At 70.6% G+C, this 450,477-nt stretch carries 444 protein-coding genes, 6 tRNA genes and 2 pseudogenes (2 of these 452 running past the window's edge); 272 read left to right on the top strand and 180 right to left on the bottom strand.

Annotated elements, in window-relative coordinates:
- From F4562_RS15135 to F4562_RS15125, 3 genes are all read right to left on the bottom strand, one after another.
- Window positions 1-196, bottom strand: the 5' end (the start) of a protein-coding gene (locus F4562_RS15135; RefSeq protein ID WP_184537487.1) for a DUF11 domain-containing protein. It extends 350 nt beyond the left edge of the window; only the first 196 of its 546 coding nucleotides appear in the window; it begins with the start codon at window positions 194-196; the stop codon falls past the left edge of the window.
- 131 nt (window positions 197-327) lie between these two features.
- Window positions 328-1,512, bottom strand: a complete 1,185-nt coding sequence (locus F4562_RS15130; protein ID WP_246473438.1) for an S-adenosylmethionine:tRNA ribosyltransferase-isomerase — start codon at window positions 1,510-1,512, stop codon at window positions 328-330.
- A gap of 17 nt (window positions 1,513-1,529) precedes the next feature.
- Complete coding sequence (locus tag F4562_RS15125) at window positions 1,530-2,195, bottom strand: SDR family NAD(P)-dependent oxidoreductase (RefSeq protein WP_184537489.1); 666 nt, start codon at window positions 2,193-2,195, stop codon at window positions 1,530-1,532.
- Between the two features lie 123 nt (window positions 2,196-2,318).
- Here F4562_RS15125 and F4562_RS15120 point away from each other — a divergent pair, with 123 nt between their 5' ends.
- Together F4562_RS15120 and F4562_RS15115 are read left to right on the top strand one after the other, a co-directional pair.
- Entirely contained in the window at window positions 2,319-3,449 is a 1,131-nt protein-coding gene (locus tag F4562_RS15120) for a GAF domain-containing sensor histidine kinase (protein WP_184537491.1), read from the top strand.
- A complete protein-coding gene (locus tag F4562_RS15115) occupies window positions 3,446-4,153 on the top strand; it encodes a response regulator (RefSeq protein WP_184537494.1) in 708 nt (235 codons plus the stop codon). The genes F4562_RS15120 and F4562_RS15115 overlap by 4 nt, the downstream gene beginning before the upstream one ends.
- Window positions 4,154-4,303: 150 nt before the next feature.
- Here the strand turns inward: F4562_RS15115 and F4562_RS15110 are convergent, their stop codons facing one another.
- Window positions 4,304-5,023: an Rv1486c family protein gene (locus tag F4562_RS15110; protein ID WP_184537496.1), complete on the bottom strand. Its 720-nt coding sequence runs from the start codon at window positions 5,021-5,023 to the stop codon at window positions 4,304-4,306.
- 65 nt (window positions 5,024-5,088) lie between these two features.
- On the opposite strand from F4562_RS15110, the gene F4562_RS15105 reads away from it, so the two are divergent.
- The 3 genes from F4562_RS15105 (at window position 5,089) to F4562_RS15095 (ending at window position 7,062) form a co-directional block, all read left to right on the top strand.
- Window positions 5,089-5,883, top strand: a complete 795-nt coding sequence (locus tag F4562_RS15105) for an ABC transporter ATP-binding protein (protein WP_184537497.1) — start codon at window positions 5,089-5,091, stop codon at window positions 5,881-5,883.
- Window positions 5,884-6,049: 166 nt separating this feature from the next.
- Window positions 6,050-6,805, top strand: coding sequence for a sulfite exporter TauE/SafE family protein (locus F4562_RS15100; RefSeq protein ID WP_184537499.1), 756 nt, complete (start codon window positions 6,050-6,052; stop codon window positions 6,803-6,805).
- 29 nt (window positions 6,806-6,834) lie between these two features.
- Window positions 6,835-7,062, top strand: a complete 228-nt coding sequence (locus F4562_RS15095) for a DUF8836 family protein (RefSeq protein WP_184537501.1) — start codon at window positions 6,835-6,837, stop codon at window positions 7,060-7,062.
- Window positions 7,063-7,271: 209 nt separating this feature from the next.
- On the opposite strand, the gene F4562_RS15090 is transcribed toward F4562_RS15095, so the two are convergent.
- The 5 genes from F4562_RS15090 to F4562_RS15070 form a co-directional block, all read right to left on the bottom strand.
- Window positions 7,272-8,150, bottom strand: a complete 879-nt coding sequence (locus tag F4562_RS15090; protein WP_246473437.1) for a Rieske (2Fe-2S) protein — start codon at window positions 8,148-8,150, stop codon at window positions 7,272-7,274.
- Between the two features lie 77 nt (window positions 8,151-8,227).
- Complete coding sequence (locus F4562_RS15085; RefSeq protein WP_246474042.1) at window positions 8,228-8,782, bottom strand: HD domain-containing protein; 555 nt, start codon at window positions 8,780-8,782, stop codon at window positions 8,228-8,230.
- Window positions 8,783-8,914: 132 nt separating this feature from the next.
- On the bottom strand, window positions 8,915-11,080 hold the full coding sequence (locus tag F4562_RS15080) for a molybdopterin-dependent oxidoreductase (protein ID WP_184537506.1): 2,166 nt from the start codon (window positions 11,078-11,080) through the stop codon (window positions 8,915-8,917).
- Between the two features lie 107 nt (window positions 11,081-11,187).
- The gene (locus tag F4562_RS15075) at window positions 11,188-12,642 is read right to left on the bottom strand and encodes a catalase (RefSeq protein WP_184537508.1); all 1,455 of its coding nucleotides are present in this window, start codon (window positions 12,640-12,642) and stop codon (window positions 11,188-11,190) included.
- Window positions 12,643-12,669: 27 nt separating this feature from the next.
- Window positions 12,670-13,089: a Fur family transcriptional regulator gene (locus F4562_RS15070; protein WP_184537510.1), complete on the bottom strand. Its 420-nt coding sequence runs from the start codon at window positions 13,087-13,089 to the stop codon at window positions 12,670-12,672.
- 124 nt (window positions 13,090-13,213) lie between these two features.
- Between F4562_RS15070 and F4562_RS15065 the strand changes: the two genes are divergently transcribed.
- The 3 genes from F4562_RS15065 (at window position 13,214) to F4562_RS15055 (ending at window position 16,932) form a co-directional block, all read left to right on the top strand.
- Window positions 13,214-14,329, top strand: coding sequence for a CapA family protein (locus F4562_RS15065; RefSeq protein ID WP_184537511.1), 1,116 nt, complete (start codon window positions 13,214-13,216; stop codon window positions 14,327-14,329).
- A 157-nt stretch (window positions 14,330-14,486) separates the two neighbouring features.
- Window positions 14,487-16,256, top strand: a complete 1,770-nt coding sequence (locus F4562_RS15060) for an SDR family oxidoreductase (RefSeq protein ID WP_184537513.1) — start codon at window positions 14,487-14,489, stop codon at window positions 16,254-16,256.
- Between the two features lie 37 nt (window positions 16,257-16,293).
- A complete protein-coding gene (locus tag F4562_RS15055; protein ID WP_221206236.1) occupies window positions 16,294-16,932 on the top strand; it encodes a TetR/AcrR family transcriptional regulator in 639 nt (212 codons plus the stop codon).
- Here F4562_RS15055 and F4562_RS15050 read toward each other — a convergent pair.
- Window positions 16,908-17,498, bottom strand: a complete 591-nt coding sequence (locus F4562_RS15050) for a hypothetical protein (RefSeq protein WP_184537517.1) — start codon at window positions 17,496-17,498, stop codon at window positions 16,908-16,910. The genes F4562_RS15055 and F4562_RS15050 overlap by 25 nt on opposite strands.
- A 196-nt stretch (window positions 17,499-17,694) precedes the next feature.
- Between F4562_RS15050 and F4562_RS15045 the strand changes: the two genes are divergently transcribed.
- Window positions 17,695-18,201 carry a tetratricopeptide repeat protein gene (locus F4562_RS15045; protein ID WP_221206090.1) on the top strand — a complete coding sequence of 169 codons (507 nt, stop codon included), beginning with the start codon at window positions 17,695-17,697 and terminating at the stop codon, window positions 18,199-18,201.
- 247 nt (window positions 18,202-18,448) lie between these two features.
- On the opposite strand, the gene F4562_RS15040 is transcribed toward F4562_RS15045, so the two are convergent.
- From F4562_RS15040 to F4562_RS15010, 7 genes are all read right to left on the bottom strand, one after another.
- Complete coding sequence (locus F4562_RS15040; protein ID WP_184537521.1) at window positions 18,449-19,375, bottom strand: serine/threonine-protein kinase; 927 nt, start codon at window positions 19,373-19,375, stop codon at window positions 18,449-18,451.
- A gap of 88 nt (window positions 19,376-19,463) precedes the next feature.
- On the bottom strand, window positions 19,464-22,046 hold the full coding sequence (gene clpB / locus F4562_RS15035; RefSeq protein ID WP_184537523.1) for an ATP-dependent chaperone ClpB: 2,583 nt from the start codon (window positions 22,044-22,046) through the stop codon (window positions 19,464-19,466).
- 215 nt (window positions 22,047-22,261) lie between these two features.
- A complete protein-coding gene (locus F4562_RS15030; RefSeq protein ID WP_184537525.1) occupies window positions 22,262-22,609 on the bottom strand; it encodes a heat shock protein transcriptional repressor HspR in 348 nt (115 codons plus the stop codon).
- A 2-nt stretch (window positions 22,610-22,611) separates the two neighbouring features.
- Window positions 22,612-23,799 (bottom strand): molecular chaperone DnaJ, encoded by a 1,188-nt coding sequence (gene dnaJ / locus F4562_RS15025; protein ID WP_184537531.1) that lies wholly within the window; start codon window positions 23,797-23,799, stop codon window positions 22,612-22,614.
- Window positions 23,800-23,837: 38 nt separating this feature from the next.
- Window positions 23,838-24,467: a nucleotide exchange factor GrpE gene (gene grpE / locus F4562_RS15020; protein WP_184537534.1), complete on the bottom strand. Its 630-nt coding sequence runs from the start codon at window positions 24,465-24,467 to the stop codon at window positions 23,838-23,840.
- Between the two features lie 29 nt (window positions 24,468-24,496).
- Entirely contained in the window at window positions 24,497-26,368 is a 1,872-nt protein-coding gene (gene dnaK / locus F4562_RS15015; protein ID WP_184537536.1) for a molecular chaperone DnaK, read from the bottom strand.
- Window positions 26,369-26,717: 349 nt separating this feature from the next.
- Window positions 26,718-27,179 carry a hypothetical protein gene (locus F4562_RS15010; RefSeq protein WP_184537538.1) on the bottom strand — a complete coding sequence of 154 codons (462 nt, stop codon included), beginning with the start codon at window positions 27,177-27,179 and terminating at the stop codon, window positions 26,718-26,720.
- A 190-nt stretch (window positions 27,180-27,369) separates the two neighbouring features.
- Between F4562_RS15010 and proC the strand changes: the two genes are divergently transcribed.
- The 7 genes from proC to F4562_RS14975 all read left to right on the top strand — a co-directional run bounded on the left by proC (window position 27,370) and on the right by F4562_RS14975 (window position 33,503).
- On the top strand, window positions 27,370-28,164 hold the full coding sequence (gene proC, locus F4562_RS15005) for a pyrroline-5-carboxylate reductase (RefSeq protein WP_184537540.1): 795 nt from the start codon (window positions 27,370-27,372) through the stop codon (window positions 28,162-28,164).
- Window positions 28,165-28,343: 179 nt separating this feature from the next.
- Complete coding sequence (locus tag F4562_RS15000; protein ID WP_184537542.1) at window positions 28,344-29,507, top strand: acetoin utilization protein AcuC; 1,164 nt, start codon at window positions 28,344-28,346, stop codon at window positions 29,505-29,507.
- 62 nt (window positions 29,508-29,569) lie between these two features.
- Window positions 29,570-30,358 carry a phosphatase gene (locus tag F4562_RS14995; RefSeq protein WP_184537544.1) on the top strand — a complete coding sequence of 263 codons (789 nt, stop codon included), beginning with the start codon at window positions 29,570-29,572 and terminating at the stop codon, window positions 30,356-30,358.
- Window positions 30,359-30,680: 322 nt separating this feature from the next.
- Entirely contained in the window at window positions 30,681-30,884 is a 204-nt protein-coding gene (locus tag F4562_RS14990; protein WP_012887307.1) for a helix-turn-helix domain-containing protein, read from the top strand.
- 305 nt (window positions 30,885-31,189) lie between these two features.
- Window positions 31,190-31,288: a 30S ribosomal protein bS22 gene (locus tag F4562_RS14985; protein ID WP_018654693.1), complete on the top strand. Its 99-nt coding sequence runs from the start codon at window positions 31,190-31,192 to the stop codon at window positions 31,286-31,288.
- Between the two features lie 23 nt (window positions 31,289-31,311).
- Window positions 31,312-32,337 (top strand): NAD-dependent epimerase/dehydratase family protein, encoded by a 1,026-nt coding sequence (locus F4562_RS14980; protein ID WP_184537546.1) that lies wholly within the window; start codon window positions 31,312-31,314, stop codon window positions 32,335-32,337.
- Between the two features lie 5 nt (window positions 32,338-32,342).
- Window positions 32,343-33,503 (top strand): lysophospholipid acyltransferase family protein, encoded by a 1,161-nt coding sequence (locus F4562_RS14975; protein ID WP_246473436.1) that lies wholly within the window; start codon window positions 32,343-32,345, stop codon window positions 33,501-33,503.
- Between the two features lie 95 nt (window positions 33,504-33,598).
- Here the strand turns inward: F4562_RS14975 and F4562_RS14970 are convergent, their stop codons facing one another.
- The 3 genes from F4562_RS14970 to F4562_RS14960 all read right to left on the bottom strand — a co-directional run bounded on the left by F4562_RS14970 (window position 33,599) and on the right by F4562_RS14960 (window position 36,046).
- Window positions 33,599-34,468 (bottom strand): HAD family hydrolase, encoded by an 870-nt coding sequence (locus F4562_RS14970; protein ID WP_184537548.1) that lies wholly within the window; start codon window positions 34,466-34,468, stop codon window positions 33,599-33,601.
- Window positions 34,469-34,574: 106 nt separating this feature from the next.
- Complete coding sequence (locus F4562_RS14965) at window positions 34,575-35,237, bottom strand: DUF5667 domain-containing protein (protein WP_184537550.1); 663 nt, start codon at window positions 35,235-35,237, stop codon at window positions 34,575-34,577.
- 164 nt (window positions 35,238-35,401) lie between these two features.
- Window positions 35,402-36,046, bottom strand: coding sequence for a sigma-70 family RNA polymerase sigma factor (locus F4562_RS14960; protein WP_184537552.1), 645 nt, complete (start codon window positions 36,044-36,046; stop codon window positions 35,402-35,404).
- 203 nt (window positions 36,047-36,249) lie between these two features.
- On the opposite strand from F4562_RS14960, the gene F4562_RS14955 reads away from it, so the two are divergent.
- Entirely contained in the window at window positions 36,250-38,364 is a 2,115-nt protein-coding gene (locus tag F4562_RS14955; RefSeq protein WP_184537554.1) for an antibiotic biosynthesis monooxygenase, read from the top strand.
- Here F4562_RS14955 and F4562_RS14950 read toward each other — a convergent pair.
- Window positions 38,354-38,602 (bottom strand): glutaredoxin family protein, encoded by a 249-nt coding sequence (locus F4562_RS14950; protein ID WP_184537556.1) that lies wholly within the window; start codon window positions 38,600-38,602, stop codon window positions 38,354-38,356. The two genes, F4562_RS14955 and F4562_RS14950, sit on opposite strands and share 11 nt — an antisense overlap.
- Window positions 38,603-38,783: 181 nt before the next feature.
- Here F4562_RS14950 and F4562_RS14945 point away from each other — a divergent pair, with 181 nt between their 5' ends.
- The 7 genes from F4562_RS14945 (at window position 38,784) to hemL (ending at window position 46,933) form a co-directional block, all read left to right on the top strand.
- Window positions 38,784-39,491, top strand: a complete 708-nt coding sequence (locus tag F4562_RS14945; protein WP_184537558.1) for a redox-sensing transcriptional repressor Rex — start codon at window positions 38,784-38,786, stop codon at window positions 39,489-39,491.
- 172 nt (window positions 39,492-39,663) lie between these two features.
- Entirely contained in the window at window positions 39,664-40,980 is a 1,317-nt protein-coding gene (locus F4562_RS14940) for a glutamyl-tRNA reductase (protein WP_184537560.1), read from the top strand.
- The gene (hemC, locus tag F4562_RS14935; RefSeq protein WP_184537562.1) at window positions 40,977-41,897 is read left to right on the top strand and encodes a hydroxymethylbilane synthase; all 921 of its coding nucleotides are present in this window, start codon (window positions 40,977-40,979) and stop codon (window positions 41,895-41,897) included. The genes F4562_RS14940 and hemC overlap by 4 nt, the downstream gene beginning before the upstream one ends.
- Window positions 41,894-43,474 carry a bifunctional uroporphyrinogen-III C-methyltransferase/uroporphyrinogen-III synthase gene (locus F4562_RS14930; protein ID WP_184537564.1) on the top strand — a complete coding sequence of 527 codons (1,581 nt, stop codon included), beginning with the start codon at window positions 41,894-41,896 and terminating at the stop codon, window positions 43,472-43,474. Before hemC ends, F4562_RS14930 begins: the two co-directional genes overlap by 4 nt.
- Before the next feature lie 133 nt (window positions 43,475-43,607).
- Window positions 43,608-44,594, top strand: a complete 987-nt coding sequence (hemB, locus tag F4562_RS14925) for a porphobilinogen synthase (RefSeq protein WP_184537566.1) — start codon at window positions 43,608-43,610, stop codon at window positions 44,592-44,594.
- Between the two features lie 191 nt (window positions 44,595-44,785).
- Complete coding sequence (locus tag F4562_RS14920; protein ID WP_184539466.1) at window positions 44,786-45,427, top strand: bifunctional DNA primase/polymerase; 642 nt, start codon at window positions 44,786-44,788, stop codon at window positions 45,425-45,427.
- Window positions 45,428-45,637: 210 nt separating this feature from the next.
- A complete protein-coding gene (gene hemL, locus F4562_RS14915) occupies window positions 45,638-46,933 on the top strand; it encodes a glutamate-1-semialdehyde 2,1-aminomutase (protein WP_184537568.1) in 1,296 nt (431 codons plus the stop codon).
- A gap of 209 nt (window positions 46,934-47,142) precedes the next feature.
- Here hemL and F4562_RS35845 read toward each other — a convergent pair whose 3' ends face one another.
- Complete coding sequence (locus tag F4562_RS35845) at window positions 47,143-47,631, bottom strand: ATP-binding protein (RefSeq protein WP_184537569.1); 489 nt, start codon at window positions 47,629-47,631, stop codon at window positions 47,143-47,145.
- 348 nt (window positions 47,632-47,979) lie between these two features.
- Between F4562_RS35845 and F4562_RS14905 the strand changes: the two genes are divergently transcribed.
- Window positions 47,980-48,837, top strand: a complete 858-nt coding sequence (locus F4562_RS14905) for a helix-turn-helix domain-containing protein (protein ID WP_184537571.1) — start codon at window positions 47,980-47,982, stop codon at window positions 48,835-48,837.
- Window positions 48,830-49,036 carry a DUF397 domain-containing protein gene (locus F4562_RS14900; protein ID WP_184537573.1) on the top strand — a complete coding sequence of 69 codons (207 nt, stop codon included), beginning with the start codon at window positions 48,830-48,832 and terminating at the stop codon, window positions 49,034-49,036. Before F4562_RS14905 ends, F4562_RS14900 begins: the two co-directional genes overlap by 8 nt.
- A 20-nt stretch (window positions 49,037-49,056) precedes the next feature.
- Here F4562_RS14900 and F4562_RS14895 read toward each other — a convergent pair whose 3' ends face one another.
- Window positions 49,057-49,662 (bottom strand): Uma2 family endonuclease, encoded by a 606-nt coding sequence (locus tag F4562_RS14895; RefSeq protein WP_184537575.1) that lies wholly within the window; start codon window positions 49,660-49,662, stop codon window positions 49,057-49,059.
- Window positions 49,663-49,695: 33 nt separating this feature from the next.
- Window positions 49,696-50,607: an EamA family transporter gene (locus F4562_RS14890; protein ID WP_184537577.1), complete on the bottom strand. Its 912-nt coding sequence runs from the start codon at window positions 50,605-50,607 to the stop codon at window positions 49,696-49,698.
- A gap of 74 nt (window positions 50,608-50,681) precedes the next feature.
- Here F4562_RS14890 and F4562_RS14885 point away from each other — a divergent pair, with 74 nt between their 5' ends.
- Complete coding sequence (locus F4562_RS14885; RefSeq protein WP_184537579.1) at window positions 50,682-51,632, top strand: LysR family transcriptional regulator; 951 nt, start codon at window positions 50,682-50,684, stop codon at window positions 51,630-51,632.
- 156 nt (window positions 51,633-51,788) lie between these two features.
- Here F4562_RS14885 and F4562_RS14880 read toward each other — a convergent pair whose 3' ends face one another.
- The gene (locus F4562_RS14880; RefSeq protein WP_184537581.1) at window positions 51,789-52,655 is read right to left on the bottom strand and encodes an EamA family transporter; all 867 of its coding nucleotides are present in this window, start codon (window positions 52,653-52,655) and stop codon (window positions 51,789-51,791) included.
- A 127-nt stretch (window positions 52,656-52,782) separates the two neighbouring features.
- On the opposite strand from F4562_RS14880, the gene F4562_RS14875 reads away from it, so the two are divergent.
- From F4562_RS14875 to ccsA, 5 genes are all read left to right on the top strand, one after another.
- Window positions 52,783-53,421, top strand: a complete 639-nt coding sequence (locus tag F4562_RS14875) for a histidine phosphatase family protein (protein ID WP_184537583.1) — start codon at window positions 52,783-52,785, stop codon at window positions 53,419-53,421.
- Window positions 53,422-53,477: 56 nt separating this feature from the next.
- Complete coding sequence (locus F4562_RS14870; protein WP_184537585.1) at window positions 53,478-54,050, top strand: TlpA family protein disulfide reductase; 573 nt, start codon at window positions 53,478-53,480, stop codon at window positions 54,048-54,050.
- 133 nt (window positions 54,051-54,183) lie between these two features.
- The gene (locus tag F4562_RS14865) at window positions 54,184-54,918 is read left to right on the top strand and encodes a cytochrome c biogenesis CcdA family protein (RefSeq protein ID WP_184537587.1); all 735 of its coding nucleotides are present in this window, start codon (window positions 54,184-54,186) and stop codon (window positions 54,916-54,918) included.
- A gap of 34 nt (window positions 54,919-54,952) precedes the next feature.
- Window positions 54,953-56,767 (top strand): cytochrome c biogenesis protein ResB, encoded by a 1,815-nt coding sequence (gene resB / locus F4562_RS14860; protein WP_311733798.1) that lies wholly within the window; start codon window positions 54,953-54,955, stop codon window positions 56,765-56,767.
- On the top strand, window positions 56,757-57,746 hold the full coding sequence (gene ccsA / locus F4562_RS14855; protein WP_184537589.1) for a cytochrome c biogenesis protein CcsA: 990 nt from the start codon (window positions 56,757-56,759) through the stop codon (window positions 57,744-57,746). Before resB ends, ccsA begins: the two co-directional genes overlap by 11 nt.
- A 79-nt stretch (window positions 57,747-57,825) precedes the next feature.
- Here the strand turns inward: ccsA and F4562_RS14850 are convergent, their stop codons facing one another.
- Entirely contained in the window at window positions 57,826-58,125 is a 300-nt protein-coding gene (locus F4562_RS14850; protein WP_375782451.1) for a PLDc N-terminal domain-containing protein, read from the bottom strand.
- A 112-nt stretch (window positions 58,126-58,237) separates the two neighbouring features.
- On the opposite strand from F4562_RS14850, the gene F4562_RS14845 reads away from it, so the two are divergent.
- Both F4562_RS14845 and F4562_RS14840 read left to right on the top strand, forming a co-directional pair.
- The gene (locus F4562_RS14845; RefSeq protein ID WP_184537593.1) at window positions 58,238-59,245 is read left to right on the top strand and encodes a hypothetical protein; all 1,008 of its coding nucleotides are present in this window, start codon (window positions 58,238-58,240) and stop codon (window positions 59,243-59,245) included.
- 10 nt (window positions 59,246-59,255) lie between these two features.
- Window positions 59,256-59,495: a hypothetical protein gene (locus tag F4562_RS14840; protein ID WP_184537595.1), complete on the top strand. Its 240-nt coding sequence runs from the start codon at window positions 59,256-59,258 to the stop codon at window positions 59,493-59,495.
- 88 nt (window positions 59,496-59,583) lie between these two features.
- On the opposite strand, the gene F4562_RS14835 is transcribed toward F4562_RS14840, so the two are convergent.
- Window positions 59,584-59,823 carry a BldC family transcriptional regulator gene (locus tag F4562_RS14835; protein WP_012887349.1) on the bottom strand — a complete coding sequence of 80 codons (240 nt, stop codon included), beginning with the start codon at window positions 59,821-59,823 and terminating at the stop codon, window positions 59,584-59,586.
- 262 nt (window positions 59,824-60,085) lie between these two features.
- On the opposite strand from F4562_RS14835, the gene F4562_RS14830 reads away from it, so the two are divergent.
- Window positions 60,086-60,283 (top strand): DUF4229 domain-containing protein, encoded by a 198-nt coding sequence (locus F4562_RS14830; protein ID WP_184537597.1) that lies wholly within the window; start codon window positions 60,086-60,088, stop codon window positions 60,281-60,283.
- Here F4562_RS14830 and F4562_RS14825 read toward each other — a convergent pair.
- Window positions 60,267-61,610, bottom strand: coding sequence for a hypothetical protein (locus tag F4562_RS14825; protein WP_221206092.1), 1,344 nt, complete (start codon window positions 61,608-61,610; stop codon window positions 60,267-60,269). The genes F4562_RS14830 and F4562_RS14825 overlap by 17 nt on opposite strands.
- Window positions 61,611-61,687: 77 nt before the next feature.
- Here F4562_RS14825 and F4562_RS14820 point away from each other — a divergent pair, with 77 nt between their 5' ends.
- From F4562_RS14820 to F4562_RS14735, 18 genes are all read left to right on the top strand, one after another.
- Window positions 61,688-62,413: a demethylmenaquinone methyltransferase gene (locus F4562_RS14820; RefSeq protein ID WP_184537599.1), complete on the top strand. Its 726-nt coding sequence runs from the start codon at window positions 61,688-61,690 to the stop codon at window positions 62,411-62,413.
- Window positions 62,414-62,561: 148 nt separating this feature from the next.
- Window positions 62,562-63,839: a geranylgeranyl reductase family protein gene (locus tag F4562_RS14815; RefSeq protein ID WP_184537601.1), complete on the top strand. Its 1,278-nt coding sequence runs from the start codon at window positions 62,562-62,564 to the stop codon at window positions 63,837-63,839.
- Window positions 63,840-63,960: 121 nt separating this feature from the next.
- On the top strand, window positions 63,961-64,320 hold the full coding sequence (locus tag F4562_RS14810) for an NADH-quinone oxidoreductase subunit A (RefSeq protein WP_184537603.1): 360 nt from the start codon (window positions 63,961-63,963) through the stop codon (window positions 64,318-64,320).
- Between the two features lie 2 nt (window positions 64,321-64,322).
- Complete coding sequence (locus tag F4562_RS14805) at window positions 64,323-64,874, top strand: NuoB/complex I 20 kDa subunit family protein (protein WP_184537605.1); 552 nt, start codon at window positions 64,323-64,325, stop codon at window positions 64,872-64,874.
- Between the two features lie 96 nt (window positions 64,875-64,970).
- A complete protein-coding gene (locus tag F4562_RS14800) occupies window positions 64,971-65,648 on the top strand; it encodes an NADH-quinone oxidoreductase subunit C (protein WP_184537607.1) in 678 nt (225 codons plus the stop codon).
- Between the two features lie 116 nt (window positions 65,649-65,764).
- Window positions 65,765-67,021 carry an NADH-quinone oxidoreductase subunit D gene (locus F4562_RS14795; RefSeq protein WP_184539472.1) on the top strand — a complete coding sequence of 419 codons (1,257 nt, stop codon included), beginning with the start codon at window positions 65,765-65,767 and terminating at the stop codon, window positions 67,019-67,021.
- A complete protein-coding gene (gene nuoE, locus F4562_RS14790; RefSeq protein WP_246473435.1) occupies window positions 67,018-67,812 on the top strand; it encodes an NADH-quinone oxidoreductase subunit NuoE in 795 nt (264 codons plus the stop codon). Before F4562_RS14795 ends, nuoE begins: the two co-directional genes overlap by 4 nt.
- A 76-nt stretch (window positions 67,813-67,888) precedes the next feature.
- Window positions 67,889-69,175 carry an NADH-quinone oxidoreductase subunit NuoF gene (gene nuoF, locus F4562_RS14785; RefSeq protein ID WP_184537609.1) on the top strand — a complete coding sequence of 429 codons (1,287 nt, stop codon included), beginning with the start codon at window positions 67,889-67,891 and terminating at the stop codon, window positions 69,173-69,175.
- A gap of 67 nt (window positions 69,176-69,242) precedes the next feature.
- Entirely contained in the window at window positions 69,243-71,855 is a 2,613-nt protein-coding gene (locus tag F4562_RS14780) for an NADH-quinone oxidoreductase subunit G (protein ID WP_184537611.1), read from the top strand.
- Window positions 71,855-73,204 (top strand): NADH-quinone oxidoreductase subunit NuoH, encoded by a 1,350-nt coding sequence (nuoH, locus tag F4562_RS14775; protein ID WP_184537613.1) that lies wholly within the window; start codon window positions 71,855-71,857, stop codon window positions 73,202-73,204. Before F4562_RS14780 ends, nuoH (F4562_RS14775) begins: the two co-directional genes overlap by 1 nt.
- Window positions 73,191-73,706: an NADH-quinone oxidoreductase subunit NuoI gene (gene nuoI / locus F4562_RS14770; RefSeq protein WP_184537615.1), complete on the top strand. Its 516-nt coding sequence runs from the start codon at window positions 73,191-73,193 to the stop codon at window positions 73,704-73,706. The genes nuoH (F4562_RS14775) and nuoI overlap by 14 nt, the downstream gene beginning before the upstream one ends.
- Complete coding sequence (locus F4562_RS14765; RefSeq protein ID WP_184537617.1) at window positions 73,699-74,532, top strand: NADH-quinone oxidoreductase subunit J; 834 nt, start codon at window positions 73,699-73,701, stop codon at window positions 74,530-74,532. The genes nuoI and F4562_RS14765 overlap by 8 nt, the downstream gene beginning before the upstream one ends.
- Complete coding sequence (gene nuoK, locus F4562_RS14760; protein WP_184537620.1) at window positions 74,529-74,825, top strand: NADH-quinone oxidoreductase subunit NuoK; 297 nt, start codon at window positions 74,529-74,531, stop codon at window positions 74,823-74,825. Before F4562_RS14765 ends, nuoK (F4562_RS14760) begins: the two co-directional genes overlap by 4 nt.
- A gap of 70 nt (window positions 74,826-74,895) precedes the next feature.
- Entirely contained in the window at window positions 74,896-76,749 is a 1,854-nt protein-coding gene (gene nuoL, locus F4562_RS14755; RefSeq protein ID WP_184539476.1) for an NADH-quinone oxidoreductase subunit L, read from the top strand.
- Window positions 76,749-78,320: an NADH-quinone oxidoreductase subunit M gene (locus tag F4562_RS14750; protein ID WP_184537622.1), complete on the top strand. Its 1,572-nt coding sequence runs from the start codon at window positions 76,749-76,751 to the stop codon at window positions 78,318-78,320. Before nuoL ends, F4562_RS14750 begins: the two co-directional genes overlap by 1 nt.
- Entirely contained in the window at window positions 78,317-79,870 is a 1,554-nt protein-coding gene (gene nuoN, locus F4562_RS14745) for an NADH-quinone oxidoreductase subunit NuoN (protein WP_184537624.1), read from the top strand. Before F4562_RS14750 ends, nuoN begins: the two co-directional genes overlap by 4 nt.
- Window positions 79,871-79,882: 12 nt before the next feature.
- A complete protein-coding gene (locus tag F4562_RS14740; protein ID WP_184537626.1) occupies window positions 79,883-80,878 on the top strand; it encodes a polyprenyl synthetase family protein in 996 nt (331 codons plus the stop codon).
- Between the two features lie 130 nt (window positions 80,879-81,008).
- A complete protein-coding gene (locus tag F4562_RS14735; protein WP_184537628.1) occupies window positions 81,009-81,410 on the top strand; it encodes a MarR family winged helix-turn-helix transcriptional regulator in 402 nt (133 codons plus the stop codon).
- A 104-nt stretch (window positions 81,411-81,514) separates the two neighbouring features.
- Here F4562_RS14735 and rarD read toward each other — a convergent pair whose 3' ends face one another.
- A complete protein-coding gene (rarD, locus tag F4562_RS14730) occupies window positions 81,515-82,432 on the bottom strand; it encodes an EamA family transporter RarD (protein ID WP_184537630.1) in 918 nt (305 codons plus the stop codon).
- 138 nt (window positions 82,433-82,570) lie between these two features.
- On the opposite strand from rarD, the gene msrA reads away from it, so the two are divergent.
- From msrA to F4562_RS14710, 4 genes are all read left to right on the top strand, one after another.
- Window positions 82,571-83,260: a peptide-methionine (S)-S-oxide reductase MsrA gene (msrA, locus tag F4562_RS14725; protein ID WP_184539479.1), complete on the top strand. Its 690-nt coding sequence runs from the start codon at window positions 82,571-82,573 to the stop codon at window positions 83,258-83,260.
- A gap of 300 nt (window positions 83,261-83,560) precedes the next feature.
- Complete coding sequence (locus F4562_RS14720; RefSeq protein WP_184537632.1) at window positions 83,561-84,031, top strand: hypothetical protein; 471 nt, start codon at window positions 83,561-83,563, stop codon at window positions 84,029-84,031.
- A gap of 308 nt (window positions 84,032-84,339) precedes the next feature.
- Window positions 84,340-84,651 carry a type II toxin-antitoxin system prevent-host-death family antitoxin gene (locus tag F4562_RS14715; protein ID WP_184537634.1) on the top strand — a complete coding sequence of 104 codons (312 nt, stop codon included), beginning with the start codon at window positions 84,340-84,342 and terminating at the stop codon, window positions 84,649-84,651.
- Between the two features lie 3 nt (window positions 84,652-84,654).
- The gene (locus tag F4562_RS14710) at window positions 84,655-85,173 is read left to right on the top strand and encodes a type II toxin-antitoxin system RelE family toxin (protein WP_184537636.1); all 519 of its coding nucleotides are present in this window, start codon (window positions 84,655-84,657) and stop codon (window positions 85,171-85,173) included.
- Between the two features lie 202 nt (window positions 85,174-85,375).
- On the opposite strand, the gene F4562_RS14705 is transcribed toward F4562_RS14710, so the two are convergent.
- The gene (locus F4562_RS14705; RefSeq protein ID WP_184537638.1) at window positions 85,376-87,280 is read right to left on the bottom strand and encodes a sensor histidine kinase; all 1,905 of its coding nucleotides are present in this window, start codon (window positions 87,278-87,280) and stop codon (window positions 85,376-85,378) included.
- Window positions 87,277-87,963 (bottom strand): response regulator transcription factor, encoded by a 687-nt coding sequence (locus F4562_RS14700; RefSeq protein WP_184537640.1) that lies wholly within the window; start codon window positions 87,961-87,963, stop codon window positions 87,277-87,279. Before F4562_RS14700 ends, F4562_RS14705 begins: the two co-directional genes overlap by 4 nt.
- Window positions 87,964-88,054: 91 nt before the next feature.
- Between F4562_RS14700 and F4562_RS14695 the strand changes: the two genes are divergently transcribed.
- Both F4562_RS14695 and F4562_RS14690 read left to right on the top strand, forming a co-directional pair.
- Window positions 88,055-88,795, top strand: a complete 741-nt coding sequence (locus F4562_RS14695; protein WP_311733799.1) for a L,D-transpeptidase — start codon at window positions 88,055-88,057, stop codon at window positions 88,793-88,795.
- A 59-nt stretch (window positions 88,796-88,854) separates the two neighbouring features.
- Complete coding sequence (locus tag F4562_RS14690) at window positions 88,855-89,085, top strand: hypothetical protein (protein ID WP_184537642.1); 231 nt, start codon at window positions 88,855-88,857, stop codon at window positions 89,083-89,085.
- Window positions 89,086-89,226: 141 nt separating this feature from the next.
- On the opposite strand, the gene F4562_RS14685 is transcribed toward F4562_RS14690, so the two are convergent.
- Entirely contained in the window at window positions 89,227-90,135 is a 909-nt protein-coding gene (locus F4562_RS14685; RefSeq protein ID WP_184537644.1) for a 3-methyladenine DNA glycosylase, read from the bottom strand.
- Window positions 90,136-90,206: 71 nt separating this feature from the next.
- Window positions 90,207-90,776 (bottom strand): dihydrofolate reductase family protein, encoded by a 570-nt coding sequence (locus F4562_RS14680; RefSeq protein WP_184537646.1) that lies wholly within the window; start codon window positions 90,774-90,776, stop codon window positions 90,207-90,209.
- A gap of 75 nt (window positions 90,777-90,851) precedes the next feature.
- On the opposite strand from F4562_RS14680, the gene F4562_RS14675 reads away from it, so the two are divergent.
- Entirely contained in the window at window positions 90,852-91,433 is a 582-nt protein-coding gene (locus tag F4562_RS14675; protein ID WP_184537648.1) for a TetR/AcrR family transcriptional regulator, read from the top strand.
- 263 nt (window positions 91,434-91,696) lie between these two features.
- On the opposite strand, the gene F4562_RS14670 is transcribed toward F4562_RS14675, so the two are convergent.
- A complete protein-coding gene (locus F4562_RS14670) occupies window positions 91,697-93,097 on the bottom strand; it encodes an FAD-binding oxidoreductase (protein ID WP_184537650.1) in 1,401 nt (466 codons plus the stop codon).
- 311 nt (window positions 93,098-93,408) lie between these two features.
- Between F4562_RS14670 and F4562_RS14665 the strand changes: the two genes are divergently transcribed.
- Both F4562_RS14665 and F4562_RS14660 read left to right on the top strand, forming a co-directional pair.
- Window positions 93,409-93,900, top strand: coding sequence for a GNAT family N-acetyltransferase (locus tag F4562_RS14665; RefSeq protein ID WP_184537652.1), 492 nt, complete (start codon window positions 93,409-93,411; stop codon window positions 93,898-93,900).
- Window positions 93,900-97,469, top strand: a complete 3,570-nt coding sequence (locus tag F4562_RS14660) for an ATP-binding protein (RefSeq protein WP_184537654.1) — start codon at window positions 93,900-93,902, stop codon at window positions 97,467-97,469. Before F4562_RS14665 ends, F4562_RS14660 begins: the two co-directional genes overlap by 1 nt.
- Before the next feature lie 132 nt (window positions 97,470-97,601).
- Here F4562_RS14660 and F4562_RS14655 read toward each other — a convergent pair whose 3' ends face one another.
- Window positions 97,602-97,922 carry a hypothetical protein gene (locus tag F4562_RS14655; protein WP_184537656.1) on the bottom strand — a complete coding sequence of 107 codons (321 nt, stop codon included), beginning with the start codon at window positions 97,920-97,922 and terminating at the stop codon, window positions 97,602-97,604.
- A 168-nt stretch (window positions 97,923-98,090) separates the two neighbouring features.
- Here F4562_RS14655 and F4562_RS14650 point away from each other — a divergent pair, with 168 nt between their 5' ends.
- The 3 genes from F4562_RS14650 to F4562_RS14640 all read left to right on the top strand — a co-directional run bounded on the left by F4562_RS14650 (window position 98,091) and on the right by F4562_RS14640 (window position 99,873).
- On the top strand, window positions 98,091-98,465 hold the full coding sequence (locus tag F4562_RS14650) for an STAS domain-containing protein (protein WP_184537658.1): 375 nt from the start codon (window positions 98,091-98,093) through the stop codon (window positions 98,463-98,465).
- A gap of 86 nt (window positions 98,466-98,551) precedes the next feature.
- Entirely contained in the window at window positions 98,552-99,274 is a 723-nt protein-coding gene (locus tag F4562_RS14645; RefSeq protein WP_184537660.1) for an NUDIX domain-containing protein, read from the top strand.
- Window positions 99,275-99,381: 107 nt separating this feature from the next.
- Window positions 99,382-99,873 carry a GNAT family N-acetyltransferase gene (locus F4562_RS14640; RefSeq protein WP_184537662.1) on the top strand — a complete coding sequence of 164 codons (492 nt, stop codon included), beginning with the start codon at window positions 99,382-99,384 and terminating at the stop codon, window positions 99,871-99,873.
- An 86-nt stretch (window positions 99,874-99,959) separates the two neighbouring features.
- On the opposite strand, the gene F4562_RS14635 is transcribed toward F4562_RS14640, so the two are convergent.
- Window positions 99,960-100,316 carry a DUF742 domain-containing protein gene (locus F4562_RS14635; RefSeq protein WP_184537664.1) on the bottom strand — a complete coding sequence of 119 codons (357 nt, stop codon included), beginning with the start codon at window positions 100,314-100,316 and terminating at the stop codon, window positions 99,960-99,962.
- Complete coding sequence (locus F4562_RS14630; RefSeq protein WP_184537666.1) at window positions 100,316-102,277, bottom strand: sensor histidine kinase; 1,962 nt, start codon at window positions 102,275-102,277, stop codon at window positions 100,316-100,318. Before F4562_RS14630 ends, F4562_RS14635 begins: the two co-directional genes overlap by 1 nt.
- A gap of 264 nt (window positions 102,278-102,541) precedes the next feature.
- On the opposite strand from F4562_RS14630, the gene F4562_RS14625 reads away from it, so the two are divergent.
- Window positions 102,542-102,883, top strand: a complete 342-nt coding sequence (locus tag F4562_RS14625) for an SWIM zinc finger family protein (RefSeq protein WP_184537668.1) — start codon at window positions 102,542-102,544, stop codon at window positions 102,881-102,883.
- Here F4562_RS14625 and F4562_RS14620 read toward each other — a convergent pair.
- Window positions 102,793-103,155, bottom strand: a complete 363-nt coding sequence (locus F4562_RS14620; protein WP_184537670.1) for a barstar family protein — start codon at window positions 103,153-103,155, stop codon at window positions 102,793-102,795. The genes F4562_RS14625 and F4562_RS14620 overlap by 91 nt on opposite strands.
- A 7-nt stretch (window positions 103,156-103,162) precedes the next feature.
- Window positions 103,163-103,294: a hypothetical protein gene (locus tag F4562_RS35840; protein ID WP_281402938.1), complete on the bottom strand. Its 132-nt coding sequence runs from the start codon at window positions 103,292-103,294 to the stop codon at window positions 103,163-103,165.
- A gap of 110 nt (window positions 103,295-103,404) precedes the next feature.
- On the opposite strand from F4562_RS35840, the gene F4562_RS14615 reads away from it, so the two are divergent.
- The 14 genes from F4562_RS14615 to F4562_RS14550 all read left to right on the top strand — a co-directional run bounded on the left by F4562_RS14615 (window position 103,405) and on the right by F4562_RS14550 (window position 118,612).
- Window positions 103,405-104,553 (top strand): DMT family transporter, encoded by a 1,149-nt coding sequence (locus tag F4562_RS14615; protein ID WP_246473434.1) that lies wholly within the window; start codon window positions 103,405-103,407, stop codon window positions 104,551-104,553.
- 9 nt (window positions 104,554-104,562) lie between these two features.
- Complete coding sequence (locus tag F4562_RS14610) at window positions 104,563-105,183, top strand: GntR family transcriptional regulator (protein ID WP_184537671.1); 621 nt, start codon at window positions 104,563-104,565, stop codon at window positions 105,181-105,183.
- A gap of 118 nt (window positions 105,184-105,301) precedes the next feature.
- Window positions 105,302-105,652, top strand: coding sequence for a hypothetical protein (locus tag F4562_RS14605; protein WP_184537673.1), 351 nt, complete (start codon window positions 105,302-105,304; stop codon window positions 105,650-105,652).
- A 239-nt stretch (window positions 105,653-105,891) separates the two neighbouring features.
- Window positions 105,892-107,346 carry a sugar transferase gene (locus F4562_RS14600; protein WP_184537675.1) on the top strand — a complete coding sequence of 485 codons (1,455 nt, stop codon included), beginning with the start codon at window positions 105,892-105,894 and terminating at the stop codon, window positions 107,344-107,346.
- Between the two features lie 2 nt (window positions 107,347-107,348).
- On the top strand, window positions 107,349-108,416 hold the full coding sequence (locus F4562_RS14595) for a glucose-1-phosphate thymidylyltransferase (protein ID WP_184537678.1): 1,068 nt from the start codon (window positions 107,349-107,351) through the stop codon (window positions 108,414-108,416).
- The gene (rfbD, locus tag F4562_RS14590; protein WP_184537680.1) at window positions 108,413-109,297 is read left to right on the top strand and encodes a dTDP-4-dehydrorhamnose reductase; all 885 of its coding nucleotides are present in this window, start codon (window positions 108,413-108,415) and stop codon (window positions 109,295-109,297) included. Before F4562_RS14595 ends, rfbD begins: the two co-directional genes overlap by 4 nt.
- Window positions 109,298-109,501: 204 nt before the next feature.
- Window positions 109,502-110,737, top strand: a complete 1,236-nt coding sequence (locus F4562_RS14585) for a class I SAM-dependent methyltransferase (protein WP_184537682.1) — start codon at window positions 109,502-109,504, stop codon at window positions 110,735-110,737.
- Window positions 110,734-111,651 carry a sugar phosphate nucleotidyltransferase gene (locus tag F4562_RS14580; protein ID WP_246473433.1) on the top strand — a complete coding sequence of 306 codons (918 nt, stop codon included), beginning with the start codon at window positions 110,734-110,736 and terminating at the stop codon, window positions 111,649-111,651. The genes F4562_RS14585 and F4562_RS14580 overlap by 4 nt, the downstream gene beginning before the upstream one ends.
- Window positions 111,648-112,298, top strand: coding sequence for a PIG-L deacetylase family protein (locus F4562_RS14575; RefSeq protein ID WP_184537684.1), 651 nt, complete (start codon window positions 111,648-111,650; stop codon window positions 112,296-112,298). The genes F4562_RS14580 and F4562_RS14575 overlap by 4 nt, the downstream gene beginning before the upstream one ends.
- A 7-nt stretch (window positions 112,299-112,305) precedes the next feature.
- Window positions 112,306-113,346 carry an NAD-dependent epimerase/dehydratase family protein gene (locus F4562_RS14570; RefSeq protein WP_184537686.1) on the top strand — a complete coding sequence of 347 codons (1,041 nt, stop codon included), beginning with the start codon at window positions 112,306-112,308 and terminating at the stop codon, window positions 113,344-113,346.
- Window positions 113,336-114,715, top strand: a complete 1,380-nt coding sequence (locus tag F4562_RS14565; RefSeq protein WP_311733800.1) for a DUF4910 domain-containing protein — start codon at window positions 113,336-113,338, stop codon at window positions 114,713-114,715. Before F4562_RS14570 ends, F4562_RS14565 begins: the two co-directional genes overlap by 11 nt.
- Entirely contained in the window at window positions 114,712-116,031 is a 1,320-nt protein-coding gene (locus F4562_RS34950; RefSeq protein WP_311733801.1) for a hypothetical protein, read from the top strand. The genes F4562_RS14565 and F4562_RS34950 overlap by 4 nt, the downstream gene beginning before the upstream one ends.
- Before the next feature lie 60 nt (window positions 116,032-116,091).
- On the top strand, window positions 116,092-117,690 hold the full coding sequence (locus F4562_RS14555) for an oligosaccharide flippase family protein (RefSeq protein WP_311733802.1): 1,599 nt from the start codon (window positions 116,092-116,094) through the stop codon (window positions 117,688-117,690).
- Window positions 117,691-117,706: 16 nt separating this feature from the next.
- A complete protein-coding gene (locus F4562_RS14550) occupies window positions 117,707-118,612 on the top strand; it encodes a glycosyltransferase family 2 protein (protein ID WP_184537688.1) in 906 nt (301 codons plus the stop codon).
- 128 nt (window positions 118,613-118,740) lie between these two features.
- Here F4562_RS14550 and F4562_RS14545 read toward each other — a convergent pair whose 3' ends face one another.
- A complete protein-coding gene (locus F4562_RS14545) occupies window positions 118,741-119,958 on the bottom strand; it encodes an acyltransferase family protein (protein WP_311733803.1) in 1,218 nt (405 codons plus the stop codon).
- Between the two features lie 460 nt (window positions 119,959-120,418).
- On the opposite strand from F4562_RS14545, the gene F4562_RS14540 reads away from it, so the two are divergent.
- Window positions 120,419-121,438, top strand: a complete 1,020-nt coding sequence (locus tag F4562_RS14540; protein ID WP_184537690.1) for a hypothetical protein — start codon at window positions 120,419-120,421, stop codon at window positions 121,436-121,438.
- On the opposite strand, the gene F4562_RS14535 is transcribed toward F4562_RS14540, so the two are convergent.
- Entirely contained in the window at window positions 121,428-122,300 is an 873-nt protein-coding gene (locus F4562_RS14535; protein WP_221206093.1) for a DUF6492 family protein, read from the bottom strand. The genes F4562_RS14540 and F4562_RS14535 overlap by 11 nt on opposite strands.
- 185 nt (window positions 122,301-122,485) lie before the next feature.
- On the opposite strand from F4562_RS14535, the gene F4562_RS14530 reads away from it, so the two are divergent.
- Together F4562_RS14530 and F4562_RS14525 are read left to right on the top strand one after the other, a co-directional pair.
- On the top strand, window positions 122,486-123,301 hold the full coding sequence (locus F4562_RS14530; protein ID WP_184537697.1) for a hypothetical protein: 816 nt from the start codon (window positions 122,486-122,488) through the stop codon (window positions 123,299-123,301).
- Window positions 123,302-123,304: 3 nt separating this feature from the next.
- Window positions 123,305-124,711 carry an O-antigen ligase family protein gene (locus F4562_RS14525; RefSeq protein WP_311733804.1) on the top strand — a complete coding sequence of 469 codons (1,407 nt, stop codon included), beginning with the start codon at window positions 123,305-123,307 and terminating at the stop codon, window positions 124,709-124,711.
- Here the strand turns inward: F4562_RS14525 and F4562_RS14520 are convergent.
- The gene (locus F4562_RS14520) at window positions 124,708-125,385 is read right to left on the bottom strand and encodes a response regulator (protein ID WP_184537699.1); all 678 of its coding nucleotides are present in this window, start codon (window positions 125,383-125,385) and stop codon (window positions 124,708-124,710) included. The two genes, F4562_RS14525 and F4562_RS14520, sit on opposite strands and share 4 nt — an antisense overlap.
- Window positions 125,386-125,395: 10 nt before the next feature.
- Window positions 125,396-126,544 (bottom strand): sensor histidine kinase, encoded by a 1,149-nt coding sequence (locus F4562_RS14515; RefSeq protein ID WP_184537700.1) that lies wholly within the window; start codon window positions 126,542-126,544, stop codon window positions 125,396-125,398.
- Between the two features lie 206 nt (window positions 126,545-126,750).
- On the opposite strand from F4562_RS14515, the gene F4562_RS14510 reads away from it, so the two are divergent.
- The gene (locus tag F4562_RS14510; RefSeq protein ID WP_184537702.1) at window positions 126,751-127,449 is read left to right on the top strand and encodes a hypothetical protein; all 699 of its coding nucleotides are present in this window, start codon (window positions 126,751-126,753) and stop codon (window positions 127,447-127,449) included.
- Window positions 127,450-127,701: 252 nt separating this feature from the next.
- On the opposite strand, the gene F4562_RS14505 is transcribed toward F4562_RS14510, so the two are convergent.
- The 3 genes from F4562_RS14505 to F4562_RS14495 all read right to left on the bottom strand — a co-directional run bounded on the left by F4562_RS14505 (window position 127,702) and on the right by F4562_RS14495 (window position 131,340).
- On the bottom strand, window positions 127,702-129,327 hold the full coding sequence (locus tag F4562_RS14505) for a DUF4082 domain-containing protein (protein ID WP_184537704.1): 1,626 nt from the start codon (window positions 129,325-129,327) through the stop codon (window positions 127,702-127,704).
- A 383-nt stretch (window positions 129,328-129,710) separates the two neighbouring features.
- Window positions 129,711-130,610 carry a hypothetical protein gene (locus tag F4562_RS14500; protein WP_184537706.1) on the bottom strand — a complete coding sequence of 300 codons (900 nt, stop codon included), beginning with the start codon at window positions 130,608-130,610 and terminating at the stop codon, window positions 129,711-129,713.
- Window positions 130,611-130,776: 166 nt separating this feature from the next.
- Window positions 130,777-131,340: a dTDP-4-dehydrorhamnose 3,5-epimerase family protein gene (locus tag F4562_RS14495; protein WP_184537708.1), complete on the bottom strand. Its 564-nt coding sequence runs from the start codon at window positions 131,338-131,340 to the stop codon at window positions 130,777-130,779.
- Window positions 131,341-131,378: 38 nt separating this feature from the next.
- Between F4562_RS14495 and F4562_RS14490 the strand changes: the two genes are divergently transcribed.
- Window positions 131,379-132,371, top strand: a complete 993-nt coding sequence (locus tag F4562_RS14490; protein WP_184537710.1) for a glycosyltransferase family 2 protein — start codon at window positions 131,379-131,381, stop codon at window positions 132,369-132,371.
- A gap of 166 nt (window positions 132,372-132,537) precedes the next feature.
- Here the strand turns inward: F4562_RS14490 and F4562_RS34945 are convergent, their stop codons facing one another.
- From F4562_RS34945 to F4562_RS14445, 10 genes are all read right to left on the bottom strand, one after another.
- Window positions 132,538-134,478 carry a glycosyltransferase gene (locus F4562_RS34945; RefSeq protein ID WP_184537712.1) on the bottom strand — a complete coding sequence of 647 codons (1,941 nt, stop codon included), beginning with the start codon at window positions 134,476-134,478 and terminating at the stop codon, window positions 132,538-132,540.
- Window positions 134,468-135,793, bottom strand: coding sequence for a nucleotide sugar dehydrogenase (locus F4562_RS14480; RefSeq protein WP_184537714.1), 1,326 nt, complete (start codon window positions 135,791-135,793; stop codon window positions 134,468-134,470). Before F4562_RS14480 ends, F4562_RS34945 begins: the two co-directional genes overlap by 11 nt.
- Window positions 135,794-135,935: 142 nt before the next feature.
- A complete protein-coding gene (locus F4562_RS14475) occupies window positions 135,936-137,024 on the bottom strand; it encodes a GNAT family N-acetyltransferase (RefSeq protein WP_221206095.1) in 1,089 nt (362 codons plus the stop codon).
- A gap of 154 nt (window positions 137,025-137,178) precedes the next feature.
- Entirely contained in the window at window positions 137,179-138,102 is a 924-nt protein-coding gene (locus tag F4562_RS14470; protein WP_184537716.1) for a glycosyltransferase family 2 protein, read from the bottom strand.
- Window positions 138,103-138,269: 167 nt separating this feature from the next.
- On the bottom strand, window positions 138,270-138,935 hold the full coding sequence (locus F4562_RS14465) for a polysaccharide deacetylase family protein (RefSeq protein WP_184537718.1): 666 nt from the start codon (window positions 138,933-138,935) through the stop codon (window positions 138,270-138,272).
- 265 nt (window positions 138,936-139,200) lie between these two features.
- Window positions 139,201-140,193 (bottom strand): NAD-dependent epimerase/dehydratase family protein, encoded by a 993-nt coding sequence (locus F4562_RS14460; RefSeq protein ID WP_184537720.1) that lies wholly within the window; start codon window positions 140,191-140,193, stop codon window positions 139,201-139,203.
- 351 nt (window positions 140,194-140,544) lie between these two features.
- The gene (locus F4562_RS14455) at window positions 140,545-141,591 is read right to left on the bottom strand and encodes a 2-oxoacid:ferredoxin oxidoreductase subunit beta (RefSeq protein WP_184537722.1); all 1,047 of its coding nucleotides are present in this window, start codon (window positions 141,589-141,591) and stop codon (window positions 140,545-140,547) included.
- A complete protein-coding gene (locus tag F4562_RS14450) occupies window positions 141,584-143,437 on the bottom strand; it encodes a 2-oxoacid:acceptor oxidoreductase subunit alpha (protein WP_184537724.1) in 1,854 nt (617 codons plus the stop codon). The genes F4562_RS14455 and F4562_RS14450 overlap by 8 nt, the downstream gene beginning before the upstream one ends.
- Before the next feature lie 220 nt (window positions 143,438-143,657).
- Window positions 143,658-143,747, bottom strand: a complete 90-nt coding sequence (locus F4562_RS36655; RefSeq protein ID WP_375782452.1) for a putative leader peptide — start codon at window positions 143,745-143,747, stop codon at window positions 143,658-143,660.
- An 84-nt stretch (window positions 143,748-143,831) separates the two neighbouring features.
- On the bottom strand, window positions 143,832-145,268 hold the full coding sequence (locus F4562_RS14445; protein WP_184537726.1) for a polysaccharide deacetylase family protein: 1,437 nt from the start codon (window positions 145,266-145,268) through the stop codon (window positions 143,832-143,834).
- 202 nt (window positions 145,269-145,470) lie between these two features.
- On the opposite strand from F4562_RS14445, the gene F4562_RS14440 reads away from it, so the two are divergent.
- The 5 genes from F4562_RS14440 (at window position 145,471) to F4562_RS14420 (ending at window position 149,158) form a co-directional block, all read left to right on the top strand.
- On the top strand, window positions 145,471-145,842 hold the full coding sequence (locus tag F4562_RS14440; RefSeq protein ID WP_311733805.1) for an NADH-quinone oxidoreductase subunit A: 372 nt from the start codon (window positions 145,471-145,473) through the stop codon (window positions 145,840-145,842).
- Between the two features lie 244 nt (window positions 145,843-146,086).
- The gene (locus F4562_RS14435; protein WP_184537730.1) at window positions 146,087-146,584 is read left to right on the top strand and encodes an NADH-quinone oxidoreductase subunit B; all 498 of its coding nucleotides are present in this window, start codon (window positions 146,087-146,089) and stop codon (window positions 146,582-146,584) included.
- Entirely contained in the window at window positions 146,577-147,143 is a 567-nt protein-coding gene (locus F4562_RS14430) for an NADH-quinone oxidoreductase subunit C (protein WP_184537732.1), read from the top strand. Before F4562_RS14435 ends, F4562_RS14430 begins: the two co-directional genes overlap by 8 nt.
- Entirely contained in the window at window positions 147,136-148,089 is a 954-nt protein-coding gene (nuoH, locus tag F4562_RS14425) for an NADH-quinone oxidoreductase subunit NuoH (protein ID WP_184539492.1), read from the top strand. Before F4562_RS14430 ends, nuoH (F4562_RS14425) begins: the two co-directional genes overlap by 8 nt.
- Window positions 148,090-148,219: 130 nt before the next feature.
- Entirely contained in the window at window positions 148,220-149,158 is a 939-nt protein-coding gene (locus tag F4562_RS14420; RefSeq protein ID WP_184537734.1) for a hypothetical protein, read from the top strand.
- A gap of 17 nt (window positions 149,159-149,175) precedes the next feature.
- Here F4562_RS14420 and F4562_RS14415 read toward each other — a convergent pair whose 3' ends face one another.
- Window positions 149,176-150,657 carry a serine/threonine-protein kinase gene (locus F4562_RS14415; RefSeq protein ID WP_184537736.1) on the bottom strand — a complete coding sequence of 494 codons (1,482 nt, stop codon included), beginning with the start codon at window positions 150,655-150,657 and terminating at the stop codon, window positions 149,176-149,178.
- A 491-nt stretch (window positions 150,658-151,148) separates the two neighbouring features.
- On the opposite strand from F4562_RS14415, the gene F4562_RS35835 reads away from it, so the two are divergent.
- From F4562_RS35835 to htpX, 7 genes are all read left to right on the top strand, one after another.
- On the top strand, window positions 151,149-152,747 hold the full coding sequence (locus F4562_RS35835; RefSeq protein WP_312872124.1) for a 4Fe-4S binding protein: 1,599 nt from the start codon (window positions 151,149-151,151) through the stop codon (window positions 152,745-152,747).
- 2 nt (window positions 152,748-152,749) lie between these two features.
- A complete protein-coding gene (locus tag F4562_RS14405) occupies window positions 152,750-153,286 on the top strand; it encodes an NADH-quinone oxidoreductase subunit J family protein (protein WP_184537738.1) in 537 nt (178 codons plus the stop codon).
- A 1-nt stretch (window position 153,287) separates the two neighbouring features.
- Window positions 153,288-153,740, top strand: coding sequence for an NADH-quinone oxidoreductase subunit NuoK (gene nuoK, locus F4562_RS36800; RefSeq protein WP_311733806.1), 453 nt, complete (start codon window positions 153,288-153,290; stop codon window positions 153,738-153,740).
- On the top strand, window positions 153,737-155,782 hold the full coding sequence (locus F4562_RS14395; protein WP_184537740.1) for an NADH-quinone oxidoreductase subunit 5 family protein: 2,046 nt from the start codon (window positions 153,737-153,739) through the stop codon (window positions 155,780-155,782). Before nuoK (F4562_RS36800) ends, F4562_RS14395 begins: the two co-directional genes overlap by 4 nt.
- 88 nt (window positions 155,783-155,870) lie before the next feature.
- Window positions 155,871-157,727, top strand: a complete 1,857-nt coding sequence (locus F4562_RS14390) for a complex I subunit 4 family protein (protein WP_184537741.1) — start codon at window positions 155,871-155,873, stop codon at window positions 157,725-157,727.
- A complete protein-coding gene (locus tag F4562_RS14385) occupies window positions 157,724-159,535 on the top strand; it encodes an NADH-quinone oxidoreductase subunit N (protein ID WP_184537743.1) in 1,812 nt (603 codons plus the stop codon). The genes F4562_RS14390 and F4562_RS14385 overlap by 4 nt, the downstream gene beginning before the upstream one ends.
- An 88-nt stretch (window positions 159,536-159,623) precedes the next feature.
- The gene (htpX, locus tag F4562_RS14380; RefSeq protein ID WP_184537745.1) at window positions 159,624-160,475 is read left to right on the top strand and encodes a zinc metalloprotease HtpX; all 852 of its coding nucleotides are present in this window, start codon (window positions 159,624-159,626) and stop codon (window positions 160,473-160,475) included.
- A gap of 263 nt (window positions 160,476-160,738) precedes the next feature.
- Here the strand turns inward: htpX and F4562_RS14375 are convergent, their stop codons facing one another.
- The 4 genes from F4562_RS14375 to F4562_RS14365 all read right to left on the bottom strand — a co-directional run bounded on the left by F4562_RS14375 (window position 160,739) and on the right by F4562_RS14365 (window position 163,320).
- The gene (locus F4562_RS14375) at window positions 160,739-161,629 is read right to left on the bottom strand and encodes a WD40 repeat domain-containing protein (protein ID WP_184537747.1); all 891 of its coding nucleotides are present in this window, start codon (window positions 161,627-161,629) and stop codon (window positions 160,739-160,741) included.
- Between the two features lie 119 nt (window positions 161,630-161,748).
- A complete protein-coding gene (locus F4562_RS14370) occupies window positions 161,749-162,324 on the bottom strand; it encodes a pyridoxamine 5'-phosphate oxidase family protein (protein WP_184537749.1) in 576 nt (191 codons plus the stop codon).
- Window positions 162,325-162,424: 100 nt separating this feature from the next.
- Entirely contained in the window at window positions 162,425-162,571 is a 147-nt protein-coding gene (locus tag F4562_RS36645) for a DUF6203 family protein (protein ID WP_221206098.1), read from the bottom strand.
- A gap of 254 nt (window positions 162,572-162,825) precedes the next feature.
- Window positions 162,826-163,320, bottom strand: a complete 495-nt coding sequence (locus F4562_RS14365) for a YajQ family cyclic di-GMP-binding protein (RefSeq protein WP_184537751.1) — start codon at window positions 163,318-163,320, stop codon at window positions 162,826-162,828.
- 296 nt (window positions 163,321-163,616) lie between these two features.
- On the opposite strand from F4562_RS14365, the gene F4562_RS14360 reads away from it, so the two are divergent.
- A tRNA-Tyr gene (locus F4562_RS14360) sits at window positions 163,617-163,701 on the top strand.
- Window positions 163,702-163,786: 85 nt separating this feature from the next.
- Here the strand turns inward: F4562_RS14360 and F4562_RS14355 are convergent.
- From F4562_RS14355 to F4562_RS14280, 16 genes are all read right to left on the bottom strand, one after another.
- Window positions 163,787-165,226 (bottom strand): tyrosine-type recombinase/integrase, encoded by a 1,440-nt coding sequence (locus F4562_RS14355; RefSeq protein WP_184537753.1) that lies wholly within the window; start codon window positions 165,224-165,226, stop codon window positions 163,787-163,789.
- Window positions 165,226-165,420 (bottom strand): helix-turn-helix transcriptional regulator, encoded by a 195-nt coding sequence (locus F4562_RS14350; protein ID WP_184537755.1) that lies wholly within the window; start codon window positions 165,418-165,420, stop codon window positions 165,226-165,228. Before F4562_RS14350 ends, F4562_RS14355 begins: the two co-directional genes overlap by 1 nt.
- 23 nt (window positions 165,421-165,443) lie before the next feature.
- Window positions 165,444-166,958 carry a YfjI family protein gene (locus F4562_RS14345; protein ID WP_184537757.1) on the bottom strand — a complete coding sequence of 505 codons (1,515 nt, stop codon included), beginning with the start codon at window positions 166,956-166,958 and terminating at the stop codon, window positions 165,444-165,446.
- On the bottom strand, window positions 166,955-168,235 hold the full coding sequence (locus F4562_RS14340) for a bifunctional DNA primase/polymerase (protein ID WP_184537759.1): 1,281 nt from the start codon (window positions 168,233-168,235) through the stop codon (window positions 166,955-166,957). Before F4562_RS14340 ends, F4562_RS14345 begins: the two co-directional genes overlap by 4 nt.
- On the bottom strand, window positions 168,232-169,950 hold the full coding sequence (locus tag F4562_RS14335) for a DNA cytosine methyltransferase (protein ID WP_184537761.1): 1,719 nt from the start codon (window positions 169,948-169,950) through the stop codon (window positions 168,232-168,234). Before F4562_RS14335 ends, F4562_RS14340 begins: the two co-directional genes overlap by 4 nt.
- Window positions 169,944-170,648 (bottom strand): hypothetical protein, encoded by a 705-nt coding sequence (locus tag F4562_RS14330; protein ID WP_184537763.1) that lies wholly within the window; start codon window positions 170,646-170,648, stop codon window positions 169,944-169,946. The genes F4562_RS14335 and F4562_RS14330 overlap by 7 nt, the downstream gene beginning before the upstream one ends.
- A 26-nt stretch (window positions 170,649-170,674) precedes the next feature.
- Window positions 170,675-170,893, bottom strand: coding sequence for a hypothetical protein (locus tag F4562_RS14325; protein ID WP_184537765.1), 219 nt, complete (start codon window positions 170,891-170,893; stop codon window positions 170,675-170,677).
- A 140-nt stretch (window positions 170,894-171,033) separates the two neighbouring features.
- Window positions 171,034-173,304: an FtsK/SpoIIIE domain-containing protein gene (locus F4562_RS14320; RefSeq protein ID WP_221206101.1), complete on the bottom strand. Its 2,271-nt coding sequence runs from the start codon at window positions 173,302-173,304 to the stop codon at window positions 171,034-171,036.
- A gap of 124 nt (window positions 173,305-173,428) precedes the next feature.
- Complete coding sequence (locus F4562_RS14315; RefSeq protein WP_184537767.1) at window positions 173,429-174,391, bottom strand: hypothetical protein; 963 nt, start codon at window positions 174,389-174,391, stop codon at window positions 173,429-173,431.
- A 97-nt stretch (window positions 174,392-174,488) separates the two neighbouring features.
- Complete coding sequence (locus tag F4562_RS14310) at window positions 174,489-175,325, bottom strand: DUF7739 domain-containing protein (RefSeq protein WP_184537769.1); 837 nt, start codon at window positions 175,323-175,325, stop codon at window positions 174,489-174,491.
- Complete coding sequence (locus tag F4562_RS14305) at window positions 175,322-176,020, bottom strand: NUDIX domain-containing protein (protein WP_184537771.1); 699 nt, start codon at window positions 176,018-176,020, stop codon at window positions 175,322-175,324. The genes F4562_RS14310 and F4562_RS14305 overlap by 4 nt, the downstream gene beginning before the upstream one ends.
- Window positions 176,021-176,040: 20 nt before the next feature.
- The gene (locus F4562_RS14300) at window positions 176,041-176,970 is read right to left on the bottom strand and encodes a DUF4097 family beta strand repeat-containing protein (protein WP_184537773.1); all 930 of its coding nucleotides are present in this window, start codon (window positions 176,968-176,970) and stop codon (window positions 176,041-176,043) included.
- Window positions 176,967-177,113 (bottom strand): hypothetical protein, encoded by a 147-nt coding sequence (locus tag F4562_RS14295; protein ID WP_184537775.1) that lies wholly within the window; start codon window positions 177,111-177,113, stop codon window positions 176,967-176,969. Before F4562_RS14295 ends, F4562_RS14300 begins: the two co-directional genes overlap by 4 nt.
- A gap of 17 nt (window positions 177,114-177,130) precedes the next feature.
- Window positions 177,131-177,304 carry a hypothetical protein gene (locus F4562_RS14290; protein ID WP_184537777.1) on the bottom strand — a complete coding sequence of 58 codons (174 nt, stop codon included), beginning with the start codon at window positions 177,302-177,304 and terminating at the stop codon, window positions 177,131-177,133.
- 2 nt (window positions 177,305-177,306) lie between these two features.
- Window positions 177,307-177,696: a WhiB family transcriptional regulator gene (locus F4562_RS14285; RefSeq protein WP_221206103.1), complete on the bottom strand. Its 390-nt coding sequence runs from the start codon at window positions 177,694-177,696 to the stop codon at window positions 177,307-177,309.
- Between the two features lie 162 nt (window positions 177,697-177,858).
- The gene (locus tag F4562_RS14280) at window positions 177,859-178,029 is read right to left on the bottom strand and encodes a hypothetical protein (RefSeq protein ID WP_184537779.1); all 171 of its coding nucleotides are present in this window, start codon (window positions 178,027-178,029) and stop codon (window positions 177,859-177,861) included.
- Between the two features lie 336 nt (window positions 178,030-178,365).
- Here F4562_RS14280 and F4562_RS14275 point away from each other — a divergent pair, with 336 nt between their 5' ends.
- Window positions 178,366-179,727, top strand: a complete 1,362-nt coding sequence (locus F4562_RS14275) for an NsdA family TPR-like regulatory protein (protein ID WP_184537782.1) — start codon at window positions 178,366-178,368, stop codon at window positions 179,725-179,727.
- Here the strand turns inward: F4562_RS14275 and F4562_RS14270 are convergent.
- Together F4562_RS14270 and F4562_RS14265 are read right to left on the bottom strand one after the other, a co-directional pair.
- Window positions 179,724-180,632, bottom strand: coding sequence for a phosphotransferase family protein (locus tag F4562_RS14270; protein WP_184537784.1), 909 nt, complete (start codon window positions 180,630-180,632; stop codon window positions 179,724-179,726). The genes F4562_RS14275 and F4562_RS14270 overlap by 4 nt on opposite strands.
- Window positions 180,633-180,675: 43 nt before the next feature.
- Window positions 180,676-181,353 carry a GntR family transcriptional regulator gene (locus F4562_RS14265; RefSeq protein ID WP_246473432.1) on the bottom strand — a complete coding sequence of 226 codons (678 nt, stop codon included), beginning with the start codon at window positions 181,351-181,353 and terminating at the stop codon, window positions 180,676-180,678.
- Window positions 181,354-182,678: 1,325 nt separating this feature from the next.
- Here F4562_RS14265 and F4562_RS14260 point away from each other — a divergent pair.
- The 6 genes from F4562_RS14260 to F4562_RS14235 all read left to right on the top strand — a co-directional run bounded on the left by F4562_RS14260 (window position 182,679) and on the right by F4562_RS14235 (window position 188,289).
- Window positions 182,679-183,116, top strand: a complete 438-nt coding sequence (locus tag F4562_RS14260) for a hypothetical protein (protein WP_184537788.1) — start codon at window positions 182,679-182,681, stop codon at window positions 183,114-183,116.
- A gap of 264 nt (window positions 183,117-183,380) precedes the next feature.
- Entirely contained in the window at window positions 183,381-184,523 is a 1,143-nt protein-coding gene (locus F4562_RS14255) for a hypothetical protein (RefSeq protein WP_184537790.1), read from the top strand.
- Between the two features lie 244 nt (window positions 184,524-184,767).
- A complete protein-coding gene (locus F4562_RS14250) occupies window positions 184,768-185,631 on the top strand; it encodes a hypothetical protein (RefSeq protein ID WP_184537792.1) in 864 nt (287 codons plus the stop codon).
- A gap of 116 nt (window positions 185,632-185,747) precedes the next feature.
- On the top strand, window positions 185,748-186,326 hold the full coding sequence (locus F4562_RS14245; protein WP_184537794.1) for an RDD family protein: 579 nt from the start codon (window positions 185,748-185,750) through the stop codon (window positions 186,324-186,326).
- Window positions 186,327-186,667: 341 nt separating this feature from the next.
- Window positions 186,668-187,186 (top strand): SigE family RNA polymerase sigma factor, encoded by a 519-nt coding sequence (locus F4562_RS14240; protein ID WP_184537796.1) that lies wholly within the window; start codon window positions 186,668-186,670, stop codon window positions 187,184-187,186.
- Window positions 187,183-188,289, top strand: coding sequence for a hypothetical protein (locus F4562_RS14235; protein WP_184537798.1), 1,107 nt, complete (start codon window positions 187,183-187,185; stop codon window positions 188,287-188,289). The genes F4562_RS14240 and F4562_RS14235 overlap by 4 nt, the downstream gene beginning before the upstream one ends.
- Before the next feature lie 102 nt (window positions 188,290-188,391).
- On the opposite strand, the gene F4562_RS14230 is transcribed toward F4562_RS14235, so the two are convergent.
- A complete protein-coding gene (locus F4562_RS14230; RefSeq protein WP_221206104.1) occupies window positions 188,392-189,123 on the bottom strand; it encodes a phytanoyl-CoA dioxygenase family protein in 732 nt (243 codons plus the stop codon).
- 251 nt (window positions 189,124-189,374) lie between these two features.
- Here F4562_RS14230 and F4562_RS14225 point away from each other — a divergent pair, with 251 nt between their 5' ends.
- Window positions 189,375-189,659, top strand: coding sequence for an O-methyltransferase (locus F4562_RS14225; protein ID WP_184537800.1), 285 nt, complete (start codon window positions 189,375-189,377; stop codon window positions 189,657-189,659).
- Window positions 189,660-189,755: 96 nt separating this feature from the next.
- Here the strand turns inward: F4562_RS14225 and F4562_RS14220 are convergent, their stop codons facing one another.
- Window positions 189,756-190,067 (bottom strand): hypothetical protein, encoded by a 312-nt coding sequence (locus F4562_RS14220; RefSeq protein ID WP_184537802.1) that lies wholly within the window; start codon window positions 190,065-190,067, stop codon window positions 189,756-189,758.
- 483 nt (window positions 190,068-190,550) lie between these two features.
- On the opposite strand from F4562_RS14220, the gene F4562_RS14215 reads away from it, so the two are divergent.
- The 9 genes from F4562_RS14215 (at window position 190,551) to F4562_RS14175 (ending at window position 196,822) form a co-directional block, all read left to right on the top strand.
- Window positions 190,551-191,042, top strand: coding sequence for a hypothetical protein (locus F4562_RS14215; protein ID WP_184537804.1), 492 nt, complete (start codon window positions 190,551-190,553; stop codon window positions 191,040-191,042).
- A gap of 226 nt (window positions 191,043-191,268) precedes the next feature.
- Window positions 191,269-191,341 (top strand) — tRNA-Thr (locus tag F4562_RS14210).
- Between the two features lie 200 nt (window positions 191,342-191,541).
- Window positions 191,542-191,615 (top strand) — tRNA-Met (locus F4562_RS14205).
- Between the two features lie 79 nt (window positions 191,616-191,694).
- A complete protein-coding gene (gene rpmG / locus F4562_RS14200) occupies window positions 191,695-191,859 on the top strand; it encodes a 50S ribosomal protein L33 (protein ID WP_030921771.1) in 165 nt (54 codons plus the stop codon).
- A gap of 294 nt (window positions 191,860-192,153) precedes the next feature.
- Window positions 192,154-192,600: a MaoC family dehydratase N-terminal domain-containing protein gene (locus tag F4562_RS14195; RefSeq protein WP_184537806.1), complete on the top strand. Its 447-nt coding sequence runs from the start codon at window positions 192,154-192,156 to the stop codon at window positions 192,598-192,600.
- 1 nt (window position 192,601) lies between these two features.
- Window positions 192,602-193,030 carry a MaoC family dehydratase gene (locus tag F4562_RS14190; RefSeq protein ID WP_184539500.1) on the top strand — a complete coding sequence of 143 codons (429 nt, stop codon included), beginning with the start codon at window positions 192,602-192,604 and terminating at the stop codon, window positions 193,028-193,030.
- A gap of 317 nt (window positions 193,031-193,347) precedes the next feature.
- Window positions 193,348-194,727: a glycosyltransferase family 2 protein gene (locus F4562_RS14185; protein ID WP_184537808.1), complete on the top strand. Its 1,380-nt coding sequence runs from the start codon at window positions 193,348-193,350 to the stop codon at window positions 194,725-194,727.
- A gap of 99 nt (window positions 194,728-194,826) precedes the next feature.
- Window positions 194,827-195,864 carry a UDP-N-acetylmuramate dehydrogenase gene (locus F4562_RS14180; protein ID WP_184537810.1) on the top strand — a complete coding sequence of 346 codons (1,038 nt, stop codon included), beginning with the start codon at window positions 194,827-194,829 and terminating at the stop codon, window positions 195,862-195,864.
- Window positions 195,865-196,252: 388 nt separating this feature from the next.
- Entirely contained in the window at window positions 196,253-196,822 is a 570-nt protein-coding gene (locus tag F4562_RS14175; RefSeq protein WP_184537812.1) for a TMEM165/GDT1 family protein, read from the top strand.
- Between the two features lie 115 nt (window positions 196,823-196,937).
- Here F4562_RS14175 and F4562_RS14170 read toward each other — a convergent pair whose 3' ends face one another.
- The 4 genes from F4562_RS14170 to F4562_RS14155 form a co-directional block, all read right to left on the bottom strand.
- Window positions 196,938-198,191 (bottom strand): RNA polymerase sigma factor, encoded by a 1,254-nt coding sequence (locus tag F4562_RS14170; RefSeq protein ID WP_184537813.1) that lies wholly within the window; start codon window positions 198,189-198,191, stop codon window positions 196,938-196,940.
- Window positions 198,188-198,742: a YciI family protein gene (locus tag F4562_RS14165; protein WP_246473431.1), complete on the bottom strand. Its 555-nt coding sequence runs from the start codon at window positions 198,740-198,742 to the stop codon at window positions 198,188-198,190. The genes F4562_RS14170 and F4562_RS14165 overlap by 4 nt, the downstream gene beginning before the upstream one ends.
- Window positions 198,743-198,821: 79 nt before the next feature.
- Window positions 198,822-201,707 (bottom strand): ATP-binding protein, encoded by a 2,886-nt coding sequence (locus F4562_RS35830; protein WP_184537815.1) that lies wholly within the window; start codon window positions 201,705-201,707, stop codon window positions 198,822-198,824.
- Window positions 201,708-202,009: 302 nt separating this feature from the next.
- Complete coding sequence (locus F4562_RS14155) at window positions 202,010-202,174, bottom strand: hypothetical protein (protein ID WP_184537818.1); 165 nt, start codon at window positions 202,172-202,174, stop codon at window positions 202,010-202,012.
- Between the two features lie 367 nt (window positions 202,175-202,541).
- Here F4562_RS14155 and deoC point away from each other — a divergent pair, with 367 nt between their 5' ends.
- The 3 genes from deoC to F4562_RS14140 all read left to right on the top strand — a co-directional run bounded on the left by deoC (window position 202,542) and on the right by F4562_RS14140 (window position 206,158).
- A complete protein-coding gene (deoC, locus tag F4562_RS14150) occupies window positions 202,542-203,480 on the top strand; it encodes a deoxyribose-phosphate aldolase (RefSeq protein WP_184537820.1) in 939 nt (312 codons plus the stop codon).
- An 18-nt stretch (window positions 203,481-203,498) separates the two neighbouring features.
- Window positions 203,499-204,923, top strand: a complete 1,425-nt coding sequence (locus F4562_RS14145; RefSeq protein ID WP_184537822.1) for an aldehyde dehydrogenase family protein — start codon at window positions 203,499-203,501, stop codon at window positions 204,921-204,923.
- Window positions 204,924-205,207: 284 nt separating this feature from the next.
- On the top strand, window positions 205,208-206,158 hold the full coding sequence (locus F4562_RS14140) for an aldehyde dehydrogenase family protein (protein WP_375782457.1): 951 nt from the start codon (window positions 205,208-205,210) through the stop codon (window positions 206,156-206,158).
- An 88-nt stretch (window positions 206,159-206,246) separates the two neighbouring features.
- Here F4562_RS14140 and F4562_RS14135 read toward each other — a convergent pair whose 3' ends face one another.
- From F4562_RS14135 to F4562_RS14125, 3 genes are read right to left on the bottom strand one after another with little or no spacing between them, the layout of a single operon-like run.
- Window positions 206,247-207,653: an amidase gene (locus F4562_RS14135; protein ID WP_184537824.1), complete on the bottom strand. Its 1,407-nt coding sequence runs from the start codon at window positions 207,651-207,653 to the stop codon at window positions 206,247-206,249.
- A 48-nt stretch (window positions 207,654-207,701) separates the two neighbouring features.
- Window positions 207,702-207,935 (bottom strand): type II toxin-antitoxin system antitoxin, encoded by a 234-nt coding sequence (locus F4562_RS14130; protein ID WP_184537826.1) that lies wholly within the window; start codon window positions 207,933-207,935, stop codon window positions 207,702-207,704.
- Between the two features lie 2 nt (window positions 207,936-207,937).
- Complete coding sequence (locus tag F4562_RS14125) at window positions 207,938-208,792, bottom strand: SPFH domain-containing protein (RefSeq protein ID WP_184537828.1); 855 nt, start codon at window positions 208,790-208,792, stop codon at window positions 207,938-207,940.
- A gap of 122 nt (window positions 208,793-208,914) precedes the next feature.
- Here F4562_RS14125 and F4562_RS14120 point away from each other — a divergent pair, with 122 nt between their 5' ends.
- Window positions 208,915-209,619 carry a hypothetical protein gene (locus F4562_RS14120; RefSeq protein WP_184537829.1) on the top strand — a complete coding sequence of 235 codons (705 nt, stop codon included), beginning with the start codon at window positions 208,915-208,917 and terminating at the stop codon, window positions 209,617-209,619.
- An 84-nt stretch (window positions 209,620-209,703) separates the two neighbouring features.
- On the opposite strand, the gene hrpB is transcribed toward F4562_RS14120, so the two are convergent.
- A complete protein-coding gene (gene hrpB, locus F4562_RS14115; RefSeq protein ID WP_184537831.1) occupies window positions 209,704-212,253 on the bottom strand; it encodes an ATP-dependent helicase HrpB in 2,550 nt (849 codons plus the stop codon).
- 177 nt (window positions 212,254-212,430) lie between these two features.
- Between hrpB and F4562_RS14110 the strand changes: the two genes are divergently transcribed.
- The 3 genes from F4562_RS14110 (at window position 212,431) to F4562_RS14100 (ending at window position 214,246) form a co-directional block, all read left to right on the top strand.
- Entirely contained in the window at window positions 212,431-213,051 is a 621-nt protein-coding gene (locus F4562_RS14110; protein ID WP_184537833.1) for a hypothetical protein, read from the top strand.
- A 233-nt stretch (window positions 213,052-213,284) separates the two neighbouring features.
- Window positions 213,285-214,013: a hypothetical protein gene (locus F4562_RS14105; protein WP_184537834.1), complete on the top strand. Its 729-nt coding sequence runs from the start codon at window positions 213,285-213,287 to the stop codon at window positions 214,011-214,013.
- Window positions 214,010-214,246, top strand: a complete 237-nt coding sequence (locus tag F4562_RS14100; protein WP_184537836.1) for a hypothetical protein — start codon at window positions 214,010-214,012, stop codon at window positions 214,244-214,246. The genes F4562_RS14105 and F4562_RS14100 overlap by 4 nt, the downstream gene beginning before the upstream one ends.
- Window positions 214,247-214,333: 87 nt before the next feature.
- On the opposite strand, the gene F4562_RS14095 is transcribed toward F4562_RS14100, so the two are convergent.
- The 4 genes from F4562_RS14095 to F4562_RS14080 form a co-directional block, all read right to left on the bottom strand.
- Complete coding sequence (locus tag F4562_RS14095) at window positions 214,334-215,173, bottom strand: undecaprenyl-diphosphate phosphatase (RefSeq protein ID WP_311733807.1); 840 nt, start codon at window positions 215,171-215,173, stop codon at window positions 214,334-214,336.
- A gap of 187 nt (window positions 215,174-215,360) precedes the next feature.
- Window positions 215,361-216,323, bottom strand: a complete 963-nt coding sequence (locus tag F4562_RS14090) for a M28 family metallopeptidase (protein ID WP_184537838.1) — start codon at window positions 216,321-216,323, stop codon at window positions 215,361-215,363.
- 392 nt (window positions 216,324-216,715) lie between these two features.
- Window positions 216,716-218,221 carry a M20/M25/M40 family metallo-hydrolase gene (locus F4562_RS14085; RefSeq protein WP_311733808.1) on the bottom strand — a complete coding sequence of 502 codons (1,506 nt, stop codon included), beginning with the start codon at window positions 218,219-218,221 and terminating at the stop codon, window positions 216,716-216,718.
- Between the two features lie 130 nt (window positions 218,222-218,351).
- Window positions 218,352-219,920, bottom strand: a complete 1,569-nt coding sequence (locus F4562_RS14080) for a M28 family metallopeptidase (RefSeq protein WP_184537842.1) — start codon at window positions 219,918-219,920, stop codon at window positions 218,352-218,354.
- Window positions 219,921-220,135: 215 nt separating this feature from the next.
- On the opposite strand from F4562_RS14080, the gene F4562_RS36320 reads away from it, so the two are divergent.
- Both F4562_RS36320 and lipB read left to right on the top strand, forming a co-directional pair.
- On the top strand, window positions 220,136-220,324 hold the full coding sequence (locus F4562_RS36320) for a PspC domain-containing protein (protein WP_311733809.1): 189 nt from the start codon (window positions 220,136-220,138) through the stop codon (window positions 220,322-220,324).
- A 49-nt stretch (window positions 220,325-220,373) separates the two neighbouring features.
- Complete coding sequence (lipB, locus tag F4562_RS14070) at window positions 220,374-221,012, top strand: lipoyl(octanoyl) transferase LipB (protein WP_184537846.1); 639 nt, start codon at window positions 220,374-220,376, stop codon at window positions 221,010-221,012.
- 41 nt (window positions 221,013-221,053) lie between these two features.
- On the opposite strand, the gene F4562_RS14065 is transcribed toward lipB, so the two are convergent.
- Window positions 221,054-222,598: an amino acid permease gene (locus tag F4562_RS14065; RefSeq protein ID WP_184537848.1), complete on the bottom strand. Its 1,545-nt coding sequence runs from the start codon at window positions 222,596-222,598 to the stop codon at window positions 221,054-221,056.
- The gene (locus F4562_RS14060) at window positions 222,595-223,548 is read right to left on the bottom strand and encodes a choline kinase family protein (protein WP_184537850.1); all 954 of its coding nucleotides are present in this window, start codon (window positions 223,546-223,548) and stop codon (window positions 222,595-222,597) included. The genes F4562_RS14065 and F4562_RS14060 overlap by 4 nt, the downstream gene beginning before the upstream one ends.
- Window positions 223,549-223,623: 75 nt before the next feature.
- Here F4562_RS14060 and F4562_RS14055 point away from each other — a divergent pair, with 75 nt between their 5' ends.
- From F4562_RS14055 to F4562_RS14045, 3 genes are all read left to right on the top strand, one after another.
- On the top strand, window positions 223,624-226,254 hold the full coding sequence (locus F4562_RS14055) for a GcvT family protein (RefSeq protein ID WP_184537852.1): 2,631 nt from the start codon (window positions 223,624-223,626) through the stop codon (window positions 226,252-226,254).
- 302 nt (window positions 226,255-226,556) lie between these two features.
- Window positions 226,557-227,642 carry a DUF8832 domain-containing protein gene (locus tag F4562_RS14050; RefSeq protein WP_184537854.1) on the top strand — a complete coding sequence of 362 codons (1,086 nt, stop codon included), beginning with the start codon at window positions 226,557-226,559 and terminating at the stop codon, window positions 227,640-227,642.
- 167 nt (window positions 227,643-227,809) lie between these two features.
- A complete protein-coding gene (locus F4562_RS14045) occupies window positions 227,810-230,038 on the top strand; it encodes a heavy metal translocating P-type ATPase (RefSeq protein ID WP_375782458.1) in 2,229 nt (742 codons plus the stop codon).
- Window positions 230,039-230,177: 139 nt separating this feature from the next.
- Here the strand turns inward: F4562_RS14045 and F4562_RS14040 are convergent, their stop codons facing one another.
- The 6 genes from F4562_RS14040 to F4562_RS35825 all read right to left on the bottom strand — a co-directional run bounded on the left by F4562_RS14040 (window position 230,178) and on the right by F4562_RS35825 (window position 234,584).
- Window positions 230,178-230,828, bottom strand: coding sequence for a thymidylate synthase family protein (locus tag F4562_RS14040; protein WP_184537858.1), 651 nt, complete (start codon window positions 230,826-230,828; stop codon window positions 230,178-230,180).
- Window positions 230,829-230,879: 51 nt separating this feature from the next.
- On the bottom strand, window positions 230,880-231,584 hold the full coding sequence (locus F4562_RS14035) for a hypothetical protein (RefSeq protein WP_184537860.1): 705 nt from the start codon (window positions 231,582-231,584) through the stop codon (window positions 230,880-230,882).
- 147 nt (window positions 231,585-231,731) lie between these two features.
- Window positions 231,732-232,469 (bottom strand): STAS domain-containing protein, encoded by a 738-nt coding sequence (locus F4562_RS14030; RefSeq protein WP_184537862.1) that lies wholly within the window; start codon window positions 232,467-232,469, stop codon window positions 231,732-231,734.
- Window positions 232,470-232,720: 251 nt separating this feature from the next.
- Entirely contained in the window at window positions 232,721-233,539 is an 819-nt protein-coding gene (locus F4562_RS14025; RefSeq protein WP_184537864.1) for an inositol monophosphatase family protein, read from the bottom strand.
- 147 nt (window positions 233,540-233,686) lie between these two features.
- Entirely contained in the window at window positions 233,687-233,977 is a 291-nt protein-coding gene (locus F4562_RS14020; protein ID WP_184537866.1) for a hypothetical protein, read from the bottom strand.
- A 484-nt stretch (window positions 233,978-234,461) separates the two neighbouring features.
- Window positions 234,462-234,584: a hypothetical protein gene (locus F4562_RS35825; protein WP_260315723.1), complete on the bottom strand. Its 123-nt coding sequence runs from the start codon at window positions 234,582-234,584 to the stop codon at window positions 234,462-234,464.
- A 332-nt stretch (window positions 234,585-234,916) separates the two neighbouring features.
- Between F4562_RS35825 and F4562_RS14015 the strand changes: the two genes are divergently transcribed.
- Entirely contained in the window at window positions 234,917-235,789 is an 873-nt protein-coding gene (locus F4562_RS14015; protein ID WP_184537868.1) for a DUF1963 domain-containing protein, read from the top strand.
- Window positions 235,790-236,000: 211 nt separating this feature from the next.
- Window positions 236,001-236,612, top strand: coding sequence for a hypothetical protein (locus tag F4562_RS14010; RefSeq protein WP_184537869.1), 612 nt, complete (start codon window positions 236,001-236,003; stop codon window positions 236,610-236,612).
- A gap of 280 nt (window positions 236,613-236,892) precedes the next feature.
- On the opposite strand, the gene F4562_RS14005 is transcribed toward F4562_RS14010, so the two are convergent.
- Entirely contained in the window at window positions 236,893-237,216 is a 324-nt protein-coding gene (locus F4562_RS14005; RefSeq protein ID WP_184537871.1) for a helix-turn-helix domain-containing protein, read from the bottom strand.
- The gene (locus F4562_RS14000; RefSeq protein ID WP_184537873.1) at window positions 237,216-237,578 is read right to left on the bottom strand and encodes a type II toxin-antitoxin system RelE/ParE family toxin; all 363 of its coding nucleotides are present in this window, start codon (window positions 237,576-237,578) and stop codon (window positions 237,216-237,218) included. Before F4562_RS14000 ends, F4562_RS14005 begins: the two co-directional genes overlap by 1 nt.
- Window positions 237,579-237,714: 136 nt before the next feature.
- Between F4562_RS14000 and F4562_RS13995 the strand changes: the two genes are divergently transcribed.
- The 4 genes from F4562_RS13995 (at window position 237,715) to F4562_RS13980 (ending at window position 240,629) form a co-directional block, all read left to right on the top strand.
- The gene (locus F4562_RS13995; protein ID WP_184537875.1) at window positions 237,715-238,059 is read left to right on the top strand and encodes a type II toxin-antitoxin system RelE/ParE family toxin; all 345 of its coding nucleotides are present in this window, start codon (window positions 237,715-237,717) and stop codon (window positions 238,057-238,059) included.
- Window positions 238,060-238,064: 5 nt separating this feature from the next.
- Window positions 238,065-238,364: a helix-turn-helix domain-containing protein gene (locus F4562_RS13990; protein ID WP_184537877.1), complete on the top strand. Its 300-nt coding sequence runs from the start codon at window positions 238,065-238,067 to the stop codon at window positions 238,362-238,364.
- 400 nt (window positions 238,365-238,764) lie between these two features.
- Window positions 238,765-239,736 carry an ATP-binding cassette domain-containing protein gene (locus F4562_RS13985; protein WP_184537880.1) on the top strand — a complete coding sequence of 324 codons (972 nt, stop codon included), beginning with the start codon at window positions 238,765-238,767 and terminating at the stop codon, window positions 239,734-239,736.
- Window positions 239,733-240,629 carry an ABC transporter permease gene (locus F4562_RS13980; RefSeq protein ID WP_184537882.1) on the top strand — a complete coding sequence of 299 codons (897 nt, stop codon included), beginning with the start codon at window positions 239,733-239,735 and terminating at the stop codon, window positions 240,627-240,629. The genes F4562_RS13985 and F4562_RS13980 overlap by 4 nt, the downstream gene beginning before the upstream one ends.
- Window positions 240,630-240,635: 6 nt before the next feature.
- Here the strand turns inward: F4562_RS13980 and F4562_RS13975 are convergent, their stop codons facing one another.
- Together F4562_RS13975 and F4562_RS13970 are read right to left on the bottom strand one after the other, a co-directional pair.
- A complete protein-coding gene (locus tag F4562_RS13975) occupies window positions 240,636-243,746 on the bottom strand; it encodes an ATP-binding protein (RefSeq protein WP_184537884.1) in 3,111 nt (1,036 codons plus the stop codon).
- 552 nt (window positions 243,747-244,298) lie between these two features.
- Complete coding sequence (locus F4562_RS13970; protein ID WP_311733810.1) at window positions 244,299-244,631, bottom strand: DUF6980 family protein; 333 nt, start codon at window positions 244,629-244,631, stop codon at window positions 244,299-244,301.
- A 448-nt stretch (window positions 244,632-245,079) separates the two neighbouring features.
- On the opposite strand from F4562_RS13970, the gene F4562_RS13965 reads away from it, so the two are divergent.
- Both F4562_RS13965 and F4562_RS13960 read left to right on the top strand, forming a co-directional pair.
- Entirely contained in the window at window positions 245,080-245,424 is a 345-nt protein-coding gene (locus F4562_RS13965; RefSeq protein WP_184537886.1) for a type II toxin-antitoxin system RelE/ParE family toxin, read from the top strand.
- A 5-nt stretch (window positions 245,425-245,429) separates the two neighbouring features.
- On the top strand, window positions 245,430-245,729 hold the full coding sequence (locus tag F4562_RS13960) for a helix-turn-helix domain-containing protein (RefSeq protein ID WP_184537888.1): 300 nt from the start codon (window positions 245,430-245,432) through the stop codon (window positions 245,727-245,729).
- Window positions 245,730-245,829: 100 nt separating this feature from the next.
- On the opposite strand, the gene F4562_RS13955 is transcribed toward F4562_RS13960, so the two are convergent.
- Window positions 245,830-245,903 (bottom strand) — tRNA-Gly (locus F4562_RS13955).
- Between the two features lie 107 nt (window positions 245,904-246,010).
- On the opposite strand from F4562_RS13955, the gene dcd reads away from it, so the two are divergent.
- From dcd to F4562_RS13940, 3 genes are all read left to right on the top strand, one after another.
- Complete coding sequence (gene dcd / locus F4562_RS13950) at window positions 246,011-246,586, top strand: dCTP deaminase (protein WP_184537890.1); 576 nt, start codon at window positions 246,011-246,013, stop codon at window positions 246,584-246,586.
- Window positions 246,587-247,222: 636 nt separating this feature from the next.
- Window positions 247,223-247,840, top strand: a complete 618-nt coding sequence (locus F4562_RS13945) for a DUF47 domain-containing protein (protein WP_030924556.1) — start codon at window positions 247,223-247,225, stop codon at window positions 247,838-247,840.
- Window positions 247,841-248,845, top strand: a complete 1,005-nt coding sequence (locus F4562_RS13940) for an inorganic phosphate transporter (protein ID WP_184537892.1) — start codon at window positions 247,841-247,843, stop codon at window positions 248,843-248,845.
- Window positions 248,846-248,922: 77 nt separating this feature from the next.
- On the opposite strand, the pseudogene F4562_RS36795 reads toward F4562_RS13940, so the two are convergent.
- Together F4562_RS36795 and mshD are read right to left on the bottom strand one after the other, a co-directional pair.
- Window positions 248,923-249,195: pseudogene (locus F4562_RS36795) on the bottom strand (GNAT family N-acetyltransferase); the annotation flags it as partial.
- 120 nt (window positions 249,196-249,315) lie between these two features.
- A pseudogene (gene mshD / locus F4562_RS36790) lies at window positions 249,316-249,951 on the bottom strand (mycothiol synthase); the annotation flags it as partial.
- A gap of 131 nt (window positions 249,952-250,082) precedes the next feature.
- Here mshD and F4562_RS13930 point away from each other — a divergent pair.
- Entirely contained in the window at window positions 250,083-251,879 is a 1,797-nt protein-coding gene (locus F4562_RS13930; protein WP_246473428.1) for a bifunctional metallophosphatase/5'-nucleotidase, read from the top strand.
- A 254-nt stretch (window positions 251,880-252,133) separates the two neighbouring features.
- Here the strand turns inward: F4562_RS13930 and F4562_RS13925 are convergent, their stop codons facing one another.
- Window positions 252,134-252,847, bottom strand: coding sequence for a response regulator transcription factor (locus F4562_RS13925; RefSeq protein ID WP_184537896.1), 714 nt, complete (start codon window positions 252,845-252,847; stop codon window positions 252,134-252,136).
- Between the two features lie 207 nt (window positions 252,848-253,054).
- Between F4562_RS13925 and F4562_RS13920 the strand changes: the two genes are divergently transcribed.
- The 9 genes from F4562_RS13920 to F4562_RS13885 all read left to right on the top strand — a co-directional run bounded on the left by F4562_RS13920 (window position 253,055) and on the right by F4562_RS13885 (window position 258,101).
- A complete protein-coding gene (locus tag F4562_RS13920; RefSeq protein WP_184537897.1) occupies window positions 253,055-253,306 on the top strand; it encodes a MoaD/ThiS family protein in 252 nt (83 codons plus the stop codon).
- Between the two features lie 252 nt (window positions 253,307-253,558).
- Entirely contained in the window at window positions 253,559-254,239 is a 681-nt protein-coding gene (locus F4562_RS13915) for an LmeA family phospholipid-binding protein (protein WP_184537899.1), read from the top strand.
- 48 nt (window positions 254,240-254,287) lie between these two features.
- On the top strand, window positions 254,288-254,800 hold the full coding sequence (locus F4562_RS13910; protein ID WP_184537901.1) for a sigma-70 family RNA polymerase sigma factor: 513 nt from the start codon (window positions 254,288-254,290) through the stop codon (window positions 254,798-254,800).
- Window positions 254,797-255,612, top strand: a complete 816-nt coding sequence (locus F4562_RS13905) for an anti-sigma factor family protein (RefSeq protein ID WP_184537903.1) — start codon at window positions 254,797-254,799, stop codon at window positions 255,610-255,612. Before F4562_RS13910 ends, F4562_RS13905 begins: the two co-directional genes overlap by 4 nt.
- Before the next feature lie 342 nt (window positions 255,613-255,954).
- Complete coding sequence (locus F4562_RS13900; protein ID WP_221206287.1) at window positions 255,955-256,311, top strand: TlpA family protein disulfide reductase; 357 nt, start codon at window positions 255,955-255,957, stop codon at window positions 256,309-256,311.
- A 61-nt stretch (window positions 256,312-256,372) separates the two neighbouring features.
- On the top strand, window positions 256,373-256,486 hold the full coding sequence (locus F4562_RS36315) for a putative leader peptide (protein WP_311733811.1): 114 nt from the start codon (window positions 256,373-256,375) through the stop codon (window positions 256,484-256,486).
- A gap of 62 nt (window positions 256,487-256,548) precedes the next feature.
- Window positions 256,549-256,947 (top strand): DUF4395 domain-containing protein, encoded by a 399-nt coding sequence (locus tag F4562_RS13895; RefSeq protein WP_184537907.1) that lies wholly within the window; start codon window positions 256,549-256,551, stop codon window positions 256,945-256,947.
- Between the two features lie 18 nt (window positions 256,948-256,965).
- Window positions 256,966-257,805, top strand: a complete 840-nt coding sequence (locus tag F4562_RS13890) for a sulfurtransferase (protein WP_184537909.1) — start codon at window positions 256,966-256,968, stop codon at window positions 257,803-257,805.
- Window positions 257,805-258,101 carry a DUF1416 domain-containing protein gene (locus tag F4562_RS13885; protein WP_184537910.1) on the top strand — a complete coding sequence of 99 codons (297 nt, stop codon included), beginning with the start codon at window positions 257,805-257,807 and terminating at the stop codon, window positions 258,099-258,101. Before F4562_RS13890 ends, F4562_RS13885 begins: the two co-directional genes overlap by 1 nt.
- Window positions 258,102-258,245: 144 nt before the next feature.
- Here the strand turns inward: F4562_RS13885 and F4562_RS13880 are convergent, their stop codons facing one another.
- Window positions 258,246-259,199, bottom strand: a complete 954-nt coding sequence (locus F4562_RS13880) for a DsbA family protein (RefSeq protein ID WP_184537912.1) — start codon at window positions 259,197-259,199, stop codon at window positions 258,246-258,248.
- 60 nt (window positions 259,200-259,259) lie between these two features.
- On the opposite strand from F4562_RS13880, the gene F4562_RS13875 reads away from it, so the two are divergent.
- The 5 genes from F4562_RS13875 to F4562_RS13855 all read left to right on the top strand — a co-directional run bounded on the left by F4562_RS13875 (window position 259,260) and on the right by F4562_RS13855 (window position 267,473).
- Window positions 259,260-259,820 carry a TetR/AcrR family transcriptional regulator gene (locus F4562_RS13875; protein WP_184537914.1) on the top strand — a complete coding sequence of 187 codons (561 nt, stop codon included), beginning with the start codon at window positions 259,260-259,262 and terminating at the stop codon, window positions 259,818-259,820.
- Between the two features lie 165 nt (window positions 259,821-259,985).
- A complete protein-coding gene (locus F4562_RS13870) occupies window positions 259,986-261,929 on the top strand; it encodes a hypothetical protein (RefSeq protein WP_311733812.1) in 1,944 nt (647 codons plus the stop codon).
- Window positions 261,930-262,191: 262 nt separating this feature from the next.
- Window positions 262,192-265,167: an ATP-binding protein gene (locus F4562_RS13865; protein ID WP_184537918.1), complete on the top strand. Its 2,976-nt coding sequence runs from the start codon at window positions 262,192-262,194 to the stop codon at window positions 265,165-265,167.
- 313 nt (window positions 265,168-265,480) lie between these two features.
- Entirely contained in the window at window positions 265,481-266,767 is a 1,287-nt protein-coding gene (locus tag F4562_RS13860; protein WP_184537920.1) for a MurT ligase domain-containing protein, read from the top strand.
- The gene (locus F4562_RS13855; RefSeq protein WP_184537922.1) at window positions 266,757-267,473 is read left to right on the top strand and encodes a type 1 glutamine amidotransferase; all 717 of its coding nucleotides are present in this window, start codon (window positions 266,757-266,759) and stop codon (window positions 267,471-267,473) included. Before F4562_RS13860 ends, F4562_RS13855 begins: the two co-directional genes overlap by 11 nt.
- 105 nt (window positions 267,474-267,578) lie before the next feature.
- Here the strand turns inward: F4562_RS13855 and F4562_RS13850 are convergent, their stop codons facing one another.
- Window positions 267,579-267,941, bottom strand: a complete 363-nt coding sequence (locus F4562_RS13850; RefSeq protein WP_184537924.1) for a DsrE family protein — start codon at window positions 267,939-267,941, stop codon at window positions 267,579-267,581.
- 67 nt (window positions 267,942-268,008) lie between these two features.
- Here F4562_RS13850 and F4562_RS13845 point away from each other — a divergent pair, with 67 nt between their 5' ends.
- Both F4562_RS13845 and F4562_RS13840 read left to right on the top strand, forming a co-directional pair.
- Window positions 268,009-268,518, top strand: a complete 510-nt coding sequence (locus F4562_RS13845) for a heme-binding beta-barrel domain-containing protein (RefSeq protein WP_184537926.1) — start codon at window positions 268,009-268,011, stop codon at window positions 268,516-268,518.
- 119 nt (window positions 268,519-268,637) lie between these two features.
- Complete coding sequence (locus F4562_RS13840; RefSeq protein ID WP_184537928.1) at window positions 268,638-268,943, top strand: DUF2470 domain-containing protein; 306 nt, start codon at window positions 268,638-268,640, stop codon at window positions 268,941-268,943.
- Between the two features lie 184 nt (window positions 268,944-269,127).
- On the opposite strand, the gene F4562_RS13835 is transcribed toward F4562_RS13840, so the two are convergent.
- Window positions 269,128-269,784: a DUF998 domain-containing protein gene (locus F4562_RS13835; RefSeq protein ID WP_184537930.1), complete on the bottom strand. Its 657-nt coding sequence runs from the start codon at window positions 269,782-269,784 to the stop codon at window positions 269,128-269,130.
- Between the two features lie 836 nt (window positions 269,785-270,620).
- Here F4562_RS13835 and F4562_RS13830 point away from each other — a divergent pair.
- Both F4562_RS13830 and ygfZ read left to right on the top strand, forming a co-directional pair.
- Window positions 270,621-271,034 carry a Fur family transcriptional regulator gene (locus F4562_RS13830; RefSeq protein WP_184537932.1) on the top strand — a complete coding sequence of 138 codons (414 nt, stop codon included), beginning with the start codon at window positions 270,621-270,623 and terminating at the stop codon, window positions 271,032-271,034.
- 165 nt (window positions 271,035-271,199) lie between these two features.
- Window positions 271,200-272,183 (top strand): CAF17-like 4Fe-4S cluster assembly/insertion protein YgfZ, encoded by a 984-nt coding sequence (ygfZ, locus tag F4562_RS13825; protein WP_184537934.1) that lies wholly within the window; start codon window positions 271,200-271,202, stop codon window positions 272,181-272,183.
- A gap of 44 nt (window positions 272,184-272,227) precedes the next feature.
- Here the strand turns inward: ygfZ and dtd are convergent, their stop codons facing one another.
- Window positions 272,228-272,653, bottom strand: coding sequence for a D-aminoacyl-tRNA deacylase (gene dtd / locus F4562_RS13820; protein ID WP_184537936.1), 426 nt, complete (start codon window positions 272,651-272,653; stop codon window positions 272,228-272,230).
- Between the two features lie 57 nt (window positions 272,654-272,710).
- Here dtd and F4562_RS13815 point away from each other — a divergent pair, with 57 nt between their 5' ends.
- The gene (locus F4562_RS13815; RefSeq protein ID WP_184537938.1) at window positions 272,711-273,655 is read left to right on the top strand and encodes an asparaginase; all 945 of its coding nucleotides are present in this window, start codon (window positions 272,711-272,713) and stop codon (window positions 273,653-273,655) included.
- A 123-nt stretch (window positions 273,656-273,778) separates the two neighbouring features.
- Here F4562_RS13815 and F4562_RS13810 read toward each other — a convergent pair whose 3' ends face one another.
- On the bottom strand, window positions 273,779-275,584 hold the full coding sequence (locus F4562_RS13810) for a DUF2207 domain-containing protein (RefSeq protein WP_184537940.1): 1,806 nt from the start codon (window positions 275,582-275,584) through the stop codon (window positions 273,779-273,781).
- A gap of 131 nt (window positions 275,585-275,715) precedes the next feature.
- Here F4562_RS13810 and F4562_RS13805 point away from each other — a divergent pair, with 131 nt between their 5' ends.
- Both F4562_RS13805 and F4562_RS13800 read left to right on the top strand, forming a co-directional pair.
- A complete protein-coding gene (locus tag F4562_RS13805) occupies window positions 275,716-276,753 on the top strand; it encodes a neutral zinc metallopeptidase (protein ID WP_184537942.1) in 1,038 nt (345 codons plus the stop codon).
- Between the two features lie 505 nt (window positions 276,754-277,258).
- Window positions 277,259-277,819, top strand: coding sequence for an SGNH/GDSL hydrolase family protein (locus tag F4562_RS13800; protein ID WP_184537944.1), 561 nt, complete (start codon window positions 277,259-277,261; stop codon window positions 277,817-277,819).
- A 125-nt stretch (window positions 277,820-277,944) separates the two neighbouring features.
- Here F4562_RS13800 and F4562_RS13795 read toward each other — a convergent pair whose 3' ends face one another.
- The 15 genes from F4562_RS13795 to F4562_RS13725 all read right to left on the bottom strand — a co-directional run bounded on the left by F4562_RS13795 (window position 277,945) and on the right by F4562_RS13725 (window position 294,416).
- Window positions 277,945-279,513: a cellulase family glycosylhydrolase gene (locus tag F4562_RS13795; RefSeq protein WP_184537945.1), complete on the bottom strand. Its 1,569-nt coding sequence runs from the start codon at window positions 279,511-279,513 to the stop codon at window positions 277,945-277,947.
- 69 nt (window positions 279,514-279,582) lie between these two features.
- The gene (locus F4562_RS13790; protein ID WP_184537947.1) at window positions 279,583-282,096 is read right to left on the bottom strand and encodes a glycoside hydrolase family 9 protein; all 2,514 of its coding nucleotides are present in this window, start codon (window positions 282,094-282,096) and stop codon (window positions 279,583-279,585) included.
- A 103-nt stretch (window positions 282,097-282,199) separates the two neighbouring features.
- Window positions 282,200-285,136: a glycoside hydrolase family 48 protein gene (locus F4562_RS13785; RefSeq protein WP_184537949.1), complete on the bottom strand. Its 2,937-nt coding sequence runs from the start codon at window positions 285,134-285,136 to the stop codon at window positions 282,200-282,202.
- Between the two features lie 472 nt (window positions 285,137-285,608).
- A complete protein-coding gene (locus F4562_RS13780) occupies window positions 285,609-285,926 on the bottom strand; it encodes a hypothetical protein (protein WP_184537951.1) in 318 nt (105 codons plus the stop codon).
- Window positions 285,927-286,107: 181 nt separating this feature from the next.
- Complete coding sequence (locus F4562_RS13775) at window positions 286,108-287,526, bottom strand: serine/threonine-protein kinase (RefSeq protein WP_184537953.1); 1,419 nt, start codon at window positions 287,524-287,526, stop codon at window positions 286,108-286,110.
- The gene (locus tag F4562_RS13770; protein WP_184537955.1) at window positions 287,513-288,520 is read right to left on the bottom strand and encodes a LacI family DNA-binding transcriptional regulator; all 1,008 of its coding nucleotides are present in this window, start codon (window positions 288,518-288,520) and stop codon (window positions 287,513-287,515) included. Before F4562_RS13770 ends, F4562_RS13775 begins: the two co-directional genes overlap by 14 nt.
- Window positions 288,521-288,625: 105 nt before the next feature.
- Window positions 288,626-289,177, bottom strand: coding sequence for a GNAT family N-acetyltransferase (locus tag F4562_RS13765; protein ID WP_184537957.1), 552 nt, complete (start codon window positions 289,175-289,177; stop codon window positions 288,626-288,628).
- Window positions 289,178-289,248: 71 nt separating this feature from the next.
- Window positions 289,249-289,578: a DUF2516 family protein gene (locus tag F4562_RS13760; protein WP_184537959.1), complete on the bottom strand. Its 330-nt coding sequence runs from the start codon at window positions 289,576-289,578 to the stop codon at window positions 289,249-289,251.
- Window positions 289,579-289,766: 188 nt separating this feature from the next.
- Window positions 289,767-290,213 (bottom strand): hypothetical protein, encoded by a 447-nt coding sequence (locus tag F4562_RS13755; protein ID WP_184537961.1) that lies wholly within the window; start codon window positions 290,211-290,213, stop codon window positions 289,767-289,769.
- A 3-nt stretch (window positions 290,214-290,216) separates the two neighbouring features.
- A complete protein-coding gene (locus F4562_RS13750) occupies window positions 290,217-290,741 on the bottom strand; it encodes a helix-turn-helix domain-containing protein (RefSeq protein WP_184537962.1) in 525 nt (174 codons plus the stop codon).
- 73 nt (window positions 290,742-290,814) lie between these two features.
- Window positions 290,815-291,741, bottom strand: coding sequence for a M56 family metallopeptidase (locus F4562_RS13745; RefSeq protein ID WP_221206109.1), 927 nt, complete (start codon window positions 291,739-291,741; stop codon window positions 290,815-290,817).
- 2 nt (window positions 291,742-291,743) lie between these two features.
- Complete coding sequence (locus tag F4562_RS13740; RefSeq protein WP_184537966.1) at window positions 291,744-292,106, bottom strand: BlaI/MecI/CopY family transcriptional regulator; 363 nt, start codon at window positions 292,104-292,106, stop codon at window positions 291,744-291,746.
- 61 nt (window positions 292,107-292,167) lie between these two features.
- On the bottom strand, window positions 292,168-292,704 hold the full coding sequence (locus F4562_RS13735; protein ID WP_184537968.1) for a GNAT family N-acetyltransferase: 537 nt from the start codon (window positions 292,702-292,704) through the stop codon (window positions 292,168-292,170).
- Window positions 292,705-292,884: 180 nt separating this feature from the next.
- Window positions 292,885-293,676 carry a class I SAM-dependent methyltransferase gene (locus F4562_RS13730; protein ID WP_184537970.1) on the bottom strand — a complete coding sequence of 264 codons (792 nt, stop codon included), beginning with the start codon at window positions 293,674-293,676 and terminating at the stop codon, window positions 292,885-292,887.
- A 2-nt stretch (window positions 293,677-293,678) separates the two neighbouring features.
- Complete coding sequence (locus tag F4562_RS13725; RefSeq protein ID WP_184537972.1) at window positions 293,679-294,416, bottom strand: SDR family oxidoreductase; 738 nt, start codon at window positions 294,414-294,416, stop codon at window positions 293,679-293,681.
- Window positions 294,417-294,558: 142 nt separating this feature from the next.
- Between F4562_RS13725 and mshA the strand changes: the two genes are divergently transcribed.
- From mshA to F4562_RS13710, 3 genes are all read left to right on the top strand, one after another.
- A complete protein-coding gene (gene mshA, locus F4562_RS13720) occupies window positions 294,559-295,797 on the top strand; it encodes a D-inositol-3-phosphate glycosyltransferase (RefSeq protein ID WP_221206300.1) in 1,239 nt (412 codons plus the stop codon).
- An 86-nt stretch (window positions 295,798-295,883) separates the two neighbouring features.
- Window positions 295,884-296,369 (top strand): type III secretion system chaperone family protein, encoded by a 486-nt coding sequence (locus F4562_RS13715; RefSeq protein ID WP_184537976.1) that lies wholly within the window; start codon window positions 295,884-295,886, stop codon window positions 296,367-296,369.
- Window positions 296,370-296,471: 102 nt separating this feature from the next.
- Window positions 296,472-297,215 carry a phosphoglyceromutase gene (locus tag F4562_RS13710; protein WP_184537978.1) on the top strand — a complete coding sequence of 248 codons (744 nt, stop codon included), beginning with the start codon at window positions 296,472-296,474 and terminating at the stop codon, window positions 297,213-297,215.
- 172 nt (window positions 297,216-297,387) lie between these two features.
- Here the strand turns inward: F4562_RS13710 and phoU are convergent, their stop codons facing one another.
- Entirely contained in the window at window positions 297,388-298,047 is a 660-nt protein-coding gene (gene phoU / locus F4562_RS13705; protein ID WP_184537980.1) for a phosphate signaling complex protein PhoU, read from the bottom strand.
- Window positions 298,048-298,205: 158 nt separating this feature from the next.
- On the opposite strand from phoU, the gene F4562_RS13700 reads away from it, so the two are divergent.
- Entirely contained in the window at window positions 298,206-299,387 is a 1,182-nt protein-coding gene (locus F4562_RS13700; RefSeq protein ID WP_184539512.1) for a sensor histidine kinase, read from the top strand.
- Entirely contained in the window at window positions 299,384-300,073 is a 690-nt protein-coding gene (locus tag F4562_RS13695; RefSeq protein ID WP_184537982.1) for a response regulator, read from the top strand. The genes F4562_RS13700 and F4562_RS13695 overlap by 4 nt, the downstream gene beginning before the upstream one ends.
- Window positions 300,074-300,387: 314 nt before the next feature.
- Here F4562_RS13695 and F4562_RS13690 read toward each other — a convergent pair whose 3' ends face one another.
- Entirely contained in the window at window positions 300,388-300,984 is a 597-nt protein-coding gene (locus tag F4562_RS13690; RefSeq protein WP_184537984.1) for a copper chaperone PCu(A)C, read from the bottom strand.
- Between the two features lie 260 nt (window positions 300,985-301,244).
- On the opposite strand from F4562_RS13690, the gene F4562_RS13685 reads away from it, so the two are divergent.
- The 3 genes from F4562_RS13685 to F4562_RS13675 all read left to right on the top strand — a co-directional run bounded on the left by F4562_RS13685 (window position 301,245) and on the right by F4562_RS13675 (window position 302,842).
- The gene (locus F4562_RS13685; protein ID WP_030924410.1) at window positions 301,245-301,727 is read left to right on the top strand and encodes a CarD family transcriptional regulator; all 483 of its coding nucleotides are present in this window, start codon (window positions 301,245-301,247) and stop codon (window positions 301,725-301,727) included.
- 17 nt (window positions 301,728-301,744) lie between these two features.
- Window positions 301,745-302,203 (top strand): 2-C-methyl-D-erythritol 2,4-cyclodiphosphate synthase, encoded by a 459-nt coding sequence (ispF, locus tag F4562_RS13680; protein ID WP_184537986.1) that lies wholly within the window; start codon window positions 301,745-301,747, stop codon window positions 302,201-302,203.
- Between the two features lie 372 nt (window positions 302,204-302,575).
- Window positions 302,576-302,842 (top strand): GlsB/YeaQ/YmgE family stress response membrane protein, encoded by a 267-nt coding sequence (locus tag F4562_RS13675; protein ID WP_184537988.1) that lies wholly within the window; start codon window positions 302,576-302,578, stop codon window positions 302,840-302,842.
- On the opposite strand, the gene F4562_RS13670 is transcribed toward F4562_RS13675, so the two are convergent.
- Together F4562_RS13670 and F4562_RS35820 are read right to left on the bottom strand one after the other, a co-directional pair.
- Window positions 302,839-304,047, bottom strand: coding sequence for a fumarylacetoacetate hydrolase family protein (locus tag F4562_RS13670; RefSeq protein ID WP_184537990.1), 1,209 nt, complete (start codon window positions 304,045-304,047; stop codon window positions 302,839-302,841). The genes F4562_RS13675 and F4562_RS13670 overlap by 4 nt on opposite strands.
- Before the next feature lie 61 nt (window positions 304,048-304,108).
- Window positions 304,109-305,539, bottom strand: a complete 1,431-nt coding sequence (locus tag F4562_RS35820) for a DUF2637 domain-containing protein (RefSeq protein WP_184537992.1) — start codon at window positions 305,537-305,539, stop codon at window positions 304,109-304,111.
- Window positions 305,540-305,826: 287 nt separating this feature from the next.
- Here F4562_RS35820 and cysS point away from each other — a divergent pair, with 287 nt between their 5' ends.
- From cysS to F4562_RS13650, 3 genes are all read left to right on the top strand, one after another.
- Window positions 305,827-307,224 carry a cysteine--tRNA ligase gene (gene cysS, locus F4562_RS13660; RefSeq protein WP_184537994.1) on the top strand — a complete coding sequence of 466 codons (1,398 nt, stop codon included), beginning with the start codon at window positions 305,827-305,829 and terminating at the stop codon, window positions 307,222-307,224.
- A gap of 21 nt (window positions 307,225-307,245) precedes the next feature.
- Entirely contained in the window at window positions 307,246-308,214 is a 969-nt protein-coding gene (gene rlmB / locus F4562_RS13655) for a 23S rRNA (guanosine(2251)-2'-O)-methyltransferase RlmB (protein ID WP_184537996.1), read from the top strand.
- A 72-nt stretch (window positions 308,215-308,286) separates the two neighbouring features.
- Window positions 308,287-308,359, top strand: a tRNA-Thr gene (locus F4562_RS13650).
- A gap of 51 nt (window positions 308,360-308,410) precedes the next feature.
- Here the strand turns inward: F4562_RS13650 and F4562_RS13645 are convergent.
- From F4562_RS13645 to F4562_RS13605, 9 genes are all read right to left on the bottom strand, one after another.
- The gene (locus F4562_RS13645; protein WP_184538101.1) at window positions 308,411-309,619 is read right to left on the bottom strand and encodes a tyrosine-type recombinase/integrase; all 1,209 of its coding nucleotides are present in this window, start codon (window positions 309,617-309,619) and stop codon (window positions 308,411-308,413) included.
- Entirely contained in the window at window positions 309,619-309,873 is a 255-nt protein-coding gene (locus F4562_RS13640; protein ID WP_246473427.1) for an excisionase family DNA-binding protein, read from the bottom strand. The genes F4562_RS13645 and F4562_RS13640 overlap by 1 nt, the downstream gene beginning before the upstream one ends.
- Complete coding sequence (locus tag F4562_RS13635) at window positions 309,870-311,603, bottom strand: replication initiator (protein ID WP_311733813.1); 1,734 nt, start codon at window positions 311,601-311,603, stop codon at window positions 309,870-309,872. The genes F4562_RS13640 and F4562_RS13635 overlap by 4 nt, the downstream gene beginning before the upstream one ends.
- A complete protein-coding gene (locus tag F4562_RS13630) occupies window positions 311,600-311,794 on the bottom strand; it encodes a hypothetical protein (RefSeq protein ID WP_184538103.1) in 195 nt (64 codons plus the stop codon). The genes F4562_RS13635 and F4562_RS13630 overlap by 4 nt, the downstream gene beginning before the upstream one ends.
- A complete protein-coding gene (locus F4562_RS13625) occupies window positions 311,791-313,215 on the bottom strand; it encodes an FtsK/SpoIIIE domain-containing protein (protein ID WP_184538105.1) in 1,425 nt (474 codons plus the stop codon). The genes F4562_RS13630 and F4562_RS13625 overlap by 4 nt, the downstream gene beginning before the upstream one ends.
- Window positions 313,216-313,297: 82 nt before the next feature.
- Window positions 313,298-313,624 carry a hypothetical protein gene (locus F4562_RS13620; RefSeq protein ID WP_184538107.1) on the bottom strand — a complete coding sequence of 109 codons (327 nt, stop codon included), beginning with the start codon at window positions 313,622-313,624 and terminating at the stop codon, window positions 313,298-313,300.
- The gene (locus F4562_RS13615; RefSeq protein WP_184538109.1) at window positions 313,621-314,046 is read right to left on the bottom strand and encodes a plasmid replication, integration and excision activator; all 426 of its coding nucleotides are present in this window, start codon (window positions 314,044-314,046) and stop codon (window positions 313,621-313,623) included. Before F4562_RS13615 ends, F4562_RS13620 begins: the two co-directional genes overlap by 4 nt.
- A 122-nt stretch (window positions 314,047-314,168) precedes the next feature.
- Window positions 314,169-314,900: a GntR family transcriptional regulator gene (locus F4562_RS13610; RefSeq protein WP_184538111.1), complete on the bottom strand. Its 732-nt coding sequence runs from the start codon at window positions 314,898-314,900 to the stop codon at window positions 314,169-314,171.
- 429 nt (window positions 314,901-315,329) lie between these two features.
- Entirely contained in the window at window positions 315,330-315,680 is a 351-nt protein-coding gene (locus tag F4562_RS13605) for a hypothetical protein (RefSeq protein WP_184538113.1), read from the bottom strand.
- Between the two features lie 317 nt (window positions 315,681-315,997).
- Between F4562_RS13605 and F4562_RS13600 the strand changes: the two genes are divergently transcribed.
- Both F4562_RS13600 and F4562_RS13595 read left to right on the top strand, forming a co-directional pair.
- Entirely contained in the window at window positions 315,998-317,329 is a 1,332-nt protein-coding gene (locus F4562_RS13600; RefSeq protein ID WP_246473426.1) for a helix-turn-helix domain-containing protein, read from the top strand.
- The gene (locus F4562_RS13595) at window positions 317,326-318,039 is read left to right on the top strand and encodes a creatininase family protein (protein ID WP_184538115.1); all 714 of its coding nucleotides are present in this window, start codon (window positions 317,326-317,328) and stop codon (window positions 318,037-318,039) included. Before F4562_RS13600 ends, F4562_RS13595 begins: the two co-directional genes overlap by 4 nt.
- A gap of 725 nt (window positions 318,040-318,764) precedes the next feature.
- Here the strand turns inward: F4562_RS13595 and F4562_RS13590 are convergent.
- The 6 genes from F4562_RS13590 to F4562_RS34220 all read right to left on the bottom strand — a co-directional run bounded on the left by F4562_RS13590 (window position 318,765) and on the right by F4562_RS34220 (window position 325,325).
- The gene (locus tag F4562_RS13590) at window positions 318,765-319,130 is read right to left on the bottom strand and encodes a PadR family transcriptional regulator (protein WP_184538117.1); all 366 of its coding nucleotides are present in this window, start codon (window positions 319,128-319,130) and stop codon (window positions 318,765-318,767) included.
- Between the two features lie 389 nt (window positions 319,131-319,519).
- On the bottom strand, window positions 319,520-320,173 hold the full coding sequence (locus F4562_RS13585) for a response regulator (protein ID WP_221206113.1): 654 nt from the start codon (window positions 320,171-320,173) through the stop codon (window positions 319,520-319,522).
- 886 nt (window positions 320,174-321,059) lie between these two features.
- The gene (locus F4562_RS13580) at window positions 321,060-321,722 is read right to left on the bottom strand and encodes a class I SAM-dependent methyltransferase (protein WP_184538119.1); all 663 of its coding nucleotides are present in this window, start codon (window positions 321,720-321,722) and stop codon (window positions 321,060-321,062) included.
- Between the two features lie 442 nt (window positions 321,723-322,164).
- Window positions 322,165-322,401, bottom strand: a complete 237-nt coding sequence (locus F4562_RS34905) for a hypothetical protein (RefSeq protein ID WP_246473425.1) — start codon at window positions 322,399-322,401, stop codon at window positions 322,165-322,167.
- Window positions 322,402-322,457: 56 nt separating this feature from the next.
- Window positions 322,458-322,631: a hypothetical protein gene (locus tag F4562_RS34895; protein ID WP_246473424.1), complete on the bottom strand. Its 174-nt coding sequence runs from the start codon at window positions 322,629-322,631 to the stop codon at window positions 322,458-322,460.
- A 405-nt stretch (window positions 322,632-323,036) separates the two neighbouring features.
- Entirely contained in the window at window positions 323,037-325,325 is a 2,289-nt protein-coding gene (locus F4562_RS34220; RefSeq protein ID WP_221206114.1) for a serine/threonine protein kinase, read from the bottom strand.
- 412 nt (window positions 325,326-325,737) lie between these two features.
- Here F4562_RS34220 and F4562_RS13565 point away from each other — a divergent pair, with 412 nt between their 5' ends.
- From F4562_RS13565 to F4562_RS13515, 11 genes are all read left to right on the top strand, one after another.
- Window positions 325,738-326,493 (top strand): metallophosphoesterase family protein, encoded by a 756-nt coding sequence (locus F4562_RS13565; protein ID WP_184538121.1) that lies wholly within the window; start codon window positions 325,738-325,740, stop codon window positions 326,491-326,493.
- A 220-nt stretch (window positions 326,494-326,713) separates the two neighbouring features.
- On the top strand, window positions 326,714-328,612 hold the full coding sequence (locus F4562_RS13560; protein ID WP_184538123.1) for a glycosyltransferase family 2 protein: 1,899 nt from the start codon (window positions 326,714-326,716) through the stop codon (window positions 328,610-328,612).
- A 68-nt stretch (window positions 328,613-328,680) separates the two neighbouring features.
- A complete protein-coding gene (locus F4562_RS36310) occupies window positions 328,681-329,829 on the top strand; it encodes an energy-coupling factor ABC transporter permease (protein ID WP_184538125.1) in 1,149 nt (382 codons plus the stop codon).
- On the top strand, window positions 329,829-330,593 hold the full coding sequence (gene cbiQ, locus F4562_RS13550) for a cobalt ECF transporter T component CbiQ (RefSeq protein WP_184538127.1): 765 nt from the start codon (window positions 329,829-329,831) through the stop codon (window positions 330,591-330,593). The genes F4562_RS36310 and cbiQ overlap by 1 nt, the downstream gene beginning before the upstream one ends.
- Complete coding sequence (locus F4562_RS13545; RefSeq protein ID WP_184538129.1) at window positions 330,590-331,369, top strand: energy-coupling factor ABC transporter ATP-binding protein; 780 nt, start codon at window positions 330,590-330,592, stop codon at window positions 331,367-331,369. The genes cbiQ and F4562_RS13545 overlap by 4 nt, the downstream gene beginning before the upstream one ends.
- 89 nt (window positions 331,370-331,458) lie before the next feature.
- Window positions 331,459-331,797, top strand: a complete 339-nt coding sequence (locus tag F4562_RS13540; protein WP_184538131.1) for an STAS domain-containing protein — start codon at window positions 331,459-331,461, stop codon at window positions 331,795-331,797.
- Between the two features lie 47 nt (window positions 331,798-331,844).
- Window positions 331,845-332,618, top strand: coding sequence for an SDR family NAD(P)-dependent oxidoreductase (locus tag F4562_RS13535; protein ID WP_184538133.1), 774 nt, complete (start codon window positions 331,845-331,847; stop codon window positions 332,616-332,618).
- A 10-nt stretch (window positions 332,619-332,628) separates the two neighbouring features.
- Window positions 332,629-333,393 carry a crotonase/enoyl-CoA hydratase family protein gene (locus F4562_RS13530; RefSeq protein ID WP_184538135.1) on the top strand — a complete coding sequence of 255 codons (765 nt, stop codon included), beginning with the start codon at window positions 332,629-332,631 and terminating at the stop codon, window positions 333,391-333,393.
- Window positions 333,394-333,527: 134 nt separating this feature from the next.
- Window positions 333,528-334,178, top strand: coding sequence for a rhomboid family intramembrane serine protease (locus tag F4562_RS13525; RefSeq protein ID WP_184538136.1), 651 nt, complete (start codon window positions 333,528-333,530; stop codon window positions 334,176-334,178).
- Between the two features lie 193 nt (window positions 334,179-334,371).
- Window positions 334,372-334,995 carry a GntR family transcriptional regulator gene (locus tag F4562_RS13520; RefSeq protein WP_311733814.1) on the top strand — a complete coding sequence of 208 codons (624 nt, stop codon included), beginning with the start codon at window positions 334,372-334,374 and terminating at the stop codon, window positions 334,993-334,995.
- 223 nt (window positions 334,996-335,218) lie between these two features.
- Window positions 335,219-335,620 (top strand): BlaI/MecI/CopY family transcriptional regulator, encoded by a 402-nt coding sequence (locus F4562_RS13515; RefSeq protein ID WP_184538138.1) that lies wholly within the window; start codon window positions 335,219-335,221, stop codon window positions 335,618-335,620.
- A gap of 100 nt (window positions 335,621-335,720) precedes the next feature.
- Here F4562_RS13515 and serC read toward each other — a convergent pair whose 3' ends face one another.
- Window positions 335,721-336,830, bottom strand: coding sequence for a phosphoserine transaminase (gene serC, locus F4562_RS13510; protein ID WP_184538141.1), 1,110 nt, complete (start codon window positions 336,828-336,830; stop codon window positions 335,721-335,723).
- A 265-nt stretch (window positions 336,831-337,095) separates the two neighbouring features.
- On the bottom strand, window positions 337,096-338,202 hold the full coding sequence (locus F4562_RS13505; protein ID WP_184538142.1) for a citrate synthase 2: 1,107 nt from the start codon (window positions 338,200-338,202) through the stop codon (window positions 337,096-337,098).
- Window positions 338,203-338,371: 169 nt separating this feature from the next.
- Between F4562_RS13505 and pdxH the strand changes: the two genes are divergently transcribed.
- The 5 genes from pdxH to F4562_RS13480 all read left to right on the top strand — a co-directional run bounded on the left by pdxH (window position 338,372) and on the right by F4562_RS13480 (window position 344,380).
- Complete coding sequence (gene pdxH, locus F4562_RS13500) at window positions 338,372-339,025, top strand: pyridoxamine 5'-phosphate oxidase (protein WP_184538144.1); 654 nt, start codon at window positions 338,372-338,374, stop codon at window positions 339,023-339,025.
- Between the two features lie 58 nt (window positions 339,026-339,083).
- Complete coding sequence (locus tag F4562_RS13495; protein WP_184538146.1) at window positions 339,084-340,331, top strand: MFS transporter; 1,248 nt, start codon at window positions 339,084-339,086, stop codon at window positions 340,329-340,331.
- A 169-nt stretch (window positions 340,332-340,500) separates the two neighbouring features.
- Entirely contained in the window at window positions 340,501-341,205 is a 705-nt protein-coding gene (locus F4562_RS13490; protein ID WP_184538148.1) for an iron-dependent transcriptional repressor DtxR, read from the top strand.
- Between the two features lie 123 nt (window positions 341,206-341,328).
- The gene (locus F4562_RS13485; protein ID WP_184538149.1) at window positions 341,329-343,554 is read left to right on the top strand and encodes an ATP-binding SpoIIE family protein phosphatase; all 2,226 of its coding nucleotides are present in this window, start codon (window positions 341,329-341,331) and stop codon (window positions 343,552-343,554) included.
- Between the two features lie 52 nt (window positions 343,555-343,606).
- The gene (locus F4562_RS13480; RefSeq protein WP_184538151.1) at window positions 343,607-344,380 is read left to right on the top strand and encodes an alpha/beta fold hydrolase; all 774 of its coding nucleotides are present in this window, start codon (window positions 343,607-343,609) and stop codon (window positions 344,378-344,380) included.
- 131 nt (window positions 344,381-344,511) lie between these two features.
- On the opposite strand, the gene F4562_RS13475 is transcribed toward F4562_RS13480, so the two are convergent.
- Window positions 344,512-344,673 carry a hypothetical protein gene (locus tag F4562_RS13475; protein WP_184538153.1) on the bottom strand — a complete coding sequence of 54 codons (162 nt, stop codon included), beginning with the start codon at window positions 344,671-344,673 and terminating at the stop codon, window positions 344,512-344,514.
- A gap of 101 nt (window positions 344,674-344,774) precedes the next feature.
- Here F4562_RS13475 and F4562_RS13470 point away from each other — a divergent pair, with 101 nt between their 5' ends.
- Complete coding sequence (locus F4562_RS13470; protein ID WP_184538154.1) at window positions 344,775-345,290, top strand: hypothetical protein; 516 nt, start codon at window positions 344,775-344,777, stop codon at window positions 345,288-345,290.
- 265 nt (window positions 345,291-345,555) lie between these two features.
- On the opposite strand, the gene F4562_RS13465 is transcribed toward F4562_RS13470, so the two are convergent.
- The gene (locus tag F4562_RS13465; RefSeq protein WP_184538156.1) at window positions 345,556-346,701 is read right to left on the bottom strand and encodes an acyl-CoA dehydrogenase family protein; all 1,146 of its coding nucleotides are present in this window, start codon (window positions 346,699-346,701) and stop codon (window positions 345,556-345,558) included.
- Between the two features lie 285 nt (window positions 346,702-346,986).
- On the opposite strand from F4562_RS13465, the gene F4562_RS13460 reads away from it, so the two are divergent.
- The 4 genes from F4562_RS13460 to F4562_RS13445 all read left to right on the top strand — a co-directional run bounded on the left by F4562_RS13460 (window position 346,987) and on the right by F4562_RS13445 (window position 351,854).
- On the top strand, window positions 346,987-348,381 hold the full coding sequence (locus F4562_RS13460; protein ID WP_184538158.1) for a hypothetical protein: 1,395 nt from the start codon (window positions 346,987-346,989) through the stop codon (window positions 348,379-348,381).
- An 18-nt stretch (window positions 348,382-348,399) separates the two neighbouring features.
- The gene (locus F4562_RS13455) at window positions 348,400-349,242 is read left to right on the top strand and encodes a class F sortase (protein ID WP_184538160.1); all 843 of its coding nucleotides are present in this window, start codon (window positions 348,400-348,402) and stop codon (window positions 349,240-349,242) included.
- 480 nt (window positions 349,243-349,722) lie between these two features.
- Complete coding sequence (locus tag F4562_RS13450) at window positions 349,723-350,133, top strand: hypothetical protein (protein WP_184538161.1); 411 nt, start codon at window positions 349,723-349,725, stop codon at window positions 350,131-350,133.
- A gap of 110 nt (window positions 350,134-350,243) precedes the next feature.
- Complete coding sequence (locus F4562_RS13445) at window positions 350,244-351,854, top strand: glycerophosphodiester phosphodiesterase family protein (RefSeq protein WP_311733816.1); 1,611 nt, start codon at window positions 350,244-350,246, stop codon at window positions 351,852-351,854.
- A 67-nt stretch (window positions 351,855-351,921) separates the two neighbouring features.
- On the opposite strand, the gene F4562_RS13440 is transcribed toward F4562_RS13445, so the two are convergent.
- The gene (locus F4562_RS13440; protein WP_184538163.1) at window positions 351,922-352,953 is read right to left on the bottom strand and encodes an AraC family transcriptional regulator; all 1,032 of its coding nucleotides are present in this window, start codon (window positions 352,951-352,953) and stop codon (window positions 351,922-351,924) included.
- A 103-nt stretch (window positions 352,954-353,056) separates the two neighbouring features.
- Here F4562_RS13440 and F4562_RS13435 point away from each other — a divergent pair, with 103 nt between their 5' ends.
- From F4562_RS13435 to F4562_RS13425, 3 genes are all read left to right on the top strand, one after another.
- Entirely contained in the window at window positions 353,057-353,971 is a 915-nt protein-coding gene (locus F4562_RS13435; RefSeq protein WP_184538165.1) for an SDR family oxidoreductase, read from the top strand.
- The gene (locus F4562_RS13430; RefSeq protein ID WP_184538167.1) at window positions 353,968-354,375 is read left to right on the top strand and encodes a DUF4440 domain-containing protein; all 408 of its coding nucleotides are present in this window, start codon (window positions 353,968-353,970) and stop codon (window positions 354,373-354,375) included. The genes F4562_RS13435 and F4562_RS13430 overlap by 4 nt, the downstream gene beginning before the upstream one ends.
- 243 nt (window positions 354,376-354,618) lie before the next feature.
- Entirely contained in the window at window positions 354,619-355,116 is a 498-nt protein-coding gene (locus F4562_RS13425; RefSeq protein ID WP_184538169.1) for a hypothetical protein, read from the top strand.
- Window positions 355,117-355,216: 100 nt separating this feature from the next.
- Here the strand turns inward: F4562_RS13425 and F4562_RS13420 are convergent, their stop codons facing one another.
- The 9 genes from F4562_RS13420 to F4562_RS13385 form a co-directional block, all read right to left on the bottom strand.
- Window positions 355,217-356,215 carry a sugar-binding transcriptional regulator gene (locus tag F4562_RS13420; RefSeq protein ID WP_246473422.1) on the bottom strand — a complete coding sequence of 333 codons (999 nt, stop codon included), beginning with the start codon at window positions 356,213-356,215 and terminating at the stop codon, window positions 355,217-355,219.
- 236 nt (window positions 356,216-356,451) lie between these two features.
- Entirely contained in the window at window positions 356,452-357,465 is a 1,014-nt protein-coding gene (locus F4562_RS13415; protein ID WP_184538171.1) for a D-ribose ABC transporter substrate-binding protein, read from the bottom strand.
- A 186-nt stretch (window positions 357,466-357,651) separates the two neighbouring features.
- The gene (locus tag F4562_RS13410) at window positions 357,652-358,773 is read right to left on the bottom strand and encodes an ABC transporter permease (protein ID WP_184538173.1); all 1,122 of its coding nucleotides are present in this window, start codon (window positions 358,771-358,773) and stop codon (window positions 357,652-357,654) included.
- Window positions 358,770-360,317, bottom strand: coding sequence for a sugar ABC transporter ATP-binding protein (locus F4562_RS13405; RefSeq protein WP_221206115.1), 1,548 nt, complete (start codon window positions 360,315-360,317; stop codon window positions 358,770-358,772). Before F4562_RS13405 ends, F4562_RS13410 begins: the two co-directional genes overlap by 4 nt.
- On the bottom strand, window positions 360,314-360,988 hold the full coding sequence (locus F4562_RS34215; protein ID WP_221206117.1) for a DUF2291 family protein: 675 nt from the start codon (window positions 360,986-360,988) through the stop codon (window positions 360,314-360,316). The genes F4562_RS13405 and F4562_RS34215 overlap by 4 nt, the downstream gene beginning before the upstream one ends.
- Window positions 360,985-362,619 carry an FGGY family carbohydrate kinase gene (locus F4562_RS13400; protein ID WP_184538175.1) on the bottom strand — a complete coding sequence of 545 codons (1,635 nt, stop codon included), beginning with the start codon at window positions 362,617-362,619 and terminating at the stop codon, window positions 360,985-360,987. The genes F4562_RS34215 and F4562_RS13400 overlap by 4 nt, the downstream gene beginning before the upstream one ends.
- On the bottom strand, window positions 362,612-363,565 hold the full coding sequence (locus F4562_RS13395) for a transketolase family protein (protein WP_184538177.1): 954 nt from the start codon (window positions 363,563-363,565) through the stop codon (window positions 362,612-362,614). The genes F4562_RS13400 and F4562_RS13395 overlap by 8 nt, the downstream gene beginning before the upstream one ends.
- On the bottom strand, window positions 363,562-364,443 hold the full coding sequence (locus F4562_RS13390) for a transketolase (RefSeq protein ID WP_184538179.1): 882 nt from the start codon (window positions 364,441-364,443) through the stop codon (window positions 363,562-363,564). The genes F4562_RS13395 and F4562_RS13390 overlap by 4 nt, the downstream gene beginning before the upstream one ends.
- Window positions 364,444-364,572: 129 nt before the next feature.
- Entirely contained in the window at window positions 364,573-365,586 is a 1,014-nt protein-coding gene (locus F4562_RS13385; protein WP_184538181.1) for a sugar phosphate isomerase/epimerase family protein, read from the bottom strand.
- A 399-nt stretch (window positions 365,587-365,985) separates the two neighbouring features.
- Between F4562_RS13385 and F4562_RS13380 the strand changes: the two genes are divergently transcribed.
- From F4562_RS13380 to F4562_RS13365, 4 genes are all read left to right on the top strand, one after another.
- Window positions 365,986-366,906, top strand: a complete 921-nt coding sequence (locus tag F4562_RS13380; protein ID WP_184538183.1) for a hypothetical protein — start codon at window positions 365,986-365,988, stop codon at window positions 366,904-366,906.
- A gap of 13 nt (window positions 366,907-366,919) precedes the next feature.
- Entirely contained in the window at window positions 366,920-367,774 is an 855-nt protein-coding gene (locus tag F4562_RS13375; protein WP_184538185.1) for a class F sortase, read from the top strand.
- 143 nt (window positions 367,775-367,917) lie between these two features.
- Window positions 367,918-369,444, top strand: a complete 1,527-nt coding sequence (locus F4562_RS13370) for a DUF2079 domain-containing protein (protein ID WP_311733817.1) — start codon at window positions 367,918-367,920, stop codon at window positions 369,442-369,444.
- A gap of 217 nt (window positions 369,445-369,661) precedes the next feature.
- Window positions 369,662-370,807 carry an acetyl-CoA C-acetyltransferase gene (locus tag F4562_RS13365; RefSeq protein WP_184538187.1) on the top strand — a complete coding sequence of 382 codons (1,146 nt, stop codon included), beginning with the start codon at window positions 369,662-369,664 and terminating at the stop codon, window positions 370,805-370,807.
- 117 nt (window positions 370,808-370,924) lie between these two features.
- Here the strand turns inward: F4562_RS13365 and F4562_RS13360 are convergent, their stop codons facing one another.
- Window positions 370,925-371,104: a hypothetical protein gene (locus F4562_RS13360; RefSeq protein ID WP_184538189.1), complete on the bottom strand. Its 180-nt coding sequence runs from the start codon at window positions 371,102-371,104 to the stop codon at window positions 370,925-370,927.
- Between the two features lie 328 nt (window positions 371,105-371,432).
- Window positions 371,433-372,164, bottom strand: coding sequence for a class I SAM-dependent methyltransferase (locus tag F4562_RS13355; protein ID WP_184538191.1), 732 nt, complete (start codon window positions 372,162-372,164; stop codon window positions 371,433-371,435).
- 360 nt (window positions 372,165-372,524) lie between these two features.
- On the opposite strand from F4562_RS13355, the gene F4562_RS13350 reads away from it, so the two are divergent.
- Window positions 372,525-373,304: a hypothetical protein gene (locus F4562_RS13350; protein WP_184538193.1), complete on the top strand. Its 780-nt coding sequence runs from the start codon at window positions 372,525-372,527 to the stop codon at window positions 373,302-373,304.
- A gap of 50 nt (window positions 373,305-373,354) precedes the next feature.
- Here the strand turns inward: F4562_RS13350 and F4562_RS13345 are convergent, their stop codons facing one another.
- Window positions 373,355-374,374, bottom strand: coding sequence for an adenosine deaminase (locus F4562_RS13345; RefSeq protein ID WP_184538195.1), 1,020 nt, complete (start codon window positions 374,372-374,374; stop codon window positions 373,355-373,357).
- A 556-nt stretch (window positions 374,375-374,930) separates the two neighbouring features.
- Between F4562_RS13345 and F4562_RS13340 the strand changes: the two genes are divergently transcribed.
- Window positions 374,931-376,862 (top strand): ATP-binding protein, encoded by a 1,932-nt coding sequence (locus tag F4562_RS13340; protein WP_184538196.1) that lies wholly within the window; start codon window positions 374,931-374,933, stop codon window positions 376,860-376,862.
- Window positions 376,859-378,904: an ATP-binding protein gene (locus F4562_RS35815; protein WP_184538198.1), complete on the top strand. Its 2,046-nt coding sequence runs from the start codon at window positions 376,859-376,861 to the stop codon at window positions 378,902-378,904. Before F4562_RS13340 ends, F4562_RS35815 begins: the two co-directional genes overlap by 4 nt.
- 56 nt (window positions 378,905-378,960) lie before the next feature.
- Here the strand turns inward: F4562_RS35815 and F4562_RS13330 are convergent, their stop codons facing one another.
- Window positions 378,961-380,166 carry a pyridoxal phosphate-dependent aminotransferase gene (locus F4562_RS13330; RefSeq protein WP_184538200.1) on the bottom strand — a complete coding sequence of 402 codons (1,206 nt, stop codon included), beginning with the start codon at window positions 380,164-380,166 and terminating at the stop codon, window positions 378,961-378,963.
- Window positions 380,167-380,413: 247 nt separating this feature from the next.
- Between F4562_RS13330 and F4562_RS13325 the strand changes: the two genes are divergently transcribed.
- The 49 genes from F4562_RS13325 to truA all read left to right on the top strand — a co-directional run bounded on the left by F4562_RS13325 (window position 380,414) and on the right by truA (window position 418,841).
- A tRNA-Trp gene (locus tag F4562_RS13325) sits at window positions 380,414-380,486 on the top strand.
- Window positions 380,487-380,563: 77 nt separating this feature from the next.
- The gene (secE, locus tag F4562_RS35810) at window positions 380,564-380,812 is read left to right on the top strand and encodes a preprotein translocase subunit SecE (protein ID WP_184538202.1); all 249 of its coding nucleotides are present in this window, start codon (window positions 380,564-380,566) and stop codon (window positions 380,810-380,812) included.
- A gap of 71 nt (window positions 380,813-380,883) precedes the next feature.
- A complete protein-coding gene (gene nusG, locus F4562_RS13315) occupies window positions 380,884-381,669 on the top strand; it encodes a transcription termination/antitermination protein NusG (RefSeq protein ID WP_184538204.1) in 786 nt (261 codons plus the stop codon).
- A 146-nt stretch (window positions 381,670-381,815) separates the two neighbouring features.
- Window positions 381,816-382,247 (top strand): 50S ribosomal protein L11, encoded by a 432-nt coding sequence (rplK, locus tag F4562_RS13310; RefSeq protein WP_184538207.1) that lies wholly within the window; start codon window positions 381,816-381,818, stop codon window positions 382,245-382,247.
- A 128-nt stretch (window positions 382,248-382,375) separates the two neighbouring features.
- Window positions 382,376-383,089: a 50S ribosomal protein L1 gene (rplA, locus tag F4562_RS13305; RefSeq protein WP_184538209.1), complete on the top strand. Its 714-nt coding sequence runs from the start codon at window positions 382,376-382,378 to the stop codon at window positions 383,087-383,089.
- 139 nt (window positions 383,090-383,228) lie between these two features.
- A complete protein-coding gene (locus tag F4562_RS13300) occupies window positions 383,229-384,071 on the top strand; it encodes an SCO4651 family lipoprotein (RefSeq protein ID WP_184538211.1) in 843 nt (280 codons plus the stop codon).
- A 451-nt stretch (window positions 384,072-384,522) separates the two neighbouring features.
- Complete coding sequence (rplJ, locus tag F4562_RS13295; RefSeq protein WP_184538213.1) at window positions 384,523-385,044, top strand: 50S ribosomal protein L10; 522 nt, start codon at window positions 384,523-384,525, stop codon at window positions 385,042-385,044.
- Window positions 385,045-385,124: 80 nt separating this feature from the next.
- Window positions 385,125-385,517 (top strand): 50S ribosomal protein L7/L12, encoded by a 393-nt coding sequence (rplL, locus tag F4562_RS13290; protein WP_184538215.1) that lies wholly within the window; start codon window positions 385,125-385,127, stop codon window positions 385,515-385,517.
- A 418-nt stretch (window positions 385,518-385,935) separates the two neighbouring features.
- On the top strand, window positions 385,936-386,454 hold the full coding sequence (locus tag F4562_RS13285; protein WP_184538217.1) for an Rv1363c family protein: 519 nt from the start codon (window positions 385,936-385,938) through the stop codon (window positions 386,452-386,454).
- On the top strand, window positions 386,451-386,975 hold the full coding sequence (locus F4562_RS13280) for a hypothetical protein (RefSeq protein ID WP_184538219.1): 525 nt from the start codon (window positions 386,451-386,453) through the stop codon (window positions 386,973-386,975). Before F4562_RS13285 ends, F4562_RS13280 begins: the two co-directional genes overlap by 4 nt.
- Before the next feature lie 443 nt (window positions 386,976-387,418).
- The gene (gene rpoB, locus F4562_RS13275; RefSeq protein ID WP_184538221.1) at window positions 387,419-390,886 is read left to right on the top strand and encodes a DNA-directed RNA polymerase subunit beta; all 3,468 of its coding nucleotides are present in this window, start codon (window positions 387,419-387,421) and stop codon (window positions 390,884-390,886) included.
- A 26-nt stretch (window positions 390,887-390,912) separates the two neighbouring features.
- A complete protein-coding gene (locus F4562_RS13270) occupies window positions 390,913-394,800 on the top strand; it encodes a DNA-directed RNA polymerase subunit beta' (RefSeq protein ID WP_184538223.1) in 3,888 nt (1,295 codons plus the stop codon).
- 915 nt (window positions 394,801-395,715) lie between these two features.
- Window positions 395,716-396,087, top strand: coding sequence for a 30S ribosomal protein S12 (gene rpsL, locus F4562_RS13265; protein WP_184538225.1), 372 nt, complete (start codon window positions 395,716-395,718; stop codon window positions 396,085-396,087).
- Window positions 396,088-396,089: 2 nt separating this feature from the next.
- Window positions 396,090-396,560 (top strand): 30S ribosomal protein S7, encoded by a 471-nt coding sequence (gene rpsG, locus F4562_RS13260; protein WP_184538227.1) that lies wholly within the window; start codon window positions 396,090-396,092, stop codon window positions 396,558-396,560.
- An 88-nt stretch (window positions 396,561-396,648) separates the two neighbouring features.
- Window positions 396,649-398,697: an elongation factor G gene (fusA, locus tag F4562_RS13255; RefSeq protein ID WP_221206330.1), complete on the top strand. Its 2,049-nt coding sequence runs from the start codon at window positions 396,649-396,651 to the stop codon at window positions 398,695-398,697.
- Between the two features lie 158 nt (window positions 398,698-398,855).
- Complete coding sequence (gene tuf / locus F4562_RS13250) at window positions 398,856-400,049, top strand: elongation factor Tu (protein ID WP_184538231.1); 1,194 nt, start codon at window positions 398,856-398,858, stop codon at window positions 400,047-400,049.
- 385 nt (window positions 400,050-400,434) lie between these two features.
- Window positions 400,435-400,743, top strand: a complete 309-nt coding sequence (gene rpsJ, locus F4562_RS13245) for a 30S ribosomal protein S10 (RefSeq protein ID WP_030912931.1) — start codon at window positions 400,435-400,437, stop codon at window positions 400,741-400,743.
- Window positions 400,744-400,757: 14 nt separating this feature from the next.
- Window positions 400,758-401,411, top strand: coding sequence for a 50S ribosomal protein L3 (gene rplC / locus F4562_RS13240; RefSeq protein WP_184538233.1), 654 nt, complete (start codon window positions 400,758-400,760; stop codon window positions 401,409-401,411).
- A complete protein-coding gene (rplD, locus tag F4562_RS13235) occupies window positions 401,408-402,055 on the top strand; it encodes a 50S ribosomal protein L4 (protein ID WP_184538235.1) in 648 nt (215 codons plus the stop codon). The genes rplC and rplD overlap by 4 nt, the downstream gene beginning before the upstream one ends.
- Entirely contained in the window at window positions 402,055-402,354 is a 300-nt protein-coding gene (rplW, locus tag F4562_RS13230) for a 50S ribosomal protein L23 (protein ID WP_184538237.1), read from the top strand. The genes rplD and rplW overlap by 1 nt, the downstream gene beginning before the upstream one ends.
- Window positions 402,355-402,445: 91 nt before the next feature.
- On the top strand, window positions 402,446-403,282 hold the full coding sequence (gene rplB, locus F4562_RS13225; protein WP_184538239.1) for a 50S ribosomal protein L2: 837 nt from the start codon (window positions 402,446-402,448) through the stop codon (window positions 403,280-403,282).
- Window positions 403,283-403,293: 11 nt separating this feature from the next.
- Window positions 403,294-403,572, top strand: coding sequence for a 30S ribosomal protein S19 (gene rpsS / locus F4562_RS13220; protein ID WP_068896536.1), 279 nt, complete (start codon window positions 403,294-403,296; stop codon window positions 403,570-403,572).
- A gap of 116 nt (window positions 403,573-403,688) precedes the next feature.
- Complete coding sequence (gene rplV / locus F4562_RS13215; RefSeq protein WP_179819691.1) at window positions 403,689-404,042, top strand: 50S ribosomal protein L22; 354 nt, start codon at window positions 403,689-403,691, stop codon at window positions 404,040-404,042.
- Window positions 404,042-404,890, top strand: coding sequence for a 30S ribosomal protein S3 (gene rpsC / locus F4562_RS13210; protein ID WP_184538240.1), 849 nt, complete (start codon window positions 404,042-404,044; stop codon window positions 404,888-404,890). The genes rplV and rpsC overlap by 1 nt, the downstream gene beginning before the upstream one ends.
- Before the next feature lie 2 nt (window positions 404,891-404,892).
- Entirely contained in the window at window positions 404,893-405,312 is a 420-nt protein-coding gene (gene rplP, locus F4562_RS13205) for a 50S ribosomal protein L16 (RefSeq protein WP_184538242.1), read from the top strand.
- Window positions 405,312-405,548 carry a 50S ribosomal protein L29 gene (gene rpmC, locus F4562_RS13200; RefSeq protein ID WP_184538244.1) on the top strand — a complete coding sequence of 79 codons (237 nt, stop codon included), beginning with the start codon at window positions 405,312-405,314 and terminating at the stop codon, window positions 405,546-405,548. The genes rplP and rpmC overlap by 1 nt, the downstream gene beginning before the upstream one ends.
- Window positions 405,541-405,822: a 30S ribosomal protein S17 gene (rpsQ, locus tag F4562_RS13195; protein WP_184538246.1), complete on the top strand. Its 282-nt coding sequence runs from the start codon at window positions 405,541-405,543 to the stop codon at window positions 405,820-405,822. The genes rpmC and rpsQ overlap by 8 nt, the downstream gene beginning before the upstream one ends.
- 181 nt (window positions 405,823-406,003) lie before the next feature.
- On the top strand, window positions 406,004-406,372 hold the full coding sequence (rplN, locus tag F4562_RS13190) for a 50S ribosomal protein L14 (protein WP_068896541.1): 369 nt from the start codon (window positions 406,004-406,006) through the stop codon (window positions 406,370-406,372).
- A complete protein-coding gene (gene rplX, locus F4562_RS13185) occupies window positions 406,372-406,698 on the top strand; it encodes a 50S ribosomal protein L24 (protein WP_221206119.1) in 327 nt (108 codons plus the stop codon). Before rplN ends, rplX begins: the two co-directional genes overlap by 1 nt.
- Window positions 406,695-407,264: a 50S ribosomal protein L5 gene (rplE, locus tag F4562_RS13180; RefSeq protein ID WP_184538248.1), complete on the top strand. Its 570-nt coding sequence runs from the start codon at window positions 406,695-406,697 to the stop codon at window positions 407,262-407,264. Before rplX ends, rplE begins: the two co-directional genes overlap by 4 nt.
- 2 nt (window positions 407,265-407,266) lie before the next feature.
- Window positions 407,267-407,452, top strand: a complete 186-nt coding sequence (locus tag F4562_RS13175; RefSeq protein ID WP_012887844.1) for a type Z 30S ribosomal protein S14 — start codon at window positions 407,267-407,269, stop codon at window positions 407,450-407,452.
- Between the two features lie 142 nt (window positions 407,453-407,594).
- Window positions 407,595-407,993 (top strand): 30S ribosomal protein S8, encoded by a 399-nt coding sequence (rpsH, locus tag F4562_RS13170; protein WP_184538250.1) that lies wholly within the window; start codon window positions 407,595-407,597, stop codon window positions 407,991-407,993.
- Window positions 407,994-408,010: 17 nt separating this feature from the next.
- On the top strand, window positions 408,011-408,553 hold the full coding sequence (rplF, locus tag F4562_RS13165) for a 50S ribosomal protein L6 (RefSeq protein WP_184538252.1): 543 nt from the start codon (window positions 408,011-408,013) through the stop codon (window positions 408,551-408,553).
- A 2-nt stretch (window positions 408,554-408,555) separates the two neighbouring features.
- Window positions 408,556-408,939, top strand: a complete 384-nt coding sequence (gene rplR / locus F4562_RS13160) for a 50S ribosomal protein L18 (protein ID WP_184538254.1) — start codon at window positions 408,556-408,558, stop codon at window positions 408,937-408,939.
- A gap of 61 nt (window positions 408,940-409,000) precedes the next feature.
- Window positions 409,001-409,633: a 30S ribosomal protein S5 gene (gene rpsE / locus F4562_RS13155; RefSeq protein ID WP_184538256.1), complete on the top strand. Its 633-nt coding sequence runs from the start codon at window positions 409,001-409,003 to the stop codon at window positions 409,631-409,633.
- Window positions 409,634-409,636: 3 nt separating this feature from the next.
- Complete coding sequence (gene rpmD / locus F4562_RS13150; RefSeq protein WP_068896549.1) at window positions 409,637-409,819, top strand: 50S ribosomal protein L30; 183 nt, start codon at window positions 409,637-409,639, stop codon at window positions 409,817-409,819.
- A 2-nt stretch (window positions 409,820-409,821) separates the two neighbouring features.
- Window positions 409,822-410,277, top strand: a complete 456-nt coding sequence (gene rplO, locus F4562_RS13145) for a 50S ribosomal protein L15 (RefSeq protein ID WP_184538258.1) — start codon at window positions 409,822-409,824, stop codon at window positions 410,275-410,277.
- Between the two features lie 176 nt (window positions 410,278-410,453).
- Window positions 410,454-411,767 (top strand): preprotein translocase subunit SecY, encoded by a 1,314-nt coding sequence (secY, locus tag F4562_RS13140; protein WP_184538260.1) that lies wholly within the window; start codon window positions 410,454-410,456, stop codon window positions 411,765-411,767.
- On the top strand, window positions 411,767-412,417 hold the full coding sequence (locus F4562_RS13135) for an adenylate kinase (protein WP_184538262.1): 651 nt from the start codon (window positions 411,767-411,769) through the stop codon (window positions 412,415-412,417). The genes secY and F4562_RS13135 overlap by 1 nt, the downstream gene beginning before the upstream one ends.
- A gap of 112 nt (window positions 412,418-412,529) precedes the next feature.
- Window positions 412,530-413,348 carry a type I methionyl aminopeptidase gene (map, locus tag F4562_RS13130; RefSeq protein ID WP_184538264.1) on the top strand — a complete coding sequence of 273 codons (819 nt, stop codon included), beginning with the start codon at window positions 412,530-412,532 and terminating at the stop codon, window positions 413,346-413,348.
- Window positions 413,349-413,377: 29 nt separating this feature from the next.
- A complete protein-coding gene (locus F4562_RS13125) occupies window positions 413,378-413,821 on the top strand; it encodes a DUF1707 SHOCT-like domain-containing protein (protein WP_184538266.1) in 444 nt (147 codons plus the stop codon).
- Window positions 413,822-414,083: 262 nt separating this feature from the next.
- On the top strand, window positions 414,084-414,305 hold the full coding sequence (gene infA / locus F4562_RS13120) for a translation initiation factor IF-1 (RefSeq protein ID WP_184538268.1): 222 nt from the start codon (window positions 414,084-414,086) through the stop codon (window positions 414,303-414,305).
- A gap of 24 nt (window positions 414,306-414,329) precedes the next feature.
- Window positions 414,330-414,443, top strand: coding sequence for a 50S ribosomal protein L36 (rpmJ, locus tag F4562_RS13115; RefSeq protein WP_003956441.1), 114 nt, complete (start codon window positions 414,330-414,332; stop codon window positions 414,441-414,443).
- Window positions 414,444-414,652: 209 nt separating this feature from the next.
- A complete protein-coding gene (gene rpsM, locus F4562_RS13110) occupies window positions 414,653-415,033 on the top strand; it encodes a 30S ribosomal protein S13 (protein ID WP_184538269.1) in 381 nt (126 codons plus the stop codon).
- A gap of 45 nt (window positions 415,034-415,078) precedes the next feature.
- Window positions 415,079-415,483 (top strand): 30S ribosomal protein S11, encoded by a 405-nt coding sequence (gene rpsK / locus F4562_RS13105; RefSeq protein ID WP_020542285.1) that lies wholly within the window; start codon window positions 415,079-415,081, stop codon window positions 415,481-415,483.
- Window positions 415,484-415,503: 20 nt separating this feature from the next.
- Window positions 415,504-416,130 carry a 30S ribosomal protein S4 gene (rpsD, locus tag F4562_RS13100; RefSeq protein WP_184538271.1) on the top strand — a complete coding sequence of 209 codons (627 nt, stop codon included), beginning with the start codon at window positions 415,504-415,506 and terminating at the stop codon, window positions 416,128-416,130.
- A gap of 103 nt (window positions 416,131-416,233) precedes the next feature.
- Entirely contained in the window at window positions 416,234-417,250 is a 1,017-nt protein-coding gene (locus F4562_RS13095; RefSeq protein WP_184538273.1) for a DNA-directed RNA polymerase subunit alpha, read from the top strand.
- 87 nt (window positions 417,251-417,337) lie between these two features.
- Window positions 417,338-417,871, top strand: a complete 534-nt coding sequence (gene rplQ, locus F4562_RS13090) for a 50S ribosomal protein L17 (RefSeq protein ID WP_184538275.1) — start codon at window positions 417,338-417,340, stop codon at window positions 417,869-417,871.
- Window positions 417,872-417,950: 79 nt separating this feature from the next.
- Window positions 417,951-418,841 carry a tRNA pseudouridine(38-40) synthase TruA gene (gene truA / locus F4562_RS13085; RefSeq protein ID WP_184538277.1) on the top strand — a complete coding sequence of 297 codons (891 nt, stop codon included), beginning with the start codon at window positions 417,951-417,953 and terminating at the stop codon, window positions 418,839-418,841.
- Here truA and F4562_RS13080 read toward each other — a convergent pair.
- The 3 genes from F4562_RS13080 to F4562_RS13070 form a co-directional block, all read right to left on the bottom strand.
- A complete protein-coding gene (locus F4562_RS13080) occupies window positions 418,831-420,981 on the bottom strand; it encodes a hypothetical protein (RefSeq protein ID WP_184538279.1) in 2,151 nt (716 codons plus the stop codon). The genes truA and F4562_RS13080 overlap by 11 nt on opposite strands.
- A gap of 265 nt (window positions 420,982-421,246) precedes the next feature.
- Entirely contained in the window at window positions 421,247-422,446 is a 1,200-nt protein-coding gene (locus F4562_RS13075; RefSeq protein ID WP_184538281.1) for a hypothetical protein, read from the bottom strand.
- Window positions 422,447-422,481: 35 nt separating this feature from the next.
- Window positions 422,482-423,198: a CAP domain-containing protein gene (locus tag F4562_RS13070; RefSeq protein WP_184538282.1), complete on the bottom strand. Its 717-nt coding sequence runs from the start codon at window positions 423,196-423,198 to the stop codon at window positions 422,482-422,484.
- A gap of 430 nt (window positions 423,199-423,628) precedes the next feature.
- Between F4562_RS13070 and rplM the strand changes: the two genes are divergently transcribed.
- From rplM to glmM, 3 genes are all read left to right on the top strand, one after another.
- The gene (gene rplM / locus F4562_RS13065; RefSeq protein ID WP_184538284.1) at window positions 423,629-424,072 is read left to right on the top strand and encodes a 50S ribosomal protein L13; all 444 of its coding nucleotides are present in this window, start codon (window positions 423,629-423,631) and stop codon (window positions 424,070-424,072) included.
- A gap of 69 nt (window positions 424,073-424,141) precedes the next feature.
- A complete protein-coding gene (gene rpsI, locus F4562_RS13060) occupies window positions 424,142-424,663 on the top strand; it encodes a 30S ribosomal protein S9 (RefSeq protein WP_184538287.1) in 522 nt (173 codons plus the stop codon).
- Window position 424,664: 1 nt separating this feature from the next.
- Window positions 424,665-426,020, top strand: coding sequence for a phosphoglucosamine mutase (gene glmM / locus F4562_RS13055; RefSeq protein ID WP_184538289.1), 1,356 nt, complete (start codon window positions 424,665-424,667; stop codon window positions 426,018-426,020).
- Between the two features lie 103 nt (window positions 426,021-426,123).
- Here the strand turns inward: glmM and F4562_RS13050 are convergent, their stop codons facing one another.
- The 6 genes from F4562_RS13050 to coaA form a co-directional block, all read right to left on the bottom strand.
- Window positions 426,124-426,840 carry an ABC transporter permease gene (locus tag F4562_RS13050; RefSeq protein ID WP_184538291.1) on the bottom strand — a complete coding sequence of 239 codons (717 nt, stop codon included), beginning with the start codon at window positions 426,838-426,840 and terminating at the stop codon, window positions 426,124-426,126.
- 2 nt (window positions 426,841-426,842) lie between these two features.
- Complete coding sequence (locus tag F4562_RS13045; protein ID WP_184538293.1) at window positions 426,843-427,757, bottom strand: ABC transporter ATP-binding protein; 915 nt, start codon at window positions 427,755-427,757, stop codon at window positions 426,843-426,845.
- The gene (locus F4562_RS13040; protein ID WP_184538295.1) at window positions 427,754-428,629 is read right to left on the bottom strand and encodes an ABC transporter permease; all 876 of its coding nucleotides are present in this window, start codon (window positions 428,627-428,629) and stop codon (window positions 427,754-427,756) included. The genes F4562_RS13045 and F4562_RS13040 overlap by 4 nt, the downstream gene beginning before the upstream one ends.
- Window positions 428,622-429,527, bottom strand: coding sequence for an ABC transporter ATP-binding protein (locus F4562_RS13035; RefSeq protein ID WP_184538297.1), 906 nt, complete (start codon window positions 429,525-429,527; stop codon window positions 428,622-428,624). The genes F4562_RS13040 and F4562_RS13035 overlap by 8 nt, the downstream gene beginning before the upstream one ends.
- A 221-nt stretch (window positions 429,528-429,748) precedes the next feature.
- Window positions 429,749-430,693: a DUF389 domain-containing protein gene (locus tag F4562_RS13030; protein WP_184538299.1), complete on the bottom strand. Its 945-nt coding sequence runs from the start codon at window positions 430,691-430,693 to the stop codon at window positions 429,749-429,751.
- A 208-nt stretch (window positions 430,694-430,901) separates the two neighbouring features.
- Window positions 430,902-431,837, bottom strand: coding sequence for a type I pantothenate kinase (coaA, locus tag F4562_RS13025; RefSeq protein ID WP_184538300.1), 936 nt, complete (start codon window positions 431,835-431,837; stop codon window positions 430,902-430,904).
- A 140-nt stretch (window positions 431,838-431,977) separates the two neighbouring features.
- On the opposite strand from coaA, the gene glmS reads away from it, so the two are divergent.
- From glmS to tsaD, 11 genes are all read left to right on the top strand, one after another.
- Window positions 431,978-433,822, top strand: a complete 1,845-nt coding sequence (gene glmS / locus F4562_RS13020) for a glutamine--fructose-6-phosphate transaminase (isomerizing) (RefSeq protein WP_184538302.1) — start codon at window positions 431,978-431,980, stop codon at window positions 433,820-433,822.
- Window positions 433,823-433,967: 145 nt separating this feature from the next.
- Entirely contained in the window at window positions 433,968-434,318 is a 351-nt protein-coding gene (locus F4562_RS13015; RefSeq protein WP_184538304.1) for a holo-ACP synthase, read from the top strand.
- 10 nt (window positions 434,319-434,328) lie between these two features.
- Complete coding sequence (locus F4562_RS13010) at window positions 434,329-435,888, top strand: NAD(P)H-hydrate dehydratase (protein ID WP_184538306.1); 1,560 nt, start codon at window positions 434,329-434,331, stop codon at window positions 435,886-435,888.
- Entirely contained in the window at window positions 435,885-437,012 is a 1,128-nt protein-coding gene (gene alr, locus F4562_RS13005; RefSeq protein ID WP_246473421.1) for an alanine racemase, read from the top strand. The genes F4562_RS13010 and alr overlap by 4 nt, the downstream gene beginning before the upstream one ends.
- Window positions 437,013-437,032: 20 nt before the next feature.
- Window positions 437,033-438,181 (top strand): alpha/beta fold hydrolase, encoded by a 1,149-nt coding sequence (locus tag F4562_RS13000; protein ID WP_184538308.1) that lies wholly within the window; start codon window positions 437,033-437,035, stop codon window positions 438,179-438,181.
- Complete coding sequence (gene tsaE / locus F4562_RS12995; protein WP_184538310.1) at window positions 438,178-438,630, top strand: tRNA (adenosine(37)-N6)-threonylcarbamoyltransferase complex ATPase subunit type 1 TsaE; 453 nt, start codon at window positions 438,178-438,180, stop codon at window positions 438,628-438,630. The genes F4562_RS13000 and tsaE overlap by 4 nt, the downstream gene beginning before the upstream one ends.
- Window positions 438,631-438,836: 206 nt before the next feature.
- Window positions 438,837-439,505, top strand: coding sequence for a hypothetical protein (locus F4562_RS12990; protein ID WP_184538312.1), 669 nt, complete (start codon window positions 438,837-438,839; stop codon window positions 439,503-439,505).
- Window positions 439,506-439,511: 6 nt separating this feature from the next.
- Window positions 439,512-440,066 carry a class F sortase gene (locus tag F4562_RS12985; RefSeq protein WP_184538314.1) on the top strand — a complete coding sequence of 185 codons (555 nt, stop codon included), beginning with the start codon at window positions 439,512-439,514 and terminating at the stop codon, window positions 440,064-440,066.
- A 63-nt stretch (window positions 440,067-440,129) separates the two neighbouring features.
- Window positions 440,130-440,813 carry a tRNA (adenosine(37)-N6)-threonylcarbamoyltransferase complex dimerization subunit type 1 TsaB gene (gene tsaB, locus F4562_RS12980; protein WP_184538315.1) on the top strand — a complete coding sequence of 228 codons (684 nt, stop codon included), beginning with the start codon at window positions 440,130-440,132 and terminating at the stop codon, window positions 440,811-440,813.
- Window positions 440,810-441,265 carry a ribosomal protein S18-alanine N-acetyltransferase gene (rimI, locus tag F4562_RS12975; protein ID WP_184538317.1) on the top strand — a complete coding sequence of 152 codons (456 nt, stop codon included), beginning with the start codon at window positions 440,810-440,812 and terminating at the stop codon, window positions 441,263-441,265. Before tsaB ends, rimI begins: the two co-directional genes overlap by 4 nt.
- Entirely contained in the window at window positions 441,258-442,289 is a 1,032-nt protein-coding gene (tsaD, locus tag F4562_RS12970) for a tRNA (adenosine(37)-N6)-threonylcarbamoyltransferase complex transferase subunit TsaD (protein ID WP_184538319.1), read from the top strand. Before rimI ends, tsaD begins: the two co-directional genes overlap by 8 nt.
- 25 nt (window positions 442,290-442,314) lie before the next feature.
- On the opposite strand, the gene F4562_RS12965 is transcribed toward tsaD, so the two are convergent.
- The gene (locus F4562_RS12965; protein ID WP_184538321.1) at window positions 442,315-443,373 is read right to left on the bottom strand and encodes an alkene reductase; all 1,059 of its coding nucleotides are present in this window, start codon (window positions 443,371-443,373) and stop codon (window positions 442,315-442,317) included.
- A 113-nt stretch (window positions 443,374-443,486) separates the two neighbouring features.
- Here F4562_RS12965 and F4562_RS12960 point away from each other — a divergent pair, with 113 nt between their 5' ends.
- Window positions 443,487-443,975, top strand: a complete 489-nt coding sequence (locus tag F4562_RS12960) for a MarR family winged helix-turn-helix transcriptional regulator (protein WP_184538323.1) — start codon at window positions 443,487-443,489, stop codon at window positions 443,973-443,975.
- 301 nt (window positions 443,976-444,276) lie between these two features.
- On the opposite strand, the gene F4562_RS12955 is transcribed toward F4562_RS12960, so the two are convergent.
- Both F4562_RS12955 and F4562_RS12950 read right to left on the bottom strand, forming a co-directional pair.
- The gene (locus F4562_RS12955) at window positions 444,277-445,443 is read right to left on the bottom strand and encodes a class I SAM-dependent methyltransferase (protein ID WP_184538325.1); all 1,167 of its coding nucleotides are present in this window, start codon (window positions 445,441-445,443) and stop codon (window positions 444,277-444,279) included.
- Window positions 445,444-445,462: 19 nt separating this feature from the next.
- Window positions 445,463-446,101: a Uma2 family endonuclease gene (locus F4562_RS12950; RefSeq protein ID WP_311733818.1), complete on the bottom strand. Its 639-nt coding sequence runs from the start codon at window positions 446,099-446,101 to the stop codon at window positions 445,463-445,465.
- 340 nt (window positions 446,102-446,441) lie between these two features.
- On the opposite strand from F4562_RS12950, the gene groES reads away from it, so the two are divergent.
- From groES to F4562_RS12930, 4 genes are all read left to right on the top strand, one after another.
- Window positions 446,442-446,753, top strand: coding sequence for a co-chaperone GroES (groES, locus tag F4562_RS12945; RefSeq protein ID WP_055482820.1), 312 nt, complete (start codon window positions 446,442-446,444; stop codon window positions 446,751-446,753).
- A gap of 91 nt (window positions 446,754-446,844) precedes the next feature.
- Window positions 446,845-448,470 carry a chaperonin GroEL gene (gene groL, locus F4562_RS12940; RefSeq protein ID WP_184538328.1) on the top strand — a complete coding sequence of 542 codons (1,626 nt, stop codon included), beginning with the start codon at window positions 446,845-446,847 and terminating at the stop codon, window positions 448,468-448,470.
- A 267-nt stretch (window positions 448,471-448,737) separates the two neighbouring features.
- Entirely contained in the window at window positions 448,738-449,376 is a 639-nt protein-coding gene (locus F4562_RS12935; protein ID WP_184539540.1) for a sigma-70 family RNA polymerase sigma factor, read from the top strand.
- 142 nt (window positions 449,377-449,518) lie between these two features.
- Complete coding sequence (locus F4562_RS12930) at window positions 449,519-449,668, top strand: hypothetical protein (RefSeq protein WP_184538330.1); 150 nt, start codon at window positions 449,519-449,521, stop codon at window positions 449,666-449,668.
- Here F4562_RS12930 and F4562_RS12925 read toward each other — a convergent pair.
- Both F4562_RS12925 and F4562_RS12920 read right to left on the bottom strand, forming a co-directional pair.
- Window positions 449,629-450,006, bottom strand: coding sequence for a DUF5319 family protein (locus F4562_RS12925; protein WP_184538332.1), 378 nt, complete (start codon window positions 450,004-450,006; stop codon window positions 449,629-449,631). The two genes, F4562_RS12930 and F4562_RS12925, sit on opposite strands and share 40 nt — an antisense overlap.
- 196 nt (window positions 450,007-450,202) lie before the next feature.
- Window positions 450,203-450,477, bottom strand: the final stretch of a protein-coding gene (locus F4562_RS12920) for a helix-turn-helix transcriptional regulator (protein ID WP_184538334.1). The gene runs 748 nt beyond the window's last position; the window shows 275 of its 1,023 coding nt (coding positions 749-1,023); the start codon falls outside the window, past its right edge — the gene reads right to left on this strand; the stop codon is at window positions 450,203-450,205.

The following is a 450,477-nucleotide window of genomic DNA, read 5'->3' as shown; positions in this document are numbered from 1 at the left end:
TGTAGACGATCGGGTCACCCGGCCAGGTCACGCGCGGGGCGAAGATGTCCGTCTTCAGCGGCGAGAGGGGCTGGTCGGCCTGGGCCGCCGTTCCCTGTGCAGCGGCCTGCGGTGCCGCGGCGTTCGCGGTTCCAGGGGTGAGCAGCATGCCTCCCGCCACGGCGAGGGCGGCGAACGCGGTCAGGTGCCGGCGCATTTCTTACTCCAGTCGGAATTCGGGATCCCCCATTGGGTGCTGCGATCAGCATGCGGGATCCGACTTGGAAACCCCTTGTGACTGACTGGCCGGCGACCTGTGGGCGTCCCGGGCAGGGCGGTCCGGGCCGCTCAGCCGATGATGAGGTGGACGTCGCCGAACTCGTGCCAGAGGTACCCCCGCCCGAGCGCCTGCGCGTAGGAGCGCGACAGCAGTTCCCCTCCGGCGATCGCCGAGAGCATCATCAGGTGGCTGGAACGGGGCTCGTGCAACCCGGTGAGCAGTCCGTCCACCGCCCGTACCCCCGCCTCGGGGGTCACCACGTGCGAGGTCCAGCCCCGTGCCGCCCGCACCCGGCCGGTGGCCAGCGCCGCCGTCTCCAGTGCCCGCACCACCGTCGTGCCGACCGCGACCACCCGGCCGCCGGACCCGCGCGTGAGCTCCACCAGCCGCGCCGTGCTCACGGGCACCTCGAACCGCTCCGGGTAGGGCGGTTCGTGCTTCTCCGGCGAGGCCACCCCGGTGTGCAGGGTGATCGGCGCGACGCCGATCCCGCGTGACACCAGGGCGGTCACCAGGGCGGCGGTGAACGGCCGTCCCGCGCTGGGCATCTCCGCGCTCCCCGGGTGCACCGCGAACACGGTCTGGTAGGCGGTCAGCGGCCAGTCCCGGTCCACGTACGAGTAGCGGATCGGCACGCCGTACCGCCGCAGGTACGCGGGGACGTCGCGGTCCAGCGCGGCCCGCCACAACCGGGGCGTCTCCCGCCCCAGCAGCCGGAGCGTCGCCCCGCCCGGCAGCGGCAGCCACTCCCCGTCCGCACCGCCCCGGTAGGGCTCTGCGGCGCTCTCCGGCCTCCCGGCCGGCCCCCGCTCCGGCCCGGCGCCCTCCGGTGTCCGGGGTCCCCCGCGCCGGCGCAGCTCGACCAGCCAGGTCCCGTCCTCGCGCTCGGTGGAGAAGTGCACCGCGAGCCGGTCGAGGCGGACCGCGGCCGGCAGCGTCGCGGAGTTGTTGACCACCAGCAGGTCACCGGGGCGGAGCAGGCCGGGCAGGTCGGTGAACGCGTGGTGGCCGATCTCCCCGGTGTCGCGGTGTGCGACGAGCAGGCGCACCCCGTCACGGGCCAGCCCTCTGGCCTCCGGCGGCTCGTGCGCCTGCAGTTCCCACGGGAGTTCGAAGCCGGCGGCCATGGCGTCCGTCGTGTTCCGGGTGCCCGCCGTGTCGCCGGGGTTCGGTGCGTTCGCGAGGGCCGGTGCGTTCGCGGGGTTCGGTGTGTTCACGGCACCGGTCGTGTCCGCGGTGTCCGTCACGTCCATGCCTCTCCTCTCGTCGTTCACCGGTGTCTGATCCGCCCGCTGGCCGGGCGTTCGGCGACCAGCCGCCGCAGCGTGGGCACGACCGTCTCCGGGGCGGGGGCCGTCGCGGCCTCCTCGGCGCCGACCGCGTCGGCGAGCATGGCGGTGCGCATCTCGCCCGGGTCGAACCACCAGACCGCGACGTCCGGCTCTTCCACCGCCAGCACGTGGGAGAGCCGCTCCAGGGCCGCCTTGGTCGCGGCGTATCCGCCCCAGCCCTCGTACGCCTCCACCGCCGCGTCCGAGGAGACGTTGACGATCGCGCCGCGCCGCTCCCTGAGGCCGGGCAGGGTCGCCTGGATCAGCGCCAGCGGGGCCAGCACGTTGACCCGCAGCAGTTCCTCCAGCGTGTCCACCGGGTAGTCCGCCAGCGGGCGCATCGGAACCGGGCCCAGTCCCGAGGCGTTGTTGACCAGCAGGTCCAGCCCGCCGAGGTCTCGTGCGGCCCGGGCCAGCCGGTCGCGGTGGGCCGGGTCCGCGACGTCGCCCGCCAGGGCGAGGGCGCCGAGGTCGTCCGCGGCACGGGCCAGTGCGTCCCGGCCGCGGGCGGTGAGGATGAGCTTCCAGCCGTCGGCGGCGAGGGAGCGGGCCAGGGCCAGGCCGAGACCGCGGGAGGCGCCGGTGATGAGCGCGGTGTTCGTCATGGTCCGACGGTAGGAACCGGAGAGCCGCGCGCGCCTCGGCCCCGGGACCGGTTCCGCGCGGGCTCATGGACCTAGGACCGATGGCGTAACGCGGCGGCGCGCACCGGCGCCTAGAGTTTCTCCATGAGCGCGGAGGCCGGGGATCGCGACGCCGTCCTGCAGGCGGTGAGCTCCGCCGTGCTGGCCGTGACGAGGCACCTGTCGGTCCGGGAGGTGCTCCAGGTCATCGTCCGCTCGGCGCGACGGCTGCTGGACGCCCGTTACGCCGCCCTGGGCGTGCCCGACGACCAGGGGGCGTTCGCCGAGTTCGTCGCCGAGGGCATCTCGGACGAGCAGTGGGAGGCGATCGGCCCCATGCCCCGCCAGCACGGCATGCTCGGCGCGATGCTGCGCGAGGCCGCGCCGGTGCGCCTGCCGGACATCCGCAGGGACCCCAGGTTCGAGTACTGGCCGCGCGCGCATCCGGTGCTGAAGGACTTCCTCGGGGTGCCGATCCTCGACGGCGGTCAGGTGCTCGGCATCATCTTCCTGTCCGACAAGCACTCCCCGGGCGGCTTCACCGAGGCCGACGAGCGGTTGCTCACCATGTTCGCCGCGCACGCGGCCATCGCGCTGACCAACGCGCGGCTCTACGAGCGCGGCCGGGAGCTGGCGCTGGTGGAGGAACGCACCCGGATGGCCAGGGAACTGCACGACGCGGTGACCCAGAAGCTGTTCTCGCTCCGCCTCACCGCGCAGGCCGCCGCCTCGCTGGTCACCCGCGACCCCGACCGGGCACTGCGGGAGCTCGACCGGGTGGAGCGGCTGGCGGGGGAGGCGCTGGCCGAGCTCCGCGCGGTGATCGTGGAGCTCCGCCCGGCGGAACTCGACCGGCACGGCCTGGCCGAGACGCTCCGCAAGCACGTGCGCCTGCTCGACCGGCTCCACCCGGCCGTCTTCTCCTTCGAGGAGACCCCCGTCTGCGAGCTCGAACCCGCGGTGGAGGTGGCCGTGCTGCGGGTCGCGCAGGAGGCGCTGCACAACGCCTCCAGGCATTCTGGAGCTCGGGCCGTGCACGTCCGGCTGGGGTGCGCGGGCGGACGTGTCGTCCTGGAGGTCGGCGACGACGGGGTGGGGTTCGACGTGTCCGCCGCCGCGGGGCGGGGTCTGGGCATCGCCTCGATGAACGACCGCGCGCAGGCCCTCGACGGGAGCGTCCGGGTCAGCTCGGAACCCGGCCGGGGAACGCTCATCCGGATGGAGGTGCCGACATGATCCGCGTACTGATCGCCGACGATCACCCGGTCGTCCGGCAGGGGCTGCGTACCTTCCTCGACCTGCAGGACGACCTCGACGTGGTGGGGGAGGCGGCCGACGGCGCCGAGGCGGTCGCCCTGGTGGAGTCGCTCGCCCCGGACGTGCTGCTCCTGGACCTGAGGATGCCGGTCCTGGACGGTCTCGGCGCGCTGACCCTGATGGCGGAGCGCGGGCTGTCGTCGAAGGCGCTGGTGCTGACCTCCGTCAGCGACAGGGAGGACGTGGCCCCGGCGATGCGCGCCGGCGCCGTGGGTTTCCTCTACAAGGACGTCGAGCCCGGCGCGCTCGTCCAGGCCGTCCGCGCGGTCCACGGCGGGCAGGTGCTCCTGGCGCCGGAGGCCGCCGAGGCGATGCTGTCAGCCCCAGCCCCAGCCCCGGCCCCGGTACCTGGCACGGGCCCGGTCTTTAGGGTGTCTCCCGCCCTCGGTGGTGCCGGCCCGGCTCCCGGCGCGCCTGCGGCGGTGCCCGTGGCACCGCTGACCGAACGGGAACGCCAGGTGCTGGCACTGATCGCGTCCGGACGGTCCAACCGTGAGATCGCCAGGGAGCTGACGGTGGCCGAGAAGACCGTCAAGACCCACGTCTCCAACGTGCTGATGAAGCTGGGCGTGCAGGACAGGACCCAGGCCGCCCTCTACGCGGTGCGCAACGGCCTCACCTGAGGGGACCGGGACGCGCGACGGGGCCGGACGCCCGGCCTCATTCGACGGGCCGGGAACGCCGTCCGGACCCGCCGACGGGCCGCGGGAACACCCCCCGGCCTCACCCGGCGGGCCGGACCTCCCGGCTTCGCCGACGGGGCGCCGGTGCCCTCAGACGAGTTCGGTGATGGCGTGATGGGCGGCGACACGTGCCCGGCGCACCGCCCGGTCGAGGTCACGCAGGGCCTGAGCGCGGACGGCGATCTGGCCCGAGGTGATCCCCCGGTCGTCGGCGACGCGCAGCGCCGCGTCCAGACGCGCCGCCAGGGCGGCGACCCGATGGGCACGGGCGGGGTAGCCGGGGGCCAGGCCGTCGTCCATGGCCGGCACCCGCCGGTGGCCCTGGGCCGGGCCCGCGACCCCGAGCAGCGCGTCGGTGGCCGCGCGCATGGCACGGGTCAGATCGTGTTCGGCCTCGGCCAGCGAGGGCAGGTCGGGTGCCGTGCACCGGGCCTCCAGCACGCTCCACCGCACCCCGGCGTACGATGACCCGCGACGGTCCTTTACCGGGATCATGCCGAGGCATCTGTCGCCGAGCACGGCTATCGCCGCCTGCCCGGCCTCGATGGCCGCGGAGTTGAAGGGGGGCGGTCCGGTGAGCCCGAGCGGGTCGCCCGCGATGGGGAGGGCCAGTCGTAGTGATGTCATGCCCCCGACCCGCAGCTCGGCGAGGAAGCCACGCAGGGGGGTGTCGCCGGTCTCCGCGGCGACGAGTTGGGGGCCGCCCTGCCGCTCCACGCGGTCGGCGGCCTCGTCGAGGCCGACCTGTCCGGTGAGCCAGGCGTTGCCCCAGCAGACCAGGGTGGCCGAGATCGGTGAATCAGGGTGCACCGATCCACGATATGCGCTTGTCCTGCAATAGGTTTTGTTCCAGCGACAACGAGGAGGCGTAACGCATGGGCGGTCAGGTGCTTCGGCTACAGGACGTCGCCGTCCGCAGGGACGGGGCGGTCCTGCTGCGGGACATCGACTGGACCGTTCACGAGGACGAGCGGTGGGTCGTCATCGGTCCCAACGGCGCGGGGAAGACGACCCTGCTCCAGGTGGTCGGGGCGATGCTGTTCCCCACCGAAGGCGTCGTCGAGATCCTCGGTGAGCGGCTCGGCCAGAGTGACGTCTTCGACCTGCGGCCCCGCATCGGCCTCGCGAGCGCCGCGCTGGCCGAGAAGGTACCGCCGGACGAGAAGGTCATCGACCTGGTCCTCACGGCGTCGTACGCGATCCTCGGGCGGTGGACGGAGGAGTACGACTCCCACGACGTCACGCGCGCCGTGGAGCTGATCGACCAGCTGGGCTGCGCGCATCTGATCCGGCGCCGGTTCAACACCCTGTCGGAGGGGGAGCGCAAGCGGGTCCAGATCGCCCGTGCCCTGATGCCCGACCCGGAGCTGCTGCTGCTCGACGAGCCCGCAGCCGGTCTCGACCTGGGCGGTCGCGAGGATCTGGTGCGTCGCCTGGCCACCCTCGCGCAGGATCCGAAGGCGCCGACGATGGTGCTGGTCACCCACCACGTGGAGGAGGTGCCCGCCGGGTTCACCCACGCCCTGCTGCTGCGGCACGGCTCGGTGGTGGCCCAGGGCCCGATCGAGCACGTGATGAGCGCGGAGAACCTCTCCCACACGTTCGGCATCCCCCTCACGCTGGAACGGGGACGCGACGGCCGCTGGTACGCCCGGGCGTACGAGTTCTGAGGTCCGCCGGCCGTTCCCGCGGCCGGCGGGGGCGGGCGTCCGCCTCGCGGGCTCGCCGGCCCGGCCGGGGGCACCCCGCCACCGGGTGGCCGCCCGTCTCCTCCTGGCGTCCGGTGCGTGCCGTGCGCACGCCGCCGGGGCGAGCCGCACGAGTGAGGGGAAACGCATGACGCCGTGGGAGGCCGCCGCGATCTTCGCGGCCGGGATCGGTGCCGGGGGCATCAACGCCGTGGTCGGCTCGGGGTCCCTGATCACGTTCCCGACGATGGTGGCCCTGGGGTTGCCGCCGGTCGTCGCGAACGTCTGCAACACCGTCGGGCTGGTTCCCGGGTCGCTGACCGGGGCACTCGGCTACCGCGCGGAGCTGCGGGGCCAGCGCCGACGGCTGGTCCGGCTGGGCGTTCCCACGGTCGTGGCCGCGCTGATCGGCGGGGTGCTCCTGCTCTACCTCCCCGAGGAGGCGTTCGACGTCGTCGTGCCTGTGCTGATCGCCCTGGCCTGCGTGCTGGTGGTGATCCAGCCCAGGCTCAACCGGTGGCTGAACGCCCGGCGGGAGCACGTCCATCCGCACGGCGGCCCCTGGCTGTGGGCCGGTGTCTTCGCGTGCGGCGTCTACGGCGGCTACTTCGGCGCCGCCCAGGGGGTGCTGCTCATCGGGCTGCTGGGCAGCTTCCTCGACGACGACCTGCAGCGGATCAACGCGGCCAAGAACGTGCTCGCGTTGCTCGTCAACGCCGCCGCCGCCGCGCTGTTCATCGTGATCGCGGAGATCGACTGGCTGGCGGTGCTCATGGTGGCGCTGGGCGCCGCGATCGGTGGTTTCCTCGGGGCGAAGGTCGGCAGGCGGCTCCCCGCGCCGGTGCTGCGCGCGTTCATCGTCTGCGTGGGCGTGGTGGCGATCGTCAAACTGGTGTACGGCTAAGCCTGCCGGTTTTTGGGCATGAAACACCCATGAAGGGTGACAAAGTAGAGGTTGTCATCGACGCGGGGGACTCCTCGCGCACCTACGAGGTCATCGCCACCCGCGCGGGTCGCCGCGTCGAGGTGGCCAACCGTCGCGGCGGCGTGGTCGAGGTGAGCGAGGTGACCCGCAGCGGCACGGCCGTACGCACCGCGCGGTTCATGTCCAGCCGGATCCTGGCCCTGGTCGAGCACCCCGCCGACGGCGGGCCGGACTGACGCGCTCCCCGGCCCCTGCCCGGCTGCGGCATGCCCGCTCGGCTGCGTGAGCGAGTCCGCTTCGTCCCCGGCCTGAAGACCGCAGCACCGCAGGCGATCCGGGTGGCGGGGCGGCCCCGCCGGCGGCGGGGCCGCGAGCGGGACGACCCGCCGGGCCGGGCGGGGAGTCCTCGCGGAACACCGCGTCAGGTCCGGTCCCAGGTCCGGTGTCAGGTCTGCGCGGGGCGGACCTGCAGGATGCCGTCGCGGCGGATCCGGGTCTGGAAGGAGGGCTGGGGTGCGGTGGCGGGGCCGTGCATGACCGCCCCGTCGGCCAGGCGGAAGGTGCTCCCGTGCCACGGGCACACCACGCAGGCCGTGCCGTCCTCGGAGACCAGGCGCCCCTGGTGGAGCGGCCCGGCCAGGTGAGCGCAGTGGTCGGCGAGCACCGTGACGTTCCCGCCGGCCCGCAGCACGAACAGGTCGATGTAGCCCAGCCGCCGGGTCACCGGCCGCCCCTCGGGAAGGTCGGCGATGTCGCACAGGTCGTGCCAGCCCAGCGGGACCAGATGGCTGACCGACTCGGCGTGGTTGGCGCCGGCCGCCTGCCGGTAGGCCATATGGCCGCCGAGGTAGCCGCCCACGGTCGACGCGCTCAACGCGGCGAACGACAGCGCACGCCCGGTGCGTTCCCGCCCGGCCAGCCGCAGTGCCAGCGAACCGGTGTAGAGCCCGAGCGCGGTGAGGTTGGCGAGGGCGTGCACGAAGCCGATCCGCTGTTGCTCCCGGTGCAGCACGGACCAGTCCGTGATGCCGGCTGCGGCGGCGGGCATCGCGGTGGCGAGGCCGCCGGCGATCAGCACCCGCGCCGCCCTCGGGTCGGAACGGGTCACGTCGAGCACCGTCGCCGCCGCCAGTAAGCCGAGGCTGATGTTGGCGACCGGTGGATGGAGCGGCTTGCCCAGAGGCACCCCGTGGAGCAGGTCACGCAGCCATCCGGGGCCGATCCGCCGGCGCACGGCCTTGGCGAGTATCCGGATCGGTTTGTCGGCACCGGTGGACCGCTCGATCCGGTCGGTGACGTCGACCGGAGGCATCAGACGTCGCAAAGTCTTACGTCCTGTTTTAACTGTTTCCTTCACCATCGCCCCCTTCCCAACCGATAGGGACCTACCCGGGAAAGGGGTTATGCACGCGCCAGATGTCCGCGGCTGACGGACAGGGCGATGAGCTCGGTGGCGTACTCGCCCAGGGTGGGCGACCCTTCCTCGATGATTTTCACCTTTTCGAGCACCTGCTCGGCTGTCACCTTGTAGAGCGACCAGGTGCCGCCCTCGTTGTGGTGGTTGGCCATGATGGGCGCGATGCGGTCGAGGGCCTTGGCGAACTTCGCCTCCGGGGTCCTGCGCTCCTCGAACTCGTCCCAGAGCGCACGCAGCCGTCCGGCCTGGTCGTCGGGCAGCAGGCCGAAGATCCGGTCGGCGGCCTTGCGCTCGACGTCCAGCTGGACCTCGACCGCCGGGGTGTCGTAGATGAAGGTGTCGCCCGCGTCGATCTCGACGATGTCGTGGACGAGCAGCATCGCGACGACCTTGCCGATGTCGGTGCCCGGGGGGGCGTGCTCGGCCAGGACCATCGCCAGCATGCCCACGTACCACGAGTGCTCGGCGTCGTTCTCTCTCCGCGACCCGTCCATGAGGGTGTTGCGGCGGACGACGCGTCTGAGCTTGTCGATCTCCATGGCGAAGGCGAGCTGAGCGTGCAGGCGATCCTGTGCTGGAGGGATGGTCACCCGCGCAAGCCTAGTGCGCGTCGCACCCCCTTTTCTGGATGATCATGGGATCATGTGCGGCCGGACGTCGCCGGGCGGCGGTCACGCACGGTGGAGCGTGACCGGGACCCCGTTGAAGACGGCGTTCCCCGACGGGACGTCGATCACGGAGTCGTCCGTCAGCGTGTTCGCGTTGACCCCCGCGTGTCCGGCCGCGACCCGCTGCGGGGTTCCGGCGTGCCCCCATCCGTGGGGCAGGCTGACCACTCCCGGCATGATCGTCTCGGTGGGTTCGAGCGGTACGACGAGCTCACCCGCGGCCGAGCGCACCACGGCGTGCCCGCCGAGCCCGAGACGGTCCACGTCGTACGGGTTGATCTGCAGGGTGCACCGGTTGGTGCCGCCCACCAGCGGTTCCACGTTGTGCAGCCAGCTGTTGTTGGAGCGCAGGTGGCGCCGGCCGATCAGCACGATCTCCGCCGGGGGTGCGGCCTGCCGTTCGCGCAGCCGCGCCACGTCCGCCACGAGCTGGGGCGGGGCCAGCTCCACCCGCCCCGACACGGTACGGATGATCTCCTTCAGCCGGGGCTGGAGCGGGCCCAGGTCGATGCCGTGCGGGTTGGCGAGAAGCTCCTTCAGGGAGAGTCCGTACGGGCCGAGCCTGAGCATCGCGTCCAGGCGCCGCTCGGCCCCGCTGCCGCCGTCCAACGCGGCGCGCAGGTCCGCCGGGTCCCTGCCCGCCACCGGCGAGCCGGGCGTCCCGGTGGCCCGGCGGAGCATCTGGTCGATGATCAGTTCGTCGAGCGCAGCCGGGTCGGCGTCCGCCGCCTGGCCGGAGGCGATCATCGTCAGCCGCGCCAGGATCTCGGACTCCGACGGCCGCCCCGGCTCCGGCGGCAGCACCGGCGGCGAGAACCTCGCGTAGTTGCGCACGGCGAAGGACAGCAACAACAGGTCGTAGTGCGGGGACCGCATCACCGGGGGCGGCGGCAGGATGACGTTCGCATGCCGGGTCGTCTCGTTCAGGTACGGGTCCACGCAGACCATGAACTCCAGGCCGGCGAAGGCGCGGGCCAGCCGGGGGCCGTTCGGCGCCGACAGCACCGGGTTGCCCGCGACCATCACGAGACCCATGACCTGGCCGTCACCCGGGGTCTCGATCTCGTCGGCGAGGGTGGCCACCGGCAGTTCGCCGTTGGTCTCCGGCAGCCCGCGGACCCGGCTGCGCCAGCGGCCCGTGACGTACGGTCTGCTCCTACGACCGGTCTCGACGGCGGTCTTGGCGAACATGACCCCGCCGGGGCGGTCGAAGTTGCCGGTCAGGACGTTGACGACGTCGACCAGCCACTGCGTGAGGGTGCCGAACTCGGCGGTGCAGGTGCCGATGCGGGCGTAGACGGCCGCGGTGGGCGCCGCGGCCAGCTCGCGGGCCAGCCGCTCGATCGTCTCGGCGGGCACGCCGCACACCGGGGCGACCGCCCCGGGGGCGAAGTCCGCGGCCAGCCGCCCGACCTCCGCGAGGCCCTCGACCTCGACGCCGACGGTGGTGAGGTCCTCGGCGAACAGGACGTGGACGATGCCGAACAGCAGGTAGGCGTCGGTGCCGGGCCGGACGAACAGGTGCTCGTCGGCGAGGGCGGCGGTCCTGGTCCGGCGCGGGTCGACGACGACGAGCCTGCCGCCGCGACCGCGCAGCGCCTTGAGACGGCCTGGGAAATCAGGGGCGGTGCAGAGTGAACCGTTGGACTCCAGCGGGTTGGCGCCCAGCATCAGCAGGTAGTCGGTGCGGTCGAGGTCGGGCACCGCGACGGCCAACGGGTCGCCGAGCATCAGACCGCAGGCGACGTGCTTGGGCATCTGGTCGGCGCTGCCCGCGGAGAAGACGTTGCGGGTGCCCAGAGCACGGATCAGCGGTGCGCCGTACAGGGCGCCGGCCATGGAGTGGGCGTTGGGGTTGCCGAGGTAGACGGCGAGCGACCGGCGGCCGTGGGTGTCGATCACGTCTCGCAGGCCCGCCTCGACGGCGCGGAACGCCTCGTCCCAGCCCGCCTCGCGCCACTCGTCACCCGTGCGGACCATCGGGGCACGTAACCGGTCGGGGTCCTCGTCGAGGCGGCCGAGGCTCGCCCCCTTGGGGCAGATGAACCCCCTGGAGAACGGGTCATCCGGATCGCCCTTGACCGACGTGACGCGTCCGGTGTCGTCCAGGGTGAGCCGGAGGCCGCACACGGCTTCGCAGAGGGGACAGGTCCGGTGCGCTGTTCTCATCGGCACTCCTGGGTTCGGCGAATGAACTCATCATGGCCGTGGACCGGGACGATGGGAAGGCCCGGACCCGCACCCCGGTGGGGGTGCGGGCCCGGGGAACGGGGTGACTAGTCGGCGGCGATGCCCAGACCCTGGGCGACGCCCTGGCCGAGGTCCTTGTGGATGTTGGTCCAGTACTCCACGACGCGCTTCTTCATCTCGGCGGTGACCTCCGGCGCGGAGGCGTGGCCGACGACGTTGCTCACCAGGTGTGCGCGGTCGGTGTCGGACAGGACGTTCTCCCACAGCGCGCGGGGCTGGACGAAATCGTCGTCCTCGCGGTGCAGGGTGTAGGCGGAACGGATGATCTCACCGGCCACGTGGTAGTCCTCACCCGCGTACAGCGCCGGGTCGGCCGCGGGGCCGCCGACGGTGTTGGGGGCGTAGACCGGGTCGGCAGGGTTGGCGAAGCGCATCTGGCCGTCCTTGTTGTAGCTGTGGACGGGGACCTTCGGCGCGTTGATCGGCAGCTGCTGGTAGTTGGCGCCGATGCGGTAGCGGTGGGCGTCGGGGTAGGAGAACAGGCGGCCCTGGAGCATCTTGTCCGGAGACGGCCCGATACCCGGCACCAGGTTGGCCGGTTCGAAGCCCGACTGCTCGACCTCGGCGAAGTAGTTCTCCGGGTTGCGGTTGAGGACGAACCTGCCGATCGTGATCTCGGGGTAGTCGGCGTGCGGCCACACCTTGGTCAGGTCGAACGGGTTGAACCGGTAGTCGGCGGCGTCCTCGAACGGCATGATCTGCACGTTCACCGTCCAGGACGGATGGTCACCGGCCTTGATCGCGTCGTACAGGTCGCGGATGTGGTAGTCGGCGTCCTGGGCGATGACCGCGCCGGCCTCGGCGTCGGTGAAGTTCTTGATGCCCTGGTCGGTCTTGAAGTGGTACTTGACCCAGAACTTCTCACCGCCCGCGTTGTACCAGAGGAAGGTGTGCGAGCCGAAGCCGTGCATGTGGCGCCAGGAGGCCGGGGTGCCGCGGTCGGTCATCAGGAAGGTGACCTGGTGGGCGGTCTCCGGCGAGAGCGTCCAGAAGTCCCACTGCATGTTGTGGTCGCGCAGGTTGTTGTCCGCGCGGCGCTTCTGGCTGTGGATGAAGTCGGAGAACTTCTGCGGGTCACGGATGAAGAAGATCGGCGTGTTGTTGCCGACGATGTCGTAGTTGCCGTGGTCGGTGTAGAACTTGAGCGCGAAGCCGCGCGGGTCGCGCTGCGTGTCGGGGCTGCCCAGCTCACCGGCGACCGAGGAGAAGCGCAGGAAGAGGGGCGTCTCCTTGCCCTTGGTGAACAGGCTCGCCTTGGTGTACTGGCTGACGTCCTCGGTGATCTGCAGGATGCCGTGCGCGCCGCCGCCCTTGGCGTGGACCACCCGCTCGGGTACGCGCTCCCGGTTGAAGTGGGCCATCTTCTGGATGAGGTAGTGGTCCTGCAACAGCAGGGGGCCGTTGGGGCCGATCGACTGTGAGTGCTCGTCGCTGGGGGCGGGGATGCCCGCGTCGGTCGTGGTGACGGGCCTGGTGCTCATGGAAGCGTTCCTCCGGAGGGGTTCTCTTCAGCGAGTGTCTTCGGAACGGCAGTCGGGGCACACGCCCCAGAAGATGACGTCCGCCTCGTCGACCAGGTATCCGGCGTCGGATGCCGGGTCGAGGCAGGGGGCGTGGCCGACGGCGCAGTCGACGTCCGTGACCCTCCCGCACCGGCGGCAGACCAGGTGGTGGTGGTTGTCGCCGATCCGTGCCTCGTACCGGGCGGGACTGCCCGCGGGTTCTATCCGGCGCAGCAGCCCGGCACGGTGCAGTGCGTGCAGAGAGTCGTAGACGGCCTGCAGGGAAACCTGCCCGACCCGGCTGAGCACACCGCGGTGGACGGCGTCCACGTCCAGGTGGTCGCCCTCCCGCACGGTCTGCATGATCGCCAGTCGTGCCGCGGTGACCCGCAGGCCCGCCTGCCGAAGCCGGTCTTCGTCGCGCATGGCCATACGTTATGCGGCAAATCTGACTGATTCAACTATATGACTGATTCAAATTTGGCGAAGTGCAATCCGATGGGGCGAGTTGTCCCACCGGACGCCGCCGGGATGGCATCCTCAGATACCGATGGACACGTATACTGCGCGCCGCCTCGCCGCCGCCACCGCGATGATCGTCTCAGCCGCGTTCGCCGCGGCCTGCTCGCCGGCCGAGTCGGCCGCCCCGGGCTCGCCGCCGGACGTCGCGGAGAAACCCACCACATCCTCGTCCCCCGCGCGCAAGGCGACGCCCGAGCGCCGGCCGTTCACCATCTCCTTCGGGGGGGACGTGCACTTCGAGGGCGTGCTCCGGACCAGGCTGAACGCCGACCCCAAGACCGCGCTCGGCCCCATCGCCAAGGTGTTCAAGCGCTCCGACCTCGCGATGATCAACCTGGAGACCGCGATCACCACCGGCGGCACCCCGGCCCCCGGCAAGCAGTACACCTTCCGTGCCCCGGCCAGCGCGCTGACCGCGCTCAAGGCCGCCGGGGTGGACGTCGCGTCGATGGCCAACAACCACGGCATGGACTACATGCAGAGCGGCCTCGCCGACTCCCTGGCCGCGATAGAACGTTCCAGGTTCCCGGTCGTCGGCGTGGGTGCGAACGAGGACGAGGCGTACAAGCCGTGGCGGACGACCGTCAACGGCAACCGCATCTCCATCATCGGCGCCACCCAGGTGCTCGACTCCGAGTTCATCCAGGCGTGGACGGCCGCCGGTGACAAGGGCGGTCTCGCCTCGGCCAAGAACGAGGCCAGGCTGATCCAGGAGGTGCGCCGGGCACGCAGGAACTCCGACACCGTCATCGTCCACCTGCACTGGGGCACCGAGCTGCAGAAATGCCCGAACGAGGCCCAGCGCGGCCTGGCGCCGAAGCTGGTCGCCGCCGGCGCGGACGTCATCGTGGGCGGCCACGCCCACATCCTGCTCGGCGGCGGTTACCTCAAGAGCAGCTACGTCAACTACGGCCTGGGCAACTTCGTCTTCTACAACTGGGGCCCGGAGACCGGGAAGACCGGCGTGCTCACCCTGACCATCGACGGCCGCAAGGTCCTCAAGGACGAATGGACCCCGGCCACCATCCAGGGCGGGGTGCCGATCCCGCTCACCGGGACGAGCAGGCAGCAGGCCATCGCCGGCTGGAAGGACCTGCGCGGCTGCACCGGCCTGTCCGCCAAGCCCACCGACCCCGGCCGCTGATCCCGCCCCGCCGCCCGGCCGCTTCACCGCCTGGCCGCCGCCCCCGGGCGGCCGCCGCCCCGCCCGGCCGCAGCCGGGCAACCGCTCACCGAGACCGGCTGACAGAATGTGATTCTGTACGGTTGTTGTCGGGATCTCCGTTCGGCTGGAGGCCGTGATGCGATGGGTCGAGTCCGGTGACGTCCGCCTGGCGCTGTACGAGCAGGGCGATCCCGCCGCCCCGACGATCCTGCTGGTCCACGGCTACCCCGACACCCACCGTGTCTGGGACGAGGTGGCCGGCCTGCTGGACGACCGTTTCCACGTGGTCCGCTACGACGTCCGCGGCGCCGGCCGCTCCGGTGCCCCCCGCGACGGCGACTACGGCTACGACCGCCTGGCCGCCGACATGTCGGCGGTCCTCGACGCGGTGGGCGAGCCGGGCGTGCACCTCGTCGGGCACGACTGGGGCTCCATCCAGTCATGGAACCTGATCGGCCGGCCGGGGATCAAGGAGCGGATCCGCTCCTTCACCTCGCTCGGCGGCCCCCACCTGGACCAGGCCGCCCACTTCCTGCGGCACGGCTCCGGGCGTGAGGTCGCCGGACAGCTGATGCGCTCCTGGTACATCGCTGCCTTCCAGCTCCCGGTCCTTCCCGAGGCGGCCCTGCGCCTGATCCTGCCGCGCGGCCTGGAACGGCTGGTACGGGCGGCCGACGGGGTCGCCCCCCGCGACGGCCACCCCGCCGACACGGTCGTTCAGGACGCGCTGAACGGCCTCGGCCTCTACCGGTCCAACATGCTCACCGGCCGCCGCCCGGCCGGCTCGTCCGGCGCCGGGAGCACCGCCGAGACACCCGTACAACTCATCGAGGCCACCCGGGACCCGTTCGTCTCCTCCGCGTTGCTGGCCTCGACGCATCGCTGGGCGCCCGAACTCTGGCACCGGCGCATCCCCGCGGGCCACTGGGTGCAGCGCAGCCACCCCCGGACGGTCGCCCGCATGATCGCCGAGTTCGCCGGGCACATCGAAGGCGCGCCGCCCTCCCGGGAACTGCGCAGGGCCCGGACGGGCGGGCACGGGCCGTACGCCGACCGGCTGGTGGTGGTCACCGGTGCGGGCAGCGGGATCGGGCGGGCCACCGCCCGCGCCTTCGCCGCGCACGGGGCGGAGGTGATCTGCGCGGACATCGATCCGGACGCCGCCCGCCGCACCGTCGACGGCATCGTCGCCATCCGTACCGCCGGAGGTGGCAGCGGGGTGGCGCACGCCCACCGGGTGGACGTCGCGGACACGGCGGCCATGGAGGAGTTCGCCCGGCTCGTCAAGGACCGGTACGGCGTGCCCGACATCGTGGTCAACAACGCGGGCATCGCGGTGGCCGGCCCGTTCCTCACGCACTCGGTCGACGACTGGCGCCGGACCCTGGACGTGAACCTCTGGGGCGTCATCCACGGCTGCCGCCTGTTCGCCGCCCAGATGGTCGAGCGCGGCGAGGGCGGCCACATCGTGAACATCGCCTCGCTCGCCGCCTTCGCCCCCAGCCGGCTGCTGCCCGCGTACTCCACGGCCAAGGCGGCGGTGAAGATGCTCAGCGACTGCCTGCGCGCCGAGCTCGCCGGCGAGGGCATCGGGGTCACCGCGATCTGCCCGGGGTTCGTCTCCACCGCGATCGCGGCCAACGCCACCTACGCCGGTGCCCCGGAGGGACTGTCCCGGGAACGGGAGAAGGAGGTCGCGGAGAAGGCGCTGGCCTGGCGCGGCTACCCGCCCGAACGGGTCGCCGCGCACATCCTGCGGGCCGTCCACCGTGACCTGCCCACCGTCGCGATCAACGCGGAGGGCAAGGCCGGCTACGCGCTCTCGCGGATCTCCCCGGCGCTCCTGCGCCGTCTGGCGCGGCTCACCGGCGGCCGGGAAATCTCGGGATTGGCCGATAAGCGCTGACCCGGACGGGCCGGGCGGGCAAGATGGACGGGTGACGATGCCTGCCGAGGAGTCCGGTGAAACTCCGCTGCGGCGCCGGCCCACCCAGCGACGGAGCGCCCGCCGTGTCGAGAGGATGCTCGACGCGTGTGCCGACCTGCTGGACGAAGTCGGTTACGACGCGCTGTCCACCACCCGCATCGCCGAGCGCGCCGGAGTCGCGATCGGCTCGATCTACCAGTTCTTCCCCGACAAGCGTGCCATCGCCCAGGCGGTCACCCGCCGCCACGTGGAGGAGTTCGTCTCCCGCATCGGCAGGCGCTTCATATCGGAGGAGTACGGAGGCTGGTGGGACGCGGTCGACGCGATCATCGACGAGTACGTGGAGATGCACCGGACCGTCCCCGGTTTCCGGTCCATGCACTTCGGTGACGTGGTCGACCTCAACCTGCTCGACGCGGTCTCCGACAACCACGCGGTGATCGCCGGGCGGCTGCGCGGCCTTCTGCTCCAGGAGTACGGCTTCACCGACAGTGAGGATCTCGACCTGGCCGTCCTGATAGCGGTGGAGGCCGGGGACGCGGTGCTGAAGCTGGCCTTCCGCCGCGATCCGAACGGCGCACCGGAGATCGTGAGCGAGGCCAAGCGGCTGATCCGCGGCTATCTGAGCCGTCAGTTGGTCGGCGCCTCGGCCTGAGGGTGCTCGGGAAGGTCGGGGTCCCCGGAGCGCACGGGCACCCGGCCGCTGCCGATCGTGTCGGGCTCGGGGACGACGATCTCGCCGTACACGTCCCGGGCGGCGGTGAGATCCTCCGGCAGGTGCCCCGGGTAGAGGTGGCCGAGTTCGAGCTCGGCCCAGCGCCGCTCCTCGCGGGCGGCCCGCTCGGCGAGCTCGGCCTCGCGCCGTCGTTGCTCGCGCCGCCGCGCCTCGCGCCGTTCCGCGGGATCGAGCTCCGTGGGCACGAACGCGGGCGGACCGGACTCCTCCTCCCCGGCCTTCCGCTCCTCGCGGGCTCCGGGCGAGGAGTCACGGGGAGCACGGGCCGACGCGACGACCTGCCGGTCCCGGCGGCCCCGTTCCGCCTCCTCGGCCTGCGCGGCGAGCCTCTCCCGGCGTAGGCGGTTCTCCAGCGACAGGAGCTCGCGGTGTGCGCGCTCGATGGCGTCCATCTTCGCCGACAGGTATCCCGCCGAACCGGGGACGACGACGGAGAGGGCCACCAGGAGCGTCAACGCGAAGGCCGTCTGCTTGGACATCTCCATCGCAGCTCCTCCCGACGATGCACTCCACTAGCAGGAGTCCCCCGCCATATGCCCGTTTTACTGGAGGAACACGCGCACCGTGACAGTTCGTTTACTCAAGGTCGTTCGACCAATACCTGCCGTTGGGCATACGAAGTCGAGCGCCGCTCGGTACTCTCGCGATGTGGCGCATGTGACACGTGAGCAACTTGATCGATTGCTTGAGCAGGCACTTCTGGCCGACGATCACGAGAACCTGGCCCGGCGGCTGGAAGCCCTGGCGGAGGCGTATGCGTCCGGCGACATATCACGGGCGGCGATCCTCGTCCTCGCCGCCGAGGAGTGGCGGCAGGCCGGGCAGCCCGCCCATGCCCTCGACTGCTTCCAGCGGGCGGTCGACGACGGTGGCGAGGTCGGCGTCGACCCCCGGGCCGGTATCGCCGACACCCTCTTCGAGCTCGAACGGCCCGACGAGGCGCGGGAGGTGATCGAGACGGTCCGCGCCGACGACGAGGTCAACGCCGCCACCGCGCTCACCGTCGCCGAGACCCTCGTCGCGTACGGCGACCTCGACGAGGCCCACCGGTGGGCCACCGAGGGGGCCCAGCAGGCCCCGCGGGGCAGCGGTGAGTACACCGCTCTCCTGCGGACCCGCTATCGCATCCGCGTCGACCTGGGTCTGCCGGAGGACGAGATCGACGCTCTGCTGGACGCCTCGCACTGACGTCCGTGCCGGAGACGGTTTCGCCGGGTGCCTCGGGGTGACGTCTGTGCTGTGGGTGGCTTCGCCGGGTGCCTCGCGCTGACATCCGTGCCGGAGGTGGCCTCGCCGGGCGTCCCGGATCGGTGTCTGTGCCGGGGGTGGTTTCACCGCCGTCTCGGGTCGGCGTCCGTGCCGGGGCGGTCCGGCCATGGGCGAGGGCCGTGATCCCCCCGGATCACGGCCCTCGTCATCGTCCGGCGGACGGAGGTCAGTGCCGCCCGCCGCCCGGCAGGGCCGAGCCCGACACGGAGAGGTCGCCGACGTTCAGCGCCTCCTGCGCAGGCGCGCCGCCGGTGGCGGGCCCCTGGGGCAGGGCCGGGCTCTGCGGCCGGACGGCGGCCGGCAGGTCCGCCGGAGGCCGCACGGCGGGGAGCCGGTCCGTCGCGGACGGGCCGGTCTCGGGCAGGCTCGCGTCCGGCGTCCTCACTTCGGGCAGGTCCGTGCCGGACAGGCCACCCGGGGCGGACGACTCCGACTCCGTGCGGGACAGCGGCGGCGTCACGTCACCGGACGGTGTGCCGTCCGCGCCGTCCGTTCCTTCCGCGCCGCCGGTCGAATCAGCCGGGTCCGGAGACGCCTGGAGCATCGGCCGCATCCAGCTCGGGCCGTCGTCCGGACCGTCCTGCGGCCCGCCGGCCGCGCCGGGCAGCTCCGGCGTGTCGGCCAGGGTGCCCGGCCACCGGTCGCCGGTGGCGCGCATGGCCTCCTCCGCCGCGGCGTCCGGGAACGGGTGCGTGAGGGTCTCCACGGAACCTTCGGGCAGGTCCGACAGCCCGAAGGGCAGAGCGTGGCAGCCGAGGCCCGCGGCGACGCCCCCCGCGTCGGCGAAGCTGACCACCGCGGAGGCCCGGGAGAGGCCGGGCAGGCCCGCGATCCGCGCGAGCCGGTCGACGACGGCCGACACCTCGTCCTCGTGCGCGGCGCTCGTCCCCCCGGCGACCGCGGCGACCCTGACGTCCTCGATCTCCTCGCAGAACGACGCCGCGGTCCCGGGCCGCTGGAGCGTCTCCAGGGTGCCACGCCCTCCGCAGAGCGCGGCCTCCGCCGAAGCCGGAGCGATCATCGTCCAGTTCGCGCCGACCGTGAGCGCCGCCACGGCGAGGAGCCCCCGGATGTTCCGTGATGTGTTGGACATGCACGTCCCCCTGTTGCGTTCGGTGATCCGACGAATGCCGAACGTAACAGGGGGGTCTTGATCAGGGGTCCGCTTAACCCAATGGTGGTCAAGCCCTTACCGGGCCGATCGACAGCGAGTCGCTCGAATCGTCGATGTCGACGAGGACCTCGTCGCCGTCCTGGACCTGACCGGACAGCACCTCCTTGGCCAGCTTGTCGCCGATCGCCGACTGCACGAGACGGCGCAGCGGCCGGGCGCCGTACAGCGGGTCGTAGCCCGTCAGCGCCAGCCAGTCGCGGGCCGCCGGGGTCACGGTCAACGTGAGCCTCCGGTCCGCCAGGCGCCTGGCCAGGTGGCCGACCTGCAGGTCCACGATCTTGGACAGCTCCTCGGTGCCGAGCGCGTCGAACAGGATGACGTCGTCGAGCCGGTTGAGGAACTCCGGCTTGAACGAGCTCCTGACCGCGTTCATCACCGCTGTCCGCTGGGCGTCCTTGTCCATGGCCGGGTCGACGAGGAACTGCGACCCGATGTTGGAGGTGAGGATCAGGATCACGTTGCGGAAGTCGACCGTGCGGCCCTGACCGTCGGTGAGCCGGCCGTCGTCGAGCACCTGGAGCAGGATGTCGAAGACCTCGGGGTGGGCCTTCTCGACCTCGTCCAGCAGCACCACGGTGTACGGCCTGCGCCGCACGGCCTCGGTGAGCTGGCCGCCCTCCTCGTAGCCCACGTAACCGGGCGGGGCACCCACGAGACGGGCGACGCTGTGCTTCTCGCCGTACTCGCTCATGTCGATGCGGACCATCGCCCGCTCGTCGTCGAACAGGAAGTCGGCCAACGCCTTGGCCAGCTCGGTCTTGCCGACACCCGTCGGGCCGAGGAACAGGAAGCTGCCGGTCGGCCGGTCGGGGTCGGAGATGCCCGCGCGGGCCCGGCGCACGGCGTCGGAGACCGCCTGGACGGCCTGCCGCTGGCCGATCAGACGCCTGCCGAGCTCCTCCTCCATCCGCAGCAGCTTGGCGGTCTCGCCCTCCAGCAGGCGGCCCGCGGGGATGCCGGTCCACGAGGAGATGACCTGGGCGATGTCGTCGGAGCCGACCTCCTCCTTGACCATCGGGTCGTCGGGCAGGGCGGCCTTGCTGGCCTCGGCGAGCTCGGCCTCCAGTTTGGGCACCTCGGCGTACATCAACCGCGAGGCGGTCTCGAAGTCACCGTCGCGCTGCGCGCGCTCGGCGGCGCCGCGCACCTCGTCGATCTGCTTCTTCAGGTCGCCGACCCGGTTGAGCCCGGCCTTCTCCTGCTCCCAGCGGCCGATCAGCGCGTTCAGTTCCTCCTGGCGGTCGGCCAGCTCCTTGCGGAGCCGCTCCAGCCGCTGGAGGCTGCCCTCGTCGGTCTCCTTGGCGAGCGCCAGCTCCTCCATCCGCATCCGGTCGACGTTCCGCTGGAGCTGGTCGATCTCCACCGGACGGGAGTCGATCTCCATGCGGAGCCGGGAGGCCGCCTCGTCGACGAGGTCGATCGCCTTGTCCGGCAGGAACCGGGAGGTGATGTAGCGGTCGGACAGGGCGGCGGCGGCCACCAGCGCGCCGTCGGCGATCTGGACCTGGTGGTGCGCCTCGTAGCGGCCCTTGAGCCCGCGCAGGATGGCGATGGTGTCCTCGACGGTGGGCTCGCCCACGTAGACCTGCTGGAAGCGGCGCTCCAGCGCCGGGTCCTTCTCGATGCGCTCGCGGTACTCGTCGAGCGTCGTCGCACCGATCATCCGCAGCTCGCCCCGGGCCAGCATGGGCTTGAGCATGTTGCCCGCGTCCATGGCGCCCTCGGCGGCACCCGCGCCGACCATGGTGTGCAGCTCGTCGATGAAGGTGACGACCTGGCCGTTGCTCTCCTTGATCTCGCCGAGCACGGCCTTGAGCCGCTCCTCGAACTCACCGCGGTACTTGGCACCCGCGACCATCGCGCCGAGGTCGAGGGCGATCAGACGCTTGTCGCGCAGGCTGGAGGGCACGTCCCCGGCGACGATCCGCTGGGCCAGCCCCTCCACCACCGCGGTCTTGCCGACACCGGGCTCACCGATGAGCACGGGGTTGTTCTTGGTGCGGCGGCTGAGGACCTGGATGACCCGCCGGATCTCCGAGTCGCGGCCGATCACCGGGTCGAGCTTGCCCGCCCGTGCCCGCTCGGTCAGGTCGATCCCGTACTTCTCCAGGGCCTGGTAGGTGTCCTCGGGGGTCGCGCTGGTCACCTTGGCGTGCCCGCGCACCTTCTCGAAGGCGTCGAGCAGCGCGTTCGGGGTGGCGCCGTGCGACTTCAGCAGCTCGGCGATCGGGCCGCCGTCGGCGGCGAGACCGACCAGCAGGTGCTCGGTCGAGACGTACTCGTCCTCAAGCCGGCGGGCCCGCTGGGCCGCGGTGTTCAACGCGGTGAGCAGCTGCCTCGAACTCGACGGGGCGCTGACCGTGGCACCCTGCGCCTTGGGCAGAGCCGCGAGCTGCTTCTCCGCCTCGGTCCGCAGTTGCTTCCAGTCGGCGCCCACCGCCTCCAGCAGGGGCACGGCGGTGCCGCCCGGCAGGGCGAGCAGCGAGGTGAACAGATGCGCCGGGGCGACCTCGGGGTTGCCTTCGGCGGCCGCCCGCCGGACGGCCGAGGAGACCGCCTCCTGGCTCTTCTGCGTAAGTTTGTAGTCCATGCTTGCCTCACTCGAGTTCGATGGCGACGCCGCTTACGGCCGGGAACCGTGCCGGATGGCGACGCCGCGTGTCGCGGCTCCGGTGCTGTGGCCCGGCTCCTTCGCGGGACTCCCGCGTTCCTTGGTCCGGTCGGCGGCGCGTACCGGACGAGGACTCCCCTCACTCCGGTCATCAGCGCTTCCTCGCGACGAACACCCTGCGGTGTCTCGTGGAGTCAGGCGGGCGGCAGCTGGTACTGGATCAGTGCCCGGATCATGCTCATCTCCGCGCGCAGGCGTTCGTTCTCGTCCCGCAGGCGCAGGGCCTCGTTCTCCAGGGTCAGGATCCGCTTGATGCCCGCGAGGTTGATGCCCTCCTCCTGGGAGAGCCGCTGGACCTCGCGGAGCATCACGATGTCGCGGGTGGAGTACAGGCGGCCGCGGCCGGCCGACCGGCCTGGACTGACCAGGCCGAGACGGTCGTACTGCCGCAGGGTCTGCGGGTGCAGACCCGACAGCTGGGCGGCTACCGAAATGACGTAGACGGGAGTGTCGTCCGACAGATCGAAGTAGTTGACGTCCATCGCTACTCGCTTCTGGCCTGTTGGATGAGTTCTGCCCGCGGGTCGGCACCCGAGGTGGCGTCGCGGAACTCCTCCAGGGCACCCCTTGCCTTGTCCTCCAGGTGCTGCGGCACCAGGACCTCGACCGTGGCGAGCAGGTCGCCCTTGGTGCCGTCCTTGCGGGGCACGCCCCGGCCCCGCACCCGGAAGGTGCGGCCGTTCGGGGTGCCCTCCGGGATGCGCAGCGTGACCGGCATGCCCTTCAGGATCGGCACCTTGATCTCGGCGCCCAGCGCTGCCTCGGTGAAGGTGACCGGCACGGTGATCGTCAGGTTCTCACCCGTCCTGCCGAACACCGGGTGCGGCTTGACGTGGATCAGCACGTACAGGTCGCCGGCCGGGCCGCCGTTCTCGCCGGGCGCTCCCTTGCCCTTGATCCTGATGCGCTGGCCGTCGCCCACACCGGCCGGGATGCGCGCCTGGATCGTGCGGGTGCTCTTGCCCCGCCCGCTCCCCTCGCACACCGGGCACGGGTCGTCCACCAGCAGGCCGCGGCCCTTGCAGTCGCGGCACGGCTCGGAGAAGGCGAAGTTGCCCAGGTTGCGGCTCGCCGCGCCGGTGCCCTCGCACGTCGGGCAGACGCGCGGGGTGGTCCCGGCCTTGGCGCCGGTCCCGCTGCACGCCGTGCAGGCGGAGGAACTGGTCAGGCGGAGCGACACCGTGGTGCCCTCCACCGCCTCGGAGAAGGAGAGCGTGACCTCGGACTCGACGTCCTGGCCGCGCCGTGCCCTGTTGGCCGTCCCGCCGGGACGGCTCGCGCCGCCCCGGTTGAACAGGCCCCCGAAGATGTCGCCGATGCGGTCGCCCGCACCCTGCTGGGCGGTGCCCCCGAACAGGTCCCCCAGGTCGAAGGGGAACCCGCCGCGAGGAGCCCCCCCGCCCCCCGCGTAACCGCCGAGCCCCGATCCGAAGAGCGTCCGCGCCTCGTCGTACTCCTTGCGGCGCTTGGTGTCGGACAGGACGTTGTAGGCCTCGGAGACCTCCTTGAACTTGGCGGTGCTCTCGGAGTCCGCCGAGCTTCCGGGGTTGGCGTCCGGGTGGTGCTGCCTGGCCAGCTTCCGGTACGCCTTCTTGATCTCCTCGGCCGTAGCGGTCTTGGGCACACCAAGGACGGCGTAGTAGTCCTTCTCCAGGTAGTCCTTGGTGCTCATCTATGTTCCTTCTCGCAAGAGATCAGATGTAGGGGGGGTCAGTTCTCGTCCGAACCGGACGGGGCCGGCGCGGCGGGCTCCTCGGGCTCGGCGACCGAGACCCGGGCGGGGCGGAGCACCCGCTCGCCGATCCGGTAGCCGGGCTGCAGGATCTCCACGCAGGTCGGCTCGGTGACATCGGCGGAGTAGCTGTGCATGAGCGCCTCGTGCACCGTCGGGTCGAACGGCTCGCCCTTGGTGCCGAAGGTGCTCAACCCCAGCTTGCCGGTGATCGCCTCCAGCGACTCGCTCACCTTGGCGAAGCCGCCGGTGAGCTCGCCGTGCTCGCGGGCCCTGCCGATGTCGTCGAGGACCGGCAGCAGCTCGGCCAGGACGCCGGACACCGCCTGCTCCTTGACCACCGTCCGGTCGCGGTCGACGCGCTTGCGGTAGTTGGAGTATTCGGCCTGGAGACGCTGCAGGTCCGCGGTGCGCTCCGCGAGCTGGGTGGCCAGCTCGATCGACGCCAGGTCGGAGGCGAGGGAGGAGGACTGCTCGCCCTGCCCCCCGCCCGGGTGTCCCTGCGCGTCCGACTGGCTCGCCTCGCGTGGCTGCCCCGTCTCCGGGTCGATCTTACGGTTGTCGCGGATCACCGGTTCCTCACCGGAACCGTTCTCGCGCGTGCTCACGCTGGTGCTCCCCTCGGGCTTTCCGGACGTCACTTGGCGCCGTTGTCGCGCTTCGGCTCTTCGTCCACGATCTCAGCCTCGACCACGTCGTCGTCCTTGCGGTCGCCCGCGGCGTCACCCTGCGGGGTGCCGGTCGGGGCCTCGGACGACGCCTGCGACTGGGCGTAGATGGCCGAACCCATCTTCTGGCTGACCGTGGCGAGCTTCTCCGCGGAGGTGCGGATAACGGCCGAGTCGGTGCCCTCCAGGGCCTTCTTCAGCTCGGCGACGGCCTCGTTGACCTCGTTCTTGATGTCGTCCGGGACCTTGTCGGCGTTGTCGTTGAGGAACTTCTCGGTCTGGTAGACGAGCGAGTCGGCGTTGTTGCGCGTCTCGGCTTCCTCGCGGCGCTTCTTGTCCTCCTCGGCGTAGGACTCGGCCTCGCGCATCATGCGGTCGATGTCGTCCTTCGGCAGCGCGGAGCCACCGGTGATCGTCATCGTCTGCTCCTTGCCGGTGCCGAGGTCCTTGGCGGAGACGTTGACGATGCCGTTGGCGTCGATGTCGAAGGTGACCTCGATCTGCGGGATGCCGCGCGGCGCCGGGGCGATGCCGGTCAGCTCGAAGGTGGCCAGCTTCTTGTTGTACGCGGCGATCTCACGCTCGCCCTGGTAGACCTGGATCTGCACCGACGGCTGGTTGTCCTCGGCCGTGGTGAAGACCTCCGAGCGCTTGGTCGGGATCGTGGTGTTGCGCTCGATGATCTTCGTGAAGATCCCGCCCTTGGTCTCGATGCCCAGCGACAGCGGGGTCACGTCGAGCAGCAGGACGTCCTTGACCTCGCCCTTGAGCACACCGGCCTGGAGGGCGGCGCCGATGGCGACGACCTCGTCCGGGTTGACGCCCTTGTTGGGCTCCTGGCCGCCGGTGAGCTCCTTGACCAGCTCGGTCACCGCGGGCATACGGGTCGATCCGCCGACGAGCACGACGTGCGCGATGTCGGAGACCTTGATGCCGGCGTCCTTGATGACCTGGTGGAACGGGCCCTTGCAGCGCTCGAGCAGGTCGGCGGTGAGCCGCTGGAACTCGGCGCGGGTGAGCTTCTCGTCGAGGTGCAGCGGGCCCTCGGCGGAGGCGGTGATGTAGGGCAGGTTGATCGTGGTCTCCGACTGGCTGGAGAGCTCGATCTTGGCCTTCTCCGCCGCCTCGCGCAGCCGCTGGAGCGCCATCTTGTCCTTGGTCAGGTCGACGCCGTGGGCGTTCTTGAACCTGTTGGCCAGCTCGTCGACGACGCGCTGGTCCCAGTCGTCGCCGCCGAGGTGGTTGTCACCGCTGGTGGCCTTCACCTCGACGAAGCCGTGGCCGTCCTCCTGGCCGACGTCGAGCAGGGACACGTCGAAGGTGCCGCCGCCGAGGTCGAAGACCAGGATGGTCTGGTCCTTGTCCTTGTCGAGGCCGTAGGCGAGCGCCGCGGCGGTGGGCTCGTTGATGATGCGCAGCACGTTGAGGCCCGCGATCTGGCCGGCCTCCTTGGTGGCCTGGCGCTGGGCGTCGTTGAAGTAGGCCGGAACGGTGATCACGGCGTCGGTGATCTTCTCGCCCAGGTAGGCCTCGGCGTCCTGCTTGAGCTTCTGCAGGACGAAGGCGCTGATCTGCTGCGGCGAGAACTTCTTGCCGTCGATCTCCTGGGCCCAGTTGGTGCCCATCTCCCGCTTGACCGAGCGGATCGTCCGGTCGACGTTGGTGACGGCCTGCCGCTTGGCGACCTCACCGACGAGGACCTCTCCGTTCTTCGCGAAGGCGACCACGGACGGGGTGGTCCGCGAGCCCTGCGCGTTGGCGATGACGGTGGGCTCACCGCCCTCGAGGATCGAGACGACAGAGTTGGTCGTCCCCAGGTCGATACCTACCGCACGTGCCATGAGTACGTCCTTGTAGTCAAAGTTGAGTCTGTAGGACTCATACTGGAACCTCGTGTGACGTTTGTCAAACGACTTGAGTCTATTGGGCTCAACCTCTGGGTGTGCGGGGTGATTCCCGATCTCGGGAGGAGGGGGGCGTCCCGACCTCCGACCCGGGTGGCGGTGTCCCGCGCACCACCCGGGCCGGAGGTGTCGCCCGTGTGCTGTCCGGGTGCTGTCCGGGTGCGGTTACGGACGTCGCCGGCTACGGCGTCCCGGCATCCCGGTGACCCGGCGTCCTGGTGGCCCGGCGTCCCGGCGTGACGATGTGCCTCGGTGTGACGGCGTCCGGGTGTGACGGCGGGTGGTCTCAGCGGGCGCCGTCGACGACCTTCCGGCCGCCGAGCGGCTTCTTGAGCCTGACCGTCGTCACCTTCTGGATGGCGATCTCGATGCAGGCGACGTTCTGGACCTTGGCGCTCGGCCCCTCCCAGAGGGTGACGGTCACCCGCTTGGAGGTCTCCCGCACGGTGACCCGGTCGAGCACGTTGCACGGCTCCACTCCGGACCACCAGACGATCCGCAGGCTCCGGCCGTCCTTGGACGGCGTCGCCTTCAGCCATCTGACTCTGCGGGGGTTGTCGGTGCCGCCCTCGGGCTTGGTCGGCTTGGGGGCGCCACCCGTGGGGTCGGCCCGGGGGGCGACCGGCTGGGGCGGCGCGGCGTGGCTCACCGGCTGGGAGGGGCCTTCGGCGGTGGCCGCGGTGTCGGGCGTCGTTCCGCAGCCCAGGGCCACCAGCAGGCATCCGGCCAGGATTGGGGTCGCGATCATACGCATGTCCTTGAAACGGATCGCGGCCCGGAGAGGTTCAGAAACCCCCGACGCCGCGGAGCGGGATCCCGCTCACGTCCGCCGGGACGCCGGGCACGCGTCGTCGTCCGCGCGCCGCTCCGGATGATTTCCCGAGGGTAGGGGGCCGGTAGGCTGCGGAAAGCTTCCACCCCTGATTTCGAGGTGTCACATGATCGCGATTCTTGGAACCGGCAAGATGGGTGAGGCCCTGCTCTCCGGCCTGCTCCGGGCCGGGTTCAAGCCCGGCGACGTGCTGGCGACGGCGCGGCGCCCCGAACGCGGGCAGGCGCTCACGGAGCGTTACGGCGTGCGGGTGGTCTCCAACGCGGAGGCGGCCAAGAGCGCCGACACGATCATCCTGACGGTCAAGCCGCAGGACATGGGGCGGTTGCTCGACGAGATCGCGACCCACATCCCCGCCGACCGGCTGGTCGTGTCGGCCGCCGCGGGCATCACGACCGCGTTCGTCGAGTCGCGGCTCGGCGGTGAGATCCCGGTGGTCCGGGTCATGTCCAACACCCCGGTGCTGGTCGACGAGGCGATGAGCGTGATCTCGGCGGGAGCGCACGCCGGCGAGGAGCACCTTCGGCGGGCCGAGAACCTGTTCAGCCCGGTCGGCAAGGTGCTGCGCATCCCCGAGTCGCAGCAGGACGCCGCCACCGCCCTGTCGGGCAGCGGCCCGGCCTACTTCTTCTACCTCGTCGAGGCCATGGTCGACGCGGGCATCCTGCTCGGCATGCCTCGCGCCGCCGCGCTCGACATGGTCACCCAGTCGATCGTCGGCGCCGCGATCATGCTCCGTGACTCCGGCGAGCATCCGGTGATCCTGCGTGAGGCGGTCACCTCTCCGGGGGGCACCACCATCGCGGCCATCGCCGAGCTGGAGCGCCACAGCGTGCGCGCCGCCTTCCTGGCCGCCATCGAAGCCGCCAGAGACCGGGGACGGCAGCTCGCCGAGGGGTGACGTTCCCGCAGCACGCCCGGTCGATGATGGTAATAAACGGCGATATTTCGTCCAGATGAAAACAGCCGCCCCATCCGGCGCGACCGGGTGAATCCTCCGCCGTCGCCTGCGGTAGCGTCGGGCCGGGGCGGGAAGATCGAGCCGTGACACGCGGCGTCACCACCGGACTGGGAGTGCGCATGAGCCGATCCGTGCGGGTTGTCTGGGACGATGCGCTCACCTCGTACGACTTCGGCCCCGGGCACCCGCTCGCGCCGGTCCGGGTCGAGCTGACCATGGCCCTGGCCAGGGAACTCGGCGTGCTGGACGCGGTGGAGGTCGGCGGCTGCGCGCCCGCCACCGACGACGAGCTGGCGCTCGTCCACCGGCGCGACTACATCGAGGCGGTCAGGCGGGTCTCCGCCACCGGGCGGCCCGACATCGCCCACGGACTCGGCACCTCGGACAACCCCGCGTTCAGGGGCGTCCACGAGGCGTCCGCGCTGATCACCGGTGCCACGCTGGAGGCCGCCCGCGCGGTGTGGACCGGCGAGGTCGAGCACGCGGTCAACGTGGCGGGCGGCCTGCACCACGCGATGGCCGCCACGGCGAGCGGGTTCTGCGTCTACAACGACCCGGCGGCGGCGATCGCCTGGCTGCTGTCCCAGGGAGCCTCCCGGGTCGCGTACGTGGACGTGGACGTCCACCACGGCGACGGTGTGCAGGCGCTGTTCTACGACGATCCCCGGGTTCTGACGATCAGCCTCCACGAGAGCCCGCGCACGCTCTTCCCCGGCACGGGCTTCCCCGAGGAGCGCGGCGCGGAGGGTTCGGCGGTCAACGTGGCCCTGCCCGCCGGGTGCGGCGACAGCGGCTGGTTGCGGGCCTTCCATGCGGTGGTGCCGCCGCTGCTGCGGGAGTTCGCCCCCGAGATTCTCCTCACCCAGCACGGCTGCGACAGCCACGCCCTCGACCCGCTGGCCAACATGATGCTCAGCCTCGACGGTCAGCGCACCGCGTACGCGGCCCTGCACGAGCTGGCGCACGAGACCGCGGGCGGACGCTGGATCGCGACCGGCGGCGGAGGGTACGAGCTGGTCCAGGTCGTGCCCCGGGCGTGGACCCACCTGATCGCCGAGGTGGCCGGGCACCCGCTCGATCCCGCGACCCCCACGCCGGAGGCGTGGCGCCGGCTGGTCAAGGAACGGACCATGCAGACGGCGCCGCTCACGCTCACTGATGGTAGAAATCCGGAATTTCGTGATTTTTCTGATGGTTATGACCCAGCAGACCCGATCGACCGGGCCATCATGGCGACGAGGAACGCCGTCTTCCCCTTCCACGGCCTCCATCCCCTGCCCTGACGCACGCTCGCAGACCACGGCGGACCGTGTCGCGAGACGGACCGGACCGCACCGAGGAACCGATGAACCACGCTGAGCTCCGTGAGCATCTGATCCGCACCAGGATCGCCGGCGACGTGGCGACCAGCCGCGAGAACAACCTGGACCACTACCGGTCGCTGGCCAACCGCGACCCGCACTACATGTTCGGGCTGACCCTGGAGGGCGTCTGGTCCTTCCGGGACATCCTCGAGCTGATGGCCAAGTCCGCCGGGGTGGTGGCCGACCCCGGCCACCGCGAGGGGCAGGACACCATCGACCCCGACCGCACGATCGAGGCGGTCGAGAAGATGGGCGACGTCATCGCGGGCGTGCTCGCCGGGGACGCCCCCCGGATCCTGTGCGCCACCGGACATCCCACCGGCCTGCTCACCATCCACATGGCTCTGGCCCGGCTGGCCGCCGAGCGCGGCGCCCTCCTGATGAGCCCGGCCGAGGGCTGGTCCTACTGGGGTTCCGGGCTCGGACGCAGGCGCAAGATCCGCTACATGGACGACGTCGCGATGCTCGACGACCGCGGCGCCTTCGTCCACACCCACGACCCGGCGCCGATGCGGGCCATGCTCGCCGAGCTCGAGGAACTCGGCGAGGGGCGGCCCGACCTGGTGATCGCCGACCACGGCTGGGCCGGCGCGGCGGGCGAGGCGGGGATCCTCACGGTCGGGTTCGCCGACTCCAACGATCCGGCGCTCTTCGTCGGGGAGGCCGAAGGCAAGATCGCGGTGACCGTGCCGCTGGATGACAACGTGCTCCCAAGATATTACGCACCGTTGACGCGCCATCTGGTCGAGAGGGTCGTACGGGCCTGCTGAGACGGGGGATGTCGGGTTTGGGGCGTCCTTATACCGGTATTTCGCGTCTGCCTTCCATGGAGCTCGCCGACCGTTTGCCAACTTTTTGTGGATTGTGGGCGACTCTAAAAGAAGACAGTTGGTCCGTTCCAAGATCAGTTTTGGTGGCGCGGTCTGGCTGCTGGCCAGCGATTACATCCGTTTCGCTGACGTGGGGAGCCCCGGGCTGAGAAAGTGGGGGGTTTGCGCACCCGGAGTCCCGACTTACGCTGACGGCAGTACACGTGCGTGAGCAATGGAACCAGTGGGGATAACCCGGATACACGTGCGGAAGAGGCGTCCGATGGGTGCAGGCGAAAGACCTCTCAGCGAGGTGAAGTTCCTGACGGTGGCCGAAGTGGCCACGGTCATGAGGGTGTCCAAGATGACGGTGTATCGACTCGTGCATTCGGGCGAGCTGCCGGCCATCCGGGTCGGTCGATCCTTCCGAGTGCCGGAGCAGGCGGTGCACGACTATCTCAGGGACGCCTACATCGAGGCAGGTTGAAGCGGGGCGAACCCGGAGCGGTGACCTCGGCGGCCGGCCTGGGTGGTCCGGCCGCGGGGTGATCCGGAGCGTCGGTTGACCGCGGGTCCGGCTCCTTCCGGTCTGACCGGTGTGTCGCTTCCGGTCTGTCCGGTAGGTGCAGATTTCTCGCTTCACTGAGGTGGCGACATGGGCGACACGTCGTGAGTTCGTGTGCCCGGGGTCCCCCCGGGGGCGATCCACCGTGGATCGCCGGTAGTCTGTTGAGCCGGTGTGCGTTCGCGTACCGGTTCGGCAATCTCGGCTACCAGCTACCTGGGGGTCCCGTGGGCTCTGTGATCAAGAAGCGCCGCAAGCGCATGGCGAAGAAGAAGCACCGCAAGCTTCTCAAGAAGACCCGCATCCAGCGGCGTAACAAGAAGTAGAAGCGCGGATCTGCGAGGCGCCGATGACCCACACCGTGCTTGTCACCGGGGTCTCGCGCCCCATCGGCGCCCGAGTGGCGAGCGTTCTCGCGGCCGACCCGGACATCGACCGGGTCATCGGAGTAGACACGGTGCCGCCGCCCTCGCTGTCACGTGACGGCGGCGTGCCTCTCGGCCGGACGGAGTTCGTCCACGTCGATCTGCGCGGTCCCGACATCGCCAAGGTGATCATGGCCGCCGACATCGACATCGTCGTTCACATGAGCCTGGTGAGCACTCCCCCCCGGAGTGGCGGCCGGTCGCTCATGAAAGAGCACAACGTCATCGGCACCATGCAGTTGCTGGCCGCCTGCCAGCGTTCCTCGACCGTCCGCCGCGTCGTGGTGCGTTCCACCACCGCGGTGTACGGCTCCTCCCCGCGCGACCCCGCGGTCTTCACCGAGGACGCCGAGCCGGCCGAGCCGCCCGGCCACGGCTACGCCAAGGACGCCTCCGAGGTGGAGGGCTACGTCCGCGGCTTCGCCAGACGGCGGTGCGACGTGGTCGTGTCGACGCTCAGGTTCGCCAACTTCATGGGACCGGGCGTCGACTCGCCGCTGACGCGTTACTTCACCCAGCCCGTCCTGCCGACCGTGCTCGGCTTCGATCCCCGGCTGCAGTTCGTCCACGAGGACGACGCGGTCGAGGCGCTGCGGCGGATGGCGCTGGAGGACCACCCGGGCACGTTCAACGTGGCCGGTGACGGCGCGCTGCTGCTGTCGCAGTGCGCACGCAGGGCGGGTCTGCTGCCGGTGCCGGTGCCTTCCCCGGTCTTCAACTTCATGGGCGAGTTCGTCCGGGGCGCCGGGGTGGCCGACTACTCCTCCGAGCAGTTCCGCCTGATGTGTCATGGCCGCGTGGTCGACACCGCCCGGCTGGCCGCGGCCCTCGGCTGGCGGCCGAAGTTCTCCACGGCCGCCGCGTTCGACGACTTCGTCCGCGCGCGTGATCTGGCCGGGGGGCTTCCCGCCGCCATGATGGAGATGTTGTTCCGGTCGGTGACGAGGTGAGCGAGATGGCGAGCGAGCCCGAGGGCGCCGAGGTGATCCCCATCACCCGGGCCCGGTCCTCCCACGCCCCGGTCCGCCGGGAGCCCGGCGACGCCCACCCGGGTCGGACGCACCCGGCCGGGTCGCCGCGCTCCGGCGGCGTCTACGGCGGACACGAAGCCGGCGGCGGTGGTCACCGCGACGGTGACGGCGGGCACGAAGCCGGCCACGACGCCCTCGGCGTAGGCGCCGTCCCCGGCGGCGACGACGATCCCGGCATCGACGCCGACGCCGACGCCGAAGCCGCCAAGGCTGAAGATGCCGCCGAAGCCGAAGCCGACGAGGCCGATCGGAGGCTGGCCGAGCTGCTGGCCTTCCTGCGACGCCGTATCAACGGCGAGTACGAGGTCGACGAGTTCGGGTTCGACCCCGAACTGACCGACAAGGTCCTGCTGGAGCTCATCCGCCCGCTCTACCGGCACTGGTTCCGCGTCGAGACGGTCGGCATGGGCAACGTGCCGGACGACTCCGGCGCCCTGGTCGTGGCCAACCACTCGGGCACCATCCCGCTCGACGGGCTCATGCTCCAGGTGGCCCTGCACGACGACCATCCCGGGCACCGGGCGCTCCGTCTCCTGGGTGCCGACCTGGTCTATCGGCTTCCGGTGCTCGGCCACCTCTCGCGCAAGAGCGGTCACACCCTCGCCTGCCGGGAGGACGCCGACAGGCTGCTCCGCAAGGGGGAGATCGTCGGGGTCTTCCCCGAGGGGTTCAAGGGGGTGGGCAAGCCCTTCTCCGAGCGTTACCGGCTGCAGCGCTTCGGCCGCGGCGGCTTCGTCGCCTCCGCCATCCGCGCGGGCGTGCCGATCGTGCCCTGCGCCATCGTGGGCGCCGAGGAGATCTACCCCAAGGTCGGTGATCTGCGTTTCCTGGCGCGGGCGCTCGGGCTGCCGTACCTGCCGGTGACGCCCCTGTTCCCGTGGCTGGGGCCGCTCGGGCTGGTGCCGCTGCCGTCCAAGTGGATGATCGGCTTCGGGGAGCCGATCCGCACCGACGAGTTCGACCCGGCCGACGCGGACGACCCCATGCTGGTCTTCAACCTCACCGACCAGGTGCGGGAGGTCATCCAGCACCAGCTCGAGGAGCTCCGGCTGCGGCGCGGCCACGCCTTCCCGCCGTTCTTCTGACCGGGCGCCGTCCTCCGGGTCACCCGCAGCCGTCTCGTGGTCGGCCGCGCCATCTCGGATCCGCGGCCGGGACGCCGCCCGCGCGGCGCGACGGGTCAGCCGGAGCGGTAGTGGCGGCGCAGCGCGATGGCGGCGGCGATGCCGCCCGCGACGGCTCCCGCACCCGCGGCGATGGGCAGGCCGATCATGGTCGCCTTGCGGCCGGTGCGGAAGTCCTTGATCTCCCAATCGTGCTCGCGGGCGTGGTCGCGCAGCTCGGAGTCGGGGTTGATCGCGGTGGCGTGACCGACCAGGGAGAGCAGCGGCAGGTCGTTGGCCGAGTCGCTGTAGGCCGAGCAGCGGCTCAGGTCGAGCCCTTCCCTGCGGGCCAGGGCTCGTACGGCCTCCGCCTTGGCGGGGCCGTGGAGCAGGTCGCCGACCAGGCGGCCGGTGTAGACGCCGTCGCGGGTCTCCGCGACGGTGCCCAGGGCTCCGGTCAGGCCGAGACGCTGGGCGATCACCCGGGCGAGCTCCACCGGTGTGGCGGTGACCAGCCAGACCCGCTGCCCGGCGTCGAGGTGGGCCTGCGCCAGGGCACGGGTGCCGGCCCAGATGCGGTCGGCCATCTCCTCGTCGTAGATCTCCTCGCCGAGCCGGATGATCTCCTCGACCCTGCTGCCCGCCACGAACGCCAGCGCGGTCTCCCGAGCCTCGGCGATGTGCTCGGGGTTCTCGTCGCCGCGGACACGGAAGACCACCTGGCCCAGGGCGAACCTGAACAGGTCCTTGCTGGTGAACAGGCCCCGCGAGGCGAGACCCCGCGCGAAGTGGTAGATGGAGGCGCCGCGCATCATGGTGTTGTCGACGTCGAAGAACGCGGCGGCCACCGGATCGGGCTCGGCCATCGGCATGGCGACCGTCGCCGCTGCTGCGGCCGCGACCTCTCCGGCCTTCTGCGCTTCGCCCCGTCGTATTAGCCGCCTCATAGCCCCTCAGCTTAACCGCGGCGGAGGAGGGGCCCGGTAGACGTCACGTTAGCGGGATATGACGTCTCGCCCTTCCGCGACGTCACACGAGGGCCGGCGGAACCGATCACTCCGGCGGGGCCAGACCCTCGATGTAGTCGAGGTAGCCGCTGGCCCTGCGCCGGTCCTCGACGTCCATCCTGGGGATCATGCCCGAGACCTGGGCGTGCTGCTTGCGGACGAAGCGCTTGAGCTGCCCGGCCCTCGCCGTGTCGCGATGTCGTACCCGGGTGAGGGACCGGACCGCGGAGCGGGTGGTCTCCTCCATGGCCTGGAGGGTCTCCCCGATCATGTTCTTCCGCTCGCCGGAACCGAGCAGCCGCTCGACCTCGCGGGCCCGGGTCTCCGCGTACCCCAGGGACCGGTCGGCCCGCTCGGCGTCGTCGGCGCTGAGGTGGAAGAGCGTGCTCTCGGCGGCGCGTTTGAGCGGGTAGAAGGCGTCACCAGGCATCGACTGGTAGGCCCAGACCCCCGAGACGACCGCCGAGGCCGCCAGGAGGACGCTCAGCAGGCTCGGGAACGGCCCCCCGCGCGGCGGCCACCGGGAGGCGGTGGGCGGGGGCTCGGGGAGGTCGTCGTCCGGTGGGGCGGAGTCCCGCATGAGCCGCTCGCGCAGCCGGGCGTGGAACTCGGGGCGGGGGGCGGCCGTCACCCGGTCGCCGAGGCGCGCGACGCGGCTCTGGACGCGTGTCCGCGACCTCCGCGAGACTCCGGGCAGCCACTCACCCATGAACGCTCCCCGCCGCCCTCGGCTCCAGGCATCCGTCGCTGTCGAATGCCTAACGACGACTCGCCGCATCAGGTTACGCGGCCGGTCGGAGGCGGCGAGGGGGAACGGGCCGGTCGGGGTCGGCAGGGGGAACGGGCCGGTCGGGGCCGACGGGGGAGGACGGCTCAGCCGAGGTCGGCGGGGAGGGCACGGCCCAGCGCGCGGATCGCGCGGAACTGCAACGCCTTGATCGCGCCGCTCTTCTTGCCCATGACGAGCGCGGTCTCCGCGAGGGACATGCCGTGCAGGAAGCGCAGGACCACGCACTCCTGCTGTTCGGGGCCGAGCGCGCGGACGGCGTCGAGGACCCGGTCGTTGACCATCGCGGTGACGACGGCGTTCTCCGGGATGTGCCGGCCGTCGAGCGGCGTGTCGATCACCTCGGCCGTCGAGACCTCCAGCCGGTACCTGCCGGACTTGAAGTGGTCGGTGATCAGATTTCTGGCGATGGTCACGAGCCAGGCGCCGAAATCACGTCCCTGCCAGGTGAAGTCGGTGATCCGGCGGAGTGCGCGCAGGAAGGTCTCACTTGTGAGGTCCTCGGCCAGCGGATGGGAGCCGACCCTGAAGTAGACGTAGCGGTAGACCAGGGTGAGGTAACGGTCGTAGAGGGTGCCGAACGCCTCCGTGTCTCCCGTCTTGGCGCGCAGAACGAGCCCGCGGAGATCCTCCGAGGCGTCCTCGCGAATCGCGAGTTCGTTGCCGCGGCCGTGCTGGGCCGCCGCGGTGGTCGTGGGAAGGTGCCCGGCGAGCGGCCACGTTTTCGGCATCCGGTATCCCTGAGGGGAAGGGGGTACGGCGTGCTCGATCACTCTAGAAATCAACAGGAAATTCCACAATCCACTTTGAAATGTCGTGACTGGGGGTAATCGCCGGATACCGTGTGGGGTCGGTCGCGCGAAGCCGGTCTGGAGGGCTGACTGCTGGTTCGGCTACCGGTTGGGGGGTAATGTCCGGCAGCATTGGAGACACCATGGAAGTCCTCGTCGCTGTCATCGCCTTTGCGGGCTCCTTGCTCGCGGTCATCGCCACCGTCGCGCTCATCAGCCGTGTCCGCAGTGAGCCCAAGGGCTGGCTGATCGCCTGGAGCGTCACGACGGCGTCGCTGGCCGTGTCACTCGGAGTAGTCGCCGCTGGTCACCTGCTCGGATTCGGGGCCATCACATTCCGGATATACCAGTTGACCGGATCATTCCTGGCTCCGCTCTGGCTGGCCGTCGGAGTCGTTCAACTGCTGGCGCGCAAGGGGGCGGCCAGATTCGGCTCATGGCTGCTGGGCATCGCCCTCACCGTCATCGCCGCGGTGATCCTGTCACTCGACCCGGTCGCCAAGGAGGCCGAGCTCGCCAAGACACTGCCGCTGGGCAGCCGCCACTGGGGTGTGCCGCCGACGTACCTGCTTATGGCCGCGCACGCGATCGTCGCGGTCATACTCCTGGCGGGCATCGTCCTGGCGGCCGTGCGCTGGCGTGGCGGCGACGACTACGACGTCGACAACATGCACGCTCTGCTGGTGCTCGGTCCCGCCGGGCTGGCGCTCGTCGGCGCGGTGAGCTTCGCGGTGGAGGGCGTGTTCACCACGCTGCTGCTGCTCGTGGCCGCGGCGGCCGTCTGGTACGCGGTGCTTCGCCCGCTGGCCCCCTACGAGGACGAGGGCGAGGACGAGGAGGACTGGACTCCCCGCCCGATGCCTCCCCGGACCCCGGACATGCCGCCGCTCGACATCCAGGTCGCCGGTCGCGGCATGTCCTCGCAGAGTCCGTCGTCCAGGGCCGTGCCGGCAGAGTCGCCGCGCCGTTCCGGTCTCGGGGACCTGGTCGCCGAGTACCGCGCGGGCGAGCGGGAGACCGGCTCCGGGGGGCGTGCGCGGCCGCAGCCCGTCGTGTCCGACGACGGGTTCGACGGTCCCGCGACCGGGACGTTCATGGCGGGTGAGTACGGCATGCCGCCGGCCGATCGGCGGCCGGGCGGCAACCTCTTCGACGCCTTCGGCCCCGACGCCGACCACCCCGGGGGTGACGCGGGTCACCGCGGCGCCTTCGGAGCGCCTCCGATGACCGGTCAGTTCGGTGTCCCTGCGGCGGGTCCCGAGGCCGGCCGGTCCGGCGTCTTCGACAGCGGCCCGGTGACCGGTCAGTTCGGTCTCCCGCCGCTGGGGCCCGAGGCCACCCGGCCCGGCGTCCCGCCGTCGGGTCCCGCGAGCGCCCGGCCCAATGTGCCCCCGTCTGGTCCGGAGGCCGGTCGGCCCGGTGTCCCGCCGCCGGGTCCGGAGGCCGCACGGCCCGCTGTGCCCGACGACGGCCCCGCGACCGGCGAGTACGACATCCCGGCCAACGAGTTCGGCCGGCACGGTTCCCGCGGTTCCCGCAGACGCGGTCCGGGCACGGGGGAGTTCGGGCGGCCCGTGGGCCCCGGTACGGGCGAGTTCGGCAAGCCGCGGGAGGCGGGGGAACCGGGGAAGCGCGGTGTCCCCGTCACCGGGGAGTTCGCCATGCCCGACGGGTCGCTCCCCGGCTCCGAGGGCAGTCTCAAGCCGATGCCCGCCGATCAGGCGTTCGGTGCCCCCGTCCGGGGCGGCGGGCACGCCGAACCGCCGGGATACGGGCCGGTCGCCGCCCCGCGAGGCCACGACCAGGAGTTCGGCGGCCCCTCGACCGGCGCGACACAGGCCGCCGGCCCGGCCCAGCTCGCCGGACCGGCCCAGCCGGCGGGGCCGGGCGGCACCGGCGACCGCGTCGGCGGCTCCGGCCGCCCCTCGCCGAGCATCTTCGGCACGCTGACCGTCTTCACCCTGCTCGACGGCACCGGCGAGGCGTTCGACCGGCTGGCCGAGGAGACGGTCGAGGCCGTCCGCCGCTCGGAGCCCGACACGCTCGTCTACACCTGCCACTCGGTGAAGTCGGCACCTCTGCAGCGCATCGTCTACGAGCTCTACCGGGACCAGGTCGCCTACACCGAGCACCAGCGGCAGCCCCACATGGAGCGCTTCGTCACCGAGCGTCAGCCGATGGTGCTCGCCACCAATGTGATCGAGCTCACCGTGAACGCCGCGAAGGTGGTGCCGTTGCCGACCGCCTTCACCCTGTGAGCGCGGCGCGCAGGCGGTTCTCGTCGACGCGCCAGAAGTCGTGCTGGACCCCGTCGATCAGGGTGACCGGGATCATGTCCCAGTAACGGGCGTGGTCCTCCTCCGAGGCGGTGATGTCGCGTTCCTCCCAGGGGACGCCGAGGTCCGCGGCGACGCGCTCGATGATCGCCCGCGCGTCGTCGCAGAGGTGGCAGCCGGGCTTGCCGAGCAGGGTGATGCGGTGGTCTCGCGGTGACATGACCGTCACGGTAGCCCAGGCGGGGGGCGGGGACAGGACCGGCGGGGGGCGAGACCAAGATTGTGAACACTCACTTTGTGCACCGGTTCACAAAAGGACTAACCTGAATGACAGTGGCCTCACCTCGTCATCCGTCGCGTCCGGGCCGCGCCGGCCGCCTGTCCCCCTGGAGCTCCGGCACGTGATCCGCCGTCTGTCACAAGCCCGCGAACGCGGTATCCCCGAGGCGACCGTCGCCCGGCTACCGCTCTATCTGCGAGCGCTGAACGGCATGGCCGAGCGGGGCCTGGCCACCGTGAGCTCGGAAGACCTGGCGGTCGCCGCGGGCGTCAACTCCGCCAAGCTCCGCAAGGACCTGTCCCACCTCGGTTCGTACGGCACCCGCGGGGTCGGTTACGACGTCGAGTACCTGATCTACCAGATCTCGCGTGAGCTGGGCCTCACCCAGGACTGGGCCGTCGCCATCGTGGGAGTGGGTAACCTCGGACGTGCGCTCGCCAACTACGGCGGGTTCGTCTCCCGCGGGTTCAGGGTCGCGGCGCTCCTCGACGCCGACCCCGCGGTGGTGGGCGACCACATCGCGGGATTGAATGTGGAGCACATCGACGAGCTGGAAGCCGTGATCAGGCGGCGAGGAGTATCGATCGTGGTGCTCGCGACGCCGGCCGCGGCGGCCCAGCAGGTGGCCGACCGGGTCGTCGCCGCAGGGGTCACCAGCATCCTCAACTTCGCCCCTGTCGTTCTCACGGTGCCAGAAGGCGTCGATATCCGTAAAGTCGACCTATCGATCGAACTACAGATCCTGGCGTTCCACGAACAACGCAAGACGGATCGGATGACTGGGGGGCCCGCGATGGCCGAGGAGTGGCCCGAGGCGGTGGACCTGTGAGCGAGGGGCCGGTGAGCAAGGTGCCTGTGAACGGGTACGGCATCCGCGTCGGCGGGTCCGTCGTTCCTCTGGTCCTTTCCGCGAGCACGGCGAGCACCGCGGGCGTGAGAAGCACCGCGGGGGCGAGGAGCGCCGCGCGTCGAGCGGGCTCCGGCGGGATCGGGGAGGGCCGATGAGCGTCCTCGTCGTCGGCCTCAGCCACCGCACGGCTCCGGTGGCGTTGCTGGAACGCGTCTCCGTCTCCGGCGACGCGCTGGTCAAGCTCCTGCACGACGTGCAGCGAGACCTCCACGTCGCCGAGGCCATGGTCGTCTCGACCTGTAACCGGGTCGAGGTCTACGCCGAGGTCGACCGCTTCCACGCCGCGGTGACCTCGCTCTCCCGGCTGCTCGGCACGCACTCCGGCGTCCCCATGGAGCAGCTCGCCGCCCACCTCTACGTCCACTACGAGGACCGGGCGGTCGAGCACCTGTTCTCGGTGTGCGCCGGTCTCGACTCGATGGTGGTGGGCGAGGGGCAGATCCTCGGCCAGGTGCGTTCGGCGCTCAAGCTCGCCCAGGAGGAGGGCACACTCGGCCCGACGCTCAACGAGCTCGTCCAGCAGTCGCTGCGGGTCGGCAAGCGCGCGCACACCGAGACGGGCATCGATCGGGCGGGCGCCTCCCTCGTGGGGGTGGGGCTCACCCTTGCCGAACGCGTCCTCGGCCCGATCCAGGGCAGGCGCGCTCTGGTCGTCGGGGCCGGTTCGATGAGCGCTCTGTCCGCCGCGACGCTGCACCGCGCCGGCGTCACCGACATCGTCGTGGTCAACCGCACCTACGAGCGCGCCGCGCGGCTGGCGCAGACCGTCGGCGGCCGGGCCGCCGAGTTCGGCGAGCTGACCGCCGAGCTGGCCCGGGCCGACCTGGTGGTCTCCTGCACCGGTGCCACGGACGTGGTCATCACGGCGGACATGGTGACGCCGCGTGAGATGTTCCTGCTCGACCTGGCGTTGCCCCATGACGTCGACCCGGCGGTGCGGAACCTGCCCGGCGTGACCCTGGTCGACCTGGAGTCCATGCAGAACGGGGACGCCGACGCCGGCACCGACGACGGCGGGCGCGCCGAGGCGGTCACGGCCGTGCGTGGGATCGTCGCCGAGGAGGTCACCGCCTACCTGTCGGCCGAGCGGGCGGCCCGGGTCACGCCGACCGTGGTCGCGCTGCGGAGCAAGGCGGCGCAGGTGGTCGAGGCGGAGCTGGGCCGGCTCACGGCGCGGGTCCCCGAGCTCGACGGGCGGATGCGCGACGAGGTCACCCAGACCGTCAGGCGCGTGGTCGACAAGCTGCTCCACGAGCCGACCGTGCGTGTCAAGCAGCTGGCCGAGTCGCCGGCAGGCGATCATTATGCGGAAGCACTGCGCGAGTTGTTCAATCTGGACCCGAAGGTTCCCGACGCGGTGCGCCGCATCGAGAAGAGCGGGCCGGGCAAGAAGGAGGCAGGGTTGTGAGCAGCGTTCCTCCTCCGCTCAGACTGGGCACCCGGCGCAGTCTCCTGGCGACGACCCAGTCGGGCCTGGTCGCCGACATGCTCACCGAGCTGACCGGCACGGCCGTCGAGATGGTGGGCGTCACCACCTTCGGTGACGTGACCAAGTCCGACCTCACGCAGCTCGGCGGGACCGGCGTCTTCGTCAGCGCGCTGCGCGACAAGCTCATCGAGGGCGAGATCGACTTCGCGGTCCACTCGCTGAAGGACCTGCCCACCACGCCCGACCCGCGCGTGGTCGTCGCGGCGATCCCCCCGCGCGACGACCCCAGGGACGCCCTGGTCGGCGCCGCGAAGCTGGCCGATCTTCCGCCCGGGGCGAAGGTCGGCACGGGCTCTCCCCGCCGGATCGCCCAGCTGCGGATGCTCCGCCCCGATCTGGAGTACGTCCCGATCCGCGGTAACGCCGACACCCGCATCGGCAAGGTCGTCTCCGGGGAACTCCAGGCAGTCGTGCTGGCCGCCGCCGGGCTCCGCCGGCTGGGCCGCCAGTCCGAGATCGCGCAGATCTTCGAGGTCGACGAGATGCTTCCCGCCCCCGGTCAGGGGGCGCTCGCCGTGGAGTGCCGGGCCGACCGGGCCGACCTGGTGGAACTGCTGAGCGTCCTCGACGACCCCCGCACCCGCGCCGCGGTCACCGCCGAGCGCGCGGTGCTCAACGCCCTGGAGGCGGGGTGCGCGGCTCCGGTCGGCGCCTACTCGGCCGACCACGGGCGAGAACTGATTCTGACCGCCGCTGTCGTCGCCGTCGACGGCAGTCGGGCGGTGCGCAAGTCCACCGCCGGCGCCTCCTCGGCGCCCACGGATCTCGGCCGCGACCTCGCGGCCGAGATGATCGCCGAGGGAGCCGGCACGTTGATGGGGGAGCGAGCACATTGAGCTCCGGAAGCACCACCTTCGAGCATCCGTCCGGGTTCGTCGCCTTCGTCGGCGCGGGCCCCGGTGACGCGGGACTGCTCACGCTCCGCGGCGCCGACCTGCTTTCCAAGGCCGACCTCGTCGTCCTCGACCGGGAGGCGTACGGCTCGCTGCTCCTGCACTGCCGTCGGGACGTCGAGGTGGTCGACGCCGCGGAGGAGGGCGCCGTCGCCGTGCGCGCCGTCAGGACCGCCAAGGACGGCGGCGGTGTCGTGCGGCTGTGCGCGGGCGACCCGATGTTCTTCTCCTCGATCACCGAGGAGGTCGCGGCCTGCGCCAAGGCGGAGGTGGACTTCGAGATCGTCCCCGGTGTCCCTCCGGCGACGGCGGTGCTCGCCTACGCCGGGATCCCCGCCGCGGTGTCGGTCCCGGAGTTCCGCGTCGTGGACGCCACGCAGGTCGACGACTGGTCCGCGTACGCGGCCGGGGCGGGCACCCTGGTGATCTACAACGGTGTCGCTGAGGCCGTGGCGATCGGCAAGGCGCTGGTCGCGGCGGGCCGCCCCGACTCCACACCGGTCGCGGTGAGCAGCGCGGGCACCACCACCGAGCAGCACACCGTGGTGACCACGCTGAGCCGTATCGCGCCGGACCTCAAGCACGCCGGGATGACCGAGCCCGCGCTCATCGTGGTCGGCGAGGCCGTCGGCATGCGTGACCGGTTGTCGTGGTTCGAGACCAAGCCGCTGTTCGGCTGGCGGGTGCTCGTGCCGCGGACCAAGGAGCAGTCGGCCGCCCTGGTCGAGCAGCTGCGTTCTTACGGCGCGGTGCCGGAGGAGGTCCCCACGATCTCCGTCGAGCCGCCCCGCACCCCGCAGCAGATGGACCGGGCGATCAAGGGCCTGGTCACCGGCCGCTACGAGTGGGTGGCGTTCACCAGCGCCAACGCGGTCAAGGCCGTACGGGAGAAGTTCGAGGAGTACGGCCTGGACGCCCGTGCCTTCGCCGGGCTCAAGGTCGCCGCGGTGGGTGAGGCCACCGCGCAGGCGCTGATCAACTTCGGCGTCAAGCCCGACCTGATGCCGTCAGGCGAGCAGTCGTCGGAGGGCCTGCTGGCCGAGTGGCCTCCGTACGACTCGATGCTCGACCCGATCAACCGGGTGCTGTTGCCGCGCGCCGACATTGCGACCGAGACGCTGGTCGCCGGGCTGACCGAGCTCGGCTGGGAGTGCGACGACGTGACCGCCTACCGCACGGTCCGCGCCGCGCCGCCGCCCGCCCCGATCCGTGAGGCGATCAAGGGCGGTGGGTTCGACGCGGTGCTCTTCACCTCCTCGAGCACCGTCCGCAACCTGGTCGGCATCGCTGGAAAGCCGCACAACGTCACCGTGATCGCGGTCATCGGCCCGCAGACCGCCAAGACGGCCGAGGAGTTCGGCCTCCGTGTCGACGTGATGGCCGACAAGCCATCGGTTTCCGCCCTCGCGGCGGCGCTCGCGGAGTACGGTGCCAAGCAGCGCCAGGCGGCCGTCACGGCCGGAGACGCCCCCCGCAGGCCCTCCCAGACCCGGCGGGGGGCCCGGCGCCGCGCCAAGTAACCTTGTGGGTGGCGCCGGGGCCGGACGACGGGCGGGCCCGGTGAGGCTGCGCGCCACGACCGGCGGCGCACCAGAACGGACACCGAGCTCCTCCGGCCCGCGGTTCCCCCGGCCGGGGGAAAGGGGAGACATCATGACGGCCCAGTTCCCTGCCGCGCGCCCGCGCAGGCTCCGCCGCACCGCACCCATGCGCCGGATGGTCGCCGGCACCCGGCTGCACCCGGCCGAACTGGTGCTGCCCGTGTTCGTGAAGGAGGGCATCGACGAGCCGAACCCGATCGGCTCGATGCCCGGGGTCCTCCAGCACACCCGCGACTCGCTGCGCAAGGCCGCCCACGACGCGGCCGAGGCCGGGGTCGGCGGGTTGATACTGTTCGGGATCCCCGCGGTGAAGGACGCCCGCGGGTCGGCGGCCGACGACCCCGACGGGATCGTCCAGCGGGCCGTCGCCGACCTGGTCTCCGACGTGGGCGACGCGATGGTGGTGATGACCGACACCTGCCTGGACGAGTTCACCGACCACGGGCACTGCGGAATCCTGACCCCCGGCGGCGAGGTCGACAACGACGCCACCCTGGAGCGTTACGCCGCCGCTGCGGTGGCCCAGGCCCGCGCCGGCTCCCAGGTCATCGCACCCAGCGGCATGATGGACGGCCAGGTGGCCGCCATCCGCGCCGCGCTGGACGCCGACGGCTTCGAGCAGGTCCCGATCCTGGCCTACTCCGCCAAGTACGCCTCCGGTTTCTACGGCCCGTTCCGCGAGGCGGCCGAGTGCGCACCCCAGTTCGGCGACCGCAACGCCTACCAGCAGGACCCGGCGGGCCCGGTCGGCGAGGCGCTGCGCGAGGTGCGGCTGGACCTGGCGGAGGGTGCCGACGCCGTCATGGTGAAACCGGCCATGGCCTATCTCGACATCCTGCGCCAGGTGCGCGACGCCGTCGACGTGCCGGTGGCGGCGTACCAGGTCAGCGGAGAGTACGCCATGATCGAGGCGGCCGCCGCGAACGGCTGGCTCGACCGGGAGCGGGTGATCATGGAGTCGCTGGTCGCGATCCGCCGGGCCGGGGCCGACATGATCCTGACCTACTGGGCGACCGAGGTGGCGACCCGGCTCGGGTGAGAAGCGAGGAACGCGCCGGGAACCGGGGGTTTGCCGCTTGGTGGCGAACGCCGTGCGTTAGAGTGCGAGGACCGGTGCGGATGTGTCCCAGGTGACGAGACCCTGGGGGTTTTGACATCTCCGCTGACCATGGTGTGGGCATGTCTTCGTATCCGGTTGGCACCCGGGATGCGCGAATGACGGAGGACACGATGGTGGGGGTACCGCTGGTTCGACGCAGCAGGCGGCGTGCGCATCCGAAACAGGCGATCGGTTCGGTGCTCCAGTACGCGGCCCTGGGCTGGGCGAGCTGCCCCGGCGCCCGGCCGCTGAAAGGCGGTTCCCGTGCCTGCTCCTGCGACCGCGTCGGCTGTCCCGACGCGGGTGCGCACCCGCTCTCGCGGGCCTGGCAGATGCAGGCGACCACCGACCCCGCCCTCCTCACCCTGTGGTGGCAGCACGAGCCCGAGGCGAGCGTGATCCTGCCCACCGGCCGGGTCTTCGACGTCTTCGACGTACCCGCCGCCGCGGGGCGAGCCGCCCTCGCCGCCATGGACTCCGCGGGAGTGACACCGGGCCCGGTCGCCGACAACGGCGACCGGGTCCTGTTCTATGTGGCCACCCGCAACACGGCCGAGGACGAGGACGAGTGGTGGTCCTGCGCTCTCGACTTCGGCCCGGCCACGATCGAGGAGATGCCGGGGCTGCGCTGGCACTGCCGTGACAGCTACGTCCTCGCCCCGCCCTCGCTCCTGCCCGGCGGCGGCTCCGCCACCTGGCTCCGCCCCCCGGACGGCCGGCCGTTGCCCGACCCGCTCCGCGTCCTCGACCGTCTCGCCGACGCCTGCGAGTAGCCGCCGGGGCCGGCTGGACCTCCGGCGCGTGCGGCCGTCGACGGCCGCGGCACGACATGCGAGATCCTCTCATGCGGGTGCCCGCCCAGGCGGATGGGCACCGGTCAGGGGCCGTCATGGCGGCCTTCACCACATGAGAGAGCCGACCCCTGACATGCGGCGTCGCCGCCGGGGGCCGAGGCGCCCGTCCCCGTGACTACGCTTGGGGACGTGAGCCGTACTGAGAACTCCGAGGGTCTGTTCGCCCGCGCCCGTGAGATCGTCCCGGGAGGCGTCAACTCCCCCGTCCGCGCCTTCGGCGCCGTAGGCGGCACGCCGCGTTTCATGGCCTCCGGCCAGGGCCCGTACATCACCGACGTCGACGGCAACCGCTACGTCGACCTGGTCTGCTCCTGGGGGCCGATGATCCTGGGGCACCGGCACCCCGCCGTGATCGAGGCGCTTCAGGAGGCGCTGCGCGACGGCACCTCCTTCGGTACGGCGACGCCCGGCGAGGTCGAGCTCGCCGAGGAGATCGTCGCCCGGGTCGAGCCGGTGGAGAAGGTCCGCCTGGTCAGCTCCGGCACCGAGGCCACCATGTCCGCGGTGCGCCTGGCCCGCGGCTTCACCGGCCGCTCCAAGGTCGTCAAGTTCGCCGGCTGCTACCACGGCCACGTGGACGCCCTGCTCGCCTCGGCCGGCTCCGGTGTGGTGACCTTCGGGCTTCCCGACACCCCCGGCGTGACCGGCGCCGCCGCCGCCGACACGGTGGTCCTGCCGTACAACTCGGTCGAGGCGGTCACCGAGGCGTTCCAGACGTTCGGCTCCGACATCGCGTGCGTGATCACCGAGGCGTGCCCGGCCAACATGGGCGTCGTCCCGCCGCTGGAGGGGTTCAACGCCAAGCTCCGTGAGCTCTGCACCGCGCACGGCGCCTTGCTGATCATCGACGAGGTGCTGACCGGCTTCCGGGTGTCGGAGGCCGGGTGGTACGGCCTCGATCCGGTCGACGCCGACCTGATGACCTTCGGCAAGGTCATGGGCGGCGGCCTGCCCGCCGCCGCGTTCGGCGGTCGCGCCGACATCATGGCCCACCTCGCCCCCGAGGGGCCGGTCTACCAGGCGGGCACCCTGTCGGGGAACCCGCTGGCCTGCGCCGCCGGTCTGGCCACGCTGCGCGCCTGCGACGAGGGCGTCTACGACCGGATCGACGCCGCCGCCCTGGTCATCGGCCGCGCCGCCGCCGACGCGCTGGCCGCCGCCGGGGTGCCGCACCGCCTGCAGCGTGCCGGGAGCCTGTTCTCCATCTTCTTCACCGAGGAGCGGGTCACCGACTTCGCCGTCGCCCAGACGCAGAACACCGCCGCCTACCGGGCGTTCTTCCACTCCATGCTCGACCAGGGCGTCTACCTGCCGCCGTCGGCCTACGAGGCGTGGTTCCTGTCGGCCGCCCACGATGACGAGGCCCTGTCGCGCATCGCCGAGGCCCTGCCCGCCGCCGCCAAGGCCGCCGCCCAGGCGTCCTGACCGCCTCCCGGGCTCCTTCGGGGTGGCTCGGGCGTCTGTCGGGGTCCTCCGCGGAGGGCGAGGAGGATCCCGGCGGTTGACGCGTCGGCCGGGTCTCCGGAAGGGTTCCGTGTCCGGTGTTCCGTGTCTGTGTCCGGTGTCCCGGGTCCCGGGTCCGTGTCCGTCTTCCGCAGTCCGTTCCTGCCGCCCGTCGTGCCTGAGCTGTACCGTCATGCCGTCCGGAGGCCGGCCACCCGGAACCAGACCGCGTTGCCCGTGCCGACGCCGTGGTGGGCACCCCATCGGGCGGCGATCGCCTCGACCAGGTGCAGGCCGCGTCCGCTCTCGCTGTCGGCTCCGGTCGCGCGGAGGAAGGGGATGCTGCCGGGCGATCCGTCGTCGATGACCTCGGCGTGGACCATGCCGCCGCCCAGGCCCAGGCAGACGGTCACCGACCCGCCGGGGGTCCGCCCGGAGTCGGAGTGGACGACGGCGTTGGTGACGACCTCGCTGAGCAGCAGCGTCACGTCGTCGAGGACGGGGCCGGGGGTCCGTCCGGCGAGCAGGTGACGGGCCCAGGCGCGGACGGCCGCCACCGTGCAGGGGGTCGCGGGGAACTCGGCATGGCCGAGGGGGCGGAGCGTGGCCCAGCGCGCGGAGGCGGCCCGCTGGTGTTCGTACCGGCAGACGGCCTGCCCACCCTGCCCGTACGCGCTCACGCGAGCACCGCCGAGGAGTTCGTTCCGGGCCCCGCCGGATTCTGTCCCGGCCAGCGGGGCGGAAATTTCCTTTGTGGGTCATGAAGGCTCATAGCGTTTCTTTCCTTCCAGGACGTGGCATCATTCCGCGCGCCCGTGAGCGTCGGTGAATAGCTTCAGGCCGCGAAGACGGAGAAAAAGAAATTTTTGCGGCATTTCAGACATCACCGTCAGCTATGGGTGGGCACGGAGAGTGACGACTGTGCAATGATGTTCCCGAGCGGTGCATTCTGTCAATGCACTGTGCAGTTCTTAATTAATCTGGGTATCCCTGGAGCGAGAGAATCGCGGTTCCGCCACACTGGGCACATGTCACCGACATACAGCCCGACTGTCAGGCTGCGACGTCTGGCCCGTGAGCTACGCAAGATGCGAGAGAAAAGCGGACTGAGCCCGGAAGAGGCCGCAGCGCGGCTCGGCTGGAGCCGCAGCAAGGTGAGCCGGATCGAGACGGGGCGTACACGTGCAAGCTCCACCGACGTCGCCAGTGCTTGCGACCTGTACGGTGCCGGCTCCTCGGTCCGCGCAGGGTTGGTCCAACTCGCGAAGGAGGTACGTCAGAGAGGATGGTGGACCGCCTACGCCGACGTGTTCACCGGCTCCTACATCGGTTTGGAGGATGAAGCGGCCCTGATCTGTCAGTGGGAGGTGCAACTCGTTCCGGGGCTACTGCAGACCGAGGATTACGCCCGCACAGTGATCACTGCTGGGAGGCTCGCGTCGTGTGACGTCGAGGACGTGCACCGGCGGGTCATGGCTCGAATGGCACGGCGCACACTGCTCAACCGGCCCGATGCGCCGGAACTCCATGCGGTACTGGACGAAGGAGTGATCCGCCGTCCGATCGGCGGATCCGAATTGATGCGCGATCAATTGACGGCCCTGCTGATCGCTGCTCGGCGCCCCAACGTGACGATCCGGGTCCTGCCCTACAGAGTGGGAGCGCATGCTGGGCTGGAAGGGGCCTTCACCGTTCTGTCCTTTGCGGAAGAGGTCGATCCCGATGTCGCCTACGTAGAAGGTACGGCTGGTGACGTATACGTTGAGAGCTCGGATCAAGTAGATCGCTATAAAATGGCATTTGTACGCATCCGTGATGCGGCTTTGTCCCCGGAGGCGTCCATGAAACTGATTGCCGAGGCGAAGGAACAGCTGTCCTATGACTGATCTGGAGAACGCCGTCTGGCGCAAGAGCAGCCGGAGCGGTAGCGGCAACAACTGCGTCGAAGTGGCCGGCAATCTGCCGGGTGTGGTGGCCGTCCGTGACTCCAAGGACCCCGGCGGCCCCAGACTGATCTTCTCCCCGGACGTGTGGAGCGCCTTCGTCGGCGGTGTGAAGCGCGGCGAGTTCGACGACCTGGGCTGACCCCGCCCCGTCCCGGACGCCTACCGGGGCAGGGCGGTGAGGTCGATGTCGATCGGGAACGGGACGGGGATGGTCAGCCGGTCGTGGTGGATGCCGGTGAGGGCGTACACACCGGTGGCGGGGTCGAGTTCGTAGACGTAGACGACGGGGGATCCGCCGTTGTTCTCCACCCGCCAGAAATGCGCGATACCCGCCTCGGCGTACCGGGACGGCTTGGTCTTGCGGTCGCGGTCCTCGGACTCGGGGGAGACCACTTCGACGGCGAGACGCACCTCGGTGGGGACGTAGAAGGTCCGCTCGTCGTCCTCGACCGCCGCCGCGTCGACGACCAGCACGTCGGGGCAGGGACGCATCCGGTGTCCGAGCTTGACGTCCATCTGGGTGACCGCCGCCAGATCTTCAGGAACCTGAGCGTTCAGGACGACCCGGAGACCGAACACCACGCGCTCGTGGAAGCGCGTCTGGGGAGCCGTGAAGACGAGGGCTCCGTCGATCAGCTCGACGTGCTCGAAGAAGCCTGGTTCGCCGCCGGGTCCCTCGGCCGGAAGGTGATCAAGGTCGTCGGCGGCCCATCCCCGGGGAGGTGGTGACGGCCAATGGTCGAACGCGGCACGTATGTCGGTCACCACGACATCCTCCCCGCCACCCTGGGTGATCGCCTAGATCTTCTCCGTTTCCCGCGCCGCGTTCTCCTGGGACGCGTCCGGGGAAGGCGAGAAGGGCGCCGGAGCGCGGCGCGGGCGGGTCCCCGCGTACAGGACGCCGGAGAGGATCAGCAGGGCGGCGACGAGCTTGAGCGGGGAGGTCGGCTCGCCGGTGAACAGGGCGGCCGAGGACATCCCGAACACCGGCACGAGCAGCGAGTACGGGGCGACCAGTGAGGCGTCGTAGCGCTGGAGCAGGAAGCCCCAGACGCCGAAGCCGCCGAGCGTGGAGATCAGCGCCACGTAGAGCACCGACAGGCTGCCCGCCACCGAGAACTCCAGGTCGGGGACCCCCTCCACCGCCAGGGACAGGGCCAGCATGGGGAGGGCCGAGACCGCGCTGAGCCAGACCATGAAGCGGAAGGAGTCGGGCGGGGCGGCCTTCCTGACCGCGATGTTGCCCATGCCCCACAGCAGCGCCGCGCCGACGACCAGCAGGAACGCCCCGACGGGACCGCCGGTGCCCAGGTCGACGGCGACCAGCGCGAGTCCGGCGAACGCCACCGTCATGCCGGTGACCCGGCGGGCGGTGATCCGTTCCCCCAGCAGGAAGACCGCCATGATCACGGTGAAGACCGCCTGCACCTGGATGACGAGCGAGGTGAGCCCGGCGGGCATGCCCGCCCGCATGCCCAGCAGCAGCAGGGCGTACTGGCCGCAGCCCAGGGTGGCCGCGGCGGCCAGCACGTTCCGCCAGGGCACGCCGGGGCCGCCGACGAACAGCAGCGCGGGGAAGGCGGCCACCAGGAAGCGGAGCGCCACGTAGAACAGCGGAGGGAAGTGCTGAAGCCCGACCTCCATGACGACGAAGTTGAAGCCCCACACGGCGGCCAGGCCGATGGCGAGCAGGAGGTGCCGGGTACGCATGCGTCTATCCTTGTTTGCCATCTTATTTCAGTACAAATTAGATTTCCTGGAGATATTAGTTTAGACTTGCTTACATGTTGGATCTGAACCGGTTGAAGGCCCTGCACGCGGTCTCCGTCTACGGTTCGGTCGGCGCGGCGGCCGAAGCGCTCATGGTGACCCCGTCGGCGGTCTCCCAGCAGCTCGCCAAGCTGGAACGCGAGATCGGCGCGACGCTGCTGGAGCGCAACGGCCGCGGTGTGCGGCTGACCGACGCCGCCGGGCTCCTGGCCGACCACGCCGGACGCATCCTCGCGCTGGTCGAGACCGCCGAGGCCGACTTCGAGGCGTTGCGCGGCGAGGTCGTGGGGCGGCTGAGCATCGGCGCCTTCCCGACGGCGGCCCGGGGCCTGCTCCCCGGCGCGTTGACCCTGTTGAGAGACCGCCACCCCGACCTGCACCTGCAGCTCATGGAACGGGAACCGGAACGGCAGGTCCGCGAGGTGATCCGCGGTGAGCTCGACCTCGCGGTGGTCCAGGACTGGATGAACCGTCCCATGTCCATCCCCGAGGGGCTCTCCCGGGCACAGTTGCTCGACGACATCGCCGACGTGGTCCTGCCCGCCTCCCACCCGCTGGCCGGTCGGCCCGAGGTCGAGCTGGCCGAGCTGTCGGGGGAACGGTGGATCAGCTCCTCGCCCGGCACGGTCTGCCATGACTGGCTGGTCTACACGCTGCGCTCGGCCGAGCTGGAGCCGGAGATCGCCTGCATGGCCGACGAGTACCCGACGCAGATGGCCCTCGTCGCGGCCGGTCAGGGGTGCGCCATCATCCCCCGTCTGGGCCGCGGCCCCCTCCCGGCGGATGTGCGGGCCGTCCCGATCAGGCCGCGTCCCACCCGCAAGCTCTACGCGATCTGGCGCAGCGACGCGGCTCGCCGTCCGGCCATCCGCGCCGCGGTCGACGCGCTGAAGACGATCGCCGCCGGTCTGCCGTCCTCCACCCCGGACCTGCCGTCCCCCACCCCGGATCTGGCGGTCCGCTGAGCCGGAGCTCCGTACGGCCGCCTCGGTCCGCCCATGTGCCGTGGGCTCCGTACGGCCGCCTCGGTCCACCCGGGTGCCGGGGCTCCGTACGGAGGTCCCGGCCCGCTCATGAGCCGGTCGTCCCGGCCCGCCCGTAGGCTCGGGCGGCGGTCGCGGTCAGTTCAGGGCGATCGTCACCACACCGGCGACGATGACCCCGGCGGCCAGCAGGCGGCGGGGAAGGTCGCCCTCGGCCAGGAGCCTGCCGCCGAGCACCACCGCGATGAGCACGCTGATCTCGCGTACCGGAGCCACCGAGCTGATCGGCGAGAAGGTGAAGGCGATCAGCATCAGCAGGTAGGAGAACGGGCCGAGCACGGCCGCACCCAGCACCCGCACCCGGTGTTCCCGCCAGGTCGGCGTGATCAGGCCGCGGCGTCGGGTGGTGAGCACCGCCGGGGTCATGACGACGGAACGGCCCAGCTCGCCGAGGTAGTTGAGCATGAGCGGCGCCACCCCGAAGGCGCTGACGGCCTGCTTGTCCCACACGGTGTAGGCCGCTATGCACACCCCGACGGCGAACCCGAACCCGATCCCGGTCAGGTCCCGGCGGGTGGGCCGGCGGGTCGCGCCGAGCAGGAAGACGCCCGTCCCGACCAGCAGGATGCCCGCCACCCCGGCCGGGCCCGGCCGCTCACCCAGCAACACGACCGCCACCAGACTGGCCAGCAGCGGCCCGGTGCCCCGGGCGATCGGGTAGACCATCGACAGGTCGCCGTGGCGGTAGCCGCGTTGCAACAGCATGAAGTAGACGACGTGGACAGCGGTGCTCCCGGCGATCGCCGCGAGGCCGGCCGGGGTGGGGAAGGTGCCGCCGAGAAGCAGGTAACCGGCCGCGACCGGGGCCCACAGCACCGTGGACGCGGTGACCACCAGCCAGACGAAGACGACGTCGTCGGCATGGGCCGCCTGCTTGCTCATCAGGTTCCACGAGGCGTGGGCGACGGCCGAGGCCAGGGCGAGTGCTAGGGCTAATGAACTCATGAGGCGTACCTTTTCCCCGGGATCCTCCCGCGGCAAGATCCAAATCCTCCACGCCGGATCAGGAAGGGCTGGGGCAAAGAGGACCGCCTGCACCGTTTCCCGTACCAGTCGGTAGGCTGACGACACCATGGCTGAGACCACCGTCGTCCACCTCCTGCGTCACGGGGAGGTGCACAACCCCGCCAACGTCCTGTACGGCAGGCTGCCCGACTATCACCTGTCCGAGAACGGCAGGCTGATGGCCAAGACAGTCGCCAAGTCGGTCGCCGGACGCGACGTGACCGCGTTGTTCTCCTCACCGCTGGAGCGGGCCCAGGAGACCGCCGCCCCGCTGGCGGAGACCTTCGGCCTGGAGGTCACGCTCGACGAGCGCCTCATCGAGGCCCAGAACATCTTCGAGGGACTGCCGGTCGGCGGCGGCGACGGGGTGTTCCGCAACCCGCGCCTGTACCGCTACCTGTGGAACCCGCTCCGCCCTTCCTGGGGGGAGCCCTACAACCACCTGGTCCGGCGGATGCGGGCCGCGGTCGTCGCCGCCCGCGACGCGGCGCGCGGGCACGAGGCGATCCTGGTCAGCCACCAGTTGCCGATCTGGACCATCCGCCTGGCGGCCGAGGGCAGGCGCCTGCCGCACGACCCCCGGCGCAGGCAGTGCGGCCTCGCCAGTCTCACCAGCTTCTGCTTCGAGGGCAGCCGGTTGGTCAGCGTCGGGTACAGCGAGCCCGCGGCCGCACTCGTCAAACGCCCCACTGTGCCGGGCGCCTGATCCCGCCGGTAGAGTGACTGCTCTACCGGTTGTAGTACAGAGAGATCCTGCCACCCATGCGCGCAAAGTTCCTCGCAGCGGCCTCCGTGCTGCTCGTCGCCGTGGCCGGGTGCGCCGGAGCCCCGGGGTCGCAGCCGCAGACCGGCGACACCCGGTTCATCGCGGGCGACGGCAGGATCACCCTGTTCCAGGCCGCCGACCGCGTACCCGCCCCCGCGGTGGAGGGCGAGACCCTCGACGGCGGCACCGCGACGCTCGCCGCGCACAAGGGCAAGGTCGTGGTGCTGAACTTCTGGGCGTCCTGGTGCGCACCGTGCCGGGCGGAGGCGCCGGTGCTCAAGGAGGTCGCGGCCAAGACCAAGGCCGACGGGGTGGAGTTCCTCGGCATCGACTTCAAGGACCGCAAGGCCGACGCGCTCGCATTCGAACGCAGCCAGGCCCCCGGCTACCCCAGCATCTTCGACCAGCCGGGCAGGGTCGCGCTCTCCTTCCAGGGCACGGTTCCCCCGGCCGCCATCCCGTCGACCCTGATCATCGACCGGCAGGGGCGGATCGCCGCGCGGGCCCTCGGCGCGGTCAAGTATCCCGACCTCCTCGACGCCGTCACCAAGGTCGGTGGCGAGAAATGACGGGACGCCGCCTCTCCAAGCATCGCCTCTCCGGGCATCGGCTCTCCGGACGGTGCGTCTCCGGACGCCGCTTCTCCGGACGCCGCTTCTCCGGACGCCGCTCGCCGCGGCTCCGGGCGACGGCAGGCCGGCGGTGAGCGCCGACCTGGCGGGCACCGTCGCGAGCGGGTCGCTGGCGCTGGCGCTGCCGATCGCGGTCGCGGCGGGCCTGGTGTCGTTCCTGTCGCCCTGCGTGCTGCCTCTGGTCCCCGGCTACCTGTCGTACGTGACCGGGATGAGCGCCGACCCCCGGCGGGGACGCATGGTGCTCGGCACCGTGCTGTTCGTGCTGGGCTTCGCCGTCGTGTTCGTGGCCGGCGGCGCGCTGTTCGGGGGGCTCGGCGCGGCGCTGTTCGGCAACGCCGAGCTCATCACGCGGGTGCTGGGTGCGCTCACGATCGTGCTGGGGCTGGCCTTCATGGGCGTCGTCCCGGGGTTGCAGCGCGACTTCCGCATCCACCGGGCCCCGGCCGCGGGTCTGGCGGGGGCACCGCTGCTCGGTCTGGTGTTCGGCCTCGGCTGGACCCCTTGCATCGGGCCCACGCTCGGGGTCGTCCTCACCCTGGGCCTCAACGAGGGCAGCGCCGGACGCGGAGCGCTGCTCGCGTTCGCGTACGCGCTCGGCCTCGGGCTGCCGTTCGTGGCGGCGGGGATGGCCTACAGCAGGGCGTTGCGGACGTTCAAGGCGGTGCGCCGGCACTCGCAGCTGATCACCCGGATCGGCGGCGTCATGCTGGTCGCCGTCGGCGTGTTGCTCGTCACCGGGCTCTGGGCACAGCTCGTCGCGGGGATGCAGGGGTGGATCGGCGGATTCGAGCCGGTGATCTGATGGACACGCCGAACCAGGTGGGAGGGAGCGAGCGGTGAGCGGAGCCGATCCCGATGCGACGACCGGCCGTCCGGGGCGCGGCCGGGTGACCGATCTGGCCGGACCCACCGATCCCGCCGACCAGGCGCAGGCCGCCTCCACCGGGCCCGCCTCCACCAGGTCCGGCCCCGATTCCACCGGCACCGCCCCCGCCGCGACCGACTCCATGGCGACCGATTCCATGGCGACCGACTCCCCGACAACCGATCCCACCGGGCCCGCCTCCACCGAGCCCGCCTCCGCCGGGACCGGGCCGGTCGGGCTCGGGACGGTCGGCTGGGCACGCTGGTTCTGGCGGACGCTCACCTCGATGCGGACCGCGCTCATCCTGCTGTTCCTGTTCGCCCTGGCGTCGATCCCGGGCTCGATCTGGCCGCAGCGCGGCGTCTCCGACGCCAAGGTCGCCCAGTACTTCACCGACAGCCCGCAGCTCGCCGAGTGGCTGGACAGGTTCTGGCTGTTCGACGTCTTCAAGGCGCCCTGGTTCGCCGCGATCTACCTTCTGCTGTTCGTGTCGCTGATCGGCTGTGTGCTGCCCCGCACCACGGCCCACCTGCGTGAGCTGCGCAGGAAGCCGCCCGCGGCGCCTCGCAACCTGTCCAGGCTGCCGCAGCACGCCTCCTTCGCCGCCGATCTCACCGTCGAGGCCGTCGCCGCCCGGCTGCGCGCGAAACGGTTCCGGGTGACCACGGGCCCCGGCTGGGTCGCCGCCGAGAAGGGATACCTGCGCGAGACCGGCAACCTGCTCTTCCACGTCGCCCTGGTCGGGCTGCTCGTCGCGATCGGGATGGGCGCGCTGTACGGCTACCGCGGCAACGTGCTGGTCGTCGAAGGCGAGGGGTTCGCCAACACGGTCGCCGCCTACGACCGCTACATGCCCGGCCAGCAGGTCAGCGCCGAGTCCCTGAAACCGTTCTCCTTCACCGTCGAGGACTTCCGGGCCACCTACATCGCGCAGGGTGAGAAGACCGGCCAGCCACTCGACTTCGAGGCCGCGCTGAAGGTCGTCGACGCGCCCGGGGCGGCCGAGCGTGACTACGTGCTCAAGGTCAACGAGCCGCTGGACGTCGACGGCACGCTGACCTACCTGATCGACCACGGCTACGCGCCAACCTTCAAGATCACTGATGGTAGCGGTCAGGTCGCCTTCGACGGGCCGGTTCCCTGCCTGGTCGTCCAGCCCGCCACCTTCACCTCCGAATGTGTGATCAAGGTGCCGGACGCCCGGCCGGAGCAGCTCGGCCTGCTGGTCGGGTTCCTGCCGACGACCGTCCCGGCGGGCGACGAGTGGGTCTCGGTCTTCCCCGGCGCCGCTAACCCGACCGCCCAGGTGTACGGGGCGTTCGCCGGTGACCTGGGCCTGGACGACGGGCGTCCGCAGTCGGTCTACGAGATCGACCCCGAGCGTCTGAAGAAGATGAAGCCGCTGGTCATGAAGGCCGATCCGCTGGCGGTGGGCAAGAAGCTCGACCTGCCGGGCGGGGCGGGCTCGATCGAGTTCACCGGTGTCAGGGAGTGGATCGCCCTGCAGATCGCCTACGACCCGGGCCGGATGCCCGCGCTGGTGGCCTCGGTCGTGGCCGTCGTCGGGCTCGTGCTGAGCCTGACCGTCCACCGCCGCCGGGTCTGGGTGCGCATCCGTGACGCGGCCGACGAGCCCGGCGGCCCGGCCGCGGAGGACGGCCGCCCCGAAGGCGCCCTCCGGCAGGTTGAGGTGGGCGGCCTCACGCGTACCGAAGGCGGCGATTTCAGCGAGGAGTTCGCCGGGATCGTCTCCGCTTTGAACCCAGGAGTGAAGGATGCCCGCTGAGGTCAACCCGAGCCTCGCCACGCTGAGCGACCAGCTCATCCTGGCGACGGTCCTGCTCTACGTCTTCGCGATGGTCGGCTATGCACTCGACCTGGCCTTCGGCCGGCCCCGAGCCCGAGCCCGGACGCGGACGCGGCCCGTGCCCGCGCTCGCCGCGGTCGGCGCAGGTGCCTCCCCGGCATCCGCCTCCGGGACGGACCCGGACGCCGCGGACCGGAGCACGGAGGAGGCCGCCGGGGCGGCGCCTCCGGTGTGGGCGGTGTGGGCCGGACCGGCGGGGGTCGTGCTGAGCTGGCTCGGCTGGGCCGCCAACCTCGGGTCGGTGCTGACCCGGGGACTGGCGGTGGGCCGCTGGCCGTGGGGCAACATGTACGAGTTCGTGGTCGCGATGTGCCTGGCGGCGGTGAGCGCGTTCCTGTTCATGCAGCTCCGCTACCGGATCCGCTTCCTCGGCGCCTTCGTGATGGTCGCCTCCGCGCTGGGGCTCGGTTTCGCCGTGCGGTACCTGCATGTGCAGGCCGGGCCGGTGGTGCCCGCGCTGAACTCCTACTGGGTCGCGATCCACGTGTCGGCGGCGATCATCGCCAGCGGGCTGTTCATCGTGGCCGGCGTCTCCGGCGTTCTCTACCTGGTCCGCAAGGACACCTCGGTCCGCCTGCCGTCCCGGCAGGATCTGGAGCGGGTCGCGCACCGGGCCATCGTGATCGGCTTCCCGATCTGGACCTTCGCCGTCATCGCCGGCGCGCTCTGGGCCGACAAGGCGTGGGGCCGCTACTGGGGCTGGGACCCCAAGGAGGTCTGGGCGTTCATCACCTGGATCGCCTACGCCGCCTACCTGCACGCCCGGGCGACCGCGGGCTGGAAGGGCCGGGCCGCGATGATCGTGCAGCTCGTCGCCTTCGCGTGCCTGCTGTTCAACCTCGTCGGGGTGAACATCTTCCTGGGCGGCCTGCACTCCTACGCCGAGGTTCCCGGCTGATCCTCCGGGAGGACAGCGGCCTGGCGGAGGAGACCGGCCGGCGGGCCGGGGCCTCCGCGGGCCGGCCCGGCCGCCCGCGTCAGTCTTCGTCGCGCAGGCGCCGGTCGAGCTCCTTGAGGAACTCCGGGTCGTCGTCGGGGCCCCGGGGAGCCTCGGGCCGCGACAGCCCGTCGTCGGAGAACAGCGAACCGGGGCGGCGGGGACCGGACGGGCGGCCCAGCAGCAGCCAGAACGCTCCTCCGACGGGGACCAGCAGCACCACGATCAGCACCCAGAGGAGCTTGGGCAGGTTTCTCGTTTCCTCGTCCGGTGTGGTGATGGCATCGAACAAGCAGTAGAGCCAGAAGGCGAGCAGCGCCAGACCGACAAGCAGGGGCATGCCCGAACTGTAAGCCATCGCGGGACCAGGTGCGGTCAGCCCTCCGTTCCGGGTGACTGGTGAAGATCCACGTCGTACGGTAGAGACCGTTGCCGCTTCCCCAGGGGGTGCGATGGCACATTCGGGAGACAAGGGTCGCCATCGACGGCGGTGGTGGCAGCGAGGTGCGACCCCGCGCGCGGAGAAGACGGTCAGGGAGTCGCCGCGTGACGCCTCCGGAGAACGCGAGCCGTTCAGTGACCGTGAGGCCCTCCGTGACCGTGAGACCCTACGTGACCGCGCGGCCCTGCGTGACGGTGAGACCCCCCGCGAACGTGAGACCTTCCGCGACCGCGAGATCCGCCGCGAGCGCGAAGCCCTCCGCGAGCGTGAGGTCCCGCGCGGGTTCGAGCGCCCCGAGCAGCGCGCGGGTGCGGTCACCGCTCCCGTGACCGACCGCCCGCAGTACACCTGGCGGGACTTCGAGCTGGACGACGAGCGGCCCAGGGCCCAGCCGAACTCGCCCGACACCCCTGACCTGGGCGACGGCCTGCGGCACTGCGGCCCCCTGGAGCGGATCCTGCACCGCCAGTGGGACTCCCGGCGGGAGACGCCTCCCCCGGAGACCGTGCGGGCCGTGGAAAGCCTCGCCAGGCTTCCCGACGGGTTGAAGGCGAAACTCGCCGAGGGGCTCGACGGCATCTACGTCGGCGCGGGCGGGGTGCCCGACCTCGACGACATGGGCTACCTGCGTGGTGCGCCGCTGCCCTCGGGCCGGGCGACGTGGGACGTCTGCGCCGGTGCGTACGGCGACCGCAAGATCGTGGTGGGTGATCGTCCCTCGCCCACACCGGACGTGATGATGCACGAGGTGGGGCACGCCCTCGACGACGTCGACGCCCCGCATGACGGCTGGGTCTCCGACTCGCCGGAGTTCGCGGCGCTCTACGAGCAGTGCGTCCCCAAGCTGGCCTCCGGATTCCACCTGCAGCCGGGGGACCTGGGACGCAAGGAGTTCTTCGCCGACGCCTTCGCGGCCATCGTCTCCCGGCAGCGTCCCGCGCTGGTCGACATGCTGGGCGGTGACACGCGGATGGCGCTCAACGTGATGTTGTTCTTCAACCGGCGCTACGGAATCTAGGTGATCTGGGATGTACGTCATCCGGCTCGCTGACGGGACTCTGCGGGTGCCGCAGACCGTGTCCAGCGATGACGGGCGTCTGATCGGCAACGCCTACGTGGAGATCCGCCCCGGCGATCCCGGCTACGACCGCTGGCTGGCCGAGTCGATCACTGAGGAGGAGTGGGCGGAGCGGCGGCGGCGCTGGCTGGAGGGCAACGACGAACTGGAGAAGGAGTTCCTGGCTTTCAAGGAAGAGCAGGACACCTAGTGTCTGCGACGTCCCGTACGACTCCACGGTGACCCTGCGGCTCCGGGTAAGGCACGCAGGATCACCGATGGTGTGACGTCATAAGTCGTCAGACGCGCGGGGACTCGCCTGCCGGCCGTTCGGCCGTCAAGACGTCCTCTCCGCGCAGAAGGGCGTGCACTTCCGACTCGCGGAACCGCCGGTGCCCTCCGGGGGTACGGATGCTGCTGATGCGGCCTGCCGCGGCCCAGCGTGTAACCGTTTTTGGGTCGACCCGGAAGAGGGCGGCAACCTCTCCGGGCGTCAGCAGACGCTCGCTGCTACTCTCCACAATCTCTCCCCCTCGCATCCCGCTTCCTGCCAGCGGGCGGACAGGTAACCAGTGTGCCGAGCGAAGCCTGATTTATCCGTGGTTTTCAACAAAGATCACGGGTTGTTATCGACTGCCTGCCCGATTGTTATATGATAGAGCCTCTTTGGGACTCTCGTGGGTGTTTCTTTACAAAACTGATCTCTTGTGAAGACTAGCAGCGCCCGCACCCGATGCGAAGGGCACCGTCCGGCCCGCACCGGGCGTGCCTGAGCGGGCGGAGTGACGTAGCCTCGACAGTGTGCATCCCGTCGTCGTTTACACCGCCTCCCGGCTCGGCCTGCTGGCCGTGAGCCTGGGCGTGCTCTATCTCCTCGGCCTGCGTCACCCGCTGATCCTGCTGGTCGCCGCATTCCTGGTCAGCGGTGTGGCCAGTTACGTCCTGCTCTCGAAACAGAGAGACGCCGTGAGCGAGCGAATCGCTAAGAATCGGGAGTGATCGACAACGGGAACATGCCGACTCGGGCATGGTACTCGTGACCAAGCCGCGTTGTGTCACTACCAACCAGTAAACCGCCCCGGTGCGCGAGGAATGCCTTGACGCCGATTCCGCGCTCCCTGGTGGGATTCCAGCCCAGGGCCCGGCCGGTGCGGGGGTGGATCGCGCCGATCCCGGGACGCTCCACCGCCCCGGGCCCCGCCGAGTCGCGACCGCGCGGGTTGTCCAGCCAGCGCTGGTGCCCACCCACGTAGACCGCGGCCCCGGTCACCGCCACCGAGTAGAGCGAGTCGCCCCCCGTGTGGTTCACCCAGGTGGGCGAGACCTCCCCGGAGGCGTACGTCTCGAAGCGCGCGGCGGTGTCGCACGTCGTGTGCGCGCCGACTCCGCCGCCCGTGGTGACCACCACGAAGTAGCCGCCGCCGGGTGCGAAGTCGAGCCCGCGCACGTAACTGGGGAAGTCGTCGCGGCATCTGCCCCGGTAGGCGCGTGTCCGCCAGGGGGCGACCCGCGCCGGCGCGGCGGCCACGTCGACCAGCCCGAGCTGGGGCCGGGACAACCCGTCGAGGGTGGTGAAGTCGCCGTCGACCGCCAGCCGGTCGCGGCTCAGTGAGATCGCGTGCACCCGCGTCCGGCCGCCCCTCGGCGCACCCGGCCTGATCGCGAAGCGCGGGTCGACCGCGCCGGTGACGGCGTCGACCCTGGCCAGCGCGGTACGGCGGACGCCGCCGACCCACGTGAAGTCGCCACCGGCGTACAGCTGCCGGCCGCGCCTCGCCAGGCTGGTGACAGCCCCGCCCCGGACACGCGGGTCGAAGCCGGTCACCTGCGAGCCGTCGGAGAGCCGCAGCAGTGCCAGGCCCAGCGCCCGTGCGTCACCGGCCGCCGAGAACCGCCCGCCCACGTAGACCGTGCCGTGGGCACCGGCGGCCAGGGCCAGGACCGGGCCGTCCAGGTGCGGCGCGAAGCCGGGGAGGACGCGGCCGGTGGCCTGCTCGTAGGCGAACAGGCCGGACCGTGCCAGCACCCGGGTGCTCCCGGCCTCGCGCACCGCGCCGAACGAGCCGCCCACCACCACCGTGCCGCCCACCAGCGCGAAGGCGTTGACGATCCCGTCGAGCACGTGGGGGGTGGTGTCCACCGGGTCCGCCGAGACGACCGCGCGGTGCCGCACCGCGTCATGCCGGGCCACATGGTGCTGGGCTGCGCGATGCCGGGCCGCGTCATGCCGGATCGCGCCGTGCCGGACCGTGTCCGTGGTGGCGGCCACTCCGGCGGGCGCCGGCAACAGGGCGGCGACCAGCACGGAGGTGATTCCGGTAAACATTCGACAAGTGGTATCACGCTCTGTGTAACCGAGCCGACACTTTCCGTGGATTGTCGCGGCGGGCCTAGGCTGGTGACATGACGCGCGCTTCTCTGGACAAGCAGCCGAACGAGGTCGCCGCGATGTTCGATCGCACGGCCCAGCGTTACGACCTTGTCAACGACATCATCTCCCTGGGCCAGGTCCGGCTGTGGCGTAAGGCGACCGCGGCGGCGGTCGACGCCGGGCCCGGTGAGCTGGTCCTCGATCTCGGCGCGGGCACCGGCACCTCCACCGACGCCTTCACCACGCTGGGCGCCCGTGCGATCGCCTCCGACTTCTCGCTCGGCATGCTGCGCACCGGGGTGAGGAGGCACGGCGGCTCGGGCATCCACGGCGGAGGCGTGCGGGGCGTCAGTTTCGTCGCGGGCGACGCGCTGCGGCTGCCCTTCGCCGACGGGGTCTTCGACGCGGTGACGATCTCCACGGCGCTGCGCAACGTGCACGACACCGGCCAGGCGCTCCGCGAGATGCACCGGGTGGCCAAGCCCGGGGCACGCCTGGTCATCCTGGAGTTCTCGCACCCGGTGCCCAGGGCGTTCGACCTCGTCTACTCGCAGTATCTGATGAAGCTGCTGCCGGCGATGGGCCGGGTCTTCGGCTCCAACGACGACTCGTATGATTATCTGGCGGAGTCGATCCGGGCTTGGCCCGACCAGGCGGCGCTGGCTAGGATCATCCAGGATGCGGGCTGGGAGCGGGTCGCGTGGCGCAACCTCAGTCTGGGAATCGTGGCCCTTCACCGGGCATATAAGCCCGCATAGAAGATCGGGCGGTGGTCGTGACACCCGCCTGACGCTTCGCCCTGCGAAGGCGTTAGACTTCGGGCCGACAAGTTTGTGAAGCTCTTCACAAAGAACGGACGGCCCCTTACCCCGAGGCCCTCAAAGCTTGTAGGACAGGACAGGTCCCGTGACCGTGCCAGCCGCCCCACAGCGGAATGTCGCTGAGGCTGACGCCGACGTCATCGTCGTCGGCGCCGGGCCCGCCGGTTCGACAACCGCTTTTCATCTCGCACAGGCCGGGCTCGACGTCCTGCTGCTGGAGAAGACCACTTTCCCCCGTGAGAAGGTCTGCGGCGACGGGCTGACCCCCCGAGCCGTCAAACAGCTCATCGCCATGGGCGTCGACATCGACGCCCCCGGCTGGGTCAGGAACAAGGGCCTGCGCGTGGTCGGCGGAGGCCTGCGCTTCGAGCTCGACTGGCCCGAGCTGTCGAGCTACCCCGACTTCGGCCTGGTCCGCACCCGTCAGGACTTCGACCAGATCCTCGCGGAGAACGCGGTCAAGGCGGGTGCCCGCCTGCTGCAGGGGGTCAACGTCACCGCCCCGATCCTCGACGAGCGCAGCGGTCACATCGTCGGCGTCGTCGCCAGGAAGGACGGCGAGGAGGTCTCCTACCGCTCCCGTCTGGTGGTCGCCGCCGACGGCAACTCCACCCGCGTCTCCCTGGCGATGGGTCTGCACAAGCGCGAGGACCGCCCGATGGGCGTCGCAGTGCGGACCTACTTCACCAGCCCGCGTCACGACGACGACTACCTGGAGACCTGGCTGGAGCTGTGGGACGGCGACACGCTGCTGCCCGGCTACGGCTGGATCTTCGGGGTCGGCGACGGCACGTCCAACGTGGGCCTGGGCCTGCTGAACACCAGTGACGCCTTCAAGGGCATGGACTACCGCGACCTGCTGCGCCGCTGGGTGAAGGGCATGCCCGCCGAGTGGGGCTACGTCGAGGAGAACATGACGACCCCCATCAGGGGGGCCGCCCTGCCGATGGCCTTCAACCGCCAGCCGCACTACACCAGGGGCCTGGTGCTGGTCGGAGACGCCGGTGGAATGATCAACCCGTTCAACGGCGAGGGCATCGCGTACGCGATGGAGACCGGCCACATCGCCGCCGAGAGCATCGTCCAGGCGCTCGGCCGGGTCACCCCCGCACAGCGGGAGCGGGTGCTGCGCGCCTACCCGCAGACGCTCAAGGACGTCTACGGTGGTTACTTCACCCTCGGACGCGGTTTCGTGGAGCTCATCGGGAACCGGGGCGTGATGAACTTCCTGACCCGGCACGCGCTTCCGCACCCCCGCCTGATGCGGTTCACGCTCAAGCTCCTTGCTAATCTCACCGACCGGCGAGGCGACGCGTCGGATCGCATCATCAACGCCCTGTCGAAGGTGGCGCCACCGGCATGACCTCAGTAAACGCCTGGAAGCCCGAGTCCGGGGCGACGGCCGCCCTGCCTACACTTGCGAAACACACCGACATGCAGAGCTACGCGCGGGCGCGCGTGGAGATGGGAGAGGAGGCGTAGCGATGGACGTATACGCACCCATCCTGGTGCTCGCCGTTCTCGCGGCGGGATTTGCGATCTTCTCGGTGACGATCGCTCCCTTCACCGGCCCCAAGCGCTGGAACCGCGCGAAACTCGACGCCTACGAATGCGGCATCGAACCGACGCCCCAGCCCGTGGGCGGTGGCCGCTTCCCGCTGAAGTACATGATCACCGCGATGCTCTTCATCGTGTTCGACATCGAGATCATCTTCCTTTACCCGTGGGCGGTCGCCTTCAACAAGCTCGGGGTCTTCGGGTTGGTCGAGATGCTGCTGTTCATCGTCACCGTGCTCGTGGCCTACGCGTACGTGTGGCGCCGCAAGGGTCTGGACTGGGACTAGATATGGGTCTTGAAGAGAAACTTCCGAGCGGGTTCATGCTCAGCACGGTCGAGCAGGTGGCCGGCTGGGCGCGTAAGAACTCCGTGTGGCCGGCGACCTTCGGTCTGGCCTGCTGCGCCATCGAGCTGATGTCCACCGGTGGTCCCAAGCACGACCTCGCGCGCTTCGGCATGGAGCGCGCCTCGGCGTCTCCGCGCCAGGCCGACCTGATGATCGTGGCGGGCCGGCTGTCGCAGAAGATGGCCCCGGTGCTCCGGCAGATCTACGACCAGATGGCCGAGCCCAAGTGGGTCATCGCCATGGGCGTGTGCGCCTCCAGCGGCGGCATGTTCAACAACTACGCCATCGTGCAGGGCGTGGACCACGTCGTCCCCGTCGACATCTACCTGCCCGGCTGCCCGCCGCGGCCCGAGATGCTCATCGACGCGATCGTCAAGCTGCACGACAAGATCCAGAACATGAAGTTCGGCGCGCACCGGGCCAAGCAGATCGAAGAGCTCGAGGCGCAGGCGCTGCGGACGCTCCCGCTGATCGACCAGGGGACCGCCAAATGAGGCCCGCGCAGCGAACTGACCGAGGAGCGGTGAGCGACTGTGAGCTGGAGCGAACTCGACGCAGTGAGCGCAGCGAACGAGGAGCGGTGAGCGACTGTGAGTACTGACAACCTCCCCGGCCTGCCGGAGGAGCCGATCGCCCACCGGGGCATGTTCGGCGCCTCGGGCACCGGTGACACCTCCGGCTACGGCCGCCTCGTCGTGCGGCGCAAGCCTGAGCTCTCCACGCCCCGCCCGTACGGTGGCTACTTCGACACCATCGCCGACGAGTTGGAGCGCGCACTGGGCGGCGACCTCGCCGACGCCGTCGAGCGCGTGGTCGTCGACCGTGGCGAGCTGACCTTCCACGTGCGGCGCGAGCGCCTGCTCGACGTCGTCAGGGTCCTGCGCGACGACCCCGCCCTGCGGTTCGAACTCTCGCTGGGCGTCTCCGGGGTGCACTACCCGCACCTGGAGGGCCAGGAGCTGCACGCGGTGATCCACCTGTGCTCGATCACCCACAACCGGCGTCTCCGCCTGGAGATCTCCTGCCCGGACGCCGACCCCCACATTCCCTCCACGGTCTCGGTCTACCCGACCCACGACTGGCATGAGCGGGAGACGTGGGACTTCTTCGGCATCGTCTTCGACGGGCACCCGGCGCTGACCCGGATCATGATGCCCGACGACTGGGACGGGCACCCCCAGCGCAAGGACTACCCGCTCGGCGGCATCCCGGTCGAGTACCGCGGCGCCGAGATCCCCGCGCCGGACGAGAGGAGGACGTACCGGTGAGCGCCGCGTACGAAGAGGTCGCCGAAGCCGGCAACCCCAAGGCGGCCTACAGCGCCGCGACCGCCCACGACGCCGAGGACCGGGTCTACACCGTCTCCGGCGGCGACTGGACGGAACTGCTCGAAACCCTGTCCGGTCAGCAGGACGAGCAGCTCGTCGTCAACATGGGCCCGCAGCACCCGTCCACGCACGGCGTGCTCCGCCTGGTCCTCAACCTCGACGGTGAGACGGTCACCGAGGCCCGCACGGTCATCGGCTACCTGCACACCGGCATCGAGAAGAACCTGGAATACCGGACGTGGACCCAGGGGACCACGTTCGTCACCCGGATGGACTACCTGTCGCCCATCTTCAACGAGACGGCCTACTGCATGGCCGTCGAGAAGCTGCTGGGCATCACCGACCGCGTCCCCGAGCGTGCGCAGGCCATCCGCGTGATGATGATGGAGCTCACCCGGATCTCCTCGCACTGGGTGGCCATCGGCACCTTCGGCATGGAGCTGGGGGCGACCACCCCGTTCCTGTTCGGCTCCCGCGAGCGCGAGATGGTGCTCGATGTGATGGAGTACATCACCGGCCTGCGGATGAACATGGCCTACGTCCGGCCGGGCGGCGTCTCCGTCGACCTGCCGGCCGGGGCCGTCGACAAGGTCGGCGAGTTGCTGAAGCTCATGCCGCAGCGCATCAAAGAGATGCGCAAGCTGCTCGACGCCAACCCGGTCTACCTGTCCCGGACGAAGGACGTCGCCTACCTCGACCTCACCGGGTGCATGGCGCTGGGCGTCACCGGCCCGATGCTGCGGGCCGCGGGCCTGCCGTGGGACCTGCGCAAGTCGCAGCCCTACTGCGGTTACGAGACCTACGAGTTCGACGTCCCGACGCAGACGACCGCCGACGTCTACGGCCGCTACCTGGTCCGGATCGCCGAGATGGAGGAGTCGCTCAAGATCATTGAGCAGGCGCTCGACCGGCTGGCCGGACCGCTCAAGGGCGACCGGGTGATGGTCGACGACAAGAAGATCGGCTGGCCCTCGCAGCTCGCGCTGGGTCCCGACGGCCTGGGCAACTCGCCCGACCACATCGCGCACATCATGAGCGGCTCGATGGAGGCGCTCATCCACCACTTCAAGCTGGTGACCGAGGGCTTCCGGGTCCCGGCCGGGCAGGCGTACGCCTCGGTCGAGGGCCCCCGCGGCGAGCTCGGCGCCCACGTGGTCAGCGACGGCGGCACGCGCCCGTACCGGGTGCACTTCCGTGACCCGTCGTTCACGAACCTGCAGGCGGTCCCCGCGACGTGCGAGGGCGGCATGGTCGCCGACGTCATCTCCGCGGTGGCCTCGATCGATCCGGTGATGGGAGGTGTCGACCGATGAGCGCCGACAAGGTCAACGCGACCACGGGCACGGGCCTGACCGGTGAGAGCGCGGTGGGTGCGACCACGGGCACGGGCGACGAGCCCGCGAACCGGGCCGTCCACGCGACCCCGGCAGAGGGCTCGACGGTGAACGGCGGCTACGCGCCGGAGGTCCGCGAGCGCCTGGAGCGCGACGCCAAGGAGATCATCGGCCGTTACCCCAAGCCGCGGTCGGCGCTGCTGCCCCTGCTGCACCTGGTGCAGTCGGAGGACGGCTACGTCTCCGACGCCGGTCACGAGTTCTGCGCCGAGATGCTCGGCCTGAGCAAGGCCGAGGTCGTGGGCGTGTCCACCTTCTACACGATGTACAAGCGCAAGCCGATGGGCCAGTACCACGTGGGCGTGTGCATCAACACGCTCTGCGCGGTCATGGGCGGCGACCAGATCTGGGACGAGCTCTCCGAGCACGTCGGCGTCGGCCACGACGAGGCGACGGCGGACGGGAAGGTCTCGCTGGAGCGGCTGGAGTGCAACGCCGCCTGCGACTTCGCCCCGGTGATGATGGTCAACTGGGAGTTCTTCGACAACCAGACCCCCGAGTCGGCCAAGCAGCTCGTCGACGACCTCAAGGACGGCAAGGAGGTCTCGCCGACCCGCGGTCCGAAGAAGCTCTGCACGTTCAAGGAGGCCTCGCGGGTGCTCTCCGGGCTCTCCGACGGCCTGGCCGGTGACGGCCCTTCGGCGGGGGAGGCCTCCCTGGAGGGCCTCAAGATCGCCAAGGCCAAGGGTTGGAAGGCTCCCGAAGCGTGAGCAGGCGTAACGAGCGAGCCATCAGGCACGGTGCGGCCTCGTCCCGGAGCGACGGGCTGCCAGGCGAGGAGACGAAGTGACCACTCTCACCCCGGTTCTCACCGCGAACTGGGACCAGCCGAACTCCTTCACCCTGGAGGGCTACGGCGAGTACTCGGCGGCCAGGAAGGCCCTGGGCATGGACCCGGACGCCGTCATCCAGGCGGTCAAGGACTCCGGCCTGCGCGGACGCGGCGGCGCGGGCTTCCCCACCGGCATGAAGTGGGGCTTCATCCCCCAGGGCGACGGCAAACCGCACTACCTGGTGGTCAACGCCGACGAGTCCGAGCCCGGCACGTGCAAGGACATCCCGCTGATGATGGCCAACCCGCACGCGCTGGTCGAGGGCGTCATCATCGCCTCGTACGCGATCCGGGCCAACCACGCCTTCATCTACGTGCGCGGCGAGGTGCTGCACGTCATCCGCCGGCTGCAGGCGGCCGTCGCCGAGGCGTACGCCGAGGGCTACCTCGGCAAGGACCTCTTCGGGTCGGGTTTCGACCTGGAGCTGGTCGTGCACAGCGGAGCCGGCGCCTACATCTGCGGCGAGGAGACGGCGCTGCTCGACTCGCTGGAGGGTCACCGCGGCCAACCTCGGCTCAAGCCTCCCTTCCCGGCCGTGGCGGGCCTGTACGCCTCGCCCACCGTCGTCAACAACGTCGAGTCGATCGCCAGTGTTCCCTCGATCATCGCCAACGGCGCCGACTGGTTCGCCGGGATGGGCACCGAGAAGTCCAAGGGCTTCGGCATCTTCTCGCTGAGCGGGCACGTGGCCAGGCCCGGCCAGTACGAGGCGCCGCTCGGCATCACCCTGCGCGAACTGCTCGACATGTCCGGCGGCATGCGTGAGGGGCACCGGCTGAAGTTCTGGACCCCCGGCGGGTCCAGCACGCCGATCTTCACCGACGAGCACCTCGACGTCCCGCTCGACTTCGAGTCGGTCGGCGCGAAGGGGTCCATGCTCGGCACCCGGGCCCTGCAGATCTTCGACGAGACCACGTGCGTGGTCCGCGCCGTGCTGCGCTGGACCGAGTTCTACGCGCACGAGTCCTGCGGCAAGTGCACCCCCTGCCGGGAGGGCACCTACTGGCTTAAGCAGGTGCTCAAGCGGCTGGAGAAGGGTCAGGGCACCGAAGACGACCTGACCACGATCACCGACATCGCCGACAACATCCTGGGCCGCTCCTTCTGCGCTCTGGGCGACGGTGCCACCAGCCCCATCCACTCGTCGGTGAAGCTCTTCCGCGACGAGTACCTCAAGCACTTCGAGATCGGCGGCTGCCCGTTCGACCACGCCCCGTCCAGGCTGTGGGGGACGAAGTGACCGCCAGGCGCGAGGCAACCGACAAGCACAGCACCGTTTCGGTCATGAGGCCGACGGAGGAGGCGCCATGACCGTCGAAGCCACCACCCCGGCCCAGACGCCGGTGGACCTGGTCACCGTCACCATCGACGGGTTCCAGGTGAGCGTGCCGAAGGGCACGCTGATCATCCGGGCGGCCGAGCTGCTCGGCATCCAGATCCCGCGGTTCTGCGACCACCCGCTGCTGGACCCGGCGGCCAACTGCCGCCAGTGCCTGGTGGACATCCCCGACGCCGGCAACGGCCGCGGGTTCCCCAAGCCGCAGCCGTCCTGCGCGATCGAGGTCGCGCAGGGCATGGTCGTGCAGACCCAGCTCACCTCCCCGGTCGCGGAGAAGGCGCAGCGCGGGGTCATGGAGCTGCTGCTCATGAACCACCCGCTCGACTGCCCGGTCTGCGACAAGGGCGGCGAGTGCCCGCTGCAGAACCAGGCGATGTCCAACGGGCAGGGGGAGAGCCGCTTCCAGGAGAAGAAGCGGACCTTCGACAAGCCCGTGGCGCTCTCCAGCGAGGTGCTGCTCGACCGTGAGCGCTGCGTCCAGTGCGCGCGCTGCATCCGCTTCTCCGACGAGATCGCCGGCGACCCGCTCATCGACTTCTTCGAGCGCGGGGCCAAGGAGCAGGTCGGCGCCGCCGACGGGCGGCCGTTCGAGTCCTACTTCTCCGGCAACACCGTGCAGATCTGCCCGGTCGGCGCGCTGACCGGCGCGGCGTACCGCTTCCAGGCGCGTCCGTTCGACCTGGTCTCCACGCCGAGCGCCTGCGAGCACTGCGCCAGCGGCTGCTCCCTGCGCACCGACCACCGCCGGGGCAAGGTCACCCGCCGCCTGGCCGGGGACGACCCCGAGGTCAACGAGGAGTGGAACTGCGACAAGGGCCGCTGGGCCTTCACCTACGGCACCCAGCCCGACCGGCTGAAGACCCCCCTCGTCCGTGACGAGGAGGGTCGCCTGGTCCCGGCCTCCTGGCCCGAGGCGTTCGCCGCCGCGGCCCGGGGCCTCGCCGCGGCGCGCGGTCGGGCGGGCGTGCTCGTCGGCGGGCGGGCCACCGTCGAGGAGGCGTACGGCTACGCCAAGTTCGCCAGGCTCGCCCTCGGCACCAACGACATCGACTTCCGCGCCCGCCCCCACTCTGCGGAGGAGGCGAGCTTCCTCGCCCACGCCGTCGCGGGCAAGGGCATCGAGGTCCGTTACGCGGACCTGGAGAAGGCGCCGGCCGTGCTCCTGGTGGGCTTCGAGCCGGACGAGGAGTCGCCGATCGTCTTCCTGCGCCTGCGCAAGGCGTGGCGGAAGAAGGGGCTGAGGGTCTTCTCCGTCGCCCCCTTCGCCACCGCCGGGCTCGCCAAGATGGGCGGCACGCTCGTCCCGGCGGTGCCGGGCTCCGAGACCGCCGTGCTGGACGACCTCGCCGCCGTCGACCCGATCGCCGCCGAGGCGGTCAGGCAGCCGGGTGCGGTCATCCTGGCCGGTGAGCGGCTGGCGACCGTGCCGGGTGCGCTGTCGGCGCTGGTGCGGCTGGCCGAGTCGAGCGGCGCCCGCCTGGCGTGGGTCCCGCGCCGGGCCGGTGAGCGCGGCGCCGTCGAGGCCGGCGCGCTGCCGAACCTGCTGCCGATCGGCCGTCCGGTCGGCGACGAGGCCGCCCGCGCCGAGGTGGCCAGGGCGTGGAACGTCGCCTCGCTCCCCGAGGGCGAGGGCCGTGACACCACCGGCATCCTGAAGGCCGCGCTCGACGGGGAGATCGACGCCCTCGTCATCGCCGGTGTCGACCCCTACGACCTGGCCGCGCCGCAGGCCGCCCTGGTCGCCCTGGAGAACACCCCGTTCATCGTGAGCCTGGAGCAGCGCGCCAGCGCGGTCACCGACCGGGCCGACGTGGTCCTCCCGGTCGCCGTGGCGGCCGAGAAGTCGGGCACGTTCGTCAACTGGGAGGGGCGGGGACGCACCTTCGAGGAGGCGCTGCGGGTTCCCGGCGTCATGAGCGACCTGCGGGTCATCTCGGCCATCGCCGACGCCATGGACGTGCACCTGGGCCTGCCCGACCCGGCCGCCGCCCGCCGCGAGCTCGCGGCGATCGGCGCCTGGCGCGGCTCCCGCGCCGCCGCCCCCGCGGTGGACGCCCCGGTCCTCGCCGAGCCGCAGGCCGGCCAGGCGGTCCTCGCCACCTGGCACCTGCTGCTCGACGACGGCCGCCTGCAGGCGGGCGAGCCCTACCTGGCGGGCACCGCCCGCGCTGCCGAGGCGCTGGTCTCCGCGGCCACCGCGGCGGAGGCCGGGCTGGCCGACGGCGGTGAGATCACCGTCGGCACCGAGCGCGGCTCGCTGACCCTGCCGGTGCGGATCGCCGACCTGCCCGACCGGGTGGTGTGGCTGCCGGCCAACTCGGCGGGCCGCTCGGTCACCCGTGACCTGCGGGCCGTCGCCGGCGAGATCGTCGCGATCGGGCCCGCCGGGGGCACGTCCGCCGGCGCGGTCGCACCCGCCGCCGCGAGCCCGGTCACGCCCGGTGCGGTGAGCACGGTCGCGGGAGCGCCCGAGGCCGCGGACACCGTGCTTCCCGGCGCGGACACGGTGCTTCCCGAGCGTGCCTCCGGCACGACGGCCGGCGAGGTAGGAACCGCCGGCGAAGCTAACGAGGAGCGGTAATGAATGCCCGGACTCTCCTAGCGGCCGATCCGACCCTTGCCGACTTCGGCAAGGACCCGCTCTGGATCAGCATCATCAAGGCCGTTGTCATCTTCGTCGTCCTGATGCTGGGCGTGCTCTTCGGCGTGTGGTTCGAGCGCAAGCTCATCTCGCGCATGCAGAACCGGTACGGCCCCAACCGGGCGGGCAAGTTCGGGTTGCTCCAGTCGGTGGCCGACGGCCTGAAGATGGGGCTGAAGGAAGACCTGATGCCCCGCACCGTCGACAAGGTGATCTACTTCATCGCTCCGGTGGTCCTGGCGGTCCCGGCCTTCCTGGCCTTCTCCGTCGTCCCGATGGGCCCCAAGGTCTCGATGTTCGGCGTCGAGACGCCGCTGCAGCTGACCGACATGCCGGTCGCCGTGCTGATGGTGCTGGCGATGGCCTCGATCGGCGTGTACGGCATCGTGCTCGCCGGTTGGGGCTCGCGTTCGCCCTACGCCGTGCTCGGCGGTCTGCGGGCCAGCGCTCAGGTGGTCTCGTACGAGATCGCCATGGGCCTGTCGTTCGTGGGTGTCTTCCTGTTCGCCGGGACGCTCTCCACCTCGGAGATCGTCGCGGCGCAGGCCTCCGGCGGGGTGCTCACCCTGGGCGGGCTGGAGATCCCGATGCCCTCGTGGTACATGGTCCTGCTCATCCCGTCCTTCCTGATCTACATCATCACCATGCTGGGTGAGACCAACCGGGTCCCCTTCGACCTTCCCGAGGGCGAGGGCGAGCTGGTCGGCGGCTTCCAGACCGAGTACTCCAACTCGCTGAAGTTCGCCGTCATCATGCTCGCCGAGTACGTCAACGTCTTCGTGGTCTCCGCGATGTCGATCACCCTGTTCATGGGTGGCTGGCGGGCACCGTGGCCGATCTCGGCGTGGGACGGGGCCAACACCGGCTGGTGGCCGCTGCTGTGGTTCTTCCTGAAGATGGTGCTGGTCTTCTCCTTCTTCGTCTGGTGCCGCGCCTCGCTGCCGCGGGTCCGCTACGACCAGCTCATGGCCCTCGGCTGGAAGATCCTCATCCCGGTCAACCTGGCGTGGATCCTCCTGGTCGCCACCGTCAGGGCCCTGCAGATCCAGGACGTCAACCGCTCGGTCGTGCTCATCCTCGCCGCGCTCGTCATGGTCGGCTGCCTTGGCATCTGGTGGCGCTTCGACAGCGTGCTGCAGAAGCGCAAGGAGGACAAGGCCGCCCAGATCCAGGCCGAGTTCGAGCATCTCCAGGCCGAGCCCACCGCGGGTGGCTTCCCTGTGCCGCCGCTCGACCTGCCGCACTACCACGGGGTGGCGCGCAAGGAGGTTCCCAGTGGGAGCAACTGATTGGCTGAACCCCATCAAGGGGTTCGGCGTGACCTTCCACACCATGTTCAAGAAGGTCGAAACGGTCAACTACCCCGAGGAGAAGAAGCCCACGGCTCCGCGCTTCCACGGCCGGCACCAGCTCAACCGCTGGCCCGACGGCCTGGAGAAGTGCGTCGGCTGTGAGCTGTGCGCGTGGGCCTGCCCGGCTGACGCGATCTTCGTCGAGGGCGCGGACAACACCGACGAGGAGCGTTACTCGCCCGGTGAGCGTTACGGACGCACCTACCAGATCAACTATCTGCGGTGCATCCTGTGCGGTCTGTGCATCGAGGCGTGCCCGACGCGCGCTCTGACGATGACCAACGAATACGAGCTCGCCGACAGCAGCCGTGAGAGCCTCATCTACACCAAGGAGATGCTGCTCGCGCCGCTCGGCCCCGGCATGGAGGCCCCGCCGCACGCCATGCGCCTCGGCGAGACCGAAGAGGACTACTACCGGCTGGGACGCAACAATGGGTGAGACCATCACGTTCTGGGTCCTCGCGGTCGTCTCCGTATCGGCCGCCCTCGGGCTCGTCTTCAGTCGCAAGGCGGTCTACTCCGCCCTGATGCTGGGCGTCGTCATGCTCTCCCTGGCCGTGCTCTACGCGGTCCAGGACGCCCCCTTCCTCGCCGCCGTGCAGATCATCGTCTACACCGGCGCGGTCATGATGCTCTTCCTGTTCGTCCTGATGCTGGTCGGCGTCGACTCCTCCGACTCGCTGGTGGAGACGATCAAGGGGCAGCGTCTGTGGACGGCGGTCGCGGGCCTGGGCTTCGCCGCCCTGCTCGCCCTGGCCGTCGGCAACACCGCCTACGGCGCGCCCGCCGGTCTGGAGAGCGCCGTGCAGGAGGGAGGCGGCAACGTGCCCTCGCTGGCGCAGCTGATCTTCACCAAGTACGTCTTCGCCTTCGAGGTCACCTCGGCGCTGCTGATCACCGCCGCGCTCGGCGCGATGGTGCTCGCCCACCGGGAGCGGGTCAGGCCCAGGGCGACCCAGCGCGACCTGGCCCGTGCCCGCTTCGCCGGCCCGCAGCCCTCGCCGCTGCCGGGTCCGGGCACCTACGCGCTGCACAACGCCATCGACATGCCCGCGCTGCTGCCCGACGGCACGGTCTCGGCCAAGTCGATCAACCGGGTGCTCGCCCGGCACGAGATGGAGGACGGTTTCACGCCCACCGACCCGGCGAAGGCGGCGCTCATCAAGCAGGTCCTGGAGAAGGACGCCGACCAGGACCACGACCCCGACCTGGCAGAGGAGCCCGTCCAGGTGAAGGACGCGCTCAAGCAGGAGGACGGCAAGTGACCACTCACTACCTGGTGCTCTCCGGGCTGCTCTTCGCGATCGGCGCCATCGGCGTGCTCATGCGACGCAACGCCATCGTGGTGTTCATGTGCGTGGAGCTCATGCTCAACGCCTGCAACCTCGCGTTCGTCACCTTCGCCCGGCAGCACGGCAACCTGGACGGCCAGCTGATCGCCTTCTTCGTGATGGTGGTGGCCGCGGCGGAGGTCGTGATCGGCCTTGCCATCATCGTGATGATCTTCCGAACCCGCAGGTCGGCGTCTGTGGACGACGCCAACCTGCTGAAGTACTAAGAGGTGGCAGGTGCAATCTCCCGCTGAGATCGTCCCGCACTCCGGTGGGGTGATCGGGCTCTCCTGGCTGATGATCGCGCTGCCGCTGCTGGGGGCCGCGTTCCTCCTGCTGGGCGGACGCCGTACCAACCGCTGGGGTCACCTGGTCGGCGTCGTGATGTCCCTGGCCGCCTTCGCGGTGGCCGCGGTCTCCTTCGTCGAGCTGCTGGGCCGGGCACCGGAGCAGCGCCGTCTCGCCGTCGCGCTGTACGAGTTCATCCCCGGCGTCGCGAACCTGGGGCTGCTGATCGACCCGCTGTCGATCAGCTTCGCCCTGCTGATCACCGGTGTGGGTTCGCTGATCCACATCTACTCGATCGGCTACATGTCGCACGACGTCGACCGGCGCCGGTTCTTCGCCTACCTGAACCTGTTCGTCGCCGCCATGCTCCTGCTGGTGCTGTCCGACAACTACCTCGGCCTGTTCATGGGCTGGGAGGGCGTGGGCCTCGCCTCGTACCTGCTGATCGGGTTCTGGCAGTTCAAGCCCTCGGCGGCGGTCGCGGCCAAGAAGGCGTTCGTCGTCAACCGCGTCGGCGACTTCGGCCTGCTGATCGCGATGTTCATGATCTGGAGCACGTTCGGCACGTTCGCCTTCAAGGACCTCGCCCAGACGGTCCCCACGGCCGGCGCCTCCGACACCACGATGACCGCCATCGGCCTGCTGCTCCTCATGGGCGCCTGCGGCAAGTCGGCGCAGCTTCCGCTGCAGTCGTGGCTGCTGGACGCGATGGAGGGCCCGACCCCGGTCTCGGCCCTCATCCACGCCGCGACCATGGTCACCGCCGGTGTCTACCTGGTCGTCAGGTCCGGTCTCTTCTTCGAGGCCGCCCCGACCGCGCAGCTCGTCGTGACGATCGTCGGCGTGGCCACGCTGCTCGCCGGTGCGATCATCGGTTGCGCCAAGGACGACATCAAGAAGGGCCTGGCCGGTTCGACGATGTCGCAGATCGGCTACATGATGCTCGCCGCGGGCATCGGCCCGGTGGGCTACGCCTTCGCCATCGCGCACCTGATCACGCACGGCTTCTTCAAGGCCAACATGTTCCTCGGCGCCGGCTCCGTCATGCACGGCATGAACGACGAGGTCGACATGCGCAGGTACGGCGGCCTGTTCCCGGTGATGAAGGTCACCGCGATCACCTTCATCATCGGCTACCTGGCGATCATCGGCTTCCCGCTGCTGTCCGGTTACTTCACCAAGGACGGCATCATCGAGACGGCGATGCACCACAACCCCGTGCTGGGCTGGCTCGCCGTGCTGGGCGCCGGTCTGACCGGCTTCTACATGTCGCGGATGGTCTTCATGACCTTCTTCGGCAAGAGGCGCTGGGCCGACGACGCCCACCCGCACGAGTCGCCCGCCGTGATGACCGTGCCGCTGATCGTCCTGTCGATCGGCTCGATCTTCCTGGGCGCCTTCCTGGTCCTCGACAACCGGTTCATGAAGTTCCTCGTCCCGGCCGTGGGTGGTCCGGCTCCGGATGAGATGCCGGCCTTCCACCCGTTCAGCACCCCCGGCCTGGCCACGCTCGCGCTGGTCGCGGCCGGTGCCGCGTTCGCCTGGTTCCGCTACGGCGCCGCCGAGGTGCCCCAGCTCGCCCCGCGCGGCTCCTTCCTCACCACGTTCGCCCGTCGTGACCTGTACGGCGACGCCCTGAACGAGGCGCTGTTCATGCGTCCCGGCCAGTGGCTGACCCGCATCGCGGTGTTCTTCGACAACCGCGGCGTCGACGGAGTGGTGAACGGCCTGGCGGCGGGGATCGGCGGGACCTCCGGGCGGCTGCGCCGCGTCCAGACCGGCTACGTGAGGTCTTATGCGTTGTCCATCCTCTTCGGTGCCGCCGTGGTCGTTGGCGCGCTGCTCTACGTAGGGAACATGTGATGCCCTGGCTCTCGATACTGATGGCCGTGCCCGTCCTGGGCGCGGTGGGTGTCTCCCTTGTCAGGAGTGACAAGCTCGCCAAGCAGCTGGCGCTGGCGGTCTCGCTGGTCGTGCTCGCGCTCACCGGCGTGGTCGCGGCCCGGTTCGACCCGAACTCGGAGACCCGCTTCCAGTTCGCCGAGGTCTACGACTGGATCCCGCGCTTCGGCGTGCACTACGGCGTCGGCGTCGACGGCATCGCCCTGGTGCTGATCGCGCTGTCGGCGGTGCTGGTGCCGATCGTCATCCTCGCCTCCTGGCACGACGCCGACGGCACCGTCGTGACGGTGCCGGGCGAGGAGCCCAAGACGGTGGCTCCCAAGCGTTCGGTGAAGACGTACTTCGCGCTGCTGCTGGTGCTGGAAGCGATGATGATCGGCGTCTTCGCGGCGACCGACGTCTTCCTCTTCTACGTCTTCTTCGAAGCCATGCTGATCCCGATGTACTTCATGATCGGGTCGTACGGCGGCGTCCAGCGGTCCTACGCGGCCGTGAAGTTCCTGCTCTACTCGCTCTTCGGCGGCCTGCTCATGCTGGTCGCGGTGATCGCGCTCTACGTGGTCGCCGACCAGGCCAACGGGGCGGATCCGGGCACCTTCATGTTCCCCGAGCTGATCGGGGTCGTCCAGGACCCGACCACGCAGAAGTGGCTGTTCGCCGGCTTCTTCATCGCGTTCGCGGTCAAGGCCCCGCTCTGGCCGTTCCACACCTGGCTGCCCGACGCCGCCGCGCAGGCCCCGGCCGGCGCCGCGGTGCTGCTGGTCGGCGTGCTGGACAAGGTCGGCACGTACGGCATGCTCCGCTTCTGCCTGGAGCTGTTCCCGTCCGCGTCGGCGTTCTTCACCCCGCTGGTGATCGTGCTGTCCGTCGTGGGCATCGTCTACGGCGCCATCGTGGCCATCGGCCAGACCGACATGAAGCGCCTGATCGCCTACACGTCGATCTCGCACTTCGGCTTCATCGCGCTCGGTGTCTTCGCGATGACCCGCGAGGCCGGCACGGGCGCCACGCTCTACATGGTCAACCACGGCTTCTCGACCGGCGCGCTGTTCCTGATCGCCGGATTCCTGATCTACCGCCGCGGTTCCAGCCAGATCGCCGACTACGGCGGCGTGCAGAAGGTCGCCCCGCTGCTCGCCGGCACCTTCCTCATCGCCGGCCTGTCGGGCCTGTCGCTGCCGGGCCTGTCGTCGTTCGTCAGCGAGTTCATGGTCCTGATGGGCTCGTACCGGCACCACACCGTCGCGGCGGTCATCGCGACCACCGGCGTCATCCTGGCGGCTCTCTACATCCTGTGGATGTACCAGCGCACGATGACCGGCCCGGCGGCGGAGTCGGTCCGTGCCCTGCCCGACCTCAACCGTCGTGAGATCTGGGTGGTCGCCCCGCTGATCGCTGTGATCATCGCACTGGGCTTCTTCCCCAAGCCGTTGCTCGACGTCATCAACCCCGCGGTGGACAAGACGCTCTCCAACGTCCAGGTCGACCAGTCCAGCTCCGCCGTGGCAGAAAAGAAGGGGGCCGGTCAGTGAACGGCACCATCTCAGCCCCGACGATCGAGTACGCCCTGCTCGCGCCGATGCTGTTCGTGTTCGGCGCGGCGGTCATCGGCGTGCTCGTCGAGGCGTTCGCGCCGCGCCTGCTGCGCAAGTCGATCCAGGTGCCGCTCACCCTGCTCGCCCTGCTCGGCGCGTTCGCGATGACGGTCCTGACCGCGCTCAACGGGCTGCCGGACTCCCCGGCGGCCATGGGCGCGGTCGCGGTGGACGGCCCCTCGCTGTTCATCTGGGGCATCATCCTCGTCCTGGCGCTGATCAGCGTGCTGCTGATCAACGACGACGAGCAGTTCGTCGCGCAGGCGGCGGCCGTGCCGGGAAGCCCCGACGAGGAGGAGGCGGTCCGCCACGGGTACGCCCAGACCGAGGTCTACCCGCTGCTGCTCTTCTCGGTCGGCGGCATGCTGCTGTTCGCCTCCTCCAACGACCTGCTGGCCATGTTCGTCGGCCTGGAGGTCATGTCCCTGCCGCTGTACCTGCTGTGCGGCCTGGCCCGCCGCCGGCGCCTGCTCTCGCAGGAGGCGTCGGTCAAGTACTTCCTGCTCGGCGCGTTCTCCTCGGCCTTCTTCCTGTACGGCATGGCCATGGTGTACGGCTACGCCGGGACGGTCAGCCTGCGGGGCATCGGCTCCGCGCTCGCCACGGTCAGCGGCCAGGAGACGATCCTGTTGATCGGCACCGCGCTGCTCGGCATCGGCCTGCTGTTCAAGATCGGTGCCGCGCCGTTCCAGGCGTGGAAGCCCGACGTCTACCAGGGTGCTCCCACCGCGGTCACCGCCCTGATGGCCTCCACGGTGCTGGTGGCCGCCTTCGGCGCCGTGCTGCGCGTCTTCTGGGTCGCCCTGGGCGGCCTGGAGTGGAACTGGCAGCCGGTCATGTGGGGCGTCGCGATCCTCACCATGGTGGTCGGCGCGATCCTGGCCATCACCCAGACCGAGATCAAGCGCATGCTGGCCTACTCCTCGGTCGCCCACGCGGGCTTCCTGCTCACCGGCGTGATCGCCGTGGGCGACGCCGCGGAGCAGAACCAGCAGTCGCTGTCGGCCATCCTGTTCTACCTGGCCGCGTACGGCTTCACCACGGTCGGCGCCTTCGCGGTGGTCACCATGGTCCGCGACGCGGGCGGTGAGGCGGGGCACCTGTCGCGCTGGGCGGGTCTGGGCAAGCGTGCCCCGGTCCTGGCGGGCATCTTCGCCTTCTTCCTGCTTGCCTTCGCCGGCATCCCGCTGACGAGCGGCTTCTTCGGCAAGTACGCCGTGTTCGCGGCGGCGGTCTCCGGCGGTGCGCTGCCCCTGGTGATCGTCGGCGTGGTCAGCTCGGCCATCGCGGCGTTCTTCTACGTCCGTGTGATCGTGCTGATGTTCTTCAGCGAGCCCTCCGCGGACGGCCCGTCCATCGCGACCCCGACGGTGGGCACCTCGGCTGTGGTCGCTCTGGCGGCAGCGGCTACGGTAGTGCTGGGCGTCTTCCCCCAGCCGGTGCTCGATATCGCGGACCAGGCTGCGTCCGCGTTGTTCATTCGGTAAGGAGTAAGGTCCATGGCTGCGCCACCGGTTGTTGATCTGCCGTTCGTCGACGAACGGTTGGCGCAGGACCTGGCCAGCGGCCTGGCCGAGGTCGAGAAGCTGCTGCGGTCGTCGGTGGAGAGCGACGACGCTTTCGTCACGGAGGCGTCCAAGCACCTGATCGAGGCGGGCGGCAAGCGGTTCCGGGCGATGCTCGTGCTGCTCGCCGCCCAGTTCGGCCGGCCGGAAGCCCCCGGAGTGATCCCGGGGGCCGTGGTGATCGAACTGACCCACCTGGCCACGCTGTACCACGACGACGTGATGGACGAGGCCCCGGTCCGCCGGGGTTCCCCGTCGGCCAACGCCCGCTGGGACAACACCGTGGCCATCCTGACCGGCGACTACCTCTTCGCCCAGGCGTCGGAGATCCTGGCCGACCTCGGTGCCGACATCATCAGGATCCAGGCCCAGACGTTCTCCCGCCTGGTCCGCGGCCAGATCCGCGAGACCATAGGCCCCCGCGCCGGGGAAGATCCGGTCGCCCACTACATCGACGTGCTGGCCGACAAGACCGGCTCGCTGATCGCCACCTCCGGCCGGTTCGGAGCCCTGCTCAGCGGCGCGGCCCCCGAGGTCGTCGAGCGGGTGACCCGGGCCTGCGAGGCCATCGGCGTCGCCTGGCAGCTCGGCGACGATCTGCTCGACGTCGCCTCCGAGTCGGTCGAGTCGGGCAAGACCCCCGGTACCGACCTGCGTGAGGGCATCCGGACGCTGCCGGTGCTCTACGTCCTCGCCTCCGACGACCCGCAAAGCACCCGGCTGCGTGAGCTGCTGGCCGGTCCGGTGGCCGAGGAGGACATCGAGGAGACCCTGACCCTGCTCCGCTCCCACGCCGCGATGGAACGTGCCCGGGCCGAGCTGGTCTCCTGGGCCGACCGTGCCCGCGCCGACCTGGCGGCCCTTCCCGACATCCCGGCCCGCGCCGCCTACCTCGCCCTCTGCGACTACGTCGTGGAGCGCTCGGGCTGACCGGCCGGGGAAGTTCCGCTTCCCTCGTGCGCGCACGCAGACTTGGGAAACCCCATGCTCTTTGTGCGTGCATGCAAATGCGGAGGCCGCGTACACTCCTGTCAGGCTGGGCACACCGGGGAGGTTCGCGATGTCATGGGACCGTTTCGCCCTTCTGTACGCACGGGTGGAGGCCGAGCTGGCCAAGGCCCTGCAACGAGGGCACGGCCTCGGGTTGTCGGAGTACCGCGCGCTGGGACGCCTCGCCGCGGCGCCCGGCGGCGAGATGCGCATGCAGGAGCTCGCCGAGGCCGTGGGGCTCAACCAGAGCTCGGTGACCCGCCTCGTCGCCCGTTTGGAGGAGGCGGGGATGACCCGGCGGGCCCTGTGCCGCGACGACCGTCGCGGCGTCTACTCGGTGATCACCGAGCAGGGCCGGCTGCGACTGACCGAGGCCACCCCGACCTATGAGCGTTCCCTGGCCGCGGCCCTGGAGCAGGCGGGCGTCGACCCGATCCTCACCCCGCTGGTCCTCGCCGTCCGGAGCGCGTAGGCGGTCCGGACGGCTGTTCCCGCCGGGGCGAGCGGGCCGGCCCGTCCGGTGAGGTCTGTCCTGGTTCCTGTTCTGGTTCCTGTTTTGGTTCCTGCCAGGGTTCCTCAGACGGTGACGGCCTCGGGGCTCTCCTGCCGGGCCTGCCTGGCCCGGCGCGCGGTGCGGAGGCTGTCCCAGGTGAAGACCGACAGGGCCAGCCAGACGATGGCGAACCCGATCCACCTGCTGGGCGGCATGACCTCGCGCGCGATGAGCACTCCGCACAGGAACTGCAGCACCGGCGCGATGTACTGGAGCAGGCCGATCGTGGTGAGCGGCACCCGGAGCGCGGCGGCGGTGAAGCAGAGCAGCGGGACGGCGGTGACCACCCCGCCTCCGGCCAGCAGCAGGGCGTGCGCCGCGCTCACGTGGCCGAACGTGCTGGTGCCCTGCTGTCCCAGGTAGACCAGGTAGCCGAGGGCGGGCAGCAGCAGCACCAGCGTCTCGACCGTCATGCTCTCCGCGGCCCCCACCTGAGCGGTCTTCTTCACCAGCCCGTACGTGCCGAAGCTGACGGCCAGCACCACCGCGATCCACGGCAGCCGGCCGTAGTCGAAGGTCAGCACGAGGACGGCGAGGGCACCCAGCCCGACCGCCACCCACTGGAGCGGTCGCAGCCGCTCTTTCAGGAGCAGGACGCCGAAGAGCACGCTGACCAGGGGGTTGATGAAGTAGCCGAGCGCGCTCTCGACCACGTGGCCGCTGTTGACCGCGTAGATGTAGACGCCCCAGTTGACGGTGATGATCGCCGCGGCCAGGACGAGGAGTCCGAGTTTCCTCGGGGTGCGTACGAGTGTGCGGAACCAGGACCAGTGGCGCCGTACGGCGAGAATGGCCGTGACGGCCACCAGGGACCAGGCGACGCGGTGCGCGAGGATCTCCACCGCGCCGGAGGGCTTCAGGAGCGGCCAGTACAGCGGGAACAGGCCCCACATCATGTAGGCGGCGACGCCGTACAGGAGTCCTCGCCGTGTTTCGGGCATGTCTCCTATAGTCATCCCTTATAGGATTTAACACAAATTAGCATTGCTTTTCGGACAGTTAAGCTCTGCTTATGGGAACAGGGCGGGGCCGCCGGTGGTTTCCCCCTCCGGGGAGAACACGTCAGAAGGAGGTCCATGATGGGCTGGCTGTTCGGCAAGGACAAGACGTCGATGGTGTCCCGGGAGAACGCCCTGCCGGGCCGCGACACCCGGATGGCGGTCCCCGCCCGCCACGCGGTCCTCGACGCCCCGCTGGCTCCACCGTACCCCGGGGGAAGCGAGATCGCGGACTTCGGCCTCGGCTGTTTCTGGGGTGCCGAGCGCAAGTTCTGGCAGACTCCCGGGGTCATCTCCACCTCGGTCGGCTACGGCGGCGGTCACACCCCGAACCCGACCTACGAGGAGGTCTGCACCGGGCTGACCGGTCACACCGAGCTGGTCCGCGTCGTCTTCGACCCGGCCCGCGTGTCGTACGAGGAACTGCTGCGCGTCTTCTGGGAGGCGCACGACCCCACCCAGGGCATGCGCCAGGGCAACGACGTCGGCACGCAGTACCGCTCGGCGATCTACTTCCACTCGCCCGAGCAGGAGAAGTCGGCCCTGGCCTCGCGCGACGCCTACCAGAAGGTGCTCGCCGAGTCGGGCTACGGCGCCATCACCACCGAGATCGCCCCCGTGGGTGAGTACTACCACGCTGAGGAATATCACCAGCAGTACTTGTTCAAGAACCCCGGCGGTTACTGCGGGATCGGCGGCACCAACGTCAAGCTGGGTGACCCGTCCGGATGGGGCGCCTGCCAGACGGGCCTGGTCCCGACCGAGGAGTAGTGCCGACTTCACGGGTACAGCTCGCCCCCGCCTGTTGGGGTGAGCTGTCCCCGTTTCCGTGGCTTCCCTCTGACTTCACGGGTCGTGAGCCGTGTCCGTCTGCAAGGCTTCGCCGTTGCTTCCTCGTCGAGCTGAGAACTGATCCAAGGTGGCCTTCTGGGCTGCTGCATGATTCATGGCTGTTCTTCGCGCTGAGAGTCGTTTGGCAGCTCGCTTCGGCCTGCTCGCAGACAGGCGATCGTGTGACGCTCCTTCCTTGCTTCACCAACTTCAGAACGTATTCTGACTTACGATGGCAGGGTGAGCACCAGCAACGCCGACGCCGTCACTTTCTCGGACCTGTCGAGAAATCCCCGAGCCGTCGCCGAACGCGCCGCCCGCCTCGGTCGAGTACGCGTCACTCACCGTGATGCCCCGGATTTCTACCTGACCGCCGCCGACCGTGAGGATCAGCGCGGGCAGACACTGGCTACGGCATCCCGCCTGTTCCTCGCCCTCATCAAGCACGATCCGACCGCCCGCGCGCTGGTCGTCGCCATGCCCGAGGTCTTCCCCTGGGTTCGCCATCTCACCTCCGCCGAACTGCGCGCCTTCACCCTCGAACTGGTGGAGGCGCTCTCTGACGCCGCGGAACTCGATGTCGACCTCACCGCACAGGAAGTCATCGCAGGCTGGCGGGCGACCGCTCGGATCAAGGCCGACCCTGTGCGCTACGCCCAGGCTCGCAAGGCCACAAGCGGCGACTTCGGGCAGGTAGAGGTTTCAACATGAGTCCGAAGCGTGGTGACCGGGTCACGGTTCCGCCTCCGGATGGCGAATGGGACATTCGGTTCGGTGCCAGTGATGCGGTCAGGGGGTGGGAGGAACTGTGCCGTCACGCCTTGGGCAACACACGCCGATGTTTCGAGGCACTGCGCGCAGATCCCCGCTCACGAGCGGATCATGAGCGTCAACATCGCCTACGCGGGCGACCTCACGACTCACCGTCACAACGACAGGGAGGTGGCCTGTCGGCATCTCCGCTTACGAGGCTGGTCATGACGCTCGCTATCCTGTACAGGTTTCTATACAGTTCTTGTATGGCTGTTCTCCATGATGCAACCGAACTCACGGTCACCGAGGCCGCGCAGCGCGGGGTGGCCCGGCTGGTGGCGGACGCGGAGCAGGGAACCGACCTGGTGGTGACCCGTCGGCATCAGCCGGTCGCCGCTGTCGTGAGCATCCGGCGCCTCAGCGAGCTGGAGGAAGCCGCGGCGGACCTGCGAGATCTGGCGCTGGTTCTCGCGCGGGCGGCCACGGACGACGGGCGGCGGACATCGATCGACGACGTGCTTTCCGCCTTCGGGCACACCCGGGAGTCGCTGGCCGCACTTCCGGACGAGGACGAATAAACGGTGTCCGATGTCGTATTCACCGATCCGGCCATCGACGATCTTCGCAGGATCGGCCCGGATGCCGTGCCCAGGATTCTCAAGAAGATCCTTCTGCTGCTGGAGAACCCCGAGGCCGGCTACCCACTGGGCGGAGAACTGACCGGCTTTCGCAAGCTCGTCGTAGGCCGGAACACCTGGCGGGTCGTTTACCGGATCACCGATGACAAGGCGATTGAGATCTGCGAGATCTGGGCCGTCGGGGAGAGGGCCGACGCCGAAGTCTACGCCGAGGCCAAGGCGCGGGTCCGGGAAGCAGGTGGTTCACGCCCCGAGGTCGTCCGTCTCGGCGAGGTCATCGACCGTCTCGGGACCCTGACTGATCACATCCATGTCGACGAGCGGCCTGCGTGGGAGCCGGTTCCCGACTGGCTCGCCGACCGTTTGATCTACACGGTGGGCATGACCCGCGAGGAGGTGGCGGCACTCGATCTGGAGAAGGCCGTCGACCTCTGGGCGGAGTTCCGCGTGAACCCTCGTTAGCCCGAGCCCGTTGCTCATGAGCTGGAAGGCATACTTCAGAGCCAGTCGGCGTGGGCTACTGCCGCCTCGACGGCACCGACGTCAGGCTGGGTGACCCGTCGGGGTGGGCCCTGCCAGACGGGCCTGGTCCCGACCGAGGAGTAGCTCCCCGGCGGCCTTCGGGTCGGCAGCCGAGGTGGGCACATCGCCGTGTACGAGGCGGTCAGCGCGCGGCCCGGCTCACCGCCGGGTCGGAGCCCGCGGCCTTCACGGGTCTCACTGTGATCTCGATGTGATCTTGTTGTGACGGAAGACGCAGGGTGAACGTCGTGCGGACACCTGGCTCGCTGGTGACCGTGGCTGTGCCGCCGTGCGCCTCGGCCAGGTTGCGCACGATGGCGAGTCCGAGTCCGCTGCCGCCGGTCTGGCGGTTGCGGGACTTCTCCGCTCGCCAGAACCGGTCGAAGACGTGGGGGAGGTGTTCGGCGCGGATCCCGATCCCCGTGTCGGTCACCTCGATGACGACCTGGTCGCCGTCCTGGCGGGCGCCCAGCGTGATGTGCCCGCCGCGTGGTGTGTAGCGCAGGGAGTTGGTCACTAGGTTGCCGACGGCCTGGCGGAGCCGTACCGGATCCGCGGTCAGCGGGGGGTCGCCGGTGACCGCGGCGGTCAGCGTGAGCCCTGCGGCTTCGGCCCGGCCACGGTGAGCGGTGGTCACCTGGTCGAGAAGGTCGCCGAGATGGACGGGTTCGACGTGCAGACGGAGCTTGCCCGCGTCGGCGAGGGCGAGCTCCTGAAGGTCGTCGACGATGTGCTGCAACAGCAGGATCTCCTCGACCAGCGAGGCGATCAGCGCGGGGTTCAACTCGGCGACGCCGTCCTGGGTGGCCTCCAGCCAGCCTCTGAGGTTGCTCAGCGGTGTGCGCAACTCGTGGGAGACGTCGCTGACCATGGCCTTGCGCTGCTCCTCCATGCGCTGGAGGTGTTCCGACATCTCGTTGAACGCCGTGGCGAGCTCGCTGATCTCGCCGGTGGTCCTGACCGTGACGCGGGCGGAGCTGTCCCCGTCACGCATCCGCCGCGCGGCGTGGGTGAGCGCGTTGACGGGCCTGACCAGACGCCTGGCCGCCATGACGCTCACGCCCACGGTCAGCACGAGCACGAGGAGGGCGGCACCGGCGATCGAAGGCAGCGGGATGCGCTGGCCGGTGCCCTCGGCAGGGGAGCCGATGTACAGATACGCCGCGGGGGCGACGTAGGGATCGAGTTGTTCTCTGCGGGCGGTGACGACGCAGGAGGAGATCACCTGATCAGGTTCGGCGAGCGGCGGCATCGGCTTCTTCCCGGGGACCCAGGTGAAGTCGAGGCCGACCGAACCCCTTTCCGTGCTCCTGCCCTTACCCTTGAGGCACCTGCTGACCAGGAGGTTGAGCTGTTTCAACGCGGCCTTCTCGGTGCGCGTCGGTGTGCTGAAGGCGGTGGCGTCGCAGACGCTCACCACGGCGGGGGCCTCGGTCGGCACCGGGCTCGGCCTCGGCATCGGGCTCGACATCGGCCTCGGCACCGGGCTCGGCTCCTGACCGCCCCCCTGGTCGAGCGTCGTGACGAGGGGCCTGCCGGTGTTCGAGACGGTCACCTGCACGGCCTGCCCGCTGCGGCCCGCACAGGCGGTGTAGGTGTCGGCGGCCTTCCTCAGCCGGACGCGATCACGGTCGGACAGCAGGAAAGGACCTACCGCGCGTGGGTCGATACGGTCCCTGGCCGCTCCCGGCACCAGGGTCACGTCCACGGCCAGCGGGTCGACGACGGCCGCCACCCTGGCGGGCAGTGGGGTCCCGGTGGTCGCCGAATCCGCGATGAGGGTGCCGTTCTCGGTGACCAGCGCGATGCGGCGACCGTTCTGGGCGGCGAGATCGCGCAAGGTGGTGGCGACGCCCGACCAGTCCGGATGGCGGGAGGCGTAGCCGAGCAGGCTGTTGTTGATCCGGGCGTCGCTGGCCAGCGTCTGGCCCTGCTCCTGCCGGATGGCGCCGGAGGTGCTGCTGGCGGCCAGCCACGCGGTCGCCGTGATCGAGCAGACCGCCACGACGGCCGAACTCGTGAGCAGCCTGGCGAACAACGACCTCATGCGCGGGTCAGTTTGTAACCGACGCCGTACACGGTCAGCAGCCGGACCGGGCGGCGCGGATCAGGCTCGATCTTCTTGCGCAGGTTCATCACGTGCACGTCGACCGTGCGTTCGGTGATGAACCTGTCGAAGCCGTGGACGCGCTCCAGCAACTGCTTCCTGGTGAACACCCGCTCCGGCTCGGCGGCCAGCGTCTCGATGATCCGGAACTCCGCGGGTGTGCAGTCCACCGGTGTGCCCGCCGTGGTGACGGTGTGCCTGACCGGATCCACGAGGAGATCGCCCGCCTGGAACACCTGCCGATCGGCGTCGTGAGACTTCCCGGTACGGCGCAACAGGGTCCGCACACGGGCCATCAGCTCACGCGGGCTGTACGGCTTGGCGACATAGTCGTCCGCACCGAGGTCGAGCCCCAGCAGCAGATCGTCCTCGGTGGACCTGGCGGTCAGCATCAGGATCGGCAGGTCGGACTCGGCCCGCAGCACCCGGCAGACGTCCAATCCGTCGACCTTCGGCATCATCACGTCGAGTATCACGAGGTCGGGATCCGCCCGCCGCGCCTCGTCGATCGCGGAACGCCCGTCGTGCACGACGAGGACCTCATGGCCCTGCTGCTCCAGATACCGCCTGAGCAGTTCGGCCTGCTTCGGATCGTCCTCGGCGACCAGTACGTACGCGCACATGGGCTGAGGTTATGCCCATGTCGGGGGGTGCACATGGGATCCGCATGACAACCAAACAGGTTTCACACATTCTGTCGCCAGGCTGCGGCGGGTGAGAACCAACCTGCTTCGTACGGCTGCTGCGGCGACGCTCGCCTTCCTGCTGACCGGCTGTGCGGGCAGCGCGAGCAACGCGGGCAACGCCGCGCGACCCGAGCCGGTGAGCAGTGCCGCGCGACCCGAGCCGGTGAGCAGCGTCAGTTCAAAGATCGCGAGCGTCAAGGGATCTCGGATCACGGTCTACGGAGACAAGGAGGGGGCGGCACAGAGGACGATCACGAGCCCCAACGACTACGGCGCGACGCGTGTCTTCCTGGTGGAACGTGAGGAGGGCGAGTGGCTCCAGGTGCTGCTGCCGATCCGGCCGAACGGCAGCAAGGGCTGGATCAAGGCCACCGACGTGACGCTCGCGGAGACCGCCTACCGGGTGGAGATCGATCGCGGGGCGTTCAGGTTCACGGTCTATGACGGTGACAGGGCCGTCAGGACGGGCAAGGTCGCGACGGGTGAAGCGGGCACGCCGACACCTCCAGGTCGCTACTTCTTCACCGAGCTGGTGAAACCCGTCGACCAGGACGGGGCCTACGGCGCCTACGCCTTCGGGCTGAGCGGCTTCTCGCCGGTGCTGAAGAGCTTCGCCGGTGGCCCGGGCCAGCTGGCGATCCACGGGACGAACAAGCCCTCCGCCATCGGCACGCGGGCCAGCCACGGCTGCGTCCGGATCAGCAACGACGACATCACCTGGATGGCGAAGAACCTGGCGATCGGTACTCCGGTCGTCATACGGGGCTGAGGCCCGAGTCACACGGGGCTGAGGCCCGATGTGAATGAACGAATGAACAGGGGAACCCTATGAAGATCAAAGCCACGCTCATCGGCATCAGTGCGGTGCTGGCCCTGACCGCGGGCCTCGCAGGCTTCTCGGGCACGGCCGCGGCCGATCCTGCGAAGCCGGCCGCCTCGCCCGTCCCGGTGCCGGCCGAGCAAGGGCCTGCCACCCCGGCGCCGGCCGAGCAAGGGCCCGCCCCGGCGCCGGCGGCTCCGGAGGAGCCCGTCGTCGTCAGGCCGGCCTACACCGGCTGATCATGGCGCGGCGCCGCGGCCACCGGGTCTGCGGCGCCGCACCTCGGCGTCCGCAGGTCTCGCCGGAAGGGATCGGCACGGGAGACGACGGATCCGGCGTGTCGGGGAGCCGGCGACGCCTCCCACGGCGCGGACAGCAGGCTACCGACCGATCTCGTCCGGGACATGAATCTCTTCTGCCACCTTGAATCGAGGGTGGCGGGTGCCGGCGAGGAGCCGTTCGCAGGCGTCGAGCAGGCGCTGCCGCAGCGGCCGTGCCCGCTCGGCGAACCCCCGCTGCTCGGCGGCGTACTCGGCCCGTCCCTCGGGCGTCTCGATCCGGATCGCCCGATAGCCGAGCGGGCTCAGGTCGTACGGGCTGGCCCGCATGTCCACGACGCGGATGTCACGGGCCAGCGCGAAGCAGTCGGCGACCAGTTCGCCGCTCACCAGCGGCGACAGCTTGTACGCCCACTTGTACAGGTCCATGTTGGCGTGTAGGCAGCCCGGCTGCTCCAGGTCCCGCTGTCGCTCCCGCGTCGGCTGCAGGGCGTTGAGCGGGCGTGCCTCGGGGGTGAAGAAGCGGAACGCGTCGAAATGACCGCACCGCACGCCTCGTTGCTCCACCACCTCCGCGACCTCCGCCCCGCTGAGCCGCAGCGGCCAGGCGCCGTGGCGCACCTCCGCGGTCTTGTAGACCATCGCCCACTCGTGCAGGCCGAAGCAGCCGAGATACGCCGGTCGTGCCGCGGTGGCGGCCAGCAGCCGCGCGATCCACTCGACGGTGGATCCGCGCCTGTCCATCAACGCCGCGGTGTCGAGCGTGGCTCCCCCGGGGGTGTCGAGGTAGGCGCGGCCGAAGTCGCGCGCGCCTTTCAGCACCAGCCCGGCGCCCGGATGCCACTGCCGCAGCCGCGCCGGCCGGTGCCCGTAGTAGGTGAACAGGAAGTCCTCGACGGGGTGGGTCTCGCCCCGCCCCCTGCGCTCCAGGTGCGGTGCCGTCCATGCCTCGACCCGTCGCCGGTGGGCCTCGGCCCGCGCCTGCCACACCTCCGGCTCCAAAACCTCCACCGCTGAATGGTACGCGCGGCCCGGCGTGGTCCGAGGACACGGGGATGCGAGGGAGGTGGGGTGGCGGGGGTTCAGCCCCGGGTGTACCAGGTGACCGTGGTGCCGTTGCTGAAGGAACGCGTCCGGACCGGGATGAAGGGGGTGGGGCGGAGTTCCCCGGCGAAGGCGGGGATTCCGGCGCCCGCGACCACCGGGTAGCTCTTGACGATCAGCTCGTCGATCTCGGGCAGCAGGGTGCCGGCCAGCTTGCCGCCGCCACCGAGCCAGATGTCCATGCCGTCCTCCTGCTTCAACCGGCGGACCAGCGCGACCGGGTCGCCGGGGACCAGTTCGACCTCGGGGTCGGCGATCTCGGGGAGCGTGGTCGAGACGACGTGCTGCCGCAGGTGCCGGTAGGGGCTGGTGATGCCGACGTCGAGCGCGGGCTCGTACGTGCCGCGACCCATCACGATCGTGTCGAAGCGCTTGTTCGGCGTGTCGAGGCCGATCTGGGCCCGGATGTGGGTGGGGACGGTCTCCGGGTACTGGGTGTTCATCCACGCCGCCATGTCGTCCGCCACCGGGTAGAAGTCGATCTCACCGCCGGGGCCGGCGATGTAGCCGTCGACGGTCAGAGCGACGTAGTAGACAAGCTTTCGCATTCATTCACTCCATCTGAAGTACTATGCTCGTAGTGGTCAAACCGTAGTACTACAGATGGAGTGGTGTCAACCGAGATGCGACAGAACCAGGCAAGGCGAGCGGCGTTGCTCGACGCCGCCATCGACGTGCTGGCCCGTGAGGGTGCGCGCGGCCTGACCTTCCGGGCCGTGGACACCCAGGCGCAGGTGCCCGCCGGCACGGCGTCCAACTACTTCGCCAACCGCGACGACCTGCTCACCCAGGCCGGCGCGCACATCTACGAACGGCTGCAGCCGGACGCCGCGACCATGGCCGCGAGCCTCACGGGCCCCCGGAACCGGGCACGGGTGGCCGAGCTCATGCACGAGCTGGTGGGCCGGATCGGCGCCTACCGGGCGGGCTACCTCGCCCTGCTGGAGCTGCGGCTGGAGGCGACCCGCCGTCCCGGCCTCCGCGCGGTGCTCACCGAGCGGATCAGGGCGGACGTCGACGCCAACGTCGGCTACCACCTCGACTCCGGCCTGCCCGGCGACGCCACGACGGTGCTACTGCTCTACCTGGCCATGAACTGGCTGATCGTGGAACAGCTCACGCTGCCCGACCTGTTCGACGAGGCGCAGTTGCACGATCTGGTGGAACGCGCGGTGGAACGCCTCGTCCCGCAGGCCGGGGCCTGAACGAGGGCCGCCGGCCCCGCGCTCCGACGCTCCACTCCCACAAGGACGCCGGCCCCGCCTATCCCGACGGTGCCCCGCTCCCACAAGGACGCCGGCCCGCCTACCCCGATGGTGCCCCGCTCCCGTCCGGCCGGACGGCACACCGTTCCGCCCCGGTCCGGGCGGGCCTCGTCCTCACCGCCCCGGTCGTCCGGGCCTGGCATTCCGCTCCGATCCGGCCGGACGGCATCCCGGCCGATCCGGCCGGGCCTCGTCGCCGGGTCTCACCTGCGCGGCACGACGTGGCCGAAGCGGAAGACGCGTGCCGGGTCGTACCGCTCCTTGAGCGCGGCGAGCCTGGTCAGCACCGGCTCGGGCCAGGCGCGGGCCAGTTCGTCCGGGGCGAGCGCCGACCCGTGGAAGTTGAGCAGCGTCCCCCCGGTCGACCAGGGGGACAAGGCGTCGATCACGGCCCGGCCCACGGCCGGGATCACGGTGTCCATCAACTCGGGGACCGGAGCGCCGATCACCAGCACGGAGTAGGCGGCGTCCCGCCCGCCCACGGCGTTCGGCTCGCGCGGCTCCCGGGCCAGGGCCCCGCCCAACTGGCGTAGTTCCACGATGGCCAGCGGCACCTCGCTCTGCGGGCCCGCGACCGCCAGCAGCGCCTGCGCGGTCTCCTCGGTGAACTCACGCAGCAGGCTGCCGCGTTCCCAGGTCGGCATGGGGTCCACCGGGTCGCTGTGCACGGAGTCGATCGCGCTGAACGGCAGCTGACCGATTCCGTCGAGGACCGGCTCGGCCACGGCGCGCATCGGGGCGAGCAGGGCCTCGGCCTCCCGTGCCTCGCCCAGGTGGGCGAAGCGCAGGTGGGTGACGAAGCGCCCGCGCAGCTGCGGCGGCAGGTCGGGCAGCGGAGGCAGGCGCAGCAGCGCCACGGAGGTGGTCGTGGCCTCCGGCAGCGTGCCGGCCCAGTCCGCGTAGGCGCGCAGGACGGCGGGGGTGTCCTCGGCCGCGTAGTAGAGGCCGCCGCCGTACAGCGACGTCACCGGGAACAGGTCGACGACGATGGAGGTCACCACGCCGAGGCTGCCCTTGCCGCCGCGCAGCCCCCAGAACAGGTCCGGTTCCTGGTGCGGGGCCGTCACCCGGACCTGCCCGTCCGCGGTCACGACGGTGATCTCCCGGACGTGGTCGGCGGCGAAGCCGAACGTCCGCGAGATCGGGCCGATGCCTCCGCCGAGCGTGTAGCCCACCACCCCCACTCGGGACGACGATCCGCACAACGGCGCCAGGCCGTGCGGCGTCGCCTTGGCGATGACATCCATCCAGGTGCAGCCCGCGTCGATCCGCGCGCTGCGGTCGGACGGGTCGACGGTGACGCCGCGCATCCGGGAGGTGGTGATCAACAGTGCCCCGTCGGCCGCCTGGACCGCTCCGTGACCGGTGGCCTGAACGGCGACGGGCAGGGAGTGCCGCGTCGCGAAACGGACCGCCGCCGCGACGTCCTGGACGCCGGCGGCGCCGACCACGACGGCCGCACGGTGCCGGGTGGCGAGGTTGAACCCGGTGATCTCCGCGTCGAAGCCGTCCTGCCCGGGGGTCAGCACCGGGCCTTCCACCTGCCGGCGCAGCGTGTCCAGCTCCTCGCCGAGCCGATCCGAAGCGGGTGAGACGGTGCTCATGGGTCTCCTTCTGGTAGTGGGAACCGGTGATGAGGGATCGCGAACCACGGGGGTTCGTCCGGCCGGCCCGATCGGACCGGCTCCCCAGTTCTCGCACTCACGTCTTGGAGATAACTGGGCGGTCACCAATGGCGGACCTGGAAACGAGTTGGGCCCCCGTCGCCTGCGGGGAAGGCGACGGCGGGAGGTGGACGGGGGAGGGCGGCGGGGACGGGGAGGGCGGTGAGCACCGGCCGGGACGGGGCGGAGGCTCGCGATCGGCCCAGCGTTCTGCTAGTCGTCTTCTAGACGCCCGGAACATGCTTACGCGCATGTCGTCGCCATCCGAGCCCCGACGGTTCAGCACGCTGTTGCTGCGGGAGGTTCCGGCGCACGTGGGCATGCGGGGCTCCGGCATGCTCGGCGCGGCACTGGCCGGGGCACTGGCCGAGGTGTCGGTCGCCCGTTGCCGGGCCTACCTGCTGGTCGACCTGGCCCGGCCGGCCGGTGATCCGCCGTTGGCCGGCGCTATCGTCCAGGTGGGGCCGCCCGCCCACGAGGCGCGGCTGCGGGCGTTGACCGTGGACCCGGTCCACCGGGGACGGGGCCTGGGCCGCAGGCTGCTGGGGGATGTGCTGAGAGAACTGTGCGCGGACGGTGTTCGGCGGGTGCGTTACCGGGTCGCGCCCGAGGAGACGGGAATGCCCGCCCTGCTCCGCTCGGCGGGGTTTTTTGCAGAGGACGAAAAGAACATAGCGCCCTGTCGATACGATGACTCCGCGATCGAGGGACTGGCGGTCGCCTGGCTCACGCGGGAGTTGTGATGCTCGCCAAGGGTGGTGACGACCGAACGCCGGCCGATCCGGCGACCCGGCTGGACTTCCGTATTCTCGGCCCGGTCGAGGTCGTCGACGGTGCGGGAACCGCTCTCGAACTGGGATCGCGCAAGCAACGCGCCGTGCTGACGCTGCTGGTCCTCAACGCCCCCCATGTGATCCCCCTGGACCAGTTGATCGACCGGCTCTGGGCGGACGAGCCGCCCTCCAGTGCGACCGGAACGCTCCAGGCGTACATCTCCCAGCTCCGCAGGATCCTCGAACCGCAGCGCAGCCCCCGCTCGCGGGCCCAGGTCCTGCGGACCCGCGAGCCCGGATACCTGCTGGACATCTCACCCGACCAGGTGGACGCCCACCGGTTCGGCCGGGCGGTGGAGGCGGCGCAGGCGGCCCTGGGCGCCGGGCGGGCGCCGGAGGCCGAGCAGCTCCTGGACGCGGCGCTGACCGCCTGGCGCGGCGAGCCGCTCGCCGACTTCGCCGACGACCCATTCGCCGGGCCCACGGTGGCCAGGCTCACCGAGGCCAGGCTGTCGGCCCTGTCGCTGCGCGCCGAGACGTGGCTGGCGCTGGGCCGGCATGCCGAGGCCGTCGTCGAGGCCGGGCACCTGCTCGGTCTCGACCCCTACCGGGAGGGCTTCTGGGCCCTGCTCATGCGTGCCCTGTACCGGGACCGCAGACAGGCCGAGGCGCTGGCGGCCTACCAGCGTTGCCGCACCCTGCTGAGCGACGAACTCGGGCTGGAGCCGGGGCCCGCGTTACGCAGACTCGAACGGGCCATCCTCGACCAGGACGAATCACTCGACCGCTCCCCGCCCGAATCGGTCACGGGCCCGTGGCCGGCCCAGGTCCAGGTCACGCGTGTGCCGCAACAGGAGATGTACATCCCCACCGTCCCGGCCGATCCCGCGGATCACGTCGCGGCCGGCCCGTCCGGCCCCGTCGCACACGGCGCCGCGGGGGGCGGGGAGACACACCAGTCCGTGCTGGCCGAGTGCCGCCGCAGGCTGGTGGGCAGGGAACCCCATCTGCGCCGGATCCGGGAGAGGCTGGACGCCACCGTCCGCGGTGTGGGGGGCGTCCTGCTGGTCAGCGGGGAGTCGGGGATCGGCAAGACCCGCCTGGCCGACGCCGCCGCGCGGATCGCGGAGGAGACGGGCGTCACCGTCGTGTGGAGCCGCTGCGTCGAGGGGAGCGGCGCCCCCGCCTTCTGGCCGTGGATCCAGGCCCTGAACGCCCTGGGCGGCGGGACCGGAGGCGACGGCGGTGACGGCGAGCTGGCCGGGGTGACGCGCAGGCTCACCGGCGGGGACGAGGCACCCGGCGCCGGCGACCCCGACACCGCGCGCTTCCTGCTGTACGACGCCGTGTCCGGTGCCCTGTCCCGCCGGGTGGCCGCCGCACCGGTGCTCCTCCTCATGGAGGACATCCACTGGGCGGATGCCGCGTCCCTCAAACTGCTGACCTTCCTCGGCGCCGACCTGCACCGGGTGCCGTTGCTGGTGCTGGCCACGCTCCGCCCGGAGCCCGCGCAGGCACGTCAGGCGCTGACGGACGCGCTCGGCGACCTGACCCGGCAACGCGGCACCGAACGGATGAGCGTCACCGCTCTCACCGCCGAGCAGGTCGCCGACCACCTCCACGACGTGGATCCCGCCCTCGCCCACGCGTTGCACGACCGCACCGGCGGCAACCCCTTCTTCCTCGGCGAGCTGCTCCGCCTGCTGACCAGTGTCTCGCCCCTGCAGCGGTTGTCCGTCGCGGACGTCACCTCGATCGCCGTGCCCGACGGGGTGCGCGACGTCATCACGCGGCGCGTCTCCCGGCTGCCGGAGGACTCGCAGACCCTGTTGCGGGTCGCCGCTGTGATCGGCAGGGACGTCGACGCCGACGTGCTCGACGCGGCCACCGGCGTCGGCGCCACCCGGATGATGATGCTGCTGGAACCCGCCGTGGCGATCGGCCTGCTCACCGAGGTGGACGGCGGCTGGGACTACCGGTTCTCGCACGCGCTCGTCCAGGAGGCGCTCTACGAGGGCCTCAGCCGCCTGCAACGGGCACAGATCCACGGGCGGGTCGGGGAGGCGATCGAGAACCTCCATCCGGGAGACCTGGATGTACGGCTGCCCGTGCTGGCTCACCACTTCGGCATGGCCGCGCGGGTGGGCGAGGCGGCCAAGGCGACGTCGTACGCCTCCCGGGCGGCGGTCCAGGCGGCGGCCCGCCTCGCCTACGACGAGGCGGTCATGTTCTGGGAGCAGGCGCTCGCGGCGCTCGCTCCGCACGCGCCGGAGTCGGCGGCCTCCCGCACCGCGCTCCTCATCGAGCTGGGCCGGGCCCGCCGGGTGACCGGGGACGTGACCGGAGCCCGCGTCGCGCTCGACGAGGCCGTGACGCTCGCCTCCCGGCGCGGCGACGACGCGGCGGTGATCGAGGCGGCCACGGTCTTCGGCGGCGTGACACTGTGGAACTGGCGTGCCTACGGTGTGGTGGACGCGCGCATGGTCGCCGTACTGGAGGAGCAGCTCGACCGCCTGCCGCCCGGCGACGACACCCGCCGGGCCGAGCTGCTCGGCACGCTCGGCGTGGAGCTCTACTACAGCGACCGTCGCGACGAGGGACGGCGCCACGCGACCGAGGCCGTCGCACTCGCCCGGAAGACCGGCGACCACCGGCTGCTGGCGCGGACGCTCAACAACTTCGTCATCGCGGCGTGGACGCCCGAGTACGAGGAGGACCGCTACCTGGCGGCGGAGGAGATCCTGACGCTCCCGGACCTGCCCCGGGCCGCCGAGATCATCGCGCGCCTGCACCGGATGCCGACCCTGCTGCGCTCCGGGCTGCTGACCGACTACGACACCGAGCTCGCCTGCTGCCTGCGGCTGACCGGTGAGGTGCGGATGCCGGAGATCGAGACCCAGGTGACCTACGCCGCGGTCGGACGGGCGATGCTGGACGGCAGGTGGGAGGACGTCGAACGGCTGGCCGGGGTCGCCGCCGAAAGCTACCGGCTCACCAGCCTGTGGGGCCCCGACTGCATCAACCTCATCTGTACCTTCCTGGCGAACCGGGCACAGGGCCGCCACGGGGTCCTCCTGCCCGAGCTGGTCGACGCCGCCGGGAACGACTCCTACCGCTTGTTACGTCCCACCGCCGTACTGGCCGCGGTCGAGGCGGGGGACGAGCCGCTCGCGCACCGGCTCATCGACTGGTGGGGAGCGGTCGCCGAGCATGACTGGACATGGCAGTTCGTGGTCTGGCAGTGGGCCCTCGTCGCGGCCCGGATCGGCCGCCCCGACCCACGGGGCCTGCTGGCGGAGCTGGCCCCCATCACCGACCAGCTGGTGACGCTGGGCACGGGTTGTGCCTCCTGGGGGTCGCTCAACGAGGCGACCGCCCGGCTGCTGCACCGGATCGGCCGGACCGAGGAGGCCCTGACCCACGCCGAACGCGCGCGGGAGACCCACCGACGCCTGGGACTGCCGTATCTGGAACGTCAGAGCGCCGCCCTGGTCGAGAGCATCCGCGGCAGCGGGACGTCCGGCCCGCTGAACGGGTGAGGCGGGCCGGTTGGGGCGGTGGGGCCGACCGGTTCGGGCGGTGAGGCCGATACCGCCCGTCCCCGGCTGCGGACGCCCACGGCCGCGGGGTGCACCCCGTCCGGCCCCGCCGCCCGATCACACCGCGCCCGTTCAGGTCCTCCTGTCGCGCCTGGCGGGAGTCCGCCGGTCGGCTTCGTCGGCCAGTTGGTCCTCCACGATGGCGCACCACCGGTGCCAGCGCGCGAGGTCGAGGTGCTCCTCCACGTCTCCGACACCCGCCTCGGCCAGGTGCTCATGACCGCTGGCCGCGGCCTCGTGCGCGTTGACCAAGGCATGGTGACCGTGGTTGGCCAGCGATTCGCTGACGGCCAGGTTCAGGGCTATCTCTCCCGTCGTCCTGGGCCGGTCCGAGGGCCTTCCGTCGAATCCCTTCCTGCAGAAGTCTCGGCTCTCCGCGTCGTCGTTGTTCATAGGGGCTGAGTGCCCCGCACGGGGTAGATCTATCGGTGGGCGGGCAACCGATGCGGACGGTTCCGAAGCGGGTTTTGTTCACGAGCGCGTTTCGGTCGGTGGAAGATCGCCCTCTCATCAAGATCATTGGAATAGCCTCGGGAGACCCGGCCTAAGGAACGTGCGGAGATGACGACGCCGCTTGCTGTCTCGGTCCGCGAGCACGACGGTGCCTGTGTGATCGTCCTCGTGGGTGAGCTGGACAAACTGTCCAGTCCCCTGCTGCGCGATGCCCTCACCGCCCGCTTCGACCGGGGGGCGTCCCGCGTGGTCCTGGACGTCGCCGGTCTCCGGTTCTGCGACTCCACCGGGTTGTGGGTCATGCTCGACTTCCGGCGACGCGCGGGCGAGGCGGGGGGTTGCCTGCGCCTGGCCGGGGCCACCGGGGTCCTGGAACGGCTCCTGACGCTCACCGGTCTCACCGGGGTGTTCCCCCTCGATCCCGATGTCCCGGCGGCCCTGCGGGCGGCGGTCCCGCCCTCTCCGGTGCCCAAGGCGGACTGATCTTCTCCCGCGCCCGGGGAGGAGTGACTTCGTCTCCGCCCGGGGCGGACCGGCCCTCCTCCGGAGCCCAGGGCAGACTGACCCTCATGCGTGAACCCTCACAGACACCGAAGAAGACCATCCCCGCAGGGGTGCCCGGGGTGGACGTCCCGGACCGGCGGGGCCGCACCGGCCTCGACCGGGTGGGGTTCGACCTGACCGGCAACCCCGGGGTCCGGGTGCGGGAGGTGGAGCTGCTCTCGTCGAGCTGGTACGTGCTGCGCAAGACGACCTTCGACTACCGGCACCGGAACGGCACCTGGAGTACCGAGGAGCGGGAGACATACGACCGCGGTAACGGCGCGACGGTGCTCCTCTACGACGCCGGGCGCGAGACCGTCCTGCTGACCAGGCAGTTCCGCTACCCGGTCTACGTGAACGGCCACCCCGACGGGCTGCTGCTGGAGACGGCCGCGGGCCTGCTCGACGACGACGACCCGGAGACCGCGATCCGGCGGGAGGCCGCCGAGGAGACCGGTTACGACATCGGCGAGGTGGAGCACGTCTTCGACGTCTACATGAGCCCGGGCTCCGTCACCGAGCGCGTCCACTTCTTCGCCGCTCCGTACAGCGCGGACCGGCGCACCTCCGACGGCGGCGGGCTGGCCGACGACGGCGAGGACATCGAGGTGGTGGAGCTGCCCTTCGCGAAGGCCCTCGACATGATCGCCTCGGGGGAGATCGCCGACGCGAAGACCATCATGCTGTTGCAGTGGGCGGCGCTGTCCGGCCCGTTCTCCGGCCCGGGGAGGGGGAACCGGGAGAGATGAGCCGGGGAGACGGGCCGGGGGAGACGGGCCGGGGGCGAGGGCCGGACTCGGCGGCCGGGCCGGCGCACCACTTCCCGGTCCGCCCCGCGGGCAATACCCTGCACGGCATGATTGACGTGGAGTTGCGCGGATGGCATCCCGGCGACGTGCAGGTGCTGCTCGACGCGTTCCGCTCCCCTGACATGGCCGACCAGGCGGCCAGGCCGATCGACACGCCCCGCGCGGCGCTGGAGTGGATGGGGCTGTGGGGGTTCCGCGACGACGCGCAGGCGTTCGCGGTGGTGTGCGGCGGCGAGGTCGTGGGCAACGTGGCGGTCAGCGACATCGACGCACACGACACCGGCTGGGTGTCGTACTGGACGCTGCCGCACGCCAGGGGGCGGGGGGTGGCCGTGGCAGCGACCATGAAGATGTCGGAGTGGGCGTTCCGCGAGCGTGGCCTGTTCCGCCTGGAGCTGGGGCACCACCTCGGCAACCGGGCCTCATGCGCCGTGGCGACCAGGGCGGGTTTCCTGCCCGAGGGGGTCGAGCGGGCCAAGCTGAGCTACGGGGGCGTCCGCTACGACGTGGAGCGGCACGCCCGCCTGGCCACCGACTGACCTCCGGGTGCCCGCCCGGCCACCGGCTGACCTCCGGGTGCCCGCGGGTCACGGAGCCCTGAGCCCGGCGAGTGGATGCCCGCGGGTCACAGAGCCCTGAGCCCGGCGAGCACGTCACGCAGCAGGCTCTCGTGGGGGACTCCGGCGGGCGGTGCGGGGCGGCGGAGCGAGATCAGGCCGGCGTCGCGCAGGTCGGCCAGGAGCACCCGGAGCACCCCGACGGCCAGGCCCGTGGAGCTCGCCACGTCCGCGACGGAGGCGGGTGCCCGGCAGGCGTCCAGGATCGCCAGGTGTTCGGGCGGCAGGACCCGGCCCGGTTCTCCGACCGCGGTGACCACCGACACCAGGTCGAACCGCGCGCCGCCGGCGCTGGTCCTGCCACCGGTCATCGTGTAGGGACGGACGATCGGCCCGGTGTCCTCGCCGGCCAGGGGCTCCGTCATCACGACCCGCCGTCGTGCTCGGCGCGGCGGCGTCCCTCGCGGAACGACGTCAGCACGCTGCCCGGGGCCCGTTCTCCGGGTGGTGTCCCGGCGCCGGCCGCGGGCGCCCGGGCGGGGACGCCGGCCCGCGTCCGTCTGGGCAGGCCGCCCTCCGCGAGGGACTGTTCCGGCTCGGCGGGACAGGCCGGCTTCGGCTGTGGCGTGTCGGCCATCAGCCCCTCGGGGATCAGCACGATCGCGGCGGTGCCCCCGAAGGGGGAGGCCCGCAGCGAGACGCGGATGCCGTGCCGGGCGGCGAGCCGGCCGACGACGAACAGGCCGAGCCGGTCGCTGTCGGCCAGGTCGAACTCCGGGGGGTCGGCCAGGCGCTCGTTGAGCCGGGCCGTCTCCTCAGGGCCGATGCCGAGCCCGCGGTCCTCGATCTCTATGGCGTAACCCCTGGCCACGGCCTCGCCGTGGACGCGGACCGAGGTGTGCGGGGGAGAGAAGACGGCGGCGTTCTCCACCAGTTCGGCGATCAGGTGGATCACGTCGGTGACGACGTTGCCGACCAGGCACGGACCCGGTGGCACGTCGACCTTGACCCGCCGGTAGTCCTCGACCTCCTCGACGGCGGCGCGGACCACGTCGTAGACCGTGACCGGCGTCCGCCACTTCCTGCCGGGGGCGGCGCCGGACAGGATGATCAGTCCTTCGGAGTGACGGCGCATGCGGGTGGTCAGGTGGTCCAGGCCGAACAGGTCCTCCAGGGTCTTCGGGTCGGCGGCCCGCTGCTCCATCGTCTCCAGCATGGCGAGCTGCCGGTGCAGGAGCGACTGGTTGCGCCTGGCCAGGTTCACGAAGACCTTGTTGACGCCCTTGCGCATCCGGGCCTGCCCGGCGGCGGCCTCGACGGCGGTCCGCTGGACCGAGGAGAACGCCTCGCCGACCCGGGCGATCTCCTCGGTGCTGCCGTAGTCGGGCTCGGGCACCTCGGCGCGGACGTCCTCCCCGCGGCGCAGCCGCGCGACCACGTCCGGCAGCCGCCTGTCCGCCAGATCGAGCGCGACCCGCTGGAGGCCGACCAGCTCGGCGGTCAGCCGGCGGCCGAACCGCACCGAGACGAAGACGGACAGCCCGAGCGCGGCGAGCCCGAGGCCGCCCGCGACGCCGATCCGGACGAGGATGTCCCGGGCGAGCGGCACGGACCGCTCGCTGATGCGCCGGCTGACGTCCCCGGCGAGTCTGTCGAAGGTGTCGGACAGCGTGGTGGCGACCGTCGCCCAGGACGCCTCCGGCTCGGCCTGCGCGGCGACGGCGTTCTCGATCCGCTCGAACGATTCGTACGACTCGGAGTCGTGCAGGGGGGTGTAGAGGGCCTGGAACTCCGGGTCGAGCCGGCTGAACCCCAGCGAGTACAGAAGCCTGCGGCCGGTGGCGAGCTCGCGGAACGCGGCGCGTTCCGCGGGGCTCATGTGCCCCTCGACCACGGCACCGGAGATCAGCGCGGCCTGCTGGCTGAGCATCTCGCGGCTGCGGCCGACCATGACGATGGCCCGTGCCTGGTCGGTCAGGTCGACGTCGGTGGAGATGCGGATCCCCGCGTACACCTCGAAGGCCGCCGCGACGATGTCGCTGTAGGCGTCGAGGGTCTGCGTCCGGGTGTCGGTCCGGGTGTCGACTCCGCTGCGGATCTCGGTGAGCCGGTCCATCGCGGTGAACAGGCGCGTCAGGTCGTTCCAGGTGCCGGAGGAGATGTCGGCGCGGCCCCGGGCGGTCAGCCGCTCCAGTTCCGCTCGCGCGGCGTCGGTCCGCAGCCGCTGGGAGTCGAGACCGGCCCGGGAGACACCGAGGTCGCCGAGGACGGACAGGGACAGCAGCCGCTCGTGCTGGAGGGCGCTGGTGACCTTTCTGGCGGGCAGGATCGCGTGCTCGTAGCCGCTGCTGACCCGGAGGAGCTCTCGGCCGCTCTGGAGGGTCAAACTGGCAGCAAATCCCCAAATGACTACAAGTGAGATAATAGGCACCAGAAGCAGGACGAAAATTTTGCTCCTGACAGGGCGTTTGCGGCCGACCATAATACCTCGCACTACCGAGATGTGCGGTTAGCAGTGGCGAAACCCTAGCAATCTGGTTCATCTGCGACTAGGCGTGCGGATGATTCGCTATCGACAGGATTTATCTCTCCAAGGTGGGCGGAACCACCAGGTTCCCTGGTACGTCTTCCTGAGCAGGAGGGGGTTCCCATGCAAGGGATCGCAGGTTTGATCGCCGAGGAGACGCGGCACGCCGAGCGGGCGGCGCTGGTGCGCGGCGACGCGCTGGTGAGGTCGGGGGCGGTGCAACCGGTCCGGTTCGGACCGTCGCTGGTGATCGCCGAGGTCGATGACGACGCCGCGCGGGTGGAGTTCCGGCTCGTCGACGGGGTGCTCCACTGGTCCTGCACCTGTGCCGAGGGCCGGAACGGGGTGCTCTGCGCGCACTGCGTCGCGACGGCTCAGTCGGTCATGATCAGAACCGAGAGGAAGGACTCTCCGGACGACCCGTCGGCGACCGCCTCGGCGAGCACCACCCGGATGGCGTCGTAGGCCGAACGGTCCTCGCTCCACAGCGCCGACGGGTCCGACCAGACCAGGAGGTGCTCACCCGGCGGCAACCATGACAGATCGGTCAGAACGTCGTAGAAGGCGTCGAGGTTGTGCCGGAAACCGTCGCCCGGCGGTTCCAGGGCCTCGACGATCGCGTCCATCGCCTCGGCCGAGGTCGTCATCCTCGTGCCGTCCAGCCGGTGCGGGGTGGCAGCGCCGATCCGGCTCGCCACGTCCCGTGCCGAGACCTCCTCGACGGTTCCCCGGGACATCACGCGATCACCTCGCTCCGGAGGTCGTCGCGACGGGTGCCCGGCGGCCGGCCGCATGCCCGTTCCGGATGGCTCCGGCGGCGCTCTCCGGATGCTCCCCGCCGGTGCGGCGGACCGCGTGCTGTGTCTGCTGGCTCACCTGCCGAAAAATACCCGCGCTCTGACCTGCGAAAACAAGAGAACGCCCGGCCTGGGACGAGAGGGAGATCGTATTGTCTAGTTGTCAGACAATACGCTTACAATCGGGGCATGAGACTCGCCGTGATCGGAGCCGCCGTGCTCTGGGGAACCGCGGGAACGGCGGGGTTGCTCGTCACCGGCGTCGATCCCGTCTCCCTGGCCGCCGCCCGCCTGGTGATCGGCGGGCTGGTGCTCGCCGCGGTCACCGCCCCGGCGGTCCGTCCGCTGCTCTCCTCCCTCGGGCTCTCCCCTGGCCGGTCGGGGAAGAGCCCCGGCCTCTCCCCGGGCCGCGCCGGGGGGACGGGCCACGGGGCCCCCGGCCGCCGGTCCGGCGTGCGCCTGGGAACGCTCGTCGCGGCGGCGGTGGCCGTGGCGGCGTACCAGTTGTGCTTCTTCGCCGCGGTCAGCCGTACCGGGGTGGCCGTCGGCACCGTCGTCGCCATCGGCAGCGGCCCCGTCTTCACCGGACTGCTGTCGTGGCTGCTCGACCGGGTGCCGCCCAGCCGCCGCTGGGCGGGGGCGACCGCGCTGGCCATCGCCGGATGCGCCGTGCTGACCGGCGGAGGCGGCGAGGTGCGGGCGGACGGGGTCCTGCTCGCCCTGCTCGGCGGCCTGCTGTACGCGTTCTACGCGGTCACCGCGGCTCGCGCGATCACCGCGGGTGCGTCCTCCGACGGGGTGATGGGGCTGATGTTCGGCGGGGCCGCGCTGATCATGGTCCCGGTCCTGCTGTGGACGGGCACCGGCTGGCTCACCGAGCCGCGCGGCCTGCTCGCCGCCCTCTACCTGGGCTGCGCGACCACCGCGCTGGCCTACTTCCTGTACGGCAGGGGGCTGCGCACCACGCCCGTGGCGACCGCGGCGACCCTCGCCCTCGCCGAGCCCGCGGTGGCGGCCCTGCTCGGCGTCGTCGTGCTCGGTGAGCGGCTGACCCTGCTCTCGACGGCCGGCCTGATCCTTCTGGGGGTGAGCCTGGTCGCCGTCGCCCTTCCGGAACGGCCCTCCGGCACCGGGGTTCCCGCCGGGCGGGTGCCCGAGGAGGAGCCGGAGCGGACACCCGCCGACGGGGCCGGACGTGGGCCCGCCGAAGGGGTCGGGTGGGTGCCCGCCGACGGGGCCGGACGCGGGCCCGCCGAGGGGACCGGGTGGGTGCCCGCGAAGGAGGCCGGGCGGGTGTCCACCGAGGGATCCGGGCGACGGACACCTTCGGGGGAATAGGGTCGTCCGGTGACCCTCCCGCTCCACCCCGTCTCCGCCGTCGGCGCTCTCGCCGACGCCCTGCGACGGCGGGTGCTGTCCGGCGAGATCGCCGCGGGCACCCCGCTGCCCGAGCAGGAACTGTCGGCCCGTTACGGCGTGGCCCGCCCGACCGTCCGCGAGGCGCTCGCCGTGCTCGTGCACGAAGGGCTGCTCAAGCGGGAACGGCACCGCAGTGCCCAGGTGGTCGAGGTGACCGTGACCGACCTGGACGATCTGATGTTCGTCCGCCGCCCGCTGGAGGACCTGATGGCCGGCGCGCTGGCCGGGCGCCGGGTGGCGGAGGCCGACGCGGCGCTGACACGGATGGCGGCGCTGCCCGGCGACGCCCCCTGGTCGGACGTGGTGGCCGAGCACATGGCCCTGCACCAGGCGCTGATCGTGGCGGTGGGCAGCCCCAGGCTGGAGCGGCTCTACGGAATGCTGGCCGTGGAGACCCGGCTCGGTCTGGTCCGGCTGCGTGAGGTCTACACCGACCGGAACGTGCTGGTCGCCGAGCACCGCGAACTGCTCGACGCGATCGGCCGGGGTCCCGCGCCGGCCGCCCGGCAGGCCGTGGCGGCGCACCTGGAGCACGGCTGGGGCGAGTGACGGCTCCGGCCCGAGCGGGTGACGGGAGGCGTGCCCGGGGCACGGTGGGGCGGACGGCGGACGGCGCCTGGCATGTCTCTATTGCACCGGGCACCCGGAAGTCGTCACAATCGCGGCCATGCACGGCGACTCAGTGCCGGACTCCTACGTGTATGTCACCGAAGAAGGCGTGACCCGCCACTACGCGGACGGCAGCGTCGACGCTCTCGCGTGGGAGGACGTCGTCGAGGTGCGCGTGGCGGGCGACACGGCGTCGGACATCCTGTTCATCCTTCTCGATCGAGACGGTCAGAGCTGTGTGGTGCCCGAATCGGCGACCGACACGGCTTTTCTCGCCCGGCTCCGCTACCTGCCGGATTTCGATCTCGACCGGTTGGGCGCGGCGGTGGAGGCCGCCCGGGACGATTACGTCGTGGTCTGGCGCAGTCCCGAACCGCCGACGGCGTTGTCGGATTTCGAATACGACTAATTGCCAATTAGTACACGAATACCATTGACAAAGCTGCATGCCCGGTTGACCCCGTCAAGATGTTCTCTCTGCCCTACTTAGGCCAATAGTGGACAGTAGGCCGCTATTCCGCTCCCCAATGGTGATCACTAGTATTTCCAAGGGTGTCCGTACTTCTGACGTATTGGGAATGCCGTCAACCATTGAAATGAGATGCGCGTCCGTTGACTGTCGACGATGGGGCATCTGGGTGGGGTGGTATGGAAGTGGGAACTGAGGGGCCCGCCGTAGCGCTCCTCGAAGGTTCGGCACGCACTGCTCCGAGCATCTGGACGCGGTCTTATGTCCGTATTCTCCTGGTCGGAGATATCGCCTGTTCTGTGGTCGCCTGTGAAACCGTTCTGGCGGCCCGGCTGTGGTTCGGGGCTTTCATCCCGGAAACGGAGACGATGCTGGGCCTCGGGCTGGCCCTGGGCTGGCCGGTCGCGCTGGCGGCGGGCGGCGCCTACCGCAGGAGCGCGCACGGCGAGGGCTCGGAGGAGTTCCGGGCGGTCTTCAACGGCGGGGCCGGCCTGACGGCCGCCGTGGCCATCGGGGCCTACGCCACGCAGACACCGATCGCCCGCAGCTTCGTCATGGCGATGTTCCCGCTCGCGCTCGTCCTCACGATCGCCTTCCGCTACCGGATGCGCAAGCGGCTCCACCGCCGGCGTGCCCGCGGCGAGTACATGCGCCAGGTGGTCGCCGTCGGCCACCGCGAGTCGGTGCTCGACCTGGTGATCCAGTTGCGCAGGCAGCCCTACCACGGCATGACCGTGGTCGCCGCCTGCCTGCCCGCCGGCCCCGACATGGTGGAGGTCGACGGCGTCCCGGTGCTCGGCGGCTTCACCGACGTGGCCGCGGTGGCCACCAAGGTCAACGCCGACGCCGTCGCCGTCCTGGCCTGCCCGGAGCTGGACGGCACCGCGCTGCGCAGGCTCGCCTGGAACCTGGAGGACGCCCGCACCGACCTGTTCGTGGCGCCCGCGCTCATGGACGTGGCCGGGCCGCGCATCAGCATCAGCCCGGTCGCCGGCATGCCGCTGCTCCACGTCGAGCATCCCGACTTCCGTGGCGCCAGGCGGCTGGCCAAGAGCCTGTTCGACCGGGTCGGCGCCTGCCTGGCCCTGCTGGTGCTCGCGCTGCCCATGCTGGCGGTCGCCCTGCTGATCCGGGCGACGAGCCCGGGGCCCGCGCTGTTCCGACAGGTCAGGGTGGGCAAGGGCGGCCGGGAGTTCCAGGTCGTGAAGTTCCGCACCATGATCGTGGACGCCGAGCGCCTCAAGACCGGCCTGGAGCGGAGGAACGAGTTCGACGGCGTCCTGTTCAAGATTAGGAACGATCCAAGAATCACCCCGGTGGGCCTCTTCCTGCGCCGTTACTCGATCGACGAGCTGCCGCAGCTGCTCAACGTGCTGCGCGGCGAGATGTCGCTCGTCGGCCCGCGTCCTCCGCTGCCCGCCGAGGTCGGGCAGTACGGCGCGGACGTCCGCCGCCGCCTGGTCGTCAAACCCGGCATGACCGGCCTGTGGCAGGTCAGCGGACGCTCGGACCTCAGCTGGGAGGAGTCCGTCCGCCTGGACCTCCGCTACGTCGAGAACTGGTCGCTCTTCCTGGACCTGCAGATCCTCTGGAAGACCTGGAGCGCCGTCATCGGCGGAGAAGGGGCCTACTAGCCGTGAAAGCGCTCGTGCTCGCCGGAGGATCGGGCACCCGGCTCCGGCCGATCACGCACACCTCTGCCAAGCAGCTCGTGCCGGTCGCCAACAAGCCCGTGCTCTTCTACGGGCTGGAGGCCATCGCGGCCACCGGGATCCGGGAGGCCGGGATCGTCGTGGGCGACACGCACGCCGAGATCGAGGCCGCCGTCGGCGACGGCCTCGCCTTCGGCCTGGACGTCACCTACATCCGCCAGCCCGCCCCGCTGGGCCTGGCCCACGCGGTCCTCGTCTCCCGTGACTACCTCGGCGACGACGACTTCGTCATGTACCTCGGCGACAACTTCATCGTCGGCGGCGTCAACGACGTCGTGGAACGCTTCACCCGCGACCGGCCCGCCGCCCACATCATGCTCACCCGGGTCACCGACCCCCGGCGGTTCGGCGTCGCCGAGCTGGACCCCGCCGGCCGGGTCGTCGGCCTGGAGGAGAAGCCGCCCGTGCCCAAGAGCGACCTCGCGCTGGTCGGCGTCTACCTGTTCACCCCGGCCGTCCATGAGGCGGTGGCCGAGCTGAAGCCTTCGTGGCGCGGAGAGCTGGAGATCACCGACGCCGTCCAGTGGTTGATCACCGAGGGGCGGCGGGTGGAGTCCACCGTCGTCACCGGCTACTGGAAGGACACCGGCGACGTCACCGACATGCTGGAGGTCAACCGGCTGGTGCTGGAGTCGCTGGACCGCAGGGTGGACGGCGTGACCGACCCGGCGAGCCAGCTGATCGGCCGGGTGGTGGTCGAGGAGGGTGCCGTGGTCGAGCGGTCCCGCATCGTCGGCCCCGTGATCATCGGCGCCGGGGCCCGCGTCCGCGACAGCTACATCGGCCCCTTCACCTCCATCGCGGCGGGCTGCGCGGTCACCGGCAGCGAGATCGAGTACTCGATCGTCCTGCCGAGGGCCTCGATCTCCGGGGTCTCCCGGATCGAGGCGTCCCTCATCGGCCACGACGTCGAGGTCACCCCCGCCCCCGTCACCCCCCGAGCCCACCGCCTCGTGCTGGGCGATCACAGCAAGGTGCAGATCAGCTCATGACAGTGCCCATCCGAGAGGTGACGACCAGCCGGTGGCTGGTCACCGGGGCCGCCGGCATGCTCGCCACCGAGCTGCTGAGCCGCCTGCGGGCCGGCGGGCACCCCGTCGTGGCGTGCGGCAGGGACGAGCTCGACCTACGGGACGTCCCCGCCGTGCACCGCCTGGTCTCCGACTGCCGGCCGGACGTCGTGGTGAACTGCGCGGGCTGGACGGCCGTCGACGACGCGGAGACGTGCGAGGAGGAGGCGATGGCCGTCAACGGCTGCGGCGCGCGTGCCCTCGCCGAGGCGTGCGGGCGGCTCGGCGCGCGGATGATCCAGCCCTCCACCGACTACGTCTTCGACGGCACCGCGCTGGACCCGTACCCGGAGGACGCGTGGGCCCGCCCGATCAACGCCTACGGACGCACCAAGCTCGCGGGCGAGCGCGCCGTGCTGGAGACGCTGCCGCGCGGCGGCTACGTGCTGCGGACCGCGTGGCTGTACGCCGCGACCGGCCGCAACTTCGTCCGCACCATGGTGCGGCTGGAGCGGGAGAACCCGGTCGTCCACGTCGTGGGCGACCAGATCGGCCAGCCCACCTGGGCCGGCGACCTGGCCGGCCGGATCCTCGCCCTGGTGGGCGGGGGAGCGCCGCCGGGGATCTACCACGCCACCAACTCCGGTCAGACGAGCTGGTACGGCCTCGCCGTGGAGATCTTCAAGCTGGTCGGCGCCGACACCGGCCGGGTCAACGAGGTCCGCACCAAGGATTTTCCGCGTCCCGCCCGGCGACCGGCGTACGGCGTGCTGGGGCACGGTGGCTGGAGCCGGGCGGGCCTGCCGCCGATGCGGCACTGGCGGGAGGCGCTGCGTGCGTCCGGCGTGCTCGTCCCCGGCTAGCGGCGCGGGCGGCGCCGCGGGGACGCGACCCCGCGGCGGCGGCCCGCCCCCGCCGCACCGGGCATCGCGGCGGTAGGGGCCGGCCCCGGCGCGAACCGGCGGCCGGACCCTGAAGGCGACCCCGCGCACGACCCCGGAGACGACTCCGGGAACGACCCTGTCGAACACCCGTCGGGCCGCGGCACGCGGCGAGGGAGCATGTCCATGACAACCTGCAGGCTGTGCGGCTCGACGAGCCTCGCCGGCGTCGTCGACCTCGGGGCGACCCCGCCCTGCGAGCGGTTCCTCACCGCGGAGCAACTGGCGGAGCCGGAGGTCACCTACCCACTGCACCTGCGGGTCTGCACCGGCTGCTGGCTGGCGCAGATCCCACCGCTGATCACCCCCGAGGACACCTTCACCGAGTACGCCTACTACTCGTCGTACTCGGCGTCGTGGGTGGAACACGCCCGCGGGTTCGTGCGCGACGCGGCCGACCGGCTCGGGCTGGGCCGCGGCTCGTTCGTGGTCGAGGTGGCCAGCAACGACGGCTACCTGCTCCGGCACGTGGTCGAGCGGGGCATCCGCTGCCTGGGCGTCGAACCCTCGCAGAACGTCGGCCGGGCCGCCAGGGAGTCGGGGGTGCCGACGCTGACGGCGTTCCTCGGCCCGGAGACCGGGGCCGCGATCCGCGCGGAGCACGGACCGGCCGACCTGGTGGTGGCCAACAACGTCTACGCCCACATCCCGGACGTCATCGGGTTCACCCGGGGCCTGCGCGCTCTGACGGCCGACGACGGCTGGGTCTCCATCGAGGTCCAGCACCTGCTCACGCTGATGGAGCGCAACCAGTACGACACCATCTACCACGAGCACTTCCAGTACTACACGGTCGCGTCCGCCCGCCGTGCCCTGGCGAGCGGCGGACTCTCCCTCGTCGACGTCGAGTCGCTGCCCACCCACGGCGGGTCCATCCGGCTGTGGGCCAGACCGGCCGAGACCGCCGGCGAGCCCGGCGAGCGGGTGGCCGCGCTGCTGGCCGAGGAGAAGGCCGCGGGCCTGCACGAGCTGTCCGGCTACGCCGAGTTCGGCACGCGGGTCGCGCGCGTCCGGCGCGACCTGCTGCGCTTCCTCGTCGACGCGGCCGACCGGGGCCGGACCGTGGCCGGCTACGGAGCGCCCGGCAAGGGCAACACCCTGCTCAACCACTGCGGCGTGCGGCCCGACCTGCTCCCGTTCACGGTCGACCGCAACCCCTACAAACACGGCAGGTTCACCCCCGGGACACGGATCCCGATCCTGCCGCCGGAGCGGCTGGCCGAGGAACGGCCCGACTACGTCCTGGTGCTCCCGTGGAACCTCCGCGACGAGCTCGTCGGCCAGCTCTCCTACGTCAGCGAATGGGGAGGCCGGCTGGTCTTCCCCATCCCCAACCTGGAGATCGTCGAGGTGAACCCGTGAAGGTCGTCCTCTTCTGCGGCGGGTACGGCACCCGGATGCGCAACGGCACACCCGGTGACGCACCCAAACCCATGCAGCTGGTGGGGCCCCGGCCGCTCATCTGGCATGTGATGCGCTACTACGCGCACTTCGGGCACACCGAATTCGTCCTCTGCCTCGGGTACGGCGCACACCACATCAAGGACTTCTTCCTGAACTACCAGGAGACGACCTCCAACGACTTCGTCCTGCGCGGGGGACGGGTGGAGCTGCTGTCCACCGACATCTCCGACTGGTCGATCGCGTTCGTGCAGACCGGGGTCACCTCGCCGATCGGCGAGCGGCTGCGCCGGGTCCGCGACCACCTGGACGGCGAGGAGATGTTCCTGGCCAACTACGCCGACGTGCTCACCGACGCGCCGCTGCCGGAGATCGTCGACCGGTTCGCCCGGTCCGACGCGGGAGCGTCGATGATGGTGGTGCCGCCCTCCGACACCTTCCACTGCATCGAGCTGGGCGAGGACGGCATGGTCGGCGGGATCACCCCGGTCAGCCGGATGCCGCTGTGGGTCAACGGCGGCTACTTCGTCCTGCGGCAGGAGGTCTTCGACCACATCCCGGAGGGCGGCGACCTGGTCGCGGACGGCTGCGCGGAGCTCGCCGAACGGGGCCGGCTGCTGGCCTACCCGCACCGCGGCTACTGGCGGCCGACCGACACGGTCAAGGAACGGGTCGCCCTGGACGAGGCGTACTCGCGCGGTGACCGCCCCTGGGCACTGTGGGAACGCGAGCCGTCCGCGCGATCCTCTCCGGAGGCGCCCGTGCCGTCCCGTCCGGAGGCGCCCGTGCCGTCCCGTCCGGGAGCGTCCGCGAGCTCCCAGCCCGGCGCGACCGCCCAGTCCCGGCGCGCGCTCACGGTGGTGCCGTCCACATGATCCGTTTTCGGCCGGCCGCCACGGGCCGGATCGCGCTGCTGGCCGCGCACTGCGACGACCTCGCCATCGGAGCGGGCGGCACCCTGCTCACCCTCTGCTCGGCGCGTCCCGGCCTCTGGGTGGACGCCCTGGTCCTGTCCGGCGGCGGAACTGAGCGGGAGGAGGAGGAACACGCGGCGCTGGCGGCGTTCTGCCCCGGCGCCGACCTGCGGCTCACCGTGCTCAAGCTGCCCGACGGGCGGCTGCCCGCGCACTGGGAGGAGGCGAAGGCCGCGGTGGAGGAGTTGCGTGCCCGCACCGACCCCGACCTGCTGTTCGCACCCAACCGCGGCGACGCCCACCAGGACCACCGCGGTCTGGCCGAGCTGGTGCCCACCGCCTTCCGCGACCACCAGGCGCTCGGCTACGAGATCGTCAAGTGGGACGGCGACCTGGGCCGCCCCACGGCCTACCAGCCGCTCACGCCCGAGATCGCCGAGACGAAGGCGGACCTGCTGCACCGGCACTACCCCTCGCAGCGGCATCGCCCCTGGTACGACCGCGAGGCGTTCCTCGGCCTGGCCCGCGTCCGCGGGATCGAGTGCCACGCGCGCTACGCCGAGGCGTTCCACGTGAACAAGCTGACACTGGACCTGGCTGGAGGATGAACGACCGATGCGTGTACTGCTGACCGGACACCAGGGCTACCTGGGGAGCGTGATGGCCCCGGTGCTCGCCGAGGCGGGCCACGAGGTGATCGGGCTCGACTCCGGTCTCTTCGCCGGTTGCGTGCTGGGCCCCGCTCCCGGCGACCCGCCCGGCCACGCGGTCGACGTGCGGGACGTCACGGCGGATGCGCTGACCGGGATCGACGCGGTGGTGCACCTGGCCGCGTTGTCCAACGACCCGCTGGGTGCGCTGGCGCCCGAGCTGACCTACGACGTCAACCACCGCGCCTCGGTGCGGCTGGCCAGGCTCGCCCGCGACGCGGGCGTGCGCCGCTTCCTGTACGCCTCCACCTGCTCGGTCTACGGCGCCTCCGGCAGCGACCTGGTCGGCGAGGACTCCCCGCTGCGGCCGGTGACCCCCTACGCCGACTCCAAGGTGCGGGTCGAGGACGACCTGGCCGAGCTGGCCGACGCCGACTTCAGCCCGGTGTTCCTGCGCAACGCCACCGCCTTCGGGTTCTCGCCCCGGCTGCGCGCGGACATCGTGCTGAACAACCTCGTCGGGCACGCGGTCCTGTCCGGCGAGGTCCGGGTGCTGTCCGACGGCACCCCGTGGCGCCCGCTGGTGCACGCCGAGGACATCGCGGTCGCGTTCACCGCGGCGCTGGCCGCCCCGCGCGAGGCCGTGCACGCCAGGGCGTTCAACGTGGGCATCGAGGAGAACAACGTCACCGTGGCGGAGATCGCCGCCGAGGTCGCCGAGGCGGTGCCCGGCTCCCGGGTCGTGATCACCGGCGAGACCGGCGGCGACACCCGTTCCTACCGGGTCGACTTCTCCCGGATCCGCGCCGCCCTCCCCGGCTACGCGGCGCTGTGGACGGTCAAGGCCGGCGCGGACCAGCTCGTCGAGGCGTACGGGCGGTTCGGCCTGACCGAGGACGGTTTCCGGCAGCGCTACACCAGGCTGGCGTGGCTGTCGGCGCGGCGCCGGGCCGGTTCCGTCGACGGCACGCTGCGTCCGTGCGGGGCGGTCGGCCGTGACGGATGACGCGCGGGACGGCAACCGCGACGAAAGCCGCACCGGGCCGCGTCCCGCGCGGGACGGGCACCGCGCGGGACGCGGCACCGTGACGGGCGAGGAGGAGGCGCGCCGGATGCACGCCCTGGTCGAGCGGCTCTACCCGCTGTGCAGGAGCATCACCGGCGACGGCGTGCGCCGCACCCTGGAGATCATCGCGGAGTCGGTGCGGCTGCGGGTCCGCGAGGTGCCCACCGGGACCCGGGTCCTCGACTGGGAGGTCCCCAGGGAGTGGAACATCCGCGACGCCTACGTCAAGGACGCCTCCGGCACCCGGGTGATCGACTTCACGGCGTCCAACCTGCACGTCGTCGGCTACAGCGTCCCGGTGTCGGCCACCATGACCCTGGACGAGCTCCGAGGCCACCTGCACACGCTGCCGGATCAGCCCGGCCTGATCCCGTACCGGACCTCCTACTACGCCGAGACGTGGGGCTTCTGCCTGGCCCACGACACGCTGGAGGGGCTCGACGCGGGGCCGTACGAGGTGGTGATCGACTCCACGCTGTCCGACGGGAGCCTGACCTACGGCGAGCACGTGGTGCCCGGCCGGGTCGCCGAGGAGGTGCTGGTCTCCTGCCACGTGTGCCACCCCTCGCTGGCCAACGACAACCTGGCAGGCGTCGCGGTGGCGCTGGGCCTCGCGTCGCGGCTGGCGGAGACCGACCCGTGGTACACCTACCGGTTCCTCTTCGCGCCCGGCACCATCGGCGCGATCACCTGGCTGGCCCGCAACCGTGAGCGCACCCAGCGGATCAAGCACGGTCTGGTGCTGGCCTGCGCGGGAGACCGCGGCCCGCTGACGTACAAGCGCAGCAGGCGCGGCGACGCCGAGATCGACCGGGCGGTCCGGCACGTGCTGCGGAGCTCCGGGCGTGAGCACGGGATCGTCGACTTCTCCCCGTACGGCTACGACGAGCGGCAGTTCTGCTCACCGGGCTTCGACCTGCCGGTCGGCTCCCTCACCCGCACCCCGTACGCGGGATACCCCGAGTATCACACGTCGGCGGACAATCCGGACTTCGTCTCCCCGGAGGCGATGCTGGAGACCCTGGAGACCTGCTGGGAGGTCACCCGGGTGCTGGAGGGCAACCGCCGCTACCTCAACCTCAGCCCCTACGGCGAGCCGCAGCTGGGCAGGCGCGGCCTGTACGGGTCCCTGGGCGGACGCAGCGACACGCGGCAGGCCCAGATGGCGATGTTGTGGGTGCTGAACCTCTCCGATGGGCGGCACACCCTCCTCGACATCGCCGAACGGTCCGACCTGCCCTTCCCCGCCGTCGCCGACGCGGCCCAGGCGCTGCGCGGCGCGGGACTGCTCAAGGAGTGTGCGCTGTGACGCTGTTCCGGACCATGACCGGCTCCCCGGCCCCCGGGACGCTCGGCCTGCGGGTCGGCGAGACGGTGGAGGTGCTCGGCGAGGCCGAGATCATGGCCACCCTGGACGGGAACGGTGAGCTGGAGGGGTTGCCGTTCATGCCGGAGATGCTGGCCTTCTGCGGGCGGCGGCTCACGGTGCACAAGGTCGCGCACAAGCTCTGCGACACCATCAACCGCACCGGTATGCGCCGGATGGAACGCGCCGTCCACCTCATCGGGGCCCGCTGCGACGGGCAGGCACACGGTGGCTGCCAGACGGCCTGCCAGTTCTACTGGAAGGAGGCGTGGCTCAGGCGGGTCGATCCCGCAAACTCCGCGGCTCCCGCGGTTCCCGCGGATCTCGCGGATCCGCCGGGCTCGCGCTCCACCGGCGCGTTCCCGTCCGGTGAGCCCCGCCCCGACTCCTCGTCCGGTGAGTCCCAGTCCGGTGAGTCCCAGTCCGGTGCGTCCCAGTCCGGTGCGGCCCACCCTGGTGCGTCCCAGCCCGGTGCGGCCCCGCCGGACGGGACAGCCGCGGACACCCCCGGGGACCTCGCCGCGGGTCGCGCGCTGCTGCCCGTCCTGGTCGCCGCCACCAGGAAACCGCCGGGCCCCGACGGGGAGGAGCGGTTCTCCTGCCAGGCGACCGAACTGCTGCGCGCGGCGCCGGCCTGCCTGCCGTTCAAGGACGTCGGCCAGTACGTCAGGGACGTCCGCACCGGCAACGCGGGCCCGCTGTTCACGCTCCGCGCGATCCTCGTCGGGTTGTTCAACCGCTTCCAGGACCGCAGCGCGCGCGTGCTGCCACGCCCGCTGCGGATCAGAGGAGGGCTGCGCTGGGGATTCGTCCGGGGTCGCCTGACCGGTGCGACACCGGCCGCGACGCTCGACCTGCGGCCGGGGGAGTGGGTGCGCGTCAAGTCCAAGGAGGAGATCGTCAAGACCCTGAACCAGGACCTGCTCAACCGGGGGATGGGGTTCGAGGAGGAGATGTCCCGCCACTGCGGGCGGGTCGCCCGGGTGCTCGCCCGGGTCGAGCGGTGCATCGACGAGCGGACCGGGCGGCTGCTGGAGATGAGGACCCCGTCGGTGACCCTGGAGGGCGTCGTCTGCACGGGCGCGTACAGCGCGGGCTGCCCCCGGCAGTTCGTCCCCTTCTGGCGGGAGATCTGGCTGGAACGGGTCGGCGACCCCGCCGCCGGACCCGGTACCACCTCGTGGTCCGACCCCGCCGCGCGGCCCGGTTCCGCTGCGGGGCCCGATGACACCGTGCGGCCCGGTGACCGCCGGGACTGACCAGTGGGCGGAGGACGGCCCGGTGACCGCCGGGGCCGACCGGCGGGCGGAGGACGGCACGTGAGAGACGAGCGGGACCGGGACACGGGCCGGACGGCCGACCGGGCGGCGGACCCGCCGGACGGCATCCCCGGGAACGACGGGCCGAAGGGAGCCGCCGCAGGGCCGGAGGGGGCCGCAGGGCCGGAGGGAGCCGCCGCCGGGCCGATGGGTGAGCTCGGGCGGCGAGTCGGCCGGGGACTGCGGTGGAGCCTGCTGGGCAACTTGGTGATGAAGGCGGGCTCGTTCGTCATGAGCCTGGTGCTCGCCCGCCTGCTGGTGCCCGAGGACTTCGGCGTCTTCGCCATCGCGCTGGCCGCCAGTCAGCTCGTCATCCACGTCAACGACGCCGGCGTCATCGCGGCCACCGTGCAGTGGCGGGGAAAGCTGGAGGACATGGCGCCGACCGCGACGGTCCTGGCCGTCGCCTCCAGCGCCGCCCTGTACGGGATCTTCTGGGTGATCGCCCCCTACTTCGCCCGGCTGTCCGGAAGCGAGGACGCCACCTGGGTGATCCGGGTGCTGTCGGCCACCAACCTCGTCTACGGGCTGACCGCCGTGCGCAGCGCCGCGCTGCTGCGCAGGTTCGAGCAGGACCGGCTGGCCATGGCGAACCTGGCGGGCTTCGCGGTCAACGCCGCCGTGTCGATCACGCTGGCCGCCGGTGGGGCCGGGGCCTTCAGCTTCGCCTGGGGCCAGCTCGCGGGCGCCTGCGTGACCGGGGTGCTGGTGACGTTCCTGGCGAGGCTGCCGTTCCGCGTCGGGTTCGACCGCGCGGTGGCCCGGCGGCTGCTGGTCTTCGGCCTGCCGCTGTGCGCGAGCCTCGGCATTGAGGGTGTGTTGCTCAACGCCGACTCCGTCGTGGTCGGCGACGCCCTGGGACCCGTGCAACTGGGCTTCTACCTGCTCGCCTTCAACATCTCCAGCTGGGTTCCCGGCCTGGTCGGCACCGCCGTCCGCTATGTCGCCCTGCCCGGCTTCTCCCGGCTGGCGGAGGAGGACCCGCACTCGCTCTCCGAGGGCGTACGGCGGGCCGTGCCGACGCTGCTGTCCGTCGTGCTGCCGGTCGCGGTGCTGATGGGCGTGCTCGCCCCGGCCGTCGTCGTCTTCCTCTACGGCGAGCGCTGGGCACCCTCCGCCGAGGTGCTGCGTTTCCTGGCGGTCGTGATGACCGTGCGGATGCTCACCGCCCTGGCGTTCGACGTCCTGGCCTCTCTCGGCGCCACCAGGTCGACCGTCCTGCTCAACCTGGGCTGGGCGGTCGCGATGCTGCCCGCGCTGACGGCCGGTGCCCGCCTGGACGGCATCCGCGGCGCGGCGGTCGCGCACGCGACGGTGGCCGTGCTCGTCGCGCTGCCGCTGGCGGCGCTGGCGCTGCACCGGGCGGGTGTGGCCCTCGGTTCGGTCGCCGCCTCCGTGGTACGCCCGCTGGCCGGTGCCGCGGTGGCCGCAGCCGTCATGGCGGGCCTGTCCCACCTCACCGGGGGGATACCGCTCGTCGAGCTCTGCGTGGCGGGCGGCGCGGGGCTGCTCGCCTTCGTCCTGGTCGTGGTGCCCCGCGCCGTCCTGAGACGGCTGGGTGACCGGATGACCGACCTCGTCCCCGCGCGTTCCCGCTGAACCGGAAGGAACCCCCATGACCGATCACGACACGCTGGTGTCCGTCGCGCTGCCGGTGCGCAACGGCGCGGCCCGGCTGGAGGGTGCGGTGCGGTCGGTGCTGGCGCAGGACCACGAGAACCTCCAGCTGGTGATCTCCGACAATGCCTCCACCGACGCCACCGAGGAGTGCTGCCGTGACCTGGCGGCCTCCGACCGCCGGATCACCTACCACCGGCACCCGCGGAACGTCGGACTGCTGAACAACTTCGTCCACGCCGGGCGGCTCGCCCGGGGGACGTTCCTGCGCTGGGTCGGCGACGACGACCGGCTGGCGCCCACCTGCGTCTCCCGCTCGCTGCGGGTCTTCGCCGAGGACGAGCGCCTCATCCTGGTCACCACGCAGGTGGCCTACACCGGCCCGGACGGGGTGACCACCAGCGGCGTCTACGACGGCGCGCGGTTGCGTTCGGACGACCCGGTCGAGCGCTTCGGCGAGATGCTGCACATGCTCAACGAGAGTCACCTGCTGATCGACCCGCTGTACGGGCTGATGCGGCGTGATCCCGTGGTCGCCATCCCGCGGCGCAACATGCTCCGCGAGGACGAGGTGTTCGCGGCGAAACTCGCGTTGGCCGGGCCCTGGGGTCATGTCCCCGAGGTGCTGGCGCACCGCAACTGGAAGCTGGAGCGCATCGGCGCGGTGGGACGCCGTCTCGGCGTGCCCGCCTGGCAGGCGCACTTCTCCTCCACCCTGGAGTATCTGGAGATCCTCCGCTGGCTGCGCGACTCCGGGCTCAGCGCGGACCAGCTCCGCCGTGCCCGCGCCGCCGCGCACCGGATGTACGCGCGCCGCCAGCGCCGGACCGCGGCGCACCGCGGACGCAAGCTCGTTCGGCTGGCCGCCGGGCTGGCACCCGGGGCCCGCGCGTGCGGCCGTTGAGGGGCCGGGTCCGCCGTCGGGGGTGTCGGGTTCGCCGTCCCGGGCATCGGGGGCCGGGTCCGCCGTCCCGGGCATCGGGGCGGCGGGGTCGTTTTTTCCGGCCGCCGGGAGGGCCGGGGCCGTGTCGCCTACCCGCGCCGGGGCCGGAGCCTGGCCCGTGCCGCCGCGCGTAGCTCGGGCCAGGTGCGGTGGCGCTGGAACGGCAGTTCGAAGACCGCCGCGAAGAGCCACGCCGCGAGCAGGGTCACCGGCGCGGCCAGAGCCAGGGTGACCGCGAACCCCGCGAGCGCAGCGGAACCGGAGGGCAGTCGCGGGGCGACCACCAGCTGGTGGATCGCGACGACGATCGGGGCGTGGATCAGGTAGAGCGTGTAGGAGAAGGAGCCCAGGCGCCGGACCGGCCGCAGCTCCAGCAACCGGACGAGGAGGGCGGGCCGCCCGGTGGCGACGGCGGCCAGCAGCAGCCCGACGGCCGGGCCGAGCGCGATGTCCACCCAGAAGTAGTGCCCCACCGTCCACACCGAGCCCCGGACGGCGACCACCACCGCCACCGGTGCCGCGGCCACGGCCGCCATCCAGTGCCAGGGCACCCGCCGGGCCCGCTCACCCGCGCCGAGGACGCCCGCCGCGACCACGCCCACCGCGAAGAGCACGGCGAACTGGGGGGTCAGCCGCATCAGCACCGCGACGGCCGGTGAGACGGGGGCCAGCACCCCCACTGCCGCCACGACCGCGGTGACGGCCGCCAGCATCACGGCCGCACCGGCCCTGCGCACCACCGTCAGCAGCAGCGGGAAGACCAGATAGAGCTGCGCCTCGATCGCGATGGACCAGAAGGCGCCGTTGGGACTCGGCGCGCCGAACACGTCCTGCAGCAGCAGCCCGTACACGACCACCGACGTGGCCGTGGGCGGTCCCTCACCGGGTTGCTCGACGAGGGTCCAGGCGACGGCGAGACTGAAGGCCAGCGCGGCCCAGTAGGGCGGCAGGATCCGCCACGCCCGCCGCCGGGCGAACCGGCGTACCCCGCCCAGCCGCCATCCGGAACGCGCGGGGGAGACGGACAGGGAGAAGCCCGACAGCACGATGAACACCACCACCGCGAAATGCCCGTAGAGCAGCCAGCCGAGCCAGGCCGGGCCGGTGTTCTCGGGATAGCCGGGGAAGGACAGCAGCCAGCAGTGGTGCACCATGACGAAGAGCGCCGCGATTCCGCGGATCCCGTCCAGCCCCGCCAGCCTGCCCCGCCCGGTGGTCGCCCGGCCGCCTTCCCGGTCCGCCCGGGGATGGCCTGCCCGGGTCTCTTCCGCCAGGTCGTCCTGCCGGTCCGTCCGGGTGTCATCCACCCTGTCTTCCCGGCCTGTCCGGGTCTCTTCCGCTATGTCGTCCTGCCGGTCCGTCCGGGGGTGACCTGCCCGGCCGTTCCGCGTCCGGTCGTTCCCCGCCCGGCCTGTTCGGTCCGCCTCGTCCGTCGGCTCCGCCGCGGAGGGCCCTTCCAGGACCGGATCATCGGCCGGGTCGTGCCGGACGCGGCTCTCGGAGGACTCCATCCGGTTCAACCCCCGTCTCCGCCCGGCGCGGGCACCCGCCCTTTTCCGGACCGTCGACGGGTCTATCGTCATATATGAGCCGGACGTAACATCCAGGGATGAATGTGAGACGGGATTTCCCACCCGGCCGGGAGGAACTTCGTAACAGGAAGTCCGCGTTCTCCGATTGGCAACTGTATTGTCGCGGGGGTGACGGTGCTCCGTCATGAATGAGGGGCGGAGATATATGGATTTCTGGCGGGCCATATCGCGGCTCGTGAAACGCCGGACAATCGGTCCCCCGGTCGCGCTGCTCGCGCTCGTGGCGGCTACGCTGACCTATTTCTTGGTACCCGCCACATATGTCGCTTCCGCGTCCCTGGTGCTGGCCACTCCCACGACCGGTGGAACGCTCCCGACCGACTCGACCAGGCCGCTGGGGCTGACCAACCCGCTGCTCCAGTTCAACGACGGCCTCCGGGTGACCGCGGGCATCCTCATCCTGTCCATGAACACCCCGCAGATCGCGGCCGAGTTGGGTGCGGCGGAGGGCGGCACCGAGATAGTGATCAACGACGGGCGTACCAACCCCGACCTGCTGGGCATCAGCACCAACGGACCGTTCGTCTACGTGGAGGCGCGCAGCGGATCGGCCGCCGCCGCCCGGGACGTGGTCGACCGGGCCAAGGAGCGCATCCGGAAGGAGCTGGCCGCCCGCCAGGACGAGCTGAGGGCACCGCGCTCCACCTTCATCTCTGTCGTCGACGTGGCCTCCGCCGCCCCGGAGGCACGGCTCTCGGGGAAACTGGCCGCGGCCGGCGGCGCTCTGTCCCTGGTCGCCCTGGGCGGCATCGCCCTCGCGTACGCCCTGGTCCAGATGCGTTCCGCCCCCGGTTCCCGGCCCGGCGCCGTCTCCGGCCCGCGAACCCGCATATCCCCCGGTCCCGGGCCCGGAACCGTTCCGGCGGGGAGTCCGTCCAGCCGGGAGGAAACCCCCGAGGGGACGGAGGAGGCCGGTCCTCCCGAGCCGGAAGAGGACGACGTGCGAACGGGCGCCGACACCATCACCGTCTACCCCCCGCTGGACGAGCTGGACGAGCTGAAGGGGACGGGCGGATCGAACGGCGTGGACGGACGGCCGCGCGGGCTGAACGGGCCGGCCGGATCGGGCAGCCCGGATGGATCGGACAGGCCGGCCGGATCGAACGGCTCGGACGAACCGGACGGGGCGAACGGGAACGGGGAGCGCCGGTCGGACGACGCCGGGCCGCACCCCCTGGGGCGGGTCAGCGGGTGATCTCGGCGCAGCGCCGGATGGCCGCCTGCCGCACCTCGTAGGGTGTCCCGGACTTCGCGGAGATCATCATCGCCACCGCGTCGGGACCCAGACGGTCGGCGAACGCCAGGGCGTCCTCCCGGTCCAGCGGGGTCCGCTGCCAGTTCTTGTGACAGATGGTGGTGTTGGAAGGCGGCGGGCACGACGCGGCCAGGATCTCGTCGACGAACACCCCGTAGAGCATGAACTCGGAGATGTGCAGGCGGGAGTTGAAGGCGTCCAGCCAGGGCCGGCCGGTGGTCTCGCTCACCCGGTGTTGCAGGGCACGGGCGGTGGCGGGGGTCCAGAAGTTGAGCGCGGTCACGTAGTCGACCAGCGGGGGCGGGGGCGCCGGGGGCAGGCCCAGCAGTTCCCGGGAGACCCGGTGCCACAGGATGTGACGCTCCATGCCGGGGGTCACGCCGCCCTCCTCGCGGTGCAGGCAGAGCCGCCCGCCGACGGTGAAGCTGGCGGCGGTCGTGGGCCGGACCAGCACCACGTCGGAGTCGGCGACCATCACGGCGGCGGCGTCGAGTTCCGCGGTCAGCGCGATCTTGAGTGTCTGCTGCATCACCCAGCCGCGGACCGGCGGCCACGGCCGTCGCGAATTCACCCATAAAGGGTATGGAGCCAACCGGAAGTAGTATTTCGGAAGGAGTTCATTATATGTCCATATTTTGCACCGTGACCCGGCGTACTTGGCGAAGATGTCCCTCCAGGCCGGAGAGATGATCACATGATGGACGGTGTCGTCGGAAGTGTATTCCAGGATGGATTTGTGAAGATCGGCGAAGAGTTCGGCGTCGGGCCCGTGGGTCGGCGTGATGACGGCCAGATCGGTCATGGAAAACGGGCTCCAGTCGTCCGGTGTCGATGGTCGCGAATCACCCGCATTCACTATCGTTGCCGCAGATAATTCGTTACGGTCTACATTCCTGGTAATCCCGTACCTGTTTCGAGTAACACCCCGCCCCGGTGCGGGCGATGACCATCGGCGGGCTCCGGCCCGCCCGCTCGGGAAGGAACCGCATGGACTTCTGGGGGACGGTCCTCGTCGTGTTCCGGCGCTGGTACGTCTTCCTGCCGGTGTTCGCGCTGTCCGTCGCCGCTGCCGCGGGCGTCTACTCCACGGTCCCGACGACCTACGTCTCCAGCGCGGTGCTCATCCTCACCACCCCGGCCACCGGCGGGAGCCTGCCCGCCAACCCCGACATCCCGAACGGCCTGAGCAACCCGATGCTCCACTTCGACCACGGGCTCAGCGTGTCCGCCTCGATCCTCATCGCCGCGATGGGCACGCCGGACATGGCTGCCGAACTCGGCGCCGCGGCGGGCACGGGGGCCACCTTCAAAGTCACCAACGGCGGCAGCAACCTGGAGTCGCTCGCCACCGGGCCGTTCCTGTTCGTCGAGGGCGAGGGCACCACCGCGGCGGACGCCCAGGACATGGTGCGGCGCGTCCTGGCGCGGGCACGGACCGAGCTTGAGCACCGGCAGCAGGCGGTGCGGGCCCCGCGGGCGACCTACATCACCACCTACGAGGCGGTTCCACCGACCACCCCGGTGGCCCAGCGGGGCCGCAGGCTCCGCGCCGTCGCCGCGGCGGCGGGTCTGGGCCTCATGGCGAGCCTGTGGGCCTGCTTCGCGGTCGAGAGCGTGCTCCACCGCCGCGCGGCACGTGTCCGCCCGCCCGCCGTCCGCCCACCTGCCGTCCGCCCGCCCGTCCGCCCGAGCGCCGTCCACCCGCCCGTCCGCCCGACCGACGTTCACCCACCTGCCGCCGATCCGCCCGCCGTCCATCCGCCCGCCAGCCCGCCCGTCACCCGTCCGCCCGCGGAGGGATGACCGGTGGCCTCCCGATCCTCCTCGGCGCAGGCGCCGCCGCTCTCCCGCTCGTCCTCCCCGTCGACCTCCCGCCGGTCGCTCCCGTTCTCCCGGCGGTTCTCCAGGTCCTCACCGCCGCCCCCGCTGCCTCCCCGACGGCGCGCCGATGGCGCCACCCTGGTGAGCGTCTTCGCCGTGGCCCTGTTGCTCGTCCCGGCGCGGATGGTCTTCCGGGGGCTGCCGCTGTCGATCACCCCGGCGAGCCTGGTCGCGCTGACCGCCGCCCTGCTGTGGCTGTGCGCGCACTTCACCCTGACCCTCGGCATGGTCAAGGGCCGCAACCCGGTGCGCACCTTCCTGTTCATGTACCTGGCCGCGATGACGGCCACCTACGGCTACGCCACCTACGGTCACCTGCCCTCCGACGAGCTCAACCTCGCCGATCACGCGCTGGTCCTGCTGGTGGCCAAGGTCGGGCTGGCGCTCATGGTGTGCGACGGGGTCCGCGGCGCCGACCGGCTCGACGTCGTCCTGCGGACCGTCGTGGTGGCCGGGGCGGTGATCTCGGTGATCGGGGCCTGCCAGTTCCTGCTCGACCTCGACCTCACCCGGTACCTGGAGCTACCCGGTCTCCGCTACACCTCCGAGGACGGCTTCATCACCGAACGGTCCGACCTGCGCCGGGTCGCCGCCACCACCGGGCACCCCATCGAGTTCGGCGTCGTCTGCGCGATGCTGCTCCCGATCGCCGTCCACTACGGCTTCCGGGCACGGGAGCGGGCCGAACCGGATCTGCGCTGGTGGCTGTGCTCCGGGCTGATCGGCATGGGGCTGATGTTCTCGGTCTCCCGGTCGGCGGTGCTGGGAATGGCCGGGGCGGCCACGGTCCTGTTCGCCGGATGGCCCGCCCGGCGGCGGCTGCGGGCGCTGGCGGTCGTCGCCGTGTTCCTGGTCCTGATGAGGATCATGGTTCCGGGCCTGCTCGGCACGTTCTACGGCCTGTTCGCGAACCTGGGCAACGACGACAGCATCCGCTACCGCACGCACGACTACGAGGTCGCCGCCGAAGAGATCGCCAAGCATCCGTGGCTGGGTCGCGGCGCGGGCACCTGGTACGCCCCGAAACACCAGGTCTTCGACAACCAGTACATCCTCTCGACGGTGGAGACCGGGCTGATCGGCGTCGCGGCGGTCGTCGCGGTGTTCGCCTGCGCGATCTACGCCGGGCTGCGCGTCCGGCGGCTGAGCCCCGACCCCGGCACCCGCGACCTGGGGCTCACCCTCGCCGCCTGCATGGTGGTCCCGCTGATCGGGGCGGCCACCTTCGACCTGCTCTCCTTCGCCGTCGTCACCGGCCTGGCGTTCCTGCTGATCGGAGCCGCCGGATCGCTGCTCCGCGGAGTCCACGGGGTCCGCGGCCTCGCCGCCTAGGGCCGCCTCTCCTCTCCGGGGCGGACCAGCCCGCTCTCGTAGGCGAAGACGACCGCCTGGACGCGGGTGGTCAAATCGAGCTTCATCAGGACCCGGGACAGATGGGTCTTGACGGTTGCCTCGCCCAGATGGAGCCGGGCGGCGATCTGGGTGTTGGTCAGGCCCTGTGCCAGCATTTTCAGCACATCCGTCTCCCGGCCGGTGAGCGCGTCGAGCTCGGCCGCCCGGCCGGTGGTGTGCGCGGGGTCCGGCTGTCCGGCGAACGCGGCGATCACTCTCAGGGTGACGGCCGGATCGAGCAGCCCTCCGCCGGCGGCGACCGTCCGCACCGCCTCGACCAGGTGCTCCGGCGGGGCGACCTTCAGCAGGAAGCCGCTGACTCCCGCGCGGAGCGCGGCGGCGACGTGCGCGTCCTCGTCGAACGTGGTCAGCACGATGACCTTGCTGTCCGGGTGGTCGCGTACGAGCCGCCGCGACGCCTCCAGCCCGTCCATGTGCGGCATGCGCACGTCGATCAGCACGACATCGGGGTGCGTGCGCGCGACGAGGGCAAGGGCCTCGGCCCCGTCGGACGCCTCGCCGACGACCTCGATGTCGGGTTCGCCGCTGAGCACCATTCGCAGGCCCACACGGATCATGGCCTCGTCGTCGACGAGCGCTACGGAGATCGTCATGTCGTCGTCCTTACCGGGTGCGGGGGATGGGGAATCGGGCACGGACGATGAAGCCGCCGTCCGGCTCGGGACCGGTGTGCAGGCTGCCGTGCACCATCGCCAGCCGTTCCCGCATGCCGACCAGGCCGTGACCGGCTCGCTTCCCCGCCGGCCCGTGCGGCCCGGGTCCGGGCCCGTTGCGTACTTCCACGGTGAGCGCCTGATCGGTGCAGCCGATGGCGACCGCGGCCGGGGCGGCGGCGCCGTGCCGCAGCACGTTCGTCAGGGCCTCCTGGAGCACCCGGTAGGCGGTGAGGTCAAGCACCGGTGGCAACCGGGGCAGGTCGGCCGGGGCGTCCAGCGTCACCGTGAGACCGGCGGCGCGGACATCCGCGATCAGCTCGTCGAGCCGGGCCAGCGACGGCATGGGAGCCGGCCTCTCCCCGTCGACGCGCTCGCGCAGGATGCCGACCAGGCCGCGCATCTCCTCCACCGTCTGCCGCCCGAGCCGCTCCAGCCCGGCCACGATCTCCTGCTCGACCGGCTGGTCGGCGAGCATCCGGCGCAACCCGCCCAGTTGCAGGGTCATCACGCTGACCGAGTGCGCGACCGCGTCGTGCACCTCCCGGGCGATGCGTGTGCGCTCCTGTGCGACCGCGGCCTGGGCGTTGGCCTCGCGCTCCGCGTCGAGGGCTGCGGCCAGCTCGGCCAGCTTGACGGCCCGCTCGCCGCTGCGCCGGGCCAACAGCCCCATGGACCAGCCCGGCAGCAGGACCGACGGCACGAAGAACAGCTCCCACGGTGAGGCTCCGACGAGCGCCGCGCCGACGAAGGACGCTCCCGCGACGCACAGCGCCACGGCCGAACGGCGCGGAGGCTCACGCCAGCCCGCCCAGGCGACCGCTCCGATCATGCCGACCATCGCCGCGCCACCGACCCCCGGCGCCCCGAACACGAACACGCCCACCGGCAGGCAGCCGGCCGCGATGACCGTGCCGACCAGCGGCCACCAGGCCGCGACCATCAGGCCGGCCCCCATCGCGACCCCGGAAAGGGAGACGGCCGTGGAGGCGGCGCCGAAGAAGTCGTCGAACTCGGTCTCCAGCACGGCCAGCGCGCCGACCAGGGGGCCGAACACCAGCGGAATGATGCGCGCGTCCCTCAGCCGGGTCATCGTCATGGCCACCGATCGTAGTCGCGGCCGGAATCCGCCGACTCCCCCGGATGGGGGACCCCCGCAGCTCATCAGGTCCGTCGAACAGTGGACCCGGCCGGGATCCGCTCCACCGAAGCGGGGACCCGTCACGGTGCGCGATGGCTGACGCGCCGTCGTACCTGACCGCGAGAGGGTCCTCCTCGCAACGACACGCAACCAGGAGGCAGGACATGACTCCCCTCACCCATACCCCGTCGGCCGCCCCGGCAGCGGATTCCGAGCACGCCGACCGGGCGAGCCGGTTCCTGCGGCGCGCCGGCGGTGCCGCCCTGATCGCCGCTCCCGTGCTGGTGCTCGGCGGCATGCTGGCCTGTCCGCCGCAGGACTCCGACTCGACGGCGGACTACATCACCTCGCTCGCCCGCGACACCTTTCTGACCGAGCTGTCGGCGATGCTGCTGCACTACGGCCTGATCGCCGGCGGACTCGGCGCGCTGACCGTACCTGGGCTGATCCGAGGCCGGAAGGGACGCGGGCTGGCGGTGTTCGGCGCGCTGGCCACCGCGGTCAGCGTGCTGAACGTGTCCGGGGCCGTGCGCGACGACTGGTGGCGGATGATCATCGGCCAGCAGCTTCCGCGGGAGACCGCAGTGCGGATCTCGGACGCCGTGGACGCGTCGTCGTTCATACCTCTGTGGAGCGGCACGGAGCCTCTGGCCTTCCTTGGGCTGCTCGCCCTCTGCGTCGCGCTCGCCCGCGCGGGCGTCGTCGGCTGGTGGCTGACCGCGGTCTACGTCGGCGCCTTCGTCGCGATGATGTTCATCCCGATCCACCTGACGTACGTGGTCGGTGTCGCCTTCACGATGCTGTTCCTGCCGCTCGGAGTCGCCGGTGTGCGCATCTTCCAGCGTGACCGCGTGGCCGTGTGACCGCGTGGCCGTGTGATCGCGTGGCCGCGTGGCGGCGTGGCGGTGGTGCCGGGCATGTGAGGTGATCCGGGCGGGGCGGACCGGTCACGGTCCGGTGCGGGGTGGCGGCCCTCGCGGACAGGTGAGCCCCCGGCCCGCCGGGTCGGCACGGGCCGGGGGACGGCATTCCGGTGGCGGAGGTCTCAGGCCGCCCCGGTGGGCCTTTCCGTCATGGCACCGGTGGGCACCTGCTCGCCGGGCCGGTGCCGGCGGTCACGCGCACTTCAGCGGGCCGACCACCGAGGTGATCCGGTAGGAGCGGTCGATGGTGACCAGGGAGTTGCCGGCCCAGTCGATGGCCTTGCAGTCGGCCTCCACCGGACCGTAGATCCAGGACTTGTCGACCAGGCTGTTGCCGCGCATGACCAGCTTTCCGCGGGCGTTCTTCAGCTGGATGCTGTACGTGCCGCCCATCACCAGGTTGTTGGTGACCACGGCGTCCACGATCTGGTCGTCCACCAGGAAGATCGGCGCGGTGGCGTGTTTCACGTCGCGCTGGTCGACCGTGTTGTGGTCGAACACCAGGCCCCTGCCGGTCCTGTAGGTCTGGATCCCGTCGGAGTGGTCGCCGGGGTTGGAGCAGAGCTTCACGTACGAGTCGCGGATGACGACGTCGTCGCCGGAGGCCCGGAAGCCGTCGCTGTGCCCGCGCACGTGCAGTCCGACCGCGGTGTACTTGTCCTGCCCCACCCCGGGGAGGGTCTGGCAGCCGCTCTCGGGGCCGACGGTCGAGTCCATGATGGTGAAGCGGAAGGTCCGCGGCCCGTCGGCGTTGATCACATGGCCGTCGATCAGGCTGTTCTTCACGATCACACCGTCGGCGTGGATCAGGAGGTCACCGCGGATGTGCACGCCGTCGAGCACGGCTCCCGGCGTCCTGACGCGGTAAGCGGCCCCCTCCTCGTTCAGGGCCCGCTGGGCGAGCCGGGTGCTCTTGGGTGCGCCGGTGCACTCCGGTGTGGGGTGATGGCCCCCGCAGCCGCCGGGTACGGGCCGCGTCGGCCCCAGGGTGGAGGGAGGAGGTGTCTGCCCGCCGGTCCTCGTGGTGCCCGGACTGGGCGTGCCGGTCCCGGTGGGGGGTCTGCTCGGGCCGGGTGTGAGCGTGGGCGGTCTGCTCGGGCCGGTGCTCGGGCTCGTCGTCACGCCGGAGGTGGGGGTCGCGGTCGGTCGTCCCGGGGACGTCGCGGTCGGTCGTCCCGGGGACGGAGCGGGCGGCGGGGACGGCTCCGGGTACGAACCGCCGTCGCGCCAGCGGAACACGACGTCCACCCAGTAGTTGTAGCCCCTGGGGTTCCAGCGACGGGGGAAGGCGCTCGCGCCGTACCCGAACACCCCCGCCCCGCGGGACACCGTGGCGAGCGGGCCGGAGCGGGCGGAGGTGAAGCCCGCCGTGCCCAGGTAGACACCGCGATCGCTGTGATAGGACACCGTGTAGACCAGGCCGGCCTTCAGGCGCACCGGCCTGGCGAAACGGGCCTCCTGCCAGCCTGACGCGCTCTCCGCGGTGAACGCGACGTTCGCCAGCCTCCTGCCGCCGGCGCTCCAGAGACTTCCGGTGTGCCGGCCCGGGTCGCCGGCGGCCTTGTAGAACCGCACTCCGGTCGCCCAGCCGTTCCTGGTCGTGGTGAAGCGCGTGCCCAGCTCGACCGGTGCCCGGTCGGAGTGCCTGCGCGCGTTCACCGCGGTACGTCCGGCCCACAGGCTCGTCTCCCGGAGCATGTGCCGCCGGTCGGTCTCGGTGGGCTCCGGCCGGGTCGCCGCGGCCCGCTCCACCGGAGTGCCGTCACCGGTGACGAACGAGGCGGCGGGGATCGACACCGCCAGCGTGGCCAGGGCCACGACCGGGAGGAGGCTCCGCCGTGGCCGTCGGCGGCCGGGTAACGCGCCTGCGGCGCTTGCGCCGCGGGCGGGGGGATCTGTACTGGTCATTCCTCTGACCTCCGTGCCGATTCCAGATCGGCTCGACAGTGTGTCCGTCTTGGCCCCCGTACGGAGGTCATTGTTACGACTGAGGCCATTGATCTGCAGTGGATTGTCAGTATTGGCATTGATTTAAGTAAGTGGCTATTGTCGGATTTATCGGTTTTATTGATTTGGTCATCAGGGTTCGGGTTCGTCCTCTCAGTGCTGAAGGACTCGCGTGGCGATAGCGTGGAGGAGCCTCCGCCCATCGGTGCCGCGGCTCACCCGCCGGCTCACCCCGTGCCGCTCACCCGTACCACTCACCCCGCGCAGGCCAGCGGGCCGACCACCGAGGTGATCCGGTAGGAGCGGTCGATGGTGACCAGGGAGTTGCCGGCCCAGTCGACCGTCCGGCAGTCGGAGTCGACGGGGCCGTAGATCCAGGACTTGTCGACCAGGCTGTTGCCGCGCATGACCAGCTTTCCGCGGGCGTTCTTCAGCTGGATGCTGTACGTGCCGCCCATCACCAGGTTGTTGGTGACCACGGCGTCCACGATCTGGTCGTCCACCAGGAAGATCGGCGCGGTGGCGTGTTTCACGTCGCGCTGGTCGACCGTGTTGTGGTCGAACACCAGGCCCCTGCCGGTCCTGTAGGTCTGGATCCCGTCGGAGTGGTCGCCGGGGTTGGAGCAGAGCTTCACGTACGAGTCGCGGATGACGACGTCGTCGCCGGAGGCCCGGAAGCCGTCGCTGTGCCCGCGCACGTGCAGTCCGACCGCGGTGTACTTGTCCTGCCCCACCCCGGGGAGGGTCTGGCAGCCCCCGGCCGGACCCACCGTGGAGTCCTCGATCGTGAACCGGAAGCTCCGCGGCCCGTCGGCGTTGATCACGTAGCCGTCGATCAGGCTGTTCCTGACGGTGACGTCGTCGGCGTGGATCAACAGGTGACCGGGGATGTGCACGCCGTCGAGCACGACTCCCGACGTCCTGACCCGGTAGGCCGCGCCGTCCTCGTTCAGGGCCAGCCTCGTCAGCTTCGTGCCTGGCGGGACACCGGTGCACGCCGGGTTCGGGTGGTGCGGGCAGCGGCCTGCCGGACGGGCGGAGCCGGACGGGGCCGGAGCCGGGCCCGTCGCCTCGGGGGACAGGGTGCACGCGGCCAGCAGCAGCGCCGCCACGGTCGCCGAAACGCCCGCGAGCAGGCGGGACCGCGTCGTCACCCGGTCGCCTCGCCACCCCGCCGTCACACGATCACCCGGCGATCCCGCCGTCACCCGGTCGTCTCGCCACCCCGCCACCGTCCGGTCACCCCGGCACCCCGCCACCGTCCGGTCATCTCTCGGCCGTGCTCCCGTCCGACCGCCTCGCCACCATGCCACCGTCCGGTCACCTCGTCTCGGGGAAGACCACCAGCCGGCGCCGCAGCCGGGCCCACGATCCGGCGGACAGGTCGCGGACGCTGATCGCCGAGACGGGCAGTGGCCAGCGGATGCCCAGGTCGGGGTCGTCGTAGCGGACCGAGAGGTCCTCGGCGGGGTCGTGCTCGCGGTCGATGCGGTAGCAGACGTCGGTCTGCTCGGTCAGTGCCTGGAAGCCGTGCAGCAGCCCGGGCGGGACGTACAGGGTCGTGAACGTCTCGTCGTCCAGCAGCACCGACATCTGCCGGCCGAACGTCGGCGACCCGGGGCGGGCGTCCACCAGCACGTCGTGCACCGCTCCCCGGGCACAGCGCACCAGCTTGGCCTCGCCCCGGCCCGAGCGGCCGTGCATCCCGCGCACGGTGCCCCGCCGGGAGCGGGACTGGCTGTCCTGGACGAACGCGGCGGGGTCGAGGCCGTACCGGGCGGCCACGGTGCCGTCGAAGGTGCGGGTGAACAGGCCGCGGTCGTCACGATGCGGCGTCGGTGTGAACAACAGCACCCCGTCGAGTGCGGCCCGATCTACTCTCATGAGGTCATCCCTTGCGACGGTGATCCGGAGGCGTTGCGATGAACGACGCTGTGGGGGGTGCCCCAGGCTCCGCGGGAAGCCCCCACGGGGCAGGCGCCGAACGGGACGGGGAACCCGGCGGCTCGGGCATGGAGCACCGCGGGGAACCCGGCGGGCCGGGTACGGGGTGCCACGGGGAACGGGAGCCGCTGGTCAGCGTGGTCGTCCCGGCGCACAACGAGGAGGCCGTCGTGGCGGCCGGGCTGGCCCGGCTGCTGTCGGGGGCCGCCCCCGGCGAGTTCGACGTCGTGGTGGTCGCCAACGCCTGTTCCGACCGCACGGCCGAGGCCGCCCGGCTGCCCGGGGTGCGGGTCCTGGAGACCCCGGTGCCCGGCAAGGCCAACGCGCTTCGCCTGGGCGACGCGGCCTGCCGCACCTTCCCGCGCGTGTATCTCGACGCCGACGTCGGGCTCGACGCCGCGTCGGTGCGCGCTCTCGCCGCCGCGGCGACGAGACCCGGTGTGCTCGCCTGCGCTCCGGTCCCCGAGTGGGACCTGGACGGCGTCGGCCGGATCGCCCGGCGCACGCACGCGGTCCACGACCGGCTGGTCGCGCCGCTCCGCGGACTGGCCGGGGCCGGGGTCTACGTGCTGAGCGAGCGGGGACACCCCCGGGTCTTCCCGCTGCCCGACGTGATCTCCGACGACGGCTGGGCACACGCCGGTTTCGCCCCCCACGAACGGGCCGTGGTGCCCGAGGCCCGGTCGCTGGTCCGTCCGGCGCGGACCGTCGCGGCGCACCTGAACCGGAGGGTGCGGGTGCGGCTGGGCAACCGGCAGCTCGCCGAGCTGGGCCGTCCGGCACCCGAGGGCCGCCTGCGTCCCGGCGCGCTGTGGGCCCTGGTCGCGGCACGGGAGGTCACCCCACTGGACACGGCCTGCTACCTCGCCGTGCTGCTGGCCGACCGGGCCCTGACCCGGTTCCGGTCGCGGCGCGGCGGCGCGGTGCGCTGGGGTGCCGACACCGGCAGCCGCTCCCGTCCCGGCGCCTGACCCGGCGCCTTCGATCCTCGGTCCGCCGGATCCGGCGTCTCCGCTCCCCGGCCCGCCTGATCCGGCGTTCCCCCTTCTCGGGTCGCGTGTCCGGGCGTCCGGCCCTGCCGTCGGGCCCCAGCCCCCCGGGCCGCCCCGGTCGCGGCGGCCGGCGGCCGACGGCCGGTCAGGCACCGGAAGGGGCGGTGATCGCGTAGACCCGGGTCGAGCCGAACGGGCCGTCCTCGCGCCTCCCACGCCCCCGCCGGACCGTGCGCAGGTGGCGGAAGCGTCCGGTGCTCAGCAGGAACGCCTCCTCGACCGGGTTGAAGTAGATCACGGTGACCGGGCGGGGGTTGCGGTCCACCGACGCGACGAGCCGCCCGACCACCTCGGCGAAGACGTCGCCGCGGAAGGGGTTGTTGAGGAAGACCACGCTCACGTCGTCGGGGATCTCGTAGTCGAGCACGTCGGACCGGACGAGGTCGATGTCCCGGCAGCGCAGCCGGAGCCGGGTGCCCGCCACGTTCGCCCGCGCGATGTCGTTCAGCCGCTCCGACAGCTCGACCCCGATCACCCTCCTGAACGGGTAGCGCGAGGCCGCCTCCAGGACCATGCGTCCCATCCCGGAACCCAGGTCGATGAACACGTCGTGCTCGCCGACGTCGCGCAGGGGCAGGGTACGCCGCAGCGTGTGCCAGTTCGCCGGGGAGTAGTAGACCCGGTCCCGGTGGGCCAGCCCGAGTTCCTCCAGGCGTACGAAATCCGCCGTGCGCACGCCGTACCTGCGTTCGAACAGCAGCCGGCCCGCGCCGCGCCGCAACCCCCCGAGCGCCCGCCGCGCCACGCCCGGAATCCCGCCGAGCGCCCGCGTCGCCTGCTGTTCCCCGCGTCCCCGCCGCGCCACGTCCGGCAGCCACGCCCGTGCCCGCCCGGGGCGGCGGACGGGCTGGGCGACGGCGGCCTCGTAGGCGGCGAGCAGGGCGGCCCTGGAGTGGTCCCACGACAGCGGGCCGGAGACGCGGGCCCGGCCGATCTCGCCCATCCGCCGCCGCTCGGCGGGGTCGTCCAGCAGCCGCGCGACCAGCTTCGCGAACGCCGCCTCGTCGTTGGCGGGCGCGTACACCGCGGCCTCGCCCGCCGAGACCCGGGCCTCCCGCAGGTCGAACGAGACGACGGGGCGGGCCATCGCCATGTACTCCATGATCTTGTTCATGGTGGACACGTCGTTGAGCGGGTTGAGCGGGTCGGGGGCCAGGCAGACGTCCGCGGTGGACAGGTAACGCAGCAGGTCCTCGTCCGGGATGCGGCCGGTGAACTCCACGCATCCGGACAGGTCCAGCTCACGGGCGAGGGCGACCGCGTCGTCGAAGGCATCCCCGGCGCCGACGAACACCGCGTGCCAGTCGGTGCGGCCCAGGCCGTCGCGGAGGGCGGCCAACGCCCGCAGCGCGTAGTCGACGCCGTCCTGCGGGCCCATCACGCCCAGGTAGCACAGCAGATACGGCTTGCCGCGCTTCAGCGGCTCCTCGGCGGGCACCAGGTGGAACCGTTCCACGGCGGGTGCGCTCCGCACGACGAACACGTCCCCGGGCCGTTTGCCGCCCCGGGCGAGCGCCACCTCGCGGTAGCTCTCGTTGGTGGCGACGACCACGTCCGCGGCCCGGTACGTCAGCCGTTCGAGCAGGAGCACCGCCCGGTAGAGCAGGTCCTCACCGCGGCCGAACCGCGACAGGTAGAGCTCGGGCACCAGGTCGTGCTGGTCGAACACGAACCGGGCCCCGCGCCGCCTGAGCAGCACGGCCACCAGGAACAGTAGGTCGGGCGGGTTGCAGGCGTGCACGACGTCCACCGGTCCGACGCGGCGCGCCAGCCGCGCGGTGTGCCAGAGCGCGGCGCCGTACTCGCGCACGTAACCGAGTGGCCCGCCGGTCGCCGCGCGCAGCGGGTAGCGGTGGATGCGCACGCCGTCCAGCAGGACGTGCGGCTCGGTGTCGCGCCGGGTGCCCCGGGGGCAGACGACGTGCACCTCCCAGCCCGCGTCGCGCAGCGCGGTGCTCTCCTGCCACACCCGCCGGTCGAACGGCACGGAGAGGTTCTCGACGAGGATGAGCGCTCTACCAGCCAAGGCCCACGTATCCCGGGTGTGCCCGGCGCGCGGCGGCGTCGGGGAGACGGACGAGGTCGATGATCGTGCGGTCTCCCGCCCTGTCGAGCGCGCTCAGCACGGCGGGGTCGTCGCAGCCGACGACGCAGACGTCGGCGTCCGCGAGCACCTCCTCGGCGGAGTCGGTCAACAGGTCGCTCAGGTGCGGCAGCCGCTCCTCGATGTAGGCGCGGTTGGCGCCCACCAGGTGCGACAGCGACACGTTCGCGTCGTAGATGCGCAGCTCGTAGCCCTTGCCGAGCAGGCGCTCGGCCAGCTCGACCAGGGGGCTCTCCCGCAGGTCGTCGGTGCCCGGTTTGAACGACAGGCCGAACAGCCCGACCCGGCGGCTGCCGGCCGCGGTGACCAGTTCGTAGGCCCGCCGCAGGTGGTCGTCGTTGGAGGGCAGGACGTGCGAGAGCAGCGGCACCGAGACGTCGGCCCGCCGGGCGGCGTAGACCAGGCCCCGCAGGTCCTTGGGCAGGCACGACCCGCCGAAGGCGAAGCCGGGCCGCAGGTAGGCCGGGCTGATGTTGAGCTTCCGGTCGGCGACGAGGACGTCCATGACGTCGTGAGAGTCGAGCCCGAGCGCCCGGCAGATCGCGCCGATCTCGTTGGCGAAGCTGATCTTCAGGCCGTGGAAGGCGTTGTCGACGTACTTCGTCATCTCGGCGACCGCCACCGGCACCCGGAAGACCTCCCCGGGCAGTCCCTCGTACAGGGCCGCCACCGTGTCGCCGCCGGCGGTGTCGAACTCCCCGATGACCGTCTTCGGCGGGTCGAAGAAGTCGCGCACGCTTGTGCCCTCGCGCAGGAACTCGGGGTTGACCGCCACCCCGAAGCCGGAGCCGGCGGCGAGGCCGGAGGAGCGTTCCAGGATCGGGACGAGCAGCCCCGTGCAGGTGCCCGGCAGCATGGTGCTGCGGAAGACGACCGTGTGCCTGCCGCGCCGGGGGTCGCGTCCGGTGAGCGCCCGGCCGATCTGCTCGGCCACCCGTTCCAGGTGGGCGGTGGACAGGCTGCCGTTGGACGCCGAGGGCGTGCCGACACAGACGAGGGAGACGTCGGTCGTGGCGACCGCCTCCGCGACGTCCGTGGTGGCCCGCAGGGCTCCGGCGCGCACGACCTGTGCGGTCAGCTCGCCGATGCGCTCCTCGACCACGGGTGCCCGGCCCTCGCGGACGAGGCCGACCTTCGCCGGGTTGACGTCGACTCCGGTCACCTCGTGCCCGCGGGCGGCCAGGCAGGCTGCGGAGACGCAACCGACGTAACCCAGGCCGAACACGCTGATTCTCATCCTGCGTCGCCTCCATCGCGTCATCCCGCGGGCCCCGGCGCGGGAGGCGATATGCCAAGCCTCACCCGGCCGCCCTTTGCCCATGGAATTCCTGCTGATTGTTACGATTTCGCGGAGCGCTTACCCCGGGGTTTCGGGGTTTTTATCGCTTTATAGCACGGACTTTCTTTAAAATCCGGCGCACGCCTGGTCCGAATGTGGACGTTTTCATTGCGGCCACCATGGACCGGTGCATCTTCCGGAACGCCCTGCCGGCCGGATTCCTGCTGAGATAACCCTCGCAAACGAGCGTTTCACCGGTTTTAGCGCGTCTTTTATATTCATCGGCTCCCCGCCCGAAATCGAGGCGCGTGACGCCCAGCGCGGGAGAGGCGGCGACGAGCTCGCGCAACAGCATCCAGCCCGGCGACAGATGCGAGAAGGCGGGATCGTAGACCGGGAACCACCAGTGCAGCACGCCGCCCGACCGGATTCCGAAGTGCGCCGCCACCAGATGCGGACCCACGTGCAGGGTGGACAGCACACCCGCGAAGGACCGGCCCCGGGTGTGCAGCAGACGGGCCAGCAGCTCGCGCCGGCCGGGTTCGGTGAAGTAGTCACGTGCCCCGGTGGCGGCGTACTGTGCCCGCTTGAGCGCCACCAGCCGGTCGAGACACCCGGCGTCCACCGTGTCGGCGGCGAAGCGCACCGGCCCGTACGTCCGCTCGGCCCTGGCGGCACGCCGGCGGGCCTGCCCCATGTTGTCCCGGCCGCTGCGGGAGGCCCGGCCCAGGTAGCCGTCCAGGCCGCCGGAGACGTCGGCGAACGGCGAGACCCGCCTCGACTCGATCCACGGCTGGAACCCCGGCAGGCCGTCCACCAGGTGGTCGAACGCGAGCGCGCGCACCCCGCCGGTGAGCAGGATCACCGGGTCGAAGGCGGAGCCCGGCGCCGTGATCGGCCCCTGGAAGTCGGCGCCGGGCCAGCCCACCGGCCTGATCACCGACCGCTCGCGGTGGTGCGGGAACAGCGAACGCACCTCCCCGGAGGCGTCCCGGCCCACCGCGACCAGCACGCGGCACCCGCTCGCGTGCACCGCGGCGGAGAAACCAGGATGGAAGTAGGGGCTGTCCAGCAGCGGGTTGGCCGCGCGCAACCCGTGCCAGGCCGACAGCTCCCGCTCGCCGAGCTCGTCGAACCCCACCGTCCGCACGCTCACCGCCCGTGCCGCCGCGCTCGTGGCGCCGTCCATCCTGGTCTCCTCCTGCGAGCTTCTCCGGACTCCCGCGGTTCCTTCGCCCCCCTCAGAACCCCTTCCCGCCGCCCGCCCCGCCGCGGACTGCCCGGTCGCCTTCTGCCCGCCGCCGCCCGCCCGGTCTCGGCGTCTCCCGGGACGCACCCGGGGGTCAGTCGGCGAGCCGGCGCAGCCGGCGGGACGGTCTCAGCAGCGCCACCACCGAGGCCCGCGAGGTCCTGCGGCCGGCGAGCGCGCGCACCGCCTCACCGGCGACCACCGCGAGGAAGTACGCGAGCGAGGCCGGCCCGCTCCGGCGCCGCCGGAACAGCCTCACCTTGTTCACGGTCAGCAGCGCGGCGAGCGTGGGATTGACCCCGGAGTCGCCGCCGATGTGCTCGACCACCGACGCGGGCTCGTACCACAGCGACCAGCCCCGGTCGGCGGCGCGCAGCGCGTACTCGGTCTCCTCGCTGTAGAGCAGGAAGGACTCGTCCCACGGCCCGATCTCCCCGATGAGCCCGGTGGCCACCAACATCGCCGCACCGGTGGCCCACGCCGCCGGCGCGGGTCGCTCGTACTCGCGCGGGTCGGTCACCAGCTCACCCAGTGTGCCGATCCGGCCCGCGAGGCCGCCGCCGATCACCGCCTCGGCGAGCGCCCGGCCCACCGTGGGCGTGCGGCGCAGCGAGGGTTGCAGGCTGCCGTCCGGATTGACCAGGCGGGGGACCGCGATGCCGCACCCCGGCCGGCGCAGCGCCTCCGCCAGTGGGGTGAGCGCACCCGGCCGCAGCCGGCAGTCAGGGTTGATCACGAGGACGGCGTCGAGCCCGCCGAGGTCCAGCGCGCCGACGCCCGCGTTCACCGCCGCGGCGTAGCCGGCGTTGCGGCCCAGCTGGACGGTCCGCACGGGCAGGCCGGTCACGCCCTCGGCGAGTTGGAGCGTTCCGTCACGGGAGGCGTTGTCCGCCACGACGACGTCCGCCAGGCGGGTGCCCCGTGCCCCGGCGGCGAGGGAACGCAGGCAGCCCTCGATCACGTCCGCGCTGTTGTACGTGACGATCACGATGGCGATCCGGGAGGGGCCAGGCGTCATGTCCGCATCACGTTCTCGCATCACGTTCCAGGGAGGCGGGGCCGGGCACGTCGGCACCGGCCGGGGTGGAGGCCGTCAGATCGGGCCAGAGGGTTACGTGGGGCCGGAGCCGCCGGGACCCGGGGATCGCGTGGGGCCGGAGCCGCCGGGACCCGGGAGCGGGACGGTCAGCCACGAACGCGCTTGACCAGGCGGGCGGCCGTCCGGCGGGCACGCAGCACCGGGGAGGGGCGGATCTCCAGGAGCCGGCGGGCCCATCCCGGTTCGAGGTCGTGGCGGAGGCTGTTGCGTGCCTGGAGCCAGGCACCCGGCCGGGCCCGGCCGCCGTCGCTGGTGTAGGCCCGTGTCACACGTGCCCGCCTCAACCGGCTCAGCACGTGCCGGTCGTAGGAGCCGAAGGGGATGGCCACCCGGGACACCGGCCGTCCGACGATCTCACCGAGGAGCCGGCCGGCGTCGGTGATCTCCTGCGTCGCCTGCCGCGCGTCCAGTCGCCGCCAGTCGCGGTGGGCCCAGCCATGCGACCCCACCCGCATGCCCGCCGCCACCAGCTCGCGCACCCCGGCGCGGTCGAGCCTGCCCGGCTCGCCCAGCAGCCCCGCCAGCACGAAGAACTCCGCGGTGAGACCCCGGTCGAGGAGCCGCGGGAGGGCGATCTCCACATCCGAGGCGTTGCCGTCGTCGAAGGTGATCCGTACGTCCCACCGGCCGGCCACCTCGTCGAGGACCCGCTCGAACCGGTCGACGCTGACCCAGGTCGCGTCCTCGCCGGGATCGAGCTCGCGGCCGGGCTCACCGATACCGTGCACCGTGAGGTTGACGACCGAACGCACCCGTGCCCCCGATCCTGTCCGGCACCCCCGATTCCGGGGGTGGCGCCTCGGCGAAGTCTCACACGTGATTCATATCGAGCAGCGGGCTCAGTCGTTACATTTCCCTCTCTTCTGATTACGGTCTGTACTCATACTGATATCCGGTTATGGCGTGAAGGGTCTGATCTGACGTGGACACACCGGCCGGCGGCTTCCGGGCCTCGCGGGAGGCGGACGCACCGGCCGGTGCCATGGGGCGGCGCACCGGCCGGTGACCCGGGGGTTCTCACAGGGGGCGGGCGTACCAGTCGACGGTCTGCCGCAGCCCCGCCTCCAGCTCGACGCGCGGGCACCACCCCAGCACGTCGGCGGCCGGGACGAGGTCGGCGATCCGGGCGCTGTCCAGCGCGCGGTCCCCGATGGCGCCGTACCGGGGACGCACGGAGGAGCCGACGATCCGGGCCAGGAGCTCCACGGTGTCGCGGATCGACGTCCGGGTACCGCTGCCGATGTCGAAGTCCCGCCCCGCGGCCCCGTCCGCCCGCGCGGCGGCGAGGAAGGCGTCGACCACGTCGTCGACGTGGATCCAGTCGAGCTCACGCGTCCCGCTGGAGAGCTCCGGCGCCTCGCCCCGCAGCAGCGCGAGCGTCACGTACGGCACGAGCTTGCGCGTGTCGGCCTGGCCGGGCCCGTAGACCATACCGATCCGCAGGTTGACGACCGGGACGTCCCACAGCCGGTGGAACATCCGCGCGTACCCGGCGGCGGCCCACTTGGCCACCGCGTAGGGCGAGGACGGCACCGTCTCGCCCTCCTCGGCCCGGGGCTCCTCCGACGACCCGGCGAGCACCAGCCTCGTCCCCGGCGTCTCGGAGACGGCGGTGAGCAGGTTCACCACACTGGCGAGGTTGGCGCGCATCATCGGCAGGACCAGCCGCCGGTCACGGGCCCCCGCCACCTCGCTGGCCAGGTGGAAGACGACGTCGGGCCGGGACTTCTCCACCAGTTCCCCGACCGCTCGGGCGTCGCCGACGTCGGCGACGTGCCAGACCGGATCCACGGACGCTCCGCCGGGCCGCGCGCCTTCGCCCTGCCGGACGCGTTCACCGTGCCGGACGTGGGGCCTGCGGCTGACCGCGTGGACCTCGGCGCCGAGCGCGCCGAGGCGGCGGACCAGGTGGGCGCCGATGAAACCGGTGGCGCCCGTCACCAGGACGGACCTGCCGCGCCAGTGATCTTCCGTTCCGGGTTCGGGGGTGTGTGCCGCCGTGTTGAGCATGTGCGTTCTCCTCGTTCGGGACGAGTTCTGCCGGGAGCTCTCACTGTGCGGACCCGCCTGTCCCGCCGCGGGAAACGGCGCCGGACGGTCCGGGGAGATTCATACCGCACCGAAGGGAGATCCGGGAGTCCCGCGCCGAACTCCGCCCCGGCGCCGGCGGGCCCGGGACGCGCTGGCGGGACCCTGCGGGGCGGCTGCCACCACCGGATGGGCGGGCGCGGCGGCACGGACGCCCCGGTTCCGGGCCACCCGGCGGCCCCGGCACCATGACCCCGGCGAAAACGACGGAGCCCGCTCCGAGGGAGCGGGCTCCGCGTGTGTGCCGGGTGGTACGCCGTCTCCGGCCGAGTCTCAGCCGATGCGCCAGGTGTCGCCGGCCAGCAGCAGGTCGTCCAGGTCACCGGCGCCCTTGCCCGCGACGGCCTCCTCCAGCTGACGGGCCATGAGCTCGTCGTAGGAGGGGCGGTCGACGCTGCGGAAGACGCCGATCGGGACGTGCTCGAAGGCGGGCTCGTCCAGCCGGGAGAGCGCGAAGGCCAGCGACGGGTCGGCACGGTGGGCGTCGTGGACGAGGATCTCGTCCTCGCTCACCGAGGACCTCGGGACGACCTCGAGGCTTCCGTCGGCCGTGCGCCGCACCGCCTTGGAGGCGGACACGATCGGCCGGCCGTGCTCCAGGCGCAGGGTGATGTCGTCGCGCAGCTCCGGGTCCTTCAGCTGGTCGAAGGCGCCGTCGTTGAAGATGTTGCAGTTCTGGTAGATCTCGACCAGCGAGGTGCCGTTGTGCTCGGCGGCCTCGCGCAGCACCGACTGCAGGTGCTTGCGGTCGGAGTCGATGGTCCTGGCCACGAAGGACGCCTCGGCGCCGATGGCCAGCGAGACCGGGTTGAACGGCTTGTCCAGCGAGCCCATCGGGGTGGACTTGGTGATCTTCCCGACCTCGGAGGTCGGGGAGTACTGGCCCTTCGTCAGGCCGTAGATCCTGTTGTTGAACAGCAGGATGTTCAGGTTGACGTTGCGGCGCAGCGCGTGGATGAGGTGGTTGCCGCCGATGGACAGCGAGTCACCGTCACCGGTGATCACCCACACGGACAGGTCGGGGCGCGACGCGGCCAGGCCGGTGGCGATCGCCGGAGCGCGGCCGTGGATCGAGTGGAACCCGTAGGTGTTCATGTAGTACGGGAACCGGGAGGAGCAGCCGATGCCCGAGACGAACACCATGTTCTCGCGCTTGAGCCCGAGCTCCGGCACGAACGACTGCACCGCGGCCAGGATGGCGTAGTCACCGCATCCCGGGCACCAGCGGACCTCCTGGTCGGACTTGAAGTCCTTCATCCCGAGCTTGGCCTCGGCCTTCGGGACAAGAGACAGGCCCCTGCCGTTCTTGATCTCACTCACTGTCGATCACGTCCTGGATCACGCCGGCCAGTTCCTCGGCCTTGAACGGAAGCCCGCGCACGCGGTTGTAGCTGATGATGTCGACCAGGAAACGGGCGCGGAGCAGCAGCGCCAGCTGGCCGAGGTTGATCTCCGGCAGCAGCACCCTGTCGTAGGAGCGCAGCACCTCGCCGGTGTTGGCGGGCAGCGGGTTGAGGTGCCGCAGGTGCGCCTGGGCGACCTTGCCGCCGGCGCTCCTGATCCGCCGCACCGCCGCCGCGATCGGCCCGTACGTCGATCCCCAGCCGAGCACCAGCACGCGGGCGTCGCCGTCGGGGTCGTCCACCTCCAGCGGCGGGATGTCCTGCGCGATCCCGTCGATCTTGGCCTGGCGGAGCCGGACCATCTTGTCGTGGTTGTTGGGATCGTAGGAGATGTTGCCGGTGCCGTCGGCCTTCTCGATGCCGCCGATGCGGTGTTCGAGACCCGCGGTGCCGGGGATCGCCCAGGGCCGGGCGAGGGTCTCGGCGTCGCGCTTGAACGGCAGGAAGGTGACCCCGTCCTCGCCGTTCGGTTCGACGGCGAACGAGGTGGAGATGTCGGGCAGGTCGGCCGAGGCCGGGACCCTCCACGGCTCGGAGCCGTTGGCCAGGTAGCCGTCGGAGAGCAGCATGACCGGCGTGCGGTACTTCACCGCGATCCTGGCCGCCTCCACCGCCGCGTCGAAGCAGTCGGAGGGGGTGGCCGGCGCCACGATCGGCAGGGGCGACTCGCCGTTGCGGCCGAACATGGCCATCAGCAGGTCGGTCTGCTCGGTCTTGGTGGGCATGCCGGTGCTGGGCCCGGCGCGCTGCACGTCGACCACGATGAGCGGCAGCTCCGTGGTGACCGCGAGGCCGACGGTCTCGGCCTTCAGCGCCACGCCGGGGCCGGAGGTCGTGGTGACGCCCAGGGCCCCGCCGAAGGATGCGCCGAGGGCCGCGCCGACGCCGGCGATCTCGTCCTCGGCCTGGAAGCTGCGGATGCCGAACCGCTTGTGCTTGGACAACTCGTGCAGGATGTCGCTGGCCGGTGTGATCGGGTAGGACCCGAGGAACAGCGGCAGCCCCGACTTCACCGACGCGGCGATCAGGCCGTAGGCCAGGGCCTGGTTGCCGGAGATGTTGCGGTAGACGCCGGGGGGCAGCTTGGCCGGCTTGACCTCGTAGGAGACCGAGAAGGCCTCGGTGGTCTCACCGTAGTTCCAGCCCGCCTGGAAGGCCGCGATGTTGGCCTTGGCGATGTCGGGCTTCTTGGCGAACTTGTTCTCCAGGAACTGGATCGTCGCCTCGGTGGGCCGGTGGTAGAGCCAGCTCAGCAGACCGAGGGCGAACATGTTCTTGGAGCGCTCGGCGTCCTTCTTGGACAGGTCGAAGCCCTCCAGGGCCCTGACCGCCAGCGAGGTCAGCGGCACGGCGTGGACCCGCCACTCGGCGAGCGAGTCGTCCTCCAGCGGGTTGGCGTCGTAGCCGACCTTCTGCAGGTTGCGCTTGGTGAACTCGTCGGTGTTGGCGATGATGTCGGCGCCGCGGGGCAGGTCGGGCAGGTTGGCCTTCAGCGCGGCGGGGTTCATCGCGACCAGGACGTTGGGGGCGTCACCCGGGGTGAGGATGTCATGGTCGGCGAAGTGCAGCTGGAAGCTCGACACGCCCGGCAGGGTGCCTGCGGGAGCGCGGATCTCGGCGGGGAAGTTGGGGAGGGTGGACAGGTCGTTGCCGAACTCCGCCGTTCCCGCCGTGAAGCGATCACCGGTCAGCTGCATGCCGTCGCCGGAGTCGCCGGCGAACCGGATGATCACGCGGTCGAGTTGCTGAACCTGCTTGGTCACAGCTCAGTCCTCCTCGACGCGACATGGCGCCGTTGGTTGTGGCACATTCCTATTTCCATGCTAGTTCCTCGGAGTCACGCATAGCTTTCGCGTCCCACTCGGCGGAGGAGAGTGACATTCGTCGCATATCCTTGACGGCCGCTGAGTCGAAACCTGGGGGAGACGGGCATCGAGCATCGAGGCCGGGACCGGACGAACCGGCGCTCGGCCTAACGGAGAGTCACGATCGTGAGCGATTCGCCCGACAGAGCCCGGCAGCGAGCCGACACAGATCAATGTGCAGGCGGCCGAAAAGGACAGTTGGGGTCACGATGCCTAACTATATGTCTCGCCCCCGCGTCGCTCCCATCGCCTCCGGCTATGGGCTCATAGCCGGAGGTTATGACGTTGCCCGCTATTCCCCCGGAGGACGGCCCGGACCGGCGTCGTATGTCACGCCCGGCTGCATCTCCCGGCTCCCGTACAACTCGGGAACGGTGACAAAGATATAGCCCTCTTCGCCCAGCCGGCGCAGGATCTCCGGAGCGGCGTCCACGGTCGCGCCGTACACGTCGTGCATGAGGACGATCGCGCCGGGCCGGGTCTGGCCGACGACACGCTCGACGATCTCCCGGGGGTCGGAGGTGCGCCGGTCCCGGGAGTCGACGCTCCAGTGGACCACCGACATGCCCAGTCTGGCCGCGAGGGAGGCGACGTGCCCGTCGGCCGAGCCGTACGGGGGCCGCATCAGCGTGGGGACCTGCCCGATCGACTGGGTGATCGACTGCTGCGCGCGGGTGAGCTGGTCGGAGATCCTCGCGGAGGACAACGCGGTGAGGTCGCGGTGCGACCAGGTGTGGTTGGCCACCAGATGGCCCTCGTCGCGCATCCGTACCAGCAGCTCCGGGTGGGCCGAGGCGTTGGAGCCGACGCTGAAGAAGGTGGCCCGCGCTCCGAATCGGCCCAGGATGTCCAGCAGCCGCCCGGTCTCGGGGCCCGGCCCGTCGTCGTAGGTGAGCGCCACGCATTTGAGCTTCGCGCAGTCCACGCTGCCCGCCCTGGTGCTCCGTGCCGGGGGCCGGGCCGCGCTCGCCGCCAGGAGGGCTTCCTGGGGCGAAGCGGCGGCCGGAGGCTCCGTCGTCCGCACGGCCGCCCGGCGTGCTCGCTCCCCGGCCGCCGACAGCAGCGGCCGGGCCTCGGCGGAGGGCACGGCGACCGCCAGCCGGCCCGCCGTCCGCGGGCTCACCTGCCGGTCGTCGAACTCCACGACGAGGTCGCCGCGGGGGTTGAAGCCGATGGAGTCGAACATCTCCCGATCCGGCCTGACGACGTCCGGGTTCACCGTCGAGCTCCGCCCGGCCAGCTCGGCCCGGACCCTCCGGGCCAGCATCTCCAGTGCGGCGCGATCCTTGAGCAGATCGGCCGAGTCCATGGCCCGCCGGTCCACCCGGTCGTACCAGATCGTCGTCCGGGACTCGCGCCAGTCGGCGCCCGCCGACCGGCCGACACGCAGCCGCACTCCCACGGCCTCGGCGGACACGGCGGCCAGTTGCCAGTCCACGTTGAGCTCGGCGCCGGGCTCGGGGGGCGTCCGGCCGGGGGCGAACCGGGCGAGGTGGCCGGTCACCGTCCGGCGGAGTTTCTCGGTGAGACGCGGGGCGTCGGCGAGGGAGGGGTAGACGGCGTGGACGTGCCGGCTGCCGGAGTCCCCGGTGGAGAGCGTGCGCGTACTCAGCCCGGTGACGAGCGACGGATCCACGTAATCGATCATCGTGGGTTCCGCGGGGACCGGGTCGTCCGCGTTGGGGGAGGCGGTGGCCACGCCGCAACCGGTGAGTGTTGCGACAGCCAAGGCGATTCCTCCGATGAATCGCTTTTTGGGCATGAAAGCCACACTAAATGTGAGACCCCCCTGTTTACCGGGGCTTTAAGTTAAATGGGCTCAGGCTTTATAGGTGCCGGGTTTGTCGGCTTCACTCCGTGACGGAGAAGGTGGATACTGCTATAGGTGATGGGAGACCCTTGGCATGGCCGGGCTCGCGGAAGGAGCGGCTGTGGAGGGATATTTCGCCTCTTACGGGGTGGTCGTGGCGCTGTTCGCGATCGGCCTGGTGATCGTCGCCGGAGCGCTGGCCGTCAACCGGGCGCTCCGGCCCAGCCGTCCTACCCCTGAGAAGCTGCTGACCTACGAGTGCGGTGTCGACCCGGTGGGTGAGGGGTGGGCCCAGTCGCAGATCCGCTACTACGTCTTCACCTACCTGTACGTGATCTTCGCGGTCGACGCGGTCTTCCTCTTCCCCTGGGCGACGATCTTCGCGACGCCCGGGTTCGGGTTGACCACGCTGGCCGAGATGTTCGTCTTCCTCGGCTTCATCGCGCTCGGGATCCTTTACGCGTGGCGCAAGCGCGTGCTCACCTGGACCTGAGAACCCGAGAACCCGAGAACCCGAGAACCCGAGAACTTGAGAACTTGAGAACCCGGGAACCCGAGGCGCGGACGCACGAGGGCCCGGGAACCCGAGGCGCGGACGCACGAGGGCCCGAGCGCGCGGGAACCCGGGGGCTGAGCGGGCCCGATCGGGAGCCCACCCGCGGGGCCCGCACCCGGGGCCCGCGGGCGGGGGCACGCCGGGCGGGCACGGCCACCGACTCTGGAGGAGAATGCGTGTCATGGCGGATCTCCCGATGCCCACCGTGGGGCCGGTCTCGCGGCTGGCTCCCAAACCCATGCGCTTCATCCTCAACTGGGGGAGGCGTTACTCGCTGTGGGCGTTCAACTTCGGCCTGGCCTGCTGCGCGATCGAGTTCATCGCGACCTCGATGAGCCGGCACGACTTCATCAGGTTCGGGGTCATCCCCTTCGCCAACGGCCCCCGGCAGGCCGATCTGATGATCGTCTCGGGTACGGTCACCGACAAGATGGCCCCCGCGGTCAAGCGGCTCTACGAGCAGATGCCCGATCCCAAGTACGTGATCTCCTTCGGTGCCTGCTCCAACTCCGGCGGCCCCTACTGGGACTCCTACTGTGTGACCAAGGGCGTCGACCAGATCATCCCGGTCGACGTCTACGTCCCCGGCTGCCCGCCCCGGCCCGAGGCCCTGCTCCACGGCATCATGATGCTCCAGGAGAAGATCGCCGCGGAGAACCTGGGTGACCGTTATGCCTGACGCGACCGGAGAGACGATCGGCGGGGCGATCGAGGAGCGGTACGGCGGGCGTGCCCGCCTGTCGGAGTCCTTCGGCGAGATCACCGTCGACGTGCCCCCCGCCGACTGGACCGGCCTGCTGGAGTTCGCCCGCGTCCGGGGGTACGAGTTCTTCGACTGGCTCACCGCGGTGGACGAGCCGCCCGACGAGTTCGCCGTCGTCGCGCACGTCTTCAACCCGACCTCCCACGCCCACCTGCTGCTGCGCACCCGGGTGCCGCGCGCCGAGCCCCGGCTGCCGAGCGCCGTCGGCGTCTTCCGCGGCGCCGACTGGCACGAGCGTGAGACCTTCGAGATGTTCGGCGTCGTCTTCGACGGCCACCCGAACCTGGTCCCGCTGCTGCTGCCCGAGGGGTTCGAGGGCTTCCCGCTCCGCAAGGACTTCGTGCTGGCCGCCCGGGTGGCCAAGTCCTGGCCCGGTGCCAAGGAACCCGGCGAGTCCGACCACGGCTCGCCGAGCCGCCGCAAGGCGCTCCCGCCCGGGGTGCCCGCCGACTGGGGACGTGAACGCCATGCCTGAGCTGCTCGACGCCGCGGTCCGGCTCGTCGCGATCGTCGCGGCCTTCCTGGTGCTCCCGCTGGTCGCCGGGCAGATGGAGCACAAGGTCATGGCGCACATGCAGGCCCGTCTCGGCCCGATGTACGCCGGGGGCTTCCACGGCTGGGCACAGCTCATCGCCGACGGGGTCAAGTTCGTCCAGAAGGAGGAGGTGATCCCGGCCGCCGCCGACCGCAGGGTCTTCGCGCTGGCCCCCGGTGTGGCGTTGATCCCCTACCTCGTGGTCATGGTGGTCATCCCGGTCGGTCCCGGGCTGGTCGGGGTCGACCTGGACGCCGGCCTGTTCTTCGTCCTCGCCGTGATGGGCGTCGGCGTACTCGGCTCGATCATGGCCGGTTGGTCGTCGGGCAACAAGTACTCGGTCCTGGGCGGCATGCGCTCGGCGGCCCAGCTGATGTCGTACGAGCTGCCGCTGGTCCTGGCGGCCTCCAGCGTGGCCATGGCCGCCGGCACGCTCTCCCTGCCGGGCATCGTGGAGGCGTGGCAGTGGTGGTGGCTGCCCTGGCAGGCGATCGGTGGCGTGGTCTTCTTCGTCGCGGGCCTCGCCGAGCTGCGCCGGCCGCCGTTCGACATGCCGATCGCCGAGTCCGAGATCATCATGGGGCCGATGACCGAGTACACCGGCATCCGGTTCGCCCTGTTCATGCTCGCCGAGTACGCCGGGATCATCGTGCTCTCCGCCCTCACCGGCGTGCTGTTCCTGGGCGGTTGGCAGGGGCCCTTCCTGCCCGGACCCGTGTGGATGCTGCTGAAGGTCTTCCTGCTGGTCTTCGTGGTCGTCTGGCTGCGGGTCAGCTACCCCCGCCTCCGTGAGGACCAGTTGCAGAAGCTCGCCTGGACCGGCCTCGTCCCGCTGGCGCTGGTCCAGCTCGCGCTCACCGGGGTCGTCAGGGTCCTCGCCGGCTGATACCGGCTCCTTCAGGGCGGCGGACCCGGACGTCGGCGAGCTGTGTCGATGATGTGACGTTCCAAGCGCGCACCCTGGGCAGGGAGGGGGAATACACCCTGGAACACCACCTGCGCCAAGGACGGAACGCATGACCCTCGCGCTCGCCGTGGAGAAGGACACGCTGATCGTCGACGTGCCGGAGCACCCGCCGGTGCGCCTGCCGCTCGTCGGGGAGGGCCGGGCGAGCAAACTGTTGATCTTCGGCTACCCCGGCCGGGGCAGGATGCGCTACGGCCTCGCGGTGCTCGACGAGTCCGGCCTGGTGATGCTGGAGGCTCCCGGGTCACGCTCGCGGCGGGCGGTGGAGGCGTTCGCGCAGGAGAGCGGACTGGCGTTCGAGTTCCGCGCCTTCGACACCCCGCAGGGCGCCCGGATCGCGCTGGCCCGCAGGTCGCCGAGCTGGCGCGCGGTGAGCTGGCGCCGGGCACCCGCCCCGCTGCCGCGCCTGCGGGTGCCCGGGGTGCGCAGCCTCCGGCCGCCCGTGGGCTCCCCCAAGGTGTGGTGGCGTGAGCAGTTGCTGTACATCCTGTTGTGGGCGGTGCTCGCCTACGGGGTGGTCTTCGCGGCGCTCGTCGTGCTCAACCTGACCGACCCCGGCGCCGACGTCACCCGCTGGATGGGCCCGCTCGGGGTCGTCGCGCTGGTGCTGGCCGGGGTGACGGTCGTCGGCGCCGTCGTGCTGGCCGGAATCGGCCGGCGCAGAACCCGGAACCAGACCGCCCAGGGGCGTGAGCTTCAGCGCGCGGGTGAGCCGCACTGCCGGTTGGTGGTCGTCCACGGCCGCCTGCTGCTGGAGACCGCACGCAGGACCCGCGAGCTCAAGGCGTCCGAGCTGCTGCTGTACTCGACGGAGGCCGGGACCACGGGCCTGGTGGTGGGCGGTGGGCTGTTCCACCTGCCAGGCCCGTGGGACCCCGAGGAGGTCGCCCGTTTCGCCGACCGCAACGACCTGCGGCTGGAGGTCCGCTCGCTGGCCCGGGATGAATATCTCGCTCTCACCGGCCAGGTGAAGGACGCGGTCCCCTGAGGCCGGGGACCGCCCTCTCAGTTCACGATCTGGAGCATGATGTCGGAGGCCTTGGGCCGGTTGCCCGGCTCCTTGTCCAGGCAGGCGGCGGCCAGCGGACGCAGTGACGGGGGCAGGGCCGACAGGTCCGGCTGGTGGTTGATCACCCGGTTCAGGATCGCCGGGATGGTGTCGTCACCGAAGGCCACCCGGCCGGAGGCCGCGAAGATCATGGTGGCGGCCCAGCTGAACACGTCCGACTCCGGGCCGACCGTGCCCCCCGCGAGCTGCTCGGGCGACATGTAGGCCGGAGTCCCCATGATGCTCGCCGTCGCGGTGACCTGGCCGAGGGCACGGGCGATGCCGAAGTCGATGACGCGCGGGCCGTCGGTGCCGATCAGCACGTTGGCCGGTTTGAAATCCCGGTGCACCACTCCGGCCCGGTGGATCGCGGCCAGCGCGCCGGCCGTGGCCAGGGCCAGCCGGGTCAGCCCGTCCTCGTCACGCGGCCCCTTTTCCCGGACCAGCCGCTCCAAGGAGACGCCGTCCACGTACTCGCTGACGATGTACGCCTGGTCGTCGGTGATGTTCACGTCGAGTACCCGCGCCGTGGAGAACGTCGCCACCTTGCGTGTCGCCTCGACCTCGCGCAGGAACCGTTCCCGGACGGCCGGGTCGCCGGTCAGGTGGTCGTGCAGGACCTTGATGGCCACCTTCTGCCCCTGCGGGTTGAGCGCCAGGTGAACCGTCCCCTGCCCGCCCTTGCCGAGGCTGCCGATCAGCTGGTACGGCCCCAGCCAGCCCTGCGGCTCCGGGGAGGGCGATGACGGGACATGTTGCCCGCGGCGTCCCACCATCGTGGCCGGGCCCTGCGCGCCGTACGGCGGCTGGGTGTTGTGCGGAGGCTGGGTGCCGTACGGCGGCTGGGTGTTGTGCGGGGACTGGGTGCCGTACGGGGGGTGCGTGTTGTGCGGCGGCTGGGAGGCGGAGGCATAGGGCGCCGGAGCGTCGTGATGCGGGCCGTGGTGCGGGCCGGGGCCGGGAGAGGCGCCGCCGTGATGCTGGGAAGGCCCGTAGTGCGCCGGGGCGTGCCTGTCCGGGGCCACGGGCCCGGTCGAGTAGGACGCCGCCTGGTGTGAGCCGTGCGACGGGGCAGGGAACGACGCCTGGGTGTGCTGCGGCTGCTCGAACACCGACCCTCTGAGGACCAGCGCGTGGACGACACCGCCCAGCCAACTGCCGAAGAAGCCGACCGTCGACACGACGTTGAGCCCGACCGGGATCAGGTCGGAGTCGCCGTAGGTTCCCGCGGCGACCGTGAAGATGCCGATGCCGGCGGTGTACAGGGCGGTGACGAGGACCAGTGCCGGACTCCGGAGCCGGTACGCGGCGTGGCCGATGATGAACGGTGTGCCGAAACCGCAGGTGAAGAGGGGCACCAGTGCCCACACGATGCTTCCCGCCGTGTTGGATTGCGGGGGTCGCTGCGGGTGCCAGGCCGGTCCGTACTGGTGGGACATGTCGCGAACAATACGATTATTTACGGTTTATTGCAGTCTTATTGGACGTCGCACCGGCGGTTGGACGCCGGTACTCGAACACACAGACTGTGGATAACCGCTGTGGATAACTCGACGCTCCCTGTGGACGGACGCTCCGCGTCGGCCACGTCCCCCCTCTCTGCCGTCACCGTGCCCCTCTTCCGGTTGTCATCACACCGCCTCTCTCGGTTGTCGCCGCGATGCCTCTTCCGGGGGCGTCATCGCGCCGTCTCTCTCCCGCTCTCTCCGCGGTCGCCGTGATCTCTCTCCGCTGTCGGCAGCGTCTCTCTTCCCGCGGTCATCACGACCCCGGCCGTCACCCCGGCCGTCACCCCGGCCCCAATCGTGTCAATGGCCCCATCCCAGGACCGCTGCATTCACGGGCGCCTCTTCGTGCGTCATGATGTTGAGTTGTGGCGCGGATACCAGGAGTGGGGTTGGTGAAGGGGCTTTCCGTCACCCTTCGCCACATGCTGAGCAGATCGGTGACCCAGCAGTACCCCGAGGTCCGGCCGGAGCTTCCCTCCCGGAGCCGGGGGGTGATCGCGCTGGTCGAGGAGAACTGCACGGTGTGCATGCTCTGTGCACGCGAGTGCCCCGACTGGTGCATCTACATCGACTCCCACAAGGAGACCCTCCCCGCCCCCGAAGGGGGCCGGCCTCGGGCCCGCAACGTGCTCGACCGCTTCGCGATCGACTTCTCCTTGTGCATGTACTGCGGCATCTGCATCGAGGTCTGTCCCTTCGACGCGCTGTTCTGGTCTCCGGAGTTCGAGTACGCCGAGGGCGACATCCGCAACCTCCTGCACGAGAAGGAGCGGCTGTCCGCCTGGGTGCAGACCGTGCCGCCGCCTCCGGCCCACGAGCCCAACGCCGACCCGCCGAAGGAACTCGCGGCCGCCTCACGACCCGCCCGCGCCGCCCGCCCCGGCGCTCCCGCCACCGCGGGCCTGGCCACCGCGAGCCCCGCGGGCCCGGCGACCGCGAGCCCTGCGGGCCCGGCCCGTCCGCCGGCCGTACCTCCAGGCCCTGGGGCCTCCGCGCGGTCCGATGACGCCACCTCCACGCGGCCCGCTCCCGGCGGTGCCGCCGCTTCCGGCGGTGCCGCCCCCGGCCCCGACACGCCGGTCGCCGCCGGTGCCGCCTCCGCCATGTCCGGTCGCGTGGCCCCGGGCCGACCGGGGACGAGGTCCGCCGAAGAGACGTCCTCCGGGCCGGACCGGATCGGACCCACCGCACCCACCGGATCCACCGGGCGGGACGCCGGCACGGCTCCTCGACCGGCCGGTGAGTCGCAGGGCTCGGGTGGCCCCGGTGGTCCTGCTGGTCCGGGCGGTCCCACCGGTCCAAGTGGTCCTGCTGGTCGGGGTGCTTCTTCGGGCCCTGGCGACCTCGTGGGCACCGTGGCCCCGGCTCCGGGAAACGATCCTGCCACTCCCGGCGCGTCCGATGCTTCCGCCGCGTCCGATGCCCCCATCGCCTCCGCCACGTCCGATGCCCCCATCGCCTCCGCCACGTCCGATGCCGCCGCCGGAGGTCCGGTCCGGCCCGGGAGGACCGCTCGCCCCGTACGACGGGCGTCGGCCGGGCACGCGAGCGTTCGAGCCATCCGGCCGCCGGGTGCCCTTCCCAAGAAGGAGGCCCCCTCGCCGGGCGTTCCTCCCAAGAGCGGGGTCCCTTCGCCGGGAGCTCTTCCCGAAGACGTCCCTTCACCGGGTGCTCTTCCTGAAAGGGGTGCTCCTTCGCCAGGCGTTCTCCCCAAGGGGGACACCTCGGGTGTTCTCCCCAAGGATGATGCTTCGGGTGTTCCCGAGGGTGACGCCTTTTCGCCGGACGCTCCGTCGGAGAAGGAAACCTCTGCGCCGGACGCTCCACCCGAGGGCGTCCCCCCCACGCGACCTCACCCCTCGGCCCGGGGGGCGTCCACGGACACCGGCTCTCCGGGCAGGCCATCCACAGGCGAGTCGTCTGCCGAGAAGTTATCCACAGGTAAGGGTGGCGTGCCCCCGGCGACCGGCACGCCGGAGCAGACTTCTCCCACGGGTCCCAGTGGAGAGCGTGAGGAGTAGCCGTGACCGAGGTGCCGTCCTATCTGCCGCCGACCGGGCAGGAGATCCTCTTCCTCCTGCTGGGTGCGGTGGCAGTCGGGTCGGCGCTGCTCGTCGTGACGACGCGGCAACTCGTCCACGCGGCCCTGTGGCTGGTCGTCTGTTTCGGTGCGCTCGCCGGGTGTTATCTGATCCTCACGGCTGAGTTCGTCGCCTGGGTCCAGGTTCTGATCTATGTCGGTGCGATCGTGGTCCTGCTGTTGTTCGGCATCATGCTCACCCGCGCTCCCATCGGCAGGGCCGCCGACCTCGACAGCCGTAACCGCCCGGCCGCCGCCGTGGTGGCGATCGCCACCGCGGCGGTCCTGGTCACCGTCGTCATCGACGGTTTCCACCTGGCCTATGCCCCCCTCGAACCCGGAGCCGGTGCCGCCGCAGAGTTGGGTTCCAGCATCTTCCGCAACTGGGTGCTCCCGTTCGAGGTGCTCTCCGTCCTCCTGCTGGCCGCCCTGATCGGCGCGATCGTCCTGTCCCGCACCGACATCCGCGGGAGGGACTGACGTGCACGTCGTCTACCCCGCGATCGTCTCGGCGCTGCTGTTCTCCATCGGCGTGTACGGGGTTCTCGCCCGCCGCAACACGATCCTCGTCCTGATGTCCGTCGAGCTGATGCTCAACGCGGTCAACCTCAACCTCGTGGCGTTCGACGTGTGGCTGCGCGACCGCCTGCACAGTGGCCAGGTCCTCACGCTCTTCGTCATCGTGATCGCCGCCGCCGAGGTCGGTCTCGGCCTGGCGATCGTCCTCGCGCTCTACCGCAACCGCCAGACGGTCGACCTCGACCGTCTCCGTGACCTCGGCGAGTCCACCGGCTCCCCCGGCTCCCCCCCGCCGGCCTCGCAGGAGGCAGGGGCGGGCGAGACCTCCGGAGCGGCCATCACCGCACCCACCACCGCCCCTCCGATCACACCCACCCCCCCGGCTGGAGCCGATCCCCAGATCGAGGCACGATGATCACCGCCGCCGCGTTCGCGATCCTCCTGCCGTTCCTCTCTGCCGCCGCGGGGCTTCTCGGCTCCCGCTTCCCCCAGGGTCGGCGGGGAGGGGCCGCCGACACCGCTGCGAACCGCCGGGCCGCCTGGATCGCCGTCGTGCCCACCGCGATCTCCACCGTCCTCGCGATCTGGGCGGCCTACGCGATCTGGGCAGGCGCCCCCTCCGGCGGAGGCACCCCGCTCGCTCCAGCCGGTCCCGGCGTCCAGGGAGCGGCCGACGGCGTCACCGCGCAGCTCACCGTCATCCCGACAGGATCGGTGCCGATCTCGGTCGGTCTGCTCGTCGACGGCCTCTCCGCGTCCGTCGCCGTCCTGGTCACCGTCGTCGCACTCGCCGTGCAGGTCTACTCCGTCGGCTACCTGGGCGACGACCGGCGCTACCCGTCCTACAGCTCCTTCATCAGCCTGTTCACCAGCGCCATGCTCCTGGTGGTCTACGCGGCTGATCTCCTGCTCCTCTACGTGGGCTGGGAGATCATGGGGCTCTGCTCGTACCTGCTGGTCGGACACTGGTGGGAAGATCGGGCCAACTCACGGGCGGCGGTCAAGGCGTTTCTCGTCACCCGGATCGGCGACGTCGGCTTCCTGTTCGGCATCTTCGTCCTCGGCACCGAGGCGGGCAGCTTCGCGATCGAAGATGTCGTCGCCGGAGTCCCGGAGATGTCCTCCGGTGCGATCATCGCCGCGACCATGCTGCTCCTCGCCGGAGTGGCAGGCAAGAGCGCGCAGGTCCCCCTGCATGTGTGGCTTCCCGACGCCATGGCGGGCCCGACCCCGATCAGTGCCCTCATCCACGCCGCCACCATGGTCGCCGCCGGGATCTTCGTCGTCGCCCGGCTCTATCCGGTCTTCCTCGGCGCCGGTCCCACGCTGGACGTGCTCGCGGTTCTCGCCGCTCTCGGCATGCTCGGCGCCGCCCTCGCCGCTCTCGCACAGGACGACCTCAAACGCGTCCTCGCCTACTCCACGATCAGCCAGCTCGCCTACATGGCCGGTGCGCTGGCCGCCGGATCCAGAAGCTCGGCGATCTTCCACCTGATCACCCACGGTGCTTTCAAGGCGCTGCTCTTCCTGTGCGCCGGGGCGGTCATCCACGTGGTCGGCTCCAACCTGATGAGCGCGATGGGAGGTCTCCGCAGGCAGCTGCCCGTGACCTTCGTCGCGATGACGATCGGGTTCGCCGCCCTGACCGGCCTTCCCCCGGCCAGCGGCTTCTTCAGCAAGGACGAGGTGCTGGTGGCCATCGAGCGGTCCGTGTCGGCGGGGCCGCTCACCGGCGCGGTCGCCCTCCTGCTCTACGGCTGCGCGTTGGTCACGGTCGCGGTCACCGGCGCCTATGCCACCCGGGCGTGGTTGCGCACCTTCTTCGGCGCCCGTCACGACACCGCGTCCGGCACTGCGCGTGCCAACGCGTCCGGCACCACATCTGAGACCATGCCCGGTACGGCGCATGCCACCGCGTCCGAGGCCACCTCGGGCCCGCATGCGGCGGCGTCCGAGGCCGTATCCGGCAAGACACCTGCCACCGCGCACAGTGGCGCCCGCGAGGCGCCCGCCACCATGCGATGGCCCATCGTGGTGCTCGCCGTCCCCGCCCTGCTGCTGGGGTTCGCCGGTGCAGCCGAGATCCACTGGGACACCGCCGCCCTCAGCGTCGGGGTGGCGCTGCTGGGCGCGGGTGCGGTCTACGCCATGTGGCGCTCCGACCCGGCGGCCGACCCGGCCCGTGTGCTCGGCCCCTTCCGCGCGCCGTGCGAGCGGGCCTTCTACGCGGACTCGGTGTACGACATGCTCTTCGTCCAACCCGCCCTGGGTCTCGCCCGCCTCGTCGCCTGCACCGACCGCAGGGTGGTGGACGGCGCGGTGCGCGGCTCCGGCCGGATGACACTGGGCCTGGCGGGGTTGGTCCGCCTGGCTCAGAACGGCAACGCCCAGCTCTATGTCACCGGCCTGCTGGCGGGTGTCCTCCTGATCGCGATCGGGGCGGTGGTGCTCGGATGATCTCCAAGTCTCCCCGCGGGGCAGCGGCCTGCCGGGCCCCCGCCCGTACCGCCATGACCGAGCGCGCCACCGCCGAGGTGATCGTGCCATGAGCTGGGTGCTGATCGCGCTCCTCGCCGTCCCACTCGTCGGGGCCGCTCTGACGCTCGTCCCGCCCGGGAAGGACACCGCGTCCGGAGGGCGAAGACTCCGCGTGCACGCGCTGGCGGTCACCGGGGTCACCTTCGTCCTGTCGCTGCTGGTGGCTGTCGCGTTCGACTACGACGACCCCGTCCGGGTGCAGTTCCCGACCGACCTGACCTGGATCCCGGGGCTCGATCTCAGGTTCCACCTGGGCGTCGACGGGATCTCCCTGCCACTGGTCGTGCTGACCACGCTGCTGACCTTCCTCTGCTTCGTCTACCTGTGCCGGGGCCGGGCCGACGCCCCCGGGCAGTTGCTGCGGTCGGGGGGCGGCAGCCGTCCCCGGGCGCTGGTGTTCACGCTGCTCGTCCTCGAGGTAGGCATGATCGGCACCTTCCTCGCCCTGGATCTGTTGCTGTTCTTCGTGTTCTTCGAGGTCGTCCTCATCCCGATGTACTTCGTGATCGCCATCTGGGGTGGCCGGGCCCGGCGGGCGGCGGCGACCAAGTTCATCCTCTACACGCTGCTCGGCTCCGTGGTCCTCCTGCTCGGTCTGCTGCTCATCTGGGCACAGACCGGCACGCTGGACATGGTCTCCCTCGCCCGCGCCGGGGGTGCGGGCATGTCCCGCCCGGTGCAGATCGTCGCCTTCCTGGCCGTGGCCGCCGGTTTCGCGGTGAAGACTCCGATGTGGCCGCTGCACACGTGGTTGCCCGACGCCCACACCGAGGCACCGACCGTCGGCTCGGTGCTGCTGGCGGGTGTGCTGCTCAAGATGGGCACGTACGGCTTCGCCCGCGTCGCGATCCCCGTCCTGCCGGAGGGGGCCGCCGCGGTGGCGCCCTGGCTGGGAGCCTTCGCGGTCGTCGGGATCGTCTACGGTTCGCTGGCCTGCCTCGCCCAGCGCGATCTGAAAAGGGTGATCGCTTATTCGTCGGTCGGTCACATGGGCTTCGTGCTCCTGGGCTTCGCCACCCTCACCCCGGTCGGCTTCAACGCCGCCCTGTTCGGCAACGTCGCCCACGGTCTGATCACCGCCCTGCTCTTCTTCCTCGCCGGTGCGATCAAGGAGCGCTACGGCACCTCCGACATGCCCGCGCTGGGCGGCGGCATGCTGGCGCGCCTGCCCCGCCTGGGCGGCCTACTCACCTTCGCCTGCGTCGCCTCGCTCGGGCTGCCGGGGCTGGCGGGCTTTTGGGGCGAGATGCTCGCCCTCCTCGGTGCCTTTCAACCGGCGGCGGGGCTGTCCCGCCCGCTCTACCTGGCCTTCATGGCTCTGGGGGGTCTCGGCGCCGTGTTGACCGCCGCCTACTTCCTGCTCATGCTTTCCCGCGTCACCCACGGTCGCCCCATCGAGACCGTGCGCGCTCCGATCCTCGCCGCCACGGGCACCGGCCGTCGCTCCGCGGCGGTCGGCCCTTCCACGGAGGCCGGCCTCTCTCCGGCGGTCGGCCCTTCCACAGACGCCGGTCCCTCTGCGGAGGCTGGTCCTCCCGCGATGGTCGGCCCCTCTGCGGAGGCCGCCCCCTCCCCGGGGGTGGATGTCTTCCCGGCGGGTGCGGGAGACGAGGGCCGACTCCCGGCGGGTACGAGAGAAGCCCTCGCCGTGCCCGCCAAGGGCGGAAGGGCCGATACGCCCGGGGGACAAGGAGATCTCTCCGGCTCACCACAGAGGGGCCGGGATCGCATGCCCGATGTCATGGGTCACGAACTGGCCGCCTGGGTGCCGCTGGTCATCCTGATCCTGGTGTTCGGTCTCTGGCCGAAGGCGCTCCTGCTCGTCACCGACCCGGTGGCCCGGGCTCTCCTGGGGGCACCGTGATCCAGTCGATCGACTACTACGCGGTCGCACCGCTGCTGGTCCTCGCTCTCACTGCGGCCCTCGTGCTGCTCCTGGACGCCTTCCTGCCCCGCGGCCGACACGTCCGATCGGCGCTGGGCGCCATCACGCTGGCCGGTACGTTCGCTGCCCTGGCCGTGGTGGCCTCGCAGGCCATGCGCGCCGGGGGCCCGCTGAAGACCTTCTGCGTCCCCGAAGGGTTGCTCGCATCCGCCGGCGCCGCGGTAGGCGGGGCCGTGCCGGGTGGAGCTGGGGCCGGCGGCGCCGCCGTAGGCGGGGCCGTGCCGGGTGGAGGTGCCGCGTCACTCATCGGACCGGCGGTGGGCCCGGTTGACGCGGTGTCGTGCTCGTTCGTGGTCGACGACTTCGCTCTGATCTTCGCGGGGCTTGCGCTCGCCGCGGGAATCGTCGTGGTGCTGCTGTCGGCCGCGGAACTCTCCTGTGGAGACATCCCCGTCGGAGAGTGGTACTTCCTGCTGCTCTGCACGCTCACGGGGGCAGTCGCCCTACCGGCTTCCCGGGATCTGATCATGCTGGTGGTCGCCCTGGAGCTGGCCTCATTGCCGGTCTTCGCACTCGCCGCGCTCAGACGCTACGACGGCCGCGGCTCTGAGGCGGCGATCAAGCTCTTTCTCGTCTCCGTGGTCTCCACGGCGGTGATGCTCTTCGGGGTTTCCCTGCTGTACGGAACGACCGGCACCGTCTACCTCGACCGGATGGCGTCGAGACTGCGGGCGGGCGTCCTCCAGCCCTTCGGCCCCGGGGCGGGCGGGGGGAGCGCCGTCGCCGGTGGTGCCGACACCGCCTACGGTTCCTCACCGGAGATCACTCATGCCCTGCCCGCCGTGGTGACCGTGGCGGCGGTGCTGGTCCTCGCCGGGTTCGCCTTCAAGATCGCCGCAGTGCCGTTCCACTCCTGGGCGGGTGACGTCTACCAGGGGTCGCCCGTCCCGGTGGCGGCCCTGCTCTCCGTCGTCTCCAAGGCCGCCGGATTCGCCGGGCTGATCCTCATCCTGGTCACTGCGCTGGGAAGTCAGACGGACACCTGGGTTCCGTTGATCGCGATCATCGCCGCGCTGACCATGACCGCGGGCAATCTCCTGGCTCTGCGCCAATACCAGGCCGTGCGGCTGCTCGCCTGGTCCTCCGTCGCCCAGTCCGGTTACATCCTGGCCCCGCTCGGCGTCCGGAACGACGAGGCCGCGAACGCGTCGATCGCCTACCTGGTCTTCTACGCCGCGATGAACCTCGGGGCGTTCGCGGTGGTCACCCTGGTGTCGAGGCGGCGGGGCGGCGGGGAGTTGGACGACTACCGCGGCCTGGTGTTCCACAACCCGGCGGCCGGGCTGGCATTGGCCTTCTTCCTGATCTGTCTTGCGGGCCTGCCGCCGGGGCTGGCCGGGCTCTTCGCCAAGATCGTGGTGTTCCGCGAGGTCGTCGATGGCGGAGGCGGCTGGCTGGCGGTGGTGATGGCGGTCAACACGGTGATCGGTCTCTACTACTACGTCGCCTGGACGGTGCGGATCCTCACCCCGGCACCGGTGCCGGTGCCTACGGGCGGTGTCACCGGTACCGCCACGGGAACCGGCGACCGTGACGTGCGGACGAGCCGTACCGGGTGGGCCGGCCGTACCGGGTGGGCCGGCCGTACCGGATGGGCCGGCCGTACCGGGTGGGCCGGCCGTACCGGATGGGTCCCCGCGGCGGTGGCGGTCGTACTGGCCGTGGGTGCCGCCCTGGCCTTCTCGGCCGCGCCGCAGCTGGTGTTCGACCTCGTCCCGGCACACTGATCACCTCGGGTTGGGCGTTTCCGGGAACGTTCAACCTGGGGGAAGACGTTGGACACCTTGAACCGGCATCAACCGAGAGGGGGGTGTAGTGCACCGCAACGGTCTGCGTACCGCAGTCCTTCTGGGCGCACTGGCCGCGGTGATCATCGCGGTGGGGGCGTGGCTCGGGGGCGGCGTCGGCGTGCAGATCGCGGTTCTGATCGCGCTGGTGACCAACGGCGTCGCCTACTTCTTCTCCGACCGCATCGCCCTGTCCGCGATGCGTGCCCGGCCGGTGGGCGAGGTCGAGCAGCCAACCCTCTACCGGATCGTCCGCGAGCTCTCCACCGCCGCCCGTCAACCCATGCCCCGGTTGTACGTGTCGCCCACCATGCAGCCCAACGCCTTCGCGACCGGGCGTAACCCGCGCAACGCGGCAGTGTGCGTGACCTACGGCATCACGCAGATCCTCGACGAGCGGGAACTGCGCGGGGTCATCGGGCACGAGCTGTCCCACGTCTACAACCGCGACATCCTGATCTCGTCGGTTGCGGGCGCGCTCGCGACGATGATCACTTATCTGGGTTATGTGGGCCTGTTCTTCGGCGGCGGCGACGACGATGAGGGCCCCGGTTTCATCGGTGCCCTGCTCATGATCGTGCTCGGCCCCGTCGCGGCCGGAATGATCCAGATGGCCATTTCCCGGTCCCGTGAGTACCAGGCGGACGAAGCCGGAGCCAGACTGACCGGTGACCCGCTGGCTCTGGCCTCGGCGCTACGGAAAATCGAGATGGGCACCCGCCAGCTTCCCCTGCCGGAGAACGGCCGGTTGGCCTCCACTTCCCATCTGATGATCGCCAACCCTTTCCGCGGAGCCGGTATCGGCCGCCTGTTCTCCACCCACCCGTCCACGGCCGAGCGTGTCTCCCGGTTGGAGCGCATGGCCGGCTACCGCCGTTGAGGCGACCGCCGCCTCCCGGAACGGAAGGCGGCCCGGTGGACCAGCGGCCGGGGCAGGGAACCAGGCCCGCGGGTCAGCGATCCGGGCTCGTCAGGGAGCCGGGCCCGTAGGTCAGGGAGCCGGGCCTTTGGGGCAGGACCGGCGGCCGGGGCAGGGAGCCAAACCCTTCAGGGAGCCGGGCCCTTGAGGTGGGGGCCAGCCCCTTGGGGCAGGAGCCAGACCCATCAGGGGGCTAGGCTCGCGGGTCAGGGAAGCCAGACCCATCAGGGGGCCAGGCCCGTCACGATCGGGTTGTGGACGGATCCGGGAACGGTGAAGCCGCTCACCTGATCGGTTCTGCCTGATGCGGGATCGACGCGGTACCAGTTGTAGCGAGCCCCGCCGCCGATCCTGAGCCTGCGGGGAGTGACCATCTGCACGGCGAGGTGCCCGCTGCCACTCCAACGCAACCGCGCCGGGGTCTTGCCCGCGGGGAGCGGGATGGGTGCACCGGTCGCCCTGCCCGCCACGACGTCCCACAGGCCGATCGCCGACTCACGCGCCGTGAAATGGGCCACGATCGCGCCGTCCAGGCCGAGCGCGCCTCCCACCGGAACCCGTCCCGTCTCGGCGAACGGTGACATCGAATAGATCCCGGCCCGGAACCCGTCGTCCACCATGAGCACGAACCTCGCATCGGGACTGAAACTCCACGGGCGCAGCCCCGGTGGCACCTCCACGGCTTGACCGCTGTGCGCGTCCACGATGCGGTTGTCCCGCCCGACTCCCAGCACCACGTAGCGTCCGCCCGGGGCGAGGTGAAGCCGTGTCACGCGCGCGTCGTGCGACCACTCCACGCCGGGCACCCTGTGTGACTCACCGGTCGGTATCTCCTGCACCACCAGCGCTCCGGTGGATCTGTGGAAGTAGGCGACGTGCCTGCCGTTGGGCGACAGGGCCAGCGGCGCTCGCTGCTTGCCGGTGGAGAACACCCGGGCCTCGCGGAGACTGATCACTCCACCGCCGCGCAGCCAGAGCTTCCAGGGGGCACAGACACATCCGGCGAACCCCGCGTAGCGCACCGGGGATCTCGTATCGTCCGCCTGTGCCGGTGTGCCCGCTCCCACGGCCACCACCGCCACGACGCAGACGCTGAAGTAGCGGAACAACCCCATGAAGACCCCCAGAATCTTCGGACCGACGAGGAGGGCGTCCGTTACACAGGCGCTACTGTACGCTTCTCACCGCGCTGACCAGCCGTCTTGCCGTGAGTGGCACCGTGTCGGCCGGCGGCTCATGAGTGTTGGCTGGTCGGGTCGGTCTCCTCGGCGGACAGGCCGGGCAGGCCGTCGATGCTCTCGCGGTTGTTCTTCGCCCGGTAGGCGCGTCGCTGCTGGACGTCCTTGCGTTCCGCCCATTCGTCCAGCAGCGTTCGATCCTGCTCATACGACATGAAGGGCACCGAGAAGCCACAGGAGTCGGAGATGCGGTCGCAGTCGACGACGATGATCGACCTGACGCCGGGGTGCGGACCGAAATTCTTGATCAGCAGGGCGAAGTCGGGGTCCGCCGGGACGACGACCCGGCCGGTGCCGTACAGGCGGAGGATGTTGGGCGATCCGGAGAAGGCGCAGAACATGAGCGTGATACGGCCGTTCTGGCGGAGGTGTGAGATCGTCTCCACCCCGCTGCCGTCCAGGTCCAGGTACGCGACCGTGGTCTCGTCGAGAACGGCGAAGGTGTCGGCGTACCCCTTGGGGGAGATGTTGACGTGACCGCCTCGCTCGGGCGCGGTCCCTACGAAATAGACCGGCTGCGCTTCGATGAACTTGCGCAGCCGGTCACTGATACGGTCATGAATTTTCCCCATGAAAGGGACGGTATTCCTTCAGCTGCCGTAAGGGCCATAACGCCCACGTGACGGTCCGGTGCGGGACGTGGACGACTACGTCAACCCATGTGACGTGTGCCTATCTCCGCCGTCCACCCTGATCACCTTGGCGCTGGGCACGTTGCCTGCGCCGCCGCCCCAGCAGCCACCCGAGTCCCAAGACCGCCAGGCCGATCGGTGTACGGGCCAGCCAGCGTGCCACCACGACTTTGAAGAACCTTTTCATGGGCTGCCTCTGCCCCACGGGAAGCGAAGCACGCATGAGCCCCGACCGGCCGGAAGCGTCCGGCGCCGTCAGTGACGCATCGACACGACGTAGATGACGCGCCAACACGGCACGCCGACGGAATGGCAGACCGGTCTGCACGAGACGGAACCGATCGTGAGAAGACCCCACGCTCCGGTCGTGTGCCCCTGGATGTGCCCTTCCAGGGTGGCAAGGCCCTGACCCCCACGTCAGGGCCTTGGCGGCCCGCCTGGCTAGCGGTAGTTCGTGAACTGCAGGGCGACGTCCAGGTCCTTGCCCTTGAGGAGGGCGATGACCTCCTGCAGTTCGTCCCGCTTCTTCGAGCTCACCCGGAGTTCGTCGCCCTGGATCTGGGCCTTGACGCCCTTGGGCCCCTCATCGCGGATGATCTTCGAGATCTTCTTGGCGTTCTCCTGGTCGATGCCCTCCTTGAGGGTGACCACGAGACGGTACTCCTTGCCGGACAGCTTGGGCTCGCCCGCGTCCAGAATCTTGAGCGAGAGCCCTCGCTTGATCAGCTTGTCCTTGAAGACATCAAGGACGGCATTGGCGCGCTCTTCGCTGTTGGCCTTGATCTCGATGGCCTTCTGGCCGCCGGACCAGGCGATGCTCGCGCCCGTACCCTTGAAGTCAAATCGGTGCCCGACCTCCTTGACCGTCTGGTTCAGCGCGTTGTCGGCCTCCTGGTGGTCGATCTTGCTGACGATGTCAAAACTGCTGTCGGCCATGCGTCGACTATCCTCTCTAGCTTTCTTGTCGACCCTAGCGTTTCACCCGCCGGCCCATCGCGAAGGTCACCGTCAACATCGAGACAGCGGTGTCAAAGATCGAGCCGCAGGCGTTCCGGTCCTGTCCGCCCCCTGTCCGCTCCCTGTGCCCGGGGCTTCGGGCGAGGTTCGTTCGGGAGAGGACGGATGTGACAGTCCAGGAGAAACGGGGCGTGGAGGAGCGCCTCCCGTCGATGTCACATCGGGCCCGGAAGTCCGCTATTCTTCTACCTGTCGCCGCCGCAAGCGGAAGACGAGGCAGGTTGCCCGAGTGGTCAATGGGAACGGTCTGTAAAACCGTCGGCTCAGCCTACCCAGGTTCGAACCCTGGACCTGCCACCAGCAGCAAAAAGAGCCCCTCACCAGCGGAAACGCGGTGAGGGGCTCTTTCGTTCGTGTCCGGCTGTGTCCGACTGGGAGCGGCGCCCTACGGTTGCCCGTGCTGAATACGTGCTGAAGTTTCCGGGGCGTCCGGAGCGGTCTCCGCAGGCCGTCTGGTCGCGTCCAAGATGCGGCGCTTGGCGTCGGCGTCCTGCCCGTCGATGCACTTGGCGTAGACGCGGAGGAGCACGTCCACGCTGTGCCCCGCCCACTCCGCCACCTGGGGAGCCGGGACGCCGGCATTGAGCCATGTGGACACGGCGGCGTGCCGGAGGGCGTACGGCACGCTGGCCAGTGGGGAAGCGGCCTCCCGCTCGGTGAACGCCTCCGCACGAGCCTGGTGGAACACCTTGAGGTAGGCGCGGTCCGTCATGGCTCCGCCGCGCGGGCCGACGAACACCCGCCCGTCCGGGGCCGTGCCGAACTCCTCCAGGTGCCTCCGGAGAAGGGTCACCAGCTCGGGATGGACCGGCACGGGGCGGGTGTCTCCCTGCGCCCGGTGCTTGAGCTGGCGGCGCTGGCGAGACTTCCCGCTGTCGGTCCACTGAGTGCCGGAGCGCGGCTCAGCGTTGGTCAGCAGCATTTCCCCCCATCCCTCCTCCGGGAGGCTGACCAGGTGGTCCGCACGGAGGTCTACGACCTCCTCGGGCCGGAGAGCGGCGTAGTACATGCAGCCGAAGAACGCCGCCATGCGCGCCCCCCGCTGTCCCTGCCTGCGGACGGCCATGAGCAGGCGGCGAGCCTGCTCGGCGTTCACCACGACGCGCCGGTCCACGGTGGTGAGCGTCTTCGGCTTGGTCCACTTCACACTCTTGAGCGGGTTCACCGGAAGGGCGCGGATCTCGCAGGCGTACTCCATCGCGTTGTTCAGGACCATGCGCTTGCGGTTGGCCGTGTTCGCCGCGGCCGGCTTCTCCTCCTTCGTCTTGCTGATCCTGTCGAGGATGCCGCGTACGAGTGCCGGGCCACGGTTCTCCTCGGCCAGCTCCGCGAGGGGAACCGTGTTGCGCTCAAGCCACTGCACGACGGATCGCAGCTCCTCCGGAGGTTCGGCGCTGTCGCGGATACGGGCGCTGAACGCCCAGCTCCGGAGCGCCTGCCGGATCTCTTCTCGCTTGGGTGCTCCGGCGTTCGTCGAGAGCAGGGCTTCCGTCGCGTCGGTCAGGGCTTCCGCGATTCCCCGGCGGTGGTTCGGGGACGCGTACGGCCATTTCGCGTCCGCATAGGCCAGCGCGAAGCCGTACCAGGTGAGCGCGGTCTCTTTCCGCTTCCACGAAATCGGAAGTCCCGTCGCCAGGCTGAACGCCTCACCCTTGCGGGCGGCGGACACCAGATCCGACCGGAAGGACTCCGCCTGCGCGCTGGTCCGGAACGCTTTTCGCCGCGGCTTACTCGCGGTCTTCCATCGAACGGTGTAGGTCGTGACCTTCGTGCCCTTGTAGACCTCGGTCTTGTAGACGCGGACGTCGTAGGTGATGTCCTTCATCAGGCGGCGTTCTCCAGGGTGTTGAGCCACTGCTCGAAGTCGGCGCGGCGGATGCGGAGGTCCCCATTGGGAAGCTTCAGGCAGCGCGGGGCACGCCCCTTGGTCCGCCAGTCGTAGAAGGTGGATCGGGAGATCTGGAGTTCCTCGCAGATCTCGGCGAGGGTGAGCGTCCCGCGTGGCTTGGCCGTGGCCATGGGTGATGTCTCCTCTTCGGTGATCAGGCGGTGGGCTGGCACAAGTCGGGGTGGACGGCGTAGCGCGGCGAGGGGTTGCCGCGCATGCCGGGCAGGTCGGGCTCTCGGCGAATCCAGCCGAGGTGTTCCAACAGGTCGAGAGCCGGATCGAGGTCGGCGGCCTTCTTGAAGCGGCGTTGCATCGCGCGGTGGGCCTCACGACGGGTGAAGCGCTCGGGTCGGGTTCGGGTGAGCCATTCGTGAACGGTGCGGGCGGCTTCCTGGTCGGGGTCGGCGCCCATGGCGTCGAAGGCGGCCAGCGCGTGGGCGGTGAAGTAGGCGCCCAGCTCCATGGCGGCGGCCATGGTGGGGCCGTCGATGGGGTGGCGCCAGCCGTCGTCGATGTGGCTGGCCAGGTGCAGTAGTCCGGCGATGCGGGCAACGGCGCCGTCGAACTTGGCGGCCCAGTCGGCGATGTGCCCGAGATCGCCGGTCTCGGGCCGTAACCGGGGTTCGGTGTGGCGGCGCTGCTTCGCGAACAGCTCGGCGGCTTCCGGGGACAGGATGAGCCGGGCGGGGTCGGTCCAGCCGTGCATGGTCAGCACGAGCCGTTCCAGGTTCGCGGCGTAGACCGCGGTCACCAGCTCCGGAATCGGGTCCGGCTCGATCTCGCGGTAGCCGACGTTGGAGGCGGGCAGGCTGTAGAGGATGCGGCCCAGCAGTCCCTTGCCGCGGAACCCCGGGGACTTGGCGATCTCGGTAATGATTTCGGGTTGGACGGCGAGTCCGAGCGTGAGCGCGGGGTTGTCGACGCGTTCGCGGCGGTCGCGGCGGTCCACGATGAGCAGGTCTCCGGCGTGGCCCTTGAGGAACAGGTCCAGGTTCGGGGTGCCGGAGTAGCGGCCGGCCAGCGTGGCGAAGATCCCGCCTTCGGCCGACAGCACCGCGAGCCGTCCGCCCTGCTCGGTGAGCAGAGTGGTGGCGGTCTCGGGGGTGGCGTCGTCGGACACCAGGCGGGGCTCTACCGGGACGGTGATGCCGTCCACGGCCAGGGCGGCGCTTTGGGCTTCGGCCAGCGCGGCGGGCATGGCTTCCCCGCGGGCGGTGGTGGCCTTGTGGGTGGCCTTCTCCGCGGCTTCCTGGGCGACCTTCTGCGCGATGCGGGCTTCGGTGATCTGCGGTTTGATCTGCTCCTGGAGGAGTTTCTCGGCGGCCAGCAGCGGGCCGACGATCGCGCGGAACACCGGGGACTTGCGGGAGCCGGGCGGCATGGCCACCACGGTGTAGATGTTGACCGGCTCGGCCCAGGTGCCGCGTACGGTGACCAGGGCGCGTCCGCCGGCGGCGGTGGAGATGGCGGCCAGGGCGATGCAGCCGGGCAGGTCTGGTGGGGTCTGGGTCTCGGTGGCCAGTGCGGTCACGAAGTCGGCCAGCCAGCTCGGGAAGACGTGCGCGGGGAAGACGGGCAGTGCGGGCCGCGCACCGAGTGGGAGGGGGGTCTCCCAGGTGCGCGGCGCGGCGGGCTGCTCGTCGGGCCAGGGCACGATCTCGGCGCTCATGCGGCGCCTTGCCGGGGTCGGCGCTGGCCGGCGTCGAGGCCGGAGCGGACGGTGGCGGCCACCTCGCGGGCCGACAGCCCGGCGGCGTGTCCGGCGGCGGTGAGCGCGTCTTCGGCGAGCGGGCGCGGCAGCGCTCCGGCGCCGATGAGTTGCCCGAGGGCGAACGCGGCGGCGTTGAGGGTGTGGTTGCGGGAGCCGGGGGCGGCGGTGCGAACGCGGTCGGTCTCGCCGTGCAGGGCGGCCAGGGCGTAGCGGGTGAGGCGCTGGCCGGCGTGCGGCAGCGGCACCGGTGTGGCCGAAGGCGGGGGCGGGTCGGGGACTGTGAGCCGGGTGACCAGCCACTCGGGCAGCGGCGCGGGGTCGGAGGCGTCGATCACGCAGTAGGGGCCGGTGCCGTCGGGCAGGGTGACGTGGCTGCCGGGGCCGACGACGTAGCCGCCGCAGGCGCGGGTGTCGATCAGCCATCCCAGGGTGCCGCTGGTGTTGCGCAGCCGCACTCCTACCGGGGCGGTGAAGTACAGGTGCGCGCCGCCGCGGCGGGTCAGCACGGTGAACGTGCGGTCGGGCCGCTCCTTTCCGGCCTGCTCGCACAGGTGGGTGAAGACGGCCGAACCGTCGGTGATGCCGGGCAGGTCCCACGCCGGCGGGGGGGTCTGGCCGGGCTTGGGCATGTCCAGGTCGATGACCACGAGCCGGGACGGGCCGCAGGCGACACCGATGTTGAACGGCGTCCGCGACCAGACGCGCCGGATGCGTGCGGGGTCGGTGGTGGCGTTCCCCTCCCAGTCGGTGAAGCCCTTGACGGGCCGCTTGTCGCCGGGGGTGAGCGGGAAGACGTGCCAGCCGCGGGCGGCACAGGCCAGGGCGTAGCGTAGCTGCTCGGTGCTGGTCATGGCGGGCTCCTGTTCTGGGTGCGGGTAGCGGTGGACGGGGATGCCCGCGGCATCGGCCAGGCGGGCGGTGTGGCTGGCGCCGGGGCTGTGGTCACGGATGAAGGCCAGGCAGACATCCGCGCCGAGCGCCACCATCGCGGCGTTGCGGACCAGCCCGGCGCGGGTGCGGTGCGGGCCGGTCCAGTCGGCGGGGTGGCGCTCGACGCGCCCGCCCCAACCGGACCAGACCTGCTCGGCGAGGGCGTCCGCGCCGCGCGGGCAGGCGCCGGTGACCAGGACAGCGGTGCCGTCGCCCCACTGCATGGCGAGCGCGGTGCGGATCGTCGCGGTGTCGGTCCAGGCGCGCGAGCCGGTCACCAGCACCCGCCGGGCGGGGGCGCTCATGCGGCGCGCTCCAGGTCGGTGCCGGTGATGGCCTCGACCAGGGCGGACACGATGAGCTCGGCGACGGGCGGGGTGACGGCGTTGCCGTACTGGCGGACCTTCTCCCGCTTGTTGCCGATCACGGTGTAGGTCTCACCGAAGGCCATGGCGCGGCCGATCTCGTGGGGTTCGAGCATCCGGAACAGGACGTCGTCGAGGCCGTTGACGACGGCGTACCGGTCGCGGGTGGACAGGGTGCCAATCGGTTCGGCGGCCTGGCGGGCGTGCCCGTTGCCGTAGTACGGCACGAGCAGCGTCTCCCAGGTGATGAGGGACTGGTGGCCGGCCGTCGTGAGGGATCGGAACGGCTCGTTGACCGGGGTGGACAGGTAGCCCGCGTCGCCGCGCGGGGTGTTGTTGCGCATGACCAGTCCGGCTGGGGCCACGAGGCCGTGGTGGTTGCCGGAGGCGGTCACGGTGGCCAGGGCCTCGGTGACCGGGCGGGCGACGGAGCCGCCGCCGCGGAGCTCGGCGACGAACGGCAGCCAGGCCAAGCCGGTTTCATTACGGGCGGTCTGGGTGCGCAGGGGTGAGGTGGCCGGGCTCGGCTCCTTGCCGTCGCGGCCCTCGACCGGGATGAGCAGCGGCGGTACGGCCAGCCCGTGATGCCCGCCGGACGTCGCGACGGTGGTGAGCGGTTCGGTGATGGCGCGGACGTTGCTGCCACCGCGCAGTTCGGTGATGAACGGCGGGATGGCCACGCCGTCGTTTTCTCGGGTGGTGCGGGTCGGCATCGGATCGGTGACCGGCGCCGCGTCGTTGCGCCACGTCCCGCCCGCAGGGACCATCAGCGGCCGGGCGTACTTCTTCAGCCCCGCCTGGATCCGCGCGAGAGTCTTGTCAGCCAGAGGCTTGGTGCGGTCGCCGATGCGCTGCCCGGGGAGGCTCCAGTCGATGGCCGCGGCGGCGGGCAGGGCGTGAGGTTCGACTTCCTGGGATCGGCACGTCGCGTTGGGGCACCGGTAGACGTACTGCTGCCGGTAGCGGCCCATGTCGGCGCCGAAGGTCTTGAACACCTGGATCGCCGACACCCAGGCCTCGCAGCCGGAGCACCAGGCGGTGGGCCGCAGCCACTTGTCCCAGTCCGGGGTCCGGCCCAGCGAGGTGTGCCAGTAGGCGACGTACAGCCGGTCGCGGGACTGCGGGGCGGCAGGGGTGCGGGTGCCGTGGGCGTGCATGCTGTTCAGCGCGATGGTGCGGGTGCGGTAGCCGAGCTTGCGGATCTCGCCCAGCCAGCGGTCCCACTGGTCCCAGGCGCGGACGTCGACGACGTTCTCGACGACACCGGCCAGGACGAGTCCTCCGCGGTCCTGGACGCCGCGCAGGTACATGGGGACTTCTTCCATGAGGGCGCGGGAGCGTTCGACTTCCTCGTCCTTCTCCGGGCCGAAGAGTTCGCCCTGCATCGAGGTGGCGAAGTCGCGGGTCTTACCGCGGGCGACGGACCACTGCGGGCATTCCGGGGAGGCCCAGAAGATGTCGGCGACGGGCCACCGCTCGACCGGGGCGGTGCGGATGTCGCCCTGGTAGTGGTCGGTCTCGGGGAAGTTCGCGGCGTGGGACTCAATGGCGCGGGCCCAGTGGTTGGCGGCCAGGGTGACCCGGACGCCGGGGACCGCGTGGGCGCCCTGGGAGGAGCCGCCGGCGCCGCAGAACCAGTCCATGAGCGTCAGCACGCGACCCTCCCCAGGGTGGCAACGGCGGCGGGGACGGCGGGCAGCCAGCCGGTCAGCGGGTCCGGGGTGGCGGCGCGGGCCTGGCTCAGGTCCATGGGCATGAGCACGCCGAGGAAGTGGGTGCCGCAGGTGACGAACAGGGCCTTGCCGGCGGGGCGCAGCTCCAGCGGCAGGCCGTCGCGGGTCGCGGCGCGGAACCGGGCCAGGTAGGCGGGGTTCAGCGCTACGCCGCGCGGTCCGGTCAGCACCGGGTCCGGTGCCAGACGGGCGCGCTGGGCCAGCCAGGGACGCCAGTCGGGCAGGAACGGGTGCTCGGTCGAGGCAGGCAGGCGGTAGGTCAGGTGCGGGTCGCTGAGCTGCTCGATGGTCAGGCCCTCACCGGTGAGGGTGAGCCGCACGTCGGCGCGGGGGGCGATCTGGCGGGTGACCGCCCGCAGGGCGGCGGCGGGCACGGTCACCGTAAGCTGGCCGGGCGTCGGCTCGGGCAGCGGGTGGCGGGTGATGCCGAGGGTGTAGCGGTCGGTGGCCAGCGCGTGCAGGTGACCGTCCGCGGCGTCGAGGGTCACCATGGTCAGCGGCGGGAACCCGGGGTCGGTGCCGGCGTGCGGCAGGACCGCGCCGAGGAAGTGGCGCAGCTCGCGGCCGGTCATGGTCAGGGTGATCTCGCCGGGGCGGGTGGCGGTGGTCTGGGTGGTCATGGCAGGTGGTCTCCGTTTCGAGGTGGTCAGCGGGTGCCGTCGCGGTGCAGACGGCGGAAGTGGACGAACAGCTGCCAGCCGAGGCGGGGTCGCATCCCGGTGCCGTTGCAGGCGCGGCAGGTGCGGTTCTTGCCGCCCGGCGCGCACCGGCGGCAGGTCCCCCACGGGGAGATCAGGCACCGAGCGATGTAGCAGAGCGTGACGACGGGTAGGCAGAGTCCTAGCAGGGCGATGGCGGTTGCCATGAGGGGCCTCCGGGGCCGTTTCCGAGGTTTTCGCAGGTGGCGCTCTAGGCGCTAGGCCGCTGGTAGATCAGCGAATGGGCCTCTAGGCGGGCCTCTAGGTCTAGAGGGGGCAGCCTCTAGACCTAGAGGCGAATCCGGGGTCAGGAACCGGCGCCGAACCCCTTCTTTCCGTCACGCTCGGTGATGGCGGTCAGGATGTCGTCACGGACGATGCCGATCCGGTTGGCGCCCTTACCACCACCGGGCGGGGTGCCCCACACCTGCCCCGTCTTGATCCCGTAGGGCTTGAGCGCGTTGGTGAGCTGAGCGGTCCTGGCCGGTCCTTCCTGTTCGGCCCACGGCCCGTACACCTCCGGGCGCAGGTCGGCGAGGCGGTCGACGACGGTCTCGTTCCACACCTTGGCCTCACCCGCGGCCAGCACCGCGGCGATGTCGGCCAGCAGGTCGTAGGCCGGGGCGGTGGCCTCGGGCTGCTCACCGGCGGCGTGCCCGGACAGCACCCCGGCTGCGGCGCGCAGCGCGTGCGCCCGGTCGGCGATGCGCTGGGTGGCCGGAGTGTCGAGGTAGGCGGCCTTGACCACCTTGGCCATCGGGGTGGCGCCGACCAGGTAGCCGGTCCCGGCGTCCACCTTGGGCTGGAAGACGGTGGCGCGGATACCGTTCTTGTACGCCGACGTGCCCAGGATCATGTCGTTTTCGAGCTGGCCGGCCACCCGCAGGCAGAACCGGATGGACACGTTCGCGGAGATGCCGGTGGGCAGGCTGTCCTTGTCCGGGCGCTGGGTGGCCAGGATCAGCACCACGCCCAGGGCACGCCCGAGCTTGATGATGAACTCGGCGTCCTCACCGGCCTTGTCGCCGTACTCGGCGTGGGCGAACAGGTTCTGGCACTCGTCGATGATGCACACCAGCGGGTGCAGGCCCAGGGACCGCTTGTCGGCGATGGCGCGGGTGACCTTCCGGTCCGGGCACAGGTCGGCGGGCAGGGTCTTCAGCGCGGCGGCGCGGCGCATCACCTCCTTGCGCAGCAGCGCCAGAGAGTCGGCGGCGTAGCCGATGGAGGCGTCGTCAATGCCCGAGACGTAGCGGTGGCAGACCTTCTCGTACGGGTCGAGGTCGCCGGTGCCCTTCAGCTCGTGGAACCACGCCTCGGTGGTCACGTCGAGCACGATGCCGGCGGCCAGTTCGCGCACCGAGGCGGTCTTGCCCTGGCCGGGCTGGGAGCCGATCAGGATGTTGTGCTCGATGATGGGCACCGTCACCAGGCGGCCCCGCGGGTCGTTGCCGAACGGGATGCCCTTGAACACGTCGTGGGAGCCGGCCTTGTCCAGCGGGGACTTGACGATGGTCTTGGACAGGTCCTTGTCGCCGACCCACAGGATCAGCCGCCCCTCGTGGATGGAGGAGTCGCCCTCGGGCCAGATGCAGCCCAGCGGGCGGCGCAGCGCCGAGGCGAGCCGTTCGCGCTTGTCCATGACGTCGGTGACGGTCACCCCGTAGGGCAGGTCCACATCGGCCCGCCAGCCGGGGCCGTCGCGGGTGATGGGGGCGACGAAGTTGACGTCGGCCTTGGCGTTGAGCCCGGACACGCCCAGCACGGTCAGCGCGCGCACCACGATGTCGCTGGTGAGCTTTTCCACCCGGGTCGGGATGACGGCGCGGTCGATGAGCGGCCGGTCGGCCGGGCGGCCGATGACCCCCAGGACGGCCACGGCCACGGCCAGCGCCGTCCACTGGGCGGCGGTGGGCACGGACGCGACGATGATGGACGCGATCAGCAGCGTGACCAGCGCGGCCCCGGACACCCACACCCGTAACCGCACCCGCGAATCGCGTTGCCGCGACAGCTTCAGGTACGCCTCGGGGTCGGCCTTCTGCACCGCCGACAGCCGGACCGGCTCGCCCTCCAGGTCGAAGGTCCACCGGACCATGCCGGCCACGAGCCGGGCCAGGCCGCGCGGGGCGCGCACGGCCAGCCGCCCGGCGTACAGCGGGGTACGGGCGAGCTGGTAACCGGCCACGTAAGCGGCGTACTCACCCGCCCACCTCAGCGTCTCGATCGCATCGGTACGCGAGCGCAGCCACAGCGGGACGATCGGGCGGCGGGTGCGGTTCTTCTCCGCCAGCTCGGCCCGCCAGTCGCGGTCCGCCTCGCCGAGGACGTCCACCCGGACGACCTCGCCCTCCAGCACCGGGGCCGGGGCGCCGGCCGGGGTCTCCGGGCGCGGGGCGGGCACGGTGAGCGGGGAGGGGGTGCGGCGGTCGCGGGCGGTCTCGATGGACACCACCTCGGCGCCGGGGCCGTCGCCCTCCGCCCCGACCGGCGGACGGGCGGGAAGAACGGTCAACTCCAGGGGCGCGGCCGGGTCGGTGGGGCGGTGGCCGTTGGTCTCGGTCGGGATGTCGGTCATGATGAGGTCACCTCGTTGTCAGTGATGGGGGCGGGGTTGCGGGGCGCGGCCGTTGTCTTGGCGGATGGGGCCGCGTCCCGTACGGGACGGATCGGGAACGGGGTGCGGTGGCCGGGAGCGGGCATCAGGTCCTCCCGTCGGCCAGGGCGTCGCGCACCGCGCGGGCGGTGTCCATGCCGCACCGCAGGGTCCGCTGAATCCGGGTCGCGCTGGGGTTGGCGGGCAGTTCGCCGTCTTCGATCAGCAGGCGCGCCCGGTCGGCCAGAGCCGCGATGTCGGCCCCGCCGACGCCGATGTTCGCCCTGTACGTAGGGCCAGTAGGGGCGCCGGTAGGGAGGCCGTGGTCCAGGGTGGTGAACCCGGCGAGGATGATCGGCAGGGCCATCACGAGCGTGACCGCGATGATCGGGCCGATCAGGTGGATGGCCAGCGCGGCGATGCTGAACGCCTCGCCCGCGGGCAGGGACCACGGCAGGTAGGGCCAGGCGTTCATGCCCAGGCTCAGGCCCAAGAACAGCCGCTCGATCCGCACCAGGGTCGGATGGGTGAGCGGGCGGCCCTGGATGGCCAGGTAGGCGCGGGCACCGACGATGACCAGCAGGGCCAGGGAGACGAACGGCTCGACGAACCAGGCGAACACCCAGCCGGGTGACCAGGGCGGGGCGCCGTCGGCGGCGAACTTCTGCACGCCGGCGGTGGACCAGCCGAGGGCGAGGGTCAGGCAGACCATGGCGGCGGTCACGAGCAGGCGGCGCATCCGGGCGGCCTGCAAGGCGCGCATGGCCGGGTCGGAGTCGAGGGCGTGCAGCCGGGCGGCTTCCTGGGCGGCCTTGCGGCGCTTGCGGACCTTGGGTGTTTCCACCGTGAGCGGGGCGTCGTCGTCCTGGAGCGCGGCCAGCGCGTGCGCCTCGGCGACCTCCGCGCGCAGTCGCTGCACGCGGCGGGTCTCGCCCGCAGGAAGCGCAGGCTTCGCCGGGGCCGGTCGCGGGGTGGAGGGCGCCTGCTCGGTCAGGTGGCGCTCGATCTCGGCCAGACCGCGGGCGACGTCGTCGGGGGTGGGCTCCGGGGTCGGGGTGGTGATGCTCATCGGCCACCCCACAGGGCCGCCAGGGACATGATCCCGAGGAAGATGCCGGTGACGATGATGATGTGAGCCAAGGTGGTCATGATCGGTCTCCGTCCGGTCAGCCGATGGTCCACGGGCGGCGGGCGTCGGCGGCGGCCCTGGCGTCGGCGGCGATCTGCTCGGCGATCCGCCGGTCACCGCGCGACAGCTTCTTGGCGGCCTGCTCGATGGAGCGGGCGGCCTGCTCGGCCTCCTCCGGGCACAGGGTGCGCTCGTCGCCGCCGAGCGTGCCGGACATGTAGGCGAGCAGGTGACCGGCGCCGGTGGAGGTGTTGGCGCCCTTGCGGGTGAGCTTGCCGGCCAGCTCGGCGGTGTAGGTGTAGGAGCGGCTGCCGGTGTTGCGGCCGAAGAACATGCCCATGGTGGGCTCCTTGTCGGATGAGACGGTCGGGACGGTGCGGGCGGCGGCGGGCCGGCCGGACCAGACCTGCCTCAGCCGGTGGATGGCGGCGATGTCGGGCAGGTCCTTGGGGCGGCGGGCGGTCTGTTTCCAGGCCAGGACGTCGCCCAGGCGCATGAAGGGCAGGCCGTCGATGAGGTCGGCGGAGGCGATCAGGTGGTGGGTGTCCCAGCCGGGGGTCCAGCGGTCGGTGAACTCGATCGCTGCGGCCGGGTGGTCGATGAGCCGGCCGTGCCCGGAGGGGGCCGGGCGCGGGGCGCCCAGGCGGGTGACGATGTCCCAGGCGCGGCCGGTGGCCAGGACGTCGAGGTCGCCGAGGTGGGCGCGCAGTCCGCGCACGTACAGGGCGGCCGATCCGCAGATCACATAAGAGCCGGGCGGCAGGGCCAGCCGGGCCAGGGTGGTGAACAGTCCGGCCGGGTCGCTCAGCAGCACCCGCGGCGCCGGCCCGCTCGGGCCGGTGCCGACGGTGGTGGTAGTCGGGTCGGGGCTCATCGGCGTTCACCGGCCGGGGTGGGGGCGGGCCGGTCGAGGAGGTCGCGCAGCAGGTCCTCGTGGGCGGCGAACACGCGTCCGCCGTAGGTCGCCTTCAGGGAGGCGGTCAGGGTGGTGTAGCTGTCGGCGCGCACCCACGCGGCCCGCTTGGCGTCGTCGGCGCCGGTCACGGCGGGCAGGTCGGCGCGGGCGAGGGTCCCCAGGTGGCAGCGGGCGGGCACGGTCACCATCCACGCCTCATCGCTGGCGCGCGGGTCGGGCACGTAGCGGGCCGGGGGCACCTGCCAGTGCGCCTCGCCGAGGTCGAGGCCGGTCTCCTCGGCCAGCTCGCGGACCGCGGCGTCGGCCGGTTCCTCGCCGGGGTCGACCGTGCCGCCGGGGATCGCCCAGCCGTGGCCGTCGCCGCGTTCGACCATGACCAGCCAGCGGTGGCCGTGCTCGTCGGTGGCGGTGACGAGGGCGTCGGCGCAGACCTGCTCGCCCCAGTGGCCGAGTTCGTTGCGGCCGTAGCGGATGCCGGTCGGCGCGCCGGGGCTGACCGGGCGGCCGTCCACCACGGCGAACGGGATCGCGGCGGCGGCCTGGCGGACGGCCCAGTCGATGCGGGTCGGGTCGGTCTCCGGGTCGGCCCAGCCGTCGCGGACACCGGTGGTCAGCACGTCGGGGTGGGTGTAGGTGCGGGTGGTCTGGTTCATGTCGTCTCCGTTTTGGAAGGTCACAGGGGCGAGCCGCCGCGGCGGGGGCGGCGCGGCCGGGCCGGGGCGGACGGGGGGCGGGGGATGCGCACGTCACCGGTGACCGAGCGGGCGTCCACGGTCAGGGCGTTCTCGCCGGTGCCGGCGGCCAGGTCGGCGGGGGCGGTGACGGTGATGTCGCCGGAGGTCGCCGACGCGCTCACCTGGCCGGGTTCGGTGGCGTGCACGGTGATGTCGCCGGAGACGGTCCTCAGCCGGGCCGATCCGCCGAAGTCGCCGATGGTGATGTCACCGGAGGTGGCCGACAGGATGGCGGTCTCGGTGCGGCCCAGGCGGATGTCTCCGGAGATGGTGCGCACCACGGCGCCGTCGGCGAACTCGGCGCGCACGTCGCCGCTGCTGGTGGAGGCGGTGAGCTTGCCGCACGCCTGCGCGGTCAGGTCGCCGGAGACGGAGACGAAGTCGATCCATTCCAGGTCGCCGCGGGTGGTGACGTGCGCGGAGCGGGTGTCGATCCGCAGGGCACAGCCGCGCGGCAGGCGAACCGTGACGCGGACGCCGGGGGTGAGAGCGGCGCTGGAGACGGCGGCGACGTGGTTGCCGGCGCTGAGGATCGTGCCGGAGATGTGGACGGTTCCGCCGGAGACGATGATTCCGGAGGTGGTGGTGCCGGAGACGACGATGCGTCCGCCGCGGGTGCCGGAGATGACGGTCACGCTGTCGTGCTCGGGAGTGGGGACGCCGACCGTCACCACGCGGGCGTCGGCGCTCAGGGTGGCGGCGGCGATGGCGCGGGCGGCGGGGCTGTCGGTCGGGGCGTCGCTGGTCAGGGTGATCTCGGCGCGGTCGACGTCGCCGACGGTGACCTCGATCAGCCCGGAGGGCATGGTCAGGTCGACGACGACGGGGCCGGGCATCGGGGCGGACAGGGTCCGCTCAGTGGTGCTCATGCGGGCCTCCTCGGAGCGGTGGCGACCTCGGCGGACAGGTCGGCGGCGTAGACGGCGCGGCGGCACGAGGTGCAGTAGAAGAGCACCGGGCCGCCGTCGAGGGCGGTGCGGCAGCGCGGGCAGCAGGTGCGAGCGCGGGGCATGCGGATCACCTCCGGGGTCAGAGGCCGGACTGGGAACGGGCGATGGTGCGGCACATCCGGCAGGCGGCCAGGCAGCGGGCGCCGTGGACGGGGCAGCGCTGGATCGGGCGGGCGGTGGCGGTTCCGCAGCGGCGGCAGCCGATGGCGGTGCACGAGCGGGACCCGCAGTCGGGGCAGGAGAAGCGCGCCATGGTCAGGCCACCTCCTGTCCGGGGCCGGTCGCGGCCCGGTGCAGGGCCACCGCGCGGATCTCCGCGGCGGTCAGGCCCGCCCACACGCCCTCGGAGGGGCGGATGGCCAGGGCGTAGGCCAGGCACGCGGTCCGGGCCGGGCAGGTGGCGCAGATCCGCGCGGCGGCGGCCTCCCGCTCCTGCCGGGCCGCATCCTGCTCGGGCTCGAACAGGTCCGGGGTGGTGAACAGCTCGGGGGCGTCGGTGCAGGCCGGGCCGGCGGCGAGCATCGCCCGGCGCAGCTCGCGCCTGCGCTGGATCTGCTCGGCGTAGAGGCGGCGCAGCCAGGAACGGGCGTTCATCGGCGGCACCTGCGGCAGTTCGTCGAGGTGCGCGGGTTGATGCCGCCGCACCGGCACACCCAGGTGCTCGCCGTGCCCGGCGGCAACCAGGGCGACCCGGTCGCGGTCTTCTGGAGGATGGACCCGTAGGTCATGATGAGGTTGCTCCTGTCTCGGAGTAGAGGGGGCGGCCCGTGTCTTGGCGGATGGGGCCGCCCCGTTTTCGTGGGTGGGTCAGCCGAGGCTGCTGGCGAACGTGACGAGCGCGTCGGTCACCGTCATCAGGCCGGTCACGGCGCCCGTGGCGACGGCTGCGGCCTTGTCCGGCTGCCGGACGATGAAGACCAGGGCCAGGGCCATGAGCAGGAACGGCAGGAAGCGGTGGATCTTGGGAGCCGGAAGCATCGTGGTTCCCTTTCGGATCGGAACCTGCTGTACAGGTTCTAAGAGATATGGAACATGTACAGTCGCCAGGAGTCAAGGCTTTGGGCTTGGCTTCTTCTGAGGTTCCGCCGCGCTTGGCCTCGGCCGCTGTGACTGACTCCAGGAAACCGCAGGGCAGAGGGCGTAGGGCAGCGTGATCGTGGGAGTGCCCAGTTGCTTAAGGGGTGATTTTCGGGGGTGATTTATCCCCTGAGCTGGACGAACAAGATCTACGGATTTCGCCGAAGAACTGGTCGAGGGGTCTTGACACGGGTCATCCTGACCTTGACGACATGATCGGAGGTGAGGATGTCCCGGATGCCCAACCTCGCGTTGGTCGAGGCCATGCGCCGGGCCGACTGTTCGAACAAGGGGCTCGCGTCGCGGGTCCAGCTCATTGCGCAGGAGGAGGGCGTGACCCTCCGATGCACGCACGTGGACGTCAAGCGCTGGCTTGACGGAGTCCGGCCGCGTCCCGCGACGGCGAAGTTCATAGCCGAGGCGCTCAGCCGCAAAGCCGGCGTGAGGTTCTCCCTGGAGGACATCGGCATGGGTGCGGTGCTCACGCCGACGACCCTGGAGCAGGGACTTGAGTACGCCGATGCCGTGCCCGGGGTCGGTTCCCGGCTGCTCGGGCTCACCCGCAGGGATCTGGCGGACGATCCGCTCGCCGTAGAGGCTGCCGTGGTGCCCTCCGCATGGACACAGCCGCTTCTGACGTGGTTGCTGTCAAGGCCCGAGCCGCTGTCGGCGGGGAACGGTGTACAGGTCAACGTGGGAGAGTCCGATGTCCGGGCCGTCCGGATGACCACGCAGCTCTTCATGAAACTGGACTTCCAGTTCGGCGGCGGGCACGCTCGCGCGGCCCTGGCGCAGTACTACGTTCGCGACGTGAGCCCGCTCCTGGAAGGGAAGTTCACCGAGTCTGTCGGACGAGAGCTGTTCTCCGCCGCTGCCGAAGTCGCTCAGCTCCTCGGCTGGACTGCCTATGACCTGGGGCGCCACGGTCTTGCCCAGCGCTACATGATCCAGGCGTTACGCCTCGCACAGGCGGCGGGTGACCGCATGCTCGGGGGGCGGTTGCTCGGCAACATGAGCCACCAGGCGAACTACCTGGGAAACTTCCAGCAGGCGATACAACTTGCGAGGGCAGCGCAGGAAGGCTCGAAGGGGGTCGCGAGCGCCACCACCATGGCGAGCTTTCTTGCCATGGAAGCGAGAGCCCAGGCGGGGAACGGCGACGATGCGGCGTGCTCCCGGGCACTGCGCGAGGCGGAAAAGCTCTTCGAAGGCCGGAACGTCGCCGACGACCCCGAGTGGATCAGCTATTTCGATGACGCCGAATTGGCGGGCGAAGGTGCGCACTGTTTCCGGGATCTGCGGAAACCGCGTATCGCGCAAGAATTCGTCGGGAGGTGTCTTGAACTCACCGATCCTGTTTACGCTCGTACTCTCGCATTCATCCGTCTGGTGCAGGCCGCTACGTACGTTCACCAGGGTGAGCCGTGCCAAGCTGCCGTCCTGGCGGCCGAAGCTGTAGAGCTTGCCGGGTCTCTCAAGTCGATGCGCTATCTCCGGTACGTCTCCGATCTCTGCGCAGACCTGAAGGAATACCGCGGAAATCGTGAGATCGAGAGTTTCCGGGAACTGGTGGCCGGCAAGTACCCGTCGATCACTTAGAACGGCGTCCACAGACGTGGCGCCTCATCGTCATGGAGCGAGGCGAAGCGCGTTCTGAACTCCTGGGCGACCCGTTCACTCTCGCTGACGTTCTGCATGAGCCAGGTGGTCATCTTCAGCTCGTTGATTGCGCGGACTACGGGGAAGCCTTCCCAGGTCATGACATCGAATCCGTAGGCGCTGGCGAAGTTCTCGTAATCTTCGGCGGTGTGCCAGCCGATGAGACGTTCCGTCGCAGTGACGGCCAAGTCCGTTTCCGGTGGCCCGAAGGCGAACCGCTCGAAGTCGATAAGCAAGACCGTGCCGTCGAGAGCAACGATCAGGTTCTGCTGGTGAGCATCCCCGTGCACTGCGCATGGAGGCAGGGGGTATCGAAGGTTCGCGTACTTCTCACGCAGGTCGGCGAGACGGACCGCGAGGAACTCGTGATCCCGATCCGAGAGCGCCTCGGTCTTGGCGATGCGTTCGGAAACGCGTCCGAAGATGTCGAACGCGGGTAGAGGCAGCTCGGGAGGGACAGGGAGATGGTGAAGTTGCCGGAGAATCCGGGCAAGGTCTCTCACGCTCGCCTTTCCGCCGTTGTTATCGATCAGGCGCCAGAAGGTGACCGGTCTATCTCTGACCATCAAGGGCTGCCCGTAGTCCGCAGGCTCCGACGCTGGTAGACCTGATTCGCGTAGCCATTCGGCAACGGCAACTTCTTTCGCCGCATCGGGAAGGACTTCGGCGCTACGGGCGATTCTGACGACCACCTTCTCTGTTGAGAGCTGGAATATGGCGTTTTCGCCAAGACGGAGGAGTACCGCGTCTTCTGCGTGGAGGCCGGTTTTCCGGCATGCGGCATCAAGAGTTTTGCGTGCCTCGGAGGCGGTGAAGGGCGGGGGATTGGTTCGCGACTCGTTCAATGGAGCCTGCCAGTTCCTTGGTCGATGCGCGGTATGTCGATTATCAAGAGGATTGGGTGACGATTCGCCCTACCCCTCTCCTGCTTTTAATGATCCCCTCTGCTTCCAACAGGGCTACGGCACGTCTTATGGTAACTCGCGCTACGCCGTACTGCTCAGCGAGTGCTGATTCACCGGGAATGCGGGATTCTTTCGGGAATTCTCCCGCAAGAATGGCTTTCCGGATGGAGTCCGCAACCTCGTCAGTGCGGGTCAACGCGCCCTGTGCGTCGCCCACGAACCAGCCTTTCCCATGAACCGCTGCGATCCGGCCCTCGGCGGCCAGCATCTGAAGCGCCTGACGCGCGGTCCCCTTGGACACTCCATGCTGCTCAGCTAGCGTCGCCTCTCGGGGGAGTTGACTGCCTTGCGCGAGCTTGCCGCTGGCGATGTCCTGACGTAGAGCCGCGGCTACGGTCTCGTATCGGGTCGAGGGGGGGCCGGATTCACCGGGCACGTTACCGACGACGCGTCTGCCCCGACCCATCTCGCTCACTACCAGGCCGAGACGCTCCAGTTCGGCAACCGCCTGGCGGGCGGTGCCTCGGGCAACGCCGTATGTCCGCACAAGGACGGCGTCGGAATCCAGCATGCCGCCCGGAGGCGGGTCGCCGGCCTGAATCCGGGCGCGGAGGTCATCCGCGATTCGGAGGTAGGCGGGCTGATCGTTGCTCTGACTCATCGTCCTCCCTCGCTGAGGAACATTGCCCTCCAGGCTACGACGGTAAGCCCTGGCGTCCATCGCTGGATTGATCAAGCTCCGAGGTTCCCGAATGACCATAGAGGGTGCCCAAGGAGGGCCGGGGCTTACGGACCTGCGTCCGCTGCGGTGACAGCGGTGACACATTCGAGGAAATCGGTCGTTCTCGCAGGTGAGAGCTATGTTCGTGCTGTCATCGGGCTAGGTGACAGTCGTTGACGGCGGTGACACAATCCGGAGCCCCTCCGGTAGCTGTCACCGCTGTCACCACCCGTCAACCAGACGGGTGACACCTTAAAGATGCCGTTGAGCTGCGGAACCTCCTCATTCCGTCGATGCTGTCACCGCTGTCACCGCCAGGGGTACCTGGCGTGGCCGGCGGTGGGTCTGCCGGTCGCCTCCATGGGGTTGGTCGGCTGGGAGGATGGCTACGAGGTCGGCGGCGTAGTCCTCGCGCTGATCGGGGTAGGTCCAGCCGTGCTGACGGCATGGGCTTTCCTGCTCTTATGGCGGCATCGCAAGACCGAGTGGCGCGAGCACGAGCACACGGAACCGGATTAAGCGATCACGGCGAACACTGGGCCTCTCAGATAGCCGTAGAGGGCCGTTCGGGCAGGGGCCGGACCCATCGGATTCGCCGGATTCCGATCACTCCGGAGGGGCTCTGAGCCTTGATCGTGCTGAATGCGTGCTAAGAACCTTGTAGGAAGCGGTATCTTCCCAGGTCAGAGCGTTTTCGTGGCGGGTCTGTAAAACCGTCGGCTCAGCCTACCCAGGTTCGAACCCTGGACCTGCCACCAGCAGCTCAGAGGCCCCACGGGGCCTCTTCTGCGTTTTGGGGACCTGCGGCCGTAGGCCGTCCCGAGCGGCCGTGTGTCGACGGTCGCGCAATATGCGCGCAATGATCTTGGTGGCGTTTCCCAGGCGGGTACGGGCCTTCCGGGCGGTTCGCGAGTGAGAACCGGGCCGCCCGGAACCGGGTCGTGAACGTCGAAGGGACCCGAGGAGCATGCGGGTCACTGCTCGTACGTCATGCGCTTCATGTCGGCGCGTCGCTGATCCGTTGTGGGTGGCTCCCCCCCCTGCCCGTGGACGCACTTGGCGGGGACGCGGTGAAGGACGCCCACGCCACTCTGCCCTCATGCGGCCGGGGAGTGGAGCCAGGCGTGTCGGAGGTCCGCCCTCACGCGGCCGGGGAGTGGAGTCAGGCGTGTCGCAGGGCTCAAGTTGCTTCTGGTGACTTCCAAGCGTGTGGATCTACCTTCCCGTATCGAAAGGAAGATCACGCATCCCTTTGGAGGCTCCTCATGCATGCCGGCGTTCGAGTCCTGCTGAGCGCGACCGCCGCCGCGGTCCTCGTTCTCGGCGGTTCAGCGGCTTCGGCCGACTCACGTCTCAACGAACCCAGTGATCCCACCGTCTGGAAATGGAGCTCGATCCACTCCGTCGACCACGGAGCCCGCGCCTACGGCAAGGTGCTCGTCGGCCAGTCGGCTTTCGAAGTCCATGGAACGCTCTACGACAGCTCCCCTTCCGGCTGCGGGTGGCTGTTGCTGCGTCACCAGAGTTTCCGTGACGGCAAATGGCGGTCGGTGAACCAGCGGAACTGTGCCGACAGGCCGGTGACGTTCCGTAAGGAAGTCGGCGGCCCGCGGCAGATCAAGGCGAAGGTCTGCCGGGGCACGTCCCAGCAGCCGACGGGGCAGTGCTCCGGCTGGCGGACCATCTACGTCAAGGGCAGCTGACACCGCGGCGGGCGAGGGCGGCTTGTGACGTCCATCCGTGACATCCACCTGTGATGTCGCCCTCGTTACGTCGCTCCCCGCAGTGCACGACCGCCCCATGACGCCGCCCCCCGTAGTGCATGACCGCCCCCATGACACCGCCCCCGCGATGTACGGCGACCGCCGGCGGTGACGCGGTCCGACCGCATTCACCTAAGCGGTTGCTTGTTTGGGTGAGTCATGTTGACATGGCGGGATCCGGTGCCGTCCGAGAGGAGCTGCCCGATGGTGCGCTCATGGGTACGAGGGCTTGCCGCAGTGCCGGTGGTGATCACACTCGGCCTGGTCTCGACGATCCCCTCGTACGCGCAACGGGCGGGGCCCACGTGGCAGGCCGTCCAGACGCCGTCCGCCCAGCCGCCTGCCTCCCTGGCCGACGTCGAGGCACAGGGTGTCCGCAGCGCGTGGGCCGTCGGCAGTGAGGGATCTCCGTCGATCCCGCTCATCGTGCACTGGAACGGGCGGCGTTGGGTGAAGCAGCCGTCGCCCGGCTGGCAGGGGACGTTGACGGAGGTCACGACCGCTCCGGACGGCACCTGGGCCTCGGGCGTCGATCAGACCACGGGTGCGGCGAAGCTGTTACGCAGGATCGGGAGCGTGTGGGCTCCGCGCGGCTTCCCCAGGAGCGACGACACGACACTGCGGATCACCGGGTTGTCGGCGCTGCCGGGCGGGCGGCTGTGGCTGTCCGCGACGTACGGCTCGCCGACGACGTCCATGCTGGCCTTCTACGACGGCCGTATCTGGACCGAGACACCGCTCCCTGTGGAGTGCGCGACGGGGTGTGCCGTCCAGCAGGTCGAGGCGCGCGGTCCGGGGGACGCCTGGGCGGTCGGGACGGCCGCGGCGTCGTCGGCCGCAGTGGCGACGGGCATCGCCCTGCGCTGGGACGGCACCGCCTGGACGGCGCGGTTGCCGGACGGGGCGGGCGGCGTCGTGAGCCTGAACGACGTCCACGCGGTTTCTTCCGGTGACGTCTGGGCCGTCGGTCACAAGGTCGTGTTCAACGTTCCCAGGCCGTACTCCGCCACCGTCGTCCTGCACTACGACGGGACCTCCTGGCAGGACGCCGGGGCGCCGGAGGTCGTCGGCTCGGGCGTCTCGCTGGCCGCCGGTGGTGACGGCCTGTGGGTGTCCGTTCAGCTCGGCGCTCCCGGTCTGGCGGGTACGGCCCGGTATCTGCGCCACGCGTCAGGTATGTGGACGGTCGTGAACGGCCCGGCGATCCCCGGCGCGGACGCGGTCACGACCCGGGCGGTCGCCGCCGTGCCCGGCACCTCGGTGACCTGGTCCGTCGGGCACCGGGCATCGGTGGCCGCCCAGACGACCCTCCCGCACATCGAACTGTCGCGGCCCCCGGTTGAGTGAGGCCCTCCCGACTCGCGTACCGCGGGACATGGTGGCCGACGTACTCGACCCATTCCCAGGTGTTTCGCTGCTCGGTGGGCGGCCACGGCCCGGGTGCTTGAGGCCGCGTTCCCTGTGGGCATCGCCGCTGTCGGCCCGCCGCGTGTTCCCCCCCGACCGGGAGACGTGTTCAGGGTTCGGCGCTGTCAACCGGATGTCCTCCCGCCCCGTCTCCTGTGCACCATCTGTCGTAACAGGAGTCGCTTTGCGTATCCGCTCGATTCTCTCGCTCGTCGCCCTGGCCGGCGGCCTGGCCCCGCTCTGCCAGCCGGCGCATGCCGTCGTCTCGAAGCCGCAGCAGGGTGTGATCGTCGCCACCGACATCGTTGACTACCGGTGCACCACCACCGGCGTGGCAGAGAAACAAGATATCAAGGTCAAGGTCGAGCTGATGATGCCGCCCGACGCCACACCGGGTAAGCAGATGACCATCGAATGGCGTGGAGTCTACGTCGACGATACCTCCGCGCTGAAGGCGCCCGCCACGGGACTGGCCGACGGCACCGAACTGTACGCGTACGCGTCCATCAGCGGGTTCCCCGGATTGACCTCCGCCACCGGGGTAGGTGAGATCGACACCCTCAGCGCGGGCCAGACCATCCCCCTGCCGATGACCACGGTCTCCCTGAAGACCACCCCGTCCAGCACGGGCACCGCGACGGTGCGGCCGGCCGCCATCAATTTCGGGACCAGGACCAATGAACCGTCGATCCAGTGCGAGGTGCGGAACCCCACCGCCCTGACGACCTACACCCTCACCGTCGCCTCCGCGGACGACCGGCCCGCCGACTCCGTACCGGTGACCCCGAGTCCACAGCCGAGCGACACGGCCACGGCGTCCGCGGACGACCAGTCACCTGATGATCCCGCACCGGTGACGTCGAGCTCGCGGCCGACCGATGCGGAGGAGGGCGGCAGGGTGATCGAGACACCGTCCGGGGGAGCCGCGACCGGGGGCGGGGGCCAGGCCGGCCCCGACGGGCGAGTGCTCGTACTTACCGGCTTCCTTCTCATCCTCGCCGCCGGCACCGGACTCCTGCTGCGCCGCCGCAGCCCATCCAGGGGATGACCGCTCGGCGTTCACCGTGACGGAATGCCGCGCCGCCCGCGAATTCTCCGCCCCCCGGTTTTACGCGTCAAAGCCGTCCGGCACACTGACTTTCATGACAATCGCCCCCCCAGGAATTGACGAGACCATCCCTCGCCGCGAGGCGTCACCGTTTCGTAGCTCTCCTCATCGACTGCCTGATCTTCCAGATAGCGATCTCGCCGCTCTATCCGTTAACTTTTGAGATCCCCGAGGCATCGGGTGAAGCTCCCTTCTTCGGTTATCTCAACCTGTACGCGGAAAACCCCGATTGGCCGATCGACGTCGCGGTGACGGGCCTTCTCGCCGTCTACTTCTGGTTGCAGCACGCGTTGTGGGGCCAGACGCCCGGTAAGCGGCTCTGCCGCTTGAAGGTGGTCTCCACGGCGACCGGAGAACCACCGAGCCTCCGCAATGCGGGAATTCGCGCCCTTGTCTACCCCGCTCTGATGTTGACGCCGTACTCCGGGGTGCTGATCAACCTGGTCGACGCGCTGTGGATATTCGTCGGTTCGGAACGCCGATGCCTGCACGACGTGGTCGCCGAAACCGTCGTGGTCGACCTCGGCGGCGCCGGAAGGAAAGAACTCGGGGGGCCCGGTTTCCTGTTCGGCCTGGGCGTCATCCTCACCCTCTTCACCGCCCTCGTGCTCATCTACGTGCTGAGGGCGAGGTAGCCGGCCAGACCGGCCGGGGACGTGGCTCCCGCCGGGGATGCTCCGGCTCCGGGGTATTCGCCAGGAGCGAGGGCAGACTGGCTTTGACCTGGTATGCGGCACCCGCAGGCACATGGGGAGACCTTCGAACCGGTCACGCCTCTCATCCGGGTGGCCCACGGTTCGATCACCCATGGCGCGGACTACGACGATCTGTGGCCGGTGTGGCCACAGGACAAGGCCGCTGTCTCCTCCGCACCCGGGCCCAGACCGACCACATGACGAACATGACTGGTGAAGGTGGAAGGGCTACAACCATTCGCCCCGTAAGGCGCGTTGGGAACGGGTGAGAGGAGAACGCATTGAATCATCACGACGGCTTCCGCGAGTTCGTGCTCGCCCGTCAGCAGGCGCTGATGCGGGCCGCTTACCTGCTCACGGGAGATGCTCACCTCGCCGAGGACCTGTTACAGAGCGTCCTGATCAAGGTCGTGGGGCAGTGGCCCAAGCTGTCCAGGAACGGTAATCCGGAGGCCTACACCCGCAAGGCGCTGGTCAACCAGTACATCTCCTGGTGGCGCAGGCCACGCCCCGAACTGTCGAGCGCCGATCCACCGGAACACGGCGCCTCCTACGACGAGGCCGCACTTGACCGGATCATGCTGCGCCAGGCGCTGGCCAAGCTGACGCCCAAACAGCGTGCCGTGATCGTGCTTCGCTTCTGGGAAGACCTCACCGAAACGCAGACAGCCGAGACACTCGGTTGTTCGGTGGGCACCGTCAAGAGTCAGACCCATCACGCGCTGACCCGTCTGCGCACGCTCGCGCCTGAGCTGGCGCACCTGTTGTCCGATCCTGAGATCATGGAGGCAGTCCGATGACGGGGCTACACGATGCGCTGGACGACATCGCCGACGAAGCCCCCTTGGTGAACCTGGCCGACCTGGCCATCGCCGGTCACCGTCGCAGGCGGCGCACCACCCTGACGCTGACCGCGGTCGCGGCGGTCACGGCGCTCGGCGTGGCGACGGCAGCCGTGACACTGCCGGGAGCGAACGGTGACGACAAGGCCACGCCGCGGAACGTGGACACGGTGCCCGACCTGCCCGACGGCAAGGTGGAGTCGCTGAGCCACGCGTATCAGACGCCCTGCAGAGTCGACCCGGAGCTGCGGCAGCCCCTCGACTGCAGCGCCGTCGAGTGGCGGGTGGTCACCGGCACCGGCACGACCTACCGGCTGTCGCAGGCGCTCGTCAGGAACGCCAAGGGGTGGAACGTGCCCGTCGCGATCAGCCGGGACGGGCGCATGCTCGCCTACTACAGCCGCCGGGCACAGGCGCACGTGGTCCGCGACCTGGTGAGCGGTTCCGAGGCGACCTCCTCCGTCACGGTGAAGGAGGAACTGATCGGCGCAGGTTCCATGCTCGTGGTGTCCGACGACGGACGCCACGTGATCTTCGACCCGAGGGAGGGGAGCAAGGATCCCGGGCTGCTGATCGACATGCGGACCGGCAAGAAGGTGCCGGTGCCCGGCAAGTTCGAGGCGATCAGCATCAAGGACGGTGTCGCCGCGCTGGTCCGGTACGTCAGGACCGACCTGTGGCTGATGCCCGTCACCGGTGGGGGCACGCCGGTGCGCTTCGACGGCGTGTTCATCAATTTCAGCGAACTCGCCCCGGACGGCCGCACGATGGCCGCCTTCGAGTTCAAGACGACGCGGAGCGTCGAGAAGCGCACCCTCACCCTTCTCGACGCCAGGACCGGGCGGACCTTGCGGAAGGTCGCCGTCCGCGGCCTGCCGAAGGACGGCGGTGTCTCCGGCGCCTCCCTCTGGGTGAGCGGATCCGAAGTCACGATCATTTACCGAGACACGGAAGTCGGCACCTACGCGGTCGACGTCGACACCGGACAGGCCCGGCAGTTGGCCCGCTACTCTGGCAAGCTCACGCGACTGACCCTGCCCGGGGTCACGAACACCGAATAGCAGCGAAGCGGCAGGATTCCGAGGCGGGCGTTCTTCGAACCGGTCGACGACGGCGGTCGTGCAGGATCAAGGAGCGTCCGCCGGTGACGGTGGTCGTGCGGGTCAGGCGCCGTCCGCCATCGCTCGGGCCAGCGCGTTGGATCCGTCCGGAGTCACCGGTTCGGTCAGGAAGACGGGCCCCTGGGACATGAACCTCGGCTCGGTTCCCCGGTGCTCGTCGGCGGCGTGGACGGTAAAGGGGTGGACCAGATACATGTCGCCGGGCCGGCCTGTCGCGTAGGCGAGCGGACGGTGTGAACTGGCCGCGTCCACCAGCGGCCCGGCCTCGAACGGGTCGAGCGCGCGGCCCGTCAGCACCGCGGCCGCGTCCCGGTGCGAGCCGACCCTGATGCGGGTCGGCGCGTCGTCGGGACCGACGTCCGACAGCAGGACCAGCAGCAGCATCGTCTCCGGCCGCCCGCTGCACAGGTAGCTGCCGTCCGGCTGGGCGGCGTTGGCGTCGATGTGCCATCCCCGGTCGTCGGCGGGGGGCAGGCGCGGGAACCGGACCGGCACCATGCCGAGCGCGCCGCGCGGCGCCCAGCCGCCGGACCCACAGATCTCGTCGAGTGCCCCGGCCAGCCGCCTGCTCCGCATGATCTCTCCGAGCGGACCCTCACCGGTGAGGTCCGCCGCCCACACCACCGGCTCCTTCCACCCGGCCGGATCCTGCGGCGACAGGCCGATCTGTCGCCACAGCAGCGCTCTCGCGGCGTCACCGGTCTCCCGGGGAACGGCCGCTTCCAGTTTGACGAATCCGTCGGCGACGAACCGGTCGACGTCGATGATGCCCATATCCGGCACGTTAGCAGGGCATGTCCACTCATTTATGAAACGGTAATCCGGGTTCGTCGAAGTGGATTGTCCCTATCCGATTCCCGGCCGGTGCGTGGGCGTCTCGAATCACGAAAACGGGTGGAGGTCCGAAGGTGCGGGTGACCGGGAGGATCCCCGGCCGCCGGCCGGGCGGAGCGGCCGGGGGCAGTCGAGGGGTGAAAGGCGAGGGCGAAGGGCCGCGGGGGGCGTGAACCGGTCATCCTTGTCGTATGTCGTTGAACGGGACCGACGCCTACCGTCTTTCGGACATGCCGCCACTCGTGGCCCGTGCGGTCCGGCTCGCCGAGAGACTCGCCTTCCCCTTCTCCTGCCGTCCTGAGCAGGGCCGTCTGTTGCAGACTCTCGCGGGTGGCGTCCCCTCCTCGGTGGCCGAGACGGGAACAGGATGCGGAGTGGGGCTCGCCTGGCTCGTCACCGGCGCGTCGCCGCAGGTCCGCGTCATCAGCGTGGAACGCGACGCCGAGCGCGCGGACGTGATGGCCGACCTCACGTGACCGGTGGCCACCGGGCCGGTCAGCGGTCCGGAAACCGGCGAGTGGATTCTCTGCGGTTTCTCTGCGGCTGGGCGAAGAGCGCCGAGGAGGGCGTCCTCACCGGTTGAGTGCGGCCCAGAGCGTGCCGAACTCCTCGGCGGTCAGGGCGTTGAGACCGAAGTCGTCGGGATAGAGCGGTCCCTCGGCCAGGAAACCGTGCTCGTCCTCGATGTGATCCCAGGAGTATCTGCGGGAAATGCCGTCCGGGCCCAGTTCGGCGTGGCGTACGGGCCAGTATTCCCCGCCGTCGTCGATGACGGTCTCGAACAGCCATACATGGCCGTCGACGTCCATTCCGTGCCAATACATATGCGGCCTGTCGCTCTCGTCGAGCGCCCGGATCGTCGCCACGCGAGGGTTCTGCAGCACGGTGCTCCTTACGGTCGGCAAAAGACGCCGTCAAATGGTCGGCAAAAGACACTGACAAACGACGCGTCGAAAAGGCGCTGTCGGCGAAAGGCAGCGATTTTCCGAGCGTCGCCTTCCGCCGTGTCACGCTTCCCGGTCCGCTCCGGAGTGGAACCCGGCGGCCCTAGTTCGCTCCGGGCGGAGCTCGACGGACCTGCGGCGGGCCCGGCCACCTTCCCGCCGCGTGCGACGGCGGTTCGACGGCGGTTCGACGGCGCCTCGGGTGGGGCGGCGACCTCTCGGCTGCCGACAACAGGATGGCGCACCGGTGCGCGGTCTCAGGACGAGGAGGCCCGATGTGGCTTTCCGTGTCCGTTCGATCGCATAACGTGTTCTTGGTGTCCAGGGTCGTGGCCAGAAGAGGCCGCCGGTCGGTGGCCACCGCCCGGCGGGGGTGCGGTTCCTCCCGCCGGAGGTTTTCGACGTGCGAGAACGAGGAGAGACGTGAGAAGGATCACCGTGGCGCTGGGCCTGGGAGCTGCGGCTCTCGGGCTGGGGCTCGCCGTGGTCGCGACGGGCCCGTCGGCGTCCGGCGCGATCGCGACCTCCCGGAGTGGCGTGATCACGGCCCTGCGGCACGCCTCGGCCGCGGGGCTCGTGGCCGGCGCCGGACCGGTTCACGTGTTCAACCTCTACGGCGCCGAGGAGGGGCGGGCCGACCGCAGGCCCGCCAATCTGGTCCTGTCGGAGTTCAGCTCGATGCGCGACGTCGTCTGGCGGACCTGGGGGCCGCGGCGGGCGGCCGGCAGAGGGCTGCTGAGCGGAACCTGGTGCATGCCGGGTTGTCTCGCCGAACCGTACGCCGCGACGGTCGAGCTCGGCGCCGTCCGGGAGATCGGGGGAAAGAGGTTCTTCACCCGCTTCGCCGCTGACGGTGACTTCCCCCATCCGGAGAGTCCGGCGGACACACTCTCCGGAGCGCTGCCCACGCCGTGAGGGCCGTTGCCCGTGTGGTGAGGACCGCTGTCCGTGCCGTAAGGGCCGTTGCCCGTGTGGTGGAGGTGCGCCGGCGGGGAGCTCGTGCGGCGGGCGGCTGCGATCTCCGGCATTGCGGGAGATGCCCGAGATGCACCTCGCTCCGGGTGCTCGCCGATTGATTTCGCATCCCGCTCCGGAGGCGTGTATGGTTACACCTGTCCGCAAGCGAGAGCGACACGGACAGGCCCCTTTAGCTCAGTCGGCAGAGCGTCTCCATGGTAAGGAGAAGGTCTACGGTTCGATTCCGTAAAGGGGCTCAAAAGCCCAAGGCCCTGACCTGTTGGTTGGGGCCTTCGGCGTGGAGGGCCGGACAGGCTCGTCCAAAAATGCTCAAGGTTCCCGACCGCGAACGGGCATAATGGGGTGACCCGGAAGCGATCGCCCCGACCTGCGCAAGTACGCAGGCACTCTGCGGGTCGGGTATCCTTGCGAGGTCGGTCGATTTCGTCGGCCTCAAGGCGGAGTAGCTCAGTCAGGCAGAGCAAACGGCTCATAATCGTTGTGTCGCCGGTTCAAGTCCGGCCTCCGCTACTACCCACCGGGTCCTCTCCTCAAGGGAGGACCTACGTGTGGGTTGTCCACTGTCCCGAACGTAGAAAGGCACTCCCAAGTGGCTGCCACCGACGTTAGGCCGAAGATCACGCTGGCCTGCCAGGAGTGCAAGCACCGCAACTACATCACGCGGAAGAACCGGCGCAACGACCCGGATCGGCTTGAGCTGAAGAAGTACTGCCCGAACTGCAAGACGCACCAGGCGCACCGCGAGACCCGCTAGTTCTCGCGCGGCCTCCCGCTCGTACGGGAGATGAGTGCCTCGACGGCACGCTCGAACTCGACGACAACCGGCGTCCCCGAACGAGGGGGCGCCGGTTTGTCGTATCCGCGCTCCTGTCGTATCCGCACAGCTTTTCCTCGGGGGCGTTGCCCCTGATCGACAGCCGATGCGGGGGCGGGTCGGGCTACGGTTTCCTGGTGGCCCGCCGGGGCCACGTTATGGAATCTTATTCTGTCACTGTCGGCCCAACCACAGGTGCCGGCCTCATCAGCTCGGTATCCGCAAAGGAGCACGATGGCTCTGAACCGTGATTTCGTCGGGCGGGCGTCCGCGCCTTCCGCGCCTTACGAGGTCAGTCGCGTGAAGATCAAGGAGTTCGCGGCGGCGATCGGCGATGACAACCCGCTCTACCGGGACAGGGAGGCCGCGCAAGCGGCCGGGTACCCCGACGTGATCGCACCGCCCACGTTCCCGATCGTGTTCAGCCTCGCCGGCGGGTCGATCCTGGGAGACCCCGAGCTGGGGCTGAACTTCGCCATGGTGGTCCACGGAGAGCAGCGTTTCGAGTATCACCGGCCGATCCACGCCGGAGACGAGCTTGTCTGCGTCTCCACCGTGACCGACATCCGCAGCGTCGGCCGCAACGAGCTGATCACGGTCAAGAGCGACGTCGCGACCGTCGACGGCGAGCCCGTGTGCACGACCTACAACACCATCGTCGAGCGTGGAGGAGCGAGCTGAGATGGCCGCGACGGTCAAGTACGACGAGGTCGAGGCGGGGCAGGAGATCCCGTCGGTCGACTATCCGGTGCGCCGCGTCAACCTGGTGATGTACGCGGGGGCGTCCGGCGACTTCAACCCCATCCACTGGAACGAGCGGTTCGCCAAGACCGTCGGCCTGCCCGACGTCATCGCGCACGGCATGTTCACCATGGCCCAGGCCGGCCGGTTCGTCACCGACTGGGCCGGAGACCCGGGCGCGGTCGTCGACTACGGGGTGCGGTTCTCCTCCATGGTGGTCGTCCCGGACGACGACCAGGGTGCCGTGATCACGGTCAGCGGCGTCGTCGAGCAGAAGCTGGAGGACAAGCGTGTGGTGGTCGCGCTGACCGCCAAGTCCGCTGACTCCCGGGTGCTCTCCAAGGCCCGCGCGGTGGTTCAGCTGTCGTAGGCGCGTGCCCCGGTGAACGGGCCGTTCTCCGCTGGCGGGAGGCCCGGCGGACCTTCCGTTCTCCGTAGGCGTGTGCCCCGGCGGACCTTCCGTTCTCCGTAGGCGTGTGCCCCGGCGGACCTGCCGTCCTCCGGTGGGGGGACCACTGGAGGACGAGTCGCAGGGCCCGGGGCGGCGAGTTCCCAGGGTCGGGGGCGGCGAGTTCCCAGGGCCCGGGGACGGCGAGTTCCCGGGGTCGGGCCGAGGCGGCTCCGGGCGGGATCCGGCGTGGTGGTGGGCCGGAGACTGATCCCCCTGTCCGTGGGTAGCGTCCCGGCATGAGCGAAGCACCACCTCACGTGACGACCCTCGCCGAGCGGTGGATCGAGGCACGGGCTCGGCGCGACGCCGCCGCCGCCGATGCCCTGCGTGACGAGCTCGCCGCCGAGGGCTGGCGCGTCCGTGACGCCGCGGGCGGGTTCGAGCTCGTCGCCGCCGCACCCTTCACCGTCTGGCCCACGGTCGGCTCCATCCCCGACGCGGCCGAAGGTCGTATCGCCGGACACCCCGCCGCACCGGAATCCGCCGCCGGACACCCCGTATCGCCGGAATCCGCCGCTGGAGATTCCGCCTCGCCGGAGTCGGCCACCGAGCACTCCGCCTCGCCGGAGCCGGCTGCCGGACGCCCCACCCCACCGGAGCCGGGCACCGGACGCGCCGGCCTCGACCGGGATGCCCCGATCCCCGACCGGGACGCTTCGGCCGACGAGAGGCATGTCGAGGCGGCGGCGGAGCCGGGGCGGCGTCCCGAAGGACTCGACGCCGTGGACGCCGAGCGGGTCGCCGACAAGGAGGCCGCTCCCGAGCAGAAGCCCGAGGGAGCCGAACTGGTCGGCAGGGTGGACGACCTCGAAGGCCACCCCGAGCGGACGGTCTCCTCCCAGCTGTTGTGGGACGCGAGCCTGTCCGTCTCCCGGCTGGACGAGTCGATCACCCCTCCGGCGGTGGCGGAGCGTCCCCGGTCCGTGCGGCCGACCGTGACGGTCGCGCTCCTGGTCGACGGCTGGCCCGACGACCTGCGGGAGTGCGTACGCGCCTTGGTGGCCCGTACCGATGCCAAGATCATGGCTCTGGACCTGGGGGACGTGGACGGCGCGGGCAGGGCACTGCACGAGCTGGCGGAGGAGTTCCCGCGCCGGGTGGAGGCGTGGCACGTGGCCGAGACCCCGCACTGGAGGGGCGGCACCGCGGAATGGGGGGAGAGCCGGGACAAGCTCCTGTCCCTCGACACCTCGGACGTGCACGTCGTGATGGAGACCTCGACGATCCTGGAGGGCGACGCGATCACTCCGCTGCTCGACGCGCTCGGCGACGACGACGTGGTCGCCGCGGGTTGGAAGGGTGTGAACCCGCGTGCCGACGGTCAGGAGTGGGGGGACGCCGAACCCGGGGAGGTCCGCGGGCTGCTCGGTGACCTGCTCGCGGTCAGGCGTGACGCCGCGCTCGCCGCGGGCGGTTTCCCCACCGGCGCGCGCTACTACCGCAACGCCGACCTGGAGTTCTCGCTCGCCCTGCCCGGCACGCTCATCGCCCTCGGCAGGGATCTGCCGGTCCGCCAGGAGCGGCACCGCGGCTACCACGACGTCGACCCCGGCTACCGGGACACCGAGTCCCGCCGGACCTACGACCGGGTGCTGAGGCTGCTGCGTACCCCGTAGCGGCCGGTGGTGCGCGGAGAGTCCGCGGCCCGGTCGCGGACCGGACATCCCGTAGCCCATAGGCTGGTCGCGGATTCGGCCGGGGTTGTGGGGAAGTGCATGACTGAGCGGATGGCAGGGGTACGGCTGGCGCCGTACACGACGTTGGGGCTGGGCGGTCCGGCCGGGGCGTTCGTGGAGGCCGGGTCGCCTGAGGAGATCGTCGAGCTGGTGGCGGAGGCGGACCGGGCGGGCGAACCGGTGCTCGTGCTCGGTGGCGGCAGCAACCTGGTCGTCTCCGACGACGGGTTCGACGGGCTGGTCGTGCGCGTGGCCTCGCGCGGTGTCGAGGTCGACGGCGACCGGGTCACCGCCCAGGCGGGTGAGGACTGGGACGCCCTGGTGGAGCGCGTGGTCGCCGAAGGGCGGTCGGGCGTCGAATGCCTGTCCGGGATTCCGGGTCTGGTGGGCTCGACCCCCATCCAGAACGTCGGCGCCTACGGCCAGGACGTGTCACAGACGATCACCGGTGTCCGCGTCTACGACCGGCGCGCCGGGGAGGTCAGGGATCTGGACGCGCGCGAGTGCGGCTTCGCGTACCGGCACAGCGCGTTCAAGGCGGACCCGGGACGTCACGTCGTGCTGGCGGTCACCTACGAGCTGCCCCCCGGCGGGCTGTCCGGCCCCGTCGCCTACCGGGAGCTGGCCGCCCGGCTCGGCGTCGGCCTGGGCGAACGGGTGCCGCTGGGCCTGGCCCGTGCGGCGGTGCTGGAGCTGCGCCGGGGCAAGGGGATGGTCCTCGACGCGGCCGACCCGGACACGCGCAGCGCGGGGTCGTTCTTCACCAACCCCGTCCTGAGCGTGGACGAGGCCGCCGAGTTGGAGCGGCGGGCCCCCGGGTTCCCGCGCTGGGACATGCCGGGCGGTGCTCTCAAGGTTCCGGCCGCGTGGTTGATCGAGAACGCCGGGTTCCCGAAGGGTTACCGGCGCGGTCCGGCGCGCATCTCCACCAAGCACACCCTCGCCATGACGAACCCCGAGTTGTCGGCCACCACCGCCGACCTGCTCGACCTGGCCAGGGAGGTGCGGGACGGCGTGCTGGAGAAGTTCGGGGTCACCCTCGTCAACGAACCGGTGATGGTCGGCACCCGGCTCTGATCCGCGTGTCCCGGGTGTCGTCCGTCCCCGGCCCGCGTGTCCGGGCTGTCGTCCGTCCCTGATCCGCGTACCCCGAGTGCCGTCCCCGATCCGCGTGTCCCGAGTGCCGTCCCCGACCTGCGTACCCCGGGGAATCGGATGCGCGGTCGGGCTGTTAAGGTCTGATGGAAACACCCGAGGGGGAGTAGTCCCAATCGCGTGATCGACATACTGGCGCCGGTGGCGCCCGGTCGCGCGGGCCTCGGATCGGCGCCTCCAGCGCGGTCCGCGGCGGACGAGACCTTCGGCCTGGCGGTCATTTGTCGATGCTGCCGGGCCGGAGACGTGCCCGAGACTCCCCGGGTGCCCGCTTCAGCCCGGCCGCGTGTGCGCGGGAAGGGCGACCTCGTTGGAAGCGTTCTGGATCAGTCTTGTCGTGATCTTCGTTGCCGAGCTGGGTGACAAGAGCCAGCTCATGGCGATGACGTTCGCGACCCGGTTCAAGCCGTGGCCGGTCCTGGCCGGCATAACCCTGGCCACCACGGTGGTGCACCTGGTCAGCGTGGGCCTCGGCGGGCTGGCCGGTGATCTCCTCCCCACGACGGCGATCACGGTCGTCGCGGGTCTGGCGTTCCTCGGGTTCGCCGTGTGGACGCTGCGCGGGGACGAGCTGACCGAGGAGGAGGCCGGCAAGGCGCGGCGTACCGCCCGGTCGGCGCTCATCGCCGTCACCGTCGCCTTCTTCCTGGCCGAGCTGGGTGACAAGACCATGCTCGCCACCATCACGCTCGCCACCCAGCATGACTGGGTCGGCACCTGGATCGGCTCGACGGTGGGCATGGTCGCCGCGGACGCCCTGGCCATCGTGGTCGGCCGCATGCTCGGCAAGCACCTGCCGGAGAGGATCATCCGGTACGGCGCCGCCGCCGCCTTCGCGGTCTTCGGCGTGGCGCTCCTGGTCGAGCCCCTGTTCGCCTGACCGCGGCCGGCCTTCACCCCCCGCGTCCCGGCACCTCGTCGCGGCCCGCAGTGCGTGGTCTGCGGCGTGCGCGGTCTGCGATGTGTCCGGACCGCGGTGTACGCCATCCGCGGCGTTACGCGGAGACCTCCAGGCGGCGGGCGCGGGCGGTGAGGTAGCGGCGTTCGGGTGCGCTCGTGGTCCGGCGGGCGGCCTCGCGGTAGGCGTCCGCGGCGGCTCCCGACTCGCCGAGGAACTCCAGCAGGTGCGCGCGGGTGGCGAGCAGGCGATGGTGGCGTGCCATCCGCCGGTCGGCCGCCAGCTCCGTGAGCAGGTCGAGTCCGGCGGCCGGGCCGTGGACCATGGCGACGGCGACGATGCGGTTGAGCGTGACCATCGGGTTCGGGCCGGTGCGTTCCAGGAGGTCGTACAGGGCGAGGATCTGGGGCCAGTCCGTGGCGTCGGCGTGCTCGGCCTCGTCGTGGACGGCGGCGACGGCCGCCTGGAGCTGGTAGGGGCCCACCTGGCCGCGGGGCAGGGTCCGGCTGAGCAGATCGACTCCCTCCGCGATGAGCGCGCGGTCCCAGAGGCCGCGGTCCTGTTCGGCCAGCGGCACGAGTTCCCCGTCACCACGGGTGCGCGCGGGGCGGCGGGCGTCGGTCAGCAGCAGGAGTGCGAGGAGCCCGGCGGTCTCGGCGTCGTCGGGCACCAGGCGGTGCAGCATCCGGGTCAGCCGGATCGCCTCGGCCGACAGCTCCGGCACGGTCAGGTCGGCGCCGTCGGTGGCGGTGTACCCCTCGTTGAAGATGAGGTAGAGCACGTGCCGCACCTCGGCGAGCCGCTCGGTGCGGTCGGTCCCCTCCGGCATGGCCAGGGAGCCGCCGGAGGACCTGATGCTCTGCTTGGCCCGGCTGATGCGCTGGGCCATGGTCGCCTCGGGGACCAGGAAGGCCGCGGCGATCTGCGCGGTGGTCAGCCCGCCGACGGCGCGGAGCGTGAGCGCGATCCGGCTGGCCGGGGACAGCGCGGGATGGCAGCACAGGAACAGCAGGGCCAGCGAGTCGTCCCGGTCCGTCTCGGGCGTGCGGTCGGCCGGGTGGCTGAGCAGTTCGGCCTGCGGGGTGGCCAGCGCCAGAGTGTCCTCACGGCGTCGGCGCGCGCTCTCGCTGCGTATCTGGTCCACCAGCTTGCGGGAGGCGACGGTGACCAGCCAGCCCCGCGGATTGTCCGGCACCCCGGCTTCGGGCCACCGCAACGCGGCGGCGAGCAGCGCCTCCTGCACCGCGTCCTCACACGCGTCGAAGACCCCGTAGCGGCGTACGAGCGCACCGAGGACCTGCGGTGCCAGCTCGCGCAGCAGGTCCTCGGTCCCGTGGTGCCCGGCGGTCACAGGTCCGCCGCGGAGTCGTGGAGCACCGGCCACAGCTCGACGGGGTCCACGTCCGCGAACGGCATGTCCGCGGCGATCTCCTGTGCCCGCTCCAGGCTGTCGCAGTCGAGCATGTAGAAGCTGGCGATGTACTCCTTGGTCTCCAGGTACGGGCCGTCGGTGACCACCGGGGCACCGGCCTCGCGGCGCACCAGCCGGGCGTTGGCCGCGTCCGCCAGGCCGTACGCCCCCAGCAGCTCGCCGCTTTCGCGGTACTTGCGGTTGAACGCCTCCTGCCTGGCGATCGCCTCCGGCCACGCCTCGGCCGGGAAGGAGTCCCACTTGGCCTGGTTGCCGTAGATCATCGCGACGTACTTCATCTGGGTGTCCTTTCCGTACCGGTCGCCCCGTCGGCGCGCCGTCACCTCCCAGTCGGAGCGGGGGGCGGGTCCTCGACATCCGACGAGAACTTTCTCCGGCTCCTCTTTCCGGCCGCCGCCGAGCGCCCCGGCCGTCCCGGCGATCCGGCCGCTGCCGAGCGACCTGGCCGTCCCGGCGGCGCGAATGGTCAACCTACGCGTTCTCCCTCCGCGGGGGGTAGCTCCCGTGCGCGGGCACCATGGAGCGGGCACCCGCCTGACGCGGGGAGGGTCAGCCGATCAGGGCGAGGCGGAGGGCGGCCGCGGCGGCCTCGCCACGGCTGGACACGCCCAGTTTGCCGAGGATGTTGGAGACGTGGACGCTGACCGTCTTGGCCGAGATGAACAGTTCGGCGGCGATGTCACGGTTGGACAGCCCCCGAGTGACCAGCCGGAGCACCTCCAGTTCGCGCGGGGTCAGCACGGCTTCCCCGGCGCGGTTCTCCTCGACGCGGCTCTCCTCGGTGAGCGAGGCGCCGACCCGGCGGGCCAGGTTCTCGATCTCGGCGGTCAGCGGCCGGGCGGAGAGCGCGACGGCGATCGGGTGAGCCGTGCGCAGCCGGGCTCCGGCACCGGCGCGGTCACCGGTGGCCGCGACGACCCGGGCCGCGTGGAGCAGTGACGTGGCGCGCGGGAAGGGGCGGCCGAGCCGCTCCCAGGCCACGGCCGCTGCGTCGTGGTCACGGGTGAGGCCGAGGCGGTAGGCGTCGGCGACGGGACTGTCCACGTTCATCGTGGCCGCGACCTCCTCGACCTGGCCGCGTAGCACCGCCACGCGCGCGGGTGCGAGCTGCTCGACGGTCTCGCACATCCCGCCGAGCAGGCCGAGCATCCGCCACCCCAGCATGGGCTTGCTCGTGATCCGCGCCTCCCGGGCGACCCGCTCGGCCACCTCCAGCGCGGCCAGCGGTTCCCCGTCGAGCAGGTGGAAGCCGATCACCAACCGGGTGTTGGCCGTCAGTTCCTGCATGAGATCCTGCTGGGCGTCGCCGAAGGCGCCCACCTCGGTCAGGACGGCCCTGAGCACCTCGGTCTCACCCCGGGCGACCGCCACGTCACCGCGTACCCGGCGCAGGTGGTTACGGTTCCGCGGGGTCGGGTCGAGGCTGAGGGCGTACTCGGCGAGCTGGGCGGCCTCCTCGAACCGGCCCAGCGTCTCCAGCGCCTCCGCCCGGTTGTTGGCGATGAACGTTCCCTGCACCCGGTAGCGGCCGTACTTCCTGGCCAGCCGCTCGCCTTCGAGAGCCAGCTCGACCGCCTCGGTGGAGCGGCCCATGTTGTTGAGCGCGTCCACGTTGTTGGCGATGGCGCGCAGGACGATGCGGCCGGAGCCGACGCGTTCGCCGATCGCCTGCGCGGTGGAGTTGACGGCGATGGTGGTGGCGAGGTCCCCCTCGATCGAGTGGCCGAGGGCGAGATTGAGCAGCAGGTCGGCTTCCAGGCACTGCTCACCGTGCCGACGGGCGATGCGCAGCGCCTCCTCGGTGAGCGCGGTCCCCTCGGCGAACTCGCCGCTGAACATCAGGTACGAGCCCAGTTTGGAGAGCACGTCGGCGCGGTCCAGGCCGGGCTCGGGCACCAGCCGCTCGGCGTAGCGCAGGTCGTCGAGAACCCCGGGCCTGCGCCTGGACTTCTCGAACTGCGACCGCTGGACGAGGAGACGGGCCACCCGCGCGGGTTCGGTCCGCTCGTCGAGCTCCTCCAGCGCGGCCATGACGAACCTGCTGCCCCGGTCGGGCTCTCCGGCGGCACCGGCGGCGGACGCGGCCTTCTCCAGGACGGTGGTGTGGTCCGCGCCGATCCGCTCGGCGGCGTCGGGGACCTTGCTCCACAGGGCGAGCACCCGTTCCAGGAGCTTCATCATCTCGTTGTAGGCGAAGGTCTTGGCGGCCTTGCGCGCCGCCTCCCAGGCGGAGACGAGAGCCCAGACGTCGTCGCGGGCGGAGTACCAGTGGTGGGCGATCTCTATGGCGGCTCGCCCGCGCGGGACGAGGGTGCGGTCCCGGCCGATCTCCTCGGCAAAGCGGGCGTGCAGCCGTACGTGCTCGCCGGGCAGGAGTTCGTCGTGCACGGCCTCGCGGATCAGCGCGTGCCGGAAGACATAGGTACGGCTGTCGGCGACCTGGAGCACGTTGGCCGCGATGGCGGGACGCAGCGCGTCGTCGAGGTCGAGATCGCACAGGCCGCTGACCGCGGCGAGCAGGTCGTGGCCGACCCGGGTTCCGCCCGCCGCGGCGACCCGCAGCACCCGCTGGGTCTCCTCGGGGAGCTGTTCGACGGAGCCGATGATCAGGTCGTGCAGGGAACTGGGGAAGGCGCAGTCGCGGCCGCACTCCAGGAGCGCCTCGACGAACAGGGGGATGCCCTCGCTCCGCCGGTAGACCGTGTCCACCCGGGCGAACTCGGGGGCGGTGCCGAGGATCCCGGCCATCTGGGCCGCCACTTCGGCCTGGGTGAGCCGGGGCAGGTCCATCCGCAGCACCCCGTCGAGCCGTCCGAGCTCGGCGAGCACCGGCCGGAGCGGGTGCTGGCGGTGCAGGTCGTCGGAGCGGTAGGTGAGGACCATCAGCAGGGGAGCGGTGCGCAGGTTCCGGCTGAGGAAGGCGATCAGGTCGCGGCTGGACCGGTCGGCCCAGTGCAGGTCCTCGATGACGAGGAGCACCGGGCGGCGTTCGGCGAGTCGCTCCAGCAGGGTGAGGATCTGCTCGAAGAGCCGCGCGCGGGCGGTGTCGCTCTCCAGGTCACCGCTCGGCTCGCCGAACTCGGGCAGCAACCTGGCCAGATCGCGCGCTCCTCTCCCGGGGAGCAGGGCGGCGACCTCGTCGGCGCCGCACTCGCGGACGAGCTGGCGGATCGCGGCGGTGAACGGGGCATAGGCGAGCCCCTCGGTCGACAGCTCGACGCAGCCCCCGGTGAGCACGTGCACACCCTCGGCCGCGGCCCGCTCGGCGAAGCAGCCGACGAGCCGGGACTTGCCGACCCCGGCCTCGCCCCCGATGAGCACGGTCGCCGCGGAGTTCTCCCGTGCCCGGCCGAGGGCCTCGGCCAGGTCCGCGAGTTCTGTCTCCCGCCCTACGAAGACGGGACTTGTCGCCCGACCCATCATGTCTGCCAGCATGTCATGCCTTATGGGTAGGAATCTCCGGATTTATTGATCGGTACAGAACTGCCGGAGGACGCGGAGCCCGGCCGGACGGCTGCGGGGGACGGAGAACCGACCGGCAGCCGTCAGGGAGGGAGAAGCCGATCGGACGGCTTCAGGAAGCCTGGCGGCTTCAGGGAGACGGGCAAGCCTGGCGGCTTCGGGAAGCCAGGGAAGCCGGGCGGCTTCGGGGAGACGGGGAAGCCGGGCGGAGAGCCGTCAGGGAGGCCGTGGAGCCCGGCCGGGCAAGGGGAGGCGGCCGGGCTCCGTGATCGGGGTCATGCGGGAAGGATCCTGCCGAAGAGGCTCCGGCGGCGCTTGCCGGCCGGGCCCTCCTTCTTCTCGGCCTCCTGAACCTGCCGGGTGAGACGGTGCCTGGCCGCCTCCTCGCGGAGCCGGTCGCTCTGGTAGGCGATCATTGCGAGGTGGAGATCGGGACTCATCGGGGTTCCTCCTTGGTTCGTACGTTCGTACGCCGGTGGCGCGCTTGCCCTGCACACTCAAGGCTCGCGCTAAGGGCCCCGGTCCCACATCGGGCGGATGCCCTATCCACCGGCCCGATCCGCGTCCCGGAACGCCTTAGGACGTGCCGGACCCGACCTAGGACCCACCTGAGACGACCCGGCCCGGGACCCGGGCGGAGGAGGACAGGAGGGGGCGGGGGAGCGGGAGGCGGTGGGGCGGCACGCCCGATGACCCCTGAGCAGGCCCGTCCGACTCGTCGAACGTTGACGAAAACGGGTGCCGGTGCTGGGCAGGGTCCAGTTTGGAACTAATCACACCAGTCGGCATGCTGGAGTGGTGTCAACTATGACGACCTCGCCAGCCGACGTGGCCGCGTCCAACGTCACGCTGCGAACCTTCCTGCACGGCCTGCCCGGTGTCGACCGGGTGGGCGCCGACCAGCGAGCGGCGATGCTCGGCACCCGATCGATCAAGACGACCGCCAAGGCCGAGGCCATCGACCTGGCCATCGCCATGGTGGACCTGACGACCCTCGAAGGAGCCGACACCCCGGGCAAGGTCCGTGCGATGTGCGCCAAGGCCGTCCACCCGGACCCGTCCGACCCCTCCGTGCCGAAGGTGGCCGCGGTGTGCGTCTACCCCGACCTGGTGGCCCAGGCGGTGGAGGCGCTGAAGGGCTCCGGTGTCAAGGTGGCCAGTGTCGCGACCGCTTTCCCCAGCGGGCGTTCCTCCCTCGACGTCAAGGTCGCCGACACCGCGTTCGCGGTGGCCGCCGGGGCCGACGAGATCGACATGGTCATCGACCGGGGTGCCTTCCTCGCGGGCGACTACCTCAAGGTCTTCGAGGAGATCGCCGCCGTCAAGGCCGCGTGCGGCACCGCGCACCTGAAGGTGATCCTGGAGACCGGTGAGCTCGCCACGTACGACAACGTGCGCCGCGCGTCCTGGCTGGCCATGCTGGCCGGCGGCGACTTCATCAAGACCTCCACGGGCAAGGTCCAGCCCGCCGCGACCCTCCCGGTGACGCTGGTCATGCTGGAGGCGGTCCGCGACTTCCTCGCCTCGACCGGCCGCAAGGTCGGGGTGAAGCCCGCCGGAGGCATCCGGACGACCAAGGACGCCGTCAAGATGCTCGTCCTGGTCAACGAGACCGTCGGCGAGGGCTGGCTGAGCCCCGACTGGTTCCGGCTCGGCGCGTCCTCCCTCCTGAACGACCTGCTGATGCAGCGCCAGAAGATGGCCACCGGCAGGTACGCGGGCCCCGACTACTTCACCCTCGACTAACTCGACGAAGGCGTACCCATGTTTGAATACGCACCGGCGCCCGAGTCGCGTGACGTCGTCGGCATCCGGCCCTCCTACGGCCTGTTCATCGACGGCGAGTTCGTCGACGGGACCGGCACACCCTTCAAGACGGTCAACCCCGCCTCCGAGGAGGTCCTGGCCGAGGTGGCCACGGCCTCGCCGGACGACGTCGACCGCGCCGTCCGGGCCGCGCGCAAGGCGTTCGGCGGCTGGTCGGCGCTGCCCGGCTCCGAACGCGCCAAGTACCTGTTCCGGATCGCGCGCATCATCCAGGAGCGCTCGCGCGAGCTGGCCGTGCTGGAGTCACTGGACAACGGCAAGCCCATCCGCGAGTCGCGCGACGTGGACCTCCCCCTGGTCGCGGCGCACTTCTTCTACTACGCGGGCTGGGCGGACAAGCTCGGCTACGCCGGGTACGGCGCCGACCCGCGTCCGGTCGGGGTGGCCGGCCAGGTCATCCCGTGGAACTTCCCCCTGCTCATGCTGGCCTGGAAGATCGCCCCGGCGCTGGCCTGCGGCAACACGGTCGTCCTCAAGCCCGCCGAGACCACCCCGCTGACCGCGTTGCTGTTCGCCGAGATCTGCCGGCAGGCCGATCTGCCGCCCGGCGTCGTCAACATCGTGACCGGCGCCGGTGAGACCGGTGCCGCCGTGGTGAACCACCCCGACGTCGACAAGGTGGCCTTCACCGGCTCCACCGAGGTCGGCCGCCAGATCGCCCGTTCGGTCGCCGGGTCGGGCAAGAAGGTCACCCTGGAGCTCGGCGGGAAGGCCGCGAACATCGTGTTCGAGGACGCCGCGCTCGACCAGGCCGTCGAGGGCATCGTCAACGGCATCTTCTTCAACCAGGGCCACGTCTGCTGCGCGGGCTCCCGGCTGCTGGTGCAGGAGTCGATCGAGGCGGAGCTGCTCGACGCCCTCAAGCGGCGGCTCGGCACGCTCCGGCTGGGCGACCCGCTGGACAAGAACACCGACATCGGCGCGATCAACTCCGCGGCCCAGCTCGCCAGGATCCGTGAGCTGTCGGACCTCGGCGAGGCGGAGGGGGCCGAGCGCTGGTCCCCGCCGTGCGCGCTGCCCGACAAGGGCTTCTGGTTCCCGCCGACCATCTTCACCGGTGTCGCCCAGTCGCACCGGATCGCCCGGGAGGAGGTCTTCGGTCCCGTCCTGTCCGTGCTGACCTTCCGCACCCCGGCCGAGGCGGTGGAGAAGGCCAACAACACTCCCTTCGGCCTGTCGGCCGGCGTCTGGACGGAGAAGGGCTCACGCATCCTGTGGATGGCGAGCAAGCTCCGGGCCGGCGTCGTCTGGGCCAACACCTTCAACCGGTTCGACCCCACCTCGCCGTTCGGCGGCTACAAGGAGTCGGGGTACGGGCGGGAAGGCGGACGGCACGGGCTGGAGGCGTATCTCGATGTGTGATCACAACGACGCCGGACGTCGTTCCCGCCGTGCCCAGAGCACCCGGGGGCACGGCTTCGCCCGCGCCGGACGGCCGGTGCTGCGCGGCTGGTTCGCGCACCGGTGCGGGGTGAGCCGCTGCGGTCAGGTCTTCGTGCCGGCACGACTGGCACAGCAGGAAAGCTCGCGGAGAGGGCGCGGAGATGAGTAAGGCGGAGAAGCCGGACCGGGCACGGGCGGGCAAGCGGGCCGCCGGGCGTTCCGGAGAAGAGACGGCCGTGCGCGCCGCCCGCCCGGAGGGCGGAGTGGCCGAGCCCGAGCTCACGCGGAGCGGGGCGGCCGGACCCGAGCTCACGGAAAGCGGGGCGGCGGAGGCCGAGCCCACGCGGAGCGGAGTCACCGAGCCCGCGCGGCTGGCCGTGCGCAAGACGTACAAGCTGTACATCGGCGGGGCGTTCCCGCGGTCGGAGAGCGGAAGGTCCTACCCCGTGACCTCCTCTGAGGGCGACTTCCTGGCCAATGCCTCCAAGGCGTCCCGCAAGGACGCCCGCGACGCGGTGACGGCCGCGCGCAAGGCGTTCGGCGGCTGGTCCGGGGCCACCCCGTACAACCGCGGGCAGATCCTCTACCGCGTCGCGGAGATGCTCGAAAGCCGTCGGGCCCAGTTCGCCGCCGAGTTGGCGGCGACCGGGACGGCCGATCCCGGCCGGGTCGTGGACGCGGCCGTCGACCGGCTGGTCTGGTACGCCGGGTGGTCCGACAAGATCGCCGCGGTGGCCGGTTCCGCCAACCCGGTCGCCGGGCCGTACTTCAACCTCTCCTCGCCGGAGCCGACCGGTGTGGTCGCGGTGGTCGCCCCGGACGAGCCGCTGCTCGGGCTCGTCTCGACGGTGGCCCCGGTGATCGTCACGGGCAACACCTGTGTGGTGATCGCGAGCGAGCGGGCGCCGCTGCCCTCGATCACCCTCGCCGAGGTGCTCGCCACCTCCGACCTTCCCGGCGGGGTGGTCAACGTCCTCACCGGCTCGGTCCGGGAGATCGCCCCCTGGCTGGCCGCGCACATGGACGTCAACGCGATCGACCTGGCCGGGGTCGCCGACGAGGGCCTGGCGGTCGCGTGCGAGGAGGCCGCGGCGGAGAACCTCAAGCGCGTCCTGCGTCCCGCGGGGGCGGCCGACTGGTTCGCCGACCCCGGAACCAGGCGCCTGACGGCCTTCCTGGAGACCAAGACCGTCTGGCACCCCACCGCGGTCTGACCGCGCCGGCCGCGGCCCGACCGGGCCGCGGCCGGATGAGCCTGGCCGGATGAGCCTGGCCGGATGCGGCCGGCGGGGCGTGGCCGGATCAGGCCGGTGGGGCGTGGCGCGGCCAGGGGCGGGCGGCCTCCAGCTGCGCGGCCAGGGCCAGCAGTTGCGCCTCGCCGCCGGGGGCGGCCACGAGCTGGACGCCGATGGGCGTGCCGCCGGAGTGCACGCCGTACGGGACGCTCATGGCCGGCCAGCCGGCCATGTTCCAGGCCCCGGTCGCGGGGGCGTACGTCACGTTGGCGCGGACGTTCGCCGGCAGGCCCCGGTCGCCCCAGCGGGCGGCGGCGGGCGGCACGGCGGCGAGCGTCGGCATGACGAGCACGTCCGCGTTACCGAACCACTGGTCGGCGCCGCTGGCACGCCAGAGGTCGCGCTCCGCCCCGCCGTCCAGCCCCAGCCGGGCCAGCAGCCGGCCGGTCCGCGCGAGGGACCTGGTGCGGCGCTGGAGCCTGCGGGGGTCGAGCCCCCGTGTGTCGTGCAGCGCGCACGAGAACCAGGTGGCGATCGTCGCGAGGCCGAGCCGGGTGGACATCCGCGAGGTGTGCTCCACCACGGTGTGCCCGGCGGCGCCGAGGGTCTCGGCCGCGGAGGTCACCGCGGCCCGGAGTTCGGCGTCCACCCGGAACCCGGGCGGCAACGGCGCCGGTGCCACCGCGATCCGCAGCCTCACCGGCTCGGCGGGCGTCAGCCCGCCCGGGTAGTCGCCGATGGCGTCGCCGACCCCGAGGGAGTCGTGGTCGCCGGGCGTCGCCAGTGACATGTCGCCCGCCATCACGGCCAGGGCCAGGGACAGGTCGGCCACGGTCGTGGCGAGCGGGCCGTTCTCCGCCATCCCGTACCAGTCGTGCTCGGGCGGTGGGACCACTCCGTGGCCGGGCTTGATCGAGACGAGGCCGCAGCAGGCGGCGGGGATGCGCAGCGAGCCCAGCCCGTCGTTGCCGTGGGCCAGCGGGACCATCCCCGCGGCCACCGCCGCGGCGCTGCCGCCCGACGATCCGCCGGGGGTACGGCCCAGGTCCCACGGGTTGCGCGTGAGGCCGTACACGCTGTCGCAGAAACCGGTCAGGCACAGCTCCGGCACGTTGGTGAGGCCGACGACCACCGCCCCCGCCGCCCGGAGCCTGGCCACCACCGGATGGTCCTCGGCCGCGGGCGTGCCGGGCGTGGCCGCGGACCCGTTGCGTGACGTCTCACCCCGGACCGGGACGTTGTCCTTGACGGCGACCGGCACTCCGGCCAGCGGCAGCTCCGCGAGGTCTTCACGCTCCTGAAGGGTGCGCGCCTCGGCCAGCGCCCGCTCGGCGCGGACCACGCGGAACGCCCCGATGCGTCCGTCGCGCTCGGCGATCGCGTCGAGGTGCTCCTCGACGACCAGTGGCGCGGTGGCCTTCCCCCGGCGCACGGCCTCCGCGATCTCCACTGCGGAACTTCCCACCCACGGCATGTATCGAGTGTGGTGCGGTGCGCGGCGCCGGGGGAAGCGCCTGGCGTCTCAATCGGATGACGTGTCCGGCGCTCCGGCGTTACCCGGGGTGCCGGAGTCATCCGCGTCATCCGTGTTGCCGGGCCGTGCCGCGCGGGGTTCGCGGCCCATCGCCCGCAGCGCCAGGCGCAGCGCGTACTCCAGCTGCGCGTTGACGCTGCGCAGGTCGTCGGCCGCCCACCTGGCGATCGCCTCATAGACGGCCGGGTCTAATCTCAGCAGGACCTTCTTGCGCTCGGCCATGCTCAGCCATAGAGGCTGCCGGCGTTGACCACCGGCTGGGTCGCCCGGTCGCCGCACAGCACGACCAGCAGGTTGGACACCATCTGGGCCTTGCGCTCCTCGTCGAGCTCCACGACGTCCTCCTCGCGCAGCTTGTTCAGTGCGAGCTGGACCATGCCCACCGCGCCCGCGACGATGTGCGTGCGCGCCGCGACCACCTGGGTCGCCTGCTGGCGGACGAGCATGGCCTGGGCGATCTCCGGCGCGTAGGCGAGATGGGTGATCCTCGCCTCCAGCACCTCCACCCCGGCCAGCTGGGTGCGGTCGCTCAGCTCGGCGGTGAGCTCGACGGCCACCTCGGCGCCGTCGCGCAGGCTGGTGCGGCCCTCGTCGTGGGCGTCGTAGGGGTGGCTGGTGGCCAGGTGCCGGACGGCCGCCTCCGACTGGATCGCCACGTACTCCTCGTAGTCGTCCACGGAGAACGCCGCCTTCGCGGTGTCGGTCACCCGGTAGACGACGACGGCCGCGATCTCCACGGGGCTGCCGTCGGCGTCGTTGACCTTGAGCTTGGCCGTCTCGAAGTTACGCACCCGCAGGGTGACGCGCTTCTTGCTGGTGAAGGGCAGCACCCACTGGAAGCCCGCCTGGTTCACCGTTCCGACGTAGCGGCCGAGGAACTGCACGACCTTGGCCTCGTTCGGGTTGATCACCGTGCACCCGGTCATCACGACGATCGCGACGACCGCCCAGGCGACGGCCGCGGCGGCCGCCCCCTCCACTCCCGCCGTCGTCCATCCGGCGGCGGCCGCGGCGGCCCCCAGCAGCACGAGCACGACCAGGACGGCGAAACCGCTCGTCCGGAAAGCACGTCGTTCCATGAACCCCACCTTTGCTATCGGAGTGATATCACTACGATATCCCATTGCGGTGCCCGCGCGCAGCCCCGGATGTGCAGGTGGGTTCCAAGTCGTCGCCAACCGCCGCCCCGCACACTGGGAACATGTGGTTCCTCGATCGCACGATCCGCCAATTGCGCAGCAGCCCCGCCGTCCTCACCCACCGGCCGCCGGACCCCGCAGCCCTGGAGGCGGTGCTCCGCCGGTACGCCGAGGCGCCGCTCGGGCGTTCGGGCGACTGGTTCGTGGTGGGTGCGAGGGACGAGGTCAAGGTCCGCTGGGTCGAGCTCACCCCGGAGCAGGCGTCCGCGGCGGGCGTCCCCGCCGACCGGCGCGGGGCGATCGTCCTGTCCGGAGGGGACCGTACGCTGCGCTCGTTCATCGTCAACACCGTCGCCGGCCGCCTCGGCGGCGCGGTCCACCCGCCGGCGGCGATCGACGACTACCTGGACGTCGAGGTGCGCATGCGCAAGAGCGGCGGGGTCGGCTGCGACGAGGCGGCCCGGATGATCCGCCCGTTCCTCGGCGAGCGGATCGTCGAGCACGACCACTCCGACGGCGTGTGCAGGCTCGTCGCGACGGCGGGAGACCCCGTGGAGGTCACCTACAACTGGCCCGTCGCCGACCCCGAGCACATCGTCGACCTGGAGCTCGACGTCAGGGGCCCAGCCGACTTGCCCGCCGTGGAAGCTCTCTACCGCGCCGCGTCGGCCATCGCCGAGGCCACCGGCGCCACCGTCGTCTGCAAGGACTTCCTCGTCACCCGTCTGGAGGACCTCATCCCCTCCGCCGACCGTCTCCCCGGCTGAGACCTGCCGGAGGTCTCCCGGCCGGGACCTCCTGGGGCGGGTCCGGAGGTTCCCCGGCGTACCGGGGAGATCCCGGCCGGGAGATCAGCGGCGGGGGTTGGTGCGGCGGGTCGCGGCGGCCGACAGGGGATCCTCGGGCCAGGGATGCTTCGGGTACCGGCCGCGCAGCTCGGCGCGGACCGCGCGGTAGCCGTCGCGCCAGAACGAGGCCAGGTCGGCGGTGACGGCCGCCGGGCGGCCCGCGGGGGAGAGCAGGTGGATCAGCAGGGGGACGCCCGCGACGCGGGGGGCCTCGGCCCACCCGAACAGCTCCTGCACCTTGACCGCCAGCACCGGCCGCTCACCCGAGTAGTCGACCCTGATCCGAGACCCGCTGGGCACCTCGATCCGTTCCGGGGCCACCTCCACCAGGCGGGCGTTCCACGGGACCAGGCGCGCCAGGGCGGCGGCCACGTCGATCCGCTCCAGATCGGCGCGGCGGCGGGCACGTGACAGCTCCGGCTCCAGCCAGCGGTCGGCGGCTTCCACCAGGGCGTCGTCGTCCGTCGCGGGCCACGGGTCGCCGAGCGCGCGACGGCAGAAGGCCAGGCGCTCGCGGAGAGCGACGGCCTCGGGCGTCCAGCGCAGGACCGCCGGGCCCTCGGTGCGCAGGCCGTCGAGGACGGCGGGCCGCACGTCGGCGTCGCGCAGCGCCGCGACGGACAGCTCGATGGCGCCCAGCCGTTCCACCCGGCGCGCCGAGACGTCGCCGCGCCGCTCTCCCGGCGGGACGCGCCAGGAGATCTCCTCCTCGACGCCGAGCAGCGGAGCGGCGGCCAGCCTCGCGATCTCCTCGTCGATCACCACCGCCTGCCTGATCCTGGCCGACGCGGCCCCCGCGGGACGGTCCGCGACCGCGACGGCCAGCCATTCGGCCGTGCCCAGCCGTGACCCGCGTGGCAGTTCGGCGGCCGTGCCCGAGGCCATCAGATACGCGCCGCCGCGCCGCCGGGCCACCCGCTCCGGGTAGGCCAGCGCCACGACCGTCCCGGCCACCGCGTCGTCACCATGACCCGCGCGGTCACGGCCCGCGCGGGCGTGCCCGCCGGTGCCGCCGTCTCCCGCGGCACCGTTTCCCGCACCGCCCCCCGGGTCGCCCGGGACGGCCCGGGCCAGGCGTCTCGTCTCCTGACGCCAGCGGGCGGCGAACCCGTCGTCCCCCCGGCGGACGGAACGCCAGACGGCCACCAGGTCGTCACCCGCGTCGCGGGGGAGTTGCTCGGACAGCAGGGCGACCACCTCCGCGGCCCCGGGGCCCGCGTCGATCAGGGCCCGCGCCAGGCGGGGGTGGACGCCCGCTCCGGCCATTCGCCGCCCCCGGCCCGTCACCCGTCCGGAGGGGGCGAGCGCGCCGAGGGCGTGCAGGGTGCGGCGGGCGGCGTCCATCGCGGCGGGCGGCGGCGGGTCGAGGAGGGCCAGGCCGGTGGCGGCCGGGTCACCCCAGCAGGCGGCCTGGAGCGCGAAGCCGGTCAGGTCGGCCAAGGCGATCTCGGGCCTGGGACGTTCGGGGAGCCGGCCGTGCTCCGCCTCGGACCAGCACCGGTACACCACGCCCGGCGCCTCGCGGCCCGCCCGTCCGGCCCGCTGGGTCGCCGAAGCGCGCGAGGAGCGGACGGTGGTGAGCGAACCGAGCCCGCGGGCGTGGTCGGTACGCGGCTCCCGGGCCAGGCCGGAGTCGACCACGATCCGGACACCCGGCACGGTCAGGCTCGACTCGGCGATCGAGGTGGCGAGCACCACCCTGCGCTCCGCGCCGGGTGACAGCACCGAATCCTGGACCCGGGCCGGGGCCTGGCCGTGCACCTGCAGCACCTCGGCACCGGGGAGATCGGAAAGGGCCGCGGCCACCCGGCCGATCTCGCCGACCCCCGGCAGGAAGCACAGGACGTCCCCCTCGTGCTCGGCCAGCGCGCGCCGGACGACCGCGGCGACGTGGGCCAGGAACACCGGATCGACCCGCAGGCCGTGCGGGGGTGCGACGGCCTGCGCGGGTGGCACCCAGACGGGGGTGACCGGATGCATGATCCCGGAGGCGTGCACGATCGGTGCGGGACCGGAGGCGTCGGAGGAGCCGAGGAGACCGGCCCAGGGCAGGGCGTCGGCCGTGGCGGAGGCGGCGACGAGACGCAGGTCGGGGCGGAGGGTGGCACGCACGTCGAGGAGGAAGGCCATGGCCGTGTCGGCGTCCAGGTGGCGCTCGTGGCACTCGTCCAGCAGGACCGTGTCCACGCCGTCGAGTTCCGGGTCGCGCTGGAGCCGCTGGAGGAGCACGCCCGTGGTGACGACCTCGACGACCGTGGCGGGCCCGGCCCGGCGCTCCCCGCGGACCGAGAACCCGATCTCCACGCCCACCTCGGACTCCAGCAGCCACGCCATCCGCCGCGCCGCCGCCCGCACCGCCATCCGGCGGGGCTCGGTCACGATCACCCGTCTCGGTGCCGAGCCGTCCAGCAGCCCGGCCAGCGCGAGCGGGACGAGAGTGGTCTTGCCGGTGCCGGGAGGGGCGGTGAGCACGGCCACGCCGCACTCGTCCAGCGCCGCCCGCAACTCGGGCAGCACGTGACGGACGGGCAGGGTGGACCAGTCTGAACGCACCCGCCCAGTCTCCCCGACCGCGGTCCCCGCCGGGACACGGCCTCGGTTCCCCACTTCGTAATATGTCTCCCTACGCGAATCGAGGCATACTTCGCCGGAATTCAGTACATGATCGAAGTGTCGGACGTGGCCCGCGACAGGTCCGTGCCATCACGTGTGGAAGGAGAGGGAGTCGAGATGCCTCGCACGGGCGAAGAGGGCTTCACAGCGCCGGAGGGGGCCCGAGGCATGCGGCCGCTGGCCCGAGCCCTCGTCGGCCCCCCGAGCTGGTTGCTGCTGCCGAGTTTCACGCTCACCGGCCTGCTGTTGCTCTATGGTGCGAGCGTTCCCGGCGGTTACTTCCTGTCGCAGGTGTTGGGCGGTCTGCTGGCCCTGGTCCTCGCGATCGTCTGGGTGACCCGCTTCGTCATGGGGCTCGGCGTCGACGGACTGTCAGGCCTGCGCAGGAACTGGGTGCGCTGGGCGGCGCCGCCGGTGATCAGCGTGGTCGTGATCGGACTCATCGGTGTGGACGCCCCCCTGACCGCGCGGTTCCGCCTCTCCGAGGCGAGCCTGGAGCGGGTGGCGCGCGAGGTGGCCGCCGGCGGGCATCCCGAGCGCGACGAGCAGTGGGTCGGGCTGTTCCACATAGGGGAGATCCGGCAGATCGAGGGCGGTGTGTCCTTCACCGTGAAGGACGCCGGGTTGATCTACGGTGAGGGCTTCGCCTGGTGTCCCGCCGGACCTCCGGAGCCGGACGGGACGAACCACTACTGGCACGTCCACGGGCCCTGGTACCGGTTGGCACAGGGGTTCTAGGACCGGGCAGGCCCGCCTTCCGGGTCGTGCTCCCGTTCCCGGTGGGCGTTGTCGGGCTGCCTCCGGCGGTGTGGGACGACCCGGTGGGAATGCGGCTTCTCATCACGCCCGGGGCCGCCGCCGTGACCGCCTACCGGCGGCGGACGCGGTGAACGCCGGGACACGGCCTCGGTTCCTCACTTCGTAATATGTCTCCCACCCGAATCGGGGTGCGTTTCGCCAGAATCCATTACATGGTCGAACGATCGGACGGGGTTCGGGACGGGGCCGCGTCATCCAGCATGGAAGAGGACGGGGCCGCGTCATCCAGCGTGGTCGGGTCCGAGGCGCCTCACACCGGTGGGGGCGGCGGGCCGGAGAAGGACCGGAACCTGCCGCCGCTCACCCGGGTCCTCGTCGGTCCCCCGGGCCGGTGGCTGCTGCCGGGTTTCGCGCTCACCGGCCTGATGCTGCTCTACGGCGCGAGCGTTCCCGGCGGTTACTTCCTGATGCAGATGTTCGGCGGCCTGCTGGCCCTGGTCCTCGCGATCGTCTGGATGTCCCGCTTCGTGGTGGGGCTGCTGCGCGCCGACGGCCGGGCGGGCCTGCGCAGGCACTGGGTGCGCTGGGCGGTGCCGCCGGTGATCAGCGCGGCCGTGATCGGACTCCTCAGCGTGGACGCCCCGCTGACCGCGCGGTTCCGCCTCTCCGAGGCGAGCCTGGAGCGGGTGGCGCGCGAGGTGGCCGCCGGGAGGCACCCCGAGCGCGACGAGCAGTGGATCGGGCTGTTCCACGTGTCGGCGATCCACCAGCACGAGGCAGGCGCGTCCTTCCTGGTGAAGGGGGCGGGGTTCCTCAACCGCGAGGGCTTCACCTGGAGCCCCGCCGGGAAGCCGGACGCGAACAGGGACGGATATGGGGACGGGGAGAACTACTACCGGCACATCCACGGTCCCTGGTACCGATGGACGGAGGGGTTTTGAGACCTGACAGACCGGCCTTCTGGGTGACGGTCGCCGCGCTCTCGCTCCCGATGGTGATCTTCGGACTGCCCACGGTGGGATGGGACGAACCGGTGGGAGCATGGCTCGTCGCCGCTCTCGGGGTCGCCGCCATGTTCGCCGCCGTGGCGACCGCCCACCGGGAGGCCGCCCGGCTGCGGGCCCGGCGGGACGCGCCGGAGCCCGGGGACGTCCGGCCGCCCCACGACCGGTGAGGGGGCGGGATTCCCGGCGTCGTTCCGGGCGGGTGACGGCTCCCGGGCCGGGAAGGGGCTCCCCGGGCCGGGCGGCGGACGCGGCCCCTACGCCGACGGGTCGAGAACGCCCATGCCGACCAGGGCGATGATGACGATGCCCAGGATGATCCGGTAGATCACGAAGCCGGTGAAGCGGTGGGTGCTGATGTACTTCAGGAACCACGAGACCGCCAGGTAGCCCACGACGAAGGAGATCACGGTGGCCAGGATGGTGGGTCCCCAGGCGGGTGCCCCGTGCTCTCCGATCTTGAACAGCTCCAGGACGCCTGCGCCGAGCACGGCCGGGATGGCCAGCAGGAAGGAGTACTTCGCGGCCTCCTCTCGGCGGTAGTCCAGCAGCAGCCCGGCGCTGATCGTGCCGCCGGAGCGGGAGACGCCGGGGATCAGGGCGAGCGACTGGGCCAGGCCGTAGAGCAGGGCGTGGACGGGGTTGAGGTGCTTCTCCAGGGTGAGCTTGTTGCGGGCGGAGTGGTCGGCGAACCAGAGGACCAGACCGAAGACGATCAGCGTCGTGCCGATCAGGCGCAGGTCACGGAAGACGCTCTCGATGGAGTCCTTGAACGCCAGGCCGAGCACGACGATCGGGATCGTGCCGAGGATGACGTACCAGCCCATCCGGGCGGCGTGGTGGCCGCGCAGGGCGGGGGTCCACAGAGCACGGGTCCAGGTGGAGACGATCTCCCAGATCTCCTTGCGGAAGTAGATCAGCACCGCCGCCTCGGTGCCGAGCTGGATCACCGCGGTGAACGCCGCGCCGGGGTCCTCCCAGCCGAGCAGCGCGGAGACGACCCGGATGTGCGCGCTGGAGGAGATCGGCAGGAACTCCGTCAATCCCTGGAGCACCCCGAGGACCACCGCTTCGAACCAGCCGATCAACTTCGACACCTTCCGTACCGGCACATGCGTGACCTAGGCGAGGCTAGCGGAGTGTTGGGGTGCCCGTGACCTCGTCATTGCCCTTCTGACCGGCCATGATCGGCCAGGTGAACTCTGATTGAAGTCCTGTCGAAGATCTTTTTAAGTCAGGGTGACACCTGGCTGAACGCCGGAGCCGGAACGCGGCCCCGGCGCGTCAGCGGGACAGGGTCCAGACGGCGTGGACGATGGCGCCGGTGTTGCGGGCCAGGGCCCGGGAGTCGATGTTGCGCAGGGTGTCGCAGGCCCGGTGGTAACAGCGGTCGTAGGGGGCACCGGCCTTGCCGCCCCAGAGCCTGGCCTCCGCCTTGGTCTTGCGGCCCTCGGCGCCGGTGAAGATGCCGCCGGCCGGGACGCCGATCGCGATGAACGGCCCGTAGTCGGAGCGGCCGTCGAAGTCGGTGCCCCGGGTGGGCACGCCGAGCTTCTTGAAGTGGTCCCGCAGAACCCTCTCGATGGTGGCCGACCCCTTCGGGCCGGGGCCCTCGCCCTCGCCGTCGGAGTCGTCGCCGTCGTAGAGGAAGTAGCCGGCGTTGGGCGAGGCGATCATGTCGAAGTTCAGGTACCCCGCGATCTTCGAGCGCTCCGCCCGGGACAGGCTGTTGACGTAGGCGTACGAACCGACCAGCCCGGCCTCCTCTGTGCCCCACCACGCGAAGCGCAGGTGCTTGCCGGGCTTGAGCTTCGAACGGGAGACCTGGAGCGCGGTCTCCAGGATGGCGGCGCTGCCGGAGCCGTTGTCGTTGATGCCGGGGCCCTCGGCGACGCTGTCGAGGTGGGCGCCGACCATGAGCACCTGGTCCGGGTCGCCGCCCGGCCAGTCGGCGATCAGGTTGTGGCTCGTCGCGCCCGCGAACGTGAACGTCTGGAGTTTCGTCGTGAAACCCGCCTTCTCCAGCTTCCCCTGGATGTAACGGACGCTGGCGAGGTAGCCGGGAGTGCCGTGGGCCCGGTTCCCGCCGTTGCGCTCCGCGATGTCCTGCAGGGCGGCCAGATGGGCCTTGACCCGCTTGACGGATACGTCCGGCGCGGCGGGTGCCGCTTGGACGGCCGGGACGAGGGTGAGGGACAGGGGGAGGGCCAGGGCGACGATCGTGCCCGCAGTGCGAAGGTGGCGCATCGAACTCCTCGGACGGGGAGGGAGCGGGGCGGCCGGAAACTCGGCACGGACCCGGGAGCCGGTCGGGGTCAGTACAAAACCGGCCGATGGGGATGTTACGGGGCCACTCGCGGAATCGTCCGGAGAATCCGCTGACGGCCCGGGAACACGCCCGTGCCGCCCCTGGACGCACCCGTGACGCCCCCCTGGGGCAACGACCGCGACGGCCGGGGCCGTGACGGTCAGCGACCGCGACGGTCAACGACCGTGACGGCCAGGGCCGTGACGGCGGGGGGACGCGCCACCCGTGTGGAACCGGGCCCGCCGGCCGGAGAGCGGGCACGGACCGTGTCCGTACCCGCTCCGGGGATCCCGCGGCCCCGCCGCCGGATCACCGTCCGTTCATCGCCTGCTCACTGCCGGGTGATGGTGACGTCGTCGATGCCGGCCTCGACCAGCGAGGCGCCGGAGGCGTCGGCGGCCTCGACGAGGACGCGGACGCTCTGCCCGGCGAAGGCGGAGACGTCCACGCCGGCCGCGGCCCAGGCGCCGTTGCGGTTGGCGGCCGAGCCGAGCTGCTGGAAAACCTGGGTGGTGGTGGAGCCGACCACCTTGACCCGCAGGTAGTCGGCGCTGGAGGCGTTGGAACCGTGCGCCAGGTACCAGGAGAAGCCCAGCCTGAGCGTCCCGCTCGCCGGCAGGGTGATGGCCGGGGAGCGGACGCTGGTGACGCCGCCGTCGAGGTCGTGGTCGCCCGCCGCCGAGCCCGCCAGGCGGCCGGTGACCAGGTCGTTGCTGCCGCTGACGGTGGTGCCGAGCTGCTTGGCGCCGCTGGAGGAGGTGGCCTCGGGGTCACCGCGCTCCCACTGGCCGGCGGTGGCGGTGTCGGTGCCCGACGGGTTCGTCGTCCAGCCGGTCGCCGTCTCGAAGGTGTCCTGCCAGACGACCGCCGGGGGCGTGGCGGTGGCGATGGTCCACACGGCGTAGGCGATCGCGTCGGCGTTGCGGTCCAGCGCGGTGTCGCTGACGTTGGAGATGGTGTCACACGCCCGGTGGTAGCACGGGTCGAACGCCTGGCCCGCCGTGCCGCCCCACAGGGTGGCCTGCGCGCTGCTCTTGATCCCCTCGGCGCCGGTGAACGTGCCGCCGGCCGGGATGCCGACGTTGATGAACGGCCCGTAGTCGGAGCGGCCGTCGAAGTCGGTGCCCCTGGTGGGGACGCCGATCGAGGTGAAGTACGCCTGGAGCGTCGCCTCCAGCTGCGCCGATCCGGCCGGGCCGGGCCCCGAGCCCACACCGTCGGAGTTGTCGCCGTCGTAGACGAAGTAGCCGGGGTTGGGCGAGCCGACCATGTCGAAGTTCAGGTATCCCTTGACCTTGGACCGCTCGGCGGCGGGGAGGTTGTTCACGTAGTACTGCGACCCGCGCAGGCCCAGCTCCTCGGCGCCCCACCAGGCGAAGCGCAGATGCTTGGAAGGCGCCAGCCCTTGGCGGGCGACCTCCAGCGCGGTCTCCAGGATCGCGGCGCTGCCGGTGCCGTTGTCGTTGATGCCGGGCCCGGCGGTCACGCTGTCGAGGTGGGCGCCGACCATGAGCACGTCGTTCGGATCACCGCCCGGCCAGTCGGCGATGACGTTGTAGCCGGTGGCGCCGTTGTAGGTGAACGACTGCAGAGTGGTGGTGAACCCGGCGCCGTCCAGCAGATTCTTGACGTAGTTCGCCGAGGCCAGGTACCCCGGGCGGCCGTGGGCGCGGTTGCCGCCGTTGGCGGTGGCGATGGACTGCAACTGGGTGAGGTGTGCCTTCACGGCGGTCAGCGAGATGTCCGGTGGGACGGCGGCCGACGCTGCCGGGGCGGTGAACGCCAGCGGGATGGCCAGGATCGCCGCCATGCCCGTTGTCCACAGACTGCGCATCATGCTCCTCGGGTTGGGAGGGGTGGGGTCCCCCGAGCGGCGCGCACCCGGGGCGGGTGCGCGCCGTACAGCGTGGTGGTGCGCTTCGCGGCCGTGCGGCCGGCGAGAGGATCCTCCGTCCGGCCGCCGCGGATCAGCGGGCCGCCTCCCCGTGAGCCGGCGTGACCGGCGCGGCGGTCCCTGCGGCGGTCTTCGCGGCGGTGGCGGCGTCGCGGTCGGGGATGGACGACAGGTCGTAGGCGTAGAACGCGGTGGCGTAGCCGATGGCCTTGGAGTTGCGGTCGAGCGCGGCGGCGTTGATGTTGTCGATGCCGTCGCAGGCGGAGTGGTAGCAGGGGTCGTAGGCGACGCCGGCGGTCCCGCCGAACCTGGCGGCCTGCTCGGGCGTCTTGATCCCCTCGGCGCCGGTGAAGATGCCGCCGGCCGGGATGCCGTTGGCGATGAACGCACCGTAGTCGGAGCGGCCGGTGAAGTCCGTGCCCTCGAAGCCGAGACCGCGCTTGGTGTAGAAGCGCTCCAGGCGCTTCTCGATCTCGGCGGAACCGGCGGGCCCGGCGGGGGCACCCTCGCCGTCGGAGTCGTCACCGTCGTAGAGGAAGGTCACATCGTTCGGGGAGGCGACCATGTCGAAGTTCAGGTAGAGCCTGATCCTGTCCCGCTCGGCCTGCGACAGGCCCGCGACGTACTGCTCCGAGCCGAGCAGGCCCAGCTCCTCGGCGCCCCACCAGGCGAAGCGCAGCCTGTTCTTGGTGGGTACGTGCGCCAGCTTCAGCGCGGTCTCCAGGATGGCGGCGCTGCCGGAGCCGTTGTCGTTGATGCCGGCTCCCTCGGGCACGCTGTCGAGGTGGGCGCCGACCATCACGACCTCGCCGGGCCTGCCCCAGCGGGACTCGGCGATCAGGTTCCTGGTCCGGCCGACCGTGGTCTTGGCGTCCACCTTCAGGCGGACGGTGGTGCCCGGGCTGTCGGCCAGGTCCAGGCCGACGGCGGTGCTGGCGAACACGATCGGGAAACCGAAGCGCCACTCGACGATGTCGAAGACGAACGGGTCGGTACGACCCGGCTGGCCCTCGTTGAAGAAGATGACACCGGCCGCGCCGGCCGCCTTGGCGTTGGTGGCCTTGTCGACGAACGCGCAGGTGCCGCGCTGGATCAGTGCGATCCGCCCGGGGACGAACCCGGCGAAGTCGGACGCCTCGCAGCCCGCGGTCGAGGTGTTCGGGGTGGAGGGCACCGGGATGACCGCGTCGACGACCTGGATCTGGGCGGTCACGTCGCCGCCGGAGGAGTGGGCGACGGTCACGAAGTCGGCCGGCGTGGCGTAGGTCTTCGCCTCGGGTGTCTTCTGCTCGAGGACCGGCGGGCTGAGCTCCTCCCAACTGACGGGGAACTCCACGTCGGTGGTGGAGGTCCGGTAGCCGGCCTTGCGCAGCTTGCCCTGTACGTAGGCGAGGGAGGCGTCGTACCCGGGGGTGCCCGCGGCACGGTTGCCCCCGTTGGCCTCGGCTATCTTCAGGAACTCGTCCAGATGCTTCTTGACGTTCTTGCCCTTGACCTGACCGGCGACCACGTTCGCGAGAACGTCGGGGACGTCCGGTGCGGTGGTCGCCGCGCCCGCGGATGCGGTGAAGGTGAGAGGGAGGGAAACGGCCGCGGCCAGGGCGGCGGCCCGGACCATGCTGCGTCGTAACGTCGGGCGCATAACGCTCCTTGCGGTGGAACGGGCAGGGGCCCCTGTTTACGTACACGCGGAACGTACCGTGATCAATCCGTGTCGCCTAGGGCCCACGGCGAGGAGATACGCGAATAGTTATGAAGCCCGACCCTGTCAGGGTTTTCTCAGGGTCACCGGGGGAACGCGTCTTTGTCGGCCATTCGTTTGACCTGACGAAGAACACAGATTCGGGAGGGAACGAAGTGCACCGATCCAGGAATCACAAGATAGTCGCCGGCGTCTGCGGTGGAATCGCGGAGAGCCTCGGCTGGTCGCCCACGGTCGTCCGGGTGCTGTGGCTGCTGCTCTCCCTCATCCCCGGGCCGCTCTGGGTGGCCTACGTGCTCATGTGGATCCTCATCCCCAAGGCGCCCGCCGCGGCCCGCTACTGAGACCGTCCCCGGGGCGCCCGCGGTCCGCCGCGGAAAATAAGCTGTGGACATGAGGCAACGTCCCCTGTCCCTGGTCCAGGACGACCTGGTCGACTACGAGAAGGCAATGGAGCAGATGACCGACCTGGTCGGTCAGCGGCAGCGTGACGAGCGCCCCGACACGCTGTGGCTGCTCAGCCACCCGCAGGTCTACACCGTGGGCCGGCGCACCCCGCAGGAGCACCTGCCCGACCCGTCCCGCGGCATCCCGGTCGTGAACACGGGCCGCGGCGGGCAGCTCACCTACCACGGCCCCGGTCAGCTCGTCGGGTATCTGATCGTCAAGCTCGGCGAGGACGAGGGCATCGTCGACTACGTCCGCGAGGTCGAGCTCCGGCTCGTCCGCGCGCTGGAGACGATGGGGGTGCCGGCCGAGCGACGCGACACCCCGCCGGGCTCGGAGCTGCTGACCGGTGTCTGGACGCGCGAGACGGGCCGCAAGATCGTTTCGATCGGCATGCGGCAGAGCCGCGGCGTGACCAGCCACGGGTTCGCCCTCAACGTCGACGGCGATCTGACCCCGTGGAACTGGGCGGTGCCCTGCGGCATGCCCGAGGTCGACATGACCTCGCTCCAGCGGGAGGCTCCCGCCGTCGCGTCCATGGATCAGGTCCGGCCGGTGGTGGCGGAGGCGTTCGAGGCGAGCTGAGCGCGGCGGCCGGCGGATCCCCGCCGGCCGCCGGGAGCGGGTCAGCCGACCGGCTCGTTCTCGTCGGCCGCGTCGACCTCCTCGATCGTGCGCCGCGGCCCGGTGAACCAGTACCGGGCCGACAGAGCCCACCACAGCCCCACGCCCAGCACCATCACACCGACCACGATCGGGGAGTAGTTCACCGCGGTCCAGGTGAAGTCCGCGCCGAACGGCACCGCCGCGGGGACCAGCGGCATGACGAAGTAGACCGACACGATGACGATCTCGACGAGCGCGATCCAGCACATGACCTTGTACTTCGTACCCAGTGTCCAGGGACCGGGCCGGAAGGCGTCGCCCATCCGCAGCCGGAGCCAGATCGGGATCGCGAAGGCGATGTACAGGCCGATGACCGCCACCGAGACCACCGCGTAGAAGGCCAGTGGCAGCCCGTCCGGAGCCTCGTACAGGGCCGGGAGGGTGAGGACCAGCGCCGCGGCGCAGCCGAAGACGATCGCATTGACCGGGGTCCGGTTGCGGTCGACTTTCGACCACAGCCGCCAGCCCGGGACGGCCCCGTCGCGGGAGAACGCGTAGGTCATCCGGGACATGGAGGTCACGCAGCTCATACCGCAGAAGAACTGGCCGATGGTGGAGATCGTGAAGATCGCGGTGGCCAGGTTGCCGGGGAGCGCGCTGTCGAAGATCGCGCCGACGAAGCCGTCCGCGTCGTTGACGGCCTCCACGTCGGTGGCGGCGAACAGGAAGGCCAGCAGCAGGATCCAGCCGCCGATCGCCGAGTAGAAGATCGACTGCCACAGGCCCCGGGCGGCGGCGGTGGACGCCCCCCGGGTCTCCTCCGAGACGTGCGCGCACGCGTCGAAGCCGGTGATCGTGTACTGGGTCAGCAGGAAGCCGAGCGGCAGCACGTAGAACCAGTAGGACGAGTCCGGGAAGCCGGAGTTGTTGATCGTCTCGGTGAAGACGAACGACATCGACTGGTGCTCGTCGGGGCCGAAGACCAAAATCAGCACGACGACCGCGGCGCCGAACACGTGCCACCACACCGAGACGTTCTGCAACACGGAGATCAGCCGGTGGCTGAAGATGTTGATCAACGCGTGCAGGACGAGGATGACCGCGAACAGGACGAACGCGTTGGTCAGGCTGGGCTCCCATCCCGGGAGGAACCGGTTGAGGGTGATGTTCATGAACGTCGCGCAGCCGTAGTCGACGGAGGCCGTCACCGCGACCAGGCCGATGAGGTTGAACCACCCGGTGAACCAGCCGTGGACCGGCCGGCCCATCTTCGCCGCCCACCAGTAGATGCCGCCGGCCGTCGGGTAGGCCGAGACCAGCTCCGACATGCAGAGACCGATGATCAAAATGAAGATCGAGATCAGTGGCCATCCCCAGGAGATCGCGACGGGGCCGCCGTTGTTCCATGCCTGACTGAAGGTGGTGAAACAGCCGGCCAGGATCGAGATGATCGAGAAGGAGATGGCGAAGTTGGAGAAGCCGCTCCAGGTCCGGGAGAGCTCCTGCCTGTATCCGAGCTCGGCGAGCCGTTTCGCGTCGTCGTCGGTCGTCAGTGGCCTGGTCACGCAAGCCTCCTTGCATGGTGGTGCGGGGGGTGGGGGATCCGGGGTGCGCGGCCCCGGACGTCGTCGATGAGCCGCCCGAATCCGGGATCGTCCAGGTCGCGCGCGGCCTGGGCGAACTTGTCCGCCGCCTCGGCGTCGTAGTCGAAGTCGGCGTCGGCCGCCTGTTCCCTCAGCAGCCCGTGGTGCACGGCGAACCAGAGGGTCCAGGTCAGGTTGGACATGATCAGGTTGAGCCGGACGCGTGAGGTGAGGCGCGGTTCGTCCCCGCCGAAGTAGGCCCGGCTCAGCCGGTCGGTCAGGTCCGGGTCGTAGTCCGCCTCCGCGGCGATGTCGCCCAGCTCGAAGGCGGGGTCGTTGTTTCCGGAGAGCTGGTAGTCGACGATCCTCACCTGCCGGCCGCATCGGATGAAGTTCTGCGGTAGCAGGTCGTTGTGGCACGGCACCGTGGGCAGCGGGTCGGCCGCCAGCGCCCGTTCGATCTCCGCCGCCGAGGGCAGGCGGTCCTCGTACCCGCGGGGGACGCTCAGCCCGTGGACGCGGCAGAGGGCGAGGAACTCGCCGAGCTTGCGGAAGATCGAGAAGTCGTTGACGAATCGGGGCCCGGCGTGCAGGCGGCGGCAGGCGGACGCCACAGGCTCAGGGAGGGCCCGCACCGCGTCCGCGTCGAGGGTGACGCCGTCGAGATACTCCAGCAGCAGCGCGCCGGGCATCCGGTGCAACACCCTCGGGCCTACCCCGGCGTCGGCCGCGCGGACGGTGTTGGCGATCTCCTGCTCCAGCGGGATGCCCAGCCCGGCCGCCGAGACGCGCGGGTCGAGCACGCGCAGCAGCCATCTCTGCCCGTCGGCGGCGTCCAGCCGGGCGATCCGGTGACTCAGCCCGCCTTTGATCGGAGTCTCCGTCACGGGCTGGCCGGCCCATTCGCGGACATCCCGCAGAGCGTCTGGCATGCCGAACTCCCTTGGCTTACCTTCGGATCATCGGTCCGCTCCGGCGGACAGGCCGGTACGGAGGGGTCGCAGATCGTGGAACTTCCCAGCTCCGCGCGGGCCGTCGTGATCGGCGGCGGGGTGGCCGGTGCCGGCGTCGCCTACCATCTGGCGAGGCTCGGCTGGAACGAGGTCGTCCTGGTCGAGCAGCACGAGCTCACCGAGGGGACCACCTGGCACTCGGCCGGGTTCGTGGGTCAGCTCCGCTCCACCGTGACCCAGACCAAGATGATCATGTATTCGGCCGGTCTCTATCCCGAACTGGCCGAGCTCACCGGGCTCGATCCGGGCTGGCGCGGGGTCGGCGGACTCCGCCTGGCGACCACGCCCGAGCGGGTGGAGGAGTCGCTTCGGCTGGCCGGGGCCGCCGAGACCTACGGCCTGGATCTCGCGGTGCTCTCCGGCGCGGAGGCCGGGCAGTCGCTCCCCCTGCTCCACACCGACGACGTGCGGGCCGCGCTCTGGCTGCCCGGTGACGGCTGGCTCGACCCGGCGCTGCTGGGCAGGGCGTTGGCCGCGGGTGCGCGGAAGCTGGGCGTGCGGATCTTCACCGGCGCCCGCGTGACGGGGCTCGACGTGACGAACGGTGCGATCTCCGGTGTCCGGCTCGTGACGGCGGGCGAGGAGTGGCGGGTCCGGTCGGAGACCGTGGTCGTCGCGGCGGGAGCCGCCAGCGGGACGGTCGGGCGAATGGCCGGGGTGGACATCCCCGTTGTGCCGATAAAGCACCAATATGTGGTCACCCAGCCTTTCGATGTCTCCCCGTCTATGCCCACGGTCAGGGACCCGGACAACATTGTCTACTTCCGTGAGGAGGGCGGCGGAATTCTGGTCGGCGGGTATATCCGAAATCCGGAAATATGGGATACGGTCACGCCGCTTGCCGAGCCTCGCATTCTCTTTCCTGCGGATATGCCGAAATTTCGGGAATCATGGAATTCGGCGGTGCGACGAGTCCCCGCGCTGGCCCGTACCGAGATCGTGAAGGTCGTCCACGGCCCGGAGGCGTTCACCCCCGACGGCGAGTTCCTGCTCGGTGAGACCGCGGTGCGCGGCCTCTGGGCGGCGGCCGGGTTCTGCGTCCACGGCCTGGCCGCGGCCGGCGGCGTGGGCAAGGTCATGGCCGAGTGGATCACGGACGGCTCGCCCGAGTACGACGTGTCCGGCATGGACCTGCGTCGCTTCGGCGGCCACGCCCGCTCCGCCTCGTGGGCCCGCGCCAAGGCGCTGGACTCCTACTCGAAGTACTACGACATCGTCTACCCGGGGGAGGAGCGCACCGCTGCCCGGCCACTGCGCCGTTCCCCGGCGTGGGTGCGGCACGCGGAACTGAGGGCCGTGTTCGGCGAGAAGGCGGGCTGGGAGCGGGTCAACTGGTTCGAGTCCAACGCCCCTGACGGTGCCGCCTCTGACGGTCTCGCAACCCCTGACGGTCCCGCCCCTGACGGTGCCGCCCCCGATGGTCTCGCAACCCCTGACGGTCCCGCCCCTGACGGTGCCGCCCCCGATGGTCTCGCAACCCTCGACGCTCCCGCCCGCTCCGACGTCGTCTCCTCCGATGCCGCCCGATTTGATGCCGCCCGCTCCGCCCCCGGCGCTCCCGCCGCCGCCCCCGGTGCCGCGGGGTACGGCGTCCGGCCGGCCGGGTGGGCGGGCCGGATCTGGTCCCCGGCCGTCCGCCGGGAGTGCCTGGCCACCCGGGACACGGCCGGCCTGTTCGACCAGACCTCCTTCGCCAAGCTGGAGGTCGCGGGCCCCGGCGCCCTGGCGGGGCTGCAGCGGGCGTGCGCCGGGCGGCTCGACCGGCCGGTGGGCTCGGTCGTCTACACCCAGCTCCTCAACGGCCGCGGCGGCATCGAGGCCGACCTGACGGTCACCCGCCTGGCCGAAGACCGCTTTCGCCTGGTCACCGGGACCGCCTCCGGCGTCCACGACGCCGCCTGGCTCCGCGGCCAGGGCCTCGACGTCCGTGACGTCACCTCCGCCCACGCCTGCTACTGCCTGTGGGGCCCACGGGCGCTCGACATCCTCGGCTCGGTCTCCGGTGACGACCTGACCTTCGGCTACCTGAAGGCCCGGGAGATCAGCGTCGGCAACGTCCCGGTGCTGGCCCAGCGGGTGACGTTCGTCGGCGAGTTCGGCTGGGAGCTGTACTGCCCGTCGGAGTACGGGCTGACGCTGTGGGACACGCTCGTCGAGGCGGGCACCCCGTACGGGATGCGGCCGGCCGGGTACCGCGCGATCGACGCGATGCGCCTGGAGAAGGGCTACCGCGTCTGGGGTCTGGACATCACCCCGGAGACCACCCCCCACGAGGCCGGCCTGGGTTTCGCGGTCGCCCGCGACAAGGACTTCCTCGGCCGCCTCGCCCTCCGGGACGCCGGACCGCCCGCCCGGCTCCTGTTCTGCCTGGTCCTGGACGACCCCCGCCAGGTGTGCCTCGGCGGCGAACCGGTCCGCGTCGGCGGCCGGCCCGCCTCGCGGGTGACCAGCGGCGGGTACGGCCACCGCGTCGACCGCTCGATCGCCTACGCCTACCTGCCCGCGGACACCGTCCCCGGCGACCGCGTCGAGGTCGGCGTCACCGGCGTCTGGACGGGCGCCGCCGTCGCCGCCGAGCCCCTGTACGACCCGGCCGGCGAGCGCGTCCGCCGTCTGCCGTCCTGACGGCCCGGGTGGGCGTCGCTCCGCGGGCGGCGGCGCCGACCGGATGATCGGCATGTCGTTCACCGTGCGGACGTCCGTGCGTGCTTTGGCCGGTTCGCTGCGGGCCCCTCCTCGTCGTCGCCGGACAACGATCCGTGATCGCCGTCCCGGGAGTGCGGGGGCCCGGGTCCCGAATCTCGTCCCGGGCCGCACCGAGGGATGCCCCGAGAGCGTACATACCCCCCCGGGGTTGCATGAGGAGTGGTTCTGTGGCACTGTGGTCGAGCGACAAAATACCCCCTTAGGGTATGAAGGAGGGGAAGATGAACGGCGCGACAAAGGTAGGCGCGTACGCTCTGGGGTTGGCCGTGGTGTTCGGCGGGGCCCTGGGGGCGGGGCGGGCGGTGGGCCCGATCGGCGAGGTGGCGGTCGAGGCCCCTCACGGCGCGGGCCACCGGGGCGAGGCCGCCGCGACCGCCCCCACGGGAGCCGACCGGGAGGTCGTGCCCGGCGGTCTCCAGATCTCCCAGGGGGGATACACGCTCCGGCCCGAGACCGACCAGGTCAAGGTGGGGGAGCGGGGCGACTTCCGCTTCTCGGTGATCGGCCCCGACGGCCGCCCGGTCACCCGGTTCACCCCCCAGCACGAGAAGAAGCTGCACTTCATCGTGGTCCGCCGCGACCTGACGGGCTTCCAGCACCTGCATCCCACCGAGTCGGGGGGCGGGGTCTGGTCGGTCCCCCTGACGCTCCCCGCCGCGGGGGAGTACCGCGCGTTCGCCGACTTCGCGCCGGTGGGGGCGGGCGGCATGACCCTGGGCATGGATCTGTCGGCGGCGGGCGACTACCGTCCGGAGCCGCGGGCCGTTCCCGCCCGGACCGCGAAGGCCGGTGACTACACCGTCACCCTGGCCGGAGACCTCGTCCCGGGCAGGGCGAGCAGGCTCACTCTCACGGTCGCCGAGGACGGCAGGCCGGTCACCGACCTGCAGCCCTACCTCGGCGCGTACGGGCACCTGGTCGCGCTGCGCGACGGTGATCTCGCTTACCTGCACGTGCACCCGGACGGCGAGCCCGGTGACGGCCGCACCGCCTCCGGCCCCGGGATCACCTTCTACGCCGAGGTGCCCAGTGCGGGGACGTACCGGCTCTTCCTGGACTTCCAGCATGCCGGCACCGTGCACACCGCCGAGTTCACCGCGGTCGCCGCGCCGGGCGTGGCCGGGGGATCCGAGGTGGGGAACGGCGCCACTCCGGCTCCCGCCCCCACGGACGGCCACGGCGGCGGAGACCACGCCCCGGGCGGGCAGGACACCGGAGACCAGGGTGCCGACGAGCAGGACACCGCAGGCCACGGCTCGGACGGGGAGGACGCCGGAGACCACGGCTCCGACGGGCACACCCACTGACGGAGAAATACCCCATGGGGGTTTGGTGTTCCATCGGGAGAGGGGCGTTCACCCGGACACCCCGGACCCGGATGACGGCCCGCGCCGTTCACCCCCCGACCGTCACCCCCTGCGGCCCCCGGTCGCGCACGGTGATAGACAAGGCACGAGGAGAGGCTATGACGTCCATGACCACCACCGGGCCGCCCGCCGGCGGCGGCGAGATCGAGATCGCCATCGGCGGCATGACGTGTGCCTCCTGCGCCGCTCGCATCGAACGCAAACTCAACAAGCTGGACGGCGTGACCGCGACCGTCAACTACGCCACGGAGAAGGCGAAGGTCACCTACCCCGGAGACCTCACCCCGGAGGACCTGGTCGCCGAGGTGGAGAAGGCCGGTTACACCGCCGAGCTGCCCGTCCCGCCGCTCCCCGGGGGCGGCGAGGCGGACGGGGAGACGCGGGAACGCGACGAGCTCGCCCCGCTCAGGCAGCGTCTGATCACCTCCGTCGTGCTGGCGGCACCGGTCATCGCGATGGCGATGGTCCCGGCGTTGCAGTTCGACAACTGGCAGTGGCTCTCGCTGGCCCTGGCCGGGCCCGTCGTGGTCTACGGCGGCTGGCCCTTCCACCGGGCCGCCTGGACGAACCTGCGCCACGGCGCCGCGACCATGGACACCCTGGTCTCGCTCGGCACGATCGCCGCCTTCGCCTGGTCGTTGTGGGCACTGTTCCTCGGCACCGCCGGCGAGCCCGGCATGCGGCACGGCTTCGAGTTCACCCTGTCCAGGGGCGACGGCTCGGGCAACATCTACTTCGAGGCCGCCGCCGGGGTGACCGCCTTCATCCTGGCGGGACGTTACTTCGAGGCCCGCTCCAAGCGCCGCGCGGGCGCCGCGCTCCGCGCGCTGCTGTCGATGGGCGCCAAGGAGGTCACGCTCACCTCCGGTGAGCTCGTCCCGATCGAGAGGCTCAAGGTCGGCGACCGCTTCGTGGTCCGGCCCGGGGAGAAGATCGCGACCGACGGCGTGGTCGAGGAGGGCTCCTCCGCCGTGGACGCCTCCATGCTGACCGGCGAGTCGGTACCGGTCGAGGTGCGTCCGGGCGACCCCGTGACCGGGGCGACCGTGAACGCCGGAGGACGTCTGGTGGTCAGGGCCACCCGAGTCGGTTCCGACACCCAGCTCGCCCAGATGGCCAGGCTGGTGGAGGAGGCCCAGAACGGCAAGGCCGCCGTGCAGCGGCTGGCCGACCGGATCTCCGGGATCTTCGTGCCGATCGTGATCGCCCTGTCCGTCGCCACCCTCGGCTTCTGGCTCGGCACCGGTTCCGGCACCGCCGCCGCCTTCACCGCCGCCGTGGCGGTGCTGATCATCGCCTGCCCGTGTGCCCTGGGCCTGGCCACGCCGACCGCGCTGATGGTCGGCACCGGCCGAGGAGCCCAACTCGGCATCCTCATCAAGGGCCCCGAGGCGCTGGAGTCGACCCACGGCGTCGACACCGTCGTGCTGGACAAGACCGGCACCGTCACCTCGGGCACGATGACCCTCAAGGACGTCTTCACCGCCCCGGGCGAAGACCGCGCCGAGGTGCTCCGGCTCGCCGGAGCGCTGGAGTCGGCCTCAGAACACCCGATCGCCCGGGCCGTCGCCCGTGCCGCCGCGTCACCGGCCAAGGTGGAGGACTTCGCCAACGTCGAAGGGCTCGGTGTGCAGGGCATCGTAGAGGGGCACGCGGTCCTGGTCGGCCGCCCCCAGCTGCTCGCCGAGTGGTCGCAGCACCTGCCCGCCGAGCTGGAGACCGAGCTGGAAGGCGCCAGAGCACGCGGGGAGACCGCCGTCGCGGTCGGCTGGGACGGCCGGGCGCGCGCGGTGCTCACCGTCGCCGACGAGATCAAGCCGACCTCGGCCGAGGCGATCCGGCGGCTGCGCGGGCTCGGCCTGCGACCGGTCCTGCTGACCGGTGACAACGAGGCGGTAGCCCGCACGGTCGCCGACGCCGTCGGGATCGACGAGGTCATCGCCGACGTACTGCCCGCCGACAAGGTGGACGTCGTCAAGCGGCTCCAGGCCGAAGGCCGCAAGGTGGCCATGGTGGGCGACGGGGTCAACGACGCCGCCGCGCTCGCCCAGGCCGACCTCGGCATGGCGATGGGCACCGGCACCGACGTCGCGATCGAGGCGTCCGACCTGACCCTGGTCCGTGGTGACCTGAGAGTGGCCGCCGACGCGATCCGGCTGTCGCGCCGGACGTTGCGCACCATCAAGGGCAATCTGTTCTGGGCCTTCGCCTACAACGTGGCCGCCCTGCCGCTGGCCGCGTTCGGCCTGCTCACCCCGATGATCGCCGGAGCCGCGATGGCGTTCTCCTCGGTCTTCGTGGTCGGCAACAGCCTCCGGCTCCGCCGCTTCGGCTGAGACGACCCCGGGCCTCGGGCCTCACGCTCCGGGGCTCGGTGCCCGGACTCCGGAGTGCCGAAGCCCGGGGCTCGGGTCCCGAAGCCCGGAGCCCCGGGGCCCGACCTCCGGGGTGCCGAGATCTCGGAGCGCCGGGTGCTCAGTCCGGGCGGAGCCGGTCAAGGCCCCGCCCGGATCGGAGGGCGGGGCCCGATACCGGTTCTCCCTCCCCGAGCCCGTCGCGCTCCGACAGCCGGAGGATCTCCTCGACCGTCCCCTCGTCCGCGGCGTAGATGTGCGGCACGTCGACGAAGACCCGCATCGACCCGCACCCCACCGTGAGGCCGTCCGCGACCTCCGTCTGGATACTCCGCAGCGGCACATAGTTCAGATAGGCGGTGAACGCGTTCTGCGACCGGAAGGCGGCGGTCATCGCCAGCCGCCCGGCGCGGAGCCGGAAGGCCAGGCTGGTCAGACAGGGCACCGCGTCCGGCGACTCACCGGGGACGGTGAGGGAGATCCAGCCGCTCTTGGAGTACGGCTTGGCCCGCAGCACGTCGGCGATCCAGCCGAGCTGGTCGACACCGAGGAGCTGACGGAGCCGCCCGCCGTAGCTGTACTTGAACGGCGGGATGACCGCCCGCTCGCTGAACTTGCCGGAGTACAGCGGGATCTTCCCCGGGTCCCCGTAGCATTTCAGCACCGGATCGTCCCAGGCCAGGCAGGTGATCTCGAACAGCACCGCCGGTGCCTCGATGATCGGACCCCGGTCGTCCAGGGCGGGTCCGCCGTTGTCTCGCACGTGTCGCATCAGCCAGATCCACGTCTCCCCACAAGACGCGAATCTGAGGTAGTCGGGCATTCAGGTCTCCACGTTGGGGAAATGGAAGGGGTTGTGTGGGAGCCGCCGCTGCCGGGAGACGTTGGCGCGGACGTAGTAGAGGAAGTAGTGGACCAGTGAGATCAGCCCGATGATCACCAGCAGCAGCGCCGCGTCGGGCCGGGCGCCGACCAGGCCGACCACGCCCGTCGCGATGTAGGCGCTGTTGACCAGGGCCAGCATCATCACGTTGATCCCCGGCCAGGCCAGCGGCGCGTACGTCTCCGGGTAGCGGGGGTCGACCGGGAGGTTGGGTGTCCAGCCGAGCGCCGAGAAGTGGTCCTTGAGGTGCACCGCGTAGAGCAGGCGGAAGTTGTTGAGCGCGCGGGCAGTCCTCATGTGCGCGTTGACCGCCTCGATCAACCGCAGGAACGGAACCACGCTGAGCAGCCCGAATCCGGCGATGGTCGCGAACAGGTACCAGGGCACGCTGTGCCAGGTGGTCAGTGCGACCGGGTTGACCACCTTCGAGCTGGCAAGCGCGATCGCCGCGGCGAACGGCGCGGCGAGCAGGCTCATGGACAGCCGCGTCATCTTGATGCGCTCGTCCTTGGCCGCCAGGTAGACCTGGTAGGTCCCGGTGAAGTCCACGGAGACGAGGGCGAGGAACTCCCTGGGCTCCACGGGCGGCACGTCCGGCGTCTTGGGCAGCGATTCCGCGCTCGTCCGCGGCGACATCTTCCGCATCGGGACCCACTTTCGAGGTAGTGGACTTCCCAGGTAAGAAGATATTGACGCAGTTGTCAGGCTAATGAGTGCTTTTCACCGACATGCGTATCAGAACCTCTCCGAGGGCGTCCCTCGGCGCATGGGAACCCGCGAGCAGGCGGCCCGTCACCGCGCTTCCGCGGGGTCGGCCCCCGTCCCCTCCAGCGCCTCCTCCAGCGAGGCGGCCAGCGTGAAGAAGGGCAGGAGACCGGTGGTGGCCAGCATGTGGCAGAGCGTCCGGCTCGGCCCGACCAGGATCAGGTGCATCCCGGCCTGCTGGCTGCGGCGCAGAGTCCACAGCAGTTCCGCCAGGCCGGTGGAGTCGCAGAAGGTGAGCTCCGTGAGGTCGAGGATGACCCGCGGCGCGTGACCGGGCAGAGGGGCCTTACCGGACGGGGCCTGGACACCCGGGGACGTCGTACCGGATGTGGCCAGGACACCCGGGGACGTCGCCGGACTCCCGGCAGCCGGGAGCGGGACCGCCGGAGACGCCGGAGACACGGCCACACCGGGAGGCAGGCTCTCCGCCGGTAGCGGAACCTCCGGGGAGAACAGGGAGGACGAGGTCGCCGGGTCGAGCGGTGAGGAGGGGGGCTCGGAGGCGAGGTGGGTGAGCGGAGACTCCGGACCGGACTGGGGGAGGCTCTCCGCTGAGAGTGGCGAAGGACGCCCGGCAGGAGAGGAGGGGATCACCGAGGAGAACGGGGCCGGTACGGAGAAGGCGGCTTCGACCGGCGGGAGCTGCGAGGGGGCATGGAGCGGAGGTGGAGGCGGAGCGTCACCGTCCAGACCCCAGATAGCGGTCAGCTCCTGCCGGAATATCGGTGCGTAGTCGTAGTCGAGATCGCCACTCGCGCGGATCACAATGGCGGTTTCGTGCAAACCGGACGAGATGGAAAGCGCATTCGCACCTTCGGGTGGCATGGAGACTCCTTCGACCCGCGGTTCACAGGGCGGGCGTTCCCTCCGTCCTACCAGGTGCGGCGATCTGGCAGCCCGGGATGGCAGAGAACTCCAGTGTACTGGTGCTGTTTCCTCTCGTCCGGGCCGCCGGGAACCGGGCGGAACTCCAGGACGCCGCATGTTCCCCGGAGCGGTGACGGGGAGCGCGCAGGCTAACGATCGGACGGGAGCTGGTTGCCGATGAGCTCCAGCAACGCGGTGTGCGTCTCCCGGTCGGCCGCCACGACGAGTCCGCCCGCGCCGGTGTGCAGTGGCTGACCCTGGAGGCCGGTCACCACGCATCCAGCGGCCCGGCACAGCGCGATCCCAGCGGCGAAGTGCACGCTGTCCCGCAGATGGCCGTCGGTGACGTACGCGGCACGCCGACCGGCGGCGACCCATGCCACTGCCAGGGTGGTGGAGACGACACGCGGGCGGAACCGCTCGATGAACCCCTGGTCGTCGAGGAGGCGGGAAGCCCGGAATGCCGGTCCGTTCGGGAACGGCGGATCGAGGTTGACGTCCACCAGCCGCGAATCGGGCGACGGCGCGAGCCGCTCGTCCACGCCGCCGCGGCGGACGTACGCGTGAGCGCCGTCGGTCCAGAACACCTCGTCGGCGAACGGGTCGGCGCAGGCCGCCGCTGTGATGCCGGAGCCCGTGATGTCGGAGCCCGTGCGCAGGGCGACGTTCACCGCGACGAGCATGTTGCGCGCGGCGTAGTTCAGCGTGCCGCACAGGGGATCGACCAGCCACCTGCGCTCCGCGCTGTCCGGTCCGGTGCGTCCGCTCTCCTCACCCGTCACGGCGTCGTCCGGCCGAGCAGCGCGGATGACGTCGAGGATGGCCTTTTCCGCCTCGATGTCCGCGGCCGTGGCGAAGTCACCCGCGGCTTTCTCGAAGCGTGTCAGCGACGCACCGTACATGGTGTGCACGACAGCGGCTCCCGCCTGTGCCGCCATAAGAGCCAATTCCTCGTCCGCGATCACCATGTGCGCAGAATAAACCAGAAGTCTTGTCTTGTTCCCCGGAGCCGGAGCCGTTCCCGTCTCGTCCCGAAGGGGCGGGGTCGTTCCCGGGATCGCGGAGGCGCCACCGCGTCCGCGACCCCGGCGGGACCGGTGGACCGGCGGCTCCGCTCAGGAACGCCAGTACCAGTAGTACCAGGAGCCCTTGCTCTTGCGGCAGTTCCACCGGTCATGGTGCTGGTCGTGGCCGTAGGACTGGCACTTCGACTTGGTGGAGAAGCGCGGTCCCTTCCTCCAGTCGGCCGGTGCCGCGTTGACCGCCTGGTAGGTGTCCCCACCGGCGACCACGGCGACCGACGAGGCCGCCATGGCCGGCGCGGCGAGAGAAACCGCGGTCGTGGCGATCGGCGCGACGAACATCGAGGCCGCGAGAGTGCCGGCGGCGAATAGTTGTCCGGGCATGCTCAACCCCTTTCTGGCGGAGAATTCTGATCGCAGGGGTTTCGGATTTCGCTCGGCCGCGGTGCATGAAGAGCAAGCCGAGGTATCTCATGAATCCGGATTTGTCATCACGCTAGATTTTCGGGTCCGGAATTGTCGACCTTCCTCCTCCTAATGGAAGGTCAGGGTTGCGGAAAGCCCGGTCTCCGGCCGGGCCACCGTCACCCGGTCTCGACGGGGCCGTACCAGCGCCTCCGGTACGGGGAGCGAGGCGGGCCGTACCGGAGGCGCCGGTACGGGGAGCGAGGCGGGCCGTACCGGAGGCGCCGGTATGGAAAGGGCGGCGAGTCCGGGCGGGAACGCGCGAGCCGGTCGAGCTTTTCGGGGTGTGCGCGAGGGAAACGGGCTTTCAACGGCCGGTGCGAGGAACGTACCTTCGGGATGCGTCCGAGGAACCCGCCGGGCTCACCGCGCCGGCGGTTCCCCAGCCGCTCGGATCGGTGCGTCAGCCGCACACCTCGGAGATGCCGCAGACCTTCCGGGGCATCTGCTTCGCCTTGCCGGTGAGCACACCGGCAACGTAGCCGTCCTGGGTGTAGACGAACGGGGCCCTGCCCCGGCTGGCCATGACGGCGTAGACGGTGGTGGTTATCCGATTCCGGAATACCGGCCGCTTGGTGAGAGATATCTGTAGTGGATGCATTGGGATTGGGTGAAGATTACGGGCATGTCCCCTGATCTCGACACCGGCCCGCGGGCCGACCCGCCCGCCCGAGGTGACGAGCACGTCACGCCGGGACGCGCATGATCGAGGAGTACGCCAGGCACAACGCCACGCCGACCCGCCTCGTCAGCGAGTCGACGGTGCGGTGGGCCGGTAGTCGTTCCGGCGGCCCCGGCCCAGGGGGCGCCGTCGCGACGTCGTCTGTGGTGATCGGATGTGGTGATCGGAGTGATGACATGGGGCTGACGACACCCCCGGCGCCGTTCGACATGGCGGCGGTCTTTCCCGAGCTGGCGGACTGGCGCAGGACCACCGTCCGGCTGCACCCGCGTCGCGGAACGCCGTCCGCCACGGACAGCTCCCTCGGCGGGCCGTTGCTGTGGCCCGCCGACGAGCCCTGGCCCGTCTGTCCCGTGCCCCAGACCCATGATCTCTCAGGAGGATGGGGGCCGCTTCCGCTGGTCCCGATCCTTCAGCTTCTCGCCCGCGACGTCCCCGAGCTGCCCTTCCCCGACGACACCGACACCCTCCAGATGCTGTGGTGTCCGGTCGATCATCAGCCCTTCTGCGAGCCGCACCCCGTCGTACGCTGGCGCAGGGCGACAACGGCCGTGGACCGTCCTGCCGCGGCGCCCGAGCCGGCCCCCGACAGCGAGAAGTCCTACCTCCCCGAGCCCTGCGTGCTGTCGCCCGAGCGCGTGGAGGAGTATCCGATGACCTGGGTGCTTCCTCGCGAACTCAGGGTCCGGATCCGGGAGTGGGAGGAGGGCGTCCCCGGTTCCGACGGCTGGGGTTATCTCCCGCATCTCTCGACGGCGCCCGGGAGCAAGGTGGGAGGCTGGGTGCGCTGGATCCGGGAGCCGGAAGAGCTCACGTGCGGCAGGGGCCACGGGATGACGCACCTGCTGACGATCGCCGGCCGGGAGCTGGACGGCGAGAGCGGGAAGAGATGGGCTCCCGTGGAAGAACGCCGGTCGTTCGAGCGGCGGATCGCCCCCGAGATCCAGAACCCGGCCGGTCTCATGCCCGGTGGCGTCGGGTCACTCCACCTGTTCACCTGCCTGGAATGCCCTGAGCGGCCGGTGGATTACCTCAGCCAGTGGACATGAGGCACGGCCTCGGACTGTTCCTCGACGATGCCGGCGGAGACCGCGGTGACCGGCTCCTACCTGGAGATCGCCCCGGCCACCGGGGAGAGACCGCAGATCGTGCCGGCGCACATCGACATCGGCAACACCGGGAAGCTGGGGGTGACCGCCTGGAAATGACCGGCCGACGGCTCCGATTTCCTGTCGATCCGGTCGCGTACGGTTCCCGGGCATGGGAAGCACCGGAATCTCGCTTCAGGTCTCGGGTGACGGCGACCGCGCCGTGCTGCACGCGGCGATCTGGGAAGCCGCACGCGACTTCCTCGACATGTACACGGGATCACCGGCGTACGAAACGGCATATTCCTACCTGTCGGAAGCTATTCCGCATGAGAAGGACCTGGGCGGGTGGGGTGTCGACGGCGACTGGCTGCGATGGATGTTCCCTGACTTCGCGGGCTGCTGCGCGGTCTCGTCCAACATCTGGGTGCACTGGCTCCAGCTTGCCTTCGCCGCCGACTGGGACCGTTTCGTCCAGTTGGCCGGGCAGCACGGGCTGGAGATCGTCAGCGAGCGGCCCGCGCTCGACGGGCTCCTCGCGAACGACGGATCTTACGTCACGTTGCGTGGTGAAGTGTGGTCCGTCGATGAGAAGGGGTTGTACGGCGACGACAAACACCTCCCGATCGCCGATCTCGACCCCGACGAGCTCGCCCGCCATGCCGAGGCGTGCGAGCGGTGCATGTGCGGGCCTTGCGCGATGCTGCGACCCGAGCCGGGAATCTGCGGGGTGACCATGGTGTGGGCTTCGATGACGTCAGGTGAGCAGGGAGCCGACGAGTAGCCGGGGGTGCGGACACCGGAGAAGCCGCGGCGCGTCAGGGGCGCTGGTCGAAGACACCCGTAGGCGGAGATGCGATGCGTCCCGCCCGCAGGGGAAGCGGGCAGCGGGCCGGGGAACCTGGTAGACATCAACGAAGGTGCTTTCCGACCTCGGACGGACGGGACCTTGGAAAAGTCCTGTCATCTCAGCCCAAGGGTGTTTTTCGGGTAAGGGTTCGACCCGACCCGAATTCCGGGAGATCCGCAGGTTGATGCAACGATCACCTGCTCGTCGCAGTCGGCTAACCGGCCAGGAGATCGATCTGTTCTGCCTGGTCGTCTCCCACGGAGATGGTGAACCGAACACCCATCGCCCTGCCGATCCGGTCAAGCATCTCCAGTGTCGGCACTCCACCACCCAGCTCAATACGTGACAGAGCCGGCTGGGAGATCCCCGCCCGCCTGGCGACCTCGGCCTGAGTCAGGTTCCTCGCCGTACGAACCTCACGAAGTCTGTCCCCCAGATCCATGTCCCGAACGGCTCGCGTGTACTCAGGGTGCTCGTCGGCCTCCACTTCCAGAAGCCGCTTGGCCTTCAGCGTCTTCCAACTACTGTGTCCGGTCATCACGACCTCCTGTCGAACACATGGGTGATGGTCATGTCATGTTCGAGCTGGCAAGTCTTCTTCGCCTTGACCGCACGGTCCACGTCATCATGCTGCGGCCCGTTGCGGGTCTTGGCAAACACTGTGAGCAGAATGAGCGCCCCGCCCCCGGGCTTCCAGAACGTGATCCGCCAGGACCGTTCCCCGAGGGGCAACCTCAACTCGCTGACACCATCGCGCAGACACTTGACGTGATCACCGTCCGGCAGACCGCCTCTCTCCACGAGATACCGGTCCACCTTCGCCATCACACGCTGGAACCGCCCGAGCGGCAACTCCGCCAACCACGCTTCCACCTCGGGCTCCAACGCGATATCGAACATACCATCGATGGTATATATCTTCGATGGTAAGCCAGCGTGAACGAGAAAACCAGTCTCAGATTTCAAAAACGATCAATGTTCACCCCGGGATCGCAGTCCCGAGGCGGGCTCTTGCTCTCGCTATAACGTCCGTGTTATGAGCTGGGGAGAGGTGGAACTGGAGTCAGAGGTCGATGAGTGGTTCGACACGCTCGATCAGGAAGACCGGGAAACGGCGGCGTTCCACGTCGATCTGCTGGCCGAGCGCGGTGTTCTGCTCGGTGAGCCCTATACCCGTCAGCTCCGTGGCAAGCTGCGCGACTTGCGGCTCCATCTCCATCGGGAGGTGGTACGGATCACCTGCTGGGTCGCGCCGTGCAGGCGGATCATCCTGCTGACGGCGTTCCATGAGCAGCGGATGCACGAGTCTGCTGAAATCGAGCGTGCATGGCGGGCCATGCAGCGGTGCATCGTTGAGGCCCACACCGCAGATGAGGAGTGAGCGGAATGGGCGAGAGCAGGACGTGGGCCGACGAGAAGGCTGACATCATGAGCCGTCCCGGTGCGGGAGCGGCATATGAAGCGGCCAGGATCCGGTTCGAACTGGGTGAAGCGGTACGGCTGCGCTGTGAGGAACTAGGGCTGACTCAGGCCGAGCTGGCCGAGCGCACAGGGCTGAAGCAGCCGGCGGTGGCGCTATTCGAAGCGGGAGGCACGATGCCGACCATTCCGATGCTGGAACGACTCGCGGAGGCCCTGGAGATGCGGCTGAGCGTTCAGTTCCAACCGCTACGCGAGACGAGCTGATCTCACCGGAGCGATGTTCGGACTTGCGAGCCACCAAAGCAGTGCTGGGAACGGCCAAGACCCGGGTCTGGATTCCCGTCCGTGACTCGGGCCTTCGTACGTGGGGTGGACGACGGGAGCCGAGCCCGCGCCGTCAGTCCGGGAAGTGCGTGGATCACGCCTGGTAAGGCGGCCGACCTGGGCGTTCGACCGGTCGTGGGTGACCGCGGCCGACCCCTCGTCACCCCGGCCGACGGCCCGGTAACGGCCCGGTAGTGGCCCAACGGCGGCGGAGCAGGACACCGGATCCGATGAAACCGCCAGGTCAGGGGTGAAACCAGGGTGAAGCCGCGACGAAGCCGATGACGCGGAAACTCTCCTCGGACGCCGGGAGGTACCCGGCGCAGAGAGGAGACGCGTCATGGCGGACCTCAGTGCCGTCCGGGCCGACAGCCTGGTCAAGGACTTCGGAGACTTCCGAGCCGTGGACGGAATCGACCTTCACGTACGGCAAGGCGAGATCTTCGGGGTTCTGGGCCCCAACGGGGCAGGCAAGACCACCATGCTCCGAATGCTCGCCACCCTGATCCCGATCGACGGCGGCCACGCGGAGATCTTCGGCGTCGACGTCCGGCGGGAACCTCACCGCATCCGGCAGCTGGTGGGCGTCACCGGCCAGTACGCCTCGGTGGACGAGGATCTGACCGCCCGGGAGAACCTCTGGCTGTTCGCCCGCCTGCAGGGCCTGACCGGTACCCGGGCCAAGACCATCGCCGGCGGCCTGCTCGAACGCTTCGGCCTCCAGGAGGCGGCCGACCGTCCCCTGTCCCAGTTCAGCGGCGGCATGCGCCGCCGTCTAGACCTCGCAGCAAGCCTGATCACCCGCCCACCGTTGATCTTCCTGGACGAGCCCACCACCGGCCTCGACCCGAGAACCCGAGGCCAGATGTGGGACACCATCCGTGAGCTGGTCACCGACGGCTCCACGATCCTCCTCACCACCCAGTACCTGGACGAAGCCGACCAGCTGGCCGACCGTGTGGCCGTGATCGACCGAGGCCGGAAGGTCGCCGAGGACACCCCCGACGCCCTGAAGACCCAGGTCGGTGACTCGACCCTGCAGCTCCGCCTCGCGGACGGCTCCGACACCGCCCTGGCCGCGGACGTCGTCCGCCGGCTGCTGGGCGAGGACCCGGTCCTGACCCCGGAGTCAGGACGCATGAACATCCCCCTCCCCGACCCCGACCGGGCCGCGGACGTCCTGATCGGCCTGCGGGAAGCAGGCCTCGGCATCTCCTCGGTGAGCGTCGCCAAGCCGACGCTGGACGAGGTCTTCCTGGCGCTGACCGGCCACGGCGCCGACGACGAATCCCTGATGGAGGCGGCCCGATGACCACCGTGAGCACCACGACCCCGACGACCCCGACGACCCCGACGACCCCGACGACCCCGACGACCCCGCCCGACTCCGCCCCCCGGCGCATCGATCCGTCCGCCGTGGTCGCCCGCACCACGTTCCGCAGCTCGCTCAGGGAGGCCTGGGTCCAGACCCTGGCGATGGCATGGCGAGCCCTGAAGAAGATGCGCCGCAAGCCCGAGCAGTTCTTCGACGTCCTCATCCAGCCCCTGCTGTTCACGGCGATGTTCGCCTTCATCTTCGGCGGCGCGATCTCCGGCAGCGTGGCGGACTACCTCCCGGTGCTGATCCCCGGCATCCTCGCCCAGACGGCCTTGACGGTCTGCATGGCGACAGGCGTGCAGCTGCGTGAAGACATGGACAAGGGGGTCTTCGACCGCTTCAAGTCCCTGCCGATCGCAAGGATCGCCCCCCTGGCAGGCCCGATGATCGCCGACCTGATCCGCTACGGCATCGCGTCGGTGCTGACGCTCGTCACCGGCCTGCTCATCGGTTACCGCCCTGGTGGCGGCGTACTCGGCTGCATCGGCGGTGTCGCACTCACCGTGTTCGCGGGCTGGTCGCTGGCGTGGATCTTCACCTGGCTGGGCACGATGGCGCGTTCGGCGCAGAGCGTCCAGGGCATCTCGATGATGATCATGTTCCCGCTCACCTTCCTGTCCAACGCCTTCGTCCCCGCCGAGACGCTGCCCGGCTGGCTGGAGGCGTTCGTGAAGGTCAACCCGGTGTCGCACGTCGTCTCCGCCGTGCGCGACCTGTTCAACGACGGGACCGTGACGGCCGAGGTCGGCTGGGCGGTCATCGGCTGCGCGGTCGTCGTCGCGGTGTTCGCCCCGCTGGCGGTCCGCTCGTACTCCCGGAAGATGTAGACGGTGTCAGGCCACCCGCTCCAGGACGGCGCGGGCCTCGGCCAGCAGATCGGGGCCACGCCGCCGGCCGTATTCGGCCTCGATGAGGGACATGACGCCGGAGGCGACCCGTTCGGCGTGCGCGGACAGCACCGGCCACTGCATCGTCGGGGCGAACCGGTTGTAGGCGAACCGGTCGGCGAGCACGAGCAGCCGGACCGCGTCCTCGGCGGGCGGCACTCCCTTCAGCAGGTCCCAGATGCCCAGCCCGGCGAGAATCATCCCCACCACCGGGTAGTCCATGAACGTGTGGTCCGGGCCGAGCACGGTCAGGACCTTGGCCCGCAGCGGCTCGAAGAGGTCCGCGCCGTCGTCGCCCTCGCCGTACTGCGCGAACGCCGAGAGCGCGACGGCCTCGCCCACGAGAGTCCACGGTGTGGAACCGTCCGGCGTGCCCGGGGCACGCAGGTTCCGGAGAGCCTCGGCGGCCTCGCGGTGCCGCCGCAGTCCTTCGGCGACGTCGCCGTCGACGAGGGCCAGCTGGGCTCTGCCGACGGCGACCGCCAGGACCTCGGCGTAGGTGCCCTGAGAGGTGAGCGTCTCCAGGTCGTCGATCATCCGCGCGGCCTCGTCGCGGCGGCCCTCGACGAGCGCCGCCATCGCGAGGACGGCGCGGATCTGAGCGGCGTCGTCCGCCGCTCCAAGACGTTCGAGCACCGGGAGCGCCTCGGCGGCGTGCCCGGCGGCCGACGCGGAGTCGCCGGACTGCGCGTACAGGCCGGCCAGCTGGGCGTGCAGCACCGCCCGGTGCCAGGGGCCGCCGTCGTCGTCGGTGAGCCGGAGGGCGGCTCGGGCCGCTTCGATCGCGCCGGCCGGGTCGCCGGCGTTCTCCCGGCCGTGGCTCAGCCAGCGCAGCGCGGTTCTGCGGATCAGCGGGTCGGGATCGGCGATCAGTTCGTCGTAGCCGTTCTCGGAGTCCGACACCGTGGTGAGCAGCACGGTCATCGTCGCCCGGATGGCCGGGTTCGCCGAGTCGGTGCCCAGCCCGGACAGCAGCCGCGCCAGCGGCCCGATCTCTCCGGAGGGGACGATGACGGTGCTGAGCAGCGCCAAGCTCAGGGCCACCCGGGTCCGGTCGAGGAGCCGGGGCGGCGGCGTCCAGCCGGTCAGAGCGGCGGCGACGGCCGGGGTGAGGACGATGCCGCGTGGATGGTCTCCGCGGATCGACCAGTAGCCGCCCAGCGCGGAGAACAGCACCACCACCGCTTCCGGGTCGGGGTCGGCGAGGGCCTCGCGCAGGATGTCGGCGAGGTTCGTCTCCTCCGAACGCAACCGGTCCACCGCGTCGATCTGCTCCGGCGAGTGCAGCCGGACGCCGTGCCTGTCGGCGTACCCGACAGCCCACACGCGCACGGCGGCCCGTGCCTCGGCGGTCTCACCGGCCGCGTCCAACTGCATCCGGCCGAACTCGCGCACCGTCTCGAGCATGCGGTATCGGACGCCGTCTGTCGTCTCCACGACGGTGAGCAGGGACTGCTCCACGAGCTCTCCGACGTCGCCGAGAGCGTCACCGCCGAGCACCTCTTCCGCCGCGTCGAGGGTGAAGCCGTCCGGGAAGGCCGACAGGCGGCGCAGAGCCCGGCGTTCCCGCTCGCCGAGCAGGTTCCAGGACCAGTCGATCACCGCCAGCAGCGTCTGGTGGCGTGAGGGGGCGCTCCGGTCGCCGCCGCGCAGCAGCGCGAACCTGTCCTCCAGCCGGCGGGCGATCTCGACCGGTGACATCACCCGCACCTTCGCGGCGGCCAGTTCGATCGCGAGCGGAAGGCCGTCCAGGCGGGCCACGACGGCGCGCACGTCCTCCTCGTCGAGGCGCACACCGGGCCGGGCCGCCGTCGCGCGGTCGCGGAACAACTCGACGGCGTCGCCGGTTCCCAGCTGCGGCAGCGGGTAGACGCGTTCGGCGGCGATCGCCAGCGGCGAGCGGGTCGTGGTGAGGACGCGCAGTTCCCGCGTGGTCGCGGCCAGATAGGCGACCAGGTCGGCGACCGCTTCCACCAGGTGCTCGCAGTTGTCGAGCACCAGCAGCGTCGGGGCCAGGTCGAGCTGCTGGGCGATCCTGGCGCGGACGTCGGCGCGCTGCCGCGGGGTGAGCGCTTGGCGCCCGGTCACCGAGTCGCGGACGCCGAGCGCCGACCCGACCTCACCGACCAGGTCCTCGGACGCGGTCACGCCGACCAGTTCGACGAAGTGCACCACCGGCTGCGGGGCCTCGCGGGCGACGGCATGGGCGAGCCGGGTCTTGCCGAGTCCGCCCGGGCCGAGGATCGAGACCACCCGGGACGCGGCGAGCAGCGCCCGCACCCGCCGGAGGTCGTCGTCGCGGCCGAGCAGCGGGGTCGTGTCGAACCGCACGCCGGCACGCACGGGACTGTCGAGCGCCAGCAGCTCCCGGTGGACCCGCCGCAGCTCCGGGCCGACGTCGGTGCCGATCCGCTCACGCAGGTCCGCTCGGTAGCGTTCGAAGCGATCCAGCGCGGCGCCCGTCCCGCGCACCGCCGCCTCGCTGCGCAGGAGGTCGGCGAGCAGCCCTTCGTCCTCGGGGTGGACGTGTGCGGCCTCCTGGAGTCCGGGCAGGGCGGGGTCGTGGTCGCCGCTCCGGCTCCGGGCCCGGGCGAGCACGACCCGCGCGGACGCCAGGTCGCGTTCCGCACGCCGGCGCACCTCGGCCAGCGGGCCACCGCCCTCGGGGGGCAGGGCCCCGGCGCCCAGCGCGAGCGCCTCCTTCGCAGCCTCGGCCGCCGCCGCCGGATCCTCGGCGAGCAGCGCCCGCGCCCGGCCCGCCAGACCACGCAGCCGGCCGACGTCGACCCGGTCGGGCGGAATCTCGAGCCGGTAGCCGCCCCCTTCCGTGGCCAGTGCCTGCGACCCCACGACCGACCTGGTCCGCGACACCAGGACCTGCAGCGCCTTCGCCGGATTGGCCGGCTCGTCCTCCCCCCACACCTCCGCGGCGAGTCGCTCGGCGTTCACGGTCCGGCCGGTGAGCACGAGGGCGGCGAGCAGCGCCTGAGCCCTCTCGCCGACCACCGGCTGCCCCCGCCACCGCACACCGTCGAGCAGGCTCAGGTAGATCGGCATGGCCCAAGTTTAGGCTTCACCGAGCCGTCCACCCGTTCCCGCCTTCGAGCCGCAAGGCGCACAGCACGACCGACGGACGCACCTCGGGATGGATCTCCGACCAACAGGATCAGATATTCACGCTCCTCTCCTCCGCCGCACACGCTGCGAAGGAGAGGAGCGCGGTCATGAGCGTACGGACTCCCGAGTCTCTGGAGCCGGCCGCGTGGACGCACAGGACGCAGCCCGCGCCCCACGGCCCCGACACTCGCACGCGCTGGGCGGACGTGGTCAAGAAGATGGGCCTGCCCGGCCTCCACTTCCATGATCTCCGTCACCCGGGCAACATGCTCGCCGCCGAGTCGGATGCGGGCCTCAAGGACCTGATGGCCCGGACGGGGCACGACGACGTGCGCCGCGATGATCTACCGGCACGCCGTACGGGGAGGCGACCGGTCGATCATGGACGCGATCGATCGGAAACTCGGAGATCATGAGGATGGCGGATCAGCCGGAACGGTGGTGCCTGCGGGATGACCGGGGGATCGAGAGCCGACTGCTCCTCTGGCCAGGTCATGAACGCAGCCAACACCCATCCTCGTAGTCGGCAGGAATCTCCTCTCCCCACGGGTCGATTCCACGTTGCTCCAACTCATCGAACCAGCGATCACGCTGGGAAGTGGGCAGGCGGCTCCCGCACCAAGGACAGAAGGCGATGAGGGCGGCCGAACCCCCGCCGTCGTGGATGATCAGGCCGTACTCCTGGAACCTGACGTCGAACCCCACGAGAGCGTCCGGACACTCGAAGGGATCCTCGTGATCGTCGCAGTGCCACATCACTTGACTGGTCATCAACTCACAGCAGTGCTCGCTCATGAGGAAGACTCTCATGAAGAAGATCGGCACGGTACTCGATTAAATCCTGAGGCGGTCCGCCGCCGGGAGGACGAGGCTCAGGAAGAGAGTTCATGCGCTGCGGTGACTGGCCTGAACGAGAGCCAATGGCCCGGTAATGGCCCGAGAAGAGCGAAAAGCTCTGGAAGTGACTTAGGCCCGGGTCGGAAAGTGATCCATGACCTGGGCCTTCGAGCGTGGAGCGGGTGACGGGAATCGAACCCGCGCTGTCAGCTTGGGAAGTGCAGCGAGTACGGCAGGTGAGGTGACTGGGCCGGGCGTTCGGCCGGTCGTGAGTGAACCATGGTCGACCCCTCGTCACCCTGGTTAGTGGCACGCTAATGGCACGACGATCACACGCGTGACCGCAGACGCTTCCATGGGGAAGGACCGGTCGCCAGAGAAGCTCGGTTTCACGTTCTCGGGACGCGGCTCTTGCTCTCGCTATAACGTCCGTGTTATGAACTGGGGAGAGGTGGAACTGGAGCCGGAGGTCGATAAGTGGTTCGACACGCTTGATCAGGAGGACCAGGAGACAGCGGCGTTCTACGTCGAGCTGCTGGCCGAGCGTGGTGTCCTGCTCGACGAGCCCTACACTCGTCAACTCCGCGGCAAGCTGCGGGAGTTGCGGTTCCATCTGCACCGGGAGGCGGTACGGATCACCTACTGGATCGCTCCGGGGAGGCGGATCATCATGCTGACGGTGTTCCGTAAGCAGCGGATGCGGGAGTCCGCCGAGATCGAGCGTGCGTGGCGGGCCATGCAGCGGTGTATCGCTGAGGCTCACACCACAGATGAGGAGTGAGCGGCATGGGGGAGCGCAGAGCCTGGGCGGACAAGAAGGCCGAGATCATGAGCCGCCCCGGTGCGGGAGTGGCATACGAGGCGGCCAGGATCCGGTTCGAGCTGGGCGAGGCGGTGCGGCTGCGGCGTGAGCAGCTCGGGCTGACCCAGGCAGAGCTGGCCGAACGCACAGGACTGAAGCAGCCGGCGGTGGCGCGGTTCGAAGCGGGCGGGACGATGCCCACCATCCCGATGCTGGAGCGGCTGGCGGAGGCTCTGGAGATGCGGCTGAGCGTCCAGTTCCAGCCGCTGCGGGAGGCGAGCTGATCTCACCGGAGCGGCGTTCGACCTCGCACAGTGCCGAAGCCACGCCAGAAACGATCAAGGCCCGGGTCGAGAATCCACCCCTGACCTGGGCCTTCATGCGTGGAGCGGGTGACGGGAATCGAACCCGCGCTGTCAGCTTGGGAAGCTGATGTTCTGCCATTGAACTACACCCGCAGCGGCGTGCCGCGTCACTACTGTAGCGGATACTCGGATGACTCTGGTCATCTATGGGAGCAAGATTCTCGGCTTTCCGGGTGTGCGGCGTTGGTAGGTTGCCTCACGTGCTGCTTTCCGATCGTGACATCGCCGCCGAGATCGAGTCCGGGAGGGTGAGGATCGACCCCTTCGACCCGGTGATGATCCAACCGTCCAGCATCGACGTGCGGCTGGACCGTTATTTCAGAGTCTTCGAGAACCACCGCTACCCGCACATCGATCCGTCGGTGGAGCAGCCCGACCTCACCCGGATGGTCGAGCCCGACAACGACGAGCCGTTCATCCTGCATCCGGGGGAGTTCGTGCTGGCGAGCACGTACGAGGTCGTGACCCTTCCCGACGACATCGCCTCCCGGCTGGAGGGCAAGAGCTCGCTGGGCAGGTTGGGCCTGTTGACGCACTCGACGGCCGGGTTCATCGATCCGGGGTTCAGCGGGCACGTCACGCTGGAGCTCTCCAACGTCGCGACGCTGCCGATCAAGCTGTGGCCCGGGATGAAGATCGGGCAGCTCTGCCTCTTCCGGTTGAGCTCGCCCGCCGAGCATCCCTACGGATCCGAGAAGTACGGTTCGCGCTACCAGGGGCAGCGGGGGCCGACGCCGAGCCGGTCGTATCTGAACTTTCACCGGACGCCCATCTGACGGCCCGGCGGCGTCGCCCCGCCGGCTCGTCAGTGCAGCGGCTCGTCGGTGCGGCGACCCACTACCGCGCCGCCCCATCACCTCACCGGCCCGTCCACTCCGCCGACCTGTCGACCCATCACCCCATCGACCCGGCGGCCGTCAGCGCGGCGAGGCCGGTGAGGGAGCCGCGGGAGAGAGTCCGCAACGCGGCGGGAAGACCGCGGGGCACGGGGATGCCGGGTTGTCGATCAGTAAGTGGGGTCGGAGTGTTACGCCAAACCGGAATGCGGTTTAGTGGGGTTCCGTGATGGATATCACCCTGATTGTCCATGAGGGCGGCCGGTCGTGGCTGGCCTCGGTGGATTCCATGCTGGAAGTGGCGGAAGCGGGGCTTCGGGAGAGGCGTGAAGATCACCTCGGGCGACACGCTGGGGCGGAGAGTCCTTGGCGTGACCTGAGTTAGGCATAATGTGCCCGAAAACCAGCAAAACGGTCATCGGAAAGATGCCCTCAAGACCCCTCGGCCTGCGTGTCGCCCGGCGCGTTCCGGGTAGCCACAGCAGGAAGGGCGTGTGTCTAGCGGGTGAAGTTCGCATTTCCGCTGGTAACCCGTACCCTTCTCTGCGGACCATCCCCGCACATCTGGAGAACGACGTGCGCCTGCGTCTCACGCCTAGTGAGGACAGCTACTACGACTTGTTCGCCGACTCGGCGAACAACCTCGTCACAGCGTCCCGTCTGCTGGTCGAGATCATCAGTGACGGATCGGACAGGGAAGCCCTGGCCGAGAAGATGCGGGCGTGCGAGCACGCCGGTGACGAGCGTACTCACGCGATCATGAACAGGCTCAACGAAAGCTTCATCACGCCCTTCGATCGCGAGGACATCTACCGTCTCGCCTCGAATCTCGACGACGTGATGGACTACATGGAGGCCGCCGCCGACCTCATCGTCCTTTACCAGATCGACCACCTTCCCAAGGAGGTCGTGCGGCAGGTCGAGGTCCTGGAACGTGCCGCCGAGCTCACCGCCGAGGCCATGCCCCGGCTGCGCTCCATGAAGAACCTGAACGAGTACTGGATCGAGATCAACCGGCTGGAGAACCAGGCCGACCAGGTCTACCGCCGTCTCCTGGCGAAGCTCTTCGGCGGTGAGTACGACGCGTTGACCGTCCTGAAGATGAAGGAGGTCATCGACCAGCTCGAGATGGCCGCCGACGCCTTCGAGCACGTGGCCAACACGATCGAGTCGATCGCGGTCAAGGAAAGCTAAGTGGACCTCACGCTCGCACTCGTCATCGGCGTGGTGGTCGTGGCGCTGGTGTTCGACTACACCAACGGCTTCCACGACGCCGCGAACGCGATCGCGACCTCGGTCTCGACGCGTGCGCTGACACCGAGGGCCGCCCTGTTCATGGCCGCGGCGATGAACTTCCTGGGCGCCCACCTCGGCACGCAGGTGGCGGCGACCGTCGGCAAGGGCATCATCGACGCTCCCCAGGGGACACACGGCCTGGTCATCGTGGGTGCCGGTCTGATCGGCGCGATCACCTGGAACATGGTCACCTGGTACTTCGGTCTGCCCTCCTCCAGCAGTCACGCGCTGATCGGCGGCCTGATCGGCTCGGCGCTGGCCTCGGCGAGCAACGTCCACTGGGACGGGGTCGTGGACAAGGTCGTCATCCCGATGATCCTGTCACCGGTGATCGGGTTCACCCTCGCCGGGCTCATCATGATCGCCATTCTGTGGGCGTTCCGCCGCTCCCAGCCCGGCAAGACCAACCGGGGCTTCCGGCACGCGCAGACCGTCTCCGCGGCGGCCATGGCGCTGGGACACGGGCTGCAGGACGCGCAGAAGACCATGGGTGTGATCTTCCTTGCCCTGGTGGTCGGCGGCTACCAGCACGACGGGGACCCGATCCCGCAGTGGGTCATCCTCGCCGCTGCCACAGCCATCTCGCTCGGCACCTACGCGGGTGGCTGGCGGATCATGCGGACGCTCGGCCGGCGGATCATCGCGCTCGACCCCCCGCAGGGGTTCGCCGCGGAGAGCGCCGCGGCGGCCGTGCTGTACACCGCCGCGATCGGGTTCGGAGCCCCCATCTCCACCACCCACACCATCACCAGCGCCATCATGGGCGTCGGCGCCACCAAGCGCCTGTCGGCCGTGCGCTGGGGCGTGGCGGGCAACATCGTGACCGCCTGGATCCTCACGATCCCGGCCGCGGCGATCGTCGCCGCGCTGTCCTACTTCCTGCTCCACTGGATGGTCGAGTAGCCGGGGAAACGACGCCGGGCGACCGGCGAACCGGTGAAGGGCCGGGGAACGCCGGTCGGCGTTCCCCGGCCCTTCGTCTACTTCTGGTACATCACGTCGATGTCCCACCGGGTGAAGCCGAGCCCCTCATAGAGGCGGATCGCCGCGGTGTTGCTCTCGTCCACGTACAGCATCACCTGGGCCAGCCCCCGGGAACGCAGATGGTCCAGGCCCGCCAGGGTGAGCGACCTGCCCAGTCCGCCGCCCTGTTCGGCGGGGTCGACGCCGACCACGTAGACCTCGCCGATCGGTTCGTGCGCGTGCTCGCCGTCCCCGTGCACCTTGGTCCAGTGGAACCCCGCCAGCCGATCGCCGTCCGCCCCGGCCGGGCGGTTCGGCCCGGGAGCGTTTCCCGCCTCATTCGAGCCGGTGGCCTTCTCCGCCTCGTCCGGGCCGGGAACGCTCTCCGTCCCGTCCGCCTCCGTCGTCCCGCCCGGACGTACGGCGAGGAAGAAACCGGCCGGGTCGAACCAGGGTTCCCGCTCGCGGCGCTTCAGGTCGTCGACGGTCCAGGCTCCCTGCTCGGGGTGGTAGGCGAAGGCCCTGGCGTTCAGCGCCACCCAGGCGTCCTCGTCGGCGGTCCCGGGCCGGAACGTGCGCAACCGCACTCCCTCGGGGAACCCGTAGCCGGGGATCGGGGAGAGCAGGGAGCGGCGCATCTGCCACAGGGACCTGGCCTTGGTGAATCCCGTGGACGCGGCGATGGCCTCGGCGCCCGGGTGGCCGCCGTGGGCCCACAGCCGCAGGCGCCCGCCGGTCTGGTCGAGTACGGCCTCCAGCAGTCGCCGTCCGTATCCGCGCCGCCGGAACGCCGGGTGGATCACCAGCTCACCGCTCGGCCCCTCGACGGGGTCGGTCGGGTCCACGTGCGCGTAACCCGCGAGGTCGTCCCCGGCGTACAGGAGCACGGCCCTGGCGCGCTCGTCACCGCCGTAGCGCAGGTGCAGCATCACGTGTTCGTTGAGCGGCCTGACGCCGTCGGACCCGGTGGCGGCCTCCACCACCTTGAGGACGTCGGACACCTGTCGTTCCCCGAGGCGTCCCCGGTGTTCCACGCGCACGTTCATGCTCTGGACTCTAGGCGGGGCCGTGGCTTCGGCATTCACCGGGGACTGGCAAAAGGCGCCATTTACCAGTCAGGGGAATCGTTACCTCATAGACATTCTTTGCATAGACCATCCATTTAGTGTCGTGGTCCATGATGTCTCGCTCCTTCCAGCGGTTGGCCATGGCGGGCGTTCTCGCCGGGGCCGGATGCGTCCTCGCGATGGGGCCGGCCGAGGCGGGGAATGTTCCCGCGAAGACGGTGCCGGTCCGCCTGCTCTCCCTCAACGACTTCCACGGCAACCTCGAACCGCCGACCGGCTCCTCCGGCCGCATGGTGGACGAGACCGGCGCCACCGTCGAGGCGGGTGGCGCCGCCTACGCGGCGACCCACCTCAAGCAACTGTCGGACCGCAACACCCTGAAGGTCGCCCAGGGTGACCTGATCGGCGCCACCCCCCTGATCTCCGCCGCCTTCCACGACGAGCCGTCGGTGGAGTTCCTCGGCAAGGTCGGCGTCACCGCCTCGGCCGTGGGCAACCACGAGTTCGACGAGGGCTACGCCGAGCTGAAGCGGATCATGAACGGCGGCTGCCACCCGGTGGACGGCTGCTCGCCCGCCGGTGAGTGGAAGGGTGCCGACTTCAGCTACCTCGGCGCGAACGTCATCTTCAAGCGGCCGTCGCGGGCCGCCGAGCAGCAGGCGCTGGACGCCCTGGGCGGGAAGAACCCCGGTGCGCTGCGTGCCCTGCTGAAGGACTACGGCATCCCGGCGCTGCCCCCGGTCGCCATCCGCTGGATGAACGGCGTGCCGATCGGCTTCATCGGCCTCGTCACCCAGAGCACCCCGGGCATCGTCACCTCCGAGGGCATCAAGGACCTGGAGTTCATCGACGAGGTGAAGGCGGCCAATGTCGCCTCCAAGCTACTCAAGATCGTCGGCGTCAGGGCTCAGGTCGTGCTGGTGCACGAGGGCGACCAGGTCACCCCGAACCAGTCACCCGACGCCTGCGCCGCCCAGCCGGGTGCGGGCAACCGGATCGCCACGCAGGTCGACGCCGAGGTCGACATGATCCTCAGCGGTCACTCGCACCAGGCGTACCTGTGCACGGTGACCGACCCCAAGGGCGGAACCCGTCTCTACAGCCAGGGCGGGTCGTTCGGCCGGGTGATCACCAAGGTCGACTTCCGGGTGAACGTCAAGACCCGTGACGTCGTCCGCTCCTCGGTCGTGGCCGACAACCAGGTCGTGACCCGGACCGTCACCCCGGACCCGGAGATCTCCACGTTCGTCCAGACGTGGAAGGACCGCGTCGCGTCGGTGGCCAACAAGCCGATCGGCAAGATCACCGCGGAGATCCCCAACACCGCGTCCGCCTCCGGCGAGTCCCCGCTCGGCAACCTCATCGCCGACGCCCAGCTCGCCGCGACCAAGGCCGGGGGCAACGCGCAGATCGCCCTGATGAACCCGGGCGGCGTGCGCACCGGTCTCACCTACCCGAGCTCACCGGCGGGTGAGGGCGACGGCGTGGTGACGTACGGCGAGGCGTTCACGGTGCAGCCGTTCAACAACCTGACGCAGGTGGTGACCCTCACCGGTGCCCAGCTCAAGACGGTCCTGGAGCAGCAGTTCACCGGCGGGCCGAACAACCAGGCCTTCACCAAGATCCTGCAGCCGTCGTCGAACTTCACCTACACCTACAGCACGAGCGCGCCGTGGGGATCCAAGGTCTCCGACATGAAGATCGACGGTGTCGCCGTGACCGACACCCAGAGCATCAGGGTCGCCGCGAACAACTTCCTCGTCGGCGGCGGTGACGCCTTCCTGGCCTTCAGGGACGGCACCGACCTGTGGAGCGGGCCGCTCGACATCGACGCCTTCGCCGCCTACTTCGCGGCGAACCCGTCGGTCACGCCGCCGGTCCCCAACCACATCACCGTCGTCCCGTAGGACGCGGCGACACCATCGCCCCACGACCCGGCACACGACGGACGACGAAGGCCCACCGGACGGATCCGGTGGGCCTTCGTTCGTTCTGCCCGCGCGTCGTCGCGGACGCGCTCCGGGCACGTCTCCACCGGCGTCCACCGAGCGGGACGAGGCAGTCCGGGGCTCCCCGGGACTTCCCGCGGCTCTCCCGTCCGGGGACGGGACGTTCCGCGGCTCTCCAGCCGGGACGGGACGTTCCGGGCGGGACGGGCAGGTCAGCGGCGGGCGGGCTCGCGCTCCTCGGAACCCTCGTTGCCGCGCTCGGGCACGAAACGGTAGCCGACGTTGCGCACGGTGCCGATCAACGCCTCGTACTCGGCGCCGAGCTTGGCCCGGAGCCGGCGGACGTGGACGTCGACCGTCCTCGTGCCGCCGAAGTAGTCGTATCCCCAGACCTCCTGGAGCAGCTGGGCACGGGTGAAGACCCGGCCGGGGTGCTGTGCCAGATACTTGAGAAGCTCGAACTCCTTGAACGTCAGGTCCAGCGCGCGACCGCGCAACCGCGCCGTGTAGGTGGCCTCGTCGATCGAGAGGTCGCCGTTGCGGATCTCGTCGGGCGCCTCCTCGGCGGCGGACAGGTTGAGCCGGCCGACCGCCATCCGCAGCCGCGCCTCGACCTCCGCGGGACCGGCGCTGTCGAGGATGACGTCGTCGACCCCCCACTCGGCGGTCAGTCCGGCGAGCCCGCCCTCGGTGACGACCACCACGAGGGGGCAGGCGACACCGGTGGTGCGCAGCAGCCGGCACAGGCTCTTCGCCTGGACAAGCTCGCGGCGCGCGTCCACCAGGATCGCGTCCGCGGGCGGGGCGTCGATCAGGGCGGACGCCTCCGCAGGCGCGACCCGGACCGAGTGCAGCAGCAACCCCAGCGCCGGGAGCACCTCGGTGGAGGGCTCAAGGGCGTTGGTGAGCAGCAACAGATTGCTCACGATGCCTCCTTCCCGCGTCATGCCGGCGACAAGCCGTACAAACACGTAAGGACCCGGGGGCTACGTCGCCCAGGTCCCGTAATAGGTGAGGATAACCCACAGGGGAGAAAGGGCCGGGGAGTGTCCACCTGGTGAACACTCGTTTCCCCGGCTGATTCGCCGTAACCGGAAGATGACCGTACGTGTGTCTGGGGAGCTGGTTCACAGATGGCAACAGGCCTCATCCGCTACTGGGCGGCGGCCAAGGACGCGGCGGGGGTCGCCGAGGAGTCCTTCGAGGCGGCCACTCTCGCGGAGTTGATGACCAAAATCACATCGGGTCGCGAGAAGCTCGCGCAGGTGGCGCGCCGGTCGTCGTTCCTGGTGAACGGCGACCCGGTGGGCAGGCGCCCGCACGACAGCGTCGTCCTCCCGGACGGCGCGACGATCGAGGTGCTCCCTCCCTTCGCGGGCGGGTGACCTCTTCGCGTTCTCCCGGCGGACTCTCCGGACCGGCTCTCCCGGCCGGCTCCGGTACGGGCACCGGGCTGTCCGCGGCGGAACCCGTGCCCGTCTGCGCCGGAACCGTGCCCGCCTGCCGCGGGGCACACCGCGGGGCACACGTTGTGTCCGGCCGGGTGCTACCGTCCCGGCGGCGTTTCGGACAAGATTGCCGGGGGATGTGCCGCGCGTGGTTCCGCCCTCCGAGCCGGTCTGCGACCAGGGAGTCAGATGCGCAAGCTGATCGCTTTTCTGATCCTGCTTCTCATTTTCGTCGCGGTCCTCGACCGGGTCGCCGTCACCGGAGCCCAGCGCGAGATCGCCACGCGTGCCACGGCCAAGTACGACCTCGAAGCCTCGCCCGAGGTGACCATCGAGGGCATCCCGTTCCTGACCCAGGCGATCAGCGGCCGCTACGAGGAGGTCAAGGTCGACGCCGGGCCGATGACCGTGGCCGGCATCCGGCTGTCGAGCGTCGACTTCACGCTCCACGACGTCGTCGCGCCGCTGGAGGACCTGGTGCTGAATCCCCAGCGGCTCGACATGCGGGCCGGGCGGGTGAGCGGCGCGGTGGTGGTCCCGGTCGAGACGCTCAACGAGCGGGCGCCGCAGGGGATCGAGATCAGCGTCGACGGCGGGAGGCTCAACGTCACCGGGGAGATCACCGTGCTGGGGCGGAAGGTGCCGGTGAAGGCGACCATGCGGGCCGAGATCGTCGAAGGCGGCCTGCAGTTCGTCCCCGAGGACGTGAAGCTGAACGGCGGCGTGTCCGTGCCGCAGCCCGAGCGGTTCATCGCCTACCGCATCCCGATCAAGAACCTGCCGTTCGACCTCAAGGTGACCGACGTGCGGCCCGTCGCCGGCGGCGTCAGGATCTCGGGCGAGGCCACGGACGTCCCGCTCCGGAGTTGACCCGGTCCCGTGTCTGAACCGACCCGCCCCTTCATACGTCGTGAGGATGTGAGCCAAGCCGGAACCGCAGACGAGCAGCTTGTCAGAGCGCTCTTCGACGAACACGGCGGGCCACTCTACGGCTACGTCCTGCGGCTGACGGGGGACCCGGGGAGAGCGGAGGATGTCGTGCAGGAGACGCTGCTGCGGGCCTGGCGCCATCCGGACGCGCTCGCCGGCCGCTCCATCCGCGCGTGGTTGTTCACGGTGGCCCGCAACCTCGTCGTCGACCAGCACCGGGCGCGCAGGTCACGTCCCCCGGAGACCGGGGACGAGGCGCTCGCCGTGGTGCCCGCCGACGACGAACTGGAGCGGGCCGTGGAGTCGTGGGCCGTCGCCGAGGCGTTGGCCACGCTCCGCCCGGAGCACCGTGAGGTGCTCGCCGAGGTGTACTACCAGGGGAAGTCGGTCAAGGAGGCCGCCGAGGCGCTCGGCATCCCCGCCGGAACGGTGAAGTCGCGCACGTATTACGCCCTGCGGGCGCTCAAGCTGGCGCTGGAGGAGCGGGGGCTCGCGCCATGATGATGACCTGTGACGAAACGCGGATGTCGCTCGGCGTCTACGCGCTCGGCGCGCTCGACCCGGAGGAGCGGGTGCTCGTCGAGGCGCATCTCGCTGAGTGCGCCGGCTGCCGGGCGGAGCTTGAGGAGCTGAGCGGGGTCACCGCGTTCCTCGGGCGGGTGTCGGAGGACGATGTGGCGCAGGCGGTGAGCCCGCCCGCGGCGGTGCTCGACCGGCTGCTGCTCGACGCCAGGACCAGACGGCGCCGGGTGACCCGGCTGATGCTCTCCCTGGCCGCCTCGGTCGCGCTGCTCGGGCTGGGCGGCGGCGTCGTGTGGACCGTCGTCCGATCCGACCAGGGTTCCCTCTCGACGGCCGCCTCCCCCGCCATGGACGGGGGTGGCCAGGAAGGGAACAGCGCGCTGTCGACCGAGGCGGCGCCGTCGCCGCCGTCGCCGCTGGCGCCGTCGGCGGGGGCCAGGGCCGGCAAGGAGGCCGGGGAGGATCCGCAGCTGATGCTCGACGCCCCGCCCGTGTACAAGGGGAGCGACGGCACAGGCAGGGTCCGCGCGACGGTGACCGCCTTCCCCGGCCAGGGGGCGACCACGGTCAAGGTCGTGCTCTCCGGCGTCGCCAAGGGCACCCGCTGCCGGCTGGTCGTGGTCGGGACCGACGGGTCTCGGGAGACGGCCGGGAACTGGACCGTGGACCGGGCCGCCTACGACGCGTCCGGGGCCTTCACCGGGACCACGACGATCCCGCCCGACGGCATCGCGTCCTTCGAGATCACCACTGCCGGCGGCCGGGTGCTGCTGACCGTCCCGGTCAGGTGACGCCGGTGCCGCCCGGGAGTGCGGGCGGGGCAGGTGACGCCGGTGCCCGGGGGGCGGGCGGCCGGTGTCGTGACGTCCGCCCGGAGGTACGGGCGGCCGGTCGCGGGCCGGTGCCGTGACGTCCTTGTGAGGGGCGCGGCATCGGCACCGCGGCGCCGGCGTCGGCTCCGGTGTCGGCTCCGCCACCGCCACCGCCACCGGCTTCGGCGTCGGTACCGCCACCGGCGCCGTCACCGGCAGGGCGGGGAATGGCGAGGCGGGGGACGCGCGTTGTCGTGGTCCGTGACCGGTTCGACGGTGGTGCTCGTCACGCTCGCCCTGGCCACGCTCGTCGGCGTGGTGATGCGGTGGCGTGGCGGGGTGCCGCGCGAGGTGAGGGGTGACGTGGAGCGGCTCACGTCCGGCGACATCCAGGCCGAGCTCGGCGAGCGGGCCACGCTCGTGCAGTTCTCCAGCGCCTTCTGCCAGCCGTGCCGGGCGACCCGGCGGGTCCTCGGCGAGGTGGCGGCGATGGTGCCGGGGGTGGCGCACGTGGAGATCGACGCGGAGGCGCGGCTCGACCTCGTCCGGACGCTGAACATCCTGCGGACCCCCACGGTCCTCGTCCTCGACGCGTCGGGGCGGGTGGTCCGTCGTGCCTCCGGCCAGCCCAGGAAGGCCGACGTGATCGGAGCCCTCGGCCAGGCGGTCGGAGAGTGAGCCGGGCACCCTACCGGTTCGTGAGCGTTGCCGTCTCAGAAACTGGACAGGGATGTGACAGATGACGGAACGCCGGGGTAATGTCATCGACATGAACTCCACGACAGAGCTGCTCACCAAGCGGCGCGCGGTCGACTTCTGCCGCGTGACCACCGCGCTCTGTCGCGCTTCCTAAAGGGCGATCTCAAGCGGCCCCGGGCCGCACCGATCTGCACAACCCTTCAGGAGCATCACGCGATGCAAGCCGATCCCAGAGCTCTGCGCTTCGGCGCGAGCGTGACCACCGTCGCTCTCGCGATCGTCCTGGTCACCGGCGGCACGTGGCTGCTGGCCCTGCAGGCCGCGGTCTTCGCGCTCGGCGTCTTCGGCGCCTCACCGTACGGGATGATTTTCAAAGGGATAGTGAAGAGCCCTCTCAGGGAAACGGAGGACGCCACCCCGCCGCGCTTCGCGCAGGGGGTCGGCCTCGTCTTCGCCCTGGTGGGCTTGGTCGGATACGTGACACAGACAACGCCGCTGGCCCTCGGCGCCACCGCGGCGGCGCTCTTCGCCGCCTTCCTCAACGCCGCGTTCGGCTTCTGCCTCGGCTGCGAGATGTACCTGATCGCTCGCCGTCTACTACCCGCCGCAAGATGATCCTGGAGGATCCGAAAGATGAGCCGTTCCGCCGTCCTGGTCGACGCCGAATGGGTCGAGGCCAACCTCGACACCCCCGGTGTCGTCCTCGTTGAAGTGGACGAGGACGCCAGCGCCTATGACAAGGGCCACATCCGTGGCGCCGTGAAGATCGACTGGAGGCAGGACCTGCAGGACCCGGTCCGCCGTGACTTCGTCGACCGCGAGGGCTTCGAGGCGCTGCTGTCCGGCCGCGGGATCGCCAACGACGACACCGTGGTCCTCTACGGTGGCAACAACAACTGGTTCGCCGCCTACGCGTACTGGTACTTCAAGCTCTACGGCCACGAGAACGTCAAGCTTCTCGACGGCGGCCGCAAGAAGTGGGAGCTCGACTCCCGCGAGCTGGTCAAGGACGTCCCGGCCCGCCCCGCCACCGAGTACCGGGCCAAGGACCAGGACGCCTCCATCCGCGCCTTCCGCGACGACGTGCTCGCCGCGATCGGCAAGCTGAACCTGGTCGACGTGCGCTCGCCCGACGAGTTCACCGGCAAGCTGGTCGCCCCGGCGCACCTTCCGCAGGAGCAGGCGCAGCGCGCGGGCCACGTGCCCACCGCCCGCAGCATCCCGTGGTCCAAGGCCGCCAACGACGACGGCACCTTCAAGTCCGACGAGGAGCTCAAGGCCCTCTACGAGGCCGCGGGCGTCGACTTCGGCAAGGACACCATCGCCTACTGCCGCATCGGGGAGCGTTCGGCGCACACATGGTTCGTGCTGCACGAGCTCCTCGACCAGGCCAACGTCAAGAACTACGACGGATCGTGGACCGAGTACGGCTCGCTCGTGGGCGTGCCGATCGAACTGGGAGAGGCTCGCTAATGACTCAGGGATGCGCTGCTCCGGAGCAGACCATTGCTCTTCCGGCCGGTATCGACCTGGCGAACCAGGCCGTCATCCAGGGGGTGGTGTCCGGCGCCGGCACGGCCTACGCCCGCCTGCTCGACCACTCCGGTGAGTTCACCGGCGAGGTCGTGGTGTCCGAAGAGGGGATCTTCCGCTTCTTCGCCGGCCCCGGCGACTGGACCGTCCGTATCATCGCGGGCGGCGGCGTCACCAAGGACATCCCGGCCCAGGCCCGCCTGGGTGAGGTCACCCAGCTCTCCGTGAGCGTCTGACCCGCCGCACCGGCCATGGTCGCCTGACGCGTCACACGTGAAGGACCGGCTCTCCCCGGGGAGAGCCGGTCCTTTCGCTTCCGCGTCGTTTCCGCGTGGCCGTGCCGCCTCCGGTTCCGGGGACGGCGTTGCGGGTCTCCCCGGTCAGCCGATCCGGCTCTCCACCCGCCTGACGGCCTCGGCGTAGGACGGTTCCGGCGACATCGCCGCGGCCAGCCGGAGGTGGGGCAGGGCCTCCGGGTGGCGGTTGGCGCGTTCGAGGGTCCTGCCGAGCAGGAACCGGGCGTAGTGGTCGCCGGGTGCGTTCTCCAGCAGCGACTCCAGCGTCTGCCGGGCCCGGCCCAGCTGGGCCGAGCCGAAGTAGGCGCGGGCGGCCAGCAGCCGGACGGACGGGTCGTCGCCGTGCTCGGCCAGCAGCGGCTCCAGCGTCCGCAGCGCACCCAGGGGGTCGCGGACGCCCAGCAGCGACTCGGCCTGCCGCAACAGCCTGACCTCGTCGGGCAGCTCGCGCGGCGGGGCGGCGTGCCGCACCAGGTCCGCGAGGACCTCGGGCGACTGCGCGCCGGCGACGGCCGTCTCACCCACCACGAAGGTCGGCGAGGTGGCCACGCCGAGAGCCTTGCCGCGCAGGAGCTGGGAACGGACCCCGGCCGCACCCTCGCCGCGGTCGAGCGCCCCGGCCACGCCGTCCAGGCCCGCCTCGGCGGCGAGCGCCGCCAGCGTCGCCCGGTCGCCGATGTCGGCACCCTCGACGAAGTGGGCGTGCAGGATCCGCTCGACGACCGTCCCCTGCAGGGCCGCGCCGCCGCGCTCGTACGCGAGCGCGGCCACCCGGTGCGCGTCGAAGGTGTTCACCCGCCACACCGAGCCCCGGCCCGGCCCTCCGGAACCGGAGGCGCAGGCGCGCAGGGCACCTTCGGCGACCGGGTCGCGCAGCGCCTCCTCCAGTGGCTCGGACGGGGTCGGAGCCATCGGGTCGATGACGTACGGGCACCAGACGATCTCCACGTCCTCACCGAACCCGGCCTCCTCCATGCGCCGCTTGCCGATGTAGGCCCACGGGCAGGTCATGTCGGCCCAGACTTCCATGCGCTTCATGGCCGGTGTAACAAACGGCACATGTCGTTTATTCGACGGCTGTCGTCTAGCCTTGCCGACATGGCCGAAGACGATCCCCGGGTCCGGCGGACCCGAACCCGGCTGCGTTCCGCGGTCCGGGAACTGGCCGCCACCCGCGACCCCGACTCGATCACCGTCGCGGAGATCGCCCAGCGGGCGGAGGTGAACCGGGCGACGGTCTACGTCCACTACCGCGACCGTGACGACCTCGTCCTGGACGCGATGGAGACGGCGGTCGGCGAGCTGGCCGCCGACGCCGCGCGCTGCCCCTACCGGGAACCGGGGCCCGTGCCCGCGGCGCTGGTCGCCCTGTTCGGGCACGTGGGTGCGCGGGCCCCGCTCTACCGGCGGATGCTCGGCCCCTACGGCAGCGCCCGCTTCTGCGCCAGGCTCCGCGAGGCGCTGGTCGCCGGGCTGCGGGTCCCCTTCGGGGCGGGTTCCCGTCCTCCGGGCCACGACGACGTGCCGCCGGAGATCCACGCCCACCACGTGGCGGGCGCGCTGATCGGTGTCATCACGTACTGGCTGGAGGAGCAACCACCCCGCCCGGCGGGGGAGATCGCCGCGGCGGCCTGGAGCCTGATCGGCTCCGGCCGGTGAGGCGGACGGCGGCTCCCGTCCCGTCCGGCTCATCCACCTCTCAAACGGTGAGGAACATGGGGAAAATGCAGTGGATTGCCGGGAACATTGCCCGAATAGGAGGTCCAACTCTTACGCTGTCTCCGAGGCGGACGAGGGCCCGACGGCGGAGGTTCCGTGGCGGACGTGCATCCTGAGCATGCGCAGCTCCAGGCGGACCGGATCTACCTGGGCTGGCAGTACGCCCTGCTACACCCCGACCCGGGGCCGCCGCCCAGACGCCCCTCGCCCGTCGAGCACCCCGCCGAACCGGTCGACCCCGAGTGGGTGCGCCGGGAGCGGCTCAACGAGGACCTGCTGAACCACCCGGTCAGGATCTTCCGTACGTTCATGGCGGTGCTCGGCGCGCTGATCCTCGTCCTCGGCGTCACCGGGCTGCTGAGCTGGTCCTTCGCCGCGGCCGGGCTGGTCGCCTCCGGCGGCGTCGCGGCGTTCTGCAGCTACGCGGTCCGCCAGGGCGACCGGGCGGTCCGCCACCGGATCATGGAACGTGAGGAGGCGGCGCGGCGCCGGCGCGAGGAGCGGGAGAAGGAGTTGTTCCGTGCCCAGGAGGAACACGCCGCCCGCTACCGGGAGTGGGCCGACCGCAAGGAACGCTTCGACCGCCAGCTCACCTGGTACGCGGTGGCCGTGCCCGACGAGATCGACCGGATCGACGTGGCCGGCGGCACCCTGCCCGGCTGGTCGGCGCTGATCACCCTGCTCGGCGCGACCCGGCTCTACAGCGGCGGCCACCTGACGGTGCTCGACCTGTCCGAGGGGGCGGTCGCCAAGGACCTGATCGAGCTGGCCCGCAGGGGCGGCGACGACCCGCTGGTCTGGGTGCTCCCGGTCGACCTGCCCCGCCTCGACCTGGGCGCCACGCTGGCCCCGGAGGCGTTCGCCGACGTCCTGGCACACGTGGTGAGCGTCAGCGAGGAGCACCGCACGACCAGGGACCTGTCGTTCGACAACGCGATCCTGGAACGGGTCCTGGAGGTCCTCGGCGAGAGCGCCACGATCAACCAGGTCACCGCCGCGCTGCGTGCCCTGGCCCAGGTCGGGGACCCGCGTGAGGACCTCGGCTCCGGCCTGATCACCGCCGCACAGCTGGACCGGCTCGGCACCCTGTTCGGCCGCGGTGTCAGCGACCGGGTGGTGATCGAACGCGCGTGGGCGTTGGAGTCGCAGCTGCGCAAGCTGGAGACCCTCGGCTCGGAGGCGGTCCGGCTGCCGCCCGCGCGCCTGCGGGTGGTGTCGATGGACCGGCAGGCCGGCGTGTTCGGCAACCGCGTCCTCGGCACGTACGTGGCGACCGCGCTCACCCACATCCTGCGCCAGTCGCCCGCCTCCGAACGGCCCTGGTACCACACGATCATCGTCGCGGGCGCGGACAAGCTCCGCGGTGACGTGCTCGACCGGCTGATGGACGCCTGCGAGACGTCCAGGACCGGGCTGGTGCTCACCTACCGCTCGCTCACCCCGACCGTGCGGGAGCGGCTGGGCCGCGGCCACGCGGCGGTGGCGTTCATGCGGCTGGGCAACGCCGAGGACGCCCGGGTCGCCAGCGAGCACGTCGGCACCGAGCACCGGCTGGAGCTCGCCCAGCTCACCGAGACGATCAGCGCGGCGGGGGCGGGCATCGACGGCGGCTACGTCTCCACGGTCGGCCACGCGGAGGAGGGCGACGACGACCGCGACACGGGCCGTACGGACCTCAAGGAGGACATCACCTCCTCCACCGAGTGGGGGCGTCGCGCGAGCAAGGCGCTGGGCGAGACGGAGCGGGTGTTGCACCGCTCCAGGGAGTTCCTCGTCGAGCCGCACCAGCTCCAGCAGCTGCCCACCACCTCGGTGATCGTCACCGACGCCACCGCGCAGGGCCGCAGGGTTCGCCTGGCGGACGCGAACCCGGCCATACTCACCTTCCCCAAGACGACCCTGGGGGAGTTCGACGAGATCAGGGACGCCGTGCTCGACCACCCCCAGGAGCAGGAGAAGGCGGAGCCGCGCGAGCCGAGCCCGTTCGAGGACGCGCCGCCCAACCTCGGCCCGCCCCCGGCCCGGCTCGACTGGCGCCGGCGCCGGTGACGGCCGTTCCGGCCGGGCTCGCCGGACACCCCGCGCGGTCCCGGCGGGGGAGGAACGTCCCGGGGGCCACGCCGCCGGCGGCGCCAACGGATCGCCCGTTTGTGGTAAGGGGATGGTCAATGCGGATGTGCGATCCCCCGGCCAGGTTCGACCGTGGTCGCGGGGGTGACCCGCCCCCGATTCCCCGTCGGCCGGTACGGCTGAGCGATCAGTGAAGCGTCAACCCACCGGCCTGGAGCCGGGTCCCCCGGGTGGAGACCAAATGCAGCCAAGTGTGTCCCGTCCGCCCCATGCGCTGACCGGTCCCTGGTACAGAATCCAGGCGATCACGGCGCCCTCGCGCAGCGCGTCCGCCGAGTGGGACTTCGTCACGGTCCTGCCCGCCGTGCTCTCCGCGGCGCAGCGCAAGCGGCCCTTCGTGGCGGGCTGGCTCTCCCGGGGCTCGGGCGCCCCGCTGGAGCTGATCACCAACGCGGGACCGCTGACTCCGCCGCGTCCGCCGCGCAGGGCGGCCACCGAGGCCGACCCCACCCCCGGCGGTCCCGAGCCGCTGCTGTTCCCCGCCGGCGCCCGGGGCGTCCGGATCGGCGACGAGTGGCTGCGTGACCTGTCCGACCTCGCCTGGACCGTCTGCCCGGGGCGTCAGGCACCACCGCTCGGCGGTCGCCGCGAGCCGGACGCCGACGGGGTCATGCGGCCCACGCTTTTCGAGTCGACACTGGTCACCCTCATGTCCCGGCCGTTCGCCTGGCTGGTGGTCGCCGAGCAGACCGACCTGCTGGACGCCGAGATCACCCACCTGCGCACCCAGCTCAACGTGCTCAGGCAGTACGGCGACGCCTCCGAGCGTTCCCGCTACGACGCCGAACGGGCCGAGCGGCGCATGCAGGAGCTGGACGCCTTCCGCGAGGCCGGGCTCTGGAACGTGCGGGTGCTGGCCGGGGCGGCCGGGCCTGAGGAACTGCGCCAGATCGCCCCGGTGCTGGTCGGCTCCGCCGAGATGAGCCACCACCCCTATCGCCTGCGCAGCGCGCTGTCCGGACCGGTGCACGGCTTCTCCGAGGCTCTGGTGACGACCCTGCAGGATCCGGCGGACGGCGCCGCCGCCCCGTTCGCGGCCACCGCCGGTGCCCTCGCCGCGCTCGCCGGGCTGCCGCACCGGGAGGTGCCGGGGGTCCGGGTGCTCGACGCGGGTTTCTTCGACGTGACCAGCGAGGCCGACACCGTGCCCGGTGAGCCGGCCGTCGAGCTGGGGGCGATCCTCGACGGGCAGGACAGGCCCGTCGGCGCGTTCAGGATCCCGCTCACCACCCTCAACAGGCACGCGTTCGTCACCGGCGCCACCGGCTCCGGCAAGTCCCAGACCGTCAGGCACCTGCTGGAGCAGCTCACCGGCGCGGGCGTCCCGTGGCTGGCCATCGAGCCCGCCAAGTCCGAGTACGCCGCGATGGGCGGCCGGATCGAGCACCTGGCCCCGGTGACCGTGATCAACCCGTCGGCACCGGAGAGCGTGCCGTTCAGTGTCAACCCGCTGGCCCCGGAGCCCGGCTACCCGGTCCAGGCGCACATCGACATGGTCCGGGCACTGTTCATGGCCGCCTTCGACGCCGAGGAGCCGTTCCCGCAGATCATGTCACTCGCCCTGCAACGGGTCTACGAGGCCAACGGCTGGGACGTGGTCACCGGCTGGGCGGCGCCCGGGGCGGCGGTGCGACCCGCCGTGCCGACCCTCGAACAGCTCCAGCGGCACGCGATGGACGTGATCAAGGAGATCGGCTACGGCCGGGAGGTCCAGGCCGACGTGGAGGGCTTCATCTCGCTGCGGCTGCGGTCACTGCGGGTCGGCTCCGCGGGCCGGTTCTTCGAGGGCGGCCACCCCGCCGACATCGGCGACCTGCTCCAGCGCAACGTGGTGCTCGCGATCGAGGACGTCGCCAACGACGAGGACAAGGCGTTCCTGATGGGCACGCTGATCATCCGGATCGTGGAGCACCTGCGGATGCGCGCCAGGAAGGAGCGGAGCAGCGGGCTCCGGCACGTCATCGTGATCGAGGAGGCGCACCGGCTGCTCCGCGACCGCGGAGCCGGCCGGGCCAGTACGCACGCCGTCGAACTCCTGGCGGGCATGCTCGCGGAGATCCGCGCGTACGGGGAGGGCATCGTGGTGGCGGAACAGATCCCCACGAAGCTCGTCTCCGACGTCGTGAAGAACACCGCTCTGAAGGTCGTGCACCGGCTCCCGGCCGAGGACGACCGCAGACTGGTCGGGGCGGCGACGAACCTGAGCGAGGAGCAGTCGCGGCAGGTGGTCTCGCTGCCGCCGGGCGTGGCCGCGGTCTTCGCCGACGGCATGGACCGGCCGCTGCGGATCCAGGTGCCGCTGGGTGAGGAGCGCGAGCGGCTGCTCCCCGGCCACACGCCGCCCATCTGCGGGCGCCGTTCGGCGGCGTGCGGGAACGAGTGCCGCGGCGGCAGGGCGTGCACGCTGGTCGAGCTGCGTGAGGCCGACCTGCTCGCCGCCGCGCCGGAGTGGGCCTGGATGCGTATCTGGACCGACACCCTGGTGCTCGCCTTCTGCACCAACCGGCCGGTGCCCGGGGTGCCGAGGGCACTCGCCGACCTGTGGGCGGAGCTCCCGCCGCGTCGGCGCGAGTGCCTGCTGGCCACGGCGGTCGAACGGAGCGTGGGGCGCCGCGCGTGGTCGCTGCGGACCGTCGGTGATCCGGCCAAGCTGACCGAGCAGGTCGCCAAGACCGCCACCCGGCTGCTCGGCCCCGACCGGGACCCCGGTGAACGCCCGGGACCCACCTGGGTCATCCCGCAGGTGCGGTGGCTGCACGAGGTGGACCGGCTCTTCCCGCACGGCCGGCCCGCACCCAACCCGCGCAGCCCGGCACCGGGCATGGAGTACGCCCTGTTCAACCGTCCCCCGGCGGGGGGTGCGGAGTTGCTGGGCCACCGGGTCAAGGCCCTGCGCCACCACCCGCTGTCCATGGAGGTCGACCGGAACCGGGAACTGGCCTGGCGGGTGATCCTCGGCGACGACGAGCGGGAGGACGTGGAGCGCGACGTCCTCACCGTCACGGTCGGCGTCGACCCCGCCGAACGGCTCCGGTACGTGGCCCAGCTGATGGGGGCGGGGTGGCTGGAGACCGTGCTGTCGTGGCCGCACCGGTTCGTGCTGCCGTTCGACGCCGGTTCGCCGGAGCCCGCGGAGCTGGCATTCGCCGAACAGTGACACCACCGCCCGCCTGTCCGTTCGGTCACCTGCCCGTTCGCCTGCCTGTCCGGCCGCCCGGCCGGCCGGCGGCGACGGTGGCTGCGGCGGTGACGGCGGTGGTCACGGCTGCCGGCCGCGGGTCCGTACGGGCGGCCCACGGTGCCCGGCTCGTTCACCGTCGCCGGGGCCCGGTGTGACGCGTCACCGGGGGGTGAGCGCCGTCAACCACGGCTAGGATCTGCGGCATGAACGATTCGGTGTCTTCTGTCCCTTCGACGGAGCACGCGGCCACCGGGTCGTCCTGCGACGGGCCGCTAGGCGAGGAGACGGCATGACTCAGCTTCCGCTGCGGGCGCAGCTCGCGACCGCTCTCGGCCGGACGGCCGCGACCCTGTCCCGGGTGACCGGCCGCGGTGACGGGTCGGTGATCGGGGGCCGGATCAGCCTGGTCCTGGAGCCCGACCTGCTCCGTCAGCTCGCGCACGACCGCAAGCTGGCCCTGGTGAGCGCCACCAACGGCAAGACCACCACGACCCGCCTGATCACCTCCGCGTTGCAGGAGCTCGGCGACGTGGCGACCAACGCCTTCGGCGCCAACATGCCCGCCGGGCACGTCTCGGCGCTGTCGTCGGCGAAGAACGCCCCGTACGGGGTCCTGGAGGTCGACGAGAAGTACCTGCCCGAGGTGATCGACACCACCGGCGCCGGGGTGGTCGTGCTGATGAACCTCAGCCGCGACCAGATGGACCGCGCCGGTGAGATCTGGCTGCTCGCCCAGAAGTGGCGCAGGGCACTCGCCGGCAAGAACACCCACGTGATCGCCAACGCGGACGACCCCCTGGTGACCTGGGGCGCCTCCACGGCGTCCTCGGTGACCTGGGTCTCCGCCGGCCAGCCGTGGAAGGAAGACTCCTGGTGCTGCCCCGAGTGCGGCGGCCCGCTCGACCGCAAGGGCATGGAGTACGTCCCGCCGGGCAGCAGCGGTTCGGGCATGATCCCGGGCACGACGGAGAATGACTGGGCCTGCCGCGAGTGTTCCTTCCGCCGGCCGCAGCCGTCCTGGGCCCTCGCCGACAACACGGTACTCGACCCGCGTGGCCAGTGCTGGGAGCTGAACATCCAGCTTCCGGGCCGCGCCAACCGGGCCAACGCGGTGATCGCGCTGGCCACCGCGGAGGCGTTCGGCCTCTCGGTCGAGCGGGCACTGCCCCGGCTGCGCCAGGTCACATCGGTGGCCGGCCGCTACACCACGGTCGAGCGCGACGGCAGGCATGCCCGCCTGCTGCTGGCAAAGAACCCGGCGGGCTGGCTTGAGGCGTTCGACGTCCTCGACCGCTCGCTGCCGGTGATCCTCTCGGTCAACGCCCAGGGGCCCGACGGCCGCGACACGTCCTGGCTCTGGGACGTCGACTACCGCGTGCTGCGCGGCCGGCCGGTCTACGTGGCCGGGGAGCGGAAGCTGGACCTGGCGCTCCGGCTCGACGTGGCCGGGGTGCCGTTCCAGCTGGCCGACTCCTTCGCCCAGGCGCTCTCCGTCCAGCCGCCCGGCAAGGTCGACGTGATCGCCAACTACACCGCCTTCCAGCAGATTCGATCGGAGTTCGGCCGTGCAGTCTGACAGCGTCCTGCGCCTGGTCTGGATCTATCCGGACCTGCTGAGCACCTACGGCGACCAGGGCAACGTCCTCGTCCTGGAGCAGCGTGCCCAGCGTCGTGGCATCCCGGTCGAGACCTATCACGTGCGCTCGGCCGACCCGGTGCCGGAGGGCGGCGACATCTACCTGATCGGCGGGGGCGAGGACCGGCCGCAGATCCTGGCGGCCGAGCGGCTCCGGCGCGACGGCGGCCTGCACCGCGCCATCGCGCGGGGCGCCGCCCTGCTGGCCGTCTGCGCCGGCTACCAGATCATGGGCGCCACGTTCGGCGGCGAGGAGGGGCAGCCGGTCGACGGCATCGGGTTGCTCGACATCGCCAGCGGACGCGGGCAGAGCCGGGCGGTCGGGGAACTGGCCGGCGAGGCGGACCCGGCGCTCGGCATCCCGACGCTGACCGGCTTCGAGAACCACATGGGCGTCACCCGGCTGGGCCCCGGCGTCAGGCCGCTGGCGCGCACCGCGGTCGGCACCGGCAACGGCGACGGCACCGAGGGCTGTTACGCAGGCAAGATCGTCGGAACCTACCTGCACGGCCCGGCGCTCGCCCGCAACCCGGGTCTCGCCGACCTGCTGCTCGGCTGGGCGGTGGGCACGCAGCTGCCCCCCATCGACGACACCTGGTTCGAGCGGCTCCGCCAGGAGCGCCTGGCCGCGGTGCTTCCCCACTGACGCGCGTACCGGCCCGCCGCCGTGCCGGTCGTCACGGTGGCGGGCCCGGACGCCGTCAGTGAACCAGGGCCTGAACGCCGTCAGTGGACCAGGGCCCGGAGGTCGTCAGTAGACCAGGGCCTGGACGCCTTCGGCGACGACTTCCTCGACGAACGTGGGGGCACCCGCGATGCGGACGCCCTCGATCACGTCGTCCACCGTGATGTCCCGCCGGGTCGCGCACTGCGTGCACAGCGTCACCCGGCCGCCGGCGAGGACCGCGTCGAGAAGGTCGGTCAGCTGGGCCGCGTGCGGCAGGCTGAACTCCTTGGCCCTGCCGGGGAGGGCGAACCACGACGCCTCGCCCGTCAGCCAGAGCGACACGGGAACCCCGCTCGCCAACGCCGCCGCGGCCACCGTGAACGCCTGGTTGCAGCGCTCGGGGGAATCCTCACCCGCGGTCACTTTGATCACCAGTGATCGTGCCATGTCCGAAGCCTATGCCGCCCCGCGTCACGGGTGCGAACCGCATCAGGACGGCTCTAGGCTCGGATTCATGGACGTTCCCGAACTGCATCCCGATCTTGAGCCGATCGCCTTCCTGCTGGGCAGGTGGGAGGGGGCCGGAGTCGGGGGATACCCCACGATCGAGAGTTTCAACTTCGGCCAGGAGATCGTCTTCGGTCACAACGGCAAGCCGTTCCTGACCTACACCAGCCGCACCTGGCTGCTGGACGAGGCGGGCAACGCGGTCCGGCCGCTGGCCACCGAGACCGGTTTCTGGCGTCAGCTTCCGGACCGCCAGCTGGAGGTCTGCCTGTCGCACCCGACCGGCATCGTGGAGATCTACATCGGCGAGGTGGTCTTCAACAAGATCGAACTCCGTACCGACCTGGTCGCCCGCACCGCCACGGCCAAGGAGTACAGCGCCGGCCATCGCCTCTACGGTCTGGTGAACGGCAACCTGATGTGGGCCTATGACATGGCGGCCGTGGGCCAGCCGCTCCAGTCGCACATGTCGGCCGAGCTGAAGAAGGTGGGCGAGGCGGCACCCGGACAGGGGTGAGGACGGCGGGCGACGCGGCACCTGAACACGGACTGGGGACGGCGGGCGACGCGGCACCCGGACGGGGGTGAGCGGGGGCCGCCCGCGGGCGGGGAGGGCGGCTGGATACCCTCTCGAAGGTGAGCACTCCCTTCACCCCCGACGTGGTCGAGGCCATCAAACGTCACATGAACGACGATCACAGCGACGACGCGCTGCTGATCTGCAAGGGGCTCGGCGGTCGTCCGGACGCGACCAGCGCCACGACGACCGGTGTCGACGCCGAGGCCATCGAGTTCACCGCGGTGGTCGACGGGAGGAGCGTCCCGGTCCGGGTTCCGTGGAGCACCACGCTGACCGAGCGCTCCCAGGTCCGCGCCGAGGTGGTACGCCTCTACCGCGACGCCTGCGCGGCCCTGGGCGTCCCCGCCCGCGGCGAGCACTGACCGACCGCTCCTCCCCGTGGTGTCCATTCCGGACCCGTGGTGTCCATTCCGGAAAGGAGCCGCCCCGCGAACCAGGTCGGCCGGGAATCAGCCGGGGTCGGCCGGCGTGGGCGGGGGACCGGCCGGGGGCGGCCGGCACGGGTGAGGAGCGGTCGGACCCGATGTCCGCAGTGTCGGCCGCGGGTCAGCCGGTACGGGCGAGGTCGAGCCGGGTGGCGTCCGGGCGGCGTGCGGCCCACAGGCCGAGCGCGGTCAGGGCGGCCACCTCGGTCGCCGCCAGACCCCGTTCCACCAGGCCGAGGGGCATCACCTGCCACCAGGCCAGGCCGCTGTTCTCGGCGAGCACGATGGCCCCGGCGATCCCGGCGACCCACAGCAGCGATCCCAGCCCGAGCCAGGCCGCGATCCGGGCGGGTGCCCGCCACTCGGGATGCCTCAGCCAGGGCCTGGAGATGATCAGCGCGGCCAGCGGCAGGCTGAGGAAGGCCACCAGGCTGCCCACCCGGTGAATGCTCCCGTTGAGACTCGGCCCCACCGACCAGTCGTGCTTGGGGAACCACCCCGTCACGACGAGTCCCGCGCTCCAGGCCAGCAGGGCCAGGGTGCCGGCGGACCAGGCTGCGGCCAGCTTCCCGCGGACGAGCGACACCCCGATCGCGACCGACCCGGCGGCCAGCAGGATCACGCCGAGCGTGAAGATCCAGCCGTGCTCGCCGAGACCGTGCTCGCTGATCGTCCGGCGGAACGGGTCGACCTCCGCGAGGCGGGCCACGTCCAGGCCGGTGATGACCACGACTCCGGCTCCCACCGCTGTCAGTCCCGCCCGTGCGGCTCCCCGCATCGTCACTCCTCACCCCTGTCCGGGGTGATGTTTCATCCCGGATTCTTCTTCAACGGGTGATCCTGTGCTCGGATTCCCGGGGGTGCTCCGTGGCGGAAGATGCCGGTGTGCCATGAGTCGCCCCGGACGTTCGCCCAGGGACTTCCCGCCCCCGGCTTCCCCCGCGGCCTTTCCCCCTGGACTCCCCGCCGGCCTTCCCGCCCCGGGACGGCAGGGGGCCCGTGCGGACCGGTGGGTGGGGGCGTCCGGACAGCAAAGAACCCCGGGCTGCTTCCTCCTGCTCGGCAGAAGGGTCGGATTGGACTAAAGACGGGGGACCCGCCTTCCGACAGCCCGGGGTTCCGGTGATTGTCTTGGATTCGCCGAACGTCGCGAGACGTCCGGACAGAGTCCGGAGCCGCGGCGTCCTAGCGGACAGCCACCTCGCTAGCCCAACTATGATCAATCATCGTTCGGACCACCTCCTTTCAGCGTGATCCACACGTTATGCGATGCCGTCCGGCCGGGCAAATGAATATTGAAGTGGCTGTTTCCGCAGCTCACCGCCTGTTGTGGGGGTGCCCTGTGCTCTCTCGTCGCGGCGGGGCCGGGGACATCCCGGCGCGGCGGGCCAAGGGCAGCAGCCGTGGGTCCCGCCGGCGGGACGGCTCCGGCGGGCGGATGCCCGGGACGCCCCGGACATCCGGGGCGACACGGCGACACAGCGACACGGCTCGGGTGCTCGGCGAAGCTCCGGACGCGAACGGGGACAGCGAACCGGGACAGTGAACCGGGACAGTGGTTTCCCACGGCCGGAAGGCAGACACGAAAGGCCGGGATTCTCCTAGACTCATGCCATGACCGAGACGTCATGGCATGAGCAACTGCGAGCGCGTGGATATCGGGTCACCCCGCAGCGCCAGCTGGTGCTAGAGGCGGTCAAGGAGTGTGAGCACGCCACCCCCGAGGAGATCTGCAACCGGGTGCGGCAGACCGCCCGCGGGGTGAACATCTCGACCGTCTACCGCACTCTCGAGCTCCTGGAGGAGCTCGGCATGGTGACCCACAGTCACCTCGGGCACGGTGCTCCCACCTACCATCTGGCCTCCGAGGCCGACCACGTGCACCTGGTCTGCCGCGGCTGCGGCGAGATCAGCGAGGTCAGCCAGGACCTGGTCGACAACTTCGTCAAGGACCTCGACCGTTCGGTCGGGTTCGCCACCGACGTGCACCACCTGACCGTCTTCGGGCGCTGCCGCAACTGCCGCTGAGCCACCGCCGTAACTGCCGCTGCCGCTGCCGCTGCCGCCACCACTGCCGCCACCGCCACCACTGCCGCCACCACCACTGCCGCCGCCACCGCCGCTGCCACCACTGTCGCCATCACCGCTGCCGCCGGTGACGGCGACGGTGGCGGTGCCTCGTAGGCTGGGGCCATGCGAAGCCCTCTGCTGGACACCCCCGGCGCGGTCGCGGCCGACACCCCCGATGCCGACGTCGCCGGACACTACGGCGACCTGTTCGCCGAGCAGCGCGCGCTGCTCGGCGGAGAGGCGATGGTCGACCGGAGCAACCGGGAGGTCGTCCGGATCTCCGGACCCGACCGTCTGAGCTGGCTCAACAGCCTGAGTTCGCAGAAACTCGACGATCTGAAACCCGGTGTGCCCACTCAGACGCTGTTGCTGGACGCCCAGGGCAGGGTGGAGCACCACCTGACCCTCGTCGACGACGGCGAGGCCGTCTGGACGCACGTGGAGCCGGGTACGGGCGCGGAGCTGACCGCGTTCCTCGACAAGATGCGGTTCATGCTCCGGGTCGAGGTCGCCGACGTGACGGGTGACTACGTGGTGGTCTCCGTGACCGCCGCGGCGCGGCCGGTGCTGCCCGAGGGCGCCGTGGCCGTCGGCGACGACGTGCTGCTCCCGCGTGAGCTGTTGCCCGGCCGTCTCGGGCTGCGACTGGCCGGGCTCTGGGCGTACGAGGCGCTGCGGATCGAGGAGCACCGTCCCCGGCTCGGCTTCGAGACCGATCACAAGACGATCCCGCACGAGGTCGGCTGGATCGGCACGGCGGTCCACCTCGGCAAGGGGTGCTACAAGGGCCAGGAGACCGTGGCCCGCGTGCACAACCTGGGCCATCCGCCGCGCCGCCTGGTCTTCCTGCACCTGGACGGCAGCGCCGACGTCCTGCCCGGGCACGGCGCCGCCGTGGTCCACGACGGCACCGAGGTCGGCTTCGTCGGCAGCGCCGCGCGCCACTACGAGCTCGGCCCGATCGCCCTGGCCGTGGTCAAGCGGACCGTGCCGGTCGACGTCACGCTCCAGGCCGGTGGCGTGGCGGCGACCCAGGAGGTCGTCGTGCCGCCGGACGCCGGACGCAACGTCCAGATCGACCCCGCGCTGCGCCGCCGCATCCGCTGACGCCACCCCGGCCGGCGGGTGCGCCGGACCCTCCGGCCGATCGGTCAGACCTCCAGGATCAGCGTGATCGGGCCGTCGTTGGTCAGCCCGACCTTCATATCGGCGCCGAACACGCCCGTCTCCACGCGGGCACCCAGCCCGCGTAGCTCCGCGCAGACGGTCTCCACCAGTGGTTCGGCGACCGGGCCGGGTGCGGCGGCCTGCCAGGTGGGGCGGCGGCCCTTGCGCGCGTCGCCGTACAGGGTGAACTGGCTGACCACGAGCAGCGGCGCGTCGATGTCGGAGCACGACTTCTCGCCCGACAGGATCCGCAGGCCCCAGAGCTTGGCGGCGAGCCTGGCCGCCTGCGCCGGGGTGTCGGTGTGGGTGACCCCGACCAGCACCAGCAGCCCCGGCTCGTCGATCGCGCCCACCGTCACACCGTCCACCACCACCGACGCGGAACTCACCCGCTGTACGACCGCACGCATACCCCCATCATCCCGTGCTTCCCGGTCTCCCTAGACTCTGCGCGAAAGGAGACAAAGGTGTCTGCTGAGTCATTGCTCGTCGAGGTCGTCCGCTCGGGGTTCGTGGAGTCCACCCACCGGGTGCGCATGCTCGCCGTCGCCGCCGACGGGTCCCCCGTCAGGGTTCACGGGGCGGTGGACGCCCTCGTCTCGCCGCGTTCGTCGCTGAAGCCGTTGCAGGCGCTGGCCATGGTCCGCGCGGGGCTGCCCCTGGAGGGTGAGCTGCTCGCGCTGTCGTGCGCGAGTCACGCCGGCGAGTCGTTCCACGTGGACGGGGTCCGCCGGATCCTCGCGGGGGCCGGGCTGGAGGAGGACGCGCTGGGGTGCCCGGAGGACCTGCCCGAGGACCCCGCCTCCCGCGAGGAACTGCTGCGCTCGGGCGGCGACCGCGCCCGGGTGTACATGAACTGCTCGGGCAAGCACGCGGCGATGCTCGCCACCTGCGTGGTCAACGGCTGGCCGCCGGAGACCTACCTCGACCCGGCCCACCCGCTGCAGCGGGCCATCCGCGCCACCGTCGAGGAGCTGACCTGCGAGCGCGTCGCGGCCACCGGGGTGGACGGCTGCGGTGCCCCGCTCTTCTTCGTCTCCATGGTGGGGGTGACGCGGGCGTTCCGGGCCATGGTCCAGGCCGAGCCCGGCACCCCGGAGCGGCGGGTCGTGGACGCCTTCCGGGACCACCCGGAGTGGACGTCGGGAACGACCCGCCCCGAGGCCAGGCTGATGCGCGCGGTCCCGGGCCTGATGGTCAAGGCCGGTGCCGAGGCGTTCGACGCCTTCGTCTTCTCCGACGGCCGCTCGGGCACCGTCAAGGTCGAGGACGGCGGCCAGCGGGCCCGGGTCCCGGCCGTCGTCGAGGCTCTTGGCGCGCTCGGTTTCCGGGGGCCGGAACTGGACGAGCTGGCCACCGGTGTCCTGCTGGGCGGCGGCCGTCCCGTCGGTGAGATCAGGCTGCGCCGGTAGGGCGGGCTCGCCCCGAGGTCCTGAGCCGGGCCGGTGCCGGACGGTCCCTCTCAAGGCGGCACCGGTCCCTCTCAAGGCGGCACCGGTCCCTCTCAAGGCGGCACCGGGTGAGCTCGCTCCGGGCTACAGGGACCGGAACCGGCGGGTGGCGGAGATCGCTCCTGAGGTCGTCATGGTGAACGTCCGCATCGAGTCGGCGAACCTGGACAGGTCCCATTCGGCCGGGCCGTGATACCAGTACAGGTTGTCGGCCTGCTGCCCCTCGCCGGTGACCGACGAGACCACCCGGGCCCAGCGGTCGACGCTGTCGAAGATCACCGCATAGGGGAGGTACCGGGAGAACAGCTCCACACGCTGGGCCGCCGGGACGTCGGCGCCGATCTCGCCGTCCGCCAGATACTCCCGGAAGCCCAGGGTGTGGGCCAGGGCGGTCGAGCCCCTGACGGTCTTGGCGGGCATGTACTGGCCGCCGACGGCCAGGGCCGCACCGGAAATGATCAACGCCAGGCCGAGCAGCCCGTACGTGGTGAACCAGGCGAGCACGACGGTGGCGATGATCCCGGAGAGGGTGAGCACCACACCCCCGGTCGTCCATCGGCTGCGGACGGTGTCGGGGCGGCGGGTGAACCAGCCCTGTGTGACGACATCGCGGTAGAGAGCGTCGCGGACCTTGCCGAGGTTGGCCGCGAACGAGCCCTTGAGCTGCGAGAGCAGCACCGCGTCGCGTCCGTCGAAGATGGCGTCGTAGAGCTTGCGCTCATAGGGCATCAGAGAGGAGAGCGGGGCGTCGGGCAGCCGCACCAGCTGCCAGTCGGGCGTCTCGTACGTCTGGCGGGGCTGCTCGTCGATGCGGAGGTAGCCGCGGACGGCCAGGTCGACGATCGTGGCGGTCACGTCGATCACGTCGGCCTGCTCGTCCATGAGCGTGCCGATCTGGCCGGGCCGCACTCCGTCCGGTGGGGCGAAGTGGCCGTTGCGGGCCGTGCTGAGCGGCCCCGTCCCGCCGCCGGCCACACGGGCGTCGCGGCCCCGGGTCCAGTACAGCAGGCCGATGCCACCGAGCAACAGGACCAGCAGACCGGCCAGGGCGGCGCCGGTGAGCGTGTTGAGCGTGAAGGCGTTGGACAGCTCGAAGCGGCGTTCCAGGACGGGACCACCCTGGGCGGCGCCCGCGGGGTAACCGGTGATCACGGTCAGCACCTCGCCGGGGGCGAGCCCCTGGTGCCCGAAGTCGGCGACAACGCCCGTGGAGTCCATCGACGCCTCCGCGCACGGGATCGCAGAGGTCAGCGGGCCGGCGAAGCAGGCGATGCTCTGCAGCTGTGCCGGGCCGGACACGGTGGCCTTGGCCTGCTCGACGGGGACCGACCACCCGCCCACGGCGTACCACCGCAGTTCCCGGGCCCGGCCCAGCGGCGTCACCGCCCCGATGACGTCGTACTCCAGGGTGACGGTGCCGGAGGTGCCCTTCAGGGTGATCGTGTCACCGGTCAGCGTGGCGTCACCGGTGAGGTTGGCGATCCGGTAGAGCCGGTCGTTGCCGTCGTCGTAGCGGGTGCGGTCGACCAGGGTGCGCGACGGTGTGCCGCCCTCGAAGACGATCTCCTCCTTGACGTGCAGCACGCCGTCCGGCCGGAGCTGGAGCTGGAGCCGGTCGCTCGTCACCGTGCCCGTCTGCGTGCCCGCCTGCGCGGCTCCGGTGGACGCCGCGGCCCCGGTGGACGCCACCGGCGCGATGGATGCGACGGACGAGACGGGCAGGGTGGACGAGACGGGCACGGTGGACGCGACGGGTGCGGTGGGTGCGGTGCCGGTCCGGGCGGTCGCGAGGACCGGGGACGCGAGGACCGGGGACGCGCCGAGCGCCAACACGAGCGTGACCGCCGCGGCCAGGCTCGCGGCTACCCGGTGCAGGGAAGATGCCGCCATGGGTGGGGAGCTTAGCGAGATCCACTGAGGGGTGAAGAACGCCCCCTTCCACCTTTTTCACCCGATAAACATCAGGAGGGGATATCCGCTAGATTGCCGCCCGGAGATCCACTCTGGGGAGAGGCGGTCGCATGCGCCCACGCGGGCCGGGCCCACTGGTTTTTGGAGTCTTCGGCGTCCTGGCGATGGCGTTCGCCATGGTCGTGGTGATCGCCGGTCTCCTCGCGGGTGACGAGGCCGAGGTTCCGGCCAATCCCGGAACCGTTCCCGTAGTGACCGAAAACCCCGTCTCCCCACCGGCCGGTGACGTCGAGATCACTCCCCCGCCCTTCACCCCGCCGCAGCGGCTGAACTTCGGTCCGCGGGGTGGCTCCCGGGTCGCGCTGGCCGCCACGGGATCCGTCCCGCGGGAAACGGATGTGGACCTGCGTCAGGTGGGCCGCTCCGACACCGCGGCCAGGCTCAAGCGCAATCCGCTGTACGGCACCGGCCTGATGCGTCCCACCTCCTGCCGGGTCCCCCGGCCCTCGGCCTGGACCGATGACATGCTGGCCTACCTCAACGCCGCCACCGACTGCATGGACCGCGCGTGGTCGGCGAAGTTCTCCCAGGCGGGGGCACTCTTCCTGCCGCCGCAGAGGATCTTCTGGACCCGTCCGGGCCGCGGCCCCTGCGGCGTCTACCCGGCCCCCGATGCCGCCGCCTACTACTGCCCGGCCAACCGCGGGCTGTACATCGGCGTGAACGAGGTGATCCAGCAGAACGAACGGATCGACCCCGCCCGCAACCACGTGCCCTATCTGACCGTGCTGGCCCACGAGTACGGCCACCATGTGCAGTCCATGGCGGGCATCGGCGGTGCCTGGTGGCAGGAGGTCTCCCACAGGTCCCGGAGTGCCCAGGACACCCACTCCCGCCGCAACGAGCTCCAGGCGCAGTGCTTCGCCGGCGTCTTCATCCGGACCGTGCGGACGCCGCTCGGCGTGACCGGTGCCCGCTGGAAGGAGGCGCTGCGGGTCGAGCACAGCCGCGGTGACGACCGGGACGCCGGCGCGCGACGCGACCGCGGCAGCGGCGACAACTACGCCGCCTGGCTCCACCAGGGCTGGAAGTACGCCCGGGTCGCCCACTGCAACACCTGGGCGGTTCCCCCCTCGCGGGTCGACTGACAGGCACCCCGTGCGCTGAGGCGACGGTTTGTCTCCGGTGGTCCCGGGCGGTCGCCTCGTCGTGGAGAGCCGGATTCCGGACAGCCGGGAATCCGCCGCAGGGCCCCGCCCCCGATGGACCGTCGGGCTGCTCACCATGAGCCCGCCACAGGGCCCCCCGCCCTCCGATGGGCCGCCGGGCTGCTCACCACGAGCCCGCCGGGGCGTCACCGGCCCGGTCCCCGTGGGAACCGAGTCACGGCCGGTGGAACCGAATCGCCGCGCCGCTCTCGGGCCTCTGCAATCATGTCGGCAGCCCGACGTTTTCCGAGGTGATATGCGTACGCCCGCACGTAGAGGACCATGGGCGTCGGCGGTCGCTTTTATTGTGGCGGTTTTCTGCCTTATTTCGGGATGTAGCCCGAATGCTGGAACGACTGTTCCCGCGACGGTCGGCACGGCGCGTCCGTCGGCCTCCTCCGACACGCCCGCATCGCCGCTTCCGCGGACGCACGCCCCGGTCGTCATGATCCTTGGCGACAGCTTCACGGTCGGGTCGGGCCCGGTCCGCGCCTGGGACGCCTACGCGGCGCTCGCCGCACGGGAGCTCGGCTGGCAGCCGGTCATCGCGGGTGCGTCCGGGACGGGCTACGTCAACCCCGGCAGGGTGCGCCGCACCTTCCGGCAGTCCTTCCTACGGGAGCTGTCCTGGCGTCCCGAGCCCGACCTGCTGCTCATCTCCGGCGGACGCAACGACCGCAGGATCGGTGCCGGCCGGATCCGGGCCGCCGCCGTGGACCTCCTGGAACTGGCCAGGCGGACGTGGCCGGACACCAGGATCGCGGTGATCGGCCCGATCTGGATGACCGAGGCACCCGGATGGGCCTACCGCGTGCGCGACGCCGTCGCCACCGCCACGGACGAGGCCGGGGTGCCCTTCCTCGACCCGCTGGAGCCGCGCGGCGGGCGCTGGGGCCGGGGCACGGTCCTGCCCGACCGCGTGCACCCCACCGCGACCGGCCACGCCCGCCTGGCCGGCTGGATGACCGCCACCCTGCGCGAGTACGGCATCGAGCCGCGCGGCTGACTGCCCGGCCGCGCGACGGAAGACGCTCCTCTCGTCGCGCGGCCGGGCTCCCGTGCGGAACCGTCCCCGCGCGGGCCCGCTTCGTGGCCGGGCCCCGGCGCGAGCCCCGACATCGGAGAGCGGGGTCAGGAGATGGTGGGGGTGGGTGGGGTGCCGGTGCCGTTCCAGGTGGCGATGAAGCCGAAGGTGGTGCTTCCGCCGGCGGGGACGGTGCCGTTCCAGGGGGCGTTGGTGAAGGTGAAGGCGGGTGGGGTGGCGGTGAGGGTGGAGCTCCATGCCTGGGTGACGGTCACACCGGTGGGGTAGGTGAGGGTGGTCTTCCAGGAGGTGGCGGCGGTGGTGCAGGTGATGGTGACCTGGCCCTGGAAGCCGCCCTGCCAGGAGTTGACGGTCTTGTAGGTGGCGGTGCAGCCACCGGGTGGGGTCGCGGAGGTGGTGAAGGTAATGGTTTCGGAAGCGGGGGAGGTGTTGCCGGCGGCGTCGCGGGCGACGATGTGGAGGGTGTAGGCGGTCTCGGGGGTCAGGCCGGTGAGGGTGGTGGTGTTGGTGGTGGAGGTGGTGAGTCTGGTGGTGCCGCGGTAGATGTCGTAGGAGGTGACGGCACGGTTGTCGGTGGAGGCGGTCCAGGTCAGGCGGGCGCCGGTGGCGGTGATGTCGGTGGCGGTGGGCTTGCCCGGTTTGCCGGGCGGCTCGGTGTCCGGAGTACCACCCCCGCCGTAGACCGCGGCCTCGACGGAGGTCTGCGCGATGCCGTCGGCGCCGTTGAACAGGCGCTGACCCCAGGTGGTGAGGCTCGCGACGTTGAAGTTGGTCACCTGGTCGAGATACTCGACACCGCCCCCGTTGCCGCTCCACGACCAGCCGAGATAGCCGACGCCCCTGGCCTGCGCCTGAGCCATGATCGTGTCCTCGTCCGGGTCGCCGTCGGAGTGGTTGAACCCGAACTCGCCGATCACCAGCGGCAACCCGGCGGTCTGGAAGTGCTGAAGGTAGCCGGTGACCTCGGCGGCCGTGTCGAACACGCCGTACATGTGGACGGAGAAGACCGTGTTGCGCTGCGGATCGGCGGCGAAGACGGTCCTGGCGTTGTCGCGCATGGTGAAGGCCCAGTCCTGACCCCAGTTGGGTGCGTCGACCATGAGCAGGTGCTGGAAGCCGTTGTCACGCATCCGGCCGATCGCGGCCGAGGTGGCCTGGGTCCAGCCGGGGGTGGTGGCGTTGTTACCGAAGGGCTCGTTGCCGATGTTGATGACGACGTAGTCCTCCTGGCCGGCGAGCGCGCTCTTGACGCTGATCCAGTAGTCGACGGCCTGGTCGAGGGTGTAGGCGCCGCTCTGCTCGCCGTACCCGGTGGTGTCGTGGTTCTCCAGCACGCAGATGAGCTTGTTCTGCTTGCAGAGCGAGACCACGTTCGCCACGTCGGCGGCGCCGTTGGCGGTCCACCGGCCGCCGCTGAGGACCACGCGGACGGTGTTCGCGCCGAGTGACTTGATGCCGGCGAAGGAGGCGGTCTGCGTCGGATACCAGGTGTGCGCGTGGCTGGTGCCCCGCATGACGAATGTGCTGCCCCCTCCTTCGAGGATCTTCGTTCCGCTCACGTGCAGGCCGGTCGCGGCGTGCGCGGGCGGGGCGGCGGAGAGGAACGCGAGGAATGGGAGGAGAAGCGCGACGAGTGTCGCCAGTCGTGTTCGCATGATCTACCTCGGGTGGGGAGTGACCGGCCGGATGGAGGGGTCCGTCGCACCCGGCCAGGGCGAAGGGGGTCAGCTCGCGGCGCAGGCCACCGGGGTGGGGACGCCGTTGGTGCCGCCGTGGCTCGCGGTGAAGCCGAAGGACGCCGACGCGGCCGGGGCGAGGGCACCGTTCCAGGCCACGTTCTTGACCGACACGTCCGAGCCCGTCTGGGTGTGCGTGCCGTTCCAGAGCTGGCTGATCGTCTGCCCGTCGGGGAACCGCCAGGTCACCGTCCAGCCCGTGATCGCCGAGGCGCTCTCGTTCCTGACCGTGACCTCGCCCTGGAAGGCGCCCTGCCAGCTGTTGCCGACCTTGTAGACGGCGGTGCAGCCACCGGCCGGGGCCTCGGCCGTGGTGAAGGAGACGCTCTCCGACGCCGGGGAGGAGTTGCCCGCGGCGTCCCTGGCCACCACGTGCACGGTGTACGGGGTCGCGGGGGACAACCCGGTCAGGTCGAAGGCCGGGCCGGTGGCCGTCCCCACCCTGGCCGTGCCGCGGTGGACGTCGTAGCCGGTGACGCCCACGTTGTCGGTGGAGGCCGCCCAGGTCAGCCTGGCGCCGCTCGCGGTGACGGCGGTGACGGCGGGCTTGCCCGGCCTGGACGGGGCCACCTCGTCCTCCTGTGGAGGCGGCTCCTCCCCGGGCGGGGTGCCCCAGATCCTCTTCGTGCCGGAGTGGAGCGTGATGTTCTCCACCCGCACCGGGGTGGACCCCGGCGTGGTGGCCACACCCTTGTACGACCAGTCGTTGGCCGGGTCCCAGGTGCCGGAGCTGGCGATGCGGAACTGCACCTCGCGCCGGTGCTGCGACTGCCCGGCGGGGGAGATCGGCGTCCCCGAGCAGTCGACGGTGACGAAATAGGTCTTCCCGGACAGCAGGGTCGGGCCGGTCGGCGCCTTGCACTGGGTGTAGGCGGACGACACGGTGATCTGGTTCGCGGTCGTGTCGCCGTCCAGGGTGAAGTAGTAGCGGAACGAGCCGTCGGTCAGCGGACGCGCGGGCCAGGCCGACTGGTTCCTGACGATCGCCTTGATCTCGGTGAACGCGGCACCCGAGGCGTTCACCCCGGCCTCCACGAAGATCTCCGGACCGTCGGGTGTCTCCCCGGCGGGGAAACCGGCCGCGGGCGACCCGCCGTACTCGGAGTACAGCCGGGCCAGGGCACTGGTGAAACCCGCGTTGTAGTCGGTGGCGACCTCGTTCATCACGTAGTCGTCACGCTTGTCGGTGTACTTGTCGTCGGGGTCGGGCGGGCCGCCGACGAGCGCGCCGTACAGGGTGTGGCGGGTCTCGACCGGGTTGGTCAGCTGGTCGGTCCACGAGCCGTGCGCGGTGCGGTGGTGCGGGTTCTTCGGCGGGTTGACGCCGAAGCCGATCACGTAGGAGGAGTTGCGCGGGTTGTCGCCCAGCGCGTAGTCGATCTGCCGTTTGGCGAAGTCGTGGTAGCGGGTCCTGCGTTCGGCGTCGGTGATGGTGTCGCTGTGCACCAGCGCCGCGAACGCGGTGTTGGCGGCGTAGCGCAGCGACCCCCACCGGTCGAGCACGGCCTGGCCGCCCGGCGAGTATCTGACCCGCTGCCCGTTGACCCCGACCGTCCAGTAGTCGAGCCAGCGGTTGGCGTCGTCGAGGTAGCGCTGCTTGCCGGTCAGCTTGTGCAGTAGCACGTAGGCGCCGTAGGACTTGTCGTCCCAGGCGATCGTCCACCTGTAGGACTTGGTGGTCGACTGCGGCTCGGTGCCGAGGTTGTCGTAGTACGCCTCGGCCTTGGCCAGGTAGGCGGCCTCCCCGGTGGCCCGGTGCAGCCAGATCGCACCCCAGACCAGCTCGTCGTTGTAGCCGCTCCACGACTGGTAGTACCCGGCCGCGTCGGTGATGCAGTCGCTGTACTTCTTCCGCACCGTGTCGGCGAAGGTGTAGAGCTGCCTGGCGTGCGTGACCAGCTTGTCGGCGTAGGAGGGGTCCGTCGGGCGGAAGACGATCGACGAGGCCGCCATCGCCGCCGCGGTCTCCCCGGCCAGGTCGGAGCCGCCGCAGGAGGAGTCGATCTTGAACGCGGGCCGGTCCATCTGCATCGCCTCGGCCGGGCCCCACCAGGCGTGGTCCCTGCCGCCGTGGCCGACCTGCCCGTAGAGCACGTTCGGCGCCGGGTGGGCCTTGACGAAGTAGTCGTTGACGAACCTGAGGTTGTTCAGCAGGTGGGTGAGCTGGCCCGAGGAGGCGTAGGCGTCCCGGTACTCGACCGCACCCCAGGCCAGCATCGTGGTGGTGGCCGCCATCGGCAGGCCGAACTTCACGTGGTCGCCCGCGTCGTACCAGCCGCCGGTCAGGTCGAGCCCGGCGTCCTCGCCGTCGTCGAGCGCGGAGTCGCCGCGCCACCCGACGCGGTTCCAGCTCGGCAGCTTCCCCGACTGCTGGGCCTCGTAGAACCAGATGGACTTCTGCAGCGCCTCGCCGTAGTCGAAGCCGGGTGCCGCCGCCCGCGCGGCGGGAAGCGGCGCGGCCACCAGCGCCGCCAGGGTGAGCGCCGCCAGGGATCTCTTCATGGGGGGTGCCTCTCGGGAGGTGGTGCCCGGGGCGTGGCGGCAGGTCAGGGGTGCCGCCACGCCCCGGGGTCTCAGGGAGGGGTCGGATCGGGACGGGGCCCGATCAGGGGAAGAGCCGGCCGTACTCGGCCAGGGCGACCGCGACGTCGACCTGTGCCCAGAACCGGTGGTAGGTGAAGGTCGGCGCGGGGCCGGTTCCCTTCAGGTAGGCGTCCACCTTCGGCCAGTCCGGGTCGTTCTTGTAGAAGGACCGGATGGACAGGAAGGTCGAGCCGGAGTCGATGACGTCGCCGTTGGGCATCTTTCCGGTCCAGCCGGCCGGCACGTGAACCGGGTCGTCCAGGCGGCTGTAGTCGGCCTTGGTCTCCGGCACGGAGACGCCCCTGGCGTCCTGGTTGTGCTTCCACATGCCGTCCAGCAGGCCCTTGGCGACGCTCTTGGCCTTGGCGTCCCCCGACTTGGCCGCGTAGTACATCAGCGCCTTGGCGTACGAACCGGCCACGCCCACGTCGCTGGTGTAGTCCTTGACGGTGACGTGCAGTCCGGCGTTGGGGCCGGGGTCGTCGGGGTTCCAGGTGTCCGGCTGACCGGTCCACACCAGCGTCGACGGCATCCGGAACGTCCCGTCGGCGTTGACCGTGGTGTGGTCGGTCGCCCACGTGACCCACTTGTCCAGCACGGCCTTGGCGTCGGCGTTGCCGGTCGCGTAGTACAGCTCCGCGACCCGCTCCATCGTCCAGGCCTGGAAGCCGAACCACTGGTTGGACGGCGGGTCGTGGTAGACCGGCTGCCAGTCGTAGGTCATGCCGTAGAAGGTCGGCAGGTTCGCCGGCCGCTCGGCGTAGTGGCCCTGCCAGCTGTTGGTGGCGCCTCCGGCGATGGCACCCTCGGCCGACTGGAGCCAGCGGTAGAACTCCAGTTGCCGCTTCAGGCTGGTGCTCCAGTCCTGCACCGCCGTCGTGCCCTTGGGCTTGAGCACGTCCACGTTGGACAGCACCCAGGCGGCCATCGGGTTCTGGTAGCCGGAGTGGTTGTGGCTGGAGCCGATCCGCCAGGCCCAGCCCGCGGAGGTGTCCAGCGCACCGCCCCAGGCGTAGTACCAGCTCATCAGGTAGGCGGCGCTGTCCTTGCCGGTGCCGGCCGGGCACGAGGTGCTGGCGCAACCCTGCTTCTTGAAGTACTTGTCGTACATCGCGTAGCGCAGGTAGTCGCCCATCTTCGCGGCCTTGGCGACCGTCGCCGAGACCTGCGACGCCTTGCCCTGCTCGGAGGCCCAGGTGTGTGCCCAGTAGGCCACCTGGACGGCGCGGGCGTCGGCGTCGGGAGCGTTGGTGTACTTCCACTGCCTGGCGTAGTTGCTGTCGCCGGTGAACAGGTCCAGGAAGCCGTTGCGGCCACCGTGCTTGAAGGTGTCGCAGGACGGTTGCGGGATGGTCTCGAAGACCGACTCCTCGGAACCGCGCTGGTAGGTGTTGATGTACGCGGGCTTGGTGGTGCCGTCGCCGCAACGGCCGAACCCGTAGGTGTTGTCCACGTCCAGCAGCCAGTGCATGCCGTAGACGTCGCTGGTGCCGTACGCGGCCTTCAACTCACCGGCGATCGGGTCGACGCCGACCGAGACGCCGCCGTCCAGCCTGGACGGGTACTGCTTGACGTCGTCCCACTCCCCGGCGTACGTGGCGGGCTTGGCCGGGTTGTAGAAGGAGTTGGTCGGCTGGTCGGCGGTCGCCGGGATGATGTACTTCTCCATCGAGGCCCAGGCGGCGTTGAACCTGCTCCAGTCGCCGGTCACCTTGCCGTAGGCCGCCTCAAGCCACAGGTAGTAGCTGTAGGCCTCGGAGGTGGTCTCGTGCCCGTGGTCCGGCGCCTCGACCATGAGGGTCTCGACGGAGTGGTAGGGCACGCCCTGCGGTGAGAAGTAGCCGTTCGCCGGGTCTTTGATCTTGTTGTACAGCGCGGTGAAGCGCTTGGCGTACTCGTTGTCGCCGCCGGTGTCGTTGTCGACCTCGGTGGCGGTCGCCTTGGCGGCGGCGTGCCCGGTGGCGGCCGAGGTGAACTCGGCGCTGCCCGAGGTCCGGTCGGAGTCCTCGGCGGCGGCGAGCTTCACCGTCTGGGCGGTGTTCCAGTTGGCCGGGGTGAAGGTCAGCGACGCGCCGGAGGAGACGGTCAGGTCGTCGTCGCCGTCCGTCCGCGAAGTGGTGACGGTGACGTTCGCGGCGGGGGCCCTGGAGAGCTTGACCGACAGGCCGGCGTCGCCGCCCTCGGGGACGGCGACCGTGGCCGGGGTGAGGAGCACGGCGGGGCCCGAGTCGGGGCCGACGGTGATGCCGACCGGGTCGGAGGTCCTGGTCGCCCCCTTGTCGTCGGTGGCCCGTGCGGTGATCGAGTAGCTGCCCGCGGGGACGCCCGTCCACTGGTGGGAGTACGGCGCGCTGGTGTCGCTGCCCAGCGGTGTGGTCCCGTTGAAGAACTCGACCTTGCTCACGGTGCCGTCCGCGTCGGCCGCGTCGGCGGTGATCTCCACCGTGGCGGGTGCGGTGAAGGTCGCTCCGGCGGCGGGCTTTGTGATCTTCACGGTGGGCGGCAGGTTGTCCGGAGTGGTTCCGCCGCAGGCGGTGCCGTTGATCGTGAAGCCGGTCGGTTTGGGGTTGCTCCCGGACCAGCTGCCATTGAACCCGATGCTGGTGGAGGCCCCGGTGGCCAGGTTGCCGTTCCAGTCGAGGTTCTTGGCCGTGACGCTCTGCCCGCTCTGCGACCACGTGGCGCTCCAGCCCTGGAGGACCTTCTGGGTGCCCGCCGGGAAGTCGAAGCCGAGCGTCCAGCCGTTCAGCGGGTCGCCCAGGTTCTTGATGGAGACGCCGGCGGTGAAGCCGCCCTGCCAGTCGTTGGTCGTGTAGGTGACGTCGCAGGCGATGGCCGCGTGCGCGGGGGCGGCCGCGAGGGCGGTCATCGTCCCGGCTGTGAGGCTGAGCAGCGCCAGCGCGGCGACTCGTCTTCGGAGGCGTGGGAGCGCTCCCGCTTTGATGGGCAACCGATGCATGGGAATGGGCCTCCAGGGGTGGGATCTCCACGAAGTCGCTGGTCGCTGCTCCGTATCGGATCGGGCGGGGGAGGGAGAATGTGGGAGCGCTCCCATAACGGATTCTGGGGGCGGTCCCCGGGATGTCAATGGCATGTTCTCCCGGTTACGTCGGCGTTTCCGGTGCCATGCCGCCAGGCTGCTGCGATCCGGGGGCGGGCCACGCACCCCTCTCTGCGGAGGCTGAAACTTTCAAGTCGAGCACTTGTTCTCCATGAGCTCTCCCTGTGAACGACCGAGGACCGCCCGCCGGGGCGGACGGTCCTCGTGACGGTGCTCCCCGGATCGGGAACCGGACGGGTGACGCCGGAGGGCCGGCCCGCCGGGCCGGCGGTGGTGAGGCCGATGACGACCGACCGCCCGGCGGGCGGGTCCTTCGCCCGGCCGGTGCCCCGGCCGCCCAGGTCGTCCCGCCGGCCGTGACGGCGGCGCTTCACGCGCTGCCGCGCGTCACGCCGGACGGCATGGAACAGTGCTCGCCCGCTGAGGCGGTCCTGGTGAACGACAGGAACTGCTTCCTGTGCTTCGTGGCGTCGGTGGTGGTGGCGAACACCCGTTTCACCCGGCCCTTGAAGTCGATCACCACGGCCTGGTAACCGGAGCCCCGCTTCCGCCAGGCCGCGATGTGCTGGTCGTCATACCAGCCGATGATCCGGTAGGCCGTGAACGAGATCTGGGCCTTCGGCTCCCCGCCGGCGGTGGGCCGGACGTCCTTAGCGGCCGGGGAACAGCGCGGGTATGTCACCGTCATCCGTATCGGCCTCGATGGACCAGCTCATGGGCGAAGTCTCCTGAGATCGCAGCGCCGCGCGCTCAGCATCACAGGACGTGCTTGCGCCTCGCTTGGAGATCACCAGAAGGCACCCGCCGGGAGCGCGGCGACCAGGGTGATTGCGATCACCGCGCTCCCGGTCCGGACCCTTCGCGCCGGTCTACCCGCTCAGCGCGACCGAGACGAGCCGGAGCTGGGCCTCCAGCGCGTCGCGGAGCTCATCGGACAGGGCTCCTTCCCGGTGCCGGTCGGCGATCTTTCCGTGGACGGAGGTGAGATCGCGGGAGCAGCAGACGGTGTTGGCCAGGACCTGACGCAGGTCCAGGGCCACGTCCGGGCGGATGGTGCCCTCGTCCTGGCCCTCGGCCAGCAGCGCGTTGAACCGCCGGACGCTCTGGCCGAGGCTCGGCGCCACCGTCCGCACCTCGTCCGTCGTGGGGTGCGATCCCACGCCGGGCTCGTCCCGGAGAGCGGGCCCGGGTGAGGAGGGGACGGACGTGGCCGACTCGGAGCGTGCGGCCCCGGGAGTCAGGGCCGGGCCGGACCGTGTGGCTTCGGGACGCGAGGTGGCGGAATCGAGGACCGTGGTCGGGGCCTCGCTGTGCCGGAGACCCGCTGCCTGGCCGCTCCGGGGGTCGGAGAGCTGACTCCACACCACGACCGCCGCCATGGCGGAAGCCACCGCCGCAGCCACCGCCGAGGCCGGCGTCCAGCGCACGAGCCCGATCCGGCGGGGGGGTCGTGCCAGTGCCTCCGTCAGCTCGTCGGCCACCTCCCGCGCCTTCGGGCGGGCCTCGGGCCGGTGCGCCAGGCAGTCACGGCAGAGGACGCCGATCCTCGTGGGCATCCCCGGCACGTCCGGGACCGGTGGCGGGCCCTCCCGCCGCGTGTTCTCGATCTCCTCCCAGGTGCGTTCCGGGTACGGCGGGGCGCCGGTGAGCATCTCGAACAGCAGCACGCCGAGCGCGTAGACGTCGCTCGCCGGGTCGGCGGCGGCACCGGTGAGGCGCTCGGGCGCCACATAGGGCGGAGTGCCGTAACCGGATGTCCGGTCGTCGTCGTCCTCGCCGACGAAAGCCGCGATCCCGAAGTCGAGCAGCTTGGCCCCGGTGGGGGTCAGCAGCACGTTCCCGGCGGTGACGTCCCGGTGGACGATGCCGCGTTCGTGGGCGGCGGCCAGCACGGTGGCCAGCCTGGCGGCGATGAGCGCCGCCTCCGCCCACGGCAGCGGCCCCTCGGCGATCCGGTCCGCCAGCGGGTGTCCCTCCAGCAGACGCATCACCACGTAGGCGGCCAGGCGTCCGTGCGAGGTCACGGTCTCCCCGTAGTCGTAGACCTCGATCGCGTCGGGATGGACGAGGCGCGCGGTGGCGCGTGCCTCCCGGCGGATCAGCTCGCGCTCCCCGCGGTCGGCGCCGAGTTCCCCGTCCAGCAGCTTGACCGCGACCATCCGCTGCAACGACTGGTCGAAGGCGCGCCAGATCACGCTCATGCCGCCCCAGGCGATCCTCTCCAGCAACAGGTACCTGCGGGTGAGGACGTCGCCCGCGCGGAGCCCGCCCGGGTCAGGATGACTCACGGACCACCAGCTCCGTGGGCAGCACGGGGTTGTTGCGGGAACCGGTTTCGGCCGAACGCATCGACAACAGCAGCAGCCGGGTGGCGAGTGCCGCGAACTCCTCCACGGGCTGGCGCACGGTGGTCAGCGGCGGGGAGGTCCGCCGGGAGGCGGGGGAGTCGTCGAAGCCGACGACGGCCACGTCCTCGGGGACCCGGCGTCCGGCGCGCCGCAGGGTCTGCAGGGCCGCCGCCGCCATCACGTCCGAGGCGGCGAACACCGCGTCGAGCTGCGGCATCCGGCGCAGCAGCCACTGCATTCCGTGCACGCCCGAGGCGTGGCCGAAGTCGCCGTACGCCACCGGGACACCGGTCATCCCGGCGAGGGCGAGCGTCTGCAGGAAGCCGTCGAGCCGGTCGCGTGCCGCCGGCAACGTGGGCGGACCGGCGATGACACCGATGGACCGCCGGCCGCCGAGCAGCAGGTGTTCGGCGGCCTGCCTGCCGCCGTCGCGGTTGTCCATGTCCACGTGCGGGAGGTCGATGCCGTCCGGCGGGCGGCCCGCGCTGCGCACCGGGATGCCGGAGGCGGCCAGGGTCACCGCCAACGGGTGCCTGTCGCGTGCGCCGATCAGCAGGACGCCGTCGATGCCGCCCGCGACGAGCGGCGGCGTGGCGATGGCGGCGGTGGCCGCCGTCGCGGTCATCACGGCCAGGGGGACGCGGTGCCCGGTCAGCACCTCCTCGGCGGCGGTGATCATGCGGGCGTAGAACGGCTCGGTGAAGAGCCGGTGTGCGGGTTCGCAGACCACCACGGCCACGACCTGGTCGGATCGGCGGCCGGAGCCGCCACGGGGAGCGCGATGCCGTACGTAACCTAGACGCGAGATCGCGTCGTGCACCTGTCTGCGAGCCGACGTGCTGACTCTGACTGAACCGGTGAGTACCCGGGACGCGGTGGCGGGGGAGACCCCCGCCTCGGCAGCGACCTGGGCAAGTGTGGGTAGATCGGCCATAACTTCCTCCACACCAAGATTCCGCACAGGTGGGAGCGCTCCCAGTGAACGTAGCATTGTTTCGGAAGGGTCAAAAGATGTTTCCGAAAAATCACTACGCGTATGTCAAATCTCTCTGACAGGCCAGTCAGGGGCAAGTATCGACATGATGATGGAATCGTGCCATTCACCGTCCAGGAGAAGCGTGTCGCGGCACACGCCTTCCCGGACAAAGCCGATCTTCTGGTAGACGTGGGCGGCCCGCTCGTTGAAGGAGTAGACGTCGAGGCTCACCCGGTGCAGCGGGGTGGTGCCGAAGGCGTGGTCGAGAACCAGGCGGATCGCCTCGCTGCCGTACCCCTTGCCGTAGACACGCGGGCCGAGCAGCGCGATGCGCAGGTTGCACGAGAGGTTGACCGGGTCGAGCTGGTTGAGCACGATCTCGCCGACGTACCCGTCGTCCTCCGCGCTGCAGATCGCCAGGTCCAGCCGGTCGTCGTGCTCACCCCGTGAGGCGTACCACTTCCTGGTCGCCTCGTAGTCGGGGACCCCCTGGGAGCCGGTCAGCCGGACGGTCTCGGGGTCGTTGGCGAGCTCCCAGAGGCCGTCGACGTATTCAAGACCGACGGGACGAAGGGTAACGAGTTTCCCGAAAAGAGTGGGTTTTTCAGCGAACATCACCCGGTGTGTCTACCGTCCCGGCGGCACGGTTGCAATCCCATTCCCGCTCCGGAGCGGACGCGCCGCCCTTACCAGGGACCGTACGGCCCGTGGCTGCCGCCGCCCTTGCCGATCTCCCGCACGGCGGGCCGCACGTCGGCCAGGTAGATGCCGGACGCGATGACGGACGCGATCGTGAAGATGCTCAGCACGCTGATGTACTGCACCGCGGCGGCGAAGCCGAACAGCGCCGCCAGACCCAGGATGACCAGCCACAGGTTCTTGGTCTGCTTGCCGGTGACCGCGAACGCCTGGGCCGGAGTCTTGAGGGCGTGCAGGAGCGCCCAGCCGGACAGGGCGAAGACCCCGACGGCCAGGATCCAGAAGACCAGGTCCAGGGCACCGTGGATTTGGATCATCATCTCTCCAGAACGTTCGCCTCGCCGGTGTCTCTCACCCTATGCCGAAAGTCCGCCGCGCGTCGTCCGCGACGTTGGGCGGGGCGGGGCGGGGCGGGGGAGCGGGCGGGCGGTTCGGGGAGAAGCCCGCCCCGGACGCGTGCCCGGGGCGGGCTGCGGACCCCCGGTCGCCCCGGCCCCGCGGCCGGTCAGGCGCCGGCGGTGTCGTTCTCGGCCGCGGACGACTTCGGCGCACGGGTGGTCTTCTTCGGGGCCGGAGCGGCGGCGGCCGGCTCGGCGGCCTCGGAGACCTCCTCAAGTTCCAGGGCGGCCTCACCGCTCGCCTTGGAGACGACCTTGCGGCCGCGGGTGGCGAACTCCTCGTAGATCTCGACGGCCCGCACCGCGACCAGGTCGGCGTAGTCGCGCGCCTTCTCCGGGAACTCCCTGGCGTAACCCTCGGCCTTGCCGGCCAGCTCCCGGGCCTTGACGGGCAGTTCCTTGGCGACCTCGCCGAGCTCGCCGCGACGGCTCTGCAGCCTCTGAAGCTGCTCGGGAAGCTCACGGAGCTTCTCGACGGCGAAGTCACCGGCGCCCGCGACGGCGTAGAACGGCTTGGAGTCGGCGAGCTTCTTGACTTCGGTGGTGATGGGCATGGGTTAACCTTCCTTGGTTTCCTGTGTGATGCGATCGCTTCCCGGGGAGGCCGCGTACGGTTTCAACGCGGCCAGGTACGCCTCGGGCAGCGCCTCGTCGTCCGGCGAGGAGCCCGCGTCACCCGGCTGGGGCTCCGGTGCGGGATGCGCTTTCTGGGAGGTCTGCGCATCCTCGTCCGGAGCCTCGGCGCGGTTCTCCTTGCGGAACGACTCGTAGATGTCGATGAGCACCTGGCGCTGGCGCTCGGTGATGAAGTGGTCGGCCCTGATCGCGGTCAGCACGTCGCTGTCCGGCTCGCGCTCCTCGATGAGGCCGGCCTGGACGTACAGCGCCTGCGAGGAGATGTGCAGGCCCTTGGCGATCTGGTTCAGGATCTCGGCGCTGGGCTTGCGCAGCCCCCGCTCGATCTGGCTGAGGTAGGGGTTGGACACTCCCGCCGCCGCGGCGAGCTGACGCAGAGATATCTTCGCGTGCTTGCGCTGCTCCCGGATGTACTCACCGATCGAGCCGACCTTGGGTAGTGCCATGCCTCCAGTCTGCCTCGCTCTGCTTGCAATTGCAAACGGGGAGGCTAACAGTTGCAAGCACGGGGTCGTGCGCTCAGTGCGGGACCAGCCACAGCAGCGGTGCCGACGAGGTCAGGGTGATCGAGAAGGCGACGATGGCGTAGCGGATCCGGCGGGGCAGGGACGGGCCGGGGGTGACCAGGCGTTCCACCCGTGCCATCACGGCGGCCGAGGAGGAGGCGGTGGCGCCCAGGGCCCCATGCGGGGCCGGGACGGCGCCTGCCGTGCCGAAGCGCAACAGGGCGGTCGCCAGGCGCCGCGGCGAACAGTAGCGGCGGGCCACGTCGTCGGCCGCCATCTCCACCAGCAGGCCGACCTCGGCCTGGATGTCGCCGACCAGGCGGGACCAGGGCAGTGCCCGGCGGAGCGCGGCGAACGGCAGCAGCACCAGGTCGTGCCGCTCGCGGACGTGGGCGGCCTCGTGCGCGAGGACCGCGGTGAGCTCGTCGGAGGAGAGCAGCTTGAGGGTGCCCTCGCTGACCACCACCTGGGAACGCAGGCCGGGCAGGCAGTAGGCGGCGGCCCCCGGATGGTCGAGCACCCGCACCCCCGGGACCACCGGGTCGTCGCGGGCGATGAGGGCGAGCAGCGTGCGGTGGCGGTGCCGCGCACGGAGCGTCTGGACGCCCGCGGTGAGCAGGACCATGACCAGCACGCTGAGAGCGGTCAGCCCGATGATGAGGGCGAGCAGTCTGGACAGGTCGTACGGCTCGGGGGCGCCGTACCCGCCGTCGACGGCCGAGACGGCGAAGGCGTGGAGGCCGTGCAGCACGCCCAGGTTGTAGGGCTCCAGGGCGTACGCGAGCAGCGCACCGGTCCCGGCCAGCCCCCAGGTCACCCCCAGGGCCTGCCACAACACGATGGCCACGTGCGGTGCCCGGTACGTCCATCTGGCCCGGGTGAACCGCCAGGCTCCGACCGCGCAGACCACGGCGAGCGTCGCCAGGGCCGCCGCGGTCATCACTAGTCCTCCAGTTCCTCCAGGTCCGTCAGGGCCTTGCGGAGGATGTCGGCTTCGGTGCCGGTCACGGCCTGGGCGAACCTGGTGAGGGCCGCCGACCGGTCGCCGGTCATGTCCAGTGCCTCAAGCATAAGCTCCGCGATGTACGCGTCGCGGCTCTCCGCCGGTTCGTACCGCCACGCGCGGCCGTCGCGCCTGCGGACCAGGAAGCCCTTGCGGGTCAGCCGGTCGAGCACGGTCATCACCGTGGTGGGCGCGAGGTCGCGGTCGGCGATCAGACGCCCGACCTCGCGCGCCGTCACAGGAGATGGCTGTGCCCAGATGATGTCCATGATGCTGCGTTCAAGCTCGCCGAGACCCTTCACGCGTTCAAGCCTAACTCCCGCACCACGAGGGGTAGTACTACGGGTTGTCGAGTGACCTGCGTCACAGGTTCTTCACCATGTAGATCTCATCCCGGTCGTCGCCCGGGGTCGGCCGGATCGCCTTCGGGATCCGGCCGACCTCGGTGTATCCCAGGCGGGCGTAGAACCCGTCGGTCCCGGTGCCGCCGCGGACCGTCAGGTGCAGCGCCTCGGCGCCCAGACCACGGGCGGCGTCGTCGGCGGCGCGCAGCAACAGCGCCCCGTACCCCCGGCCCTGGTGTTTGGGGTGGACCATCACCCGCAGCACCCAGCGCCAGTGGGCCCGCAGCGGAGACCCGGTATCGCCCAGGATGAGCCAGCAGGCCACCCGGCCCTCCGGGGTGAAGCCGACCAGCAGGTGGTCGGTCTCACCGCACGCCGCGAAGGACCTGACGGCCGTGGGCCTGATGTCGTCGGGGGTCACCGGTGGAACGAAGCCCACCGACCCGCCGGCGTTCGTCACGTCCGTCCAGCAGTCGATGAGTTCGTCCGTCAGGGCGCCGGTGAGTTCGGGATCCACCACGAAGCTCAGCTGTTCCGCGAGGCTCGGTTCCGCCATGGCATGACCTTATCGGCCGCCCTTCCGGGGCGGCCGCGGTGGTGGGACCCGCCCCGGGACGCCTGCCCCGGCCTCCCGGGCTCGGGCACCTGCCCCGGCCTCCTGGGCTCGGGCAGCCGGCCCGGCGCTCCTGGACCCGGTGCTCTCGGACCCGGCGGTCGTGGTCCCCGCCGGGCGGCGTCAGAGGGGGGCGACCGCGGCCCAGGAGACGGTGATCTCACCGAGCCGCCAGCGCGACCGGCCGCCGAGCGGAGGCCGCACGGCCACCGGCCAGGTGGCGGCGAGCGTCTCCGCGGCGGCGATCCAGCGCCGGCGGGAGCCGTAGGCCGCGAAGGGAGCGCTGACCGCCCAGGCGCGGTCGAAGTCGCGCAGGAAGGCGTGGACGGGCTCACCCGGCACGTTGCGGTGGATGAGCGTCTTGGGCAGTCGGTCGGCCAGGTCGGAGGGACGCTCGAAGGCGTCGAAGCGGGCCGAGAAGGTGAGGGTCCGGGGGCCTGCGCGGTCGAGCCCCACCCAGACCGCGCGGTGCCCCACCTCCGAGCAGGTGCCTTCGACGATCACCCCGTCCGGCGCGAGCCGCCGCCGGAGCATCTCCCAGTACTCCCACGCCCGCGCCTCGTCGTACTGCCTGAGCACGTTGAACGCCCTGACCAGCAGGGGCGGGCGGTCCACCGGCAGCTCGAAACCGCCCAGCGCGAACGACAGCCCCGGACACGCGTGGGGTCCGGCCGCCGCGACCCGCGCCGGGTCGATCTCGATCCCGACGACCTCGACAGAGGGGCAGACCCGGCGCAGCCGCAGGAACATCTCCAGGGTCGTGACGTGGGAGGCCCCGTAGCCGAGGTCGACCACCAGCGGGCGGTCGGCTCCGCGCAGCAGGCGCCCGTGCGCGGCGGCGACCCACCGGTCCGCGCGCCGCAGGCGGTTGTGGCCGGTGGTCCCCCTGGTGATCTCTCCGATGGGTTTCGCCACGGTCAGACGCGGTGGATCTTGTGCTGGGCGGCCTGGGCACGGGGGCGGATGACCATGCGGTCGATGTTCACGTGGGCCGGGCGGGTCACACTCCAGGCGATGGCGTCGGCCACGTCGTCGGCGGACAGCGGGCCGGGCACCCCCTCGTAGACGCGGCCGGCGGCGGTGGCGTCACCGCGGAAACGGTTCAGGGAGAACTCCTCGGTGTGCACCATCCCCGGGGCGATCTCGACGATCCGGACCGGCTGCCCGACCAGTTCCAGCCGCAGCACCTCGGTCATCGAGGTCTGCGCGTGCTTGGCCGCGTTGTAGCCGCCGCCGCCCTCGTACGAGACCAGCCCGGCCACCGAGGTCAGCATCAGCAGCACGCCGTCTCCGGACTCGATCAGCCGGGGCAGCAGCGCCTGGGTGACGCGGAGGGTGCCGAGCACGTTGACGTCGTACATCCGCTGCCAGTCGGCCACCTTCCCGGTGGCCACCGGCTCCAGGCCGATCGCGCCGCCGGCGTTGTTGACCAGCACGTCGCAGCGGTCGAGCGAGGCGGCGAACGCGTCCACCGACTCCTGCGACGTCACGTCCAGCGTGGCCGCGCGGATGCCCGGCACCTCGGCGGCCAGCCGGTCCAGCCGGTCGCGGCGCCGCGCCGCGGCCACCACGTCGAAGCCCTCCGCGGCCAGCCGGCGGGCCGTCGCCTCGCCGATCCCACTGCTGGCCCCTGTCACCACAGCCGTCTTCCTCATGGCCCACCATCCTGCCAGGGTCGTCCGAGGTGACCCGAACGCGGCCATGTGTCGGGAATGTTGCGGATTAATAGGTAGTTGAGCCCTCTCGGAGGTGGTGTCGGTGAGGCGACGGCGGGTCAACCGGGTCGCGACGATCAGTATGCACACGTCCCCCCTGGACCAACCGGGGACCGGAGACGCGGGCGGCATGAACGTCTATATCGTCGAGGTAGCCAAACGACTGGCCGAGCTGGGGGTGGAGGTCGAGATCTTCACCCGGCAGACGTCGCGGGACCTGCCACCGACCGCGGAGATCGTTCCCGGCGTCTCCGTCCGTCACATCACCGCCGGGCCGTACGAGGAACTCGACAAGGGCGACCTGCCCGGCCAGCTCTGCGCGTTCCTGTCGGGCGTGCTGCGGACCGAGGCCATGTACGAACCGGGCCGCTACGACGTCATCCACTCCCACTACTGGCTTTCCGGCCAGGTCGGCTGGCTCGCCAAGGAACGCTGGGGCCTGCCGCTGGTGCACACCATGCACACCATGGCCAAGGTGAAGAACCTCCTGCTGGCCGAGGACGACCGGCCCGAGCCGACCGCCCGGGTGCTGGGCGAGCAGCAGGTCGTGGACGTGGCCGACCGCCTGGTGGCCAACACCCCGACCGAGGCCCGTGAGCTCGTCGAGCTGTACGACGCGACCCCCGAACGCGTCGAGGTGGTCAACCCCGGGGTCAACCTCACGGTCTTCCAGCCCGCCTCCAAAGGCGCGGCGCGTCACCGGCTGAACCTGCCCCAGGACGCCCACGTGCTGCTGTTCGTGGGCCGCGTGCAACCGCTGAAGGCCCCCGACGTGCTGTTGCGCGCCGCGGCCCGGATGCTCATCGAGGACCCCTCGCTCAGGTCCAGGCTGGTCGTCGCCTGCGTCGGCGGCCCCAGCGGCAACGGCCTGGCCCGGCCCTCGTACCTGACCGACGTGGCCGCCTCACTGGGGATCTCGGACGTGGTCCGGATCGTCCCCCCGGCTCCCCAGCACGAACTGGCCGACTGGTACCGCGCCGCGGACGTGACGGTCGTCCCCTCGCACAGCGAGTCGTTCGGCCTGGTGGCCCTGGAGTCGCAGGCGTGCGGCACCCCGGTGGTCGCCGCGTCCGTGGGCGGCCTGCGCACCGCGGTGCGCGACGGCGTGTCCGGTGCGCTCGTCGAGGGGCACGACCCGCACGACTGGGCACAGACGCTGAGCCGCTTCCTGCGCATGCCCGCCTGGCGGGAGGCCCTGTCGGCGGGTGCCGTGGCCCAGGCCGCGGCCTTCGGCTGGTCGGCCACCGCGGCGCGGCTCGCCGAGGTCTACGCCGGGGCGATGGCCGACCTCCACCGGCTCCCGGTGGCCGTCAACTCCTGAAAAGCTCCTGGTGGCCGTCAACTCCTGAAAAGGGGAACGCCCTTCCCGGGCTCGGACGCCCCCGGGCCCGGCCGTAGGGTGGGCGCATGCGTGAAGTGATCGAGGCGGCGCTGAAGGACGCGGAGATCTCCTTCGAGGAGGCCCGGCCGGGCGCCTTCCTGGCCCGGCTTCCCGGCCAGAAAAAGCTCACGACCATGGTCTGGCTGATCGTCGGCGGTGAGGCGCTGAACGTCGAGGCGTTCTTCTGCCGCCGGCCCGACGAGAACCACGCCGAGTTCTACCGCTGGCTGCTCACCAAGAACGGCTCCATGTACGGCGTGCACTTCTCCCTCGACCGGGAGGGCGACGTCTACCTGGTGGGCCGGGTCCCCGCGGCCGCGGTCACCGCGGAGGAGATCGACCGGCTCCTCGGATGCGTCCTGACCTACGCCGACGAGGGGTTCAACCGCGCGCTGGAGCTCGGCTTCGCCTCCTCGATCCGGCGCGAGTGGGCGTGGCGGGTCAAGCACGGCGAGTCGCTCGCCAACCTGCGGGCGTTCGCCGGCTTCGCCGACCCCGACTCCGACCGCTGACCCGCCGGACCCATCGCCCGGCGACGGCCGCCGGGCGGTCGGAGCCGGGGGCAGCGGCCGGTGGCCGGGGTCGCCGGGAGGCCGCCCACTAAGCTGGACGGCATGTCGACTTTGGTGCTGCTTCGGCACGGTGAGAGTGAGTGGAACGCCAAGGGTCTGTTCACCGGATGGGTGGACGCCGGGCTCTCGGCCAAGGGCGAGGAGGAGGCCCGCCGGGGAGGCAGGCTGCTCGTCGAGGCCGGGGTGCGGCCCGACACGGTGCACACCTCCCTGCTGACCCGGGCGATCCAGACGGCCAACCTCGCGCTGGGCGTCGCCGACCTGCTGTGGCTGCCGGTCACCAGGTCCTGGCGGCTCAACGAGCGCCACTACGGAGCCCTGCAGGGCAAGGACAAGGCGCAGACGCGTGCCGAGTTCGGCGACGAGCAGTTCATGCTCTGGCGGCGCTCCTACGACGTCCCGCCCCCGCCGATCGCCGACGACGACGAGTTCTCCCAGGTCGGCGACGCCCGCTACGGGCACATGCCGAGCGAGCTCGTCCCGCGGAGCGAGTGCCTCAAGGACGTCGTCCAGCGCATGCTGCCGTACTGGTTCGACCGGATCGTGCCGGACCTCGCGGCGGGCAGGACCGTCCTGGTCGCCGCGCACGGCAACTCGCTCCGCGCGCTGGTCAAGCACCTGGACGGGATCGGCGACGACGAGATCGCCGGGCTCAACATCCCCACGGGCATCCCGCTGGTGTACGAGCTGGACGGCGACTTCCACCCCGTCGCCAAGGGGGGCCGCTACCTCGACCCCGACGCCGCGGCGGCCGCGGCCGAGGCCGTGGCCAACCAGGGCAGGTGACCCGGATACTCCTCGTATGACAGGAGGGGCCCGCCGGATCCGGCGGGCCCCTCCTGTCATACGTCCGCCTCCCGCCCGGTCGCCTCGGGTGTCCGGCGCCGTCCGGTGCCCTCGGCCTCGCGGGCACCGGGCGGGTCCGTCCCCCCGGCAGGCGACCGCGGCGTCCGGACGTTCACATGGCGGTGACGTCGTGCGGACGCGAGCCCGTCACCAGGTAGACCACGTCGCGGGCGACGCGGACGGCGTGGTCGGCGTAGCGCTCGTAGTAGCGGCCGATCAGCGTCACGTCGATGGCCGGCTCGACGCCGTACCTCCAGTCGGGGGCCATCAGGACCTTGAACAGCCTGCGGTGCAGCCGGTCCATCGCGTCGTCGTCGGCTTCCAGCTCCAGGGCCGTCTCCACGTCGCGCGAGGCCACGCAACTGCCGGCCTTGGTGACGAGACGCTCGGCGACCTGCCCCATCTCCAGGATCGTGGCACGCATCTCCGGCGGGACCGCGGACTCGGGGTGGCGCAGCCTGGCGACCTTGGCGACGTGCTGGGCCAGGTCGCCCATCCGCTCCAGGTCGGCGCCCATCCGGAGCGCGGCGATGATCATCCTGAGGTCCACCGCGACCGGTTGCTGCCTGGCCATCAGGTCGAAGATGGACGTCTCGACCTCGGCGAAGATGCGGTCGACCTCCTCGTCGTGGGAGATGACGCTCTCCGCGAGGTGCAGGTCCGCGTCCAGCAGGGCGGTGGTGGCCCGCGAGATCGCCGACCTCACCAACCTGGTCATCTCGACCAGCCGCACGGTGAGGGCGTCGAGTTCGTCGTGGTAGGCGTCGCGCATGGCACCCAACGTACGCGCGCGACGGTGAACGAACCTCGACCATAAAATGAACTTTGCGGGAAAGAGCGTGGTCACCCCCCCTGACCTGTCCCCAAGCGGGAAACCCCCACCTACCATCGAGGACGTGAAGGCTACGGGAGGACCACGTGAGTGAACTGATGGCGAGTCTGGCCGTGTTGGCCGGCTTCGTCGTGGGTGCGCTGGCCGTGATGGTCGTCCGCCAGGGGATGGTGCAACAGAGGCCGGTGGCATCCCTCGACGGCGTCGACCCCGGGGCGCTGCCTCCGGGGGTCGCCTCGGTCCTGGCCGTGCTGCCGTCGTCGGCGGTCGTGCTCGACAGGCAGGACCGGGTGCTGCGGGCCAGTTCGGCGGCGCGGGCCTTCGGCCTGGTCAAGGGCGACCGCCTGATGGCCGCCGAGCTGCTCGCGCTGGCCAGGAAGGTGCGCCGGGACGGCGAGATCCGCGAGAGCGAGATCGAGGTGATCGGCCACCGGTTCGGCCAGGAGGCGACCAGTTTCGCCGTGCGGGTCGCCCCGCTGGGCTCCTACGGCCAGGTGCTCGTCCTCGCCGAGGACCAGACCGAGCACCGCAGGGTCGAGGCGGTCCGCCGCGACTTCGTGGCCAACGTCAGCCACGAGCTCAAGACACCCGTGGGTGCGCTGTCGCTGCTGGCCGAGACCATCCAGGACGCCGCCGACGACCCCGAGGCGGTCACCCGGTTCGCCGGACGCATGCAGCACGAGGCCGCCCGCCTGACCTACCTGGTCCAGGACCTCATCACCCTCTCGCGCATCCAGGGCGCCGAACCCATCCCCACCCCGGGCCCGGTCCCCATCGACGAGGTGGTGCACGATGCCATCGACCGCTGCAACACCACCGCGGCGGCCAAGGACATCACCCTGGTCGCCGGCGGCGCCGAGGGGCTGCAGATCTGGGGGGACGACGAACTCCTCATCACCGCGTTGCGCAACCTCATCGACAACGCGGTCGCCTACAGTCCCGAGCACACCCGGGTCGTGGTCAGCGCCCGGGTGGCCGGCCCGCACTCCGACTCGGTCGAGATCAGCGTGAGCGACCAGGGGATCGGCATCCCCGAGAGCGCACAGGAGCGGATCTTCGAGCGTTTCTTCCGCGTCGACGCGGCACGTTCGCGCGCGACCGGCGGCACAGGTCTCGGCCTGGCCATCGTCAAGCACGTGGCCGCCGCCCACAACGGGGCGGTCACGGTCTGGAGCAAGGAAGGTTCCGGCTCCACCTTCACACTCCGCCTGCCCGCGTTCGGCGGCATGGCGGTCGCAACCCCCGGTACCACCAAGATCCCCCTGGAGGCCGCGCAGTGACCCGCGTGCTTGTAGTCGAGGACGAGGAGTCGTTCTCCGACGCCCTGTCGTACATGCTGCGCAAGGAGGGCTTCGAGGTCGCCGTGGCAGCCACCGGGCCCGAGGCGCTGGAGACCTTCGACCGCAGCGGCGCCGACCTGGTGCTGCTCGACCTGATGCTCCCGGGCCTGCCCGGAACCGAGGTCTGTCGCTCGCTCCGCCAGCGCTCGAACGTGCCCGTCATCATGCTCACGGCCAAGGACAGCGAGATCGACAAGGTCGTGGGGCTGGAACTCGGCGCCGACGACTACGTCACCAAGCCCTTCTCCTCGCGGGAGCTGGTGGCCCGCATCCGGGCGGTGCTGCGCAGGCAGGGCGACGTGGAGGAGCCGGAGTCCGCGGTGCTCGCCGCCGGCCCGGTCCGCATGGACGTCGACCGGCACACCGTCGCGGTGCGCGGCGAGGCGGTGCAGCTTCCGCTGAAGGAGTTCGAGCTGCTGGAGGTGCTGCTCCGCAACGCCGGCCGGGTCCTCACCCGGGGGCAGCTCATCGACCGGGTCTGGGGCGCCGACTACGTGGGCGACACCAAGACCCTGGACGTCCACGTCAAGCGGCTGCGTGCCAAGGTCGAGTCGGACCCGTCCAACCCGCGCTGCATCCTCACCGTCCGGGGCCTGGGCTACAAGTTCGACCCCGTCGAGGTCTGAGGTCTCGCCGCGGTCCGGACGTCTCGCCCGGACCGGGCGTCCTGTTCGGACCCGGATGTCTCGCCCGGACCTGGCGCGGGGCCGGCGAGACGACCGAGGCCCGGTACGGCGCGTCCGCGCCGTGCCGGGCCCTTCCGTCTTCCGGCGGGTGCATGCCCTCCGGTCTCCTGACGGGCCGTACGGGCCCTTCGGCCTGCTTCCCCCGCCTCGTTCCCTCTGGCGGCGCCACACCGCCACAGGGGCTCCTGAGGCGGTGTGGCGGCCTTCGCGACCCCGCTGCGGCTTCGGTGGTCCTCAGCGGCCTTCAGTGGCTCTCAGTGGCCTTCGGTGCCGTGGTCGCCCTCACCCGCGGTGGAGGCGCTGGGCGTCGGGGTGGGAGTGGGGGCGGGGGTGGCGTTCGGAGCCGCCGGGTAGGCGGTGAACTCGCGGCTGCGGGTGATGACCGGGATCGTCAGCGGCACGACGCCCGCGTTGGTGAACTGCAACTGCACGGTGATGCTCTCACCGCCGCGAAGCGGCTTCTTGAGGCCCTCGATCAGGATCCCCGGCGTCGGCTGGCCGGTCGCCACCCGCTGGTTGGGGGGGAGGGTGACGGGCGCGCTCACCTTCGCGGTGCCCACGGCGGGGTCGACGCCGAGACCGACGAGCGTGTCGGGCGTCTGGTTGGTGTTGACCATCGACAGGTACAGCGGCGTGGAGCCGCCGGCGGCCAGCTGCGCGCCGCTGTCGGGGCCGAGGAAGAACGCCTGCGAGATCTTGATGCCCTGCTCGGTGTTGACGGCCAGTGCCTCGGTGGGGGCGTAGGGCTTGTTGGTGGTCGCGTCGAAACCGGCCCCACAGCCGGCCAGGGCCGGGGCGGCTGCGAGGAACGCGGCGGCGGCGATCGCCCGGTGACGGCGGTTGCGGGTCACGGTACGAGTACTCCTTGTCACACATGCGATGGGACAGGGCCAACCCTATCCATGAGCCGCACCGGGTTTTCCGGCGGCCCACCCGATCACCGCAAGACGAGAACGCAGGTCATAGCCGCTTTTTAGCTCGTTGATTCATACAGTTGCGTGTTTGTCAAGTCATAAGATGCGGCTTTGACCTGCAGTTATGGTGATTTCACTGTTCCGGGAGGCTGTGGATACGTGGTACTCTTGAGTACAGCGGAAGGGGTACTTGTCACATGACTTTCCAGGTCGGCGACACTGTCGTCTACCCCCACCACGGGGCTGCTCGGATCGAGGCGATCACGACCCGAACCATCAAAGGTGAGGAAAGGACCTACCTGGTTCTCAAGGTCGACAAGGGCGACCTTACCGTCCAGGTGCCGGCAGACAACGCCGAACTCGTTGGTGTTCGCGATGTCGTCGGGCAGGAGGGCCTTGAGCGCGTCTTCGACGTGCTTCGCATGCCTCACACCGAAGAGCCCACGAACTGGTCGCGCCGTTACAAGGCAAACCTTGAGAAGCTGGCGTCCGGCGACGTCAACAAGGTGGCCGAGGTCGTCCGCGACCTGTGGCGACGCGACAGGGAGCGTGGACTCTCCGCAGGAGAGAAGCGGATGCTGGCTAAGGCGCGGCAGATCCTGGTCAGTGAGCTCGCGCTCGCGGAGAAGACCAACGAGGACAAGGCCGAAGCCCTGTTGGACGAGGTTCTCAACTCCTGAACACGACATTTCCGAGGGTGGGCGTCGGTGTCGACGTCCACCCCTTCGCATCCGGTCGCGAACTCCATCTCGCCGGGCTCCACTGGCCAGGCGAAACAGGTCTGGCCGGACACTCCGACGGTGACACCGCGGCGCACGCGGCCTGTGACGCGTTGCTGTCCGCGGCCGGTCTGGGTGATCTCGGCGGCCTGTTCGGCACGGCCGATCCCCGCTGGGCCGGTGCCTCCGGCGTCACCCTCCTGGAGGAGACCGCGCGCCAGGTGCGCGCCGCCGGTTTCGAGATCGGCAACGTGGCGATCCAGGTGGTCGGCAACAGGCCCAAGATGGCGCCCCGCCGCGCCGAGGCCGAGAAGGTTCTCAGCGCCGCCGTGGGTGCCCCGGTGAGCGTCAGCGCCACCACCACCGACGGGCTCGGCCTCACCGGCAGAGGTGAGGGAATCGCCGCGATCGCCACCGCGATCGTGGTGAACCCGTAGGACCACTCCGGCGTCTTCTCGTACGGAACGCGGACGCGTTCCGGCGAGCGGCGCGGAATGCTCGCGATTCATTCCAGGGTGGCCCGTTTACTGGCGCGGTACGGGCCACCCTTTTTCTCGCCGGACGATTTGTGAATCGCCGGTCGGCCCATGGCCGTCGTGCCGCGGGCGGGAATGCGGGAGTTCACCCGAGGGAGACCCGGCCGGTGGAGGCCCCCGCCCGGCGTCGGTGGCGGGCCTCGGAACGCCGCATCCGGCGCGGTCCCGGGAATCCCGCCGATGAGAATCTTCCGACTCCAGGTGTATTCGTGACGCGTGGGGTAGCCACCTCCACCGTGAGAGTGAAGGTCTCGCCCTCACTGGGAGGTTGAAATGACTATCGCGTCCATTCTGGGAGCCATCGTCATCGGGGCCGTCGTCGGTGCTCTCGGCCGTCTGGTGCTTCCCGGCCGCCAGACGATCGGCTGGGTTCTGACCGTCGCCGTCGGTATCGTGGCCGCGCTGATCGGTACCGCGATCGCCCAGAGCGTCGGTGTCTCCACCACCCCCGGCATCGACTGGATCGAGCTGGTGATGCAGGTGGTCCTGGCCGCCGTCGGCGTCGGTCTGGTGGCCGGCTTCAAGCGCTCCAGGGTCTAGGCAGCGGGACGAACCGTCCCCGTCACCTCGCCGAGGCTCAGCGGGATTCCTTCCGGCCCGGAAGCGGCCGCGGTGATGCGCACCGTGTCGCCGTCCTCCAGGAAGACCCGCTCGGTCCCGTCAGGCATACCGAGCGGGTCCCGGCCGTTCCAGGCCAGTTCCAGCAGTGTTCCGAACTGGCTGCGGGCCGATCCCGACACGGGCCCCGAGGTGATCAGATCGCCGGCCCGCAGCGGGGCGCCGCCCACCGACATGTGGGCGAATAGCTGCGGGCCGGTCCAATACTGGACGGCGAACGGCGGTTCCGACAGAAGCCTGCCGTTCAGCTCCACCCGCAGGGTGAGGTCCAGACCCCACGGCCTCCGAACGGCCAGGTAGGGCGGCGGAGGCGGGTCCTGGACGGGCGGCGCCACCCTGGCGTGCTCCAGCGCCGCGAGCGGTACCACCCACGGCGAGACCGAGGTGGCGAACTGTCCGAGGAACGGCCCGAGCGGCGCGCTCTCCCAGGCGATGATGTCCCACGCACGCCAGCCGTTGACCAGCACCACCCCGAAGACGTGATCCTCGAACGACCACGTCCCCGGCCCGTGCGGAGAGGGAGTCGGCCCGCCGACCACGTATCCGATCTCGGCGGACAGGTCCAGCCGGGTGGACGGGCCGAAGACCGGGTCGCTCTCGCCCGGGCCCCGCAGCTGCCCGTACGGGCGTACGACCGGAGTCCCGGAGACGACCACGCTCGACGCCCTGCCGTACTGCCCGATGGGCATCCGAGGCCAGTTGCGCGGCAGCGGGTCGGCCGGTGGCCGGAACATCCGCCCCAGGTTGGTCTCGTGCTCGATGGACGTCTGGAAGCGGATCAGGTCGCCCACGTGGAAGGGCAGGTGCATCCGCACCTCGACCACGGGCACGAGCGCCGGCAGCACCGCCGGGCGCCGCGCCGGCTCGGTGAGCAGGGAGATCAGCTGCTCCCTGACGCTCTGCCAGACACGCGGTCCTGCGGACAGGAAGGCGTTGAGGGTGCCGGAGGCGAACCAGTGGGAGTCCTTCAGCACCCCGTTGGCGGCCAGCAGACTCAGGTCGAGCACCTGCCCGCCGACGGCCACCCCGACCCGCGGAAACTCGCCACGGCGTGAGAAGACCCCGTAGGGCAGGTTGCTCACCGGGAAGCCGCTGTCGTCGGAAGCCTTTACCCAGCACGTTGTCACGCCCGCATGGTTCCCCGGATCGGGTCAGGGCGTCATGCCGGACGAGTCAAGCTTTCGCCCCTCATTCCGCAGGCGGAACGGGGGTGCTGCGCATCCGCCCGGACGGCGGAGCCGCGGTGTCACCGCCGTGCTCCCGATCACCGGCCTCCTCCGCGGGATCGGCGGCGCCGGCCCGGTGCGCCGGATCCGGCGACCCGTCCGAATCGGCCGCGGCGTCCGCTCCTTCCGCGTGCCCCGCCGCATCGCCGAGGGGGCGGCCCTTCACGACGGGGAAGGGCTGGGTGTCGGCGTCGCGGTCGGCCACCTCGGTCTCCGGCTTCGGCGGGGAACCGGGGGCCGCGTCCCAGGTCTCCACCCGCTCGCTGACCCGGCCGGACCCCGCCTCCGCGGCGGAGCGGCGCGGATGGACGAGCTGGTCACCCGGGTGCGGCCGGACCAGATCGCCCCAGCGCAGCGGCCGGTCCGCCTTCGCGGGCACGTCGGACGGAGGGACCGGGGGGAGGTCGGTGACCTCGGGTGTCTCCGGTGCCGCCGTGGGGCCGACGACCGGCTCCGCCGGGGGAAGGTCGTGGTGCGGGACGGCCTCCAGGGGAGGAGCCTCCAACGGGTCGAGCATGATCTCAGCCGCCGGGTGGTGGACGAGCTGTCCCGGGGGGACCGCGTGGGGCGTGTGCGCCGCCCGGTCGTTGTCCACACGGCTCGGCCGGTCCGTCCGGTCGGCGTGATTCGCCCGGCCGGTGTGGCCCGCACGGTCCGGGTGGTCCGTCCGGTCGGTGTGGTCCGTCCGGTCCGGGTGGTTCGGGTGGTCCGGTCGGGTGGTCCGGGACGCCGGGCCGGGGTCGTCCCGCGGCCCGGCGTGTTCCGCGGGAGCCGGCGTGCTCCGCCACTCGCGGCGGCTCTCCGCGGTGGGGTACTCCGCGGTGGGAAGATCCGCTTCCGGGAACGGGAGGATGTCGTACCCGTGGCCGGCCCGGACCATGCCGCCGGCGCCGCCGGCCGCCCGCCGGACGGCGGCGTGCTTGACCAGCAGGAGCAGCAGCCACAGGGCCAGGATCAGGAAGACCCAGGGGGCGACGGCGACCACGACGTCCGCCTGCGGCTTGCCCACCGGCATCCGCAGGGCGGTCGCGACCTCGGCGGCGGTGGCGGCGGCGAGGAGCAGCGTCAGGATCACACCCGCCTGCAGACGGGTGGGCCAGCGCCCGCCCCGCAGCAGCAGAACACCGATCATCGCGATGACCAGCAACGCGTCGAAGCCCGCCGGGTAGAGGTAGGCGAGCTCGGCGGGTGCCCCGCCGGCGATCGCGAGTGCGCGCAGGTCCTCGAAGGAGAGCACGCAGGCCGCACCGGTCAGGGCTGTGACGCCCAGTCCGGCGACGGCGATCCCGGCGTGGCGCAGGGCGGCGCCCATCCGGCTCGGCGCGGCGGGGACGTACTGGGCTGGAGACGGGCGGGAGAGTTGGTCTGCCGCCGCGGGGGATTTCACGTCCATGGCGCTTCGAGCCTACAGAATCGGCACCTCGCGTGATCGGAGCAACCGATCAGACCGTGAAGACGGAGGGTCACCCGGGTGGGCCGGCGGGCGGCGGGGCGGGGGGCGGCCGGGCCCGGGAACGGGTGATCGTTCACCAGAATTCAGGGCGAGTCGTCCATCGGGGGAGGAACTGTCTGCGGATATGGGGGACGTTCGCCTTGGATGCCCATAAAAAGCCGTACTCAGGTCCTTCAACGTCGCACAACTCGGCTTGTGAGGCGGGGTGAGGCGTTAGCCTTTCCTTCGTGAGCCTGCACCTATACGACACCAGCGTACGTACGGTCCGCGAATTCGTCCCGGCCGAACCCGGCCGGGCCTCCATCTACCTGTGTGGTGCCACCGTGCAGGCTCCGCCGCATATCGGGCACATCCGTTCGGGCGTCAACTTCGACGTGCTGCGGCGCTGGATGATCCGCTCCGGCTATGACGTGACCTTCTGCCGCAACGTCACCGACATCGATGACAAGATCATCAGGGTGGCGGCGGACGAGAACGTGCCGTGGTTCGTCGTGGCCGAGCGCAACCAGCGTGCCTTCGCCTGGGCCTACGACGTGCTCGGCTGCCTGCCGCCGACGGTCGAGCCGCGGGCCACCGGCCACGTGCCCGAGATGATCGAGCTGATGGAGCGGCTGATCGCCGCCGGCCACGCCTACGCCTCCGAGGGGGACGTCTACTTCGACGTCGTGTCCTACGCCGACCGCTACGGCTCGCTCTCCAACCAGAAACTGGAGAACATGCGGGCCGCGGGCGACACCGAGACCGACTCGGCCAAGAGAGACCCCCGCGACTTCGCGCTCTGGAAGGGCGAGAAGCCCGGCGAGCCGAGCTGGCCGACGCCGTGGGGTCGCGGCCGTCCCGGCTGGCACCTGGAGTGCTCCGCCATGGCCACGAAGTACCTCGGTTCCACCTTCGACATCCACGGCGGCGGCGTCGACCTGATCTTCCCGCACCACGAGAACGAGCTGACCCAGTCGCAGGCGGCCGGCGACGGCTTCGCGCGTTACTGGATGCACAACGGCATGCTCAAGATCGGCGCGGAGAAGATGAGCAAGTCGCTCGGCAACTCCCTGCTGATCCCCCAGGTCATCAAGAAGGTCCGCCCGGTCGAGCTCCGCTACTACCTGGCCGCTCCGCACTACCGCTCCTCGATCGACTACTCGGAGGAGGCGCTGCTGGAGGCCGCCGCGGCCTACCAGCGCATCGAGGGCTTCGTCACCCGCGCGGCGGAGGTCATCCACGACGTCGACGCGCACGCCCCGCTGCCCCAGGCGTTCTCCGACGCCCTCGACGACGACCTGGGCACTCCCCAGGCGCTCGCCGTGGTGCACGAGGTCGTCCGGGAAGGCAACGTCGCGCTGGCGCAGGGCAACAAGGAGCAGGTGGCCAGGCTGCTCGCCGAGACGCAGAACATGCTCGACGTCCTCGGCCTCGACCCGCGCTCGAAGCAGTGGCGCGCCTCCGGCGGCGACAGCGGCCTGCGGGCCACCGTCGACGCGCTGGTGGCCGTGGCCCTGGAACAGCGGCAGGCGGCGCGGGCACGCAAGGACTTCACGGCGGCCGACGGCATCCGCGACCAGCTCGCCGCCGCGGGGATCCACGTGGAGGACACCCCCCAGGGTCCCCGCTGGGAGTTGGCGCGGTAAAAGCCCCCTACCCTAGAGACCATGGCTGGTGGGGGTAAGGGGTCCGGGCGACCCGCGAAGAAGAAGAGTCCGACCAAGGGCACCGGCGGGAACGTCCGCCGGGGCCTGGAGGGCAGGGGTGCCACCCCGCCGGCGCACATGCGGCACTGGCACAAGGACAAGATGCGCGCTCAGCGGATCGAGCGCGAGGAGCAGACCGGCAGGTCCTCCTCCCCGCGCTCCGCGGTCCGCCCGAAGCGCGGCGACGACGCGCCCGAGTACATCGGCGGACGCAACCCCGTCGTGGAGGCGCTGCGGGCCTCGGTGCCCGCCAACGCGCTCTACGTCGCCCAGCGCATCGACAGCGACGACCGGGTCAAGGAGTCCCTGCGCATCGCCGCCGACCGTGGCATCGCGATGCTGGAGGTCAGCAGGGAGAAGCTCGACCGTCTCACCGAGGGCGGCATCCACCAGGGTCTGGCCCTGCAGATCCCGCCGTACGAATACGCCCACCCCGACGACCTGGTCAACCTCGCCCAGGAAGCGGCGGAGGTGCCGCTGATCGTGGCCCTCGACGGGGTCACCGACCCCCGCAACCTCGGCGCCATCGCCCGCTCTGCGGCCGCCTTCGGCGCACACGGCCTGGTCATCCCGTCCCGCCGCTCGGCCGGGGTGACGGGCGGCGCCTGGAAGACCTCCGCCGGCACGCTGGCCTCCATGGCGGTCGCCCGAGCGGCCAACCTCACCGCGACCCTGCGCGAGTACCGAGAGGCCGGCCTGTTCGTGATCGGTCTGGACGGTGAGGGCACGGTCGAGATCGCCGAGGCCAACCTCCTCGACGGCCCCCTGGTCATCGTCATCGGCTCGGAGGGCAAGGGCCTGTCCCGCCTGGTCCGCGAGTCGTGCGACCTGGTCGTCCGCATCCCGATACACGCCGCGGCGGAATCGCTCAACGCCGGTGTCGCCGCCGGAGTCGCCCTCTACGAGACGTCCCGTCACCGCCGCCGTTGACCGTTCGCGGTCGTAACGGCCTATCTCCGTGACGAATGGCGGGTGAGACGACTACACTTCCTAGGCGACCGTGCCGACGTAGCTCAATCGGCAGAGCAACAGTCTTGTAAACTGTAGGTCAGGGGTTCGATTCCCCTCGTCGGCTCGAAGTAAAAGGCCAGGTCACCCGGTATCCGGGGGCCTGGCCTTCTGCTTTTCAGCCGAACTTTATGATCTTCCGTGCCCGCTGCGTGCCCGATGACTTCTCATGCCCGTTGGTCTGAGCTCTCGTGAACGCCTTTCCGAGCGCCCGCGCGATGGCCCTGTCCCGGTCCTGACTGGCGTGCTGGTAGATCAGCGCCGCCCGGGTGGAGGAGTGCCCCATGCGCGACATCAGCTCTTTGAGGCTCGCCCCCGTGGAGGCGGCCAGGGTGTTCCCGATATGGCGGAGATCGTGGAAGTGGAGATCGGGAAGCCCCACGCCCCACCGGGCCTTGTTCCACGTCCGGCGGAATCCGGAATGCTTCAGCGGCCCACCGTTGGGGCCGGTGAAGACGCGCCCGTTCTCTTCCGTCTCGGCGAACATGTCGAGGTGCACGCGCAGCTCGGGAATGATCTCCGGGGGAATGGAGACCACCCGCCGACCGGCCCGAGACTTGGGGGTGTCCTCCATGACCTTGCCGCCCCCGATCTCGACCAGCGCGCCGGAGACCCGGAGTAACCCCCGGTCGAGGTCGAGGTGCGTGCGGCGGAGCCCGACCAGTTCACCCCATCGCAGGCTCGCGAAGGTGCCCAGGAGGACGAGCGCCCGGTATCGCTCCGGAACCGCTTCCACGATCTCTATGACCTTGGTCATCGGGACGGTCTGCCGTTCCGGGGTATCCGGCATGCCGGCGCCTTTGATGCGGCAGGGATTCTTACGGATCAGTTCGTCCGCCACCGCCGTACCCATGATCGATTTGAGGAGCTGGTACGCCTTGGCCACCGTGGACTGCCCGACCACGGCCAGCCTCTCCTTGCGCCAGCGTCGCACATCGGCCTCTTTGATGTCGGCGAGGTGGCGGTTGCCGAAAGCCGGAACGAGGTGGTTCTTCAGAAGCCCCCGGTACAGCAGCTCCGTCCGGTACTTCAGCACGCGATCATCGATCCACTCGGCCGCGTAGGCGGCGAAGGTCACCTTGCCCGCTTCTGGACTCATCCAGTCGCCCCGCTGGATCTCGGCCTCCTTCAGCACGAGCCACCGCTCGGCATCCTTCTTGGTGGCGAAGGTCTCCGGGGCGGGACGATCCACGCCGTCAGGTCCGGGGTAGCGAGCCTGGAACCGGCCGGAGGGCAGTTGCCGAACGCGCCCGAAGCGCCTCTTGGGCTTGCTCTTGGGGGAGCGCTGGGGCTCTTCCTCGGGGGTGGCGACAGCGGTCCTGGCCATCACGCGGCCCTCCTGCGTCGTGTGGTGGTGACCGGTTCGACGACCCCGGCGGCGATGAACGCCTCAAGGGCCGCTTCGGGGATGCGGACGTTGCGGCCGACGTGAACGAAGGTGATCCGGCGTTCCTCGATCAGGCGCCGGGGGAAGCGGATCGAGGTGTTGAGCCGTTCGGCGGCTTCTTCGACGGTCAGCAGCCGGCCCCGCGCCGACTCCGGAAGCATCGAGACGGGCTCTTGGCCGGTCTTCCGGGTCATGCGGCCACCCCCAGGGCCGGAGTTGCCGAAAGATCCGGGACGGGTCTGCCGTCGGCTCTGGCTTCCAGTTCGGCCAGGCGGGCACGGGTGCGCTGGCGGTTGGCGACCTCGCGCAGCAGGCGTTTGGCCAGCGGGGTGCGGGTCGGGTCCTTGGCCGAGACCGGCCGCCACACGTAGCGGTGCGGGTCGGCAGGGGTGTCGTCTGGGAGGCCGAGCATGTCGAGCACCCAGGCCCGCCGGTCGGCCTTGTGCTCGCGCAGGGTCTTGTTCGACCACTTGCGGGAGACCAGGACGCGGCGTCCGGCGTAGCCGAGGTGTTCGGGTTTGTGTGCCTTGCCCTTGCACCGGCCTGGCACCATCCCGGCCTTGGCGCCCTTGGGCTGGATGCCGTAGCGCAGCCAGTTGGCACACGTCGGCGAGCACGGTTCGTAGCGCAGCGCCTCGACCATCCGGGCGGCGTGGTCGCGGCGGGCCGGGTCGTCGGTGGACGGGTCGTCGGGGTCGAGGGGGTCGCCGAGGTTCTTGGTGAGGTACTTGGTCAGGTAGCCGATGCGCGTGTGGGCGTCCGGGGATCCGGCGACGAGACCTTGGACGTCGACCTGGGGGCCGAAGCGCACCACGTGCAGGGGCTCGGCGTCCTCGTCGGCGTCGAGCCGGTCGAGGGCTTGGTCCCAGGTGGGCAGGAGCTCCCCGGTGGCCGGGTCGAGGTAGTCGCCGGCCTGCCCGTCCGGGTAGGCGGCCCCGTCGGGCAGGTCGGCCCGCTCCGTCCAGACCGGCAGGTGCTGGCCGTCGAAGCGGACCTCGTCGACGGCCGGCCACCACACCTGGTGGTAGGTGGCCGCGGCGATGGCCTTGATCTCGGCACGGGGCAGGGTGCCGCGGATGGCCATGTGCAGGTGCGGGGCCAGGCGCTTCTGGGGTTCGACGGTGGCGAAGTACTGCACGTCGTATCCGGCCACCCGACGCAGGTTCTGCACGAACCGATCGACCAGTTTGGCGAAGTGCAGCGCGTCGCGGGCGGCTCGGGCGTAGTCGTAGCTGGCCGGGTCGGCCGGCACCCCGCGCCCGGACTGGATCTTGCCGTAGGAGGGCAGGGTGAGGGTGACGAACAGCGACGGCCGATACACCCGCCCGTCCGGGGCGATGAAGGTCCGGCCCAGGGTGGTGTTCTGCTTGGCGCGCTTGGGCAGGTCCGGGGCGTCCTGGCGGCGCCGGGTGGAGCGGGAGCGGCGGGGCGTGGCCCGGCCGCCGGTGACGGTGCCGCGCATTCCGGCGGCGTTGATCTCCGCGTCGATGCTCTCGATGGCCGCGTCCCAGTCGGCGGTGTCCTCGCCATCACGTTCGGCCGCATCGCGTTTGGCCTGCACGTCGGCGCGGAACTCGATCAGCCACCGCTGATCCTCGGTGGAGGGGTGGGGCTCGGCGACGGGCTCGTGGTCCAGATGCCAGCCTTCCCGGCACTGGGCGCGGCGCAGCTGCTGGTTGCGCTTGGCGCACGGCGGGCACTTGGCCTCCTGGGTGGTGCCGCACGGGATGTTGAAGGTTTCTACCGTGCCGGTGTGCGTGTCGAGGCGGCGCATCTCGATGGGGCGGATGCACACCCCGCTGAGCTTGGCCACCTCGATGGCCACATCCAGGGCCAGGGGCAGGGTCTCGCGGACCAGACGGGGCAGGGTGCGGTCGGAGCCGTCCGGGGAGGGGATGGATGGGGAGGTGGGGGTGTCGGTCACCTGTCCTCCTCTGGGGCGAGCACGTCGGCGGTGAACCGGTAGGACGAGCTGTAGGGGTCTCGGCGCAGCCGGATGTTGACCAGGTTGGACAGCACCAGCTCAAATCGTGGCGGGGAGTCGGACAGGGGACCGAGGAGGCGGAAGGGGATCGTGTCGATCTCGGCGAGGGTGCCCTGAATGATGATCTTCACTTGTTTGCCTCCTCGGCGAAGTCGGCGACCATGGCGCGGATGTCGGAGTCGGAGACGTAGCCGGCACGGGCGCGGATCGGGTCGGGTGAGGTCTCCAGCCGGACGTAACCGATACCGGCGCCCCGCTCGGGAACCGGGGAGATGTGATCAGCCAGCGCACCCCGATCACGGGCGCCGTCGCCGAGCACCATGTCCACCTGCTCGGACTCATCCAGGCGGAGCGCGATCTTGTCGGGGAACAGGTTGCGGACGTTCATGACCTCCTTGCGGGGGTCCTGGAGTGCGGCCATCACGCCGAACCCGACCGCACGGCCCTGCGTGGTGAGCGTCGCCAGCGCGGCCGAGATACGCAGCTTCAGACCTTTGTCGGACTGGTAGGCGGTCAGGAACGCCACCTCGTCGACGACCACCAGGACGAACGGGTCATCAACAGTGGGCGTGTGGCTGCGCTGGAGCCCGGCGAACCGGTCGGCCCGCTCCTGCATGACCGACACAGCCGCTTCCAGCAGATCGGCGCAGTCGGCCGGGCTCGCGGCGTAGCGGGTGCCGAACAGGTCACGGCCGAAGGACAGTTCCATGCGCTTGGGATCCAGCGCCCAGACCTGGACCAGGCCCGCGCGGACGGCGGGCAGCAGGCCGCGGATGGTGGACCAGATGATCGAGCCCTTGCCCGCTCCTGTGGCGCCGGCCACCAGGACATGGGTGCCGTGAACCTTGAGCCGCCAGGGAGTGCCGTCCTCACACCGGCCGATCTCGACCGGCCCGACCGAGGGCGTCTCGGGGATGGGGAGCGCGGGTAAGGGGGTGGCCAGTGGATCACGCCGAGGGAAGGTCAGCAGCAGACGGCCCGACCGGGCGACGGTCACCCGGCAGGAGGTAGTGCCGAAACCGTGGGCCAGGTGCTCAATACGGTCGGCCCAGTCCTTGACCGATTGCCCACTGATCATCTTCACCGTGACCAGGTCCGCCCACGAGGTGCAGGTGACGCGAATGATGTGAGGCAGGTAGTCGCGGCCCTGGAGGTGACGGCCGAGACCAGAGACGATCATCACCGATTGCCAGTGCCGCCGGTAGATCCACACCAGCCGCCACCAGGCCAGCAGCCGCCAGCCCATCCAGCGGTCGAACGAGGCCCGATCGAAGAATGGCCACGGAGCGAGCAGCGAGACGGGAACGGCGACGGCGACCAGGGCGATGCGCCAGCCGTACAGGATGCTGAGAACAGCGGGGACGGCGAGCACGGCCACCGCGACCGGGTGACGCCAGATGAGCCGGACGATTCCAGCCAGCAGCCGCCACAGGAAGATGGTGACGGTGAAGATGGCCGGGGTACGCACCACGGCCGGCCGGAACACCACAGCGGTATCGGGGGTCGTGGTGACGAGAGTCCGTGCCTCGTCACCGGGCAGTTTTTTGAACATTAGGCTTGAGTCCTCTCTTGATTCGCGTCTGGGGAGAACCGAGGGGCCGCCGGAATGCCAGTTCCAGCGGCCCCGTTTCGTGTCAGGCCGCTTTGCCCTGCTCGGACTCGTCGACCTGCTGGGGGTTGGCGGACTGTTCGGTGTGGAGGCGCTCGCAGTCGGCCAGGTAGCGCGCGGCAGCCTCGGCGATCCGCCGGGCGAGGGCCACGTCCCGTTCGGTGACCGGTCCACCGCCAGTGGTGGAGACGACCACCTGTGCCTCACGGGAGGACAGGTGCAGGAACGGCCGCCCGCCATCGGCGCCCAGCGCCATGACCGACAGGTACGGAGTGCGAAACGAGGTGTCGAGCCGGGTGCCGTCTTCGTCGAGCGTCACCACGGCGCGGGTGTAGGGCAGGTGCTCGCTCACGCCGCCACGTCCTTACCGGCCGAAGCCTTGACTGGAGCCCCTGCGGTGCGGGGAGAGCGCATCGCGGTTGCCCGGATGGACCAGGCCAGTCGTCCGGTGTTCTGGGCGACGTAGGCGGTGACGGTCATGCCGTCGAACTCCACCGGCACGAACGGCAGACCCGGCAGCGCAGCCGGAACGGTCGGCTGGACCGGGGACAGGATCTTGACCGAGACCGTCTTCTGCCCGGCCTTGACGGTCGGGTCAGCGTCCATGACCGCGACCTGCCACACCAGCTCTCCGGTGTTCTTGTCTTTGGCGTAGACGGTGCGGCCCTTGGACGAGGCGTCGAAGTCCTTGACCTGCTCGACCTCGCCGACGATGAAGCAGCCGTGCGGGAAGACCTGCTCGAAACGGATCGGAATGGGGCCCTGGATGGCCATAGCGCAACAACTCCTCTCCTTGGCTGATCAGACTACTTGACTGACCAAGTTGCCTCTTCATTAAGCACGAAGCCCGCTTGGTTAGTCAAGTGCACCAAGCGGGCTTCGTGAGGAAAGTTGGATTACCGGATCGGGTAGGCGTCTTCCAGCTCGTGAAGATCACCGGGGAGTACGGTCTCCACCACCACCCACGGCTTGCCCGTCGCATCGCAGGCGACGGCGTACACGGCCAGCAGCGCGGCCGAGTCCTTCACGCCCAGCAGTGTGCGCTCCTCAGCCGTGGGGTTGCGGGCGGTGACGTGCTCGATGACGTGATCCAGGGAGACGCCGGCCGCACTCTCCACATAGCGCCGGATGCCCTGCCGTAGATCGGCCGGCTCAGCCAGGGCCGTACCTTCGGCGACATCGGCCGGTACCCAGGTGGCGGAGATCTCAGTGGGTTCACCGTCGCGCTCCACCAGGATCTTGCGCAGCACGACCGCGGATTTCTGCTCCAGGCCCAGGTAGGCGGCGATGCGGTTGGGAGCCTCCACCGGTCCGGCCGCCAGCAGCTTGCTCGCGGCCTGAGTCTCTGTCCGGTCGAGGAGCTCACGGCCCGTACGTGCCTTCTGGTCTTTGGGGATCGCCGGGCGACCGCGTACGAAGCGGCCCTTGCCCTGCTGGGTGACGATCCAGCCCTGATCGCGCAGGACGCCGAGGGCTTTGACCACCGTGGGACGCGCCATGCCGAACTCCGCCATGAGCGTGTGTTCGCTGGGCAGTAGCGAGCCCGCCGGATACTCGCCGGAGTCGATGCGCCGTTCAAGCTCGGCGATCAACTGCGCGTACTTGGGAGGCGTGTACTCAAACGACATTAAAGCCTCACATTCAACATGCTTGTCTAGCCAAGCAGGCTATCAGCGCATGTTAAAGATGCGAAGCCCTTCGCCCGACAGGAAGCCCTCACCCCGCGACGCGGCGGCACGCCAGGCCGAAGCCCACCCGTGCCGCCGCGCCCGCCTATCGGGCCTCACCGGAGAGCAACGCCCTCCATATATCGCTGGCCTCACGGATCGGCCATCGATAGGTCTCGTGAACTTCCGGACTGCCGTCCAGCTGGAGCGTGCGGCGGATGAACCCTTGTCCTCCGGCCTGGCACAGCTCGTACAGGGTGGCCCGGCACTGGCAAGTCCAAGTGATCACCCGCAGACGTGCCCCCCGCCCGTCAGGGGGCAGCCAGACCAGCCGTGTGTGATCACGCTGCGGCATTGCCACATGTGGACTCAGGCAGCCGCTCAGCTCGATCACTGCGGAGCGCAACCAGTCGGGCCAGGAACCGGGGCGGGCCCCTGTTCGCGAAGCTCAACGCAACGATCGGCCACACGACGCGCGGCTGTCACCGGATCATTCGCGGGGCAGAAGGCGTAGCGCCGACGTCGAGCCAGCCCTTCCTCCTGTCCGGCCCACCAGCGAAATACCCGGCCGTCGGTCCACACGACCAGCCCGAACCAGACCGACACCAGCGCCAGCCCGTACCCGTCATGAACATCCGAGGCGATGTTCAACGCGGCCAACTCAGCCCGCAGAAACCGCGCCGCCCGCACCGGTGTGATCGCTTTCTGTCGGCTGATGGCCGGAATCTCATTCCCGCCCATCAGGCCGCCATCTCGCCAGAGCCCAGGCAGTCGAAGCACTCGACGCGGACCGGCTTTACGACCTGGCCGTCAATGCGGCACTCGACATCGGCGCGACTCCTACGGATCCACCGCCAGCCACGGCCGCAGCAGGTCCCGCACCCCTGATCCGTCGACTCATCCTCGGCAACCATGGGTCAAGGTTCGTCATCAGGGGCCGGCCAACCCATCCCAGGCCGGAATCCTTACCCCGAATAGTCGATATCCCTTGACGGGATAACTCGCAGCGGCAAGCGTTGGATATTCGGAAGCCAAGGCAGCAAGGGGAGATAGCACGTATGCCAGCAGATGCGACTAAACCAGTCGTTATCCTGCCGGAACTGTGGCAGCGCCCCGAAATGCTAAAGGCTCTCCGAAACCGCGATATCGGCCAGGTGCTTCAACTGATCCGTCAGTACGCCGGTGTCAGTCAAACCCGTATCGGCACCGCCGTGAGTCTGAGTCAGGGCAAGATCAGCGAGATCATGAGGGGGACGGTCAGGATCACCTCGTTCGAGGTGTTCGAGCGCGTCGCCGACGGCCTGAACATGCCTGATTCCGCCAGGCTGGCTCTCGGCCTGGCACCGCGACGACTTCCCGCTGTCAGTTCACATCCCCAGCGCACACCACCATCTGATGAAGCGGTGCCGTCACCGGGTACGGGCCTGTTGACCCCGTACCTGGCCAGTCTGACCGGAGCGTCCAGCCGCCCCGTCATCTCCGGACTCCGGCACGTCCTCACCGGTCACATCCAGGCCGAGGCCATCATGGGACCACTCCTGTTGATCAACGCCGTTCAGGACCAGGTGCCCGTGGTCAGGCAGGTCTGTCGGGTGACCCGGGGAGCCGACCGCACCGAAGCCCTGAGTTTCGCCAGCGAGCTACTGGAATTCTGCGGATGGCTGCACCAGGACCTGGGTGATTTCACTCGCGCCACCACGTGGACCAACAAGGCCCTGGACTACGCGATGGAGCTGGGCGACCAACGCGTCATCTCCTACATCCTCATGCGCAAAAGCATCATCGCGACCGAGGCCGGCGACTACGGCCACGGCCTTGGAATGGCGAACGCGGCGTTGGCCAACCCCGATGCCCTCACGCCGCGGCTCAGAGCAGTCATCTTGAGGACCCGCGCGACAGCGAACGCCTATCTCGGAGAAGCCGCGGACTCCGCTCGTGATTCAGAGACGGCCCTCGCCGAAGCCACCGCAGGGATGACCCAGAGCGAGACCGACCGTGCCCCGTACTGCACTCCCGCTTACATCGCCATGGAGACCGGCGCGACCCGCGTACTGCTGGGCGAGGCCACCGCGGCCATCGCGATATTCGAGGCCAGCAGATCTCAGTGGCCCGAATCCAGCCAGGCACGCGACCATGTCCTGTTCCTGACCCGCATGGCCACCGCCTACGCCATAGCGGGCGAGCATGAGCAAGCCTGCGCAGTGACCGAAGATGCCCTGTCCCGCATGCAGGCCCTTCGCTCCAGCCGGGTCGCCGGCCAGCTCACCGTGCTACGCGGTCACCTGGCCAGGTGGTCGACGGACCCCTACGTGGCAGACTTGCTCACCAGGCTCGGCATCATCTCGGAATCCTTCTCCCTGCCAGCACCCCAGCCACAAGGAGCCCGGTGACCCCCTTGCTGCCCACCGCGACCACCACCGAGGAGCGACAGCGCAACGCCCAGGTCGCGATCCTGCCCGTCGGCAGCTTCGAACAGCACGGTGACTACCTGCCTCTCAGCACCGACACCATCGTTGCGACCCTGATAGCCCGCCAGATCGCCGACGCCTACCCCGTCCTGCTGCTCCCGCCGGTGACGATCTCCTGCTCGCACGAGCACAGCGCCTGGCCGGGAACCGTCAGCATCTCCGCACGGACCCTGCACGCGATCGTCACCGACGTCTACGACTCCGTCACCCGCTCCGGCCCTGCGGCCCTGGTCGTCGTCAACGGCCACGGCGGCAACTACGTCTTGAGCAACGTCGTCCAGGAGGGCAACGCCGAAGGCCGCCGCATGGCCCTGTTCCCCTCGCGCGAGGACTGGAACGAAGCCCGAGCCGCCGCACAGCTCACCAGTTCCATGCACGAGGACATGCACGCCGGAGAACTGGAGACCTCCCTCCTACTCCACGCCTGCCCCGAAGTGATCCGTCCCGGCTACCACTCCGCCGACTGGATCGCCGACGACCGTCGCCACCTGCTGACCAAGGGCATGCAGGCTTACACCGACAGCGGAGTCATCGGCCGCCCATCTCTGGCCACTGCCGAAAAAGGCGAAGTGCTGCTCGACAGTCTGACCAAGAGCTTCGCTGACGTGCTGGATCTCTTCGCGAAGTCCTGAGCAACGGCACACCAGCCGATCACGACCTGAGTCACTGCCGAATTGTTCTCATGGGTATCAAGGCGGCGGCGCGGCGCGCCGCCGCACGGCCCGCCGCCCGCCAGCCGTCCGGGCATGCGGCCTGGAGGCCGGTCCCGGCCGGCGCGGGACTTCGGGCCGCTCGCCGCACCCCGCACCCGCCGCACCCGGCCACTGGCCGCCGCATGTGGGCCGCACCGCCGCCAAGATGCCACGGCTGCTTAGAGAGGAGCGATGAGAAGACGCCATGCCTGTCACCGCATCCACCATGCTGGCGGGCAGGATCTATCAGTGGAACTACTTTCTCTTCCTCGGAGCATTCACCCAATGCCCTCTGCGGTAGTATCGCCGCGCGCCAATCACTTTCGTAGAGGGACGAATCCTGATCGAAGACCGACTTCCAACCAGCGCCAAGAGGCCCATCGTCAAGATCGTCTGGATCAACCGTGCAGCGCGCATGGTGCCCTGAGTACGCGCGAAAGATGCCCCCAGCATGAAAGCCACGGCGGTGAATAGTTTGAACAGCTTGCCAGGGCGACTGTCGATCACCGATATCCACTCGACAGCTCGTAGTTCAGCACGTTCGCCATCTCCGTACTGAACGTGTGCGGACCAGTGCACAAGTCGTTTGGCCAACCATGGTGAAAGATCGCACATCTCGTTGACAGCAAGCCCGAGAACAATCCCGACGACGATCTCCCAGCCGTTCACGAAACGCCGCCGGTTCGTAACGCGTTTAGCCAACCGAACGGGGAGAAGCCGAGGACTGGCTGTGGCTGAAGCGCGGCGGGACGGCGCTGGGTGAGGAGGGCCTGAGCGGCCGAGGCTCCCTCGCTAGTAAGCCGGTAGAAGCGGCGACGAGGGCCGGGCTGGTCGGGGGTGAGTTCTTCCCACTCTCCGGCGATCCATCCGGCGTCTTCGAGTCGGTCGAGGACCTTGTAGACGGTAGGGCCTGCGCGCTGGGTCTCCTTCATGATGGCCCAGCCATGAAGCTGAACCTTGTCCCAGTGAGCGCGCAGGAGCACTTCAAGCACATCCAGCGTGGGCTGGGTGACGCGTTCGATGCCTGGCATGCTTCTATCGTACCTAGGTGAAATAAGCGCGCGCAGTTCCTTGCCCTTCTTGAGCGTCTCTGCGACCCTCACGATCGCCTGAGCGTGGCTGATCGCCGTACGGAGTTGGGGGCGATCGACGGTCCAGGACTTCGTTCCTCAGCCCCGGCCCACCGAGCAACCAGGCTCGTCACCGTAACAAGGCAACAGGTCATCACCTTGATCACGTGCTAGATATGTGCCAGAACAGGCGGGGAAGCGCGGTCACTCACGACCAGCCCGATACCCAGGTCAGCCGCCCTGAACCTGAGCCCTTCCTTGACGATCTCTTCTACTATGTCGGCGATGGCTCGATTTTGATCCTTGGCGGTATGCAGATCGAGCGGCGGCGCGCCACGCCGCCCATAGCATCAGCCATCTCCTAGTCGTACCCGTTCCATAACATCGATCACGTAGTGCACGACGTCATCAACACGATTCGTACCGCCGAAGATCATGGGATCGACGCCCAACGTGGGATCAAACCGCGCCGCATGGATCACGACCGGCAAGTTGATACCTCTCGCACGGAAGGCATGGAGCATCTTGATCCCAGCCTGACCGTCCATCTCTCTGTGGATGTCACTGATCACGAGGTCGTACGCACTTCGATCAAGGCATGCCAGAGCCTCATCCGTTGAAGTGACCTCGTCTACCACCATGCCCAGCTGCCTGAACAGTGCAGTCAGGTATGAATTACCCTCTGGGAGATCATCCACCCAAAGTATCCGGCCACCCTTGAGGTACACAGCCGCGTGGTCCAGCCTTCGGATAACCGCCTGACGATCTGCACGACTGACCAGCGGCCCTGTCTCCTCCTGATCGCTGCTTTCGACGGCCTTGGTCAGCAGCCGCTCAACCTCTGTGAACTCGACCTCGACAACACCTAACGCCCCGATCCTCGTCATTCGCGGTAGGGCTTCCCTGAGTGGTTTCCGTAAGCCCAAGTACACCACGAATGCAAAAACCACCCAAAGCACCGCTGGAACCATGTCGATCAGCTTGCCCCACAACGCTTCGGACACAAGACCTCCGAGAACTCGACACCGCCCATCCCCCGATAGGTAGCACCTTAAATAAGAGACGTATTTGAGTAATTGAGATCTGTTACAGCACTGTGCCTCCGGCGGGGGCACTCCGGCTCCGGGATGATCGCCATGAGCAAGAGCCGGGTTCGTAGGTGGCTGGGTGCTGGCTCTTCCCGTCGCCGTCGTCCCAGGGCAAGCCGAGCAGACCGGGGTTAGGGCGCCAAGGTCGTTCGTCCGGTGGGGCGCTCCACCTTGGCGCCCTAACCCCGGCCCGCTCCCCGGTGGGTGGGACGACGGCGACGGGAAGATCCGGCGGGCGAGGTGTGTGCGTCCGCACGGGGTTCTCCGGCCGTGCCCGTCGCGTGCCCGTCAGGAGGGTCACCAAGGGGGAATCACGGGGACTCGCGGGCAAGGCGAAATCGTTCCTGACCTGGAACGCAGCAGCTTACGGGGTTGTGAGCTGAGATCTTGTAAACTGTAGGTCAGGGGTTCGATTCCCCTCGTCGGCTCGTAGAGCGAAGGCCCAGGTCAAGGACGTGATCCCTTGACCTGGGCCTTCGTCGTCTCCAGGCCCCCGGAGCGCCGCGTGTCACTTACGTGCCACTCGCGTTCGCGGGCCTCGTCTTCCGTGCCACCGCGAGAGCACTGCCGAGTGTCCGTGCGATGGTCCTGTCCCTCTCCGGAGGGGTGCCTTTGTCATATCGCGATGTCCAAGTCGCGGACTGCGGGTAGGTTTCAGCCCTGCCCGTACCTTTCATCAAAACGGCGGATTTCAGAGCTTGAACGGGCGGTGAGCCCTGATCACGAGTCGACGCCTGGGGCCTGACGGATCCCCGTCCGGCAGGTTGAATGCGCTCTGTCGTTGACACGCTCGTGTGTTCGGTCAGACAGCCTCTGCCCAGGTTTTACGGGCGAGCAGTTGAACCTCCTGGAACTGCCGCCGGTCGGTGGGCTGGGGCTCGCGAACCATCCGGGCCACCTCGACCAACCCGGACTTGCGCAGCATCGCGGCGAGGTGACCAGGCCACCACCGATAGGCCAGCGCGACTGTGTGATCGAAGACTTGTGTCGGGTGAGACGGATCATCGCTGGCCGAGAAGCCGATCAGGAGGTGGCCGCCAGGTGCCAGCACGCGATGGAACTCCGCCAAGATGACGGGGAGTTCCTGCGGCGGAGTGTGGATGATGGACCAGCGTGAGAGTACGCCGCCCAGCACACCGTCAGCGATGTTCACCGCAGCCATCGAGCCCACGTCGAACCGCAGGTCCGGATAGGCATGTCGGGCCAACTCGATCATCGCAGGAGAGGCGTCAACACCGACCACTGCCAGCCCCAGCTCGTTCAGATAAGCGGTGATATGGCCAGGCCCACACCCCAGGTCCGCGACCTGGCCGTTCCCACTCGCACTTACGACCTCGGCGAAGGCACCCAAGATCGCGCGGTCCAGGGGCCTGTCACGCAGCTCGCCGCGGAACAGCTGCGCATAGGTGGAGGCAGCAGCGTCGTAGGCCTCGCGGGTGGCACTGAGGGCATCGTGTTCGACCATGCTCGCGACAGTAGTTCCTGGCGCTGAGACCAGCCGAGAGAATCACGATCTTCCCTCCTGCCCGTTCGCCCGGCTTCAACCGGATGCCTTCGAGGATCGCGTACCGAGATCTTGTGAACTGTGGGTCAGGGGTTCGATTCCCCTCGTCGGCTCGTAGAGCGAAGGCCCAGGTCAAGGACGTGATCCCTTGGCCTGGGCCTTCGTCGTCTCCGGGCCCCCGGAACGCCGTGTGCCACTCGCGTTCGCGGGCCTCGTCTTCCGCGCCACCGCGAGAGCGCTGCCGAGCGTCCGAGCGATGGCCCTGTCACGGTCCTGGCCGGTGTGCCGGTGATCCGATGCCCCCGCATCCGGACCCGGCGGGTGACGGAGCGGAGGTCACTCGGTGTCGCCCTTGAGCGTGGTGAAGAGCTGTTCGGCGGCGCCGGGCTCCCACTGGAGCCGCTTATGGTCGGTCGGGTGAGGGGGGCGGGACGGTCGTGAACGTGACGGAGCCGGGATCGGTCCCCTCGAAACCGCCACGGGCGAGTACGGGGCGGGACGCCTGAGCGGTGACGCTCGCGGCGACCCGGCCGGCGGGGGATTCCGCGGTGTCCTCGACCGGGCTGCGCAGCAGTGCCCGGTACCGGGCGGCCTCGGTGCGGTGATGCCGGGAGAGGAGCTTGGTGGCGATGCCGAACAACCACGGCCGGGCGTCGGCATAGGCCAGGTCGTAGTGTTCGCGGCGGGCGAAGGCGGTCAGGAACGTCTCACCGACCAGGTCCTCGACGACCTCCGGCCCAACCGGCGGGAGATGTACCGGTAGAGCGTCCCGGAACAGCGGTCGAACAGCGTTGCGGACGCCTCCGGGCGGGTGCGGGACTGGCCGATGAGGTCGCAGCCGCGGAACGGGGCGGTGGGGGGTGCGGTCATCGCGGGCACCATGGCATCAAGGCCGGCCTTCCCGCGGGAGAAATGGTCAGCGATATCTCGCCACCAGCCTCCACTCGGGTTCACGGCGTGAGCGATGCCCCGGGTCTTTGATCCGTTCGATCTCGCGGGCACCGTGGTCGTCGCCGATCAGACGTACCCGGAGATCGGTGGGGACCTCGTGTCATCCCGCGAGCACGTCACGAACGGCGCACACGGCGCCGGGGCACCGCCGTGGCCGGCGGCCGCACCCACCACACCCCGGTGTCTCCCCACGAGTGCCTGCCCGAGGCGTGTGGACGCGGCCTCAGCTCAGGGCGACCCGTGATCCGGCGACCGTCCCAGCCTCCGAGGCGGTCGCCTCAGCTCGAAGCGGCCGCCTCGAACCGGGATGCGGTGCTCGTCCGCTCAGCCGGTCCTGGTGTACCACATGAACTGCCGGTCGTACTCCTTGTTGTTGGTGCTGGTGGCGAACACCCGCTTCACCTTGCCCTTGAAGTCGATCACCACGGCCTCGTGCCCGGAGCCCCGCTCCCGCCAGGCGATGATGTGCTCGTCGTCGTACCAGCCGAGGATCTGACTGGCCGAGAACGGGATCCGGACCTCCGGCCTGCCTTCGGTGATGGCCCGGTCGGCGGGCCAGAGGCAGATCTCCTCGGTGTCCTCGCAGTCCGTGATCATCAACGTGCCGGCCGGGTTGATGTAGTCCGCGTCGACCCAGATCGGGCCGCCCACGCTCTGCACGGTCTGCGCGATCTCGCCCTGCGAGTCGTAGAAGCGGATGCGCTTGATGTCGTTGCTGTCCGCCCAGGTGCCGACCGCCTGGCCGTCACTTCGCCAGAAGTAGGACCATTCACCCACGTCCTTGTCCTTCACCCGGACGACGTCGGCCTTCTTGGTGGCGATGTCGATGATCGCGAAACCGTAGGGCTCATTGCCGTCACCGACTGTCTGGCGCAGGGTGACCATGACCTTGGTGCCGTCCGGCGACCACTTCGGGTAGAGCGAGTAGACCGGAGACTTGGCGATCCTCACGTCGCTCCTCGCCGCGGTCGCGTGGTCGACGATCGCGACGACCTCGTAGTTGTCCGAGGTGTACGAGCGAACCGTGGCGACGGCCTGGGTGCCCGCAGGGTTCAGCGCGTAGTGGAAGTACACGTTGTTTCGCACGAAGTCCGGAGTGTCGGTCTTACGGACGTAGAGGTGGGTGTCGTCCTCTCCTCCCGGGATGCTGTAGGCGGCCAGCCTGATCGGGTCCTTGTCGCTCTCGTGGATGGTGAGGGAACTGCCCGGGAGCTTGATCTTCCGGTCCGCCGGGGGCACCGCGGGGGGCGGGGTGGGAGTGGGGGTGGGAGTGGCGGACTTGGTGGCCGCCGGCGATCCGGAACCCGCCGCGGGCGTGGTCGTGGTCTGGTTCCGCACCACCAGGGTGATCGTCACCGCGACGAGGGTGAGTACGAGTCCGGCGCCGACCACGGTCCAGATCCGGCGCATGCGCCGGCCGCCGTCCGGCCTGGGCCCCTGTCCCGCCGGATAGGTCGTCTCGTGCGGCACGAACCCGTGCGGCGGCGGATAACCGCCGGAACCGACCTGCTGCGGGTAGCTGTTGAACCCGGGCTGGGGGGACGGATAACTCTCGAATCCCACCGTGGGCTGGTAGGGCGGACGGTTGTCGAAACCCGGCTGGTAGGGCGTTGCGGCGGGGTAGGTCGCATGACTGTCCGGGCCGGTCTGGTACGGCGGGGCGGCCCGGTACGGGGAGGTGGTCTGGGAACCGTGCTGGTAGGAGGGGTTGTCCGGGCCGGTGTGCTGGGCCGCGGCGGCCGCACCCTGGTCGAGTATCCTCTGCGGCGAGACGGGCGGCGCGGCATTGCGCGCGTCCGGGCCGGCATGCCCGAGCAGCCGCATCAGCGCCTCGCTCGCGGTGGGCCGCTGGGTGGGGTCCTTGGCCAGGCAGTGCCCGACCAGTTCGCGCAGCGCCGGGTCGGTGATGGCCGACAGGTCCGGGGTCAGGTTCATGATCCGGTTGAAGATGGCGGCCAGGCTGTCGGTGCCGAACGGCGGCGACCCGGTGGCGGCGAACACCATGGTGCAGCCCCAGGCGAACATGTCGGCCGGTGATCCGGCGTTGTCGCCGGCCAGTTGTTCGGGGGTCATGTAGGCGGGGGTGCCGATCGCGGTGCCGGTCAGGGTGGAGGTGCGGTCCAGGGCCTTGGCGATGCCGAAGTCGATCACGCGGGGGCCGTCGGGGGCCAGCAGCACGTTGGAGGGTTTGAAGTCGCGGTGCACGATCTCGGCCTGGTGGATGGCCACCAGCGCGGTGACGGTGCCGATGGCCAGGCGGTGCAGCGCCGAGCCGGTGCGCGGGCCTTGGCCGGTGACGACCTCTTGCAGGGTGGGCCCGTCGATGTACTCGCTGACGATGTAGGGGCGTTCGTGGTCGACGCCGGTGTCGAGCACGGCGGCGGTGCAGAACGGGGAGACCCGCCGGGTGGTGCTGACCTCGCGGACGAAGCGTTCCATGGCCTCGGCGTCCTGGGTGAGGTCGGCGCGTAGGAGCTTGACCGCGACGCGGGCTCCGGTGGGGGACTCGCCGAGGTAGACCGTTCCCTGGCCGCCCTCGCCGAGGCGGGCGGTGAGCCGGTACTCCCGCACCCTGTCGGGGTCCTCGGGCCGCAGAGGCGCAAGGTCCGGCATGATGACATCCTCCTTTGAACGGTCAAGGGACGACGCGGGAAGCCACCGTCATCCACATCGGCCCGGTGGGCCGGTTCATGGGTGAAGCTTTGACGATCCCAGGGTCGCACGCTCAGTGTCGCAGGACGTACTTGTACTTGACTTGGACATCACCAGAAGGTACCTGGCGGTGCGGGAGCGTCGCGTCGCGTGGTTCCCGTCGAGGCGGCCACCGGTCTGCGGACCTTCCTGCACCGGAGCGACCTGCGGCAGGCTTCTCGCGGAGCCGCCGGGGAAGGGGAGCCACCGGCGAAGGCGGAGGCGCCGACGGTCGCAGCCCGTTGTCACGGTGCCGCAGGAGCCGTCGGCCCGTCAGATACGCCCGCCGGAAACCCGGTTGCGGAGGGACCGTGCGCGTCGTGACCATGACCTCATGAGGTTCGCGATCGTCGGTGACATCCATGCCAACTTCGCTGAGGCGGACGAGTTGATCCGGCGCCACGCTGGCCCGGTTGAGGTGATCTTCAGTGTCGGGGACGCCGAGCCGAACAGGACCGAGGCGGAGAGTCTCGAAGTGGGCGGCCCTGCCAAGCACCGCAAGGTCGGGGATTTCCCGGAGTTCGCCGCGGGGCGCCGCACCATGAGCGCTCCCGTCCATTTCATCGGAGGCAACCACGAGCCGTGGCCCTCGCTCGACGCGCACGGCGCAGGGGAGTGGGCGCCCGGTTTCCACTTCCTCGGGCGTTCCGGTGTGCGGGAGATCGCCGGGCTGCGGGTCGCCTTCCTGTCCGGCGTCTACTCACGCTATTTCAGCGAGCCGGACGAGCCACCCGAGATCACGCCGGAGCGGCTGAAGGAGTACGGCTACTTCACCAGGCCGCACCTCGACCGCCTGCTCCGCCGGGCACGGGGCACGAGGATCGACCTGTTGCTCACCCACGACTGGCCGGCGGGCCTGTCCTATCGCCATCACGGCAGGATCCCCGTGGGACGCGACCTCGTCCGGATGCTGACGGACACCCTCGCGCCGCAGGTGCACGCCTGCGGCCACATGCACGCGCCGTTCAGGGAACGGGTCGGCGGCACGGACGTGATCTGCCTGTCCCAGGTCGTCCAGGGTGCGGACGCGGTCGCCGTCCTCGAACTCGCGCCGGACGGCACTCTGCGGGAGGTTCCGTGCGCGGAGTGACCCGGCCCCGGTAGGGGGTCCGGCGCCGGGGGTCCGTGCCGGCGGCTGCCGTCCGGGTTCGGACGGACGGAGCCGGATGAACCATGTGTTTCTCCCTCGAAGTGGTGGCTCCGGGTGGAAAGCCGGGGAGCCAACCCGGTGGATCCGCCTCGCGAGGATGGCTCGCCGTCACATACTGAGACGCCGGATAAGCACAGGGTGACCGACGAGGGGTGCGGCGGTGACGGGAACGATCCTCCAGCGAGTTCGCACGGGGCGGGGCGGTTGCGACATCACGAGGGAGGAGGCGGCCCGGCGCGACGTCGACGTCACCGTGATCGTCCCCGTCCACAACTGCCGGTCCTATCTCGACAGGTGCCTGACCTCGCTGCTCGTCCAGCGCGTCGCCCTGGAGATCGTGGTCGTCGACGACGGTTCCACCGACGGCGGCGCCGATCTGCTCGATCTCTACGCCTCCTACCATCGCGGTGTCGTCCGCGTCATCAGGCAGGAGGCCTCCGGGGGTGCGGGCCGGCCGCGCAACGTCGGGCTGGCCCACGCCCGCGGCAGGTATGTGTTCTTCTGCGACGCGGACGACTACCTCGGCCCGGAGGCGCTGGAGCGGATGCTCGCGATGGCCGACCGCAACGGCTCGGACATCGTGCTCGGGAAGATCGTCGGGCATGACCGCCGGGCGCCGGTCTCGATGTTCCGGGAGAACGCCGAGCGGGTGCCGCTGGGCGACAGCGCGGTCTACAACAGCCTGAGCTGCTTCAAGCTCTTCCGCAGGGAGATGCTGGAGCGGTACGGCATCCGTTTCGACGAGACGCTCCTGGTAGGTGAGGACCTGGTCTTCACCGCCCATGCGTACTGTCACGCGGAAGTGATCTCCGTCGTCGCCGACTACGACTGCTACCACCTGGTCGACCGGCCCGACGGCACCAGCATCATGCAACGTCCCGGCAGCCGCGACCCGGTCGCCTGGCTGCGGATGATCAGGCGGCCGATCGAGATCGTTCTCGCCCACGTGTGCCCCGGTGACCTGCGCGACCACCTCCTGCGGCGTCATTTCCGGCTGGACGCCTTCGGCAACCTGGGCCGGCCGTTCCTGGAGGCGGGAGAGGTCGAGCGCAAGGAGATCGTGGCCGAGGTGGCCGACATGTGCGAGCGGTGGCTGACCGACGGGGTCCGTGCCCGGCTCCCCGCGATCGACCGCAGCCGGATCGCCGCGCTGGAGGACATCGACCGCCTCGTCCGGCTGGCGCACATCGAGTCGGCGGTGATCCGCCGGGAGCTCACCGGCCTCCGCTGGGACGCTCAGGGGCGGCTGGTCGTCTCCGGCAGGGTGGCACTGGAGGTGCCGGAGCAGTACGGCCGCCCGGAGATTCCCGGCGGTACCCCGGTCCTGGTGTTGCGGCGCCGGCACGACGGGCTCGGCGCGCAACGGGAGGCCGTCGTCCCGGTGACCGGCGGCTGCGCGGAGTTCACCGGGATCGTGGACGCCTGCCGGCTGCCCCCGGGGGTCTGGGACGTCCACGTCCGGGTTGACTTCGAGGGCGTGCCGCGGCTCGCCCGGCTCGGCGCCGGCCGCGACGGACGCGTCGCCCCGCCGGAGCCGCGGGTGGCGGGGGCCGTCGTCGCCCTGCCGTACTTCACCCGGCCCTACGGCAATCTCAGCGTCGACGTCGGGGGGCATGTGACCGCGGTCCCGGGGTGCGTCCGGCTGGCGTGCGCGCGCTGGGCGTCCGGCCACCGGCTGGTGCTCGACGGAGAGGTCACCGTGTGCGGTGAGGCTGTGGCGGCTTCGGCCGTGCGCCACCTGGTGTGGCGGGAGCGCGAGTCGGGGCGTGAGCGGCGGCAGCCGGTGACGGCCGGTGACGGAGGCACGTTCACGGCACGGCAGGCCATGGGTCGGTTGTCCCCCGGCACCTGGGACGCCTACCTCGAACTGGACCTGGGCGGACCGCCCGCGCGGTTCAGGATCGAGGCGGCGCCCGAGGCGATCACCGAGCCGCGCACCTGGTGGCGGGGTGCGGTCCGCTGGAGCGTCCGGCCCTACGCGACCGCCGGGAAGGGACGGCTCAGCACGGTGGTCCGCACTCTCGGCCCCCGTACGTTCGTCAGGCGCATGGTGCGTTGATGCCACTTTCTTGCACGTACAAGCCCATGGCCTAAAGTGGGGACGAATCCGCACTTCGGAGGCTCGCCGTGCACGTACCCGATGGCTTCTTCACCGCAGCCGTGTCCGTCTCCGCCGGGGCCGTCGCGGCGGCCGGGGTCGCGGTCTGCCTGCGCGGCGCGCGCCGCGAACTCGACGACCGGACCGCTCCCATGGCGGGGCTCGTCGCCGCCTTCGTCTTCGCCGTGCAGATGCTCAACTTCCCGGTGGCCGCGGGGACGAGCGGGCACCTCCTCGGCGGCGCGCTCGCCGCTATACTCGTCGGCCCCCACACGGCCGTGCTGTGCCTGGCCGTCGTCCTGCTGGTGCAGGGGTTCTTCTTCGCCGACGGCGGTCTGACCGCGCTCGGAGTCAACATCACGCTCATGGGGGTCGTCGCGGTCCTGGTCGGCTGGGGCGTCTTCCGGCTGATCACCCGGAGCGCGCGGAGCAGGCCGGCCGTGGTGGCGGCCTCGTTCGTCGCCGCGCTGCTCTCCGTGCCCGCGACGGCTCTGGTGTTCACGGTGCTGTTCTGGATCGGCGGCACCGCGCCCATCGAGGCTGGCACGGTCGCCGCGGCCATGGGAGGCGTCCACCTGCTCATCGGCGTCGGGGAGGGGCTGATCACCGCGGTCACCGTCAGCACCGTGCTGGCGATCCGCCCCGACCTGGTCTACGGCGCGCGGGGGACGACGGCCGCGCCGTTGCTCCTGCGCGGTGCCGGCGGTGACGTCACGGTCGCCGGGCGGCCCACGGCACCGGCCACAGCGTTGACCAGCGGGCCGGCCACAGGGCTGACCACCGGTCCGGGCGCGGCGGGTGGTCCCCGCTGGTTCCTGCCGGTGGGCGTCGCGGTGGCGGCCCTGCTGGCGGGCGTCGTCAGTTTCTACGCCTCCTCCTCACCCGACGGCCTGGAGCGGGTCGCCGAGGACAAGGGCTTCATCGACCGGGCCACCGACCACGCACTGGGCGAGCAGCCACTGGCCGACTACGGTGAGGTGGGCGGCATCCCGGTCGGCCTGGCCGGCCTCGCCGGGGTCGGGGTGACCCTGGTCGCCGGCGGCGGGTTGTTCGTCGTCGTGCGCCGCCGGGGGCAGAAGGACACGGAGGGTACCGGCCAGGCGGCAGGCGCCGCGCGTACGGGCGACGCCGGGCGCAGAGAGGACGCCGGCGACGCGGGGAACAGGGCGTCCGTCTAGTGGGTGCGGGTCATCGTCACCAGCTCTACCGGCCGGGCGGCACACCGGTGCACCGGCTGCCGCCGCAGTGCAAGCTGGCGGCGTCGGCGGGGTTCACCCTGGTGGTCGTCGCCACTCCGCGCGAGTGGTTCTGGGCCTTCGGCGTGTACGCCGCCCTGCTGGCCGGGGTGGCCTGCGTCGCGCGCGTCCCTGCGGGTTTCGTGCTGCGGCGCATGGTGGTGGAGGTCCCGTTCGTGGCGTTCGCGCTGGCCGTGCCCTTCATCGGGCTCGGCGAGCGGGTGAGCGTCATGGGCGTGTCGCTCAGCGTCGCGGGGCTCTGGGCGGCCTGGAACATCCTGGCCAAGGCCACCCTGGGGGTGGTCGCGAGCATCCTGCTGGCGGCCACCACCGAGCCCCGGTTGATGCTTCTCGGCGCGCAGCGGCTGCGGCTGCCGCCGTTGCTGGTGCAGATCGCCATGTTCATGCTCCGCTACATGGACGTGGTCATGGAGGAGATGCGCCGGATGAGGGTCGCCAGGGAGTCCCGGGGGTTCGCGGCCCGTGACGTGCGGCACATCCCGGTGATCGCCCGGTCCGCCGGAGCGCTGTTCATCCGCTCGTACGAGCGGGGCGAGCGGGTGCACCTGGCGATGCTGAGTCGCGGCTACACCGGTTCGGTACCGGTCATCCAGGATCTGACCGCGTCGTCGCGGCAGTGGTTCGCAGCGGGTATGTTGCCGGGCACGGCGCTCGCCGTACTGCTCGGAACCTGGGGGCTGGCATGACACCGGCAGACGCGGCGGACACCCCGGCGGACACCTCGGCGGACACGGTGCCCTCGCTGGAGGTTCACCGCCTGGCGTACGCGTACCCGGACGGCACGCAGGCGCTGTTCGGCGTGGACTTCCGGGTGGGACGCGGGGAGCGGGTGGCGCTGCTCGGGCCGAACGGCGCGGGGAAGACCACGCTGGTCATGCACCTCAACGGCATCCTGACGGCCGGGCACGGTACGGTGACCGTGGCCGGGATGCCGGTGGAGAAGGGCACCCTCCGGGAGATCCGCCGCAGGGTCGGCCTGGTCTTCCAGGATCCCGACGACCAGCTCTTCATGCCGACCGTCAGGGAGGACGTGGCCTTCGGCCCGGCCAACCTGGGGGTGACGGGTGAGGAGCTCGCGTTCCGGGTCAAGGACGCGCTGGAACGCGTCGGCATGCTGGAGGCGATCGACCGGCCGCCGCACCACCTGTCCTTCGGCCAGCGCCGCCGGGTGGCGGTGGCCACCGTGCTGGCCATGGAGCCGGAGATCCTGGTGCTGGACGAACCGTCGTCCAACCTCGACCCGGCCTCCCGCCGTGAACTGGCCGAGATCCTCCGGGGGCTCGACGTGACCATCCTGATGGTCACCCACGACCTGCCCTACGCGCTGGAGTTGTGTGAGCGCGCGCTCATCCTCTCCGGCGGCGTGATCGCCGCCGACGGCCCGACCCGTGAGATCCTCTCCGACGCCGGTCTCCTCGCGGCTCACCGTCTCGAACTGCCCTACGGTTTCGCGCCTCCGTGATGGGAACCTCTGGGGAGGGAACGCGCGCGACCTCGTGCGGAGCGACGGCGAAGTAAAGTGGGTCTGCCCTGTGGGCGCGAGGAGGACTGATGAAGCTACGGCTGGCTCGCCGCGCCGTCGGCGACGCCGTGGTGGTGGCCGTCGAGGGCGAGCTCGACCTGTTCACCGCTCCCTTCCTGCGGGACGAGGTCCGTGACGCGATCAAGCTGGACGGCTCCCGGCTCGTCCTCGACCTCACCGCCCTGTCGTTCATGGACTCCAGCGGGCTGTCGGTGCTGATCGAGGCGTGGCGGCTGGCCACGAGCGAGGGCGGCGGCGTGTGCCTGGCCTCGCCCCAGGCGCCGGTGGCCCGGATCCTGCGGACGACCGGCCTCGACCGGAGGATAAAGGTCTACCCTGACGTGGACACGGCCGTCGAAGAGATTTAGGCCACCCCGTGTAGAACTTCATTCGGTCTGCGCGTTAAAGTCCGGTCATGGACCTGAACGGAGCAGCAGCAATCATCTCGGGCGGTGCCAGCGGTCTCGGCGAGGCCACGGCCCGCGACCTCGCCGCGCACGGTGTGACCGTCGTCATCGCCGACCTCAACGAGGAGCGCGGCAAGTCCCTGGCCGACGAGCTCGGCGGCGTCTTCGTCAAGACGGACGTGTCCGACGAGGAGCAGGTGCAGGCGGCCGTCGACGCGGCCGTGGCCACCGGCAAGCCGCTGCGCGTCGTGGTGAACAGCGCGGGAATCGGCTGGGCGAGCAGGACCGTCAACCGCGACGGTTCGCCCCATGACCTGGCCTCCTACCGCAAGGTCATCGAGGTCAACCTGATCGGCACCTTCAACCTCATGCGCATCGGCGCCGCGGCGATCGCCAAGACGGAACCGGTCGACGCGGACGGCCAGCGCGGTGTGGTGATCAACACTGCCTCGGTGGCGGCGCTGGAGGGGCAGACGGGTCAGGTGGCCTACTCGGCGTCCAAGGGCGGGATCGTCGGCATGACCGTTCCGGCCGCGCGTGACCTCGCCGCGGTCGGCATCCGCGTCAACACCATCTGCCCGGGCATCATCGACACCCCGATCTACGGTTTCTCGTCCGACTCCGACGCGTTCAAAGCCAAGCTCGTGGCTCCGGTGGTCTTCCCCAAGCGCATGGGCCTGGCCTCGGAGTTCGCGCACCTGGTCCGCTCACTGATCGAGAACGACTACATGAACGCCGAGACCATCCGTTTCGACGGCGGCATCCGCTTCCAGCCCAAGTAGGAGTCACCCGGTGTCTGACGAGGTTCTGGTCGACGTCGACGGCGGGGTCGCCGTCATCACGATCAACCGCCCCCGGGCCAGGAACGCCGTCAACGGCGCGGTCGCCCGGGGCATCGCGGCAGCCCTGGACGGACTGGAGGAGCGTAGGGACGTGGCCGCCTACGTCCTCACCGGCGCCGGCGGCACGTTCTGCGCGGGCATGGACCTGAAGGGGTTCCTCAGTGGGGACTTCCCGGTCATCCCGGGCAGGGGCTTCGGCGGCATCGCGGAGGCGCCGCCGAAGAAGCCGATCGTCGCGGCCGTCGAGGGATACGCCCTGGCCGGTGGCTTCGAGCTGGCGCTGGCCTGCGACATCATCCTCGCCTCCGAGGAGGCGAAGTTCGGGCTGCCGGAGCCCAAGCGCGGTCTGGTCGCGGGGGCGGGCGGCGTGATGCGGCTGCCCCAGCGCATCCCGTACCACGTCGCGATGGAGATCGCCCTGACCGGCGACCACTTCCCCGCCTCCCGGCTGTACGAACTCGGCCTGGTCAACCACATCACGCCCGTGGGTGAGGCGCTGGCCGGAGCGGTCGAGCTGGCCAGGAAGATCGCCGCCAACGCCCCGCTCGCCCTCGCCGCGACCAAACGGGTGATCGTCGAGTCCGCCGACTGGAGCAGGGACGAGATGTTCAAGAAGCAGGCGGAGATCATCGATCCGGTGTTCGGCTCCAAGGACGCGATGGAGGGGGCGGCGGCCTTCGCCGAGAAGCGCGCTCCCCGGTGGCAGGGGGAGTAGACCCTCCGCGCCGGGTGTGATCCGACGGGTCGCACCCGGCGCGTCCGCGGCCCGGAGTGCGTACGGTAAAGGTGTGGACAGGTGCGGCGGGGGCACTTGACAGCCACTCGACCCCTCCGAGGCCAGGAGCGCGAATGAACGACTACTCGACCGGGATGACCCCAACCGGCCGATCCTCCGGCGAGCGATTCAAGCGCAAGGCGGGAAGCCTGGCCGTGGGGGCCGTGGGTGCCGCGATCGTCAACGTCGTCCTGGTCGCGATCATGTGGGTGACGGAGGTCGCCGACTACGTGCTCCCGGGCGAGTTCGACCTCTACGGCATCAGGTCCTGGAATCCGGAGGGCCTGGGCGGCATCTTCCTCGCCCCCTTCCTCCACGCCGGTTTCGGACACCTGATGGCCAACTCGCTGCCCCTGCTGATCCTGGGGTTCCTCGCGGCGCTGCGCGGAATCGGCCGCTTCCTGGCAGCCACTCTGATCATCATCCTGGTCAGCGGCCTGGGCGTCTGGTTCACCAGCTCGCCCTCGGCCGTCACGGTCGGGGCCAGCGGCCTGGTCTTCGGCTACTTCGGCCTCGTCGTGGCCCGGGGTCTGTTCGACCGCCGTCCCCTCGACATCGTGGTCGGGGTCGGGGTGGCGATCGCCTACTACTCGATCGTCTGGGGCGTGCTGCCCGGCGAGGACGGCATCTCCTGGCAGGGACACCTGTTCGGGCTCGTCGGCGGTGTCCTCGCGGCCTGGGTGGTGCGCCGCAGGCGCCGTCCGGTCGCCCCCGCGGGCTACTAGGCTCGCCCGGCCACCAGGCTCACCCTGCGGCACCGGGGCCGGTGATCCCGGCCAGGCGGCCCTGCGGCCCCGGGCCAGGCGGTCCCGGCCCCGCGGCCCCGGGGCTGCGGCAGCCGGACGGTCCCCGGGCGGACGCCCCGCCGGATCGAATAAGGTCGATTCGGAGCACCGTCTTCCAGGAGGGCCCGCACCGGTGGGGAACGAGATCGCGACCGACGGCACGGCAGCCGGTCAGGAGGCGCCGGGGACGTCCCCGGCGGCGTACGGCGAGCCCCGCGTGCTGGTCCGCCGGGCGTTGCCCACCGAACCGGCGGTCCGGGGGTCGGCGTCGCTGTTCATGGCCGAGTCGGAGCGGCAGGGGGTCCGTCCCTCGCGCCGCATGCTCTACGTGGGCCCCGAGCGGGCCGCGGACCACGTCGCCGCCGCCCTGCGCGTCGAGCCGGGTGACGAGGTCCTGGCCAGGCGGAAGATGATGTCCGCCGACGGGGTGCCCGTCCGGATCGCCACCAGCTACCTGCGTCTCGACCTCTTCGGCGGCACCCCGCTGGCGGAGCCCGGGTTCCTCCGGCCGAGCCTGCAGGCGGGGATCGAGGCCCTCGGCCACCGGTTCGGCCACGCCGAGGAGTATCTGGTCGCCCGTCCGCCGACGCGGTTCGAGGCCGACACCCTCCGGCTCGACCCGGGGGAGTGGGTGGTGCAGATCCTGCGCGCCGCCTACTCCGAGGACGACGTCCCGGTGCACGTCCTGGAGACCGTCTGCGCGGCCTCGCGCCACATCTTCCCCATCACCCAGGTCACCGGCGCCGACGAGTTCTGAACGGTGCTGACCGTCGGAGGGGCCGGACCGGCCCCTTGGGCTCCCGGGGCCTTCTGGGTCCTCCCGGGAGGTGGCTCCGCGGCTCACGCTCGGCTATGGCCGCATCAGGAGATTTAAGTGACAATATGACTAAATTTCACGATGCGAACTTGCCTGGCTCCGTGCCCGTCCACGTTCCAGAGGGCCCGCGTCGCCGGGCGCGACCCTCGGAAGGTGGGCGCAGGTGAACCTGGGATCCCTGGAACGCGCGATCATGGATGTGCTGTGGGGTTGCAAGGAACCACTGCTGGTCCGCCAGGTGCAGGACATGCTCAACGACGGGGCCGAACGCCCGCTGGCGTACACCACGGTGCAGACCGTCGCCGAGCGGCTCGTCAGGAAAGGACTGCTCCAGCGGGCGCCCTCGCGCAACGCCTTCCGCTACACCGCCAGCCACTCGCGGGACGAGCACGTCGCCGGGTTGATGCTGGACGCCCTGGCCGGCAGCCCCGACCGGGCCCCGGTGCTCTCGCGCTTCGCCGAGAGGGTGGACCCGGACGACGCGTTGCGCCTGCTGCACGAGCTCGCCCGGCGCGCGGGGGAACGGGCCCACGCCCAGAACCAGGGCACCGCGGTGCTGCCCTAGGGCCCGCGGGCATGGCCACCGGATGCCCGGGTGCCCGGGGGCGAGCCGGATCGGGGCGTCGCGGGCGGGAGCCGGTCGCCGGCACCCGCCCGCGCGCCGCCTAGAGGCGCTCGACCACGTGGTCGATGCAGGTGGTCAGAGCCTCGATGTCGTCGGGGTCGATGGCCGGGAACATCGCGACGCGAAGCTGGTTGCGGCCGAGTTTGCGGTAGGGCTCGGTGTCGACGATGCCGTTGGCGCGCAGGACCTTGGCGACCGCGGAGGCGTCCACCCCGTCGGCGAAGTCGATCGTGCCGACCACGTTGGAGCGGAACTCCGGTCCGGCGAACGGGGTGGTGTAGGAGGTCTTCTCCGCCCACGTGTAGAGGCGCCGGGCCGACTCGGCCGAGCGGGCGGTCGTCCAGGCCAGGCCGCCGTTGCCGTTCATCCACTCGATCTGGTCGGCGAGCAGGAAGAGCGTGGCGACGGCCGGGGTGTTGTAGGTCTGGTCCTTGGACGAGTTGTCGATCGCCACCGGCAGGCTGAAGAACTCGGGGATGTAACGGCCGCTGGAGGCGATCTCGTCCACCCGGGCCAGCGCGGCCGGCGACATGAGGGCGATCCACAGGCCGCCGTCGGAGGCGAAGCTCTTCTGCGGGGCGAAGTAGTACACATCGAACTCGCTCGCCTCGACGGGCAGGCCGCCGGCGCCGGAGGTGGCGTCGACGAGCACGAGGGAGCCCTCCTGGCCGACACGCCTGATGGGCATGGCGACACCGGTGGAGGTCTCGTTGTGGGTGAGGGCGTAGACGTCGACGCCCTCCTCGGTGCGGGCCTCGGGGTGGCTGCCGACCTCCGACGTGATGACGCTCGGGTCGCCCAGCCACGGGGCCTTCGCCGCCACGGAGGCGAACTTGGAGGAGAACTCGCCGAAGTGCAGGTGCTGCGACCTGTCACGGATGAGCCCGAAGGCGGCGATGTCCCAGAACGCGGTCGTGCCGCCGTTGCCGAGGACGACCTCGTACCCCTCGGGAAGGGAGAACAGCTCCGACAGCCCCGCACGGACGCGTCCGACGAGCGACTTGACCGGCTTCTGGCGGTGGGAGGTGCCCATCACGCTGGATCCGGAGGCCGCGAGAGCCGCGAGCTGCTCGGGGCGCACCTTCGAGGGCCCGCAGCCGAAACGGCCGTCGGCGGGCTTGATGTCAGAGGGAATCACGATGTCAGCCACCTGACCAGCCTACTGAGCCCGGGGATCGGTCCAGGACGGGGTCCGGATTCTGAGACGCGAGGGCGTGTCCGGACATCCGGGAGAGACCCTCCGGGCACGGCCGGGACGCCGGTCGGCACAGAGCGGACGGAGCGGACGGAGCGGACGCCGTATGTCACGGCCAGTCACAGATCGTCACGGTCCGTCACGGACCGGTGTGGGGCGGACACGGGCCGGTCGCGGAACGGCTGCCGCGCGGGATGCCACGCGGCAGCCGTGACACGGGTCAGAGGGCGCCGACGACCTCGGCGGCCCCGGGAACGTCGTTCACCGAGCGCTGCGACGGACCCACGTAGTTGGCGCTGGGGCGGACCAGCCTGCCCGTGCGCTTCTGCTCCAGGATGTGGGCGGCCCAGCCCGCGGTGCGTGCGCAGGTGAACATCGAGGTGAACATGGACGAGGGAACCTGGGCGAAGTCCAGGATGACCGCGGCCCAGTACTCGACGTTGGTGGCGAGCACCCGGTCGGGCTTGCGGGCGTGCAGCTCCTCCAGGGCGGCCTTCTCCAGCGCCGCGGCCACCTCGTAGCGCGGAGCGTCGAGCTCCTTGGCGGTGCGGCGGAGCACGCGCGCCCGGGGGTCCTCGGCCCGGTAGACGCGGTGGCCGAAGCCCATCAGGCGCTGGCCCTTGTCGAGCTCCGACTGGACGTACTTCTTGGCGTCGCCGACCTGCTCGACACCCTCGATCATGTGCAGCACGCGGGCGGGGGCGCCGCCGTGCAGCGGACCGGACATCGCGCCGACCGCGCCGCTCAGCGCCGCGGCCACGTCGGCGCCGGTGGAGGCGATGACACGGGCGGTGAACGTGGAGGCGTTCATGCCGTGCTCGGCCGCGGAGGTCCAGTAGGCGTCAATGGCCTTGACGTGCTTGGGGTCGGGCTCGCCCTGCCAGCGGATCATGAACCGCTCGACGATGCTCTGCCCCTTGTCGACCTCGCTCTGGGGGACCATCGGCTTGCCGAGCCCGCGGGCGGACTGGGCGACGAAGCTCAGCGCCGTGACGCTGGCCCTGGCCAGGTCCGCGCGGGCCTGGTCGTCGTCGATGTCGAGCAGCGGCCTGAAGCCGTACGCGGGGGCCAGGATGGCCAGGGCGCTCTGCACGTCGACGCGGATGTCACCGGAGTGGACAGGAATGGGGTAAGGCTCGGCCGGGGGGAGCCCCGGCTGGAACTTGTTGTCGACGAGCAGGCCCCACACGTGTCCGAAGGAGACGCGGCCGACCAGCTCTTCGATGTCGACGCCCCGGTACCGCAGGGCGCCCCCTTCTTTGTCCGGTTCCGCGATCTCCGTCTCGAAGGCCACTACGCCCTCGAGCCCGGGTTTGAAGTCGGACATTCTCGGCCGCCTCCCTTTCTTGAAGTCAAAGCCTTGATGTCGAGATACCGGCGGGTCATATTCAACCCCCTGGGCTGAGGCGGTGTGCCGCCGGACCCGTCGAAACGCGAACGTCCCAGGTAGGGGGTAGCGCGTGTACCTCCGGCTCGGCACGCGAGAATACCTTCCCGTGGATGCCACATCGCGACCGCCTTCGCTGGCGGGACTCCGCCGCACGTACGAAGGGCTGCCCCTGCGGGAGGCAGACCTCGCCCCCGACCCCGTGTCACAGTTCGCCCTCTGGTTCGGCGAGGCCGTGGACGCCGGACTTCCGGAACCGAACGCGGCCGTGCTCGCGACCGCCTCGGCGGGCGGCCGGCCCACGGCCAGGACCGTTCTGCTGAAGGGGTACGACGAGAACGGGTTCGTCTTCTACACCAACTACGAGTCGCGCAAGGGCCGTGACCTCGCGGAGAACCCGCGCGCCGCCCTGCTGTTCCCCTGGCACTCCATCCGCCGTCAGGTCCGGGTGGAGGGGTCGGTGGTGCGGTTGCCGCGCGAGGAGTCGGCCGCCTACTTCAGGTCCCGTCCGTACGGGTCCAGGATCGGGGCCTGGGCCTCGCGGCAGTCGGCGGTCGTGCACTCCCGGGAGGAGCTGGACGCCCGTTACGAGGAGCTGTCGGCCCGCTGGCCGGACGATCCGCCGGTTCCCGACTTCTGGGGCGGGTTCCGGGTGGTGCCCGCCGAGGTGGAGTTCTGGCAGGGCCGCACCGACCGTATGCATGATCGTCTCCGTTACCGCCGCTCGGGCTCCTCCTGGGTCATCGAACGCCTCGCCCCCTGATACCTTCCCTCCCACTTACTGATATATCGCTATATGTCTGATAGGTGGAGGGGGACGGGTGGGCTTCGGGGACTTCGTGCGGAGGCACGCGGCCGACACGCGTCCGCTCGGCATCCCCGCCTACCGGCGGCTCTGGGCGGGGCAGGGCGTGTCGTTCATCGGCTTCCAGCTCACCTCGGTCGCGGGCAGCGCGCAGCTCTACGCGATCACCAAGTCGTCCTTCTGGGTCGGCATGCTCGGCCCGGCCAACCTCATCCCCCTGGTCGTCTTCGGGCTCTGGGGCGGAGCCGTCGCCGACGCGGTCGACCGGCGCAAGCTGCTCATGATCGGTGCGGTGATCGCCTGGGCGGCGACGCTCGCGCTCCTGGTCCAGGCCGCGCTGGGCGCCACGAACGTCGGCCTGCTGCTGGCCACCGTGGCCGTGCACGCCACGGGCTTCGCCATCACCGGGCCGACCAGAGGCGCGATCATCCCCAGGCTCGTCCCCGGCGACCTGGTCCCGGCCGCCAACACGCTCAACTTCCTGGCGAGCAGTCTCGGCACCGTGGTGGGGCCGCTGCTGGGCGGGGTCGTGCTCGCCCGGGGCGGCTTCGCCGTGGCGTACCTGATCGACGCCGTGCTCTTCGGTGCGGGCTTCTACGCCGCGGTACGGCTGCCGAGACTGGAACCGCTCGGCGAGACGGCCCGGCCCGGCCTGCGGTCGGTGGTGGACGGCCTGCGCTACGTCGCCGGACACCCGGTCGTGCTGATGTCGTTCGCCGTGGACGTCATCGCCATGGCGTTCGCGCTGCCCAGGGCGTTGTTCCCGGAGATCGTCGACGAGCGGTTCGCCGGTTCGCCGGTCGCGTTCGGCTGGCTGTCGGCGAGCATCGCCATCGGCTCGCTGCTCGGCGGCCTGCTGTCGGGGTGGGTGGGCCGGGTCCGGCGCCAGGGCCTGGCGCTCACCTACGTCATCGCCGCCTGGGGGCTCTCCGTGGCCGCCGCCGGGCTCGTCGACCAGCTCTGGCTGATGGTCGCGCTGCTGGCGTTCGGCGGGGCCGCCGACCTGGTCTCCGCTGTCTGGCGGCAGACGATCCTGCAGACCCACGCGCCGGACGACATGCGGGGGAGGATGCAGGGCGTGTTCACGGTGGTCGTCGCCGGAGGGCCCCGGCTGGGGGACCTGCGGGCCGGGGTCACCGCCTCGTGGTTCGGCGCCACCGGGGCGTGGGTGGGCGGCGGGCTCGCCTGCGCGGTGGCGGTGCTCGCGGTGGGGCTCGCCGTACCGGCGTTCCGGGCGTACCGCCCCGCCGTCAGGAGTCTGTGAGCAGGGCGGGAAGGATTTGCCGCCTCCGGGCGTTGCCTTGCTTTGCCATCACGGGTCCATCTCCCAATAGGGTCTGACTTCCAGGCTTCCTAGTTCCGCGCCGGCCCCTCGGGAACCTCTCGGGAACACCGTGCGATGGACGTAGCATCGAGAGAGGACGGGAGGAGCCTTGACCGCACACGGCCTTATCGACACCACGGAGATGTACCTTCGTACGATCTTCGAGCTCGAAGAGGAGGGCATCGTCCCCCTGCGCGCGCGTATCGCCGAGAGGCTGCAGCAGAGCGGTCCCACCGTCAGCCAGACGGTCGCCCGCATGGAACGCGACGGTCTGGTCCGCGTCGAGGGCGACCGCCACCTGACCATGACCGACCTGGGCCGCACGCTCGCCACCCGCGTCATGCGCAAGCACCGTCTCGCCGAGTGCCTCCTCACCCAGGTCATCGGCCTCCCCTGGGAGGAGGTGCACATCGAGGCGTGCCGCTGGGAGCACGTCATGTCCGAGTCGGTGGAGGCGCGGCTGGTCAGCCTGCTCAACCACCCCACCCAGGATCCGCACGGCAACCCGATTCCGGGGCTGGAGGAGCTGGGCGTCCCCGGCGTGTCCGACGGCCACTACGAGTCGCTGCCGTCGATGGCCGCTCTGGCGGGACCCAGAGATATACCCGCTGTCGTGCGGCGAATTAGCGAACAAGTGCAAAGCGATCCGGCTGTGATGCTTAAACTCAAGCAAGTTGGGATACAACCCGGACGCGAGGTAACGCTCGCGACGAGCGACGACGGTGTGCGGGTGACAGGTGACGACGAAGCGGACAACTCCCCAGCGGTTCTGCCGCGGGACATCGCCGCGCACGTCTTCGTCTCCACGCGCTGACCGGGGCCCCTCTGCTTGTTGGTTGAATCCCGTTCGGGAGGCCCTCCACTCCCAGACCGAGACAGCAGCAGGAGCAACCGTGGTTCGCTTTGCGCACACCCGCCCCCGAGGGGCGGTCACCGGATGAAGCGGTGGGGGGATGTTTCCCAAGACTCCGCCGACCACCTCACAGCCGGTTCCGTTCTGGACCAGGCCGAGATGGCGGTGGTCGTCACCGACCGGTTCAGCAACCTCCTCTACTGGAATCCGTTCGCCGAGAGGCTGTTCGGGCGTCCCGGAACGTCCGGGCCCCGCGACCGGTCCCTCTCCCTCGGCATCATGGAGAAGGACCACCCGCTGGCGGTCGAGCTCTCCAAGCACGTGCTCAAGGGCGGAGTCTGGGAGGGCACGTTCGACGTCAGGCGCGGAGACGGGACGATCATCTACGTCCGTGCCCAGGCCGTGCCGCTGCGCCACCCCTCCGGATCGGTGACGGGCATCGTCATCACCGCCCGCGAGGCGATGCGCAGCAACGAGCGGGAGAAGGACCGCTTCGGCCTCCTGGAGCGGATCGGCGAGCGGCTCGCCGGGTCCCTCTACGTCGAGGAGACGCTCAAACGCGTCGCGGAGATGCTGGTCCCGCAGTTCGCCGACCACTGCTTCATCGAGCTGGTGGAGGGTGACCGGCTGGTGCGCAGGGTCTCCACCCACGTCCAGGGCTGGAGCCCGCCGCCCGACACCTGGGCGCCGGTCGGCGCGGAGATCCGCTACCCGACGGGGCACTACGCCGACATCGCGCTGCGCCGCCAGGAGACGATCCTGGTCGAGGACTTCTCGCAGACCAGCTACCCCAGTCCCGGTGAGGCCAACACCCGTCTCGCCGCCGAGATCGGCATGACCTCGGCCATCGTCGCGCCGCTGAGCGTGCGGGGCGAGACCCTGGGGCTGATGTATCTGGGGCTGTCCAACCTGACCGACCGGCGCAGCCCGCACTACGACGCCTTCGACCGCGACTTCGTGGGGGCCATCGCCACCCGGGTCGCCCTGGCCGTCGACAACGCGCTGCTGTTCGAGGAGGAGCGGCACACCGCCGAGTCCTTCCAGAAGCACCTGCTTCCCCGCGCGCTGCCGCAGCTCGACGGGCTGGAGATCGCGGTCCGCTACTACCCGGCGGCGCCCCTGGCCAGCCACGGGCAGGGCATCCAGACCCAGGTCGGCGGCGACTGGTACGACGTCATCCCGCTCTCGGCGGGCCGGGTCGGCATCGTCATCGGCGACGTCGAGGGCCGCGGCGCCAAGGCGGCGGCCGTCATGGGGCAACTGCGCGCCGCCCTGCGGGCCTTCGCCCAGGACGACAAGCCGCCCGCGGAGATCCTCGCCAGGCTCGACGAGTGGACGCGCATCATCGCCACCCCCGAGCAGGACGACAGCGGCGCCGACGTCAGCGTCCCGCCCATCGTCACCTGCCAGTACCTGGTGTACGACGCCTGGTCGCGGCAGCTGTCCTTCGCCAACGCCGGCCACGCCCCGCCGCTGCTGCTCATCGGCGAGACCTGCACCGAGCTCGACATCCACGAGGTCGGCCAGCCGCTCGGCGTGCGGGCCAAGGGTCTTCCCGCGGACCTGGTCTACAAGGAGGAGACCCGGACGCTTCCCCCCGGGGCCGCGCTGCTGCTGTACACCGACGGGCTCGTCGACCGTCGGCCGCTCCGCGAGGCCGGAGGCAGGACGTCCGGTCTGGAGGAGACCCTCGCGGTTCTCTGCGACAAGCTCGTCCGGATCGGCGACACCTCCGTGGAGGGCATCGCCGACGCCGCGATCGCCGCGGTGCCCGGTGAGATCGACGACGACACGGCCCTCCTGGTGGTCCGCTCCGCGCCGGAGAACCTGGACGTCCAGGAACGCACCTTCCCGGCTCAGCCGATCATGGTGGGTGAGGCCCGCCGGATGGCGTCGGAGGCGTTCGCCGACTGGAACGTCCCCGAGGAGCGCGCCGAGCTCGCCTGCCTGCTCGTCTCCGAGGTGGTGACCAACGTCGTGCTGCACGCCGCCAGCGCCAGCGTCCCGCGCCGGGAGCTGACGATGGACGGCCCCCCTCTGGCGTTCGACGAGTCGTGGGACATCCCCGGTTTCGAGGACGAGGTCGTCAACGAGAAGGAGTTCACCCTCCGCCTCCGCCGCGGCGGCGAGTCCGTCTGGGTCGAGGTCTTCGACCAGGACCTGCGGCTGCCCCGCATCCGCAGCGCCGGTGAGAACGACGAGGGTGGCCGCGGTCTCTATCTCGTCGACCAGCTCGCCAGGCGCTGGGGCTCGCGTCCCACCAAGGAGGGCAAGGCCGTCTGGTTCGAGATCCCCACCAAGTCGCGCTGAACCCGGTGCGGCAAGGCTGGATCGCTTCCCCCGACGGTGCTTGACTCGGGACATGGAGCTGGCCTTCGAACGCCGCGGAACGGGGTCCCCCCTGGTCCTGCTGCACGGAATCGGACACCACTGGCAGGCGTGGTCACCGGTGATCGACCGTCTCGCCGCCGAGCGGGACGTGATCGCCGTCGACTTCCCGGGGTTCGGCGCCTCGCCGCCGCTGCCCCCCGGGACGCCGTACACGGCGGAGACCCTCGCCGACGCGGTCGAGTCCTTCTGCGCCATGCTCGGGCTGCAGGCCCCCCACGTGGCGGGCAACTCGCTGGGGGGCTACGTCGCCCTCGAACTGGCGGCCCGGGGGGCGGTCCGCACCGCCACCGCGCTCTCGCCCGCCGGGTTCTGGAACCGGACGGAACTCGCGTACGCGCGAGCCGTCCTGCGCGCGGCCCGGGCGTCGGTCCGGGCCGTCCCGCCTGAGCGTGCCCACGTGGCCGCGGAGCACCCGTCCGGCCGGATCCTCTCCGCCGGTCTGCTGGTGGCCCACCCCTCCCGGCTTCCCCCGCAGGCGCTGCTCGCGGCCCTACGGGCGCTGCGGGACGCTCGCGGGTTCGACGCCACCCTGGAGTCGCTCGCCTGGCTGATGCCGCCCGCCCCGCCGAAGGTGCCCATCACGATCGCCTGGGGCCGGCACGACCGGCTGCTGTTGCGGCGGCAGGCCGTGCGGGCCGCGAGATGGTCGGGGCAGCGGGTGAAGCTGCTCGCGGGCTGCGGTCACGTGCCCATGACCGACGACCCGGAGCTGGTGGCGTCCGTGCTGCTGGAGGCGTCCGCGTAGCCGCGCTCGCGCGGGCCCGCGGGTGCCCGGTCACGGGGACGACCGGGAAGCCGCGGGGCGCGGCGGGTGGCTCGCGGGGTGCGGCGGGTGGCTCGCCCTGGCGGAACGTCCGCCCTAGCGGAACGTCTGCCCTAGCGGAACGTCTGTCCCCAGACGGCGAGCATCACGATGACGAACGCGACCATGACGCCCGCGTACGCGACCGGGCCGAGCCGGAGGGCACGCCGTACCCGGTTCAGGCCCCAGGCGAACAGGAACGCCAGGAAGACCAGCAGAATCAGTCCGCTGTCCATCGTCACCACCTCGGGAAAGGGTTCGCTGACCAGTATGCGTCGGCGGTGCCGTTTCCGAGGCGGGTAACCGCGGGGCGGATCTCATGAGATCGTTGCCCATCGTGAACAGATCGCTCAAGTCAACGCACGTCGTCCTGGTGGCCGCCCTCGCGATGGGCCTGTCCGCCTGCTCGGGCGGGGACGGTCCGTCGGGGGCGGCACCGGCCTCCACCGTGACGGTGACCGCGCCTCCCTCCGCTCTGCCCTCTCCTCCCGAGACGCCCGCGGAGACCGGTGTGCCGTTCACGACCCCGCCGGAGGCGTCCACGCCGTCCCATCCTTCCCCCAGCGTGCCCGGCGGACGGGGCACCGACGCCACCGTGCTCGGGCAGATCGCCCTGCGGGGAGCGGACCGGATCACGGTGACCCCGGAGAGCGACAAGGAGGTGGAGGTGCTCCTGACGCCCTTCACGGTCGTCCTGGACGTGCAGGGGACGGTCTGCGACGACGGCGAGCTCCCGCACCGGTGCTCCGGGGAGCAGCTGCAGAAGGTGCTCAAGAAGGGCGGTGTCCTCTTCGCCAAGGTGACGATCAAGGATGGGACGGCCATCCAGATCGAGGAGATCGTCCAGAACTGACGGTTCCGGCCGATACCCGTCGGCGGACGCCGCACCCGGGGCGACGGCGAGTCTCACGGCGGGACCGCCGAGCCCCGGAACCGGTGGTGCCGGCGCGGCCGGGGCACGGGTGATCGAGCCCCGGGGATCGGCGGTCCCGCCGCGACCGGGACGCGGGGCGAGCGAGCCCGAAGTCGGTGGTTCCGTGACGGCGGGGCAGGCGCGATCGAGCCTGGAGGCGGTGGTCCCGTGACGGCCGGGGCGTGGGGCGGTGGCCGCCGCGCGGTCAGAAGCCGAAGGAACGGCCGATGATCTCCTTCATGATCTCGGTGGTTCCGCCGTAGATCGTCTGGACGCGGCTGTCCAGCCAGGCCTTCGCGACGGGGTACTCGGTCATGTAGCCGTAGCCGCCGTGCAGCTGGAGGCAGCGGTCGATCACCTTGGTCTGGAGCTCCGTGGTCCACCACTTGGCCTTGGCGGCGTCCACCGCGCTCAGCCGCCCGGCGTTCAGCTCCCGGATGCACTTGTCCACGTAGTGCCGGGCGATCTCCACCTCGGTGTCCAGCTCCGCCAGGACGAACCTGGTGTTCTGGAAGCCGCCGATGCTGCGGCCGAAGGCGGTGCGGTTGCGGCAGTACTCGATCGTGGTCTCCAGCACGCTCTCCGCCGCGGCCACCGCCATCACCGCGATCGACAGGCGCTCCTGCGGCAGGTTCCGCATGAGCTGGAAGAAGCCCTGCCCCTCCTCGCCGCCGAGCAGGTTGTCCGCCGGGACCCGCACGTTGTCGAAGAACAGCTCCGCGGTGTCCTGCGCGTGCATGCCGATCTTCTCCAGGTTGCGGCCCCGGGTGAAGCCCTCCATGCCCCGCTCGGCCACCAGCAGCGAGATGCCCCGGGCACCCGCGCCGGGGTCGGTCTTGACGACCGTCACGACCAGGTCGGAGTTGATGCCGTTGGTGATGAAGGTCTTCTGCCCGTTGACGATGTAGTGGTCGCCCTCGCGTACGGCGGTCGTCCGGATGCCCTGCAGGTCGCTGCCCGCACCGGGTTCGGTCATCGCGATCGCGGTGATGAGCTCACCGGAGGTGAACCCGGGCAGCCAGCGTGCTTTCTGCCCGTCGTCGGTGAGGTCGACGAGGTACGGCGCCATCACGTCGTTGTGCAACGAGAAGCCCAGCCCGGACGCACCGATCCTGATGATCTCCTCGACGATCACGGCGTTGTAGCGGAAGTCCGTGACGCCCGATCCGCCGAACTCCTCCGGCACTCCGAAGCCGAACATCCCGATCTCGCCGGCCTTCTTCCACACCTCACGGGGGACGATGCCCTCCTTCTCCCAGCGGGGGTGGTGGGGCACCACCTCGCGGGCCAGGAAGTCACGCACGGTCTCGCGGAAGAGCCCGTGCTCCTCCTCGTAGAGGTCTCGCTGCATTGTCCGCCTCCTTGGGATCCGTGATACAGAATACAATTCTGTTACTTCCAGGTACACCCATACCGGCTGCTCAGGTTGCCGGCCGGGAAACGGGGTGGTAAGGGCAGATCACAACTCCGCCACGGTCTTCGGGGGAAAGCGGCATCTCGCTGCGCCGAAGAGGGGTAAACCGTACGATCTACCCTGGTTTGCTATGGGCATGCCTGTGGCCGGCGGCCCTCGTGATCGGAGTATGTGGTGGTTCGGTGGCGGTCTGGGGTCCGTAGGTCTGTCGCGGTTGCCGTCGTGGGCCTGGTGGCCGGTGCGCTGGCCACGCTGTCTCCCGGCTCGGCGCGCGCCGAGAACGCCGAACTCGTGGTCGACTACAAGTGCACCGGCGGGATCGCGCTGAACGGCGGCACGGTCAACCTCCGGACGAGGGTGTCGATCCCCACGACGCTCAAGGTCGGCGAACCGCTCAGCGTCGGCTGGAAGCTCGGCTACATGCAGGACCCGACCCGGTTCGGCTCGCCCGACTACTTCGCGCCGGGGGCCCAGGTCAAGGTCACCGGGAACGTGCAGCTCTCCGGCATCTGGACCGGTGTCCTGCAGCCGATCGGCAGCGTGACGCAGCCCAACCAGCTCCAGCCCGGCACCATCCTGAAGCTCCCCGAGGGGATCGCCGACGCCGCCCACACCCACGCGGCGGGCACCCTCAAGGTCACGCCCCGGAAGTTGTTCGTGGACTTCACGCCGCCGGCCAGTGAGGTCATGGTCAACGACGACGACCCGCGGGTCCAGTACGAGACGGGCTACTGGGAGGACCTGAACGACCAGCCGGCGAACAACAACGACCACCACCACGACATCCACCGCACGGTGGAGGGGAACGCCAGGGCCTCCCTCCAGTTCACCGGCACCGGAATCGAGTACGTCGCCCAGCGCGACCACCGGGCGGGCAAGGTCAAGTTCTACATCGACGGACAGCTCGCCACACCGGCCTCCGTCGACGCCTCCAAGCTGCCCGACGGCACGCCGTCGAACGACGCCAACCGGGGCGGGCTGACGCTGTGGCGCTTCCTCGGGCTCGACTACGGCAAGCACACCATCCAGGTGGTGAACGAGGAGCACGGCAAGTGGGCACAGCTCGACGCCTTCCGGGTGATCACCAGGGAGCTGAAGAACCCGCCGAACGAGTACCGGGCCACGTGCGATCTCGTCAGCGCGCCGGTGTCGGTGAACGTCGTCATCTCGGACGGGGCGAGCCAGTCTCCCACCCCCACCTCGACGGGCACGGTGGACCCGACGGGAACCCCCACGATCACTCCCACCGGCACTCCCACGACCACCTCCACGGGTACTCCCACCGGCGGTCCCACGACCCCCGGACCGACGAATTCGACCCCCACGGGCACCGGCACGACGCCGCCGCCGGGCGGGGCGAAGGGCACCAGCACGACCACCTCCACCCCCAAGCCGACCTTGACGGTGACCGCCACCGTCACCCCCACCAGACCCACCCCCACCACGCCGCAGGTGATCATCACGCCCAGCGGCGGCGCGCAGACGGGTGAGGCGCCGGACCAGGGAGGCTCCGGGCTGGGGCTCGTCGGGGCGGGGACGGCCATGGTGGCCGGAAGCGTCTTCGGCGGTGTGGCGTTGATCAGGCGGCGGGCGGCGCACGCGCGCGGCCAGGGGTAGCTGAAGGGGGCTTTTCGGATGTACCACGGACCCGTGCAGGGTGGTCCCGATCCCTACCACGGCGGCGGTCCCGCGCCGGGGCGGAAGGGCGGCATGCTGCTGCCCGCGCTGCTCGTGGCCGGGTCGCTCGGCGGGGTCGGGGTGATCATGGCGGGGCTGCTCGCCTACCTCACCCCGGCGGTCGACGAGGAGACGTACGGGCCGCCGGTGCCGCTGGCGGCCGACAGCACCCTGCCGCCGCAGAACGCCCCGGCCGGCGGCCCGCAGGTGCAGAACCCGGCCGGAGTCCTGCCGTCCTCGGTCGGCCCGGGGGGTCTGGACGTGCCGCTGACGCCCGCGGCGCCCACGGCGCCGCCGCCGCTGCCCGTGGTCGCACCCCCGCCGCCGCTCAAGAGCGACGGAGTGAAGCCCCGGCGGCTGGCCATCCCCAAGATCGGCGTGCTGGCCCCGCTGATGGCGCTCGGGGTCGACGCCAGACGCGAGATCCAGACCCCTCCGCTGAGCAGGCCGAACCAGGCCGGCTGGTACAAGCACGGCCCGATCCCCGGGCAGCAGGGGCCCTCGGTGATCCTCGGCCACGTCAACACCCGTAAGGGTGCCGCCGTGTTCAGCCGCCTGAAGGAGATCCGGCGCGGCGACAAGATCAAGGTGTCCCGTTCGGACGGCACCGTCGTCGAGTTCACCGTCGACGGGGTGGAGCAGGTCAGCAAGCAGGCGTTCCCGTCCAAGCGGGTCTACGGCAACACCGGCGAGGCCACTCTCCGCCTGATCACCTGCGGCGGCGTCTACAACAGCAAGACCCACCACTACACCGACAACATCATCGTCTACGCGACCCTCTCCAAGACCCGTCGCGCCTGACCGCCTCCCGGGCCCGCGCCTGGCCGTCTTCCGAATCCACGCCGACCGCTTCGCTGACCCCTGCTGGACCGTCCTTCCGGGCCCGGGATCGTCTCGCGGGCCCCTGCCGGACCGTCTCGCGGGCCCGCGCCGGGTGATGACCGGGTTCCCGACACGGCACCGCCCGCCGCCCGGTCACGGCCCGCGCCGGCGGGCGAGCACGGACGGTCCGGTCTCCGGATCACTCTGGTGGGGGATGCCGGATCAGCCGGACGGTGGGTGCCGCCGGAACCGGCGCGGGACTACCGTTCTCCGGGGCGGGGGTGACGACCCGGCATGCGACGGCCTCACCGAGCCGGCTGCCGGGAGCGCGGCCGGTGTGCGGCTGCACGTGCCGCGGGGGCAGCCCGTCCCGGCGGCCGATGTCCTTCCCGGATCTCGGGCGTCGCCGGCCCCCGCACCGCGCTCAGCGGTACGCGAACCGATACGGGAGTGATGGTCATGAAATGGGTGCCGTGGCTGGGCGCCGTGCTTTTGGTGGCGGGCCTGGGCGCCGGGGTGCTGAGCGGTGTCGCGCTCTCCCGGGCGAGCGAGACGCGGGAACGGATCGACAGCAGCCTCCAGAGGGCGTCCGAGTTGATCAGCGAAGCGGAGACCGTCAAGGAGACCGATCCTGCGAAGTACGAGGAGTTGCTGGCGGAGGCCAGACGGTCGACCAATTTCGCCGAACTCGACCAGCAGGAGTACTTCACCCAGTCCGATGGCGGGTGGTACCTGGCCGGCGGCGCCGGAGCGGGTGTCATCGGCGGCACCGTCCTGCTCGCGGTGTACCGCTTCAGGATCGTGCCCCGGCAGCGCATGGCGCAGTGGCAGGCCCCGCAGCAGCCGGGGATGTGGCCGCCCGCCGTCTGAGCATCGCCTGGTAGGCGGGCCCGGGCGTCGTTAGCCGCCTGGACGATCCGGGTAGAGAGCTATTCGTATAGGTATGCCCCCCGAACAAGGACGAGTCGGGGGGTGCTCGGGTGAGCGTGACGCGGGCCGGTGTGCTGGCCGTGGTGATAGGGATGGCGATGGCCGGTGCCGTCCAGAATCCGAAAGCGGGGGGCGACCGACCGTCGGGCTGGACGCTCGGGTGGCCGGGAGAGGCGGGGCACAGGCAGCCGGAAGGCAAGACGGCCAAGCGGCCCGGGGACCGGTCGGTCGGCCGGCCGGGGCGGGTGATCGTCGGGCGGCAGAGGAGCGGCGCGGCCGAGCGGCACCGGAGCTGGAAGTTCCGGCGCTCCGACAGACCCGCCAAGCGGCACTGGAACCGGTCGTCCGGGCGGGCGGACGGCTGGATCACCAGGCGTCACGGGAACTGGTGGACCACCAGGCGCCACGGGAGTCCGTGGTCCGCCGGCACCGGGCGTGCGCGGCCGTGGGCCGCCGGCGCCATGGGCACGCGGTTCGGTGGAACGCGGTCCACCGGGGCGGGGTACCGCCTGTCGCGGGGGACGGCGGTCGGTTGGTCCGCACTCCCCGTGGCCACCCGGCCGGACCGTGACGACCGTGCGCCGATCGTCATCGCGCACCGCGGCGCCAGCGCCTTCCGGCCCGAGCACACGCTCATGTCCTACCGGGCCGCCATCCGGATGGGAGCCGACTACATCGAGCCCGACCTCGTCTCCACCAAGGACCACGTGTTGGTCGCCCGGCACGAGAACGAGCTCTCGGCGACCACCGACGTCGAGGCCCACCCCGAGTTCGCCGGCCGCAGGACAACCAAGATCGTGAACGGCCGCCGGAGTACCGGCTGGTTCACCGAGGACTTCACGCTGCCTGAGCTGCGCACCCTGCGGGCCATGGAGCGCTACCCCAAACGGCGGCGGGACAACACGGCCTACGACGGGGTGGCGCTCATCCCGACGCTGGACGAGATCATCCGGCTCGCGCAGCGGCACGGCGTGGGTGTCTACGCCGAGACCAAGTCCCCGAGCTACTTCGCCTCGATCGGGCTGCCCCTGGAGAAACCGCTGCTGGAGACCTTCCGCCGGCACGGCTGGGAGGACGCGCAGGATCCGGTGTTCATCCAGTCGTTCGAGACCCGCATCCTGCGGGAGCTCCGTCCCGTCACGCGGCTGCGGCTGATCCAGTTGATCGGTGCGACCGGCGCCCCCTACGACCTGATGGCGGTGGACGACCCGCGTACCTACGACGACCTCACCACCGCCGAGGGGTTGCGGGAGATCGCCGGTTACGCTGACGGCATCGGGGTGTCCACCAGGCGGATCCTGGCCGCCGGCCCCGGCGGGAGACTCGGGAAACCCACCTCGCTCCTGCGGGACGCCCACCGGCAGAACCTCCTGGTGCACGTCGCGACGATCCGCAGCCACAACGCGTCGCTCCCGGCCGAGTACCGGCGCGGTGAACCCGGCACACGCGCCTACCGGCGCGCCACCGGGGACGTGGCGGGGTGGCTGAGGCGGTTGTACCGCCTCGGCGTGGACGGGGTCTTCGCCGATGATCCCGGTGTCGCCCGCACCGCCCGGGACAGGTTGCGCGCCGGCCGGTACGGCGCCCGGGACACCACCGGGCGGGGAGTCCGGCCGAGCTCCGGCGCGAGTGCGTCCCGGGAAGCCGCCGGCAGCGTGTAGGGCTCCGATATCCGGGGCCGGCCGTCCGGGCGACCCTGCCCCGCCGTTCCGGCGTCTCCCACCGGAGTCAGGTGCCTGCGGGCACCTGGCCGCCGTCCCTGTTCCCGGTCGGGGCGTGGCGGAGAGCGGGAGGCCGGGTGCGGACGGCAGGCGGCCGGCCCGCAACGGGGGTGTGCGCGCGACGGTAGTCGCCGGGGGTCCGCCCCGACCAGGCGCGGAAAGCGAGATGGAAGCCCACGCCGGAGTGGTAGCCGACACGCTCGGCGATGCGGCCCTGCGTCAACTCGGTGTCGGTCAGCAGCCGCGCCGCCTCCTGCATTCTGCGGGCGGTCAAGTGGCGCATCGGGGACTCCCCGACCAGTTCACGGAAGGTCGCCGCGAACGCCGAGCGCGACAGCCCCGCCTCCGCCGCCAGCGACTCCAGCGTCCACGGCTCGGCGAACCGGTTGTGCACGGCGAGCAGCGCTCTGCTGATCGCGGGGTGGCGCAGTGCGCGCAGCACGGGCTCGTCCGGGGCCAGCTCGCTGAGCGCCACGCGCAGAGCCAGCACGAATGCCAGTTCGAAAGCACGCAACGCCACCAGTCGCCCACCGGGCTCGGCGTGCGTCCACTCCTCGGCGAGGCGCCGCAGCGTGCCATCCAGCAGCGGCTGCCTCGCGAGTGCCACGCGGTCCAGCACGAACACCGGCGGCAGCGCCCGGTACAGCGGGGCGGCAGCCACACCGTCGTAGTGCAGACCGCCGCAGAGCATGGTCGTCACCGGACCCGGGCCGTCGATCTCCACGGCGCGCACGGCGCCCGGCGCTCGCCCGGGGACCACGGTGTCCAGCGGGACGGCGGCCCTGCCCGGCCGGTCGGCGAGCCGGTGCGCGCTGCCGTGCGGGAAGACCGCCAGGTCACCCGGGTGCAGCCGGATCGGCCCGGCCGTCTCCGGCAGTTCCACCGTGCACTCGCCTTCCTGGACGTAGTGCAGGATCGCGCAGTTCTCCCTCTCACCCGCGACGCCCCACGGCGCCCGCGCCGACCACCGGCTGTGGAACAGGCCGTGCAGGCGCAACGGGGCCAGGAGATCGCTCAGCAGGTCGTCATCGGACTCCATGGACGATCCTTAAAAATCAAGGGATTCTTGCTTATCGAGCGTACTGTGCCGGGCCTCGAAACTGGTCTTCATAGGTGAGTCGACCAGATGGGGAGTGTGCTCGATGGCGTCTGATGGAGGATTCCGCTGTCTTGTGATCGGCGCGACCGGCGCGCAGGGCGGCGCCGTCGCCCGGCTGCTGGCGGCGCGCGGTCACGAGACCCGGGGGCTGATCCGCTCACGGGAGGCCGCGGGCCGCCTGCCCGAGGGGGTCGAGCCCGTCGTCGGTGACCTCGGCGACTCCGCGGGGCTGAAGGCGGCGTTCGCGGGGGTGACGCACGCGTCGGTGCTGCTGCCCATGGTGTACGAGTCCGAGACGTCGGCCTCGTACGTGCGCAACGTCGCCGACGCGGCGCTCGCCGCGGGGGTGGAACGCCTGGTGTTCAACACCGGCAACCGCGTGCCGGAGGCCGTCACCGGGGTGGCGGCGTTCGAGACCCGGCGGACCGCCGCGGAGGCACTGCTCGCCTCGGGCGTGCCCACCGTCGTCCTGCGTCCGCCGGTCTACCTCGACAACCTGTGCGCACCCTGGGCGGCCGGGCCGATCGTCCACGACGGCGTGCTGAGCTACCCGCTGCCCGCCGAGACCCCGGTGGCCTGGCTCGGCCACGCCGACCTCGCGGCGGCGACCGCGGCCGCGCTCACCCGCGACGGCCTGGCCGGCGCCGTCCTGGACATCGGCGGAGGCGACGTGGTGACCGGCCCGGAGCTGGCCGCGGCGCTCGGCGCCGGGCTCGGTCGGCGGGTCGAGTACGTCGCCCAGGATCCCGCCGAGTTCGAGGCGGGCCTGGCGTACGCGATCGGCGCCTCGCCCGCGACGGAGGTGGCGGCGGCGTACCGCTGGGTCGCGGAGAGCGGCCCCGCGCTGTACGGCGGTGGCCCCGCCGAGGTCGAGGAGCGTCTCGGCATCCGGCTCACGCCGCTGCGCGACTGGATCGCCGCCCAGCCCTGGCCCGCCCTCGCCGGGCAGGGCCGGTGAGCGCGGCGGACGAGGCGGCGTGCCGGGCGGAGATCGTCCGGCTGCACGGGGTCATCGAGCGCTGGCTGTCGGGAGAGGCGCCGCGCACGCCTGAGGAGTTCGCGGCCTTCGCCGACGCTCACGGGCCGGGGTTCACGATGGTCGAGCCGGACGGCACGGTGCTCGACCGCGAGCGGGTGCTGACCACGGTCGAGAGCGCGTACGGCACCTCTCCCGGGCTCGTGATCGAGATCCGGGAGGTGCAGCTGGTGGCGGTCGGTGGCCCGCTGCTCGTGGCGACCTACCGGGAGTCGCACCGCGCCGGCGGCGCGGCCCGCCGCTCCACCGTCGTGCTGCTGCGCGACCCGGCCGCCCCCGGCGGCTTCCTCCTGCGCCACCTGCACGAGACCTGGGTCTCCCGGTGATCCGGTGACGCTTTGAGAACACGGTTGGGACCCGTGTTCGACCTGCCGATCGTCACCGTGGTGCTCCGCGCGGTCCTGCCGTGAGTGCGCGCCGGCACGGCCGGTCGCGGTCCGGAAGAAGGCGTAATCCGTAATAGTGCACATCAGGGATTATGTGTGTATTCCTCCGCAGAAGGAGGGCGGGTGACTTCCTAGTGTGAGCGGCGTCGGAACGGACCGCACACGCTCCACAGGAGGAAGACCATGAACCCGACACGCGCTCTGCTCGCCGGTGCCGCCCTGGCCGGTTCGCTGCTGGCCGGCGGCCTCGCGGCTCCGGCGGCGACGGCGGCCACCGTCCCGGCCGCGGCGCCCGTCCCGGCGGCCCCGCTCTCCGCTCCGGCGGTGTCGGCGGCGCTCGGTGGCAAGCACTTCTTCGGCCCGTACCACTCGGCGTTCGGCGGCGGGGAGAGCTTCGGCAAGCGTTCGTACTTCAAGGGCTACTGGGTCAAGACCGGTGGCCGGTACTGGTTCTACGGTGATCTGGTCGACCGGGACCGGGACCGCCACTACAGCTACGTGTGGTTCCGCTGGCACGACCGCTCCGGTCACCACACCAAGGTGTTCAAGACCTTCCGGCACGCGGGTTTCGCCGAGTTCGGCGGGTTCCGCACGAGCAAGGGCTTCGACGACTTCAAGATCCGGGTGTGCGAGGGCACGGACAAGTTCGACGACTGCGGCGGCTGGGGCGACGCCTTCTGAGGCCGTTCGCCCCTCCCGGCCCCGCACGGCACCGCGCCGTGCGGGGTCGCACCGGGTGGGGCGGGCACGGCCCGATCGCATGCCGCTCGGACGCCCGCCGTCAGATCGGCTCGGCGAGCAGGCGCCGGGCGACCTCCAGGTCGGTGATCAGCACGTTGATCCAGCCGCCCCGGAGGGCGGCCTTGATGGCGGAGTACTTCCGCTGGCCGCCGGCGACGGCGACGCGGCGCTGCACGGAACGGAAGGTGTCGACGCTTATCCCCACGACCCGCCGGTCGAAGGCGGAGTCGACCACGTCGCCGTCGGCGTCGAAGAAATGCAGGCAGACGTCGCCGACGGCGCCCAGGGAGCGGAGCTCCTCCTGGTCGGCCTGGCTGACCGCGTTGCCGCTGCGCAGCAGGAGGGGGGAGGGCTCCAGGCTGCCGATGCCGACCAGCACGACGGTCAGCTCGCGCCACTGGGACATGACGTCGACGACGGCCGCGTCCTGGAGCAGGGCGTCGCGGATCACGGGGGTGCCCACGACGCCGGCCGACGGGACGAAGACCGGCCTGGCCCGGGTGACGTCGGCCAGGCGGCTGATGAGGCGGGTGGCGTGCACCTGCGCCTCGGGGCTGCCGACGCCGCCGACGACCTGCATGACGCGGTCGGCGACCTGCACGCTCTTGGGGTGCATGCGGTCGACGGCGGCCAGCAGCGTCTCGCTCCAGGAGGAGATGCCGATGACGTCGCCGCCCTTGAACGTCGTGTCGAAGTAGGCCGCCGCGGCGGACGCCAGGGCCGGGATGACGTCGCCCTGGGCGCCGTCGGCGTCGACCACCACGGCGTCCCGCAGCGAGTACCGTCGTTGCAGGTCCTCTTCGAGCTCGGTGTGCACACCTTCCGGGAGGACGACCACGGTGCGCACGATGCCCCTGGTGATGGCCTCCTTGAGCAGGCGGGAGACGCGCGGCTGCGAGATGCTGAGCGCCGCGGCGATCTCCGGCTGCCGCATGCCCTGCTCGTGATACATCCGGGCCACGCGCGCCAGCAGGCGCAGATGGTCTGTGGCCACGGCGCGGCCGGAGCCGTGGATCCGCCCCATGTCGGGGACGACCATGCACCGCCTCCTGTTCGACGTGTGGAAACCGGCTCTGTCTTCGATCCGCCCGACGGGGGGTGACGCGGAGCCGGTGGCGGCGTGCGGGGAGGACCGAATTCCTTCTCACCCGCGGCCGACGACTCAGCGTACCGCTCGGATCCCTTCCGCGCCCGGCGAGCCCGGACATACGGGCGGCCGGACCCGGCCGTACGGGGACGGGGTGCGGGGACGGACGGCCCGTCCCCGCACCGCGGTCACTTCCGGCCGAAGACGCCGAACTCGTCGGCGTTCTCCTTGGTGACCAGCTCGCAGTCGATGGACTGCTTCTCCTCCTTGCCGGTGGAGCCGTTCTTGATGAACGCGTCCGCCTGCTCGACGGCGCTCTGCGCGGCCAGCGCGGCCGGCTGGAGGGCGGTGGCGTGCATGTCACCGGCCTTGATCGCGGCGATGGCGTCGGGGCTGCCGTCGAAGCCGACGACCACCACCTTGTCGAGCATCCCGGCGGCCTTGAGCGCGGCCACCGCGCCGAGCGCCATGGTGTCGTTGCCCGCGATCACGCCCTGGATGTCGCGGTTCTTCTGGATGATGGTCTCCATCTTGGTGAACGCCTCCTGCTGGTCCCAGTTGGCGCTCTCCTTGGCCACGAGCTTCAGGTCCGGGTACTGGGAGATCACGTCCGAGAAGCCCTTGGACCGCACGCTGGCGTTGGTGTCGGACTCCTTGCCGACCAGCTCCACGTAGTTGCCCTTCTCCTTCATCGCCTCCACGAACGACTGGGCGGCCAGCTGGGCACCCTGGGAGTTGTTGGAGACGATCTGCGCCTTGGCGACGCCGGTGGCGTTGATCTCACGGTCGATCAGGAAGACCGGCACGCCGGCCTCGGTGGCCTTGCGGACCGGGCCGATCGAGGCGTCGGCACCGGCGTTGTCCAGGACGATCGCCTTGGCCTGCCGGGAGATGGCGGCGTCGATCAGCTCGCTCTGCTTGTTGGGGTCGTCGTCGTGGGAGGCCACCGACGTCTCGTAGCCCAGCTCCTCGGCCTTGGCCTTGGCGGAGTCGGCCTCCGCCTTGAAGAACGGGTTGTCGTGGGACGGGGTGATGATGGCGATCAGCCCGCCCGCCTGGCCGCCGCCTCCGCCGGTCGGGCTGGCGGAGACCGCCTGCGCGCCGGGCGAGCTCTGCGCCGGTGCGCCGGTGCTTCCGCACGCCGCCAGCAGCGAGGTGCCGGCGAGGAGCGAGAGCGCGAGGCCGACACCGCGGCGACGCATGGACTCAAGGATGGGAACGGACATCTCCGACCTCCGGAAGGTGGTGAACTGCACTGTGGATGAGGGGTGAGGTGGCCGCCCCGGAGGGCGGCCGGCCCGGCTGCTCGCCGTCGGGGCCGGGGAGATCCGGCTGGGCCGGCTGGCCGGGTGGACCGGTGGTGCGCGGACGGGGCGGGCCCGTCCGCCCTAGGACGCCGGTTCCGGCTGTTTGCTGGCGGCCACCGCCGAGACGGCGGCCCCCCGCCGCTTGAACCGCTGCTGGCCCTGGTCCAGCATCACGGCGAGGATGATGACGGCTCCCTTGATGACGATCTGCCAGAACGTCGACACGCCCAGGATGACCAGGCCGTCGGCGAGGAAGCCGATGACGAAGGCGCCGAGGAGGGTGCCGCGCACGGTCCCGCGTCCCCCGCTCAGCGCCGCGCCGCCGATGACGACCGCCGCGATCGCGTTGAGCTCGTACGTCTCACCGGCCTGCGGCGCCGCCGAGGTCAGCTCGGAGGCGATGATGAGGCCGGCGACCGCGGCGCACGCGCCGGAGATCACGTAGACGGCCGTCTTGACCCGGTTGATCGGCACGCCGGACAGCTCCGCCGCCCGCTCGTTGCCGCCGGTGGCGTACAGCCATCGGCCGAAGGGGGTCTTGACGAGCAGCAGCGTGACCAGGACGGCGAGAACGATCATGATCCAGATCGAGGTGGGCAGGCCGAGCGGGCGTCCGCTGCCGAGCAGCCCGAACCCGGTGTTGCCGAGCTCGGGGTTTCCGGCCAGGTTGGGATAGGTCGAACCGCCGGAGATCAGCAGTGCGGCGCCGCGCGCCACGTACAGCATGCCGAGCGTCGCGATGAACGGGGCGACCCGGAACCGGGTGACGAGCACCCCGTTCACCAGGCCGACCAGCATGCCGACCGCGACGCACAGCACGATGACGCCCCACACCGGCGGGTAGGCGATCAGGTCGAGGAAGCCCAGGTTGAGCCCTTGGAGCAGCTCACCGGCGACGACCCCGGACAGGCCGACGATCGAGCCGACCGACAGGTCGATGCCGCCCTTGAGGATGACCAGCAGCATGCCGAGTGCGATCACCGCGTTGATCGCGACGTGCTTCGTCATCGTGATGAGGTTCGGCACGGTCAGGAACGAGTCCGACAGCAGGCCGAAGACGACGATCAGGACGGCGAGCGCGATGAAGGCGCGCAGCTCGAACAGGGCGTTCAACAGCGACAGGCGGCGCGCCGCCGCGGCGGCCTGCTCCGGCGCCGCGGGGTCCGTCGTGCGCGGTGCGGCGGTGGTGCCCGGGGACGTCATCGCTCACCACCTCCGGCCGCGTCGAGGGCGGCGCCATCCGACACACTCATCAGTTCCTCCCGGTTGATCTCCCCGCGCCGGAACTCGCCGGCGACCGTGCCGCGGACGAGCACCAGCAGCCGGTCGGGGATGTGCAACGCTTCCTCCGCGTCAGAAGTGGTGAACAGGACGGCCAGGCCACGTCGTGCCTGAGCCGCCATCAGCTCGAAGATGTCGGCCTTGGCACCCACGTCGACGCCCCGTGAGGGGTCGTCGAGCAGCAGCACGCGCGGGTCGGTCAGCAGCGCCTTGCCGATGACGACCTTCTGCTGGTTGCCGCCGCTGAGCGAGCCGATGGCCGCGCCGGGGCCGTCCGTCTTGACGGTGACATCGGTGATCATCCGCTCGACGGCCTGCCGCTCCCGATCGCGGGAGACGAACAGCCGCCGGACGAACGCGGCCAGGCCCGCCAGGGAGAGGTTCTCTCCGACCGACATCGTCTGGACCAGGCCGTCGCGCTGGCGGTCCTCGGGGACCAGCACCACCCCCTGCTCGATGCGGTGGCGGATGTCGGGCTCCTCCAGCGGGGCCCCGGCGAGCAGGACCTCACCGCCCAGCGTCGGGACCCGGCCGGCGAGGGCCTCCAGCAGTTCGGTGCGGCCGGAGCCCATCAGGCCGTAGATCCCGATGATCTCGCCCTGCCTGATGGTCATGGAGAGCCGGTCGATCGCGAGGCGGTCGGGGTTGGCCGGGTCCGCCACCACGAGGTCGCGCACGGTCAGCAGTTCCTCCCCGAGGACCGGGGTGCGGTGCGGGAACAGCGCGTCCTGGTCCCGGCCGACCATCTGCTCGACGATCCAGCCGATGTCCACCTCGTCGGCGCCGGCACTGGCGACGAGCCGGCCGTCGCGCAGGACCACGACGTCGTCGGCGATCTCCAGTGCCTCGTCCAGGTGGTGCGAGATGTAGACGATGGCGACGCCGCTCGCGGTGAGCTCCCGGATGACCCGGAACAGGACCTCGACCTCGTGCGCGGTCAGCGCGGAGGTCGGCTCGTCCATGATCAGCACTCGGGCCTCCTGGAGGAGGGCCCGCGCGATCTCGACGACCTGCTGCTGACCCAGCCTCAGGTCACCGACCAACCGGTCGGGATCCATGTCCTCCTCCAGATTGCGGAGGATCGTCGCGGTGGTGGCCCGCTGGGACTTCCGGTCGATCGCCCCGAACCCCCCCGACACCTCGCGCGCCAGGAAGAGGTTGTCCTGGATGCTGAGGTTGGGGCAGAGGCTGAGCTCCTGGTGGATGATCGCGATGCCCTGGTCGGCGGCGTCGCGGGAGGACACCAGCGTGGTGGGCCGGCCGTCCAGCTCGACGTGACCCGTCGTGGGGTGCTCGATCCCGGCGAGGATCTTCATCAGCGTCGACTTGCCGGCCCCGTTCTCACCGAACACCGCCGTCACCCGGCCGGGGGCGACGCCGAAGTCGACGCCCTTGAGCGCGTGCGTGCCGCCGTACACCTTGGTGACACCGCAGGCCCGCAGCACCGGGGCGGCCGGCGCCGTCACGACGCCTCCTCGACCGAGACCGGGGTGATGGTCACGACGGAGGGGCTCAGCAGGGTGAACGCGCCGGTGAAGGAGATCTTCTTGCCCTTCAGGCCCGCCACGTCCAGGTTCTTGAGCAGTCTCTCGCGCATCTGGTTGTTGAGCGAGGTGGCCGCGTCGGCGTACTCGACCTGGTTGAGGAACTGCCCGAAGGTGATGAACCCGGCCGCGTCGCGCAGCGCCGTACCGTTGATGGCCGGGCCGATCTGCAGCGACACCCGGGTGCCCTCCGGCAGGCCGGGCACGGTCACCGGCAGCAGGCCGGACTTCGCCTCGCCGGCCTCGCCGGTGCCCTTGACCGGGAAGCTGTAGGGGCTGGTGCCCTGGCGGCGCCCATACTTCTCGCCCGCCGCGTCCTTGTCGGCGACCAGGGCCTCGACCAGTACGGGAAGATCGACGGCGTCCTTCTCGATCGCGGGCACGACCTTGCTCTCGTACATCTCGGCGCCGAACGCCGCCGCGTCGAACTTCTTCGGTCCCGCCGCCGCGGCCGTCTCCGGCGAGCGGTACTCGGTGCTGAGACCGATGGCCGCCAGCAGCGCCGCCGCCGCGGCGGCGGCCGTCCATCGCGCCGGGATCCGGCGGCGGGAGGTCCGCCCGCCGCTCGGTCGCGCTGTGACCGGCGTGCTCATGAGCCACTCCTTTCGGCCAGGGTGCCGTCCGTCTCCCGATCCGTGTGGGACGGGAACGCCTCCCGATCCGCGCCGGGGGGGAACGCCTCCCGATCCGTGTGGGACGGGAACGCCTCCCGGTCTGCGCCGGGGGGGAACGTCTTCCGGTTCGTGTGGGGCGGAGACGTCTCCGCCCCGCGGGGACGTGAGCGCCGGACCGCCTCGTGCCAGGCGGCGCGCCGGGCCGCGCGGTCGAGCTCGTCGCCGCGGGGCCGGAACTCGTCCGCCGGGCGGGGCCGGGCTTCGAGGTCGGCCAGGGTCCACAGGCCCGCCGCCAGCCCCGCGGCGTCGGCCACCCCGAGGGACGACAGGTCGTGCTCGGCGGAGCGGGAGACCACCCTGCCGCCGACGTCGGCCTGCAACTGCATCACCCGGGCGCTTCGGGTGAGGCCGCCGTCGGCGAGGAGCACCCGCACCTCACCGGTCGCCCGCTCGACCGCGGTCAGCACGTCCTCGACCTGGAAGGCGACCGCCTCCAGCGCCGCCGCCGCCAGATGACCGCGGCGGGTGCCCAGGGTCAGCCCGCTCAGCACCGCGACCGCGTCGGGCTCCCACCAGGGCGCCCCCAGCCCGCCGAACGCCGGCACCAGGTGCACCCCGTCCGGGGCCTGCTCGGCGGCCTCCTCCAGCAGGGCCTCGGGGGAGATCCCGAACAGCTCGGCGAGCCAGCTGAGCGCGCGTCCGGTCGCGCGGATGTTGCCCTCCACCGCGAGCACCGGCCCGGTGACGTCCCAGGCGACGCTGCGGCAGAGCCCGGGGGCGTCGTCGCAGTCGCCGACCGCCATCACCGAGGAACCGGTGCCGTAGGTGGCCTTCACCACCCCCGGCCGCCACCCGCCGTGGGCGAACATCGCGGCGTGCGAGTCGCCCATGACCGCCAGGACCGGGACGCCGTCCGGGAGCGGCGCGAGACCCCGCAACGCGGGGAAGTCGCCGCAGGAGGCGGTGATCCGCGGCAGGACCTCGCGCGGCACCCCGAACAGGTCGAGCAGCGCGCCGTCCCACTGCCGGGTCGCGATGTTCATCAGTTGCGTTCGCGAGGCGTTGCCGACCTCGACCACATGGTCGCCGCCGAAGCGGCTGAGCAGCCAGGAGTCGACGGTGCCCAGGCACAGCTCGCCGGCCAGGGAACGCCGCCGGTCGGGATCATGGGCGTCGAGCAGCCAGCGGGCCTTGAGCGCCGAGAACATCGGGTCCAGCGGCATCCCGCTGGCGGCCCGTACGAGCGCGCCGGCACCCGTGGCGGCGAGGTCGAGGCACTGCCGGGTCGTGCGCTGGTCCTGCCAGCTGACCAGGGGGCCGACCGGCCGGCCGGTGTGCCGCTCCCACAGCACCAGGGACTCACGCTGAGTGCTGAAGCCGACCCCGGCGACGTGGGGGGCGAGGGCGGGGTCGACGCAGTCCGCGACCGCCCGCCGCACGCTCTCCCAGATCTCCTCGGCCGACTGGTCCACCCATCCCGGGCGGGGCTGGCGCTCGGAGACCGGGGCCGCCCCGCGTGAGACGACCCGGCCGCCGGGGGCGACGAGCAGCGCCTTCGTGGAGCTCGTCCCCTGGTCGACGGCCAGGATGAGCGGGCCGGTGCTAGCCATGTCCCAGCAGGTCCCGCACCGCGGCCACGATGCCGTCGGCGGAGAGCCCGAAGTGGTCGAGGAGGAACGCGGTGTCGCCCGTCGGGGCGAAGACGCGGGGCACGCCCAGGATCCGCATCGGGGAGGGGTGCCGGGTCGCGACCACCGAGGCGACGGCGGCGCCGAGCCCTCCGCTGGTCGTGGCCTCCTCCGCGGTGACGATGCCGCGGGTCTCCCGGGCGGCGGTGATCACGGCGTCCTCGTCCATCGGGGCGAGGAAGGGCATGTTGAGCACCCGCACCGAGACGCCGTCCGCGCGCAGCCGCGCCGCCGCCTCCAGTGCCCGGGAGGTGAGCGAGCCGATGGCGATCACCGTGACGTCGTCGCCGTCCTGGAGCAGGACGGCCCTGCCCGGTTCGAACGGGGCGTCCCCGGGGGTCACCACGGGCACCTTGAACCGGGGGACGCGCAGGTAGGAGGGCCTTCCGGAGGCGGCGGCCCAGCGCACGGCGGCACGGGTCTGCACCGGGTCGGCCGGTACGATCACGTCCAGGCCGGCGATCGCGCGCACCCAGGAGAGGTCCTCGATGGAGTGGTGCGTGGGGCCGAGTTCGCCGTAGGCCATGCCGGGGCTCTGCCCGCAGAGCACGACGTGCGCCTCGCTGTAGGCGACGTCGGCCTTGATCTGCTCAAGCGCGCGGCCGGTGAGGAACGGCGCCGCCGCGCAGACGAAGGGGATCCTGCCCGCGTTGGCCAGTCCGGCGGCGACGCCGACGAGGTCCTGCTCGGCGATCCCGACGTTGACCAGCCGGTCGGGGAACTCCTTGCGGAAGGCCACGAGGTTGCTGGAGCCGACGGAGTCGTTGCACACCGCCACGATCCGCTCGTCCTCGCGCGCCAGTGAGATCAGTTCCTCGGCGAACGCCTGACGTGAGTCGAAGGTCGCCCGCTGTTCGGTGACGGTCATCGCGCCAGCTCCGCGAGCGCCGCGACGACCTGCTCGGAGCTGGGCACCTTGTGATGCCACTCCACCCGGTCCTCCATGAAGGACACGCCCTTCCCCTTGATCGTGTTCGCGATGACCGCGACCGGACGCCCGGTCGTGGAACGCTCCAATGCCTTCAGCAGCGCGAGGTGGTCGTGCCCGTCCACCTCGCGGACCTCCCAGCCGAAGCTGCGCCACTTGTCGCCGAGCGGCTCCAGGGTCTTGGTCTCCTCGGTCCTGGCACCCTGCTGGAGCCGGTTGCGGTCGATCACGACCGTCAGCGACGACAGGCCGTAGTGGGACGCGGTCATCGCCGCCTCCCAGTTACTGCCCTCCTGGAGCTCCCCGTCACCGAGCACCACCACGGTCCGCCACGTCGCGCCGTCCAGCTTGGCGCCCAGCGCGCATCCGGTGGCCACCGGGAACCCGTGCCCGAGCGCGCCGGTGTTGGTCTCCACGCCGGGCACCTTGATCTTGTTGGGGTGCCCGTTGAGCGCCGACAGGGGAGCCATGAAGGTGTCCAGCTCGCCGGTGTGGAAGAAGCCGCAGTGCGCGAGGGTCGAGTACAGGGCGGCGGCGCAGTGCCCCTTGCTGAGCACGAACCGGTCGCGTCCCTCCCAGCGGGGACGTTCCGGGTCGAGCGCGAGCACCCCGTAGAAACAGGCCACCAGGATGTCGGTGACGGACAGGTCACCGCCGATGTGCCCGAGCTGCGCGCGGTCGATCATCCGGACGATGCTCTGGCGCACCTCGGCGGAGATCCGCTCCAGCTCGGGGACCGCGTCCTCGGGGCGGCTCTCGCGGATCCGCTGGGAGATCTCCCGGTACGCGGCGGAACGCGTGGGATCAGCCGGCAACATGTCGTTTCCATTCCTCGAACTCGGTGTGGCGGTTTCGCTGCTTCTCCCGGCCGGAATCCGTGCGGCGGTCCTCGCGGGAGTGGTCCTCGGGGCGGCACGCGGGCGGGCCGCCGCCGTCGCGCCGGGGTGTCACTGCCCGGCCTGGGCGCTCAGCAGGGCCTGCTGGACGACGCGCTGGGCGGCCAGGGCGTCCTGGGCCCGCTGCGCGGCGGCCAGGGCCTCGTGGTCCAGCAGACCGAGTGCGCGGTGGATGGTCTTCATGACGCGGATGCCCGCCCGTGCGGCCTCGACCGAGTCCTCCCGGAACGGGAACTGGTCGAGCTGCCAGACGCCGTCCCAGCCCGCGTCGCGCAGCGCGTGGAAGAACTCGAAGGTCTCGGTGAGGTGGACCGAGCCGACGACCATGTCGTCGTCCCAGCCCCGGTAGTTGTCGTTGACGTCGATGGCGAACAGCCGCCCGCGGGAGATCGCCAGCCGCGCCGCGTCCGCGGGCGACTCGCCGCCGTACAGGGAGTGGCCGAAGTCGAGCAGGATGCCGACGTTGGGCAGTCCGATCTCCTCGATGCCCAGCAGGGTCTTGGTCACCGAGGAGAAGACCATGCTGTTGCGGGGCTCGCGCGGCTTGTACTCGATGGCGAAGCGCAGGTCGGGGAAGTTCGTCGCCAGCTCGCGCACCGCGTCGAGGGACAGGCGCCACAGCTCGGAGTGGTCGGACTGGAAGGGGTAGTCCCACCCGTCCTGGCCGGGCCAGAGCTTCACGTAGTCGCAGCCGAGCTCGCGGGCCGTCTCGGCGCCCCGGGAGACGAGCTCGATGGCCTGCCGCCGCACCTCGGGGTCGGGGTTGGTGAACGCACCGCGGGTGAAGCGCCTGGTGTAGATCTCCGGGGTGACCGCGATGGCTCGCAGGCCGTTGCGCTTGAGCGCCGTCTTCACGTCGTCGAGCGGCAGGTCCGGCGGGTCGAAGGGGAACGTCAGGTCCACCACCGACAGCTCACCCACCTGCCCAGCCAGGTCGATCGCCTCCAGCGTGCTGACCGGCGGGCCGTACCCGTCGGTCGCGTACCGGTCCACGTACCGCCCGAAGTGCCAGATACCTGCGCCGAAGGTCGGCTCTTGAATATCTATGCGCGAGTGACTAGACATAACCATGACGGTAGGATCACCGCGCGTACATGTCAACGAAATCTTTCGGCAACATGAGAGGGAATCCGGAGCGCCCCCCGGGAGCGCCGCCGCGAGTTCCGGCCTGCCGCCATAGGGGTCATTCGGCCGTGTTGACCTGCTGTTCCGCTCATTCCTCGCCTCCCACCCGCCGATTCGGCGGCTCCGGGGAGTGATCGTTGAGGCGTTTCGTGACGGAGGAGACGCCTGAGGTGGGGACGGATCTCTTGCTGTGTGCTGGATGGGAATTTGTGTCCGTTTTGCCGACCTGCTCGCGTCACCTGAACTCTCTTCGTAGGATCTGTCCCGGACCATTACCGTGGTCGGTCAGCCCTGATGACCGTTTCAAAATCGACCAATAATCTGGAATAGGGAGAAGCTGTGCTGAAGTCCAAGACGCGGCGCCGCGTCGCGGTCAAGACAGCCCTGATCTCCGCCGCGGGCGCGGGCGTCCTCTTCGGCGCGATCCCCGCGATCGCCTCCATGGCCGCCCCGAAGCAGGTCACCTACACCTGCTCGGTCGGCACCACCGCGACGGCGACCTACGTGTTCCAGATGGATCTCACCGGCCCGGTCTCGGCGGCGACCAACGCGCCTCTCACCGCGACATGGAAGATCGCCGCACCCGCGGCCTCCCCGATCGTCGTGCCCACCGGTGCCCCGTCGAACCTGAGCCTCGTCCTCGACGCCGACATCCAGGTCTACGCGACCGGCACGCCCGCGCCGGTCGCCAGCGAGTTCCGCTCGGCCGCCGCCACCGCCGCCGCCCCCACGGTGGGCCAGACCGTCACGCCGCCTCCGCTGACCATCACGGTGACGCCCACCGCGACCGGCGTGGTCGCCTTCCAGCCCGACGCCTTCACCCTGCTGCTGGAATCCGGCACGGGCACCGGGACCGGCACCGACGTCACGCTGCTCAACTGCAGCGTCTCGAACCCCGCCGAGGCGACCGCCGCCGCGTTGCGGGTGACCGTCGGGACGGGTACGCCGACCTCGACCGGCACGGGCACCCCCACCAACACGCCGACGGAGACCCCCACCACCACCCCCACCACCACCTCCACGCCCAAGCCGACGATCACCGTCACCACGACCCGCACCGCGAAACCGACTCCGAAGCCGACGACCAAGCGGACCTCCACCCGGCAGATCGAGGAGATCCCCGACGGCGGCGCCGCCACCGGTGGCGGCGGGGACGCCGGGCCGGACGCGCGGGTCATCATGCTCGGCGGCGCGCTGATGACGGCCGCCGCGGGAATCGGCGGGCTGGTGCTGCGTCGCCGCACCGCCTCCCGGGGCTGACCGGAGCGCAGGGATGACCACCCCGCCGCCGGAGGGCTGGCCGCCCCGGCCCCCGCACCGCCCGATGCCCCGGTACCGGCCGGTGCCGCTCCAGCCACCGCCCTACCAGCACCCCGGATACCCGCAGCACCACGTCCCGCCGCATGAGGAGTGGCCCGGCCCCGGCCAGATGGACGGCGGCCGGGTGATGCGGTCGGTGCTCATCCTGGCCGGGATCGCCGGAGTGGTCACCGTGCTGGTCGGCCTGCTCTACATGCTGGCCGCCCCCGAGCAGTACGGCCTGGCCGACCAGCGCACCAACCTGCCGCCCCGCAACCAGGCGGCGGCCCCGGCCAACCCGTACTTCCAGGCGCCCCCGACGGTTCCGCCGCCGCAGCCGAGCATCCCGGCGGCCCCGGCCATGCAGCCCTCCACCCCGGTCCGCCTGGTGATCGAGCGGCTCGGCGTCAATGCCCCCATCAGATCGGTCGGCCTCGACAAGCAGGGGGCGATCGAGGTGCCCCCGATCGGCAACCCCAACCTGGTCGGCTGGTACCGTTCCGGCCCCACCGCCGGGGAGGCCGGTCCCTCGATCATGCTCGGGCACAAGGACACCAGGTCGGGAAGCGCGGTCTTCAGCCGCCTCCACGAGATCCGCAACGGTGACGTCATCGAGGTGCACCGCAAGGACGGCGTCATCGCCGTCTTCACCGTCGGCGGGCTGGAGCAGGCGGAGAAATCCGTCTTCCCGACCCAGCGGGTGTACGGCGAGGCGCCCAACCCGCAGCTCCACCTGATCACCTGCGGCGGCACCTACGACCGCGGCAGCGGTCACTACACCGACAACGTCATCGTCTACGCGACCATGACGAGCACCCGCAGAGCATGAGCGCCTCTCTCCCGCGGGACGCGGGGCCCCCGGACCCGACGGAGGAACCCGGCACCCGGGAGGGGCATGAGGGGCCGGAGACATCGGGGGTGGCGGGAGAGCCGGAGCGGCCTTCCGCCCCGGAGCGGCCGGAGACACCAGAGGTGTCACGGGAGCCGGGGGTGCCGCCGGACGCCCCCGGGGTCGCGCGTGGCCGGAAGGTGTTCCGCTTCGCCGGGACCCGCGGTGTCCCCGCGGCCGCCCGGAGGTCCGCCGAGCGCCGGCGACACGGGCTGCCGCTGGGGGCGCTGGTCGCGGTGGCCGCCGCGACCTACGCGCTGCTCGGCCTGGTCAAGTTCGCCACCTTCCGGGCCAGCGTCTTCGACCTCGTCATCTTCGACCAGGCCGTACGCGGCTACGCGGGCTTCGGCCCGCCGACGGCACCCGCGGTCGGCGTGTTCCACGGCGCGGGAATGGACTTCCTCCAGCTCGCCGACCACTTCTCACCCATCCTGGCCGTCCTGGCGCCGCTGTACTGGATCCACGACGGCCCGCAGACGCTCATCGTCGCCCAGGCCGTGCTGTTCGCGTCGGCCGCCGTGCCGATCTGGCGCTACGCCGAGCGTCGTCTGGGTCCTCCCGGGGCGTACCTGGTCGCGGCGGCCTACGCGCTGTCGTGGCCGATCGCGCAGGCCGCCGCGTTCGACTTCCACGAGGTGGCGTTCGTCCCGCTGCTGAGCGCCATCATGATCGAGCGCTTCGACGCCGGCCGGCTGGGTGTGTCGTTCCTGGCCGGAACGGCTCTGCTGTTGGTCAAGGAGGACATGGGCCTGCTGGTCGCGGGGTTCGGCGTCTACGTCTTCCTCAACAGGCGCCGCCTGGAAGGCGCGGCGTTCGTCCTGTTCTCGCTGGGTGCGTTGCTGCTGATCCGCGAGGTCCTGATGCCGATGGCGGGTTCGGGCACCGCGGGCTTCCACTGGGCGTACGCCAACCGGGGGGCGACCATGGGCGAGGTCGCGCTGTCGATCGCGCGCGACCCGGCGGACGCGCTGTGGGACCTGGTCAGTCCGGCGGTGAAGGTGGACACCCTGGTCCTGCTGCTGTGGCCGGTGCTGTTCACCGCGCTGGCCTCGCCGCTGACCGTGACCGCCCTTCCCCTCGTGCTGGAACGGTTCCTGGCCGACCGGCCGCAGTGGTGGGGGAGCGACCACCACTACAACGCCTTCCTGGTCGCGGTCGTCGTCTGCGCCGGAGCCGACGGCGCCGCCCGGCTCGGGCGACGCTTCCGGACGCGTGGCCGCAGGCGCGACCTCGGCCTGCACTGGGCGGTCGCCGTCTGCGTGGTCGGCCTCACGCTCACCCCCCGCTTCGCCTTCGACGCGCTGTGGGACCCGGTCTTCTACCAGGGCGAGCCACACGTCGCGGCGGCCCGCGAGGCGGTGGCCACGGTCCCCGACGGGGTGGTGGTCGAAGCGGCCAACAACCTCGGCCCCGCTCTCAGCGGGCGGGCGACGGTGCTGCTCTGGGGCGCCGGTGCCCCCGGAGCGCCGTGGATCGTCGCCGACACCGCGCGGTGGACCTACCCGTTCGGCAGCCCCGACCTGCAACGGCAACGGGTCGACGAGGCGCTGCGCTCCGGCTACCGCACGGTGTTCGAGCGCGACGGCTACCTCGTGCTGCACCGCCCCTGAACCGGCCGTAACCGGCGTAGGGCGGCTGCGGCGCGCCGCGCGCGGGCCGTGATCGTGCGGATGCCGCGGGCGGCGCGCGACCCCGCCCGCCCGGGTGGGCCGCTCCCGGGGGGGCGCCGACGGAGGTTCTGTTGTAACCTCCTACTGACCGAACATTGCTCGGTTTCCATGGCGGCTCGGTTCCAGAAGCAGCTCGGTTCCACACGCAGGAGGCACTGTGGCAGAGGCGTACATCGTCGGGGCGGTCCGCACCCCGGTCGGCAAGAAGAAGGGCGGCCTGTCCACCGTCCACCCCACCGATCTGGCCGCGCACACCCTCAGAGCGCTCATCGACCGCACAGGAGTCGACCCGGCCGCGGTGGAAGACGTGATCATGGGCTGCGTCATGCAGTTCGGCCCGCAGAGCATGGACATCGCGCGCAACGCCTGGCTCTCGGCCGGTCTGCCGGAGAACGTCCCCGGTGTGACCATCGACCGCCAGTGCGGGTCCTCCCAGCAGTCGATCCACTTCGCCGCGCAGGGTGTGCTCTCCGGCACCCAGGATCTCGTGGTGGCCGCGGGTGTGGAGTCGATGAGCATCGTCCCCATGGGGTCGAGCATCACCGCCGCGCTGGAGAAGGGCATGCCCTTCCCCTTCGGCGCCAAGTGGGTGGAGCGGTACGGCAAGCAGGAGATCTCCCAGTTCCGCGGCGCCGAGCTCATGTGCGAGAAGTGGGGCTTCAAACGCGACGAGCTGGAGCGGTTCGCGTACGAGAGCCACCAGCGGGCCGCCAGAGCCGTGGCGGCCGGTTACTTCAGGGAGCAGATCGCCCCGATCAACGGCGTCGAGGACGACGAGGGGCCGCGTCCGGACACCACCCTGGAGAAGATGGCCACGCTGAAGACCCTGAAGGAGGACGGCCAGATCACCGCGGCCACCTCCTCGCAGATCTCCGACGGCTCCGGCGCGATCCTGATCGCCTCCGAGCAGGCGGTCCGCGAGCACAACCTGACGCCGCGTGCCCGGATCGTCACCCTGGCGCTCACCGGCGACGACCCGGTCTACATGCTGACCGCCCCCATCCCGGCGACGCGCAAGGCACTGGAGAAGGCCGGCATGTCGATCGACGACATCGACGTCACCGAGATCAACGAGGCGTTCGCCCCGGTCCCGCTGGCGTGGATCAAGGAGATCGGCGCCGACCCGGCCAGGGTCAACCCCAACGGCGGCGCCATCGCCCTGGGCCACCCGCTGGGCGGCACCGGCGCGATCTTGATGACCAAGCTCCTGCACGAGCTGGAGCGCACCGGCGGCCGGTACGGCCTGCAGACGATGTGCGAGGGCGGTGGCCAGGCCAACGTCACGATCATCGAACGGCTGTGACGGACGGCCGCCCGCGACGGCGTGATCGCCGGTGACGGACGGCCGCCCGGGGTGGAACGGCACCGGGCGGTGCCGGGAGCCCCGGTCCCGGCGGACCGGGACCGGGGCTCCACCGCGTCAGCGGCCGCCCTTGCCGGGGATCCGGCGCGGCTGCCGGGTGGGCCTGACCGGCAGGTGCGGCATGGGCACGCGCCGGGGAGCCGCAGGCGTGGAACGCTCGGGGAGCGGAGCGCCGGTCTTGCCGGGTTCGGTGGTCTCGGTCTTGCCGATGCGCTTGTGAATGGCACTGACTCGCATATGGAACTCCTCGCAGAATGACGACGCGGCACGAACCGGTCGGACAACTCAGCTGCCGCGTCGGACGAACGGGGCCAGAGGGCTGAGTGCGGGCGGATCAGCGACGGCTGATCGACGCCGGCTTTCAGGAGTTGATCCACATGCGGACGACTTTACGGAGACGCCGCCGGACGGCGCAAGCGAATTTCCCCGGCGGGTCCGTTCCGTGCCGGTCTCCCGCGCCGGGCGGAGGAGCATCCACCGGCCCGCGCGTGTCGTCTCGCGCGGGCCGGGAGGGACGAAGGGTGCGCGACGGCGCTCCGGCGTTTGCCGGGCACCGCCGCCGCGGTCACTTCGGCACGCGGGCGACGCAGAAGACCGTCTGCCCGAACGGGGGACGGACGAAGCGCTCGATGAAACGGGTCGCCGGGACGACCGTGCGGTCGTAGATCTTGACGAGGCGCGGGTCCGGGTAGCCGACGCCGCCGCGGCGGACGGCCACCCACCAGGCGATGCCGCCCAGGAAGTTGATCGGGGTGAGCCGGTCGATGTCGAGACCCGCCCGCGAGACCGTCCTGCGCAGCGTGGCGGGGGTGTAGCGGGTGACGTGGCCGACCTTGCGGTCGAAGTCTCCGTACAGCTCCATGTAGCCCGGCACCCAGATGATGATCCGGCCGCCGGGGACGGTGACCTTGGCCAGTGACCGCAGGGCCTCGACGTCCTCCTCGATGTGCTCCAGGACGTTCATCATCACGACCGTGTCGACCTTCTCGCCGATCGGGATCTCGGTCGGCAGGCCGAACTGGAGCACGTCGACGTCGGTGCGGTCGGCGAAACGCTTGCGGAGCCGCTCCACGCAGTAGGGGTCGAAGTCGCTGACCACCAGCCGGTCGAGGCGGGGCAGGAACTGCTCGGCGAAGTGTCCCAGACCGGAGCCGATCTCCAGCATGGAACGGCCCACGTGCGGGGCGACCATGTCGAGCTCGTACTGCCGGTAGTTCCTGGCCTCGTCACCACCCAGGTGGTTCTCCAGGGCCTCGTCACCGGCCGCCGGTTGCACTACGCGGTCATACCCAGACATGCGGTTCCGTCCAGCTCGCTCGCGGAAGGGCCGTGGGAGGGCCACGGCCAGGGACAGCCAGAGTCTAGTGGCGCTTCCCCGGGGGCGGCCCCCGAACGGGACCGGGCCGCCGGGCACGCCTCGATCGCCGTGCCCGGCGGGGAGGCCGGCATCGGATCCGCCTCGATCGGCGAGTCCCCCACACCACTGGCAAAAACCAAGATTCCCGTCATACGCCTCAACCGGGGGAAGTTCCCCCCGGGCGCGGCGGTGAGATTTGCACCGGGGGAAGAAGGAAACCCCACCGGGGAACGGGGGCCCGGCCGGTTCGTGACCCGGATGCGGTGCGATTCCTCAAAAGTGGAGAAGGAGCGCGAACCAATGGAACGGACCCCATGGTGGCGCGGGAACCTGCCCGCGAAGACGAGCAAGCTCATCGGCCACGAGAGGCGCGAGAGGGAGGTGCGCCGGTCGCCGAGGCTCGTGACCGGAACCGCCGGTTTCGCCCCCGGTCTCGCCGAACCCACCCCCGCCCCCGGCCTCGGCGAACCCGCCCCCGCCCCCGGTGCCGGTCTCGCCGAACCCGGTGCCGGTCTCGGCGGACCCGCTGCCGGGCTCGCGTCCGACCGTCTGCGGCGGACCGGAGTCGGCGCCGCCGACGAACCGCTCGTGCTGGTGACCGCGGCCATGGCGTACGTCTGGCGCGGCGAGTTCGCCAGAGCCGTCGCCGCGCTGGAGGAGGCGCGGCGGCTCTGCGACGCCCGCGGCGAGCGCTGGGCACGCGCTCACGGCGACTACGTCCTGTCCGTCGCCCGGCTCGGCATGGGCCGGGTGACCGAGGCGGCCGAGGCCGCGCGGGAGTCGCTGGCCGGCAAGTGGCGGCTTCACGACGTCGCCGGTGTGGCACCGGTCCTCGACCAGCTCGCGGTGATCGCGGCGGTCGAGGGCGACGGCTACCGCACGGCCAGGCTCCAGGGGGCGGTGGCACGGCTGCGGGTGGCCCGCGGTCTCGAAGGCCCCGGCCCGCAGGGCATGTCCGAGCCGAGGGCCGTCGCCGAGCGGACCGCCAGGCGGTTGCTCGGCGACGAGGCGTACGACGCGGCCTTCGCCGAGGGCCATGACGACGACCTCGGCTCCGCGGTCGCCTTCGCCCTCACCTGAGGGTCATGCCCGCAGCGCCTCCGCACCGGGCCGCGGGCACCCGGAGCCGCTCAGTCGTCCGACGCCAGCCAGTCGTCGATGCCCTGCAGCATGCTCTTGCGCACCGCCTCCGGCGCCGCCGAGGCCCGCACCGACTGCCTGGCCAGCTCCGCCAGCTCCGCGTCGGAGAACCCGTACACCCGCCTGGCCAGCTCGTACTGGGGCAGCAGCCGCGACCCGAACAGCAACGGGTCGTCGGCGCCCAGCGCGATCGGCACCCCCGCCTCGAACAGCCGCCGCAGCGGTACGTCCTCGGCCCGCCCCGCCACGCCCAGCCCGACGTTGGAGGTCGGGCAGACCTCGCACGCGATGCCGCGTTCGGCGAGGCGTTCCATCAGCCGCGGCGACTCGGCCGCCCGCACGCCGTGTCCCAGGCGGTCGGCGCCGAGCACGTCGACGCACTCCGCCACGCTCGCCGCACCCAGCAGTTCCCCGCCGTGCGGCACGGCCAGCAGCCCCGCGCGCTTGGCGAGCCGGAAGGCGCCGTCGAAGTCGCGGGCCCGCCCGCGGCGCTCGTCGTTGGAGAGCCCGAAGCCGACCACGCCCTGGTCCATGTGGCGCGCGGCGAGGCGGGCGAGCGTCTTGGCGTCGAGGGGGTGACGGGTGCGGTTGGCGGCCACCACGACCGCGACGCCTGTCCCCGCGTGCTCGGCCGCCCGGCGCGCCGCGTCCAGCATCAGCTCCATGGTCGCGGTGAGCCCGCCGAACATCGACGCGTACCCGGACGGGTCGATCTGGATCTCCAGCCAGCCCGACCCTTCGGCGGCCTCGTCCTCGGCGGCCTCGCGCAGCAGCCGGTAGACGTCGCTCTCGCGCCGCAGGACGGACCGCGCGATGTCGTACAGCCGCTGGAAGCGGAACCAGCCACGCTCGTCGGTCGCCCGGAGCTTGGGCGGCCAGTCGTCCTCCAGGGCGTCGGGCAGGTGCAGGCCCTGTTCACGGGCGAGCTCGACCAGGGTCGAGTGCCGCATCGAGCCGGTGAAGTGCAGGTGCAGGTGGGCCTTGGGCAGTTCGTTGAGGGGACGTGGCATTTCAACATGGTGCCGTACCCGGGGGACCGCCCGGTGATTTTCGCTCTCGACCCGCGGCCCCGTCCGCGCGTCGGGGAGGGCGAAAGGGGACCTCGCTGATGACGGCAGAGGACGAGGCGGCCTTCGACGAGTTCCTGGCCGCACGCAGCCGCACGCAGTACGGCGCTGCTGCGCACCGCGACCCTGATCTGCGGTGGTCTGCGGCGCGTCGCCGCACGACGCGGAGAACCTGGTGTGGAGTGAGTGGTCGGGCAAGGACGGTTTCGGCGTGACCGGTCACTCCACCTCCTGGAAGAGACCGGACCTCGCGGCCGGGCCCTCCAGCGTGCAGGCGGTGGTCTGCCGGGGCCGTGCCGTGGCAGGGGCCGCGACTTCCCGCCTTTTGGGCATATATCGAATTTCGAGAGCAAATTAGGCGATTGTTCCCTCTTTTTGTGGCACCCGTCCGCACCGGATAACCCGCCCTATTGAGGAAATCTGGGCAACGGGGTTTCAGCCGACCGCTCCTCCGTGCGACCGTAGAGGCACACGTTGTCAGGACGACGCCGGGGCTGCCATGAAAGCGGACGTCTTCGTCGGCAGGGAGACAGAGCTCGCCGACGTCTCAGCGCTACTCGAAAGGGTCCGTCACGTCACCCTCACCGGTCCGGCCGGAGTCGGCAAGACCGGCGTCGCACGCCGTCTGGCCGTCGCGCTCGAACCGGCCTTCCCCGGCGGCGTCCACGTCGTCGAGCTGGCCGACGCCCCCACCGACGTCGACTCCCTGACCGAGATGCTCGCCCGCGCGGCCGGCGCCCGCACGCGACCGGGCGTGACCGCGCTCCGGTCCCTGATCGACGTGCTCGCCCCACGCCGCAGCCTGATCATCCTCGACACCTGCGACCGCGTCGTCGGCGCCGCGGGCATCCTGGTCGGCATGCTGCTGCGCTCGGTCGAGGAACTGCGGGTGCTGACCACCAGCAGGCAGCGGCTGGGCCTGCCGGGAGAGCACCTCTACCCGGTGGGCGGCCTGCCCGACGATGAGGCCGTCCGGTTGTTCGCGGCGCTCACCCGCGGCGGCGAGACCGGCGACACCGACCCGGCCGAGCTGTGCCGGCGCCTCGACAACCTGCCCCTGGCCATCGAACTCGCCGCGGGCGCCGCCCCGCGACGCGCGGCCGGCCCACGGCGGCACAGCTCCATGCGCGTGGCCATCGGCTGGAGCCACGAGCTGTGCACGCCCGTCGAGCGCCTGCTGTGGGCGAGGGCGTCCGTCTTCGCCGGCACCTTCGACCTCGAAGCCGCCGAGGAGGTCTGCGCGGGCGGTGCCCTCGGCGCCGGGCAGGTCCTCGACGGGCTGCTCGGCCTGCTCGACAAGTCCGTCCTGGCCCGCGAGGAGGGCGAAGGCGGGGTCCGCTACCGCCTGCTGAACACCGTCCGCGAGTTCGGCCTGGTCTGGCTCGACCGGCTCGGCGAGACCGACGAGATCCGCCGTCGCCACCGCGACCACTACCTCGCCCTGTCGGCACGCGCCGAGATGAGCTGGCAGGGCCGCCAGCTGGAGTGGTACCGCAGGCTCGTCCTCGAATGCGGCAACATGCGCGGCGCCATCGAGTACTGCTACTCCCGCCCCGAGGAGTACCGCAAGGGCCTCGACCTCGTCGGCAACCTGTGGTTCCTGTGGGCGTGCTGCGGCATGCAGGCCCCCGGCGACGACCTCCTCCAGCGCGGCCTCGACCTCGACCACAGCGTCAGCCCCGAGCGGGTCAAGGCGCTGTGGGTGCACGCCTGGGTCTCCATCCAGCGCGGCGATCTCGAACGCGCCGAGCGGATCCTCACCGAGTGCGCCGCCGAGGACGAGGACGGCTACGCCACGGCCTACGTCAGCCAGTTCCAGGCCCACCTGGCCGTCGTCAGGGGCGACGTGGGCGAGGCGCTGCGGCTCATCAAGCACGCGCGGGTGCGCCACCGCTCCACCGGCAACGTCTTCCCCGGCTTCCTGCCCACCTACACCGTCGTCGCCACCGCCATGATGCTCGCCGGACACCACACCCAGGCGGTCTCGGTTCTGCGCGAGGGCCGCGAGCTCTGCGAGTCCTGCGGCGACTACTGGACCCTCATCCGCCTCGACCTGCTGCTGGCGCAGGCGGAGCTGCTGCTCGGCAACACCGCCTCCGCCGCGGCGTCGGCCCGCGGCTCGCTGCGCGGCGCCCGCCTGTTCGGCGACACCATCTCGCTGATGGAGGCGCTGGAGGTGTTCGTCGTCATCGCCGAGTCCTGCTCGGACGACGCCTTCGCGGCGACCCTCTTCGGCGCGTCCCGCGCGGCCTGGGAGAGCGCCGGGGTCCCGCCCAGCCGCTCGCCGATCGTCACGAGCATGCTGCGCGTCATCGAGCTGCGGTTGCGCGGTCGCATGGGCAGGACGGAGTTCGAGAGGCTGGCGGAGGAAGGGAGCTCCACCGGCCTGCGCGCAGCAGTGGAACACGCACTCCAGGGAGCCCTTTCTTGACACAGTGCGGCAACCTGCCGGTCGAGATGAACACCTTCGTCGGCCGCACCGCCGAGCTCGACGAGATCGCGAAGCTTCTCACCCGGACACGCCTGCTCACCCTGCACGGCGTCGCGGGCGTCGGCAAGACGCGGCTGGCGTTGAGGGCCGCGCAGAACGCCCGTGACGGCTATCCCGGCGGCGTGTGGGTGGTCGAGCTGTCGGCGGAGACGAACGGCGACCTGCTCGCCGGCGCCGTCGCCGGGATGCTCGGCCTCCACGTGCGGGCCGAACGCCCCGCCATGGAGTCGCTCACCGCCTTCCTCGCCGACCAGCGGCTGCTGCTCATCCTCGACACCTGCGAGCACCTGGTCGGCCCCTGTGCGGAGCTGGTGGTCTCCATCCTGACCGGTGCACCCGACGTGCAGATCATCGTCACCAGCCGCCAGGAGCTCGGCCTGCCGCTGGAGGTCGTCAAGGTCGTCGAGCCGTTCCCGGTCCCGCCGCCCGAGGCCGCCGACCTCGCCGAGTACGACGCGATGAGCCTGTTCCTCGACCGGGCACGGGCCGTCGCCCCCGGCATCCGCACCGACGAGCGGGCCATGATGGCCATCGCCCGGCTCTGCCGCAGGCTCGACGGGGTGCCGCTGGCCATCGAGCTGGCGGCCAGTCACATGCGCGGCCTGTCGGCGATCCAGCTCGCCGACCAGCTCGACGACCGTTTCAAGCTCCTCGCCGACGGCGACGGCCCGCTCGTCCGGCACCACACGCTGCGCACCGCCGCGGGATGGAGCCACGAGCTCTGCACCCCCGCCGAGCGTCTGCTCTGGGCCCGCCTGTCGGTCTTCACCGGTGCCTTCGACGCCGACTCCGCCCGCGGCGTCTGCGAGGACGAGCGCCTGCCCGACGTGCCGGGCGTGCTCGCCTCGCTCGTGGCCAAGTCCGTCGTCGCCCGGGTCGGCGACCGGTACCGCCTGCTCGACACCATCAGGGAGTACGGCCGCGACTGGCTCGACGAGCTGGGCGAGGGCGAGCCGATGATCCGCCGCCACCGCGACCACTACCTGTCCACCGCCCTGCGGATGGGCGCCGAGTGGTACGGCCCCCGCCAGCTCGAATGGGCCTACTGGGCCCACCGCGAGCTGCCCAACATCCGCACGGCGCTCGACCGCTGCCTCTCCTGCGGCGACCATCGCGCCGCCCTGGAGCTGAGCGGGGCGTTGTGGCCGCTCTGGTGCTACCTGGGCTTCATCAGGGAGGGCCGTTACTACACCGACCGTGCCCTGGCCGCCGTCGGAGCCCCCCATCCCGCCAGGTCCAGGCCGCTGTGGGTGGCCGCGCATCTCGCGCTCGTCCAGGGCGACACGGCGCTGGCGCGCAGCCGCGCCGAGGAGGGCGTCGAGAGCGCCCGGCACTACGGCGACACCGAGGCCGAGGCCAACGCCTACGTCCGCCTCGCCGTCAGCCGCCTGCTCACCGCGGACCTGGACGCCGCACGCGCCTACGCCCTCCGCGCGGCCGGCAGGTTCCGCGAGGCCGCACCCCCCGACACGCCGGAACCGATCTGCGTCCCGATCGTCCTGGCCATGGCGGCCACGTTCGGCGGCGACCTCGACGAGGCCGTGGAGATCCTGCGGGAGACACGCCTGCGGTGCGAGGCACGTGGGGAGGTGTCCCAGCGCGCGCTGAGCGGCTACATCCTCTCCCTGGCGCTCTTCGGCCGCGGAGAGATCACGGAGGCCGCAGCGGCGGCCAGGGAGGCCCTGGAGGTCAAATGGCGGCTGCGCGACATGGTCGGCAGTGCCCTGGCCATCGACCAGCTCGCGCGGATCGCCGCCTTCACGGGCGACGGGCGCCGTGCGGCCTGGCTCCTGGGCGCCGCCCAGCGGGTCTGGATCGCCTTCGGCATGCCCGGACTGGGCGTCGACACGATGAGCGAACCCCGCCAGGCCGCCGCGACCCGCGCCACGGAACTGATCGGCGAGGCCGCCTACGGCCGGTCCTACGAGGAGGGTGCGGCCTCCCACATCGAGGCGGCCGTCGCCTACGCTCTGCGAGACTGACCCGCAGGACGCGCGGTGGGCCCGGCCGTGGGGGCCGGGCCCGTCGCGCGGCGCCTCTAGCGGGTCTCGCCGAGGAACTTGGCCAGGCGGCTCACACCCTCGGCGAGGTCGTCGTCGCCGAGCGCGTAGGAGAGGCGGAAGTAACCCGGAGTGCCGAACGCCTCGCCCGGGACGACCGCGACCTCGGCCTCCTCGAGAACCAGCTCGGCCAACTCGGCGGACGTCCGCGGACGCCGCCCGCCGAAGTCCTTGCCCAGCAGCTCCTTGACCGACGGGTAGGCGTAGAAGGCGCCCAGCGGCTCGGGGCAGACCACGCCGGGGATCTCGTTGAGCATGCGGACCATGGTCTGCCGGCGGCGGTCGAACGCCGTACGCATCTCGGCCACCGCGGACAGGTCGCCGCTCACCGCGGCCAGGGCGGCGGCCTGGGCCACGTTGGAGACGTTGGAGGTGGCGTGCGACTGCAGGTTGGTCGCGGCCTTGACGACGTCCTTGGGGCCGATCAGCCAGCCCACCCGCCAGCCGGTCATCGCGTAGGTCTTGGCGACGCCGTTCAGGACCACGACCTTGTCACCCAGCTCGGGGACGACGGTGGCGATGCTCGCGAACGTCGCGCCGCCGTAGGTGAGGTGCTCGTAGATCTCATCGGTGACGACCCACAGGTCGTGCCCGGCGGCCCAGCGGCCGATCTCCTCGACCTGCTCGGGGCTGTAGACCGCGCCGGTCGGGTTGGACGGCGAGACGAACAGCAGGGCCTTCGTGCGCTCGGTGCGCGCGGCCTCCAGCTGCTCCACGCTCGCCAGGTAGCCGGTGGTCTCGTCGGTCACCACGTCGACCTGCACGCCGCCGGCGAGCTTGATCGCCTCCGGGTAGGTCGTCCAGTACGGCGCGACGACCAGCACCTCGTCGCCCGGGTCGAGCAGGGTGGCGAACGCCTCGTAGACGGCCTGCTTGCCGCCGTTGGTCACCAGCACCTGCGCGGCGTCGACCCGGTAACCGGAGTCGCGCAGGGTCTTGTCGGCGACGGCCTGCTTCAGCTCGGGAAGGCCGCCCGCCGGCGTGTACTTGTGGAACCGGGGATTCCGGCACGCCTCGACGGCGGCCTCGACGATGTAGCCGGGAGTCGGGAAGTCCGGCTCGCCCGCGCCGAAGCCGATGACCGGGCGGCCCGCCGCCTTCATCGCCTTGGCCTTGGCGTCCACGGCCAGCGTGGCGGACTCGGAGATCGCGGAGATGCGCGCTGAGATGCGAGGACGGGTCATACCCCCATGGTTACAGAACCGTGCCGTGGTTTCCGCTCCGCGTCCACCACCTGGACGCCCGGTGGCCCGCGCACCGCGCGGCGGCCCCGGACAACCCGCTGACCTGCGCGATCGTATTCGGTTCGACGCGACGGTCATTCCCACGTAGACTCTCGCACTGTCTTCCCGGCGCAAGCGCGATCCGGCGGGCAAGACCGTGAGCCGCGACCAAACATCGCTCCGGCGGATGTATGGTGGTTCATGTCCTAGGGCACTAGCGCAATTGGTAGCGCACCGGTCTCCAAAACCGGCGGTTGGGGGTTCGAGTCCCTCGTGCCCTGCGAGGAGCGGTCCGCGCATCAGGGCGTCCAGCGCGCCGCTGATATGCGTTGGATTCGACAGATTTCAGGTGAGGACTGTGGCGATCGACACGCGCGGCGAAACCGCAGACAAGCCGAGCGGCGAGAAGAAGAAAAAGCGCACTTCTCCCGCGCTCTTCTACCGGCAGGTTGTCGCCGAGCTGCGCAAGGTCATCTGGCCCACGCGCAAGGAGCTCATCTCCTACACCATCATTGTCCTGGTCTTCGTGCTGATCATGGTCGGAATCGTGTCGGCTCTGGACGCGTTGTTCACCGAGGGTGTGCTGAGAATCTTCGGCGGCGCCTGAGCCGGCGTCCGGCAGGCGGGTCGTTCCGCGGCACGTCCATCAGCCATCGACGGAAAAGAGAAAGAGCCACCGTGTCCGAGTCTTCACAGTCGGCCGGCGAGTTCCGCGAAGAGCGCGAGAGCGAGCTGGAGAAGGCCGTCGACGTCACCGAGGATTCGTCTGACGAGTCCGCGGAGTACGACGTCGAGGCCGACGACACCGACGCCGACATCGAGGCCGCCGAGGCCCCGTCCGGCGCCGTCGACGAGGACGGTGACGTCCTTCCCGACGTCGACCCGGTCGAGGAGTTCAAGCGCGAGCTGCGCGGTCTGTACGGCGAGTGGTACGTCATCCACTCCTACGCCGGCTACGAGAACCGCGTGAAGTCCAACATCGAGACCCGCACGCAGTCCCTCAACATGGAGGACTACATCTTCCAGGTCGAGGTGCCCACCCACCACGTGACCGAGATCAAGAGCGGTAAGCGCCAGCTCGTCAAGGAGCGTGTGCTGCCCGGTTACGTGCTGGTCCGGATGGAGCTCACCGACGAGTCCTGGTCCGCGGTCCGCAACACACCCGGTGTGACCGGGTTCGTCGGCCTGTCCAACAAGCCGAGCCCGCTGAGCATCGACGAGGTCGCCAAGCTGCTGGCGCCGGAACCGACCGAAGAGGTCAAGAAGTCGACGGCCAAGGCCTCCACCGCGACGGTCGACTTCGAGGTCGGCGAGTCCGTCACGGTCATGGACGGCCCGTTCGCCACGCTGCCGGCCACGGTCAGCGAGATCAGCGCCGAGTCGCAGAAGCTCAAGGTGCTCGTGTCGATCTTCGGCCGTGAGACCCCGGTGGAGCTCTCGTTCAACCAGGTCTCGAAGATCTGAGCCGGTCGCGTAGACTTCGTTAGTCTGCCCCGCGCTCGCGGGGATGGTTCCGAGATCGCGGCACCGGTCAAGGTGCGACTGCGGTGGGCTCCGCCTGCGCGGGGTTTCGGAACATCGTTGAGAAGAGTAAGGACCCGGAGAGAATCATGCCTCCCAAGAAGAAAGTCGCCGCGCTGGTCAAGGTCCAGCTTCCCGCTGGCAAGGCCACGCCCGCCCCGCCGGTCGGTACCGCCCTCGGTCCGCACGGCGTCAACATCATGGACTTCGTCAAGCAGTACAACGCTGCGACCGAGTCCAAGGTCGGCGACATCATCCCCGTCGAGATCACCATCTTCGAGGACCGCAGCTTCACCTTCATCACGAAGACGCCCCCGGCGCCTCAGCTGATCAAGAAGGCCGCCGGCGTGGCCAAGGGCTCGGCCGTCCCGCAGAAGGACAAGGTCGGCAAGCTCACCAGGGAGCAGCTGCGCCAGATCGCCGAGACCAAGATGCAGGACCTCAACGCCAACGACATCGAGGCGGCCGAGAAGATCATCGCCGGCACCGCCCGGTCGATGGGCATCACGATCGTCGACTAGCGGTTCCCCGTACGACCGGCCGGGTGCCGGACGCACCAGAAGGCGTCCAGGCCGACGGCCACCGAACGTAGAAGTGGGAGGGCCCGCGCAGGCCCGCACCACGGACACTCGAATCCAGGAGTGAGCAAGTGAAGCGCAGCAAGGCATTCCGCGCCGCCTCGGCGCAGGTCGACCGTGAGACGGTCTACACCCCGGCTCAGGCGGCCAAACTGGCCAAGGACACCAACGTCGCGAAGTTCGACGCCACCGTCGAGGTCGCCCTGCGGCTGGGCGTCGACCCCCGCAAGGCGGACCAGATGGTCCGCGGCACCGTCAACCTCCCGCACGGCACCGGTAAGACCGCCCGGGTCCTGGTCTTCGCGACCGGTGACCGTGCCGAGGAGGCCCGCGCCGCGGGTGCCGACATCGTCGGTGCCGACGAGCTGATCGACGAGGTCGCCAAGGGCCGCCTCGACTTCGACGCCGTCGTCGCCACGCCGGACCTCATGGGCAAGGTCGGCCGTCTGGGCCGCGTGCTCGGCCCCCGTGGCCTGATGCCGAACCCCAAGACCGGCACCGTGACCCCCGCCGTGGGCAAGGCCGTCACCGACATCAAGGGCGGCAAGATCGAGTTCCGCGTCGACCGGCACGCGAACCTGCACTTCATCATCGGCAAGGTCTCCTTCAGCGAGCGCCAGCTCATCGAGAACTACGCCGCCGCCGTCGACGAGGTGCTCCGTCTCAAGCCGTCCGCGGCCAAGGGACGCTACCTCAAGAAGGTCGTCTTCTCCACGTCCATGGGCCCCGGCATCCAGGTCGACCCCAACGTGACGCGGGCGATGACCGCCGAGCTCGACGCCTGACAGCAGACGTCTTCACGGAAGACCTCAACCGAATGGCCATTCGGTTGAGGTCTTCTTCGTTCTCCGGGAGGACGCGCCGGATCTTGACGGCGCATAGGGTCGTAGACAGGTCCGGAGGGAAACGAAAGGGTGAAGACGAATGCGTCGATTGGCTCCCGCACTCGCCGTGGGGGCGGCCGCGCTGGTCGCGGTCGCGGGGTGCGGTGCACAGGGCACTGCCTCCCTCGGAAACATCAAGCTGGCCGCCGCGGACGCGGTGCAGCAGAGCGCGCAGAAGGCCGAAACGGTCACGTCCTACTCGGCGGACCTCGTCCTCGACGCCACGGGTGGCGGCAAGGGCGAGAACCGGGTCCGGGGCAGCGTGCTCTACCGGAGCCAGCCCCAGCTGGCGACCGACATCAATCTCGACACGATCACCTTCGACGGCCGGGACGTCCCGGGCGGCGCGCGGGCCATCCTGTCGGACGACACGGTCTACGTGAAGTCGGACCTCCTCAACCGGTTCGTGAGCACGGACAAGCCGTGGGTCAAGGTGCCGCTCAGTGAGCTGGACGCCGGCGGGCAGGCCGAGATCCGCAAGTTCATGGACCAGGCCCGGCAGTTCGACCTGGCCGGCACCGTCAAGCTGCTGACCGCGTCGAAGGACGTCAAGGCCGTCGGCACCGAGACGGTCGGCGGGGTCGAGACCACCCACTACAGCGGCACGTTCCCGGTCGCCGAGGCCGCGCAGCTCGCCGACCCGGCGGAGCGGGAGAAGCTCCAGGAGCACTTCGCGGACGCCAAGAACGTGAAGTTCGACCTGTGGGCCGACGGGCAGAGCCTGCCCCGCAAGGTGACGCTCAGCGGCGCCGAGCAGGGGACGGCGTTCAACCTGACGGCGAACTTCAAGGGCTTCAACGAGCCCGTGGAGATCACCGCCCCGCCCGCGGAGCAGGTGAGCGAGCTTCCCGAGCAGCCCCGGGGGAACCACGGCGGGAACTGACGCCCGATCGCCGCGGAGACGACCGGCGGGCCGGCCGTCTCCGCGGCGGGTGTTCTCCCCGCTGTTCTTCCGGGCGTCCCCTTGCGGTGTTCCGCTGAGTGTTCTCCCGGGGCGTCCTCCGGGCGGGCGTGTCGGGGAGGGTGATCGCCCGGACGCCGCCCGCAGGGCGTGCCCCTCGGACGGGTGCGCCTTCCGGAGGGCGGCCGCGGCTTTCCCGGTTCGATTTGGTCTACGCCCGGGCAGGGCGTAAGCTGGCAACGCCAAAGACCGCCGGTCGTTGGCATGCCTCAAGGCATGTCAACCCAAGGATCCACGTCAGTGGGCGGCCCGCGTAGGTGTGATGTGAGTTTTCATCTGGACTAACCTCCTCATGTGAGCCCCGTGCGCCTGCGCTCGGGGCTTGTTCGTTTTCACGGGCCTTTACGCCGGCGGCACATCTGGAAGGAGGCCCATGGCGAAGGCAGAAAAGGCGACGGCTGTAGCCGAGCTCAAGAGCAGCTTCGAAGGCTCGAGCGCTGCCGTTCTGACCGAGTACCGCGGTCTCACCGTCGCCCAGCTCAAGCAGCTGCGCGTTTCCCTCGGTGAGAATGCGAAGTTCGCCGTGGTGAAGAACACGCTGACCAAGATCGCGGCCTCCGAGGCCGGGTTCAGCCAGCTCAACGACCTGCTCGCGGGTCCGTCTGCGATCGCGTTCGTCGACGGCGACGTGGTCGAGGCTGCCAAGAGTCTGCGTGACTTCGCCAAGGCCAATCCCCTCCTGGTCATCAAGGGCGGCGTCGTCGACGGCAAGTCGATGACCCCGGACGAGATCACCAAGCTTGCCGACCTCGAGTCCCGCGAGGTCCTCCTCGCGAAGCTGGCCGGCGCTCTGAAGGCGAAGCAGGGCCACGCGGCCGCCGTCTTCAACGCGCTGCCCACCAACATGGCTCAGCTGGCCGAGGCCCTGCGCGCCAAGCGCGAGGGCGGCGAGTAGGTCCGCGCAGGCGGTCCCAGGGGATTAACGCAAACCGCGGTCCCATTTCGTAGTAGTTGCAGTTAAACGGAGGAACCATCATGGCGAAGCTCAGCACCGACGAGCTGCTCGACGCTTTCAAGGAGATGACTCTCCTTGAGCTCTCCGAGTTCGTGAAGCTCTTCGAGGAGACCTTCGACGTCAAGGCCGCCGCCCCGGTCGCCGTGGCCGCCGCCCCCGCCGCCGGTGGCGGTGCCGCCGCCGAGGAGGTCGAGGAGCAGGACGAGTTCGACGTCATCCTCGAGGCCGCCGGTGACAAGAAGATCCAGGTCATCAAGGAGATCCGCGCTCTGACGAGCCTGGGCCTCAAGGAGGCCAAGGACCTGGTCGACGGCGCTCCGAAGCCGGTCTTCGACGGCAAGGTCAACAAGGAGCAGGCGGAGAAGGCCAAGGCCGCCCTTGAGGGTGCCGGCGCGACGGTCACCGTCAAGTAGTTCGTCTCACGAGAAGAGCGGGTCCACCCGGTGCCGGGGGCCCGCTCTTTTCGTTTGCCCGCTGCCGGTCACCCGCCGCCGGACGCGTCCGCGCTGACCCCGGCGCGGCGGTCGCCGGAAGGCCCCCGAACCCTCATCCGGCCCGGACGTCCCCGGCCACGGTGCCCCGCCCGCGGACGGGGCCGCGCTGAACGCGGCTGAGCCCCGCCCGGCAGGGCCGCCGCGGGGGCCGCGGTGGCCGAGCCCCGGCCGAGCTCCGCAGAGCCGTTTCCGGCGTCCTGGAAGGCGCGTGGGCGAAGCCTCCCTCCCCGGCCGTGCGGCGGGTTATGATCCGGCGATCGGGAGCCTTCCGGCCGTACGGTCCGGGCGGCCCGCTCACCGGCCCGCGTTACGGAGATCGTGCGATGGGAGGGAAGGCATGGCACTGCACGCCGCTCGGCCCCGTCCCCCGCTGAAGACCATCGCGGCGGCGCTGATCGTGCTGATCGTGGCGCTGGGCGGCACCGCCCTCTGGGCCGGTTCCCTGCTGCGCGAGGCCCGGGCCGAGGCGGACGACCGGCAGGCGGCGATGCGGGCGGCCGGGACACACGCGGTACGCCTGCTCTCGGTCAGCCACAGGAGCGTCGACACCGACCTCGAGCGCATCCTCGACTCCTCCACCGGAGCCGCCAGGGCGGAGTACACCAGGACGGCCGCGGACCTCAGGAAGAGCACGCTGGAGGACAAGGTCGTCCAGATGGGCGCCCTGCGCGCCTGCGGGCTGGTGTCGATGAAGGACGGCATGGCCCGGGTGATGGTGGTGGCCGACGCGGTCGTGCGGTGGGAAGGCGCGAAGGGGGCCGGCAAAGCCCCCCAGGCGCTCTTCTACCGGTGGAACATGGAAGTGACCAAAGTCTCCAAGACCTGGCTGGTGTCGAAGGCTGAGTTGGTGCTGTGAGGCGGCTCTTGCAGGTGCTGGTCGGGATCCTGGCGATCGTGGCGCTCTCGCTCGCGGCCGTGGTCTGGGTCGTCGTCGCCGACCTGAGCCGGCTGCGCGCGGACGAGGAGGCGGGAAGGGAGGCGCTCGCCGCCGCCCGCGCGCTCGCCTCCGACATGCTGTCGTACGACCACCGTACGATCGAACAGGATTTCGCAAGGGCGGGCGGTTACACCGTGGGTGACCTCACCCGGCACTACCGCGAGCTCGCCGCCACCGTCATCCCGCAGGCCCGGCGGGACCAGACCGTCCAGCAGGCGACCGTGGCCGGCGCCGGGGTGGAGTCGGCCGCGTCGGGTGATCCCGGCCGGGTCGAGGTGCTGCTGTTCATGACCATGAGCACCGTGAAGGTTCCTCCGGGCGGCGGGGAGCCCCGGCGGCAGGTCAGCCACAACCGGGCCCGGTTCGTCATGGTCAAGAAAGACTCCCGCTGGCTGGTCGCCGAGCTGTCCACACTGCTCGGAAACCCCCCACCGGCGTAGCCGGCGTGGCGCTTCATTCAATTATCGGCAAAGTCTTGGTTTGAGATTGGTTTGGTCGTGGGTACATCGCTCACGGCAGTCTCGATCGTGAGTCGAACATCGGCTAGCGTTCGAACCGCCGTGTGACCGGGCATCGGCCACACCGCGCCGGGAGATCGGCGTCGGTCCGTGGGTGTGCGCAGGTCACTCGGTGGGAAGACTCCCAGCGTCTCAGCTGATTCCCGGCCGGGAAGTCGAGCTCCGGGCTTGACGTTTCGGCTCTGACGGGCGATGCTGCGACCAACGTGGAGCTTGCAGAGAGACTTGAGTGGACAGCTGTATGCCGTTCGGCTACACTGCCCCTTTGCGCTGCCCTTTGACGACCCGCTTCTTTTGGTGCTCTGTTGCATGGTCGTCTGGCGTGCGTGTAGTCAGTCCGCCGCGAGCCCTCGGAAGGACATCTGTTGGCAGCCTCGCGCAACGCCTTCGCCGTACCCGCCGGTCCCCACCGTGTGTCTTTTGCACGTATCCAGGAGCCGCTCGAAGTTCCTGACCTTCTCGCTCTTCAGACCGAGTCCTTCGACTGGTTGCTCGGTAACGAGAAGTGGAAGGGGCGGGTCGAGGCGGCTCGCCAGGCCGGGCGCAAGGACGTTCCGGCCCAGTCGGGCCTCGAAGAGATCTTCGAGGAGATCAGTCCCATCGAGGACTTCTCCGGGACCATGTCCCTGTCGTTCCGCGACCACCGGTTCGAGCCGCCCAAGTACTCCGTTGATGAGTGCAAAGACAAGGACATGACCTACTCCGCCCCGATGTTCGTCACGGCGGAGTTCATCAATAACACCACGGGTGAGATCAAGAGCCAGACCGTGTTCATGGGCGACTTCCCGCTCATGACCGGCAAGGGCACGTTCATCATCAACGGCACCGAGCGTGTCGTCGTCTCCCAGCTGGTCCGGTCCCCGGGCGTCTACTTCGACCGCAGTGTCGACAAGACCTCCGACAAGGACCTGTACGGGTGCAAGGTGATCCCCTCCCGGGGCGCCTGGCTCGAGTTCGAGATCGACAAGCGTGACAGCGTCGGCGTCCGCATCGACCGTAAGCGCAAGCAGGCCGTGACGGTCCTGCTGAAGGCGCTCGGGTGGACCAACGACCAGATCCTTGAGCGGTTCGGGCAGTACGAGTCGATGCGCGCGACCCTGGAGAAGGACCACACGGCCGGGCAGGACGACGCCCTGCTCGACATCTATCGCAAGCTGCGTCCGGGCGAGCCGCCGACCAAGGAGTCGGCGCAGACGCTGCTGGAGAACCTCTACTTCAACTCCAAGCGTTACGACCTCGCCAAGGTCGGCCGTTACAAGATCAACAAGAAGCTCGGGGTCGACGCCGACATCACCCAGGGCACCCTCACCGAGGACGACATCGTCGCCACCATCGAGTACATCGTCCGGCTGCACGCCGGTGAGGTCTCGATGCCCGGCGCCAACGGTGAGATCGTCGTCGAGACCGACGACATCGACCACTTCGGCAACCGGCGCCTGCGCACCGTGGGCGAGCTCATCCAGAACCAGGTCCGGCTGGGCCTGGCGCGCATGGAGCGCGTCGTCCGCGAGCGGATGACCACCCAGGACGTCGAGGCGATCACGCCGCAGACCCTGATCAACATCCGCCCGGTCGTGGCGTCGATCAAGGAGTTCTTCGGCACCTCGCAGCTGTCGCAGTTCATGGACCAGACCAACCCGCTGGCCGGCCTGACGCACAAGCGTCGTCTGTCCGCGCTGGGTCCCGGCGGTCTGTCCCGTGAGCGGGCCGGCTTCGAGGTCCGTGACGTCCACCCGTCGCACTACGGCCGCATGTGCCCGATCGAGACGCCGGAAGGACCGAACATCGGTCTGATCGGTTCGCTGGCCTCCTTCGGCCGGGTCAACTCCTTCGGGTTCGTCGAGACGCCGTACCGCAAGGTCGTCGACGGCCGGGTGACCGACGAGGTCGAGTACCTCACCGCCGACGAGGAGGACCGGTACGTCATCGCCCAGGCGAACACGCCGATCGCCCCCGACGGCACGTTCCTGGAGTCGCGCGTGCTCGTCCGCCGTAAGGGCGGGGAGTTCGAGTCGGTGCGTGCCACCGAGGTCGACTACATGGACGTCTCGGCCCGCCAGATGGTGTCCGTGGCGACCGCGATGATCCCGTTCCTGGAGCACGACGACGCCAACCGCGCGCTCATGGGCTCCAACATGCAGCGCCAGTCGGTGCCGCTGCTCAAGAGCGAGTCGCCGCTGGTCGGCACCGGCATGGAGTACCGTGCCGCGACCGACGCCGGCGACGTCATCACCGCGGACAAGGCCGGCGTGGTCGAGGAGGTCTCCGCCGACTACGTCACGGTGATGAACGACGACGGCACCCGCACCACCTACCGGGTCGCCAAGTTCAAGCGCTCCAACCAGGGCACCTGCTTCAACCAGAAGCCGATCGTCGCCGAGGGCGATCGGATCGAGGTGAACCAGGTCATCGCCGACGGTCCCTGCACCGACAACGGTGAGATGGCCCTGGGCAAGAACCTGCTCGTGGCGTTCATGCCGTGGGAGGGTCACAACTACGAGGACGCGATCATCCTCTCCCAGCGCCTGGTGCAGGACGACGTCCTGTCCTCGATCCACATCGAGGAGCACGAGGTCGACGCCCGCGACACCAAGCTGGGCCCCGAGGAGATCACCCGGGACATCCCGAACGTCTCCGAGGAGGTCCTGGCCGACCTCGACGAGCGCGGCATCATCCGCATCGGCGCCGAGGTCGTCCCCGGTGACATCCTCGTCGGCAAGGTCACGCCCAAGGGCGAGACCGAGCTGACCCCGGAGGAGCGGCTGCTGCGTGCGATCTTCGGTGAGAAGGCCCGCGAGGTCCGTGACACCTCCCTGAAGGTGCCGCACGGTGAGCAGGGCAAGGTCATCGGGGTGCGCGTGTTCAGCCGTGAGGAGGGCGACGAGCTTCCCCCCGGTGTCAACGAGCTGGTCCGCGTCTACGTGGCCCAGAAGCGTAAGATCACCGACGGTGACAAGCTGGCCGGCCGTCACGGCAACAAGGGTGTCATCTCCAAGATCCTTCCGGTCGAGGACATGCCGTTCCTCGAGGACGGCACGCCCGTCGACATCATCCTCAACCCGCTGGGCGTGCCCGGCCGAATGAACGTCGGCCAGGTCCTGGAGACCCACCTGGGGTGGATCGCCGCCAGAGGATGGGATATCTCGGGCATCGAGGAGGCGTGGGCCGAGCGGCTGCGCGACAAGGGCTTCGCCCAGGTCGAGCCGCGCACCAACATGGCCACCCCGGTGTTCGACGGTGCCAACGAGGAGGAGATCGTCGGCCTGCTCAACAACACCCTGGTCAACAGGGACGGCGGTCGGATGGTCGCCGAGAACGGCAAGGCGCGGCTGTTCGACGGTCGCTCCGGCGAGCCGTTCCCGCACCCGATCTCGGTCGGCTACATCTACATCCTGAAGCTGCTCCACCTGGTCGACGACAAGATCCACGCGCGGTCGACCGGCCCGTACTCCATGATCACCCAGCAGCCGCTCGGCGGTAAGGCCCAGTTCGGCGGTCAGCGCTTCGGTGAGATGGAGGTGTGGGCGCTGGAGGCGTACGGCGCCGCCTACGCCCTGCAGGAGCTGCTGACCATCAAGTCCGACGACGTCCTGGGCCGGGTGAAGGTCTACGAGGCCATCGTCAAGGGCGAGAACATCCCCGAGCCGGGCATTCCGGAGTCGTTCAAGGTGCTCATCAAGGAAATGCAGTCGCTGTGCCTGAACGTCGAGGTGCTCTCCAGCGACGGCATGTCCATCGAGATGCGCGACACCGACGAGGACGTCTTCCGCGCCGCCGAAGAGCTCGGCATCGACCTGTCCCGGCGTGAGCCGAGCAGCGTCGAAGAGGTCTGATCTAGAAGCTGAGGAGGGGATTACTAGTGCTCGACGTCAACTTCTTCGACGAGCTTCGGATCGGCCTCGCGACCGCCGACGACATCCGCCAGTGGTCGCACGGTGAGGTGAAGAAGCCGGAGACCATCAACTACCGGACTCTCAAGCCCGAGAAGGACGGACTCTTCTGCGAGAAGATCTTCGGTCCGACCCGCGACTGGGAGTGCTACTGCGGCAAGTACAAGCGCGTCCGCTTCAAGGGCATCATCTGTGAGCGGTGTGGCGTCGAGGTCACCCGTGCCAAGGTGCGCCGTGAGCGGATGGGCCACATCGAGCTGGCCGCGCCCGTCACGCACATCTGGTACTTCAAGGGTGTCCCGTCCCGTCTGGGATACCTGCTCGACCTGGCCCCGAAGGACCTGGAGAAGGTCATCTACTTCGCGGCCTACATGATCACGCATGTCGACAAGGAGATGCGTGAGCGTGACCTGCCGTCGCTGGAGGCGAAGATCTCCGTCGAGCGGCAGCACATCGAGCAGCGCCGTGACGCCGACATCGAGGCCCGCCAGCGCAAGCTGGAGTCCGACCTGGCCGAGCTGGAGGCCGCCGGCGCCAAGGGCGACCAGCGCCGCAAGGTCCGTGAGGGCGCCGAGCGCGAGATGCGCCAGCTCCGCGACCGGGCCCAGCGCGAGCTGGACCGGCTGGAGGAGGTCTGGAGCCGCTTCAAGAACCTCAAGGTCCAGGACCTGGAGGGTGACGAGCTGCTCTACCGCGAGATGCGCGACCGCTTCGGCCGCTACTTCCGCGGCGGCATGGGCGCCCAGGCCATCCAGGAGCGGCTGACCAACTTCGACCTCGCGGTCGAGGCGGAGAACCTGCGCGAGACGATCCGCAGCGGCAAGGGCCAGAAGAAGGCCCGCGCGCTCAAGCGTCTCAAGGTCGTGTCGGCGTTCCTGAACACCCGCAACTCGCCCAACGGCATGGTCCTCGACTGCATCCCGGTCATCCCGCCGGACCTGCGTCCGATGGTGCAGCTCGACGGTGGCCGGTTCGCGACCTCGGACCTGAACGACCTGTACCGGCGTGTGATCAACCGGAACAACCGCCTCAAGCGTCTTCTCGACCTCGGCGCCCCCGAGATCATCGTGAACAACGAGAAGCGGATGCTCCAGGAGGCCGTCGACGCGCTGTTCGACAACGGCCGCCGCGGCCGTCCGGTCACCGGACCCGGCAACCGTCCCCTGAAGTCCCTCAGCGACATGCTGAAGGGCAAGCAGGGCCGCTTCCGTCAGAACCTGCTGGGCAAGCGTGTCGACTACTCCGGCCGTTCGGTCATCGTCGTCGGCCCGCAGCTGAAGCTGCACCAGTGCGGCCTGCCCAAGCAGATGGCGCTGGAGTTGTTCAAGCCGTTCGTGATGAAGCGCCTGGTCGACCTGAACCACGCGCAGAACATCAAGTCGGCCAAGCGGATGGTCGAGCGGGCGCGGCCCGTCGTGTGGGACGTCCTCGAAGAGGTCATCACCGAGCACCCCGTGCTGCTCAACCGCGCGCCGACGCTGCACCGCCTGGGCATCCAGGCCTTCGAGCCCCAGCTGGTCGAGGGCAAGGCCATCCAGATCCACCCGCTCGTCTGCACCGCGTTCAACGCGGACTTCGACGGTGACCAGATGGCCGTGCACCTGCCGCTGTCGGCCGAGGCACAGGCCGAGGCCCGCATCCTGATGCTGTCGACGAACAACATCCTGAAGCCGGCCGACGGCAAGCCGGTGACCATGCCCACCCAGGACATGATCATCGGTCTGTACTCGCTGACGACCATCAAGGACGACGACGAGGACGCCCCCGGCGCCGGCCGGGTCTTCGGTTCGGTGGCCGAGGCGCTCATGGCCTTCGACCGCCGCGAGCTGGACATCCAGGCCAAGATCCAGATCCGGATGAAGGGCGACGTCCCGCCGCCCCGCGGCTGGGCGGCCCCCGAGGGCTGGGAGCCGGGCGAGCCGTACCGCCTGGAGACCACGCTCGGCCGGTGCCTGTTCAACCAGACCCTGCCGCAGAACTACCCGTACGTGAACATGCAGGTCGGCAAGAAGCAGCTGTCGGCCATCGTCAACGAGCTCGCCGAGAAGTACCCCAAGGTCGAGGTCGCGGCGGCGCTCGACGCCCTCAAGGACGCCGGCTTCTACTGGGCGACCAGGGCCGGTGTGACGATCTCCATCGAGGACGTCATCGCGCCGCCGAACAAGGGCGAGATCATGGAGACGTACGAGCGCCGGGCCGACAAGGTCCAGCGCGAGTACGAGCGTGGTCTGATCACGGACGAGGAGCGCCGCCAGGAGCTCATCGAGATCTGGACGCACGCCACCAGCGACGTCACCGACGACATGCAGCGGGCCTTCCCGAAGACCAACCCGGTCTGGATGATGGTCCAGTCGGGCGCCCGAGGAAACCTGATGCAGGTCCGGCAGATCTCCGGCATCCGCGGTCTGGTGTCCAACACCAAGGGTGAGACGATCCCGCGTCCGATCAAGGCCTCGTTCCGCGAGGGCCTGTCGGTGCTGGAGTACTTCATCTCCACCCACGGACAGCGGAAGGGTCTGGCCGACACCGCGCTGCGCACCGCCGACTCGGGTTACCTGACCCGTCGTCTGGTGGACGTCGCGCAGGACGTCATCGTCCGCGAGATCGACTGCGGCACCGACCGCGGGGTCCCGCTGCACGTCGGCGAGCGCGACGCCCAGGGCAACCTGGTCAAGGCGGAGAACGCCGAGAGCAACGTGCACGGCCGCATCCTCGCCGAGGACGTGGAGGTGGACGGCAAGGTCATCGTGAGCGCGGGCGTCGACATCAACGACATCCACGTCACCGCGCTGGTCGAGGCCGGAGTGGAGACCGTCAGGACCCGCAGCGCTCTCGTCTGCGAAGCCAAGATCGGTGTCTGCGCCACCTGCTACGGCCGTTCGCTCGCGACCGGCAAGCTCGTGGACGTCGGCGAGGCGGTCGGCATCATCGCCGCCCAGTCGATCGGTGAGCCGGGCACCCAGCTGACGATGCGGACCTTCCACACCGGTGGTGTGGCGGGCGCCGACATCACCCACGGTCTGCCCCGTGTCCAGGAGCTCTTCGAGGCGCGCGTCCCCAAGGGTGTCGCCCCGATCAGCGAGGCCGAGGGCCGGGTCCGCATCGACGAGACCGACAAGACCCGGAAGATCGTCATCGTGCCGGACGACGGTTCCGACGAGATCGCCTATCCGGTGTCCATGCGGTCCCGGCTGCTGGTCTCGGACGGGCAGCGCGTCAAGGTCGGCCAGCAGCTGATCGCCGGTGCGGTCAACCCCAACGAGGTGCTGCGCATCCTCGGCCCCCGGGCCGTGCAGCTGCACCTGGTGGCCGAGGTCCAGCAGGTCTACCGGTCGCAGGGTGTGTCGATCCACGACAAGCACATCGAGATCATCGTTCGTCAGATGCTCAAGCGGGTGAACGTGCTGGAGTCCGGTGACTCCGACATGCTGCCTGGTGAGCTCGTCGAGCGGCCGCGGTTCGAGCGGGTCAACCGCGAGGTCGTGGCCGAGGGCGGCACCCCGGCCTCCGGCCGTCCGGTGCTGATGGGCATCACCAAGGCCTCGCTCGCCACCGAGTCGTGGCTGTCGGCGGCCTCCTTCCAGGAGACCACCCGGGTGCTCACCGACGCGGCGATCCACGCCAAGTCGGACTCGCTGCTCGGCCTGAAGGAGAACGTCATCATCGGTAAGCTCATCCCGGCCGGTACCGGCATGCCGCAGTACCGCAACATCCGGGTCGAGCCGACCGAGGAGGCCAAGGCCGCGATGTACACGGTCGGCGGCTACGACGGCTCCGCGGCCGACTACACCTTCGGCTCGGGCTCCGGTGAGGCCGTGCCGCTGGAGGAGTACGACTTCGGGCAGTACAACCGGTAACCGTTCCCGAACGAACGGGGAGGCGCCCGGAGACCTCGGTCTCCGGGCGCCTCGCGCTTTTTCGGGAGTGTCCCGCCGGGTGCGTCTGTCCGGGGTGCCGGATGAGACGGATCGTGCCCTCGCGGGGAGGGCCGTGCGGGCGTGCGCTCGTCTCCTGGCGGTTGTGGGCCGCCACCGGCGGGGCGTGACATGACGTGCTCGGCGTCCCCGTGCCTCCACGTCCACATTCGCCCGTCCGCCTCGCGGTGGGTCCGCCCCGCGCTTCGCGTGGACGTCCGTTCCCCGGCCGCGTTCTCCACGTCCGCCGTGCGGCCGCATCCGGGTCCGTGTCCGCCTCACGTTCGCTCCGCGCCGGCGTCCGCGGCCGTCCTGCGCCTGGACGGAGGGCTCCTCAGGGGGTAAGGTAGAGTTTTGCTTGGTTTGACACCTTTGGTGTTCCAGCGAAGACAGGAGCTGTTCATCCCCCGGCAAGGTCACCGGGGTCGCGAAAAGGTCCGGGAAGACAGCGGGCATCGGTCGATGTCGTTCGCTCCCGGCGGCCCGGCTGCTACGATTTCGGCAGCTTGAGCGACCCGCGACCTCTGAGGAGGAACACGCTCCGGCAGTCGTTTTGACGGGCCGTGTCGAGCTGGGTAGCCTTACTCTTCGTGCCCGTGGTCTCATGGGCTCTCACGTGTGCGCTCCCGGGTGGGGGTGCAGCGTGGATCCTCCACCAGGCTCGGTCGTGGTTGTGCATGGCACGATGCGAGCGCGACACGCCCGAGCGCGGGGGTCGAAGTGCGAGGAAAACCAGCAGGTCATGACACCGGCAGAACCTGCGAAATGCACAATGGGTAGAGGAAGCTGGGCCGCGTGGCCGAGCCTGCTCGTCCCTCTGACTACGTAACACCGGCCAAGGCGCGAAACGGAGATGTAGTGCCCACTATCCAGCAGCTGGTCCGTAAGGGCCGCCAGGACAAGGTCACCAAGACCAAGACCCCGGCGCTCAAGGCCAGCCCCCAGCGGCGCGGCACCTGCATGCGCGTTTACACCACGACCCCGAAGAAGCCGAACTCCGCTCTCCGTAAGGTCGCGCGTGTCAAGCTGAGCAGCGGCATCGAGGTCACGGCCTACATCCCCGGTGTCGGCCACAACCTCCAGGAGCACTCCATCGTGCTCGTCCGCGGCGGTCGTGTTAAGGACCTGCCGGGTGTGCGCTACAAGATCGTTCGCGGTTCTCTCGACACCCAGGGTGTTCGCAACCGCAAGCAGGCCCGCAGCCGTTACGGCGCGAAGAAGGAGAAGTAAGAATGCCTCGCAAGGGTTCTCCTGGCCGTCGTCAGCTCATGGCTGACCCGGTTCACAACTCGCCCCTGGTCACCGCGCTGATCAACAAGGTGCTCCTCGACGGCAAGCGTTCCATCGCCCAGTCGATCGTGTACGGCGCCCTGGAGGGTGCCCGTGAGAAGACCGGCAACGACCCGGTCGTCACGCTGAAGCGCGCGCTGGACAACGTCAAGCCCACCCTTGAGGTCCGCAGCCGCCGTGTCGGTGGCGCGACCTACCAGGTCCCGGTCGAGGTGCGCGCCGCGCGCAGCACCACCCTGGCCCTGCGCTGGCTGGTGCAGTACGCCCGCGCCCGCCGCGAGAAGACCATGACCGAGCGCCTCATGAACGAGCTGCTCGACGCCAGCAACGGCCTCGGCGCAAGCGTCAAGAAGCGCGAGGACACCCACAAGATGGCCGAGTCCAACAAGGCCTTCGCCCACTACCGCTGGTAACAGCGGGTTCGACGAGACGACAGAGGACGCGAGAGAAGTGGCCACCACGACCGCTCTTGACCTGGCCAAGGTCCGCAACATCGGGATCATGGCCCACATCGACGCGGGCAAGACCACGACGACCGAGCGCATCCTGTTCTACACCGGTATCAACTACAAGATCGGTGAGGTCCACGAGGGCGCAGCCACGATGGACTGGATGGAGCAGGAGCAGGAGCGTGGTATCACCATCACCTCCGCCGCGACCACCTGCGAATGGCTCGGCCACACGATCAACATCATCGACACGCCGGGCCACGTGGACTTCACGATCGAGGTGGAGCGCTCGCTCCGCGTCCTCGACGGTGCCGTCGCGGTGTTCGACGGCGTCGCCGGTGTCGAGCCGCAGTCGGAGACGGTCTGGCGCCAGGCCGACCGCTACGGCGTGCCCCGCATCTGCTTTGTCAACAAGATGGACCGTGTCGGCGCGGAGTTCCACCGCTGCGTCGACATGATGGTCAGCCGCCTGAACGCCACGCCCGCCGTCATCCAGCTTCCCTGGGGCGTCGAGGCCGGCTTCAAGGGCGTCATCGACCTGGTCAAGATGAAGGGCCTCCTGTGGAGCGCCGAGGCCGCCAAGGGCGAGATGTACGAGATCGTCGACATCCCGGCCGAGTACGCCGAGGCCGCCCGCGAGTGGCGTGACAAGCTCGTCGAGACCGTCTCCGAGAACGACGACGAGCTGATGGAGCTCTTCCTGGAGGGCGTCGAGCCCACCGAGGAGCAGCTGGTCGCGGCCATTCGCCGCGCCACGCTGGCCAGCTCGATCAACCCCGTTCTCACCGGCACCGCGTTCAAGAACAAGGGCGTCCAGCCCCTGCTCGACGCGATCGTCGCCTACCTCCCCGCGCCGACCGACATCCCGGCCTTCAAGGGCCACGCGGTCAACAACGAGGAAGAGGTCGTCGAGCGTCACGCGGACCCGGAGGAGCCGTTCGCCGCGCTTGCCTTCAAGATCATGAGCGACCCCCACCTGGGCAAGCTCACCTACATCCGCATCTACTCGGGCACCCTGGAGTCCGGCAGCACCGTGACCAACTCGGTCAAGGGCCGCAAGGAGCGGATCGGCAAGATCTACCAGATGCACGCGAACAAGCGCGAGGAGCGCCCGTCCGCGCACGCCGGTCAGATCGTGGCCGTCATGGGTCTGAAGGACACCACCACCGGTGACACCCTCTGCGACCCGGGCTCCCCGGTGGTCCTGGAGTCGATGACGTTCCCGGCCCCGGTCATCAACGTCGCGATCGAGCCCAAGACCAAGGGCGACCAGGAGAAGCTGAGCACCGCGATCCAGCGCCTGGCCGAGGAGGACCCGTCCTTCCAGGTCCGTCGTGACGAGGAGACCGGTCAGACGGTCATCTGGGGCATGGGCGAACTCCACCTGGAGATCCTCGTCGACCGGATGCGCCGCGAGTTCAAGGTCGAGGCCAACGTCGGCCGTCCGCAGGTGGCGTACCGCGAGACCATCCGCCGCAAGGTGGAGAAGGTCGAGTACACCCACAAGAAGCAGACGGGTGGTTCCGGCCAGTTCGGTCGCGTCATCATCAACCTGGAGCCGCTGGGCGAGGGCAACGACGGCTACGAGTTCGTCAACGCCGTCAGCGGTGGCCGCATCCCGCGGGAGTACATCCCGTCGGTCGACGCGGGTTGCCAGGAGGCCGCGGAGTTCGGTGTGCTCGCGGGCTACCCCCTGGTCGGGGTCAAGGTCACCCTGCTGGACGGTGCCTACCACGAGGTGGACTCGTCCGAGATGGCCTTCAAGATCGCTGGCTCGATGGCCTTCAAGGAGGCCGCGCGCAGGGCGGACGCCGTAATCCTGGAGCCGATCGTGGCCGTCGAGGTCACCACGCCCGAGGACTACATGGGTGACGTCATCGGTGACCTCAACAGTCGCCGCGGGCAGATCCAGGCGATGGACGAGCGCTCCGGCGCCCGCATCGTCAAGGCGCTCGTGCCGCTGTCCGAGATGTTCGGCTACGTGGGTGACCTGCGTAGCAAGACTCAGGGACGCGCGAGCTACAGCATGCAGTTCGACTCCTACGCGGAAGTGCCTGCGCACATCGCCAAGGAGATCGTCGCGAAGGTGCGGGGCGAGTAAGTCCGGCATCCTTTTGGGTGCGGGTGGCGGCACGATCGCCGCTCGCATCCGAGGGTGCGGGGCGAGAGATCTCTCGTCGGCCGGTCCCGTGAGGGGCCGGCCTCCCCGAACCCGAATATGAAGACGCAAGTCACGTCAGTATCTCTAAGGAGAGACCAGTGGCCAAGGCCAAGTTCGAGCGGACCAAGCCGCACGTAAACATCGGCACCATTGGGCACATCGACCACGGCAAGACCACTCTGACCGCGGCGATCACCAAGGTGCTTCACGAGCGTTACCCGAACCTCAACGAGGCGACCCCGTTCGACAAGATCGACAAGGCGCCGGAGGAGAAGGCCCGCGGTATCACCATCTCCATCGCGCACGTCGAGTACCAGACCGAGAAGCGCCACTACGCCCACGTGGACTGCCCCGGTCACGCCGACTACGTGAAGAACATGATCACCGGTGCGGCCCAGATGGACGGCGCCATCCTGGTGGTCGCCGCCACCGACGGCCCGATGCCGCAGACGAAGGAGCACGTCCTCCTGGCCCGCCAGGTCGGCGTTCCCTACATCGTCGTGGCCCTCAACAAGGCCGACATGGTGGACGACGAGGAGATCCTGGAGCTCGTCGAGCTCGAGGTCCGCGAGCTCCTCTCGGGCCAGGAGTTCCCCGGCGACGACCTGCCGGTCGTCCGCGTCTCGGCGCTGAAGGCGCTCGAGGGCGACGAGAAGTGGGGCGACTCGATCATCGAGCTCATGACGGCCGTGGACGAGAACGTCCCCGAGCCGACCCGTGAGACCGACAAGCCGTTCCTCATGCCGATCGAGGACGTCTTCTCGATCACCGGTCGCGGCACCGTCGTCACCGGCCGTATCGAGCGCGGTATCGTCAAGGTCAACGAGACCGTCGACATCATCGGCATCAAGGACACCAAGACCACCACCACGGTCACCGGTGTTGAGATGTTCCGCAAGCTCCTCGACGAGGGCCAGGCCGGTGACAACGTCGGTCTGCTCCTGCGTGGTATCAAGCGTGAGGACGTCGAGCGCGGCCAGTGTGTCATCAAGCCGGGCACGACCACCCCGCACACCGAGTTCGAGGCCCAGGTCTACATCCTGAGCAAGGACGAGGGCGGTCGCCACACGCCGTTCTTCAACAACTACCGTCCGCAGTTCTACTTCCGTACGACTGACGTGACCGGTGTTGTGAACCTGCCCGAGGGCACCGAGATGGTCATGCCCGGTGACAACACCGAGATGTCCGTCCAGCTCATCCAGCCGATCGCGATGGAGGAAGGCCTCAAGTTCGCGATCCGTGAGGGTGGCCGCACCGTCGGCGCCGGTCGTGTGACCAAGATCATCAAGTAGTACGATCGCGGAGTGGCGGTCGGCCCTCATCGCAGGGCCGGCCGCCGCGCCACGACAGGGCTCGTGCCGCATGGCACATCGCCCCAGGTAAGACCCACGACCCGTGATCTCGCAGTTGTTTCGGCCGCGAAGTGACCGAAGTAACTGCCAGATCACGGAAGAAAGCGCAGATCGACTGCGTCTGCTACGTGGGACGCGTGCAGAGGACGTCTCCCGGAGACAGGCGGACGATCTCGGGCACCACGTGGAGAGGAAGTCGAGCCGGCGGCGGCCGGGGCGTCACGGACGGCCCGGACCCGGTCGGCGAGACCGAATCGGCCATGACACAGCGGCAACAGGCCGCACGTAACTTTTTCAGACGACAGCGAAGGACACCGAGGCCATTATGGCGGGACAGAAGATCCGCATTCGGCTCAAGGCCTATGACCACGAGGTCATCGACGTTTCGGCCAAGAAGATCGTCGAGACGGTGACGCGGACTGGCGCTAAGGTCGCGGGCCCGGTGCCGCTGCCGACCGAGAAGAACGTGTACTGCGTCATCCGCTCGCCGCACAAGTACAAGGACAGCCGCGAGCACTTCGAGATGCGCACGCACAAGCGGCTGATTGACATCATCGACCCGACGCCGAAGACGGTCGACTCGCTCATGCGACTCGACCTCCCCGCCGGCGTTGACATCTCGATCAAGCTCTGAGGGAACGCACTGACATGGCTAAGCAGATCAAGGGCGTCCTGGGCAAGAAGCTCGGCATGACCCAGGTCTTCGACGCGGACAACCGCATGGTCCCGGTGACCGTGGTCGAGGCCGGTCCGTGTGTCGTGACCCGCGTCCGCACCCCCGAGAAGGACGGCTACTCCGCCGTTCAGCTGGGTTACGGGCAGATCGACCCCCGGAAGGTCAACAAGCCGCTCGGCGACTACCTGCGCAAGCACGACATCACCCCGCGCCGTTACTTCGCGGAGATCCGCACCGACGACGCGAGCGAGTACACCCTCGGTCAGGAGCTCCTGGCTGACACCTTCGAGGCCGGCCAGTTCGTCGACGTGACGGGCAAGAGCAAGGGCAAGGGCTTCGCGGGTGTCATGAAGCGCCACGGCTTCAGGGGTCTGGGCGCCTCGCACGGTACGCAGCGCAAGCACCGCTCGCCGGGTTCCATCGGTGGCTGCGCCACCCCGGGCCGAGTCTTCAAGGGCCTGCGCATGGCCGGTCGGATGGGTAACGTCCGCACGACCATCCAGAGCCTGAAGGTTCACGCCGTGGACGCCGAGAAGGGCATCATCCTGATCAAGGGTGCGATCCCCGGCGCCAACGGCAGCCTGGTTCTCCTCCGTACCGCTGCCAAGAAGGGGGCTGCCAAGTGAGCACCATTGACGTCCTCGACGCGAGCGGCGCGAAGGCCGGCACCGTGGACCTGCCCGAAGACATCTTCGGCAGCAAGGTCAACATTCCGCTGATCCACCAGGTCGTCGTGGCCCAGCTCGCCGCTCGCCGGCAGGGCACCCACAAGGCCAAGACCCGCGGTGAGGTCAGCGGCGGCGGCAAGAAGCCGTACCGCCAGAAGGGCACCGGCCGCGCCCGCCAGGGTTCGACCCGCGCCCCGCAGTTCACCGGCGGTGGCACCGTCCACGGACCGGTTCCGCGTGACTACTCGCAGAAGACCCCGAAGAAGATGAAGGCCGCCGCGCTGCGCGGTGCCCTGTCCGACCGGGCGAACGGCGGCCGTGTTCACGTGGTCAGCGCCCTGGTCACGGGGGAGACCCCCAAGACCAAGGCGGCTCTCGAGGCGCTTCGCAAGGTCACCGAGGCGCGCAGCGTCCTGGTCGTCGTCGACGAGGGTGACGAGCTCACCTGGATGAGCCTGCGCAATGCCCCGGAGGTCCACCTGCTGGACGCCGGACAGCTGAACACCTACGACGTGCTCTGCTACGACGACGTCGTTTTCACCCAGGCCGCCTACGACCAGGTCGTCGAGCGCCTGAGCAAGAGCGGGAAGGAAGACGCCTGATGGAGAAGATCGCCGACCCGCGCGACATCATCATCAAGCCGGTCGTCTCCGAGAAGAGCTACGGCCTGATCGACGAGCACAACAAGTACACGTTCCTGGTGCGGAAGACGGCCAACAAGACGCAGGTCAAGATCGCGGTTGAGAAGATCTTCGGCGTCAAGGTGGCCAGCGTCAACACCATCAACCGCCCGGGCAAGCGCAAGCGGACCCGCTCCGGCTACGGTCAGCGTCCCGACACCAAGCGGGCGATCGTCAGCCTGGTGGAGGGCGACCGGATCGACATCTTCGGTCAGGGCTGACCCGCTCGCTCAGTAAGTACAGGGAGAACGCCCCTCGCCGTCAGGCGGGGGGCATTCTCCCGGATTAACCGACGAAGGATGAACGAAAAAGATGGGCATCCGTAAACTCAAGCCGACGACCCCGGGTCGCCGCGGCGCCAGTGTCTCGGACTTCGCCGAGATCACGCGCAGCACGCCCGAGAAGTCGCTGCTTGCGCCGCTGCACAGCAAGGGCGGCCGTAACGTCCACGGCCGGGTGACCACCCGTCACCAGGGCGGTGGACACAAGCGCGCCTACCGGATCATCGACTTCCGGCGCCACGACAAGGACGGGATCCCGGCCAAGGTCGCTCACATCGAGTACGACCCGAACCGCACCTCCCGTATCGCGCTGCTGCACTACGCCGACGGGGAGAAGCGTTACATCCTCGCCCCGACCGGCATCAAGCAGGGCGACCTCATCGAGAACGGCCCCACGGCCGACATCAAGCCGGGTAACTGCCTCCCGCTGCGCAACATCCCGACCGGTACCTTCATCCACGCGGTGGAGCTCCGTCCGGGTGGTGGCGCCAAGCTGGGCCGGTCCGCCGGTGCGCAGATCCAGCTGCTCGCCAAGGAGGGCCAGTACGCCACGCTGCGTATGCCCTCCGGCGAAATGCGCCAGGTCGACGTTCGCTGCCGGGCCTCCATCGGCCAGGTCGGCAACGCCGAGCAGGGCAACATCAACTGGGGTAAGGCCGGCCGTATGCGGTGGAAGGGCAAGCGCCCCACCGTCCGCGGTGTCGCGATGAACCCGGTCGACCACCCGCACGGTGGTGGTGAGGGTAAGACCTCCGGTGGCCGTCACCCTGTCAACCCCAAGGGCAAGCCCGAGGGTCGTACCCGTGCGGCGAACAAGGCCAGCGACCGGCTGATTATCCGTCGTCGGACCAAGCGGAAGAAGCGGTAGGAGCAGCCGAAATGCCACGTAGCCTTAAGAAGGGTCCCTTCGTGGACGACCACCTTCAGAAGAAGGTGGACGCTCAGAACGAGAAGGGCACCAAGAACGTCATCAAGACGTGGTCGCGGCGCTCCATGATCGTGCCCGACATGATCGGTCACACGATCGCCGTGCACGACGGCCGCAAGCACGTTCCGGTCTTCGTCACCGAGGCGATGATCGGTCACAAGCTCGGTGAGTTCGCCCCGACGCGGACGTTCCGCAGCCACGTCAAGGAAGACCGCCGCAGCCGGCGGTAAGCGCCTTAGGGAGAGGACGTCGAGCCCGAGACGACCGAACGGCCACGGCCGTGCCGATCGTCGCGGTGGCGCGACGGGCTCGCCCCATACGAAGCAGAAGGTAAGAGGAGTAAGCGATGGAAGCCAGGGCTCAGGTGCGGTTCGCGCGCCACACGCCCATGAAGGCCCGCCGCGTGGTGGACCTCATTCGCGGGCTGCCCGCTTCGGAGGCGCAGGCCGTGCTGCAGTTCGCTCCCCAGGCGGCGAGCGAGACCGTGTACAAGGTGCTGTCCAGCGCCATTGCCAACGCGGAGCACAACTTCAAGCTCGACCGTGACACGCTCTTCGTGAGCCGTGCCTGGGTCGACGAGGGCCCGACGCTGAAGCGGTTCCGTCCCCGCGCTCAGGGTCGTGCCTATCGGATCAACAAGCGGACGAGCCACATCACCGTGATCGTGGAGTCCCGCGAGCCGAAGGGGAGGACCCGCTAGTGGGTCAGAAGGTCAACCCGCACGGGTTCCGCCTCGGCGTCACGACCGACTTCAAGAGCCGGTGGTATGCCGACAAGCTCTACAAGTCGTACGTCGCCGAAGACGTGGCGATCCGCCGCATGCTGAAGAAGGGCATGGAGCGGGCCGGTATTTCCAAGGTCGAGATCGAGCGGACCACCGACCGGGTCCAGGTCGACATCCACACCGCCCGTCCGGGCATCGTCATCGGCCGCCGCGGCGCCGAGGCGGACCGGATCCGCGGCGACCTCGAGAAGCTGACCAAGAAGCAGGTCCAGCTCAACATCCTCGAGGTCAAGAACCCGGAGATCGACGCTCAGCTCGTCGCCCAGGGTGTGGCCGAGCAGCTGTCCAGCCGTGTCTCGTTCCGCCGGGCCATGCGCAAGGCGATGCAGTCGGCGATGAAGAGCGGCGCCAAGGGCATCCGGGTGCAGTGCTCCGGCCGCCTCGGCGGCGCGGAGATGTCCCGCTCGGAGTTCTACCGCGAGGGCCGCGTGCCCCTGCACACGCTCCGCGCCGACATCGACTACGGCCTGTACGAGGCCCGCACCACCTTCGGCCGCATCGGCGTCAAGGTGTGGATCTACAAGGGTGAGGCTCCGACCAGCCGCGCCGAGCGCGAGGCGGCCGCCGCCGGTGCCCGTGCCGGCCAGCGTCGCGAGCGTGACGACCGTCGTGGCGGCGGCGCCGGTGGCGACCGTCCCCGTCGTGGCGCCGGTGGCGCCCGCCGGGGTGCCGGCCGCGGTGACCGCGCCCCCAGGAACGAGGCGGCCTCGCAGGCTGCCCCCGAGACCGGCCCGGCTGCGCAGCCGGGTGCTGAAGGGAGCTGACCATGCTGATCCCGCGCAGGGTCAAGCACCGCAAGCAGCACCGGCCCGACCGCCACGGCGCCGCCAAGGGCGGCACCAGGGTCGTGTTCGGCGAGTTCGGCATTCAGGCGCTTGAGCACTCCTACGTGACCAACCGCCAGATCGAGTCGGCTCGTATCGCGATGACCCGCCACATCAAGCGTGGCGGAAAGGTCTGGATCAACATCTACCCGGACCGTCCGCTCACCAAGAAGCCTGCCGAGACCCGCATGGGTTCCGGTAAGGGTTCGCCGGAGTGGTGGATCGCCAACGTCAAGCCCGGCCGCATCATGTTCGAGCTTTCGGGCGTCGCGGAGCCGGTGGCCCGTGAGGCGCTCCGCCGTGCGATGCACAAGCTCCCGATGAAGTGCCGGTTCGTTAAGCGTGAAGTGGGTGAGGCGTGATGGCTAAGGGCCTGACCGCCGGTGAGCTGCGGGCGGAGGACCAGGACACGCTGGTCACGAAGCTGAAGGAAGCCAAGGAGGAGCTGTTCAACCTCCGCTTCCAGGCCGCGACCGGCCAGTTGGAGAACCACGGGCGGCTGCGCGCCGTCCGCCGCGAGATCGCCCGTATCTACACCGTGATGCGCGAGCGCGAGCTCGGAATCGTGACGGTAGAGAAGGAGTCGATCGATGGCTGAGGCCACAGAGAACACGACCGAGGCGCGGAACTACCGCAAGACCCGTGAGGGTCTGGTCGTCAGCGACAAGATGGACAAGACCGTCGTCGTCGCCGTCGAGGACCGCGTCAAGCACCCCCTGTACGGCAAGGTCATCCGCAGGACGACCAAGTACAAGGCCCACGACGAGGCCAACACGGCCGGTGTCGGCGACCGCGTCCTGCTGATGGAGACCCGGCCGCTGTCCGCCACCAAGCGGTGGCGGGTCGTCGAGATTCTCGAGCGGGCCAAGTAAGCTACACGCCTCGTGGGGGGTGGCGCCGTCACCCCCCACGATGGTGTCCAAGGGGGCGGAGCGATCTTCGTCCCGCCTGCGGCGGCGGTCCGGTACGGACTGTCACCGGAGGAAAAAGACCCAGCAGGTTCCGCAAGGCTCACCCAGCGGGTGAGAACCAGCGAGACAAACAGGAGTTCAAGTGATCCAGCAGGAGTCGCGGCTCAAGGTCGCCGACAACACTGGTGCGAAGGAAGTCCTTTGCATCCGTGTGCTCGGCGGTTCGGGCCGGCGCTACGCGGGAATCGGCGACATCATCGTCGCCACGGTCAAGGACGCCATTCCTGGCGGCACCGTGAAGAAGGGCGACGTGGTCAAGGCCGTCGTCGTCCGCACTGTCAAGGAGCGCCGCCGGCCCGACGGCTCCTACATCCGCTTCGACGAGAACGCCGCCGTCATCATCAAGGACAGCGGCGACCCGCGGGGCACCCGTATTTTCGGCCCGGTCGGACGTGAGCTGCGTGACAAGAAGTTCATGCGCATCATCTCGCTCGCGCCGGAGGTGTTGTAATGCCGAAGCTGCATGTGAAGAAGGGTGACCTCGTTCAGGTCATCGCCGGTAAGGACAAGGGCGTCAAGGGCCGTGTCATCGCCGTCTTCCCGCGCGAGGAGCGCGTGGTGGTCGAAGGCGTCAGGATGGTCACGAAGCACTCCAAGGAGACCCACCAGGGTCCGCGCGGCGCCAAGACCGGTGGCGTGCAGACGATGGAGGCTCCCATCCACGTGAGCAACGTCAAGAAGCTCAAGGATGACGAGAAGTCTGCCAAGGACGAGAAGCCTGCCAAGAAGGAGAAGGTCAAGGCCGGCTCCGACGAGACGGGTGAGGACAACCGATGAGCATCACCGAGACCGAGCGGGCCCTCCCGCGCCTCAAGCAGCGCTACCGCGAAGAGATCATCGCGAAGCTGAACGAGGAGTTCGGGTTCGAGAACATCATGCTGGTGCCCACCATCACCAAGATCAAGGTGAACATGGGCGTCGGCGAGGCCGCGCGCGACTCGAAGCTGATCGAGGGTGCCGTCCGTGACCTCACCGCGATCACCGGTCAGAAGCCGGCCGTCGTCCGCGCCCGCAAGTCCATCGCCCAGTTCAAGCTGCGCGAGGGCATGCCGATCGGTGCGCACGTCACGCTCCGCGGTGACCGCATGTGGGAGTTCCTCGACCGGCTGCTGTCGCTGGCCCTGCCGCGTATCCGTGACTTCCGCGGTCTGTCGCCCAAGCAGTTCGACGGCAACGGCAACTACACCTTCGGTCTCACCGAGCAGGTCATGTTCCACGAGATCGACCAGGACAAGGTCGACCGTCAGCGGGGCATGGACATCACGGTCGTGACCACCGCGAAGACCGACGACCAGGGCCGGGCGCTGCTGAAGCACCTCGGATTCCCCTTCAAGGAGGCCTGATCATGGCGAAGACGTCGCTCAAGGTCAAGGCTGCTCGCAAGGCCAAGTTCGAGGTCCGGGCGTACACTCGGTGCTCGCGCTGTGGCCGTCCCCGCGCCGTCTACCGGAAGTTCGGCCTGTGCCGCATCTGCTTCCGCGAGATGGCGCACCGGGGCGAGCTGCCCGGCATCACCAAGTCGAGCTGGTAGCCGTCCGCGCGGCCCGCGGTGATCGCGGAGCCGCGCGACGCCGGCCCAGCACAGAAGTCTGTATTCACCGGGTGCCGATTCAGGCGCCCATGACCACACCGCAGGTCCCCTGGGGAAACCGCGGTGAGGAAGGCCACCGGCCATGACGATGACCGACCCGATCGCAGACATGCTCACGCGTCTGCGAAACGCGAACTCGGCGTACCACGACAGCGTGGCCATGCCGTACTCGAAGATCAAGGCGCACATCGCCGAGATCCTCCAGCAGGAGGGTTACATCCAGGCCTGGACCGTCGAAGACGCCAAGGTCGGCAAGAACCTCGTGGTGGAGCTCAAGTTCGGGCCGAGCCGTGAGCGGTCGCTCACGGGCCTGCGCCGGGTTTCCAAGCCCGGTCTGCGGGTCTATGCGAAGAAGGACAACCTGCCCCGGGTCCTGGGCGGGCTGGGCGTCGCGATCATTTCGACGTCCGGCGGGCTCATGACGGACAAGCAGGCCAGCAAGCGTGGAGTGGGCGGGGAAGTCCTCGCCTTCGTTTGGTAGAGGGGAGAGAGAACAGCATGTCGAGAATCGGACGGCTGCCCATCCCCGTGCCGAACGGGGTGGACGTCACCATCAACGGCCGGGATGTCACGGTCAAGGGCCCTAAGGGCACGCTTTCGCACACGATCGCTGAGCCGATCGAGATCAGCAAGGGTGACGACGGTTCGCTGACCGTCACCCGCCCCAACGACGAGAACAAGGTCCGCGCGCTGCACGGCCTGTCCCGCACTCTGGTCGCCAACATGGTGACCGGTGTCACCCAGGGTTACTCCAAGACCCTGGAGCTCGTGGGTGTCGGTTACCGCGTCCAGGCCAAGGGCCCGACGCAGCTGGAGTTCGCCCTGGGCTTCAGCCACCCGGTGATCATCGACGCCCCCGAGGGTGTCTCCTTCCGCGTCGAGAAGGAAAAGCTGTTCCACGTGGACGGCATCGACAAGCAGAAGGTCGGCGAGGTCGCCGCGAACATCCGCAAGCTGCGCAAGCCCGACCCGTACAAGGGCAAGGGCGTGCGCTACCAGGGTGAAGTTGTCCGCCGCAAGGTCGGAAAGGCTGGTAAGTAGGCATGGCTGGCAAGACTGCGTTCGGCAAGCACACGGCCGCCCGCGCCGTCTCGCGGGCCCGCCGCCACGGCCGAGTCCGCAAGAAGGTCGTCGGTACGGCCGCGCGTCCGCGCCTGGTCGTCAACCGCTCGACGAGGCACCTGTTCGTTCAGATCGTGGACGACTCCCAGGGCCACACGCTGGTCAGCGCCTCCACGATGGACGCCTCCCTGCGTTCCGCCGAGGGTGCCAAGACCGACAAGGCGAAGCAGGTCGGCGAGCTTCTCGCTCAGCGGGCCAAGGCAGCCGGGATCACCGCCGTCGTCTTCGACCGGGGTGGCAACCGCTACGCGGGCCGCATCGCGGCCCTGGCGGACAGCGCCCGCGAGGGCGGGCTGGAGTTCTGATGACTCCGTCCCGAGGATCGCAACTGATGGCCCGTCCCATGAATGAGAAGAGGAACCACTGATGGCTGGAGCTCCGCGTCGCGGAGGCGCCGCCGGTGGCGAGCGGCGTGACGGTCGTCGTGACGACCGCCGCGGCGGCAACGCTGACAAGGGCGTCTCGTACATCGAGCGCGTTGTAAAGATCAATCGAGTGGCCAAGGTCGTGAAGGGTGGTCGTCGCTTCAGCTTCACCGCCCTCGTCATCGTCGGTGACGGCAACGGCCTGGTCGGCGTCGGCTACGGCAAGGCCAAGGAAGTCCCCGCGGCCATCGCCAAGGGCGTCGAAGAGGCCAAGAAGCACTTCTTCCGGGTGCCCCGCATCCAGGGCACCATCCCGCACATCGTGCAGGGTGAAGAGGCCGCCGGTGTCGTCTTCCTCCGCCCGGCCTCGCCCGGTACCGGTGTCATCGCCGGTGGTCCGGTGCGCGCCGTGCTGGAGTGCGCCGGCATCCACGACGTGCTGTCCAAGTCGCTCGGCTCGGACAACCCGATCAACATCGTGCACGCGACGGTCGCCGCTCTGAAGGGCCTCAGCCGCCCCGAGGAGATCGCGGCCCGGCGTAACCTGCCGATCGAGGACGTCGCGCCGAAGGCGATGCTCAAGGCGCGCGCCGAGGGTCTCGCCGAGGCCGCGGCCGCGAAGGCGGTGAGCTGACAGATGGCACGTCTGAAGATCACCCAGGTCCGCTCGAAGATCGGCGGGAAGCAGAACCAGCGTGACTCGCTGCGCTCGCTCGGTCTGAAGCGAATCGGCGACGTCGTCGTCAAGGAGGACCGCCCGGAGATCCGCGGCATGGTCTCCGTGGTGACGCACCTCGTCACCGTGGAAGAGGTCGACTAGTCATGGCAGAGAACACTCCGCTCCGCATCCACCACCTGCGTCCGGCCCCCGGCGCCAACAAGTCGAAGGTCCGCAAGGGCCGCGGCGAGGCGTCCAAGGGCAAGACCGCGGGTCGCGGTACCAAGGGCACGACGGCGCGCAACACCGTGCCGCTCGGTTTCGAGGGTGGCCAGGTTCCGCTCCAGCGACGCCTGCCCAAGTTCAAGGGGTTCTCCAACGCCCTGTTCAAGACGACCTACCAGGTCGTCAACCTGGACAGGCTCGGTGAGCTGTTCCCGGAGGGCGGCGACGTCACCGTCGACACCCTGATCGCCAAGGGTGCGGTTCGCAAGAACCAGCCCGTCAAGGTTCTGGGAACCGGCGAGATCTCCGTGGCGTTGAACGTGCAGGCGCACGCCTTCTCCGCCAGCGCGAAGGAGAAGATCGCCGCTGCCGGGGGCTCCGTCTCCGAGCTGTAGGCATCACCACGCGGCGCGGGGGCTCGTAATGGGCCCCCGCGCCCTTGGTGCGTTAGAGTTCGCTGGACAGTGGGCCTCGACTCATTTCCGTGGGCTCATTGACTGGACATGGCAAAGATGGATCACCCCCGCACCATCGCCGACCGACCTCGCCTTTCAGGCGCGCAGGAGGGACCGTGCTGACCGCATTTACCCGAGCGTTCCGTACGCCGGACCTGCGTAAGAAGTTGCTCTTCACTCTGGGCATCATCGCGCTGTTCCGGCTTGGGTCTGTTCTTCCGACCCCGGGTGTGCACACCGAGAACATCAGTCGCTGTCTCGCCGATGCCCAGGCGACGGACGCGGGCAATATTTACGGAATGGTGCAGCTGTTCAGCGGCGGCGCTCTTCTGAAACTTTCAGTGTTCGCCCTCGGCATCATGCCGTACATCACGGCGAGCATCATCCTTCAGCTTCTGGTCGTGGTCATCCCGCGCCTGGAGTCCCTCAAGAAGGAGGGACAGTCCGGACAGGCCAAGATCACGCAGTACACCCGTTACCTGACGATCGGTCTGGCCGTCCTGCAGTCGACCGCCTTCATCGCCCTGGCCCGGACCGGGCAGCTGTTCCCGCAGTGCCAGCAGGAGATCCTTCTCGACAAGGACAACGTCTTCGCCATCATCACCATGGTGCTGACGATGACCGCCGGCACCTCCGTCGTCATGTGGCTCGGCGAGCTCGTCACCGACCGCGGGATCGGCAACGGCATGTCCATCCTGATCTTCACCCAGGTCATCGCGGTCTTCCCGGCCGAGCTGATGAACATCGCCCGGCAGAAGGGCGCCTTCGTCTTCGCCGTGGTCATCGCCGTCGGTATCGCGATGATCGCCCTGGTCGTCATGGTCGAGCAGGCGCAGCGCCGGATCCCGGTCCAGTACGCCAAGCGCATGGTCGGCCGCCGGATGTACGGCGGCACCTCCACCTACATCCCCCTGAAGGTGAACCAGGCCGGCATCATCCCGGTCATCTTCGCCTCCTCGCTGCTCTACCTCCCGCAGCTGGTCACGACGCTGTTCAGCGGCGCCCAGGAGCCGCACGCGATCGTCCAGTGGATCCAGCAGAACCTGGTCACGGGTGACACGCCGGTCTACATGGCCACGTTCTTCCTCTTGATCGTCTTCTTCACTTACTTCTACGTGTCCATTACCTTCAACCCCGTTGAAGTCGCCGACAACATGAAGAAGTACGGTGGGTTCATCCCGGGCATCCGCCCGGGTCGCCCGACGGCTGAGTATCTGAACTACGTTCTCACGAGGCTCACCGCTCCCGGCGCGCTGTATCTGGGCCTGATCTCCATGGTGCCGATCGTCGCGCTGGCGCTCGTCGGCGCGAGTCAGAACTTCCCGTTCGGAGGGACGAGCATTCTGATCATGGTTGGTGTCGGTCTTGACACCGTGAAGCAGATCGAGAGCCAGCTGCAGCAGCGCAACTACGAAGGCTTCCTGAAGTAGTGCGTCTTGTCCTGGTCGGGCCCCCCGGAGCGGGTAAGGGGACGCAGGCCCAGTTCATCGCATCGAACCTGTCCATCCCGAAGATCTCGACAGGGGACATCTTCCGCGCCAACGTTTCGGGCGGCACGGAGCTCGGCAAGCTTGCCAAGGAGTACATGGACCGCGGTGACCTCGTGCCCGACGAGGTGACCATCGCGATGGTCCGCGACCGCCTCTCGGAGAGCGACGCGCAGGACGGTTTCCTGCTCGACGGCTTCCCCAGGAACGTGCCCCAGGCCGAGATCCTGAAGAAGATGCTCGCCGAGTTCGGAGTCGCTCTGGACATCGTGCTGGAGCTCGTGGTCGACGACGAGGAGGTCGTTCGCAGGCTCGCCGGCCGCCGCACCTGCGGCCAGTGCGGGCGCATCTGGCACGTCGACTTCGATGATAAGAAGGACGACATCTGCGACGCCTGCGAGGGCCGGCTCTACCAGCGTGACGATGACAAGGAAGAGACCGTCAGGCACCGCCTGGAGGTCTACCAGGAGCAGACCGCGCCTCTGGTGTCCTTCTACGCCGACGAGGGCATCCTGGTGGGCGTCGACGCCACCGGCCCGGTGGAGGAGGTCACCCAGCGCGCGATGGAGGTGCTCAGCCCTTTCGTCGGCTGACGGTGTTCCCCGGCACGCCACCCATGGTCCCATGGGTGGCGTGTTGCCATTTAGGGCAGAATCGGGGGAATTGGGCTGCCGGACTGCCCGTTCAATCACCCCGGGGGTGGACGTGTTCAAGAGAAACAAGCACGGGATCCAGTTGAAGACTCCCGAGCAGCTGGAGAAGATGCGGGCGGCGGGCCTGGTGGTGGGCCGCACGCTGCAACTGCTCAGGGAGAGCGTCCGGCCGGGCCTGACGCCGCTGGACCTCGACGCGATCGCGGAGAAGGCCATCCGGGACGAGGGGGCGATCCCGTCCTTCAAGGGCTACCAGGGTTTTCCCGCGACGATCTGCGCGTCGGTGAACCACGAGGTCGTCCACGGCATCCCGAGTGACCGCCGTCCGCTGCAGGAGGGCGACATCATCTCGATCGACTGCGGCGCGATTCTGGACGGCTGGCACGGAGACTCGGCCATCACGGTCCCGGTGGGGGAGGTGGACCCCAAGTTGACCGAGCTCATGCGGGTCACCGAGGAGGCCATGTGGCGGGGGATCGCGGCGCTCACCGTGGGCCGTCATCTGTCCGATATCGGCCATGAGGTGGAGAAGTACGTCCGTTCCCAGGGGCGTTACGGCATCCCGCAGGAGTACGGCGGGCACGGCATCGGCACCGAGATGCACATGGACCCGTGGGTGGCCAACCACGGCAGGCCGGGCCGGGGCCCGCGCTTCGAGGCGGGCATGTGCTTCGCGGTGGAGCCGATGGTCAACCTCGGCACGGACCGGACCAAGGTGCTGGCCGACGACTGGACCGTCGTGACCGTCGACGGCAGGCCTTCCGCGCACTTCGAGCACAGCGTCGCCGTGACGGATAATGGGCCGTGGGTACTGACCGCGCTTGACGGGGGCGAAGAGCGGCTTGCCGAACTGTCGGGACAGGCGGGCTAGGAGCCCACGGGCGAGCGGATGTGATCGACATGGCGGTTGAGCCGGGCATGCGGGCCTCTGACGACGACCGTGACAGGGTCGCCTCCGTGCTGCGCGAACACTACGCGCAGGGGCGCCTCGACAGTGAGGAGTTCGGCGAGCGCCTGGAGCGGCTCTACGCCAGCAAGACCTACGGTGAACTCGCCACGCTCACGTCCGATCTGCCCGACGTCGACCTGAGCCGGCTTCCCGCCGCCGCCCCTGCCCCGTCCAAGGACGTGGCGCCCAAGGAGGATCAGCGGGGCCTGACGGCCGCGTGGGGCGCCTGGGCCATGGCCAGCAGCGTCAACTGGGGCATCTGGTTCATCATCGGAGCCACCGACGGGTTCGACTTCCCCTACCCCTGGCCGCTGTGGGTCATGGGCCCCTGGGGCATCATCCTGCTGATCAGCACCATCGTCGGGGGCCAGGGCAAGGGCCGGAACCAGCGGTAGTGCGCTTCGCGCCTCGCGCGCGTTCCCGTTCCGCCGGGGCGTCCGTCCTATTGGGAATCTGCGGTATCCTGAGTAGCGGTTGTGTCAAGGTGCCGGCCGTGAGTTTCGCATTTCTCCGCCCGGTGCCGTACACTCCTTCTTCGGTTCACTATGACCATTGCGCATCGGCGGTCTCGCAACCGCCGCTCTCATCGAAGCGCTTGGGTCGCGGCTGCTTAGTGTTCCGAAGCCTCAGACGACCGATCAGTGAAACGCGAGGGACATGGCCAAGAAAGACGGCGCCATCGAGATTGAGGGCACTGTGGTTGAGTCGCTCCCGAACGCGATGTTCCGGGTGCAGCTCGACAACGGCCATAAGGTCCTGGCCCACATCAGCGGGCGGATGCGGATGCACTACATCCGAATTCTCCCTGACGACAGGGTTGTCGTCGAACTGAGCCCCTACGACCTTGGTCGTGGGCGGATCGTCTACCGGTACAAGTAAGCGTCTGAGGGGCGAGCAAGGACTATGAAGGTCAAGCCGAGCGTCAAGAAGATCTGTGACAAGTGCAAGGTGATCCGCCGGCACGGTCGAGTCATGGTGATCTGCGACAACCTGCGCCACAAGCAGCGTCAGGGCTAGTCGTAGCAGCAGTCCCGCAAGAGTCCGCTCGAAAGAGGCGGACTCGACCCATGTAGGGACCACAAAGTAATCACGCTCCACACCCGCGCAGGCGGCATCAGCCGTACCACGCGGGAGACCCCCGGTCGGAGGCCGGGGCCCTCGCCCCGGGCATGGGGAGGGGAAGTGGGGTGTAGGACCTCCGCCACAACGAAGGAGAATGCCCGACCATGGCTCGCCTGGTTGGCGTCGACCTCCCCCGCGACAAGCGGCTGGAGATCGCTCTCACCTACATCTACGGAATCGGTCGCACCCGCGCGCTCGAAACCCTCAAGGCCACCGGCGTGAGCGGCGACCTCCGGGTCCACCAGCTCACCGACGAAGAGCTCGTCCCGCTGCGTGACTACATCGAGGCCAACTTCAAGATCGAGGGTGACCTCCGCCGCGAGGTTCAGGCCGACATCCGTCGCAAGATCGAGATTCAGTGCTACCAGGGCATCCGGCACCGCCGTGGCCTTCCCGTGCACGGTCAGCGTACGCAGACCAACGCGCGCACCCGTAAGGGCAAGAAGAAGACCGTGGCCGGCAAGAAGAAGCCCGGTAAGAAGTAGTCCGCGCAGCCGCAGGACCGAAGACCTCAGGAGTGAAGGCAAACAATGCCTCCTAAGAGCCGCCAGGGTGCCCCGAAGAAGGTGCGCCGCAAGGAAAAGAAGAACGTCGCTCACGGCCACGCGCACATCAAGAGCACGTTCAACAACACGATCGTCTCGATCACCGACCCGAACGGGAACGTGATCTCCTGGGCCAGCGCCGGCCACGTCGGGTTCAAGGGCTCCCGTAAGTCCACCCCGTTCGCCGCGCAGATGGCCGCCGAGAACGCCGCCCGCCGCGCCATGGAGCACGGCATGCGCAAGGTCGACGTCTTCGTCAAGGGCCCCGGCTCCGGCCGTGAGACCGCGATCCGCTCGCTGCAGGCGACGGGTCTTGAGGTCGGGTCCATCCAGGACGTGACCCCCGTGCCGCACAACGGCTGCCGTCCGCCCAAGCGCCGTCGCGTCTGACGCCAGGAGATAGAGAGAAAATGGCTCGTTACACGGGTGCGGACTGCAAGCTCTGCCGACGGGAGAAGACGAAGCTCTTCCTCAAGGGCAAGAAGTGCGAGTCCGCGAAGTGCCCCATCGAGATCCGTCCTTACCCCCCGGGTGAGCACGGCCGCGGTCGTCCGAAGGAGTCGGAGTACCAGCTCCAGCTCCGGGAGAAGCAGAAGACCCGCCGCATCTACGGCGTCCTCGAGAAGCAGTTCCACAACTACTACGAGGAAGCCAACCGCAAGAGCGGTAAGACCGGTGAGAACCTCCTCCAGATCCTGGAGAGCCGGCTCGACAACGTGATCTACCGCGCCGGTTTCGCCGAGTCCCGCGACGCCGCCCGCCAGCAGGTCCGTCACGGCCACATCCTGGTGAACGGCAAGAAGGTCGACATCCCGTCGTACCGCGTGCGTGAGCACGACATCGTCGAGGTCCGCGAGAAGTCGCGCAACCTCCTGCCGTACGAGGTGGCCCGCGCCACCGCCGGCGACAAGACGTACCCGGCGTGGCTGGGCGTCGTCGCCGACTCGATGCGCATCCTGGTTCACCAGCTCCCGGTCCGTCAGCAGATCGACACCCAGGTCCAGGAGCAGCTGATCGTCGAGCTCTACTCCAAGTAGCGGCTCTTGAAGGTGCCGTGTGGCAGACCGCCACACGGCACCTATGCTTGTTGTGCCAAGCGGCGTCATATAGCGGGCGCCGCCATGCGTTGGGAGAACGCACATGCTGATCGCTCAGCGGCCGTCCCTCCTCGAGGAGAGCCTCGGGGAGACCCGGTCCAAGTTCATCATCGAGCCGCTGGAGCCGGGCTTCGGCTACACCATCGGCAACTCGCTGCGCCGCACGCTGCTGTCGTCCATCCCGGGCGCGGCCGTGACCAGCATCCGCATCGAGGGTGTCCTGCACGAGTTCACCACCGTTCCGGGTGTCAAGGAAGACGTCACCGACATCATCCTGAACCTCAAGGAGCTGGTGGTCTCCTCCGAGCACGACGAGCCCGTGGTGATGTACCTGCGCAAGCAGGGCCCCGGTGACGTCACAGCCGCCGACATCGCGCCTCCGGCCGGTGTCGAGGTGCACAACCCCGAGCTGCGCATCGCCACGCTGAACGGCAAGGCGAAGCTGGAGATGGAGCTGACCGTCGAGCGCGGTCGCGGTTACGTCTCGGCCGCGCAGAACAAGCAGCCGGGTCAGGAGATCGGCCGTATCCCGATCGACTCCATCTACTCCCCGGTGCTCAAGGTCACCTACAAGGTCGAGGCGACCCGTGTCGAGCAGCGCACCGACTTCGACCGTCTGATCGTGGACGTCGAGACCAAGCCGGGCATGAAGCCGCGTGACGCGGTGGCCTCGGCCGGTAAGACCCTCGTCGAGCTGTTCGGCCTCGCCCGTGAGCTGAACCTGGAGGCCGAGGGCATCGAGGTCGGCCCGACGCAGGGTGACCTCGCGCTGGCCGCCGACCTGGCGCTGCCGATCGAGGAGCTGAACCTGACGGTCCGCTCCTACAACTGCCTCAAGCGTGAGGGCATCCACACCGTGGGCGAGCTCGTGGCCCGCAGTGAGCAGGACCTGCTCGACATCCGGAACTTCGGTGCCAAGTCCATCGAAGAGGTCAAGCAGAAGCTGCACGAGATGCAGCTGGCGCTCAAGGACTCCCCGCCCGGGTTCGACCCGAGCGCGGTGGCCGGTGGCGGCTACGACGACGACGACTCGGCATACGCCGAGACCGAGCAGTACTGAGTTTTGCCATAACGGGGGCCGCGCGGCCCCCGGCCCGACCCCGGTACCTCATACGGCCGGGGCGGGTTGACTCTCAAGGAGAACGTAATGCCCAGGCCCACCAAGGGCGCCCGCCTCGGCGGCAGCCCGGCCCATGAGCGGCTGATCCTCGCGAACCTCGCCACCCAGCTGTTCCAGCACGGCCGGATCACGACCACCGAGGCCAAGGCGAAGCGGCTGCGCCCGCTGGCGGAGAGGCTGATCACCAAGGCGAAGAAGGGCGACATCCACAACCGTCGCCAGGTGCTGACGGTCGTCAAGGACAAGGGTGTCGTCCACCACCTGTTCGAGTCGATCGCCCCGACCTTCGCCGAGCGTCCCGGTGGCTACACCCGGATCACCAAGGTCGGTCTCCGCAAGGGCGACGCCGCCCCCATGGCGGTGATCGAGCTGGTCTCCGAGCCGCTGAACCCGGTCAGCGTCAGCCGGACCCAGCCCGCGGCCCAGGCCGAGGAGCCCAAGGCCAAGCCGGCTGAGGCCGAGGAGGCCAAGGCTGAGAGCGCCGAGGCCGAGAGCGCCGAGGAGCCGAAGGCCGCCGAGGCTCCCGCCGAGGAGTCCGAGGCCAAGAAGGACAACGCCTGATCCCTCAGGCTCAGTGAACGGGCCCGGCATCTCCCTGGTGGGAGGCGCCGGGCCCGTTCCCGTTCTCGGGAGGAACATCGTGGTACGGCTGCGGCTGGACCTGGCCTATGACGGCACCGACTTCTCCGGCTGGGCAAGGCAGCCCGGACGGCGGACGGTTCAAGGGGAGATCGAGGAGGCGCTCGGCAGGATTCTCCGGGTCGCCGAGCCTCCCTCACTGACCGTGGCCGGGCGGACCGACGCAGGGGTGCACGCCAGGGGACAGGTGGCCCATCTCGACCTGGAGATCGACGCGCTGGAGGCGGTGCAGAGCCGCAACCGCCGCCGGACGGACGCGGCGAAGCCCTTGCCCGAACCCGGGTCCGCGGCGGAGCTCGACGAGCGGCTCGCCGCGCTGTGCAGGAGGCTGGCCGGCGTCCTGCCCTCCGATGTCAGGGTTCATCGGGTCAGTGTGTCCCCCGAGGGCTTCGACGCGCGCTTCTCCGCGCTGTCGAGGCGATACGCCTACCGCGTCTGCGACACCCCGGGCGGGGTCGACCCGCTCCGCCGCCACGAGGTCCTCTGGTACTCCCGGCCCCTGGACGTCGACAGGTTGAACGCCGCCGCGGCAGCCCTGCTGGGTGAACACGACTTCGCGGCCTTCTGCAAGAAACGCGAGGGTGCGACCACGATCCGCGAGCTTCAGCGGCTCGACTGGACGCGCCGGGACGGTCTTGTCGTCGCGACGGTGGTGGCCGACGCGTTCTGCCACTCCATGGTCCGGGCGCTCGTCGGATCGTTGTTGCCGGTGGGCGAGGGCCGGCTGCCCGTGGAGTGGCCCGGCCAGGTGTTGAGCCGGGCCGTACGGGACACCGGGGTGCACGTCGCACCCGCGCACGGGCTCTGCCTGGAGGAGGTGCGCTACCCCGAGGCCACCGAACTCGCCCGGCGGGCCGCGGCGACCCGCCGGGTGCGCACGCTCAGCTCGTGACGCGGCGCTCCACCGCCTTGGCGGTCTGGTCGCGGAACGCGCCGCTGATCCTGCCCAGGTCCTTCTCCTTCTCGGTCGGGGTGCGTCCGTCGCTGAAGGTGGCGTAACTGAACACGATGTAGCGGCCCCACACCATGCCCGCCGCGTAGCCGCCCGCGATGTGCACCCGGTCGGCTCCCGAGCCCGCCTTGGCGGGCAGGCCGCGGAACCAGACGTTGCCGTCGAGGTTCTTCTCCTTGTCGACGGTGATCGCCGACTCGCGGGTGGGCAGGACGGCGATTCCCGTGGTCACCGCGTACTGCTTCTTGCGGTCCACGTAGGTGGCCCGCAGCACCCTGCGGCAGTCGTTGCCCCGGAGGGCGATGGCGAACGCGTCGGCAGCCGCTCTGTGGCACTGCTCGGTGACGTCGGTCTTGACCCGGGTGAACGTCGTCCCGGCCACGGTCACCTTCTTCTCGAAGGCGGCGGCCACGGTCATGGCGCCCGGGTCGGTCCGCTCCGAGTTGAGCATCGCGGTGTTGATCGGTTCAGGCTCGGAGGTGATGTCGAGTTCGTCGGCGGAATCGGTGCTCCCGGCGCTCGACGGGGCCGAAGCGGTCGTCTGCCCGGCGTTGAACGTCCGGTAGGCGAAGAACGCCCCGGTGCCTATGCCGGCCACCACCACCGTGACCACGGCCGCGATGAGCATGGTGCTCGCCCGCTTCTTGGGCTGCGGCTCCGCTGGAGGGGGCGGCGGATCAGGGGTGAACTCCGAAAGCGGGGTGAACGGACCGCGCGTCATCGGAGGCTCGGTGGACACGGTGGACGCACTGGACGCGGTGGGCGGCTCGGCGGACGTGGCGGACGCGACCGGCGGCAGCGTCGCCGCCGGTGGCATTGCCGGTGCCTGCGGTGCTGTCGCCGTCGGAGGTGGGGAAGCGGCCAGAGGTGGGGAAGCGGCCGGGAACGGCGGGGGGATCGCCGGGATGCCACCCGGCGGAGTCGCCTCCGCGAGGAAGTCCGATGGTGGCGCGGGCGCCTCGGAGGCAGGCGCCGTAGCCGGTGCCGTGGTGTGCGCGGCGGCTTCGGCGGGCGGCACGGCGGGCGGCACGGGCGCCTGGGACACCGGTTCGGGCTCGGCGGCCGGCGTGGGCCGCTGCTCGGGCTCGGCGGCCGGGGGTGTATCCGCCCGGTGGACGCCGGAACCGGTGATCGAAGCCGCCTCCGCCCCGTGCACGCCGGAACCGGAGGCCGGACCCTGATCGGAGACGTGCGGGCCGGGGACCGTCACGGGAGGGACCGCGGGTTCACCGGTTCCCGGGAGGGCCGGGTCGGAGCGGTGTACTCGGGCGGTGCTCTCGCCGGAGCCGTCCGGTGAGACCGCGCTCGGCGGCCAGACGGCGACGTCGCCGGGTTCGCCGGGGCGGGCGGGTTCGCCGGGGGTATCCGGGTGAGCGGCATCGCCGGGTGCGTCCGGGCGACGAGCCTGGCCCGGATCGTCCGGCCGTCCGGCGGGCTCCTCCGGGCCGGACCAGACCGGCTCGCCGGTGGCGGCGGGCCAGGGGGTCCCGTCCCCCGGGGAGGGCCAGACCTGCATACCCGCCGCGGCGGCGGTGAAGGCCGGCGGCGGCTGCCACGGGGGCGCCCCCGGCACGATCGGTGCGGCCGGTGTGTCCCGCCAGGGCGGGCCGGGCGGGTCGGCCGGACCGGGGGACGCGGGCTGGGAGGATCCGGTCGTCTGACCGGGGGAGTCGTTCGGAGGCGGGAAGCCCTCCTGCTCGGAGGGCACGGGCCAGGAGGGGGCGGTCGTCTCGTCGAGGCCCTGCCACGGAGAACCGGTGCCGGAGGCACCCCGCCACGGGGGCCCCGAAGGGTGTTCCGGCCCGGGAGGGGGGTCGTCGGGGCCGGGCGGTGTGGGCCAGACGAAGGGCACGGGCTCCGAGGGCGTGGAAGGCCCGGCCCAGTCGTCCGGCGCCGGGCGGGCGTCACCCTGCCGTCCCGGGGCGGCGAACTCCCACGGCGCGGCTGCGCCGGCCGGGGAACCGGCCGGGGGCAGGGGAAGGTCGTCCTCGGGTTCGGCGTACCAGTCGTAGGAGGCGCTGTCGTCGGAGGGTACGGCCCATGGCTGGGCGACCCCCGAGCCCCCCTCCGGCCACGTCACGGGGGGAGAGGGATAGGGGTGCTCGTCACCTGAGAGGTCGGTCCGAGGCACGTGCGGCGAAGGCTGGCCGAAACTCGGCGGCGGCGTCGCCGGTGCGGCCGAACCCTCGGCTTCACGGTGGTGCTCGGACCCGGATTCCTGGCCACGCATATGCCGCAGCCTAGCGACACCTAAAGATCACCATGCGGATATGGGTCGTATCGCCCGCCGGGTTTCCGGCTGAAAGCGTATTTTGTGACCTTGCTGGGGAGCGCTCCCGAGCGGGTCAGGGACGCTTCCCGGTCAGCGCGCGCGACTGCAACGCGGGGGTGACGGTCGCGTCGACCACGCCGAAGGCCGCCTGGTTCAGCTTCTTGACCTCGGTCTTCTTCGGGGCGTGCCCGTCCTTGTACTGGAACCAGACCATCACGGTGTAGTGCCCGTATCCCCACTGGCCGACGAACGCCTCGCCGGTGCCGAGAAATTTGGTGACTTTGTCCTTACCGGGCAGCGGCTTGATGTACTCTTCCCGCTCCTTGCCCGTGCTGGCCTTGGCCACCTTCACCGCACCCGCCCCGGTCTTGAGGTTGGCCACCCCCACCGTGCCGATGACCTTCCCGGAGGCGTCGCGGAAGCTGGCCCGCAGGAACTGGGTGCACCGGGCCGCGGTAAGGGCCTTCTGGAGCTTGGCGCCGACCACCGCGTTGCCGCACTTCTTGTCGGTCCGGCGGGTGGTCATCAGGTAGCTCTGCCCGCCGAAGGTCACCTTCCTGCGCTTGAACAGCTCGTCCAGCGTGAGCGGGTACGGATCGGTGGTCCTGGAGGAGGCGAAGCCGAACTTGCCGCCGGCGGTGCTGGGAGGAACCACGGCCGGGTTCCTCGGCGCGGGACTCGCGGCCGCCTTCGGCGGGGGGTCGGAGTCGGCCAGGACGGACAGGCCCACGCCTCCGGCGATCAGCACGGCGAGCGCGCCGACCGCGATGTAGATGGGACGGCGGGACCGGGGGCCCTCGTCGTAGGGGCTCCACATCGCCGGCTTGGGCTCTTCGGGGCGGGGGACCTTCTTGCCGGAGCCGCCGGAGGGCTCTTGTCCGGAGCGCTCCCGAAGGCGGGGGTCCGGGGCGTACGGCTGGCGGGGGTGGGGCTCTTCCGGGTGGACGCCCTGGGTGCGAGGCTCCTGCTCATAGGGGACCTGCGAACGCGGCCCCTGCTCGTAGGGGGGCTGAGGGCGGGGGGCCCGCGCTCGGGGCTCCTGCGAGTACGGCGACCGCGGATACGGCTCCTGCGGATACGGCTCCTGCGGGTGCGATGCCTGCGGATACGGAGCCTGTGACCAGGGTTCCTGCGGGTGGGGCCGGCCGTGCGGCGGGGGCTCGGCGGCGCGGTCGTGCGGCGCGGGCTCGAACCAGTGCTGGTCCTGCCCGGGTGGTGGCGTGGCAGGCCGGTCGTAAGGCTGGCGGCGCGGAGGCTCCCCGGGAAAACCCATGCGCCGAGAGTAACCCCGTCTCGGGCCCTGTCGACTCAGCTGTATCCGAAGTCCTGGGTCCACCAGGGGCCGTCGGGGCCCTGGACGACCCCGACGCCGGTGGCCTTGAGCTCGCAGTTGAGGATGTTGCGCCGGTGGCCGGTGGTCTCCATCCAGTTCCGTACCGCCTGCTCGGCCGAGGTGTAGCCGCGGCCGATGTTCTCGGCGCCACCGTTGCCGTAACCGGCGGCCTCCATCCGCTCCCAGGGGGAGCCGCCACCGGGGGAGGTGTGGGAGAACTCGCCGGTGTCGGCCATCTCGGAGGAGTGTGCCCTGGCCGACCGGGTCAGGCGCCTGTCGACCCGCAGCGGCGCGCAGCCGGCCTTCCTGCGTTCGACGTTGACGAGCCGGACGACTTCGCTCTCCATCGCGCCGAGGGCGAAGGCGGCCCCGCCGTCGTCGTCGCCGTTGACGATGTAGCGGGAGGGGCCCTCGTCGTCCCATCGGCCGCCGGTGGCGGAGGGCTTCGGGGTGGGGGACGAGGCCGGGGGCCGCCGCTGCGGTGTCCCCTCGGCGGTGGCCGTTCCGCCGCCGGGCCGGACGGCCCTGGCGAGGGGCTCGCGTCCGGCGGTCGCCTCGTCCCCGGTGGGGGTGGGCCTGGCCGGCCCGGCGTTGTTCAGGTAGATCTGCTCGGTCGGCTCCTCGCCCCGGGTGCCCCGGCCGATGATGAAGCCGACCAGCAGCACGCCGGCCAGGCACGCGAACAGCCCCATGCGGCGCAGGCGCGCCCGCTGAGGATGCCGGGGGTGAAGAGACTGCCACATACCGCTATCAAAGATAGAGATGTTTGCAGTGGGGAAGAAGAGAATGCGGAGAACGTAGTGGAACCGCCCCGTGTAGTCACGGTGTCGCTTCCGCGTCTTCCGCGCCTCCGATTCCCCGTCACCGGCCCACCGCGGGTAGACTTCCCGGGGAACCGGTCGGGAGCCGTGTCGTTTTGACCCATGCTCTCCGATGCCGGTATCCTGCTAGTTCGTTGTGTGCGAATTGGTCTTCTCTGTAGACCAATGCGCGGCGCGTCCGGCGTCATCTCCTTGCAGCTTGGGAGACGGAAGGTCCGGGCTGTCGTGTGCCCGCACCTACCGACCATGTTGCTGTCAGCTCCGACAGCCCCGAAGACGCGAGCAAAGAAGGCATACGACCGTGCGCACGTACACACCCAAGCCTGCTGAAGTCGAGCGTCAGTGGTACATCATCGACGCCACCGACATCGTGCTTGGCCGGCTGGCCAGCCACGTCGCGAACCTGCTCCGCGGTAAGCACAAGCCGATTTTCGCCAACCACGTCGACACGGGTGACTTCGTCATCATCATCAACGCCGACAAGGTCGCGCTGACCGGCAAGAAGCTTGAGCAGAAGAAGGCGTACCGTCACTCGGGCTACCCGGGCGGTCTGCGCGCCATGACCTACGGTGAGCTCATGGACAAGCGTCCCGATCGCGCCGTCGAGAAGGCCGTGAAGGGCATGCTGCCCAAGAACGCCCTCGGCCGGAAGATGATCAAGAAGCTCAAGGTCTACTCCGGCTCGGAGCACCCGCACCAGGCGCAGAAGCCGGTGCCCTTCGAGCTCACCCAGATCGCCCAGTAGTCGATAGCTGCTTGTCGCCAGCAGCGTTGGCCGACGGCCGACGCCGAGTAGGAAAGTTAGAGGAGAACCGTGGCTGAGCCCACCGGTGTCGAGACGCCCTTCGAGGGCGACCAGGATGCGTACTCCTCGGAGGAGTTCCCCTCCGAGTACACCTCCGAGTCCACTGTCAGCGGCGACGCCGCCGTCCGTAAGCCCGTCGCGACCGGCAACTCGTACGGCACCGGCCGCCGCAAGGAGGCCGTCGCCCGCGTCCGCATCGTGCCGGGCACCGGCCGCTGGACGATCAACGGCCGTCCGCTGGACGTCTACTTCCCGAACAAGGTCCACCAGCAGATCGTCAACGAGCCCTTCGTGACGCTCGGCGCCGAGGACCAGTTCGACGTCATCGCCCGCATCAGCGGCGGCGGCGTCACCGGCCAGGCCGGTGCGCTGCGCATGGGCCTCGCCCGTGCGCTGGCCATCCTGGACGTCGAGGGCAACCGCCCGCCGCTCAAGAAGGCCGGCTTCCTGACCCGTGACGCCCGCGCCACCGAGCGCAAGAAGTACGGTCTCAAGAAGGCCCGTAAGGCTCCGCAGTACAGCAAGCGTTAAGTTGGGGCGCCTTTTCGGCACCGACGGGGTACGTGGGGTCGCGGGCCGCGACCTCACGGCCGAGCTCGCCATGGATCTGTCCGTGGCGGCGGCTCATGTCCTCGGCGATGCCGGGGCGTTCAACGCCGGTGCCGGGCGGCAGAGCCGCCCGGTCGCCGTCGTGGGCCGGGACCCGCGGGCTTCGGGAGAATTCCTGGAGGCCGCAGTGGTCGCCGGCCTTGCGTCGTCTGGCGTGGACGTCCTCCGGCTCGGCGTGCTGCCCACCCCGGCGGTCGCGTACCTCACCACGGCTCTCAGAGCCGACATGGGCGTGATGATCTCCGCCTCCCACAACCCCGCCCCGGACAACGGGATCAAGTTCCTCACCCGTGGCGGCTACAAGCTGCCCGACGCGGTGGAGAACGAGATCGAGCAGCGGCTCGGCGAGAAGTGGGAGCGTCCTGTCGGCGCCTCGGTCGGTCGCGTACGCGAAGCGTACGGTGACGCCGACCGCTACGTGTCCCATCTGCTGTCGACCGTGACCGGCCGCCTGGACGGGCTGAACGTGGTCGTCGACTGCGCTCACGGCGCCGCCCACGCGGTGGCCCCCGAGGTGCTGCAACGGGCCGGGGCCACGGTCGAGACGGTCGGAGCGCGTCCCGACGGCCTCAACATCAACGCCGGGGTCGGCTCCACCCACCTGGACAAGCTCCGGCAGATCGTCGTCTCCCGCGGCGCGGACGTCGGCATCGCCTACGACGGCGACGCCGACCGCTGCCTGGCGGTCTCGCACACCGGCGAGGTCGTCGACGGCGACCAGATCATGGCGGTGCTCGCCATGGCCATGCACGCCGAGGGCAAGCTCGCCGGCGACACCGTGGTGGCCACGGTGATGTCCAACCTGGGCTTCAAGATCGCGCTGAAGAGCGCCGGCATCGACGTCGTCGAGACCGCCGTCGGCGACCGCTACGTCCTGGAGGCCATGCGGGCCGGGGGCTACAACTTCGGCGGCGAGCAGTCCGGCCACGTCATCATGCTCGACCACGCGACCACCGGTGACGGGGTGCTGACCTCGCTCCACCTGCTGGCGGTCATGGCGCGCGCGGGCAGGCCGCTGGCGGAGCTGGCCTCGGTGATGACCCGCCTGCCGCAGGTCCTGGTCAACGTCAAGGGCGTCGACCGGGCCAAGGCTTCGGTGCCGGAGCTGGCCTCGGCGGTCGCCGAGGCGGAGTCGGAGCTGGGCGACACCGGCCGGGTGCTGATCCGGCCGAGCGGCACCGAGCCGATGATCCGCGTCATGGTGGAGGCGTCCTCCGCCGAGCAGGCCGAGCGCCTGGCGGGTCACCTGGCCGAGGTGGTCCGCACGGCCTGCGTTTGAGGAACACCGGAGGTCCGAGGAACAGCGGTGGTCCGAGGAACAGTGGAGAGGGGCGGCCCGGCCACAGGCCGGGCCGCCCCTCTCCGGTTTCCGGCTGATCCGCTCACTCGTCGCCGGTCAGGGAGAAGCTCCGCAGCCGCTGCCCCGCCCAGACGACCGCGCCGACGGTGACGACGATCAGGGCGGGGGCGGCGAAGCTCAGGGCGACCTCGGAGGACTGGAAAGCGGAAGAGGAGACCTCGTCGGCGACGGACCTGGCCCAGTGCTGGATGGAGTACTGCCGGGCACCGGGGACGAAGGTGCCGATCGCGGTCTCCCAGATGAGCGCGTACGCGACGCCGATCGTGACCGCGTGTCGGCTCAGCACGCCCAGCAGCATGAACACCGCCGCGTACGCGATCCCGCCCGCCAGCGCGCCGACCGCGAACCCGAGGGCGATGCCGGACTCGAAGCCCACCAGCAGGTAGGCGGCGACGAGGGTCGGCACCGCGGCGAACAGTGCGAGCATCGAGGCGGCCACCGCGAACTTGGTCTGGGCGATCACCGGCCGGGAGATCGGCTTGGCCAGCAGGTGGACGATCGTGCCGTCGTCGATCTCCGGGGCGATCACACCCGTCCCCGCGATCAGGCCGAGCAGCGGCAGCATGGTGGCGATGGCGAAGTTCTCCATCAACGTGATCGCGATCTCCTCGTCGAAACCGGCGAGGTACCGGAGCAGCCCGGCTATGGCGACCAGCGCCACGGGCAGCAGCGCGAGCAGCCAGATCCGGCGGCGACCCAGGAGTGCCCGGTAGGAGATTCCGGCGATGACACCGTTCATGTTCAGCTGCTCCTGTTGATCAGGTAGGAGAAGACGCTCTCCAGGTCTTCGTCGGCCGGGGAGACCTGCCAGACCCGCACGTCGGCGTCCTTGGCGACCCGGGGCAGCAGCCAGGTGAAGCGCCGGAAGTCGACGGCCTGCACCTCCAGGCCGTTCGCGGTCAGCGAGACCGAGCCCGACGAGGCGTCGGCGATCAGCGCGGCGGCCAGGCGGCGGTCGTCGCTGGAACGGACCCGGAACAGGTGGGGCCGGTCGCTCATCCGGCGGCGGATCTCCCGGAAGTCGCCGGAGGCGGCGTGCCGGCCGGCGACCAGGACCTCGATGTGCTGGGCGACCCGCTCCACCTCCTCCAGGATGTGCGAGCTGAACAGGATGGTCTTGCCCGCGGTGCCCATGGCGCGGACGAGGTCCATCAGGTGCAGGCGCTGACGCGGGTCCATGCCGTTGAACGGCTCGTCGAGCAGGAGGACCTGCGGGTCGTGCACGAGGGCGGCGGCCACCTTGACGCGCTGGCGCATGCCCTTGGAGTACGTCTCGATCCTGCGGTCCTTGGCGCTCTCCATCTCCACCAGGGCCAGGGCCTTGCGGGCGGCGTCCTCCGGGCTGGGCAGGCGGTGCAGCCGGGCACTGGAGAGCACGAACTGCCAGCCGGTGAGGAAGCCGTAGACGGCCTCGCGCTCGGGGACCAGGCCGATCGATCGGTAGACCTGGTGGTTGCGCCAGATCGGGGTGCCGTCGAGGGTGACGGTCCCGCCCGAGGGCGGCAGGAAGCCGGCCATCATGTGCAGCAGCGTGGACTTGCCGGCCCCGTTCGGGCCGAGCAACCCGGTGACACCGGGGCGGATGGTCATCGTGACGTCGTTGACGGCGACCACGTTGCCGTACCAGCGGGAGACCTGAGCGAGCTCGATGTTCATCGGGAGGCCGCCTTCCGGTAGCGCGCGAACAGGGCCGCCACGAATCCGGCGATCAACAGGATCATGATCAGGCCCGCGATCGGGCCCACGCCCGGCGGGTAGATGTTGCTCGACACCGGCTTCGCCCCGAAGACGCCCACCTGCACGGCGGCGTCGACGAGGAGGAACGGATTGATCATCCATGCCCACGCGGCGGCCTCGTCGTCGCCCATGGACTCCAGCGCCGCGAACAGCACGGTCGAGACGGAGGTGACGAGCAGGTAGAACGCGATGATCGAGGCCACGCCCAGCCCGCGCCGCGGGGTGAAGGAGGCGATGGCGATTCCGACGCAGGACAGCAGCACCGCGTAGCAGAGCGCGCCGGCCATGGCCGCGGCGTAGTCGGCGGTGCGCGGGCCGGCGGGCAGGTCCACGACGAGTTCGCCGATGAACATGACGGTGAGCGGTGTCGCCAGCACCAGGAACATCGCCGTCGCCATCGCCGCGAGCTTCGCGCCGATGTAGTCGGTCAGCGTCACCGGCCGGGACAGGTAGAGCGGGAGCACCCGGAAGCGCAGGTCCGGCGCCACGATGTACGGTGACTGCGAGGCCAGGAAGATCGCGAGCACGGGCTGCATGATGACCGCGTACTCGGTGTAGCGCATGATGTGCTCTTTGGCCAGCGCCATGACCGCGATGGAGACGACCGTGGGCAGCATCATCACGCCCACCAGCATGAACGGGATGATCTTCGCGCGGATCGTGCGGCCGATCCCGAAGACCCCGCGCAGGCTGTGCACGGCGAGCGCCGCGGTGGCGTGGCCGCGGCCCTGCCGCACCCCGTCGTAGTGGCGGTATCCGATGTCGTGGATGACACCCGTGGGTTCAGACATTGGCCGGCTCCCTGAAGATGTCCTCGATGCGCTGGCGGCGCTGCTCCATCCGGATGAGGTGGAGGTCGAGCTCACAGACGGCGTCGCGGACCGCGTCGAAGGTCTCCGGAGCGCGGACCTGGACGAGGAGCGTCCGGCCGTTCGGGGTGACGCTCTCCCCCAGCTCGGCCAGGCGGGCCGCCAGCGCGTCCTGCCCCTCCTCGACCTCGACGCTCACGGTCTCGGTGTTCTGGGTGAACTCGCCGATCGCCGAGGAGCGCAGCAGCCTGCCCCCGTCGATCACGATCACGTGGTCGCAGACCCGCTCCAGTTCGCCCAGCAGGTGGGAGGTGACCAGCACACTGATGCCGAACTCCGAGCCGATCCTACGGATCAGCCCGAGCATCTCGTCGCGGCCCTGCGGGTCGAGGCCGTTGGTGGGCTCGTCCAGCATCACCAGGCGCGGGTCGTGCACCAGGGCCTGGGCCAGCTTCACCCGCTGCTTCATGCCGGTGGAGTAGCCGCCCATGGGGCGGTAGCGCTCCTCGTACAGGCCGACGTGGCGCAGCACGTCGGCGGCGCGCTCGCGGGCCGCGGTGCGCGGCAGGCCGGACATGCGGGCCATGTGCACGGTGAACTCGGTGGCGGACAGGTCCGGGGGCAGGCAGTCGTGCTCGGGCATGTAGCCCACGACCCTGCGGATCTCGGCGCCCCGGGACGTGACGTCCATGCCGAGCACCTGGGCCCCACCGGCGCTGGGTTCGAGCAGACCGAGGAGAATTTTGATCAACGTGGACTTGCCCGCGCCGTTGGCGCCGACCAGACCGGTCACGCCGGCGCCGACGGTCACGGTGAGCTGGTCGAGCGCCGTCACCCGGGGGAAGCGTCTCGTCAGTCCCTCGGTGGCGAGGATTGTCATGGTCGGACACTATCCATCAGCGGAGGGGAAATCCTCCGTCGTCCGGACGAGACGGCCATCGTCCGAAAGGCCGGTTCCGCGAAGCCCGCCTCTCCGGGGGCCGTGGAGCTCCGCGGAGCCGCCTCTCCGGTTTCGCGAGCGGGCTCCGCGGGGCCGCCTCTCCGGGGGCCGTGGAGCCCGACCTCAGGTGCCGCGGGGCCGGTTCCGCGGAACCTACCTCTTCACCTCTTCGCCGCCGCCGGAAGCCGCATGCCGAACCGGGACCAGTAGGTCCGCTGGACGAGCAGGACGAGCGTGCCGGAGATGATCATCCCCGCGATGTTCACCCCGAGCTGGGTGACCGACCCGGCCATGTCCTCCCACCGGGTCAGCGCCGCGGCGACCGCGAAGTACCCGGCCGCCGGCACCGTGGTCACCGAGATGAACACGCCGACCAGGGCCGAGGACTTGCCCGCGGTGACCGAGAGCACCCCGGCGGCCCCGGCGAACAGCGCCACGATGAACGACCACTTGTCGGGCTTGACGATGAACTCGATCTCCTTGTGCTCGTTCAGCGAACCGACGTCGATCCAGCCGAGCCACCGGGCGGCCAGAGCGCAGGCGAAGGTGACCGTGATCGCGACGGCGAAACCGACGGCGAGAGCGCGCAGCGCGCGGCCGATCAGGCCCCAGTCGGCGCGGAGCAGGCCGAAGCAGATGGCGGCGATCGGGCCGAACTCCGGACCCAGCACCATCGCCCCCACGATCAGGATCGGCGAGTTGACGATCACGCCGACCGCGGCGAGCTGCGTGGCGATCATCAGGAAGGCGAAGAAGGCCCAGGTGAGCCGGGAGTCGTCGGCGACCCGCTGGGCGAACGCCGCCCAGACCACGGCGTCGTCACCGTCGCCGGGGGCCTCCTCCTGGGCACGCTCGGCCACCTCGGAGAGCGACAGGTCGATCTCCTCGGCGGCGATCGAGCCGTCCGCGTGCAGCCCCAGCTCCTGGAGCCGCTCGATCACCTCGTTGGCGGCCTCGCGCGCGACGTCGAACTGGATCAGATCCCCGACGGGGGAGCGCGCCGCGCCGGGCAGCACGACGAGGTTGACGACGCCGAGGCACTGGTCGATCGTCTTGAGCACGTCGTCGGACAGCTCCGCCGGGCTGATCACGCGTAGATGCAGCACGCCGCCCACCCTAGGTCTTGGACGGGGTTCCCGGCACCGCACCTGCCCAGGGCCCGTGGCCCGCGCCGCGCTCGCACCGGCACCGCAGCTCGTATCGGTCCCGCGGTCCGCATCGGTCCCGCGGTCCGCATCGGTCCCACGGCCCGCGTCGGTCCCACGGTTCGCACCGGCACCACGGCCCGCACCGGCGCGGTGGGGCGGCCCCGGGTCAGATGCGGCGCAGCCGCACCCGCCTGATGGAGTGGTCGTGCCCTTTGTGCAGCACCAGGTCGGCCCGGCCCCGGGTCGGGGAGATGTTCTCCACGAGGTTGCGCTCGTTGATGTCGCGCCAGACGTTCCTGGCGAACTCGGTCGCCTCCTCCTCCGACAGTTCGGCCAGGTGCCTGAAGTAGGACTTCGGGTCCTCGAAGGCCGTCCGCCGCAGCTTGTGGAAGCGGTCCACGTACCAGTGACGGATGTGCTCGACCTTGGCGTCCACGTAGATGGAGAAGTCGAAGTAGTCGTTGACCGCGAGCGAGGTGGGCGGGGCGGGTTGCAGGACGTTCAGGCCCTCGACGATGAGGATGTCGGGCCGGCGCACGGTCTGGGTCGCGCCGGGCACGATGTCGTACTCCAGATGGCTGTAGACGGGAGCCGTCACCTCGGGGGTGCCCGCCTTGACGTCGGCGACGAACCTGACCAGGGCCCGCCGGTCGTAGCTTTCGGGGAAGCCCTTGCGGTGCATGATGTCGCGTTCGGTGAGGACCGCGTTCGGGTACAGGAAGCTGTCGGTGGTCACCAGGTCGACCCGGGGGTGCTCGGGCCAGCGGGCCAGCAGGGTGTGCAGCAGCCGGGCGGTGGTCGACTTGCCGACCGCGACGCTCCCGGCGATGCCGAGGATGTACGGCGCTGGGCGCCTGCTCGCCCCGAGGAAGGTGTTGAGCGCCGCGCTGCGCTGCCTGGCTCCGGTGAAGTGCAGGTTGAGCAGCCGGGTGAGCGGCAGGTAGATGTCGGTGACCTCGGCCAGGTCGATGGGGTCGTCGACGCCGCGCAGCTCTTCGAGCTCGTCCGCGGTGAGCGTGAGGGGGGTGCTCTTGCGGAGGTCGCTCCATTCCGCTCGGCTGAGCTGCACGTACGGTGTCGCGGTGTCCAAACCGTTGGCCATAGTCCCGAAGCCTACTGATCGCTCCGTCTCGCTTCCCTATGGGCCTCCCTCTGCCCGATCTCGGGCAGGATTCTTGGATTGCGAGGGAGGTTCTCCATAGGCTCGGCGGTCGATCTCTCAGGGGGAGAAGGGGGTAGGCCATGTGCGGGATCGTGGGGTACGCGGGACGACGGCCGGCGTTGGAGGTGGCCGTCGAGGGTCTGGGGCGGCTGGAGTACCGGGGGTACGACTCAGCCGGGATCGCCCTGGTCGGGGACGGTGGCGCGCTGACGGTGGAGAAACGGGCCGGCAAACTGGCCAACCTGCGTTCCGCGCTGGCCGGGCGGCCGGCACCGCGGGCGACGACCGGGATCGGGCACACCCGGTGGGCCACCCACGGTGCCCCCACCGACCGCAACGCCCACCCGCACACCGACTGCCGGGAGCGCATCGCGGTCATCCACAACGGGATCATCGAGAACTTCGCCGTGCTCCGGGCCGAACTGGAGGGCGAGGGGCACAAGCTGCTCTCCGAGACCGACACGGAGGTGGTGGCGCACCTGCTGGAGGAGTTCGCCGCCGACGGCCTGGCGGAGGCGATGCGCCGGGTCTGCCGGAGGCTGGAGGGGGCCTTCACGCTGCTGGCCGTCTCGGTGGACGAGCCGGGCGTGGTGGTCGGAGCGCGGCGCAACTCGCCGCTGGTGGTCGGGCGGGGGGACGGGGAGAACTTCCTCGGCTCGGACGTGGCGGCGTTCATCGCCTACACGCGCGACGCGGTCGAGCTGGGGCAGGACCAGGTGGTCGAGCTGCGTCCCTCCGGGGTCACGATCACCGACTTCTCCGGAGCCCCGGCCGGGACGCGCGACTACCACGTCGACTGGGACGCCTCCGCCGCGGAGAAGGGCGGCCACGACTACTTCATGCTCAAGGAGATCGCCGAGCAGCCCCAGGCGGTGGGCGACACGCTCCTGGGGAGGGTCGGGCCGGACGGCATGCTGACGCTGGACGAGATGCGCCTGTCCGACCAGGAGCTCCGCGACATCAGCAAGATCATCGTGGTCGCGTGCGGGACCTCGTACCACGCGGGGCTCATCGCCAAGTACGCCATCGAGCACTGGGCCGGACTGCCGTGCGAGGTCGAGCTGGCCAGCGAGTTCCGTTACCGCGACCCGATCCTCACCCGCGACACGCTGGTCCTCGTCATCAGCCAGTCCGGGGAGACGATGGACACCCTCATGGCGGTCCGGCACGCGCGGGAGCAGCGGTCGCGGGTGCTCGCCGTGTGCAACGTGAACGGCTCCACGATCTCCCGGGAGTCCGACGCCGTCCTCTACACCCACGCGGGCCCGGAGGTCGCCGTCGCCTCGACCAAGGCGTTCCTGACCCAGCTGGTGGCCTGCTATCTCGTGGCGCTCTACCTCGCCCAGGTCCGGGGGACCAAGTTCGGCGACGAGATCTCCGAGATCATCGGCTGGCTGGCGGAGACGCCGTCCAAGGTGCGCGAGGTCCTCGCGACGATGGAGCCGGTCCGCGCGCTGGCCAGGTCGCTGGCGGACGAGCGGTGCGTGCTCTTCCTCGGCCGGCACGTGGGCTTCCCCGTCGCGCTGGAAGGCGCGCTGAAGCTCAAGGAGCTGGCCTACATGCACGCCGAGGGCTTCGCGGCCGGAGAGCTCAAGCACGGCCCCATCGCGCTCATCGAGGAGGGGCTCCCGGTGGTGGTCGTGGTGCCGTCCCCGGCGGGGCAGCGCGTGCTCCACGACAAGATCGTCTCCAACATCCAGGAGATCCGGGCCAGGGGCGCCAGGACCGTGGTCGTCGCCGAGGAGGGCGACACGGCGGTGGAGCCGTATGCCGACACGCTGATCCGCGTCCCGGTCGTGCCGACCCTGCTGCAACCGCTGGTCGCGACGGTGCCGCTCCAGGTCTTCGCGTGCGAGCTGGCCACGGCCAAGGGGCACGACGTCGACCAGCCGCGGAACCTGGCCAAGTCGGTCACCGTGGAGTGACCCGGAGGCGGGCCCCGACGGTGCGGGCGTCTTCTCGTGATGGAAGGTCCGGGCGGGGCGGGCCCCGAAGGGCCGGGCGGGACGGTCACGGGGCGGGCCCGGCGGCGCGGACGTCTCCGGCCGGAGCACGCCCTAACCTGGGGGGATGATCGTGGGGATCGGCGTCGACGTGGTCGACGTGGCCAGGTTCGAGGCGACGCTGACGCGGACGCCCGCGCTGCGGGCACGGCTGTTCACCGAGGCGGAGGGCGTGCTGGCGACCGAGTCGCTGGCCGCGAGGTTCGCGGCCAAGGAAGCCGTCGCCAAGGCCCTCGGCGTGCCCCCGGGCCTGCGGCACCTGGACGCCGAGGTGCGTGTCGGCGCTCACGGGCGCCCCGAACTGCACCTGGACGGCCGGGCCGCGGACGTGGCGCGGGAGCTGGGCGTCGTCCGGTGGCACATCTCGCTGACCCATGACGGGGGCGTCGCGATCGCCTACGTGATCGCCGAGGGCTAGATTCGGGAGGATGCGGACCGCGTACACCTCTGACCAGATCAGGGCGGCCGAGGCGGCGCTGATGGCGACGCTGCCCGAGGGCACCCTGATGGAACGGGCGGCCACCGGGCTCGCCGTCACCTGTGCCGGGATGCTCGGCACGGTCTACGGCTCCCGCGTCGTGCTGCTCGTCGGCGGCGGCGACAACGGCGGCGACGCCCTGTACGCCGGGGCCCGGCTCGCGGACAGGGGCGCCAGGGTCGACGCGATCCTCGCCGGTCCCCGCGTCCACGCCGGTGGTCTGGACGCCCTGCGCCGCGCGGGTGGCCGGGTGACGGACCTCGGGCGGGCGGCGGGGAGCCCGGAGGGGGGCGGTCAGGCGGCCTCCGGGACTGCCCCGGGCGGTTCCGCGGTGCCCGAGGCGGCCGGGCGGCTGATCCGGGCGGCCGGCCTCGTCGTGGACGGCCTCGTCGGGATCGGCGGGGCGGGTGCGCTACGGGAGCCGTACGCGACCCTGGCGGCCCTGGCGGGCGACGCGCCAGGCCGGGTCGTCGCGGTGGACGTGCCGAGCGGGGTGGATGCGAGCAGTGGCCGGGTCGAGGGTCCGGCGGTGCGCGCGGACGTCACCGTCACCTTCGGTGCCTGGAAGATCGGCCTGCTCGTCGATCCCGGCGCCGGGTACGCGGGCCGGGCCCGGCTCGTCGACATCGGGCTCGGCCCCCACCTGCCGGAGCCCGGGGCCGTCGCCCCGGCCGACGCCGACGTGGCCGCGCTGCTGCCCGTGCCGGACGCCTCCGCCGACAAGTACCGGCGGGGTGTCGTCGGGATCGCCGCCGGGAGCGAGCGCTACACCGGCGCCGCGGTCCTCGCCGTGGGCGGGGCGTTGCGGGGCGGGGTGGGCATGGTCCGCTACGCCGGGACCGCCGCGCCCGCGGCCCGGGTGCGGGCGCGCTGGCCGGAGGCCGTCATCACCACGCTCACGCCGGGCCAGGGGGTCGAGGAGGTGGGCCGCGTGCAGGCGTGGGTCCTCGGCCCGGGGCTCGGCACCGGCCAGGAGGCCCACGCCGTCGCCAGGTCGGTGCTGGACGGTGACGTGCCGGTCCTCGTCGACGCCGACGGGCTGACCCTGCTGGCCGAGGACAGGACACTGCTCCGCCGCACGGCACCCGTACTGATCACCCCGCACGCGGGTGAGCTCTCCCGGCTGCTGGGCGTGCCGCGGGAGCGGATCGAGGCGCGGCGACTGGAGCACGCGCGGCGGGCGGCGGCGGAGCTGGGGGTGACCGTGCTGCTCAAGGGCTCCACCACGCTGGTCGCCGAGGAGGGCCGCCCGGTCGTGATCAACCTCACCGGTGCCCCGTGGCTCGCCACCGGCGGCACCGGCGACGTGCTGGCCGGTCTGGCGGGTGCGCTGCTGGCCGGCGGCCTGTCCGGGTACGACGCGGCCTCCTGCGCCGCCCACCTGCACGGGATCGCCGGTCAGGAGGGCCCGTTGGCGGCCGGGGACGTCGTGGAGGCCCTGCCCGGCGCCGTCCGGGCGGTGATGAACCGGCTTCGGCGGGACGGCCGAGCTGCCAGACTGGAAAAATGAATTTCCCGATGACACCGGCCGAGGCGCGGGTGGACCTGTCGGCGATCCGAGAGAACATCGCGCTGCTCGGCGGCCACGCCGGCGGAGCCGAGATGATGGCCGCGGTCAAGGCCGACGCCTACGGGCACGGGCTGGTCCCCGCCGCGCGGGCCTGCCTTGAGGGCGGAGCCGGGCGGCTCGGCACCGCCTACGTCCGGGAGGCCCTGTCGCTGCGCGAGCAGGGCGTCACCGCGCCGATCCTGGCGTGGATCATCCCGCCGGGCGAGCCGCTGGAGCAGGCGGTCGAGCGCGGCATCGAGCTCTCGGCGGCCTCGTCCCAGCGGGTCGACGAGATCGCCGACGCCGCGGCCCGCGCCGGCGCGACCGCCGGGGTGCACCTGAAGGTCGACACCGGCCTGTCGCGCGGCGGCGCCACCCCGGACGACTGGTCGGCGGTGCTCGACAGGGCGTTGGCCAGGCAGGCCGAGGGCACGATCGAGATCGTCGGGCTCTGGTCCCACTTCGCCTGCGCCGACATCCCGGGCCACCCGTCCGTCACGCTCCAACTGGCGGCCTTCGACGAGGCGCTGGCCATCGCCGAGAAGGCGGGCGCCGGCGGCTCCCACGTCATCCGGCACATCGCCAACTCGGCGGCGACCCTGACGCTGCCGCAGGCCCGCTACGACATGGTCCGGCCGGGGGTCGCGATCTTCGGGCTCAGTCCCGTGCCCGAGCTCGGCGACTTCGGGCTCCGGCCCGCGATGACCCTGGTCGCGCGGATCGCGCTGGTCAAGCGGGTGCCCGCGGGCTCCGGGGTCTCCTACGGGCACCTGTACGTCACCGACCGGGAGAGCACGCTCGGCCTCGTCCCGCTGGGGTACGCGGACGGGATCCTGCGGCACGCCACCAACCGGGCGGAGGTGCTGGCGGCCGGTCGCCGGCGGCGGATCGCGGGACGGGTCTGCATGGACCAGTTCATGATCGACGTGGGGGACGACCCGCTGGCGGAGGGCGACGAGGTGATCCTCTTCGGTGACGGCTCGCGGGGCGAGCCGACCCTCCAGGAGTGGGCCGATTCCCTCGGCACGATAACGCATGAGATCGTGACCAGGATCGGTTCGCGGGTCCCGCGCGTTTACCGGTGAGAGGACGTTCAGGGGGGCGTATGAGCAGTACCGGACGGCGCAGGGCCGGAATCGCGGGAGCGGTGGTCGGCGTCGCGTCCGCGGGGGTGGCCGCCGCGGCGCTCGCCAAGCGGTACGCCGTCGGCCGCATCAGGCTCCGCCCCGACCTGGAGGCCGGTGAGCCGTTCGGCGAGCTGCGCGGCCGCCCCACGACCGTCACCACCTCCGACGGGGTGTCCCTGTACGCCGAGGTGGACGGCCGGCAGGACGCGCCGCTGACGGTGGTGTTCTGCCACGGCTACACCCTCAACCTCGACTCCTGGCACTACCAGCGGCGCGACCTGGGCGACTCCCACAGTCTCGTCCTGTGGGACCAGCGCTCCCACGGGCGTTCGCCGCGGGCGACCCCCGGAGACTGCACGATCGACCGGCTCGGCGACGACCTGGCCGAGGTGCTCGAAGCGCTGGTGCCCGGTCCCTGCGTGCTCGTCGGGCACTCCATGGGCGGCATGACGATCATGGCGCTGGCCGAGCGGTACCCCGAGCTGTTCGGTGACCGGGTCAGGGGGGTCGCGCTGATCTCCACCTCCACCGGCAGGCTGGGCGAGATCTCCCTGGGCCTGCCCGCCCTGCTGTCCAGGGCGGTGCACAAGGTCACCCCGGGCACGGTGTCGCTCCTGCGGCGCAACGGCAACCTGGTCGACAAGGGGCGTCAGGTCGGCAACGACGTGGCCTTCCTCGCCCTGCGTCACCTGGGTTTCGGCGACGCCAGGAACGTCAGCCCCACGGTCGTCGACTTCGTCGAGTCGATGATCCGCTCCACCCCGTTCGAGGTGATCGCCGAGTTCTACCCGGCGCTGATGTCGCACGACAAGCTGGGTGCGCTCGCCGTGCTGGACCCCGTACCCACCTCGATCATGGTCGGGGACAAGGACTGGCTGACCCCCGTCGAGCACAGCAGGGCGATGGCGGCGGCGCTGCCGGGGGCCCACTTCATCGAGGTGCCCGCCAGCTCGCACCTGGTCCAGCTGGAGCGGCCGGCCACGGTGAACGACGCGCTGCGCGACCTGATCAAGCGCGTGGAGACCGACGCAGAGGTACTGGAGCGGGCCGAGCGCGTGGAGACCGACGCAGAGCCGGTGGAGCGGGTGAAGCACGTGGAGACCGACGGAGAGGAGACGGACCGATGAGGGTCGCCGCGACCGCGGAGGAGATGCGCGGGCTGGGCACGGAGCTGGCCGCGCTGCTGCGCCCGGGTGATCTCGTGGTGCTCTCGGGCCCGCTCGGGGCGGGCAAGACCACCCTGGTCCAGGGCATCGCCGAAGGGCTCAAGGTGCGCGGCCCGATCACCTCGCCGACCTTCGTCATCGCCCGGGTCCACCCCTCGCTGGCGGACGGCCCGGCGCTGGTGCATGTCGACGCCTACCGCCTGGGCGGCGACCTGGAGGTCGACGACCTCGACCTGGACGCCTCGCTGGAGGAGTCGGTGACGGTCGTGGAGTGGGGTGAGGGGCTGGTGGAGGGGCTCGCCGACGACCGGCTGGAGATCTCCATCGGCCGCGGCGAGCCGGGCGACGGGGGAGAGGAGCGCACCGTCGAGCTCCGCGGCGTCGGCACGCGCTGGGCGGGCGTCGCCTGACCCGGGGCCACTGATCGCTCCCGGGGGTGTCATTCGTTTCACCCCCGCGGGCCGAGGAATCCTGTCACGCTGGCACTACGCCCCATTGGTCTAGATCATCAGGGTTGATGATCGACTCTCATGGGTTTGCCCATGTTTAATGGGGATCAGGCGGGAAATCGTGCCGGGCGAGGGTCGTCGGCCGGGATGCGAAGTGGAGTTCGACGGTGCCAAGCGTCAAGCATGTCGCGGTTCTGGGGGCCATCGCCGTCTTCGGGGTGGCCGGGTGCACGGCCGAGGCGAACACGGGCAGCCCCGCGGGCGCGTCCACGACCGCCCCGCCCGACACGGGCAGCAGCCGGGAGGACATCGAGGTCCAGCTCCAGCCGGCCCGCGCCAAGGCGGGGCAGAAGGTGTGGGTCTTAGCCAACTGCCCGATCCCCCAGGGCGGTCCGGAGCACCGCGGCACCGCCTCCTCCCGGATCTTCCGCACTCCCGTCACCCTCGATCCGATCCTCGCCACCGCCACCCCCACCCCCTCCGGCACCGCCACGCCCGTCCCGCGTCCCTGGGTCCGCGGCCAGGCCACCGTGGCGGACGGCACGGCGGCCGGCGTCTACGAGGTCAACGCCCGCTGTGAGGGCACCAACGACACCGGCAAGGCCAGTCTCAGGATCGTGGACGACTCCCGGCCGTCCGCCGACCCCACGGACAAGCCCACCTCCAAGCCGACCCGGACGATCATCAGCACCGAGGCCCCGCACACGGGCGGCGGCGGCACCGCGGCCGGCGGTCCCGGTGACGGGAGCATGCCGATCGGCGCGTCGGGCGCCCTGCTCGGCGTCGCCCTCGCGGGAGGCATCGGCGTCGTGATCGCGCGTCGCCGTCGCTCGTAGGCCGCGATGGCAGGTTCCACCCGCTGGTCCAGGGTCGTCCTGGCCGGGGCCCTCACCGGCGCGGTCATGGTGGCGTTCGGCACCAGGGGCGGGGGGGAGGAGGACGCTCCCGCCCGTGTCTCGGTCGTGCCCGAGCGCATCGACATCCCGTCCCTAGGCATCAAGGCGCCCCTGATGAAGCTGGGCGTGACGGGCGGCCGGATCGACCTGCCGCCGTATGAGAAGCCCGGCACGGCGGGCTGGGTCGAGGACAGCGTCGTCCCCGGGGACGAGGGACCCGCGGTGATCCTCGGGCATGTCGACACCAAGACCGCTCCGGCGGTCTTCTACCGGCTCAAGGAGATCAAGGAGGGGCAGGCCATCAAGGTCGTGCGCAGCGACGGCAAGGTGGCCCACTACCGGGTCGACTCCGTCGAGCAGACCAGCAAGACGCGCTTCCCCGCCGACAAGGTCTACCTGGAGGACGGCCTGCGGCTGATCACCTGCGGCGGTGAGTTCGACCGGGACGACGGCGAGTACCGCGACAACTTCATCGTCTACGCCACCCTCGTCGGGGCCTGAGCCGGCCGCTGTCGTGCGGTGATCGCCCTAAAGCCCTCGCGGGACGGACTAGGCTAACTGTTCGTGCTGGTCCTGGCCTTTGACACCGCGACCCCCGCCGTCACCGCAGCGTTGCACGACGGTGCGAGGGTCCTCGCCGAGTCGACGACGATAGACGCGCGCCGCCACGGTGAGCTGCTGGTTCCCACGATCGAGACGGTCCTGCGCGAGGCCGGGGCGTCGCTCGGCGACGTCACGGCCGTCGTCGCCGGAGCGGGCCCCGGCCCCTACACGGGGCTGCGGGTCGGCCTGGTCACCGCCCAGGCCCTCGCGACCTCGCTGGGCGTCCCGGCGTACGGGGTGTGCACGCTCGACGCGCTCGCCTACGGCAGCGGGCTGGCGGAGCCGTTCCTGGTGGCCACCGACGCCCGGCGCAAGGAGGTGTTCTGGGGGCACTACCAGGACATGCGCACCCGTCTGTCCGGTCCCGCGGTCGACCGGCCGCACGACCTGCCGGGGGAGCTCCCCCTGGTCGGCGCGGGCGCCCGGATGTACGCCGAGGTCCTCGGCGCCTCCCGCCTGCTCGACGCCGGTGAGTATCCGTACGCCGGGGCGCTGGCGGCGCTGGCCGCCGAGCAGCTCGGCGCGCCGGACGTCCGGGAGGTCGTGGAGAACGGCACGCACCCCGTGCTGAGCCTGCCCCGCCCGATCTACCTGCGCCGCCCCGACGCCCAGGTGCCGGGGGCACCCAAGAAGGTGTCCGCATGAGCGGTGCCGTGCTGCGACAGATGACCGTGGACGACCTGCCCGCGGTGATGGAGATCGAGCGCGAGACCTTTCCCTCCGACGCGTGGAGCGAGGGCATGCTCCGCGGCGAGCTGGCGGACCAGCCGAGAACCCGTCACTACGTGGTGGCCCTGGTCGACGGCGAGATCGTCGGCTACGCCGGTCTCGCGGCGGCGGGCGACCAGGCCGACGTGCAGACGATCGCCGTCCTGTCCTCCCGGCGGCGGGCCGGGATCGGCGGCGCCATGCTCACCGACCTCCTCACCGAGGCCGCGCGGCGCGGTGCGGTCTCGGTCTTCCTGGAGGTGCGCGCCGACAACCCCGGCGCGCAGGCGGTGTACGACAGGTTCGGGTTCGAGCGGATCGGCGTCCGCCGCCGCTACTACGAAGACGGCACCGACGCGATCATGATGAAGAAGGATCTCCATGCGTGACGAACCCGTGGTCCTCGGCATCGAGACCTCGTGCGACGAGACGGGCGTGGGCATCGTCCGAGGGCACACCCTGCTGGCCAACACCATCGCCTCCAGCGTCGAGCAGCACGCCCGGTTCGGCGGGGTGGTTCCCGAGGTCGCCTCCCGGGCACACCTGGAGGCCATGACCCCGACGGTGGAGCGGGCCCTGGAGCGGGCCGGCATGCGTCTCACCGACGTCGACGCGATCGCGGTGACCGCCGGGCCGGGGCTGTCGGGGGCGTTGCTGGTCGGCGTCGCCGCGGCCAAGGCGTACGCCCTGGGCCTGGGCGTGCCCCTCTACGGGGTGAACCACCTGGCCGCCCACGTCGCCGTCGACCAGCTCGAACACGGTGCCCTGCCCAAGCCGTGCATCGCCATGCTGGTCTCCGGTGGTCACTCCTCGCTGCTGCTCGTGCCGGACGTGGCCGAGGAGGTCGTCTCGCTGGGGTCCACGGTGGACGACGCGGCGGGTGAGGCGTTCGACAAGGTGGCCCGCGTCCTCGGCCTGCCGTTCCCCGGCGGGCCGCACATCGACCGGGTGGCCCGGGAGGGTTCCGGCACCGCCGTGGCGTTCCCCCGCGGCAAGTACGACGACGGGACGCTCGACTTCTCCTTCTCCGGCCTGAAGACCGCCGTGGCCCGGTGGGTGGAGGCCCGGCAGCGGTCGGGCGGGGCGATCCACGTGCCCGACGTGGCGGCGTCGTTCCAGGAGGCCGTCGTCGACGTGCTGACCCGCAAGGCTCTGCAGGCGTGCGCGAAGTACGGCGTCGACGACCTGCTGATCGGCGGCGGGGTGGCGGCCAACTCCCGCCTGCGGGCCATGGCCCAGGAGCGCTGCGACGCGGCCGGCGTCCGGCTGCGCGTGCCCAGCCCGGGCCTGTGCACCGACAACGGGGCCATGGTGGCCGCGCTGGGCTCGGACCTGGTGTCGGCGGGGGTCGTGCCGTCGCGGCTGGACATTCCCGCCGACTCGTCGCTGCCGATCACCACCGTGCACGTCTGACCGGCCGGGCGGCCGGGCGCCGGGGTCACGCGGTGTGCACGGCCAGCGTCGGGTAGTCGGTGTAGCCGCGGTGGTCGCCGCCGAAGGCGGTGGCGAAGTCGGGCTGGCCGAGTTCGGCGCCGAGGAGCAGGCGCACCGGCAGGTCCGGGTTGGCCAGGAACGCCGTGCCCAGCGCGACCAGGTCGGCGTCCCGCTCCAGCCAGTGCGCGAGCCGCGCCGCCGGGTCGGCGATCGAGGGGTCGTTCACGATCAGGGTGGTCGGCCACGACTTGCGGATCTCCCGGTTGAGATCGTCGGACGGGCTCGCCACCAGGTGCAGGTAGGTCAGGCCGAGATCGGCGAGCGCCGAGACCAGTGCCGGGTAGACCTCGTGCATGTCGTCCTCGACCAGGTCCTGGGCACCGTTGCCGGGGGAGAGCCGGATGCCGACCCGCTCCGCGCCGATCCGGTCCACGACCGCGCGGGCGATCTCCACGGCGAAGCGGATCCGGTTCTCCACCGACCCGCCGTAGCGGTCGTCGCGCAGGTTGGCGTTCTGCGACAGGAACTGGTGGACGAGGTAGCCGTTGGCGCCGTGCAGCTCGACTCCGTCGAAGCCCGCCTCGATGGCGCGGGCGGCGGCGTCCGCGAAGTCCTGCACCGTCGTCTCGATCTCGGCGGTGGACAGCTCCAGCGGCTCGGGAAGGTCCTGCATGCCCTCGGGGGTGAAGATCTGTCCGGCGGCCTGTACGGCCGACGGGCCGACGGGCAGCGCGCCGGTGTTGGCGGGGTGGCCGATCCGCCCGGCGTGCATGACCTGGGCGAAGATCCTGCCGCCCGCCGCGTGGACGGCGTCGGTGACCACGCGCCAGCCCGCCACCTGCTCGTCGGTGTGCAGGCCCGGCGTGTCCATGTAGCCCTTGCCGGCCTGGCTGGGCTGGACGCCCTCGGTGACGATGAGACCGGCTGAAGCCCGCTGGGCGTAGTAGAGCGCGGTCAGCGAGGAGGGGATCCCGTCCACGTAGGCGCGTGAGCGCGTCATGGGGGCCATGACGATCCGGTTGGGCAGCCGGAGGTCACCGAGCTTGTACGTCGAGAACGGCATGACTGGTTCCTTCCCTTTGTTGGCCGACCAACTTGGCCAGCCAATGAGTAGTTCTACAACTTGGTCGGCCAATATGCAAGCGGTAGTCTCGGGGGAGGACAGGAGGATCTGACATGGTGGAGCCGCTGATCGACGAAGGTGCCGGCCCGGTCGCGAGTTGTGACGGGGGAGGCGACGAACTCAGCCTCAACTGCCTGATGGCCCAGGCGACCCGCGGTTACCGCGTGCTTCTCGCCGGCCTGCTGGCGGAGATCGACCTCTACCCGGGCCAGGAACGGGTGATGACCTCGCTGTGGGAGCACGGCCCCCAGACGCAGAACGCCCTGGCCAGGATGCTCGGCATCGACATGTCGACGATGACCAAGAGCCTGCAGCGCCTGGAACGCAGCGGTTTCGTCAGCCGCACGCCCAGCCCCGCCAACCGGCGGATCAGCATCGTGAGCACGACCCCGGCGGGCGACGCCCTCCGTCCCGCGGTGAACCGGATCCTCGCGGAGGCCAACCGCCGGACCACCCGGGGGCTCACCCACGAGCAGACCGCGGTGCTGTCTTCGCTGCTGGGCGTGGTCAGGGGCAACCTGTGCCGGGAGGCCGCCCCCTAGAGCGCGCGCGGGGCGGCGGGCCGGCGGACGCCGGCGCGGACGAGGAGGTCGCGCGTCCGGCCGGAGGCCGCCGGGTCGTCCGGCCGGAGCGGGGTGGGGCCGGAGAGATCCACCGGGGACTCCTCCGCCCACCGACGGCCGGCCGCGTGGCGGGATCGACCCGGTTCACCGATGAAAGCGGAAAACCGCGGAGAGGAGAACTCCCGTCCGGCGACCCCGGCCGTCCGATCGGGATTTCCCGGAACCGAAGGTAAAGGGTGGGAATTACATATGAATTGCGGCAATCGTCCATTTAGGCTGGTCAGCACGGACCGCAGACGAAGGCGAACGGCCTTTCCCCGATCCGGGTCAGAATGACCACCGCGGATTCACGGCCGGAGAGCCGTAGATCCTTTCTGAGACGCTCGACGTCGACCGCCGAACCCCGTTTCTTGATCGTCACATTGCCCACCCCCCGTTCGCGGAGCGCCGCCCGCAACCGCTTCAACGAGAACGGCAGCGTCTCGTGCACCTCGTACCGCGACGCCCACGGGGTCGGGGTCGCGGTGTCGGCGGTGATGTAGGCGATGTGCGGGTCGAGCAGGCGCCCGCCGACCGCGGCGGCGACCTCCGCGACCAGATGGGCCCGGATCGCCGCGCCGTCCGGCTCGTAGACGAACCGGCCGACCGGGCCGGTCGGCGCCGCGCCGAGCCCCGGGTCGGGCGTCATCGTGGCGCCGGACGGGAGCATCGTGGCCCGGCGTCCCACCCCGCCCGCCAGCGCGCCGCACCAGATGACGGCCTCCTTGACGTCGCCCCGGTAGGAGACCCACTCCGCCTCCGTCCCCTCGGGCAGGAACTCGTACGGGATGCCGGGGGCGACCTTCAGGCAGGCCGCCTCCGCCTTGGCCACCATCTCCAGCACGTCCGGCCAGGGCGGGGAGTAGGCCGCCGGGTCGAAGGTCCGGCCGCGCGCCGTGCGGCGGGCGGGGTCGGCGAACAGCACGTCGAAGGCCGAGGGGTCGAGTGCCGAGGCGTCCGCCGCGCGAACCGAGACCCGGTCGCCGAACCCCAGGGCCTCGGCGTTGGCCCAGGCGACCGCGGCGGTGAGGGGGTCGGCGTCGACGGCCTCCACGACGCACCCGGCCCTGGCCAGGGCCAGCAGGTCCCCGCCGATGCCGCAGCAGACGTCGGCGACCCGCGAGCCCGCGGGGATGCGTCGTGCCCGGTGGTCGGCGACCTCGCGGCGGGTGGCCTGCTCCAGCCCCGCGGGGGTGAAGTACATCAGGTCGGCGTCCGCGCCGAACTTCTCCCGCGCGCGCAGCCTGAGCCCGGCCTGGGTCAGCGCCGCCGAGACCAGCCCGGCGTCGTAGCGTCTGCGCAGCCGCGTCACCGCCGAGACCGGGTCGTCCCCGGCCACCTGTGCCGCGGCGTCCAGCGCCTCCTGGCCGAGCGGGGTCAGCAGTTCCCGGAACGCGTCGAGGTCCACGCCACCCGACGCTACCGCCTCAGTCGGGCAACTCGGCGAGGTCGACGTCGACGGGGAACGGGGCGGTGACCCTGAGACGGCCGCTGTGGACGCCGGTGGGGACATAGGAGCGGGTGACGGGATCGAGCCGGTAGACGTGGACGACCGGTTCGTCGTCGCTGTTCTCCACGAGCCAGAAATGCCGGATGCCGGCCTCGGCGTAGCGTCTGGGCTTCACCTCGCGGTCGCGGAACTCGGACTCCGGTGAGACGACCTCGACCACCAGATGGACCTCGTCCGGAGTGTAGGAGGTGCGGGACCGGTCCTTGGCGATCTCGCTGCCGACCACCACCACATCCGGGCACGGGCGCTGTCTCGGCCCGAGCGTGACGTCCATCTGCATGACCGCCTTGAGGTCGCCGGGCGCCTGTTCGTTGAGGGCGGTCCGCAGGCCGTACAGGAGGTACTCGTGGAAACGTCTCTGGGGGGACATGAGGATGAGGGCTCCATCGACGAGTTCGACGTGCTTGAACAGATCCAGCTCGCCGTTGGGGCCGTCGATGGGCAGGCGGTCGAGGTCGTCGGCCGTCCAGCCTCCGGGGGGAGGCAGGGGCCAGTTCGCGAGCGGGTCGCGGACCACGTCGCGGGCACCGGTGTTCTCGCTGAGCGTGCTGGTCACATCGCTCACCGTAGCGTCGCCGCGTTCGCCATGAGTGGTCATCCGGTCACATTCCCGTCGCCGTCCGATTGCCCGTCCCATGCGTACGTTCCCCGTTCCGTGAGATGCGCACCCGGTGTTTCACCTGGCGATGTGGATGGTTTGGGCAGGGTTTGACGTTCGCCTGAAGCGCAGAAGGGGTGGCTCGTGTTGACTGTCAAGGCCACCTTGCATACTGTTCCGTATTGGCACTCTCCCCGTGAGAGTGCCAATCCATGCGACGAGGTCAGGTCTGACACCCGCGACGGCAGACCGCTGGTCGCCTCTTCTAGATCATTCAAATCTGAAGGGGAGGTCCGACGTGACGACCGCCACCAAGGTTCCCGTTAAGCCGCTCGGCGACCGTATCGTGGTCCAGCCGCTTGAGGCCGAGCAGACCACCGCCTCCGGCCTGGTCATCCCGGACACCGCCAAGGAGAAGCCCCAGGAGGGCAAGGTCCTCGCGGTGGGTCCGGGCAACTGGGACGAGGACGGCGAGAAGCGCATCCCGCTCGACGTCAAGGAGGGCGATGTCGTCCTCTACAGCAAGTACGGCGGCACCGAGGTGAAGTACGGCGGCGAGGAGTACCTCGTGCTCTCCGCCCGTGACGTGCTCGCCATCATCGAGAAGTAGTTCTCGCTTCACCGAAGATGACGTATCGAGCCCCGGGCCGCGCGAGCGCCCGGGGCTTTGATGCGCTGACGTACTTACAGGGAGGATTGTCATGGCGAAGATCCTGGCGTTCGAGGAGGACGCGCGCCGAGCCCTCGAGCGCGGCGTCAACGCCCTCGCCGACGCCGTCAAGGTGACGCTCGGCCCGCGGGGCCGCAACGTCGTCATCGACAAGAAGTTCGGCGCGCCGACCATCACCAACGACGGTGTCACCATCGCCCGTGAGGTCGAGCTGGAGGGGCGGTACGAGAACCTCGGCGCCCAGCTGGCCAAGGAAGTCGCGACCAAGACCAACGACATCGCCGGTGACGGCACCACCACGGCGACCGTCCTGGCCCAGGCGATGGTCCGTGAGGGCCTGCGCAATGTCGCCGCCGGTGCCCAGCCGCTCTCGCTCAAGCGTGGCATCGACCTCGCGGCCAAGGCCGTCAGCGACAAGCTGATCGAGTCGGCCCGCCCGGTCGAGGACAAGAAGGAGATCGCGCACGTCGCGACCATCTCGGCCCAGGACGTCAAGATCGGTGAGCTGATCGCCGAGGCGTTCGACAAGGTGGGCAAGGACGGTGTGATCACCGTCGAAGAGTCCAACAGCATGGGCCTGGAGCTGGAGTTCACCGAGGGTCTCCAGTTCGACAAGGGCTACCTGTCGCCCTACATGGTGACCGACCAGGAGCGCATGGAGGCGGTCCTGGAGGACCCCTACATCCTGATCAACCAGAGCAAGGTCTCCTCCGTGGCGGACTTCCTGCCGCTGCTGGAGAAGGTCGCGCAGACCAAGAAGCCGCTGCTGGTCATCGCCGAGGACGTCGAGGGCGAGGCCCTCGCGGTCCTGGTCACCAACAAGATCCGCGGCACCTTCACCTCCGTCGCCGTCAAGGCGCCGGGCTTCGGTGACCGCCGCAAGGCCATGCTGCAGGACATCGCCATCCTCACCGGCGGCCAGGTCGTCAGCGAGGAGGTCGGCCTCAAGCTGGAGCACGTCGGCCTGGAGGTGCTGGGCACCGCCCGCCGTGTCGTCATCACCAAGGACTCCACCACCGTGGTCGACGGCGCCGGCGACGCCCAGGCGATCGCCGACCGGGTCAAGGAGATCAAGCTCGCGATCGAGCAGTCCGACTCCGACTGGGACCGCGAGAAGCTCCAGGAGCGCCTGGCCAAGCTCTCCGGCGGTGTCTGCGTGCTGAAGGTCGGCGCGGCCACCGAGGTCGAGCTCAAGGAGAAGAAGCACCGCCTGGAGGACGCGATCTCGGCGACCCGTGCGGCGATCGAGGAGGGCATCGTCTCCGGCGGCGGCTCCGCGCTCGTCCACGTCTCCAAGGTCCTCGACGACCTGGGTCTGTCCGGCGACGAGGCGACCGGTGTGTCCGTGGTGCGCAGGGCGCTCGTCGAGCCGGCCCGCTGGATCGCGGAGAACGCCGGCCTCGAAGGCTACGTCGTGACCTCCAAGGTCGCGGAGCTGTCCGTCGGCCACGGCCTCAACGCCGCGACCGGCGAGTACGGCGACCTGGTCGCCCAGGGTGTCATCGACCCGGTCAAGGTCACCCGCTCGGCCGTCCAGAACGCCGCCTCCATCGCCGGCATGCTGCTGACGACCGAGGCGCTCGTGGTGGACAAGCCCGAGGAGGAGGCCCCGGCCGCCGCCGGCGGTCACGGCCACGGTCACGGCCACGGCCACTGATCCCCCGCTTCCAAGCACGGCTCGCGTCTCCCGGGACGCGAGCCGTTCGCGTTTCGCGGTGAACCGGAGCGGCCGCGGCGCGTCTCCCGGCACGCGACGGTCAAACGCCGTTCTAACGAATAGGCGACGTATTTAGCGATCGAATGAAATATTTACACATGCCGTAGTCGTCACAGTCATCAGGTGATTACCGGGAGTTATCTCCGCCTCAATGTGACCAATCCGTAGCCGTTTGCTATGACGACAGGCACTATCAGGGCGGGCATCATGCCTAACGTGACCGAGGGATGCGTCGCCGACGCCAAAAATGGGGTGAGGCTTGCGACGAGATCTGAAGGGGTCGCCCATAGGGATGATCTCAAGGATCTGACGAGCCTCGCCGTTCAGGGGGATCGCAGCGCGATCGAATCTCTGATCGCGCAACTGCGGCCGATGGTCGTCCGTTATTGCCGTGGTCGTCTCGGCCGGGTGTCCGGTCAGTATCACATCGCGGACGACGTGGCCCAGGAAGTGTGCATCGCGGTGCTGTCCGCGCTGCCCCGCTACCGCGACATGGGACGCCCCTTCGCGTCCTTCGTCTTCGGCATCGCCTCGCACAAGGTGGCCGACGCCCTGCGCAGCTCCGTGCGCTCCGCCGTGCCCACCCAGGACCTTCCCGACGGGCCCGACGAGGGTCCGGGCCCCGAGGAGACCGTGGTGCGCTACATCGAGGCTGAGCACGCCCGCAGGCTGCTCTCCAGGCTGCCGGACAACCAGCGCGAGCTGCTCCTGCTCAGAGTGGTGTCGGGCCTTTCCGCCGAGGAGACCGGTAATGTACTGGGCATGTCACCAGGCGCGGTTCGCGTGGCCCAGCACCGGGCGCTGGCCCGGCTGCGGGCGATGGCGGAGCTGGAGTCGATAGCCTGACCGCGGGGCGGTCGGGCGACCGACGCGGGCGCAGGTTCTGACCGCGGAGCGGGGCCCGCGACGATCCGGAGCGATGAAGATCATGACAACGGTTCACCCGCGACGTCCGGTGCGCCGGTACGGACCGGAAGAGGATCCGGCCGTGGCCGAGACCGATGCCGTCCTGGAGGCGCTCTCCCGCAGGGCGCCCCTGACGACCGCCTCCGGCGACCCCGCGGTCCGCCTGCTGTCGGCGCTGGCCGACGACGTGGATCAGCGGTGTTCCTCGGTGTCGATCACGCCGTCGACGTAGCCCCGGGCGTACTCCCAGCTGACGTACTGGGAGGGATCGGGCTGGTAGGCGGGCTCGTGCACCTGCGGCCGGCCCTTCTCGATCATCTGGCGCAGGTTGCCGCGCAGCAGGTCCCAGTCGAAGTAGTGCTGTTCGCCGCACTCGGGGCAGTCGAGAACCAGACCGAGCACTCCCTGGGGCTCCAGCAGCGAGCGGAAGACCTCCACGTCGGCGAGGTCGGTCATGGCCTCGTCACGCTCGTCCGAGGTCAGCGGCTCCAGATCGCTGGAGTCTCCCAGCGCCGCCGCCGGGTCGTCGGGGTCGTCCGCGAAGGGGTCGCGAGGGACATCGTCGAGCACAATCCCACCTTATGGCCTGGATGTTACGGACAACCCTCGAACCGGACGACTGCGACAGCCGGCGCGGTGCGGGCCGATGCCGGGGAAGCCGGACGCGGAGTCCCGTGCGAGCCGGAGCGTGGCCCTCGTCCCGGGAAGCCGGACGCGGAGCCCCGTGCGAGCCGGTCACGGTGACCGCTTCGGAAGAGCCGGCCGGTCACGGCGCGTCCCGGGAGAGCCAGCCACGCCGGGCCGCCTCCACGCCCGCCTGGAACCGGGTCTGCACGCCCAGCTCGGCCATGGCGTCGGCGAACCGAGCGCGCACCGTCCGGACCGAGATCCCGAGCTGGCGGGCGATCATCTCATCGGGCATCCCCTGCCCGGCCAGCCGGAGAACCCGCACCACGCCGTCGTCGCGGTGCGTCCACGGCAGCGGGGCCGCGCGGGCCCACAGCTCCTCGAAGAGGGAACGGAGCGCGGCCACCACGATGA

The sequence above is a fragment of the Streptosporangium becharense genome (genome assembly GCF_014204985.1).
Lineage (GTDB): Bacteria > Actinomycetota > Actinomycetes > Streptosporangiales > Streptosporangiaceae > Streptosporangium > Streptosporangium becharense.
The sequence above is the reverse complement of the archived record's forward strand: the minus strand, read 5'-3'. Positions and strand labels throughout refer to the sequence as shown.

What these genes read in the sequence shown, in the direction of transcription:
- F4562_RS13590 (WP_184538117.1), bottom strand. Translation starts at nt 319,130, where the DNA reads ATGCCAGGCATCGAACGCGTCACCCAGCCCACGCTGGATGTGCTTGAA.
- F4562_RS13480 (WP_184538151.1), top strand. Translation starts at nt 343,607, where the DNA reads ATGGAGCTGGCCTTCGAACGCCGCGGAACGGGGTCCCCCCTGGTCCTG.
- F4562_RS14700 (WP_184537640.1), bottom strand. Translation starts at nt 87,963, where the DNA reads ATGTGCGCGTACGTACTGGTCGCCGAGGACGATCCGAAGCAGGCCGAA.
- F4562_RS15065 (WP_184537511.1), top strand. Translation starts at nt 13,214, where the DNA reads ATGGACACGTATACTGCGCGCCGCCTCGCCGCCGCCACCGCGATGATC.
- rpsJ (WP_030912931.1), top strand. Translation starts at nt 400,435, where the DNA reads ATGGCGGGACAGAAGATCCGCATTCGGCTCAAGGCCTATGACCACGAG.
- F4562_RS14600 (WP_184537675.1), top strand. Translation starts at nt 105,892, where the DNA reads ATGGAAGTGGGAACTGAGGGGCCCGCCGTAGCGCTCCTCGAAGGTTCG.
- F4562_RS13440 (WP_184538163.1), bottom strand. Translation starts at nt 352,953, where the DNA reads ATGGAGTCCGATGACGACCTGCTGAGCGATCTCCTGGCCCCGTTGCGC.
- infA (WP_184538268.1), top strand. Translation starts at nt 414,084, where the DNA reads ATGGCCAAGAAAGACGGCGCCATCGAGATTGAGGGCACTGTGGTTGAG.
- F4562_RS14975 (WP_246473436.1), top strand. Translation starts at nt 32,343, where the DNA reads ATGGCGAGCGAGCCCGAGGGCGCCGAGGTGATCCCCATCACCCGGGCC.
- F4562_RS14970 (WP_184537548.1), bottom strand. Translation starts at nt 34,468, where the DNA reads ATGAGGCGGCTAATACGACGGGGCGAAGCGCAGAAGGCCGGAGAGGTC.
- F4562_RS14845 (WP_184537593.1), top strand. Translation starts at nt 58,238, where the DNA reads ATGGCACATTCGGGAGACAAGGGTCGCCATCGACGGCGGTGGTGGCAG.
- rpsS (WP_068896536.1), top strand. Translation starts at nt 403,294, where the DNA reads ATGCCACGTAGCCTTAAGAAGGGTCCCTTCGTGGACGACCACCTTCAG.
- F4562_RS36645 (WP_221206098.1), bottom strand. Translation starts at nt 162,571, where the DNA reads ATGAAAAGGTTCTTCAAAGTCGTGGTGGCACGCTGGCTGGCCCGTACA.
- F4562_RS14810 (WP_184537603.1), top strand. Translation starts at nt 63,961, where the DNA reads ATGGACGTATACGCACCCATCCTGGTGCTCGCCGTTCTCGCGGCGGGA.
- F4562_RS13795 (WP_184537945.1), bottom strand. Translation starts at nt 279,513, where the DNA reads ATGCGAACACGACTGGCGACACTCGTCGCGCTTCTCCTCCCATTCCTC.
- F4562_RS13580 (WP_184538119.1), bottom strand. Translation starts at nt 321,722, where the DNA reads ATGGTCGAACACGATGCCCTCAGTGCCACCCGCGAGGCCTACGACGCT.
- F4562_RS14190 (WP_184539500.1), top strand. Translation starts at nt 192,602, where the DNA reads ATGGCCGCGACGGTCAAGTACGACGAGGTCGAGGCGGGGCAGGAGATC.
- rpmC (WP_184538244.1), top strand. Translation starts at nt 405,312, where the DNA reads ATGGCTAAGGGCCTGACCGCCGGTGAGCTGCGGGCGGAGGACCAGGAC.
- nuoH (WP_184537613.1), top strand. Translation starts at nt 71,855, where the DNA reads ATGAATGCCCGGACTCTCCTAGCGGCCGATCCGACCCTTGCCGACTTC.
- F4562_RS14605 (WP_184537673.1), top strand. Translation starts at nt 105,302, where the DNA reads ATGCACGGCGACTCAGTGCCGGACTCCTACGTGTATGTCACCGAAGAA.
- F4562_RS14315 (WP_184537767.1), bottom strand. Translation starts at nt 174,391, where the DNA reads ATGAGCATCACCACCCCGACCCCGGAGCCCACCCCCGACGACGTCGCC.
- F4562_RS13845 (WP_184537926.1), top strand. Translation starts at nt 268,009, where the DNA reads ATGGACGTTCCCGAACTGCATCCCGATCTTGAGCCGATCGCCTTCCTG.
- hemB (WP_184537566.1), top strand. Translation starts at nt 43,608, where the DNA reads ATGACGGCCCAGTTCCCTGCCGCGCGCCCGCGCAGGCTCCGCCGCACC.
- groL (WP_184538328.1), top strand. Translation starts at nt 446,845, where the DNA reads ATGGCGAAGATCCTGGCGTTCGAGGAGGACGCGCGCCGAGCCCTCGAG.
- F4562_RS14320 (WP_221206101.1), bottom strand. Translation starts at nt 173,304, where the DNA reads ATGACCGACATCCCGACCGAGACCAACGGCCACCGCCCCACCGACCCG.
- F4562_RS14765 (WP_184537617.1), top strand. Translation starts at nt 73,699, where the DNA reads ATGGGTGAGACCATCACGTTCTGGGTCCTCGCGGTCGTCTCCGTATCG.
- F4562_RS13425 (WP_184538169.1), top strand. Translation starts at nt 354,619, where the DNA reads ATGAACCCGACACGCGCTCTGCTCGCCGGTGCCGCCCTGGCCGGTTCG.
- F4562_RS14180 (WP_184537810.1), top strand. Translation starts at nt 194,827, where the DNA reads ATGACTGAGCGGATGGCAGGGGTACGGCTGGCGCCGTACACGACGTTG.
- F4562_RS14370 (WP_184537749.1), bottom strand. Translation starts at nt 162,324, where the DNA reads ATGGGGAAAATTCATGACCGTATCAGTGACCGGCTGCGCAAGTTCATC.
- rplF (WP_184538252.1), top strand. Translation starts at nt 408,011, where the DNA reads ATGTCGAGAATCGGACGGCTGCCCATCCCCGTGCCGAACGGGGTGGAC.
- F4562_RS13095 (WP_184538273.1), top strand. Translation starts at nt 416,234, where the DNA reads ATGCTGATCGCTCAGCGGCCGTCCCTCCTCGAGGAGAGCCTCGGGGAG.
- F4562_RS14615 (WP_246473434.1), top strand. Translation starts at nt 103,405, where the DNA reads ATGAGACTCGCCGTGATCGGAGCCGCCGTGCTCTGGGGAACCGCGGGA.
- F4562_RS13965 (WP_184537886.1), top strand. Translation starts at nt 245,080, where the DNA reads ATGAACTGGGGAGAGGTGGAACTGGAGCCGGAGGTCGATAAGTGGTTC.
- clpB (WP_184537523.1), bottom strand. Translation starts at nt 22,046, where the DNA reads ATGGACTACAAACTTACGCAGAAGAGCCAGGAGGCGGTCTCCTCGGCC.
- F4562_RS14665 (WP_184537652.1), top strand. Translation starts at nt 93,409, where the DNA reads ATGTCGTCGCCATCCGAGCCCCGACGGTTCAGCACGCTGTTGCTGCGG.
- F4562_RS14940 (WP_184537560.1), top strand. Translation starts at nt 39,664, where the DNA reads ATGAGCGTCCTCGTCGTCGGCCTCAGCCACCGCACGGCTCCGGTGGCG.
- F4562_RS14225 (WP_184537800.1), top strand. Translation starts at nt 189,375, where the DNA reads ATGTCGTTGAACGGGACCGACGCCTACCGTCTTTCGGACATGCCGCCA.
- F4562_RS13535 (WP_184538133.1), top strand. Translation starts at nt 331,845, where the DNA reads ATGGACCTGAACGGAGCAGCAGCAATCATCTCGGGCGGTGCCAGCGGT.
- ccsA (WP_184537589.1), top strand. Translation starts at nt 56,757, where the DNA reads ATGCCCGCTGAGGTCAACCCGAGCCTCGCCACGCTGAGCGACCAGCTC.
- F4562_RS13000 (WP_184538308.1), top strand. Translation starts at nt 437,033, where the DNA reads ATGAGCAGTACCGGACGGCGCAGGGCCGGAATCGCGGGAGCGGTGGTC.
- F4562_RS34220 (WP_221206114.1), bottom strand. Translation starts at nt 325,325, where the DNA reads ATGCCGGACCTTGCGCCTCTGCGGCCCGAGGACCCCGACAGGGTGCGG.
- F4562_RS13435 (WP_184538165.1), top strand. Translation starts at nt 353,057, where the DNA reads ATGGCGTCTGATGGAGGATTCCGCTGTCTTGTGATCGGCGCGACCGGC.
- F4562_RS35820 (WP_184537992.1), bottom strand. Translation starts at nt 305,539, where the DNA reads ATGGACGTGAAATCCCCCGCGGCGGCAGACCAACTCTCCCGCCCGTCT.
- rlmB (WP_184537996.1), top strand. Translation starts at nt 307,246, where the DNA reads ATGGCTGGTGGGGGTAAGGGGTCCGGGCGACCCGCGAAGAAGAAGAGT.
- F4562_RS14295 (WP_184537775.1), bottom strand. Translation starts at nt 177,113, where the DNA reads ATGCCCCGCGCTCGCACCTGCTGCCCGCGCTGCCGCACCGCCCTCGAC.
- F4562_RS13615 (WP_184538109.1), bottom strand. Translation starts at nt 314,046, where the DNA reads ATGGCCATCCAGGGCCCCATTCCGATCCGTTTCGAGCAGGTCTTCCCG.
- rpsM (WP_184538269.1), top strand. Translation starts at nt 414,653, where the DNA reads ATGGCTCGCCTGGTTGGCGTCGACCTCCCCCGCGACAAGCGGCTGGAG.
- F4562_RS14430 (WP_184537732.1), top strand. Translation starts at nt 146,577, where the DNA reads ATGCCTGACGCGACCGGAGAGACGATCGGCGGGGCGATCGAGGAGCGG.
- F4562_RS13780 (WP_184537951.1), bottom strand. Translation starts at nt 285,926, where the DNA reads ATGACGGTGACATACCCGCGCTGTTCCCCGGCCGCTAAGGACGTCCGG.
- F4562_RS13175 (WP_012887844.1), top strand. Translation starts at nt 407,267, where the DNA reads ATGGCGAAGACGTCGCTCAAGGTCAAGGCTGCTCGCAAGGCCAAGTTC.
- F4562_RS14550 (WP_184537688.1), top strand. Translation starts at nt 117,707, where the DNA reads ATGACCGATCACGACACGCTGGTGTCCGTCGCGCTGCCGGTGCGCAAC.
- F4562_RS13340 (WP_184538196.1), top strand. Translation starts at nt 374,931, where the DNA reads ATGAAAGCGGACGTCTTCGTCGGCAGGGAGACAGAGCTCGCCGACGTC.
- F4562_RS15130 (WP_246473438.1), bottom strand. Translation starts at nt 1,512, where the DNA reads ATGGACGTGACGGACACCGCGGACACGACCGGTGCCGTGAACACACCG.
- F4562_RS35825 (WP_260315723.1), bottom strand. Translation starts at nt 234,584, where the DNA reads ATGGCCAGCCGGGGCAGGGCCCCGTTCGTCTACACCCAGGACGGCTAC.
- F4562_RS14330 (WP_184537763.1), bottom strand. Translation starts at nt 170,648, where the DNA reads ATGACCACCCAGACCACCGCCACCCGCCCCGGCGAGATCACCCTGACC.
- mshA (WP_221206300.1), top strand. Translation starts at nt 294,559, where the DNA reads ATGCACACGTCCCCCCTGGACCAACCGGGGACCGGAGACGCGGGCGGC.
- F4562_RS13810 (WP_184537940.1), bottom strand. Translation starts at nt 275,584, where the DNA reads ATGGCGGCATCTTCCCTGCACCGGGTAGCCGCGAGCCTGGCCGCGGCG.
- F4562_RS15120 (WP_184537491.1), top strand. Translation starts at nt 2,319, where the DNA reads ATGAGCGCGGAGGCCGGGGATCGCGACGCCGTCCTGCAGGCGGTGAGC.
- F4562_RS14535 (WP_221206093.1), bottom strand. Translation starts at nt 122,300, where the DNA reads ATGACCGATCTGGCCGTCATCACGCCGACCCACGGGCCCGACGCCGAA.
- coaA (WP_184538300.1), bottom strand. Translation starts at nt 431,837, where the DNA reads ATGGCCAACGGTTTGGACACCGCGACACCGTACGTGCAGCTCAGCCGA.
- F4562_RS14255 (WP_184537790.1), top strand. Translation starts at nt 183,381, where the DNA reads ATGGTGCGCTCATGGGTACGAGGGCTTGCCGCAGTGCCGGTGGTGATC.
- F4562_RS13385 (WP_184538181.1), bottom strand. Translation starts at nt 365,586, where the DNA reads ATGTCTAGTCACTCGCGCATAGATATTCAAGAGCCGACCTTCGGCGCA.
- F4562_RS13890 (WP_184537909.1), top strand. Translation starts at nt 256,966, where the DNA reads ATGAGCCGTTCCGCCGTCCTGGTCGACGCCGAATGGGTCGAGGCCAAC.
- F4562_RS14300 (WP_184537773.1), bottom strand. Translation starts at nt 176,970, where the DNA reads ATGAGCACCACTGAGCGGACCCTGTCCGCCCCGATGCCCGGCCCCGTC.
- fusA (WP_221206330.1), top strand. Translation starts at nt 396,649, where the DNA reads ATGGCCCACATCGACGCGGGCAAGACCACGACGACCGAGCGCATCCTG.
- F4562_RS13485 (WP_184538149.1), top strand. Translation starts at nt 341,329, where the DNA reads ATGAAGCGGTGGGGGGATGTTTCCCAAGACTCCGCCGACCACCTCACA.
- F4562_RS14715 (WP_184537634.1), top strand. Translation starts at nt 84,340, where the DNA reads ATGGCTGTTCTCCATGATGCAACCGAACTCACGGTCACCGAGGCCGCG.
- F4562_RS13475 (WP_184538153.1), bottom strand. Translation starts at nt 344,673, where the DNA reads ATGGACAGCGGACTGATTCTGCTGGTCTTCCTGGCGTTCCTGTTCGCC.
- rfbD (WP_184537680.1), top strand. Translation starts at nt 108,413, where the DNA reads ATGACAGTGCCCATCCGAGAGGTGACGACCAGCCGGTGGCTGGTCACC.
- F4562_RS14825 (WP_221206092.1), bottom strand. Translation starts at nt 61,610, where the DNA reads ATGTTTACCGGAATCACCTCCGTGCTGGTCGCCGCCCTGTTGCCGGCG.
- F4562_RS13980 (WP_184537882.1), top strand. Translation starts at nt 239,733, where the DNA reads ATGACCACCGTGAGCACCACGACCCCGACGACCCCGACGACCCCGACG.
- F4562_RS14195 (WP_184537806.1), top strand. Translation starts at nt 192,154, where the DNA reads ATGGCTCTGAACCGTGATTTCGTCGGGCGGGCGTCCGCGCCTTCCGCG.
- F4562_RS13745 (WP_221206109.1), bottom strand. Translation starts at nt 291,741, where the DNA reads ATGACCGCGGCGGCCCTGGCGACGCTCGCCGTGGTCTGCGCGGTCGGA.
- ygfZ (WP_184537934.1), top strand. Translation starts at nt 271,200, where the DNA reads ATGCGAAGCCCTCTGCTGGACACCCCCGGCGCGGTCGCGGCCGACACC.
- rplK (WP_184538207.1), top strand. Translation starts at nt 381,816, where the DNA reads ATGCCTCCCAAGAAGAAAGTCGCCGCGCTGGTCAAGGTCCAGCTTCCC.
- F4562_RS15040 (WP_184537521.1), bottom strand. Translation starts at nt 19,375, where the DNA reads ATGTCCAACACATCACGGAACATCCGGGGGCTCCTCGCCGTGGCGGCG.
- F4562_RS14045 (WP_375782458.1), top strand. Translation starts at nt 227,810, where the DNA reads ATGACCACCACCGGGCCGCCCGCCGGCGGCGGCGAGATCGAGATCGCC.
- F4562_RS13830 (WP_184537932.1), top strand. Translation starts at nt 270,621, where the DNA reads ATGACCGAGACGTCATGGCATGAGCAACTGCGAGCGCGTGGATATCGG.
- F4562_RS15070 (WP_184537510.1), bottom strand. Translation starts at nt 13,089, where the DNA reads ATGCGCGACGAAGACCGGCTTCGGCAGGCGGGCCTGCGGGTCACCGCG.
- F4562_RS14475 (WP_221206095.1), bottom strand. Translation starts at nt 137,024, where the DNA reads ATGGACGGCGCCACGAGCGCGGCGGCACGGGCGGTGAGCGTGCGGACG.
- F4562_RS14265 (WP_246473432.1), bottom strand. Translation starts at nt 181,353, where the DNA reads ATGAGTCAGAGCAACGATCAGCCCGCCTACCTCCGAATCGCGGATGAC.
- F4562_RS14120 (WP_184537829.1), top strand. Translation starts at nt 208,915, where the DNA reads ATGTGGTTCCTCGATCGCACGATCCGCCAATTGCGCAGCAGCCCCGCC.
- F4562_RS15080 (WP_184537506.1), bottom strand. Translation starts at nt 11,080, where the DNA reads ATGAGAACAGCGCACCGGACCTGTCCCCTCTGCGAAGCCGTGTGCGGC.
- F4562_RS13625 (WP_184538105.1), bottom strand. Translation starts at nt 313,215, where the DNA reads ATGTTCAAAAAACTGCCCGGTGACGAGGCACGGACTCTCGTCACCACG.
- F4562_RS13765 (WP_184537957.1), bottom strand. Translation starts at nt 289,177, where the DNA reads ATGTTCGCTGAAAAACCCACTCTTTTCGGGAAACTCGTTACCCTTCGT.
- F4562_RS13040 (WP_184538295.1), bottom strand. Translation starts at nt 428,629, where the DNA reads ATGTCTGAACCCACGGGTGTCATCCACGACATCGGATACCGCCACTAC.
- rpsE (WP_184538256.1), top strand. Translation starts at nt 409,001, where the DNA reads ATGGCTGGAGCTCCGCGTCGCGGAGGCGCCGCCGGTGGCGAGCGGCGT.
- rarD (WP_184537630.1), bottom strand. Translation starts at nt 82,432, where the DNA reads ATGCCCGAAACACGGCGAGGACTCCTGTACGGCGTCGCCGCCTACATG.
- F4562_RS14520 (WP_184537699.1), bottom strand. Translation starts at nt 125,385, where the DNA reads ATGACGATCTCCGTAGCGCTCGTCGACGACGAGGCCATGATCCGTGTG.
- F4562_RS13735 (WP_184537968.1), bottom strand. Translation starts at nt 292,704, where the DNA reads ATGGCGGAACCGAGCCTCGCGGAACAGCTGAGCTTCGTGGTGGATCCC.
- proC (WP_184537540.1), top strand. Translation starts at nt 27,370, where the DNA reads ATGATCGCGATTCTTGGAACCGGCAAGATGGGTGAGGCCCTGCTCTCC.
- F4562_RS14375 (WP_184537747.1), bottom strand. Translation starts at nt 161,629, where the DNA reads ATGGGGTTGTTCCGCTACTTCAGCGTCTGCGTCGTGGCGGTGGTGGCC.
- F4562_RS14705 (WP_184537638.1), bottom strand. Translation starts at nt 87,280, where the DNA reads ATGAGGTCGTTGTTCGCCAGGCTGCTCACGAGTTCGGCCGTCGTGGCG.
- F4562_RS14090 (WP_184537838.1), bottom strand. Translation starts at nt 216,323, where the DNA reads ATGCGCCACCTTCGCACTGCGGGCACGATCGTCGCCCTGGCCCTCCCC.
- F4562_RS14275 (WP_184537782.1), top strand. Translation starts at nt 178,366, where the DNA reads ATGCCCAACCTCGCGTTGGTCGAGGCCATGCGCCGGGCCGACTGTTCG.
- F4562_RS14850 (WP_375782451.1), bottom strand. Translation starts at nt 58,125, where the DNA reads ATGCCCCTGCTTGTCGGTCTGGCGCTGCTCGCCTTCTGGCTCTACTGC.
- F4562_RS13035 (WP_184538297.1), bottom strand. Translation starts at nt 429,527, where the DNA reads ATGACAATCCTCGCCACCGAGGGACTGACGAGACGCTTCCCCCGGGTG.
- F4562_RS14050 (WP_184537854.1), top strand. Translation starts at nt 226,557, where the DNA reads ATGAACGGCGCGACAAAGGTAGGCGCGTACGCTCTGGGGTTGGCCGTG.
- F4562_RS14305 (WP_184537771.1), bottom strand. Translation starts at nt 176,020, where the DNA reads ATGAACCAGACCACCCGCACCTACACCCACCCCGACGTGCTGACCACC.
- dnaJ (WP_184537531.1), bottom strand. Translation starts at nt 23,799, where the DNA reads ATGAGCACCAAGGACTACCTGGAGAAGGACTACTACGCCGTCCTTGGT.
- F4562_RS14885 (WP_184537579.1), top strand. Translation starts at nt 50,682, where the DNA reads ATGTTGGATCTGAACCGGTTGAAGGCCCTGCACGCGGTCTCCGTCTAC.
- F4562_RS15075 (WP_184537508.1), bottom strand. Translation starts at nt 12,642, where the DNA reads ATGAGCACCAGGCCCGTCACCACGACCGACGCGGGCATCCCCGCCCCC.
- F4562_RS14650 (WP_184537658.1), top strand. Translation starts at nt 98,091, where the DNA reads ATGACGACGCCGCTTGCTGTCTCGGTCCGCGAGCACGACGGTGCCTGT.
- F4562_RS13710 (WP_184537978.1), top strand. Translation starts at nt 296,472, where the DNA reads ATGTCGACTTTGGTGCTGCTTCGGCACGGTGAGAGTGAGTGGAACGCC.
- F4562_RS13545 (WP_184538129.1), top strand. Translation starts at nt 330,590, where the DNA reads ATGACACCGGCAGACGCGGCGGACACCCCGGCGGACACCTCGGCGGAC.
- F4562_RS13410 (WP_184538173.1), bottom strand. Translation starts at nt 358,773, where the DNA reads ATGACGTCCCCGGGCACCACCGCCGCACCGCGCACGACGGACCCCGCG.
- F4562_RS13685 (WP_030924410.1), top strand. Translation starts at nt 301,245, where the DNA reads ATGACTTTCCAGGTCGGCGACACTGTCGTCTACCCCCACCACGGGGCT.
- F4562_RS13785 (WP_184537949.1), bottom strand. Translation starts at nt 285,136, where the DNA reads ATGCATCGGTTGCCCATCAAAGCGGGAGCGCTCCCACGCCTCCGAAGA.
- F4562_RS13415 (WP_184538171.1), bottom strand. Translation starts at nt 357,465, where the DNA reads ATGCGTCGCCGCGGTGTCGGCCTCGCGCTCTCGCTCCTCGCCGGCACC.
- F4562_RS14670 (WP_184537650.1), bottom strand. Translation starts at nt 93,097, where the DNA reads ATGAGCACCGTCTCACCCGCTTCGGATCGGCTCGGCGAGGAGCTGGAC.
- F4562_RS14735 (WP_184537628.1), top strand. Translation starts at nt 81,009, where the DNA reads ATGTCATGGGACCGTTTCGCCCTTCTGTACGCACGGGTGGAGGCCGAG.
- F4562_RS13900 (WP_221206287.1), top strand. Translation starts at nt 255,955, where the DNA reads ATGCGGTGGCGTGGCGGGGTGCCGCGCGAGGTGAGGGGTGACGTGGAG.
- F4562_RS13640 (WP_246473427.1), bottom strand. Translation starts at nt 309,873, where the DNA reads ATGACCCGGAAGACCGGCCAAGAGCCCGTCTCGATGCTTCCGGAGTCG.
- F4562_RS14585 (WP_184537682.1), top strand. Translation starts at nt 109,502, where the DNA reads ATGACAACCTGCAGGCTGTGCGGCTCGACGAGCCTCGCCGGCGTCGTC.
- F4562_RS14060 (WP_184537850.1), bottom strand. Translation starts at nt 223,548, where the DNA reads ATGCCAGACGCTCTGCGGGATGTCCGCGAATGGGCCGGCCAGCCCGTG.
- lipB (WP_184537846.1), top strand. Translation starts at nt 220,374, where the DNA reads ATGAGGCAACGTCCCCTGTCCCTGGTCCAGGACGACCTGGTCGACTAC.
- F4562_RS14950 (WP_184537556.1), bottom strand. Translation starts at nt 38,602, where the DNA reads ATGTCACCGCGAGACCACCGCATCACCCTGCTCGGCAAGCCCGGCTGC.
- F4562_RS13800 (WP_184537944.1), top strand. Translation starts at nt 277,259, where the DNA reads ATGATCCTTGGCGACAGCTTCACGGTCGGGTCGGGCCCGGTCCGCGCC.
- F4562_RS14290 (WP_184537777.1), bottom strand. Translation starts at nt 177,304, where the DNA reads ATGGCGCGCTTCTCCTGCCCCGACTGCGGGTCCCGCTCGTGCACCGCC.
- F4562_RS15010 (WP_184537538.1), bottom strand. Translation starts at nt 27,179, where the DNA reads ATGATCGCGACCCCAATCCTGGCCGGATGCCTGCTGGTGGCCCTGGGC.
- F4562_RS14880 (WP_184537581.1), bottom strand. Translation starts at nt 52,655, where the DNA reads ATGAGTTCATTAGCCCTAGCACTCGCCCTGGCCTCGGCCGTCGCCCAC.
- F4562_RS13420 (WP_246473422.1), bottom strand. Translation starts at nt 356,215, where the DNA reads ATGGTCGTCCCCGACATGGGGCGGATCCACGGCTCCGGCCGCGCCGTG.
- rplO (WP_184538258.1), top strand. Translation starts at nt 409,822, where the DNA reads ATGGCAGAGAACACTCCGCTCCGCATCCACCACCTGCGTCCGGCCCCC.
- F4562_RS13750 (WP_184537962.1), bottom strand. Translation starts at nt 290,741, where the DNA reads ATGGCACTACCCAAGGTCGGCTCGATCGGTGAGTACATCCGGGAGCAG.
- F4562_RS13915 (WP_184537899.1), top strand. Translation starts at nt 253,559, where the DNA reads ATGCGCAAGCTGATCGCTTTTCTGATCCTGCTTCTCATTTTCGTCGCG.
- tsaE (WP_184538310.1), top strand. Translation starts at nt 438,178, where the DNA reads ATGAGGGTCGCCGCGACCGCGGAGGAGATGCGCGGGCTGGGCACGGAG.
- F4562_RS14235 (WP_184537798.1), top strand. Translation starts at nt 187,183, where the DNA reads ATGACGGGGCTACACGATGCGCTGGACGACATCGCCGACGAAGCCCCC.
- F4562_RS15050 (WP_184537517.1), bottom strand. Translation starts at nt 17,498, where the DNA reads ATGGAGATGTCCAAGCAGACGGCCTTCGCGTTGACGCTCCTGGTGGCC.
- F4562_RS13330 (WP_184538200.1), bottom strand. Translation starts at nt 380,166, where the DNA reads ATGACCCGTCCTCGCATCTCAGCGCGCATCTCCGCGATCTCCGAGTCC.
- deoC (WP_184537820.1), top strand. Translation starts at nt 202,542, where the DNA reads ATGACGACCTCGCCAGCCGACGTGGCCGCGTCCAACGTCACGCTGCGA.
- F4562_RS13930 (WP_246473428.1), top strand. Translation starts at nt 250,083, where the DNA reads ATGATGTCTCGCTCCTTCCAGCGGTTGGCCATGGCGGGCGTTCTCGCC.
- nuoE (WP_246473435.1), top strand. Translation starts at nt 67,018, where the DNA reads ATGAGCGCCGACAAGGTCAACGCGACCACGGGCACGGGCCTGACCGGT.
- F4562_RS12935 (WP_184539540.1), top strand. Translation starts at nt 448,738, where the DNA reads ATGCCTAACGTGACCGAGGGATGCGTCGCCGACGCCAAAAATGGGGTG.
- F4562_RS14355 (WP_184537753.1), bottom strand. Translation starts at nt 165,226, where the DNA reads ATGAAGGACATCACCTACGACGTCCGCGTCTACAAGACCGAGGTCTAC.
- F4562_RS14490 (WP_184537710.1), top strand. Translation starts at nt 131,379, where the DNA reads ATGAACGACGCTGTGGGGGGTGCCCCAGGCTCCGCGGGAAGCCCCCAC.
- F4562_RS13285 (WP_184538217.1), top strand. Translation starts at nt 385,936, where the DNA reads ATGGCACTGCACGCCGCTCGGCCCCGTCCCCCGCTGAAGACCATCGCG.
- F4562_RS13525 (WP_184538136.1), top strand. Translation starts at nt 333,528, where the DNA reads ATGAACGACTACTCGACCGGGATGACCCCAACCGGCCGATCCTCCGGC.
- F4562_RS14995 (WP_184537544.1), top strand. Translation starts at nt 29,570, where the DNA reads ATGAACCACGCTGAGCTCCGTGAGCATCTGATCCGCACCAGGATCGCC.
- F4562_RS13400 (WP_184538175.1), bottom strand. Translation starts at nt 362,619, where the DNA reads ATGGCTAGCACCGGCCCGCTCATCCTGGCCGTCGACCAGGGGACGAGC.
- F4562_RS14020 (WP_184537866.1), bottom strand. Translation starts at nt 233,977, where the DNA reads ATGCCCGGACAACTATTCGCCGCCGGCACTCTCGCGGCCTCGATGTTC.
- F4562_RS14155 (WP_184537818.1), bottom strand. Translation starts at nt 202,174, where the DNA reads ATGAGTCCCGATCTCCACCTCGCAATGATCGCCTACCAGAGCGACCGG.
- F4562_RS14085 (WP_311733808.1), bottom strand. Translation starts at nt 218,221, where the DNA reads ATGATGCGCAGTCTGTGGACAACGGGCATGGCGGCGATCCTGGCCATC.
- F4562_RS13375 (WP_184538185.1), top strand. Translation starts at nt 366,920, where the DNA reads ATGACCACCCCGCCGCCGGAGGGCTGGCCGCCCCGGCCCCCGCACCGC.
- F4562_RS14690 (WP_184537642.1), top strand. Translation starts at nt 88,855, where the DNA reads ATGAAGATCAAAGCCACGCTCATCGGCATCAGTGCGGTGCTGGCCCTG.
- F4562_RS14350 (WP_184537755.1), bottom strand. Translation starts at nt 165,420, where the DNA reads ATGGCCACGGCCAAGCCACGCGGGACGCTCACCCTCGCCGAGATCTGC.
- F4562_RS15125 (WP_184537489.1), bottom strand. Translation starts at nt 2,195, where the DNA reads ATGACGAACACCGCGCTCATCACCGGCGCCTCCCGCGGTCTCGGCCTG.
- F4562_RS13880 (WP_184537912.1), bottom strand. Translation starts at nt 259,199, where the DNA reads ATGAAGCGCATGGAAGTCTGGGCCGACATGACCTGCCCGTGGGCCTAC.
- F4562_RS14340 (WP_184537759.1), bottom strand. Translation starts at nt 168,235, where the DNA reads ATGAGCGCCCCCGCCCGGCGGGTGCTGGTGACCGGCTCGCGCGCCTGG.
- F4562_RS13015 (WP_184538304.1), top strand. Translation starts at nt 433,968, where the DNA reads ATGATCGTGGGGATCGGCGTCGACGTGGTCGACGTGGCCAGGTTCGAG.
- F4562_RS13605 (WP_184538113.1), bottom strand. Translation starts at nt 315,680, where the DNA reads ATGGGCGGGAATGAGATTCCGGCCATCAGCCGACAGAAAGCGATCACA.
- F4562_RS13715 (WP_184537976.1), top strand. Translation starts at nt 295,884, where the DNA reads ATGCGTGAAGTGATCGAGGCGGCGCTGAAGGACGCGGAGATCTCCTTC.
- tsaD (WP_184538319.1), top strand. Translation starts at nt 441,258, where the DNA reads ATGCGTGACGAACCCGTGGTCCTCGGCATCGAGACCTCGTGCGACGAG.
- F4562_RS13345 (WP_184538195.1), bottom strand. Translation starts at nt 374,374, where the DNA reads ATGCCACGTCCCCTCAACGAACTGCCCAAGGCCCACCTGCACCTGCAC.
- F4562_RS13860 (WP_184537920.1), top strand. Translation starts at nt 265,481, where the DNA reads ATGACTCAGCTTCCGCTGCGGGCGCAGCTCGCGACCGCTCTCGGCCGG.
- F4562_RS13865 (WP_184537918.1), top strand. Translation starts at nt 262,192, where the DNA reads ATGCAGCCAAGTGTGTCCCGTCCGCCCCATGCGCTGACCGGTCCCTGG.
- F4562_RS14840 (WP_184537595.1), top strand. Translation starts at nt 59,256, where the DNA reads ATGTACGTCATCCGGCTCGCTGACGGGACTCTGCGGGTGCCGCAGACC.
- F4562_RS14780 (WP_184537611.1), top strand. Translation starts at nt 69,243, where the DNA reads ATGACCGTCGAAGCCACCACCCCGGCCCAGACGCCGGTGGACCTGGTC.
- F4562_RS13770 (WP_184537955.1), bottom strand. Translation starts at nt 288,520, where the DNA reads ATGGCCGATCTACCCACACTTGCCCAGGTCGCTGCCGAGGCGGGGGTC.
- F4562_RS13395 (WP_184538177.1), bottom strand. Translation starts at nt 363,565, where the DNA reads ATGACCGTCACCGAACAGCGGGCGACCTTCGACTCACGTCAGGCGTTC.
- F4562_RS14960 (WP_184537552.1), bottom strand. Translation starts at nt 36,046, where the DNA reads ATGCCGAAAACGTGGCCGCTCGCCGGGCACCTTCCCACGACCACCGCG.
- F4562_RS12965 (WP_184538321.1), bottom strand. Translation starts at nt 443,373, where the DNA reads ATGCCGTTCTCGACGTACAAGCTCGGTGACCTCCGGCTGCCCAACCGG.
- dnaK (WP_184537536.1), bottom strand. Translation starts at nt 26,368, where the DNA reads ATGGCACGTGCGGTAGGTATCGACCTGGGGACGACCAACTCTGTCGTC.
- F4562_RS14875 (WP_184537583.1), top strand. Translation starts at nt 52,783, where the DNA reads ATGGCTGAGACCACCGTCGTCCACCTCCTGCGTCACGGGGAGGTGCAC.
- F4562_RS13875 (WP_184537914.1), top strand. Translation starts at nt 259,260, where the DNA reads ATGGCCGAAGACGATCCCCGGGTCCGGCGGACCCGAACCCGGCTGCGT.
- F4562_RS13050 (WP_184538291.1), bottom strand. Translation starts at nt 426,840, where the DNA reads ATGAACGGTGTCATCGCCGGAATCTCCTACCGGGCACTCCTGGGTCGC.
- F4562_RS14835 (WP_012887349.1), bottom strand. Translation starts at nt 59,823, where the DNA reads ATGCGAGGGGGAGAGATTGTGGAGAGTAGCAGCGAGCGTCTGCTGACG.
- F4562_RS13675 (WP_184537988.1), top strand. Translation starts at nt 302,576, where the DNA reads ATGACTATCGCGTCCATTCTGGGAGCCATCGTCATCGGGGCCGTCGTC.
- glmS (WP_184538302.1), top strand. Translation starts at nt 431,978, where the DNA reads ATGTGCGGGATCGTGGGGTACGCGGGACGACGGCCGGCGTTGGAGGTG.
- rpmD (WP_068896549.1), top strand. Translation starts at nt 409,637, where the DNA reads ATGGCACGTCTGAAGATCACCCAGGTCCGCTCGAAGATCGGCGGGAAG.
- F4562_RS14000 (WP_184537873.1), bottom strand. Translation starts at nt 237,578, where the DNA reads ATGTTCGATATCGCGTTGGAGCCCGAGGTGGAAGCGTGGTTGGCGGAG.
- F4562_RS14680 (WP_184537646.1), bottom strand. Translation starts at nt 90,776, where the DNA reads ATGCGAAAGCTTGTCTACTACGTCGCTCTGACCGTCGACGGCTACATC.
- rplC (WP_184538233.1), top strand. Translation starts at nt 400,758, where the DNA reads ATGGCTAAGCAGATCAAGGGCGTCCTGGGCAAGAAGCTCGGCATGACC.
- F4562_RS13565 (WP_184538121.1), top strand. Translation starts at nt 325,738, where the DNA reads ATGAGGTTCGCGATCGTCGGTGACATCCATGCCAACTTCGCTGAGGCG.
- F4562_RS13700 (WP_184539512.1), top strand. Translation starts at nt 298,206, where the DNA reads ATGGCGAGTCTGGCCGTGTTGGCCGGCTTCGTCGTGGGTGCGCTGGCC.
- F4562_RS13505 (WP_184538142.1), bottom strand. Translation starts at nt 338,202, where the DNA reads ATGTCCGACTTCAAACCCGGGCTCGAGGGCGTAGTGGCCTTCGAGACG.
- F4562_RS13010 (WP_184538306.1), top strand. Translation starts at nt 434,329, where the DNA reads ATGCGGACCGCGTACACCTCTGACCAGATCAGGGCGGCCGAGGCGGCG.
- F4562_RS14470 (WP_184537716.1), bottom strand. Translation starts at nt 138,102, where the DNA reads ATGACGCCTGGCCCCTCCCGGATCGCCATCGTGATCGTCACGTACAAC.
- rplL (WP_184538215.1), top strand. Translation starts at nt 385,125, where the DNA reads ATGGCGAAGCTCAGCACCGACGAGCTGCTCGACGCTTTCAAGGAGATG.
- F4562_RS14185 (WP_184537808.1), top strand. Translation starts at nt 193,348, where the DNA reads ATGAGCGAAGCACCACCTCACGTGACGACCCTCGCCGAGCGGTGGATC.
- F4562_RS13465 (WP_184538156.1), bottom strand. Translation starts at nt 346,701, where the DNA reads ATGCAGCGAGACCTCTACGAGGAGGAGCACGGGCTCTTCCGCGAGACC.
- F4562_RS13390 (WP_184538179.1), bottom strand. Translation starts at nt 364,443, where the DNA reads ATGTTGCCGGCTGATCCCACGCGTTCCGCCGCGTACCGGGAGATCTCC.
- F4562_RS14145 (WP_184537822.1), top strand. Translation starts at nt 203,499, where the DNA reads ATGTTTGAATACGCACCGGCGCCCGAGTCGCGTGACGTCGTCGGCATC.
- F4562_RS13600 (WP_246473426.1), top strand. Translation starts at nt 315,998, where the DNA reads ATGCCAGCAGATGCGACTAAACCAGTCGTTATCCTGCCGGAACTGTGG.
- F4562_RS14740 (WP_184537626.1), top strand. Translation starts at nt 79,883, where the DNA reads ATGGCTGCGCCACCGGTTGTTGATCTGCCGTTCGTCGACGAACGGTTG.
- rpsH (WP_184538250.1), top strand. Translation starts at nt 407,595, where the DNA reads ATGACGATGACCGACCCGATCGCAGACATGCTCACGCGTCTGCGAAAC.
- F4562_RS13645 (WP_184538101.1), bottom strand. Translation starts at nt 309,619, where the DNA reads ATGGCCAGGACCGCTGTCGCCACCCCCGAGGAAGAGCCCCAGCGCTCC.
- rpsQ (WP_184538246.1), top strand. Translation starts at nt 405,541, where the DNA reads ATGGCTGAGGCCACAGAGAACACGACCGAGGCGCGGAACTACCGCAAG.
- F4562_RS15115 (WP_184537494.1), top strand. Translation starts at nt 3,446, where the DNA reads ATGATCCGCGTACTGATCGCCGACGATCACCCGGTCGTCCGGCAGGGG.
- F4562_RS14135 (WP_184537824.1), bottom strand. Translation starts at nt 207,653, where the DNA reads ATGCCGTGGGTGGGAAGTTCCGCAGTGGAGATCGCGGAGGCCGTGCGC.
- F4562_RS13360 (WP_184538189.1), bottom strand. Translation starts at nt 371,104, where the DNA reads ATGCGAGTCAGTGCCATTCACAAGCGCATCGGCAAGACCGAGACCACC.
- F4562_RS13895 (WP_184537907.1), top strand. Translation starts at nt 256,549, where the DNA reads ATGCAAGCCGATCCCAGAGCTCTGCGCTTCGGCGCGAGCGTGACCACC.
- F4562_RS14280 (WP_184537779.1), bottom strand. Translation starts at nt 178,029, where the DNA reads ATGCTTCCGGCTCCCAAGATCCACCGCTTCCTGCCGTTCCTGCTCATG.
- F4562_RS14420 (WP_184537734.1), top strand. Translation starts at nt 148,220, where the DNA reads ATGACCCTCGCGCTCGCCGTGGAGAAGGACACGCTGATCGTCGACGTG.
- F4562_RS15000 (WP_184537542.1), top strand. Translation starts at nt 28,344, where the DNA reads ATGAGCCGATCCGTGCGGGTTGTCTGGGACGATGCGCTCACCTCGTAC.
- F4562_RS14495 (WP_184537708.1), bottom strand. Translation starts at nt 131,340, where the DNA reads ATGAGAGTAGATCGGGCCGCACTCGACGGGGTGCTGTTGTTCACACCG.
- F4562_RS13995 (WP_184537875.1), top strand. Translation starts at nt 237,715, where the DNA reads ATGAGCTGGGGAGAGGTGGAACTGGAGTCAGAGGTCGATGAGTGGTTC.
- F4562_RS14365 (WP_184537751.1), bottom strand. Translation starts at nt 163,320, where the DNA reads ATGGCCGACAGCAGTTTTGACATCGTCAGCAAGATCGACCACCAGGAG.
- rplX (WP_221206119.1), top strand. Translation starts at nt 406,372, where the DNA reads ATGCCGAAGCTGCATGTGAAGAAGGGTGACCTCGTTCAGGTCATCGCC.
- F4562_RS12960 (WP_184538323.1), top strand. Translation starts at nt 443,487, where the DNA reads ATGGTGGAGCCGCTGATCGACGAAGGTGCCGGCCCGGTCGCGAGTTGT.
- rplJ (WP_184538213.1), top strand. Translation starts at nt 384,523, where the DNA reads ATGGCGAAGGCAGAAAAGGCGACGGCTGTAGCCGAGCTCAAGAGCAGC.
- F4562_RS14920 (WP_184539466.1), top strand. Translation starts at nt 44,786, where the DNA reads ATGGTGGGGGTACCGCTGGTTCGACGCAGCAGGCGGCGTGCGCATCCG.
- F4562_RS14620 (WP_184537670.1), bottom strand. Translation starts at nt 103,155, where the DNA reads ATGTCCCGGGGAACCGTCGAGGAGGTCTCGGCACGGGACGTGGCGAGC.
- F4562_RS13300 (WP_184538211.1), top strand. Translation starts at nt 383,229, where the DNA reads ATGCGTCGATTGGCTCCCGCACTCGCCGTGGGGGCGGCCGCGCTGGTC.
- F4562_RS14035 (WP_184537860.1), bottom strand. Translation starts at nt 231,584, where the DNA reads ATGCGGAAGATGTCGCCGCGGACGAGCGCGGAATCGCTGCCCAAGACG.
- F4562_RS15105 (WP_184537497.1), top strand. Translation starts at nt 5,089, where the DNA reads ATGGGCGGTCAGGTGCTTCGGCTACAGGACGTCGCCGTCCGCAGGGAC.
- F4562_RS14870 (WP_184537585.1), top strand. Translation starts at nt 53,478, where the DNA reads ATGCGCGCAAAGTTCCTCGCAGCGGCCTCCGTGCTGCTCGTCGCCGTG.
- F4562_RS35830 (WP_184537815.1), bottom strand. Translation starts at nt 201,707, where the DNA reads ATGCTGGCAGACATGATGGGTCGGGCGACAAGTCCCGTCTTCGTAGGG.
- nuoL (WP_184539476.1), top strand. Translation starts at nt 74,896, where the DNA reads ATGATCGCGCTGCCGCTGCTGGGGGCCGCGTTCCTCCTGCTGGGCGGA.
- F4562_RS14750 (WP_184537622.1), top strand. Translation starts at nt 76,749, where the DNA reads ATGCCCTGGCTCTCGATACTGATGGCCGTGCCCGTCCTGGGCGCGGTG.
- F4562_RS13355 (WP_184538191.1), bottom strand. Translation starts at nt 372,164, where the DNA reads ATGTCTGGGTATGACCGCGTAGTGCAACCGGCGGCCGGTGACGAGGCC.
- F4562_RS13760 (WP_184537959.1), bottom strand. Translation starts at nt 289,578, where the DNA reads ATGATCCAAATCCACGGTGCCCTGGACCTGGTCTTCTGGATCCTGGCC.
- F4562_RS14640 (WP_184537662.1), top strand. Translation starts at nt 99,382, where the DNA reads ATGATTGACGTGGAGTTGCGCGGATGGCATCCCGGCGACGTGCAGGTG.
- dtd (WP_184537936.1), bottom strand. Translation starts at nt 272,653, where the DNA reads ATGCGTGCGGTCGTACAGCGGGTGAGTTCCGCGTCGGTGGTGGTGGAC.
- F4562_RS14010 (WP_184537869.1), top strand. Translation starts at nt 236,001, where the DNA reads ATGGGAAGCACCGGAATCTCGCTTCAGGTCTCGGGTGACGGCGACCGC.
- F4562_RS15085 (WP_246474042.1), bottom strand. Translation starts at nt 8,782, where the DNA reads ATGGAGATCGACAAGCTCAGACGCGTCGTCCGCCGCAACACCCTCATG.
- rplW (WP_184538237.1), top strand. Translation starts at nt 402,055, where the DNA reads ATGGAGAAGATCGCCGACCCGCGCGACATCATCATCAAGCCGGTCGTC.
- phoU (WP_184537980.1), bottom strand. Translation starts at nt 298,047, where the DNA reads ATGCGCGACGCCTACCACGACGAACTCGACGCCCTCACCGTGCGGCTG.
- F4562_RS14990 (WP_012887307.1), top strand. Translation starts at nt 30,681, where the DNA reads ATGGGTGCAGGCGAAAGACCTCTCAGCGAGGTGAAGTTCCTGACGGTG.
- F4562_RS13885 (WP_184537910.1), top strand. Translation starts at nt 257,805, where the DNA reads ATGACTCAGGGATGCGCTGCTCCGGAGCAGACCATTGCTCTTCCGGCC.
- F4562_RS12985 (WP_184538314.1), top strand. Translation starts at nt 439,512, where the DNA reads ATGGCAGGTTCCACCCGCTGGTCCAGGGTCGTCCTGGCCGGGGCCCTC.
- F4562_RS13920 (WP_184537897.1), top strand. Translation starts at nt 253,055, where the DNA reads ATGGCAACAGGCCTCATCCGCTACTGGGCGGCGGCCAAGGACGCGGCG.
- rpmJ (WP_003956441.1), top strand. Translation starts at nt 414,330, where the DNA reads ATGAAGGTCAAGCCGAGCGTCAAGAAGATCTGTGACAAGTGCAAGGTG.
- F4562_RS13985 (WP_184537880.1), top strand. Translation starts at nt 238,765, where the DNA reads ATGGCGGACCTCAGTGCCGTCCGGGCCGACAGCCTGGTCAAGGACTTC.
- F4562_RS14015 (WP_184537868.1), top strand. Translation starts at nt 234,917, where the DNA reads ATGGGGCTGACGACACCCCCGGCGCCGTTCGACATGGCGGCGGTCTTT.
- F4562_RS13990 (WP_184537877.1), top strand. Translation starts at nt 238,065, where the DNA reads ATGGGCGAGAGCAGGACGTGGGCCGACGAGAAGGCTGACATCATGAGC.
- F4562_RS14435 (WP_184537730.1), top strand. Translation starts at nt 146,087, where the DNA reads ATGGCGGATCTCCCGATGCCCACCGTGGGGCCGGTCTCGCGGCTGGCT.
- rplB (WP_184538239.1), top strand. Translation starts at nt 402,446, where the DNA reads ATGGGCATCCGTAAACTCAAGCCGACGACCCCGGGTCGCCGCGGCGCC.
- F4562_RS34215 (WP_221206117.1), bottom strand. Translation starts at nt 360,988, where the DNA reads ATGAGCACGCCGGTCACAGCGCGACCGAGCGGCGGGCGGACCTCCCGC.
- F4562_RS14805 (WP_184537605.1), top strand. Translation starts at nt 64,323, where the DNA reads ATGGGTCTTGAAGAGAAACTTCCGAGCGGGTTCATGCTCAGCACGGTC.
- F4562_RS14625 (WP_184537668.1), top strand. Translation starts at nt 102,542, where the DNA reads ATGCAAGGGATCGCAGGTTTGATCGCCGAGGAGACGCGGCACGCCGAG.
- F4562_RS14310 (WP_184537769.1), bottom strand. Translation starts at nt 175,325, where the DNA reads ATGAGCCCCGACCCGACTACCACCACCGTCGGCACCGGCCCGAGCGGG.
- rpsD (WP_184538271.1), top strand. Translation starts at nt 415,504, where the DNA reads ATGGCTCGTTACACGGGTGCGGACTGCAAGCTCTGCCGACGGGAGAAG.
- F4562_RS14645 (WP_184537660.1), top strand. Translation starts at nt 98,552, where the DNA reads ATGCGTGAACCCTCACAGACACCGAAGAAGACCATCCCCGCAGGGGTG.
- F4562_RS14025 (WP_184537864.1), bottom strand. Translation starts at nt 233,539, where the DNA reads ATGGTGATCGCGGACGAGGAATTGGCTCTTATGGCGGCACAGGCGGGA.
- F4562_RS14005 (WP_184537871.1), bottom strand. Translation starts at nt 237,216, where the DNA reads ATGACCGGACACAGTAGTTGGAAGACGCTGAAGGCCAAGCGGCTTCTG.
- F4562_RS15055 (WP_221206236.1), top strand. Translation starts at nt 16,294, where the DNA reads ATGCCTGCCGAGGAGTCCGGTGAAACTCCGCTGCGGCGCCGGCCCACC.
- F4562_RS14125 (WP_184537828.1), bottom strand. Translation starts at nt 208,792, where the DNA reads ATGGAACGACGTGCTTTCCGGACGAGCGGTTTCGCCGTCCTGGTCGTG.
- rplV (WP_179819691.1), top strand. Translation starts at nt 403,689, where the DNA reads ATGGAAGCCAGGGCTCAGGTGCGGTTCGCGCGCCACACGCCCATGAAG.
- F4562_RS14325 (WP_184537765.1), bottom strand. Translation starts at nt 170,893, where the DNA reads ATGGCAACCGCCATCGCCCTGCTAGGACTCTGCCTACCCGTCGTCACG.
- msrA (WP_184539479.1), top strand. Translation starts at nt 82,571, where the DNA reads ATGGGCTGGCTGTTCGGCAAGGACAAGACGTCGATGGTGTCCCGGGAG.
- F4562_RS13045 (WP_184538293.1), bottom strand. Translation starts at nt 427,757, where the DNA reads ATGAACATCGAGCTCGCTCAGGTCTCCCGCTGGTACGGCAACGTGGTC.
- F4562_RS13905 (WP_184537903.1), top strand. Translation starts at nt 254,797, where the DNA reads ATGATGATGACCTGTGACGAAACGCGGATGTCGCTCGGCGTCTACGCG.
- F4562_RS14080 (WP_184537842.1), bottom strand. Translation starts at nt 219,920, where the DNA reads ATGCGCCCGACGTTACGACGCAGCATGGTCCGGGCCGCCGCCCTGGCC.
- F4562_RS14900 (WP_184537573.1), top strand. Translation starts at nt 48,830, where the DNA reads ATGACTGATCTGGAGAACGCCGTCTGGCGCAAGAGCAGCCGGAGCGGT.
- F4562_RS14820 (WP_184537599.1), top strand. Translation starts at nt 61,688, where the DNA reads ATGACGCGCGCTTCTCTGGACAAGCAGCCGAACGAGGTCGCCGCGATG.
- rpsK (WP_020542285.1), top strand. Translation starts at nt 415,079, where the DNA reads ATGCCTCCTAAGAGCCGCCAGGGTGCCCCGAAGAAGGTGCGCCGCAAG.
- rplR (WP_184538254.1), top strand. Translation starts at nt 408,556, where the DNA reads ATGGCTGGCAAGACTGCGTTCGGCAAGCACACGGCCGCCCGCGCCGTC.
- F4562_RS14345 (WP_184537757.1), bottom strand. Translation starts at nt 166,958, where the DNA reads ATGAGCGCCGAGATCGTGCCCTGGCCCGACGAGCAGCCCGCCGCGCCG.
- F4562_RS14480 (WP_184537714.1), bottom strand. Translation starts at nt 135,793, where the DNA reads ATGAGAATCAGCGTGTTCGGCCTGGGTTACGTCGGTTGCGTCTCCGCA.
- F4562_RS13540 (WP_184538131.1), top strand. Translation starts at nt 331,459, where the DNA reads ATGAAGCTACGGCTGGCTCGCCGCGCCGTCGGCGACGCCGTGGTGGTG.
- F4562_RS13975 (WP_184537884.1), bottom strand. Translation starts at nt 243,746, where the DNA reads ATGCCGATCTACCTGAGCCTGCTCGACGGTGTGCGGTGGCGGGGGCAG.
- rplE (WP_184538248.1), top strand. Translation starts at nt 406,695, where the DNA reads ATGAGCATCACCGAGACCGAGCGGGCCCTCCCGCGCCTCAAGCAGCGC.
- F4562_RS14955 (WP_184537554.1), top strand. Translation starts at nt 36,250, where the DNA reads ATGGAAGTCCTCGTCGCTGTCATCGCCTTTGCGGGCTCCTTGCTCGCG.
- F4562_RS13455 (WP_184538160.1), top strand. Translation starts at nt 348,400, where the DNA reads ATGTACCACGGACCCGTGCAGGGTGGTCCCGATCCCTACCACGGCGGC.
- F4562_RS13790 (WP_184537947.1), bottom strand. Translation starts at nt 282,096, where the DNA reads ATGAAGAGATCCCTGGCGGCGCTCACCCTGGCGGCGCTGGTGGCCGCG.
- nuoH (WP_184539492.1), top strand. Translation starts at nt 147,136, where the DNA reads ATGCCTGAGCTGCTCGACGCCGCGGTCCGGCTCGTCGCGATCGTCGCG.
- F4562_RS36315 (WP_311733811.1), top strand. Translation starts at nt 256,373, where the DNA reads ATGACGGAACGCCGGGGTAATGTCATCGACATGAACTCCACGACAGAG.
- F4562_RS13755 (WP_184537961.1), bottom strand. Translation starts at nt 290,213, where the DNA reads ATGCCCATCACCACCGAAGTCAAGAAGCTCGCCGACTCCAAGCCGTTC.
- F4562_RS14040 (WP_184537858.1), bottom strand. Translation starts at nt 230,828, where the DNA reads ATGCGACACGTGCGAGACAACGGCGGACCCGCCCTGGACGACCGGGGT.
- F4562_RS14110 (WP_184537833.1), top strand. Translation starts at nt 212,431, where the DNA reads ATGCCTCGCACGGGCGAAGAGGGCTTCACAGCGCCGGAGGGGGCCCGA.
- rpsG (WP_184538227.1), top strand. Translation starts at nt 396,090, where the DNA reads ATGCCTCGCAAGGGTTCTCCTGGCCGTCGTCAGCTCATGGCTGACCCG.
- rplP (WP_184538242.1), top strand. Translation starts at nt 404,893, where the DNA reads ATGCTGATCCCGCGCAGGGTCAAGCACCGCAAGCAGCACCGGCCCGAC.
- F4562_RS34895 (WP_246473424.1), bottom strand. Translation starts at nt 322,631, where the DNA reads ATGACCGCACCCCCCACCGCCCCGTTCCGCGGCTGCGACCTCATCGGC.
- F4562_RS13610 (WP_184538111.1), bottom strand. Translation starts at nt 314,900, where the DNA reads ATGTCGTTTGAGTACACGCCTCCCAAGTACGCGCAGTTGATCGCCGAG.
- F4562_RS14965 (WP_184537550.1), bottom strand. Translation starts at nt 35,237, where the DNA reads ATGGGTGAGTGGCTGCCCGGAGTCTCGCGGAGGTCGCGGACACGCGTC.
- F4562_RS14230 (WP_221206104.1), bottom strand. Translation starts at nt 189,123, where the DNA reads ATGGGCATCATCGACGTCGACCGGTTCGTCGCCGACGGATTCGTCAAA.
- rimI (WP_184538317.1), top strand. Translation starts at nt 440,810, where the DNA reads ATGAGCGGTGCCGTGCTGCGACAGATGACCGTGGACGACCTGCCCGCG.
- F4562_RS14635 (WP_184537664.1), bottom strand. Translation starts at nt 100,316, where the DNA reads ATGACGGAGCCCCTGGCCGGCGAGGACACCGGGCCGATCGTCCGTCCC.
- F4562_RS14890 (WP_184537577.1), bottom strand. Translation starts at nt 50,607, where the DNA reads ATGCGTACCCGGCACCTCCTGCTCGCCATCGGCCTGGCCGCCGTGTGG.
- F4562_RS14460 (WP_184537720.1), bottom strand. Translation starts at nt 140,193, where the DNA reads ATGCTCAACACGGCGGCACACACCCCCGAACCCGGAACGGAAGATCAC.
- F4562_RS14530 (WP_184537697.1), top strand. Translation starts at nt 122,486, where the DNA reads ATGGACTTCTGGGGGACGGTCCTCGTCGTGTTCCGGCGCTGGTACGTC.
- F4562_RS15100 (WP_184537499.1), top strand. Translation starts at nt 6,050, where the DNA reads ATGACGCCGTGGGAGGCCGCCGCGATCTTCGCGGCCGGGATCGGTGCC.
- F4562_RS14575 (WP_184537684.1), top strand. Translation starts at nt 111,648, where the DNA reads ATGATCCGTTTTCGGCCGGCCGCCACGGGCCGGATCGCGCTGCTGGCC.
- alr (WP_246473421.1), top strand. Translation starts at nt 435,885, where the DNA reads ATGAATTTCCCGATGACACCGGCCGAGGCGCGGGTGGACCTGTCGGCG.
- F4562_RS14515 (WP_184537700.1), bottom strand. Translation starts at nt 126,544, where the DNA reads ATGACGATGACCCGGCTGAGGGACGCGCGCATCATTCCGCTGGTGTTC.
- F4562_RS13350 (WP_184538193.1), top strand. Translation starts at nt 372,525, where the DNA reads ATGGAACGGACCCCATGGTGGCGCGGGAACCTGCCCGCGAAGACGAGC.
- F4562_RS14980 (WP_184537546.1), top strand. Translation starts at nt 31,312, where the DNA reads ATGACCCACACCGTGCTTGTCACCGGGGTCTCGCGCCCCATCGGCGCC.
- F4562_RS14130 (WP_184537826.1), bottom strand. Translation starts at nt 207,935, where the DNA reads ATGGCCGAGCGCAAGAAGGTCCTGCTGAGATTAGACCCGGCCGTCTAT.
- F4562_RS13835 (WP_184537930.1), bottom strand. Translation starts at nt 269,784, where the DNA reads ATGCGGGGAGCCGCACGGGCGGGACTGACAGCGGTGGGAGCCGGAGTC.
- F4562_RS35835 (WP_312872124.1), top strand. Translation starts at nt 151,149, where the DNA reads ATGCTGAGCAGATCGGTGACCCAGCAGTACCCCGAGGTCCGGCCGGAG.
- F4562_RS13960 (WP_184537888.1), top strand. Translation starts at nt 245,430, where the DNA reads ATGGGGGAGCGCAGAGCCTGGGCGGACAAGAAGGCCGAGATCATGAGC.
- F4562_RS13070 (WP_184538282.1), bottom strand. Translation starts at nt 423,198, where the DNA reads ATGGGGCTGTTCGCGTGCCTGGCCGGCGTGCTGCTGGTCGGCTTCATC.
- F4562_RS13125 (WP_184538266.1), top strand. Translation starts at nt 413,378, where the DNA reads ATGGCGGTTGAGCCGGGCATGCGGGCCTCTGACGACGACCGTGACAGG.
- F4562_RS13805 (WP_184537942.1), top strand. Translation starts at nt 275,716, where the DNA reads ATGCGCCCACGCGGGCCGGGCCCACTGGTTTTTGGAGTCTTCGGCGTC.
- F4562_RS14390 (WP_184537741.1), top strand. Translation starts at nt 155,871, where the DNA reads ATGAGCTGGGTGCTGATCGCGCTCCTCGCCGTCCCACTCGTCGGGGCC.
- F4562_RS14905 (WP_184537571.1), top strand. Translation starts at nt 47,980, where the DNA reads ATGTCACCGACATACAGCCCGACTGTCAGGCTGCGACGTCTGGCCCGT.
- F4562_RS15030 (WP_184537525.1), bottom strand. Translation starts at nt 22,609, where the DNA reads ATGGACGTCAACTACTTCGATCTGTCGGACGACACTCCCGTCTACGTC.
- F4562_RS13725 (WP_184537972.1), bottom strand. Translation starts at nt 294,416, where the DNA reads ATGAGGAAGACGGCTGTGGTGACAGGGGCCAGCAGTGGGATCGGCGAG.
- F4562_RS13450 (WP_184538161.1), top strand. Translation starts at nt 349,723, where the DNA reads ATGAAATGGGTGCCGTGGCTGGGCGCCGTGCTTTTGGTGGCGGGCCTG.
- F4562_RS13850 (WP_184537924.1), bottom strand. Translation starts at nt 267,941, where the DNA reads ATGGCACGATCACTGGTGATCAAAGTGACCGCGGGTGAGGATTCCCCC.
- F4562_RS14570 (WP_184537686.1), top strand. Translation starts at nt 112,306, where the DNA reads ATGCGTGTACTGCTGACCGGACACCAGGGCTACCTGGGGAGCGTGATG.
- F4562_RS14660 (WP_184537654.1), top strand. Translation starts at nt 93,900, where the DNA reads ATGCTCGCCAAGGGTGGTGACGACCGAACGCCGGCCGATCCGGCGACC.
- rplQ (WP_184538275.1), top strand. Translation starts at nt 417,338, where the DNA reads ATGCCCAGGCCCACCAAGGGCGCCCGCCTCGGCGGCAGCCCGGCCCAT.
- F4562_RS14655 (WP_184537656.1), bottom strand. Translation starts at nt 97,922, where the DNA reads ATGAACAACGACGACGCGGAGAGCCGAGACTTCTGCAGGAAGGGATTC.
- F4562_RS14675 (WP_184537648.1), top strand. Translation starts at nt 90,852, where the DNA reads ATGCGACAGAACCAGGCAAGGCGAGCGGCGTTGCTCGACGCCGCCATC.
- F4562_RS14510 (WP_184537702.1), top strand. Translation starts at nt 126,751, where the DNA reads ATGACTCCCCTCACCCATACCCCGTCGGCCGCCCCGGCAGCGGATTCC.
- F4562_RS14105 (WP_184537834.1), top strand. Translation starts at nt 213,285, where the DNA reads ATGGTCGAACGATCGGACGGGGTTCGGGACGGGGCCGCGTCATCCAGC.
- F4562_RS15095 (WP_184537501.1), top strand. Translation starts at nt 6,835, where the DNA reads ATGAAGGGTGACAAAGTAGAGGTTGTCATCGACGCGGGGGACTCCTCG.
- F4562_RS13075 (WP_184538281.1), bottom strand. Translation starts at nt 422,446, where the DNA reads ATGGGTTTTCCCGGGGAGCCTCCGCGCCGCCAGCCTTACGACCGGCCT.
- F4562_RS14415 (WP_184537736.1), bottom strand. Translation starts at nt 150,657, where the DNA reads ATGTCCCACCAGTACGGACCGGCCTGGCACCCGCAGCGACCCCCGCAA.
- F4562_RS15060 (WP_184537513.1), top strand. Translation starts at nt 14,487, where the DNA reads ATGCGATGGGTCGAGTCCGGTGACGTCCGCCTGGCGCTGTACGAGCAG.
- F4562_RS14395 (WP_184537740.1), top strand. Translation starts at nt 153,737, where the DNA reads ATGATCACCGCCGCCGCGTTCGCGATCCTCCTGCCGTTCCTCTCTGCC.
- F4562_RS14260 (WP_184537788.1), top strand. Translation starts at nt 182,679, where the DNA reads ATGCATGCCGGCGTTCGAGTCCTGCTGAGCGCGACCGCCGCCGCGGTC.